Here is a 456,791-nt window from a genome sequence, read left to right as displayed (position 1 = left end):
CGGGAGAAGGATTGCCGACCACGAAGAAAATGGTGCGGGTAGCGAGATCGACCGCCGGATTCATCCAGACGCCGCCACCCAGGGTCTGGTAGAAGGAGCTGTCCTTGGCCAGTTGCGCCTTCTCGGCAGCGATGTCGCGATGGAGCGTGCGGCCGGTGGCGTCGGTCTCGGCCCAGACCCCTTCCTGGCCTTTTTCGGGGATCGTGTAGAAGGTCCACAGCAGCTTGCCGTCCTTGGCATCGAACGCCTTGACGAAGCCGCGAATGCCGTATTCACCGCCATTGGTGCCGATCAGTACCTTGCCGTCGATGACGGTCGGCGCCATGGTTTCGCTATAGCCTTTTTCCGGGTCGGCGATTTCGGTTTGCCACAGCGTCTTGCCGGTCTTGGCATCCAGCGCCACCAGCTTGGCGTCCAGCGTGCCCATGAACAACCGGCCGCCTTCAATCGCTACGCCGCGATTGTTCGGACCGCAGCAAAAGGTGGTCAGGGGGCCCATCTGGTGCTTGTAATGCCAGAATTCCTTGCCGGTCGTGGCGTCGATCGCGTAGACGTGATTGTAGGAGGTGGTCAGGTACATGACGCCGTCGACCACGATCGGCGCGGTCTCCATCGACTCGCGCACCTCGGTCTGGAAACTGAATTCCGGACGCAGGTTGCGGACGTTGCCAGTGTTGATCTGATTCCCAGGATAGAAGCGGGTCTGGGCGTAGTTACCGTTGGTATGCAGCCAATCCTTGTCTTGCTTGCCGGCATTGGTCAGTTGCGCTTGCGAAACGTCGAGCGAGCTGGGGATGGCGGACAGGCCGCCAGTCTTGCCGGCCTGCCCTTGAATTTCCTGGCTGTGTGCACCGCTGATCGCAAAGACCGCGAGCATTGCGGCCAGCCCGGCTTTTTGTTGTAGCGCAATCATTTCTATTCTCCTTTGGTGTTCAGGATGCAGACAGCGCTCACGGCAGGCCGTGCGTGCAAGTACCTAGCGAATAGTCTAATTAGTCCTTGTAATCGGTATTTGTCCAAAATCATATAGAGCACCTGGCGTATTGCTTATCCTGTCTACGGGAGGTGCAATGAGAATGATCAAAATACTCAGGCGCAGTGTGCTGGCGATGCTGGCCTGCTGCGCAATCACACCGGCTTTCGCGCAACGCGGGGCGGACCAGATCAATATCAATGGCCAGTTCGTTGTGGCCGCCAAGGCGGGCCGGATTGAACAGGTCGCCGCCTTGCTGGAGCAGGGCGCAGCCGTCAACTCGCGCGACCGGAACGGCGATTCGCCGCTCAATATGGCGGCGAGCAAGGGCAACGAGGCGCTGGTAGATGTGCTGCTGGGCGCCGGCGCGGAAGTCAATCTGGCCAATCTGGCCGGCGTCACGCCCTTGATGGCGGCGGCCTTCAGCGGCAATGCGCAAATCATGCGCAAGCTGATCGCAGCGGGAGCGAAGATCGAGCCGCTCGACCGCGTGAAGAAAAACGCCGCGATTTATGCCGCCGGCACTGGCTGCAGCGCTTGCCTGGCCGAATTGCTGCACGCCGGCACCCAGGTCAATGCGCGCATGGATAATGAGGAGACGCTGTTGATGTGGGCCGCCGGCTACGGGCACGAACCGAGCGTGAAGCTTCTGCTGCAGCGGGGCGCCGATTGCCGCCTGAAGGACAATCGCGGCAAGACCGCAGCCGATATTGCGCGCGACGGCAATTACACGGCGCTGGCCGGGCTGCTTGACAATTGCTGAAGGGTGCGCCGCCGCCCGCGCAGCGCTTCCGGACAAAAGATGGCGTGTTCGAGCTCGCGATATTCCTGGACCTGATCCTTGCCGCAAACGGCATCCTGATGGACGAGTCCGGAGCCGATGCGGTTGAGCGAACGCAAGCCGTGTGACAGTTGGCGTTTCTCCCTGTTCCCTGTCCCGATTTTTTCCCCAGAATGGTTCCTGTCCGGCATCCGGCGGGACGCGGTACGCCGAAGATCGCAAATCGTCTGGGTTGAGGCTGGTCCGACCCGCATTGCGCCAGCACCAGAAGTCCGGCGGCGCAATACATTAATCGCTAAAAAAAAATGGGGAGCCGGCGTGGTGCGGTACGTATTGTGCACAAGGCATGGTGCGCTCGTCCTGGCGATTGGCAGCGTGTTTTCATTGCTGCTGCTGCGTGCGGTCCAGGCGCAAGGGGCGCCGAATCCTGCCGAAGCCCTGGAACTGCCGACGGTCGAAGTGATCGGCACGACGCTGTTGCCGGGTCTGGGGACGGCGGCGCGCGACGTTCCCGCCAACATCCAGGTCCACACGCAGCAGAAGCTGCGCACGCAGCGGCAGGGTAGCCTGGCCGACTATCTCGAGCAGAATTTGACTGGCGTCACGATCAACGCGGCGCAGGGCAATCCGTTTCAGCCCGACGTCAGCTTTCGCGGCTTCACCGCTTCCCCCTTGCTGGGGGTGCCGCAAGGCTTGTCGGTCTTCCAGGACGGCGTGCGCATCAACGAGCCGTTTGGCGACATCGTCAATTGGGACCTGATTCCGCAAGCGGCGATCGCCAGCCTGCAATTGATCCCGGGCTCGAATCCGGCTTTCGGCCTGAATACGCTGGGCGGCGCGCTGGCGATTTACACCAAGAGCGGCAGCAACAATCCGGGCGGCTCGCTGGAGGTGTCCGGTGGCTCTTTCGGGCGGCGCGCAATCGAACTTGAGCAGGGCGGCAAGAGCGGACACTGGGATTATTTCCTGACCGGGAACCTGCTGCGCGAGCGCGGCTGGGCCGAGCACAATCCGAGCCGGCTGGCCCAGTTTTTCGGCAAGCTCGGCTACCAGACCGCGGACACCGATCTGGACCTCAGCCTGACTCTGGCCGACAACACGCTGGAGGGCACGCAGACCTTGCCGCTGTCGTTTCCGAATATCAGGCAGGCCTACACCTATCCCGACCGGAACGGCAACCGGCTGGGCATGCTGACCCTGAAGGGCAGCCATTTCATCGATGACGACTGGCTATTGGGTGGCAACCTGTACTACCGCGCCTACCGCAGCCAGTCGCTCAGCAGCAACGTCAACTCCAATTTTGGAGAAACCGACTCGGCGACCGGCCTGCCTAGTTCGGTGCAGGCGACCAACGACCGGATGGCGATCGATCAGGATAGTTTTGGCCTCGGCCTACAGTTGACATATCAGGGACAATTCGCCGGCAAAAAGAATCAGCTGATGGTCGGCGCCAGTGCCGATTTTGGCCGCGCCGGCTTCATTCAGGACGCGCAAGATGCGCAATTCAATGCGAGCCGCGGCACCGATCCGATCGGACCCTTCCTGCAACAGACCAACGCCGAAACCAGCAACCGCTATTACGGCCTGTTCGCCGCCGATACCCTGGCGCTTGACCAGCATTGGACGCTGAGCCTGTCCGGCCGCTACAACCTGGCCCGGATTCGAATTGCGGATCGCTCCGGCAGCGCGCCCGAATTGAACGGCGAACATTCGTTTTCCCGCTTCAATCCGGCGCTCGGCTTGAACTTCAACCCGACCCCGAACCTGACGGTTTACGCCGCGTATAACGAAGGAATGCGGGCACCGACGCCGATTGAGCTGACCTGCGCCGACCCCGACGCGCCGTGCAAATTGCCCAACAATTTCCTGTCCGACCCGGCGCTGAAGAAAGTGGTGGCGCAAACCATCGAAATCGGTGCCCGCGGCAAGCGCGGCGCGGCGGCTAGCTGGAGCGCCGCGCTGTACCGGACCGAACTGAACGACGACCTCCAGTTCATCAGCGGCCAGGGCGCCGGCTCGAATACCGGTTTCTTCCGGAATGTCGGCAATACCCGGCGCCAGGGGCTGGAGCTGGCCAGTTCCGGAAAATGGGGCAGGCTGGCGCTCGGCTTCCGCTACAGCTATATCGACGCCACCTATCGGAGTGGTTTCCTGATGCCCAGCCCGGTCAATTCCAGCGCCGACGCCACCGGCTCGATTGCGGTCATGCCGGGCAACCGGATCCCGGGCATCTCGCGCCACAGCCTGAAGCTGCGGATCGACTATGCGGGCGGCGAGCGCTGGTCGATCGGCGGCAACCTCCTGTATGCCGGCGCCACCTATGCGCGCGGCGACGAAAACAATCTCGACCTGCGTGGCATGGTGCCAGCTTACACGGTGGTCAATCTCGATGCTCGCTTCAAACTGGCCACGGGCTTGGAACTGTTCGGCCGGATCAACAACCTGTTCGACCGCGAATATGCCAACTTCGGGCTGCTGGGGAACAACGTGTTTGCCGGGCCGGGGAACAGCTTCGACGGCGCCCATGCGGCGGGCGAGCAGTTCCGCGGCTATGCTGCGCCGCGCGGCATCTGGCTCGGTTTGCGCTACGGTTGGCTGTAAAGGTCGCTGTGGTCACGCAAGGTCAGATCTGGCGCGCCGGGGTTTTGTTGCATCGATGTTGCACTTCGTGTTTGAAACCGCGCTCCACTATCTTGGAGTATGTTGAATAAGATAATATTTTATGGGCGGAATATAGCTATATGTTTGGGAGTATAACTGCCGGCGCAGGCCACGCGACCACGTTTCGCAAGGACATCGCGCGGCCGGGTGCCGCCTTGGCTCATGCGGAGCGCTTGTGTCTGACCGGCTGCAGCGTCGGCCGTTCGATCGCGCGCTGCCAGGCCAGATCGAGTTCCTGCCGCACCCAGTTGTAGACTTCTTTGGAAATGACTTGCTCGGCCACCATCGCTTCCATCGCCTGGCGCCCCTGGCGCAAGGCGAACAGCAGCAGGATGCGCCGTTCCAGTGTAGCCGTGAAAGCGCCGAATTCGTTTCGCATCGAGCGAATCGCATCCTCGATCAACTGCACCCGGGTTGCGAGTATCGTGTCCAGCACCTCCGCCATGCGTTCGCCCAGCAGCGGCTCGAGGCGCGCCCGGTTGTACTCGCGCAAGCGTTCCAGCACCGCGCGGCGGCAGATCATCAATTCATAGCGATCCGCCAGCGCCGCCGCCAGCGGCCGGTTCCAGCGCAAATAATGGTGCAACAGCAGCCCCAGCTTATAGGCTGGATGCGGCTCCAGGATACGGCGAGATGCGCGGTGGTAGCCCAGCCGCCCCTCAGTACGGGCGGCGTCGATCATGTGCGCGGTGTTGTGCATCATCGCGTCCAGGTTGCGTACGCTGACGATGCCGTTGCCATAGTCGGGAATCAATTCCTGTTCGCGCGTGGCCAAGGTTACCAGGCCGATCGCCAGCCGCTCGCGCTCGCCCAATGGCGGCGCCGGGTCGAGCAGGGCGGGGCTGTGCGCGAGGTCGGAGCGATAGTTGCGGTTGACCTGGTCAGCGGCGGCGGCCGACATGTGGAAGGTGGCGGCGATGCGCTTGACGGTGGCTTCCACTTCCTCGGTCGAAAGCAGGATCGCCTGCTGCTGCAGCACCTGTTCCTGCGGCGACAGCCGGTCCAGGCCGAGCCGGCGAATCAGCCAGCGCAAGGATGAACCGTTGATCAACAGGCTGAACAGGACAAAACCGGTCGCCATGATCGAAATGAAGTGGCGTGTAGCCAGCGGCAGCCGGGAGTTTTCCGCCAAACCCATCGCCAGCACCAGCGTCACTGCGCCGCGCAGGCCACCCCAGGCGATCGCCAGCTTGTAGGCGGGCGAGATCGGCTCGCTCAGCTTGAGGCGAACCAGGGCCGGCAGCATCAGGAACAAGACCGCCAGCCGCGCCGCGAACGCCGCCGCCACCGCCACCAGCAGGTAGCCGAAATCGGCCCAGGTCACGCCGCGCAGCAGATGCGGCACGCGCACCGCCGCCAGCAGGAAGATGATGGCCCCGGCCACCGCGGCGATCTGCGCCCACACGAGTTGCAGGTGCTCCACGTTGGGTCGCGTCAACCGCGTGCGCGCCAGGCCGTTGATGACCAGCGCCGCGCACACGACCGCCACCACGCCGGAGACATCCAGCACCTCGTTGCCGAACAGGAATAGCGGATAGGGTACCGCCAGCGTCAGCGCCGTTTCGGCGGTGGCGATGTTGCTCATCGCCGGCAGCAGGAAGGCGACCGCGCGGCCGACCACCAGGCCCAGCAGCACGCCGCCGCCGAAGGAGATGCCGAGTTCGCGAAAGCCTGCGCTCCAACTGGCTTCGGCGCCATGACCGGTGAGCATGCCGGTCAGCACGCCAACCAGCGCGATCGCGGCGGCGTCATTCAACAGGCTTTCGCCCTCCACCAGCCGGATCAGGCGGCCGGGCGCGCCGACTTCGCGGAAGATGCCGATCACCGCTGCCGGATCGGTGGTGGCGACGATGGCGCCGACCAGCAGGCACACCACCCAGCCTTGCGGCGCCGCCATGCCGAGCGCGAAGCCGATGACGCCGGTGGCGACGAATACCGCCACCACTGCCAGCAGCAGGATCGGTGCTGCATCCTGCAGCATGCTGCGCACATCGACCGTCAGTGCCACCTGGAACAGCAGTGGCGGCAGGAACAGCCACAAATACGCTTCGGCCGGCAAGACCGGATCCACCAACGGAGTAAAGAAAAAATGGGCGAAGTCGGGCGCGATCGAATCAACCGTCACATAACTGGCGCCGAGCGCGATTCCGGCCAGTGACAGCAATGTCGATTCCGGCGCGCCGATGCGTGCGGCGACGACCTGGATCACGCTCACGACTGCCAGCAGGCAACCCAGCAGTACCAGCAGTTCGGTCAGTGCAGGCATGGCTTCCAGCCCGCCGCGCTTCGCTGCAGGCGATGAATCGGCCTGACGCGCCCGGTCCGAAACTTTTCATGTCGGGGGGCAATTGGCATCATGTTCAGAAGTGTGCGGACGGGAACGCAAGCCTGTCATGATATACAAAAACCTCCAAGCCGCGCTTCGCCTCCACCCGAATCCAGGCTGTGTCGACGCGCTGATGGCAGACAGGCGCCGATGGGGTATATTTTCCATCGTGCATCGCTTTTTTGAGTGGTGCATCGCAACATAGGATATGGTTGCTATATGTAAAAAGCATCTTTACAATTTGCCAAAGCGTGAAATGAATTGCTGCGATGTGAAATAATAATTATTCGAATCCGATGTCGCCGCGTGGGGTTTTTTTGCAGTTCAACCAGGGAGGAAACATGGAACGTCGTTCGTTTTTGAAGAAGGCCGCAATCGGTGCGTCGGCCGGTGCCATCGCCGCGCCGGCGCTGGCGCAATCGCTGCCGACGCTGAACTGGCGCCTGGCGTCGAGCTTCCCGAAGACGCTGGACACGGTGTATGGCGCCTCGGAAGCATTCTGCAAGCGGGTCGGCCAACTGACCGGCGGCAAGCTGAACATCCGCCCCTTCGCCGGCGGCGAAATCGTGCCGGCGCTGCAGGTGATGGACGCGGTGCAGGCCGGCACCATCGAAATGGGCCACACCGCGCCTTACTATTACTTCGGCAAGGATCCGACTTTCGCCTTCGACTGCGCGGTCCCGTTCGGCTTGAACTCGCGCCAGCAAACAGCCTGGATGGACCAGGGCGGCGGCCTGGCGCTGATGCGCGAGTTCTACAAGGACTACGGCATCATCCAGTTCCAGGGAGGTAACAGCGGCACCCAGATGGGTGGCTGGTTCCGCAAGGAAATCAAGACCGTGGCCGATCTGCAGGGCCTGAAGATGCGTATCGGGGGCTACGGCGGCCGCGTGGTGGCGCGTCTGGGCGTGGTGCCGCAGCAGATCGCCGCCGGCGACATCTATCCGGCGCTGGAAAAGGGCACGATCGATGCCGCCGAATGGATCGGTCCGCACGACGACGAGAAACTCGGCCTCTACAAGGTCGCGCCGCACTACTATGCGCCGGGCTGGTGGGAGCCGAGCACCCAGTTCTCCTTCTACGTCGGCATCAAGCAGTGGGAAAAACTGCCGAAGGAATACCAGTATGCAATCGAGACTGCGGCCTATGAGGCGCATGTGACGATGCAGGCCTCCTATGATGCGCAAAACCCGGTGGCGCTGGCGCGGCTGTTGCGCAACGGCGTGAAGCTGCACTCGTTCTCGAAGGAGATCATGGAAGCCTGCTACAAGGCGGCCAACGAGGTCAACGAAGAGGAAGCGGCGAAGAATGCCAAGTTCAAGAAGGTGTATGAGCCGTGGAAGCGCTTCCGTCAGGACATCAACCAGTGGTTCTCGGTGGCCGAGGCGCCGCTGCAGAACTTCATGATCAGCCACCGCTAATAATCGTTTTCCCCATCGTAGAAGCCCCGCGGCGCGCGAGCGTCGCGGGGCTTTTTCATGGCGGCGCCAACAGGCTGAACTGACCCGGAGGTGAAAGCCCCGGTTCGCACGACAAGGGGAACAACTGACCGAACGTCAGGGGCGCGGGCAAATGCGAATATCTGAAGGAAGCTGAACGCAAAGCGCTGGCCTGACGAACCGGAAACCGATGCGGGTCCGCACAGCGGAGTGAGGTGACCATTATCAGCAATACCCGACGCTTGTAGAGGACGCAATGTGCGCTATGGTAATGGAACTGACCCAATTGATTGGTGGCAATGAAAATCTTTCTTGGGAGCGCCAGCCGGCGCGTGGTTCAGGCCGGAAAAGCTGCCATGCCAGACTGAAGATGTCGTTATACTCCTGATTAAAGGACTGAATTCTGTATATAAAATCTGACTGATTTACATATACCCGTCAATTGGCGGGCTGGATGTTACCCGGCTTTGCGTCGCCATGGCTAACAGGAAGAGATCGGGGCTTGCACTCGGCACCGGCTGCTGAAGACAAAAAAAATCCGCAAGCATGGCTTGCGGATTAAGAGCGATGAGTTGCGCGAACAAAGGCTTATTTGCTCTCCGGCTCACTCGAAAAGTTTAACTGTAGTTCCCCGCTATCGCCGGAGAAGCTGGGCGCCAAATCGGGCGTGCCATAGCCGGGGCGCGGCATGTCCAGCTTTAGTTCGATTTTTTCCTTCATGTCGGTTTTCTTGGCGACCGAAATGATTTGCGGGAATGCCAGGATCAGCGCCACCATGATCACCTGGATCGTGACGAACGGAATCGCGCCCCAGTAAATATCGGCGGTGGTGACCTCCTTCGGCGCCACCGAGCGCAGATAGAACAACGCGAAGCCAAAGGGCGGATGCATGAACGAGGTCTGCATGTTGATGCTGATCAGGACCCCGAACCAGATCAGATCGATCCCCATCTTGTCGGCCACCGGTCCCACCAACGGCACCAGGATGAAGGCCAGCTCGAAGAAATCGAGGAAGAAGGCCAGGCCGAAGAACAGGATGTTGACCACGATCAGGAAACCAGCAGTGCCGCCCGGCAGCGAAGTCAGCAGATGCTCCACCCACAAGTCGCCGTTGACGCCGCGGAACACCAGCGAAAACACCGACGAGCCGATCAGGATGAACATCACGAAGGAGGACAGGCGGGCGGTCGAATTCATCGCCTGTTTCAGCAAGTCCCAGGACAGGCGGCGGTTCATCAGCGCCAGCACCAGCGCGCCGACCGCGCCCATGCCGCCACCTTCGGTCGGGGTGGCGACGCCGATGAAGATCGTGCCCAGCACCAGGAAGATCAGGGCCAGCGGCGGGATCAGCACGAACACCACCTTCTCCGCCATGCGCGACAGCAGGCCCAGTTTCAGCTTACGGTTGAGGACCGCCAGCAGGAAGGCGCCGATGATGCCCAGGCTGGCCGAGAAGATCGCGACTTCATCTGCAGCCAGGGTCGGGTGGTTGACGCGGTACAGCTCGGCAATCGCGAACGCAACCCCGATCGTGCCGGCGAACAGCAGCAGCAGCGAGCGCACGCCGGAAGCGCCGTTCGGCTCGTGCAGGTTGCGCGCGGCGGCCGGCAGCGCCGGCACCCAGTGCGGCTTCGCCAGCGAGCACAGGAAAATGTAACCGGCATACATCGCCGTCAGCAGCAGACCCGGGATGAAGGCGGCCTGGTACATGTCGCCCACCGAGCGTCCCAACTGGTCGGCCATGACAATCAACACCAGCGATGGCGGGATGATTTGCGCCAGCGTGCCGGAGGCGGCGATGACGCCGGTCGCGACCCGCTTGTCGTAACCGTAGCGCAGCATCACCGGCAGCGAGATCAGGCCCATCGAGATCACCGAAGCGGCCACGACGCCAGTGGTGGCGGCCAGCAAGGCGCCGACGAAAATCACCGCGTAGGCGACGCCGCCGCGCAAGGGGCCGAACAATTGGCCGATGGTGTCCAGTAGGTCCTCGGCCATGCCGGAGCGTTCCAGGATCAGGCCCATGAAGGTAAAGAACGGAATCGCCAGCAGCGTGTCGTTGGCCATGATGCCGAACAGGCGGTTGGGCAGGGCTTGTAGCAGTTCCGGCTTCAACAGGCCCAGCTCGATGCCAACCAGGCCAAAGAACAGGCCATTGGCGGCCAGGGAAAACGCGACCGGGAAACCGGAAAGCAGGAACACGACCAGGGCGCCGAACATGATCGGCGCCATATTGGTAATCAGAAATTCAGTCATGGATATCCTCGTCCCCTTAATCGATCTGGTTTGCGGCCTTGATCGCCGCGATTTCTTCTTCCGGCGTGACCGCGTGCTTGTCGAAGGCGTTGGCCTCGACTTTGCCCAGCAGGTAGCCGATGCGCTTGATCAGTTCCGAAAAGCCCTGCAAGGCGAGCAGGAAGAAGCCGACCGGAATCAGCAGCTTGGCCGGCCAGACGATCAGGCCGCCGGAGTTGCTGGAGTATTCCTGATTCTGGATCGACAGCATGGCGTAGGGGATCGAGTAGTATAGGATCAGCAGCGTGACCGGCAGCAGGAAAAGCAGGAAGCCGAAGATGTCGATCCAGACCTGGGTGCGCTTCGAGAAGCGGCCGGCGATGACGTCGATGCGCACGTGTTCGTTGCGGCGCAGCGTGTAGGAGGCGCCCAGGAAGAACACCGCGCCATACAGATACCACTGGACTTCCAGCCACGAGTTGGAACTCATGTTGAACGCATAGCGCACGCTGGCGTTGCCGGCGCAGATCAATACCGCCAGCAGCAGTGCCCAGCTGACGCCGTGCCCAACCTGCTCATTGATCCAGTCGATCAGGCGCGAAATTGCAAGAAAAAAAGACATGGTGGTCGTCTCCTCCATCGGTTGAAAACCTGGCTCGCAGCGCCTATCGTTCTAATTCGTTTTTATAGTTGTGATAGTTGCCCGGCGCGCGGCAACGGAAGTATACGATATTTCATAGAACGAAATCTACTTTCATTTAGTGAATTATTTTGTAGATTGCCTGATTTTATTTATTGCAACACGCAGGCACGCTTGACGCACCCGATCAGCGCCCTCGGTTTCCCTTCGGACGTGTTGCGCATCCTGCCAAAGCAAAAAAAAAGCGCGGAAACCCGCGCCAGTACATCATCCGCCTAAGTAGGCATCAATTACTTTTGGATTATGCAGCAGGTTGGAACCGCTGTCGGCCAGGACGATCTTGCCTGTTTCCAACACATAACCGCGTTGCGCGATGCGCAATGCCTGTCTCACATTTTGCTCGACCAGGAAGATGGTCAGCCCGGTCTGATTGATTTCTTTCAATACCCGGAAAATTTCCTGCACCAGCAGCGGCGCCAGCCCCATCGACGGTTCATCCAGCAGCAGCACGCGCGGCTTGGCCATCAGGGCGCGGGCGATGGCGAGCATCTGCTGTTCGCCGCCCGAGAGATTGCCGGCCAGGCCATTGGCGCGGTTTTTCAATACCGGGAACAGCGCGTAGGCCCACTCCATGTCGCGCGCCACCTGCGCCTTGTCGCGCCGGGTGTAGGCGCCCAGTTCAAGGTTTTCGCGCACCGTCAGCGTGGTCAGGATCGCGCGTCCTTCGGCTACCTGCACCACACCGCTTTGGACGATGCGGTGCGGCGACAGTTTGGTCAGGTCTACACCATCCAGCATGACCTGGCCGCGCGCCGGCTTCAGCAAGCCCGAAATCGCCAGAAGCGCCGTACTTTTGCCAGCGCCGTTGGCGCCGACCAATGCGGTAATCTCGCCTTCGTTCAGCGTCAGGTCAATTCCCTTGACCGCTTCGATATGGCCGTAGGAAACCGCGAGATCGGTGATGCGCAGAATTTCCTTCACTCTTTCGCTCATGCGTCTTCTTCCTTGCCCAGGTACGCTTCGATGACTTCCGGATTGTTCTTGATTTCGTCCGGCGGTCCTTCGGCGATGATGCGGCCGAAGTTCAGCACCGCGACGCGGTCGCACAAGCCCATTACGAAGCGCATGTCGTGTTCGATCAGGAAAACGCTGAAGCCGCGTTGCTTGATGTTCAGGATTTCAACCATCAATTCCGATTTTTCGGCCGGATTCATGCCGGCTACCGGCTCGTCCAGCAGCAGCAGTTTCGGCTTGGTCGCCAGCGCGCGCGCAAATTCCAGCCGGCGCTGCTCGCCGTATGACAGGCTATCGGCCAGCATCGCCGCCTTGTGATCGAGCTTGACCCAGGACAGCAGTTCCAGCGCCCGTTCGCGCGCCGCCGCTTCGATCTTGCGGAACGAGGGGAGGTTGAGCAGCAAACTGGAAAAACCGTAATCGAGGTGGTCGTGCATGCCGACCACGACGTTTTCCAGCAGCGTCATTTCCTTGAAAATGCGGATGTTCTGGAAGGTGCGGGCGATACCCAGTTCGGTAATCCGGTGCGGCGGAATCTGGCCCAGATCCTGGCCGTCGAATTCGATGCTGCCGGCCGTAGCGCGCAGCAAGCCGGTCGCCAGGTTGAAGACGGTGGTCTTGCCGGCACCGTTAGGGCCAATCAGGCCGAAGATGCCGCCTTGGGGCACGCTGAGATTAACGTTCGACAGTACTTGCAGGCCGCCGAAATTCTTGCTGATTTGATTGAAGTTCAGCATTACCGATCCTTCCGTACCTGGCGCCGCTGCCAGAAGGCATGAATCCGGCGCGGGTCCCAGATGCCGTTGGGCAGATACAGCACGACGACGATCAGAATCAAGCCATTGATGGCAAGGCGGAATTCCTTGAGATAGCGCAACACCTCCGGCAGCAGTGTCAGGATCGTGCCACCGATGGTTGGGCCGATCAGGTTGCCGACCCCGCCGAATACCGCCATGGTCAGGATATCCACGGCATTTTCAAAGGCATAATTGTTGGGGCCGATGGTAAACGTATAGTGCGCGTTGAGGCCGCCGGCAACTCCGGCGATGGCAGCACCCAGCACGAACGCGAACAGTTTATAGGCCGGGACGTTGACGCCCATCAGGCGCGCCGCCACTTCATCGGCCTTGATCGCCTCGAAGGCGCGGCCAATCTTCGAGCGCCGGATGCGTGCGAGGATGAATAGGGTCGCCGCCAGCAGCAGCAGGATGTGCCAGAACTCGGTCTTCAGCGGAATGCCGTTCAGCCCCATCGGGCCGCCGGTGATTTCCATGTTCAGCACGATCACGCGCACCACCTCGCCGAAGCCGAGCGTGGCCATTGCCAGATAGACGCCCGACAGCCGCAGCGTCGGAATGCCGATGATCAACGCCACCAGTGCCGGCAGCACCGCGCCGGCGGCGAGCGCAACCGGGAACGGCAAGCCGCTCTGCATGCTGATCATCGCCGCCGTGTAGGCGCCGATTCCCATGAAGGCCGCATTGGCCAGCGACAGCAAGCCGCACGATAGCGTGACGTAAATCGATAGCGCCAGCATCGCATTGACGCCGATCCCATACACCACGGCGCTGTAGGTCGCCCAGAATCCTTCCCACCATTCAAGCATGTCAGGCCTTTCTTTCCAGTACTTTGCCAAACATGCCCGAAGGCCTGACCAACAAAATCAGGAACAGTAATCCGAATGCGACTGCATCGCGGAAGTCGCTGGAAATGTAGGCTACCGTCAGCACTTCGGCGAAACCAAGGAACAGGCCGCCGATCATGGCGCCGCGGATATCGCCCATGCCGCCCAGGATGATCACGGCGATGCCCTTATGCAGCATCGGCTGTCCCATGAACGGCGAAATCGCGTTGAATGACAGACCGACCAGCACGCCAGCGGCGCCGCCCAGCGCCGCGGCGGCAAACGAGGTCAGGTAAAACAGGCCTTCAACGTTGATGCCGAGCAGATAGGCTGCTTTCGGCGATTCGGCGATGGCGCGCAACGCGCGGCCCAGCTGCGTGCGGCGCATGACGATCAGCAGGATCACCATTAGCGCCAAGGAAATGCCGACGATGCCTATCTGCAACTCGGTCAGGTGCAGATGGCCCCAGTTGAAGCTTTGTTCCGGAATCGTGCCGACCGGGAAGCGCTTGTTTTCGGCGCCGAACAAGCCCTGTGCCAGATTGGTCAGCATGATGGCGACACCGATGGTGGCGATCATCGGAATCAGGTGCGAGACGTTGCGCGCTCGCAGCGGCCTCAGAATCAGATAGTCGACTGCCAGACCGATGGCGCCGGCCACCAGCATCGCGGTCAGCAATGCCAGCCAAAGCGGTAGCGCCAGCTTTTCCACCAGCAGCAGCGCGGAATAGCTGCCCAGCATGAAGATCGCGCCATGCGAGAGGTTGATCACGCCCAGCACGCCGAATATCAGCGTGAAGCCCAGCGCAAAGAGTGCGTAGACGCTGCCCAATGACAGCGCATTGATTAGTTGTTGTTCGAGCATGGTGCCTGCAGATTAAAACGGAGGCATTTTTGGCGGTAGCCAAAAATGCCTCGTTGATCCCTGCTGAAAGGAGGTGCCTTCAGCGCGTCATCTTTCGAGTGTGCCCGAAATTGGTGCCGGCGCTTACCTTACTTCAGCAATACAAATTTGTTGCCCTTGGCGATGTTGACGATGGCGTCTTGTTGCGCATCGTAACCGACCGGTTTGCCATCCTTGGAGGCGGGCGCCGGGCGGAACGAGAAGGGGCCAGTGGCGCCATCCCATTTCACTGCGGGCAACGCTTTCGCCAGCGCGGCGCGGTCTGCCTCCAGGTTGCCGGACAGCTTCACGCCTTTCAGAGCTTCGGCCATGATATGCAGCGCGTCAAACGCTTGCGCCGCGAACTGGTCCGGATCAGCCTTGAACTTGGCTTGGTAGGCGGCCATGAAGGCCTTGTTGGCGGGCGCGGTGTTTTCCGCTGACCAGGGGCTGCCCATGATGGTGTCGTCGGCCGCTTCCTTGGCGATGTCGAACAGTTTCGGCGAGTTAAAGCCGTTGCCGCCGATGAACGGCTGCTTCATGCCGAGCGAACGGGTTTGCAGGATGATGTTGCCGGCTTCCTCGGCCAGGCAGGAACAGACGATGGCGTCCGGATTGGTGGCCTTGATCTTGGTCAGTTGGGCCTTGAAGTCGACATCGCCCTTGGCATAGGTTTCGGTGGTGGTAACCGGAATCTTCTGCTCGGTCAGCGCAACCTTGAAGGCATCGTAGCCGGCCTTGGTGAAGGCATCATCGTTGCCGTAGATGACCGCGACCTTCTTCAGGCCGAAATGTTTGACCGCAACGCGGGTGGTGACCGGCAGCACGTCCGATTCCATCACCGAGTTGCGGAATGTGTATGGGCCCATCGCGGTAATGCCGTCGGCAGTATTGCTGGTGCCGAATACCACGACCTTGGCAGCGTTGGCGATCGGATCGGCGGCGAATGCCGAATTCGACAGCGTCGGGCCGAATACCGCCAGCACTTTATCCTGGAAAATCAGTTTCTTGAAAACGTTGATCGCTTCCTCTTTTTTGCCCTGCTCATCCTCAACGATCAGCACCAGCTTGTTGCCGTTGACGCCGCCCTTGGCGTTGATTTCCTCGGCTGCCAGCGTGAAGCCGTTGCGAATCGCGGTGCCGTATTTTCCGGCCGGTCCGGTCAGGGCTTCGGCAACGCCCAGCTTGATATCGGCGGCGACAGCCGAACTGATGAGCCCGGCTCCGATCAGGAGCAAAGGCAAGGTCTTGAGCAATTGGTGGATGCGCATCTGTGTTCTCCGAGGGGTTAAAGTTGTTATGTGGTCTGCCAGCGCTGCAACATGGTCCCACTACCGCCGCATGGCATAACGATCATTTTTACCGGCAGTCGGATTGCGGTACATTGCAAGCGAATGCCCGTCAGACTGCGCATTATGCCACCAGCATTGCCCGGTTTAAACTGGTTTGTTTCCGGCTGGACTGTTTTGGCGGAGAAAAAAAATGCCAAAACGCAACGCTAAAGCGCTGTTCTGCCAATGCGGATCGAGCCCGGCAAGAGGCGGGTGGCTTTAGTTACAAATAATATACAGGGTACGGTATTTTTTGATGTCGTCATAATAACGGCGTATTTATGGTTGTTTTGCACCATACTCCTGGTAATTTATTTGTTTCTGAGTAAATAGCGTGCTGTTTCTGACGCCGGGCGCGCACGCTGTGCCGATTGTCGGTAGAATTTCGCCCGTCATTGGGGAGTAGCCGTCCTTCCTCCGGAAGGAGCCCGCGTCAACATACTTGGCCGTTCGGTCATGGCGCAGGCAGTTCCCGACCTGGCGAGACCTTTGACCATGGCGCCTCCGGACTGGCCGGGGATGCGCTATGGTCATGGGTTTTCGGTCCGGCCTGGGAGCATGTAATTGGAAGCATTTCTCGTCTCGACCGGCATCGTAGCCCTCGCCGAAATCGGCGACAAAACCCAGCTGCTGGCCTTTATCCTGGCGGCCAAATTCCGCAAACCGCTACCGATCGTCCTCGGCATCCTGGTCGCAACCCTGGTCAATCACGGACTGGCCGGCGCGCTGGGCGCCTGGATTCCGTCGCTGCTGGAGCCGCAGACCATGCGCTGGCTGCTCGGCATTTCGTTCCTGGCGATGGCGGTCTGGATCCTGATCCCGGACAAATTCGACGAGGCGGATGCGCGTCTGGCGCAGTTCGGCGTCTTCGGCACCACGCTGATCGCATTCTTCCTGGCGGAGATGGGCGACAAGACCCAGGTCGCCACGGTCGCGCTGGCGGCGCAATACCACAGCCTGCTGGCAGTGGTGGCCGGCACCACGCTGGGCATGATGATCGCCAACGTGCCGGCGGTGTTGCTGGGCGGACGCATCGCAAACCGGGTCCCGGTGCGCGTAGTGCATGGAATCGCTGCCGCGATCTTCGCGCTGCTGGGAATCGCGACGCTATTGGGAGCGGGCGAGCGGCTCGGGTTTTAAGCGCCTGGGCATACGGTGCTCACTTGGCGGCCGGCGGCAAGACCAGCTTCAGTTCAGCATTGGCCGGCGGATAGCACACGCCGGTTTTTTCATGGCAGCCTTGCCAGGACGCCACCAGGGTAAAACGGCTTGCGGTCGGAGCTCGCTCCAGCGCGATTTCCGCCGGCGCCGCCTGTTCGTAAACTTCGGTGGCGCCGAAGGTCGGGTCATTCTTGACCTTGCCGGCCGGCAGCCGCACCGCCTGGATGGCGACGCCGTTGGAATCCTTGACCGCAAAGTGGATCCGGTTGCGATAAAGGTAGTAACCGCTGGCCGGAATCAGTTCCGCCACCAGTGTCGTCGGGTTCCTGAAACTCGTCTTCAGGCGGAAGGCTTGCTCCGGTTCCAGCAGCTGGTCCTGCTTCGGCTGCAGCAGGTCGGTCAGGCGTTTTTGCAGGCCCGGTGCCGACGATTGCTGGGCCAGGCTGGCCTGCTGGCTGCCGGCGACGAGCAGGGCCAACGCCACTGCCAGGCGTTGAAATTGGTTTTTCGTGAACATACGGATTCCTTTCCTGAATGGCCGCTGCCGGCAATCTTACGTTGCAGCCGTGCGTAGCCGCAGCGCGTTCGTGATCACCGACACCGAGCTCAGGCTCATCGCCAGCGCGGCGATCATGGGCGACAGCAAATGCCCGCTGAACGGGTACAACAGGCCGGCGGCGAGCGGGATTCCGAGCGCGTTATAGACGAATGCAAAGCCGAGATTCTGCCGCATATTGCGCACGGTTTCAGTCGACAGGACTTGCGCGCGTGCGATGCCGCGCAAGTCGCCCTTGACCAGGGTCACGTGGGCGCTCTGGATGGCGACGTCGGTGCCGGTGCCCATGGCGATGCCGACATTGGCGCGCGCCAGCGCCGGTGCGTCGTTGATGCCGTCGCCAGCCATGGCCACGATCCTGCCCTCGGCCTGCAGGCGCTCCACCAGCTGCAGCTTGTCCTGTGGCTTGACCTCGCCGTATACCTGGTCGATGCCCAGTTTGGCGGCGATCGCGCGTGCCGTGGTAAGGCCATCGCCGGTGGCCATGATGACGGTAATGTTGGCCGCCTGGAGGCTGGCCAGCGCTTCCGCGGTGGTCGACTTGATCGGATCGGACACCGCGATCAAGCCGGCCAGGCGCCCGTCCAGCGCCAGGTACATGACGCTGGCGCCTTCGCCGCGCAGCGCTTCGGCTTGCTGTTGCAGCACGCGCCACTCGACCTTTTCATCGTCCATCAGCACTGTATTCCCCAGTGCGATGCGGCGGCCGGACACTATCCCGCGCACACCGATGCCACTGGACGATTCGAAGCTTTCCGCCTTGTCGAGCGCCAGCCCGCGTTGGCGCGCCTCGGCAACGATCGCGTGCGCCAGCGGGTGTTCGCTGCCCTGGTCGATGCTGGCGGCGATCCGCAGCACGTCTTCTTCGCCGAAGCCCGGCGCCGGGATGGCGCGATCGAACGCCGGCTTGCCGGCCGTCAGCGTGCCGGTCTTGTCGACGATCAGCGTATCGACCCGGCGCATGTCCTCGATCGCGGCGGCGTCGCGAAACAGGATGCCCTGGGTCGCCGCGCGGCCGGTGGCGGCCATGATCGACATCGGCGTCGCCAGTCCAAGCGCGCACGGGCAGGCAATGATCAGCACCGATACCGCCGTGACGAAGCCGAATACCCAGCTCGGCCCGGAGCCGAACAGGCCCCAGCCGAGCAGCGTCAGCAGCGCGATACCGATCACGGCCACCACGAAGTAGCCGGCCACCACGTCCGCCAGGCGCTGCATCGGCGCCCGCGAGCGCTGCGCCTGCGCGACCATCTGCACGATTTGCGACAGCATGGTTTGGGCGCCGACTTTTTCCGCGCGCATCACCAGGCTGCCGCTGGCGTTGAGCGTGGCGCCGATCAACTTGTCGCCGGGGCGTTTGGTGACGGGAATCGGTTCGCCGGTCAGCATCGCTTCGTCGATCGCGCTTTCGCCTTCGGTGACGACGCCGTCCACCGGCACCTTCTCGCCGGGCCGCACGCGCAAGGTGTCGCCGATGTGGACATGGCTTAGCGGCACGTCTTCTTCGGTGCCATCGACGCCGATGCGGCGCGCCATCTTGGGCGCCAGCCCGAGCAGGGCCTTGATGGCGGCCGAGGTTTGCGCGCGCGCCCGCAGTTCGAGGATTTGCCCGAACAATGTCAGGGAAATGATGACGGCCGCCGCTTCGAAATAGACGCCGATGCGCCCGTGCTCGAGGAAGGCCGGCGGAAACAGGCCGGGAGCAACCGTGGCCACCACGCTGTAGGCGTAGGCGGCGGCGACGCCGAAGCCGATCAGGGTCCACATGTTCGGGTGGCGGCGCAGGATAGACTGTGCCCAGCGCACGAAAAACGGCCAGCCGGCCCACAGCACCACCGGGGTACTGGCCACCAGTTCGATCCAGTTTTGATGGGGCAGCCCCATCGGGAAAAACACATGGCCGAACATCGCCAGCACGAATACCACCAGGGTCAGCGGCAGGGTCCACCAGAAGCGCCGCTTGAAATCGGTCAATTCCGGATTTTCGCCCTCGTCCAGGGCCGGCATCACCGGTTCCAGCGCCATGCCGCAGAGCGGGCAGTTACCCGGAGCCGGCTGGCGGATTTCCGGATGCATCGGGCAGGTGTAAATCGTCCCCGGCGGGGCCGCTTGCGCCGGCGGCGGCAGCGCGGAACCGACGTAGGCCGATGGTTCGCTGCGGAATTTCTCCATGCAACGGCTGCTGCAAAAATAGTATTTCTTGCCGGCGTACTCGATTTCCTTGTCCCGGTCGGCGGCGACTTGCATGCCGCATACCGGATCGGTAAACGGCTTGCCGGTCTCGCGCGTACCGTGGTCGTGCCCTGGAGGCGCTGCGGAACCCTGGTGGTGGTGATCATGAGCAACGTGGGTGTGCATACTTTGTTCCCGAGTTGGTTTTTTGGTACGACCGATACGAATTCTGCGCCAAAGTGCGCGCCGCGGCATTGCGCTATCTCGTTTCTTCCAGTTGCATCACAGTAAATTGGCCGCCCACCTTGTCGGCGGTAAAGCGAATCTTGTCGCCCACCTTGAGCTGATCGAGCATGGCCGGGTCCTTGACGCGGAATACCATCGTCATGGGCGGCATGTCGAGATTTTTCAGTTCGCCGTGGCGGATCGTGAGTTTGCCGGCATCCTTGTCGATTTTCCGGACTTCGCCTTCCGCCATGGCGGTGGCCGGCTGCGCGGTCTGGGTGGGTTCGGCAATGGCGGCCGCGGCCTGCGCCGGTATCCATGCTGCGGCGGACAATGCCAGGCTGGCGGCCGCGACGAGTTTGGCTAAAGTTTCCATCGTGCTTTTCCTGTACTTATTTTCCGGTGTAGTGCTGGTATACCTTGCGGCGGCCGTTGGCCTGAACCAGAAATACGTCGTAAGGATCATTGCGATGGCCTTCCATTCCGGGTGAGCCCATCGGCATCGCCGGCACCGCGAGGCCGCGCGCCTTCGGCCGCTCCGCCAGCAGGCGCCGGATCTCGCGTGCCGGCACGTGCCCTTCGATCGCATAGCCATTCACCATGCCGGTGTGGCAGGAACCGAGTTCCTGAGGTATGCCGAATTTTTCTCGGTAGTCCGAGGGATTGGCGACATCCTGCGCCTTGACCGTGAAGCCATTGTCCTGCAAATGCTTGACCCATTCGGTGCAGCAGCCGCAGGTGGCACTCTTGTACACCTCGATCACGGGTGCTGCGGCATGGGCGGTCAAGTGTGCGCCGAGGGCGGCGGCCAGGATGCCCTGTAAAACGGTGCGTCGTTGCATGAATTGCTCCTGTGTCAGTTGGTTACGGTGATTTTGCCGATCATGCCGGCTTCGAAGTGACCGGGCGCGAGGCAGCCGTAGTTGAATTCGCCACCTTTGTTGAACTGCCAGACCATCTCTTCCTGGCCGCCCGGTTTGACATGCGCCATGTACGGTTCGTCGTGTTCCATTTCCGGGTTCTTGCGCATCAGATCGCCATGCGCTTTGAGTTCCTCCAGCGTGCCGAGCACCATTTCATGCAAGGCCTGCCCCCGGTTTTTCACGATGAATCGGATGGTTTCGCCTTGCTTGATCCGAATCTCCGATGGCCGGAAGCGCATGCTGTCGTCCATGTCGATGGCAATCGTACGGGTGACCTTCTGCGGGTCTCCTTCTCTGCCGAATGCATGCTGTTCGGCGGCGATAGCGGTACCTGCTTTCGTTGCATGGGCCTCTCCGTGCGCCAGTGCGGGCGGAGCCGCCATGGCCAGCGCAGTCGCCAGCATGGCGAGCGAGAGGCGCGAGACCAAGATTGACGATTTTTTCATGTAATTCCTTCCGGCTTGGTGTGTGTGGGAAAAAGTGATCAATGGTGGCCGCCATGAGCCAAAGGCTTGCGTACCGTCATTTCGACATTCCCTGCTTTGCCGGCGCCCGGCATCGACTGTCCACCCGCGGTGCTGCTGCGCGCCGCTGCGGGGAGGTCGCCCTGCCACTCGTAGGCCACCGTGCCGGCCGGATGCCGGTACTCGCCCGGGTCCTTATAGTCGCCCGGCTTCTGCTCCTTGCGCACCTTGAGCACGGTGAACATGCCGCCCATCTCGACGCCGCCGAACTGGCCCTGACCGCTCATCATCGGCAAGGTGTTGTCCGGCAAGGGCATTTCCATCTCGCCCATGTCCGCCATGCCGCGCTCGCCCATCACCATGTAGTCGGGCACCAGCTGGTTGATTTTGCGGGCGATGCCGCGCTGGTCGACGCCGATCATGGTCGGCACGCCATGCCCCATCGGGTTCATCGTGTGATGGGATTTGTGGCAGTGGAAGGCCCAGTCGCCGGGCTCGGTGGCATCGAACTCGATCGCGCGCATCTGGCCGACGGCAATGTCGGTGGTGACTTCCGGCCAGCGCGAAGCGGGTGGCGTCCAGCCGCCGTCGGTACCGGTGACGACGAATTCGTGGCCATGCAGGTGAATCGGATGATTCGTCATCGTCAGGTTGCCGCAGCGGATACGGACCCGATCGCCCTGGCGCACCACCAGCGGGTCGATGCCGGGGAACACGCGGCTGTTGAAGGTGAACAGATTGAAGTCCAGCATCGTGTTCACCCTGGGCGTATAGCTGCCGGGATCGATGTCGTAGTTGTTGAGCAGGAAGACGAAGTCGCGGTCGACCCTCATGAACTCGGGGTTCTTCGGATGCGTGACCCAGAACCCCATCATGCCCATCGCCATCTGAGTCATCTCGTCGGCGTGCGGGTGATACATGAAGGTGCCGGGCCGCCGCGCGATGAACTCATAGACGAAGGTCTTGCCGGCCGGGATCGGCGGCTGGGTCAGGCCGGTCACGCCATCCATGCCGTTCGGCAGCCGCTGGCCGTGCCAGTGGATGCTGGTGTGCTCCGGCAGCTTGTTGGTGACGAAGATGCGCACGCGGTCGCCTTCCACCACTTCGATGGTCGGTCCCGGTGACTGGCCGTTGTAGCCCCACAGATTCGCCTTCATGCCGGGCGCCAGCTCGCGCACCACCGGCTCCGCCACCAGATGGAACTCCTTGACGCCCTGGTTCATGCGCCAGGGTAGTGACCAGCCGTTCAGCGTGACCACCGGGTGATAGGGGCGGCCATTGGGCGGCGCCAGCGGCGCCTGGGTGGCTGCCTTGTCCATCATCGGTGCCTCGGGGAGCGAGGCGGCGCCGACGCGACTGACGAGACCGGCGCCAACCACGGCCGCCGCGCCAGTGAAAAAATTTCTGCGTGAAACCATTGTTGTTCCTCTCAGTGTGCCGGCGTAGCGGCATCGCCGGAAGCCGCCGCGCGCAGAGCGCCGCCGTTGCCGTTGATGGCGGCCTGCAGATCGGTCTCCGCTATCCAGAAGTCGCGTTGCGCTTGGATCGCAGCATTGACGCTGTTGACCTGGGCTTGCGCATCGGTCAGGAGCTCGAAGACGCTGGCGAGCATGCCGTTGTAGCGCAGCAGCACCTCTTCGGAAATCTTCTTGCGCAAGGGCACCGCTTCATCACGATAGTGGCGCGCCAAGTCGTAGCTGGTGCGATACGCGGAATAGGCTTCGCGCACTTCCGAGCGGGCCCGGATCGCGCTGTCGGCGGTACGATGGACGGCGCTCATGTACAGTGCTTCTGCCTTGGCGGTGCGGGCGCTGCCCCAGTCGAAGACCGGCAGTTCGAGCGCTATCTGATAGCCGTTCTCGCGCGGTTTGCCGCTCACGCTCTTGTTCGCGTAACCGGCGTCGAGCACGTTGACGAATCCGGTCGCCTTGCTCAGCCCGAGTGCGCTGGCGGTCGCCTCGGCCTCGCGCCTGGCGCTTTGCACGTCCAGCCGTTGCGCTATCGCCTGCGATTCCACATCGCTTGCCTGGTTGGGCGCTGGCGGCAAGTCGGGCAGGCGCTCCGGCAATTGATACGCGGTATGCGCACCCCACAGGCCCATGAGCCGCGTCAGCCGTTCGCGCGCGGCGGTGGCGTTGTGGCGCGCGCGCGCACTCTGCGCCGTGGCGTCGGCATAGAACAGGTGTTCGCGCGCCTGGTCCAGCTTGCTCCAGTTGCCGACCCTGGCCATGCGATCGGCCAGCTCGGCGCCGGCTTCGGCGGCCTTGCCTACCTGTTCCGTGTATTGAACGGTCTGCCGGGCGGCGACTGCGTTGAAATAGGCGCGCCGGGTATCGGCGGCAAGCTGCACCGCTTGCGCCGCGGTTTGCAGCTTGGCCTGCTCGAAACGCCTTTGCTCGATTCCGCTGCGGATCGGCAAGGTCAGTAAGCCGACCAGGTCGAACATGATGCTGCGGTCAATTTCGATCTCGTCGCCGCCGCGCATGCGTGCGAAGGAAAAGCCCGGATTGCGCAGCCGGCCGGCCTGCACCAGGTCGGCTTCGGCCACGCCCAGTTCGGCCAGTGACGCTTGCAGCATCCTGTTGTTGAGCAAGGCAATCCGGACCGCGGCATCGGCGCTGAGCGGTGTCGCCAATAGTTGCGCTACCTTGTCCTGGATCAGCCGGGCGTCATCCGGCGATTTTTGCCGCAGCAGCGGCTGACCACTGCGCTCCTGCGCCATGCCGGACACGGCGTCGAGGCCGCCGTCGGCGGAGAACGTTGCGCAGCCACCGAGCAACAGGGCCGCCAAGGCCAGGCACACCAGCTGCGGGCGCGTTGATGGTTGGGGGCGCATGTTATTGCCCTCCGGCGTGATCATGGGCATGGCCCGGAGGCGCATCGCCGCCGGGCGCCGCCGGGCCAGGCTCGGGCGCAGGCTGTTTCATGTGGCCGGCGTGTCCGCCCAGCTCTTGCATCTCGCGGTTGGCCCGGTGCCAAAGCCGGTCCGGCGCTTCCTGCGGAGTCGCAAACGGTCGATAGCCACTGAAGGCGGAGGTGTAGGACGGCGGCGCAACTTGGGCGCGGACATCGGCCGGATCGGCGTCCTGAGGTTGCGGCTGGGCAGCGGCGGCGAATGGCACGCCTGCCAGCGCCGCAGCCGCAAGCCAGTATCGAATTTGCATGTTTTCCTCGAAATCGTTGGAACGGACGTGTCGGTGCACGCGCATGCCCGGCAGGCTGGCCCGGGCGAACGGGCATCGTTCACCACCGCCGGTATCAGGCGTCGATCAAGCGGAAACGGTTCGGGGAGGGCGTTCGAGGCTTGCCGGAATGAATCCGGCAAGCAGTGGGGTGGGCGCGACGGCAATGAATTCCGGCCCCTCGCGGGATGCGGTCGAAATGGGGGCGGAAGGCGGTGCTGCGGCGCCGACGCAGCAGGCTGCGCACGCGCTGCAGTACGAATGGGCATGGCCGTCCTGCGCCGCTGGCGCATGGTCGGCATTGGCCGCGGGCGCGAATGTGGCGGGGTCCGCATCGGAATCAGGCGCTGTAGCGCTATGGTGATGTGCGCTGGCGGCGGAGGCCACCTGCGCCGAGTGGTGATGCGCCGGGCCGCACGACAGGCGCATCGCCGCCGCCGCTCCCTGCAGGGGGAGCACTGCGATCAAAAGCAGGAGCAAGAGTGTCTTGAGCGTGCGCTTCATTCGGCTATCCGGGTGCCGCCGGCGTCTTTCCAGCGATATCTTTCATAGTCTAAACCTTTCCCCTGTGGGAAGGTCAAGCGGAAACAGCAAGGTGGCATGATGCGCGCCGACAATAAAAAACCGCCCTGATCGCGGTGGCGGGATGGGGCAACGTCAGCGCCGGATTTCGGCGCTGCCTTCGGCCGCGCCGCTTAACCCAATTGCTGCCGCAGGCCGGCAATCGCCGCCCGCACCTGCGCCGGCGCTGTGCCGCCGATATGGTCGCGCGCCGCGACAGAACCTTCCAGCGTCAGCACTGCGAACACATCGGCTTCGATCAGCGGCGAAAAGGCGCGCAACTGTTCCAGGTCGAGGTCGGCCAAGTCGCAGCCGCGGTCGACGCAAGTGCGCACCGCGCGTGCCACCGCCTCGTGCGCGTCGCGGAACGGCAAATTCTTTTTGACCAGATAATCGGCAAGGTCGGTGGCGGTAGCGTAGCCTTGCAGCGCGGCGGCGCGCATCGCTTCCGGCTTGACGGTGATGCCGCGCGCCATGTCGGCGAAGATGCGCAAGGTGTCGGTGACGGTGTCGACGGTGTCGAACAGCGGCTCCTTGTCTTCCTGGTTGTCCTTGTTGTAAGCCAGCGGCTGGCCTTTCATCAGGGTCAAGAGCGCGATCAGGTGGCCGTTGACGCGGCCGGTCTTGCCGCGCGCCAGTTCCGGCACGTCCGGGTTTTTCTTTTGCGGCATGATCGACGAGCCGGTGCAGAAGCGGTCGGCGATATCGATGAAGCCGACGCGCGGGCTCATCCAGATCACCAGCTCTTCCGACATGCGCGAGATATGCGTCATGACCAGTGCCGCCGCCGCGCAGAATTCGATGGCGAAGTCGCGGTCGGACACGGCGTCGAGCGAATTGCGGCAGACATCCTCGAAGCCGAGCGTCTTGGCGACCCGCTCGCGGTCGATCGGGAAGGTGGTGCCGGCCAGCGCTGCGGCGCCCAGCGGCAGGCGGTTGACGCGACGGCGGCAATCGGCCATGCGCTCGGCATCGCGGCCGAACATTTCGACATAGGCCAGCATGTGATGGCCGAAGGTGATCGGCTGCGCCACCTGCATGTGGGTGAAACCGGGCAGGATGGTGTCCGCGTGCTGCTCGGCCAGGTCGAGCAGGGCCAGGCGCAGCTCGCGCAGCAGGCCGTCGATGTCGTCGATCGCGGCGCGCAGCCAGAGGCGGATGTCGGTCGCCACCTGGTCGTTGCGCGAGCGGCCGGTGTGCAGCCGCTTGCCGGCGTCGCCGACCAGTTCGGTCAGGCGCTTCTCGATGTTCAGGTGCACGTCTTCCAGGTCGAGCAGCCATTCGAACTGGCCGGCGGCGATCTCCGCTTCGATCTGCGCCATGCCGCGCTGGATGTCGGCGTAATCCTGGGCGCTGATGATGTTTTGGTGCGCCAGCATTTCCGCGTGCGCCAGCGAGCCGGCAATGTCGAACGGCGCCAGGCGCTTGTCAAAAAAGACCGAGGCGGTGTACCGTTTGACCAGATCGGAGACCGGTTCGGAAAAGCGGGCCGACCAGGCCTCGCTTTTTTGGGAAAGTTGTGCTGTCATGATTGCCAGGTTCGGGTTCCGGTGAATTGCACGATTATAAGGGATGCTAGGAGATGCAATTTTCCGCCCGCTCGCCTTCCGCCCCGCGTTTTCCTTGATTGTTCGCCTATGCCGCCTTCGTTTTTTTCAAGCCGCGTTGCCGCTGGCGCGCCGGGTACGGCGATCGACAGCGTGATTCCCGACTGCTGCAATATCGGCGTCGTGTTTCGCGCGCTGTTGTTCGTCAACCTCGCGGTGCTGGCGGCGGCGCTGCTGCATGGCGGCGGCTGGCTGGCCGGGCTGCTGGCGTTCGTCGAACTGTCGATGCTGGTCGAACCGGCCTGCCTGCTGTCGCTGACCGTCCTATGCGGCCTGCGCGCGATGCTGCGCACGCTGCCGGATTGGGGCCAGCGCCTGCTGTGCGTGCTGGTGCCGGCGGCGGTCACCGGCCTGATCATCCAGTTGCTGGCCACGTTCGAATGGTTCGCCATCAGCTTCGCGCAATTGGGCGCGCTGGAGGGCATGCTGCTGGCGGCGCTGTTCGGCGGCGTGCTGCAGCACTATTTCGAGCTGCGCGTGCGCGCCTTTTCGCCGGCCCTGGTCGAGGCGCGGCTGCAGGCGCTGCAGGCGCGCATCCGGCCGCATTTCCTGTTCAACAGCCTGAACGCGGTGCTGTCGCTGATCCGCAGCGAACCGCGCCGCGCCGAAGAGGCGCTGGAAGATCTGGCCGACATGTTCCGCGTGCTGATGCGCGATGCGCGCGAGATGACGACGATGGAAGATGAAATCCGGTTGTGCCGGCAATATCTGTCGATCGAAAAAATCCGCCTCGGCGAGCGTTTGCAGGTGCGCTGGGAAACGGTCAACGTCAGCAAGGAAATGCTGCAGCGGGCGCAGATGCCGCCCTTGCTGCTGCAGCCGCTGCTGGAAAACGCCGTGCACTATGGCGTCGAGCCGGCTTCCGGCCCGGCGCAGATACAGGTGCGGATTACGCGCCAGATCGACCGCATCGAGATCGTCATCGTCAGTCCGCTGCAACCGCAGGCGGCAGCCGGCGGCAACCAGATGGCGCTGCACAACATCCGCGAACGGCTGGCGCTCTTGTATGACGTCGAGGCGCAACTGACCACCACCAGCGCGCGCGGCTTCTTCGAGGTGCGGCTGCGGTTTCCGTATACCCGCATCGCCGCCAAGGCCGCCGCATGATCCCGAGCGTCTTCATCGTCGATGACGAAGCACCGGCGCGGCGCAGGCTGGCAATTCTGCTGGCCGACATCGCGCCGCAATGTCCGCACGTGCTGGCGGGCGAGGCCGGGCATGCACAGGCGGCGCTGGAGCAAATCGTCGCGCTGCAACCGGACATCGTGCTGCTGGACGTGCAAATGCCTGGGATGGACGGCCTGGCGCTGGCGCGCAAATTGTCGGAGTTGCCAGGCGCGCCGGCGATCATTTTTGTCACTGCGTTCGAGGAGCATGCGCTGCCCGCCTTCGACGTGCACGCGCTGGACTACCTGCTGAAGCCGGTGCGGGCGGCGCGCCTGGCCCAAGCGTTGCGGCGCGCTGCCGAATGGCGCCGCAACGTGCGTCCGGACGTGCCGGCGGCCCGGCAGCATTTCTCGGTGCAGGAACGCGGCCGTATCCTGCTGGTGCCGGTGGCTGAGGTGCTGTACCTGAAAGCCGAACTGAAGTACGTGACCTTGCGCACCCAGGAGCGTGAATACCTGATCGAGGCGTCGCTGGTTTCGCTGGAAAACGAACTGGCGGCCAGCTTCGTCCGCGTCCACCGCAACGCGCTGGTGGCGCGCGGCGCGATCGTCGGCGTCGCGCGCGGATCGCACGCGATCGATGGCGAGGCCGAGAAGGCGCAGGAAACTTGGGAAGTGCTGCTGAGTGGCGTCGAGGACCGCCTGCCGATCTCGCGCCGCCAGTGGCCACTGATCCGGGCGCTGGTGCGATAAAATAGGGAGTGTATTGCTAAAGTGTCCATTTTACGTCCGACATATGGCGCCGGCATTGGGAGTATATGCTGCGCAACCAGTCGGATTACCGTTGCTTTTGACTTTGGCGTGCCCCCGCTTGGACGCTGCCGTTTGCGCGGATTGGAAAATGGATCAGAAACGAAACATGTCTGAGCGCAGCGAGTTGGTTTCGTTTCCCATTTTCCAATCCGCGCAAACGGGAAGCCGAAGGCCAGCGTTCTTGCGGTCGCCTTCTTTTGCTTACTTTTCTTGGCGAGACAAGAAAAGTGAGTGGCCGCCGGGCCACCCCCGGCCAGTCACCACGCAGTAGCGACCGCATCACTTGGCTACAAACGACACTTGGGGGAATGCATGCATTCCCACCTAAACCCGCGGGAACGACAAGGGAAGAGGTCGCGTTTGAAGCCCATCCTCTCCTCGTCAAACCAAAGCCCTTACCCCGTATTCCTCAACCCCGCCGCAATCCCATTGATCGCCAGCAAAATCCCGCGCCGCACCCGTTCGTCCATCTCGCGCTCCGATTTCATGCTGGCGCGATGGCGCTTGATCAGTTCCACCTGCAGGTGATTCAGCGGATCGAGATAGGCGAAGCGGTTCTTGATCGAGCGCGCCAGCAGCGGATTGCCGGCCAGCCGTTCGCGGGCCCCGGTAATGGTTGCCAGGCAGGCCACCGTACGCTCGTGCTCGTCGACGATGCGCTTGAAAATGCTCTTGCGCAGCTTCTTGTCGGGAACCAGCTCGGCGTAGCGCGAGGCCACCGCGAGGTCGGTCTTGGATAGCACCATGTCCATGTTGGACAGCAGCGTGGCGAAGAACGGCCATTCGCGGAACATCGCGCGCAGTGTGGCAATCTTTTTGGCGTGAGCCTTGGCATCGGCGCCTTCCTCCAGCCATGACGCAATCGCGCTGCCGAAACCGTACCAGCCCGGCAGCAGCAGCCGGCACTGGCCCCAGGAAAAGCCCCAGGGAATCGCGCGCAGGTCTTCGATCTTGCGCGTCGACTTGCGCGACGCCGGGCGCGAGCCGATGTTCATCTCGGCGATTTCGGCGATCGGGGTGGCGGCGAAGAAGTAATCGGTGAAGCCGGGGGTGCCGTACACCAGGTCGCGGTAGGCGCGGTAACCGCGCTCCGATAGTTCCGCCATGGTGGTCTCGAATTCGGCGCGTTTCCTGGCCTGTCTGCCGGCCAGAGCATGCGGCATCAGGCTGGCTTCCAGCGTCGCCGCCACCAGCAGCTCCAGGTTGCGGCGGCCGATCTCCGGGTTGGAAAACTTGGAGGCGATGATTTCGCCCTGCTCGGTCAGGCGGATCTGGCCGTTGACGGTGCCGGCCGGCTGCGCCAGGATCGCTTCGTAGCTGGGACCGCCGCCACGGCCGACGGTACCGCCGCGGCCATGGAACAGGCGCAGCTTGACGCCGGCGCGCTCGAATATCTGCACCAGGTGGATTTCTGTCTTGTACAGTTCCCAGTTCGAAGTCAAAAATCCGCCATCCTTGTTGGAATCGGAATAGCCCAGCATCACTTCCTGCAACCGGCCCTGGCGCTCGATCTGGGCCCGCACCGGCGGCAAAGCCATCCACTGCTGCATGATCTCGGCAGCGCAGCGCAAGTCCGGAATGGTCTCGAACAGCGGGATCACCATCAGCGGTGGTTCGTTGTGCGCGGCATCGGAGGCGAGCGGATTGGCGGCGGGACACAACAGGCCGCTTTCCTTTTGCAGCAGCATCACTTCCAGCAGATCGGATACGGTTTCGGTGTGCGAGATGATGTAGTTGCGGATCGCGCGTGCGCCATAGCGCTGGCGGATGTCGCGCGCGGTGCACAGGATAGTCAGTTCCGAACTGGTTTCGTCTGAATAGGCGATGAATGGCGAGCGCAGCAGGCGCGGGCTGGCCAGCTCCGCCAGCAGCAGGGCGATCTTGTCGGCTTCCGCGAGTGTTGCGTAGTGCGCCTCGACGCCGCTTTGCGCGAACAATTCGGCCAGCACACGCTCATGCACGTCGGAACTCTGGCGCATGTCCAGCGCGGCCAGGTGAAAGCCGAAGATGCCCGAGGCGCGCTTCAAGGCCGTCAGGCGCGGCTTGACCAGGGCGGCGCCATGATGCGCCATCAGCGAATCCTCGATCACCTGCAGCTCGCCGGTGAATTCCTGCGCATTCCGGTAAGGCGTGGCGGGACCGACTTCCTGGCGCAGGATATTGCTGGCGCCCAACTGGCGCGCAGTGGCGGCCAGGCGCGCATAGCAGCCGATCAGTGTGCGCCGGTACGGCTCATCGATGCGGTGCGTGGAGGCGTCCGGCGAGCGCTCGGCCAATGCCTGCAATTCGGGCGTCACTGGCACCATCAGCGTCGAACTCGACAGTTCGGCGCCGAGCGCATGCACTTCATCCAGGTAGAAATCGAAAATCGTGGTGGTGTGTCGCACCAGCGCATGGGCCATGGTGCCGGCGGTCACATTCGGATTGCCGTCGCGGTCGCCGCCGATCCAGCTACCCATCTGCACGAACGGCGGTGTCTGCGCATGGTGGCGCTGGTTGGCGCGCGCTTGGGTGCGCGCGGGGAACTGGGCGGCAATTTCGCCTTCGATATCGTCATACAGCGCCGGCAGTTCGCGCAGGAAGGTGATGCGGTAGTAGGACAGCGCGTTCTCGATCTCGTCGGCTACCGTCAGCTTGGAATAGCGCAGCATGCGCGTTTGCCACAGCGTCGTAATTTTCGCGCGCAGCATCTCGGTATTTTGCGTCTGCTCCTTCGGCGTCAGCGTGCGATCGCGCTCGGCCAGCAGGCGCGCGATATCGTGTTCGGCGTCGAGGATGCTCTTGCGCTGGACTTCGGTTGGATGCGCGGTCAGCACCGGTGAAATCAGCGCCTCCTGCAAGAAGCCGCGCACGGTGGCGCCGGAGACGCCAGCGGCGTCCAGCTTGGATAGTGCAAAGGCGACGCTGCCTTGCTGCGGCGCCGAGCCGGCCAGCGCATGCGCGCGGCGGCGACGGTTGTGGTGCTGGTCTTCCGCGATATTCGCCAGATGGGAAAAATAGGAAAAGGCGCGCACCACCGAAATGGTCTGGTCGCGCGTCAGTTTCTTCAACAGCTTGTCGAGATCGGCGCCGGCTTGCGGATCGGATTCGCGCCGGAAGCGCACCGCGGTCTGGCGAATGGTCTCCACCACGTCGTACACCGTGTCGCCTTCCTGGTCGCGCAGCACTTCGCCCAGCAGGCGGCCGAGCAGGCGGATGTCTTCTTTCAGCGGAGCGTCTTTATCGGAAACTTTGGCTTTGGCATTGCGAGGCGGGGCACTGGGGTTTTTTGCCATGATGAGCGGTTTTGGTCAGTGTTGGAAAAAGCAGTGGCGGCGCGTTGGCGCCAGAGGGTGATGGGGCTTTGTAAAACCACGCATGATAAACTTTGCGATTGAAAGTGCCGGCCATGCATTTCATCTCATCTGGCCAGCCAGCGTTGCTGCGCGGATTCGACTGTACTGCGATGGCGGCCCTGCCGAACATAGAAAGAGCCTGTCTTGAAAAAACCCTACCCTTCGAAGCTGGTGATTGCATCGCGCGAAAGCCGGCTCGCCATGTGGCAAGCGCAGCACGTGCGCACACGTCTGGCGGCATTATATCCGCACTGCAGCATCGAAATTCTGGGCATGACCACGCGCGGCGACCAGATTCTCGATCGCACGCTGTCCAAGGTCGGCGGCAAGGGCCTGTTCGTCAAGGAACTGGAAGTGGCGATGGCCGAGGGGCGCGCCGATCTGGCAGTGCATTCGCTGAAGGACGTGCCGATGGAGCTGCCGCCCGAGTTCCAGTTGGCGGCCGTGCTGGAGCGCGAAGACCCGCGCGATGCCTTCGTTTCGAATCACCATGCGGCACTCGAGACCTTGCCGGACGGCGCCGTGGTCGGCACCAGCAGCCTGCGCCGCCAGGCGCTGATCGCGGCGCGCTATCCGCGCCTGGTGATCCGTCCTTTGCGCGGCAACCTCGACACCCGGCTGGCCAAGCTCGACCGCGGCGAGTATGCGGCGATCATCCTGGCGGCGGCCGGATTGAAGCGGCTCGGCTTGCCGCAGCGCATCCGCGCCTTGATCGAACCGGAGCAGAGCTTGCCGGCACCGGGGCAGGGTGCGATGGCAATTGAAATTGCCGGCGGGCGCGACGATCTGCTGCAGATGCTGGCGCCGCTCGAGCATGCGGCGACCGCGCAAGCGGTAGCGGCCGAACGCAGCGTGTCGAAAATATTCGGCGGCAGTTGCCAGATCCCGCTGGCGGCTTTCGCTACCGTGGAGGGCGCCGTCATGCGCCTGCGTGCGATGGTTGCCACCCCGGACGGGCGGCGCATCGCCAGCGCCGACCTCAGCGGCCCGGCCGACGCGCCGGAAGCACTGGGCCGGCAAGTGGCGCAGCGGTTGCAGGAACAGGATGCGGCGGCGATCCTGGCGGCTTGCACCGCCGACACCTGAGGCGTTGCTGGTGAGCCGCCCGTTGCCGCCGGTCGTCATCACGCGGCCGCGTGCGCAAGCGGGGGCATTGGCGCAGCGCGTGACTGACCTCGGGCGGCGCGCAATCGTGTTCCCGCTGCTGGAAATTCTGCCGCTGCCGGACCCGGCGCCACTGCGCGCGGCGTTGCGCGAGCTCGATTCCTATGCCTTGGTGGTATTCGTCAGCCCGAATGCGATCGATGCCGCGTTGGCGGTCCTTGATCGCTGGCCGCCCGGCATGCGGATCGGGGTGGTCGGCGAGGGCAGCCGGCGCGCGCTGCAACGGCACGGGATCACGCCGGCCAATAGCACCATCGTGCAGCCGCGCGATCGGCTGCGCGAGGATTCCGAAAGCCTGCTCGAGGCATTGGACCTGCCCGCCCTGTGCGGCAGGAAAGCGCTGATCGTGCGCGGCGAAAGCGGGCGCGAACTGCTATCCGACGCCTTGCGCGCGGCCGGGGTCGAGGTGGTCCAGGTGGCTGCCTATCGGCGGATGGCGCCGGTGCTGGATCAGGCCGGCGCCGAGCAATTGCGGCAATTGCTGGAGGCGGGCGGCGAATGGATCATCACCAGTTCCGAGGCCTTGCGCATCCTGCTGCAACTGGTCGAGCAGGTGGCGGGCGCGGCCGGTGTAGCGAAAATGCAACAGCAAAGGCTGATCGTTCCCCACGCGCGCATCGCTGAAACCGCGCGCAGCCTTGCTTTTGGCAATCTGACACTGACTGCCTCAGGCGACGAATCGCTGGTGGGCGCGTTACAATTTGATCCATGACCGAACCGCAATCTTCCCCCGATACCAGCCTGCCCGCCGGCTCCCAGCCGGACTCAGCCGAAGGCTTCGGAGAATCCGTTCCGCCGACTTTCCAAGCACCCGCCGCCGCGCGCCGTAACCGCCAGATCAGCTTGCTGTATCTGCTGTTGCTGATAGTGGCCGGACTTGGCGCCTGGCAGTGGTGGTCTTTCCGCACCCAGCTCCATGACCTGCGCGGTGACGTCGCGCTGCGCCTGCGCACCGGCGAGACGCTCAACAATGAAATCCGCGCCATCGTCAAAGCGGTACAGGAAGATGAAAAGGAGTTGCGCGCCAAGGTCAATGTGCTGGAGAGCAAGCAAACCGAGGCGCAGAGCCAGCAACTGGCGCTCGAACAGCTATACCAGGATCTGTCGAAGAACCGTGACGACTGGACGCTGGCCGAGATCGAGCAAGTGTTGTCGACCGCCAGCCAGCAATTGCAGTTGGCGGGCAACGTGGAAGGGGCACTGATCGCGCTGCAAAACGCCGACCGCAACCTGTCGCGCTCGGACAAGCCGCAATTCATCGCGATCCGGCGCGCCATCGCGCGGGATAGCGAGATGCTGAAAGGGCTGCCAAGCCTGGATACCACCGGCATCGCATTGCGGCTGGACAGCGCGATCGCCCAGATCGATACGCTGCCGCTGCTGGCCGATGAAAAGGCGGTGGTGGAACCGACGCCGCCCAAGCGCCCCCTGCGCAGCAACCAGAAGAAGCCGGACGCCGCAAAAGCGGCGGTGGCCGGCAACGGCGCCCCAGCGACCGACTGGCTGGCGGTGGTCGATGCCAAATGGCAAAGTTTTTCCAGCGAAATGTGGGATGAACTGAAGCAGTTGATCCGGATTCGCGATGTCGCTCATCCGGACGCGCTGCTGCTGTCGCCGACCCAGGCCTACTACGCCCGCGAGAATCTCAAGCTACGGCTGCTGAATGCGCGCCTGGCGCTGTTGTCGCGCAACGAATCGGCATTCCGCAGCGACATGATCGCGGCCCAGGACACCATCGCCAAATACTTCGACACCCGCGCCAAGCAGACGCAGACCATGCAGGCGCTCTTGAAACAGGTGCAAAACAGCAAGCTCTCGATCCAAATGCCGACCCTGGCGGACAGCATCAATGCGGTGCGCAACTACAAGGCGAAGCCGTAACATGCGCCTGTTCCTATGGTTCCTACTCCTCTTCGCCAGCGCCATCGGGCTGGCGGTGGCGGCCCGCTTCAATGTCGGCAATGTGGTCTTTTTCTATCCGCCGTACCGGATCGATCTGTCGCTGAATTTTTTCCTGCTGGCGCAAGCCGCGCTGTTCGTCTTGCTGTATGTCACGTTGCGCACCTTGCGTCGCGTGCAACTCATGCCCGGCCGTGTGATCGCGTACCGCCGCGAAAAGCGCGACCGCGAAAGCAACAAGTCGCTGCGCGATGCCTTGAAAGCGCTGTTCGAAGGCCGCTTCGGCCATGCCGAAAAGGCCGCGACACGCGCCACCGCTTCGACGCTCAATTCCGGCCTGGCATCCCTGATCGCCGCGCGTGCCGCCCATCGCCTGCGCCAGCCGGAACGGCGCGATACCTGGTTGGCTACCATTGATGACACCAGTCCGCTGAAGATGGCGCGCGCCATGACCCGCCTGGAGTTGCTGGTCGATGCCCACCAGCCGGAAGCGGCGCTGGAAGCATTCAATGAATTGAGCGCCGGCGGCACCCGCCATATCCATGCGCTGCGGCTGGCATTGAAAGCTAACCAGCAAAGCAAGAACTGGCCGGAAGTAGTGCGCCTGGTACGCTCGCTGGACAAGCACGATGCGCTGCATCCGGCGCTCTCCGGCCGGCTGCTCGAACTGGCCTATGACGATTTGCTCGGCAGCGGGGCGCACGATGCCGAATCGCTGCGCCGGCTGTGGGCTGAAATTCCCGCGTCGGACCGGGTCAAGCCGTTCATCGCCAATTGCGCGGCGCGCGCATTCAACCAGCGCGGCCTGCACGACGAGGCGCGTGTGCTGGTGGAAAAGGCGCTGGCGGTGCAGTGGGACGAGCGGCTGGTGCGCGCCTATCGCGAATGCGCGACCGCTGAAGGATCGCCTGGCCTGCTGGCCCAGATCGAGCGCTGCGAGCAGTGGATCGGCAAGCACCCGAACGAGGCCGAACTCGAACTCACGCTCGGCTTCCTGTGCCTGCGCCAGAAGCTGTGGGGCAAGGCGCAGCGCCACCTGGAACAGGCGCTGTCGGATGCCGTCGACTCCGCCACGGTGCGCGAGGCGCATCTGCGCCTGGCGCAGTTGCATGAGGCGCTGTCGCAGCCGGAGCAGGCTGCTGCCCACTACCGGCAGTCGGCGCTGGTGGCAACCCTGTAGAACTCCGTGGCGGCGTCTGCTGCGCCCGCCACCGAGCCTGACAAAATCACTGTTTTCCAGCCGAATGACCGCCGCCGGCATGCCGGTGCGAAGCCGGTTTCAATTTCCCTTTTCGAGATTGGCAGTGGGTGCGCGTGCCATGATCCGCTGCGCCCGCAGAATCACCGGACGATCGATCATCTTGCCGTCGAGCGCCACCGCCGCACCCTGGGCCGCTTCGGCCGCGCCCAGCACGCGCCGCGCCCATGCGACTTCGGCCTCGCCCGGGCTGAAGTGCCGGTTGACGGCGGCGACCTGCGCCGGATGGATGCACAGCTTGCCGCCGAAACCGAGGCGGCGCGCGCGCGCGGTGTCGGCCTGCAACTGTTGCGGATGGTCGAGCGCGGTGGTGACGCCATCCACCGGCGCCCCGATGCGCGCGAGCCGCGACACCAGCACCAGTTGCGAGCGGAAGTAGAGCAGGGCGTCGTCGTCGCCTTCGATGCCGAGGTCGAGCTGGAAATCGATGCTGCCGAACAGCAGCCGTTGCACGCGCGGGAATTGGGCCAGTTGCAGCGCGTTCGCAAAGCCTTGCGCGGTTTCGATTAGGGGCAGCATGGCCAGGTCGTCGCGCAGCGTCGCCAGCCGCTCCAGGGCGGCGACTTGCTCCGCCTTCGGCAGCACGGCACCTGCCACGCCGGGATGCTTGCAGAGCTCGAGGTCAGCCGCGAACCATTCGCTGTCGGCGCTGTTGAGGCGCAGCAGAACCGGTTTTGCCGGCGACAGCCAGGCGGCTACCGCGGCCTGGGCCGCCGCTTTCCGCTCCGGAGCAACGGCGTCTTCGAGGTCGACGATCACCGCATCGGCGCCGGCGGCGCAGGCTTTATCGAAGCGTTCCGGGCGATCGCCGGGAACGAACAGGTAGGAACGGGGCAGGGCGCTATCCATCACGGTCTTTCCAGAGTCTAAGCGAGCAGGGCTGCGATTTTTTCGGCGCCGGCAAGATTCCAGATCTGCTGGAATACCGTGCGCATTTCGGCTTCGCTGGCGCCGCCGCCAAAGGCCGCCAGCCGCAAGGCCTTCTGCTCCAGTTCGGCGCGCGTCAGGGTATTGCCCGGATCGCCTTTCGGCTCGTCGACGCGGCCATGCAGCAGGCGGCCGTCGGCAGTTTTCACCTCGACCTTGCCAATCCAGCGCCGCGGATAGGCTTGATCCACTTCCGTATCGAGTTGCATCCGTACCTTGTCGCGAAATCGGGCGATGCGCGGATCGTTGAAATATTGCTCGAATTCGGTCAGGCCGGCGCGGCCGAATTCGGCAATCAGGCCGAGCACGGTGCCCATCGAGAACTTGGCCTGGTGCACGGTTTTCGGATCGACCACCGGCCCCAGCACGTCGATCGCGCCCTGATGCACCTGCGCGGTGACGCGCACGATCTGTTCAGGCGTCAGCTTGTGGGCGGCGATTACCTGCTGTAGCGCATCGGCGGCCGGATGCGTATGGCGGCAGGACGAATGGAGTTTGAACGAAGTCTCGGCCAATGCCCAGCGCCGCCCCAGGCGGTCGGTCAGCCGCGCCGGATCGGCATCCGACGACATGCCAGCGCCCATGCCCTGGGCGCCTTCCAGGATCTGCGTGGCGCCGGTAAAGCCCTGGCTCGCCAGATAGGCGGCGGTCACGCCGTTGGCCGCCGCCTTGGCGGTGTGCAGCTGTTTCGAGTCGGCGGCGTCGCGCAGGAATTCCCACAGGCCGGCGGCCTGGGTGCCGGCGGAGCCGAAAGCGTCCAGCATCTGCGCCGGCGTCAGTTGCAGCAGGCGCCCGACCGCCGCCGCGGCGGCCAGCGTGCCGGCGGTGCCGGTGGTGTGGAACACCTTGTAGTGCGAGCGGCCGAGGAATTCGCCGACGCGGATGCCGACTTCATAGCCGGCCACCGCGGCCGTCAGCAGTTCGCGGCCGCTGCTGCCGAGCGACTGCGCCACCGCCAGTGCTACCGGGAATACCACGGCGGCGGGATGGAATACCGAGCCGTTATGGACGTCGTCCTGCTCGGCGAAATGCGAGGCCGCCGCGTTGACCATCGCCGCGAACAGCACCGAGGTATGGCGACGCGAAATCAAGACTTCGGCGGCGCCGTCGGCCGGTCCCATCTGGCGTGCGAACCATTCGATGGTTTCGACCGGGCGCGCGCGCTTGCCGGCCAGGGCGGAGCCGAACCAGTCGAGGAGCAGGTCTTCGGTGCGGCGGACTACGGTATCGGGAATGTCGTCGAACTGCAGTTCGGCGGCGAAGGTAGCGAGGGTTTGACTGGGAGGAGTGGGCATCGTCGTGTCCTGGATCGAAAATCAGATGGCGTGCCGGGCGCGCAGCGCGGCGATGTCGGCGGCGGCGTAGCCGAGTCCGGCGAGGATCTGGTCGGTGTGTTCGCCGAGGGCTGGCACCGCATCCATGCGCGGCGCGTAGGCCGAAGGCGAACCTGGCGGCAGCAGCGCCGGCACCGGGCCGGCCGGGGTCGCGACCTCCACCCACCGCTGGCGCGCCCGCAGCTGCGCGTGCTGCCAGAGTTCCTGCATGTCGTTCATGCGCGCGTTGGCGATCTGCGCCCGGTCCAGCCGCTGCGTGATCTCCTCGGCGGACAGGGCGGAAAATACCTCGACGATGAGGGCGCGCAGATCCGCGCGCGCTTCGCTGCGGCGCGCATTCGAGGCGAAGCGCGGTTCGGTGGCCAGCCCCGGCTGCTGCAATACCTGCTCGCAGAACGCCTGCCATTCGCGCTCGTTCTGCAGACCCAGCATCATGGTCTTGCCGTCGCCGGTGGGAAACGGTCCGTAGGGATAGATCGTCGAGTGGGCGGCGCCGGCTCGCGGCGGCGGCGGCGCGCCGTCATAGGCGTAGTACAGCGGATAGCCCATCCATTCGACCATCGCCTCCAGCATCGAGACGTCGATGTCGCAGCCCCGGCCGCTCTTGCTGCGCTGGATCAGGGCCGCCAGGATGTTGGTATAGGCGTACATGCCGGCGGCGATGTCGGCGATCGAACAGCCGGCCTTGGCCGGTTCGTCGGGCGTGCCGGTGACCGACAGGAAGCCCGCTTCGCTCTGGATCAGCAGGTCGTAGGCTTTCTTGTCGCGGTAGGGACCGTCGGGGCCGTAGCCGGAGATATTGCAGACGATCAGGCGCGGATAGCGCTCCTTGAGCGTCTCGTAGGGCAGGCCCAGGCGTGCGGCGGCGCCCGGCGCCAGGTTCTGCACCAGCACGTCGGCATCGGCCAGCAGCTTGTGCAGGATGGTTTCCGCCTCCGCATGCTTGACGTCCAGCGTCAGGCTTTCCTTGGAGCGGTTGGTCCAGACGAAGTGCGAGGCCAGGCCATTGACGCGCTCGTCGTAGGCGCGCGCAAAATCGCCGACGCCGGGACGCTCGACCTTGATCACGCGCGCGCCGAGATCGGCCAGCTGGCGCGTGCAGAACGGCGCGGCGATCGCGTGCTCCAGGGTGACGACGGTAATTCCTTCCAATGGACGCATCGGGGTCTCCATCAGAACGAGCGCGGCATCCCGAGCACGTGCTCGGAGACGTACGACAGGATCAAATTGGTCGAGATCGGTGCCACCTGGTACAGGCGCGTTTCGCGGAACTTGCGCTCGACGTCGTATTCGTTGGCGAAGCCGAAGCCGCCGTGGAACTGCAGGCAGGCATTTGCCGCCTCCCACGAGGCGTCGGCCGCCAGCATCTTCGCCATGTTGGCCTGGGCGCCGCAGGGCTGGTGCGCGTCGAACAATTCGCAGGCCTTGAAGCGCATCAGGTTGGCCGCTTCCAGGTTGACATAGGCCTTGGCGATCGGGAACTGCACGCCCTGATTCTGGCCGATAGCCCGGCCGAACACGATCCGTTCATTGACGTATTTGGTCACCTTGTCGATGAACCAGTAGCCGTCGCCGATGCATTCGGCGGCGATCAGCGTGCGCTCGGCGTTCAGGCCGTCGAGTATGTACTTGAAGCCCTTGCCTTCTTCGCCGATCAGGTTTTCCGCCGGAATTTCCAGGTTTTCGAAAAACAGTTCGTTGGTTTCATGGTTGACCATGTTGGGGATCGGCCGTACCGTCAGGCCGTGGCCGATGGCGTCGCGCAGGTCGACCAAGAAGATCGACATGCCCTCGGATTTTTTGGTGACTTCGGCCAGCGGCGTGGTGCGCGCCAGCAGGATCATCAGGTCGGAGTGCTGCACGCGCGAGATCCAGACTTTCTGGCCGTTGACCACGTAGCGGTCGCCTTTCCTGACGGCGACGGTCTTGATCCTGGTGGTGTCGGTGCCGGTGCTCGGTTCGGTCACCGCCATCGACTGCAGGCGCAGTTCGCCGCTGGCGATCTTCGGCAAGTACAGTTGCTTTTGCGCTTCCGAGCCGTGCCGCAGCAGGGTGCCCATGTTGTACATCTGGCCGTGGCAGGCGCCCGAGTTGCCGCCGCTGCGGTTGATCTCTTCCATGATGACCGAGGCTTCGGTCAGGCCCAGGCCGGAGCCGCCATATTCCTGCGGGATCAGCGCCGCCAGCCAGCCGGCGGCCGTCAAAGCCTTGACGAATTCCTCGGGGTAGCCGCGCTGCTCTTCGATCTTGCGGAAATACTCGGCCGCAAATTCGGCGCACAGCGCGCGTACCGCGTCGCGGATGTCCTGGTGCCGATCAGGGATGTGTTGCATAAGAATAATTTCAGTAATGGAAGAAGCGGTGACGGCGCGCTCAGGCCAGGATGGCGATGGCGTCCATCGTCAGCGCACCGTGCGCGTCCATGGCCCACAGGCGGATGGTCTTGCCGTCCGGCTCCGGCTTGCCGCAGACAAAAAATGGCGCGGTGTCGAACAAGGGTTTGACGGCGCGGAACTGGAAAGAGGCGACCGTCGCCGCCGGCAGGTTGCGCCACAGCAAATCCATCAGCAGCGTGGCGATCAGCGGTCCGTGCACCACCAGTCCCGGGTATCCTTCGACCTCGGTCACGTAGCGCCGGTCGTAGTGGATCCGGTGGCCGTTGAAGGTCAGCGCCGAATAGCGGAACAGCAAGACGTCGTCCGGTTCGATTTTGCGCGACCAGGCGGCGTCGCCGGGGGCTGCCTTGATTTTTGGCGGCGCCTCGTCCGGATGAGGGTTGTCGCGGTAGACGATGTCGTGCTCTTCGCTGATCGCGAGGCCGGCCGCGTTGCTGATTTCGTGCCGCACCAGCACGAACACCAGCGGCCCGCTGCGGCCTTCCTTGTAGCTGACGTCGGCGATGCGCGACAGCCGGCTGATGCGCTCGCCGTTGCGCAGCGGCTGGTGGAAGCGCAGCCGGCTGCCGGCCCACATGCGGCGCGGCAAGGGCACCGGCGGCAGGAAGCCGCCGCGTAGCGGATGGCCGTCGGCGCCAAGCTGATCCTGGCGATGGATCGGCAGGAAGTACAGCCAGTGCCAGAGCGGCGGCAGGGGGTCGCCCGCGTGTGGCGCGGCGTGCTCGCGGTTCAGCGTGGCGGACAGGGCGGCGATCGGCGTGGCCGTAACCTGATCGCCGCCGGACTCGGTCTTGCCGAGCCATTCGCGCAAATGATCGATGTTCATGATGGCTTGTGCAGCGGTGAAGATGGCGCCAGTGTGCCGCTTCGGACGGGCGGCGGCAATTCGCGATTGCTTAACCGCCCCTTAAGCTGCGGCTAAGCCGCAGGTTTTGCCACTCGATCCGCTGCCGGTGTCCCGGCGGCAGCGTCCGTCTGCGCCGTCAGCAGTTCGACCAGTTGCCGCGCGAATAGCGGCAACAATTGCAGGCTGCGCACGCAGATCTGCAAATTGCGCGCCGCCCAATCGTCTTCCAGCGCGATGAAACGCACCGCCATTGTTTTCGCGTAGCGATGCGCGGCCGAGTCCGGCAGGATGCCGATGCCGGCGTCGGCTTCGATCATGCGGCACATGGCGTCGAAATTGCCGACCTGGATGCGGATCTTCACGCTGCGGTTGAGGTCGGCCGCAGCCCGCAGCAGGAAGGCATGGATGGCGCTGGCTTCGGGCAGGCCGACATAGTCGAATTCCAGCGTTTCCTCGAAAGAAACGCTGGCGCGCTGCGCCAGCGGATGGCCGGGCGCGGTGGCCAGCACCAGCCGGTCGCGGCGGTAGGGCAGCACTTCCAGCCCTTCGGTGCGCACGTTGCCGGCGACGATGCCGATGTCGGTCTTGCCTTCGGCCACCGCCCGCACGATATCGTGCGACAGGCGCTCGCGCAGGTCGATGCTGATGTCGGCATGCTGCGCCAGAAAGGTCGGCAGCACCGTGGGCAGGAATTCGGTGATCGCGGTGGTGTTGGCGAAGATCCGCAGGTGGCCCTTGATACCTTGCGCATATTCCCGCATGTCGCCGCGCAGTTGCTCCAGTTGCTGCAGCACCAGCCGCGCATGGTGCAGCAAGGCCTGCCCGGGCGGCGTCAGCGTGACGCCCTGGCCGGTGCGGTGCAGCAGTTTGGTGCCGAAATTGTCTTCCAGGTTCTTGATGCGGGCGCTGGCGGCCGGCAGCGACATGTGCGAGCGCTCGGCGCCGCCGGTCAGGCTGTTTTGCTCGGAAATGTTGACGAACAGGCGCAGATCGACCAGGTCGAAATGCATGGCGGGAGGGCGTACGGTATCGGGTTTGGTCATACGCGTGTTCCGGTAGCGCGGGTTGGCAGGCCCGGCGAATGCAGATAAAAAAGAGTGGCGATTATCGTGTCAATGTTGTGGAAGCGGCAAGTTGCTGCCTGCTGCGACGCACAAGCGGTAACCGAAAGTCGCTATAATTCCACGTCAAAAAAATTCCATCCCCCACGAGAAAGCACCATGAGTCTGAACAAGGTTTCTGCAGGACGCGATCTACCGAATGATTTTAACGTGGTCATTGAAATTCCGATGAATGCCGATCCGATCAAGTATGAGGTCGACAAGGAGTCGGGCGCGATTTTCGTCGATCGCTTCATGAGCACGGCCATGCAGTATCCATGCAATTACGGCTACATTCCGCAAACCATCGCCGACGACGGCGATCCGGTGGACGTGCTGGTGATCACGCCGTTCCCGCTGTTTCCTGGAGTCGTGGTGCGTTGCCGCCCGATCGGCGTCTTGAAGATGACCGACGAAGCCGGCGGCGACTCGAAGCTGCTGGCGGTGCCGGTCGACAAGGTATTGTCGATTTATACCCAATGGCAGGAGCCGGAAGACATCAACGACATGCGGCTGCACCAGATCCGCCACTTTTTCGAGCACTATAAGGACTTGGAAAAAGGCAAGTGGGTCAAGATCGAGGGCTGGCAAGGGTCGGATGTGGCGCGCGCGGAAATCCTGGAAGGCGTCGCCGCCTACGCCCGGCAGAAGCACGACGCCGCAGCTTGAGATCGGTCGTTCGAGCCGGAAACCAAAAGACGCCTCCGACGGCGTCTTTTTTTATCCGGTTCAGGATTTTCTTCTCTTGATTTTGATTGGGTATATGAAAATTTCCGTTATTTTATAAACGGGAATCGATACTGGTTTAGGGAGTATGTTCAACACACCGGATGCCGCAGGGTCGAATCAGATCGGCAAACGGTTGGACAGCTTGATTTCGCGCAGCGACAGGCTGGTGTTGATGGTCGATACGCCCGACAGGTTGCGCAACACGCGGTCGATGAACAGGCGATACGCATCCAGATCCTCGAACACCACCTGCAGCAAGTAATCGGTCTCGCCGGTCATCTGGTGGCAGGTCAGTACTTCCGGGCAGGCCAGGATCGTTTTTTCGAATTCGGCGAAATCCTTCGAGTTGTGGCTGAAGAAATTCAACTGGACGAAGGCGAGCACGCCGAAGCCGAGCTTGCGGCGATTCAGGTTGGCCTGGTAATCCTGGATATAGCCTTCCTCCTCCAGCCGCTTCAGGCGCCGCCAGGACGGCGTTTCGCTCAGCGACAGGCGCTCTGCCAGCTTGGCGTTGGACAGGCGACCATCGTCCTGCAGATCGCGCAGGATAGCCAGATCGACTTCATCCAGTTCGCGGGAAGGTGTTTTCTTTTTCATCGCACAGGGATTCGAGGTGATTGTTTTCCAATCCTATGCGATGTGGCCGGCGTCGATCAAGCTTCCAGCAGCCCTCGCAGGCGCGTAACCCCTTGTTCCAGCCGGTCGATCGAATTGGCGGTGCACCAGCGCAGGAAGCCTTCGCCTTCCGGTCCGAAGGCGCCGCCGGGCGCCAGCCCCAGACCGGCCTCGCGCACCAGGCGCCGGGCGAAGGCCAGGCTACCTTCCCGGTGCGCCTGCTCGCACTGGAAAAAGACGTACATGGCGCCGTGCGGCGGCGTGGCGCGAATGCCGGGCAAGCGGTTCAGCGCGTCGCACAGGGTGTCGCGCGCGTGGCGCAGGCGCGCGACGCCGGCTTGCACCACGCCTTCTCCTTGCTCCAGCGCGGCGATGCCGGCCAATTGCACGAATCCGGGCGCGCAAGAGGTGTTGTACTCGACGATCTTGCCAAGTTGTTCGACCACCGCGACCGGCGCGCTGATCCAGCCCAGGCGCCAGCCGGTCATCAACCAGGCCTTGGAAAAGCTGTTGACGCTCAACAGCCGCTCGTCCGCTTCGGCGATGGCGGCAAAGGCGGGCGCCGACTTTCCTTCGCTGCCGAAATACAGGCGTTCATAAACCTCGTCGGCGACGATCCAGATCCCCAGCTTGCGGCAGTGTTCCAGCACCGCCTGCTGTTCATGGCGCGCCATGGCCCAGCCGGTCGGGTTGTTGGGCGAGTTGATGAAGACCGCGCGCGTGCCGGGCGTCAGCAAGCCCAGGAACTTGTCCAGATCGAGCGTCCAGCGGCCGTCGACGTAATCCAGCGCTGCGCGCACCACATCGGCACCCATGATCTTCGGGATTTCGGTCAGGTTGGGCCACACCGGCGTCAGCACCACCACCCGGTCGCCCGGCTCGATCAGTAGTTGCGCCGCGATCATCAGCGCCGAATTGCCGGAGCTGGTCACCACTACGCGTTCGGCCACCAACGGACGCTGCAGGGCGCTGACATAGGCGGCGATCGCCTGCCGCAAGGCCGGCATGCCGCAGTTCTGAGTGTAAAAGGTGGCACCGCCTTGCAAGGCGGCGCAGGCCGCATCGCGAATGAATTGCGGCGTCACCTGGTCCGGTTCGCCGAACCAGAACGGCAGCACATTGGGGTCACCCATGCCGGCGTTCGCCACCTCGCGGATTTGCGAGCCGGCGAGTTGTTCGATGGTGGGACGGACCAGGGCGGAGGTTGGCATGGCAAATCGATATGCAGGAGGGAAGGCGATGCGGGCGCCGAATGCGCCCGCACCCGAAGCAGCGTGGTTTACTTGGTGACTGCGATCAGCTTGCGCTGATGCTCGGCCAGGGCATACAGCGTCAGCGAGCCGTCTACGATGTCGCCGTGGGCATCGAAGGCGATGGTGCCGGTCACGCCCGGATGCTTGATTTTTGCCAGCAGCGGCAGGTATTTGGCCGGATCGGCGGAGCCCGCTTGCTGGATCGCGCCGATCATCGCCATCGTCGCGTCATAGGTGTAGGGCGCATAGATCACCACGTCCTGGTTGAATTTCTGCTTGTACTGCTGGCGGAAGCTATCCATCTGGCGCTTCTGTGCTTCCTGGATGCCGCCCGGTTCGGCGCAGATCACCTGGCCGTCGGCGAAGGCATCGCCGGCCAGCTTGGCCATGGTTTCGGTGCAGATGCCGTCGCCGCCCATCAGCTTGGCGTTGACGCCGAGCTGCTTCATCTGGCGCAGCATCGGCGTGGCCACCGCATCGGTGCCGCCAAAGAAAATTAGCTCCGGCTTCTTGGATTTGATCGCGGTCAGTTGCGCGTTCAGGTCGACCGATTTTTCGGTGGTGTACTGCTGCGAGACGATTTTACCGCCGGCCGCCTTGGCCGCCTTGGCGAACTGCTCGGCCAGGCCTTGCCCGTAGGCGCTGCGGTCGTCGATGACCGCGATATTTTTGAGCTTCAGCTCCGTCACCGCATATTTGCCCAGCACCGCACCAAGGCGGCTGTCGCTGGCGACCACGCGGAAGGTGGTCTTGTAGCCTTGCTGCGTGTATTTCGGATTGGTGGCCGCCGACGAGATTTGCGGAATGCCGGCATCCGAATAGATCTTCGAGGCCGGGATCGAGGTGCCCGAGGTCAGGTGGCCGATCACGCCGTTGACCTTGGCATCGACGAATTTCTGCGCCACCGCGGTACCTTGTTTCGGATCGGCCGCGTCGTCTTCCGCCATCAGCACGAATTTGACCTTCTTGCCGCCGACTGTGGGCTCCTTGGCGTTGACTTCATCGATCGCCATGCGCGCGCCGTTTTCGCTGTCCTTGCCCAGGTGCGCGATCTGGCCCGAGGTCGGCGCGACGTGGCCGATGGTGATTACCTGCTCCTGGGCGGTGGCGGTACCGCCAAAGGCCACGGCGATGGCGCCGGCCAGCAAGGTGCGAACGAATGTGGTTTGCATGGAAATTCTCCTCGATTTGAAATGGGTGCCGCTATAAAAAATGCCGCCGGGGTTTGCCGCGCTCAGAACACGCCCCGGTAATCGCCGCCGTCCAGCAGCAGGTTCTGGCCCGTGATGTAGCCGCTTCTGGCGCTGCACAGGAAGGCGCAGGCGTGGCCGAATTCGTCCGGCGCGCCGAAACGCCCGCTGGGATTGCGCGCGCGCCATTGGTCGGCGACCTCGGCGCCGCTGCTGCCGGCGCGCGCCGCCTGGGCTTCGAAGGTGTTGCGCAGGCGCTCGGTATCGAACGGCCCGGGCAGCAGGTTGTTGATGGTGACGTTGTGCCGGCTGACCTGGCGCGCCAGGCCAGCGACGAAACCGGTCAGCCCCGATCTGGCGCCGTTCGACAGGCCGAGGATGTCGATCGGTGCCTTGACCGCGGCCGAGGTGATGTTGACGATGCGGCCGAAGCGGCGCGCGATCATGCCGTCCACGGTGGCCTTGATCAGTTCGATCGGCGTCAGCATGTTGGCGTCCAGCGCGGCGATCCAGTCGTCCCGCTTCCATTCGCGGAAATCGCCGGGCGGCGGGCCGCCGGCGTTGTTCACCAGGATATCGGGTTGCGGGCAGGCGGCCAGCGCCAGCGCGCGTCCCTCGGCTGTCGTGATGTCGCAGGCGACGGCTTTGACTTCGACCCGATAACGTTCGCGCAGCGCCGCGGCGGTGGCCTCCAGCGGCCCCGCGCTGCGCGCTGCGATCGTCAGTTGTACGCCTTCGGCGGCCAGCGCTTCGGCGCAGGCCAGGCCCAGTCCCTTGCTCGCGGCGCATACCAGTGCGGTTTTCGATTGCAGTCCGAGATCCATCGGTTTTTCTTTCGTGCAGAGTTATACGAAGGCCGCGCTCACCGTGCCGAACGGCGTGAAGCAGGCGCTGACCTGCTGGCCTTTTTGTAGCGGGTATTGGCGGGTAAAGGAGCCGGACATGACCAGCGCGCCGCGTTCCAGCGGCAGGCCGAACTGCGCCAGTTTTTTTGTCAGCCAGACGACCGAGTGAATCGGGTCGCCCAGTACCTGGGCACCGTTGGCGCGCTCCTGTTCTGCCCCATCCACCATGATGGCGACCGAGGTTGCGGCCAGAGAAACGGCGGGATCGAGTGCAATCGCGGCGCCGGTGACGAATGCCTTTTGCTGGGCATTGTCGGCAATCGACAGCGGCAGGTCGCGGTTGAAGGTGCCACGCTTCTCGACGATTTCCAGGGCCGGCGCCACATGCGACACCGCGCGCCGCGCGCTCTCGTAATCGACCGCGGCGCCTTGCAGCGTGGCGCCGATCGTCAGGCACAGTTCATTCTCGAAACCGGGCGCAATGAGACTGTCGAAGGCAAAGCTGCGGCCCGACGGTTCCTGTCCGGAATCCAGCAGGTAGCCGAAGCACGGCTCGAACACTCCTTGCTGCTGCTGCATGGCGGGCGAGGTCAGGCCGACTTTCCAGCCGACATGGCGCGCGCCCTGCGCCACGCGCCGTTGCAGCATCGCGAGCTGTACACGGTAGGCGTCGTCCATGCCGAGCTTGCCGCCGTAGGCACTCGGCAGCCGCTCGCTGGAACGGGCGGCGGCTTCAAACGTATTCAGTACTTCGTCTATTTCCAGGCTGGTGTGCATCTTGGCTGAGGTGGGACTGCCCGATACGTCGTTCCGGTGTTCGGGCTTGCTCTTTAATGGGTGGTGCCGATGGCGGCAAAACATTTTTCTCCGATCAACTTTACCGTCACGAGAACGAAATTATCTTGCTATGTTTGGCTGATATTTGAATATAAAGAAAAGATTCCACTAAAAATTGCGCTGTATTTGAATGAGTAATTCTGGGCCGGCCTGCGATGGACATCGCGGCGCCGCAGCGGTGATACGCGCAGTCCGACCGCGTCGGCCGGCCATCGAGCCGCGCCACCACAGTAAAAATTTCCCTTCGCAAGCGTCACAAATCCAGTGCCCACCCGAGTTCGGGTTTGGACAACTGGTTGTCGCAAACGGAAAAAACGCATTAGCCAAGCGGACTAACATGGCCTCACACGGATCGACAAGTATTGAATCTGCACCAACCGAAGTGATCGGAGCATGGCACGCAATTTTGGCGGTAGAGCAAGCCGCGCGTCGCTCTGGGCATGGATGAAAAAGCAGTTGCCGTGACAGTAATTTTGCAAACCAATGAGTACAGCCCATTCAATTACGGAGGAAACGACTATGTCCAGCATCAACCCAGGTGAAACAGCGGCAGTGAGCAGCGCGGCAGAACTGATGCGGCGCACCAAAACCATCACCATTCCGAACGGCAAGAAGGTAAATCCAACTTTCTCTGCCAAGGAATATCAAGCCAGAGTTACCAAGCTGCGCCAGCATATGGCCAAGAACAACATCGATGCGGTGCTGTTCACCTCGTACCACAACATCAACTACTACGCCGACTTCCTGTATTGCTCTTTCGGCCGCAACTATGGCCTGGTGGTGACCCAGGATCAACACACGACCATCAGCGCCAATATCGACGGCGGCCAGCCGTATCGCCGCAGTTTCGGCGACAACATCGTCTACACCGACTGGCAGCGCGACAACTACTTTCATGCAGTGAAATCGCTGATGGCCGGGCGGCGGCGCATTGGCGTCGAGTTCGACCATATCAATGTGGATAATCTGCAAAAGCTCAAGCACGCCTGCCCGGACGCCGAAATCGTCGATGTCTCCAAGGCTTGCATGGCGATGCGCATGATCAAGTCGGACGAGGAAATCGCCGTCATCCGCAACGGCGCACGGATTGCCGACATCGGCGGCGAAGCCTGCCGCAAGGCAATCGGCGTTGGCGTGCCGGAATATGAAGTGGCCCTTGCTTCAACCCAGGCGATGGTGCGGGAAATTGCCCGCACGTATCCGGATAGCGAGCTGATGGATACCTGGACCTGGTTCCAGTCCGGCATCAACACCGATGGCGCGCACAACCCGGTGACTTCGCGCAAGATTCAAAAGGGCGACATCCTCAGCCTGAATTGCTTTCCGATGATCTCCGGCTACTACACGGCGCTGGAGCGCACCCTGTTTGCCGAGGAGTGTTCGGATGAACACCTGCGGCTGTGGGAAGTCAACGTCAAGGTGCACGAGGCCGGCCTCAAACTGATCAAGCCAGGCGTTCGCTGCTGTGACATCGCCGCCGAACTGAACGAGATTTTCCATGAGAACGGCTTGCTGCAGTATCGCACTTTCGGTTATGGCCATTCGTTCGGCACGCTGTCTCATTACTATGGACGCGAAGCGGGGCTGGAGTTGCGGGAAGACATCGAAACCGTGCTGGAAGAAAACATGGTGGTATCGATGGAGCCGATGATCATGATTCCTGAAGGCCAGCCTGGCGCAGGCGGCTACCGCGAACATGACATTCTGGTGGTGACCAAAGACGGCGCCGAAAACATCACCAAATTCCCGTTCGGTCCGAAACACAATATCGTCAAAAACTGAGTTGACGTCGGCCAGTGTTGTGGGCTGCCCAAGGGCAATGCACAACACTGTGCCTCGTAATCCCGCTCCGGTTTGGGCAGGTATCAGGTCTATTTAATCAATAAAAGTAAAAAAATTATGGGAATCGGTTTTTCATACAACAGGAGACAGAATGAACCACGAGAATTCGGCCGCAGGCGTTCGCTCAACCGGACAAATGTACACCAGCCATGTATCCAGCAGCCCCACGGCGCACCAGAGCACACTTAAGAAGGCAGCCACTGCCAGTTTCATTGGCAATTTTGTAGAGTGGTTTGACTACGCTTCCTACGGCTATCTGGCTGCCGTCATTACCGCAGTATTCTTTCCGACCACTTCGCCGATTTCAGGGCTGCTCGCTACCTTTGGCGTTTTTGCACTGTCATTCATCGTTCGGCCAATTGGCGGCGCAATATGGGGTCGCTACGGGGACAAGGTCGGTCGCAAAAACGCGCTTTCCCTGTCCATCATCATCATGTCGGTGGCGACATTTCTGATCGCCTTCCTGCCTACCTATGCGCAAGTCGGATTGTGGGCGCCGGCCTTGCTGCTGGTGGTCCGGCTGGTTCAGGGGTTCTCGGCCTCTGGCGAGTACGCCGGCGCATCGGCGTTTCTGGCAGAGTATGCGCCGGACAACAAGCGCGGTTTTTATACCAGTATCGTGCCCGCCAGCACTGCCGCCGGTTTGCTCTTCGGATCACTGCTGGTGACCTTGATGCATGCCGTTCTGAGTGCCGAGCAAATGGAGTCGTTCGGTTGGAGATTGCCCTTCCTGCTGGCGGCGCCGCTTGGCCTGGTCGGCCGCTACATCCGTGTCAAGCTGGAGGATTCCCCCACCTTCCGCAAACTTGAGCAATCTCAACACGTATGCCAGGCGCCGATTACCGAAATTCTGACCACGCACCGGCGGGCTTTCATCATTGCGCTGGGCGTCACGATGCTGAATGCGGTCGGCTTCTATACGATCCTGAGCTACATGCCGACCTACCTCTCGGTGGAGCTGCATGTGAGCGAGACGGATTCTTTCCTGGCGACGACGGTTGCATTGACCGCCTATATCGGGCTGATATTCTTGATGGGAGCGTTGTCGGATCGCTTTGGCAGAAAAACGATGCTGGTCGTGGCGTCGGTGTTCTTCATCGCCTTCACGGTGCCGCTGTTCAGCCTGTTGGGGTCGGTTGGCCTGATCGGCATGATCTTGATCCAGATCGCGTTTGGAGCGCTGCTCACCATGAATGATGGCACGCTGCCGTGCTTTTTATCGGAGATATTTCCGACCAAAGTCCGCTACACCGGTTTCGCACTGAGCTTCAATCTGGCGAACGCAATTTTCGGTGGCACTGCACCCTTTATTGCGACCTGGTTGATTCATCTCAGCGGCAATAAATTGGCACCAGCCTGGTATCTGGTGGCCGCTGCGCTGATCGCGATGATTGCCATGCTGGTGAGTCGAGAGACCGCCGGAAAACCGCTGAAAAGCTAATGCAATCCCGGAGGAAGCCCCCGCCGATCAGGCGGGGGCTTCCCGGCAGAATCGCTTCCTCGTGCGGTGTTCAGCCCTTCATGAGGCTCCGCTTGGTGTTGCGCCCCAGCTTGCCAGCGGCTCGACCGCTGCATGCCTGTCCTGACGGTGTTCGGATGCCACGCGGGGCAACCCTCTTTCACCCTGTTTCGCTTTTTTACCGGGACCTTCACCATGAACTCGCTTGGTTCAATTCCAAAATATATTCTCAGCCTGTCCTGCCCCAGCGCGCCGGGCCAGGTGGCGGCAATTGCCGGCTTTCTCGACGCGCGCGGTTGCTATGTCGATGAGATATCCGTCTTTGATGACAGCTTCAGCCAGCGATTTTTTGTCCGTTGCGTATTCCATTCGGCCGCTGGCGGTGCGCTGCCGCTGGAGCAGATGCAGAAAGACTTCGTGCCGATCAGCCAGCGATTTTGCATGGACTGGACAATGTCCGACGTGGCCAGCCGCTCGCGCGTGCTGATCCTGGTATCGAAATTCGATCACTGTTTGAATGACTTGATTTACCGTTGGCGGATGGGCGAGCTGAAGATTGATATTGTCGGAATCGTCTCGAATCACCCGGATCTGGAGCCGATTGCCAGTACCCATGGGATCCCGTTTCAGCATCTGCCGATCACGCCGGAAACCAGGCTGCAGCAAGAAACGCGCTTGCTCGCATTGATCGATGAATTCCAAGTGGATCTAGTGGTATTGGCACGCTACATGCAAATCCTGTCGTCTGACTTGAGCGCCAAGCTGAGAGGGCGTGCCATCAATATCCACCATTCATTCCTGCCCGGTTTCAAGGGTGCCAAACCGTACCACCAGGCGCATGCAAGAGGAGTCAAGCTGATTGGTGCCACCGCACACTACGTGACCACCGATCTTGACGAGGGGCCGATTATCGAACAGGTGGTGGAGCGGGTTGACCATTCCTGTGATCCTGACCAATTGCTAGCCACTGGCCGCGATATGGAATGCCTGGCATTGTCACGGGCCGTGAAATTCCAGATTGAACGTCGGGTGTTCCTGAATGGGAACCGGACAGTGGTGCTGCACTGATGAGCCGGGAAGAGAGCGATGCCGTGGGGGAAGTTGCCCAAGATCGGGTCATTCCGCGTGAAAGTACCGGTTTGTGCGGCCTCAGAGCGCGCCAAGACGGCGTTCCCTGCCGGGAGGTATGCCGAAAAATTCACTATAGCGTCGGGTAAAGTGCGCCACCGAGGCGAAGCCGCAGGCGTCGGCGACGTCGATGATCGTCTGTTCCGTGCGCAACAAGAGCTGACGCGCGCGCACCAGCCGCAGTTCCAGATAAAAATTGCCGGGAGTGCATTTGAGATGTTCCTGGAACAGGCGTTCGAGTTGCCGGCCGGACAGTCCCACGTAATTAGCCAACTCATCAACACTCAGCGGCTCTTCCAGGTTGCTTTCCATCAGCGTGACCGCCTCGCTCAGCTTGGGCTGGCCAGTTCCGAGTTTTTGCCGCAGTGGTATGCGCTGGCGGTCGCCCGAGTTACGAATGCGTTCGCACACCAGCAGTTCGGCAACCGCGGACGCCAGTTCTCGACCGCCCGGATGGGTGGAGATCAGGGTCACCATCATGTCGATCGCCGCGATGCCACCGCTGCAGGTATAGCGGTCCCGGTCAATTTCAAATATGCGCGGCGAGACGATGATGTCGTGAAATTCATTGGTCAGGCCTTCCGTATCTTCCCAGTGGACCGTGCAGCGGTAGCCGGTCATCAGTCCGGCCCGTGCCAGTAAATAGCTGCCGGTGCAGATGCCGCCCAGCGCGGTGCCGCTCTCGGAAATCTTGCGCATCCACGCAATCAGCATCTGATCCCGTTTCGGCGGAACCGGGTTGGGCCCGCAAATGAACAGCGCGTCCAGCTTGGGCGCGTCGTGAATCGAGCAGTCCGGCATGACCCGAACGCCGTTGCTGGCGGCAATTGCTTGTCCGTCTCCGGTCACGGTCAGCCATTCGTAACGAGTGCTGCGCGACACCATATTGGCCATGCGCAAGGGTTCGATCGCCGAGGAAAAGCCGATCAGCGTGAAATTGGGCACCAGCAAGAACCCGAAACGATACGGCTTGGCCGCAGCGTTGACGGGGCTGATCGCTTTCGCCGCCAGCTCTGAAGCAGGCGAGTTATCAATCTTGGTTTGGATTACGTCCATCATGCAATGGTGGCATAGCCAGTCAACTGAAAATTCCAGCGCGAAGGCTCTTTGAATTTGCTCAGAATACCATGCTGTCAGTATGGTGTTTTCCGATTTTTCATGCGTTCGGGTTTGGGCAATTTGTCGTCGCAAACAGGGAAATGCCGCCGTACTGGCGTTCTATCATGCCCTTCTGATCTTCTTTTTCGGCATCGGGACATCGATTCATGGTAGCGCAGCGAAGACGATTTGGCGACCCGAATCCGCTGCCAAGCCTGCGCTTGCACCTGACTCCAGCCGACTGAATTTCTTGCCCATTTTGGAGATAAACGAGATGCAGATACAAGTGATGCCGTGGACCATTGAAATTGTCGACATAGAAACACAGCTACGCGTTGGAATCTGGGAACATGAACGGGAATTGCAGCCGATCCGGATCAACATTTCCTTGCGTGCGCTTGCTGCGGCCTGCCCGAAAACGATTGAGGATTGCCTGGACTATGAACCGATATGCCGCTGGATCATCGATTCATGGCCGATGCAGCCGCATACGCCGCTACTGGAAACCCGATTGCGTGAATTGATCAGTTTTGTGTTCGAGTTTGATGAACGAATTGAATGGGCCGACGTCGCCATTTCAAAACCGGCCGCGCTGTCGCAGGTACAGGGTGTGGGCGTCAGGATGGCGCTGTCGCGGGCGGAATACGAACAATCTTTTGGCGGTCGGGAGTTGGAGCTGGTGAAGCACATGTGCTTGTAGTGTGCTGCTGGCGGTGGCGTAGTTGCCGCGTTTGTGGATGCGCGGAACCGCAGTTTTCAGTCTGTTTTGATCCATCGGCGCATTCATGCAATGCGATGTCGGATATAAGCAAAATCGATTTGCGGTTCTACTTAAACTTCAGAATAAATACACCCGCTGAGCCAGCCTCGGCATATTCAGACCAAAACAGGAGACGGACATGTTTTCAAAGAGCGATCGGATACAAGGATTTGACGACGAACTGTGGGCCGCGATTGCCGGCGAGACGACGCGTCAGGAGCAGCACATCGAGCTGATTGCGTCGGAAAACTATACCAGCCAGCGGGTCATGCAGGCCCAGGGTACGGCGCTGACCAACAAGTACGCCGAGGGTTATCCGGGCAAGCGCTATTACGGCGGCTGCGAGCATGTGGATGTGGTCGAGCAACTTGCCATCGATCGCGCGATGCAATTGTTTGGCGCCGACTGGGCCAACGTCCAGCCCCATTCCGGTTCGCAAGCCAACGCGGCGGTCTACATGGCGCTGCTGAATCCGGGCGATACCGTGCTCGGTATGAGCCTGGCGCATGGCGGCCACTTGACGCACGGCGCCAAGGTCAGCTTTTCCGGCAAGATCTACCACGCGGTGCAATATGGCCTGAACGGCGAGGATGTGATCGATTACGACGAAGTCGAACGGCTGGCGCTGGAACATAAACCACGCATGATCATCGCCGGCTTCTCCGCCTATTCGCGCGTCCTCGATTTTCCGCGTTTCCGTGAAATTGCCGACAAGGTCGGCGCTTACCTGTTCGTCGACATGGCCCATGTGGCCGGACTGGTGGCGGCCGGGCTGTATCCGAATCCGATACCGATTGCCGACATCGTGACCACAACCACCCACAAGACGTTGCGCGGACCGCGCGGCGGCCTGATCCTGGGCCGCGCCAATCCGGATATCCAGAAAAAAATCAATGCAATGGTGTTTCCCGGCACCCAGGGCGGTCCGCTGATGCACGTCATCGCCGCCAAGGCGGTCGCCTTGAAAGAGGCATTGCAACCGGAGTTCCAGCTCTATCAGGCGCAGGTGGTGGCAAATGCGCGGGCAATGGCGGCGACTTTCATGCGACGCGGCTATCGGATTGTTTCGGGCGGCACCGATGATCACCTGTTCCTTGTCGACCTGGTCGACAAGGGCATTACCGGCAAGGCCGCCGATGCCGCCCTGGGCTCCGCCCACATCACGGTGAACAAGAACGCGGTGCCGAACGATCCGCAATCGCCGTTCGTCACCAGCGGCATCCGGATCGGCTCGCCGGCGATCACGACGCGTGGATTCAAGGAAGCGCAGGCGATCGAGCTGACCGAATGGATTTGCGACATTTTGGACGACATCGACAACTCCGACGTGCTGGCCCGGGTGCGCGGCCAAGTTGCGGAACTATGCGCCCGCTTCCCGGTATATGCCGAATAGCGCGCGTATTTTTGGTTTCCTCCAAGCAATCAAAGCGTCAACCGATCCGGGCCGCCGGCAGGAGTTATAGGACATGGCTATCAGTGTGTTTGAGTTGTTCAAGATTGGTATTGGGCCGTCGAGTTCGCACACCGTCGGCCCGATGCGAGCGGCGCTGATGTTTGCCAGCGGCCTGCGCGATCAGGGCTTGCTGGAGCGGACCCACGCGATCAAGGCTGAACTGTTCGGTTCGCTCGGCGCCACCGGCAAGGGACATGGCAGCGATAAAGCCGTCATGCTGGGGCTGGAAGGCGAGGCGCCGGATCTGATCGACCCGGATACCATTGGCGCGCGGCTGGCCCGCATCCGCGAACAGAAATCGCTGCGCCTGCTGGGGACGCATCCGATTGATTTCATCGAGCCAGACCATTTGCTGTTCTATCGCCGCCGCGCGCTGCCGTACCACCCGAACGGCATGTGTTTTACCGCCAGCAACGCGGATGGAGAAGAGATTTACAGCAAGAACTACTACTCGGTCGGCGGCGGGTTCGTGGTCAACAAGGAAGCGGCGGAAGCCAATCGCTTGCAGGAAGACGATACGCAGTTGCCGTACCCGTTCAAGAGCGGAGCCGACATCCTCCGGATGTGTAGCGAGAATCAACTGACGGTGAGCCAGTTGATGCTGGAAAACGAAAAAGCCTGGCGCACGGAAGCCGAAATTCGAGCAGGCTTGCTGAACATCTGGCGCGTAATGCAGGATTGCGTCACGCGCGGTTGCCAGGCGCAAGGCCTGCTGTCCGGCGGCCTCAAGGTGCGGCGTCGTGCCGCCGATCTATACAACAGTTTGTCGAGCCGTCCGGAACAGAGCCTGCGCGATCCCTTGTCGACACTCGACTGGGTCAACCTATATGCGCTGGCAGTCAATGAAGAAAACGCCGCCGGCGGCCGGGTGGTCACCGCACCGACCAACGGCGCGGCCGGGATCATTCCCGCCGTGCTGCACTACTACCACCGTTTCATTCCCGGCGCCAGCGAAGACGGCGTGGTGCGCTTCCTGCTGACCGCCGCTGCGATCGGCATCCTGTACAAGGAAAACGCCTCGATCTCGGGCGCCGAAGTCGGTTGCCAGGGCGAAGTCGGTGTTGCCTGTTCGATGGCGGCCGGCGCGCTGACCGAAGTCATGGGTGGTAGCGTCGAGCAAGTCGAGAACGCTGCCGAGATCGGCATGGAACACAATCTCGGCCTGACTTGCGACCCGATCGGCGGGTTGGTGCAAGTGCCTTGCATCGAGCGCAACGCGATGGGATCGGTGAAAGCGATCAACGCCGCCCGCGTCGCCTTGCGCGGGGATGGCAAGCATTTCGTCTCGCTCGACCAGGTGATCAAGACGATGCGCCAGACCGGTGCCGACATGAAGCTGAAATACAAGGAAACCTCGCGCGGCGGGCTCGCGGTGAATGTCATCGAATGCTAAGTAATTAACTATCCATTGCGGAAGCCGGGGCATCCGCATGCGCCGCAGCGAGCGGCATTCTGGAACAACAGGAGGCAGCAGGAATCATGAAAAAATATTCGATATTCAGCCTGGCGCGAAACGCCCTGAGCTACCACGAGAACTGGCAGAGCGCATGGCGTAGCCCGGAGCCGAAACGGGAATATGACGTCATCATCATCGGCGGCGGCGGCCATGGCCTGGCCACCGCCTACTACCTAGCGAAGGAGCACGGCATCACCAATGTCGCGGTGCTGGAAAAAGGCTGGATCGGCGGCGGCAACACCGGCCGCAATACCACGATTGTGCGCTCCAACTATTTGTGGGACGAGGCTACCCACCTCTACGAAAAGGCGATGAAGCTGTGGGAGGGGCTGTCGCAGGACCTCAACTACAACGTGATGTTCAGCCAGCGCGGCGTGATGAATCTGGGCCACTCGCTGCAGGATATGCGCGATATCACGCGGCGCGTGAATGCCAATCGCTTGAACGGCGTCGACGGCGAGGTCTTGACCGCACAGCAGGTCAAGGAATTCGAGCCGACGATCAACATCTCGCCGAATGCGCGCTATCCGATTTTCGGGGCTTCTCTGCAGCGGCGCGGCGGTTCGGCGCGGCACGATGCGGTAGCCTGGGGCTTCGCTCGCGGCGCCGACTCGCACGGTGTCGACATTATCCAGAAGTGCGAAGTCACCGGCATTCGGCGTAACGGCAATCAGGTGGTGGGCGTCGAGACCAGCAAAGGTTTCATCCGCGCCAAAAAGGTCGGGGTGGTCACTGCCGGCAGCTCCAGCGTGCTGGCCGCGATGGCGGAATTGCGGTTGCCGATCGAGAGCCATCCGCTGCAGGCGTTCGTGAGCGAGCCGGTCAAGCCGGTGCTGAACTCGGTCATCATGTCGAATGCGGTGCACGGCTATATCAGCCAGACCGACAAGGGCGATCTCGTGATCGGTGCCGGGATCGACGCCTATACCGGCTATGGCCAGCGCGGCAGTTTCCCGATCATCGAACATGCGGCGCAGGCGATCATGGAATTGTTCCCGATCTTTAGCCGCGTCCGCATGAACCGCCAGTGGGGCGGCATTGTCGATGTCTGCCCGGACGCCTGTCCCATCATCGGTCTGACTCCGGTGAAGGGCCTGTATTTCAACTGCGGTTGGGGCACTGGCGGCTTCAAGGCGACGCCCGGCTCAGGCTGGGTCTTTGCCCACACCATCGCACAGAACCGTCCGCATGAGCTGAATGCAGCGTTTTCGCTGGAGCGCTTCTCGAACGGCCATCTGATCGATGAACATGGCGCCGCAGGCGTGGCCCACTAATCACACCGGAGATCAATCATGCTGCAAATTACCTGCCCCTGGTGCGGCGCTCGCGAAGAAAGCGAATTCTCTTATGGCGGCGAAGCGCACATCGTGCGGCCGCTGGACACCGATGCCCTGAGTGACGAGCAATGGGGCAACTACCTGTTCATGCGCAAGAATCCGCGCGGCTTGCACTGCGAGCAATGGGTGCATACCTATGGCTGCCGCCGTTGGTTCAATGTCGTGCGCGATACCCTGACTTACCAGATCAAGACTGTCTATAAAGTGGGCGAACCCACACCCGGAGGCGAGCAATGACCCAAGAGAACCGGATCGGGCGCGGTGGCCGCATCGACCGCAGCAAACCGATCAACTTTCAGTTCAACGGCAAGCAGTACAGCGGCTTTCGTGGCGACACGGTGGCCTCGGCCCTGATCGCCAATGGCGTCTCGGTAGTCGGCCGCAGCTGGAAATACCACCGCCCGCGCGGCATCGTCGCCAGCGGCGTGGAAGAGCCGAATGCGCTGCTGCAACTGGAAACTGGCGCCCACACGGTGCCCAACGCCCGCGCCACCGAGCTGGAGCTGTACGAGGGCTTGCGCGCCTCCAGCGTCAATTGCTGGCCCAGCGTCGACTTTGACCTGATGTCGGTGACCGGTATGTTTTCGCGTTTCATGCCGGCCGGCTTTTACTACAAGACCTTCATGTGGCCGAAGAGCTTCTGGATGAAATACGAGCATTACATCCGCAAGGCATCCGGGCTTGGAGAAGCGCCGCGCGAACCCGACCCCGCCACCTATAGCAAGATGAACGTCCACTGCGATGTGCTGGTGGTCGGCGCCGGGCCGGCCGGGCTGGCGGCGGCGCTGGCAGCGGGCAGGGCCGGCGCGCGCGTGATCCTGGCGGATGAGCAAAGCGAACTGGGAGGCAGCCTGCTCGGCAGCCGCAGCGTGATCGATGACGAATTTGCCGATGCCTGGATCGCGAAGGCCGCCGCCGAACTGGCGTCGATGCCGGAAGTCCGGGTGTTGACGCGCAGTACCGTTTTCGGCTACCACGACCATAATTTTCTGACCATCAACCAGCGTCTGACTGAGCATCTGCCGTTGGCGCAGCGCATTGGGCCGCGCGAATGCGTCTGGCGGGTGCGCGCCCAACAAGTGGTGCTGGCCACCGGCGCGGCCGAACGGCCGCTGGTGTTCAGCAATAATGACCGGCCCGGTATCATGCTGGCCTCCGCCATCTCCGCTTACGTGAACCGCTATGCGGCGGCGCCGGGATCGAAGGCAGTCATCTTTACCAACAACGACAGCGCCTATCAGGCCGCTTTCGATCTGGTTGAAGCGGGTATTCCGGTGGCGGCAATCGTTGATACCCGTCCCAATCCGAACGGCTTCCTGCCAGCCTTCGCCCGCAAGCAAGGAATTGAAATCATTGCCGGTGCGGTGGTGGTCGATACCAGCGGCGGCAAGCGGCTGCGCAGTGTCAAGGTCATGGCGCTGGACGCCAAGGGCGACGCCGTGGCCGGCCCGGCACGGAGCATCGCTTGCGACCTGCTGGGTTTTTCCGGCGGCTGGAGTCCGGTCGTGCATTTGTTTGCGCAGTCCGGCGGCAAGGCACGCTTCGACGCCGCCAAGGCCTGCTTTGTGCCGGACGTCTCGGTGCAGGCCGAGCGGTCGGCGGGGGCTTGCAGTGGCAGTTTTGGCTTGGCCGATTGTCTTGCCGAAGGCACCGCGCGGGGCGCTGAAGCTGCCGCCCTGGCCGGATTTGGCGACGGCCGCGCAAGCCCGATCCCGGTGGCCGACCGTATTGTGGAAGAGCCGATCAAGCCGTTGTGGGTGGTGCCGGCGCCAAAGGCGATCGGACGCGTACCCAAGCAATTCGTCGACCTGCAGAATGACGTCGGCGCCTCCGATATCGTGCTGGCCGCGCGCGAAGGCTACCATTCGGTGGAGCACGTCAAGCGCTATACCGCGCTGGGCTTCGGCACGGACCAGGGCAAGCTCGGCAATATCAACGGTATGGGGATCCTGGCGCAGACGCTCGGCCAGGATATCCCCAGCACCGGCACCACCACCTTCCGTCCGAATTACACGCCGGTAAGCTTCGGTGCGATCGCCGGGCCAGATCAGGGCGATTTATTCGATCCGATTCGCAAGACCGCGATGCATCAGTGGCATGAACAGCATGGCGCGCTGTTCGAGAATGTTGGCCAGTGGAAGCGGCCCTGGTATTACCCGAGAAATGGTGAAACCATCCACGCTGCGGTCAACCGCGAGTGTCTGGCGACTCGCAACAGCGTTGGCATCATGGATGCTTCGACACTCGGCAAGATCGATATTCAGGGACCGGATGCAGCCGTCCTGCTGAACTGGGTTTATACCAACGCCTGGAGCAAGCTGGGCATCGGCCGCGCCCGCTACGGCCTGATGCTGGATGAAAACGGCATGGTGTTCGACGACGGCGTGACCGTGCGCCTGGCCGAAAACCACTTCCTGATGACCACCACTACCGGCGGTGCCGCGCGCGTCATGTCGTGGCTGGAGCGCTGGCTGCAGACCGAGTGGCCTCATCTGAAGGTGCATCTGACTTCGGTTACCGACCATTGGGCGACGATGGCGGTAGTGGGGCCCAATAGCCGCAAGGTATTGCAGGCGGTTTGCAAGGATGTCGATTTCTCGTCGGAAGCCTTTCCCTTCATGTCGTACCAGGAAGGTACCGTGGCCGGTGTGCCGGCGCGCATCATGCGCATCAGCTTCTCGGGCGAACTGGCATATGAAATCAATATCGACGCCAATTACGGCCATCATGTATGGCAGGCGGTGATGGCGGCCGGGGCCCAGTACGATATCACGCCTTACGGCACCGAGACCATGCACGTGCTGCGGGCGGAGAAGGGCTTCATCATCGTTGGCCAGGACACCGACGGTTCGGTCACGCCGATCGATCTCGACATGGGCTGGGTAATCGCCAAGAACAAGGACTTCATTGGACGCCGCTCGCTGAGTCGTTCCGATACGGCACGCGAAGGCCGCAAGCAACTGGTGGGCTTGCTCACCGAAGATCCGGCCGAGGTGTTGCCGGAGGGCGGCCAGATCGTTGATGACGCCACGGTGGCGCTGCCGGTGCCGATGCTCGGCCACGTGACATCCAGCTATTACAGTGCCTGCCTGGGCCGCTCGATCGCCATGGGACTGGTCAAGGGCGGGCTCAAGCGACAGGGTGAAACCGTCCAGATTCCGCTCGAAAACGGCCGCGTCATCAAGGCCGTGATTGCCAGCCCGGTATTCATCGATCCTGAAGGAGCACGACAAAATGTCTAAATCGATATTGAGAGAAAGTCCGCTGGTGCGCTTCAACCTCGCGGCCAGCAACGTCTCGGCCGCCGGCGCAGGACAGATCAGCGTATGGGAGCGAGCCTTCTGCGGCCACATTAACCTGCGCGGCGACCCGGCCGACACCGGATTTCTGGCGGCGGTGAAACACACGCTCGGCTTCGAGCTGCCTTTGCAAGCCAACACCATGAGCGAGGGCCAGGGTATGCGCGCATTCTGGCTGGGGCCGAACGAATGGCTGATCGTGACCGCCGGCGAGCAGGAGGCGGCCGTGGCGCGAGGTTTGCGCGGCGCGCTGGCTGGCCTGTTTTGCGCGGTAACGGAAGTCGGCGGCGGGCAGACCATCATTGCCTTGCGTGGGCAGCACGTGCGCGATCTGCTGGCCCAGGGTTGTCCGCTCGACCTGCATCCACGCGTATTCGGCCCGGGGCAGTGCGCACAGTCGCATCTGGCCAAGGCGCCGATTCTGTTCGGCCAGATCGACGCCGAACCGACGTTCGAGCTGGTTATACGCCGCAGTTTTGCCGATTACCTCTGGCTCTGGCTGCAAGACGCCGGGGCGCAGTACGGCTTGACGGTGGTCGCGCCGCCGGCCGCCGCAGCGTGGCTCGGCAGCGCCAAACGGCCGATGGTGGTGGCGCGATAGCTCGGCAAGCGAATCGAGTAGATCCCGAACCCGATTTGATGTTGAGGCAGGGCCGAAACGGAGTCGCGCCGAGCGGCGGAAGTTGCGGTTGCGGTGCTCAGCGCAGCAGGGTGGCGCCGGCGATCAGCAGGGCGCAAGCCAGCGCCGCGCAACTGAGCCAGAACAGTGCACCGTGCCGCTCGGGCGCCAGTTCATCGTCGCCGGCCGGCAGCACGCCGGGCAACTGGCGCCGGCCGCGCCGCTGCCGCGCCAGGTAATGCCGCAGGTCGAGCGCCATTTCGCGCGCGTGCTGGTAACGTTTTTCCGGGCGCTTGCTGATCGCCTTCATCGCGATTCGCGACAGTTCGGCCGGAATGCCGGGATCGATTTCGTGCGGCGTCGGTGGTGCCTTGTAGGCGATCATTTGCAGCAGCTCTTCCGCATCGCGCGCCGCGAACGGCTTGCGGCCGACCAGCATTTCGTACAGGACCGCGCCCAGCGAATAAATGTCGGTGCGGGCATCGGCCGGTTTGCCCAGCGCCTGCTCGGGCGACATGTAGTTTGGCGTACCGAGCAGATTCTGCTGGAATAGCGTGAACGGCTGGTCCGCGTTTTCCGCCTTGCCGGAGAGCCGGTTGGGCGCGCGCGCGATGCCGAAATCGACCAGTTTCGGCTGATTCTCGGCCTGCATGAAGATGTTCGCCGGTTTGATGTCGCGATGCACGACACCGTTCCGGTGCGCATACTCGAGCGCTTCGGCCAGCTTGCGCACGATGGCGGCAATCTCGACGTTTTCAAAGCGGGCGCCGCCATCCAGCAGCTTGTGCAGCTCGCGCCCCTGCAGGTACTCCATCGCGATGTAGGTCACGCCGCGCTCGTTCGAGGCGTCAAAGATGGTGACGATGTTCGGATGCGCCAGGCGCCCCGCGGCCCGCGCCTCATTGATGAATTGCTGCTCGTGCTGCTTGCGCTCGGCCGGGGTCAGGCGCGGATTGAAGGTCTTGATGGCGACGCTGCGGTCGATTACCGGGTCGTGCGCCAGATAGACCGAGCCGATGGCGCCGCGGCCCAGTTCGCGCAGGATGTGAAAACGCCCGATCCGGCTGGGCGCGGGCGGCGCGGCGGCGGTGGCATTCTGGGCCGGAAACGGCAGGGAAGTGGAAATTGCCATAATCCGCCAAGCATGCCTTGTCGTTGCGTAACTGGCAAGGAGTTGGTTGCCGTCCTCTAAATATTTCCGGGTTGCGCTCCCGGCCGAAACGGCGTGCGTTCATTCAGTTCATGCAGGTAGGCGGCAACCCCGCCGCTTTCCTGTTGCAGAAAGCGTTCGACCGCATCGGCAAAGGCCGGGTGTGCCAGCCAGTGCGCCGACCAGGTTTGCTGCGGCAGGAAGCCGCGTGCCATCTTGTGCTCGCCCTGGGCGCCACCCTCGAAGCACTGGATGTTTCTGGCGATGCAGAACTCCAGCGGCTGGTAGTAGGCGGTCTCGAAATGCAGGCAGGGTACGTCTTCCAGCGCGCCCCAATAACGGCCGTACAGGGTGCGTTCGGTATGGATCAGGAGCGAGCTGGCGATGGCGCGGCCGCCGCGTTCGGCCACGATCAGCAAGATATTGTGCGGCATGGCGGCGCCGATGCGCCGGAAAAAATCCAGGTTCAGGTAGGGTGTCGAATAATGCGCGGCGTAGGTATGGCGGTAGCAGCGGTTGAAAAAGGCCCAGTCGGCGGCGCTGGGATCGGCGCCGCCGACGTGGCGGAAGCTGACGCCGGCTTCGCGCACCTTGCGCCGTTCGGCCGCGATGTTCTTGCGTTTCTTGCGTTCCAGCGTCGACAGGAACTGCTCGAAATCGCGATAGCCCGGATTCAGCCAATGAAACTGGACGCCGCTGCGCAGCATGAAGCCGGCGCGCTGCAGGGCGACCGCTTGCGCCTGCGGCGGGTAGAGGATGTGGCAGGACGAGACCTCGCCGCTTTCCTGCAGGGTGCCGAGGGCGGCGAGCAGCGCGTCCCGGGCCGTCTGGTCGCATGCCAGCAGGCGCGCGCCGGTGACGGGCGTGAACGGAATCGCCGACAGCAGTTTCGGATAATAGTCGAGCCCGTTACGCCGATAGGCGTCGGCCCAGGCCCAGTCGAATACATATTCGCCATACGAATGGGTCTTCAGATACAGCGGCAGCGCCGCCTGCAACAGATCGCCGCGCCACAGCGTCAGATACTGCGGCTGCCAGCCGGAGCCGGCGGCCGCGCAGCCGCTTTCGTGCAGCGCATGCAGGAAGGCGAACGACAGGAAAGGATTGGCTTCGGGCTGCAGCCCGAGCAGCGCATCCCATGCCGGCTGGCCCACCGCTGACAGAGAGTCAATGATTCGCGTGCGATAATTCACTCGGAACAAATGCCTTGTTGTGTCACTTCGCCGCAGCGCATGCCGGACTCACTCGATCGCCATTCATTGCATCAACCATGACCGTTAAAGTTGCCATTGCCCAGATCAACAGCAGCGTCGGGGATTTCTCCGGCAATTGCAGCAAAATTCTCGACTGCGCGCGCCGGGCGGCGCAGCAGGGCGCGCAGGTAGTGCTGACGCCGGAACTGTCGCTGGCCGGCTATCCGCCGGAAGATCTGCTGCTACGTGATGCATTTTACGCAAAAAGCGCGCAAGCGTTGGCGGCGCTGGCGGCCGATCTGGCGCCACTATCCGGCCTGCACGTGGTGGTCGGCCATCCGCTGGCGCAGGACGGCTTGCGGCGCAACGCGGCATCGGTGCTGGTGAATGGAAACATCCTCGGGACCTATTGCAAGCATGAATTGCCCAACGCCGACGTGTTCGACGAGCGGCGCTATTTTTCGCCGGCCGATACGCCGTTTGTGTTTGCGGTCGGCGGTGTGCGGTTCGGCATCAATATCTGCGAAGACACCTGGTACCCCCAGGCGCCGGCGCGCGCGCGTGAAGCCGGTGCCGAAGTGTTGCTGGTGCTGAACGGCTCGCCGTTTCACATGGGCAAACAGCACGTGCGCCTGGATGCGTTGCGCAAGCACGTTGCGGCCGCGGGCATGGCAGCGGTCTATGTCAATCTGGTCGGCGGCCAGGATGAACTGATCTTCGACGGTAACTCGTTCGTGATGGATCGCGAGGGCGCCCTGTGCGCGCAACTGGCACACGCGCAGGAGGAATTGCGGATCATCGAATTCGGCGGGGTACAGTCACCCCAGCCGCGGCCGCAGCCTTTGCCGCCGCCGCAAAGCATCGAGGCCGAGGTGTACCAGGCACTGGTGCTGGGAGTGCGCGACTATGTCGGCAAGAATGGTTTTCCGGGAGTCATCGTCGGCCTGTCGGGTGGCGTCGATTCGGCGCTGGTGGTGGCGATCGCCGCCGATGCGCTGGGCGCCGAGCGGGTGCGCACGGTGATGCTGCCATCGCCCTACACGGCGGAAATTTCCTGGCTCGACTCGCGCGACATGGCGCAGCGGCTGGGCGTGCGCTACGACGAAATCCGCATCGATGACTGCTTCTCCGCCTTCCGCGCTACTCTGGCGGCGCAGTTCGCCGGGCTGCCGGAAGACACCACCGAAGAGAACATCCAGGCCCGGATTCGCGGCACGATCCTGATGGCGCTGTCCAACAAGACCGGGGCGATGGTGCTGACCACTGGCAACAAGAGCGAGGTCGCGGTCGGCTACTGCACGCTGTACGGCGACATGGCCGGCGGTTTCGCGCCGCTGAAGGACATTGCCAAGACGCTGGTGTACCGCCTGTGCGGCTACCGCAATACGCTGTCGGAGGTGATTCCGCACCGCATCCTGACGCGCGCGCCCTCGGCCGAGTTGCGGCCCGACCAGACCGATCAGGATTCGCTGCCGCCGTATGAAGTCCTGGACGCGATCATGCAGCGCTACGTCGAGGAAAACCAGAGCGTGGTCGAGATCATCGGCGCCGGTTTTGCCCCCGAGGATGTGACCCGGGTCACGCGTTTGATTAAAATAAACGAATACAAGCGGCGCCAGGGCCCGGTCGGGATTCGGGTCACGCACCGCGCTTTCGGGCGCGACTGGCGCTATCCGATGACGTCGAAATTTCTGGAATAGCTGGCAACGCGTGCGCCGACAGGGTAGCCTTTGCCGGTTGCCGGAAACGGCGTGCTGAGGTTTTCATTTCCGAGGGTTTAATTTTTTAGGAGTTTTCATGAAGCAAGTGACTGCCATTATCAAACCTTTCAAACTCGACGAAGTACGCGAGGCGCTGGCCGAGGTAGGAGTCGCGGGACTGACAGTGACCGAGGTGAAGGGGTTTGGTCGTCAGAAGGGCCACACCGAGCTGTATCGCGGCGCCGAATACGTGGTCGATTTCCTGCCCAAGGTAAAGGTCGAGGTGGTGGTGGACGATGCCGCGGTGGAAAACGTGGTAGATGCAATCATCAAGGCCGCGCGCACCGGCAAGATCGGCGACGGCAAGATCTTCGTACAAAACGTCGAGCAGGTAGTGCGCATCCGTACCGGCGAGACCGGCCCGGACGCGGTGTAGGCCGCGTACCGCCCGCATTTGCCAAAGCCGCGCATCCCGCCAGTGCGGGGCTGGCGGCTTTTGCATATGGCTACCGATGGCTGCTTGATAAAACCGGGAAATATGGGAGTATGACAAAAAATCGGCTATTTCCGCCCGATTTTCGAGCGGAGTTTAAAATGCTCCAGGCTGTATGTGATTCAGCCCGAAGCCTTCAATAGCACCACCAGCGCCCCGGAACCCCCATCCGCAGCCCTGGCCTGGCAGAACGCCAGCACTTCCTGCTTTTGCGCCAGCCAGTTGCGCACCCGGCCTTTCAGCACCGGTTCCTTGTTCACCGATCCCAATCCCTTGCCGTGAATCACGCGCACGCAGCGCAGCCCGCGCCGGGTCGCCTGGCGCAGAAATTCGGCCAGCGCCTCGCGCGCCTCGTCGCGCCGCAAGCCGTGCAAATCGAGTTGCGCCTGGATTACCCAATGGCCGCGGCGCAATTTGCGCAGCGTATCGGCGCCGATGCCGGCGCGCGCGAAACTCAATTCGTCGTCGGTCGCCAGCAGCGTCTCCGCCGTGAATTCGTCGGACAGCGATTCCCGCAGCGCCGCCTGCTCATCGGCCAGATGCTGGCGTGCGATCGGCAGCGGCCGCGGCGGCTGCGCCACGGCACGTTCGGCGCTTGCCAGCGGCGCCACCTGGCCGATGCTGCGCCGGAACAACTCGGCCTCCTGGCGCGCGGCTTCCTGCCGCCGCAGTTTTTCCGCTGCGGCTAGGCGGCGCGCCTCGTCCTGCGCTTTCAATTCCTGGCGCAACTCCTTGAGGGCGGCGAAATTCTTGATCGAGACAGGCATCGTGATTGACCTGAAATGCCGTTGATGCGATGGCGGTGCGGGCGCGATCCGCGCCACGCCACCCTGACTCAGCTAGTCAGCAGTTCCAGATACATCTGTGCGTCCAGCGCCGCCATGCAGCCGGTACCGGCGCTGGTGATCGCTTGCCGGTAGATATGGTCCTGGACGTCGCCGGCGGCGAACACGCCGGGCACGCTGGTGGCGGTGGCCATGCCTTTTTGCCCGCTGCGGGTGACGATGTAGCCGTTTTCCATGTCCAGTTGCCCTTCAAAGATCGCGGTGTTCGGCTTGTGTCCGATGGCAATGAAAACCCCGTGCGCGTTCATGGCCGAAATGCTGTCGGTGTGCAGCGAACGGAGCTTGACCCCGGTGACGCCGCTGTCGTCGCCGGTCACTTCCTCCAGCGTATGGTTCCACTTGATCTCGACCTTGCCGGTTTCGACCAGTGCCATCAGGCGGTCGATCAGGATCGCTTCGGCGCGGAACTTGTTGCGCCGGTGAATGACGGTGACTTTCGAGGCGATGTTCGACAGGTACAGCGCCTCCTCGACCGCGGTATTGCCGCCGCCGACCACCACCACTTCCTGCCCCTTGTAGAAGAAACCGTCGCAGGTGGCGCAGGCCGATACGCCCTTGCCCATGAAAGCGTGTTCCGACGGCAAGCCGAGGTATTGCGCCGAGGCGCCGGTGGCGATGATCAGCGCGTCGCAGGTATATTCGCCGGCGTCGCCGACCAGTCGCATCGGCTTTTCCGCCAGTTGCGCGGTATGGATATGGTCGAAGATGATTTCGGTGTTGAAGCGCTCCGCGTGCTGCAGCAGGCGCTGCATCAGTTCCGGGCCCTGCACGCCGAGCGCGTCGCCGGGCCAGTTCTCGACATCGGTGGTGGTCATCAACTGGCCACCCTGTTCCACGCCGGTGATCATCACCGGCTTCAGATTGGCGCGCGCGGCGTACACCGCGGCGCTGTAGCCGGCCGGGCCGGAGCCGAGGATCAATACTTGAGCATGTTTGGGAGTAGCCATAAAATCCGTGTGAGAGGCGAAGTGGGTAAAAATGCGGTGCCAAACCTTACAAATGCGGCCATACAGTGCAATTTCAAACGCGCCGCGATTGCAAGCCGGGCCGCGCCGGAACTGGGTAGGATTATAGACGACCCATCCCGCCGGCATCTGGTTCGGCCAAGTCCCAGCGTGCCGCATAATTCGCTTCGACAACATCGATTGGCACCCGCCGGGTGCATAATTCCACCACCCGGCGGATTCTGCTCTCGCCATTGGCCCGAACACAGCACCGTCCGCACCGACTTATGACTAAAACAACCCAAGGCTATACCCGCAATACTTCGGCGCCGCGCCCGCAACCGTTGCCGAGCCGGCTGGTGCGTCTGCTGTACGAGGCGCGCTGGCTGGTGCTGGCGGTGGCGACGCTATACCTGCTGATGGTCCTGCTCAGCTATTCCAAGGCCGACCCGGGCTGGTCGCATGCCAGTGCGGTGCCCAGGCTCGGCAATTGGGGCGGCCGGGTCGGCGCCTGGCTGGCCGATCTGCTGCTGTTCATCTTCGGCTTTTCCGCTTGGTGGTGGTGCGTGCTGCTGGGACGCTCGGTGTGGGGTGGATATCGGCGCCTGTCGCAGAAATTCCTGCTGCAAAAAGAGCCGGAGGCGCCGCACCGGCACGAGGGGCCGATCCGCGCCGTCGGTTTCATCCTGCTGATGAGCGGCAGCCTGGGGCTCGAATACATGCGCCTATACACGCTGAAGGTGCAATTGCCGCGCGCGCCGGGCGGGGTGCTGGGCGAGGTGATCGGCGCCGCCGCGCAGAGCGCGCTCGGATTTACCGGCGGTACGTTGCTGCTGCTGTTGCTGTTCTGCCTGGGTTTCAGCCTGTTTTTCCATGTTTCGTGGCTGGCGGTGGCCGAGCGCATCGGCGCGGCGCTGGAAAATACCGTGCTGTGGCTGCGCAACCTGTACGACGCGCGCCAGGATCGCCTGCTTGGCATGGTGGCGGCGGTCAAGCGCGAAGGCGTGGTGGTGCAGGAGCGCGCCAGAACGGTCGAGGCGGCGCCGATCCGGATCGAGCCGCAGGTGGTGGCGGTGCCGAAATCGGAGCGGGTGCAGAAGGAAAAGCAGGCGCCGCTGTTCCAGGAAATGCCGGACACCAATCTGCCGCCGCTGTCATTGCTGGACGATGCGCCGCCGGCGCAGCAAACCGTCAGCGTCGAAACGCTGGAATTCACCAGCCGCCTGATCGAGAAGAAACTGTCCGACTTCGGTGTCGAAGCCAAGGTGGTGGCCGCCTATCCCGGCCCGGTCATCACGCGCTACGAAATCGAGCCGGCCACCGGCGTCAAGGGCAGCCAGATCGTCAACCTGGCGCGCGACCTGGCGCGTTCGCTGTCGCTGACCTCGATCCGGGTGGTGGAAACCATCCCCGGCAAGAACTACATGGGACTGGAATTGCCGAACCCGAAACGGCAGATCGTGCGCCTGACCGAAATCCTCGGCTCCAAGGTCTACAACGACAGCCATTCGAGCCTGACGATTGCGCTCGGCAAGGACATCGCCGGCAACCCGGTGGTGGCCGACCTGGCCAAGATGCCGCACCTGCTGGTGGCGGGCACTACCGGTTCCGGCAAGTCGGTCGGCATCAATGCCACCATTTTGTCGTTCCTGTACAAATCGGACCCGAGCCAGATCCGGCTGATCCTGATCGACCCGAAAATGCTGGAACTGTCGATCTACGAAGGCATTCCGCACCTGCTGGCGCCGGTCGTGACCGACATGCGCCAGGCCGGCCATGCATTGAACTGGGCGGTGGGCGAGATGGAGCGGCGCTACAAGCTGATGAGCAAGCTGGGCGTGCGCAACCTGGCCGGCTACAACGCCAAGATTGCCGAGGCCGAGAAAAAGGAAGAGAAAATTCCCAATCCGTTTTCCCTGACGCCGGACGCGCCCGAGCCGCTGGAAAAACTGCCGACCATCGTCATCATCATCGACGAACTGGCCGACCTGATGATGGTGGTCGGCAAGAAGGTGGAAGAACTGATTGCCCGTATCGCGCAAAAGGCGCGCGCCGCCGGCATCCACCTGATCCTGGCCACGCAGCGGCCGTCGGTCGACGTCATCACCGGCCTGATCAAGGCGAATATCCCGACCCGCATCGCATTCCAGGTCAGCAGCCGGATCGATTCGCGCACCATTCTGGACCAGATGGGCGCTGAAACGCTGCTCGGCATGGGCGACATGCTGTACATGCCGCCCGGCACCGGCCTGCCGCTGCGCGCGCACGGCGCCTTCGTCTCTGACGACGAAGTGCACCGGGTGGTGGAACACCTGAAGGCGCAGGGCGAGCCGAACTATATCGAAGGCATCCTGGAAGGCGGGGTGATGGAAGACGGCGCCGAGGGCGCCATCGGCGAGGCGGCGGGCGGCGGCGAAGCCGATGCGCTGTACGACCAGGCGGTGGCGGTGGTGCTGAAAAACCGGCGCGCCTCGATTTCGCTGGTGCAACGCCATTTACGCATCGGTTACAACCGCGCGGCGCGCCTGCTGGAACAAATGGAACAAAGCGGACTCGTATCCACCATGCAATCCAACGGCAACCGCGAAATCCTGGTGCCGGCCGGGAATTCCGCAGAATAGAAACCACGAAGGAAAAATTTTGAATCAGACGCAAAACATTCAGCGGCCGCACGGCGCCGAGCGAAAACATGGGGTCGGAGTTTTTTTTTCGACGGCCCCATCGTCGAAAAATTACTCTGACCCTATTTTTCGCGGACTATCAACGAAGTTGATTCGCGCGACGGCCCTTGCCCTGGTCGCACTCGCACCCGCATTCGCCCACGCCAGCGCGCTCGACCAGTTCAAGTCCTTCGTCGCCGGCACCCAATCCGCCAAGGGCGAATTCACCCAGCGCCTGGTCAAGACCGATGCCTCGGGCAAGGAAGCCAAGGTTTCCACGCCATCCAGCGGCACCTTCATCTTCGCCCGCCCCGGCAAATTCATCTGGCTCTACCAGAAACCTTACGAGCAATTGCTGCAGGCCGATGGCGACAAGCTCTATATCTACGACAAGGACTTGAACCAGGTTACGATCCGCAAGCTGGGCGACGCGCTCGGCTCGTCGCCGGCCGCGATCCTGTTCGGCAGCAACGACCTGGAAAAGAACTTCACGCTGAAGGAGGCCGGCAGCAAGGACGGCATGGAATGGCTGCAGGCGACCCCGAAGGCCAAGGACACCACCTTCGACCAGATCGGCATCGGCCTGAAGGATGGCGTGCCGCAGGCGATGGAATTGCGCGACTCCTTTGGCCAGGTGTCGCTGCTGACGTTTTCCAGATTTGAAAAAAATCCGCCACTGCCGGCGCAGCAATTCAGGTTCGTGGTGCCGAAGGGCGCCGACGTCTTCAATAACTAGCTACCACGCGAACAAATTGCCGCCGTGGCTGCCGGCTACCGCGCCGGCGACCGTCACCAGGCTGAGGGTCAGCAACACGACATGCAGGCGCTGGATGCGCAGCATCAGGCCATGCGGATCGCGCTGCACGCTGCGCTGGAACACCCGGCGCAGCACGAACGGCTCCAGCACGAACAGCATCAGCGTGAAAACCGCCCACACCGCCACCATCGCGTGCAGCCACCACTGATCCGGCTGCGCGAAGCGGCCCCAGCCGTTGCTCAGATATAGCATGTAAAACCCGGACAGCCCGGTCGCCAGCGTGGCGCCGCGCGCCCACCAGGCAAAGCGGCCCTCGGCAAGTTCGAACAGCCGGTGCCGGTTGGCGGCGTCCGGAAGCGTGCGCACCGCCGGCAGCAACACCAGCGTGACGAAGGCGACGCCGCCGATCCAGATCACCACGCCCAGAACATGCAGGACGCGGCTCCACAGCCAGGCATTCATCTCGTTTCCTTTCGAATTCGTTCCTAACCCCGTGTTGTGCAAATATACTCCATCAGATTACGCCTTTTTCCGCAGATAGAATAGCGGTATTGTCCATATACCCCATCTATTTGTGTTCCGCATTACGCGACAGGCCGGTGCCGGTGCCGAGCATGACCGCTTGGATTAGCCGGCCCGCGCGGGTTTTTGCGCGGATTCGCTTGAATGGGCGGAAAGAGCCCGCATCGCAATCCATGCGCTGAACCCGCCGCACAAATAGCCGGCGATAACGTCTACCGGGAAATGCGCGCCGACGCCGATTCTCGAAATACCAACCCAAGCGACAAAAAAGACCAGCAAGGCACGCAGCGGAACGCGGCAGTGCGGCCACAGAGCGGCAGCAAGCGACATCGCGAACGCCGAATGCCCGCTTGGGAAGCTGTAGCTGGTTTCCGGCTCACCGAGAATACGAATCGACGCAGACGGCATGGCCAGGGGCGGGCGTGGCATTTGCAGCCCCAGTTTGAGAAGTGCCACAAAAAGTGCGGCAAGCGCGTAACCAGCCAGGAATGCGAGCAAAAACCGGGAAATCGTGTCGCGCCCGGGCAGGCAGCGGACGCGTGGCGCCAGTTTGGGCGATGCCGGCACCGCATACAGGATTGCCGCCGCGCCCACGACCCACGGCAAGTTCCAGAAGTCGCCAAGCAGGCTGCCAAGCAGCATGAGGTGATCGACCACGACACCGTGACCGCCATTCACCGCAAAGAACAGGGGTTGATTCAGGCCGAACAAGTCATACAGCGTATGCATAGGCTAAAAAGCGCAAAAATTTGACGGGAGAGGCATGCCCGGCCGGAGCCCTGCCGAGGACGAATTGCTGCCGAGCCGCGTCCAGAAGCGGGAGTGGGTATGACGCCATCAAGGGATTTCACGCAGCCGGATTTTCACCCGGACGCAAGCATTAGCTTGCCGGCGAACTTGGGGTCGAAGAGGGGAGCGCTTAGCCGTCAGCATTTAATCGCTTTCCTTCCCGAATTGCCTCGACGGCTGGTCGCATGACCTGCGCCGGGTATGACCTTGACGCCGGCTTCCAGCCCGGCGGCGCAGCGAGGGCACAAGCAAGCGCGGTTGACGAGATGCGCCGGGACGCGCGCGAGCGCATCCCGGCTTACTGCCGCCGTCGTGCACCAGCATGCGGTATCGAGGCTGCCGGCCTTGGCCGGAGCGCATTGGTTGGCGCCGCCGCAGAGGGGGCACAGGTTGTTGGGTAATACTTGCATTTTTTCAGCCATGTTGTGACAGGTAGCGCGGCCAACGCCGCCCAAGTGGTTGGAATTTTCAGGCGACGACCGGCGACGGATGCAGGTGGACTGCCAGCCAGAGAGCGCTGTTCGACGTCTTCTCGACCCGATGGGGCACGCCCGCCGGGATGAACAGATAGTCTCCCGCATTCAGCGCAAACGTTTCCCCGGCCATGCTCAACACTGCCGTGCCTCGGATCAGCAGAACCCATTCATCCTGTTGCTGCAGATATTCGGCCGGCTCGTTTTCCGCCGAACTGACGATCCGCTCGACGACCAGGTTTTTGTGGCTCAGCAGCGTTTCGAATTTCTCGCCCCGGACAGGCGGTTCGGCGTCGAGGAACAGGTTGCCAATATTCATGAAGGATGTGCGTCGGTGTAGGTTGGATGCCGGTTTTTTTGCCGCTCCGGGAAGTCTTTCTGGCCGTTCTACCCGTCATATACGATTCAGCTCGACATGCTAACAACGACTTTTCCTTTCGCCCTGCCACCCTCAAGGTAGGCCAGCGCCTCTTTTACTTTGGCGAAGGGGAATACTTGGTCAATGACCACCTCTATCTTCTTCGCGTCGATGAGGGCAGCAATCGTTTCAAGATCGGAACCGCTCGGGTGCATGAACAGGTAGCGATAACGGATACCGTGTCTGGCGGCAGTGCGACGTGTGCTGAAACTGGCGGCCCAGAAAAGTGCCGCCAGCGCACCACCGCGACCAAGGTCGCGCCGGGCCGTCTCTGGTTCGGGCATGCCTGCAATCGACACCACGGTTCCCCCGCGTTTGACCACTGAAAAGCTGCGAGCGAGATTGTCGCCCCCGAGCAGATCAAAGGCTGCGTCGTAGTCATGGAGCACATCTTCGAATCGCTCACGGGTGTAGTCGATCACCACGTCGGCACCGAGTCGCCGCACCAGAGCTTCGCCGCGCGGCGAGGCCGTGGTAGCAACCTTCGCACCGAAATGCTTGGCGATCTGGATGGCGAATGTGCCGACACCGCCAGCCCCACCGGAGATGAAGACGCGCTGGCCGTCCTTCAACCGGAGTTCATCACGGAGTGCTTGAATCGCGGTAAGGGCAGCCAGTGGAACTGCGGCCGCGGCTTCAAACGCGAGCGACGCGGGCATCTTCGCAAGGTAGTCTTCCCGCACGACGGCCAGCTCGGCCAGCCCGCCCATGTTGTCCTTGTCGAGCCGTGCATAGACGTGATCGCCAACCGAGAAGCGCGTTACGCCGCTACCCACCGACTCAACCACGCCAGCGATCTCATTGCCCATCACCGCTGGGAGCGGGTAACGACGGATCAGCTTGAGCTTGCCTTCCCTTGTCTTGAAGTCGACCGGATTCAGCCCCGCCGCACGAACTCGAACCAGAACTTCGCCAGGCCCGGCCGAAGGAGCCGAAACACCGTCCCGCAGCTCGGTGGCCTCAGGGCCTCCGTATCGCGTCAACATTAATGCTCGCATGGGGTTTGCTTCATCAGTAGAAGGGGGAGTGTACAAGCCGCCTAACATTGTAGGTAAGGGGCGTCCCGCTTGCTGGACGTCCAGCGGAGGCCGAAGGCCGCAGCGGTCTTGAATTGTTAGGGCGTCTAAGTGCCACGAATTTCGCCAATTTTATATATTGCATCTCTTATAAAGACGGAGATATTCATAAGATCAGAAATGCAGCCGCCTTTGAATCCACTCCTCTCGTATGGGTAGCGCGCCTCAATAAATGAATTCGAGAATTTACTTAGAGCATCCTCAAAGGATGAAAAGCTTTGTGCCAGAAGGCTGCTCGGGAACTCTGCCTCAACTTTACTCTTGATGTGATCTGGAATCTTTGAGTACAGCTTGTCGAATCTGTGCTCATGCGTGAGACACTTTGTAAAACCTTGGTATGTAGTGCTGCCGTCTTCATGAACCAAGAACGGAATCAAGTCGTCTTCAGCAAGGTAGGATTTCAAGTAAAGCTCAATAGACAGCGCCACATTGACAACAAATGGATAAGGCCAGTCAGTCCCTTCTGGCCTTTGCTCAAGAAGAAGCTCCCCTGTTTTAGCAAACGCATTTGCCGTTGTTACGACATACATTTTTGGTAGTGAGTTGCGTGCCATTTTTAGCCCCAACGTTTGAATTCACCGGCGCTACGCGGCTTCATCGCGAAGCGTCCGGTGGAATGATGGGTTGGGCATCGCGTGGCCACAGTGGCCCGATACCTACAGTTGAACTGAGAGTTGCCAGTTCATTGATTTCGTCCGTGCCAAGATCTCGGGCACGGAAGTGAGAAGTAGCTCCCCCGACACATTGTTGTATAGAGCCACACGGTGTCTTTCCTTCAGTGCTTCGGAGGCGGCGATCTCGCCTTCGGTAAGGGCAAAGAAGAAGCCAGTGAAACCAGGGCGCACCCGCTCTTGATTGGCGGTCTTGATTTCGATGAAGGTCATTCTTGGCAGAGCTGAACTAACCGTAACGGGATCAGTAAAGTCAATTTGTTCAGCAGTTGGAAAAGCAACGGCGTCAAAGCTTGACCCCTTAATAACCAACCCAGTCTCTGCCAAGGCGGATAACAGGACTTTCAGGCCAGCACCCCGTGGCCGAGGAACCCAGTGTTCCATTTCGGCCAAAGCACTAAGCTCGCCGGACGCACCACTTTGATTTGCCATCCGAGCAAGGTGCTGACGCTTAGCCGTGATTACTTCGAGCGGATTCATCGAGATGCCCGACGTTCAGTATACGCCTGCAAAGGTGTATACATTTTTAATGATAGGTTTATAACAAACACAAAATGTAATAACCATTTGATTTTTATGGCTGTTTTTCTGAGATGATACCTTTTCCTGAATCTGCGAAGCCTCCCAAACTGCTGGACTAGTTGCGAGATTAACTCCTGCTTCGCCACTATAGTATCAGGACGGAAACACAATATATCCATTGGACAAGACGTTTTGTGTTGTGTCATGGCAAACGTTATTCGCGCGATATGGGGGTGCCGAGGTGGAAGCGTTTTTCACGCATCTGGCGGTGGAAGGGTGAGTGGCTGCTGCCACGCAAAATCAGGCGCTGTCGGCGCTTTTTTTGTACCGCGAGATGTTGGGGTAGGATTTGCCGTGGATGCGGGATGTGGTGCGCGCCAAGCCCCCGGCGCGGCTGTCGGCAGTGCTTCGTACGCGCACGTGGCAACCACCATGATTTACACTCACGTGTTGAACAAGGGCGGCCATGGCGTCGCTAGCCCGCTGGATAATTTATAGACGTGAACATTCCTCATATCCCTTTGGCCGAGAGCCTGCGGCCCAAGACACTGAACGACGTGATCGGCCAGCAGCATCTGCTCGGCCCCGGCAAGCCCCTGCGCGTCGCTTTCGAGTCGGGGCAGGCGCATTCGATGATCCTGTGGGGACCGCCGGGCGTCGGCAAGACCACGCTGGCGCGGCTGATGGCGGACGGCTTCCATGCTGAATTCATCGCCTTGTCGGCGGTGCTGTCGGGCGTCAAGGATATCCGCGAGGCAGTCGAGCGGGCGCAGGTGATCCGCGCCAATTCCGGCCGCCGCACCATCCTGTTCGTGGATGAAGTGCATCGCTTCAACAAGAGCCAGCAGGATGCGTTTTTGCCGCATGTCGAAAGCGGCCTGTTCACCTTCATCGGCGCCACCACTGAAAACCCGTCGTTCGAGGTGAATGGCGCGCTGCTGTCGCGCGCCTCGGTGTACGTGTTGAAATCATTGTCGGACGACGATTTGGCAACGATGCTGGAGCGCGCCTGCACCACCGAACTGGCCGGCCTCGGCTTCACCGATGACGCCAAAGTCAGCCTGATCGCCAGCGCCGATGGCGATGGCCGCAAGCTATTGAATAATCTTGAAATCGTCGCCCGTGCCGCCGAGGCGAAGCGGCAAACCACGGTCGATGCGGCACTGCTGGCGCAATCGCTGGGCGACGCCCTGCGCCGCTTCGACAAGGGTGGCGATGCGTTTTACGATCAGATTTCAGCCTTGCATAAGTCGGTGCGCGGCTCCAACCCGGATGCCGCGCTGTACTGGCTGGTACGCATGCTGGACGGCGGCGCCGACGCGCGCTACCTGGCGCGGCGCCTGATCCGCATGGCCAGCGAAGACATCGGCCTGGCCGATCCGCGCGCCTTGCGCCTCGCGCTGGACGCGGCCGAAACCTACGAGCGGCTCGGCTCGCCGGAAGGTGAGCTGGCGCTGGCCGAAGCGGTGATTTACCTGGCCTGCGCCGCCAAATCCAACGCCGTCTATAACGCCTACAATGCGGCGCGCGCCTTCATCGCCAAGGACAAGTCGCGCCCGGTGCCGGAACATTTGCGCAATGCGCCGACCAAGCTGATGAAGGAACTCGGCTACGGCAAGCTATACCGCTATGCACACGATGAGCCGGACGCCTACGCGGCGGGCGAAACCTATATGCCGGAAGGAATGGCCGAGCCGCACTGGTACGCGCCGACGCCGCGCGGACTGGAAGGACGGATTGCGGAAAAGCTGGCGTATCTGCGCTCGCTGGACGAGGCGGCGAAACGGGGAAAAAAGTAGGAACGTTTTAGCCGAACGCCCGCTGCTCAGTGTGATACCGACTTGGAAAACAGGTTCAGCATCAGCACGCCGGCAATGATCAGCCCGATGCCGAGCAGCGCCGGCACATCCATCGACTGGCCGAGAAACAGCCACGCAATCAGGGCGATCAGCGTGACGCCGGCGCCGGACCAGATCGCATACGCGACACCAACCGGGATCGTGCGGAAGGTCAGCGACAGGAAGTAAAACGAAATCGCATAGCCGGCGACCACCAGCAGCGACGGCCAGAGCCGGCTGAATCCCTCGGATGCCTTCAGGGCGGTGGTGGCGATTACTTCGCTGACGATGGCGACCGTGAGAAAAAGCCATTGCTGCATGACGTCGCTCCTGTGTTGGTGGCGCATTATCAGGGGCAGGCCGGCGTCCGTCAATACGGCGCCATTCGGTGCGCTGGCGCCTTGTTACAATGGCGTCTTCCTCATCAATGCAACGTTTTCCCATGATCGACATTCAACTTCTGCGCAAGGACATCGAGAGCGTCGCCGCCCGCCTGGCAGCGCGCAAATTCAAGCTGGACGTGGCCGCCTTCAATGCGCTGGAAGCGCAGCGCAAGCAGATCCAGACCCGCACCGAGGAATTGCAGGGCAGGCGCAACAGCCTGTCCAAGCAGATCGGCGTATTGAAAGGCAAGGGCGAGGATGTGTCGGCGGTGATGGCCGAGGTGGCCGGCATCGGCGACGAACTGAAGGCGTCGGCGCAGCAACTGGATCAGGTCCAGACCGCGCTCGGCGATTTCATGCTGGCACTGCCGAACTTGCCGCACGAGTCGGTGCCGCTGGGAGCGGATGAGGGCGCGAATGTCGAGGTGCGCAGGGTCGGCACGCCGCGCAGCTTCGATTTCGAAGTGCGGGACCATGTCGATGTCGGCGCCCCGCTCGGGCTGGATTTCGACGTCGCGGCCAAATTAACCGGTTCGCGCTTCGCGGTGATGAAGGGTGGCGTCGCACGCCTGCACCGGGCGCTGGCGCAATTCATGCTCGATACGCATACAGAGGAGCATGGCTATACCGAGTGCTACACGCCGTACATCGTCAATGCCGACTCCCTGCGCGGTACCGGCCAGTTGCCGAAGTTCGAGGAAGACCTGTTCGCGGTGAAGAAGGGCGGCCAGGACGGCGAAGTCGGCGCCGAGCATGCGGCGCTGTATCTGATCCCGACCGCCGAAGTGCCGCTGACCAATATCGTGCGCGATGAAATCCTCGTTGCGGATGCGCTGCCGATCAAGATGACCGCGCATTCGCCGTGTTTCCGTTCCGAAGCCGGCAGCTACGGCCGCGACACGCGCGGCATGATCCGCCAGCACCAGTTCGACAAGGTTGAGATGGTGCAGGTCGTCCATCCGGAGCAGTCGTATGAAGCGCTGGAGCAGATGGTCGGCCACGCCGAAGCGATTTTGAAAAAGCTCGGTTTGCCGTATCGCGTGGTCACGCTGTGCACCGGCGACATGGGTTTCGGCGCCGCCAAGACCTATGACCTGGAAGTCTGGCTGCCGGCGCAGAACACCTATCGCGAAATCTCCTCGGTGTCGAACTGCGAGGCGTTCCAGGCGCGCCGCATGCAGGCGCGCTTTCGCAATGCGCAGGGCAAGCCCGAACTGGTGCATACGCTGAACGGTTCCGGCCTCGCGGTTGGCCGCACGCTGGTGGCGCTACTGGAAAACTACCAGCAGGCCGATGGCAGCGTCGAGATTCCGGAAGTGTTGCGGCCGTACATGGGTGGTCTGACGCGGCTGGCGGCGCAGGACTGAGCGGCGCTGTTTCGATCCGCGCCGCGACTAACCTTGCGGCGCGCAACGGCGGTCGATGAACAGGCTATTGCCGTGGATTTTCTTGGATTGCCGCTTCGCCTCCGCGGCCGCGGTGGCGATCTGGTGATGCGAATAGTATTGCCCCGGTTCCACCTTGACCACGCCGAGCGACAGGCTGGTGAGCGGGTGGAACACCTTCTTGCCTTGCCGGTCTTCCGTCAGATAGCCGCCGCGCTCGCGATCCTCGATGCTGAAGTACTCCTGGATTTCCTGGGCAAACGCGTCCAGGATCGCGCGGCAGCGGCTTTCCCAATCCTCGCTCTGGAGCAGCACGATGAAATCGTCGCCGCCGATGTGGCCGACGAAATCCTGGTTCGGATCGCAGAATTCGCTAAGGATTTTTCCGGTGAGCTGGATCACGTCATCGCCCTTGCGATAGCCGTAGACGTCGTTGAAGGGCTTGAAATTGTCCAGGTCGCAGTAGCAGGCAAAGAAGCGTCCGCCATCCTGCAGCAGGCGCTCGACGTGCTCGTTGGTTGGCACGTTGCCAGGCAATTGCGTGAGCGGATTGGCGTGGCGCGCGGCATTGATCTGCATCTGCATGATTTCGCGCATCAGGTCGTGCCCGGTGCCCATGCCCAGATATTGCCCGCCGTCGGTGATGATGAAGCCGTTGAACAGGTGCTGCGGATCGCCTTCGACGATGATGTGGGAAAGATCCTGCAAACTGGTGCCCTTGTCCGCGATCAAGGGATTCGGGTCCATGAAGAATGTGCAGGATTTCTTGCCGTACAGCTCGCGCTGGTAAGGGCGCGCCAGGCGATCGATCATGGTGTAGCGGTTGATCAGGCCGATCGGCGAGCCGTTATCGACCACCGGGATGATTTGTAGTTTCGGGCTGCCGAGGAACAATTCGTACACATCGTTGTTCTGCATCTCCGGGGTTGCGATCGGCACGATTCGCAACAGTTTCAGCGCGGTTGGCCCCCGCATACCAAGCTGTGCTTTTACAGGGGAAACCGGCAACGCGTTGCGGTTCAGCGTTTTGACGATTTCGGCCGATAGCGCGGTCGCCGGCTTGCTGTTTGGCCGTGCGATGTGATAGCCCTGGCCGCAGGCGATGCCGAGCTCGCGGATCAGGAGCAACTCGGCCTGGGTTTCGATGCCTTCCGCGATGGCGACGGTGCCGGATTTTTCCGCGATTTCCTGGATCGAGCGCACGAACTGGCGCTTGACCGGATCGTGGTTGATGCCCTGGACGAAATGCATGTCGATCTTCACATACTGCGGCCGCAGTTCGGACCACAGCCGAAGGCTGGAAAAGCCTTCGCCCAGATCGTCGATGGCGATCTGGAAACCCATGTTGCGATAATGCGTGGCCGCCTCGCGCAGCAATTCGTAGTCGTAGGTCGGCTGGCTCTCGGTCAATTCAATGATTACGCGATTCGGGTTGATGCCGATTTCGTGGATGTAATCCAGGGTTTCGCCATGCCTGGCCTGCGGGTGCAGCAGGCATTCTGGGCTGACGTTGAGGAACAATTTGCCGGGCAACGTGAGCGCGGCGAACTGCTCCAGTACGATGCGTCGGCACAGGTGTTCGACCGTGACGCTCAGCCCGTTGGCACCAGCCACCTTGAACAGATTGAGCGGCGAGTGCAGCGGGCTGTCGGACGGGCCGCGAATCAAGCCTTCATAGCCGAGAATTTCGCCGCGCCGAATATCGATGATCGGCTGGAACAGGGCATACAGCAGGCGCTGTTCGATTACCTCGTTCAGCCGCGACAATAACTGCCAGCTTTCGCCTTCGGGTTCCGGATTGGAGGAGACGATCGCAGCAGGGCGACTGAGGATTGACGCCGGCCTTGTAGGTGCGGCATGCGGCACCGGGACGCGGGATAGGGATTGCATTTCGGAATCTTAGGCGTACTTTGTGACAACACCGTGAATCGCAACGTGGCGGTATGGGGTGTCAGCGGGTTGCAACACGTTAAAGCTTTTGGAATTTCAACGGGTTCTGATATAATCGTGCGCTTTGCTGCTGACCGTGCGGCAAAGCGACCGAACTAGGAGAGGTGGCAGAGTGGTCGAATGTACCTGACTCGAAATCAGGCGTACGGTTTCCCGTACCGTGGGTTCGAATCCCACCCTCTCCGCCAGTGTTCATGCGGGTTCCCGCAGAAATGAAAAGCCGCTTATAGCGGCTTTTTCATTTTGGATGTGGGGGAAATTTTGTCCAACTCACGCAGCCCGCCGGCCGATTTTGCCGATTGCATCGGCCAGTGTACCCACGGCTAGATGCGCATAGCGCTGGGTACTGCGCGAATCCTTGTGGCCCAGTACACGACCAACTGTGTACAGGTCGACGCCGGCATTAATCAATTCGCTGGCGGCGCTGTGGCGTAAGTCATGCAGATGCAGATGGCCTAGCCCGATGCGACGTACCGTGCGCGTGAATGCTCGCTGAATAGTGATCTTGGCAGTCGACTGGTCGAAGCGGGTTGCCGCGCTGGAAATCTTGGGATGGATCGGCACCAGCCGCGGTTCACCATTCTTCGTGTCGGCCAAGACGAAATTCCCACCGCGAATTGAGAATTTTAGGATTTCGCTCAAGCGCATGCCGCTGTAGAAGGCGATGCGAAATGCCCGACGTGAATTCCAGTTGCAGCAGGCTCGAACAATCCCGATCATTTCCAATCTGGATATGTATTCCTGCCGCTCGTTCTTAACGGTCGGGATGATCACCCGTGCGGCCGGGTCTTGCTCGCACATGTTGTGCTTCTTCCATGCGTAGCGGCAAGCTGCGACCAAATACCGGATTCTGTTGCGCAGTGATGCCGGGGAAAGCGGCCCTTTGTGGTTTTCGTTTTCGCGCACTGCCTTCGCCGCATAGAATTTGCACGCATCCGGCAAGGCGGTAATTGGGCGGCCTTGGTAGGCGAAGAACATCAAGCCCAGTTCTTTGGCGACATTCTTCCCTGTTTTCAATAAGGGAAGGCGCTCTTTCACATAAACGTCGACAGCGTCTTCGATGGAGTGCTCAGCGCGTTCGACTTTTGTTGCGATAGCGTAGAGCCGTGCTGATTCCTGCCGCTCGAAGCCGTCCGCTTGGGATTTATTCCAAGTTTTCGGAAGGTGTTTTCGAGTCCTGACCCGCTGGCCCTCGATACGGCGGTCGAACTCAAAGACGAAGCAACCACGCGTTTTGTCTCGATATATCGGCATGATGCCTCGTAATTTATGACGTCCAAGCGATTGAAATTGATCCGCCGTCCGATCCGGAAACACGGGATCGGGCCGTTGGGTGCAGCTAAATCATATAACTTCCGGGCTGACACTCCGAGAATTTCTGCCGCTTCGCTGGCACTGATTTTTTCCCGATTCACGCAGCCACCTTCACTTACGTTAAACGGCGCCGCCAACCGAGAAACGCGGCCGTCCGAACGTTTCTTCGTCGTCCAGGATGAGATCTGGATTCGCTTTTATCCAGCGCATAAACTCAACAACCGATGAATCATCCGATTCTTGATATACGATTTCACTTTTAAGAGACACCATGTTATATTTTTCCTCTCGCTCGCCTGCCGCTGTGAATAGAGGGTATCGTATATTTTTGAAACCGGCAAATCAGAATTCTTATAAGATACTTCACTAAAAGATACTAAGGAAAATGAAGCCAAATCCGAGGTTATCCGCTCTGAAACACGAGATCCCGGTCCTGTTAGAAGCCGCTCGTGCCGGCAGCAAAAAGGGCTCCCTTTTGTCGCTTTGCGAAGAGTTAGCGCCGCTCCTGTCGATGACTGCTCCGGCGACCTTGCGGCAGCAGTGGCTGCGGTGGACCGCAGGTGCTCCGCGGTTGAGGTTGGTCAGCAGCGGGTCGAACACGGCACCAAAAACGCAGCAGGTACCTACGCTCGACAATTTGACCAGGATCTACAAAGAAGCTGTTGAGCGAGGCTGGATAAGAGCCCGCGTGTCCAACGCCGAAGAATTATGTGACTTCTTAGTTGACGAATCTGCGAGGCGCCAGGCGGAGATGACTGACAGAATTAGACGGAGGCGGAAGGCCGGCGTAAATGCGTTTGTCGATAGGCTTGTGCTGGATTTTCTGTGTGACGATGCCTTCAATGCCCAGCTATGGCAGACGCTACCGGTCGGCATTGGTGAAACGCTTTCCACGGCGCTGGTAAAGAGCCTCAGAAAGCGACTCGTTTTTGTTCCGCCGAAAACATGGCGGTATGAGAGCCGGCGCCCGTCGGCGCAAGCGCAGAATGCGGCACGCAGAGCAAAGGCAAGAGCATACAACGGGCACGCCAAAGCGGACGTGTACGCTGCAACCGCAAGCATGCTGAATGACATTGCTGAAAATTTCGCGTATCAGCTCACAGAGTACGCGAAGGAAATTCGCGAGATGGAAGAACGTGCTAAAGCGGAACATCTAGCCGCGGCGGCTCTGCTTGACGATTACGATGAGACGGCGGCTGACGCATTGGAAGACGATGCCAGCGAAGACGCGGCGCAGGGGCCAGAGTCCCAGCAGCCGCGAAAAAATGGGCCATTCACGGTGGATTCGAATGGGCGCTGGGCACTGAAGAAGCCGCCGGTAGTGCAAAAGAAATAAGACATTCACAGGTTTGAAACGATCTCCTGGACTGACCGTATGGGTTCGGTCGCACTCGAACGAAGGAACAGTGGGGCTTTGGAATACGTACTCTCGCCAATGACACTATCGATGCTGCGGACACCGATAAAGTAGGCTCTTGGAATCCGATCGCCATTGAGAACCAGCTCAAGCGTCTTTTGCACGATTTCGACATCCTGATTCTTCAACACGAACAGATCAAAACGCTCCAAAGAATCCGAGAGCCGCCGCAGTGACAGCTGCGGCAGCGGCTCGTACCAGACTGTCATCTCTTGGTCATGAAGAGCCTGCACGGCACGATCCATCAGCCGCTGCCACTTCAGAATTGCGGCCTTGGCAGCCCATGGCACCGCTTTTGTCCACGAAATCCAACTCGCCATCCAGTCCAGTTGCACCAAGTAATCCTGGTGCAGGTTTGGTTTGCGCCCAGGGAAAAGAAAGGGAGCGCATGGCTTGGGGGCGCCACTTGGCCAAAGCCGCTTTTCAATCTCCTGCCCGGAATAGCGGCTCTTGATCAGATGCCTGACATGCATCTTCAAAAAAGAATCCAGTTCATTCGTGAAGGCGGCACATGTGTCTGCGAACACCTGGCGCACGCACTCGGCCGGAACCGTATTACGCAAACTCAGGTGCTTGGACAAGCGTACCGCCTCACGGCGCAGCGCGCGCATCTTGGCGAGTGGCCCGCGCTTTGCAAACACGATGTGCGACAACGGCCGGGCCTGGCCATCGGTCAAATCGATAGTGAGCTTCCTGTCAAAATGCAGCGCTTCTCCGCAATAAGGATTTGCCGCATGCCGTTCCTGATCCCGCCTGATAGTCTCTTCTGACACCGGCCAACCACCAAACAGTGCCCAAAGTGCACCGATCTCAGTACTGAGCGGCTTTTCGTAATATCCACGGGGATTGCACAAGATGCGTACACCTGCATCGATTACATCGATACCTTGGTGCAAATGTCCATGGCAGAACAGGTCGATGTCATCCGCGTAGCGCGACAACAGACCTGACAGGTCGCTTGCGTAGTTTCCAACTCGCATCAGTTCCCGGTCTCTTCTTTGATTCCAGCTCGCGGGGTCGAGTAGAGATTGCGCTATTCCGAATGACTTTAGCGATGCGAAACTGGGTGCGTGATGACTGACGCATATCGTCGGGCCATCCCGATACGGTTGGTTCAACTGACCTTCAAGCCACGTGATCGTCTCTTGGTGCTCGAGATAGGCGATGACCGGATGCCACCGTCCCGGCTTCGGGATGTAGAAGCCATGACGCCGGCATAGCCGCTCGACGCGCGCGCGCAGTGGCCCCGCGGCATAGCGCGCCGCCTTGATCTGGCGGAAATCGTTCGAACCACGCATGGATTCGGCAACCAGGCTGTCGGCTAGGTGCCCAAAATTGGTCCACAGCGTCGCGCCCAGGAACCGGACCGTGGCACAGCCATCTATCTCGACCAACACCGTGTCACGCTCCAGAACGCGCACCTGGGTACCTTCTGCCAGCTGTCTTGCTTTCACCACCGCGTCGTCCAAGTCCGCATCTCCCCAGCGCTCGTGGTTGCCCAGCACGTAAATCGCCGGCTTTCCGATGGCAGCCAGCCACGACACAGATTGCTCCACCGAAATCGATATGTCGCCGGCCGCGATGAGGATGTCGTACTCCAGGTCCGCGGGAATCTCGTAGGGCCCGGTTTCCAGATGCAGGTCACTGACGAGATGCAGCCTCGGCCAAGGCTTGGCCAGCACCAGCGGGCCTACCTTTGCACTGGCAAGAGATTTGAGACTGATCTTCATCATGACTTACCACCCCATAAATAAATTGGGCGGGCTGTCGACAGACTCATGGGCCGGTAACTGAATCGATTCGCCATGGCGTCGTGCAGGGCATGATGATCCGACAAGCCGGTATCCATAAAAAACTGTTCGACCACCAGGTCGTTAATTTCATGATAAATATTTTGGTGGAACAGCCAGGGCGGAATCGCAGGCAGCGCGGCTTGAAACAGGCTCCAATCACCGTCGTAGTCGTAGGCAATCACCGGATTGGATTTTGAAAATCGCCGCAGCCAGGCCGCCAGATTTCGGCGAAGCGTTTCGGTATTCATGACCAACTCGGGCCTCTTCCCCAACTGCGGCAATACCGTCTCTTTCACAAAGTCACTACACCGGCCCAGATCAAAGTCGTTCAGTTCGGCATAAAACTGTTGATTGTCTTCGGATACCAAGCCGATAGAGATCAGTTGTGGCTGGTTGAAATCCGAGAATTCCGTATCGAGAAAAATAAGCATCTAACTTCCCATCGCGATGAGTTCAGTCAAAGTAACCGGCCGGTACCCGATTTTTTCAACCGAGATGTTGCGGTGCCGTCGTCCCGAACCAAACTCGTCTGGATTCAGAGTGCTGGCATGAACGTGGCCGTGTACATTCACAATGAATTCGCCCGGCCGTGCCGCATCCATCACTCGTTCCGGTACCGGGTAATGCGTAATGAAGACGTCTGGCAATTCGATGGTGCTGACGATCGCATCGACCGCCAGTTTCAAAATGGTCTGGGCGTGCTTGTCGCAGTCGTGATTACCCAACACCAATAGCTTCAAGGCCGGTATTTGCCGCAGCCAGGCATTGGTAGTATTGATGTCGGTCATGGTGATGTCGCCGCCAAAGACCAGACAATCGTGCTTGGTGACAGTGGTCAAGGCGTTTGCAAGCAGTAGGCTGTCGGTTTCGCTGGCGCTGCGGCCACGCAAATTTTCGAGTGCCTGATGGCCTAGGTGGAGATCACTCCAGAAAAGCAAATGTCCGCTTTGCAGGAACTCGATGAGCCGGGATCTGATGTCAAGGCCGGGTTGTCGATGGGCGTGAGTCTCTCGCAGCCTGTCCACAAAATTCGATGCTGCCGGTTGGCGCTTCACGCCATCCTGGCCGATGACGGGCGTGGCTAGGTAATCGAAGTAGGCCGCGCTGAGGCTATTTTCGGGTATCGATGGTTGCGCTGATTTCCTTTTCATGCGTAAAATTTAGCCGCTTTTTTGGCAGGGTGGTAACCAGATTTGCAGAAATGCTTGCAGTATGGTTTTCGAGATATTTCATACACCAAAGGCTGTTGTAGGAGCGCCACAGGCCGCTTTGCAGCGAAGTTTCTTAAATATGAAGGGGTGTAAAAGCAGGGTGGGGAAGGCGGTGATGCAATGGCCGCGTGTGTGCCGAAAAATGCGTGCGCGTTGCCGCTCATTCGCGTTTCAAGGTTGTTGGAGCTCGGTGCTTTTCACCGGCCGCTCAAACATGTTCGACGATCAGAACAAGGTGAGCACGCCATTCCGAAGAACAAATTTCTTTTTGGGGCTGCGGGCAGATCTTTCTCAAGTCACAAATCCGTTATTGATTTTTTGGCTTTGAAGTCGGTGAGAGGCTGATCTGCTCCCCGAGATTAGTACGGCGCTGATGTAGAGTTTGCTTCTCGGGAGGCAGGCATGAAGAATCGATTTGCGGAAGAGCAGATAATTAGGGTGCTGAAAGAAGCGGAAGCCGGCATCAAGGTTGCCGAGATCTGCCGCAAGTATGGCATCGGCGACGCGACGTACTACAAGTGGAAGGCCAAATTCGGCGGCATGACGGTGTCGGACGCGCAACGGCTGAAGGCGCTGGAAGCGGAGAACGGCAAGCTGAAGCGGTTGTTGGCCGATGCCATGCTGGACAATGCGGCTTTGGAGGATGTCGTTGGCCGAAAGTAGTAGGCCCACAAGCCAAGCGTGATGCGGTGACGCATCTGATGACAGCCCACCAGTTGGTGTCACGCGCGCTTGTGGGCTGATTGGCATCTCGAGGTCCTTGTATCGATATGAATCGACGCGACCGGACGATAAGGCGTTGACAGAACGATTGACGACACTGGCCGGCCAAAAGCGTCGCTATGGATACCGCCGCTTGCATGTGCTGCTGTGCCGGGAAGGCTGGCGCATCAATCGCAAGCGGACTTATGGGTGTATCACGCCGCTGGCTTGATGGTGCGACGACGCAAGCGTAAGCGCATTGCCGGCATTGAACGCTTGGACAAGGTCATGGCTTTCGCACCCCCAAAACGCGTGGCCGGCTGGTTTAATTAAGCTCGGCCTTTCGCGAATGACGCAACTCAGCCAAAAAGCGGCCTTCCAGAGAGGTGTTCGATGACAGTTCCTAGCTTACTTCGAGTTCATCTTATACCTTCAAATTGATCGGCTAAAACCCTAAATGCTAAACTCTGATACCTTTCTCAATACCTTCGCATCTATCGAAGCGTGGCTCCGTAAACAGGTCGCAGCCGATCGCTTGGCATCGTTCTATCAACTCGTTGAGCATGCGGCTGAAAAAAACTCCATCGTGCGTCGATACCGAGACGACCTGAAGGAATTCGCTGATCTCCGCAATGCCATAATTCACGAACGCACTGATGGTCACGTTATCGCAGAGCCGAACAGCCGGGCTGTCGCTGACTTCAGGCGCATTCATGATGCGCTTCTGAAGCCTCCAGTCGTATTCCCACAGTTTCAGAAAATAGTCCAATCGCTCCACGCCCAGGAGTCCGTCGGAAAGGCCGTCTTTGATATGCGCGACGGCTCATTCTCCCAGTTACCAATCTTATCTGACGGAAAAATCATTGCTCTCCTTACCTCCGAAACGGTGGTACGTTGGTTGGCGGCGGAAGTCAAAAATGACCTCGTCAGTCTTATGGAAACGAAGGTTGAAGCTGTCCTGCCACATGGAGAAGGCCAAGAACACTACTGTTTTCTTTCCAAGCGCGCGACTCTTCAAGATGCACTCTCGCGCTTCGAAGACTTTACAACCAGGGGGAAAGAACTCAATGCAATTCTCATTACCGAGGATGGCAAACCAGACCAACGTCTTATGGGAATTCTCACCGTGTATGATCTCCCGGCCGTACTAAGAACACTCGGCCTCCGCCGCTTATCGGTCAACTAAGCCTATTATTCCGGTACTAACGAGCCCGTTTTGGGGAATTTTGATTGATAGATTGGCGCCGAGCTTGTGGGAAAAGGTGAGAAAATTCGGCAGCCAAAAGAAGTTGGCCTGCCAGAACCACTGTGCGGTTTTCCCGATGTCGAGAAGGGTCGTTCAAGCCACGAATTTTTCTAAGAATTACGTTTTCGCATGACCTCAGTCGTGAAGCAACTAGGTATTAGCGGGCACTTAGCGACCAAAAGAAGGCGTGGGATGCAGGTGTATATGGCCAATGCAATTCGCCCGAAAGCCCCCGCAGAGTGCCGCGTGTGCTCGTCACCAGCGTTCACTTTTTTGCACTGACTTGGGTAAGATGCTGTGTACTTGTTTTCTGGAAAGTTTCTGCGTCATGAAATCGCTTCTAAGCGCCATTGCCCTTCGTAAGGCGATCCGCAAGGTCCTTCAGGATCCGGATGACGATCGCATCGTTGCTGTCGGTTTTGTCGGTGCCGACCCGCTGGAGTGGCTACCGTCCCCAGAAGGCATCGAACTTTATTGCTGGCCGCGGGCAGGAGCTACACACTCCGACGGTATCGACAAGCTCCTCACCGCCAACGTGAATGTTCACTTCGTGGACCGCCTTCACACCAAGATCTACTGGGGACGTAACTCGGGCGCCGTGATCGGCTCAGCCAATCTGTCGCACAGCGCGCTGGACGACGGCGGACTCATCGAGGCAGGGATGCTGCTTGGCCCTGGTGACCGCGAAATCAAACGGTTCCTGCTCTCATTAAAGAAAAAATCGGTCGGAAAGGACGATCCCCGATTTTCGGGTATGTTCGAGAGACTACGCGAAGCCGATATCATTTTTAGGCAACGCAATCCCAAGCCAGGTGGTCGCAGTTCCCGTTTCCGACGTGATCGCACGTTTGCCGAGTGGCTGGCGATGCCCCATCGTCAACAATGGCAACTTGGATGGTGGGACGAGAACACTGCACCACCGCGTGATGCGACTGCCCAGTACAAGGAAAAGCATCCAGGGAAGGCATACTCAAACTGGCGCTCGGGCGAATCCAAGAATGAGATCAAATCATTTGTGGCTACGATTGATTTCAAGGTGCGAAAATCGCGTTGGGGTATCGCGTTCTCACCTATGCCGTTCTGGTGGTATCCGGAGCGTCCCCTGATCTCGTCCGAGAAGAAGTGGCGTGACAGCCCGTACCAGTGGTATGCACAGGTTAACGTGCCGTCCGGCCGGGAAGTGCCGTTTGATATCCGTGACAAGGGCTTCCTCAAAGCACTTGATTCGGCGGTTAAGGCCTATGGGGACAATATGAACGAGTTGCGTGGGCCGGTGAAGGACGATTTTGTGAAGCTCCTTGCACAGCATTACGAAAGGGTGTGACGTGAACAGATTGGAAGAATTCGAAAAGGGCCTGCTTTCGCTGATCGGTAGGCCAACCGGCTTGCGTCCTTTTGTATGTGATGGCTCGCCGCTGGATTGCGAAGCGCTCATTGTCGGCCTGAACCCGGCGTCTCCCATGAAGGTGGATTTCTGGGACTTCTGGCATTCTGGGAGCGGTTTCGACAAGGTACGGTGGTTCCAGACATACAAAGCGGAACGGGCTGCCCGCCCATTGAAGCCTGGACGAAAACGGCGCAACGCGGTCAGTAACTCGCGGCGTGTCGTCGAATGGTTAATCCCAGCTCTGAGCCCGGTCAAGTGCCTGGAAACGAATATTTACTCCACAGCCACTGAAGAATTGCGCGATCTCGAGCAGAAGCGTCGGATCACTGCTCCGTTCGACTTCCTGCTCGACGAGATTAAGCCGAAGGTTGTGGTCGTGCACGGCAAGGACGCGATCATGCACCTGCGCCAGAAGACATTGCCGATCAAGATAATTGAGGTGAGCCACTTTTCCCGCGGATGGAACGAAGAAGACGCGCGCGACTTGGGTCGCCGGGTTCGGGCAGCGCTGGGACGCTAACATATCATCGAACGTACATTTTCGACAGGCGTCGCATACGCTGACCGCTGGTCCTTTCCAACCGTTGATTGTCCGCCTTCCGGAAGCATGAAAGACAGCTTTGGATTGAGGAATCTACCGGTCGTCAATTTTTCCATACAAAGCATTGTTTGGTGAGGATTCATGATGCACCGCACCGAACCATTTGCATCAGAATCCTAATGTGGATTTCTCGGCTTGTAAGACCCCCGCTTATGTGTTCAGACACCCGGCCGCTAACGTCTGACCCGTGGAGTCTGGAGTCTCTAGAAACCTGGTGCTCGGCAGTTTTAATACGCGAATGGGCGATGACCTTAAAATACGAATAAGTGGCTTTATCGACGCCAATATGAGGTACCACCATGATCCTGATGTAACCAGGTAGACGGTCTTAATTTCAAGACAGTTTCTCTTGATTCGCCACTCGCCATGCCCGATATCCCGCCATCATTGCCCTGGCATCGGCAAGCGCATGATGTCGCGGCCATTCCGGCGAAAACGTATTATCTGCCGCTTGTTGGTAGACCGAACTGCCAACAATCTCAGCTGCAAGTAATAAGCAGTCTCCTACGTTGGACGGAGGCTGCGCCGAATCCTCACCTTGCAATACGTCAGCGAGTAACTCCCAGTCCGAAGAATAATCGAATACCAGCGTGGCCGGTTCCGGTAAGGTGTCGAACCAAGCACGCAATCGGCCAGTAAGTTGTTTTTGGATGCAGGCCGCATTGGGTACACGTCCTAATACCGGCAATACCGCCAGACGGACAAACTCACTACATTCATCGCCTCGATAATCGGTTCGTTCGGCATAGAATTCACGGCCGTCTTCCGTCACAAGCGCGATACTAATCAAATCTATCTGTACAAAGTCAGTGAATTCGGTATCCAGGTAGACCAACATCAACGATTTACCCCTTTATTGTTTCGACGCCATATCCATCTCCTGCAGGATCCCGCACACCTTATTTATTACTCCCGGTTCGGATTACTCATCCAAGCTCCGACATTTTTATCCGCCATATAACCCGGTGGAATTTGAGTAAAAAAAATTTTCCAAAAACCTTTGGTTTTTGCCAGGAACAATGTATTGCATTACCCAATTCGACCCAACGCGGTACCGCACATATATATTATCGGAACAGGGGGCGCAATCCTCTACCCGCTAAACGGCGTCGGCTTTAATCTGGCTTTTGGCATCGGCGTTTTTGTCTGGCCACCGCCGTATGGTTTTCTGATTTTTACCTTATCGGTTGCCCGGACGGAAATCGGCGTCACCGCACCTGTGCGTTTGCCGGCCCCGCCATAATAACTCGCGCTTTCCGTAGAAACGTGGCCCATCGCCATCGCGATTTGGACCGGCGACTGCTTATCGGCTTTCAAGTCAGCCTTGAAAGCGTGTCGCGCACTGTAGGCACTCGTACTGGCCGCCCCGTGTCGATTTGGGAATGCCTTTTTGCAGTAATAAGCCACCAGGGCCCGGTAGGCATTGGCATTCCGGTCGGCACCGATTACCGAAGATTCGGCATCAAGCAGCCCTAACAGTACTGATGCCATGCCCGAGTCAGCGTCAAAGACCAGTTCGCGCTTTTCTTGCCCAGCGTGGCCTTTTCTCACTTTGGCACCAGTTACCAGCAGTATCAGTCTGCCGGCTTTGACCGTGACCTGCACGCCTTTCGCAATCTCCGCCGGACGGGCTCCGGTCAAGCATTGCGTTAGCCAGCAAATCCTTAATGGTGTCGGCATCAATGCAGCAACGGCTTCCCGCCAGTTGTCCGGCAAGCGGCGCAAACTGCGTGCCTTGGATTGGCGCGGCCGTTTCATTTTTCCGTCACCGGAAAGGGCGCCAGGCAATCCTCTTTCCGGCATCGCTTTCAGGTGATTTGCAGAGTCAACCAGCACGGCCAACGCGGGTCCGTATTCGGCAATCAGCTCCGGCGTGTCCTTGCCGAGCCGGATCGCACGCGTCAGTACGTCGATTCGCTGTTTCGATTTCCTGATACGGGCGACCAAGATGTGTTGCAGCGCAGCCCGGTTCTTGTACCAGGCACCTGTCGACGACGATTTTTTGGCAGCCCATGTCCACACATCGGTGCCAGGAGGGGCGTTTTTCAGAAGCCGATTGGCGGTTTTCCGGTATTCGCGCGCTGTTGCTTCCGATGGGGCGCCTGCCATCTGCTTTCTTTGCTCAGGGTCCTTGACCCTGGATGGCTCGATGCCTTTCGCTTGCAGGCGTCGATTCATCATCGCTTCCGAATACGCATTGAGCATGTTGGTGGTCTCAATTTGGAGCGCGTAGATTTCCTGCTCCGAGGTTGGAATCCGAAAGGTTGGCATCTTGTCTTCCCGGTCGCGTTGGTCGTTGATGGGTTTCATTTTCGTTTGGGTACCATGTCTAGCTGCCGTGGCCGCTCGTGTTTCTCCGGCCCTTGTGAGGGCCTGCGCGTCGCCCTACGGACTCCTTGCAAATCGTCCCGGATGAAGCTTCCCGGGACATACTCGCAAAAGATTTAGCAAGCTAAATCTTGTGCGAGTATGGGTGACGCAGCGGCGCGGTTGGCTCCATATTTTGGCTCTGTCAAGGTCTCCTAAATAGGATCCGAGTTGGCGGCATTATTTGAAATCGTCAAGTGCGCGTGACGCGTCATGGGCACATAAATAGCCTACACGATGCCTTCCGAGAGTGCCAAATTAGGTAGCCTGACTGTGGCCCTCCGCAAGCCATAACTTGGCCTTCGCGCCTTGCACGCAGTTTGCTTGTGCGAGCGCATGAAAATCGGGCAGGTTAACTCCAGCTCGGGCTATTCCGGTATCACGACAGGGTTGGGTCGCGGTTGTGCCAGCCATGCCGGGATTCCCATCAAATTGCATGGCATGCCCACGGATGGCGTACAGGCGGCGTACAGAGGGGGTCTGTGGGGTCGCCGAATGTGGGCAAACCGGTGCGACAGTGGCATGCGTGCCTCTTATGGCGCCGAATGGAGTTCAATCGGTACCGATTCAGGGTACGAATGTCGCACAACTGGAGGCAATCGGTATGGAGGGTGTCCGAATGTGCGCCTACCGGCACCTTGCGCACCTGGCTTATGGACGCAAAACGAAGGTACCCGGACCTCGCGCCAGTTTGCATTCCGAGCCGGTATAGGCCCGCCTGCCAGCCCCTGCCAGCCGTTTTCGACTTCATGGCCAGCGGATTCAGGAGCCAAAACGTCTTTGTAACGCGTCCATGCAGATTCAAGTCCGGAAACCGGAGTGCCGACGGGGCTCACGACGGTTTCCTGCTGCGAAAGCCGACAGGTGTCGTGTAGATACTCCGCCGTGCCCACTGCCCAGACATTCTCGAGTCAGGGATTGTGGCCTGCGCCATGAGGTGCACACCCTGACCTGAGTGAATCCCCGGGTCAGTAATCTGATTTGTGGGCTAAAGCCGTGAAGGATGGCTTCCGGTTTGGAAGATGAGGTTGGGGGGGCGGGAGCCTGTTCTTGTAAAAACCTGGCTTCTTCTTGTGACTCGGACATGCGCTTCTTGCAGGGCTCGTCTCGGACCGCGTATTGATCGGTCTCGTTGGCCATGCGCCCATCGGGTTTTCCAGATAATTTTCGGCATCGACATCGCTTTATAGCCTGCGTTGAGCATCGATTATTCAGCCGGGCGATGTAGGGCGAAGAGAGGGCCGCGTCGTTTTACGCTCACCAATTTAGAGCTCATGTTGTAAAACAGCCACGCCACTTAAACTACGTTTTATTAATGGTAGATAAGATATAAATTACACTAATCACCACTATGAACAATTCAATCATAATAATAAATAGTTCGCATGGAGATTAATGGTTTATCAGATATCTTATTTATATAGATAATAGTTTTCTATAGATTACCTATTACCTGTTGGCCATTTTTGCACTAATATTTAGCCAGATTATTCGATATTGAGTGAGGTCCGACGCCGAAGAACGGTGGATCGCTCGAGGCGTTTTCGTAATATTAGATTGACCAGCGCCGACCTCTGATATATCCATCAAATATAGGTGCTGCGTCAATTCTCCAAGTATCGAATAGTCACCATAATCCAGATTAACCGATATTTACCTGCTATAACTGTGGCGCTTTACACTAATGGCATCCCGTGTTCCCATGCGCCAATCCCGTCTTGGGGTAACTAGCATCTCGGAGAGCAGATAAATTTTCGCCATATAAAATGGTTGTTCTGGGTTCTTTTTGTCGAAACCATTAATATCTAGTTCGGATTTTTTGATTTATTTAAGGAGTAGTTAAATGGCAAATACCGGTCTTAAAAAAAATTCAGTAGTCGGTGATTTCTGCGACGAGATGAATGAGTGCCTGATGCGTCGCTTTGAATATAAGAAGCGATGCGCAGATTGGAATCTCAAACGTAACATCGTTGCGGCTTATAGAGAAAAAGTGGACCTCTATTTACGCCTCCATCACGGCTTAAGCCCAGAACATTGGCCGTCTGAAACTTTGGTCATCGCGCGAATCGGATTTGCGAAGCAGAGGGTCGGACATGGCACGTGGCTTCTGAAGCGACTGGTGCAGTTGGCACCGATATATGGATACAAGAACATCGCGATTGAATCCGCAGGTTCTGGAGACAGTATCCAAAATTTCATCCGCAAGTTTGGATTCCAACGCTTATTGCCTAAGTACGAACGAAACAACAAAGATTGGATTATTTCAGTGAAGGAACTCAAAGCCCGAATGCTCTCATATGAATGTGTCCCTGCTAAATAGGGCTTTCACCATTTGATGGGAAAAAGTCCAAATTGACTGCGCAGGGATTCGCCAGTAGCTGGCCTTAGGCGAGAAATTTGACAATTTGCGTCCAGCCTGTCCTGCTGGCTTACTGGTCTGGAACCTGATCTGTCGGAGAAGCTAATCTGTTTCTCGGGCAAAAATACGGGGTTCTGTGACGCCAAGAACTCGGGCGACGTGCTCCAGCGCTGCCTCGCGACGCACAATACGAATGTGATTATAAGGAAGGGGCCGGCTGACTTTCGTATTGGCGTCGCAGTAAAACATTCTGATTCTCTGTCCGGATACCTGGTTGCGGTCGCGTGCGATGGGATGACATGCTACGCAGGTGTATCAGTCCGTGACTGAGACCAAATTGGCCAAGAGATCATGGAAAGCGTTGGCGGGAGAATGGCACTGGGCGTGACTGGCCAACTGACTTGTTGCAGCCGTCCACAGTTGTCGAAAGACCACATGAAAATACGATTGTTGTCAGATTTGCATCTTGAGTTCGAGGTGCTGCCGATTCGGCAGGGCGGCGAGGACATAGTGGTCTTGGCCGGGGACATCGGTACCGGCACGTCCGGTATCGAGTGGGCAAAGGAGACTTTTAGCTGCCCGGTCATCTATGTCGCCGGGAATCACGAGTTTTACGGTCAACACTTTGACGACCTGATACCTGAGCTGCGCGCGGCGGCCGCGGACACCAACGTGCGTTTTCTTGAGAACGATGCCGTCATTATCGATAACGTGCGGTTTGTGGGCGCTACACTTTGGACCGACTTCAAGTTGTATGGCACCCCGGACAATTCAATGGAGATCGCAAGGGGATTGATGTCCGATTTCAGAGTGATCCAGGACGGAGCACCGAACAGGCGAGGGAGGCTGCAACCGATGCAGACGGCGAAGAGATTTCACGAGTCACTGGCGGCCATCATGCAACTCGTCAAGGTGCCGTTTGCCGGGAAGACGATTGTTGTTACGCACCACCTACCAACAGAAAAATCGGTCGACAAGAAATACAAGGGCGACCGGTGCAATCCTGCATTCGCGTCGAACCTTGATGAGTTCATTCTTCATCACCCAACCATAAATTACTGGGTGCATGGTCACACGCACGAAAGTTGCGATGCCATGGTTGGGATGACGAGAGTTCTTTGCAATCCCGGTGGGTATCCGCATGGGGGAAGCAGAGAAAATCGGAGCTTCGAAATCGAGTGCGTTTTCCAGCTGTAGCGAGGTGTTGGCGCTGGCGCTAATCGTAAATGAGTCGAGTGGCCTCAAGACACAAGTCCTGCGTCGCCACGTGTCGCCAGGAGATTACTGCCAGCTAAGTTGCGCTCGCTCAATACGGTCAGTTACACTGGGTAAAATAGAACACAAAGTTTCTGGGGCCATGAAGCACCTCGCAACCATCGTAATTCCTGCGTCCGCATGACGCGATACAACGCAGAAATCTCCGCTGGGTCACTGTTGCCGCTTGAAAGCAGGCGTATCGCCACCTTGCTCTTGTCCGATCCAGACCAAACGGCATGGCTACACGCCATCGAGACCGAAAACATCCTGCAGAAAAAGACGCCGGCCACCGCCCGCCGGCAAGCCACGCTCCTTCGACGACGCCTGACCACGCTGGATGCGCAGGCTTGGAAAATGATGACTGAGCGGGAGAACGAGGTCGTCGCCCAGTTGCTCTTGGCGGCGGCCGTCAAGCACCGCCAGTTGCTGGGCGACTTCATGCTCCGCGTCTATGCCGACCGCCAGCGCCGTCTTGAACCAGCCCTGGCGCCGTCCGACTGGCAAGACTTTCTGGCCGAGTGCGCCCACCATGATGCCGCCGTAGCCGGTTGGTCCGACTCCACCAAAGCCAAACTGTTCCAGGTCATCGTGCGTATCGGTCTTGCACGCGACCGGCTTGTGCGAGCGCATGGAATTCGGCCGGTTCAACTCGTGACTCCGGCTCGGACTATGCCCATATCCCGACAGCGTTGGGCAGCGGCTTTGCCAGCGAGGCCGGGGTTTCCATCAAATTGCACGGCACGGCCACTGGGCTTCCCCCGATTTCACGGACACATCGTTAAGCACATTGTGGATTTTCAAATTGTACTGGGCTGAGATAGCCGAATAGCTTCATTTCATTGTATTTTAGCAATGCTAGAGTGACAATACCGGTGGAGATCGTCCCTGGAGGCACGATGATTAAGCGGCCATTCACGCTCAAGGGACGTGAATTTGTACTTCGATTAATCAGCAGGCTGATGAAGGGAACGCAACTGGATAGAAGGAACGACTTGTTTTGGGGGAAATACTGATATTTGTCAAATAAACAACAAAATTAACAGGGACTAATCGATGCAGTATGACATGCACTATTATGCAACATATGCAATGGCCGCAGGAGCTGGTATTCCAAAATCGGATGCCGAAATTATCGCAACATCCAGTCAATTCGTTGATGATCAAAACGTCACGGAATGGGTACTGAGCAAGTCTGAGGAAGGTATTCTGGGGGTCGCGACAGCACACCACCCTCTCGAAGCTGGCATACGGACAATGTTTGGTACCACGGAGAACAACGATACGCGTCGCGTTTGGGTGCCGTTCCACTTCTTGCCGGGTGCAGAGGGCAGTACGTTCCGGGACAAAATGATTTGCCGGAAGAATAGCAAGGTTGCCAACCACTTACTCGACTATTACTTGAGCGACGCGACCATGAACGCGCACAAGCAGCACGCCTTGCAATTAATGGGCATTGCTGCCCATGTCTATGCGGATACCTTTTCACATTATGGCTTTTCGGGGCTTAGCGCTGAGACGAACGAAGTGCGGGTCGAATCAATCAAAATCGATGATGGACATTCGCCTTCCATTCTTGCGCATATTGCGCGACAACGTGATGCGTTTATGGCCACTTTCACTCAAGCCGCAAGACTTGGCCACGGATCCGTTCTCACCAATCCAGACCGGCCATATTTGAAATGGTCGTTCGAGTATCAGAACGGTGCACAGTCGCTACGGGATAACCCTACGACCTTTTTGGAAGCTTGTCAGGCGCTCTATACACGTTTTGTGCAATTTGCTTCCATGCATTATGACAAGCCGCCAAGGCCACTGGTCGAGTGGGGTGACCTCGAAAAACCGGTTAAGGCAATCATAGCTAGGGAGGGAAGTGCCGATGAGCGGGCACGATTCTGGACCAATGCGATGAAGGAGGGGCAGTTGGGTGCGGTTACTGCTTGCAGTGGCTATGATTCCATGAGTTGGCTGAATGAAATTGAAACTTTTCGCAGCAGCGCCAACGCGATAGACTTCGTCAATTCTAACCCCTACCGTTTCTTTGTGGCGGCGGACTATCATCGCAATTATGTCCTCAAGCGACTTCTTCCAAGCTTTGGATTGGTGGCCGCATAGCGATAGGTAGATCGACAGTTTTCCACATTTCATTTGGTTTTGCATTTGCAGCTAATACTTCGCACAGAGGTTGCTAAAATCAACTCATGTGCGCCAACTATCTCCCCGCCACGCCGGAACAGCTACAGCGCTATTTCGGTGTGGCACCGCCGGACTCGATGTACAAGGCTGAGGCCTATCCGGGCTACATGGCACCAATGATTCGGCCTCCCCACGCCGACGCGGTGCCCGGCGACCGTGCATGCGCATTGGCAATGTTCGGCATGGTGCCGCACTGGGCGAAGCCTGACCTGGCGCACCACACCTACAACGCCCGGACTGAGACCGTTGCTACCAAGCCCAGCTTCCGCAACGCTTACAAGAAGCGGCAATTCTGTATCGTTCCCGTCCACAGCTTCTTCGAGCCGAGCTACGAAACCGGCAAACCAGTGCGCTGGGAAATCGCCCAAGCGGAGCGTGACCCGCTCGGGATTGCCGGCATCTGGGAATACCGCGCCGAGGGGCCGAACGGCTTGCCGCTGCTGTCGTTCTCGATGTTGACGATCAATGCCGACGGCCACCCGCTGATGCAGCGCTTTCACAAGCCCAGCGATGAAAAACGCATGGTCGTGGTTCTGCCGCCCGACCAGTACGATGCGTGGCTGCATTGCCCGGTCGACGAAGCGCCCGGCTTTTTCACGCGCTTTCCGGCAGACCAACTCACTGCTGCGGCCGCGCCACGGCTAGGGTCGAAATCAGCAAAATAGGTTTTGGGTAACTTTTAAAGCCGTAATAGTTAGTCAAAATCTATTCTGAGTTTATACTGTACGTATATACAGTATAAACGACCATGCTTGCCTACGCCGAACTGCAGTGCGTGTCCAATTTCACCTTCCTGCGCGGTGCCTCGCACCCAGAGGAACTGGCGGCGCGCGCCAGCCAGCTCGGCTACCGGGCGCTGGCGCTGACCGACGAATGCTCGATGGCCGGCGTGGTGCGCGCGCATACCGAAGCCAAGAAGCTGGGACTCCATCTCGTCATCGGCAGCCAGTTTCAGGTCAGCGACGATGCCGGGCGGCCGGCTTTTACGCTCATCGCGCTGGCGCAAAACCGCAATGGCTACGGCAACTTGTGTGAATTGATTACCCTGGGCCGCACCCGGGCTGCCAAGGGTAGTTACAGCCTCCGCCTGGCGGATTTCACGCAGCCCGAGCCGGCGTATGCCCACTTGCGCGGATTGCCCGATTGCTTGGTGCTGCTGGCGCCCAAACACCATATCGCCGAACCCGACCTGCTCCAACAGGCGCAGTGGCTGCACGCCGCCTTCCCGGACCGCGCCTGGCTGACCTTGACCCTGCTGCACCAGTCGCACGATGCGCAACACCGGTTCGTGGTCGAACAGGTGGGCCAGAGCCTCGGTCTGCCGGTAGTAGCCACCGGTGACGTCTGCATGCACGTGCGCTCGCGCAAACCGTTGCAAGACACCCTGACGGCGATTCGCTTGCGCAAATCGATTGCCGATTGCGGCTTCGAGCTGGCACCGAACGCCGAGCAGCATTTGCGTTCCTGCCTGCGCCTGGGCAACCTGTATCCGCCGGCGGCGCTGGCCGAGACACTGCGGATTGCCGACCTCTGCACCTTCTCGCTGGACGAGCTGCGCTACGAGTACCCCGATGAACTGGTGCCAGCAGGCCAGACCGCAGCCAGCTACCTGCGCCAGGAGACCTACATCGGCGCCCACCGCCGCTTCCCGCTGGGGATTCCAGCCAAGGTGCAGCAGCAGCTCGAACATGAACTGGCGCTCATCGGCGAGATGACGTACGAGCCGTATTTCCTGACCGTGTACGACATTGTCCGCTTTGCGCGCGGGCGCCAAATCCTGTGCCAGGGGCGCGGTTCGGCCGCCAACAGTGCAGTGTGCTACTGCCTGGGTATCACCGAAGTTGACCCGGCGCGCAGCAACATGCTGTTCGAACGCTTCATCTCGAAAGAACGCAATGAACCCCCCGATATCGACGTCGACTTCGAACACCAGCGCCGCGAAGAAGTCATCCAGTATATTTACGGAAAATATGGCCGGCAGCGGGCAGCGTTGACCGGGGTCGTCATCAGTTACCGGCCAAAGAGCGCGCTACGCGACGTCGGCCGCGCACTCGGTGTGGACCAGAGCCTCGTCGACCAGGTGGCCAAGTCGCATCGCTGGTGGGATGGCAGAGCGGCGCTGGCCGAGCGTTTGCAGGAGTGCGGGCTGGATCCCGGCTCACCGGTGGCGGTGCATTGGGTCGAGCTCGCGCAACAACTGCTGTCCTTCCCGCGCCATCTGTCGCAGCACCCAGGGGGCTTCGTCATCGCGCGCGGCAAGCTGTCGCGGCTGGTGCCGATTGAGAATGCGGCGATGCCGGAGCGCAGTGTCATCCAGTGGGACAAGGATGACCTCGACGCGCTCGGGCTGCTGAAGGTCGATATCCTGGCACTCGGCATGCTGAGCATGATTCGGCGGGCGCTGGATCTGATTTCGCAGCAGCGGGGCGAGCGGTTCGAGTTGCAGGATATCCCTGCCGAGGATCCGGCTACCTACGCCATGATTGGCCGCGCCGACACCGTTGGTGTGTTCCAGATTGAAAGCCGGGCGCAGATGAGCATGTTGCCACGCATGCAGCCGCGCACCTTTTACGATCTGGTCATTGAAGTGGCAATCATTCGTCCCGGACCGATTCAGGGCGGCATGATTCATCCGTACCTGCGCCGACGGCAGGGGCTGGAACCGGTGACCTATCCGAGCCCGGCCATCGAGCAGGCACTGGCGCGCACGCTCGGGGTACCAATCTTTCAAGAACAGGTGATGCAAATCGCGATGCTGGCCGGCGGCTTCACGCCGGGCGAAGCGGATCAGTTGCGGCGGGCGATGGCAGCCTGGAAGAGGAAGGGCCAGCTCCACCAATTCCAGGACAAGCTGACCAAAGGGATGTTGGCCAATGGCTATTCGGAGGAGTTCGCGCAACAGATCTGCCAGCAGGTGCAGGGCTTCGCCGAGTATGGTTTCCCCGAAAGCCATGCGGCGAGTTTCGCCTTGTTGGCCTATGCCAGCAGCTGGTTAAAGTGTCACGAGCCGGAAGCGTTCCTGGCAGCGCTGCTGAACAGCCAGCCGATGGGCTTTTATGCGCCGGCGCAGCTGGTGCAAGACAGTCGCCGACATGGCGTTGTGGTGTTGCCGGTGGACGTCCAGGCCAGCAACTGGGAGGCGGCGCTCGAAGACGTGGGACGCGCGCGGCCGGCGGTGCGGCTGGGCTTGAACCTGGTGTCGGGCCTGGCACAGGAGGCGGGGTTCCGCATCGAAGAGGCGCGCGCCATCCAGTCGTTTGCCGATATCCACGACTTGGCGCTGCGGGCGCAGCTCAACAAGTTGGAATTGCAGAAGCTGGCCGATGCCAATGCGCTGGCATCACTGGCTGGGCATCGCCGTCAGGCGCTGTGGCAGGCGGTTGCCGGTGCGCCGGACAAGGGTTTGCTGAAGACGGCTGCGATTGTCGAGGAGGACATCCAGTTGCCGGCGCCCACCGAAGGAGACGATATTGTCAGTGACTACCGTTCGCTTGGACTGACGCTCGGGCGCCATCCGCTGGCGCTGTTGCGGCCGGTGCTCGCCAAGATGCGCTTTTTGCCGGCGGACGTGCTCAACACCTTTGCCGATCGCCAGGTCGCGCGCGGTTGCGGCATCGTGACGGTGCGCCAGCGGCCGGAAACGGCGAAGGGCGTCGTCTTCTTGACGATGGAAGACGAGACCGGGTCGGTCAACGTGATTGTGTGGCGGGATTTGGTTGAGCGGCAGCGCAAGGAATTGCTGGGGGCGTCATTGCTTGGCGTGTATGGCATCTGGCAGTGCGAGCGGAATGTGCGGCACCTGGTCGCCAAGCGCCTGGTGGATTTGTCGCACCTGCTGGGCAGGCTCACGGCGAGCAGTCGGGATTTTTGCTAACGGCTGACAGTGCTGGCTAGGGCAGAACCTTACCTGCATTCCGGCTCTGGGATGAAACAAACGATTAGGAGGCGGAAGGCTTGGGAAAGCGTCATTTGACGGGTGCAGATTTGGCTAAAAAATGGACTGTCGTCCTGAAGAAAGACTATTTCGATTTTAATAAAGAAGAAATGGCTATGCCCATCATTCATTGTTAAATAAGTATTTTTCCCGTTTGACCTTTCTTGACCATTGCCGCATCGCTGCGCTTCAGGGGCATAATAGGTGTTGCCCGATAATAATTTTTTATAAACTGCAGAATGCTCGACGACCTTAAAAAAACACTCTGGGCCACGGCCGACAAGCTGCGCGCCAACATGGACGCCGCCGAATACAAGCACCTGGTGCTTGGCCTTATTTTCCTCAAATACATCTCCGACACCTTTGCCGCGCGCGGCGCCGAACTGGCTCTACGGTTCGCCGACGCGTCGGATGACTACTTCCTGCCGGATGCGACAGCGGCATCTATCGCGGCGGAACTGGAAGACCGGGATTATTACAAAGCAGCCAACGTATTCTGGGTGCCAGAGACCGCTCGTTGGGAGACGCTGCGCGCCACCGCCAAGCAGCCTGACATTGGCAAGCGCATCGACGATGCCCTGAGCGTCATCGAAAACGAAAATCCCAAGCTCAAGGGTATCCTGGACAAACGCTACGCCCGCGCCCAACTGCCTGACGGCAAGCTGGGCGAATTGGTGGATCTGGTGTCCACCATCGGCTTCGGCGCCAATGCGTCAGAAGCGCGCGACGTGTTGGGCCAGGTGTATGAATACTTCCTGGGCATGTTCGCCAGCGCCGAAGGCAAGCGCGGTGGCCAGTTCTACACGCCGGCGTCCATCGTCAAGACCCTGGTGGCCGTGCTGGCGCCGCACCATGGGAAAGTGTACGACCCGTGCTGCGGGTCGGGCGGCATGTTCGTGCAATCGGAAAAATTTATTGAAGCCCACGGCGGCAAGCTGGGCGACGTGTCCATTTACGGCCAGGAAGCCAACCCCACCACTTGGCGCCTGGCTGCGATGAACCTGGCGATTCGCGGCATCGACTTCAATTTGGGGCGCGAGCCGGGCGATACCTTCTCCAAGAATCAGCACCCCGACCTGCGAGCCGACTTCATCCTGGCCAATCCGCCATTCAACATCAGCGACTGGTGGCACGGCAGCCTGGAAGGCGACCCGCGCTGGGTCTATGGTGACCCGCCGCACGGCAACGCCAACTATGCCTGGTTGCAGCACATGCTGCATCACTTGAAGCCCAGCGGGCGAGCGGGCATCGTACTGGCCAACGGCTCGATGGGCTCCAGCCAAAACAACGAAGGTGTGATTCGCGCCGCGATGGTCGATGCCGACGTGGTGGAAGTGATGGTGGCCCTGCCGGGCCAACTGTTCTTCAACACCCAGATTCCAGCCTGTTTGTGGTTTCTGACCAAGCAAAAGAAGCGCAAGGGCGAGGTGCTGTTCATCGATGCCCGTAAGCTGGGCAAGATGATTTCACGCGTGCAGGCCGAGTTCGACGATGAAGCTATCAATCGCATTGCCGGCACTGTGGCTGCCTGGCGCGGCCAGGTGGAAGCGGATGCGACCATCACCGAGTACCAGGATGTGCCGGGCTTTTGCCGCAGTGTGCCGCTGGCCGAGATTGCCCAGCATGGCCATGTGCTGTCCCCAGGTCGCTTCGTCGGCGCCGAAGAGGTGGAAGACGACGACGAAGCCTTTGCCGACAAGATGCGGCAGCTCACGGAAAAGCTGGGCGAGCAGATGGCCAAGGGCGCTGAACTGGATGCGCTGATTCGGCAAAAGCTGGGGAGGCTGGGGTATGAGTTCTGAGTGGCCCACAGTTCAGCTTGGCGAGTGCATAGAACTGGTCACGGGGTATCCGTTCAAGAGTAGCGAGTACTCAGATGAGCCTGATGCGATTCATCTGCTTCGCGGGGACAACATCGGCCAAGGTGCCCTCCGCTGGGAAGGCGTGAAGAAATGGTGCCGTCATAAAACACAGGGCCTTGACAGCTACGAAATGAGGGAGCATGACATCGCCTTGGCGATGGACCGTCCTTGGATTCCTGCAGGATTGAAATTTGGGCGAGTCAGGAAAGGTGATTTGCCTGTGCTTCTCGTTCAACGGGTCGCAAGACTAAGGCCAACATCGCTAATAAGAGCAGACTATCTTTACTCTGTCATTTCTAGCAGAGAGTTCAGCGAATACATTCAGAACGTCACAACTGGTACGGCAGTGCCTCACATTAGCGCCAAACAAATTCGAGATTTTTCGTTCAGGCTGCCGGATTTGGAAACCCAAGGGCAGGTCGGAAAACTCCATGCGGCTTTCGACGACCGCATCAACCTCCTGCGCGAAACCAACGCCACCCTCGAAGCCATCGCCCAGGCGCTGTTCAAATCGTGGTTTGTCGACTTCGACCCGGTGCGCGCCAAGATGGAAGGCCGAGCGCCTGAAGGCATGGACGAGGCCACCGCGGCGCTGTTTCCGGATGAGTTTGAAGAGTCGGAGTTGGGAGCGGTGCCGAGAGGATGGCTGGTGCAGCCGATTGGAGACGTGGTCGAGACAGTGGGTGGGGCAACGCCCGACACCAAGAACGCAGCATTCTGGGACCCGCCGGTTCATCATTGGACATCGCCGAAGGATCTTTCTGGTTTGAAGTCACCTGTGCTTCTGGATACCGAGCGACGGGTAAGTCCCCAGGGGCTTGCCAAAATTGGCTCTGGGTCGTTGCCGGTAGGTTCGTTGCTCATGTCTTCCCGCGCACCGATAGGCTATTTGGCTGTCGCGCAGCTTCCAGTGGCCATCAATCAGGGGTATATCGCCATATTGCCCGGTGGTGCGCTGCCACCTTTGTTCATGCTGTTCTGGTGCAAACAAAACATGGACAACATTAAAGCTCGGGCGAATGGTTCGACATTCATGGAAATCAGCAAGAAGGCTTTTCGCCCGATTCCAATTGTCGTTCCTCCAGACGGTATTGTTCGAGCCTTCGTTGACGTAGTGAATATTTTATTTGCACGGTTGGTCGAGAACGAAAAACAGGCCAAAACTCTTTCCTCTCTCCGCGACAAGCTGCTACCGCATCTGATTTCCGGCCAACTTCGCTTGCCAGACGCAATGGAGACCGTAGCAGCGATGGAAGCCGCATAAGCAATCAGGACTCTGGGGAGATGTCCAAATGACCGAAGACCAATTAGAACAAGAAACCCTCGGCTGGCTTACTGAATTGGGCTACGCCCATCGCTATGGCCCGGACATCGCCTTTGACGGCAGCGACCCGCAGCGGGCGGATTACCGGCAGGTGCTGCTGCCGTTCCGGTTGCGGGCAGCCATCCAGCGCCTGAACCCGCACATCCCGCCGGTCGCATGCGAGGATGCCCTGAAGCAGGTGATGGACTTGGGCATACCCTCTCAGCTTTCCGCCAATCGACATTTCCACAAGCTCCTGGTGGGTGGTGTGCCGGTACAGTACCAAAAAGAAGGCGAAAGCCGCGGCGATTTCGTGCGCCTGGTCGATTGGTCCAACCCGGCGCGCAATGAATTCTGGGCAGTCAACCAGTTCACCATCAAGGGGCCGCACCATACGCGAAGGCCGGACATTGTGTTGTTCATCAATGGCTTGCCGCTGGTCTTGCTGGAGCTGAAGAACCCCGCCGACGAAGCCGCCGACATCTGGAAGGCGCACGACCAGATTCAGACCTACAAGGAGCAAATCCCCGACGTCTTCCAGTACAACGAGATACTGGTCATTGCAGATGGGTCCGAAGCGCGGATGGGGGCGCTGTCTGCGAATGCAGAGCGCTTCCTCCAATGGCGCACCATCGATGGCGTGAATCTGGACCCGCTCGGCGAGTTCAATGAACTCGAAACTTTAGTGCGCGGTGCCTTGGCGCCACGGTACCTGTTGGATTACCTGCGGTATTTTGTACTGTTCGAGGACGATGGCACCCTGGTCAAGAAGATTGCCGGTTACCACCAGTTCCATGCAGTGCGTGCGGCGATTGACCATGTGATGACGGCTTCTCGGCCGGACAGCCCGAGTGGCATCCAAGGCAAGGGCGGGGTAGTTTGGCATACGCAAGGCAGCGGCAAGAGCATCACCATGACTTGCTTCGCCGCCCGCGTGATGCAGGAAGCAGCGATGGAAAACCCTACCATCGTCGTCATCACTGACCGCAATGACCTCGACGGCCAGCTCTTCGGCGTGTTCAGTCTGGCGCAAGACCTGCTGCGGGAACAGCCGGTGCAAGCCACCACCCGGCAGCAGTTGCGCCAACTCTTGGCCAACCGACCTTCCGGCGGCATCGTCTTTGCCACCATTCAGAAATTCATGCCGGGCGAGGACGAAGACAGCTTCCCGCTGCTCTCCGACCGGCGCAACATCGTGGTCATCGCCGATGAAGCGCACCGGACCCAATACGGCTTCGATGCCAAGCTCAAGGGTAAAGCTGGTGAAGAAACCTACAAGGTCGGCTATGCGCAGCACCTGCGGGACGCGCTCCCTCAAGCCACCTTCGTGGCCTTCACCGGTACACCGGTCAGTGCCGCGGACCGCGATACTCGTGCGGTGTTCGGTGACTACATCCATGTCTACGACATGCAGCAGGCCAAGGAGGACGGCGCCATCGTCGCCATCTATTACGAATCGCGCTTGGCCAAGCTCAAGCTGAAACAGGAGGACCTCTCACTCCTTGACGACGAGGTCGACGAACTGGCGGAAGATGAAGAAGAATCGACCCAAGCACAGCTGAAGAGCAGATGGGCGGCCCTGGAAAAGGTGGTCGGTGCGGAGCCGCGCGTTGCCAGTGTGGCCGCTGACCTGGTTACGCATTTCGAGGAGCGCAACAAGGCGCAGGATGGCAAAGCCATGGTGGTGGCCATGAGTAGGGATATCTGTGTCCACCTGTACAACGAAATCGTCAAGATTCGACCTGAATGGCACGATGCCGACCCGGAAAAGGGGGCCATCAAAATCGTCATGACGGGCAGCGCCAGCGACAAACCGTTATTGCGGCCCCACATATACAGCAGCCAGGTCAAGAAGCGGCTGGAAAAGCGCTTCAAGGACCCGGGCGACTCGCTGCGCCTGGTTATCGTGCGCGACATGTGGCTGACCGGCTTTGATGCGCCTTGCGTGCATACGATGTATGTCGACAAACCGATGAAGGGCCACAACCTGATGCAAGCCATCGCCCGCGTGAATCGCGTGTTCAAGGACAAGCAGGGCGGCCTGGTGGTGGACTACATCGGCATCGGCAATGAACTGAAAGCGGCGATGAAGGAGTACACGGCCAGTAAGGGCCGCGGCAAGCCGACCGTGGATGCCCACGAGGCGCTCTCGGTGCTGCTGGAAAAGCTCGATGTGCTGCGCGCTATGCTGCACGGCTTTGACTATTCCGGCTTCAAAAGCGGCGGTCACAAAATCCTGGCCGGTGCCGCAAACCATGTTCTGGGCTTGCCGGCGGCACCGGGTAGCAAAGACCCGAAACGGGACGGCAAGAAGCGGTTTGCCGATGCCGCGCTGGCGATGAGCAAAGCCTTCAGCTTGTGCTGCACGCTGGATGAGGCAAAAGCAGCTCGCAACGAAGTGGCTTTTCTGCAGGCGGTTAAGGTCATTTTGACGAAGCGCGAGATCAGTGCCCAGAAAAAGACCGATGAGCAGCGCGAGGCTGCCATCCGCCAAATTATCAGCCAGGCGGTGGTCAGCGATAGCGTCGTCGATATCTTCGATGCGGTCGGGCTGGAAAAGCCCAACATCGGCTTGTTGGATGAAGAATTTCTGGCCCAGGTCAGAAACATGCCGGAGAAAAATCTGGCCGTTGAATTGCTGGAGCGGTTGCTGGAGGGGGAAATCAAGAGCAAGTTTGCCAGCAACATCGTGCAGCAAAAGAAGTTTTCTGAGCTACTGACCGGGGTCATCACGCGCTACCAAAACCGCAGTATCGAAACGGCTCAAGTGATGGAAGAGCTGGTCGAAATGGCCAAGAAATTCAAGGAAGCGGCCAGCCGCGGTGAACAACTGGGCCTGACTGACGATGAAGTCCGATTCTACGATGCGCTGGCCAACAACGAGTCTGCGGTAAAAGAGTTGACGGATGAAACGCTCAAGAAAATCGCCCAGGAACTGACCGAAAACCTGCGCAAGAACATCAGTGTCGATTGGTCGAAGCGGGAAAGCGTACGCGCCAGCCTGCGGTTGATGGTTAAGCGGATTTTGAGGAAGTACAAATATCCGCCCGATATGGCGGATTCCGCAGTGGAAATGGTGCTGCAGCAAGCGGAAGCACTGGGCGAGGCTTGGGTATAAGCACCCGAACTAGGTAGGTATTGCATTAAACGCTGTTTCTTGGCCGTTATCAATTCTGGAACTGGCACAGTGGCTGCAGTCCCGAGCACCGAAACAATTTTAATTTGAAAGAAATCAGGAGTCCGTCAATGCGTCCACCGTTTAATACTGAGCAAGAGCTGTCAAGTCGCGTGGCGTCTCTAAGTGAGCTCGGTCGCTTCGACTACCACCGTAGATTAGAGCAGTCATCGGTGTCGATATTGGCAGCATACCTTGAGAAAGAACTTGCTAAGCAAATCGAATCACAAGCGTCAGCAACTCGCACCAAAACTGCCAGAGTTAATATGGCAGCTGGCTTGTTTCTCCTACTACTTGCTGTGGTTGTCATCACAGCGGACCCACCTTACCTTCGAGTGGTTGCTTGGTTTGTTGCAGGATTTTGGGTCGCTTATTCAGGTTTTGCAGAGCTATTTGTTATTCCCCAACTTCGGCTAAAGCAGATGGCGCACTGGAACGCCTATCAGATACACGCTCGAGAATGGACGACAATACTAGGAAATAATGGTTTTGCTGAACACATGTTGGTGCGCGGTGCAGAATTTCGAGGCGAAGCACCTGAGAATGCAGAAGATGTTGAACTCGCAATTCACGGCTATGCACTTCTACAGGCCGAGAAAGCCACGCTCAAGTAGGGGTAAAGCCTAACCAGGCGTTCAGCGTGGACAGTTTGCAGCGGGGCAATCGCTTCGCAAATTTTGCGACCCGCTGCAAACCACTCCGCCGGCAAGCCGGTTCCATTCTGCTGGTTAACTTGGCGTGAAGCGACTGTGAACGTCCGCTTTCCACCTTCTCGACAGACCGTATTGGGTCGGGAGCTGTCCGTGGTCAGCACAAGGCTCCTGGTCAGCTTCAAGCGCATTGGTGATCAACAATGGCGAGCGCCCGCATACAGAGGACGATGCAAACAATTAGCCACATCATCACGGCGGCGCTCCTTACCGTTGCCGTCGCCGGCCCGGCCGGTGCGAAAGAAACACCGGTATCGGTAGACTTCAAGGCATGCCCGCAGTTCTTCGTCGCCGGTGCGGCCCCGCGCGTTCCAGCCTCGGTTCTGCCGGGGGCTCGGCCCCTGTGTTACGACGCGTTTGCGGTGCTGCATGCCGGTCGTAGCAAGACACCGGTTCTTGTTGCAGAGCGGCTGAACCGCTCTGTACTGCAAGCTGCGGCTGGTGAGAAACGCACGAACAAGTTCTTTGCCGATGCTCGCCTGCCATACGCTGAGCGGGCCCAACTCGCAGATTACAAGGGAAGTGGCTTTGACCGAGGTCACATGGCACCAGCAGGGGATATGCCGGCAGCGCAAGCGATGGCGCAGAGCTTTTCGTTGGCAAACATGGTGCCGCAAGCGCCGGTCAACAACCAGCGCTCCTGGAGTGGTATTGAAAAGGCAACCCGGAAGTACGTCATGCGCGCTCACGGCGACGTGTACGTCATAACGGGGCCGGTTTTCGACGACAACCCGCCCGTTATCGGTCCCGGCAGGGTCTGGGTTCCGAAATATCTTTACAAGCTCGTGTACGATGCGACGACAGGCCGCGCCTGGGCACACTGGATGGAAAACACGGACGAAGCGCGCGCAGGCCGCCCGATTCCATACCGTGAATTGGTTAACAGGACAGGAATTGAATTTCTGCCAGGGGTGCAGCCGCGAGACTAGCGGTAGCACAACACACTGGATATAACGCACTCGGTGTGTATGGTGTCTGGCAGCGCGAAGGGAACGTCAGGAATCTGGGCGCTAGGTCGCTGGTCAACTTGTCGCACCTTCTGGGGGCGCTGACGGTGGGGAGCCGGGATTTTTACTGGCAGCTACGGCGCAACTCCGATTTCATTGGATTCTGTTGGTTCAAAGGTATATTGCTTATATACGTTATCCTTAGTCCCTCGACAAAATAACAACAATTGGGGAACAGGGTGTGGCATTGACATGGGGGCCAACGTCGCCTGGAAAGCTTTTCACGACGGCCATGAAGTGGTCGTTCACGCTCAGGGGACAGGAATTCGTACTGCATCTTGACGGTAAGAGGGTGGATGGGAGCGTACTTGGTCTCGATGGGCTAAGTGCTGCACCCGGCATCTTCTGGTCCACGCTTGCGCTCCCCCTTCGCGGCGGGCAGACATTCAGGCTGGACGGCATCCCGAATTCCAAAGCGCGGGAAATGGTCGCTGCGGTGGGGGTGGCGCTCGAGGCGGCTAAGCGTCAGCAGCGCATTGCACAGTTGATTCAGAAGTTTGAAAAATCTGTGCCGACCGTGTTGCAGTGGGCGCGAAACGTACGAAACGCATGCGTGAGCCAACTCAAAACCAAGGGCTGGTTGACGCATGAATTCAAGCTTGAGCAGAATCGAATCAAGCCGCAAGGATTGGCCGAGCTGTTCGGCGCGCCCGAAATCGCCCAGCATCTGGGTAAGCAGCCCAAGGCGATCCAACAAGCTGTGAGTCTTTGGATGCGCGCCTTCGATTCGATAGCCGAAGGCATCAACGAGCGACACCTTGCGAAAGAGCTGCAGGATTGCAGGGATTTCTTCGACAAGGTCGAAAAGTCGCCTTTGACTGACGAGCAGGCGAAGGCTGTCGTGTGCTTTGACAACAGGGTATTGTTGGTTGCGTCTGCCGGTTCCGGCAAGACCTCCACGATGGTGGCCAAGGCTGGCTACGCTCTAAAGAAGGGCTATTTTGCGGCAGAAAGCATGCTGCTCCTGGCCTTCAACAATGACGCCGCATCCGAGCTGCGCGAACGGGTCAAGGCGCAGCTGGAACCCTTCGGGCTACCTGCGAACAAGATTGTAGCCAAGACGTTTCACGCGTTTGGGCTTGACGTAATTGGCGCCGCAACAGGAAAGCGTCCGACCATCGCGTCTTGGGTGGATAACGGAAAGGACCTGGACACGCTACTCGAGATAGTCGATGACCTTAAGGACCGGAATCCTGGCTTTCGAACCAATTGGGACCTCTTTCGCGTGGTTTTTGGCCAAGACCTTCCGGAATTTGGCAAGGAGCATCAGTTCCCGGATAGCTGGGACAAGGAAACTCGTCGTGAAGGATTTTGGACGCTAAACAACGACGTCGTGAAGAGTCGTGGTGAGCAACTGATTGCGAACTGGCTCTTCTACAACGGCGTGGAATACGTCTACGAGGCACCCTACAAATACACTACAGCCAATGCCACCCACAGGCAGTATCAGCCGGATTTTTACTTTCCAAAAATAGATGCCTACCTCGAACATTGGGCGCTCGACGAACATGGCAAACCGCCCCCCGAGTTCCTTGGCTACAAGGAGGGTATGGAGTGGAAAAAAAGGGTTCATGCCGACAACGGCACGACCCTTCTTGAGACCACTATGGCTGAACTGTGGTCAGGCAAGGCGTTAAAGCACCTAAGCAACGAGCTGACCAAGAGGGGTGTGGTGCTTGACCCGAACCCGGATAGGCCCGTGCCAGGTCGCAAGCCGATTGAGAATCCTCGGCTGGCCAGAACATTCAAGGCATTCCTGACGCACGCCAAGAGCAATCGCCTAAGCGTTGAACAACTGCGCCAGCGGCTCAAGGCGGGTGTAGCTGGACATTTCCGGTTTCGGCACATGATGTTTTTGGGCCTTTTCGAGGATATTTGGAAGGGGTGGGAATCGAAGCTCCGGGCCAACGAATGCATTGATTTCGAGGATATGCTGAACCTTGCCGGCGACTGCATCGAGCAGGACAAATGGTCCAGTCCCTACGAGCTGGTAATGGTGGATGAATTTCAGGATGTGAGCCAGGCGCGCGCTCGGTTGGTTGCAGGTCTCGTCAAAACCCAGGGAAAATGCCTCTTCGCAGTGGGGGATGATTGGCAGAGCATCAATCGATTTGCTGGGGCTGACTTGGCAGTGATGACGGATTTCGAGGATAAATTTGGACCCACCGTTGCTCTGCGGCTGGAGCAGACTTTCAGATGCCCGCAATCGCTGTGCGACATCAGCAGTGTGTTCGTACAGAAGAACCCCAAACAGTTGAAGAAGAACGTGCGTGCTGCTAGACCTGACGTAGCAGAGCCCGTGCGCATCATTCGTGTCGATGACGAGGCCAGGATTCGCGGCGCCGTGACCCGATGCGTCGAAGAGATTGCCTCTCAAGACGGTCGTGGCAGCGAAAAGACCCGCATCTACGTTCTGGGTCGATACAACAATGACCGGGCTTACCTGCCTTTAGGCTATGACGACACGCGAGTCGAGCTTGAATTCGTTACAGTCCACTCGGCCAAAGGATTGGAAGCTGACCACGTTATCTTGCCAAAGATAACCTCGGAGGCGTTGGGCTTTCCCAGCCGGGTAGTAGACGACCCGGTACTTCAACTGGCGATGCCAGGTGGTGATTCGTTTGAGTTTGCCGAAGAGAGGCGCTTGTTGTATGTGGCGCTGACCCGAGCAAAGTCTAGCGTGACACTTATCACGATTGCTGGCAAAGAGTCGATATTCATTGCTGAACTGGTTAGGGACCACCAGCTCGAAATGCGCAATCTCGACGGTTCGGAGAGTTCAAGCGACGTCTGCCCCGGTTGCCAGGAAGGCTTTCTGGTCAAGAAAAAGGGTAGGTATGGTCCCTTTTATGGCTGTAGTCGGTTTCCACTGTGCAGGCACACCAGGAAATTCGACTCAAATAATGGTTATGGCGGCTGCGCATAGGGCGGACGTTTTATTGTCAGTTTCAAATTAAGCGCAAGGGAGCGGTGAGGGGTTGGTCAGATGAGTATGGCACGCGCAAAGGAAAACTTTGAAGGGCTTCTCGGCGACAGCGAGAGCAGGGTATTGGCTTTATCCGGAAAGTGGGGGACTGGTAAGAGCTATATGTGGAAGGAGCTGCGCGATGCATCCAAAGATCCAGTGATTAGGGCATCGCTATATGTGTCCCTGTTCGGAGTGGCCTCGATCACGGAACTCAAACTCAAGCTCGCCCAATCCGCGGTGCCTTTGGTGGGCACGAAGGGGCCTGGGATGGACACTCTGAAATCCGCGATCAAAGCCGCGAAGCAGGTCGGTAAGACGTTCTTCCACGGTGTCTCGGCTCTCGACGAGATCGCCCTTCTCGCCGTCCCCGCACTCGTGCGCAACAAATTCATCGTGGTCGATGACATTGAGCGCAAGCACGAAAAGCTAGCCATCGACGAAGTTCTGGGATTCATTGATGACTTCACACAGAACTACGGGTGCAGGATCCTCCTGATACTGAATACCGACCAGCTTGCCGACAAGAACGTATGGGAGAAATTCAGGGAGAAGGTCATCGACGATGAGGTTCAGTTGGACACAACGCCGTCCGAAGCGTTCGATATCGCGATCCAGCTCTCACCTAGCCAGTTCTCAGCGAAGATTAAACCAGCGGTTGAAGCCTGCGGGCTTACCAACATCAGAATCGTCCGCAAGGTCATTCGCGCAGCGAACAGGATCCTTGTCGGCCACACACCCCTCTCGGACGACCTTTTGAACCGCGTCATCCCGTCCACCGTGCTGTTGGCGGCCATTTATTACAGGGGGATCCAGGATGGCCCGACCATGTCCTTCGTTCTCGATCTCGAGTCTTCGTTTTCCGCCCGTATTGTGCTTCGCGAGCGCAAACGTCAGGGCAAGGTGGAGACGGAGGAGGACAAGATGCACGCCCGCTGGGGGCTGGTGCTTGAGCGTCTTGGAATCACCAGCACCGACGAATACGAGAAACTGGTGGCCAACTTTCTGAACTCCGGTCTTTTCGACCGTTCCGAACTCGACGCAATTATCGGCCGCTATCGCAGCGAAGCCCGATTTGCCGGAGCGCAATCTCGTACCCGCGCATTCTTTCAATTGACGATCTGGAATCCGGAAATGCCAGTCGTGCAAATATTGGAGGCGGCATGCACGCTGCTCACCGACATCCCATACCTCGATTGCTATACTGTCACGTCACTACACAAATACCTGTTGGACTTCGATGGCGGGCAGTTGATCGCAGAGCAGATGGTGGCTTTGTGGATAGCCGGGCTTCAGGCTAAAGCGACAGAACCTGGGGCCGATCCCCGTCAATTCATTCTCGATAATTGGGGGAATCGGCCGTTGCATCCTTCAATCGTGGCTGCTTTCGAAGAGGCGCGCGGTCGAGTGGAGAAGCCAAAGACACTGCTGGACGTATGTCTCTTCCTTGCCCAAAGCAACGGGTGGAACCCCTCCGATGAGGTCGTCCTGCAGTCGGCGACCGTCGACGACTTCATAAGAACTATCCTTAGCCTGCGGGGCGAGCCGCTCAAAGTGTTTCTGCTCAAGAATATGGATTTCTACGCGAACCGCACGACTTACGAAAAACACTTTGGTACGGCCCCAGGTCATTTCCTTGAAGCCTGCAAGAGGATTCGGGCTGAGCGTGCCGGTACGCGATGGGTTAGCTTAATCGAGGGCCTATTCAATGATTCCAAGCTGGGCGCCGAATTGAAGGGATCTTAGGCTTTTGCGCCAGAGTAGAAGCCAGTCGGTGAACATGAATTGACTCTGGCGGTAGCGTGAACCGGTGGGGGAATTTTTGACCACATCGGCGCAAACCCCGCAAAACGCGCACTGTATGCATAAACAGTGGCCCTTGATTTTACTGGGGTTTCAGGCTGTGCGCGTTCTGCGCGCTTAACTCGAAATCAGGCGTACGGTTTCCCGTACCGTGGGTTCGAATCCCACCCTCTCCGCCAAGAATAAAGCCCCGCAAGGGGCTTTTTTCATTTGGAGAGGAGCACGCATGCATGGGTGGGGATTCGAAGGGTTCGGCTTGAGGAATGTTGGCGCATCCTTCCCCAGCAAGGAACGAGCATGATGTTCTGCGTCTGAGCCGCTTTCGGGCGGCTTTATCTTTCCTGGGCAATGCCAGGCCACAAGACGCGGCAAATCAGCGGCGGAAATCGGCCGTCATCGGGCTGAGGTCGCCCCGATGACGCGGACGCTCGGCTTAAAACGCCCAATCCTCCTCGCGCCGCCTGCGCGCCTCGAACGCCTTGATCTTGTCGCGGTGGCGCATTGTCATCTCGATATCGTCGAGGCCGTTGCGCAGCCGATATTTTCGAAACGGATCGAGTTCGAATCGGGTGACGCGATGATCGAGCCAGATGATGGCTTGCGCCTCGAGATCGACCTCCAGACGGAAGCCGGGCGTGGCTTCGGTCGCCTGGAATAGCTCTTCGATCTCGCTCTCCGGCAAGATGACGGGCAGGATGCCGTTCTTGAAACAGTTGTTGTAGAAAATCTCGGCGAAGGAACTGGCCAGGATCACCCGGAATCCATAATCCGCAAGTGCCCATGGCGCATGTTCGCGCGAGCTGCCGCAGCCGAAATTTTGCCGCGTCAGCAGGATGCTCGCGTTGGCATAGCGCGCATGGTTGAGCACGAAATCCGGATTCTGCGGACGGTGCATGCAGTCCTGGTCTGGCTCGCCTATGTCGAGATAGCGCCAGCCATCGAACAGGTTGGGGCCGAATCCCGAGCGTCGGATCGATTTCAGGAATTGCTTCGGGAAGATCGCGTCGGTATCCACGTTGCTGCGATCGAGCGGCACGACGATGCCGCTGTGGACGGTGAATTTTTCCATTATTGCCAATCCCTGACGTCAACGAAGTGTCCCCTGATTGCCGCCCCTGCCGCCATGGCCGGGCTGACCAGGTGGGTGCGGCCGCCCGGGCCTTGGCGGCTTTCGAAATTGCGGTTCGAGGTCGAGGCGCAGCGTTCGCCCGGCTCGAGCTGATCCGGATTCATGCCGAGGCACATCGAGCATCCGGGTTCGCGCCAGGCGAATCCGGCATCGATGAATATGCGGTCCAGCCCTTCGCTTTCCGCCTGCCGCTTGACCAGACCGGAGCCGGGAACCACCAGCGCCAGGCGCACGTTGCCGGCCACCTTTTTGCCGCGCACGATGGCCGCGGCGGCGCGCAGATCCTCGATGCGGGCATTGGTGCAGGAGCCGATGAATACCTTGTCGACCCGGATATCGGTCATCAGCGTGCCGGCAGCCAGGCCCATGTAGGAGAGGGCGCGCGCCATTCCGTCGCGCTTGACCGGATCGGCCTGTTCCTGCGGGTCGGGGACGCGCCCGCCTACCGCGCAAACCATTTCCGGTGATGTGCCCCAGGTAACTTGCGGTTCGATGCCGCCGACGTCAATCGACAGTACGCGATCGAATTCGGCGCCCTCGTCGCTCTTCAGGCTGCGCCAGTAGGTCGCGGCCCGCTGCCATTGCTCGCCTTTCGGTGCCAGGGGGCGCTGCGCCAGATAGGCGATGGTCTTGTCGTCGACGGCGATCAGGCCGCAGCGCGCGCCGGCTTCCACAGTCAGGTTGCACAGGGTCATGCGACCTTCCATCGACAGCGCGGAGACGGCGTCGCCTGCGTATTCGATGGCATAGCCGGTGGCGCCGGCGGTGCCGATGGTGCCGATCATCGCCAGCGCCATGTCCTTGGCGGTGACGCCATGCGGCAGGCGGCCGTCGAAACGCACCAGCATGGTCTTCGATTTCTTGCTGGGCAGGCATTGCGTCGCCAGCACATGCTCGACTTCGGAAGTGCCGATGCCGAATGCGAGGCAGGCAAACGCGCCATGGGTGCTGGTGTGGCTGTCGCCGCAGACGACGGCCAGTCCGGGTAGCGTGATGCCCTGTTCCGGGCCGATCACGTGAACGATCCCCTGGCGGCGATCGTTCATCGGGATTTCCGTGATCCCGAATTCGTTGCAATTCCTGGTCAATGTTTCGACTTGCAGGCGGGCCACCGGGTCGGCAATCTCTACAGTGCGGTCGGTGGTCGGGATGTTGTGGTCGGCAACCGCGAGGTTGGCGGCGATGCTCCAGACCTTGCGCCCGGTGCTGCGCAAGCCTTCGAATGCCTGCGGCGTAGTCACTTCATTGAGCAGATGCCGGTCGATGTAGAGCAGGGTAGTGCCATCGTCCTCGACATGCACTGCGTGTTTTTCCCAAAGTTTGTCGTACAGGGTGGATTTCATGTCTGCTCCGGAAATTTTTCGGCCAGCCATGCCGGCGGGGCGTAGCGCCGCAGGCGCGGGCCGGCTTGCGCCATCTGGCTGAATACTGGGCGGCCGACCAGCTCTGACATCGAGCGCACGGCATCCAGCAGTGCCTCGAAATCGACACCGGTGTCGTGGCCCATGGCTGTGAACATGTGTACCAATTCCTCGGTACTGACATTGCCGCTCGCCCCCGGCGCATAGGGGCAGCCGCCCAAGCCGCCGGAGGCAGCGTCGAAGCGGCGGATGCCGGCGTCGAAGGCGGTCAATGCATTGGCCAGCCCCATGCCGCGCGTGTTGTGCAGGTGGATGGTGAACGGCATGGCCGGGATTTCGCTCTGCAGCCGTTCGCAGAGCCGTCCGACCTGCGAAGGAAACGCCATGCCGGTGGTATCGCAAATCGTGATGCCGGCGGCACCGGCATCGCTCAGGGACTGGGCCAGGAGCACCACTTGTTCGGCATCGATTTCTCCATCGAACGGGCAGCCGAATACGGTCGACAAGGAAGCATTGCAGGGGAGTCCGATGCGCTCCGCTTCGCGCAGCACCTCCTTCAAGGCGGCCAGCGATTGCTCGCGTGTCATGCGCAGGTTGGCGCGATTGTGGGTTTCGCTGACCGACATCACCAAATTGATTTCATCCGGCTGGCCGGCGACTGCGCGCTCCATGCCGCGCAGATTCGGTACCAGCGCCGTATAACGCACGCCGGGTGCGCGCCGGATGCCCGCCATTACCTGCTCGGCGTCGGCCATTGCCGGGATCGCCTTGGGAGAGGTATACGACGTGGCTTCGATACGGGCAAAGCCACATGCCGACAAGGCATCGATGAAGGCGATCTTGCGCTCGGTCGGAATGAAGTTACGCTCCATCTGGAAACCGTCGCGCGGGGAAACCTCGTTGATTTCGATTTTGCTCACGATACGATGCCCTCCGCTTTGAGGGATTCGATTTGCTCCTGATTCAAGCCGGCCTGGGCCAGTACGGCGGCGGTGTGTTCGCCCAATACCGGCGCCCGAAAGCGGATCGCGCCCGGCGTGTCGGACAATTTCGGAATGATTCCCGGCACTTCCACTTCGAGGCCGTCGGCGTCGCACACCGTTTCAATCACCGCACGGGCGCGGTAATGCTCGTCCTCGGCGATGTCCTTGGCGGAGTAGATCCGTCCCGAGGGCACGCCCGCCTTGCGCAACTGCACGAGAGCATCCTCGAGCGTCACGGTTTCGGTCCAGGCGCCGATGGCGGCATCCAGCTCCTCGACCCGTTTGGCGCGGCCATCGTTTTTTGCCAGCTCGGGATCATCGGCCAGGTCGTTGCGGCCGATCAGGAGCATCAGGCGCTTGAAGATGGAATCGCCGTTGCCGGCGATCAGCACGTAGTCGTCGCCATGGCAGCGGTAGGCGTTGGAAGGCGCAATTCCGGGCAAGGCGCCTCCAGCCGGCTGGCGCGATACGCCGAATACCGAATATTCCGGTAACAGGCTCTCGGTCAGGTTGAATACTGATTCATACAGCGCAACGTCGATCATTTGACCGAGCCCGCCGCGCGCATCTCTCTGATACAAGGCCAGCAGAATTCCCAGCGCTCCGTGCAGGCCGGCGATGGTATCGCCCAGAGACACGCCGGCGCGCACCGGCACGCCGCCAGGTTCGCCAGTGATATAGCGCAGGCCGCCCATCGCCTCGGCAATTGCGGCGAACCCGGGCTCATCGCGTTTGGGACCGTCCTGGCCGTAGCCCGACACGCGCAGCATGATCAGGCGCGGATTGGCAGCATGCAGTTGTTCCCAGCCGAGACCCCATTTCTCCAGGGTGCCGGGCCGGAAATTCTCGATCAGGACGTCGGCCGATAGCGCGAGGCGGCGCACCAGGTCCTGGCCTTCTGCGCGGCGCAGGTCGATGCAGATCGACTGCTTGTTGCGCGATTGCGCCTGCCACCAGACCGAGGTGCCGTTTTGCAGCATGCGCCATTTGCGCAAGGGGTCGCCGTCACCGGGAGTTTCCACCTTGATCACTTCGGCGCCAAAATCCGCGAGCGTCTTGGCAGCGAAAGGACCGGCAATCAACTGACCCAATTCAAGTACGCGAATACCGGAGAGAATTTGATTGTTCATGGGCGATTTAAAAAAATTATCGAAAGGCGTAGCGGTGCCACACGCTCGCGGCCATGGCTCGCGAGCGGGCGTAAAAGGGGTGCATTGTGTGGTGCGCGGCGAATCGGATGTGGTCATGCGCGCTCCGGGATTGGAGAACGCCTATCGCCATGCCGCACTTGCCAGGGCTAGGATGCGGGCGTGCGTAGCGATCCAGGATCGGCGGAGTCGGCGCGCATCGCCTGAAGATCCTGCAGCATCATGTCCAGGCTGACGACATCGGCATATTTACTGTTCATGTCGATCAGATTGCTCTCGTGCTGGGCTGCCGAGCGGTCCGCGACACATTCGCGCACCACGAACGGCGGAAAGCCGTACTGCATGGAATCCACCACGCTGGCGCGGACACAGCCGCTGGTCGTGCACCCGGCGACGATCAGCATGTCGCAGCGGGCCGAAGCCAGGATTCCAGACAGGGGCGTGCCGAAGAATGCCGAGGCTTGCGTTTTATACAGGAGCAGGTCGTCGTTCCGGTCGTAATCCAGGCGAGGATCGAGCTGGCATGCCTCCGAGTCGCGCCGCAGCAACTTGAGGGAGCTGCATTTCTGCCCCCAGCAACCGATGTCGCGCAAGTTGCCGTCGTAGCCCACCACGGTAAAGATGACCGGGCCGAGGCCACGCATTGCGCCGATCAGGCGATTGGTGGCAGCAATCGATTCGCTGCAGTCCGAAGCCAGGGGACTGACTTCGGTTTCAGTAAAGCCACGTTGAAAATCGATCACCAATAATGCCGGCCTGGTTCCTTTTTCCAGTTTGCCGTTGAAGCCGCTGAGAATATTGTCCTTGTCGTCCATACCTTTTTTCCCCTCAATCTGCAACAGGGGTCGCGCGCCGTCACGGCATGCGACCTATCCCGTATCAAACCTACATAATGCTCGGCAGCCAGAGTGCGATCTGCGGGAATGCCGCCAGGATCGCGATTGCCACCAGTTCCACCACCACGAATGGCAGTGCGCCCAAAATAATGTTGTTGAGGGAGATATCCGGCGCAATTCCCTTGATCACATAGAGGTTCAAGCCGACCGGCGGCGTGATGACCGCCATCTCGCAGGTGATGATCAGGATCACGCCAAACCAGATCGGGCTCAAGCCCAACGTGGTGATGACCGGCAGCAGTATCGGGGTCGCGATTACGATCACAGAGACGATATCCAGGAACATCCCGATCACCAGCAGGAACAGGATGATGAAGGTCAGGATCACCCAGGCCGGCTGCGACACCTCGGACAACATCATGACCAGCTTTTGCGGGATCATCAGGCGAGTCATGATGTAGCCGAACAGCAGCGCGGAGACCAGAATCAGCAGGATCATGCCGCTCGTGACCGCGGTCGAGCGGAATATCTCGAAAACCGTCTTGATGCTCAATTCGCGGTAGGAAGCGGCCACGATGAAGCCGCCCATCGCGCCCAGGCCGGCTGCCTCGGTCGGAGTGGCGATACCAAAATAAATGGTGCCCAGTACCAGCAGGACGATGAGGACGGCGGCCCAAACGTCGCGCAAGGCCTTGAAACGGTCCGACCAGGTAATGACGTTGCGTTCTGGCGGAGCCATGTCGGGGCGCAGGACGCATAGGGTGCCTACGTACAGCATCATTAGCCCGGCCACCAGCACCGCCGGCAGGATTGCTGCCGTAAACAGCTTGCCGATCGATTGGCCGGCCACTTCTCCGTAGAGCACGAAGCCGATGCTGGGAGGAATCAGCAAAGCCAGTGCACCGGCAGCCGCCACGGTCCCGCCCGCCAGGGCGGGAGAATATTTTCGCTTCAACATCTCGGGAATCGCAAAACGGCCAATGGTCGCGGCGCCGGCGACGCTAACGCCGCTCATCGCGCCGAACACCGCCGAACTGCCGATGCTGGCCACGGCCAGGCTGCCGGGCAGGCGATTCATCCAGAGCAGGAACAGGGAGAACAGCTTGCCGCCAATGCTGGTGCGGGCAATGACTTCCCCCATCAGGATGAACAGCGGAATGGAAATCAGGGAATACGAAGCCAGCCCGCGATGCAGGACATCCGGTATGGCGGTCAACGACTGCCAGCCGCCATGCAGGAACATGCCGAGGATGCTGGCCACGCCAAGCGAGGCAAAAATCGGGGCGCCGACCGCCAGCAGGAAGCCAAACAGGGTCAGAATGATGACGAAAATGAGAGTGGCGTCCAAGTTAAAACCCCTGGGTATTGTCGTTTTCTAAGGTTTCCCCGTTTGTAAATCGCTCCAGCGCTACCAGGGCAAGCAGAATGCCGCCGATGGGTATCAGCACATAGGGGATCCACAAGGGAAATTCGAGTAGGGATGCGGATCGATACTCTTTCTCAAAATTGGTATAGGCGGCGACCGCGCCGGCGCTAATCAGGATGGCGCAGAAAGTCAGTACGGTTAGCTGGGAGATGACGTTGGCGATCCGGCTCCAACGCCCCTTCAGCTTGACGTTCAGGGCTTCCATGCAGACGTGCCGGTTGACCTTGTGAATCCAGCCGATGGAGCACCAGGCGGCCACCAGCAGCAGATACACGCTGATCTCCATTGCATGAACACTGGGGTTGGAAAATACATAACGGCTGATGACTGCATACGTGGTGATCAGCATCAGCGCCAACAGGGCCAGCTCGGCCAGGATGATGCTGGCGCGATTGGAAAGATCGCTTGCTTTCCGGATTATTTTGGGAATCATTTGCACTTGTTCTCCTGGGTGCATCTTGCCCCGCCCACCGGAAGGGCGGGGCGGAACCATTGATTAAGGGTTTTTGGTTTTTTCGATCAATTCCAGGTAGCGCGCACCGTTGGCAACCTTGCCGGACCACTCCGTGACGGCTGGCGCGGTCAGCTTGCGCATATTCTCGATCTGGGCAGCGTCGATCTTGTGGACCTTGACGCCGTGCGATTCGTACTTGGCGAGAGCGCCCTTGACGAAGGCATCCACGCGCTCGAACTGCTCCTGATCACGTTTCTGCGCGGCGCGGCGGATGATGTCCTGAATGTCGGCCGGCAAGCTGTCCCACTTCTTCTTGTTGATCGAGAGAATCGAGGTATCGATGCCGAAGGTGGCCAGCGACAGATGCTTGCTGACCTCGTACAGGCTACGGCCCATGCCGGTCAGCAGAGGGCGTGGCGTGCCATCGATAACACCGCGGTCGAAGGCCAGATACAGTTCGGAGGATGGCATGCCGGTCGGCGAGCCGCCCAGCAATTGGATCGCGCGCGCATCCACTGCGCCGGTCGTGGCCCACACCTTGCCCTTGATGTCGGCGGCGGAGGTGATCGGGGTACGCCTGGAGTAGAACTCGTATGGATCGAACGGACCGACGCCAAGGATGACGGTGTTGTGCTTGCTGCTCAGTTCCTCGCGAATGCCGAGATCCAGCAGACCGCCGTCCAGCGCACGGCGCAAGTGGGCGACGTCCTTGAACATGAAGGGCAGGGTGAAGATATTCAGGGCTGGGACCGAACCGCTCGGATAGGTGCCGGTCATGTTGACGATATCCACGTCGCCGCGCGAGACGGCCGCCAATTCCTGATACCCGTCATACAGTTGGGCAGAGTGGAAAACCTTGATCTTGACCCGCCCCTTGCTTTCCGTTTCTACCTGCTTGACGAAGGTATCCATCGGCTTTGCCACATACTCGTAAGACGGTGGAATATAAGTCGAAAATGTGAGCTGGATCGGTGATTGAGCGGAAGCGAAATTGCTCATTCCAAAGCATGCGGTAAATGCAGCGGCCAGAAATAGGCGCTTGTTCATTGCGTGTCTCCTTGACGGGTTGGTAAAAAATTTATAAATCCGGAACCTGGGGAGCAACAGGCTCATCCGATGGTTCCGAGGGGCCGCCTATGTGTGATGGTCGATCGGATCGAATCTGTGCCGGTATTTATCTGGATCGCCCGCGACGATTTTTTATGGATCATAGAGGGCAAGGTGGGAAGCGACAATTGAACTCTTCTCAAGGTATCCTATGCGTATCGTTAAGGATAGGAAAATATGAACATAAGTCGATATGACCTCGTCTCCCTGCGGCTTTTTGCCGCTGTTGTCGAAGCCGGAAGCCTGACGGCGGGCGCCAAGGCCTCGGCGCTATCGCTGCCTGCCGTCAGCAAGCGAATCAGAGAACTGGAAGCCCTGGTTGGGGTGCGCCTATTGGATCGCTCCAAGCGCGGGGTCGTGCCTTCCGCGGCGGGGAATACGCTCTATCAGCATGCGGTGCAAGTGAATGCCGACGTTGCGCAGCTATCGCTGGCGATGAGCGACTACCGCCGCAGCATTCAGGCCCACGTCCGGGTATGGGCGAATACGTCGGCGGTTACTGGATTTCTTCCGGAATTTCTCTCCGAATTTCTGGAGGTCTGTCCAGAGGTGGCGATCGACCTTGAGGAAGTGACGAGCGAACCCCTGGTGCGCGCGGTCGAATCGGGAGCCGCGGATCTTGGGATTTTCGCTGATAACGTACCGGGTGGATCGCTGCAGACCGCGGTTTGTGATGTCGATCGGCTGGTGATCATCAGCCCGAAATCGCACCCGTTGGCAAAGCGCCGCCGAGTGACGTTTGCCGAAACCCTTGCCTACGATTTCGTCGGATTGACGAGAGGGACGGCGCTGATGCACCAGATGAACGCCGAGGCTTCGCGGCTTGGGCGGGAATTGCGCTTGCGCGTGCAAGTCCGGAGTTTCGACGCAATTTGCCAAATGGTCGCGACCGGCCTGGGATTGGGGCTACTGCCTTTGATGGCGGCCAAGGCGCACAGCAGATCGATGTCCTTGTCTCTGATCTCACTCGACGAAAGCTGGGCAATCGAACGCTCGCTGGTGGTAGGATGGCGGCAGGATGCTTCCCTCAGCCCGCATGCGCTGAAGTTCTTGGAAATGCTGCGGCAACGGGCCTGACTATCCTTTATTTTTGGTGAAGTTTGATTCAGCTAGGAATTCGCCGTAGCACGGCCCGACCGTGCTGGTGCGCGCTCCGTGTCATCAGGCGCGTTGACATGGCGAGAATATGCCTGCGCATCTCGCCACAAACTTTGCCTGTCATCCGCGCCGGGTCATCATTTGGCGTAGCGCCGTTCGAAATCCCATATCTCTTCGAATCCCATGAGCCTGGTCAAATCGGCAAAATCGTATAACGGCACGTCCGATTGTGCGGAAGAACCCTGCTCACTCAGCACGCGATACACGCCGGCCATCGCTTGAACGGCGGCGAGCAGTGCCGTGACCGGGAATATCGCGATCTTGTAGCCGAGCGATTCCAGTTCAGCCTGCGTCAGTACTGGTGTGCGACCGCGTTCGACCATGTTTGCGATCAACGGGATGTCGAAATTTTTTCCAATGGTGCGCATTTCTTCTTCCGACTCCGGCGATTCGACGAACAGGATATCGGCTCCAGCTTCAGCATAGGCTTCCGCGCGGCGTAACGCCTCATCCAGCCCATGCGCGGTACGCGCATCGGTACGGGCAATGATCAGGAAATCCGGCGAGCGGCGCGCATCCCTGGCGACCCGGATCTTGCTCACCATGTCTGCGGTTGGAATGACACGCCGGTCCGGCGTGTGACCGCATTTTTTCGGGAATTCCTGGTCTTCGAGCTGGATCGCCGCTGCACCCGCCATCTCATAACCTTGCACGGTATGCCGGACGTTGAGCAAGCCGCCGAATCCGGTATCGGCATCGGCGATCAAGGGGGTGCGGGCCATTCCGGCCATGGCGCCGACCCTGCCGACCATGTCACGATAGCTAGCCAGTCCGGCATCCGGCAATCCCAGATGCGAGGCGACCGTCCCGAACCCCGTCATGTACAGAGCATCGAAGCCAAAGGTATCGGCCAAGCGTAATGACACCATGTCATAGACGCCGGGCGCGACGATCAAACCCGGCTGCCCCAGCCGGGCTCTGAATGCAGACTTCAAATCGGACATGAATTCACTCCCTGTATTTTCTGAATGACGGCGTGCCGTCAACACCGATGATGCGGGCAAGCGCGGAACGTTCAGTATTTCCCCGACAATAGCGAACCCATGCCAGGCACTTCCGGTGTCAATCCCAGCTTCTTCAGCATCATGTAGGCTGTGCATACCGAGGACGACACCACGGGCAGACCGGTTCGGTCTTCAATCACTTGGACCGAGGGCAGCGACGGCATCTGCACGCAAGCCGAGGCGACTATGGCATCGGCACCCTTGGTGTCGAGTCGTTTGCTGATTTCGGCCGGGGCGCGGGGATCCTGGAGGCCAACCTCGAGATTGTCAGAAATTTCAAGCGATATGCTGTCGATGACCTCGATTCCTTCGTTGCCAAGGTAATCGATCACGAGCTGGGTCAGTGGCTTCATGTAGGGAGTCAGTATCGCCACCTTTTTGGCGCCCAACGTCTTGAGACCATCGACCAGCGCCCCGGCGCTGGTCACGATTGGAGCCGGACCGCCGGCTTCCGCCGTGCGTCGGTGCAGGCGCTCCTCGGACACCCGGTGGTATCCCTTGCCCATGCTCATAGTGGCGACGAGGCAGGCATAGCCGAGCACATCCATGCGGGCGTCGGCCAGTTCGATTGCGCAGCGGTCGGAATCGCGATCCATCGCCGCGAGCTCTTCCTTCGTCACTTTTTGCATGCGCATTCGGCTCGAATGAAACGTAAAGCGTTCCGGCGCCACGATTTCACGCGCCCGCAAGATGGCCGGAATCTCGGTTTCCATGGTGGTATTGGAGCTGGGGACGATCTGTCCGATGCGATATGTGCGGTTCATGATGATGTGATGGTCAATGCCTGGAAATTGGTAAGGTTCTATGCGCACCCGAGCTGCCATGGCCGGTTGCGGGTGGCGTATTCATCGGTGCGGCCGAATGCCGCTGCCGCTTGTCATCCAAAGCGGCAGCTTGGCATGGCGATTGGAAGCGTCCCAGTGTAGGCGAGACGGAATTCGCAGACCAATATATTATTGAGTCCAATTAATATCTTTAATATATAAAAAGTTTGACATGGAATTACGTCATCTGCGTTACTTCGTCGCGCTTGCCGAAGAATTGAGCTTCACCCGGGCGGCGCAACGCGTCCATATTTCCCAACCGCCGTTCAGCATGCAGATCGCTCAACTGGAAGAGGAGATCGGCGTCAGTCTGCTGCTTCGCAGCAGTCGCCATGTCGAGCTGACGCCGGCCGGACGTGCTTTCCTGCACGATGCGCGCGCCATACTGGAACAGGTGGACGCTGCGGGAATGAGGGCGCGTGCCATCGGAACCGGCAGCGCGGGGCGCATCGAAATCGGTTTGGCCGGCTCCCATTTCCTCGGACCGCTGCCGCGGATGATTTCAGCTTATATGCAGCGCTATCCCGACGTTGCAGTAGTCCTGCATGAACTCAAGCCCGCCACCCAGATTGAACAACTGCGCAACCGGCGTATCGATCTGAGCGTGTCGCGCACGCCGATCAACGATGCGCAGCTGAGCAGCATCCTATTGTGGGACGACCCGATGCTGGTAGCCTTGCCGCGCAACCATGCATTGAGCCGGCGCCGCCGTCTTCGCCTGCAGGACTTGCGCGACGAGCAATTTGTCATGCTGCGGCTGGATTCGTCTACCTACGCCCAGCACATGGTCGACTGTTGTGTGCAGGCCGGCTTTGCGCCGCAAATTGTGCAAACGGTATCCGAGGTGCCGGCAGTCGCCAGTCTGGTGGCGGCAGGTATCGGCGTCGGTTTGATTCCGCAATCGGTGAAACATCTTTATGCCGATTTGATCGCGGCTGTCCCTTTGGGCCGCGATGCACCAAAGTCAGGGGTGTATGCGGTCCGGCGACACGAGGAAAGTTCCGGCGTGGTTGGAGAATTCTTACGCATGATGGCGCATGCCGGGACGGAGGAGGAGTGGCCTTAGAACTTCGGCTGGAGGTGTCGATAAATGCGCGGTCACCACGCAGGTACGGTGCGTTCCGTCTCAGGAGGGAGCAGCATGCAGTTGGTGGGGCGGCGGTTCGGCCGGGAAGCGTTCGGGTTTCTCGAAACTGGCCGGCGTATTTGTCGGATGTCTGACGCCTAACCTCTGCCTGTCCAGGCGGAGTTCAGGAAGGTGAACTGGGCGTTTGTTGGTGCATCCAGGCCTTCAGTCCGTTCACCCATGATTTTGCCGGCAAGTTCATCCTGAGCCGGATGTTCGCGGCGCGCTGGTACAGCATGTCGAATTCGATTTCCGGTGCACGCTTGAAGGCGATGGCGACGACGTTGGCGTCGTGGACCATCGGCAGCCAAGCGACGGCATCGAACGCCTGTTCCATCGCGTGCAAATTCTTTTCGTAGTTGACGAAGTCGCCGAACAGATTGGTGGTCAGGATGCCGTCCGCCGTCAGGCAAGCGGCGCAGGCCTGATAGAATTCGGGCGTATCCAATACCGGCCCGCGTGCTTCGGCGTCGTACAAGTCGACTTGCAGCACGTCGACGCTGTCCTGGTGTGCCGGGTCCAGCACATAGTCGAGCGCGTCCATCTCGAGCACGCTGAGCCGGGCATCGTTCGGGGGCAGCGCAAACGTGGAGCGGCAGAGCGCGATCACGGCGGGGTTGAGTTCGATTGCCGTCACCCGCGCGCCAGGAAAGTGGCGATAGCAGAATTTGGTGAGCGCGCCGGTGCCCAGGCCGAGCTGGACGATGTGCCGCGGCTGTTGATTGAACAGCGTCCACATCATCATCTGCCGCACATACTCGATCTCGATCGCGTCCGGCTTGGCGATGCGCATCGCGCCCTGGATCCATTCGGTGCCAAGGTGCAGGTAGAGCACGCCCTCGTGCTCCGATACGGTCACTGGGGGTAGTTCGGGCGCGTCTGCCGTGCGCATGGTTTCGTTAGCCGGCGAACCGCCGCCAGCGACGGTTGTTGCTGATCCGTCGCTGGCTGGCACGGGTGTCGGGCCGGTGGTGCCGATCAGCAGGGCGCTACGCCCTGGCCTGGCGGAAATCCTCCAGCCGTTCGGAGCGCGAGGGGTGGCGCAGCTTGCGCAGCGCCTTGGCTTCGATCTGGCGAATCCGCTCGCGCGTGACGTCGAACTGGTTGCCGACTTCTTCCAGTGTCTGTTCGGTGGAGGTGTCCATGCCGAAGCGCATGCGGATGATCTTGGCCTCGCGTGGCGTCAGCGAATCCAGCAATTCCTTGATCACATCGCGCATTGCCGTTTGCACGGCAGCTTCGTCCGGTCCCAGCGCGTCGCTGTCCTGGATCAGGTCGCCCAGCGACATGTCGCCGTCCTCGCCGACCGGGGTTTCCATCGAAATCGGTTCGCGCGCCACTTTCATGATCGCTTTCACCTTGTTTTCCGGCATTTCCATCCTGGCGGCCAGGGTCGCCATGTCCGGATCGGAGCCAGTTTGCTGCAGAATTTCGCGCGAAATGCGGTTCAGCTTGTTGATCGATTCGATCATGTGTACCGGTACGCGAATCGTGCGGCCGAGGTCGGCGATGGCGCGCGTGATCGCTTGCCGGATCCACCATGTGGCGTAGGTCGAAAACTTGAAGCCGCGCCGGTATTCGAACTTGTCCACAGCCTTCATCAGGCCGATGTTGCCTTCCTGGATCAAATCCAGGAATTGCAGGCCACGGTTGACGTATTTCTTGGCGATCGAGATCACCAGGCGCAAGTTGGCCCGCGTCATGTCGTGTTTGGCGTTGCGCGCGCGCGCTTCGCCGGCCACCATCCGGCGGTTGATGTTGCGCAGATCCGGCAGCGAGAGGGCGATTTTCGCCTGCAGTTCGATCAACTCCCGCTGCGCATCCTTGATTGCCGGTGCATGCCGCTGCAGCGCCGGGCTGTCGTTGCGCTTGCAGGCGATTTCGCGCTCGACCCAGTCGAGATCGATTTCATTCCCCGGAAAGGTCTGGATGAAGCGCTCGCGCGGCATGCGGCAGGCGTTGACCGCGATGTCCAGAATTCTGCGTTCGATGGCGCGCACCGACTCGACTTGATTGCGCACCGTGTCGCACAGGTTCTCGATGGCTTTCGCGGTAAAGCGAATGCCCATCAATTCCTCGACTACCGCCTCATGGGCCGCAACATACGGCGCCGACTGGTAGCCGTGAACGTCGTAGGCCTTGCCCATCTTGTCGAAATGCGCAGCGACCCGCCGGAATTTTTGCAGCGCCAGCGTCTGCAACTGCTCGGTGTAGGCGGACAGATCGGTAGCGACGAGCGGGACCTCTTCCTCGTCATCGGCATCGATTTCCTCGTCTTCCTCTTCTGCGTCGCCGGCCCGGGCCCGCGCCTCGGCGGCACGGCTGGCAGCCAGCGCCGCGGCCGCGGGCGCTTCAGGTTCCGGCAAATCGTGCAGGGCGTCGACCAGGTCGCCGATTTTCATCTCGCCGCGCGCGATCCTGGCGGCGCTGTCGATGATTTCGGCGATCGTCGCCGGGCAGGCGCAAATCGCCTGCATCATCTCGTTTTGTCCGGCCTCGATCCGCTTGGCGATCTCGACTTCGCCTTCGCGTGTCAGCAGCGGCGAAACACCCATTTCGCGCATATACAGGCGCACCGGGTCGGTCGAGCGGCCGAAGTCGGCCGACGTGGTCGCCAGCACCGCTTCCGCCGCTGCTTCGACCACGTCGTCGGAGGTGTTGTGAACGGCATTGGTGTCGGCGCTGTTGGTGAGCAGGGAGTCGACGTCGGGCGCGCGTTCGTAGATCGCGATGCCGATGTCGTTCAAGGCCGCGGTCAGCCGCTCCAGGTCGTCCGGTTCGGTGGCGTTTTCGGCAAGATGGTCGCTGATTTCGGCATGCGTCAAAAAGCCGCGGTCGCGGGCCGCCAGCATCAACGCAGCGATCTGCTGGCGACGCTGCTCGTGCAGGTCTTCTTCCGACAAGCCGTTGGCAGAGGCGGCCTGCTGGGTCGCCGCGTGCTTGCGGTTCTTGACCGCCTTCAGTTCCGCGCGCTCGATCGCGTTCAATGCGGTTACTTCATCGTCTTCCGGCTGGAACTCGGTCGGACGGCGGCCGCGGCGGCCCGGCACCTTGGTGCCCGGCATCGCGTAGCCGGACGTATCTATTCCGGCAAGAATGGCAGCGTCGGTAATCCGTGTCACCTCGGGAACCTTGTCCATCCTGATGACGGTCGCCGACGATTCGGCGCGCGCGACCGCTCCGTTGGCCGATGCGTTGCGACTGGTTTGTGGTTTGACGTTGGACATGAGCGCCCTTTCCTGGATCGAGAATGAAGAGTTCGTGACAGCGGCAATACGGGCAAGCGCCATGCGGGCCGCATGGCCCAGGCGATTGTTGCTCCGTGGTAAATTTCAGTGCTGACCGTGGTTCGGCCAATTGACGACGCGGTACGCAAACGAGAGATGCTTTGCCGCGCAGCGGAACCCCTGGCGAAGTTGATCTGGAATCACCCTAAGCGGTTTTGCGGCTGGTTGAACAACAAAAAATTATAGCATTGCAGCGCAACAAAAGCTAGCCTGAATCCGTTTTTCGTGATATTGGCGCTGTCCGCGCAGGCGCGTGGCGGAAACCGGGTCGGCCGCTTTCAGCCAATCATGGCCAGCGCCCGGGTCATGTCCCGTTGCAAGTCGTCGGCATCCTCGATGCCGACGGAAAAGCGGATCATGCCGTCGGTCACGCCCTGGCGCTGCCGGATTTCCGGCGCGATACCGCGATGGGTGGTGCTGGCCGGATGGCAGGCCAGCGAATCGGTGTCGCCGATCGATACCGCTTGGGTAATCAGTTGCAAATTGTCCAGCAGCGTGCGGGCGGCGGCCAGGCCGCCCGCCATGTCGCAGGACAGGATGCCGCCGAAAGCGCGCATCTGGCGCGCCGCCACGGCATGATTCGGGTGGTCGGGCAGACCGGGATAATAGACGCGGGCGATTTCCGGCCGCTGCTGCAGGAATTGTGCCAATTGCAGCGCATTTTGCGACGATTGCTCGACCCGCAGCGCCAGGGTCTTGGCGCCGCGGATGAACAGATAGGCGTCCTGCGGGCTCATGCAGGCGCCGATCTGTTTCATGCCGACGTGGCGAATCGGCTGCAAATGTCTGCTGGCGCCGGTGATGATGCCGCCGGTGGCGTCGCCGTGGCCGCCAATGTACTTGGTGGCAGAGTGCAGCGAGAGGTCGATCCCGAGCGTGATTGGTTGCGTCAGGATTGGTGTGGCAAAGGTGTTGTCGGCGACGCTCAGCAAGCCGTTTTTCCGCCCGATTTCGGCGACCAGCGCCAGGTCGACGATACCCAGCGTCGGATTCATCGGTGTTTCCACGTAAATCATGCGGCTGCGCGGGGTGATGGCGGCGGGCAGCGCATCGGCGCTGGCGACTTCGATGGCGCGGATGCCGAAGCGCGGCAGCAAGTCGCGCAGTTGCGCTTCCGTGCCGCCGTAGAGCGGGCCGACGAATAGGATTTCGTCGCCGGGATTCAGCAAGGCCAGCAGCAGCGAGCTGATGGCGCCGGTGCCGCTGGAAAAGGCGATCGCCGCTTCGGCTTGCTCCAGCGCGGCGATCTTGTTTTCCAGCATGGCGACGGTCGGATTGGCCATGCGGCTGTAGACATAGCCAGGTGTTTCCCCGGCAAAAATCTGCGCGCCACGCTCGAACGAGCCGTAGGCAAAGGTCGAAGTCTGGTAAATCGGCGCGGCCAGGCAGCCGTATTGCGGATCGGGATGCTGGCCGGCATGCACGGCCAGCGTGCGCAGTTTGCGGGAGTCGCTCATGACGGGGTTTCTTGTCTGTTTTTGGAAGAGGCGCCGGCCGTGCGGCGGAGCGGGGCGCACGCCGATTGTAGCGCGCGCGGCCGGCGGCCGCATTTGTCGGCGGCGCGGGCAGGGGGCGCCGGGCGGACGCGACAAACGCTTCGGATAATCCGCTGTTTTGTGCTCATATGGCAACAAAACTTGGAGTATGTCAAATATTCATAATGATATAGACCGGAAAAAATCCTAATATGTAGGAGTATGTTAGAGCGCGGTGCGCAGGGAGAACAGTTCAGGAAACAGCACCACCTCCAGCATCTTCTTCAGGTAGCTGACGCCGGCAGTACCACCGGTGCCGCTCTTGAAGCCGATGATGCGCTCGACCGTGGTGACATGGCGAAAGCGCCAGGTACGGAACGCGGTTTCCAGATCGACCAGTTTTTCCGCCAGTTCATACAGCGCCCAGTGCCGCGCCGGATCGCGATAGACGGCCAGCCAGGCGGCCTGCACCGAGTCATTGCGGGTAGTGGGTTGGGTCCAGTCCGGTCCCAGGCGCGCGGCGTCGATCGCGAAACCCTGGCGCGCCATCAGCAGGATCGCTTCGTCGTAGATCGATGGCATGCGTAACATGGCATCGAGGCGGGCATGGGCTTCCGGCGCCGATGCGTGCACCGCCAGCAGGGCGGCGTTCTTGTTGCCGAGGATGAACTCGATTTCGCGGTATTGCGCCGACTGGAAGCCGGACGAGCTGCCAAGATAGGGGCGGATCGCCGAATATTCGGGCGGCGTCATGGTCGCCAGCACATCCCAGGCGTGTACCAGTTGGTCCATGATGCGCGCCACCCGCGCCAGCATCTTGAATGCAGGCGAGAGTTCGCCAAGGCGCAAGTTTTCGCGCACCGCGTGCAGCTCGTGCAGCATCAGCTTCATCCACAATTCGCTGGTCTGATGCTGGATGATGAACAGCATTTCGTTGTGGTTCGGCGAGCGCGGGTGCTGGGCTGAGAGCACCTGATCCAGCGCCAGGTAGTCGCCATAGCTCATGGACTGGCTGAAATCCATTTTGGCGTCGTGCCAATTGGCGGGTGCGTCTTGTTCTTTGGCTTCCATACGTTGCTCCTTGGTAGCGGGTTCAGGTCACGCTGGCGCGCGCTGCGCCGAGGTCGTAGCGCCGGTGGTCGAGGATGTCGGCCAGGATATCGACCGCATCCCAGACGTCGACGAAGCGGGTGTACAGCGGGGTAAAGCCGAAGCGCATGATTTCCGGTTCGCGGTAGTCGCCGATCACGCCGCGCGCAATCAGCGCCTGCATCACCGCATAGCCGTGCGGATGGCTGAAGCTGACCTGGCTGCCGCGCTGCTCGGATGCGCGCGGCGTTTCCAGGCGCAGCGGATGGGTTGCGCAGCGCGCTTCCACCAGCTCGATGAAGAGGCTGGTCAGGGCCAGCGATTTGGCGCGCACCTGGGCCATCGTGGTGCGTCCGAACAGGGCGAGCCCGCATTCGGCCAAGGCCAGCGAGACGATCGGCTGCGTGCCGCACAGCGCGCGGCGGATGCCGGGCGCCGGCTGGAATTCAGGCTGCATCGCGAACGGCGCGGCATGACCCCACCAGCCGGACAGCGGCTGCCGGAAATCCGCCTGATGCCGCCGCGCCACCCACAAAAAGGCCGGCGCGCCGGGGCCGCCGTTCAGGTACTTGTAGGTGCAGCCGACCGCGAAATCGGCGTCGGCTCGTGTCAGATCGACCGGCAGTGCGCCGGCTGAATGCGCCAGGTCCCATAGCGCCAGCGCGCCCTTGGCATGGATCTGCTCGGTCAGTTGCCGCATGTCGTGCAGGTAGCCGGTACGGTAGTTGACGTGGGTCAGCATCACCACCGCGACGCTGTCGTCGATCGCGTTCGCCAGTTCGTCGGGCGTATCGGCCAGGCGCAGCGCATAGCCGCGATCAAGCCAGGCCGCCAGGCCTTGGGCGATGTAGAGATCGGTCGGGAAATTGGCGCGTTCGCTGACGATCACCCGGCGCGCCGGCGATATCCTTTGCTGGATGTGCAGCGCCGCCGCCAGCGTCTTGAACAGGTTGATCGAGGTCGAATCGGTGACCACCACCTCGTCCGGGCCGGCGCCGATCAGTGGCGCCAGCAGGTTGCCCAGCCGCGCCGGCAGCTCGAACCAACCGGCCTGGTTCCAGCTGCGGATCAGGTCGTGTCCCCATTCTTCTGCGATCACCTGCTGGGCGCGCGCCAGCGCCGCCTTGGGGCAGGCACCGAGCGAATTGCCGTCTAGGTAAACCACGCCGTCCGGCAAATCGAATTCGGCGCGCAACGGCGCCAGCGCGTCGTCCCGGTCGAGTGCCAGGCAGTCGCTGCGTGAGGTCATTCCATGTTCCTTTCGGGTAGTGTTCGTAGAATGGCGCGCACCGGGCTGGCGTCCATGTCTTTCAACTTCAGCGGCAGCGCGATCAACTCGTAGTCGCCTTCCGGCACCGCATCCAGCACGATGCCTTCGAGGATCGCCATGCAGGCTGCGCGCACCGCGTGGTGCGCATCCATGCTTTTCGAATCCTGCGGGTCAAGCGAAGGCGTATCGATGCCGATCAACCGCACGCCGTTGGACGCCAGCAGCGCGATGGTATCCGCAGCGACGCTGGAAAATGCGGGATTCCATCGGTCTATTGCCGTTTGTCGGCAGGTACGCAGCAGCACGCGCGGCGGCGTTCCTTGCAGTGCGTGCGCGAGGTGGCGCGGCTCGACCCGGGCGACATCCAGACAATGGATTACCCGGCACGGACCGAGGTAGGCATCCAGTGCCACCACATCGATTGCAGCGCCGCCGGCCTGGTAGTGGGAAGGCGCGTCGCAGTGCGCACCGGTGTGCGTGGAGAGCGTAATGCGACTGACCTGCACCGGGCAATCCGGTCCCATCTGCCAGGTGGTTTCACTGTGAAACGGCGTGTCGCCCGGCCATACCGGCGTGGTTGCCGAAAGTAGCGGACTGATATCCCACAAGATGGCTGACATAGGCAAGGGCGGAAGAAAATATGAAAATTATTTTAATTCGAAATTGTTGAATTTATATTGCATAATCACCTTTGATATCCAGGAAGATGGCATTTAGTTCCAGATTTAACCTTGAAAATGGGTAAATATTCGATATGAAGATGGATCTTACGGATTTCAGGATTCTGGCACTGCTGCAGGAGAACGGCCGCATCAGCAACCTGGAACTGGCGGAGAAGGCATTTCTGTCGCCGTCTTCCTGTTTGCGGCGGGTGAAGATGCTGGAGGAGAGCGGCGTCATCCGCCGCTATAGCGCGGTGCTGAATCCGGACTTGCTTGGGCTGGAGGTCGATGCCTTCGTGCAGGTGACGATGCGGCGCGATGTCGAACGCTGGCACGAGAACTTCACGGCAGCCTTGCGCAGTTGGCCGGAAGTGGTCGGTACCTACATTGTCACCGGCGATGCCAATTATCTGCTGCGGGTGCGGGCTCGCAATCTGAAGCATTACTCGGGCTTCGTGCTGGAGAAGTTATACAAGGCATCCGGCGTCCAGGACATTCGTTCCAACATCGTGCTGCAGGTGATCAAGGACACCAGTGCGATTGCGCCCGAGCTTTTTGCCGCCACTGATGGCGGCCCCGCAATCTTGTAAGTGGCGATCCCGCTGGCGCGGCAGCGCGATGCCCGGAGTCGTCGCGCTGCTTCTATCCGGAGACGCCGCACCGGTGACAGCGCAAATGTTTCTGCAGAAATTCCGGCACATTGAGGTCGGTACCGGCGGTGGAGTAGCTCCAGGCGCCATCCTTGCGGCTCAGTCGCCGCAGGCGCCTGGATTTGATATTCAACGCATTGACCGGAAGATTCTGACCCTGGTAGGCGGCCAGCTCGGCATCGATGGCGGGGTCGTTCTTGAAGAACAGCCATTCGGAAATGAACTCGAACTGGATGCGCTCCAATTCGTGGCGGATGGTTTCCGGCAGCGGGCAGCGGCTGCGGCTGCGGGTGGGCGGGTAATCGGCGATCCACGGGCCGTAGACGTCGCCATACAGGCTGCGATGGAGGACTGTGGCACGCTTGGCGTAAAAATTTTCCGCCATGAAGAATGCCGCGCAAAACCGGCGCTGGCTACTGCTACCGTACCAGCCAAAGATGTCTGCTTCCGCTTCGACGTAAAACAGTGCCGAAACCAGCCCTGCATTTTCGGGTAAAAACGAAATGTGAATTTTTGGCTGCATGCATACCCGTCGGCATGGCGCGCACCATGCCAAACGCATCCACAAACGCGGTTGGCGAAAAAGGCTTCGGGCGAAGGCGCCGGGAGTGCCGCACTCCGGCGCAAATCCAAGTCGAACCACTTCGCCGTACTGAACTGGAGGAAAATATCCCACCTCGTGTCTGGTAGACATGTTGCGGGCGCGCTAGTTCAGCCAATGCTACGCCGCACGCGGCTTGCCGTTGCCGCGCCGTCATTAGGCAGCCGATAGTGGAGCCCAATTGCTGTCGGCGACCGCACCGGACTGTTTCAGCTTCCTGGAGGCGATCTGCTTGGCGCGCGAACTGGAGGGAGGGAGGCGGCGCAGGGATTTCAGGGCCTCGACATCATTGATCCCGATCGAGCGCTGGTCGACATTGATCAAGCCGATTTCATTGAAGGCCGACAGCGTGCGGCTCACCGTTTCGAGGGTTAGGCCAAGATAGCTGCCGATTTCATGGCGGGTCATGCGCAGGTTGAAAAATTTGCTGGAATAGCCCATCTCGGCAAAGCGCACCGACAGCGACACCAGGAAGCGCGCCACCCTGGCTTCGGCGCTGAGCGCGCCCAGCATGCTGACCATCGCCTGCTCGCGCACCAGCTCGCGGCTCATGACGCCGTACATTGCCGGCTCCAGGTCGGCATGCACGCGCCCGAGCGCCGTCAATCTCTTGAACGGCAGAATGATCAAGTCGCAGTTGGAGAGCGCCACCGCTTCCGAGGCATGACGCCGGGTATGGATGCCATCGACGCCGAGCAGGTCGCCGCGCATCGGGAAGCTGAGTACTTGTTCATTGCCGTATTCGTCGATCAGGACGGTTTTCAAAAAGCCTGAATACACGATGTAGAGAGTGTCGAATGGCTGACCGATGGTGTGCACCCGTTGCCCGGTCTTGAACTGCACGTGCTGGAAAAGCCGCTCGTCGTCGGTGATCGGGCAGGTGGCAGAAATGCGCAACAGCTCGCACACTTCCTTCAGGCTCGACCAGAGTTTTCCTTGTCGCTGCCAGCCCGCATCCAGGGGGGAGACATGCTGCGACGGCGGGGTGGCGGCTTTCGGTTCAGGCGTTTGCATGGACAACATATCGATCTCCTGTTTCAAGATGATCGGGTGGCAGCCTCGTAAAGCTTGCCATCCGAATGGTGTACGGTCGCTTGTACGTTGTTGTGTGACCTTCGCTCCGATCGAGACTCAGGTACGCTCCCGGCCGGCAGCTACGAGCGCAAAGGTTTTCAAGGCCTTGATCGGTGCGCGCCATGTTGTCGATCCGGGTTGATATTATTGCAATAGTTTTAACCCATCACAATAAGCGCACACTGAATGTGGAGGTGGGCAGATACCGCTCGGTTGTAGGATTCGGCCTACAAAAAATATCCGCCTGGCAGATGTGGAATGCCGGAAAATCAGTTTTTCAGCGGGCCCAGCAGATGGTGGGCAACCGCATACTGCACTAGTTGCGCCAGCGAAGGCACTCCCATTTTTTGCAGGATGCGCGCCTTGTGGGTGCTCACGGTTTTGGCGCTCAAATGAAGCTGGGTGGCAATCTCGGAGATCGACTTGCCGCACACCAGTTGCGTAAAAACTTCGAATTCGCGATCGGACAACTGCTGGTGCGGAAACACCTGATGGGCCGGCATCGATTCCATCGCCAGTTGCTCGGCTACCTCTTCGCTAATGTAGGGGCGGCCGGAAGCCACCTTGTGGATCGCGGTCACCAACTGCGTCCCGGCGCTCTCCTTGGTCAGGTAACCGCGCGCGCCGGCGCGGATGCTGCGCACCGCATATTGCTCTTCCTCATGCATGGTCAGAACCAGCATCGGCAGCTTGGGGGCTTCGCCGTTGATCTGGCGAATCAGGTCGACGCCGCTGCGGCCGGGCATCGACAAATCCAGCAGCAGGACATCGAAACCGCCTTTGCGTACCTGTGCCAGCGCTTCGAAGCCGTTGACCGCTTCGCCCACCACTTTGATTTCCTCCACGCCTTCCAGAATGCGCTTCAGTCCTTCACGCATGATGGTGTGGTCGTCGGCAATCACAATGCGTATCATGCTGCTTCCCCGATGGTCGGCTCGAGCGGGATCGATGCGTGAATTTCGACGCCGGACGGTTGGACGTTGACGATCTCGATCTTGCCGCCGAGCGAAACAACCCGCTGCTGCATCGCGATCAGGCCGAAGCAGCCAGGCTTGTGGCGGCTGTTGGGTGCCATGCCGCAGCCATTGTCGCGCAGCAGAACGTGCAAGTTGTCATCGGCGCGCCAGAGCGCAAGATTGACATGGCTGGCGCCGGCGTGCCGTTCGATGTTCAGCAGGCCTTCCTGGACCACGCGGAAAATTACCGATCCATACGGATCGCCGATGGCCGTCAGTTCGCCGCTTTGCAGCGAGCAGCGGATGCCGGTTTTTTTCTGAAAGCGATCGCTGGCCCATTTCAGCGCCGCCACCAGCCCGAAATCGTCCAGCAGCGGCGGGCGCAGCGCCGAGGCGATGCTCTTGGTGCGGACGATAATGCTATCGAGCACCGTTTGCATGTGTGCCACGCGCGCCTGGAACTGCGCGCCGGTGTCCTCGCAGCCATTTTGCAGCCAGTCCAGGTCCAGCTTCAGCACGCTCAGGTTCTGTCCCAGGTCGTCGTACAGCTCGCGCGAAAAACGCCGCCGCTCCACTTCATTGGCCTGATGGCTCGAAACGCTCAGCCTGCGCAGCAAGTTGGGTGCCAGGGCCGGCATTTCGCCGGCCGCCAGATTGCGCGTCTTTTCGCGCAACACGAATGCCAGGAAAGGCTCTCCTTCGGTGGTTAGCGCGGAGATGCTGGCGTCGAGCAAAAATTCCTCGCCGTCGGCGCGCACGCCCTGCAGTTCCAGCTTGATGCGGGCCTCGGTTTCCGCCCCGCCGGGCGCCAGGCAGGCACCGATTTGCGGTGAGTAATCGGCTTGCGACAGGATCGAAAACAGCACGTCCAGCGGCTTGCCGATCAGGCGCTTGGCCGGGTAGCCGAACATGCGCTCCGTTTCGCGATTCAGCAACACGATCCGGCGCCCGGCATCGGCCACCACCATGCCGTCCATGGCTGAATGGAAGCTGGACAATAGCCAGGCGCTGACCTTGTGCGCCGACGCCGGCGCCAGCGAAGACGGCGCAAACGCTTGCTGAATGGCGCTGGGTTCCGATTGATCACTCATGGGGACATCGCTTCCCGGGAAGGAGATTCGTGTGCGGAAAACCTGTTCAGAAGCTTAGCATTTTTGCCACTCGGCAGAAATGGTAAGCAGGAAGAAATCCGAAAAGGGATTCCGCACTCGTGCGGTTAGTGTAAATCATGGGAGTATGCTTCGATTAGCGGCGATTCCGATTGAATGCAAAGCGCGTGTGAAAATACTGTAACCGGTATATCCCGGATAAAATGACTTGGCGAGCATCATGTTGTCGCCCTGCGGCGAGGGCCGCTGCTACACTGGCGTCGCGCGCGGCTTCATGCGGGATGGGCTGGCGTGAAACACCAAATTCGTTCTGACCCGGGAGCCTGGTTGTATGGAAATCCAGATCGGTGATATCGGCCATATCATCCAGTTGGCGATTGCGCCGGTTTTTCTGCTGACCGGTGTCGGCGCGACGCTCTCGGTCCTGACCAACCGCCTGGCGCGCATCATCGACCGCTCGCGTGTGGTGCAGGAAAAAATGGGTATTGGCAGCGATGCCGAACGGCTCGAGGCGCGCGGCGAACTCGATGTCCTCTACCGCCGCGCCCACCTGATCAGCCGCGCGATCACCCTGAGCACCGGCTGCGCCTTGCTGATTTGTCTGGTGATCGTGGCGCTGTTCGTCGGTGACCTGCTGGTGCTGAAGATGTCGCGCCTGATCGCCGGATTGTTCATCGTGGCGATGCTGGCGCTGATTGGCAGCTACGTCTACCTGTTGCGCGAAATCCTGATTGCGACCAGTACCATGTGGATGCACAAATTGGTGCTCGCGGAACGAAAAAGGGAATCCTGAAATGACGTGTGAACCATCCGGCTCTGCCGGCAGAGCCGTTCGTAGCAGCGCGCAGCGATTGCTGGCAACACTGTTGTTGCTACTGGCCGGCCTGGGCGCCGGGTTGGCCCTGGCCGCCGAGCCGATGCTGGAGATCGCGCACCACGACCAGGTACGGCGCTACAGCCGGGCCGAGTTGCTGGCCCATCCCGCGCTGCGCCGGATCGAGGTGGCAGCCGATGTCGCCTACCAGCGGCCGATGCAGTTTCGCGCGATTCCACTGCCGGCCTTGCTGGCGCGGTTGGGTAATATCGAAAGCGTGAAATTTTCCGCCACCGACGGCTTTGCCGCCACCATCCCCGCCAGCCTGCTGCAGGGCAGTCGGGAGACGCAGGCCTGGCTGGCGATCGAAGCGGAAGATGCGCCATGGCCGCCGTTGAAACCGGGCGCACCCAGCGCCGGGCCGTTCTACCTGGTCTGGACCGCACCGGAAAAAATGGGCATTTCACCCGAACAATGGCCGTACCAGATTGCCCGCATCGACGACAGTCAGCCGCTGGCCGTGCGCTTTCCGCAAATGTTGCCACAACGTGCGCTGGCCCAGGATGGGCCGGAATGGCGCGGCTTGCGGTCCTATACTGTGCATTGCGCGGCCTGCCACCAGATCAACGGCGGCGGCGATGCCACGCTCGGCCCGGATCTGAACCGGCCTTTCAGCCCGCTTGAGTACTTCCAGGAACCATTCCTGCGCCGCCTGATCCGCGATCCGGCGGCGGTGCGCACCTGGCCGCAGCGTCACATGCCGGGATTTTCGCAGCAGGTGTTGTCCGAGGCTGCGCTGGACGATCTGCTCGCGTATTTGCGTCATATGGCGGCGCAGCGCGCGCCTTGAGGCGGTGACGGCGCTCAGGCGATCCTGACCGCGTGCTCGCGGGTGGCGTGGAAAGTGATCTTCGGCCAGCGTTCCTGCGTCAGTTTCAGGTTGACGCCGGAAGTCGCCAGGTAGGCCAGGTTGCCGGCGGCGTCGTGCGCCAGTTGATGGCCGGCCGAGGATTTCTCGAAATCGGCCAGCATCCGCTTGTCGTCGCAGGAAACCCAGCGCGCGCTACTGATGGAAGCGCCTTCGAATACGGCATCGACGCCGTATTCGTTCAGCAAACGGCTGGCGACCACTTCGAACTGCAGCACGCCGACCGCGCCCAGGATCAGGTCGCTGTTGTTGATCGGCTTGAACACCTGCACCGCGCCTTCCTCGCCCAGCTGTTGCAAACCCTTGTGCAGCTGCTTGATCTTGAGCGGATTGCGGATGCGCACGACGCGGAAAAAGTCCGGCGCGAAGTAGGGGATGCCGGTGAACTGCAGGAATTCGCCCTCGGAAAAGCTGTCGCCGATCTGCATGTTGCCGTGGTTTGGCAGGCCAATGATGTCGCCGGCGTAGGCTTCCTCCACCTGTTCGCGGCTGGAGGCCATGAAGGTGACGACGGAAGACACCTTGATCTCGCGGTTCAGGCGCAAATGCTTGATCTTCATGCCGCGCTCGAAATGGCCGGAACAGACGCGCAGGAAGGCGATACGGTCGCGGTGCGCCGGGTCCATGTTGGCCTGGATCTTGAACACGAAGCCGGAAAAGCGCGGTTCGGCCGGCGCCACCGCGCGTACCGTGGCATCGCGCTCGCGCGGCGCCGGCGCCCAGTCGATCAGGGCGTTCAGGATTTCGCGGACGCCGAAATTGTTGATCGCGGAGCCGAAAAACACCGGCGTCTGGGTGCCGGCCAGGTAGGCCTCCAGGTTGAATGGGTGCGAGGCGCCATGCACCAGTTCGACCTCGGTTTTCAATTGCTCGATCTCGCGCGGAAACATCGCGGCCAGGCGCGGGTTGTCGATGCCCTGGATGACTTCGAACTCCTGGTCGGCATGCGCATCGCCGGCCGCAAACAGGAGGATTTCGTCGCGCAGCAGGTGGTACACGCCGCGAAACGACTTGCCCATGCCGATCGGCCAGGTGACCGGAGCGCATTCGATTTTCAGCACCGATTCGACTTCGTCCAGCAGTTCCAGCGGATCGCGGGTTTCGCGGTCCATCTTGTTCATGAAGGTGATGATCGGCGTGTTGCGCATGCGGCAAACATTCAGCAGCTTGATGGTCTGCTCCTCGACGCCCTTGGCGGCGTCGATCACCATCAGCGCCGAATCGACCGCGGTCAGTACGCGGTAGGTATCTTCCGAAAAATCCTGGTGGCCCGGCGTATCAAGCAGGTTGACCACATGCTCGCGGTATTCGAACTGCATCACCGAGCTGGCAACCGAAATGCCGCGCTGCTTTTCGATGTCCATCCAGTCCGATGTGGCGTGACGGCCGCTCTTGCGGCCCTTGACGGTGCCCGCCAACTGGATCGCGCCGGAGAACAGCAGCAGCTTTTCGGTCAGCGTGGTCTTGCCGGCGTCCGGGTGGGAAATGATGCCGAAGGTGCGGCGCCGCGCCACTTCGCGGGCGGTGTCGGCGCGCGGCGCGATATCGGCGGAGATGGTCTGCGCCATCGTGCCGGCGTCGGAAAGTTCGGGGGTGTGTTCGTGCATGGAAGCTCGTTCAAGCGAATTCGGCCGCTTGCCTTTAAACGACAAAGGGTTAGACCTGGTCTAACCCTTGATTGGTTGGCATCATCGCCACACAGGCGAAGGCGCAGAATTATAACCGATCGGCCTTTGCCAATCGGTGCGGCCGGCGTCAGTCGCGATCCCTATGGTGGCGGTGCCAATGACCGTCGCGGCCGCGCCATGGACGTTCGCGATAGCCATAGTCATAGACGTAGCCCGGGCTGGTATAGACGACGCCGGGAGGCACCATCGGATACACCGTGCGTGGCGTATACACGACCGGTGGCGGCGGTGCATAGACTACCGGCGGCTGGCGGTAGACGACGACCGGCGGCGGAGGTGGCGCATAGTATCCCGGTGAACCGATGCTGATCGACCAGTCAATCTGATCCCGGGCCAGCGCATTCGGTGCCAACGTGAGGGCTCCGGCACCAACGATGGCGAGTGACATGAGCAAAGTGCGGATGTTTTTCATGATGATTCCCGGTGGATAGTGAGTCTATTAAACTCGATCCCGCGGCGTCTGACCAACATTCGGCGGTAACCGCCGTAACAAGATGTAACTGGCTTACTTGGCGGATCTGGCCTTGAACCAACGTGCCGCGCCGATCACGATCAGGATGCCGACCAGGTCCGACACAGCCGTCACCTGATTGATGGGGAAGCCGGCCAGTCCTTTCACTCCAAGCACGATCAGCCAGGCGCTGGTCGCAAACAGCGCCACCTGGGTCAGTGGAGCGGAACAGGTATGGGTGAGCCGAGTCAAGAAATTGGTTTTTTTTCCATTTGTTTTGCCTTCATTGGACTTCTTTTCCATTATTACGCCTTTGCTAACGTGAAATATGTGGGGGAACAGCCTACTCTGATTCCAGCCGGAATTTTTAGTTTCCCACTTAAATCATGGTTTTGCGAAATCCGGCTGCCAGCGGCGCTTGGGATATGAGTTTGCCAGGCGTGGTGGCAGCTTTTTGTGTGCTGACCTCGGCCTTGAATGCCAAATTGCAGCGGCGACCGTCGTAATGCCCCGAATTGGGCCGGAAGATTTTTATTGTTTCGGCAAGCGCTGACCAGTCCACTGCCATTCCTGGCTGCATGGCAGCGGAGCGACCGCCTGATTCCTGGTTGGCGTCTGCAGGCCGAATCCCGGGCAGGAGGCTGCACGACTCCCTGCCTCGATAAACCTGGTGTATGTAGAAAAAATCTTTTAAATACAAGCGATATTCATCACGATACATTGGAGTATGTGATCTTCACCTGCCCGATCCCGGACCGCACGTCGGATATGGTTGCCGCCTTAACGCAGGTATTGGAGGTAAAGAATTGCCAAACTGGCAGCGACCGCGAGCAGGCCGAAACCTCGCTGCAACTGGAGTCGCCGGGCGGCCTTGAGTTGTGACTCGCGCAGCTTCCTCTTGAACGCAATCTTGTCTTCCTGCATAGCGGCTCTCCCATGAGACTCAGGTTGCCTATTGTGCGGTTCGGAGGGCACCAGGTATTGATATGGAGCAAGGTGTCGGTATTTTTTGCAAGGCGGTGCCACCTGCAAAGCCGAGTCCAGTCTCAGGAAGGAGAGAGCGGTGCGATGCGATAGGTATCCCGGCCGGCTTTTTTCGCCTGATACAACATGTCATCGGCCTGCTTGACCAGTTCCTCGGCTCCCAACGCTCCGCCGTCGTAATAAGCCAGGCCGATGCTGGCCGAGACGTTGACGGTGTGGCCTTCGAGGGCAAACGGGCGCCGCATCACGCTTCCGATCTTGCCGGCAATCACGGCCGCATCCTCCGGCTTGGTGAGTTTTTCCATGATGATGGAAAACTCGTCGCCGCCCAGCCGAGCGACGCTGTCGGTGGCGCGCAAGGTACGCAACAGGCGTGCCACGAAGGATTTCAGCAAGGCGTCGCCGATCGGGTGCCCATAGCTGTCGTTGATTTCCTTGAAATGATCGATGTCCATGTAGATCACCGCCATCAGGGCCCGGGACTTGCGGCTGTGTGCCATCGCTTCCGCCAGTTTTTTTTCGAAGCCGGCGCGATTCAGCAACCCGGTCATGCTGTCGATCTGAGTCAGTTCAACCAGCCGCCGCTCGTGAATCTTCTTGGCGGTGATGTCGTGTCCCATTACATGGAAGCCGACCACCTGGCCGCCCTCGGCGTCGAATTGCGGGGTGTAGGTCGCCTCGGTGCAGCGGTATTCGCCGTTGCGCAGTTCGTCCACCTCGAAGCGCACGGTTTCGCCGTGCAGGGCACGTTCGATGTAGGGCGCGGCACGCTGGTACAGCGCTTCGCCCAGTAACTCGCGGACGGTCTTGCCGCGAATCGCTTCGCGCGGGATGCCGAATACCCGTTCGTATGCCAGGTTGTTGAAGCGGAAACGCTGCTCGCGGTCGACATAGGCGACCAGCGCCGGCAGGGTATCGGCAATCGTGCGCAAATGCTGCTCGCTTTCCTGCAAGGCTTTTTCGGCGGCACGGCGCGCCGTGATGTCGTCGACGCTGCCCACATAACCCAGTACCTTGCCATCCACCAGTATGGGAGCCATTTTTACCGATGCCCAGACGATCCCGCCGTCCTGGTGCAGGAAACGATAGATGTCCTGATAAGGCCGGCACTCGCGTGCGCACTGCCGCCATGCCCGGAACACCTTGAGCCGGTCTTGCGGGTGTACCGAGCGCGCCCAGCCGGCGCCCAGCGCCTGTTCGCAGCTCAGGCCCGACATTTCTTCGTAGGCGCGATTGACGTAGGTGCATTGGCCGTTGGCGTCGGTGTGGAACAGTCCAAGCGGCGAGGAGTCGTTGGCGGCAGCCAGTTCCGCCTGCTTGGTGCGCAATTCCTGCTCTTGCGCCCGCCGTTCGGTGATGTCGACTCCAATCCCGAGCAGGTATTCCGGCCGGCCGTTTTCGTCGAACAGCGGCACCGAAATGGTGCGCAAATAGCGCAGGGTTCCATCGGGGCGCCGGAATGGCCCGTCCGGGACATCGATGACCTGCGGATCGGCCAGCATCCGGTCGCTCAGTTTCCGGTATTGCCTGGCGAATTGGGGTGGAAATATCTCATCCAGCGACTTGCCGACAACCTTGCTGGCGGCGTAGCCGGTGACGTTTTCCGCCGCCTTGTTCCAGATGATCATGCGGCCCTGGTCGCCGGTACGCAGGCTCTTGACGTAGATCAGGGTGGGCAGGTAATCGATCAGAGACTGCAGGAAATGACGGCGGTTGCGATTTTCGGTGTCGATATGCTTGCGCTGCGAAATGTCGCGGCTGGTCACCGCAACGCCGCCTGGAATCGGTATCCACTGATGATGCCACCAGCGGGAACTGCCATCGGCTTCCATTGTTTCGGATTCCTCTTCCATCGCCTGGTCCGAGTCGGCGGCCTGCGTGCATTTTTCGAAAAACCCGTTGTTGCGGCTGGCGGGAAACAGGTCGCCGAGTTTCCAACCGATCGCGGCATCCTCCGATTTCCCGATCAATTGTGCGGCACGGCGATTGGCGCTGACGCAAACGAAGTCCCGGACGGCGTTGTGGGCGTCGCGCTCGGCCTTCAGGACGTAGAACGCGCCCAGGCCACCGTCCATGACGGCGCGAAAGGTGGTCTGCGCTTGCGTGGCCGCCAGCATGCTCTTGCGCAGGCGGTGGCTCAGCACCGTCAGCAGCGCGAAGAAGGCCAGGATAACGGCGCTGGCGCTTGCTGCGGACCAGAGATAGACGGAACGCCGTTCGGAAAATTTGCCGTACGCTTCCGGCGCGCTGATGCCGACAATCGCAATCAGGGGGAAATCCTTCAATTGCCGGTAGCCGAACACGCGCGGAATCTGCCCCGGGCTGCTGGCGGCGATCATGTCATGGTGTCGTGCCGGAGCCGAGGCAGCGGAAGGCAGCGGCTCGCCCGGGTGGTCCGGCATCAGCATCCGATTGCCGACGCGCACCGCGCGAAACGCGCCGTCGTTCCCCAGCAGGCTGACCGAACCGTGGGTGCCGAGGTTGGAGCGATCGTAGAAATCGGTCAGATAGGCGGGCGGCAGCGCGACCACGACGACGCCGGCAAACGAGCCGTCGGCGTGGTTGAGCCGGCGGCTTAGCTGGAGCACCGACTGCTTGGCGCGCGGATTGAAAATCGGCATGCCGATATACAGCCGGTCGACATCGTTGTCGATGTGCGTCCGAAACGAATCCCGCTCGGCCAGCCTGTCATCTATCGTAGCGTGGTTGCTGGCGATGATGCTGCCGTCGGCCGCGACAACCGTAATCAGGTTGACGATCGTTTCGGGGAAAATGTCGCTGGTAATCAGTTCCGGCAACGCGTGCCTGGCGCCATGGTGTTCAAATTCGAACTTGATGAATTCCGTGACTTGCGACACCTGCTGCAGCACGAGCGTGCTGCGCACTTCAAAGGTCTGGGCCAGCGCGTCGCTGGTGTCGGCTGCCTGTTTGAATGCGGTCGAGCGCTCCCGCTCGATCTGATACAGCACGGTCGCCCACATTGCGAGCAGCAGCAGCGCCGCAAATAGCGGCAGCAGAACTGTCAGTTGCAGGCTGCCGAGCCAGTGCCGCACCAGGCGATACAGCCTAATCAAGAGCGTGCTCGCGGAGATTTGGCGGCAGGCGGGAAGCCTTCCGCACAGACGGCCTTGGTCGCCGACATTTTCTTGCGTCGGCCCGTGATGCGGGAGCTGGGGACGATAACCGTACTCATCTGTCGGGGTGTCAGTTGGATGCCGGCACCAATGCGTTCATGGCCGGAAAATGCGCGCCCTGCGTTGTGGATCTCGACACCAGGATGAGGGCATCGGCTTCGTCGCCGCATGTCGGGCGAGCATGGGCAAGCTGCGGTTAGCATGGCTTGCCTTGATCTGTAAGTTACTGTTTTAACAAAGAAAATAGGCGCAGTGCCTGGAGAAATCCGGCCTATCTTAGCGTATCGATTGGCGTAAATCCAGATCGATATCCGTCATTGCGGCTTGCCAGCAACAGTGGCGGTGCTGAGCCTGACTGGAGTTCTTCCAGTCCAAAAATGCAACGGGCGCGCAATGCGCGCCCGTTGGCGGGGCACTGAGTCGTTTGCGGATCAGCGGCCACGGCCGCCGGAACGGCGCGGCGCGGACGAGCGCCCGGGCGCCTGGCCGCCCTGAGGCTTGCCCGGACCTTGCGAGCGCGGCGCCGTGGCTGCGCGTGGCTGGGCGGTGCTTCTGCCGCCTCCCTGGCCGCGTCCACCGCCGCCACCGCTGCGTAGTTGAATCGCCTGCGGTCGTGCGTTCGGGTCGGGCTCGAAGCCCGGGATGACCTCCCTCGGCAGTTCGCGCTTGATCAGCCTTTCAATGTCCCGCAGCATGATGTGTTCGTCCACGCACACTAGCGATACCGCCTGACCGGTGGCGCCGGCACGGCCAGTGCGGCCGATCCGGTGCACATAGTCTTCGGGGACATTCGGCAGATCGTAGTTCACCACGTGCGGCAACTGGTCGATGTCGATGCCGCGCGCAGCGATGTCGGTCGCCACCAGCACCTGCAAGCTGCCATCCTTGAACTCCGACAGCGCACGGGTGCGCGCCGCCTGGCTCTTGTTGCCGTGAATCGCCATGCCTTCGATGCCGTCCTTGCCCAGTTGCTCGACCAGCTTGTTGGCGCCGTGCTTGGTGCGGGTAAATACCAATACCTGCGGCCATTCATGAGTCTTGATCAGGTGCGCCAGCAGCGGATGCTTGCGGTCACGATCCACCGGATGGATTTTTTGCGCGATGACCTCGACCGTCGAATTGCGGCGCGCCACCTCGATCATCGCCGGCTGGTTCAGCAGGCCGTCGGCCAGCGCCTTGATTTCATCGGAGAAGGTAGCCGAAAACAGCAGGTTCTGCCGTTTTTTCGGCAGCGCCGCCAGCACTTTCCTGATGTCGCGGATGAAGCCCATGTCGAGCATGCGGTCGGCTTCGTCCAGCACCAGGATCTCGACTTTGGACAGGTCGACCGTGCCTTGCTGCATATGGTCCAGCAAGCGTCCCGGCGTCGCCACCAGGATGTCGATGCCTTGCTTCAGCAACTTGATCTGCGGGTTGACGCCGACGCCGCCAAAGATCACGGCCGAGCGCAGTTTGGTGTATTTGCCGTAGGTGCGCACGCTTTCCTCGACCTGGGCCGCCAGTTCGCGGGTCGGCGTTAGCACGAGCGCGCGCAGCTGCCGCGGGCCGCTGGGCGGGGCGCTGGCGGAGAGCCGCTGCAGGATCGGCAGCGTGAACCCGGCGGTTTTGCCGGTGCCAGTCTGGGCGCCGGCCAGCAGGTCGCCGCCGGCCAGCACGGCGGGAATCGCCTGGGCCTGGATCGGGGTTGGTGTGGTGTAGCCGTGCTCGGTGACGGCGCGAACGATTTCATCGGCCAGGCCGAGGGAAGTAAATGACATGTGTACTCAATGGAAAACATCGGCCTGTCGCCGCCAGGGGCGCCAGTCGCAGGCAAACGGATTGGAATGCGGAGGTCGGAATAGACAGCGGCAAGGTGACTGGAGAATGTGCCGCACCGGCGCAGTATAACAGCGCTGCGGCGGCGCGGCGGCTTATTGCGCCCGGCCTGGCGGCCGGCGGCGATTTTTATTTGAATGGGCTCAGCAGGTTCACCATCTGCGCGAACACTTTCGGGCTGCCGGCCAGCACGTCGCCCTTGTGCAGGTAGTCGGCTTCGCCGGCAAAATTGCCGATCAGGCCGCCGGCTTCGGTGATCAGCAGCGAGCCGGCGGCGATGTCCCACGGCTTCAGCGTTTTTTCGAAAAAGCCATCGAGCCGGCCGGCGGCGACGTACGCCAGATCGAGCGCGGCGGCACCCGGGCGCCGCATGCCGGCGCAGCTTTGCGTCATCAGCTTGAACATCTGCAGGTATTCGTCCAGACCCTCGAGGTCGCGATAAGGAAAGCCGGTGCCGATCAGGCCGTCCGCCAGCTTGTCGCGCCGGCTGACGCGGATGCGCTTGTCGTTCAGGTAGGCGCCGGCGCCCTTGGTGGCGGTAAACAGGTCGTTGCGGGTCGGATCGTACACCACGGCCTGGGTGATCTGGCCGCGGTACTGCAGCGCGATCGAGACGCAGTATTGCGGAAAGCCGTGGATGAAATTGGTGGTGCCGTCGAGCGGGTCGATGATCCAGACATATTCGTGGTCGGCGTGCAGATTGGCCGAGGCGCCGGATTCTTCCGCCAGAAAGGCATGATCCGGATAGGCGCTGCCGAGCACGCCGATGATCGCCGCTTCTGCCGCGGAATCGACTTCGGTGACAAAATCGTTGTGCCGCTTGGTGGTGACTTTCAGTAGATCGACATCGAATGAGGCGCGGTTAATGACGGTGGCGGCGCGGCGTGCGGCCTTGATCGCCGTGTTGAGCATGGGATGCATAGGGATTCCGTTAAAATGGCGGCGCCGCGCAAGCTGCGCAGTGGTGCGTATCCTGGATGAATAATGAGCAAGGCGGTGACCAACGGACGTGCTGCGGCAAAATCACTTTCGCCTGTTCCGCGTGGCCCGCGCAATCCCGCTATTTTAAATGAACCTGCCGCAAAACCCCATGCCCGTGTTTGACCGCCTGCGCTTCGTGCTGGTCGAAACCAGTCGCCCCGGCAATATCGGCGCGGCGGCGCGCGCCATGAAGACGATGGGTTTTTCCCAACTGGTGCTGGTCAATCCACGCGTGCCGAATGCAATCGAACATGAAGAGGCGATTGCCTTCGCCAGCGGCGCGCAGGATATTCTGGCAGCGGCGCGTACGGTTGGTTCCATCGAGGAAGCCTTGAACGGCTGCAACTTCGCCGCCGCGGTCAGCGCGCGCCTGCGCGAGTTTTCGCCGCCGGTGCTGGCGCCGCGTGCGCTGGCCGGACAATTGGCGGCGCAGGTTGAACTGAATGCCGCGCTTATTTTCGGCAACGAGCGTTTCGGGCTGCCCAACCAGGCGGTGGAAAATTGCAATGTGCTGATCAATATTCCGGCCAACCCGGATTACTCGTCGCTCAACCTGGCGCAGGCGGTGCAGGTGCTAGCCTATGAATGCCGGGTCGCGGCGCAGGACGGCGAGCAGGGAAACAGTCCGGTCGGATTCCACGGTGACGCCGCCGGCGTGCTCGAGATCGAAGGCATGTTTGCGCATCTGGAACAGGCGCTGGTCGCGATTGATTTCCTCGATGCCGACAACCCCAAAAAACTGATGCCGCGCCTCAAGCGCTTGTTTGCCCGCACTCAACTGGAAACCGAGGAGGTCAACATCCTGCGCGGCATCGCCCGTCAGATCTTGCGCAAGCGCTCGGACTGAATCGGGCCGGCTTCAAACTCGGGTTTATACTGGCGCCTGTATTTTCAGATTCGCTTGATATTTGGGCGATATCAAGCCAAAGATTGGCATACTCCCGATTTTCAAGTGACGCGACGGTTGCGGTTAACGCCAGTTGCGCACCAATCCGACTGCCAGGCCTTCCAGGGCAAAGTCATCGCGTTCCGGCAGCACGCGAATCACCGCGAAATCCGGATTTTCCGGCAGCAATTCGATCATCGCACCGGTTTTCCGATAGCGCTTGACGGTGACGTCGTCACCCAGGCGGGCAACGATGATCTGGCCGTTCTTGACGCTGTCCGCTTTTTTCACTGCCAGCAGATCGCCGTCCAGGATACCGGCGTCGCGCATCGACATGCCGCGTACCTTCAACAGGTAATCCGGTTTTTCCGAAAACAGCGCCGGATCGACCTGATAGGTCGCCTCGATGTGTTCCTGCGCGAGGATCGGCGAACCGGCGGCGACCCGGCCCACCAGTGGCAGGCTCAATTGCATCAGCGCCGGGTGCGGCAACATCATCTGGCCGCGCGCCGGCGCCAGCGGCCGGTTGCCGCGCTCGCCGTCGAGCAGGCGAATGCCGCGCGAGGTGCCGGGCGAAATTTCGATCGCGCCTTTGCGCGCCAGCGCCTGCAAATGCTCTTCGGCCGCGTTGGCCGAGCGAAAACCGAGCTCGGCGGCGATTTCGGCGCGAGTCGGAGGAAAACCGGTGTTTTCGATTGCACTGCCGATCAGGTCGAGGATTTGCTGCTGGCGGGCGGTCAGTTTGAGCATAAGGTCAAGGCGCTGCGGCTGGGATTATGAACAGTCTGTATTTTTATACAGTTGTTCCAGGAATGCAAGCATGCAGGGCAGCGGTCAGCGCGATAAGCAGTTGAGCGCATTGAGTGTTTTCGCTTTTCAGCGTATCATTTCCGGTTTTCCTCTTCCCACACCCGTCTTGACGCCGGGGTGGGCGATTTATTGATCCGTCCAAAAGGAGATTCCATGCGTCATTATGAAATAGTATTTATTGTCCATCCGGACCAAAGCGAGCAGGTGCCCGCGATGATCGAGCGCTACAAGGGCGTCGTCACCGCGCGCGGCGGCCAGATCCATCGGGTCGAAGACTGGGGCCGGCGCCAGATGGCCTACATGATCCAGAAACTCGCCAAGGCGCATTACGTCTGCCTGAATATCGAGTGCGATGCCGAAACGCTGACCGAAATTGAAACCAGCTTCAAGTTCAACGACGCCATCTTGCGCCATCTGACCGTGAAGATGAAGAAGGCCGAAACGGCGCCGTCGCCGATGATGAAGGCGGTGCAGAAGGAAGACGCCGCCAAGAGCCATCGCAGCGAAGCGCCGGCAGCGTAATTTTTGCCGTGCCGCGGGAGCGTGAATCAGTTTGAGTTGGTGGCGACGGTCGGCGAGCGTGAAATTCTGCGCTACACGCCGGCAGGAATTCCGATCGTATCGGGCCGGTTGCTGCACAGTTCGCAACAGCTTGAAGCAGGAATTCCACGGCTGGTCGAGTTTGAAATTGCTGCCATTGCAGTCGGCGAAATTTCAGGACGATTCAGCCAGGCCGAACTGGGCCGGAGTTTTCGGTTCACCGGTTTCGTGGCACGCAAGAGTCGTAACGGCAAGAGCCTCGTTTTTCACATAATCGATTTTTCATCCATCGCAGGACAGAGTTGAGCGTAGCGCCACGCTGTCATCGACACGATGGAAACAAACAAGGAGCCAAAAATGGCATTCGGTAAAAAATTCGACAAGAACAAACTCAAGCACAAGCGTCAACAGCAGAACCCGCTGTTCAAACGCAAGAAATTCTGCCGCTTCACCGCCGCCAAAGTGGAACAGGTGGATTACAAGGACGTCGACACCCTGAAGGATTTTGTTCAGGAAAACGGCAAGATCATGCCGGCTCGTCTGACCGGCACCAAGGCGCATTATCAGCGCCAGGTCGATACCGCGATCAAGCGCGCGCGCTTCCTGGCGCTGTTGCCGTACACCGATCTGCACAACGCCTAATCGACGGCTGAAGAATAGGAGAAAAACATGCAAGTCATTCTGTTGGAAAAAGTCGTCAATCTCGGCAATCTGGGTGATGTGGTCCGCGTCAAGGACGGCTACGCCCGTAACTTCCTGATCCCGCAACGCATGGCACGGCGCGCCACCACCAGCGCCATGGCCGAATTCGAAGTCAAGCGCGCCGAGCTGGAAAAAGCCGCCGCCGAAAAACTGGCCGCCGCGCAGGCGCAGGGCGAAAAACTGGCCGGCATGACGGTCCAGATTTCGCAGAAGTCGGGGGTCGACGGCCGGCTGTTCGGTTCCGTTACCAACTTCGATATTGCCGAGGCGCTCAGCAAGCAGGGCTTCGCAGTCGAAAAGGCGCAGATCCGCATGCCGCAAGGCCCGCTGAAGATGGTAGGCGACCATCCGGTGAGCGTCGTGTTGCACACCGACGTCGCGGTCGACGTCACCATCGCGGTGCTGGGCGAGCACGTTTAAGACACCGCCAAGCAATGCCGTTTGGTATTTGCCAAGAGATAAAAAACCGGGTTCGCCCGGTTTTTTTATTGCCGCATTGCGTCAAAAGCAGAGGGTGAAGCGGGTATAATTCGCGCCATGAATGCCCCTCTCGATCCGCAATTGGACTCGCTACGTGTCCCACCGCACTCAATCGAAGCGGAGCAATCGGTACTGGGAGGCTTGCTGCTCGATAACGCCGCCTGGGACAGAATCGCCGACTTCGTGCAGGCCGACGATTTCTACCGCTACGATCATCGGATCATCTTCCAGCACATCGTCAAACTCATTAATGGTTCGAAGCCGGCGGATGTCATCACCGTGTTCGAATCCTTGTCCGGCATGGCCAAGGCCGATGAAGTCGGCGGCCTGCCGTATCTGAATGCGCTGGCGCAAAATACCCCGTCTGCCGCCAACATCCGGCGCTACGCCGAGATCGTGCGCGACCGTGGCGTGTTGCGCAAACTGATCACCGTTTCCGACGAAATTTCCGGCCAGGCTTTCAGCCCGCAGGGCAAGGAAGTCAAGCAGATCCTGGATGAAGCCGAATCGAAGATTTTTGCGATCGCGGAAGAGGGCGCGCGCGGCGCCCAGGGTTTCCAGGAAATCCAGCCGCTCTTGACGCAGGTGGTCGAGCGCATCGACGAACTCTACAACCGCGATAACCAGAACGACATCACCGGCATTCCGACCGGCTTTGCCGACCTGGACCGCATGACCTCGGGCCTGCAGGCAGGCGATCTGGTCATCGTCGCCGGCCGGCCGTCCATGGGCAAGACCGCGTTTTCGATCAATATCGGCGAAAACGTGGCGATCGAAAGCGGGTTGCCGGTGGCGGTGTTCTCGATGGAGATGGGCGGCGCGCAGTTGGCGATGCGGATGCTTGGTTCGGTCGGGCGGCTCGACCAGCAGCGGCTGCGCACCGGGCGCCTGAACGACGAGGATTGGCCGCGCCTGACGCATGCGATCCAGAAGATGAACGACGCCCAGATGTACATCGATGAAACGCCGGCGCTGAATTCGATCGAGCTGCGCGCGCGCGCGCGCCGGCTGTCGCGCCAGTGCGGCAAGCTGGGACTGATCATCATCGATTACCTGCAACTGATGTCCGCCAATTCTGCCGGCGAAAACCGAGCCACCGAAATTTCGGAAATTTCGCGCAATCTGAAAGGGTTGGCCAAGGAGCTGCAGTGCCCGGTGATCGCGCTGTCGCAGTTGAACCGCTCGCTCGAGCAGCGCCCCAACAAGCGTCCGGTAATGTCGGATTTGCGCGAATCCGGCGCCATCGAGCAGGATGCCGACGTGATCCTGTTCATCTATCGGGATGAGGTGTACAACCCCGATTCGCCGGACAAGGGCAGCGCGGAAATCATCATCGGCAAACAGCGTAACGGGCCAATCGGCAGCGTGCGTCTGACCTTCCTCGGCCAGTACACCAAATTCGAGAATTACACGGGAGGCGCCGCGCTGTATGGCGGCGACTGAACGGGCAGTTGACCGCGCCTCGTGCCCCCGCGCAACCCAATACCAGGTTTTCTGCTTAACTTACGGAAAGAGCAACCATGTTTGGACGACTGATGCCCACCGAGGGCAAATTCTTCGATCTGTTCAACCAGCATGCCGAATTATGCGTCAAGGGCGGTCATCAGATCGTCGCCCTGATGTCGGATTTCAACGATCTCGAGACCCGCGTGCATGCCATCGAGAGCATTGAAAAACAGGCCGACAAGGTCACGCACAACACCATCGACCTGCTGCACAAGACCTTCATTACGCCGATCGACCGCGACGATATCCATCAGCTGATCACGCGCATGGACGACATCCTCGACCTGATCGAAGATGCGGCGCAAACCGTGTCGCTGTATGACCTGCAGGTGATCACGCCGGAATGCCTGCGCCTGGCCGAGTTGTGTCTGCAGTGCATTGAAAAGGTGCAGGCGGCGGTGGCTCTTTTGCACAACATGGACAACTCGCGCCAGATACTGGCGGTCTGTGAGGAAATCGACCGCCTTGAATCGAACGCCGATCATGTAATGCGGGCGGCGATGTCGAAGCTGTTTCGGGATGAGCCGGATGTGCGCAATCTGATCAAGCTGAAGGCGATCTATGAAATCCTGGAGACTGTCACTGATCGCTGCGAAGACGTCGCCAACATCATCGAAGGCATCATCGTCGAAAACGCCTGAACGCCGTCCTCACTTACCTTTCGCCGCATTGCATCGCAGCCACCGCAGGCGGCGGGCTTTGACCGGATTCCGGTCTCGGTCCCGCCGGCAGGTGCTGCGTACCGTACTTGTGACGTGTTCTGAACAATAACGATCAACCACGCTCATGCAAACTTTTCAAATCAGTATCTACGTCCTTGGATCCCTGGTCGTGCTGGCGCTGCTGTTCGATTTCATGAACGGTTTCCACGATGCCGCCAACGCCATTGCGACGGTGGTTTCCACCGGGGTGCTGAAACCGCAGGCCGCCGTGGCGCTGGCGGCGGCCTTCAATTTCATCGCCATCCTGGTGTTCCAGATGCACGTCGCCGCAACCGTCGGCAAGGGCACGATCGATCCGGCGGTGGTCGATCACTACGTGGTGTTCGGCGCATTGGTGGGCGCGGTATTGTGGAACCTGATCACCTGGTATTACGGTATCCCGTCGTCGTCGTCGCACGCATTGATCGGCGGCCTGGTGGGCGCCGCGGTGGCGAAAGCCGGTACTGGCGCGCTGATTTCGGCCGGCCTGATCAAGACCATCCTGTTCATCGTGCTGTCGCCGCTGCTGGGATTTATTTTTGGCTCGATCATGATGGTGCTGGTGTCGTGGATTTTCGTGCGTTCGACGCCGCATCGGGTCGACAAGTGGTTCCGCCGCATGCAGTTGGTGTCGGCCTCGATGTATAGCCTCGGACATGGCGGCAACGATGCGCAGAAAACCATCGGCATCATCTGGATGCTGCTGATTGCGGCTGGCTATTCCAGCACGCAGGATCACCTGCCGCCGTGGTGGGTCATCATCAGTTGCTATTCCGCGATCAGCCTGGGTACCCTGTTTGGCGGTTGGCGTATCGTCAAGACCATGGGCCAGAAAATCACCAAGCTGAAGCCGGTCGGCGGTTTTTGCGCCGAAACCGGTGGCGCGATCACGCTGTTCATGGCCACTGCGCTGGGGATTCCGGTCTCCACTACCCACACCATCACCGGCGCCATCGTCGGCGTCGGCGCGGCGAAGAAGATGAATGCGGTGCGCTGGGGAGTCGCCGGCAATATCGTCTGGGCCTGGGTGCTGACGATTCCGGCCTCGGCATTCATGGCGGCGATCGCCTGGTGGGTTGGCCGGCATTCGTTCTGAGTGGCTTCCGGCGATTAGCGGCAATCGGCTACTCTATCCGGGAGTATTTTTGAAGCCGCTGGTATTTCCGGCCAAAATCGGAATATTTTAGGCATACTCCACCTTTTATCGGGTGTCAGTGAGCGCCTGCGGCCTCCGCCGAGGGCGCCGAGCGGATCGGGTGTGTCATCCAGATGAAACCGATCAATACCAGGAACAGGACGGCCGACAGCCAGAAAATATCGGTCGCACCCAGCGTACTGGCCTGTACGCTCACCATGCGCTCAATCACCGCCCACGCCCCTTGTTCCGACAGACCCTGGCCGGTCAGCACCTGCACCGCCTGGCCAAACAGCGGATTGTCGGGGCCGGTATGTTCCGCCAGTTGCGCGTGGTGTACTGCGGTGCGGCTGTCCCACAAGGTGGTGGAAAGCGAGGTGCCGATGCCGCCGAACATGATGCGCACGAAGTTCGACAGGCCGGCCGCGCTGGCGATCCTGTCCGGCGGCAGGCCGGACAGGATGATCGACGTCAGTGGGATGAAGAACATCGCCATCGCCGCGCCCTGGATCACGGTCGGGATCATCAGGGTCGTAAAATCAACCTCGGGCGTGAACTGGGCGCGCATGAAAAACACCAGCGCGAAGACCACGAACGCCATGGTGGTGATGATGCGCGCATCGACCTTCGGCAGCAGTTTGCCGACTATCGGCGACATGAGGATGGCAAGGATGCCGACCGGCGCCATGATCATGCCGGCCTCGGTCGCGGTGTAGCTCAGCTGCGTTTGCAGCCATAGCGGCAGGATCACCAGGCTGCCGAAAAAGACGCCGTAGGCGACCGAAATCGCGACCACGCCGGCGCTGAAGTTGCGCCCTTTGAATAGCGACAGGTCGACCACCGGATGGGCGTCGCCCAGTTCCCAGATGATGAAGTAGATGCAGCCGACCACCGCGACTGCGGCCAGCACGACGATTTCAGTCGAGCTGAACCAGTCCAGTTCCTTGCCCTTGTCCAGCATCAGTTGCAAGGCGCCCACCCACAACACCAGCAGTGCCAGCCCGATCTTGTCGATCGGCAGCCGCTTGGTGGCCGATTCCCGCTTGTGGTAAATCGCCCAGGTGGCCCAGGCGGCCAGGATGCCGATCGGGATGTTGATGTAGAAAATCCACGGCCACGAATAATTGTCGGAAATCCAGCCGCCCAGCAAGGGCCCGGTGATCGGCGCCACCAGCGTGGTCATGCCCCAGAAGGCCAGCGCCATGCCGCTTTTGGCTGGCGGGTAGCTGGACAGCAGTAGAGTCTGCGACAGCGGGATCATTGGCCCGGCGACCGCGCCCTGCAGCACCCGCGCGGCGATCAGGAATTCGATGCTGGGCGCCATCCCGCACAAGGCCGAGGCCAGCACGAACAGCAGGATGGCGCCGACGAACAGCCGTACCTGGCCGATGCGCTGCGTCAGCCAGCCGGTGAGCGGCACCGAGATCGCGTTGGCCACCGCGAACGAGGTGATCACCCAGGTGCCCTGCTGCGGCGAAACGCCGAGGTCGCCGGCGATGGCCGGAATCGAGACGTTGGCGATCGAGGTGTCGAGCACGTTCATGAACACCGCCAGCGACAGCACCAGCGTGCCCAGCACCAGTTGCGGTCCGTGCAGCGGCGGCAGGGCGGCGGGGGGAGGAGTCGCACTCATCGGGAACAGTCCAGTTTTTTGTGTTGCCGGGTTGAGGGGCGAGCCCAGTCCTTATTGTGCGGACGGCTTGCCGTCATTGTCGGCAATGATGCGGGCGATCAGATCGTCGGCCTGGTGCGCAGCGACCTCGAAGACGTCGGTCTGATAGGCTGCTTCAGCGCGCGGGGTGCCGCTGGCAGTCAGCGAATTGCCCTCGGTGCGTTCGACATTCACCTTGACCCGCATCGACAGGCCGATGCGCAGCGGATGCGCGGCCAGTTCCTTCGGATCGAGCGAAATACGGACCGGGATCCGCTGCACGATCTTGATCCAGTTGCCGCTCGCATTCTGCGCCGGCAGCAGCGCAAAGGCCGAGCCGGTCCCGGCCGCCAGACCCACCACCTTACCGTGATAGGCGACATCGGAGCCGTAGGAATCGGCATGCAGCGTGACCGGCTGGCCGATGCGCATGTGGGCGATCTGCACTTCCTTGAAGTTGGCATCGACCCACAGGCTGTCGAGCGGAACGATCGACAGCAGCGGCATTCCGGCCGCCACCCGCTGGCCGATCTGCACCGAGCGCTTGGCAACGTAGCCGGTGATCGGCGCCGGCAATTCGGTGCGCGCATGGTTCAGATAGGCGGCGCGCAACTGGGCTGCGGCGCGCTGCACGTTCGGATGGCGGGCAACGGTGGTGTTGTCGGTCAGTGCGCGGTTCGATGCGAGCTGTTCGCGCGCGGCCTGCAACGCCGATTCGGCGCTTTGCAGAGCGCTCTTGGCGTGCGCCACTTCTTCCAGCGATACCGCGCCGGTGGCGATCAGCTCCTGGCGCCGCACCAGGTCGGCGCGCGCCCGCTGCAGGTCGCCTTCGCGCACGGCGACGTTGGCGGCGAGCGTGCCGTTGTTGGTAAACAGGGTGCGCACTTCGCGTACCGTTTGCGCCAATTGTGCTTCGGCCTGCTTCAGCGCGACTTGCGCGTCGGCTTGATCCAGCTTGATCAGCGGCGCGCCGGCCTGGACCAGTTCGGTATCGTCGATATTGATCGCCACCACGGTGCCGCCGATCTGCGGCGTCACCTGCACCACATTGCCGGCGACATAGGCGTCGTCGGTGTCTTCGTAATGGCTGGCGTAAATCAGCCACCAGACGCCGTAGCCGGCCAGCGCCAGCAACAGGACCGCGGTAGTCCCGATCAGCAGCACGCGCCGCTTGCTGGGGGTGGCGGCGACTGCGGTGGCTGCCGGTGCGGAAGAGGGTTGGTTGGTTGCGCTCATGATCTTCGGGAAAGAAAAGGGATGCTGCTGCCAGGGAAATGGGGCCGGTCGGCGAGGCTGGTTCCTGCGGCTGGTTCAGCGGGCCGGTGCGCCGCTGACCAGCAGATCGTCACGGCTCGCATCGAAGCCGCCGCCGAGTGCCTTGATCAAGGCCAGCCGCAGGTCAGCCTTGCGCACCTGCACTTCCAGCGCTTGCTGCTGCTGCGCCAGCCACGCGCTTTCGCTGGCCAGCACTTGCAGCATGTTGGCGGTGCCGACGCGCTGGCGCTGGCGCGCCAGATTCAGGGTCTCCAGCGCCGCCGCGCTGGCCAATTGGCGCTCGCGGCCCTGGCTGTCCGCCGCGCGCAGCGATTGCACCTGGTCGGCGACCTGGTGCAGGGATTCGGTCAGCGCCTGGTTGTATTGCGCCACCGCGCCGTCATAGGCCGCCACCTTGCCGCCTAGCTGCGCGCGCAGCGCGCCGCCTTCGAATACCGGCAGCCGAAGCGCCGGGCCGATGCCGAGCGTCCGGCTGCCGCTCTGCAACAGGTTCGACAAGCCGAGGCTGGACAGGCCGGCGAACGCCATCAGGTTGACGTTCGGGTAGAACTGCGCGCGCGCAGAATCGATCTCGCCCTGCGCCGCCTCCACCCGCCAGCGCGAGGCGACGATGTCGGGGCGCCGCCCCAGCAGTTCGAGCGGCAGTTGGTCGGGCAGCGCGGCCGCCTGCTCGGGCGGCAATTCCGGCGCGGCGATGCCGAGCCCGCGATCCGGGCCTTGCCCCAGCAGGGCCGCCAGTTGGTTGCGGCTCAAGGCCATCGCTTCCAGCCATTGCGCCCGCTCGGCGCGCAAGCTGGCCAGTTGCAACTGCGTCTGCTGCCGTTCGCCGCTGGCGTCGAGGCCGGCAGCGATGCGCTGCTGGGTCAACTGATCCAGTTTTTCACGCACTTGCAGCTGCCGCTCCGCCAGTTGCAACTGCGCCTGCTGGCGTCCCAGTTGCAGCCAGGTCCGGGCGATGGCGGTGGCCAGCATCAGGCGCGCGCCGGCCTGCTCGGCGGCGGCGGCCTTGCCAAGCGCGGCAGCCGAGCGCAGCTGCGCCGCCTGCCGGCCCCAGAAATCGAAATCGTAGGAGAAATTCAGCGCCAGCTCGTTGTCGGTTTGATAGGTGCCGGCCAGCGGCGGCGGGATAAGGCCGTGTTCGGTGTAGCGTTGATAGGTCGTGCTGAAGCCGGCGCCGACGCTTGGCAAGGTCGCCGCCCGGGCTGCCTGCACGGCCGCGCGGGCGCTGCCGATGCGCGCTGCCGCCACCTGCAGGTCGGGGTTGCCGGCCAGCCCTTCGTCCACCAGTGCTTGCAGCGCCGGGCCGCCGAACTCGCCGGCCCACGATTGCCGCGGCCAGGCGCCACCCTGGCCCGGCAGCGATTCGGCACTGGCGTACTGGTCCGGCGCCGCCAGCCGCGCCTTGCTGTGAATCCCGGTGAAGCCGGCGCAGGCGGAAAGCAGGAGCGCAATGCCAGCGAGCGCGGCCAGCCGTGCGGCCGGCGTGGCAAGTGGCGGAAGAATGGATGTCATGGGACGGACGGGCAGTAACGACTATTTATATTGTCTAGTCAATTGGTTTTCTGGGCGGGAGCCCGCTCTGAATTTGCCAGCAGCTTGCGCAACAGGCTTTTCAGAAAGCCGACTTCCTCGGCGGAAAAACCGGCGAAGCTCTTGTTGAGCGCGGCCACGTAGACGCTCGGCAATTGCTGCGCCAGTTGCTGTCCGGCATCGGTCAGGTGCAGATCCATCTGGCGCCGGTCGCTGGCGCTCGGTTCGCGCCGGATCAGTCCGCGCGCCACCAGACGGTCGATCATGCGCTTCATCGAGGCGGCATCGATGCAGAGTTCGCGCGCCAGATCGGCTGCGCTGCGGTATTTGCCGGTGGAGAGCATGAACAGCAGGCCGCCTTGCGCCTGCGTGATGTCGAGTTCCTGCTCCGCCAGGGTTTCCTCCACCGAATTGACCAGAATCGCGCGCGTGCGCTTCAGCAAATAGCCGACGCTGTCTTCAACCTGGAAATCCTGTAGCGAAAAAAGAGGGGTGGGGGAGTCCATGATGCACCGAAATAATAATTGCCTGGGCAATTATATACCCGCGCCGAAATTTGTATGCAAGGAACCTGAAAAAATTGCCCACGGTCGCAACCGGTTGGCGGCCCGATTCACTCAAAATCAAAATATCATGGAGTATGTTATTTAAATACAAACATTATGAACGGAATCCGCCATGCACTGGATGAGTATGTGTTCTTGGGAAAATCCCGGTCGAGGCACGGATCGGCTATCGCCTGCCGGCCGCCGTAAAAGAAAAATCCGGCCAGCGGCCGGATTGAGAACTGGTAAGCCGCTACCTGGTTCGTTACAGCACCTCGCTCGCATGATCGGCCAGGCGCGAGCGTTCGCCGCGCGCCAGCGTCACGTGGCCGCTGTGCGACCAGCCCTTGAAGCGGTCGACCACGTAAGTCAGGCCGCTTGACCCCTCGGTCAGGTAGGGCGTATCGATTTGCGCGATGTTGCCCAGGCAGACGATCTTGGTGCCCGGGCCGGCGCGCGTGACCAGGGTCTTGATCTGCTTCGGTGTCAGGTTTTGCGCTTCGTCGACGATCAGGAATTTGTTGACGAAGGTGCGTCCGCGCATGAAGTTCAGCGACTTGATCTTGATGCGCGAGCGGATCAGGTCTTGCGTCGCGGCGCGACCCCATTCGCCGGCGTCGGCGTCGGGCTTGTTCAGCACTTCCAGGTTGTCGTCGAACGCGCCCATCCAGGGCGACATTTTCTCTTCCTCGGTGCCGGGCAAAAAGCCGATGTCTTCGCCCACCGGCACCGTGACGCGAGTAACGATGATTTCGCTGTAGGTCTTGGTTTCCAGCACTTGCGCCAGGCCGGCGGCCAGCGCCAGCAGGGTCTTGCCGGTGCCGGCCTGGCCCAGCAGTGTGACGAAATCGCACTCCGGGTCCATCAGCAGGTTGAGCGCGAAATTCTGTTCGCGGTTGCGCGCGGTGATGCCCCAGACATTGTTCTTGGCGTGGCCGTAATCGCGCAGCGTAGCGAGTACCGCGGTCTTGCCGTTGATCTGCGTCACGTGGCCATAGAACGCCGCCTCGCCGTTTTTCGGCTCGGTATACACGAACTGGTTGACCAGCATTGCCGGCACTAGGGGGCCGGACAGGCGATAGAAGGTGTAGCCGGTGCCGTTGCGGTTTTCCTGCCAGGATTCCATGCCCTTGCCGTGCTTGTTCCAGAAGTCGTCGGGCAACTGCATGATGCCGGAATACAGCAGGTCGGTGTCTTCCAGCACGTGGTCGTTGAAATACTCCTCGGCCGGCAGCCCCATCGCGCGCGCCTTGATGCGCATGTTGATGTCTTTCGACACCAGCACGATGGCGCGGCCTGGATGTTGGTGCTCCAGGGCGCGCACCACGCCCAGGATCTGGTTGTCCGCCTTGCCGACCGGCAGCCCTTCCGGCAGGACGCCGTTTTCCAGCTTGGTCTGGAAGAACAGGCGGCCCTTGGCGTCCTTGTTGCCGAGCTTGGCCAGCGGAATGCCTTCGTCGATCGCGCCATCGGGAACGTCGGCCACCAGCGCATCCAGCGAGCGCGACACCTGGCGCGCATTGCGCGCCACTTCCGACATGCCTTTCTTGTGGTTGTCGAGCTCTTCCAGCGTCACCATCGGCAGGTAGATGTCGTGTTCCTCGAAGCGGAACAACGAGGTCGGATCGTGCATCAGGACGTTGGTGTCGAGCACGAACAGCTTGGTGATGCCGGTGCGGTCGGCGGCGCGGCTGGTGCTGGACTTGATGCGCGATTCGACGCTGGCCGGTTTGGCCGCGGGTGCCTTGGCGGCCGGCGCCTTCGCTGCCGGACGCTGTTTGGCAACCGGCGCCGGCTCGATCAATTGCATGCGGGGTTGGAGTGGCTTGAGCGGCTTGCCGGCTACCGGTTTTGGAAAATCGTCGGGGGACAGCAGGGTGGCGGGTTTGGCGGGTAATTTCGGTAGCGGCATCAGAACCCCAATCTCTAAAATGTTTCAGTCAATTTTTTCCTGCGCGCCAAGCATGCGCAGCGAAATCAAGACCGGCGAAACGCCAGGTGAAAAACAAAAAACCGTTTGCGACGGCGCCTGGCCTGTCCGCAAACGGTTTTCGGGAGAGGTGCTGCTGTTTGAATTCAACGGTTATGCAAGCGCCGTGACATATTCCAGTACTTCGTCCACGTGACCAGGGACCTTCACTCCACGCCATTCTTTCACCAATCGGCCGCGGGCGTCAATCACAAATGTGCTGCGCTCGATGCCGCGCGATTGCCGGCCGTACATCATCTTCATCTTCATCACGCCAAACAGTTCGCAAACCTGCTCTTCGGGATCGGAAATCAGCTCGAACGGCATGCCGAGCTTGGCTTTGAACGACTCGTGCGAACGCAGGCTGTCGCGGCTGACGCCGACGATCTCGGCGTGGGCCTTCTGGAATTGCGGATATAGCTCGCGAAAGCGGATGCCTTCGGTGGTGCAGCCTGGCGTATTGTCCTTCGGATAGAAATACAGCACGAGTTTCCTGCCGGCGTAATCCGCCAGTTCGAAGGTCTTGCCGCTGGTCATGGGAGCGGAAAACCCGGGGACGATTTCATTCAGTTGCGGCAAATTTATTACCACGGCATTCTCCGGTGTGTTGGCAGGCGAATTTCAGTATGCGCTGGCGGTCACAGGGGCTTGCCGGCGCGCCGTCATCACTGGACGATCATGGTTCCGGAGCGACCCGGCAATTCCGCGAATTTGACCGGAACCACCGGCAGCACCTGTTCCTTCACCCGTTGATAATGGTCCGCCATCGAAGCGAATTGGTAGCCTTGCGCGCGCCACCCCTGCAACAATTGGTCAAATATGGGGGCAAGTTTTTGCCCTTCAAGTTCGGCATGCAACGTAAAGACATGGTCGCGCCTTTGTTCAGTCAAACCCAGCAGCAGCGCGGCGATATTCGCCGGCGTCACCAGCGTGCCGTTGATGGTGCGGCCCAGCAGTTCGTCCAAGGTCGGCAGCGTGGTCGGCAGTTGCACGCAGGCCAGCGGGCGGCGGTTGATTTCAATCCGGTGCGGTCCGGCAGCGGCATTGGCCAGCGCGCCGGTTTCGGTCAGCATCGCGCGGCCGTCGGAAGAGTAGGCGATGCCTAACGCTTCCAGCTGCAGGAATGCATGCGGATTCATTTGCCAGCCGGCGGCGCCGTGCGTGGCCGGCGGCGTGCCGAAAATCTCGCTAAAGCGGTCGAACGACTTCTGCATCACCTGCCGGGTCCAGGCCGCATCGCGCTGCTGCACCTGATCTTGCCAGACCCGATGGTCCCAGGTATGGATACCGCATTCATGGCCGGCGTCGCGCACTGCCCGCATCTGCGCGGCGCAGGCCTTGCCAATGTCGGGCGCCGGCAGCAGCACGCCGTACATCAGGGTTTTCAGGCCGTAGTGTTCCAGCACCGAAGTGCGCGACACCTTGCTGAAGAAGCCGGGCCGAAATACCTGGCGCAGCGCCCAGCCAGTGTGGTCGGGGCCGAGCGAAAACAGGAAGGTGGCGCGGGCTTGGTGGCGCTCCAGCAGGCGCACCAAGTTCGGCACGCCTTCGCGCGTGCCGCGATAGGTGTCAGCGTCGATTTTCAGGGTCAGCAGCGGCACGTCAGCCTTGTCGAAGTTGGCGGGTTGGCGGAAAGTCCGGATCTGGACTGCCGGCTTGCGTCTGCCGACGCAAGCCGGATCAGTCCATCAGCGCTTGCGCTTCCGCCACCTGACCGCGGTAGGCATCGAAAATGATGCGCAGGGTATCGGCCATCGAGGTGGTCGGATTCCACTCCAGCTCGGCGCAGGTGTTGGCGATTTTTGGCACCCGGTTCTGCACGTCCTGGTAACCCTGGCCGTAATAGCTCGCAGACGTGGTTTCCAGCAACTGCACTTTCTTTGCCGAATCGGCATATTCCGGATATTCGGCAGCCAGCTTCAGCATCATCGCCGCCAGGTCGCGGATCGAATAGTTGTTCACCGGGTTGCCGATGTTGTAGATCTTGCCGCTGGCGACGCCGTCCTTGTTGGCGATGATCTTGATCAAGGCATCGATGCCGTCGCCGACGTGGGTGAAGGCGCGCTTTTGCCGGCCGCCGTCGACCAGCGAAATGTTTTCGCCGCGCACGATGTGGCCGAAGAATTGCGTCACCACGCGCGAGCTGCCTTCCTTCGGCGTGTGGATCGAATCCAGCCCGGGGCCGATCCAGTTGAATGGGCGGAACAGCGTGAAGTTCAGGCCTTCCATGCCATAGCCCCAGATCACGCGGTCCATCAGTTGCTTGGCGCAGGAATAGATCCAGCGCGGTTTGTTGATAGGGCCGCAGATCAGTTCCGATTGTTCCGGATCGAATTCCTCGTCATGGCACATGCCATACACTTCCGAGGTCGACGGAAATACCAGGTGCTTGCCGTACTTGGCGGCGGAGCGCACGATCGGCAGGTTGGCCTCGAAATCCAGTTCGAACACGCGCAGCGGTTGCTTGACGTAGGTGGAGGGCGTGGCAATCGCCACCAGCGGCAGGATCACGTCGCATTTCTTGACGTGGTATTCGACCCATTCCTTGTTGATCGTGATGTCGCCTTCGAAAAAACGCATGCGCGACTTGTACGCGGGGTTTTCCAGCAGATCGTTGATGCGGTCGGTCATCATGTCCATGCCGTACACCTGCCAGTCGGTGGTTTCGAGGATGCGCTTGGACAGATGGTGGCCGATGAAGCCGTTGACGCCGAGGATGAGGACTTTTTTCATGAGAATTCTTGGTTATTGAAGAGGGTTGCGCGCGGCCAGGATGGCTTGCCGCAGCTGCGTCGGGGTGGCCTTTTCGCCGTTCGCCGTGAGTTCCTGAATCAGCAGGGCACGCCCATCGGCACCGACGCCGAGCATGCGATTATCCACCACCGCCAGCCCGGGCGGCAAATCTGGGAAGGATTCACGCGCCAGGCGCGCACGCTGGATGATCCAGATCTGGCCTGCCAGTTCGGTGAACGCGCCGGGGTAGGGCGGCGCCACCGCCCGGTGCAGGTTGTAGATCGCTTGCGCCGGCTGCTGCCAGTCGATGCGGCCGTCTTCCGGTTTCCGCCCGCCGAAGTAGCTGCCTTGCTCCAGCTTGTTCGGCAGGCTGGGCGGTTGGCCATCCAGCAAGGCCGGTAGGACCTTCCACAAGGTCTGTTCGGCGGCCACCGTCACCTTGCCGAACACTTCGTAGGCGGTATCGTCGGGCAGGATCGGCACCGCGGTTTGCGCCAGGATCGCGCCGGCATCCGGCTTGGCCGCCATTTCGTGCAGGGTGGCGCCAGTTTCGGTTTCGCCACGCAGCACCGCCCAGTTGACCGGCACCCGGCCGCGGTATTTCGGCAGCAGCGACCCGTGCATGTTGTAGGCGCCGCGCGCGGCTGTCGCCAGCAGCGCGCTCGGCAGCATGTGGCGGTAGTAGAAGCTGAAGATAAAATCCGGCTGTGCCGCCTGCACTGCCGCCAGCAGTTCCGGCGATTTCGGGTCCGCTGGCGTGATGAACGGGATGCAATGCTCGCGGCACAGCTCGACGACCGATTCGAACCAGATGGTTTCCGCCGGATTGTCTTCATGCGTGACTACCAGCGCGACCTCGACGCCGCGCGCCAGCAAGACCTGCAGGCAGCGCACGCCGACGTTGTGATAGGCGAATACGACTGCCCGCTTACCCGCGCTTTTGCCGGGCGTGCTCATGGTTCGCGCTTCACCGAGCGCCGTTCGCCATCAGCCGCGGTGAGCGCATCGTCGTCGACGCCGAGCAGCGGCTCATTCTCGTATTCCTCCAGCACGGTTTGCACCACATAGCGCGGGCGCGCCCGCACCTGCTGGTGAATCCGGCCGACGTATTCGCCGACCAGGCCGATGCCGAACAGGATCACGCCGATCAGGAAGAAGGTGAATGCAAACAGCGTGAACACGCCTTCCACTTCGGCGCCGAAGATGAAGCGCCGGATCAGCAGCAGCACGAACAGTGCCGCCGAGACGAAGGATAGGCCGATGCCGAGCAGCGAAAACAGTTGCAGCGGCACCAGCGAGAAGCCGGTAACCAGGTCGAAATTCAGGCGGATTAGGCTGTATAGCGAATACTTGGACTGGCCCGCCGCGCGCTCTTCGTGCTCGACCACGATCTCGGTCGGACGGCGGGCGAAGGTATAGGCCAGCGCCGGCACGAAGGTGTTTGCCTCGCTGCACTGGTTGATCAGGTCGATCACGTTGCGGCCGTAGGCGCGCAGCATGTTGCCCTGGTCGGTCATTTTGATGTGAGTGATGGTTTCGCGCAGCCGGTTCATCGCGCGCGAGGCATGCGTGCGCCAGGCCGAATCCTGCCGCTCGCGCCGAATCGAGCCGACGTAGTCGTAGCCTTCGCGGAACTTGGCGACCAGCTTGCCGATTTCCTCCGGCGGGTTTTGCAGGTCGGCGTCCAGTGTCACCACCACCTCGCCGCGGGTCACTTCAAAGCCGGCCAGGATCGCCATGTGCTGACCGTAGTTGCCGTTGAATAGCACTACCCGCGTGACATCGGGGCGGCGGCGGAACTGCTCGGCCAGGATGCCAGCCGAATCGTCGCGGCTGCCGTCGTTGACGAAGATGATTTCGTAGGGGGTGTGCAGCGCGTCGAGCGCCGGGTAGAGCCGCTCGAACAGTTTGGCGAGCCCGTCCTGTTCGTTGTAGACCGGGATGACGACGGAAATTTCTGGTTTCATCAGGCGTTTGCCTTGGATTGGTGTTATTGGCAAAGCACCGATTTTACCGCGCCGACCACGCGCTCGATATCCTCTTCGGTGATGCTGTTGAACATCGGCAGCGAGACGATGCGCCGTCCGACCTGTTCTGCCACCGGGAACATGCCTTCGGTGAAGCCGCGCGCGCGGTACAGCGAAAACAGATGGATCGGTGCGTAGTGGTAGCCGATGCCGATATTCATTTCCTGCATTCTCTCCATGAAGGCGGCGCGCGTGATGCTTTGCGGCAGCACGATCTGGTACAGGTGCCAGTTGGAGTTTTCGATGTCGGCGACCGGCAACTGGGCGCCGCTGTCGCGCTCGAAACTACGGCCGAAAGTCGTGAAATAGTGCTTCGCCAGTTGCTTGCGGCGCGCGGTAATGGTTTCGATATGCGCAAACTGGCCAAGGCCGATGGCGGCGGCGACATCGGTCATGTTGTATTTACCGCCCAAGACGTCGACGTCGATGCCGTCGAAGCCGCTGCGGGTGACGCCCTGCAGTCGGTATTTCTCGGCCAGGCGCGCTTCCTCAGCGTTGTTCAGCACCAGGCAGCCGCCCTCGGACGAGGTGACGTTCTTGGTGGCCTGGAAGCTGAAGGAAACGAAGTCGCCGAAAGAGCCGATGCGCTTGCCGTGCCAGGTCGAACCGAGCGCCTGCGCCGCGTCTTCGACCACGCGCAGTTTGTGCTTGGCGGCGATCGCATACAGCCGGTCCATGTCGACCGGCAGGCCGGACAAATAGACCGGGATGATGGCCTTGGTGCGCGGCGTGATGGCCGCCTCGAGCTTGTCGAGGTCGATGTTGCGCGTGATCGGGTCGATGTCGGCGAACACCGGCGTGGCGCCGACTTCGAGGATCACGTTGGCGGTGGCGACCCAGGAAATCGGCGTCGTGATCACTTCGTCGCCAGCGCCGATGCCGGCGATGCGCAAGGCGATTTCCATGGTGCAGGTGCCGGAATTGAAGCTGCGTACCGGGCGCCCGCCGAAATAGGCGGACAGCGCCGCTTCGAACGCCTGCACCTTGGGGCCGCTGGTGATCCAGCCGGAACGCAGCACGTCGCCGACGGCGGTGATGGTGGCTTCGTCGATCAGCGGCTTGGAAAAGGGTAGAAAGGCTTGTGTCATGCTGAAATACTCCACATGTTATGCGTTATTCTCGCGCGTAAAATGGATGTTCAGGAGATATACTCCGCAAAAATTTGTCAACTGCGCGCCAGCAGCGCAACCCCGACGATGATCACACCGATCGCCAACAGGCGCTGCGCCGAAATCGCTTCGCCCAGGAAATACCAGGCGCCAAGGGCGTTGATGATATAGCCGAGCGATAGCATCGGATAGGCGATCGTGACATCGACCCGCGACAGGCCGATGATCCACACCAGCACCGAAATCACGTAGCACGAGAGGCCGCCCAGAATCGGCAGTTGCGTCGCCAGCTTGATGCCGGTGGCGAACCAGTTTTCAGCCGTCAGGTGGATCGCGCCGACCGCGTTGGTGCCGGCTTTCAGCAGCAATTGCGCGACCGCGTTCAGGCAGATGCCGGCGAAGATGAAACCGAAGGTGGTCAGGTTCATGGCGTACGTTATTTGACGACCGTGTTGGCGACATCATCGGTCACCACCACGCGGCGCGGGTCCTGGCCGATCACGCGCATCGGTACGCCGCGCTGCTTGAAATCGGCATAGATGTCGGGGTGCAGGATCGCCAGCGCCTTTTTGCCCTGGGCATGATCGGCCTTCCACTGTGCGAGGAAGGCGTCGCGGGTCGGGATCCACAATTGCGGCTCCTGCCGCAAGCCGAATTCCAGCTCGTCCGCATGCTCGACCAGGATCATGGTGCGGCGCAGGTAGAACGGCAGCGTCTGGTTGTAGCGGCCGACCGCGTAGATCGGCGTGTCCGGTGTCAGTTCGGCTTCGATCGCCGGCACCATGTCAATGCCGGAGGCATAGCGCCCAAGCGGCTCATGACCCAGCATCAGTACTTGCGCGGCGAGGTAGCCGGTGGCTGCCAGCGTCACTAGCGCCCATTGCATGCGGCGCCGCGCCAGCCATATCACGGCCAGGCCGCCGGCCAGGCCGAGCGCGCTGGCGGCTCCCACCCAGGGTACGTAGGCCTGGTAGATCGGCACTTCGAATGCGATGTCCGTCAGGCGCGGGATCAGGTGCATGGTCGCCAGCCCGCCAGCGCCGGCCACCACCAGCAGCGCCGCCGAGGCCTGGATCGTACGCACCGATACCTGTTCCAGGTAGCAGGCGATCAACAGCGCCAGCGCCGGGAAGATCGGCAGGATGTAGGACGGCAGCTTGGAGCCGGAGACGCTGAAAAACAGGAAAATGAAAATCGACCAGGTCAGCAGCAGTTTTTTCGGCTGAAAGCCGCTGGCCGCCGCAGTTACGTTGTCACGCCGTCCCGCCCACAGGCTTTGCGCCAGCACCCCGAGCCACGGGATGATGCCCAGCAGCAGGATCGGAATGAAGTAGTACCAGGGGCCGGCGCGATGGTGGATCTTGCTGGTGAAGCGCTGGAAGTGTTCGTGGATGAAGAAAAAATGCAAAAATTCCGGGTTTTGCTGCGATACCAGCACGAACCACGGCACCGTGATCGCCAAAAACAGCAGTGCGCCGGGCAGCGCGTGCAGCCGCTTCCAGATCGCCCAGTCGCGTGAAAACAGCGTATACAGCACCAGCACCGCGCCCGGCAGCACGATTCCGATCAAGCCCTTGGACAAGACCGCCAGCGCCATGCCGGCCCAGCACACAAGCATCCAGTTGCGCCGTTCGCGCTTCGAGGCATCGTTATGCTGGCCCAGCAGCAGGCCGCACAGCGCAACGGCCATCATGCCCGCCAAGCCCATGTCGAGCGTATTGATGTGCGCCATCGCCATCCAGAACATGCTGGAGCCCAGTACCAGTGCGGTATAGAAGCCGACCCGCGGGCCGAACAGGCGGCGCCCGGTATACGCTGCAAGGAACACGCCCAGCAAGCCGCACAACCCGGTCCACAGCCGTGCCTGCCACTCGCCAAGGCCGAACAGCTCGAAGGTGAGCGCGTTCATCCAGTTTTGCAGCGGCGGTTTCTCGAAATACTTGATCGCGTTCAGGCGCGGGGTGACCCAGTTGCCGGTAGCCACCATCTCGCGCGCCATTTCGGCATAGCGGCCTTCGTCGGTCGGCACCAGCGTGCGGGCCTCGAGCGCATAAAACCAGATTGCAAGAAAAACGAGAAGAAGACCCCAGACGAATGGTTTCGAGGTGTGCAGTTCACGCATGTCGGGAGTCGGTGCCTTATTCAATGGTGGGTTTGGTGGTTGCGGTTTCGATGATCAGCGCCAGCGCCACTTTGCGGCCCTCCGCCATCAGGATGTTGTAGGTGCGGCAGGCCGCCTTGTTGTCCATGCATTCGACGCCGATGCGGCGCGCGGTCAGCGCTGCGGTCAGGCGCGGATGGACGAACTGCTGGCGGGCGCCAGTGCCGAGGATCACGACGTCCGGCGCGGTGGCATCGATTTGTGCGAAATGTTCCACCGCCAATGCCTCGAAGGAAGCGACTGGCCATTCCACGGGTGGAGTTTCCGGCAACACCAGCAGGCTGAAATTGAAACGCACGGCATTGATTTCGACGCCGGCGTCGTCATAGGCAGTGACGGTTTGATATTGCTGAGTCAGGGTGGAATGGAGTTTCATGGCGTGGCGATTCACCGCAGGGGGAAATCTTTCGGTGAATTTTCGACAAGGTGGATGAAAACTGCAGCATTGTAGCGTTTTCCGTGCAAAAGCCGCGCCTGGCGATTGATAAATGCGGGCGCTTTCGGCAGAATGAATGGTTCTGGCAGTGCAGCATAAATCCGCTTCGAGCGCATCGGAACCTGTCTCCCAAGCTGTCGCGCGTGCCGAATCTGGTCCGGCGACGGCCGAAATCCCACATACCGCTTCGTATGCTCCGGTTTCTGCATTTGGGCTGGTGCCGCGCCGGACGGCGCGTGCGCCGGGATTGGTAGAATTCTTGTCTTGCATCATTACGTAAGGGCGTGGCACCTGTGCGAACCATTCACAAATCGAAAAAACTGGCGGACGTCTGTTATGACATTCGCGGCCCGGTCCTGGACAAGGCCAAGCAAATGGAAGACGAGGGCCACAAGATCATCAAGCTGAACATAGGCAACCTGGCCGTGTTCGGCTTCGATGCGCCGGATGAAATCGTGCAGGACATGATCCGCAACATGCCGGCCGCCTCGGCCTACACCGATTCCAAGGGCTTGTTCGCGCCGCGCAAGTCGGTCATGCACTACACCCAGGAAAAGAATATCGCCGGCGTCGCCATCGACGACATTTACCTGGGCAACGGCGCCTCCGAGCTGATCATGCTCTCCATGAACGCGTTGCTGAACAGCGGCGACGAGGTGCTGGTGCCAGCGCCCGACTACCCGCTGTGGACCGCGGCAGTCAGCCTGTCCGGCGGCAACCCGGTGCATTACGTGTGCGACGAGCAATCCGACTGGATGCCGGACATCGACGATATCAAGAAAAAGATCACGCCCAACACGCGCGCCATCGTCGTCATCAACCCGAACAACCCGACCGGCGCGCTGTATCCGGTCGACGTACTGGAACAGATCGTCGAGGTCGCGCGCCAGCATCACCTGATCGTGTTTGCCGATGAAATCTACGACAAGGTGCTGTATGACGGCGCCACCCATACCTCGATCGCCTCGCTGGCGGACGACGTGCTGTTCATTACGCTGAACGGCTTGTCGAAAAACTATCGCTCCTGCGGCTACCGCGCCGGCTGGATGGTGGTGTCGGGCCAGAAAAAGCATGCCCAGGACTACATCCAGGGCCTGAACATGCTGACCTCGATGCGCATGTGCGCCAACGCGCCGGGCCAGTATGCGATCCAGACCGCGCTCGGCGGCTACCAGAGCATCGACGACCTGGTCGCGCCCGGCGGCCGGCTGGCGCGCCAGCGCGATCTGGCGCACAAGCTGCTGACCGACATTCCGGGCGTGTCCTGCGTCAAGCCGAAGGCGGCCTTGTACATGTTTCCGCGGCTGGATCCGGCGCTCTATCCGATCGCCGACGACCAACAGTTCGCCTATCAATTGCTGGCCGAGGAAAAGGTCTTGATCGTGCAGGGAACCGGCTTCAACTATCCGACGCCGGATCACTTCCGTCTGGTATTCCTGCCAAACACCGACGACCTGACGGAGTCGATCGCGCGCATTGCGCGTTTCCTCGACGGCTATCGCAAGCGCCACAAAGGCGCCTGACCTCTGCACCGGCAGCGCCAGCGGGCGCGCCGGCCGTCACCTGCCGTTCACGCCGAATCGTCGATCGTGAACGGCGCATCTCAAGTAGAAAGTATATGAAATCAATCAAAGTGGGTTTGTTGGGTATCGGCACCGTCGGCGCCGGCACGTTCGAGGTACTGAAACGCAACCAGGAAGAAATCACGCGCCGCGCCGGCCGCGCGATTGAAATCGTGATGGTTGCCGACCTGGATCCGCAACGTGCGATGGCCCTGACCAACGGCCAGTGCGAAGTGGTCGGCGATGCCGAACTGGTGGTGACAAACCCCGAGATTGATATCGTGATAGAGCTGATCGGCGGCTACGGCATCGCCCACAAGCTGGTGATGCAGGCAATCGCCAACGGCAAGCACGTGGTGACCGCCAACAAGGCGCTGATCGCGATGCACGGCAACGAGATTTTCCAGGCGGCGCAGGAGAAAGGCGTGATGGTCGCGTTCGAAGCGGCGGTCGCCGGCGGCATCCCGATCATCAAGGCACTACGCGAGGGCCTGACTGCCAACCGCATCGAGTGGATCGCCGGCATCATCAACGGCACCACCAACTTCATCCTGTCCGAAATGCGCGATAAGGGACTGGATTTCGACGTGGTGTTGAAGGAAGCGCAACGGCTGGGCTACGCTGAAGCCGATCCGACCTTCGATATCGAGGGTATCGACGCCGCGCACAAGCTGACCATCATGGCCTCGATTGCGTTCGGCGTGCCGGTGCAGTTCGAGCGCGCCTACGTCGAAGGCATCACCAAGTTGCAGGCGACCGACATCCGTTATGCCGAACAGCTCGGCTATCGCATCAAGCTGCTCGGCATCACGCGCCGCACGCCGGGTGGCATCGAGCTGCGCGTACACCCGACGCTGATCCCGGCCAAGCGCCTGATCGCCAACGTCGAAGGGGCGATGAACGCGGTGCTGGTGCAGGGTGATGCGGTCGGCGCCACGCTGTATTACGGCAAGGGCGCCGGCGCCGAGCCGACCGCCTCGGCGGTGATTGCCGACCTGGTCGACATCACGCGCCTGGCCACCGCCGACCCGGAGCACCGGGTGCCGTTCCTGGCGTTCCAGCCGCACGCGATGGCCGATACGCCAATCCTGCCGATGGCCGAGGTCACCACCAGCTACTATCTGCGCATGCACGTCGCCGACCAGCCCGGCGTGCTGGCCGATCTGACGCGCATCCTGGCCGATTCGACTATCTCGATCGACGCCATGCTGCAAAAGGAGCCGGCCGAAGGCGAGGCGCAGACCGACATCATCATGCTGACGCATCACACGCAGGAAAAGAACATCGAAGCGGCGATTGCCAAGATCGAGCGGCTACCGACCGTGCTCGGCAAGGTGACCCGGATCCGGCTGGAGGCGCTGGCCTGACACCAGCGCATCGACCCATGCGAGAATTGGTCGATCTCATATACTCCGAAGGATGATCGACTATTTCCGCCTTTAAATGGTGATTTAGTCGATATACCCCATCAATCTTCGGGTGATGTGAGGGTTGGAAAGGTGCTTGATGCAGCAGGTGGCGTCCGGCGGCAGGGTGGCGGCGCGCCGAAAATGGCGCTCAATTGTTGTCTGCCGGCATCGACTTGCTTCACAATGCGGTCTTTCCAACGAATGAACACCATGACCGATACCGCCCCGCCGCTGCGCCACACCCTGATCGAAGATGTGCTGGCAATACTGATCGGCTCGCTGTTTGTCTCGTTCGGCATCGTGATGTTCAACCAGGCCGGCCTGCTGACCGGCGGCACCGCCGGCCTGGCGTTCCTGATCCACTACGCCAGCGGCATCGCCTTCGGTCCGATCTTCTTCGTCATCAACCTGCCGTTCTACATCCTGGCATTCAAACGCTTGGGGTGGCAGTTCACGCTCAGGACCTTTTGCGCGGTCGGGCTGGTTTCGCTGTTTTCCGGCTTGCATCCGCAATTCGTCCAGTTCAGCACGCTGATGCCGTTTTACGTCGCGGTGATCGGCGGCTTGCTGATGGGCGCCGGCTTCCTGATCCTGTTCCGGCATCACGCCAGCCTGGGCGGCGTGAATATCCTGGCGCTCTATCTGCAGGACCGGCACGGCATTCGCGCCGGCAAGCTGCAGATGTCAGTGGACGTGGCAATCGTGCTGGCCTCGCTGCTGCTGGTCAGCTTCAGCGCGCTGCTAGCCTCGGTGCTGGGCGCGATTGCGCTCAACCTGGTGATCGCCTTGAACCATCGGCCCGGACGTTACATGGCAGTATGAGTGCGGATGCGCGGATGCCGCTTGCGGCATCCGCGCATCAACGGTGGATCACAACCATCAGTGCCTTCGCTTCGGTTTTCCCATTGTTTCGAATCGCGTGTGTTTTGTCGGCCTGATAGCGCGCGGTGGCGCCAGCCTTGAGTTTCCTGGTGTCAGCGCCGACCTCGACCTCGAGCGCGCCGTGCAGCAGCGTCAGATGTTCCACCGTGCCCGGATCATGCGGGTTTGACACCAGCGCGCCGCCCGGCGCCAGCGTCAATTCATACCACTCGAACTTCCCTGCCAGTTCCATCGGCCCCAGTATCCGCAGCGTGTAGCCGGCATGGACGCCGGGCAGAGTCGGTGTTTCGTGCGACTCCAGAACGCGGATCGTTTCGACGTCCTTCGGCGCCGTCGACAGCAGTTCGGCGATGCCAACGCCGAGCGCATTTGCCAGTCGCCAGGCAACGGCAATGGTCGGATTGGCCTTCTCCCGCTCGATCTGCGATAGCATCGACTTCGAGACGCCGGCGGCGCGCGACAGGTCTTCCAGCGTCAGGTCGCGCTGCAGGCGCAGGCGCTGCAGCGTGGCGCCCACTTCCGGCGGGGTATTGCTCGGGCTGTTTTTTTTCATGGCTGTCTTGCAATGTTCAATGGTCGAGTCTAGTATCCATTATATTGAATATTTGTTCGTCATAACGGAATTTCGTTGGCAGCCGGGAAATGGCATCGTAACAGAAGGTATCCTTGCCCGATCGCCATTACGGGCACGCCGGCGCAAGCCAACTTCGAGGAATTGCGATGAATGCTGCAAGCAGGAATGGCCAGGCTTTTTACGCAAAACTGGCGCACGGTCTGGATGATTTGCGCCGGCAGGGCCTATACAAGCCGGAACGGGTGCTGTCGTCCCGGCAGGGCGCGGAAGTGGTGTGCGATGACGGCAAAACGCTGATCAACCTGTGCGCCAACAATTACCTCGGCCTGTCGGGCGACGAATCGATGGTGCAGGCTTCGATTGCCGCTACCGAGCAGTACGGCTACGGGCTGTCCTCGGTGCGCTTCATCTGCGGCACGCAAACCGTGCACAAGCAGTTGGAACGGGCCTTGGCCGACTTTTTGGGCATGGAAGATGCGATTCTGTACGCCGCCGCCTTCGATGCCAACGGCGGCCTGTTCGAGCCGCTGTTCGACGAGCAGGACGCGATCATCTCGGACGCGCTGAATCATGCCTCGATCATCGACGGCATCCGGCTGTCGAAGGCGGCACGCTACCGCTACCAGCACAACGACATGGCCGACCTCGGGCGGCAGTTGCAGGCCGCGTCCAGCCACCGGCACAAGATCATCGCCACCGATGGCGTGTTTTCGATGGACGGCACGATTGCGCAACTGGACCGGATTTGCGAGCTGGCCGAGCGCTACGGTGCGCTGGTGATGATCGACGATTGCCATGCCACCGGTTTCATGGGCGCCACCGGGCGCGGCACGCACGAGCATCACGGCGTGCTGGGGCGGGTCGACATCATCACCGGCACGCTGGGCAAGGCGCTCGGTGGCGCGATGGGCGGCTTTACCGCAGGGCGACGCGAAGTGATCGACACGCTGCGCCAGAAATCGCGCCCCTACCTGTTTTCCAATACGCTGGCGCCGTCAATCGCCGGCGCCTCGCTGGCGGTGCTGCAGCGCGTGTCGTCCTCGACCGAGCTGCGCGACCGGTTGCAGGCGAACACCGAGTATTTCCGCCGCCGCATCACCGAGCTTGGTTTCACGATCAAGCCCGGCACGCATCCGGTAGTGCCGGTGATGCTGTTCGATGCAGTGCTGGCGCAAAAATTTGCGCAGCGCCTGTACGAGCTGGGGGTGTTGGCCACCGGCTTCTTTTATCCCGTGGTGCCGATGGGGCAGGCGCGGGTGCGGGTGCAACTGTCGGCCGCGCATACGACTGAACAACTGGAGCGGGCGCTGGCGGGGTTCGCACAGGCGGGGGCCGAACTCGGCCTGCTGGGAAATCGGGAGGGCAACTGATGGAACGGGTATTGGTGATCGGTGCCAACGGCCAGATCGGCAGCGAGCTGACGGCGGCGCTGGCCGCACGGCACGGCGCGCAGAACGTTATTGCGGCCGATATTGGCACCCACAATGTATATGCGGCGGTACGCTACCTGCAGCTTGATGTGCTGGACCGGGCGTCCTTGGCGCGGCTGGTGGCCGAGCATGGCGTCACCCGGATTTACCAGTTGGCGGCGATGCTGTCGGCCACCGGCGAGCAGGCGCCGCTGAAGGCGTGGAATCTGAACATGAACGGCTTGTTGAATGTGCTGGAGGTGGCGCGCGAACGGACCCAGGCCGGCAGGCCGCTGTCCGTATTCTGGCCATCTTCGATTGCCGTCTTCGGGCCGAACACGCCGCCTGTCGGAACGCCGCAAACCACCGTGATGGACCCGAACACGATGTACGGCATCAGCAAGCTGGCCGGCGAGCGCCTGTGCGAATACTATTTCCGGCACTATGGCGTGGACGTGCGCAGCATTCGGTACCCAGGCGTCATCAGTTATCAATCGCCGCCCGGCGGCGGCACCACCGATTACGCGATCGCGATGCTGCATGCGGCGGCGGCGGGCGAGAAATACACCTGCTTTCTCGGCCCCGACAGCACGCTGCCGATGATCTACATGCCCGACGCCTTGCGGGCGACGCTGGAATTGATGGCAGCCCCGGTCGAAAAAATCCGCATTCGCTCGGCCTACAACGTCGCCGGCGCCAGCTTCAGCCCGCGCCAATTGGCGCAGCAGATCGCGTGCCGGCTGCCGCAATTCGAGGTGAATTATCAGCCGGATGAGCGCCAGGCCATCGCCGACAGTTGGCCGCACAGCATCGACGACAGCGCCGCGCGCGCCGACTGGGGCTGGCAGGCGGCGATCGGGCTGGAACAGATGGTGGCCGACATGCTGGCCCACATCGCGGTGGCGCCGCAAGCGCTGACGCACGCGGCCTGACCCCCGACCGATCGCCGGGCTGGTGCAGATTCCGTGCATCGAGCGCAACGGGCTGGGCGCGGTGAAGGCGATCGCGGCGGCTTCGCTGGCCGTCAAGGGTGACGGCCGGCACCACATCAGCTTCGACCGGGTGGTCGAAACCATGCGCCAGACTGGTGCCGACATGATGAGCAAGTACAAGAAAGCGTCGGAAGGTGGCTTGGCATTGCGGGCCGTTTCGGTGAATTATCCGGCTTGTTGAGTTTATCTCGAGTACTCCTTTCGGAGCATTGACTGGGCGGATCGGACTGGTAAGGTGAATCCTCTGATTCAATCTGGAAATCACCATGTACATAGCCTGCAGCGCTGAAGTCTGCCTCGAGAATCCCGCATCGGGCACCCGTCGCCGAAACGTCTGGACGCTATTTCTTGCGCTCATGACGCTGCTGGCGCTGTTATTGGCCGGAACCGCCCGGGCTGGCGACCCGTTCGACGATGCGCGCTATGCGATTGGCATCAAGGACAACGCCACCGCGCTGCGCCTGATCGACAGCGGTCAATTCGATCTCAACATGCAGAATGGCGAGGGCAATACGCTGTTGAGTTTTGCGGTCGCGGACGGCAATCTTGCTATGGTCGATGCGCTGCTCGTGCGTGGCGCCGATCCAGCCATCAAGAACAAGCTTGGCATGACTTCACTGGATCGCGCGATCGGGACCATGGTCTCGGTCCGCCTCAAGCAGGCGATGGACGCGAAGGCGGGCGCCGGCGGAATCGGCAAGCAGCCACCTGCGCGTACCGGAACCGGAGATTTCGACAAGGTTCGCATGGCCATCGGCAGCCACTACAATGCGGTCGCCATCGCCGAGCTGGACAAGGGCATCGACGTCAACATGCAGAACAACGAGGGCTTTACCTTGTTGCACTTTGCTTCCAAAGATGGCAATTTGGTCATGGTGGAGGAACTGCTGCGGCGCGGGGCCAATCCCGACATCAAGGTCACGTCTGGCCAAACCGCGCTGGATATGGCGATTGGCACCATGGTCGCGGCGCGCCTGAAGGCGGCGGGTGGCAAACCCGGAATTGCCGCGAACGAGATCAAGTCGGCCACGACGGCGCTGGCGCAGAAAGCCGCTCCGGAAAAAACCAGTTCCAGCCCGGCGCGGGAGTCGCCGTATGCCAAGCTATGCGCCAGCCGCCACTACTCCTCGTCGGCACTATGCAGTGATTCCACCTGCAAGATGCGCGAATACCGCAAATGGCAGACTTGCCTGAAAACCGGCAGTTACTACTGATGATGCAGATGCCCCGCCTTGGTGGCCTGTCGGCCATCCTCGGCGCGCTGGTATTTCTGACCGTCTGGCTGCCCTTGGCCGTAATTGCTTACGCAGTGCTGAACCTGAGATGCTGCGGCCAATCCGGCACGGCCACCATGGTCACCGTGGGTGGTTGGCTGGTGGTGGCAGCCGCAACGCTGGTGCCTGCATTGCTGGCCGGGCTATTGACTGCTGTCGTGGCTGAGTTCCTGATGCGCAGACGTCCCGCTCCTTGAGGTCCGCCTCCGCAACCCTAAAGCGGGATTGTGGCTTGCGGAAGCTATAATACGGCTCCCGTTTTTGAATCCCGCTGCGCCTTGGTTGCCGGCCTGGCAGTTGGTCTGTGCATCGTTGTCTGCATCGGCCGCTGCGATCGGCCAGGCGGCGCGATGCGCGGCCCGAACCGAGCTTCGACCCTATGCAATACGTCTCCACCCGCGGCCAGTGCCCGCCGCAAGCCTTTTCCGAAATCCTGCTGGGCGGCCTGGCGCCGGATGGCGGCCTGTATCTGCCGGCGCAGTATCCGCAGGTGAGCGGCGCCGAACTCGATGCCTGGCGAGCTCTGTCCTACGCCGACCTGGCGTTTGAAATCCTGAAACGTTTCGCCACCGACATTCCGGCCGCCGACCTGAAGGCGCTGGCGCACAAGACCTACACCGCCGAGGTCTACCGCAACGCGCGTGCCGGCGACGATGCGGTACGCGTCACGCCGCTGCGCGTGCTGGAGGAATCGAATGGCAACACACTGATGCTGCAGGCGCTGTCGAATGGTCCGACGCTGGCGTTCAAGGACATGGCGATGCAGTTGCTGGGCAACCTGTTCGAGTACACGCTGGAAAGACACCATGCCGAACTGAACATCTTCGGCGCCACCTCGGGCGATACCGGCAGCGCCGCCGAGTACGCGATGCGCGGCAAGCGCGGCATCCGCGTCTTCATGCTGTCGCCGCATCGCAAGATGAGCGCGTTCCAGACCGCGCAGATGTTCAGCCTGCAGGACCCCAACATCTTCAACATCGCAGTCGAAGGCGTGTTCGACGATTGCCAGGACATGGTCAAGGCGGTTTCCAACGACCTTGAATTCAAGACGCGGCACAAGATCGGCACGGTGAATTCGATCAACTGGGCGCGGGTGGTGGCGCAGGTGGTGTACTACTTCCGCGGCTACCTGGAAGCGACCACCAGCAATGAGCAGAAAGTGTCGTTCGCGGTGCCGTCCGGTAATTTCGGCAATATCTGCGCCGGCCACATTGCGCGCATGATGGGGCTGCCGATCGACCAGCTGGTCACTGCCACCAATGAAAACGACGTGCTCGACGAATTCTTCCGCAGCGGCGTGTACCGCGTGCGCAAATCGGCCGAGACCTACCACACCAGCAGCCCGTCGATGGATATCTCGAAAGCATCGAATTTCGAGCGCTTCGTCTACGACCTGCTGGGCCGCGACGGCGCGCGCGTGCGCGCGTTGTTCCACAAGGTTGAGACCGACGGCGGTTTCGATTTGTCCGGCAAGCCCGGCAGCGACGGCGACGAATTCGCCCAGGTGGCGCAATACGGCTTCGTTTCCGGCAAGTCGACACACCAGGATCGCCTGGCCACGATCCGCGACGTGCAACAGCGCTACGGCATCACGATCGACACCCACACCGCCGATGGCGTCAAGGTCGCGCGCGAGCACCTGAAACCGGGTGTGCCAATGATCGTGCTGGAAACCGCGCTGCCGGCAAAATTCAACGAAACCATCCGCGAAGCTCTCGGGCGCGACGCCGAGCGCCCGGCCGGCTTCGAGAGCATTGAAGCCTTGCCGCAGCGCTTCGAGGTGATGGCGGCGGATGTGACGGCGATCAAGGCGTTCATTGCTTCCCGTACCGGTTTGTGACGATCGGCTCGACCGCGCAGCGGCACGTCCCAGGCCAAGCGCCCAGGCTCGAAACAAAAAAGACCCCTCGGGGTCTTTTTTGTTTTTTGGCAAGCAGATGCTGACCGGCATGAAAGCCGCCGAGGGTGGCGGAAGCGCGAGATGCCGGCAATCCGGACCAGATTCGACAACTCGCCAAGGCGGAGAGCGGACTGGCTATTTTGTTTCATTGTGGCAACTTTGCGACAGGCGATATATCATTCGCAATTCCAGGCCGACAAGAATAGTTGTCGGCTTATCGGTTCCGACATTTCGCGCCGGCCGTGCTTTGCGGCCCGCTGCATCCATGCAAGCACGCTGGCAACTCCAGCCTGACCGGATGGCGGAATCAGGCGCACGCTTTCCGAAAGGGCACCGAATGAATGCGATCAGATCGTTTGAGTGGGTTGATCTACATGCACGTGCCGTACAGATCGCCATGGTCCCGCTTCTCGCCCTGCTGATCGCAGGGGTCTACGTGCTGGTGTATGCGACCGGCGGCATCAAGTTCGTGTATTCGCACTCGATGTATTTTCCGATCCTGTTGGCCGGCTTCGTATTCGGGATTGGGGGCGGGGTTTTGGCCGGCCTGCTGGGTGGCATTGCATTGGGGCCGTTCATGCCGATCGATGTCGCCACGGGCGAACTTCAGGATACGCTCAACTGGCTGTATCGCACCGGCTTCTTTGCCCTGGTCGGGGTTGTCAGCGGTACCGCCAGCGAAAGCGCCAGATCCTATCTGCGGCATCTCAAATGGGTCGCATTGCACGATGCCGGTACGCAACTGCCGAACCGGAATGCGCTGTTCGATGCCTTGTCCAGGATGAAAAAGGAGAAGCGTGCCGCAAACTCGTCGCTCCTGGTCATTATCTCGCTGGAGAATGTGATCGAGCTGAAATCCGCATTCGGTTTCGACGTCATCGAAGAGATCATTCGGCAATCGGCCTGGCGTTACCAGGACATTTTGCCGAATAAAATTCCTGTCTATCGAATAGATACGGAGCAAATCGCGCTGCTGGTCAACTGGCAGGCAGCCGAGCAAGTGGATGCCCTGCTCGGGAAATTGGTCGACGCCACCCAACAGCCAATTGAGTTCAATGGAGTCCCCATTCATGCCGATTCACGGCTCGGCTACGTGACCTTCGGCAAGGTCGAACAGGCGCCTGAAATCTACCTGCAAAGAGCCGAATCCGCCTTGATCGCGGCCCACGAAAACGGCCTGGAATGCGTTGCCTACAGCCCGAATATCAGTATCATCGCCAGGGAAAATCTGTCCGTGCTTGGCAATTTGACGACTGCGATCGAGCAGGGGCAGTTATCGCTACACTATCAACCCAAGGTCGGCTTCGCAACCGGGCAGGTGTCCAGTGTCGAGGCGCTGATGCGCTGGCATCATCCGGAACGTGGAAACATCCCGCCAGCGGCATTCATTCCCCGTGCCGAGCAAAGCACGCTGATCCATCTAATTACCGAATTCGCGTTGGAGCAAGCGATGGAGCAAATTGTTCGCTGGAGAAAAAGCGGCATCGAGCTCCCGGTAGCCGTGAATATTTCGCCGCGCAATCTGTTGCATCCAGGATTTTCCGATCTGGTGTTGCGCCTGCTTCAGCGCTACGGGGTGAACGGCGAGTTGCTGGAACTGGAAGTCACGGAAAGTGCGCTGATGACGGACCTGGAGCAGGTGATCGTTGAACTGACCCGCTTGGCGGACGCCAAAATCATTCTCTCCATCGATGACTTCGGAACCGGATATTCATCCCTCCAGTATTTGCACAAGCTACCGATCTCCCTGATCAAGATCGATCAATCATTCGTGCGCAGACTGGGTACGGACAAGGGCGCCGCGCACATTGTCGAAGCAGCAGTGACGTTGGCTCGAAGAATGGGAATGAAGACTATCGCGGAAGGAGTGGAGACTGAAGAGGTGTACGACCTGCTGGAGAACCTTGGGTGCGACATTGCGCAAGGATTCCTGATCTCTCCGGCTTTGCCCGCGGGGGATTTTGAAAAATGGTACAAGCGCCGCGAGTCGAGCCTTTACGGTGTACGGAGTTGAGTGGCAAGAACGGCGGGCGCCAGGACGAACGGCCGCACCGGATGGGTCGGGCAGTTCGGTAGCGCCGCATGGTCCGAGGGCCCCGTTGCGCCAGCGACAGTCGATATTGCTTCAGGCTGCTCTTGCGCACCGACGCCGACGGACTATAAAGAAAAGAGCGGATGAAGTTTCATCCCGTGTCCGGGGGCTGGCAATGCTGCATCTGCCTCGGGCTCTTGATCCGGAGGGATTATGTCTCGCAAATACATCGATTGCCGGGAATTCCCGAGCGATAGCAATTGCTCCGTCGCCATGAGCGCGGATTCCGAAAAGGAACTGCTGGACGTCGCCGTGCAGCACGCGGTGGCCGTGCACCAGCACAAGGACACACCGGAGTTGCGTAGCCAATTGCGGCAATTGTTCAAGGACGGCACGCCGCCCTTGGTTGCCGAGAAGCGCGCCTAAGCTGGCATGCCGCTGATGCTGGCGCGCGTGCCAGCGCGCTGGAATGTTGAAAATCGGAACGGCAGCGCTGCCGGCGGAGAGCGTGCGTTGTCATTCCGCGCAAACAGATTTTTTCGCTCCAGGCGAGCCCTCGCTTCGTCTGCCTGTCATTTGTCGTAGCAATTTTCAAGCAGTATGTTGTATAAAATGCCTTTTGAAGCACGGATTCAACGTTATATGTCCGGAGTATATTCACCGTAACGCCGCCGTACGGTTAGTCCTGCCCACGCTGCGCAGCCATCGATCCGGTCCATCAGCACAAGTTGCCGCAGCATGCTTTACACTCCCAAGCAGTCGACGCTTTTCGGTTCTTGCCGGCCATACCCGACAGAGGGCGTGGCTCGCCGCTCACCAACAGGCGCTCGACTGAGTCCGTTTGCCGACTTTTACCGCCAAGAACTCCATTGCCATGTCCGAACCGAAACCGCCTTTGCCACCAATGCTTTCCGCGCGCCAAGCGCTCGATTTGTTGCTGGCCGGCGCGCGCCCGCTGAGCGCGAGTGAAACGGTCGCCACGCTGGAGGCCAACGGCCGCGTGCTGGCGGCTGACCAGGTGTCGCATATCGACGTACCGCCGGCCGACAACACCCAGATGGATGGCTATGCGGTGCGCGCCGCCGATTGCGCCAGCGGCACGGCGCGCCTGCGGGTGGCGCAGCGCATTCCCGCCGGGCACGTCGGCCGACCGCTACAGCCCGGCACCGCCGCCCGTATCTTCACCGGCGGGCTGATCCCGCCCGGGGCCGACGCGGTGGTGATGCAGGAAATGGCCAGCGCCGACGGCGACCATGTGACGATCAGGCACGCACCGGCGCCGGGCGAATGGATCCGCCGCGCCGGCGAGGACATCCGCGCCGGCAGCGTGATCCTGCCGGCCGGAACCAGGCTGCGGGCGCAGGAACTGGGGCTGGCGGCATCGGTCGGGCTGGCGGCGCTGCCGGTAGTGCGGCGGCTGCGGGTCGCGGTGTTTTTCACCGGCGACGAATTGGCGCTGCCGGGCGAGCCGCTGAAACCGGGCGCGATCTACAACTCCAGCCGCTACACGCTGCGCGGCCTGTTGCAAAACCTCGGCTGCGAGATCAGCGACTACGGCACCGTGCCCGATACGCTGGCGGCCACACGCGAGACGCTCTCCCGCGCCGCGCAGGAGCACGATCTGATCGTCACCTCCGGCGGCGTCTCGGTCGGCGAGGAAGACCATATCCGGCCGGCGGTGCAGGCCGAAGGGCGGCTCAACCTGTGGCAAATCGCGATCAAGCCCGGCAAGCCGCTGGCGTTCGGTGAAGTGCGCCATGCCGCTGCCGATGCCAAGGACAATGCGTTCTTTCTCGGCCTGCCCGGTAATCCGGTCTCCAGCTTCGTCACCTTCCTGCTGTTCGTCCGGCCCTTCATCCTGCGCCTGCAGGGTGTGCGGGAGGACTCCAAGGTAATGCCGCAGGGCTTCGCGCTGCGCGCCGATTTCAACTGGCCCAAGCCTGACCGCCGCAACGAATTCCTGCGCGCACGGATCAACGCCGAAGGCGGCCTCGACCTGTTCCCGAACCAGGGTTCGGCCGTCCTGACCTCGACCGTCTGGGGCGATGGCCTGATCGACAATCCGCCCGGTCGCAGCATCGCCAAGGGCGACATGGTGCGCTTCCTTCCGTTTAACGAACTGCTGTATTAATGAAACATTCGTGATGAAAATTCAACTCCGTTTTTTCGCCAGCGTGCGCGAGGCGCTCGGCATTGCCCAGGAAACCGTGACCGTGCCGCAGCAGGTGCAAAGCGTCGGTGACGTGCGCGCGTTCCTGATCGCGCGCGGCGGCGTCTGGGCGGAAGTGCTGGCCGAAGGGCGTGCGCTGCGCATGGCCTACGACCACGTAATGAGCGACGCCGATACTGCCATCCGCGAGGGCGGCGAAGTCGCATTTTTTCCGCCGGTGACGGGCGGCTGAGCCGACTGGATTATCGAAAAACATTCAAACAAACTGGAGACCGCATGACAACTGCCGCGAATATCGTCGTCGCCCTGCTGGCTGCGCTGCACTTCTATTTCCTGGTGCTGGAAATGTTTTTGTGGGAAAAGCCCGCCGGCCGCCGCGCCTTCGGTACGACCGCCGAATTTGCCACTTCGACCAAGGCGCTGGCGGCGAACCAGGGCTTGTACAACGGCTTCCTGGTGGCGGGGCTGATCTGGGGCCTGTGGCTGGGCGCCGAGGGCTTTGCGGTAAAAATCTTTTTCGTTGCTTGTATCATCGTCGCCGGCCTGTTCGGCGCCGCCACGGCCAGCCGCAAGATCCTGTTCGTGCAGGCATTGCCGGGTGCGCTTGCACTGGCCTTGCTACTGCTGTCCTGATACAACATTCGATTATTTCCAGATCATGCCCATTCGCGTCCAGACCGGGGATTTCGACCTCAACGCCGAACTGCTGCAGTTGCGCGCCGCCAATCCGAAAATCGGCGCCATCGTCAGCTTCGTCGGCACCGTGCGCGACCTCAACGATGGCGCCGGCGTGTCCGAAATGGAACTGGAACACTATCCCGGTATGACGGAAAAGGCGTTGCAGGACATCGTCGGGCAAGCACTGGCGCGCTGGAACGTGTTCGACGCGCTGGTGATCCACCGCGTCGGTCCACTCAAGCCGCAGGAACAGATCGTACTGGTGGCGGTAGCCGCCGCCCATCGCGGCGAAGCGTTCGCCGCCTGCGAATTCATCATCGATTACCTGAAAACCCAGGCGCCGTTCTGGAAAAAGGAGCAGACCGAGCAGGGCGCGCGCTGGGTCGACGCCCGCTGCAGCGACGATGCGGCGCTGGCCAAATGGGATGCCCCAGCCGGCGCCATGAAAGCGCCGCGATGAACTGGCTTGCGGTCGGACTGGGCGCGGCCTGCGGCGCATGGCTGCGCTGGGGCGTATCGACCTGGCTGAACGCCTATCACCACGCGCTGCCCTACGGCACCCTGATCGCCAACCTGGCCGGCGGCTACCTGATCGGCATTGCGGTCGGCTTTTTCGAGAAATATCCGGCGCTGCCGATCGAATGGCGGCTGCTGGTGGTGACCGGCTTTCTGGGCGGCCTGACCACCTTTTCCACCTTTTCGGCGGAAGCGATGATCCTCTTGCAGCGCGGCGAATTCGGCTGGGCGCTGGGTCACACCGCGCTGCACCTGTTCGGCTCGATCGCGCTGTGCATCGCCGGCTTTGCCACCTACCGGGCGATTGCCGGCTAAACCTTTCTTGAAAAACAAGTCCGGCGGCCTCATTTGATTTCCAGTTCATCCCGATCCGGGAAAAATTTTCTGGGAGCAATTCATGAGTCTGGACAAGATCACCACCAAGTTGCAGGAAGCGCTGGCTGACGCGCAGAGCCTGGCGGTCGGCAACGACAACCAGTACATCGAGCCGGTGCACGTGCTGTCGGCGCTGTTGAAGCAGGACGATGGCGGCGCCCGCTCGCTGCTGCAACGCGCCGGCGTCAATGTCAACGCATTGTCGAACGCGCTGCCGGGCGCGCTGGCGCGCCTGCCGAAAGTGTCCGGCACCGGCGGCGACATCAAGCCAGGGCGCGAGTTGATCGCGCTGTTGAACCTGGCCGACCGCGAGGCGCAAAAGCGTGGTGACGAATTCATCGCCAGCGAAATGGTGCTCTTGGCGCTGGCCGACGACAAATCGGAGGCCGGGCGCCTGGCGCGCGAAAACGGCCTGGAGCGCAAGGCGCTGGAAGCGGCGGTGACCGCGGTGCGCGGCGGTGCCGGCGTGTCGTCGGCGGACGCCGAAGGCCAGCGCGAGGCGCTGAAGAAATACACGCTCGATCTGACCGAGCGCGCGCGCCTCGGTAAGCTCGACCCGGTGATCGGGCGCGACGACGAAATCCGGCGCGCGATTCAGGTCCTGCAGCGGCGCACCAAGAACAACCCGGTCCTGATCGGCGAACCGGGCGTCGGCAAGACCGCGATCGTCGAGGGCCTGGCGCAGCGCATCGTGAATGGTGAAGTGCCGGATTCGCTGAAAGGCAAGCGCGTGCTGTCGCTCGACATGGCGGCGCTGCTGGCTGGCGCCAAGTATCGCGGCGAGTTCGAGGAACGCCTGAAGGCGGTGCTGCACGAACTGGCGCAGGACGAAGGGCAGACCATCGTCTTCATCGACGAATTGCATACCATGGTCGGTGCCGGCAAGGCCGAAGGCGCAATGGACGCCGGCAACATGCTGAAGCCTGCGCTGGCGCGCGGCGAACTGCACTGCGTCGGCGCCACCACGCTCGACGAATACCGCAAGTACATCGAAAAGGACGCGGCGCTGGAGCGGCGCTTCCAGAAAATTCTGGTCGACGAGCCGAGCGTCGAGGCGACCATTGCGATCCTGCGCGGTCTGCAGGAAAAATACGAGGTGCACCACAAGGTCGAGATCACCGATCCGGCGATCGTCGCTGCGGCCGAGTTGAGCCACCGCTACATCACCGGCCGCTTCCTGCCGGACAAGGCGATCGACCTGATCGACGAAGCCGCCTCCAAGATCAAGATCGAGATGGATTCCAAGCCGGAAGTGATGGACCGGCTCGACCGCCGCCTGATCCAGTTGAAGATCGAGCGCGAGGCTGTGAAAAAGGAAACCGACGAAGCTTCGATGAAGCGGCTGGCGCTGATCGAAGACGAAATCGGCAAGCTGCAGCAGGAGTATGCCGACCTGGAAGAAGTCTGGAAGGCGGAAAAATCGGTGGTGCAGGGCGGCGCCCACATCAAGGAAGAAATCGAGAAAGCGACCCAGCAGATGGAGGACGCCAAGCGCAAGAGCGACTGGCAGAAAGCCGCCGAGATCGAGTATGGCCGGCTGCCCGAGCTGAAGGCGCAACTGAAGCAGGCCGAGAGCAGCGAGGCTGAGGATACCAGGCCGAAGCTGCTGCGCACGCAAGTGGGCGCCGAGGAAATCGCCGAGGTGGTGTCGCGCGCCACCGGCATTCCGGTGTCGCGCATGATGCAGGGAGAGCGCGACAAACTGGTGCACATGGAAGACGAGTTGCACAAGCGCGTGGTGGGGCAGGACGAGGCGATCGTCGCGGTGTCGGACGCGATCCGCCGTTCGCGCGCCGGCCTGGGCGACCCGAGCCGGCCGTACGGCTCGTTCATGTTCCTGGGGCCGACCGGGGTCGGCAAGACCGAACTGTGCAAGGCGCTGGCTGCATTCCTGTTCGATACCGACGAAGCAATGATCCGTATCGACATGAGCGAATTCATGGAGAAGCATTCGGTCGCGCGCCTGATCGGCGCGCCGCCCGGCTATGTCGGCTACGAAGAGGGTGGCTACCTGACCGAGGCGGTGCGCAGGAAACCCTACAGCGTGATCCTGCTCGATGAAGTAGAAAAAGCCCACCACGACGTCTTCAACGTGCTGCTGCAGGTGCTGGATGACGGCCGCATGACCGACGGCCAGGGCCGCACCGTCGACTTCAAGAACACGGTGATCGTGATGACCTCCAACCTCGGTTCGCATCGGATCCAGGCAATGGAGGGCAGCGACCCGTCGCTGGTGAAGCTGGAGGTGATGGCCGAAGTGCGCAACCATTTCCGGCCGGAGTTCATCAACCGCATCGACGAGATCGTGGTGTTCCATGCACTGGACGAAAAGAACATCGGCGCGATCGCGAAGATCCAGTTGCACATCCTGGAGCAGCGTCTGGCGCGGATGGAAATGCGGCTGGAGGTGTCCGACGCCGCGCTGCAGAAGGTGGCCGAGGCCGGCTTCGATCCGGTGTATGGCGCGCGGCCGTTGAAGCGGGCGATCCAGCAGCAGATAGAGAACCCGCTGTCGAAGCTGATCCTGGAAGGGAAGTTCGGCCCGAAGGACGTGATACGGGTCGGCGTCGTGCAGGGTGCGCTGGCGTTCGAAAAGGGCGCATAGCAGGTTTGCCGCGCAAGCAACAGGCCGCCGGTCGGGTGAACGACCGGCGGCCTGTTTTTGTCTCGCGCCGAGGCCGGGAATCAGGCCAGCCAGGCGAACCCGATCCGGTTGATGATGGCGCCGCCCGCGACCAGCCAGGCGAACAGCAAGCCCGCCAGCAACAGGGGCTTGGCACCGGCGCGGCGAATCGCCGATAGATGAGTGGAGAGCCCGAGCGCGGCCATGGCCATGGTCAGCAGTGCCGTATCGAAATCCACCGCGCGCGCCACCAGCGACGGCGGCAGCAGCGCCAGCGAATTCAGGCCGCATACCGCGACGAAGGCAAACGCGAACCACGGGATCGTGATGCGGCCGGCGCCGGCAGCCGGATTGGCGGCGCCGCGCGCGCCATAGGCGGATGTTTGCGACCTGGCCAGATACACCGCAAGGCCGAGCAGAAACGGCGCCAGCATCATGACCCGCACCATTTTGGCGATCACCGCGGTGTTCGCCGCGTCCTCGCTGAGCGCCTGCGCGGCCGCCACCACCTGCGCCACCTCATGGATGGTGGAGCCCGCATACACGCCGTAATCGAAGGCTGAAGTGCCCATCACCTGCCATTGCAGGTTGAGCCGGTACAGCAGCGGATAGAGAAAAATCGACAGGGTGCCGAACACGACCACCGTCGACACCGCCACCGTTACCTGCTCGGAACGTGCACGCAATACGGGTTCGGTAGCCAGCACGGCGGCCGCGCCGCAAATCGAGCTGCCGGCACCGATCAGCACGACGGTATTGCGGTCCAGCTTGAACAGCCGGGTGCCGAGCAGCAGCGCCAGCCCGAACGTCGAGCCGAGCACCAGCGCGTCGATCATGACGCCGGCGATGCCGACCTGGCCGATGTCCTGGAAGCTGAGCCGAAAGCCGTACAGGATGATCCCAAGGCGCAGCAGGCTTTGCTTTGAAAATGTGACGCCAGCCCCGCAGCGGGCGGCAATCCGCGGAAACACCGTATTTCCGCCCACGATGCCGAGGATAATGGCCACGGTCAAAGGCGACAAGCCGTGCGACTGGAACCAGGCAAGTTCGCCCAGCGTGGTTGCCGCCGCCGCCAGCAAGCCGCACAGCAGCAGGCCGGGAGCCAATCCGCCCAGGTGCGCGGCCAGCGCGCCGGTATTGCGCCCGGTGTTCGCGATGCTTGGCTTCGATTCAACCGCGTCCATGTTCTTCCCCTGTTGATGATGGTCATCAAAAAGCCGGTATGGAGCGCAGTGTAGGGGACTATGAACAAATAATAAAACGAGTTATATTTGTACAATTAACTTATTTTATAAATTAATGACGGATTCAGAGCATGCGCCTGACACTGCGGCAACTACAGATTTTTACGGCGGTGGCGCAGGCCGGCAGCACGGCTGCCGGAGCCGACGCGGTGGCCTTGTCGCAATCGGCGGCCAGCGCCGCCCTGAACGAGCTGGAAGGGCTGCTGGATACGCGGCTGTTCGACCGGGTCGGCAAGCGCCTGCTGCTGAACGACAACGGCCGGCTGCTGCTGCCGCAGGCCAGGCAGATGCTGGACGCGGCGGCCGCGATCGAGCAGCAGTTCGGTGCCGCCGATGCGGCCGGCGGGCTTGGGTTGCACATCGGCGCCAGCACGACGATCGGTATCCATGTATTGCCGCGCATTCTGGCCGAGCTGGATGCCGGCAGTGGCGGCATGCGGGCTCGCGTGACGATTGCCAACACGGCCGAAATCGCGGCGGCAGTGGCCAATTTCGAGCTGGATGCCGGTTTGATCGAAGGGCCTTGCCACCAGCCGGAACTGCATGTCGAGCCGTGGATCGGGGATGAACTGATCATCGTTGCCGCTCCGGATCATCCGATTATGGGCGGCCGGCCAGAGCGCAAGGTGCCGTTGGCAGCGTTGCGCACCGCCGAATGGCTGCTGCGCGAGCCGGGCTCGGGCACCCGGGAAGCGGTCGAGCACGCGTTGATGCCCCACTTGCATCATGTGCAGCCGGCCGGAGAGCTGGGTAATTCGGAGGCGATCAAGCACGCGGTAGCGGCCGGGCTGGGGATCGCCTGCCTGTCGCGCCTGGTGGTGGCGGACTTTCTGGCGAGCGGCCGCCTGCTTGAATTGCGCACGCCCTTGCCGCCGCTGACGCGGCGTTTTTCGTTGATCTACAACCGCCACAAATTCCTGTCCACGCGCCTGCTGGCCTTGCTGGCGGTTTGCCGCCAAACGGATTGATCGATGCCGCAAGCCGCCGGCAAGCGCCGGGGAGCGCGCCTTACTTCGGGCTTGCCGTGAAAAACGCCGACGGCGACTGGCCGAAGGTTTTCTTGAACATCGCCGAAAACGCCGACTGGCTGGCGTAGCCGAGTTCCGCCGCCACCTGCGACAGCGGCCGGCCGCGCGCGATCATCGGCGCCGCGTGCGCCAGCCGCACTTGCTGGCGCCAGGCGCGAAAGCTCATGCCGAGTTCGCGCTCGAACAGTCGCGCCAGCGTGCGTGGCGAGGCGCCGGCGCGCAGCGCCCATTGGTCGAGGGTGTGCGTGGCGGCGGGATCGGCGATCAACATCTCGCACAGCGCTTTCAGGCGCTTGTCGGCCGGCAGCGGCACGCAGATCGGCAGGGTGGGCAGGCGCGCCAGTTCGTCCAGGATCAGGCTGCGCAGCAGGCTTTCGCGGCGGCCGATGCCGTCGCCATCGGCCAGCGCAACGATCAGTTCGCGCAGCAGCGGCGATACCTCCAGCACCCTGCAGTCGGCGCCGGCAAACGGCGCGTGTTGGGAATCGACGTACAGCACGCGCAGCCGGGTCTGTTCCAGCGTGGTGATTTCATGCGTCAGGTCGGGCGGAATCCAGATCGCGCGCAGCGGCGGCACGATCCAACTGCTGTTGCCGGCGGTGACGCGCACGATGCCCTCCAGCGCGTAAGTCACCTGGCCCCAGGCATGGCTGTGCGCGCGCAACTGCCGTTCGCGTTCCAGGTCGCGTGCCAGCAGCCGCAGCGGGCGCCGCGCATCGGGCTCGAAACCGGGCGGGCGCGGGGTGGTGTGGGTCAGGGGTTGAACCGGCATGGCGATGGTTTGGCTGGTTTTCGATAGAAATTGTCGTTCTATCTTAAAACAGACGTTCGCTTTTTGCCTACACTGAGGCATTCCGCTGCTTTTGAGAGAAATGTATGGCAACTGCTACACCCGGCTTGCGCCAGGACGCCAAGGTGATCGGACTGGTCGGGGCCGCGCACGGCGTTTCGCATTTCTTTCATCTGATTCTGGCGCCGCTGTTTCCGTGGCTGAAGGAAGCGTTCAGCCTGTCGTATGCGGAGCTCGGCTTTCTGATGACGGTGTTTTTCATCGTCTCCGGCGTCGGCCAGGCGCTGGCCGGTTTCGTGGTCGATCGTTTCTCCGCGCGCACCGTGCTGTTCTTCGGCCTCGGCTGTCTGGCGGTATCGGCGCTGTCGCTGTCGGTCGCGCAGAATTATCCGATGCTGCTGGCCGGCTCGATGCTGGCTGGACTCGGCAACAGCGTATTCCATCCGGCCGACTTCACCCTCCTCAACAAGCGGGTTTCCGGCACGCGCCTGGGGCATGCGTTTTCGGTGCACGGCATTTCCGGCAACCTGGGCTGGGCGGCGGCGCCGATCTTCCTGGCCGGCATCGCCAGTCTGTCGAACTGGCGCATGGCCCTATTCGCAGCCGCCTTCATCCCGCTGGCGGTGCTGCTGGTGCTGGTGTCGTGTCGCGACCTGCTGGCGACGCCGGCCGTGCAAGCCGGCGTCGCCGGCCCTCACGCGAGCGCGCAGCCGAAGGTGGATGTGCTCGGTTTTTTGCGGCTGCCGGAAATCTGGATGTGTTTTGCCTTCTTCGTCATCAACGCGATGGCGCTGGGCGGCATCCAGAGCTTTTCCTCGACCAGCCTACGCGACCTGTACGGCATGCCGCTGGCCTGGGCCACGACCGGCTTTACCGCCTACATGCTGGCCTCGGCGGTGGGCATGGTGGTGGGCGGGTTCGCCGCCTCGAAGAGCGAGCGTCCCGACCGCATCATCGCCTTGTCGCTGGCCGCTTCCGGCGTGATGGCGCTGCTGATCGCGCCCGGCGCGGTGCCGGCGCTGTTGGCAATCGTGCTGATGGGCGGGGTCGGTTTCGGCGCCGGCGTGGCGGGGCCGTCGCGCGACCTGATGATTCGCGCGGCGGCGCCGAAGAACGCCACCGGCCGTGTGTACGGCGTGGTCTACTCCGGCAATGACATCGGGCTGGCGTTTTCGCCATTGATGTTCGGCGCGATGATGGATAACAGTCACCCGGCCTGGGTGTTCGTGCTGATCGGCGCCTTCCAGTTCCTGGCGATCCTGACCGCGCTGCGGGTCGGCACCAATACCGCGCGCAAAAACGCGTTTGACGCGCAAGCCGCTTGAAGCCGTGCCCCAGGCGCGGCAGGGGCATTTATAATCGGCGCCTGATCGTTTGAGTGAATCGGAAAAGAACCATGTCTTTTGCTACCTGCGATATCTGCGATGCCCACGAGGATAAGCTGACCAGCTCCGGGCTGGCGGTGCTACCGCCGGTATTTGCGGCGTTTGGCGCCCGGCCGAAGTTCGCCGGCCCGGCCACCACGCTGAAGGTGTTCGAGGACAACGCACTGGTGCGCGCCACGCTGGAAACCCCCGGTAACGGCCACGTGCTGGTGATCGATGGCGGCGGCAGCCGGCGCTGCGCGCTGGTCGGCGGCAACCTCGGCCAACTGGCGGAAAAAAACGGCTGGGCCGGCATCGTCGTCGACGGCTGCATCCGCGATGCCGAAGAACTGAACGCCTGCCAGATCGGCGTGCGGGCGCTGGCCACACATCCACGCCGGGGCGCCAAGGCCGGCGCTGGCGAGCGCGACCTGCGGGTCACGATTGCCGGCGTCGCGGTCGACCCCGGCAACTGGATTTATGCGGATGCGGATGGGGTGCTGGTGGCGCTGGAAAAACTGGCGTAGCTCGCGCACCGCTTCTTCGCCTGCTCCGGATACTCCCAGTCATTCAGTCTGATCCCGGGCGTGGTCTTGGCGATTTTTTAGCATACTGTCGATTCTGGCGTTAGCCGAAGCGGTAAGCAGACAGCGTGGTTTCCATCACGCGGTCGGAAAACACGCGCCGCCCGCTGCCTTCAGGACCCGCGCCGGCCGCCACCATCAGCGGCAGCAGGTGTTCCTCGGCACGCGGCGGATGCGACAGGCGCGCCGACGGCGCCTGCGCCCATTGCCGCAATAGCGCGTCGCGCTGCGCCGGCGCCGACTCCACCGCCGCCGTCAGCCAGCGGTCGAACTCGTCGGAAATCGGCCCGAAGCGCGGGTCGCCGTAGCCGCGCATGTTGTGGAAACTCATGCCGCTGCCGACGATCAGCACGCCCTCGTCGCGCAGCGGTGCCAGCGCGCGGCCCGCGTCCAGGTGCGCCTGCGGGTCGAGATCGGTGCGCAGCGACAGTTGCACCACCGGGATGTCGGCCTTGGGGAACATCAGCTTCAAGGGAACGAACATGCCGTGGTCGAAACCGCGCGCCGCGTCCTGCCGCGAGACAACGCCGGCCTGGCTCAGCAGCTCGGTGATGCGCGCCGCCAGCGCCGGGCTGCCGGGCGCGCCGTAGCGCAATTCGTAGGTATGGCGCGGGAAGCCGGAATAGTCATAGATCAACTCCGGCTGCGCGCCGCTGGTGACGCTGAATTGCCGCCCCAGCCAGTGCGCCGAGACCAGCACGATGGCGCGCGGCGGCGGCAGCGTATCGGCCACGCCCTTGAGGAAGTCGGCCATGCGGTTCCAGGTGGCCGGCGGGTTCCAGTCCATGAAGAAGCAGGGGCCCGCGCCGTGCGGGATGAACAGCGTCGGCATGCGTGCCGGCGCCGGAGTTGAGTTGGTCGACATAGGGGTTCTCCGGTCTGAGGGGATCATGAGCTACAGTATAATTTTCGATTGAATGCAAGAGAATCCCTCAAAAACAGCGATGACTTATTACCAGGAGTAGGAGCTGATGCTGGATCGCGTCACTGGAATGCGCGTCTTCGTGCGCGCCGCCAGCGCCGGCAGCCTGTCGGCCGCCGCCCGCCACCTCGGCATGTCGCCGGCGATGGCGACCAAGCACGTCGACGCGCTGGAGACGCACCTCGGCGTCAAGCTGTTCCACCGCACCACGCGCCGGCTGAGCCTGACCGAAGCCGGCAGCGGCTATCTCGATGCCTGCCAACGCATCCTGCCGGAAATCGACGAAGCCGAGGCCAATGCCGCCTCGCAGCGGATCGAGGCCAGCGGCCTGCTGCGCATGAATGTGCCGCTGTCCTTCGGCACGCTGTTCGTCGCGCCGCTGCTGCCCGAATTCAGCCGCCGCCATCCGGCGGTCAAGGTCGAGTTGGGCTTGAACGACAGCCAGGTCGACTTGCTCGACGGCGGCTGGGACATGGGCATACGCGTCGGCCGGCTGGGCGACCTCCCGCTGCAGGCGCGCAAGCTGGGTGATTGCGACATGGTGCTGTGCGCCGCACCCGGCTATCTGGACCGGCGCGGGATGCCGCGCCGCGTCGCCGAACTGGCCCAGCACAACTGCCTGGGCTATACGCTGTCGTCCTGGGTCGGCAGCAAGGAATGGGCGTTCGGCCGCGACGGCGACGTACGGGTGGCGATCAGCGGCGATCTGATGGCCAACAATGGCGAAGCCCTGCTGGCAGCAGCGCTCGGCGGCCAGGGCCTGATCTACCAGCCGCAGTTCGTGGTGGGCGCCGCCGTGCGGCGCGGCGATCTGCTGGCGATCGAGCTGGACCATCCGCCATTCGCGCTGGGTGGCATCCACGTGCTGTATCCGCCGGAGCGGCGGCCGCCGGCCAAGGTGCGGGTGATGATCGACTACCTGGTCGAGGTTTTCCGCCAACCGGCGTGGCAGGAGGTCGCGCGCTCCCGCACTCGGCTTCGGCAACCTGAAGAAAACAGTCTTGAATAGAAACCGGGAGCGTTCCGAAACAAGCCTGCTGCAATCACACGCATTCGGGTTGTGGCGGAACCAGTGCCCGCTGCCTGCAAGCCGGCGCTTGGCACCGGCGGTTTGTCGCGCGAGCGATTACCGCCGGTCTTCCTTTAACGTGACCGTCTTGTCTTTCGGAGTGGGAGAGAAATGATAGTAAAGACCATTCAGATACTCCGTAACGGCGGCGATATCTTCATTGTTCCAGCCGAGTCCCGTATTGCTTTGCCAGCGACGGACCTGCTTGGTCAGGCTCCCCCAGTCTTTCGCCAGCCGCTGGTCGCGCCAATGTACTTGCGTCGTATGACAGGCGATGCAATGGGTCGTATATAGCAATTCGCCACGCGACTTTTCAGCTTCGGATGCGGCATGTAGGTTTACGCAGGTGAGGGTGAGAATACCTGCTGCCAGAACTTTTCGGCATGAGCACTTATCCACTTGAACACTCCTGTTTTCCTGTTGTTGATCGCCAGGGATCGGCCAACTGGGTTCCTGCGCGAGACCTCGCCTCCTGACCATCCGGCTGCCACGTTCCGAGCCGCTCTTATGCGCTGGCGGCGTTCAACAAGTCGATATCGGCAGCCGACAGGCCGAGCCGAACCGCCCGGATCAGGCTGTCGACCTGTTCCACTGTGGTGGCGCTGGCAATCGGCGCAGTGACGCCAGGGCGCGCGATCAGCCATGCCAGCGCCACCTCGGCCGGCGCCGCGCCGTGCGCGCCAGCGACGGTATCCAGCGCAGCCAGGATGCGCAAGCCGCGCGCATCGAGATACTTGCTGACGCGCTGGCCGCGCACGCTCTTGTTCAAATCGTCCTTGGAGCGATATTTGCCGGACAGGAAGCCCGAGGCCAGGCTGTAGTAGGTGATGACGCCCAGGCCCTCGGCCAGGCACAGGTCGCGCAGCGCGCCTTCAAATCCGCTGCGGTCATACAAGTTGTATTCGGGCTGCAAGACTTCATAGCGCGGCAGGCTCTTTTCCGCCGACACCGCGAGCGCCTCACGTAATTGCGCGGCGTCATAGTTGGAACAGCCGATCGCGCGCACCTTGCCCTGCCGGATCAAGGTCTCATAGGCGCGCAGGGTTTCCTCGATCGGCGTGTCGGGATCGGGACGATGGCTCAGGTACAGGTCGATGTGATCGGTCTGCAGCCGCCGCAGCGAATCCTCGACCTTGGCCATGATGGCGCTGGCCGCCAGCCCCTTGCCGCCCGAGCCGCCGAGCCAGCCGACCTTGGTGATGATGACCATCTTGTCGCGTCGTTCGGGCGAGGCCTTGAGCCAGTTGCCGATGATGGTTTCCGATTCGCCGCCCTGGTTGCCCGGAACCCAGGCCGAGTAGGCATCGGCGGTGTCGATCGCGTTCAGGCCGGCATCGACGAAGCGGTCGAGCAGCTTGAACGAGGTGGCCTGGTCGGCGGTCCAGCCGAAGACGTTGCCGCCGAAGACTAGCGGGGCGATTTCGAGGCCGGTACGGCCGAGCTGGCGTCGCTTCATGGTGGTTCCTTATGCTGTAGGTGGAGAGGGGCTTCGATCCTTTTCCCGGGCTGCAATGCCGCCGGATGGATGGCAGCCTGAGGATCATCTGCAAGGATAGGGCGTTTTTGCTGCGGCCACAGGAGCGGCGCCGAATGAGACCATTCGGAAACGGCAGCGTAAGGTCGGGCGTGTCGACTGCCGGCTGCTTTCAGGATTGCGGTTTTGCTGGCGGTTTCCCGACAGCCTCCCGGTGCCAGGAACAAGGCGCGCAGGTTCCGTGTTTGCGTGACGAGGAAATATTTCCTAGCATGGGATCTTCAGGCGTTTTACTGAATTCAAACGGGCGCCGCCGCCGGTCCCGGAAAAAGAAAGGGCAATCCCATGCACAGTATTTCGTTCAGCGTCGAGGCGTCGGTCTGCACCATCACGCTCAACCGGCCCGGCAAGCGCAACGCCGTCAACGGCCCGATGGCGGCCGAACTGCGCGCCGCGTTCGAGCGCTTTGAAGCCGACGATACCTTGCGCGTCGCGATACTAACCGGCGCCGGCGGCAATTTTTGCGCCGGCGCCGACCTGGGCGCGATCGCCGATCCGGCCTTGCGCAACGAACTCGACCCCGAGGGCGGCGGCAGCGGCCCGATGGGACCGACCCGCATGGCCTTGAGCAAACCGCTGATCGCCGCGGTCAACGGCCACGCGGTCGCCGGCGGCCTGGAACTGGCCTTGCTGGCCGACCTGCGGGTGGCTGACGAGGATGCGGTATTCGGCGTGTTTTGCCGGCGCTGGGGCGTGCCGCTGATCGACGGTGGCACCGTGCGCCTCCCGCGCATCGTCGGCATGGGACGCGCGCTTGACCTGATCCTGACCGGGCGCCCGGTGGCGGCCAACGAAGCGCTCGGCATGGGCCTGGTCAACCGCGTCACGCCAGCCGGCGGCGCGCTGGCGGTGGCGCAGGACCTGGCGCGCCAGATCGCGGCCTTTCCGCAGCAATGCATGCTGGCCGATCGCCGCTCCGCCTATGAACAGTGGGACCTGCCCTTGTCGGAGGCGCTGCGCCGCGAAGGGGCGCAGGGGGTGCCGATCGTCTTTGCCGAGGGCGAGGCGGGCGCCGCTCGCTTTGCGCAGGGGGCCGGGCGGCACGGTCGTTTCGGCAACTGATTTTTGCGGCTGAAAACATGCGATGAAGAGTGAAACCAGGGGCAGAGTAATTTTCGCAAAAAGTCGCGAAAAAACTCAGACACTCAATAACTCGGTACCCGCTGGCGGATGCCAGTTTCATATACTACTGATAATGACATTCAATTCCGCATGTAAATTCTGTATTTGTTAAATATACCCCTATGTCAAGCCAATAAACCAATCATCCGTCGCCAACCCTCCGCTACTCATAGCAGCTCCACGTCCGGCAAATTCAGGTAACAGCTTTCGCGCGTGCTGGCGACGAAATCGGCCAGATACGGCTTGGCCGACAACTCCGGCAGGCAGGCGGCGTACAGCCGGCCGGTCAAGCCCTCTGGCGTGATGCGCTTGGCCAGCACGTAGTCGCGGTCCAGGTAATTCTGCGCGGCCCAGATCGGCAGCGTGGCGATGCCGCGCCGGCTGGCCACCAGTTGCAGCATCGCCACCGTCAGTTCGGTGGTCCGGCGCGCCGCCGCCTGCACGCCGGCCGGCTGCAGCACTTGCCGCACCACGTCGAGCATCTCGTCCGGCACCGGGTAGGTGATCAGGGTGTCGCTGGCGAAATCCTCGGCCGTCAGGTAGTCGCGTCCGGCCAGCGGGTGCTCATGCGCGATCAGCGCCACGATCTCGAAGCGGAACAGCGGATGGTAATCGACCGTCTCGTCCGGGTCGATTTCCGAGACGATCGCGATGTCTGCGCGGTGTTCGTACAACAGGCCGACCGGATCGGCCTGGAAGCCGGACACGATATCCAGCTCCACCTCGGGCCAGCGCAAACGGAACACGTCCATCGCCGGCATCAGCCAGTCGAAGCAGGTGTGGCATTCGACCGCGATCCGCAACTGGCCGGCGGTGCCCTGGTTCAGGCGCGCCAGATCGCGCTCGGCTTCCTCCACCTGCGGCAGGGTGGCGTCGGCCAGACGCAGCAGCCGCTCGCCGGCCGGGGTGAAGCGCACCGGTACCGATTTGCGCTCGAACAGCGCGATGCCGTGGTGCTCCTCCAGTTGCTTGATCTGGTGCGACAGCGCCGATTGCGTCAGGTTGAGCAAAGTGGCGGCGCGCAGCAGGTTGCCGGCTTCGCGCAGCGCGACCAGGGTTTTCAGGTGACGCAGTTCCAGGATCGAGGACATGGCAATAGATGTATGAATGAAATTCAATATGATTCGCAATATTTCTCGTTTGAATCATAAATGACCGTAGTCCATCATGGCAAGCATCGAACATCGTCTTTGGAGCAGCCATGGCAATCGCACACACCCTGGGTTTTCCGCGCATCGGCGCGCAACGCGAGCTGAAATTCGCACTGGAATCGTTCTGGCGCGGTGAAATCACCGAAGCGGTGCTGCACAACACCGGCCACGAATTGCGCGCGCGCCACTGGGCGGCGCAGCGGGCCGCCAGGCTGGATTTCGTCACGGTCGGCGATTTCGCCTGGTACGACCAGGTGCTGAATACGCTGGCGCTGCTGGGCGCAACGCCGGCGCGCTTTCCATTGACGGCGCCGCTCACCTTGTCCGATTACTTCACGATGGCGCGCGGCAGCGAGCGCCACTTCGCGATGGAAATGACCAAGTGGTTCGATACCAATTACCACTACTTGGTGCCGGAATGGACCGCCGACCTGCGCTTCGATGGCGGCGTCGACTGGCTGTTCGACGAAGTGGCGGAAGCGGCGGCGCTCGGCCATCGCGCCAAGGCGGTGCTGCTGGGGCCGCTGTCGCTGCTGTACCTGGGCAAGATCAAGTTTGGCCTGGCGCACAAGCTCGACCTGCTGCCGCGCGTGCTGGCCGCTTACCAAAGGGTCTTGCAGCGCCTGCGTGACGCCGGCATCGAATGGGTGCAGATCGACGAGCCGATCCTGGCGCTGGAACTGGACGTGACCTGGCGCGCGGCGTTTGCGCCGGCCTACGCCGTGCTGGCGCAAGGTGCGCCGAAGATTCTGCTGGCCACCTATTTCGACGAAGTGCGCGAGCATGCCGCCTTGCTGCGCGAGCTGCCGGTGGCCGGCGTGCACCTGGACTTGGTGCGCGGCGCCGATCAGCTCGATGTTTTCCTGCCTGACTGGCCGGCCGACCGGGTGCTGTCGGCAGGCGTGATCGACGGCCGCAACATCTGGCGCGCCGACCTCGAGCGCTTGCTGGCCGTGCTGGAGCCGCTCAAGGCGTGCCTCGGCGAGCGGCTGTGGGTGGCGCCGAGCTGCTCGCTGCTGCACGTGCCGGTCGATCTGGCGCAGGAAAGCGCGCTCGACGACGAGCTGAAAGGCTGGTTGGCATTCGCCCTGCAGAAGCTGGACGAGGTGGCGGCACTGGCGCGCCGCTTGGACGGCGACGTCGCCGGCACCGAGCAGGCGTTCGCGGCAGCGCGCGCCGCCGTTGCCGCGCGCCGCAGCTCGAGCCGCATCCACAACAGCCTGGTACAGAAACGCCTCGGGCAGATTGCCGACAGCGACAGCCGGCGCCATTCGGCTTTCCCGGAGCGCATCAAGGCACAGCAGGCGAAATGGCAGCTGCCGCTATTCCCCACCACCACCATCGGCTCGTTCCCGCAAACCGCCGCCATCCGCCAGGCGCGCAGCGCCCACAAGCGCGGCGAACTGAGCCACCTCGACTACCTGGAACGCATGCGCGACGAAATCCGCCTGGCGGTACAGCGCCAGGAAGAACTTGGCCTTGACGTGCTGGTGCACGGCGAAGCCGAGCGCAACGACATGGTCGAATATTTCGGCGAGCAGTTGTGGGGCTACGCCTTTACCGCCCACGGCTGGGTGCAGAGCTACGGCTCACGCTGCGTCAAGCCGCCCATCATCTACGGCGACGTCTACCGGCCGGAAGCGATGACGGTGGAGTGGAGCCGCTTCGCGCAAAGCCTGACCACCAAGCCGATGAAAGGCATGCTGACCGGCCCGGTGACGATGCTGCAATGGTCCTTCGTGCGCGACGACCAGCCGCGCGCCACCACCGCGCTGCAGATCGCGCTGGCGCTGCGCGACGAAGTGCGCGACCTGGAACAGGCCGGCATCGGCATGATCCAGATCGACGAACCGGCCTTCCGCGAGGGGTTGCCGCTGAAAAGCCGCAACTGGCGTCACTATCTCGACTGGGCAGTGCGCGCCTTCCAGATTAGCGCATCAGGCGTGGCCGACAGCACGCAGATCCACACCCACATGTGCTACTCGGAATTCAACGACATCCTGCCCTGGATCGCGGCGATGGATGCCGATGTCATCACCATCGAAACCTCGCGTTCCGACATGGAGCTGCTGGACGGCTTCGGCGAATTCGACTACCCGAACGACATCGGCCCCGGCGTCTACGACATCCATTCGCCGCGCGTGCCGCGGGTCGAAGAAATGACGCGGTTGCTGCACAAGGCGCGCGGCGTGATTCCGGATGCGAGGCTGTGGGTCAACCCGGATTGCGGACTGAAAACGCGCGGCTGGGTGGAAACTTGCGAGGCGCTGGAGAATATGGTGAAGGCGACGCGGGAATTGCGGCGTTTGGTGGAGGCCGGGGAAGGGCGGGTCAAGGCGGCTTGATGGAGGGCCACTTTTGGGGTGCTGTTCAGAACGGTTGTGCGGATTTTTTATGTTGTTTCCGGCTTGATGGCAGCTATCGACCGAGGCTGTGTGAAAGGGTCAAAAAATCTGGGCGCCGAAAAATCGACCTCTCAGATCGGCCGCTATTCAAATCTTTCAGCATTGGGAATGCTCTCGCTACCTACGAATTTTCACAAAATTTGGGTTTTCACACAGCCTCTACCCAAAGCGGCCATAGGGGCTTGCAGGAAGCGGATGTCTTAACGTTTGACATGAGGAGTGCACAAAAGGCGCAGCCTCTTTTGGGCGTTCCCTCGATGGAAGGGTTCCACGGTCTGCGCCATCCGGCTGAAATGGGGGCGACGGAAGTGCGTGCCTTTACACTGAATCCATGGGTTGAACGGGCCTGAGTCCCCTCGGGCGGGCGGGAGTCCCCGGCACAGTTGCTGGTAAGCATGATTAGGATGCCCGTAGAGCGACGTTGACAAGGCTGACATGCGCGGCCACCATAGGATATCGTCGCCAATGCCAAGCTTGGCGGCGAACTCATTGGAGAGGCTTGGCCCGCTCTGGAGTGGGGGCAAGGGTGCCGTTCAGAGCTTTCAAGGGAGTCTCATGGCTGAGAGCGACAAGGTGTTCGGGGGCTCGATTCCAAAGTTCTACGACACGCTGATGGTTCCCCTGATCTTCGAGGCCTATGCCGCCGACCTGGCGGAGCTTGTTGCTGGCTCTTCGCCCAGCTCGGTGCTTGAAACGGCGGCTGGCAGCGGCGTAGTGACGCGGGCGCTTGCATCGAAACTCAGCGCCGACGCGCGCTACGTGGTGACCGACCTCAACCAGCCCATGCTCGACTATGCCGCCACCCGGCAAGTGGCCGATAGCCGCATCGAATGGCGACAGGCGGACGCGCTCGACCTGCCGTTCGAAGATGCCTCGTTCGACGTCGTTTGCTGCCAGTTCGGCGCGATGTTCTTTCCCAGCCGTGTCGCGGGCTACGCCGAGGCGCGTCGCGTACTGAGGCCAGGCGGACGCTTTGTCTTCAGTGTCTGGGACCGCATAGAAGAAAACGCCTTTGCCGATGAGGTCACCAATGCCGTCGCCGCGGTGTTTCCGCACGACCCTCCCCGGTTCCTTGCCCGCACACCGCATGGCTATCACGATATCGCACTCATCCGCGAGGAATTGGGCCGCGCAGGGTTCGCCGATATCGCGATCAAGACGCACGAAAAGGTAAGTCGCGCGCGCTCGGCGCGTGACGCTGCCACTGCTTACTGCCTGGGAACGCCGCTGCGCAACGAAATCGAGGCGCGCGACGCCAGCTTGGTTCAGGTCGCTACGGACCGTGCGACGGTGGCGATCGCCAGCCGCCATGGAGAAGGCCCGGTGGCTGGCAAAATCCAGGCGCATGTGATTGTGGCGGCGGGATAGCGTACTGCTGGCGCCAGGTTGGTGCAGCCCGACCAACATCTGCGGCAAGCGCGGGCATCTGAGGCGCGGTGCGCCCTTGCCGGAACGCACCCGAACGCAGCCCGCCAAAACGAAATTCCGGTACCTTGTTTTCTCGGGTATGCAGCCGACGCACGCGCGTCATCCAGCCAACTATGGGCCTAGCGAGATGCCAGGAAGCCGCCTGTGGCCAGCGACTGGAACTGGCCGAAACTAGGCGTTAACCGACCTTGCGGCGCCTACCAGCAGGGCCGGCGCTTGTGCTGTGTATTTCACGCGATACGCCCTCAATAGTCGGTGGTCACGGTCAGGTGATACGGTATCGCCCCACAGGCATGCCGGTTCTGCCACAGCACATTGACCATCGCATGCTGCGAAACACCCAGATGCAGCGCCATCGCCTGCGCGCCGAGCACTGTCGCCGAGCGGATCGCGCGTTCCTCGAGGCTGTCGCGCAGGATCAGGGTATGGCTGTCGATTCTGGCCGCCAGCTCCGGCGCGAAGCGCAGGACCTTGATGGAGCGCATCACGCGCGGCATCTGGTAGCTGGCGGCGACCGTGATGTCGCACTCGACGTCGACGCCTTGTTCGAACAGGTACCCGGCAAACCACATCAGCGCGAGTTGCGCGCGCATCAGGTAGGCGTCCTGGCCATATGCCATCGGGAAGCGCCTGGCCAGCCGCTCGGCGTCGTCCGAGGTAAGGTGGCCGCTGCGGCTGGCGGCGAGCAGTTCGGCCGCCGCCTGCTCGAGCCGGTCTTCGAACAGGATTTCACGCAGGAACTGGGCGCGGCGCCTCGGCATGGCAATGTCGCCCAGGGCATCGATGAGCGGCTGCTCCCCGCCGGAACCAAGTTGCTGGCGCAGCCGAACCGGCGTCGCTTCCTCGCCCCAGACATGGTCGAGTGCTGCCTGCAGGCCGTGTGCGCCACCTTCGTCGCGCCAGTGGTAGCGCGTGATTCCGTGCGGAGTCGGGGTCCAGAACATGAAGTTCAGGCTGTTCAAGGCGATGCTGTAGGCGGCCGCGCCTTCCGGCGTCTGTCCGGCGGGCTTGCCGGAAAGGCCGACCGTCATGTGGCTGAAGCGGTCGGCGCGCGCCGGCAGCCGTGCGATCGCTTCCCGGTCGATGGCGACCAGATCGGGCTGGTAGTCGAGATCGGCCCGGGCCAGGAGGCGTTGTTTTGCGGTTTGCGGTTTGTTCATGCGGGCTCCAAGATTGCAAAGGCAAGGATACTCGACTGATGGTTTCCTTGCTACAACATGTTGCCCAAATGAAAGTTTTTGCGTAATGCCGAAAACCTGGGAAGTCCGAACCCCACTGCTGGCGGCCTCGTGGGTGATGTCGCGCCTGGAGGTGTCGTGGAACGCTGCTGGGTTGTAGCAGTTCGGTTTTTCCGCCCTGGCGGACCGTCAGGCGGCTTGCGGCACCAATGCTCCAAGCCACTGGGTTCGTATCGCGGCTTCCAATTCCTTGGCGAAGTTTCTATCGAGCGGGCGCAGTTCCGGCTTTCGCAATAGCGCCCGCAGAGCCTCCGGGTAGTCCAGCGCTTGCCAGAGCCCGAGGGTGAGCGCGTAGGTGTGCAGCAGGAGCGTGGCACCTTGGCCATGCGCCAATCCGGCAAAACGCCTTTCCAGTTCCGTACCTGCCGCGTCGAGTCCATTGGCTAGCAAGGTTTTGAAGCGGTGCATGGCCTCGACCGGCAGATTTTGCTCAAGCACGCCGTTGGCCAGGGAGGCGAGCGGGAGCAGGTCGTCCATCGTGGCGATCAGACGCACATAATTTCTGGCAAATACCGGCGCCGCCTTGGCGGGGGCGGTCGGCAATTTTCCTAGGATTACGGAAAGGGCGGCGAAGAGTTGGACAAAATCGTCTTCCAGCAGAGCGACAAAAATCTCTTCCTTGCTCCTGAAATAGCGGTACACGGTGCCTTTGGCCAGTCCCGCCAGGGTGGCGATTTCGGCAACCGGCGGCAAGTCCCGGCGCTCCCGGAACAGGCGGTGCGCCGCATCCAGGAATTCGCGGCGGCGACGATCCTTGTCGTCATCCGTCATCGCATTACGTCCCATCACGTTCCTTTGCATCCTGCAGTTGGCCGGATTCTATGATCTTTTCGCCCGCCTCATTGCGTATCACACTATCGAGCAAGGCTTGTGCGATGCGGGTCGCCGTGACGGCCCGATAGCGGCGTGGAATCAGCGGGCGCAGCAGGCGTGCCGTGAGCAAGCCGAGCCGTTCGGCCGGGCGCGATTCGACCCGCTCGGCATCGATCAGCGACGGCCGAACGATGGTGTAGCACGGGTAGCCCAATTGGCGGATTCCGGCTTCGGCTTCGGCCTTGGTGCGCAGATAGAAATTTCCCCGGGAGTCGGCCCCAAGCGATGAATTGAGGGCATAGCGCGTCGCGCCAGCCGCCCTGGCCAGGCGTGCGACCTGTATCGGCAAGTCGCGATCGATGGCGGCAAAGGCTGGCCTGGAGCCCGCCGCCTTGATGGTGGTTCCGAGGGTGCAGATCACCCCGTCCACCACCCACCAGGGCGCATCGGCGGGCAATTGGGTGAAATCGACGATCGGATTTTCAAGTTTCGGATGATCGGGCAGGGGCCGCCGAGTCGGCGCGATGATGCGGTCGATGCGCGCATCGGCCAGGGCGAGCCGCAAGACTTCCCGGCCGACGGCCCCTGTGCCGCCGACCAGCAGGAGCCGCAGCGGCGACGGCGCGGCGGGCTGGTTTCGATCGTATGTGGTGGCCATCACGCTTCAGTTTTTCATCAGGCTGTAGGCGATTTTGCGCTGCAGGGAGCGCGGCGTCAGGCGGTTTGACCAGGTGGTGATCGCATTCAGCCATCCCGGAACGACCGAGGCGCGGTTTGCCTGTAATGCAGCCAGGCCAATTCGCGCGACAGGACGGTTCTGCATCACCACCAGCCGTTGATACCAGGTCGGTTTCTGGCCCGACACGGCCAGGAAGCTGGTGGCGGTAATGCCCGGGGAGAGTACGGTGACCGTGACGCCCTTCGGTTTCAGTTCTTCATGTAGGGCTTCGCCAAAGAGCAGGACATAAGCCTTGGCGGCGCTATAGGCGGCGTATAGCGGGGTGGCCTGATAGCCGCCGATGGATGCCGTCATCAGAATCTGGCCGCTGCCGCGGCGCACCATGTCATCGGCGAAAGCGTGAGTAATTTCCGTCAGGCTGAGGATGTCGAGCTGGAGCATGTCCAGCGTCGAACTCAACGGCTGATCGAGGAAGTCTCCGAATAGCCCATAGCCGGCATTGTTGATCAGGACTTCGACCGCAATGCCGGCCGCATCGAGGTGGGATTTCAATTCGGCCCCGACGCCCGTATGCGACAGATCCATCGGCTCGACCCGGACTTCAACCGCGAATTTGGCGCGTAGCTCGGCTGCCAGCGCCTCCATCGGCTGTACGCGGCGTGCAACGAGGACGATGTTGGCGCCGCGTTCCGCCAGCAAGTGCGCGAAGTCAATGCCAAAACCACTGGAAGCGCCGGTGACCAGCGCCCATTTCCCTTGTAAGTCTTTCATGTGGCATCCTCCATAAATGACCGACGGTCATTGATATTCATTTTTAATGACCAAAGGTCATTTGTCAAGCGCTGGATTGATATCGTCGATCTTGCCGATGGTGCCACGCTTTCATCGGGGAACTCCCGGCTGTTAACTGCAACATCGGTAGGAGGCTGCCGCGCGCCTGTCGCTTGCTCTTCCTGTAACGCCGGTAAGCAAATGATTCCGTTGCGGATAAAAAATGGAGAGTGGCCTATATTGAATCGTCGCGTGGCATCGACGCTGCAATTTCGGATGGGAACTGATCATGATGCGCAATAAACTTATTTCTTCTCTGGTGATCGCCGGCTTCCTGGCGGCGACCGTGTCGGCTTCCGCCTATGCTGGAGACCGTCGCGATGGCGGCAATGGAGCCGCGATTGCCGCCGGGATTCTGGGGGCAGTGGTGATCGGAACGTTGATTGCCAATTCGCAGCCGGCGTATGCGGCGCCGCAGCCCTACTATGCGCCGCAGCCGTATCCGGCCTATCAGGCGCCGCCACCAGCCTATTACCCGCCGCCAGTGGCGCAGACGTATTACATACCGCCGCAACCCTACTATGCGCCGCCGGTCACGATGATCGAGGGGCGTTATGGCGCTCGGCCCGAGTACCGCGAATATCGGCGCGACCGATATGGATATTACTCACGGTGATGTCTGATTAAAAAAACCGAACCCGCGCGGTTCGGTTTTTTTATGGCGGGCGATATGAATCAGTCCCGCGCAGACCCTGTGTCAAGCGTTGGTGCTGGCATACAGAACCATTTGGGTACAGCGGAACAGGGCAATTGTCTTGCCCGATTCCCGGTGCGTTACGACGGCATCCCACACCTGCGTCTTCTTGCCGATATGTACCGGGCGGGCGACACATTCGATGATGCCGTCGCGCGCCGTGCCAAGGTGGTTGGACTTGAGTTCGATGGTGGTGAAGCCGGTTGCGCCTTCAGGTAGATGCACGATGCAACCATAGCCGGCCGATGTGTCCGCCAGCGTCACCACGCTGCCGGCGTGCAGGTAGCCATTGGGCGCCATGAGCGAGTTTTTCACCGGCAGTTCGGCCCGCACCTCCGACTTGCTTACTTGGGTAATGGTGATCCCCAGGTGTCCGGGAAGCTTGTCAGCGGCGCGCTGGTTGAATTGATCTGGTGTGAGCATTGGATTCCTGGCTGTTTTCATACTGAACCTCAGGATCATATCCCTTTCGTAGAAGTGCATCCGGCGCATGCCGCGATTACGCTTCGCGCGTCGTCGATGGCATCGCGCCCTTGTCCTTGTATTGGTGCGTCAGGAATCGGTGGGCGAGTTTAGAGCGGCGGCCAGCTTCTGGACGGCCGAGGTTGACGTAGGGTGGATTGGCATCCTCGAAAAAACGCGAATCCTTGACCGAGTTGAGCTTGGCTTCGATCAAAGCAGAACAATTTTCATACGGATTTTTTTCCGCATGGCATTGTTACTCCTTGTTACAATCGCGCGCTTGCCTTTCATTCAATTTTTACTTGTTTGTCGTCATGCCTTTGCCCAAGTTCTATCTGGTGGTTCTGGTTGTACTGTATGCGGTTCCCGGCCTGGTGGGGCACGATCCGTGGAAGCAGGATGAAACCTATGTGTTCGGCATCATTTACAGCATGTTGCAGTCGGGCGACTGGATTGTGCCGATGCTGGCCGGCGAACCATTCATGGAAAAGCCACCGCTGTTCTACTGGGTCGCGCTGCTGTTCGCCAAGCTGCTGTCGCCACCACTGGCGCTGCATGACGCTGCACGCCTGGCAAGTGGTTTTTTCACGCTGACGACCTTGTGGTGCATCGAGCGCTGCGGCCGCCTATGGTGGGGCCGGCAAGCGGCGCCGATGACCGCGATCGCCCTGATGAGCAGCGCCGGCCTGCTGTTTCATGCGCACATCATGGAAACCGATATCGCGCTCCTGGCAGGGTTCGCGGTCGCTCTGCTCGGGTTGTCCGGCGCCCGCAGCGGTTCCTGGCGCTGGGGTTTCCTGCTGGGTTGCGGGGCCGGCATCGGCTTCCTGTCGAAAGGCGTATTGGCTCCCGGGGTATTGACAGTGGTATGCGTGATCCTGCCGCTGTGTTTCCGCGAATGGCGCACTCCGGCCTACCTGCGCAATTGCGGCATCGCGGTGGCGGTGGTGCTGCCCTGGCTGCTGATCTGGCCGCTGATTCTCTACCTGCGCTCGCCACAACTGTTCATGGACTGGTTCTGGCTGAACAATGTCGGCCGCTATCTCGGATTTTCTGTGTCTTTGCTGGGGGCGCCGCACCCCGACGGGTTCTGGCTGCGAAACATCCCGTGGTTGACTTTCCCGCTGTTGCCGCTGGCGCTATACACGTTGTACCTGAAGTCCCGCGAAGAGGGCGGGATTTTGCGGCAACCGGCATTGCAGTTATGCCTGGTCATGACGACAGTCATGGCCGCCGTCTTGTTCAGTGCGGCGAGTGCGCGTGCCATGTACGGGTTGCCGCTGCTGTTGCCGCTGGCGATCATGGCGACGCCTGGTGCGCTGCGGATACCCGCTGGCCTGAACCGGCCGCTTTCATGGGCCGTGCTGTTGCCGGTCTTGGTGCTGGGGATATTGATCTGGCTCGGTTGGTGGCGCATGTGGTCGAGTGGTGTCACACCGCAGCTGGCGTGGTTTCAGCGGCATATGCCAAGTCATTTCGCGATGCCGTTCTCGCTCTGGCAGGTTGCCATGGCGATTGCGGTCAGCGTGGCTGCGCTGCTGCTGGCGGTGAGCACGATTCGCCGCCGTACCAGCGCGGTTGCCAGCCTGGCAATCGGCTTCAGCCTGCTGTGGGGGCTGACCATGACGCTGTGGCTGCCCTGGATCGACGAGGGCAAGAGCTATCGCTCGGCCTTTGCCAGCCTGCGCCACTCGGTATCACCCGACGCGGCCTGCGTGGCCAGCATGAATATGGGTGAATCGGAGCGCGCCATGCTGCACTACGTCAACGGCACCATTACGCAGCGCCTCGAGCACGGTTCTGGCGGGACCTGCCCATGGGTGCTGGTGCAAGGTTCTGCCACTAATATTCCGCCGCTGGTCGCCAACTCGCCGCACCGGGTGGTGTGGGAAGGATTTCGCAATGGCGACCGGAAGATCCGCTTCTGGCTGCTGCAGAGGTACTGAGCAGCCGTATTTCAGGATCAAGCAAATCCGGCCAGCGTAAGGCGCGGCGTACGGTGTGGCGTTGAAGTTTGTAGAATGGAATCCCTTTCCATCTGCCCAGAGGACGCCATGACCAGCACGCCCGCCACTGCCTTTACCCGACAAATCGGCATTGAATATCCATTGATCCAGGCGCCGATGGCCGGTACCTCGACCGTGGCGCTGGCGGTGGCGGTAGCAAACAGTGGTGGCCTCGGGTCGTTTGCGGTCGGCACCCTGGCGCCGGCTGCGATCCGCTCTGGCGTGGCTGCGATCCGCGAACAGACAGCCAGGCCGTTCAATGTCAACCTGTTCGTGCTGGAGCCGGCAGCGGCGAGCGTCGCCGAACTCGATGCCGCGATGGCGTTGCTCAATCCAATCCGTGCCGAACTCGGCTTGGCGCCGGCAAGCATACCGGCAAAGTACAGCGAAGATTTCGAGGCTCAACTGGATGCCGTGGTCGAACTCAAGGTGCCCTTGGTCAGCGCCACCTTTGGTCTGATGGACGCCGCCGCGATCGATCGCCTGCACGCCGCCGGCAGCCTGGTGATCGGCACCGCGACCAATGTCGCTGAGGCGCTGGCATGGGAGCACAACGGCGCCGATTTCATTTGCGCCCAAGGGGCGGAGGCGGGAGGCCACCGCGGCACCTTCATCGGCCCGGCCGAAGACAGCATGATCGGCAGCATGGCGCTGGTGCCGCAGGTGGTCGATGCGGTCAAGGTACCGGTGATCGCCGCCGGCGGCATCATGGACGGGCGCGGCATTGCGGCCGCACTCGCGTTGGGGGCTCAGGCGGCGCAATTGGGGACCGCCTTTGTGTCATGCGCCGAGGCTGCCAGCCATGTGGCCTGGAAGGAGCTGCTGCGCAGCGCCAGCGATACCTCGACCCGCGCCACGCGCACCTTTTCAGGACGTCACGCACGTGGCATCGTCAATGAATACGTGCGGCGCATGCTGCCGCATGAGTCCGGTTTGCCGGCATATCCGGTTCTGAATGCATTGACGGGGGAAATACGAAAAGCGGCGGCGGCAGCTAATCGCCCCGAGTTCCTTTCGCTGTGGGCGGGACAGGCGGCTGGCATGTCGCGTGCGCGCGCCCCGGGCATCGGCGCCGCCGAATTGGTACGGCATTTGATGCAGGAAACCCTGGCGGCGCGCGCTTAGCAAGCCCGGCCGGGCGACAGTTCCAGCGCTGCGTCGGCACGGAGCGCGTGTTGCGGCCACACCCAGGCTGAAAAGTCATCGCCTTGTATCCTGCATCACAGGATTTCCAGTCTGAATTTCATGATTCGAAGCGAATATCCCGCATTGTGGTAAATCACAATGCAGGGCATCATTTATTCATTTCATTTATAGGGATATCGTATCGCATCGCAAAAAATCATATATAACTAATTGAAAAATAAAGAAATAATTTTAGTTATATGTCTTATATAAGACCTTGTTGCCTCGCAAAAAACGGCATATGCTTTAGCCATCGATTTCGAGTTTGCCCGCAGCCGAAATCCCGGATTCCGAATTACCGAATTATTTACTCACCAAGGAGAATGACTCATGGCATCCCGCGAACAGCAAGTGCAAGCACTGACCAAGGATTGGGCTGAGAATCCGCGTTGGAAGAATATCACTCGCAATTACACTGCCGAGGACGTCGTCCGTCTGCGCGGCTCGGTTCAGGTCGAGCATACGCTGGCCAAGCGCGGCGCCGAAAAGCTGTGGACTCTGGTCAACAACGAGCCCTTCGTCAATGCGCTCGGCGCGCTGACCGGCAACCAGGCGATGCAGCAGGTCAAGGCCGGGCTGAAGGCGATCTATCTGTCCGGCTGGCAGGTGGCCGGCGACGCCAACGTGGCTGGTGAAATGTACCCTGACCAGTCGCTGTACCCGGCCAATTCGGTGCCGCTGGTGGTCAAGCGCATCAACAATACCCTGCAGCGCGCCGACCAGATCCAGTGGTCGGAAGGTAAGGACGACATCGACTTCTTCGCACCGATCGTGGCCGATGCGGAAGCCGGTTTCGGTGGCGTGCTGAACGCGTTTGAATTGATGAAGGCGATGATCGAAGCCGGAGCTTCCGGCGTCCACTTCGAAGACCAGCTTGCATCGGTCAAGAAATGCGGGCACATGGGTGGCAAGGTGTTGGTGCCGACCCGCGAAGCGGTCGAGAAATTGAATGCAGCACGCCTGGCAGCGGACGTCTCCGGCACCACGACGCTGGTGGTTGCCCGCACCGATGCCGAAGCGGCCGATTTGCTGACTTCCGACGTCGATGACAACGACAAGCCGTTTTGCACCGGCGAACGTACGGTCGAGGGTTTCTTCAAGACCCGGCCGGGCATCGATCAGGCGATCTCGCGCGGCCTGGCCTACGCCCCATATGCTGATCTGGTGTGGTGCGAAACCGGCAAGCCGGACCTCGCATTCGCGAAAAAATTCGCGGAAGCGATCCACGCCAAGTTCCCGGGCAAGATGCTGGCCTACAACTGCTCGCCGTCGTTCAACTGGAAGAAAAACCTGGACGATGCCACCATCGCCAAATTCCAAAAGGAACTGGGCGCCATGGGCTACAAGTTCCAGTTCATCACGCTGGCCGGCTTCCACGCGCTGAACTACTCGATGTTTAACCTCGCACACGGCTATGCCCGTAACCAGATGTCCGCGTTCGTTGAACTGCAGGAAGCCGAATTCGCCGCCGCCGACAAGGGTTTCACCGCGGTCAAGCACCAGCGCGAAGTCGGCACCGGCTATTTCGACGCCGTGACGCAGGCGATTCAGCAAGGCCAGTCGTCGACTACCGCATTGCATGGCTCGACAGAAGACGAGCAGTTCTTTGAAAAGAAAGTTGCCTGATCGAATAAAGGCGACGCTCCATAGGAGTGGAGGAGACACCCTCTGACGGAGGAAAAACCGCACCTCACAAAGGTGCGGTTTTTTTATGGATTTTGCCTGGAGGCGTCCTGCTTGTCGCTGGAGTATTTTCACGCGAAGCATTCTTCTGCACCGGCGAATGGCATTGGCGGGAGGGGAGCTTGCTAGAATGGGGCCCCTTTCTCCCTTCCCCTAGCCGAAATTCCTTATGCTGAGTTACCGCCACGCCTTCCATGCTGGCAATCATGCCGACGTCCTGAAGCACGTCGTTACCATTGCGCTGCTACAGTATCTCGGCCAGAAAGAAACGCCGGTGATGTACATCGATACCCATGCGGGCGCCGGCCTGTATGCGCTGGATAGCGCCTACGCTTCCAAGAATGCGGAATACGATACCGGCATCGGCAAACTGTGGGGCCGCAAGGATTTGCCGGCGCCGCTCGCGCACTACGTCGACTTGATCAAGAGCCTGAATCCTAGCGGGAAGCTGCGCTACTACCCAGGATCGCCGTATTGCGCCGACAAAGTCATGCGTGCCCAGGATCGCCTGCGCCTGTTTGAATTGCACCCGAGCGACAGCAAGATCCTGCAGGATAATTTCCGTAAACTGGAAGCGCATGCGGCGGCGCAAGGGCAGCATCCGAGCGGACGCGGCACACGCGTACTGATCCACAAGGGCGACGGCTTTGTCGGCCTCAAGGCGCTGCTGCCGCCGCCGTCACGCCGCGGCCTGGTCCTGATCGACCCGCCGTATGAAGACAAGGGCGATTATCGGCGGGTGCAGGACGTGCTGCAGGATGCGCTGACCCGTTTCGCGACTGGTACCTACGCCGTCTGGTATCCGGTATTGCAGCGAGTGGAGTCGCGCCAACTGCCGGAGCGACTGAAGCGCCTGAATGCCAATAGTTGGTTGAATGTCACCCTGGCCATCAGTACGCCGTCCCCGGATGGCTTTGGCCTGTACAGCAGCGGCATGTTCATCCTCAATCCACCGTGGACGCTGGAGCCGATGTTGCGTGACCTGATGCCGTGGCTGGTCAAGGCGCTGGGCGTTGACAGCGGCGCCGGTTTTACACTGCAGTCCGGACAGCCGGTAGCCACTACGGACCGCAAAAAAAAATCGGGGCAGGATTAGGCTCGGGTTGCAGCAAAGTATTGATAATCAGAAATATCGAGGACGGACGGCGTACAATCAGCAAAAAATAGCAGAACAACACTAGAAATTTCGACCATGAATTGATGGAGCGCCACGCCTTCCTTGACGGACGCGCACAGGAACCAAGGCCGCAACCTATCTTCAATGATGACCAATCCCCTATTGGATGCTTCAGGGCCGCCTCAACAGGTCAAGGATTTCTTCCTGGCGCGTCAGCCGATATTGAATCGGGATCAGAGCCTGGTTGCCTATGAATTACTGTTCCGCCGCGCCGCGGCCGACAGTGCCAACGTCACTGACGATCTGGCGGCGACGGCGACTGTGATTGCGCACGCGTCGGAGCTGGGACTGGAATATGTGACCGGCGATTCATTCGCTTTCGTGAATGTGGACGCGACCGTGCTGATGAGCGATTTCGTCAGCCTTTTACCGACCCACAAGGTAGTCCTGGAAATCCTGGAAACCGTCCGCGTCACGCCACAGTTGATACAGCGCGTAGCCGAACTGGCGAAGGCGGGATTCTCGTTCGCGCTCGACGACGTTGTTGCGGACTCCGACGAGGTGCAGAAACTGCTGCCGCTGGTCAAGATCATCAAGATTGACGTGATGGATATGGCCCTGGAGACCCTGATGCGCTTGGCCAGCCGTTTCAGGCAAGCGGGGAAAATCCTGTTGGCGGAAAAAGTCGAAACCCTGGAACAGTTCCAGGAGTGCCTGAATCTCGGCTTCGATTATTTCCAGGGCTATTACTTCGCGCGTCCGGGCATCCTGTCCGGCAAGAAGCTCTCGCCGTCCCAATTGACCATCATGCAATTGATGGCGCTGATCATGACCGACGCCGATACCCGGGAAATCGAACTGTGCATCAAACAGGACGTGTCGCTCGGCCTGACCTTGCTGCGACTGGTCAATACACCGGCTTTCGGTACGTCCCGGCGCATCGACTCGCTCGGCCAGGCGCTGGTTTTGCTCGGGCGGCGGCAATTGCAGCGCTGGCTGCAGATACTGCTCTACGCGGAACGCGGCAAGGGGCGTGGTTTCATGCCGCCATTACTGACCCTGGCCACCACGCGTGGCAAGCTGATGGAACTGATGGCGGAAAAAATACGTCCCGGCCAAAGTGGGGTTGCCGACATCGCCTTTACGGTGGGCATCATGTCGCTGATGGACAGCTTGTTTGGCACGCCCATGGAAAAGATCCTGCAGCAGATCGCGGTGGCCGATAGCGTCAGTGATGCATTGCTGCGACGCAAGGGTTTGTATGGCGACATGCTGAAGCTTGCGGAGTATATCGAACGGGTCGAGGAAACCGGTTCTCTGCTGTTGCCGACGCTGGGCAAGCTGCAATTGTCGATCGACGATCTGTATCAGCTCGAACTGGAGGCGTTCGAATGGAGCGACGCCGTTTCACGCGCGATGGCGTAGCTTAGGAAACGCGAAAAGGGCGTGTCGCGCTGCGGTTGGGCTACCGGTTCGAGGCTACAATGAATGCCATGAACAAGGCATTCGTAAAAGAGAGCGACGACGATGGCGACGAGTTGGAATCGGGCTTGCCCGAGATCCCGCCCGGGGTCAAGAATTACATCACGCCAGCCGGATATCGGCGCATCAAGGATGAATTACTGCATCTGATTGACGTCGAGCGGCCTGACGTCGTGCGCATCGTGCATTGGGCTGCCTCCAACGGCGATCGTTCGGAAAACGGCGACTATATCTATGGCAAGCGGCGCCTGCGCGAAATCGACCGGCGCATCCGGTTTTTGACCAAACGGCTGGATCTGGCGGAAGTGGTCGATCCGAGCGTGCATCTTGGCAGCGACCAGGTTTTCTTCGGCGCCACCGTCACCTACGCCAATCAGGCTGGTGAGCAGCTTACCGTGACCATCGTCGGCATCGACGAACTGGATCCGCTGAATGGAAAAATCAGCTGGATTTCGCCGGTGGCACGCGCGCTGACCAAGGCCCGCGAAGGCGATTCTGTGGCGTTAAAAACACCGGCCGGGATGCAAGAGCTGGAAATTCTCAAAGTCGAATATCCGGCCCGCATGTAGTTTGCTACACTACCCGATCGCCTTTTCAGCCATTTCTCGTGGACCGCATCGATCGCAATCCAAGCCGATGCTGCCTTCCTTTCAGGAATCGGACAGGACAGACAAATCCTGCTGTCCGGCAGGTTTCGGGGCGACCAAAGAGACTGGTGGCAATCCCGCCGCCGATAAGAACAAAAGCCCAGTCATGTCGATCGTCTACTCCAATCTGAACCATCCGCTGCGCGTGCCGCTGGCGGCTGAAGTGCATTCCCGCCCGCCGCTGCGCCTGACGGCGTCGGAGAGCGTAACCCATTTCGCGGTCTATGCGCGCGACGCCGCCGATCCGGCGGCCGACAACGGTCATAGCCAACAGCAATTACTGTGCGCGCTGTGCGCGCATTTTGGCGTGGCGGGCCCGGGCAACGACGCCAAGTATTTTTTTCATGACTTCGGACGCTTCCGGCTGAAATGGGAATGCCATACCGAGTTCGCCACCTATACGCTTGCCCAGTCGCACGCACCAGGGCTCTCGGTCGGCGCCGCCTTTGAGCAAGTGCCAGTAGCGCATCTGCCGCAACAGTGGTTGCAGACGCTGCAAGGGAAAATCATGGTGGCGGCACACCTTGTGCTGGACCAGAACGCGCCGCCAATCGATGCGCCGGATGCGCAGTTGCTGCAGGTATTCGAAGGTAATGCGCTGGCGGCCGGAACCATGGCGCAGGGTGGGCAGATTTGGACCGATTTCCGGATTCATGCCGACGGCTTCAACCGTTTCGTGGTGCGTGACGCTGGTCCGCATGAACAGCAGGCGGCGCGGTTGGTGCAGCGCATCCTCGAGATCGAAACCTATCGCATGATGGCGCTGCTGGGCTTGCCGCTGGCGCAGCAATCGACCCCGGTGTTGAATGCGATCGAAGGCGAGTTGGCGCGCCTGACCGCGACCATGGTCGACGCCGATCAGGCGATTGCCGGCGCGCCGGAGAATGCCGATGACGAGCAGGCATTGCTGCGCCACATTACCGGCCTGGCGGCGCGCATCGAGAAATTGTCGCTCGACAGCAGCTACCGCTTCGCCGCCTCGCAGGCGTATTTCCGGCTAGTACGGGCGCGCATCGGTGAGCTGCATGAGATCCGCATCGAAGGCGTGCCGACCATCAGCGAATTCATGGACCGCCGCCTGGCGCCGGCGATGAATACCTGCGAGGCGATCGCGCGGCGCCAGGAAGCGCTGGCAAAGCGGATCGCGCATACCAACGATCTGCTGCGCACGCGCGTGGGCATCGTGCAGGAGCAGCAGAACCGCAAGATTCTGCAGTCGCTAAATGCGCGCGCCGCGCAGCAGATCCGTCTGCAGCAAGCGGTGGAAGGCCTGTCGGTGGCGGCGATCTCGTATTACCTGGCGGGGTTGTTCAATTATGCCGGCAAGGCGGCCAAGGCAGCCGGCTGGCCGATCAATCCGGACCTTGCGACCGGTGTCCTGATTCCATTGATTGCTGCGGGCGTCTGGCTTGGCTTGCGCCGGCTGCGCGAGCATACGCAGGTCGCATAAGCCGGCTTAGCCGCGATCGCGCAAAATCCGTGCGACTGCGCTGATGCCGCGCACGTTGCGAATCAGGCGCGCGAGGTGGATCCGGTTCTCCACCTGGATCGTGAAGGTGATCTGCATCATCATCGGATCCTTGTCGTCGTCCATGCTGACGTAGCTGATGTCAGCGTCGGATTCGCCGATCTCGACCGCCACCCGGGCCAGAATCCCCTTCTCGTTCCTGACCAGGATCTTGAGCCGGCAATCGAAGCGCCGATTCAGGTTCTGGTCCCAGGCCACCTCGATCCAGCGCTCCGGTTCCTTGGCGCGCTGGCGCTTGGCCAAATAGCAATCCTCGGTATGTACGATCAATCCCTGATCGCGTTTCAGTTGGCCGATGATCTTGTCGCCAGGGATCGGCTGGCAGCATGGCGCCAGTTGCACCGAAGTTCCTTCGCTGCCGTCAATCAAGACCGGGTCGAGCTTGGCGGGGAGCGCGCCGCCAGCCGTGGCGGCGGCTTCCGGCGCCGGCGATTCATTATCTACCAGGCCGCGAATATGTCTTGCCACCAGCGCCGCCATCCGCTTGCCGATGCCGATATCGATATACAACTCGTCGAGCGATTTCGCGCTCGATTCCTTCAGCAGTTTTTCCAGCAGTTCGGGCGCCAGCGCCGGATTCAGGTTCAGCGCTACCAAGGCCTGGGTCAGCAGCCGTTTGCCCAAGTCGAGCGACTCGCTCAGGTTGACGGTGCGCAAGTGATGTCGGATGGCCGAGCGCGCCTTGCCGGTGCGCACGAAGGAAAGCCAGGTCGGCGTTGGCCGCGAGCTTGGCGAAGTGATGATTTCGACGATGTCGCCGTTGCGCAGTTCGGTGCGCAGCGCCGATTGCTCGTGGTTGATCTTGGCGGCGATGGTCTGGTCGCCGACGTCGGTATGGATGGTGTAGGCAAAGTCAAGCGCGGTGGCGCCACGCGGCAGGGCGATGATTTCCGACTTGGGAGTGAAGACATAGACGGAGTCCGGAAACAGGTCGACCTTCACGTGCTCCAGGAACTCGGCTGAATCGCCGGTTTGTTTCTGGATGTCGAGCAGCGATTGCAGCCAGGCGTGGGTGCGCTGCTGCAGGTCGGTCAGGCCGCCATCCTCATTTTTGTAGAGCCAGTGCGCGGCAACACCGGATTCCGCTACCCGATGCATTTCCTGCGTGCGGATCTGGAACTCGACCGGCGTGCCGTAGGGGCCGATCAGTGTCGTGTGCAGCGACTGGTAGCCGTTCAGCTTGGGGATGGCGATGTAATCCTTGAATTTCCCCGGCATCGGCTTGTACATCGCATGCAGGGTGCCGAGTGCGACATAGCAATTGGCGAAGCTGTCGACCACCACGCGAAAACCGTAGACATCCAGCACCTGCGAGAACGACAGGTGCTTGTTGCGCATCTTGCGATAAATTCCGTACAGGGTTTTTTCCCGTCCGTACACCTGGGAGGGGATGGCGGCCGCGGCCAGCGTGCTGTTGACCGCATCCAGGATTTTGCTGACTACTTCGCGCCGGTTGCCGCGCGCCGCCTTGACCGCCTTGGAAAGGGTCTTATAGCGCAGCGGGTACAGGTGCGAGAACGCCAGGTCCTGCAGTTCGCGATAGATGTTGTTTAAGCCCAGCCGGTGCGCGATCGGCACGTAGACTTCCATCGTCTCGCGCGCAATCCGGCGTCTTTTCTCCGCTGCCATCGCGCCCAGCGTGCGCATGTTGTGCAGGCGGTCGGCCAGCTTGACCAGGATCACGCGCACGTCGCGCGCCATGGCCAGCAGCATCTTGCGGAAATTTTCCGCCTGCACTTCGATCTGGCTTTGAAATTCGAGTTTGTCCAGTTTTGACAGGCCGTCCACCAGCGTCGCTACCTGGGCACCGAAATGCTCGATCAATTCGTCCTTGTGGACGTCCTGATCCTCCATCACGTCATGCAACAGGGCGGCCATGATGGCCTGGGCGTCGAGCTTCCAGTCGGCGCAGATTTCAGCGACCGCGATCGGGTGCGAGATATACGGTTCGCCCGAGACCCGCATCTGCCCCAGGTGCTTTTCGTCGGAAAAGCGGTAGGCTTGCTTGACCTGCTTTAACTCGTCCGGTGTCAGGTATTCGGCCAGCTTGGCGCTTAGCTGGGCGATCGACGCCACGCGCGAGTCCGGCGCGTTGGCTACGGCACTGCCGGTGGCGGGGTCTGCGGTTTTTGTCTTGCGTGAACGCCGCGCTAGCGGCGAACTGTCCGTCACCGCCGATTGGGTTGAATGCGTGGGCATCACGTTCATACTCGGGCGATATCGGCGGGGCGGCGTTGGAAAATCCCTATGCAGGGACCTTTTTCAGCATCTCGATTCCAACTTTGCCAGCTGCGATTTCACGTAGGGCGATGACCGTCGGTTTGTCCTTGGCGTCGACTTTGGGCGTGTGGCCTTGCAACAATTGGCGTGCGCGGTAGGTGGCAGCCAGGGTCAGTTGAAAGCGATTGGGGATCTGCTTCAGACAATCTTCAATGGTAATGCGGGCCATATGTTTTCCTGGATTCGGGTTAGCTTGATTTTGCATGGATGCCCAGTTGGGCAAACAGGGACGAGTGGCGCGCCGCCTGCCGTGAAAACCGGCAGCGAGCGGCCTGGACGATTGCAGTCAATCTTGATAAAGCGGTTGCAAACTCTTGATTAATAATAACATATTCAAACTCGGGCGCATGGGCGATTTCACCGCCAGCGGCCAAAATGCGGCGCGTAATCACTTGCGGTTCATCCTGTCCGCGCTTTTGCAGGCGTTCTTCCAGAGCGGCGATCGAGGGCGGGAGGATGAAAATGCCAACCGCGTCCGGAAACTGCTTTTTCACCTGGTGCGCGCCTTGCCAGTCGATCTCCAGCAGTATATCGGTTCCGGCTTGCATCTGGCCCTCGATCTGCAGGCGCGAGGTGCCATAGTAGTTGCCGTGGACTTCCGCTGATTCCAGGAATTCCCCGCGTTGCCGGCGCGCAAGAAAGTCCTCGACTGATGTGAAGTGATATTCGCGGCCGTCCTGTTCGCCGGCGCGTGGCGCGCGCGTCGTGTACGAAATCGACAGCTTGATGGAAGAGTCATGCTCTAGTAGGGCGTTGACCAGGGTGGATTTGCCGGCGCCGGACGGCGCCACGACCATGAACAGGCTGCCGGCAGAGGCGTTGGCGTTGGACATCGGTATCCTTGAATGAGGCAATTGCAACAAACTGCTGCACTAGGGGCCTGTGAAAACAGCTCACCGGCGTCCGCTAAAGTAGTTATTTACAGGGAGTATATCAAAAAAACACTGATTTCCGTAGGTATTACCTACGAAATTGAAAATACTGGCGTCAGTACGGGGGCGAAATGCGACAGCTTTGCTTTCCGTAAATCGATGCCGGGATGAACGCGCCTCATTTTATCAGCCGAGCATTGCACTCGCTATCGAAGGGGGCGGACGCGCTGCTGCCTAGCTTGCCACTAGTGGCAGTCCGGGACGTTCTGGTCCAGGTACACTTCAAAGGCGATATTGCGCACCGATTTGGTCAGCACTTGGCTGAAATATCTGCTGGCACGCCATTCTTCGATCACTTGTTTCAGAAAGCGCGCACTCTCGGCATCGCCGCGCGGCGCCACCAGCGCTAGCGAACGGCGCGGGCCGGTGGGCAGGCGGGCGGAAAATTTCTTCCATTCCGGCAGTTTGATCAATTCTTCCAGCATCCTGCTGTCATGCACCGCGGCGTCGCACTCGCCGATGCGCATGGCCAGCAGCGAATCGGCCACAGCCCGGTAGCGCTGCTCGATCGCGCCATATTCGCTGGCGGCGAAACCGGCGTGCCGGCTGTCTTCGGAGACGCAGACAACGCGCCCTTTCAGTTGCGCCCAGGATTTGATGCTGGTGTCGGTGCGCATGATCGCCATCGGGCCGGCCGAATAACCGGTTGGCACCACCATCGCCGCGCGGTACAGGGGGTCATTGTCGGGCAGCGCTACCAGCAACACATCCACCGCGCCGCCGCCCAGCAATGCGCCACGTTTGGCCGGATCGACCCGGCGCGTCGCCAGCGGTACTTGCAGGCGGCGTGCGAGGTCTTCGGCAAGTGCCTGCTCGATGCCTTCCGGAGTGCGGAATTTGGCGCCGGCGACATAGGCGGGAGGGGTAAAGTCGACCCCAACCGTCAGCTTTCCTTGTTGTCTGGCGCGCGCCGCCAGGCCGCCGTCGGCCAGTGCCGCGGCGCTGGCCAGGGCGAGCGCGCCCAGCAGCAGCATCTGCGGCAGCGCGGACAGTTCAGGAAAAAACGGCCGTTTCATCATCAAACGTATTGATACCGTAACAGGCGATGCTTCAGGTTTTCCAGGATCAGTTGATCGATCAGCACCGCCAGGATGGCAATCGTCAGGATATTTGCCATCACGCCGACCATGTCGGCGGTTTCACCGGCATACGCCAGCGAACGTCCCAGTCCCTTGCCGAAGCCGATCAGCATTTCGGCTGAAATCAATGCGCGCCAGGCGTTGCCGAACGCCAGTTGGGCGCCGGTGATCAGTTCCGGCATCACTGCCGGCAGATACACCCGCTTCAACATGTCCCAGCGCGAGGCGCCCATCACGCGCGCGGCCGACACGTGCACCTGCTGCACGCTTTCGGTGGCGTTCATCACCGACAGCGCAGCCGGGAAAAAAGCAGCCAGCGCGATGACGACGATGATTGGCAGGCTGCCGAAACCCATCAGGATCAGGAACAGCGGCACCCAGGCGATCGACGGAATCGACTGCAGGATGATGATGGCCGATTTCAGCACTTCGCGGAAGAAAAACAAGACTGCGCCGACCAGGCCGAAGCCGATGCCGAACAGCAGTGCCGCGCCATAGCCGCCGGCCAGCCGCATCAGGCTGTTCGACAAGGTCAGCCGGAATTCTGCCGAGCCGACGTCATCCCACAGGCGGGCCAGGACTGTCGGTACGCCCGGCATCAGGAAGTCGGGCAGGGTCCATGCGGCGATTTGCCAGCACAGCAGAATGAACAGGACCGCCAGCAGCATGGCGAGTCGTTTGCGATGGCCGGAGAGGTGTAATTGAGTACTCATCAAATGTCAAAATAAGATGGCCGGCAAGAGCCGGCCATCGATTCAGTGCGGATGTCGAAGCGGATTATAACGGTCGGCCGAAGGGCGATGCCACCATGAATCTGTGGCGCCGCAGCTTACAGTTTACGTTCCGTCTGCCAACTCAGATCGACGATGCCCTTGACGTCGAACGGCTTGCCGTCGCGGGTTTTGAGCGAGCCCTGCGCTTGCAGAATATCGGCGATTTCCTGCATCCGTGCCTGCTCCTTGGTGGTTAGCAGCGCGCTGAAAGTTTGGCTCTTGATCGCATCGCGGATCACGTCTTCGCGCGGCAGGTCGCCGTGCTTCAGGGTTTTCAGGGTCGGCTCCGAAATGAAATAGCCGGCAATCAGTTTCGATGCTTCTTCAGGTTTTTTCTGCAGCAGGTCGATCGCCTCGCGCTGGGCGTCGAGCGACTTCCAGACTGCGTCCTTCTTTTTTTTCAGCGTATCGCCGGAGGTGATGACGACCATGCAGGGGAAAGGCCAGACTTCGCCGATTTCATAAATCTGCTTGACCGGCGCGATCAGTTGCGCGATCCGTGCCTGCGGTTCGAACAGGAACGCGGCGTCGACGCGCTTGCCAACCAGCGACTGCACCGCCACTTGCGGGCTGACACCCATGATAGTCAGATCGTCGGATTTCAGGCCGGCATTCTTCAGCACCACGCCTTTCAACACGGTATCGGCGGTGCTGCCTTCCGCCTGCGAGGCCAGGGTGCGGCCTTTCAGGCCGGCGACATCCTTGATGCCGGTGTCGTCGCGCACGACGATCGCATGATAGCCGTGCTGGGCACCGCCCACCACTTTCAGGTCGGCGCCTTTGGAGGCCCACGCCACGGCGTTGGTGAATCCAAGTACGCCGGTGTCAAGCTGGCCGCCGACGATGGCCTTGATCAGGTCGGTGCCGGATTTGAATTCGACCAGCTCGACATCCAGCCCCTGCTTTTTATAGAAGCCGCCTTCGTAGGCCGCAATGGCCTGCGCGTCATCCATCACGCGCAGGTAACCGACCTTGAATTTTTCGGCGGCCGCCGCCTGGCTGGCGAGGGCGAATGCCGCCAGTGCCGGGACCAATAAGCGTGACAATTTCGATGACAGTTTCATACCTCTGCTCCTTCCAGCGTTTTTGCAATTTGGTCTTGTTCTGCATGGATTCCCAGCAGCCCTAAAATTTCGCGCCGCATCGCCGCGAACTCCGACAAGTCGTGGGTTTTCTCGTGATGCTGCAAGTTGAATTCCTTCAATACCGTGGCCGGCCGCGGGCTGAATACCAGGATGCGGTCGGCCAGGAACAGCGCCTCGTCGACGTCATGCGTGACCAGCAATACGGTCGGCCGTGCTTCGCGAATCAACGTGCGTAAGGCATCCTGCAAGGTCATCCGGGTCAGTGCGTCGAGCGCGCCGAACGGCTCGTCCAGCAGCAATACCTTGGGGTTGGAGATGAATGCGCGCGCCAGCGCGGCGCGCTGCCGCATGCCGCCCGAGACCTGGTGCGGGTAGTAATCCTCGAAGCCCTTCAGGTTGACCTTGGACAGCCATTCGCGTGCCCGCTGCTGCGCCTGCGGCCGCGGAACCTTCTGGAATTCCAGTGCCATGGCGACGTTTTGCACCAGGGTTTGCCATGGATACAGAGCGTTTTCCTGGAACATCAAGGTACGTTCCGGATCGGGACCTTGCACCGGTTGGCCGTCGACCAGCATGCGGCCGCCGCTCGGCATTTCCAGGCCGGCGGCGATATGCAGCAAAGTCGATTTGCCGCAACCGGAAGGGCCGACCAGTGCCACCAGCTCGCCGGTCGCCACTTCACGGCTGAAATCGTCCACCACTTGCAGGCTGGAAAAACGCTTGGTCACATTTTGGAAAGACAGCTTCATCGACAGCAAATCCGGTATCAAGATGGTGGGTATGGAACAACACAAGCGGCGAATCAGGCTGCCGGCAGTCATCACGGGCTGCTGATTAGCCGGCTTTCCGAGGGGAACTGTAAAATTTTATTGGGTCGCGAACAACGATTTTTATGGACTATGCATATGCCAAAATCGAATATGAAGCGATTTCGATATGCGTTGAACGCGTAAGGCGGCGCTTATTCCAGGTTTTGCACCTGCTCGCGCATCTGGTCGATCAGCAGCTTTAGTTCCATCGAGGCGTCGGATAACTCCTTGATGGCGGCCTTGGAACCGACCGTGTTGGCTTCCCGATTCAATTCCTGCATCATGAAGTCGAGCCGCTTGCCAACCTGGCCGCCTTTTTTCAGGATGTGGCGGGTTTCGGTCAAATGCGCCGACAGGCGCGATATTTCTTCCGCGATGTCGATCCGAATCCCATACAGAGTGACTTCCTGGCGGATCCGCTCCAGCACATCGTCCCGCGTCACGCTGGCAGCGCCGGGCGAGTCGGTTTGCAAGCTCAGTCCCAGCGCTTCCTGCATCCGCTCGACAGCCTTTTGCTGGAACTGGGCGATGACTTTCGGCACCAGCGGAGTAATGCGCTGCACGATCGCCTCCATGGCGTCGATGCGAGCTTCGAGCACCGCCCGCAGCGCCGCGCCTTCCCGCGCCCGCGAGTCGATGAAGGCGTCCAGCGCGGCTTTCAAGACTTGAGCGGCGTCGGCCTGCAGCGTGTCCTGGCCGATTTCGGCTTCCTCGATGACGCCTGGCCAACGCAGCAATTCATGCACCGAAAGCGGCGCCGCCTGGCCGAATTGCTGCAGCACCGTTTCCTGCATGTCGGCCAGCGCGGCCAGCAGGTGCGTATTTAACGCATGCTTGCCTCCTGCGGCATCCTTGCGGCCGAAACTGACGCGGCATTCGACCTTGCCGCGCGCAACGCGGGCGATAATTGCCTCGCGCAGCATCGGTTCCAGCGCCCGCAAATCGTCATTGATACGAAACTGCAGATCGAGGAAGCGCGAATTGACACTCTTGATTTCAATCGTGATGGTGCCGGTCGCGGTATCGCGCGTATGCACCGCGTAGCCGGTCATGCTGCAGATGGTCAAAGTTCAGTCCTCGAGCTTGTCTTTACAAAACAGGGATTTATCCACACAATTGGAGCTATATTCACTTGGAACGACATGGCCACGCAAAACAACGCTCCCTTGCCTGACGGGCTGGAAATTGCCGGATACCGCATTGTAAAGAAGATCGCGTCCGGCGGTTTCAGTATCGTCTATCTCGCCTATGATGAGGATGGCAATGCGGTGGCGATCAAGGAATACCTGCCCAGTTCGCTGGCGCTGCGCCAGCCGGGCGAATTGATCCCGGCGATCTCCGCCGAAAACCTGGCGACCTTCCGTGTCGGCCTCAAATGTTTTTTCGAAGAGGGTCGGGCGCTGGCCCGCATTGCTCATCCGAACGTGGTTAGCGTGGTCAATTTTTTCCGGGCCAATGACACCGTTTACATGGTGATGGTGTACGAATCCGGGCGCTCGCTGCAGGATCACATTCTGCGCCGCCGCGACAAGGGCGAGAAGCCGCTGATATCGGAAAAATTCATCCGCAAGATGTTCCATCAGGTGCTGCACGGCTTGCGCGAGGTGCATACCAATAAGCTGCTGCACCTGGATCTGAAGCCGGCCAACATTTACCTGCGGTTGGACGGCACGCCGATCCTGCTCGACTTTGGCGCCGCCCGCCAGACGCTGCAGACCGACCTGCCGAAGTTGTATCCAATGTACACGCCGGGTTTTGCGCCGCCCGAGCTGTATGGAAAAAACAGCAACCTCGGCCCGTGGACCGACATCTACAGCATCGGCGCATCGATCTTCGCCTGCATGGTCGGCGCGCCGCCGCAGGCTGCCGACCAGCGCAAGAAAAACGACCGCATGGAAGGGCACTTGCGCAAGCTGGACGGACTCTATTCGCCGGAATTGATCGAAGTCGTGCGCTCCTGCCTGAAGATCGATCCGCTGCAGCGGCCGCAAAGCGTATTCGCACTGCAAAAGGCGCTGACGCAACCGATGCCGGCCGACAATTCGGGCGATGCGATGCAAAAAATATCGCGCAAGCTGCGCGAGCTGTTTGGCTCGATCGGCAAAAAGAACATCGCCGCCAACACGATCCAGGAAAATACCTTGTAATAGAATGCAAGGTCTTCCATCCAGGCAAGTTTTCACACTATGCGATTCTCTGTATACCAGGAAAGCCTGATCGGCGGCCGCAAGGTCAATCAGGACCGCATGGGCTACAGCTTCACGCGCGATGCCTTGCTGCTGTTGCTGGCGGACGGCATGGGTGGCCATATCCAGGGCGAGATCGCGGCAACGATTGCGATGCAAACTATTGGCTCGCTGTTCCAGCAGCATGCGGCGCCGCGGATCAAGAAACCCGAGCGTTTTCTGGAAGACAGTTTTTTTGCCGCGCATCACGAAATCCATCGCTACCGGGCCGTCAACCAGCTTCCCGAAACTCCGCGTACCACGATCGTTGCCTGTCTGATCCAGCACAACAGCGCCTTCTGGGCGCATTGCGGAGATTCGCGCCTGTACTGGATGCGCAATGGCCAGATCCTGGCGCGCACGCGCGACCACTCGCGCATCGAAACCCTGATCGCGCAGGGCAGGGTCGATCCATCCGAGCGCGCCACCCATCCGGACCGCAACAAATTATTCAATTGCCTCGGCGCGCCCAACATGCCGATCGTCGAAATATCGCGCCGCGCCAGCCTGCAGGGCGGCGATGTGATGCTGTTGTGCTCTGATGGCTTGTGGTCGGTGCTGCCGGATCATGTCCTGGCGCAGCGCCTGCAAGACAATACGATCGTGCGCGCGGTGCCCGATTTGCTGCAGACGGCGGTTGGCATCGCCGGCAAGACCAGCGACAATGTGACCGCGCTGGCGATGATGTGGGAGGGCGGCAGCAATAGCCTGAACGATGCCACCACGATTACCACCCATACACTGCCGATCGGTACCGTCACCACCACGATCCAGGCGCCGCGCCATGCCGACCTCGCGGGTGCGGACGCATTCGACGAGGCCGAAATCGAAAAGGCAATCGAGGAAATTCGCGGCGCCATCGAAAAATCCTCGCGCCTGACTTCCAAAAACTAGGAACTTCCCATGCCTGATACAACCCGTCCCGGCGGACGTGCGGCCGACGCATTGCGCCCGGTTCGCCTGCTACGTCATTTCACCAAACATGCGGAAGGCTCGGTGCTGGTCGAATTCGGCGACACCCGCGTGCTGTGTACCGCCAGCATTGAAGAAAAAGTGCCCGGTTTCCTGAAAGGCAAGGGCCGCGGCTGGCTAACTGCCGAATACGGCATGCTGCCGCGTTCGACCCACACCCGCATGGAGCGCGAAGCCGCCAAGGGCAAGCAGTCCGGCCGTACCCAGGAAATCCAGCGCCTGATTGGCCGTTCGCTGCGCGCCGCGTTTGATCTTGATGCGTTCGGCGAGCGCACGCTGCAACTGGATTGCGACGTGCTGCAAGCCGATGGCGGCACCCGCACCGCAGCGATTACCGGCGCCATGGTGGCGGCGCATGATGCGTTTGCGCAACTGGTCGAGCGCGGCGCGCTGGCGGCGATTCCGCTCAAGCACTTCGTGGCGGCGGTGTCGGTCGGTGTCTATCAGGGGCAGCCGGTGCTCGATCTCGACTACCTTGAGGACTCCGCGTGCGATACCGACATGAACGTGGTCATGACGGAGGATGGCCGCTTCATTGAAATCCAGGGCACAGCCGAAGGCGCGCCATTTGGCCGGCCCGGCATGGATAGCATGCTGACTCTGGCGCAGCAGGGAATTGCGGAACTGGTATTGCGGCAGAAGCAGGCGCTGGGGTTGACGGCATGATCAATCGATCCCTGGCGGGCAACGGTGTGTTGGTTCTGGCTTCCAACAATGCCGGCAAGCTGAAGGAGTTTTCCCGCTTATTGGCGCCAATCGGATTTTTGTTGCGGACGCAGGGCGATTTCGACGTGCCGGAAGCCGAGGAGCCGCACCCCACCTTCGTTGAAAACGCGCTGGCCAAGGCGCGCCATGCCTCGCGCCTGACCGGTCTGCCGGCGCTGGCCGACGATTCCGGCGTGTGCGTGCAGGCGCTGCATGGCACGCCCGGCGTCTTGTCCGCCCGCTATGCCGGTGAACCGAAATCGGACGCCGCCAACAACCGCAAGCTGGTGGCCGACCTCGCCAGCCACGCCGACAAGTCGGCTTACTATTACTGCGTGCTGGTGCTGGTGCGACACGCCGACGATCCGCAGCCGATCATTGCCGAAGGGCGTTGGGACGGGGAAATCGTCGCCGCACCGCGCGGCCAGAATGGCTTTGGCTATGATCCCCATTTCTGGTTGCCGGATCTGGGCAAGACTGCGGCTGAGCTGAGCGCCGAAGAAAAGAATCTGGTGTCGCATCGCGCCCAGGCATTACGCATCCTGATTGAGAAATTGCAATGATCCCGATCCAGCCGATTGATCCAGACGCCGCCAGCGTCGATGCCGTAGCCAATGCCGCACAGGCGGCAACCGCTTTCCTGAAGCCGGGCGCGCTCCATCTGGCTGCGCTGCCGCCGCTGTCGCTGTACATCCATTTCCCCTGGTGCGTAAAAAAATGTCCGTATTGCGACTTCAACTCGCATGAGGCCAAGAGCGGCTTTCCGGAGGATGAATATCTGGCGGCGCTGCGTAGCGATCTCGAAAGTGCGCTGCCGCTGATCTGGGGCCGGCCGGTGTATACCGTCTTCATCGGCGGCGGCACGCCCAGCCTGTTGTCGGCGGCGGGGCTGGATCGTCTGCTGTCCGACCTGCGCACCTTGCTGCCGCTGGACGGCGCTGCTGAAATCACGCTGGAAGCGAATCCGGGTACCTTCGAATCGGAGAAATTCAAGTCATATCGAGCCAGCGGCATCAATCGGCTCTCGATCGGCGTCCAGAGTTTCAATCGCGTGCATCTACAGGCCCTGGGCCGGATTCACGACGACAACGAAGCGCGCCGCGCGATCGAGATCGCCCAGGCGCATTTCGATAACTTCAATCTGGACCTGATGTACGCGCTGCCGAAGCAGACCCTGGCCGAAGCGCAGCAGGATGTGGCGACCGCGATCGGCTTCGCGCCGCCGCATCTGTCGCTGTATCACCTGACGCTGGAGCCGAATACGGTGTTTGCCAAGTATCCGCCGCGCTTGCCGGATGATGACAGCAGCGCCGACATGCAGGCCATGATCGAGCAATCGACCGCCGCCGCCGGCTACAAGCACTATGAAGTGTCGGCTTACGCGCAGCCAAGGCGGCAGGCGCGGCACAACCTGAATTACTGGGAATTCGGCGACTACCTCGGCATCGGCGCCGGCGCCCATTCCAAGATCTCGTTTCCGCATCGGGTGATCCGGCAAACGCGCTACAAGCTGCCGGACAGCTACCTGAAACACGTGCGCGCCGGCACTCAGGTCCAGCAGCAAGTGGAAGTCGGCAGCGATGACCTTGGTTTCGAATTCATGCTGAATGCCTTGCGCCTGAACAAGGGCTTCCCGATCAATTTGTTTACCGAGCGCACCGGCATGCCGATCGCCGTCATCGAGGAGCAACTGGCTTTGGCGGAAAGTAAAGGGCTGTTGCGCCGCAGTAATTACAAAATCTGGCCGACCGATCTGGGCAAGCGTTTCTTGAATGACTTGCAGCAACTGTTCTTGCGCGGGTAACGCAAGTAAATAATCGTGCTATCAGCCATCGTGGAATTCGGGCGTTTGGGTATAATCCGGCTTGCAGAAAATTCGGCCGCAGCGTGATTGGTGACTGTTGCGTCGAAAAAATATCCGGGGAGTCGCCGCGGCAGGTTACGGCCAAGCTGGAAGACCTCGCAGGAAGAGTGGCAGAGTGGTCGATTGCACCGGTCTTGAAAACCGGCGACGGGCAACCGTCCGTGAGTTCGAATCTCACCTCTTCCGCCAATATCCCGGCACCTCATCCAGATCGGCTTCATGCCGGGCATCGCTTTAGATTGCGGTCGACGCCGCGGTGGCTGGCGGTGCGGTCTCAGGTTCACTCATGACCCGATTGCGTCCGGCGGCCTTGGCTTGGTACAGGGCTGCGTCGGCGCGCCGCATCAATGCCTGGAAGGATTCGGCGGCCTGCAGCGTGGCCACTCCAATACTGACCGTGTAAGGCGCGACTTGGTTTTCGCATAGTTCCGCTGCCGGCTGCGTTTGCAGTGTTGCGCGCAGACGCTCGGCGAAGGCGAGTGCTGCCCGGCGGTCAACCTGGGTCAACAGAACCGCAAACTCCTCGCCGCCGATTCGGCCCAGCCGATCGGTATTGCGCAGTAATGCCTGTCCCTTGCGCACGATGTCGACCAGCACCCGGTCGCCTGCAGCATGGCCGAAGCAGTCATTGATTTCCTTGAAATGATCGGCATCGATCAACAGCAAGGCCAGGCCGGAACCGTGGTTGGCGGCGCGCTTCAGTTCGCGCTGCGCGTGCTGGAAGAATGCGCGGCGCGACCAGGCGCCAGTCAGGTAATCACGATTCGCCGCCTGCTCCGATTTCGCCATCAGCGTGGCATGCACCATCATGATGGCGCCCAGCGTCATGACCGGCATGACCAGTGTGCTGGCCGAGAGGAAAAAGAGATTCCACGGCGAGGGCTGCAGCAAGGAGCTTGGTACATTCGCGGCCAGCATGAAGATGACGCCGCGCGCAAGGTGCACGCTCGCAACCACCGCTGCCATGGCGACAGTGAAGACATACGGATAGCGCCATCGTTCCGCTTGCGGCGAGGTGAGCAGCGTTAACGCGATGGCGATGAAAATGCTGCCCTGGAACAGCGCAACCGTCAGCGTGCGCAGCGCAAACGAGTCGATTACGTAATGAAAGAGGCCGATTGCCAGCGGCATGAAGGCGACGCCGGCAATCAGGATCGCGAGCGAACTCTGGCGCGAGAAAAATCGTCGAAATCCCAGCAGCAGCATGGCGCCGGCGGCGGCGTTGACGGCATTCGTCAATTCGTAGGCGATGATAGGCGGCAGGCTCTTGCCAAACGCGTACAGGGCGAAAGCGATGACCATCAGCGCATTGGCATAGATCCATTCCCGCATACCCGGAATGCCGGTGCGCAGCAAGGAAGACAGCACCAGCAGCATGATGACGCACAGGAAAGCCCCTATGAGTAGAATGGTGAGCGTGCTGCTGAACATGTTCGGATCGATTGATGCTGGAACGATGGAAAGGCATGATTATCCGGCACGTGTTGCCGAAATGTAAGATTTTTTTGTGGAAAGTATTGCGTATGTATTGGGCATACCAAACTCGATCCATGCACGACGTTCCCTCTTTCATCCACCGGCGAAGCCCGAAAGGAGCGCAATGAAAGGCGCTGGATTACCGGTTGTGCTGATCGTCCTGGGCGGCGCCTGGCTGCTGAACAGCCTGCGCTGGCTGCCGGATGTGCAATGGCTGTGGATCGGCGGGCTGGCCGGCGCCGGGGTGGCGATTCTGCTGCTGGACGGGATCACCAAGTCGTCGGTGGTGGCCGGGCCGCTCCTGATCCTGGCTGGGTTGTTGTCGTTCCTGCGCCAGTATCACGATCTGGGCTGGCGCTTCATCGTTCCGATCATGCTGATTTGCTGGGGCGTGACGCTATTGATCGCGCGCTCGCCGTCGATTCCCGCTTCGCGCCATCTGCGCCGCGATCGGCGCGGCGAGGGCCGGGATGCCTGACCTGCTTTCCGCCTCGGCGCTGGCGGCCGGCCTGTCCTGGGCCAGCGGCATCCGGCTCTACCTGGCCTTGTTCATCGCCGGCTGGTTCGGCCGCATGGGCTGGCTGGATTTGCCGCCGGCCTTGGACGTGCTGCAATCGCCGTGGGTGCTGGGCGTCACCGGCGCGCTGGCCACCATCGAATTCCTGGCCGACAAAGTCCCCGGCTTCGATTCGCTGTGGGACGTGATCCATACCTTCATCCGGATTCCGGCCGGCGCCATCCTCGCCGCTGCGGCGATGGGGCAGATGGCGCCGGAATGGACTGCGATCGCGGCGTTGCTGGGCGGTACGGTGGCGGCGGGAGCGCATGCCACCAAGACCGGCAGCCGGGCGCTGATCAATACCTCGCCGGAGCCGTTTTCCAACTGGGCGGCGTCTTTTTCCGAAGAAGCGGCGGTGCTGGGTGGCTTGTGGGCGGCGTTCTTCCATCCCTGGCTGTGGTTCGCGCTGTTGCTGCTGTTTTTCCTGCTGGCGCTGTGGCTGTTGCCGAAACTGTGGCGCGGATTGCGCTGGTTCTTGAGAAAGCTGACGACCTGATGTTCATACAAGCAATGCGCATGCTGCGCCGCGACTGGCGCGCCGGCGAACTGGTGTTCCTGCTGCTGGCCCTGGTGGTGGCGGTGGCGGCCTTGTCCTCGGTCGGATTTTTCATCGACCGCCTAGCCGCCGGCCTGGATCGCGACGCCAACCAGTTGCTGGGGGCCGACCTGGTGATCAACGCCGACCAGCCGATTGCCGATGGCTGGCGCGCCGAAGCCGGGCGGCGCGGGCTGGCGCTGGCGGAAACCGTGTCCTTCCCCAGCATGGCGCTGGCCGGGGAGGGCGATGCCGCCCGTTCGCGCCTGGCTTCGATCAAGGCCGTCTCGGCCGGCTATCCGCTGCGCGGCCAGCTCAGCGTATCGGACCAGGCCGGCGGCGCCGAGCTTGCCACCAGCCAGATTCCGGCGCAGGGCACGGTGTGGGTCGATCCCGACGTGCTGGCGGCGCTGAAACTGGCGCCGGGGGAGCAGTTGCAATTGGGCGAGATGCGCTTTCGCATCGCCAAGGTGATCGCCGTCGAGCCGGATCGCGGCGGCGCCTTCGTCAATTTCGCCCCGCGCGTGATGCTGGCACTGCCCGATCTGGCGGCAACCCATTTGGTGCAGGACGGTTCGCGCGTGACCTATCGGCTGCTGCTGGCCGGCGCGCCGCCGCAGGTGAAGCAGTTCCAGCAGTGGGTAGAGGCGCAGATCGAGTCCGCCAATATGCGCGGCGTGCGGATCGAGTCGCTGGAATCCGGGCGGCCGGAAATGCGCACCACGCTGGATCGTGCGCATCAATTCCTGTCGCTGGTCGGCCTCCTGTCAGCGATGCTGGCGGCGGTGGCGGTGGCGATGGCCGCGCGCCGCTTCGCCCAGCGCCATTTGGATGCCTGCGCCATGCTGCGCTGTCTCGGCCTGTCCCAGGATCAGGTGACGCGCCTGGTGCTGTACGAATTCCTGGTGCTGGGTCTGGTCGCCGGCGTGCTCGGGGTCGCCGCCGGCTTCGCCGCGCATTTCGTGCTGCTGGAGTGGCTGGGCGACCTGGTAGCGCAACGCCTGCCGCCCGCCAGTTGGGTGCCGGCGGCGCAAGGCGTGGTGGTCAGCTTGCTGCTGCTGATCGGTTTCGCGCTGCCGCCGGTTTTGCAGTTGCGCAATGTTCCGCACAACCGCGTGATCCGGCGTGAGCAGGAGCCGCCGAAGCCGATGGCGCTGGCCACCTATGGCCTGGGCACCGCCGCATTTTCCGCGCTGCTGCTGTGGCAGGCCGGCGACCTGAAGCTAGGCCTGTTGACCGTGGCCGGTTTCCTGGCCGGCTTTGCGCTGTTCGCGCTGATTGGCTGGCTGGCATTGAAAGGCCTGCGGCCGTTGCGCGGCCTGTTTGATTCGATGGCCTGGCGTTTTGCGCTGTCCGGCCTGCAGCGGCGGCCGGCGGCGACCATCGTGCAGGTCGTGGCCCTGGCGCTGGGCCTGATGGCGCTCTTGCTGTTGACCGTGGTGCGCGGCGACCTGATCGGCGCCTGGCGCGCCTCGACCCCGGCCGATGCGCCGAACCGTTTCGTGATCAACATCCAGCCCGATCAGCGCGCCGCGGTGATCCAACAATTGAGCCAGAACGGCATCGCCCAGCCGCAGTTGTACCCGATGATCCGCGGCCGTCTGGTGCGCATCAACGACACGCCGGTGACCGCCGACACCTATCAGGACGAGCGCGCCCAGCGGCTGGTGAACCGCGAATTCAACTTGTCGACGATGGCCGATCCGCCGCCGCAAAACAGCATCGTCGCCGGCCATTGGTACCGCGACCAGTCGCCGGAAGCCTCGGTCGAGGCCGGGCTGGCCAAGACCCTGAATCTGAAACTCGGCGATCGCCTGACCTTCGACATCGGCGGCCAGCTGGTGGAAGCGCCGGTTACCAGTTTGCGGCGGCTGGATTGGGGCTCGATGCGCGTCAATTTCTTCGTCATCATCAATCCACAGGCGATGCGCGACATGCCGCAAACCCTGATCACCGCCTTCCATTTGCCGGATGCCAAAAGCAATCTCAGCAATACGCTGACGCGCGATTTCCCCAACCTGACCGTGGTCGACATCGGCAGCATCCTGAAACAGATCCAGAGCGTGCTGGACCAGGTGATCCGGGCGGTTGAATTCCTGTTCCTGTTTACGCTGGTGGCCGGCGCGCTGGTGCTGTATGCGGCGTTGATCGGCTCGCAAGACGAGCGCACGCGCGAAGCCGGCCTGCTGCGTGCGCTGGGCGCCAGCCGCCGCCAGTTGTCGCGTGCGCAGTGGATCGAATTCGCCCTGGTCGGCGCCCTGGCCGGATTGCTGGCGGCCAGCGGCGCCGCCGCGATCGGCTGGGCGCTGGCGCATTACGTCTTCCATTTCGAATGGCACTTCAGCCTGCTAGTGTGGCTGGCCGGCGCCGCCGTCGGCATGATCTGCACCTTCATCGGCGGCTGGATCGGCTTGCGTAATGTCTTGAACCAGCCGCCGCTGCAAACCCTGCGCGAGGCATAGTTGGCCCTCGGGGAATTTTATTTTTCCTGGGGTATTTATAAAATCATCATAATTAATACCCGGGATTTTGTGCCACATAGAGGAGTATGTGGCTTGTCGCAGCCCCGGTGCATGCCGGATGGCAGGCCGATGCGCTATCATGGCCGCGCCGCCGGCGCAGACCATCAAGCGCCGGCGGCATCCACCCCGACCGCCGTCACCCATTCGTAAAACACCATGCCTTCGATTCAAACAATGATCCTGCTGTCGTGCGCCGTCCTGATCCTGGCGCTGCAAGTCATTCTGCTGCTGCGCACCGGGCGTGGCGACGATTTGCCGGCGCTGCTGCAGCGGCTGCAAAGCGAACTGCAGCGCCAGCAGCAGGACGGCGGCGAGCGGCTGGAGCGCGAGATGCGGGCGCAGCAGCAGGCGGTGCGGCAGGAACTGGGCGGCAATTTCGTGCAATTCCAGCAGACGCTGGCGGCGCAGTTGACCAGCGTCGCCACCGTGCAAAACAGCCAGATCGACAGCTTCGCCCAGCAACTGGTCAAGCTGAACGAAACCAATACCCGGCAATTGGAAAGTATGCGGCAAACCCTTAGCCTGCAAGCCCAGGCGGGACGTGAAGAGCAGGCAGTATCCTTGAAGCGCTTTGGCGACACTCTGAACCAGAGCTTGAGTGCGCTGACCGAATCGAACGCGCAGCGAATGGCCGAGGTGCGCGCCACGCTGGAGGCGAAGATCCGCGACCTGCAGCAGGATAATGGCTTGCGGCTGGAGGAAATGCGCAAGACGGTGGATGAAAAACTGCACGCGACGCTGGAGCAGCGCCTGGGTGAATCGTTCAAGCTGGTCTCCGACCGCCTCGACAAGGTGCACCAGGGCCTAGGCGAGATGCAGCAACTGGCGATCGGCGTCGGCGACCTGAAACGGGTGCTGACCAATGTCAAGACGCGCGGCACCTGGGGTGAGGTGCAACTCGAAATGCTGCTGGAACAGATGCTGACCGCCGACCAATACGCCAAGAACGTCGAAACCATTCCTGGCAGCGGCGCCCGGGTCGAATTCGCGATCAAACTGCCCGGCAATGGCGACGGCCAGCGCGCGGTGTGGATGCCGATCGACGCCAAGTTCCCGAAAGAGCAGTACGAGCGCCTGTCGGAAGCCGCCGAGCGTGCCGATGCCGAGGGCGTCGCCGCCGCCGGGCGCGAGCTGGAGCGGGCGGTGCGGCTGGAAGCGAAAACCATCGCCGAAAAATACCTGTCGCCCCCGCTGACCACCGATTTCGCCATCCTGTTTTTGCCGACCGAAGGCTTGTACGCCGAAGTCATGCGCCGCCCCGGCCTGGCCGACGAATTGCAGCGGCTGCATCGCGTTTCCATTGCCGGCCCCTCGACCCTGTCGGCGCTCTTGAACAGCCTGCAGATGGGTTTTCGCACGCTGGCGCTGGAAAAGCGCTCGTCCGAAGTGTGGCAGGTGCTGGGCGCGGTCAAGACCGAGTTCGGCAAGTTCGGCGAGGTGCTGGCCAAGACCCGCGCGACTCTGGAAAGCGCAGCGCGCAATATCGAAAAGGCCGAAACCCGTTCGCGGGTGATGACCCGCACGCTGAAGTCGGTTGAGGCGCTGCCGGCGGAAACCGCGCAGCAGTTGCTGGGGACGGCGCTGGGTGCGGAGGACGATATCGCCGATGAGTCTGGCGCGTGAGGATGCGAACGGCGGCGCAGGATGCCGCCGTCGGACGCCGATGCCGTCGCAGGCAATTCGCTCGCCGATCCGGTATATGCAGTATCATGTGCCGTCGCGGGACAAATTGTCCCAAGTCTGTCGACTCGCCCACCCTCCGATTTTTCGCCGTGTCCGGTGTGCGCCTGATACTGCCGCGCACTTGCCGACGATCTCCGATTGATGTTCTCGTCCACCGAGGGGCGCACCACGCCGTCTGTGGCGGCTCGTTTTTTGTGGCGCTCGAACGAAACGCCAAATGACAGCGACACCGTACCCGCCCTGTTCGGCGGGCTTGTCTTCCACTGGGCCGACAGCATGCCGATGAGATTTCGGCCTGTCGCCGCTGAGCGCAATCAGCGCTGCCCGCTACCTGGGAATTGAATATGGCTAAAGAAGAACTTCTTGAAATGAATGGCATGGTGGCCGAAGTGCTGCCGGATTCGCGCTTTCGCGTTGATCTCGATAACGGCCACCAATTGGTTGCCTATACTTCCGGCAAGATGCGCCAGCACCACATCCGTATTTTGGCGGGCGACAAGGTGACGCTGGAATTATCGCCCTATGATCTGAGCAAGGGGCGCATCACGTTCCGGCATATCGAAAACCGCGGCGCGGTCAGCAGGGGACCGCAACGCCGCCGCAATTGACGGGCGGGCGGCAGCGCGAAAGGAGCGCAGCATGAAAATCGACAGGATGGCTGGCGCCGAAATTCTTTCGGCCAAGGCCCGTGCCATCGGCCTGGAACAGGGCGTGCTGATTGGCGAATGCACGTGGCAGATCGGCGATGACCTCGACCACCAGCATGCGCACCGGCTCGATCTGCTTGTCGCCGACAAGACGGTGCGGCTGTATTTCCCGGATCTGGAGCTGACCACGTCCGGCAACGCCAGCCGTGCCAGGCGCAGCGAAGACCGGCTACGCGATGCGATTGCGCAATTGCTGCCGCGCTCTCCGGCGGCGACGTATACCTATCAATAATCATCAGCCAGCTCATCGGCTGGAGCTGTCCAATCGCGAGGCAGGTAGCTGGCTGCGTAAACAGGATTATTTTTCGGATTGTGAAAATATGTGTAGGTGATTCCCGCCACACCCTGTATATTGCGTTCTGCACCTGCATCAAGTTGTCGTCATTGTCGGTCTTTCTCCCGTTTTGCTCGCCTCAGAGTCATTCCTGTTTGAATTCCCTCGGTTACATCTTTCTTGGTTTCTCGTGCGTTCCGGGACATCCTCCCTCATTTTTTACCAAGGAAATAACATGAGTATTCAAACTGGCACCGTGAAGTGGTTCAACGACTCCAAGGGCTTCGGCTTCATCACACCTGACGGCGGCGGCGCTGACCTGTTCGCCCACTTTCAGGACATACAGGCGGACGGCTTCAAGAGCCTGGCAGAAAACCAGCGCGTCTCGTTCGAGCGCGGTACCGGCCCGAAAGGCGAGAAGGCCAGCAACATTCGCCCGGTCTAATCAATAAGGTGGTTGCTGCCAGCAGCCACCGCACCAGTTCCACCGCCGGCGCGCAGCAGTCATGTGCCCGCGCCGGCCGGCAGTGTGACCAGTCCAGACAAAGAGAGCACCATGCAGATAGCATGGGTTGTCGAATGATTCTGGCCAGGGGCACCACGCAGATAGCATGGGTCGCTGGAGGTCATAGTGTGTGGACGAAAGCTCGCTTCGGCGAGCTTTTTTACGTCTGGAGTGCGGCTCGCCCATCTTGCGGATTGATGCCGGTGTTGGCCAGGGGCCTTCGGCAGCGCAGCCGCTTGGCTTCGATCATGTCGAAAAAATTCGAAACGTCCAATGCGGCAGTCGGACGAATGATTTCGTCATATCAATCCCTCAAACACCACCACCTCCACCATCTCGCCGGCCGTCACATTGCCCTGATCGTGGCCCAGCACGATCATGCAATTGGCTTCCGACATTGAGCGCAGCACTCCCGAGCCTTGGCTGCCGGTGACCCGCACTTGCTGCACACCGTCGGCGTCGCGCGCCAGGATGCCGCGCTGGTATTCGGTGCGGCCGGCGCGCTTCTTGATCGCATGCGCCGATTTTACGCGCAGCAGCGGCAAGGGCTCGGCCTGCGCGCCCATCAGGTGCAACAACGCCTGGCGGGCGAAGAAATAGAAGGTGACCATCACCGCCACCGGGTTGCCGGGCAAGCCGAACAGGTAAGCGCTGTGGCCGTTCGAGCTGATTCTGCCGAACGCCATCGGGCGTCCCGGGCGCATGCCGATGGTCCAGAAGGCGACGTCGCCCAGTTGCGCCATCATCTGCTTGGTGTAGTCGGCGGCGCCGACCGAGACGCCGCCCGAGGTGATGATGGCGTCGGCATTTTCGCAGGCGTTGCGAAAGGCCGCTTCCAGCGAGACCGGGTCGTCCCTGACCACGCCCATGTCGACGATGTCGCAGCCGAGCCGGGTCAGCATCCCGTACAGCGTGTAGCGGTTGGAGTCATAGACGCAACCGGCGTCGAGCGGTTCGCCGACCGAGCGCAATTCGTCGCCGGTCGAAAAGAAGGCGACGCGCAGCCGCCGCTGCACCGGCACTTCGGCCAGGCCGAGCGAGGCCAGCAGGCCGAGGTCAGCCGGGCGCAGGATCTTCCCGGCCGCCAGCGCCGCCTTGCCGGCCGCCAGGTCTTCGCCCTTGAAGCGGCGGTTGTCGCCGGTCCTGACCGTATTCGGCGGGATCGTGACTGCGCTGTCGCCGGCGTCCCTGGTGAATTCCTGCGGCACCACGGTATCGCAGCCAGCTGGCATCACGGCGCCGGTCATGATGCGCAGCGCCTCGCCGGCGGCCACCGTGCCGTCGAACGCGCGCCCGGCAAAGGCGGTGCCGACCACCTTCAGCGTGGTCGCCGCATCGGGCGCCAGGTCGCCGCCGTGCAAGGCGTAGCCGTCCATTGCCGAATTGTCGTGTGCCGGCACGTTGATCGGCGAAATGATGTCGGTCGCCAGGACCCGGCCCAGCGCGCTGCGGATCGCGACTTTTTCCACCGTGCGGATCGGCGTGATGAAGCGGCGAATGATGTCCTGGGCAGCGGCCACCGGCAGCGCGTTCGGATCGTAGTTCGACAGGCAACTGACGACGGCGGCCAGCGAGGGATTCGGCATCGGGGTCGGAGCGGTCATGGCAATCTTGGTCTCAATTCAATCGGCTTCGAACCGACGCAATTCTTCGATGGTGTTGATGTTCCTGAACGCCGATTCGTCCGCGAACGGCACTTCGACCACCTTGAGCGAGGCATACCAGCGGTCGATCTTGCGGCCGCCGTCCTGCAGGAAGGCGGTCAGATGCGCTAGCAGCGTGTTCTTCATCAGGCAGAACACCGGGTGGCTGCGGCGCTCGCTGCCGGCGCCGGTCACGGCCACCGCCAGATCGGCCTGAGCTTCGCTTAGCGCGGCATACAGGCGCGCCACCAGGTCGACCGGGAGGAACGGCGAGTCGCAGGGAGCCGTCACCAGATACGGGGTTTCGCAATGCGTCAGTCCGGTCTGCAGCCCGGCCAGCGGCCCGGCGAAATCGGGAATCTGGTCCGGCCAGACCGGCACGCCGAAGCCTTCATAGGGGCCCAGATTCTGGTTGGCATTAATCAGCAACTGGCCGACCTGGGGTTGCAGCCGCAGCATCACGTGCAGCGCCATCGGCGCGCCGCGAAAGATCTGCAGACCCTTGTCGACGTGGCCCATGCGGGAGCCGCGGCCGCCGGCCAGAATCAGGCCGGTAATTTGATTGGTATCCATGCTTTGCGGGTGTGGTTTTGGTCGGAAATCACGGTTGGGGTAAGGCGTTCGGGATCGTCAATTCTCATATACTCCTTGTTTAACCAACCAATCCCGCCGAGAAAATATGGAAATAAATAACATACTCCTGTTTGTAACGCGTCGACGCGAGCCAGGGCATGCTGGCTAACCCCCGATGTACGACATCTCGATTTTTTTCATGTCCGGTGTCAGCGCTCCGGCGGCGCGCAATTCCGAATAGCGGTCGCTGCGCGTGCGCCACAAGCGGGCGATCGCGGCGGAAATTTCCTCGTCGCTGCGGCCGCCGCGCAGCAGGGCGCGCAGATCGTGGCCACCGGTCGCGAATAGGCAGGTGTACAGCTTGCCTTCGGTCGACAGCCGCACCCGCGAGCAGGAGTGGCAAAAGGCCTTGGTGACGCTGGAAATCATGCCGATTTCGCCGCCGCCGTCGCGGTAGCGCCAGCGTTCGGCGGTTTCGCCCGGGTAATTGGACGGAATGCGCTCCAGCGGCAGCACGGCGTCGATCTGGCGCACCACTTCAGAGGACGGCACCACTTCATCCATTTTCCAGCCGTTGGTGGCGCCGACGTCCATGTACTCGATGAAGCGCAGGATGAACGGGGAATCCTTGAAGTGGCGCGCCATCGGCACGATTTCGTGTTCGTTCATGCCGCGCTTGACCACCATGTTGACCTTGATCGGCCCCAGTCCGACGCCGTGCGCCACCTCGATGCCGTGCAATACCTTGGCGACCGGAAAATCGACGTCGTTCATGCGCTTGAAAGTGGCATCGTCGAGGGAATCGACCGATACCGTGACGCGCCTCAGGCCCGCGTCCTTCAGTGCCTGCGCCTTCTTCGCCAGGATCGAGCCATTGGTGGTCAGCGTCATGTCGAGCGGCCGGCCGGCCGGGGTTTTCAACTCGCTCAACTGGGCGATCAGCGCTTCGATATTCTTGCGCAGCAGCGGCTCGCCGCCGGTCAGCCGGATTTTCTCGACGCCATGCGCGACGAACAGGCGTGCCAGGCGGGTGATTTCCTCAAACGACAGCAACGACGCATGCGGCAGGAACGCATGATCCTTGCCGAACAATTCCTTCGGCATGCAGTACACGCAGCGGAAATTGCAGCGATCGGTAACCGAGATGCGTAAATCGTGCAGCGGCCGCTGCAAGGCGTCGGTGACGAATCCGGTTGGGGTTTCCAATTGCGTCGCTATCCGAATTCCCTGGTCGCCGCGGTTCTGGCTGGCCGGCGAGGGTGCTTTTTCTACCATGGCTGTTCTATGGCTCCGTGAATAGGTGTTTTCCGCGGTTTGCAAAAGCTGCCCGGAAAACAGATACAAGATACCACGGCGGCCGTCGGCCGATTGGCTGCGGCGCTGGCCGCGAAAGACAACAAGAGCCCAATCGTTCGATGCGCCGGACCACGGCCAGCCGGCAAGGCGATAAAAAAGGGAGCGTAGCTCCCTTTTCAATGATCAGGCAGGGGGCGCGCACCTGGCGATGCGCGCCGGGTTGGTCATCAGCGGTGCGTTTCGATCTGCACCAGCGGTTCGGTGGCCACCGGCGGCAGTGGCTTGCGTTCGCGCGGCACACGTGGCGCAACTTCGATCCTGGCCGCCGCTTCCTGCGCCGCCCGCAGTTTTTCCGGGTCAGTGGCGGCCAGCGTCAGGCCCGCCGCATCCAGGACACTGCGCAAATCATCCAGAGCGGCTGCTGCCTTTGCGGCTGGCGCGGCAGCACTGACAGCAGTGCTTTGCGGCGCGGCCGCCGTGGCGTCGCCAGTGGGAGCCTGTTCCGGAAACTCGATTTGCGCTGCGGTTTGCAGCGGAACCTGTTGCGGAACTTGCGGCGCGGCGATGGCGGCGCTCAGGGCCGTTGCTACCGGCGCCATTTCCGCTGCGGCTGCTACATCCGGTTCAGCCTCTGCGACCGGTTCAGGTTCTGCAACCGGTTCGGCATGCACGACCGGTTCGACCTCTACGACCGGTGCGGTAACGGCTGCCGGTTCGACGGCGGCTTCCGGCGCCGGCTTGCCGACCATGACCTCGGGTGCGGCCTCAGTGGCTTGCGTTTCGGCTTGCGCCATGGCGGCGTCGGCTACCGGTACGAATGCCGCTTCGGCGTTGCTGTCAACGGTTTCGCCGGTATCACCCGCTTCACGATCGCGCCGATTCCGGTTGCGGCCGCCGCGACGGCGCCGGCGACGCGGTTCGTCGCCATGCGTCTCGTGTTCGCCTTGCGCTTCGCCGGCAGCCGTCGCCGGTATCAAATTATCTTCCGGCGCGGTGGTGACGGGCACCGGCGCGGTAATTGCCTCGCTTGCGCCCGCCATGGTATTGGCGGCGGCGATCAACGCCTGCTCGGCCTTGGGTTCTGCCGCTTCATGGCGTTCCTCGCGTTCGCGTTGCGGCCGTTCGCCGCCGCGTTGCCGGGCGCCTTCGCCGGCTTCCCGTGGCTCGCGCGGTGGCCGCGGGGGCCGCGCTGCGCGTGCCGGACGCTGTTCGGCCGTTTCCGATGCGGCCGGTTTCGCGCTTTCAGGACGAGCTTCGGAGGCCGGGGCGGCGCCGCGTTCTTCGGTGCGCTCGCGGTTGCCGTTGCGCCCGCCACGGGTGCGGTTGCGCGGATTGCGGCCATTGCGTTCGCGGCTGGCTGCCGGCTTGGCTTCGGCCGCGGGTGCTGCTGGAGCAGTCACGGGCGCAACTGGTTTGCTGCGGAACAGATTGAATAGCCGGCTGAAGAAGCCTTCCTCGGCGACCGGAACCGGAGCCGCAAGCGGGGCGGCCTCGACCGCTTTGCGCTCGACGATCGGCGCCGGCTGATCGGGGGTAATGCCCTTGACGACGGCTTCCTGGCGCGGCTTGGCTTCGGCCTTTTGCCGCTTGTCATAGCTGATGTCGGTATCGGCTTCTTCGGCCATCGCATAGCTGGCTTGCGGCTCTTCCAGCCGGCTGTCGTCGCTCTTGATGCGTTCCAGCTTGTAGTGCGGTGTCTCCAGGTGCTTGTTCGGAATCAGTACCACGGTCACCCGATGCCGGGTTTCGATCTTCAGGATCTCGCCGCGCTTTTCATTCAGCAGGAAGGCGGCGACGTCGACCGGCGCCTGCACGTGAATCGCCGCCGAATTTTCCTTCATCGCTTCTTCCTGGATGATGCGCAGGACTTGCAGGGCCGACGATTCGGTGTCGCGGATGTGACCGGTGCCATTGCAGCGCGGGCAGGTCACGTGGCTGCCTTCCGACAGGGACGGACGCAGGCGCTGGCGCGACAATTCCATCAGGCCGAAACGCGAGATCTTGCCCATTTGCACGCGGGCGCGGTCGTAATGCAGCGCATCCTTGAGGCGGGTTTCGACTTCGCGCTGGTTCTTCGAATTCTCCATGTCGATGAAGTCGATCACGATCAACCCACCCAGGTCGCGCAGGCGCAACTGGCGCGCGACTTCATCGGCCGCTTCCAGATTGGTGTTGAAGGCCGTGGTTTCGATGTCGGAACCGCGCGTGGCGCGCGCCGAGTTGACGTCGACCGAGACCAGCGCCTCGGTATGGTCGATCACGATCGCGCCACCGGATGGCAGCGGCACGGTGCGCGAATAGGCGGTCTCGATCTGGTGCTCGATCTGGAAGCGTGAGAACAGTGGAACGTCGTCGCGGTAGCGCTTGACGCGGTGTACCATGTCGGGCATCACGTGGGTCATGAACTGTTGCGCCTGCTCGAAGATGTCGTCGGTGTCGATCAGGATTTCGCCGATATCCGGCTGGAAATAATCGCGGATCGCGCGGATCACCAGCGAGGATTCCTGGTAGATCAGGAATGCGCCCGGCGCCGACTGGCCGGCGCCTTCGATCGCGCGCCATAGTTGCATCAGGTAATTCAGGTCCCACTGCAGTTCATCGACGTTGCGGCCGATGCCGGCGGTACGCGCAATTACCGACATGCCGGCAGGCAAGTCCAGCTTGTCCATGGTTTCGCGCAATTCCTGCCGGTCCTCGCCTTCGACCCGGCGCGAAACGCCGCCGCCGCGCGGATTGTTCGGCATCAGCACCAAATAGCGTCCGGCCAGCGAGACGAAGGAAGTCAGCGCCGCGCCTTTGTTGCCGCGCTCTTCCTTTTCGATCTGGACCATGATTTCCTGGCCCTCGCGCAACGCTTCCTTGATCGACGTGCTGCGCACATCGACGCCTTCCTTGAAGTAGCTGCGCGCGACTTCCTTGAAGGGCAGGAAGCCGTGCCGCTCTTCGCCGTAATTGACGAAGCAGGCTTCCAGCGACGGCTCGATGCGGGTGATGACACCTTTGTAAATGTTGGACTTGCGTTGCTCGCGTCCGGTGGTTTCGATATCGATGTCGATCAGCTTTTGGCCGTCGACGATGGCCACGCGCAATTCTTCCTGCTGCGTGGCATTGAACAACATGCGTTTCATTTTTTCACTCCGTGGCCCGCAGGCCGGCTTTAATGCCGCTTGATCCAGACTGGCGGCAAAAGTACAGGGGATGTACGCGCGGACGGAGTGTTTGGGGGGAGGGAATTGCCTTGGCACATGGCGGCCTGGCGCGCAAGCGCAGGCGCCATGATCGGGCGCGGATGATGTCGATCGATATGCCGGGAGCACGCTTGACCGGGTTCTTGCACAGCCGAAAAATCGGGCGCAGGGAACATGGTCTCAAGCCGCGAGCAACCTGGTCGAGCCAAACGGAACATGGGGTTTAGCAGATTCGGCAAAAGAGTTTCGACATCGTCAACCGGCGAGCTTCTGAGCTACTTGCATGCCAACAAGCTTGCCGGATTTATCCTGGTAATCCAAACATTCGGGTCCGACACCCGTACGCGCGATCCGATGACAACAGCGGTGCGACCTTGATTCGCGCAGGGGTGCTACGTACACATCTTTTTCCCATCAAATTTGCAAATTGGCGAGGCCGATGGGAAGGCCGCTGTGTAGAATGTGCTTTTTATTCTTACACCAGCTACAGTCCTATAACCGCAGCGAAACAATTATATATTCAAAATGAAGGACTTAGCGAGATTTTATGGGAAAGCGGCTGAAATGCAGTCGGCACCCGCGCGGGTGGACGCGCCGCCTGAAGTCCAGCATCTCCTGATTTCCGATGATGAGGCCGGCCAGCGCATCGATAATTTCCTGTTGCGGGTCTGTAAGGGCGTGCCGAAAAGTCACGTCTATCGCGTACTGCGCTCCGGCCAGGTGCGCGTCAACAAAGGCCGCATCAATCAAACCTATCGCCTGCAAAAAGACGATATTGTCCGCATCCCGCCATTACGTCTGGCCGAACCGGCGACGCACCACGTGCCGGGCGCAGAATTCACGATCTTGCTGGAAGATGCGCATCTGCTGGTGATCGACAAACCGGCCGGCGTTGCCGTGCATGGCGGTTCCGGCGTCAGTTTTGGGGTGATCGAGCAATTGCGGGCTGCGCGGCCGGAGGAAAAATTCCTCGAGCTGGTGCATCGCCTGGACCGCGATACGTCCGGCATCCTGTTGCTGGCCAAGAAACGCTCGGCACTCACCAACCTGCACGCCCAGATGCGCGACGGCGAAACCGACAAGCGCTATCTGGTGCTGGTTCACGGCGATTGGAAAAACCAGAAGCAGCACGTGCGCTTGCCGCTGTTCAAATACACCACTCCGGAAGGCGAGCGGCGCGTGCGGGTGCAGGAGGGCGGGCAGGTTTCGCATACGGTGTTCAACCGCTTGGCAAGCTATGGCGGATTCACGCTGCTGGAAGCAGAGTTGAAGACCGGGCGCACGCATCAGATCCGCGTCCATCTGGCGTCCAGCGGCTTTGCCATCGTTGGCGATGAAAAATACGGCGATTTTGCGCTGAATCGTGCGCTGCACAAGGCGGAAGGTGCACGGCCTGCCTTCAAGCGTATGTTCTTGCACGCACACCAGATCAGCTTCGTGCATCCGGAATCTGGAAAATCTGTCACACTCAATGCGCCACTGCCGGCGGAATGTACCCGCTTTATCAGCAGTCTGGCAGCGTCCGCGTCTGAGTGTTGATTCCAGCACGTAATTAATGTGGCGGCTGCTTTATGGCAGCTTGTTACCAATTAGAAGGAGATGGCAGTCCGGCACTGCCAGAAACATGGCAAAAAAGCAATTTGACCTGATCGTGTTCGATTGGGATGGCACCCTGATGGACAGTACGGCAACGATTGTCAGATGCATCCAGGCTGCTGCCCGGGATCTGGGCTTTCCCACGCCCGATGACGGTGCCGCTGCCCACGTGATCGGCCTCGGACTGCAGGAGGCGCTGCAAATCGCGGTGCCGGAAATCGAACCGAAACATTATCCGCGATTGGTGGAGCGCTATCGCCACCACTATCTGACGCAGGATCACGAACTGACCTTGTTTGCCGGCGCCCGCGAAATGCTGGAGGAGCTTGCGCAAGCGGGGTATTTTCTTGCGGTAGCCACCGGCAAGAGCCGGGTCGGACTGAACCGCGCGCTGGATGCGGTGCATCTGTTGTCACGGTTCGACGCCACGCGCTGTGCCGACGAAACGTTTTCCAAGCCGCATCCCGCGATGCTGCAGGAGCTGACGCGCGAGCTCGGTCAGGACATGAAGCGCACCCTGATGATCGGCGATACCACGCATGATCTGCAGATGGCGGCCAATGCCGGGGCGGCGGGAGTGGCGGTACATTACGGCGCCCATCCGGCGCACGAACTGGCCGCACTGAAGCCGCTGTATGCCGCCAATTCGGTGGCGAACCTGCATGCCTGGCTGCTCGACAACGCCTGAATCGACGAGCGACGGCATGATTCCGATTTGTGCTTCCGATGTAGTGGCCGAAGGCGGCAAGGGTTTGCGTTTCCCGGTAACCGCTGGCGGCGAAGCCAGGACTGGTTTCGTGGTGCGCTACAAGGGTGTGGTCCATGGCTGGTTGAATCGTTGCGCGCATGTGCCGATCGAGCTGGATTGGGCGGAAGGCCAATTCTTTGAATCCGGCGGCGATTACTTGATGTGCTCGACCCATGGCGCCATCTACGTCCCGGATACCGGCATCTGCGCCGGTGGCCCGTGCCGCGGCGGGCGCCTGCGCGCGATTGCCGTGCTGGAACAGGATGGCCAGGTGTACTGGCAGCCGGATGATTATGTACGACCCGCAATCGCATAAGCGCTGGCGGAACAAGAAGAGTGGCGATGATGAGCAATGACGAATTTGAAACCAGCCAGCCGCAGGCGGGCACCGCTCAGAAAAGCGGCTGGGAGCGCGACATACTGGAGAAACTGGCGTTTGCCACCTTGCGCGAGCAGCGCGCGCGCCGGCGCTGGGGAATTTTCCTGAAACTGCTGACGCTGGCCGTGATCGTGTTCGGGCTCTGGCTGGCATTCGGTCTGAGCGCGGTCGACGTCGAAAATGTCGGCCGCCATACGGCACTGGTGAACGTGGACGGCACCATCGAGGCCGACGGCAAGGCTTCGGCCGAATCCATCATCAGCGCACTGGACAAGGCTTACTCCAACAGCGGTTCGGTCGGCGTCGTGATGCGCATCAACAGTCCTGGCGGCAGCCCGGTTCAGGCGGGCATGGTCAACGATGAAATGCGGCGTTTGCGGGCCGCCTATCCGGACAAGCCTTTGTACGTGGTGGTGGACGAAATGTGCGCCTCGGGCGGCTACTATATTGCGGCCGCGGCGGACAAGATTTATGTCAACAAGGCCAGCATTGTCGGCTCGATCGGTGTGCTGATGGATGGCTTCGGCTTTACCGGTTTGATGGAGAAGCTGGGGATCGAACGGCGCCTCTTGACGGCCGGTCAGAACAAGGGCTTCATGGACCCGTTTAGCCCGCAAAGCCCGGCGCAAAAGGATTATGCGCTGCAGATGTTGGAAGAAATTCATCAACAGTTCATCGATGTCGTGCGCAAAGGGCGGGGCGAGCGTTTGAAGGAAACGCCGGACACGTTTTCGGGCTTGTTCTGGACCGGCAGCAAGGCGGTTGAAATGGGGCTGGCAGATGGTTTCGGCACGGTCGATACCGTCGCGCGCGACCTGATCAAGGCCGAAGACATTGTCGATTACACCCAGCATGAAGGATTGCCGGAGCGGGTATTGAAGAAATTCGGTGCCGCCGTCGGTGGTGGCGCGGTGAAAGCCCTAGGCGGCGCCGGCCGTCTGGAGTTGCGCTAAGTTGATACTTTGTCCTTGCAAGTTCTGGCGCCTGGGATATATTGGAAGCGTTCGGAGCGTCAAGGAGAACGACTTATCGAAAGTACCATGATTGGTCCCGTTGCCAGCGAATGCATCCGATAGACACAGGGTCCTTGGCTCGGTGGCGGATGCGGAGATGCCGCATTGCAGATGCGGCTGTGAGAGTATCCGGTACTCTCGATGCAGAAATCAAAGTTCACAAAACGACGGCGCAATACCGTCGTTTTGTTTTTCAGCCTCCGGCTTGAATCATTCGGCCAGCATCAGGAATACGGTTGGCTTTTTATGGAAATCGGGGGGGCGCCCGGCAGCCAGCTCGGCCTTCCAGAGAATTGCCGTTTGCGTACGCACCGATTCCGACGCCAGGCTCAGATCGGTTGCAACGCAAATCAATGTCTGCGCCTGGCAGGCGCTGCATAGCGCATCGAGTAATGCGCCATTGCGATAAGGGGTCTCTATGAAAAGCTGGGTTTGCCGGTCCTGCCGGGAGCGTTCTTCCAGTCCCCTGATCCGTTTCGCGCGTGAGGCCGGATCGGTCGGCAGGTAGCCGTTGAAGGCAAAACTTTGGCCATTCAGGCCGCTTGCCATCAGCGCCAGCAGCAGCGAGGATGGGCCGACCAGCGGCCGGACCCGGATCCCGTGAAGATGCGCGAGGCGCACCAGATCGGCGCCCGGATCAGCTACCGCCGGCACGCCTGCCTCGGACACCAAGCCGGCATTCCGGCCCGCCAGGAGCGGCACCAGCAGCGCCGGTAGCTTGGCGCTATCGGTATTGACATTCAGTTCCTCGATATCGATCTCCTGCAGCGGGCGAACGAGCGGGTGTTGGCGGCTCAGCAGCTTCAGGAAGGCGCGGGTGGTTTTGGCGTTTTCGGCAATGAAATAATCAAGTTGCCTGGTTATCGCTTGTACGCCGGTGGGAATTAATGGCGCCAGCGGGTCGCTCGTCTCCGGCATCTCCGGGCCTAGCGTATTCGGGATCAGGTACAGCGTTCCGGCTGTCTTCATTGTCTTATAATTCCATATACTGGTCGTAGCATATTTTCACTCGTCCGTTTTATCAGCGGAATTGGTCCGAAAACAGGCATACTCCAATATTTTTCTATTTGGCGAAAAACTGCAGGCCGGCCCGTCGCAACATTGACGTAAGTGCGATCAGCGGCAGGCCGGTAAGTGCAGTGGGGTCCGGGCTTTCAATTTTTTCAAGCAGGGCAATTCCGAGCCCTTCGTTTTTTGCGCTGCCGGCGCAGTCATAGGGTTGCTCGATGCGCAGATAGGCGTCCAGCTCGTGGTCCGGCAAATCGCGGAACGTGACCAGGCTCTGGGTGTTCTTCAACTGAATTTTGCCGGCTGGTGCGTCGGTGCGGCCATCCAGCAGGCACAAGGCCGTATGAAAAACCACAGACTGGCCGCGCAATTGCTGCAATTGTCGCAATGCTTTCGCATGCGAGCCGGGCTTGCCGATCTGCTGGCCATTCAGGGTGGCTACTTGATCCGAACCGATAACCAGTGCATCCGGCGCCAGTGGTGTCACGGCAGCCGCCTTTGCCTGCGCCAGTCGCAGCGCGGTTGCCTGCGGAGTTTCGCCGGCCAGCGGGGTTTCATCGATATCCGGCGCGATCGCATCGAACGGAAGGCGCAGGCGGGACAGCAATTCCTGGCGATAGCGCGAACCGGACGCGAGAATCAGCCGGGCGGGGAGGGGCGAATGCATCGGAGCGGACTTGTCTTGATGAGGGGCTGAATAAAGCGCGCTAAGGCTTTGACCAGTAAGGGGAAAGCCTGTTATTATCGCAGGTTTTCCGGGCTCGATTTGTCTTTATGGAAGCGTTTGTGATCGACACCTTTGAATTTTGTCGACTCAAGGAGCGGGCGGAAGGTGACGTCGCGGTTGCTGCGCTGGCTCGCCTGACGCAGGAATGCGCCGATGCTTCGGGAGCGCTGCATTGGTCGTTGCAGGGTGGCGCCGATCAGTTCGGGCACGCGCGGCTGGAGTTGTCGGTTGCGGGGACGGTTCAACTGATGTGTCAGCGTTGTTTGACGCCGTTCGCGCACCGGATTGCAACCTCGTCGGTCCTGGTGCTGGCGCCAGACGAAGACGGCGCGGACGAAATCGAGGAACTGCTTGCGGATGACGCAATTGACGTGATCGTCGCGCCGAAGCGGTTGGACGTGATGGCATTGGTCGAAGACGACGCGCTGCTGGCGTTGCCGTTTGCCCCTAAGCACGAGATTTGCCCGGGTCAAGTTGCCGTCGAGCAGTTGCAAGGCGCGAAAAAGCCGTCGCCATTTGCAGTGCTGAAGGACTTGAAGCAGTAGGGCAGCGGTGCCGGCCTACCTTGCGGACAGACAAGGAAGAGTTGCAGCAAGAGTGTTCGGACGCGGCAGCCAGGCGCCGAATCCGATGTGTTAAAATTTACAAACTTATGGTTTAGGAGTTGTCATGGCAGTCCAGCAAAACAAGAAGTCCCCATCCAAGCGCGGCATGCACCGTTCGCACGATTTTCTGAGCGCACCGCCGCTCGCCGTTGAGCCGACCACTGGTGAAACGCACATGCGCCATCACATCAGCCCGAACGGCTTTTATCGTGGGCGCAAGGTTTTGAAAACCAAGAACGACGAATAATTTGAGTGCGGTTCAATGCAAGATGCGGCGCTGAGGGCTATTTATCCGGCGCCGTTTTTCATATGCCAAAACATGCCGCCCTGTCATCGTGAGTCGCGCCGAATCCGGCCCGGAGTGTGGGCTGGGATGTGGCTTAGAATCAACACATGACAATAAAAATCTCTATCGACTGCATGGGTGGCGATCATGGCCCGTCGGTCACCATTCCTGCCGCAATTTCCTTCGTCAATCGTGAACTGAACTCCGAACTGATTCTGGTCGGTCTGGAGGAGGTGGTTCACGCCCAGATTAAGAAACACAAGGCCCTGAATCACCCCCGCCTGTCAGTGATCGCGGCCTCCGAAGTCGTGGCAATGGACGATCCGGTGGAAATCGCGCTGCGCCGCAAGAAGAACTCATCGATGCGGGTGGCAATCAATCTGGTGAAGGAAGGTCAGGCGCAGGCATGCGTTTCGGCCGGCAACACCGGTGCACTGATGGCGGTCTCGCGTTATGTGCTGAAAACGATACCGGGGGTTGATCGCCCGGCGATTTGCGCCCTGCTTCCGAACCAGAAAGGTCGCCCGACCTATATGCTTGATCTGGGCGCCAACGTCGATTGCGAGCCGCAGCATCTGCATCAATTTGCCTTGATGGGCTCGGTTCTGGTGGCGGCAATGGAAGACATCCCGCGTCCAACCGTCGGCTTGCTGAATATCGGCGAGGAAGACATCAAGGGCAACGATGTCGTCAAGCAGACTGCCATACTGCTGCGTGCCGACCATGAGCAGGGAACGCTCAATTTTTATGGTAACGTCGAAGGCAACGATATTTTCGTCGGGACTACCGATCTGGTGGTATGCGATGGTTTCGTCGGCAACGTGGTGCTGAAGGCATCGGAAGGTCTCGGGCGTTTCGTGAAAAGCGCGCTGACGGCTGAATTCAAGAGCAATCCGCTGAACCTGCTCGGCGCCCTACTGGCGCGCGGCGCCATCAATTCATTCAGCCGCCGCATGAACCCCTCCCGCTACAATGGCGCCAGCTTGCTCGGCCTGCGCGGCCTGGTGTTCAAGAGCCACGGCGGCGCCGACGCGTATGCTTACGAATGGGCCATCAAACGCGCCTTCGAGGCCGCCAAGCACGACGTTCTGGCACGCGTGGCTACCACCATTGCCGAAGTGATGCCGCAGGCGCAAAGCAATTCAGGAGCGAAGGATGCCGGTATGACCGAATCGACCCAAGAGAAAACCGCATGACTCTTTACAGCAAAATCATAGGCACTGGCAGCTACTTGCCGCCGAAGCGGGTCACCAATCACGAACTGGCGGCGCAACTGGCCGAAAAGGGAGTGGAGACATCGGACGAATGGATTTTTACGCGCAGCGGAATTTCGGCACGCCATTACGCGGAACCCGGCGTTCAGTCCAGCGACTTGGCGGTGCGCGCGGCACAACCGGCGCTGGAAATGGCGGGCCTGGAACCGAATCAAATCGACCTCATCATCCTGGCCACCTCCACGCCCGATTTTCTCGGCGGCTTCCCCAGCACCGCCTGCGTGGTGCAGCGCAAGCTCGGGATCGTCAATCACTGCGCCGCGCTTGACGTGCAAGCGGTCTGCAGCGGCTTCGTCTATGCCTTGTCGATGGCTGACAGCTTCATCAAGACCGGGGCGCACAAGAACGTGCTGGTGATTGGCGCCGAAGTTTTTTCGCGGATACTGAATTTCGACGACCGCGGTACCTGTGTGCTGTTTGGCGACGGCGCCGGCGCGGTGGTGATGAGCGCCGCCGCCGAGCCGGGGATTCTGGCCACCAAGCTGCATGCCGACGGCCACTACAGCGACATCCTGTGCGTTCCAGGCAGCGTGCGCGCCGGCGCCGTCGAGGGTAGCGCCTTTCTGCACATGGACGGCCCGGCGGTATTCAAGCTGGCGGTATCCGTGCTGGAGAAGGTTGCGACCGAAGCGCTGCACGCGGCCCACATGGAAGCGGCGCAGCTTGATTGGCTGATTCCGCATCAGGCGAATATCCGCATCATGCAAAGCACCGCCAGAAAACTCGGCCTGCCGCTGGAGAAAATGATTGTGACGGTCGACCAGCACGGCAACACCTCGGCCGCCTCGATTCCGCTGGCGCTGGATACCGCGGTGCGGGACGGCCGTATCAAGCCGGGCCACAACGTGATGATGGAAGGGGTTGGCGGCGGCTTTACCTGGGGCGCCACGATCGTGCGTATGTGAATTTTTGACGACAATAGAATGACAAAATTTGCTTTTGTATTTCCCGGCCAGGGTTCGCAGGCGATCGGCATGCTCAATGGCTTCGCCGGCAACGCTGTGGTGCAGGACACCGTGGCAGAGGCATCCACGTTGCTGGGCTTTGATCTCGGCAAGCTGATTGCCGAGGGACCCAAGGAAGAACTGGATCTGACCACCAATACCCAGCCGATCATGCTGACGGTAGCCGTCGCCTGTTTCCGGGCCTGGACTGCAGGCGGCGGCAAGGCGCCCGCGATCGTTGCCGGCCATAGTCTGGGGGAATATTCGGCGTTGGTCGCAGCCGGCGTCATTCCGTTTCGCGACGCCCTGCCACTGGTTCGTTTTCGAGCTCAGGCGATGCAGGAGGCGGTGCCGGTCGGGCAGGGAGGAATGGCCGCGATTCTTGGCCTGTCGGATGACGACGTGCGCGCCGTCTGTGCGGAGGCGGCGCAAGGGGAAGTGGTGGAGGCCGTCAACTTCAACGCGCCGGCGCAGGTTGTGATCGCCGGGCATCAGGCCGCGGTTGCGCGCGCCTGCGAAATCGCCAAGGCCAAAGGCGCGAAGCGGGCGCTGCCGTTGCCGGTATCGGCGCCGTTCCACTCGTCGCTGCTGAAGCCGGCATCGGATCGCTTGCGTGACTACATGGCGCCGCTCACGTTCGGCGCGCCGACGATTCCGCTGATCAATAACGTCGATATCGCCATCGAGCAGGATGCCGCCCGTATCAAGGATGCGCTGACGCGCCAGGCAGCCTGCCCGGTGCGTTGGGTGGAAACCGTCCAGGAAATCGCCGCGCAGGGGGTGCGGCACGTGGTTGAATGCGGCCCCGGCAAAGTGTTGGCTGGTTTGACCAAGAGGATCAACGGCGACTTGATTGGTGACGCAATCGTCGATCAGGCATCTCTCGACAGGATAATGGAGCTATTGGCGTGACAAATGAAAGCTTGAATTTGGACGGCCAGGTCGCACTGGTCACCGGCGCGTCCCGTGGCATAGGTCGTGCGATTGCCCAGGAGCTCGCGCGCCAGGGCGCAAAAGTGGTGGGCAGCGCAACCTCGGATGCGGGTGCCGCGGCGATTTCGGAGTATTTGCAGGCGATCGCGCCAGGCTGCGGCCACGGCATCGTCCTGAACGTCAACGATGCCGCGCAGTGCGAGGCGGCAATCGAGGCGGTGCAGAAGGAATTCAATGGCTTGTCGATCCTGGTCAATAACGCCGGCATCACTCAGGATCAATTGGCGATGCGGATGAAGGATGAAGAATGGGACGCGGTGATTGCCACCAATCTGACCGCGGTGGCGCGCCTGTCGCGTGCTGTTTTGCGCGGCATGATCAAGGCCAGGCATGGGCGTATTATCAATATCACGTCGGTGGTCGGCTCGGCCGGCAACCCGGGGCAAATGAATTACGCCGCCGCGAAAGCCGGAGTGGCGGGGATGAGCCGGGCCTTGGCGCGTGAAATCGGCAGCCGCAATATCACGGTCAACTGCGTGGCGCCGGGGTTTATCGACACCGACATGACCAAGGTATTGAACGAAGGACAGACCGCCGCAATATTGCAGCAGATTCCCGTCGGGCGGCTGGGTATGCCGGAAGAAGTCGCCGCAGCAGTCGCCTTCCTCGCCTCCAGGCAAGCGGCTTACATCACCGGGACGACGCTCCACGTGAATGGCGGAATGTATATGGGTTAATTAAAAATTGTACGATTTTGAGGCAAGTTTGGTTAACGTTGAATGCAGAAGCTAAAAGTAAATTTTGATTGCGCAAACCTGATAAAATGCGCGCACTTTCTGTAACCCACACAATCTGGAGGCATGACATGTCAGACATCGAACAACGCGTTAAGAAAATCGTCGCCGAACAACTCGGCGTAGCCGAAGCAGACATCAAGATCGAATCCTCGTTTGTCGACGACCTCGGTGCCGACTCGCTGGATACGGTCGAACTCGTAATGGCGCTCGAAGACGAGTTTGAAATGGAAATTCCTGACGAGCAAGCCGAGAAAATCACGACCGTGCAGCAGGCGATCGAGTACGCGAAAGCGCATGTCAAGGCTTGATCAGTTCGATTGACTTCGGGAGGAACCGTTTGAGCCGTTCACGCGAACGCCGTGTCGTGATAACCGGGTTGGGTTGCGTTTCTCCGGTCGGCAATACCGTTGCCGAAGCGTGGGATGCCATCGTGGCCGGCAAGTCGGGCATTGCGACCATCACAAAATTTGATGCCACCCCTTTTTCCACCCGCTTCGCGGGCGAAGTGAAAAATTTCAATATTGAAGATTACATCCCGGCCAAGGAAGCACGCCACATGGATGCCTTCATTCATTATGGGATGGCAGCCGGGATTCAGGCAATTCAGGATAGCGGCCTGACGGTCACCGAGGACAATGCCGATCGTATCGGTGTCTTGATCGGCTCCGGTATCGGTGGCTTGCCGCTGATCGAGGCGACGCATGCCGAATTGACCAGTCGCGGACCGCGCCGGATCAGTCCGTTCTTTGTGCCGGCCTCGATCATCAACATGATTTCCGGAAACCTGTCCATCAAATACGGACTGCGGGGGCCGAACCTGGCGATTGTAACGGCTTGCACGACCGGCTTGCACTGCATCGGCATGGCGGCGCGCATGATTGAATATGGCGACGCCGACATCATGGTTGCGGGTGGGGCGGAATCCACCATCTCGCCCTTGGGGCTTGGTGGTTTTGCCTCGGCGCGCGCCTTATCCGCGCGTAACGATGACCCGGCCACGGCGTCGCGGCCTTGGGACCGCGACCGCGATGGCTTTGTCCTTGGCGAAGGCGCCGGCGTCATGGTGCTGGAGGAATACGAATCCGCCCGGGCGCGCGGTGCGACAATCTATGCCGAATTGCTGGGCTTCGGCATGAGTGCTGACGCCTATCACATGACCGCGCCGCTGGAAAGCGGGGATGGCGCCCGTCGTTCGATGCTGAACGCGATGGCAAATGCTGGGGTCAATGCCGATCAAGTGGATTACGTCAACGCCCATGGCACGTCCACTCCGCTGGGGGATCTTGCCGAAACGGTTGCGATCAAGCGTGCTTTGAGCGACCACGCGAACAAGATTGTGGTGAACTCCACCAAGTCCATGACCGGCCACCTGCTGGGCGGAGCCGGCGGTCTGGAGGCGGTATTCACGGTGCTGGCGGTGCATAATCAGTTGTCGCCGCCAACCATCAACATCTTCAATCAGGATCCGGCATGCGATCTTGATTATTGTGCCAACACCGCACGTCAGATGCCAATCAACGTTGCCGTGAAAAATTCCTTTGGTTTTGGCGGAACCAACGGCACTCTGGTTTTCGGCAAGGTATAACCGAACAATTCTGACTCCCCGCTCCGCGGCATTTCGCCTGGCATATTCTCTATGTCGATCGCGATTTACGCTGTAATAAAGCCGTCACGGACGCTGTACCTGCTGACTTGCGGCATGTGTCTTGGAATCGTGGGCGTCGCCGGGGCGATTGGCTTCGGGGTGGTCGGCGAATTCGCCCCTTTTTCTCGATTTTTGATCGGTGCCGGCTGTATTTCTATCGCACTTTCTGTTTTTTATCATCGCACCCGCAGCAGATCGGAGTTTCATATCCACATATCCGGATCAGGGCAAATCCGGTTGGCCGAGTTCAAATCCGCTGGGTCTGGCATGCTGAACAAGAGCCCTTCGCTTGCAAAAACGGAAGTAGACGCCAGATTGATGCCTGCAACCACAATCTGGCCCTGGCTGCTGTTATTGCGCCTGAAACTGGATGATCAACGGGTGATTGCCGTGCCGATATTGCCGGATTCGGTGCCGGATGGCACTTTTCGATCGCTTTCGATTGCCTGCCGATGGTTGGCGACGCATGACCATTCCATGAAATATTAGCCAGAAATGCAAATTTCTTCTTTTCTCGCGAACTTATTGTGTTTCATTCAGTCAATGTTTCGAGTCGCGCGAGTGTTGCAATAAAACAAGGATTGGCGATTGGCGACAGAACGCGATATTGATCAACTGCTCGTCGAGCGCGTTCAGCGTGGCGATAAAAAGGCGTTCGAGCTGTTGGTGATCAAGTACCAACGAAAGTTGATGCGGCTGGTGTCGCGGCTGATTCGCGACCAGGCGGAGGCGGAAGATGTTGTGCAGGAATCGTTTATCAAGGCATATCGTGCCTTGCCGCAATTCCGCGGCGACTCGGCGTTTTATACTTGGTTGTACCGGATTGGCATCAATACCGCCAAAAATTATCTGGTAACCCAGGCGCGTCGAGCACCGACGTCGACGGAAGCGGACGCGGAAGAGGCAGAAACTTTTGATGACGGTGAGCACCTAAGGGATATCAATACGCCAGAGTCAATGTTAGCCACCAAGCAGATTGCCCAAACCGTCAATCTCGCGATGGATGCTCTCCCTGACGAATTGCGTATGGCGATTACCTTGCGTGAAATCGAGGGTTTGAGCTATGACGAAATCGCCGAAGCAATGAGGTGCCCGATCGGAACAGTGCGCAGTCGCATTTTTCGGGCGCGGGAAGCTATCGCGGAAAAATTGAGGCCGTTGCTCGATACGGCGCTCGACAAGCGTTGGTAACGGACGCAGCAGCAAGGTCGAAAAAAGGGGTTGGGGTGCTTAGCGAGGTGGGTATGGATGAGAATTTGACTCGGAAACAAATTTCCGCGTTGCTTGACGGCGAGCTTGACGAAGCGGGTACCGAGGCGGCTCTGGCGTTACTGGAGCAAGCCGAGGGACGTGCTGCCTGGGAGCTTTATCATCAGGCCGGCGACGCCTTGCGTTCCGAGGAAATCCCGTTGGCGATGAGCCCGGATTTTTCCCGCAAGCTGTTCGCGCGGCTTGATGCCGAACCGATCATCATTGCCCCGGGAGCAATTCCGGCGCTGGTCCATCCACTTGCCAGTGGACGGGCGTTGCGGCGTTTCGCGCTGCCGGGCATGGTGGCCGCCGCCGCAGTGGCCACCGTGGCGTTCATTACGACGCCGCAATTGATGGTGGCTGATGGTACTTCCGAGGTTTCGCAAGCCGTTGTGGCAACAGGTACGCAGCCGGCACTGGCAAAGGCCGCGCTAAAGTCATCGCCAGTAATCGAGGTGCCGGTTGCCGCGTCGGAGGCAACCGAGGAAGTCATGTTGCGCGATCCGGGCATTGACGACTATTTGTTTGCCCATCAGCGGTTTTCCCCTTCCGTGTACAGCACCGCGCAATTCGCCCGTTCCGCCACATTCGCCGCAGATTCAGGCAAATGATCGATATGGGGCGAGTAGTGGTTTTTTTAAAATTTGCCGTTACGCTATACGCCTTCCTGGGTTTCATTAGCTATGCAAATGGCGGCAACTTGCCGACGGATAAAGCGGCTGCTGCGCAGGAAGCGCAGTCACTGCTGCAAAAGATCCAGGCGGCGGCCCAGCGTTTGAATTACACCGGCACGTTCATCTATCAGCAAGGAGATCTGGTGCGCACGTCGCGCATCACTCATTTGCTGGATGGCCGCAATGAAATCGAAAAACTGGAAGTGCTGGACGGCAAGCCGCGCGAATACATTCGCACCAACGAAGAAGTGACCTGCTATGTGCCGGAAACCCGGACATTGCTGGTGGAAAAGCGAATCACCAAGGACGTGTTTCCCGCCATCAGCGCGGCCAGCCCGGCTGATTTGGCCCAGCACTATGAAATCAAAAAAGGGGAGACCGGGCGGGTAGCCGGCTATGATTGCCAGGCGGTGGTGCTGGAGCCGAAAGATGGGCTGCGTTACGGCTACAAGCTGTGGGCGGAGAAGTCGACCGGCCTCTTGCTGCGGGCGCAAACCGTGAATGACAAGGACGAGGTGATCGAGCAGATCGCCTTTACCCAGTTGGGAATTGGTAATATCGACCGTCGCCAGGTGCGGCCGAGTTTTGTCAATACCAGCGGCTGGCGGGTCGAGAATGCGGTCATGGGGGCGGTTGATTTGTCGAATTGGGTGATCAAATCCCTGCCGTCTGGATTTGTTCGTATTCGCGAACTGCGGCGAATGATTTCCGACACGCCAGCGCAGGACGGGACGGGAGCATCTGCACGGCAAAATGCTCAGCCCAGCCAGCGCGAAGTGTCGCAAATCGTTTTTTCGGACGGGCTGGCTGCCATTTCGGTCTTTATCGAACCCGGCAGCCAGAGCCGGACGGAAGGTTTTTTGCAGCAGGGCGCAACCAGTATTGTCGGCAAGCGGTTGGGAGACTACTGGCTGACGATCGTCGGCGAGGTACCGCCGGCGGCAATCCGGCAAATTGCCAATTCCATAGAACTTAAAACCAAATAACAGCACATGAAAACATTGCATTCCGTACGAAATACTCTGTTTGCGATTTTGTTGGGTGCCGCAAGTGCGGTCTTCGCTCCGGCGCTGATTGGCGCTGCGCCTGCCGCGCTGGCCGCCGGCGTGCCGGGATTGCCGGATTTTTCCGACATGGTCGAGAAGGTCGGTCCGGCCGTGGTGAATATCCGGACCACGGAAAAAGTGAAATCCGAGCAAGGCATGCCGGGTAGCGATGATGAAGAGATGCAGGAATTTTTCCGTCGCTTTTTTGGCGTTCCGATGCCGCGCCAGCAGACGCCGCCCCCGCGCGGCCGCGCGCCCGCGCCGCAACAGCAGGAGGAACAGATGGTGCCGCGAGGAGTCGGCTCCGGTTTCATCGTTTCGGCCGATGGTTATGTGATGACCAATGCGCATGTGGTCGAAGGGGCGAGCGAAGTGTATGTGACGCTGACCGACAAGCGTGAATTCAAGGCCAAGATCATCGGCGTCGACAAGCGCACCGACGTGGCGCTGGTCAAGATCGAGGGCAACAATCTGCCGCGGGTGACGATCGGCGATTCGGACAAGGTGCGAGCGGGCGAATGGGTGATTGCGATCGGCTCGCCGTTCGGCTTGGCGAATACCGTCACGGCCGGCATTATTTCCGCCAAGGCACGCGATACGGGTGACTATCTGCCGCTGATCCAGACCGATGTCGCGGTCAATCCCGGCAATTCGGGTGGCCCGCTGATCAACATGCGCGGCGAAGTGGTTGGCATCAACTCGCAGATCTACAGCCGTTCCGGCGGCTACATGGGAATTTCCTTCGCGGTGCCGATCGATGAAGCAATGCGGGTGGCGGATCAGTTGAAGGCCAACGGGCGCGTCACGCGTGGCCGTATCGGCGTCCAGATCGGCGAAGTGACCAAGGATGTGGCCGAGTCGCTTGGTTTGGCCAAGGCCCAGGGGGCGCTGGTCCAGCGCGTGGAGCCGGGCGGACCGGCCGAGAAGAGCGGGCTGGAGGCGGGTGACATCATCCTCAAATTTGATGGTGTCGTGATCGAGAAGTCCAGTGACTTGCCGCGCCTGGTGGGTGGTACCAAGCCCGGAACGCGCTCCACCGTCACAGTCTGGCGCAAGGGCGCGAACCGCGACATCCAGTTGACGGTAGGCGAGCTGGAGCCGGAAAAAAGTGCCAGGAGCGAGGTGAAAAAACCGAAGGCGGAGCAAACCGCCAACACCTTGGGTCTGGTTGTCAGCGATCTGAGCGAGGCGCAGAAAACTGAAGCCAAGGTGGAATCGGGCGTCGTGGTGGAAGCTGCCGAAGGCGCTGCCGCTCGCGCCGGCTTGCGGCCGGGCGACATCATCCAACGGTTGAACAACACCGACATCAAGGATGCCAAGCAATTCAATGCGCTGGTGGCCATGCTGCCTCCCAAAAAAATGACCGTGGTGCTGGTGCGGCGCGGGGACGCGTCGCAGTTCGTCCCGTTGCGCCCGAACTGAGCACCGGCTGTTCTGGCCCGAGGGTTGCTGGCCATGCGGCCAACAACCCTTTTTGTTTTTCCCTCAATGAAGAATGGTGATTGATGGCTGCGATCTTGCTGACCTTGTATTCCCGCTCATATTGCCATCTATGCCAGCAGATGCAGGATGCCTTGCAGGCGCTGCGCGAGGAATACCGATTCGTGCTGGATGTGGTGGACGTCGATAGCGACCCGGAGCTGGTTGCGGAATATGACGAGCTGGTGCCGGTACTGGTCGGCCAAAGAGAAGGTGCGGCGCCATTGCAGCTTTGTCATTATTTCCTGGATCAACAAAAGGTCCGGGATTTTCTTGCCGAGGGTTGATTGGATACGCATTCCTTGCCCGAAATAAATATCCAGGGCGGCAGTATTTTTTGAGCCGGCCGGCTAATGGCCGACAGCGGCTTGTTTTTGCTTATACTCCAGTGGTGTATAATTCATGAAGCAGCGGTCGAATACACTCCGGGAACTCGAGGCAATTTGGCTGGACAGCGGGACGGTGGGTGGTTCATGGTGATCGCCTGCCGATATGACGGTTTGCCCGTTCGAAATCCGGTAAAATGGGGCGATCGAAATAACCCGTGCAATAAGGCGCTCGCCTGGGGAATCTGCCCCGTTCCGAGCGCCTTTTTTTCAATCGCGTCTTGAACATCGCAGCGCGGAACCAAGCGTCGCCGTATTCCGTCGCCCACGAATTTTTATGAACAATATTCGCAATTTTTCCATCATTGCCCATATCGACCACGGCAAATCGACGCTGGCCGATCGCATCATCCAGCTCTGCGGCGGCCTGTCCGACCGCGAAATGGAGTCGCAAGTGCTGGATTCGATGGCGCTTGAGCGCGAGCGCGGCATCACGATCAAGGCGCAGACCGCGGCGCTGACCTACAAGGCGCAGGACGGCGTCACCTACAACCTGAACCTGATCGACACCCCGGGCCACGTCGATTTCAGCTACGAGGTCAGCCGCTCGCTGTCTGCCTGCGAAGGTGCGCTGCTGGTGGTCGACGCCTCGCAGGGCGTCGAGGCGCAGACGGTGGCCAACTGCTACACCGCGCTCGATCTTGGGGTCGAGGTGGTGCCGGTCTTGAACAAGATCGACTTGCCGTCGGCCGAGCCGGAAAACGCGATTGCCGAAATCGAGGAAGTGATCGGCATCGCTGCCAGCGACGCCGTGCGCTGCTCGGCCAAGACCGGCCTTGGCGTGCCGGACGTGCTGGAAGCGCTGATCGCCAAGGTGCCGCCGCCAAAGGGCGACCCGGCGGGGCCCTTGCAGGCGCTGATCATCGACTCCTGGTTCGACAACTACGTCGGCGTCGTGATGCTGGTACGCATCATGAACGGGACCCTGCGGCCGAAGGAAAAGATCCTGCTGATGGCGAGCGGCTCCCAGCATCTGGTGGAAAGCGTCGGCGTCTTCACGCCGAAATCGGTGGCACGCGAAGCGTTGTCGGCCGGGCAGGTCGGCTTCATCATCGCCGGCATCAAGGAACTGAAGGCGGCCAAGGTCGGCGATACCGTGACGCACGCCGCCAAGCCCGCCGCTGAACCTCTGCCGGGCTTCAAGGAAGTGCAGCCGCAGGTGTTCGCCGGCTTGTTTCCGGTCGAGGCCAACCAGTATGACGCGCTGCGCGATTCGCTGGAAAAGCTGAAGCTGAACGACGCTGCGCTGCAATACGAGCCGGAAGTGTCGCAGGCGCTCGGTTTCGGTTTCCGCTGCGGCTTCCTCGGCCTGCTGCACATGGAGATCGTGCAGGAGCGGCTGGAGCGCGAATTCGACATGGATCTGATCACCACCGCGCCGACCGTGATCTACGAAGTAGTGCTGCGCGACGGCTCGACCATCATGGTCGACAACCCGTCGAAGATGCCCGACCCGTCGAAGATCGAGGAGGTACGCGAGCCGATTGTCACCGTCAACCTGTATATGCCGCAGGAATACGTCGGTTCGGTGATCACGCTATGCACCCAGAAGCGCGGGATTCAGCTCGACATGAGCTACCACGGCAAGCAGGTCAAGCTGACCTACGAAATGCCAATGGCCGAAATCGTGCTGGATTTTTTCGACCGGCTGAAGTCGACCTCACGAGGCTACGCCTCGATGGACTACGAATTCAAGGAATACCGCTCGTCCGACGTGGTCAAGGTCGACATGCTGATCAACGGCGAGAAAGTCGACGCGCTGGCAATCATCGTGCACCGCGCCAACAGCCAGTTCCGCGGCCGCGCGGTGGCGGCCAAGATGCGCGAGCTGATTCCGCGCCAGATGTTCGACGTCGCGATCCAGGCCGCGATCGGCGCCAACATCATCTCGCGTGAAAACGTCAAGGCGCTGCGCAAGAACGTGCTGGCGAAATGCTACGGTGGCGACATCAGCCGCAAGCGCAAGCTGCTGGAAAAGCAGAAAGCGGGCAAGAAGCGGATGAAACAGGTGGGGTCGGTGGAAATTCCGCAGGAAGCATTTTTGGCGATTTTACAAGTGGACGATAAATGAATCTGCAATCGGTGTTGGGAAATTTTGCGCTGATCCTGTTCGTGCTGATGGTTGGCACCGGCATCATCTGGTGCCTGGACGTGTTCTACCTGGCCAAACAGCGGCGCGTGAAGGCAAACGCGGCGCTGGCGGCATTCGACGCGCGCAATGCGAAACTGGTGGCCGACGGCGTCAAGCCGGAAACCAGCGGCCGCGCCACGCTCGAAGCCAATCTCCTGCGGCAGCCGACCTGGATCGAGTATTCCGGCAGTTTTTTCCCGGTGATCGCACTGGTATTTTTTCTGCGTTCGTTCCTGTACGAACCGTTCAAGATTCCATCCAGCTCGATGGTGCCGACCCTGCAGATCGGCGATCTGATCCTGGTGAATAAATTCACCTACGGCATCCGGCTGCCGATCATCAACAAGAAAATCATTGAAATAAACCATCCGCAACGCGGCGATGTGATGGTATTCAAATACCCAAAGGACGTGTCGCTTGATTACATCAAACGGGTAGTTGGTGTGCCTGGTGATAAAATTGTCTATAAAAACAAACGTTTAACGGTGAATGGTAAAGCGATTTCTTATGAAAAACTGCCGGATTACCTGGATGAGGAGCATTTGAATTATTCACAGCAGTTCCAGGAAAATCTATCCGGCGTCGAGCACAGGATTCTGAACGACGAGCGGGCGCCGTCCTACGTCCCGAACCCTGATGCGTTTCCGCAGCATGAATTGTGTACCTACGATATCGAAGGATTCGCCTGTACCGTGCCGCCCGGGAATTACTTCATGATGGGCGATAATCGGGACAACAGCCTGGACAGCCGCTACTGGGGCTTCGTGCCGGATCAGAATATCGTCGGCAAGGCGTTTTTTGTGTGGATGAACCTGGGTAACTTGAAGCGCATCGGCAGTTTCCAATAATCGCAATCAGGAGGGAGAGGCAATGGCATACATTTCCGGCAGCAGGCAGCGCGGCATGACGCTGGTTGGCCTCATCTTCGTGCTGGCGATTCTGGGTGCGATCGGCGTCCTCGGCCTGAAAGTGGTGCCGACCGTGGTCGAGTACTTCTCGATCAAGAAGGCGGTTGCCAGCGCCAGAACCGCAGGCGGCAGCGTGCACGAAATTCGGGCGGCGTTCGATCGGCAAACCGATGTTGGCTATATCGATTCCATTTCCGGCAAAGACCTGGAAATTTTCAGGGATGGCGACAACTTTGAAATCAGCTTTGCCTATCCGAAGAAAATCCCGTTATTCGGCCCCGCCAGTCTGTTGATCGAATATGCCGGAACCACCGCAAGATCGGCAAACGGGAAAGCCGTGCAGTAAATCACAAGCGACGAATCGAATGGAACTCATGGTACTGGAACAACGGCTGGGTCATACCTTCCGGCAGGCGGCGTTGCTGCAGCAAGCGTTGACCCACCGCAGTCACGGCAGCGTCCACAACGAACGGCTGGAATTCCTCGGCGATTCGGTGCTCAACTGCGTAGTTGCCTCATTATTGTTTGAACGCTACCCCGAGATCGACGAGGGCGACCTGTCGCGCGTGCGCGCGAACTTGGTCAAGCAGCAATCCCTGTATGAAATTGCGCAGCGCCTGGACGTACCGCATTTTCTTCGCCTGGGCGAGGGCGAGCTGAAGTCGGGCGGGTTTCGCCGGCCGTCGATCCTGGCCGATACGCTGGAAGCGCTGTTCGGCGCGGTGTTCCTGGATGCCGGCTTTGATGCCGCCCGCGGCGTGATCCGCGCACTGTATATCCCGATTCTCGATACCGTCGATCCGAAAACCCTGGGCAAGGATGCCAAGACCCTGTTGCAGGAATATCTGCAGGGGAAAAAAATCGCCTTGCCACAATACAACGTGGTGGCCACCCACGGCGCTGCGCATAACCAGGAATTCGAGATCGAATGCCTGGTGCCGAAGCTGGATATCCAGGTATTCGGCGCCGGCGGCAGCCGTCGTGCCGGCGAGCAAGCCGCCGCCAAGCTGGCGCTGGAGGCGGCGCAAGCCGCCCTGATGAAAACTCCTGGCGCTGGCCGCAAAAGCAAGCCGCGCGCGGCCCAGTTGAAACTGGCGGGCATCGCGACGATACAACCGGAAGCGCCGCCAGCCGGCAAGGTGGCAGTCCGCACTGCAAAGGCCGAATCCAAAACCGGGGTTGAGCCGCAAAGCAGCGAGGCACCGCCGGTGCCCAATGCCGACGCGGGAACGCTCAGGAAAACCGCCGCCAAGGCGCCGATTGCCGATGGCAGAGGCGCGGCTCCGAACGACATTGGGCCGCACGGCCCGGGCCAGACGAAAAAAGCATGACACCCATCCACCACGCATCCGATTTTCGATGCGGCTATATCGCCATCATCGGCCGTCCGAATGTCGGCAAATCGACGCTGATGAATGCGCTGATCGGCGCCAAGGTCAGCATCACTTCGCGCAAGGCGCAAACCACGCGGCACCGGATTACCGGTATCCAGACCACTGACGATACCCAGTTCATCTACGTCGATACCCCGGGTTTTCAGACCCGGCATTCGAACGCGCTGAACAAGACGCTGAACCGCACCGTCACCAATACCCTGACCGGGGTTGACCTGGTGTTGTTCCTGGTCGAGGCGGGTACCTTTGGCGCAGCCGACCAGCAAGTGATCGACCTGCTGCCGGCCGGCGTGCCGGTGATACTGGTGCTCAACAAATCGGATCGGGTCAAGGACAAGGCGGTCCTGCTGCCGTTTGCGCAGCAAATCGCCGCCAAGCATGATTTCGCCGCGGTGGTGCCTGTTTCCGCCAAGCTCGGGTTCCAGTTGCAGAACCTGCAGGACGAAATCCGGAAGCGCCTGCCGGCCAATCCGCCGGTGTTCGGCGCCGACGACATCACCGACCGCAGCGAAAAGTTCCTGGCCGCCGAGATCGTGCGCGAAAAAGTGTTCCGCTTCGTCGGCGACGAGTTGCCCTACACCAGCACGGTGCTGATCGAAAAATTCGAGCAGGAAGGCGACCTGCGGCGCGTGTTCGCCGCGGTACTGGTCGAGCGCGATACCCACAAGGCGATGCTGATCGGGCATAAGGGGGCGCGCCTGAAGGAAATCTCGACCCAGGCCCGGCTCGACATGGAGCGCCTGTTCGGCGGCCCGGTCTATCTGGAAGTTTGGGTCAAGGTGAAATCCGGCTGGGCCGACAACGAAGCCGGCTTGCGCGCCTACGGCTACGAATAAACGCGGCATTGCATGAACGTCATTGCCACCGCGCCGCGTTCCAGCATTGTTGCGCCGCCGCCGGTAACGGCGGAGCGGGCGGCGGAAAACCCGCCCAGGCCGGCAAGGTCCGGCGACCGACTGCATCGGATCAACCATCAACCCGGTTTTGTCCTGCACAGTTATCCGTACAAGGAAACCAGCCTGATCGTCGATGTCTTTACACGCGATTACGGCCGGATCGCGCTGGTTGCCAAAGGCGCCAAGCGCCCTTTGTCGAAATTGCGCGGTGTGCTGCAAACCTTCCAGCCCTTGTCGCTGAGCTGGAGCGGCAAATCCGAAATCCGCACCCTGATCTCGGCCGAGTGGGTCGGCGGCTTGCCGCCACTGGAGAGATCGGCATTGCTGTGCGGGTTTTATCTGAACGAACTGCTGGTCAAGCTGGTGGCGCGCGACGACCCCCATCCCGCCTTGTTCGACCACTATGTCGCGACGCTGAACCAGTTGGCACATCAGGAACCGGCGCCGATCGTCTTGCGCCAATTCGAGCGGGCGCTGCTGAAGGAAACCGGGGTCGCCGGCGATTTCACCGTATGCACCAGTACGCGCCAGCCGGTTGACCCAAACGTCGAGTATGTGGTTGACCCCGAATCCGGGCCGCGCCTGGCGCGGGCGGCCGATACCTGGCCGCGCGTCAGCGGGAAAACACTGCTGGACATGGAGCGCGAAGACTACAGCGATGCCGTCACCCAAGCGCAAAGCAAGGCGTTGATGCGGTTTTTGCTGGCGCATCATCTGGGCGGCGCGCCCCTGAATACCCGACAGATTTTGATTGACCTGATGCAGTTGTGAGATGCAGATCGCGAAGACCAAATAGATCCGATGAAAAATATCCCCTGGGCCAGCGTCGCTGCCGGTTTTGTGACGGTGCTGGTCGGCATCACCAGTTCCGCCGTCATCGTCTTGCAGGCGGCTTCGGCCGCCGGCGCCACACAGCAGCAAATCAGTTCATGGATGCTGGCGCTCGGACTGGGCATGGGGCTGACCTGCATCGGCTTGTCGCTGCGTTACCGCGCCCCGGTCGTTACCGCCTGGTCGACCCCGGGCGCCGCCTTGCTGGTGACCAGCCTGTCCGGGATTCCGATGCCGGAAGCGATTGGCGCTTTCATGTTTGCCGCCGTACTGGTCACCGTGTGCGGCGTCACCGGCTGGTTTGAACGCGCGATGGACAAGATCCCGCTGTCGATTGCGGCAGCCATGCTGGCCGGCATCCTGGCGAATTTCGGCATGAACGTGTTTGTCGCGATGAAGCCGCAATTCGTGATGGTGTTTGCGATGTTCATCGCCTATCTGCTGTGCAAGCGCTGGTTGCCGCGGTACGCCATCATCGTCGTGCTGACGATCGGCACGGCGCTGGCGGCCGCTCAAGGCCTGCTGCATTTCGAAAATTTCCATTTCGCGTGGGCGGCGCCGGTATTCACGATGCCGGGTTTTTCCTGGTCCGCCATCATCGGCGTCGGCATTCCCTTGTTCGTAGTGACGATGGCGTCGCAAAATGCGCCGGGGGTGGCAGTCATCCGGGCTTCGGGCTATAGCACGCCGATCTCGCCCTTGATCAGCTGGACCGGACTGGTCACGCTGCTGCTGGCGCCGTTCGGCTGCTTCTCGCTCAACCTGGCGGCGATCACGGCCGCCATCTGCATGGGCAAGGAAGCGCATGAAGACCCGGCCAAGCGCTATTGGGCGGCGGTCGCTGCCGGCGTGTTCTATTTGCTAGTCGGGATCTTTGGCGCAACCATCGGCGCCTTGTTTGCCGCGTTCCCGCAAGAGTTGGTGTTGGCGATTGCCGGCTTGGCGCTGTTTGGCACGATCGCCAACAGCCTGACGGTGGCGATGGCTAGGGACAGCCAGCGCGAGGCGGCGTTGATCACATTTCTCGTGACCGCCTCCGGCGTCACGCTGTTTGGCATCGGCGCGGCGTTCTGGGGACTGGTCGCCGGCGCGCTGGCGTTCTTCGTGCTCAACTGGAAGCGGCTTGACGAACAGCCGTCGCGGCTGCATCAGCCTGCTGCGCCGAAGGCGGCATCGCCCCAGACTTTGCCGTTGCGGCAGAATTAATCGAAAATCGACATCCGACAAGAATTTCTTCATCCATCCCTTCATCCGATGAGCTATCTGAATCCAACTTCGCCGATCATCGACCTGGGCGTCAATATCGACCATGTCGCCACCTTGCGCAATGCGCGCGGCACCAGCTACCCCGATCCGCTCAAGGCCGCGCTCCTGGCCGAAGAGGCCGGCGCCGACGCCATCACGCTGCATCTGCGCGAGGATCGGCGCCATATCCGCGACGCCGACGTCGAAGCGATCCGGCCGCAACTGCGCACGCGCATGAACCTGGAAGCCGCGGTCACGGCCGAAATGCTCGACTTTGCCTGCCGCATCCGACCGCAGGACGTCTGCCTGGTGCCGGAGCGACGACACGAAGTAACGACCGAAGGCGGGCTCGACGTGCGCAAGTATTTCAGCCAGGTGCAGGGCGCAGTGCGGCAATTGCAGGCGGAGGGCATCCGCGTCAGCCTGTTCATCGATCCGGATGCCGAGCAGATCCAGGCCGCGCAGGAGAGCGGCGCGCCGGTGATCGAACTGCATACCGGGCGCTATGCCAACGCCGCGCCCGGCGCCGAACAGCAGGCGGAACTGGAGCGCGTGCGGCAAGGGGTGCTGGCCGGTGTACGGCATGGCCTGAAGGTGAATGCCGGCCACGGCTTGCATTACACCAACACGCAGGCGATCGCCGCGATTGCCGACATCACCGAATTGAATATCGGCCATGCGATCGTCGCCCAGGCGTTGTTTGTCGGCTGGGAAAACGCGGTACGCGAGATGAAGGCGCTGATGGTGGCGGCGCGCCTGCAGGGTGTTCAGTGAAACGGAACGGCGCGTGATCTACGGCATCGGCACCGACATCGTCCAGATTGCCCGCATCGAGGCCGCACTGGCGCGCAACGGCGAGCGCTTCGCCGAAAGAATCCTGGGCGCCGAAGAGCTGGAAAAATTCCGCCGCCGCAAGGCCAAGGTCGAGGCGCGCGGGATTCGCTTCCTGGCCACGCGCTTCGCCGCCAAGGAAGCGTTTTCCAAGGCGATCGGGCTTGGCATGCATATGCCAATGACGTGGCGGGCAATGCAGACCCTGAACGCCGCCAGTGGCAAGCCAGTGGCGGTGACCAGCGGCGCCTTGCGCGAATTCATGCAAGACAATGGCCTGAGCGCCCAGGTATCGATCAGCGATGAAGCCGATTATGCGGTGGCGTTCGTGATAGTGGAGAAAAATGAAAACTGACAACAAGGCCGGCATCGATGCCGCAAACATGCCGCTCGGCCCGGTGATGCTGGATGTGATTGGCACCAGCCTGAGCGAAGACGATCTGCGGCGCATTCGCGATCCCCTGACCGGCGGCGTGATCCTGTTTGCGCGCAATTACCAGAGCCGTGCGCAACTGACGGCATTGACCAGCGCGATTCATGCCGCGCGGCCCGGGGTCCTGATCGCGGTCGACCACGAAGGCGGGCGCGTGCAGCGCTTCCGCAGCGACGGCTTTACCCGCTTGCCGGCGATGCGCCGGCTGGGCGAATTGTGGGAGCGCGACGTGCTGGGCGCGACCCGTACGGCGACTGCGGTCGGCTTCGTGCTAGCGGCGGAATTGCGCGCCTGTGGCGTCGACCTCTCGTTTACGCCAGTGCTGGACCTGGATTTCGGCGCTTCCAGCGTGATCGGCGACCGCGCCTTCCATGCCGATCCGCGCGTCGTCACGCTGCTGGCGAAGAGCCTGAATCACGGCTTGGCGCTGGCCGGCATGGCCAATTGCGGCAAGCATTTTCCCGGGCACGGCTACGTGCAGGCTGATTCGCACATCGCGATCCCGGTCGATCCGCGCGGCCGCGAGGAGATTCTGGCGGCTGACTGCGCACCCTACGACTGGCTTGGCATGAGCCTGGCGGCGGTGATGCCGGCACACGTGATTTATCCGAAGGTGGATTCGAATCCGGCCGGTTTTTCAAAGAAATGGCTGACGATTCTGCGCAAACAGATCGGCTTCCAGGGCGTGATCTTCAGCGACGACCTCAGCATGGAAGGCGCCAGTGTCGCCGGCGATGTGGTGGCGGGAGCCAGCGCGGCGTTGGGCGCCGGCTGCGACATGGTGCTGATCTGCAATGCGCCGGACAAGGCCGACCGCTTGCTGGCCGGCCTGCCGCGGCGCTACCGGCAGGGCGCCCAGGCGACGGCATCCGCGGCGCGGGTGGCGGCGCTGCTGCCTTCGATGCCGGCGCTTGACTGGGATGCGCTGCAGGTGGATACGCGCTATCGTGCTGCCGGAAAATTGCTGCAGGCGCTGGATGCCGCCTAATGCTGCTTCAGGCATTGGTGGAGTATGCTCAAATATGTAAATTTTTATGGCCGGAATAGAGTCAATTGTCTGGGAGTATATGAGCTTTGAGAGTTGATTTGCCGAAAGCGATTGAAGCGCGTGGCGCAGCCCCCGACCCCATTGCCCGGCGGGCGGGTTGATCATGGCTGAGCTGCCGGCCGATCCGCGCGCCGAGGTACTGGCAATCGTCGCCAAGCTGCCGCATCTGCCCGGCGTCTACCGCTATTTCGATGCCGCCGACAAGGTGCTGTACGTCGGCAAGGCGCGCGACCTGAAAAAGCGGGTCTCCAGCTATTTCCAGAAAACCCTGGCCAGCCCGCGCATCGCGATGATGGTCGAGCGCATCGCGCGGCTGGAAACCACGGTCACGCGCAGCGAAGCCGAAGCGCTGATCCTGGAAAACAATCTGATCAAGGCGCTGCAGCCGCGCTTCAACATCCTGTTCCGGGATGACAAGTCTTACCCGTACCTGAAGATCACCAACCACGAATTTCCGCGCATGGCGTATTACCGCGGCGCGGTGGACAAGAAGAGCCAGTATTTCGGGCCGTTTCCCAGCGCCTGGGCGGTCAAGGAAACCATCCAGATCTTGCAGAAGGTGTTCCACCTGCGCACTTGCGAAGACAGCGTGTTTGCCAACCGCACGCGGCCCTGCCTGCTGCACCAGATCGGCCGCTGCAGCGCGCCCTGCGTCGGCCTGGTCAGCCGCGAACAGTACGCGGCCGACGTCGAGAACGCCATCAAGTTCCTGCGCGGCCGCCAGAGCGAGGTGCTGCACGATCTGCAGGCCCGGATGCAGGCGCTGGCGGCCGAGCTCAAGTTCGAGCAGGCGGCGCTGGTGCGCAACCAGATCAGCGCCTTGTCGCGCGTGCTGCACCAGCAAAGCATGGATACCGGCGGCGATGCCGATATCGATATCCTGGCGGTGGTGGTGCGGGGCGGGCGCGCCTGCGTCAATCTGGCGATGGTGCGCGGCGGCCGCCACCTGGGTGACCGCGCCTATTTCCCGAACGCCGTCGACCAAGTCGCGGCGGAAGGCGAGGAGGTGCTGCCGGCCGAAGTGCTGAAGGCCTTCCTGGCGCAGCATTACATCGACAAGTTCATTCCCGGCACGCTGATCGTGAATGTCGAATTCGACGAGCCGGCACTGATGCTGGCGCTGGCCGAGCAATGCGGGCATCGCGTGCACCTGGTGTTCCAGCCGCAGGAGCAGCGCCGGCGCTGGCTGGAGATGGCGCAGAAGGGCGCCGAGATGGCGCTGGCACGGTTGTTGTCGGAACAGGGGTCGCAGCAAGCGCGCACGCGCGCGCTGGTCGAGGCGCTCCACATCGAAGTGGATGACGTCGAGCAGTTGCGTATCGAATGTTTCGACATCAGCCACACCCAGGGCGAGGCCACGCAGGCATCCTGCGTTGTGTTCCACCACCATGCGATGCAAAACGGCGAATACCGGCGCTACAACATTGGCGGCATCACGCCTGGCGACGACTATGCGGCGATGCGCCAGGTGCTGATGCGCCGCTATGAAAAGGTCGCCAACGGCGAAGGCCTGATGCCGGATATCGTGCTGATCGACGGCGGCCGTGGCCAGGTCGAAATCGCGCGCCAGGTGTTGGCGGAACTCGGGCTGGACATCGGCCTGATCGTCGGCGTGGCCAAGGGCGAGGGCCGCAAGGTCGGGCTGGAGACCCTGGTGTTCGCCGACGGCCGGGCGCTGCGCGAACTGGGCAAGGAATCGGCCGCGCTAATGCTGATTGCGCAGATTCGCGACGAGGCGCACCGCTTTGCGATCACCGGCATGCGCGCGCGCCGCGCCAAGACGCGCCAGGCTTCGCAACTGGAAGAGATCGAAGGGGTTGGCGCCCGGCGCCGGCAAAAGCTGCTGGCGCGCTTTGGCGGGCTGCGCGGCGTGCAGGATGCCAGCGTCGACGATCTGGCCGCGGTGGAAGGCATTTCACGCCAGTTGGCGGAAGAGATTTATCGGCAGTTGCACTAAAAATCCAGAACTGCGAGGGCAGCACCAGTCGCCCGCAAGCGGCCGCAGCGCGGGCAATGCACGCGCTTGGCGTTGCCGGGTCATAATATGCGGGCCGAATTGCCATGCGATCGGTCTGCAGCCGATAATGAAACACAAAACCAAACCTATGCCGATCAATATTCCAATTCTCCTGACCTGGCTGCGCGTCGCGCTGATTCCGCTGGTGGTGGGCGTGTTCTATCTGCCCGACTCCTGGCTGTCGCCGTTCGATAAGGGCATTGCCTCCACCGCCGTCTTCATCATCGCCGCTGTTACCGACTGGTTCGATGGTTTTCTGGCGCGCCGCTGGAATCAAACCTCCGCGTTCGGCGCCTTTCTCGATCCGGTCGCGGACAAGCTGATGGTGGCCGGCGCGCTCCTGGTGCTGGTTGAATTCGGCCGAGTCAATGCGGTTATCGCCTTCATCATCATCGGCCGTGAAATCGCGATTTCAGCGCTGCGCGAATGGATGGCGCAGATCGGCGCCTCGAAGTCGGTGGCCGTCAGTTCGCTCGGAAAAATCAAGACCACGGCGCAAATGGCGGCGATTCCGATGCTGCTGTTTTACGGTGATCTGTTCGGCATCATCGATACCCGCATCTGGGGCCAGTGGCTGCTGGGGATCGCCGCGCTACTGACCGTGTGGTCGATGTTCTACTATCTGCGCCGCGCATGGCCGCTGATCAAGGAGCGCGCCGGACACCTGATTTAGTCATGGATTTGCTTGACAAAAACGGGGGCTGCTTTATAATACGCCCCTGTTGTGAACGCGGGAGTAGCTCAGTTGGTAGAGCGCAACCTTGCCAAGGTTGAGGTCGAGAGTTCGAGACTCTTCTCCCGCTCCAGATTCGAAAAAAGGAAGCTCGACGCTTCCTTTTTTGTTGCGCAAAATTCGCGCGGCGAGTACCAGGTTTTATGCGGGAGTAGCTCAGTTGGTAGAGCGCAACCTTGCCAAGGTTGAGGTCGAGAGTTCGAGACTCTTCTCCCGCTCCATTTTTCCGCGGGGCGATGGCACGCTTTCGATTTCGCGGTTACAATGACGGCCCCAAGGCGGGGTAGCAAAGTGGTTATGCAGCGGCCTGCAAAGCCGTAGACGCCGGTTCAATTCCGACCCCCGCCTCCATTCTTCGCCAATCCGTTTCTACCTAATCAGCAGCGCTTCTGGTGTACTGCCATCTTTCCGCTTTTTCGCGTTGCGCCGCTCTGGTTTACTCCACCCTGATTTTCAAAGGTTGCATCCGTGCTTTCCACCGCTAACATCACCATGCAGTTTGGCCCCAAGCCGCTGTTTGAAAACATCTCCGTCAAATTTGGCGAAGGCAATCGTTATGGCTTGATCGGCGCCAACGGTTGCGGCAAATCGACCTTCATGAAGATTCTTGGCGGCGACCTGGAGCCATCGTCGGGAACCGTGATGCTGGACGCCAACGAACGGCTGGGCAAGTTGCGCCAGGACCAGTTTGCGTTCGAGGAGATGCGGGTGCTGGACGTGGTGATGATGGGCCACACCGAGATGTGGGCGGCGATGAGCGAGCGCGACGCCATTTACGCCAACCCGGAAGCGACCGACGACGACTACATGAAGGCGGCCGAACTGGAAGCCAAGTTCGCCGAATACGATGGCTACACGGCGGAGGCGCGCGCCGGCGAACTGCTGCTCGGGGTGGGCGTGCCGATGGAACAGCATCAGGGGCCGATGAGCAATGTCGCGCCCGGCTGGAAATTGCGCGTGCTGCTGGCGCAGGCGCTGTTTTCCAACCCGGACATCCTGTTGCTGGACGAGCCGACCAACAACCTCGACATCAATACGATTCGCTGGCTGGAGGACGTGCTGAACCAGCGCGATTCGACCATGATCATCATTTCGCACGATCGCCACTTCCTGAACCAGGTCTGCACCCACATGGCCGACATGGACTACGGCACGCTGAAGGTCTATCCGGGCAACTACGACGACTACATGTCGGCTTCGATGCAGGCGCGCGCGCAATTGCAGGCGGCGAACGCCAAGGCCAAGGAAAAGGTGGCGGAGCTGCAGGATTTCGTGCGCCGCTTCGCTGCCAACAAATCGAAGGCGCGCCAGGCCACTTCACGCGCCCGCCAGATCGAGAAAATCAAGGTGGAAGACGTCAAGCCGTCCAGCCGGCAGAACCCGTTCGTGCGCTTTGACGGCGAGAAGAAACTGCACCGGCTGGCGGTAGCGGTCGAAGGCATCAGCAAGAAATATGACCGCGTCATTTTCAAGGATTTCAACATCACGGTGGAAGCCGGCGAAAAGATCGCGATCATCGGTGCCAACGGTGCCGGTAAAACCACCTTGCTGCGCTGCATCGGCGGCGAGCTGTGCGGCCTGCAGCCGGATCGCGGCAGCGTGAAGTGGGCCGAAAACGCCAATGTCGGCTACATGCCGCAGGACCCGACCGAGGATTTCGCCAGCGACCAGAACCTGACCGACTGGATGGGGCAGTGGACGCAGGAAGGCGACGACGATCAGGCTGTGCGCTCGATTCTGGGACGCCTGCTGTTTTCCGGGGACGACGTCAAGAAATCGGTGAAAGTGCTGTCCGGTGGCGAGAAGGGGCGCATGATGTACGGCAAGCTGATGCTAGGCCGGCACAACGTGCTGCTGCTGGACGAGCCGACCAATCACATGGACATGGAATCGATCGAGTCGCTCAATATCGCGCTGGAAAAATATGCGGGCACGCTGATTTTCGTTTCGCATGACCGGGAGTTCGTATCTTCGCTGGCGACCCGCGTGCTGGAAGTGCGGGAAGATGGAATTGTCGATTTCCAGGGCGGCTACGAAGACTATCTGAGCAGCCAGGGCATCGAATAAATTTCGATCGGCATGCAAAAAAAGCGCGGCGAAGATTTCTTCGCCGCGCTTTTTTTATAAGGTCATGTCAACTGCGTGCCGCTAGCCCGCATGCGTATCCGATCCTAGAATCGTGGTGTGCGGCGGTGCCGTTTCGCCAAGGTAGAGCAACTGGTCAAGCCGGTCGCGCAGGCTGCGCGCCATCTCATTGCCCTTTGCTTTCAATACCGCTTCCAGGTAAGGGCGGCGCAGGGCGCGGAAATCTTCAATCGATTCGGCGCGCTCGACCTTCAGTTGCAGCCCGTAGCCGCGCAAGCCGATGGTGCTCTTGATGGTCTCATTGTAAAAATGATAGATCGCCTCGAACTGGTTCTCACCGGCTGGCAATACCGGATTTGCCGCAGCGGTCGCTGCAGGCGCCGCCTCGTCGACGGCAGTGCTGGCCGGCGCCTTCATCATGTCCGGCACCGCTTCCTGGATGAAACCCGCCTCCAGCAATTCGGCGATGCTGTGTTCGTCCAGTCCGAGGCCGGCGACTTTTTTCAGCAGGTCACTGACATCCTGCTTGCCGTCGATCAACACCAGCAAAGTCCGCAGGCGCGGGGCAAGCCGATAGCAACGCGTGGCGATTTCCTCGCGGCCCTTGTCGGTCTTGTCGAAAATGGCGTTGATCATGGAGTGGGAAGAGTGCGGTGGGGAAATACTACGTCAGATCGCCAAGGGTCGCAACCGCTTAATTTTTTGGGCAAAAGGGTTAAAATCAGACCCCGCGCAACAGTAAGCGTCGCGGCGCGCCGTGTGCGCGGTTTCCAACCTTGAATCTGATCTGGATTGCCATGTCGTCCCAACCCGTCAAAATTGTCGAATTCGAGCTTCCGCATCTGGATAACAGCGGCAGCAGCATTGCCCAGGCCTGGGCGCGTACCCCGGCACCATTGGCGCCTGCCGAAAAAGCCGCCCTCAAGCAGCGCATCCGTGAATTGCTGAAGGAAAAACAGGCAGTGCTGGTCGCGCACTATTATGTCGACTCCGACATCCAGGATCTGGCCGAGGAAACCGGCGGCTGCGTTTCCGACTCGCTGGAAATGGCGCGCTTTGGGCGCGACCATCCAGCGCAGACGCTGGTGGTGGCAGGCGTCCGTTTCATGGGCGAAACCGCGAAGATCCTGAGCCCGGAAAAAACCGTACTGATGCCGGATCTGGACGCTACTTGTTCGCTTGATCTCGGCTGCCCGGCCGACCAGTTTTCGGCATTTTGCGACGCCCATCCGGACCGCACCGTGGTGGTCTACGCCAATACCAGCGCCGCGGTCAAGGCACGCGCCGACTGGATGGTGACTTCCTCGATCGGCCTGAAGATCGTCGAGCACCTGCATGCACAGGGCAAGAAAATCCTGTTCGGGCCGGACCGCCATCTGGGCGACTATATCCGGCGCCAGACCGGCGCCGACATGCTGCTGTGGCAGGGTTCGTGCGTGGTGCACGACGAATTCAAGGCGATCGAACTGGAGCTGCTGAAGAAAGAGCATCCGCAAGCCAAGGTATTGGTGCACCCGGAATCGCCGCCGGCGGTGATCGCACTGGCCGACGTGGTCGGCTCGACCTCGGCGATGATTGCCGCCGCGCGCGACATGGATGCGCCGGAATTCATCGTCGCTACCGATCGCGGGATCTTGCACAAGATGCGGCTGGCAGCGCCGGGCAAGGTCTTCATCGAAGCGCCGACCGCCGGCGACAGCGCCACCTGCAAGAGCTGCGCGCACTGCCCGTGGATGGCGATGAACGGCTTGCAGGGCGTGGCCAACGTGCTGCAAACGGGGCGTAATCAGATTCACGTCGATCCGGAAATCAGCCGCCAGGCGGTGGTTTGCATCGACCGCATGCTGGCGTTTGCTGCCCAGCAAAACATGAACGTGCGCCCAACGGCTGACCTGGCCAAGGAACAGCAACTGTTTGCCGGCGTTGGTCCGGCATGAGTCGTTCTCTCGATAATCCGTTTGCCCCGTTCGATCCCGCGCTGGACATCGCGCTGGCATCGAACATCGCCGCCGCGGTGGCCGAAGATATCGGCAGCGGCGACTTGACCGGCCTGCTGGTGCCTGCCGGCGAGCGGGTGCGGGCGCGCGTGCTGGTGCGCGAAGCCGCCATCCTGTGCGGCGCGCCGTGGTTTGCCGGCGTGATGCGCGAAATCGATCCCGAGCTGCAGATCGACTGGCGCTATGCGGAAGGGGCGACGATGAGCGCCGATAGCGAAGTCTGCATCATCGAGGGGCCGGCCAGGAGCCTGTTGACTGCCGAGCGCAGTGCGCTGAATTTCCTGCAACTGCTGTCGGGCGTGGCCAGCGCCACGCGCCGCTATGTGGCGGCCGTGGCGGGCACCGGCGCGACGATTCTCGACACCCGCAAGACCTTGCCAGGCCTGCGGCTGGCGCAAAAATACGCGGTGCGGGTCGGCGGCGGCGCCAATCAGCGCCTGGCGCTGTATGACGGCATCCTGATCAAGGAAAACCATATCGCCGCTGCCGGCGGCGTCAGCGCCGCGGTGCGCGCCGCACAGGCGCTGAATGCCGGCGTCACCATCCAGGTTGAAGTCGAAACGCTGGCGCAGCTGGACGAGGCTCTGGCAGCCGGCGCGCTATCGGTGCTGCTGGATAACTTCAGCCTGGATGCGATGCGCGAGGCGGTGCGCGCCACCAACCGGCGCGCGCTGTTGGAAGCTTCGGGCGGAGTCAGCCTGGAAACGGTGCGCGCGATCGCGGAAACCGGAGTGGACCGCATCTCGATCGGCAGCCTGACCAAAGACGTGCGTGCCACCGACTATTCGTTGCGGATCCTCGGGCCGGCACCAGTGTCCACCATCGCTGGTTTGGCGGCTTAGCGGATTATCAAGGTACCTGCCGCACCAGAGCCCCTTTGCCGCCCGATGGGCCATTCCCGACTGTCCACGTCGAGGATGGTGAGTTCGGCACGGTAGTGGGGCGCTTGCTATCGCCGATTCGTTGGGTATGCATAATCGGACCCACCAACTTGACGGCAAGCCGTAATGCGCTGGCCGGATGCCAGATGGCATCCACTCCAGTTGTGCATCGGTTTCCCGGAAGCGGCGCTGGGGCCAGAGGGCTATCCATCGTCCTGCGTTTATTCGAAGTGCGACCCTGCTGCGGCGACCTGTTCAAGTGGAAACAATTGTGCGGCGGTGATTTCATTTAGGGCATACCTGGCGCGGCGTTCATGTGCCCTGTCCGCAATGACTGATAAATATCAATATGGGGAAGAGTGACCGACTCTAAGTTTGATCATAGGTTGGAGTTCGCTATTGATTTCCACTCGCAACCGTTGCCGATCAATCTCCAGGAGTCTCAATATGAAAAATAGTATTGGCGTATATCTGCTTGTTGCTGGAATGGCGCTATGCAGTCAAGCAGCACTCGCTCAGCAACAGCGCGGGACAGACCTCGGCAAGTTTATATTCGACGTAAACTGCGCGAGTTGCCATGGCGCGAGTGGCAAGGGGAATGGGCCGATGGCGGAAGAGCTGCGGCGGACGCCCACGGATCTGACCCAACTGGCGAAAAACAACCAGGGCATTTTGCCGGCGGCGCGCATGTTTGAGGTGATTGAAGGCAAAAACGTGCCGGCCCACGGCACGCGGGAAATGCCAGTATGGGGCAGGGAGTTCATGATTGAGGACGCCCGCTACTATCGGGAAGCGCGTAGCGACTATGACTCTGCCGCTTTGGTTCGGGCGCGCATCCTGACGCTAATCGAATATATCAATCGCATTCAAGAGCGTTGACTGGGGATGTCGCTTTTGCGCTCGATGCCGGCCGGACGGATTCTTCATCCACTCCGACATTGAGCAGTCCGATCGCGCGGCAGCCGCCGCGCGCACCGCCCTTTGCGTGAGTGCGATCGTGGCAGGCATCTCACGCCTCACGCCGGCATGAACCGATCCAAACCCCGACGGAGCGTCTGCTGGCTCAGGCGCATCTCGATTACCGGCCTGAACTGGTGGCGATCGATCTGGCGTCGATCGCGCGCCTGGCGCGCAGGCGATGGCGCCAACTGGCGGTGGCTACTCTTTTATTCAGGCCAAAGCACCCGGTGAATTGCGCTGAAAACCATATACTCCACTAAACAATGGTTATTTTCCGCCATATAATGGTTGATTTTTGAATATACCCCATGCTTATTAGTACTTGCGGACGGGCGCCAGCACCGTCGGTAGCGCCTTCGCCAGTGTCTGCGGATAGTCGAGGCTGTAATGCAATCCGCGGCTTTCATGCCGCATCAGCGCGCTGTTGACGATCAATGCAGCGACGTCGACCAGGTTGCGCAATTCCAGTAGGTCGCGCGTGATGCGGAAATTCCGGTAGTACTCGTCGATCTCTTCCTTCAGAAGCGCGATCCGGTGCTGGGCACGCTCCAGCCGCTTGGTGGTGCGTACGATGCCCACGTAGTTCCACATGAAGCGACGTAGCTCTTCCCAGTTGTGTGCGATCACCACTTCCTCGTCGGCGTCGGTGACGCGGCTTTCGTCCCAGGCCGGCAGCACGATTGCCTTTTGCTTCGGTTGCTGTTCGATGTACTGGGCGGCGGAACGGCCGGTTACCAGGCATTCCAGCAGCGAATTGCTGGCCAGCCGGTTGGCGCCGTGCAGGCCGGTGTACGAGCTTTCGCCGACCGCGTACAGTCCCGGCAAATCGGTGCGGCCCGAGATGTCGGCCACCACGCCGCCGCAGGTGAAATGCACCGCCGGTACCACCGGGATCGGCTGCTTGCTGATGTCGATGCCAAGTTCCAGGCAGCGCGCAAAAATGGTCGGAAAATGTTCCCGCAAAAATTCCGGCGGCTGGTGGCTGATGTCGAGGTCGACATGATCCAGCCCGCGTTTCTTCATTTCAAAGTCGATCGCACGCGCCACCACGTCGCGCGGCGCCAGTTCCGCGCGCTGGTCGTGCGCTGGCATGAAGCGGGTGCCAGCGGCGGCGCCGGCTTCCGCCGGCAATTTCAGCAAGCCGCCTTCGCCGCGCACTGCTTCGCTGATCAGGAATGATTTGGCGTAGGGGTGGTACAGGCAGGTCGGGTGGAACTGGATGAATTCCATGTTGGCGACGCGGCAGCCGGCGCGCCAGGCCATCGCGATACCGTCGCCGGTCGCGGTGTCGGGGTTGGTCGTGTACAGATAGACCTTGCCGGCGCCGCCAGTGGCCAGCACCGTGTGCTCAGCCGCCACGGTCAGCACCTTGCCGGTCTTGACGTCCTGCAGGTACAGGCCGAGGCAGCGCGGCGAAACGGTTTTCGGATCGAGTTTGGCCGAGGTGATGAGGTCGATTGCGCAGTGTTCTTCCAGCAGCGTGATGTTCGGATGGGCACGCGCTTTCTGCTCCAGCGTCACCTGCACCGCATGGCCGGTGGCGTCGGCGGCGTGGATGATGCGGCGCTGGCTGTGGCCGCCTTCGCGCGTCAGGTGATAACCGAGTTCGGCCGATTCGTCGCGGGTGAACGGCACGCCTTGCGCGATCAGCCATTCGATCGCTTGCCGGCTGTGCTCGACGATGAAGCGGGTCGCGCCTTCGTCGCACAGGCCGGCGCCGGCGATCAGCGTATCCGAAATATGCTGCTCGACGCTGTCGTTGGAATCAAGCACGGCGGCGATCCCGCCCTGGGCCCAGTTGCTGGCGCCGTCCAGCAGCGAACGTTTGGAAATCAGGGCAACCTTGCGGGTTTGCGCGAGATGCAGGGCAACGGATAGGCCGGCCAGCCCGCTGCCGACGATGGCGACATCAAATTTCATGAAATGGATTCTTTCGGGGGAGTTGCCGTAACTATATTCGATTTACGGCCTGCCGTTCTCGGCTTGCGCGGCGGCAAGGCTATGATAATCTGCCGTCGTTCTTCATTTTTCACGATATAAAAACCATGAAAAAAATCCTGAAGGGAACCGCAGTCGCGCTGCTGCTGATTCTGGCAGCGCTGATCACGGCGTTTTTCTGGTATCGCGGCGCCAGCCAACCGCAAATCGACGGCAAGCTGCAACTGGCGGGGCCAAGTGCAGCGATCGACATCGTGCGCGACGCGCAAGGGGTGCCGCACATCTACGCGCAGTCGGCCGCCGATGCTTACTTCGGGTTGGGTTTCGTGCATGCGCAGGATCGCTTGTGGCAAATGGAACTGAACCGCCGGATTCCGGCCGGCACGATGGCGGAAATTCTCGGCCCGAACGCGGAGGGCACCGACCGCTTTCTGCGCACGCTCGGGGTGCGGCGCAATGCCGAGGCGATCCTGCAAAACCTGGCGCCCGATGCGCGCGCCGCGCTGGACGCCTACGCCAAGGGCGTGAATGCCTATCTGGCCAACCGCCAGGGGCCGCTGCCGCCGGAATTCCTGCTGACCGGTGCGCCGGCGCCGGCCCCATGGCAGGCGGTCGACTCGATCGGCTGGCAAACCATGATGTCGTGGGACCTGGGCGCCAACTGGACGCAGGAGCTGTTGCGCATGCGGCTGGCGCAGCGGTTGCCGCTGGAGCGCATCAACCAGTTCTTGCCGCCGTATCCGGGCGATGCGCCGCTGGCAACCCAGGATTACACCAAGCTGTATCGCCAACTGGCCGGCACCACGCAGCAACTGGAGAAGGTGGCGGCCAGCGCGCCGCCGTCCTACGTTGACGGCATGGGATCCAACAACTGGGTGGTGGGCGGCACCCGCACCGAAAGCGGCAAACCGCTGCTGGCGAATGACCCGCATCTCGGCCTGTCGGCGCCGGCGTTGTGGTATTTCGCCCATTTGTCGGCGCCCGGTCTGAACGCAATCGGCGCCACGCTGCCGGGCTTGCCGGCGGTGGTGCTGGGGCGCAACGACCGCATCGCCTGGGGCTTCACCAATACCGGGCCGGACGTGCAGGACCTGTTCATCGAGCGCGTCAATCCGGCCAACCCGAAGCAGTACCAGACGCCGGACGGTTGGGCCGATTTCAAGCTTCGCACCGAAACCATCAAGGTCAAGGGCCGGCCCGACGTGACGCTGGAAGTGCGCGAAAGCCGGCACGGCCCGGTCATCAGCGGCGCGCTGCCGCTTGCCGACCGCGCGCCGCTGGATGCCAGGAGCCATGTGATCGCCTTTTCCTGGACCGCGCTGCGCCCGGACGATCTGACGCTGCAGGCCGGCGTGCGCATGAGCCGTGCGAACAACTGGGAGGAATTCCTGGCCAGTGCGCGCGACTTCGCTTCGCCGCAGCAAAACATGGTGTATGCCGACATCGACGGCAATATCGGCTTCGTCGCGCCGGGCCGGGTGCCGATTCGCAAGGCGGAAAACGATTTGCGCGGGCTGGCGCCGGCGCCGGGCTGGGATGCGCGCTACGACTGGGCCGGCTTCATTCCATTCGAATCGCTGCCGCGCCAGTTCAACCCGGCCAGCCACCAGGTGATCACCGCCAATGAAAAAATCGTCGCGCCGGATTATCCGTATTTCCTGACTAGCGAATGGAGCCTGCCGTACCGCGCCGACCGCATCACCCAACTGATGGCGGTTACGCCCAGGCACAGCCTGGCCAGCTTCGGCGCGATTCAGAAAGACGCGCTGTCGCTGGCGGCGCGCGAAGTGCTGCCGCTGCTGCTGCGGACCGAACCGAGCTCGGAGCGCGCCAAAAGCGCGCTGGCGGCGCTGTCCAAATGGGATGGCACGATGGACGCGGCGCGCGCCGAACCGCTGATCCTGAACGCCTGGCTGCGCGAATTGTCGCGCCGCATGTTTGCCGACGAATTGGGCGAATCGATGATGCAGGACTTCTGGTCGCTGCGAAACGTCCAGCAGCCGCTGGCGAACATCCTGAAAAACCCGCGGCAACTCGGCACCTGGTGCGGCGATGCGCGCCAGCCGCTGGCTGCCGAAGAGGCGCTGCCGCTATGCGCCAAGCTGCTCTCCGAATCGCTGGAAGCGACGCTGGACGACCTGCAGCGCCGCTACGGCGATACCGGGAAATGGCGCTGGGGCGATGCGCATGAAGCGCGCTCCGAACACCGGCCGTTCGGCAAGGTGCCGCTGCTGGCCAAGGCGTTCGATATACGTGTACCTTCGGCGGGCGACAACTATACGGTCAACGTCGGCCGCTACAACCTTTCCGACGAAAAGGAACCGTTCACCAACCGCCACGCGCCCAGCCTGCGCGCGCTGTATGACCTGTCCGACCTGGAAAACTCGCGGTACATGCATTCGACCGGGCAGTCCGGCAACCTGCTGTCGCCGCTGTACCGGAACTTCAGCCAGCGCTGGGCCGAAGTAGCCTACCTGCCAATGCAGATGCGGCGACCGTCGGTTGAAAAAGACCAGTTGGGAACCTTGAGGCTGGTGCCGCGCTGAGGAAATCCCGCATCGGTTTGGGATTGCGAACCGCGCAGATTGCGCGCTGCCTTGGCTGTCGTTCCTGAGTACCTTAGTGGGGAATCCAGTACGTCGCTTGTCGGTAACACAGTGCAGGCCGCTGGGTTTCCGCTTTTCCCAATGATGGGGGCAGGTCTTGAACGATTGATTCCCGATACACATAAAAAAACCGCCGGCGATTCGCCGGCGGTTTTTGTTCCCCGCCCCATCCCGCTGGTGGCGGCCGGGGCGGGAAGCGCCGCAAGGGCGGAGCTTAGTCGGCGTAGATGTCGTTGTTCTTGCTTTCCTTGATGAACAACGCGCCGATCACGACCGTTGCCAGCGCGATGATGATCGGATACCACAGGCCGTAGTAGATGTCGCCCTTGAACGCCACCAGCGCGAACGCGGTGGTCGGCAGCAAGCCGCCGAACCAGCCGTTGCCGATGTGATAGGGCAGCGACATCGAGGTGTAGCGGATCTTGGTCGGGAACATCTCCACCAGCGTCGCCGCCATCGGGCCGTACACCATCGTCACGTAGATCACCAGGATGAACAGCAGCAAGAGGACCATCGGCTTGTTGATCTGGTCTGGATCGGCCTTGGTCGGATAGCCGTGCGATTTGATTTCGTCGGCCAATTGCTTCGAGAACTCCTTGTCCTTGGCTGCCGCTTCTTCCTTCGACAAGCCTTTGGCGTCATACGCGGTCAGGGTCTTGTCGCCGATCGCCACCGTTGCCACCGTGCCTGGCGCGGCGTTGACGTTGCGGTAGTTGACTGAAGCCGCCGACAGCTTGGCCTTGACGATGTCGCACGACGAGGTGAATTTCTTGGTGCCGGTCGGGTTGAACTGGAACTGGCAAGTGGCCGGATCGGCGGTGACGATCACCGGTGAGCTTTTTTGCGCCGTTTCCAGTGCCGGGTTGGTGTAGTGGGTGAGGGCGCTGAAGATCGGGAAGTAGGTTACCGCCGCCAGGAAGCAGCCGCCGAGGATGATCGGCAGACGGCCGATCTTGTCGGACAGCGAGCCGAAGAAGATGAAGAACGGCGTGGCCAGCAACAGCGAGGCGGCGATCAGGATGTTGGCGGTCGACAGGTCGACTTTCAAGGTCTGCGTCATGAAGAACAGCGAGTAGAACTGGCCGGTGTACCAGACCACCGCCTGGCCCGCGGTCAACACCAGCGCCAGCAGCACGATCTTCAGGTTGCCCCAGCGGGCGAAGGATTCGGAGAGCGGCGCCTTGGATGTCTTGCCTTCGGATTTCATCTTGATGAAGGCCGGCGATTCGTTCATTGACAACCGAATCCATACCGAAATCCCGAGCAGCACCACCGAGATCAGGAACGGCACGCGCCAGCCCCAGTCGGCAAAGGCTTCCTCGCCGATCGCGGTCCGGGTGCCGAGGATCACCATCAGGGACAGGAACAGGCCGAGCGTGGCGGTAGTCTGGATCCACGCAGTGAAGGCGCCGCGCTTGTTGTTCGGCGCGTGCTCGGCGACATAGGTGGCGGCACCGCCGTATTCGCCACCCAGCGCCAGGCCCTGCAAAATGCGCAGTGTGATCAGGATCACCGGGGCGGCGATGCCGGCGGTCGCATAGCTGGGCAGCAGGCCGACCCCGAAGGTCGAGATGCCCATGATGACGATGGTCACCAGGAAGGTGTACTTGCGGCCGATCATGTCGCCCAGGCGCCCGAATACCAGCGCGCCGAAGGGGCGGACGATGAAGCCGGCGGCAAATGCCAGCAGCGCGAAAATGAAGCCGGTGGTGGGATCGACGCCGGAGAAGAATTGCTTGGCGATGATGCCGGCCAGGGAGCCGTACAGGTAAAAGTCATACCATTCGAACACGGTACCGAGCGAAGAGGCGAATATAACTTTCCGCTCCTCCGCGGTAATCCGGTGGTGTACCGCCGCTTGTGCTGTTGCCATCGTGTCTCCTCGGATAATTGATGTAAATGCGCGCATCGATCGATGCGACACGCGCACCGGCGCAGTGTGCCTTGCCAAACTTACGCAATGCTTGCTGCAAACTTACGGCAGGCTTACGGCGCACGAGGTGTGCCGCCGCGGCGATATGCCGGAGGGCGCTTATCATTTTTGCGAACGATCGTACTAAATTATGCTATTCTCGCTTGCGAAACAGAGGCGCCATCGACACCGACGAATTGCGGCATCGAGCTGCCTGACAGATTTCTGACCCACGACATTCCATCATTCACCGAGGAGATTCAAATGACCGACGCCGTCATCGTATCCACTGCCCGCACCGGCCTGGCCAAGTCCTGGAAGGGCGCCTTCAACATGACGCATGGCGCAACCATGGGCGGGCATGTGCTGCAGGCGGCGATCGAGCGCGCCAGGATCGAAGCCGGCGAAGTGGAAGACGTGATCATCGGCTGCGCCAACCCGGAAGGCGCGACCGGCGGCAACATCGCGCGCCAGATCGCGATCCGCGGCGGCTGTCCGGTCACCACCGCCGGCATGACGGTCAACCGCTTCTGTTCCTCCGGTCTGCAGACGATCGCGCTGGCGGCGCAGCGCGTGATCGCCGGCGAGGGCGATATCTATGCCGCCGGCGGCGTCGAATCGATCTCCTGCGTGCAGCAGGAAATGAATCAGCACATGCTGGTCGAAGTCTGGCTCAAGCAGAACAAACCGGAAATCTACTGGCCGATGCTGCAGACCGCCGAGAACGTCGCCAAGCGCTACAACATCAGCAAGGAGCGCCAGGACGAATACGGCGTGAATAGCCAACTGCGTGCCGCCGCCGCGCAGGCGGCCGGCAAGTTCGATGACGAAATCGTGCCGATGACCACCATCATGGGCGTGGCTGACAAGGCTACCGGCATGCTGACCACGCGCGAAGTCACAATCAGTGCCGACGAAGGCATCCGCGCCGATACCACGCTGGAAGGTGTGGCCAAGATTCGCACCGCGGTTCCGGGCGGCGTAATCACCGCCGGCAATGCCAGCCAGTTTTCGGATGGCGCCTCGGTGGCGGTGGTGATGAGCGCCAAGACGGCGGCGGCCAAGGGCTTGCAGCCGCTCGGCATCTTCCGCGGCTTCGCGGTCGCCGGCTGCGAGCCGGACGAGATGGGCATCGGCCCGGTATTCGCGATTCCCAAGTTGCTGAAGCAGACCGGCCTGAAGGTCGAGGACATCGACCTCTGGGAGCTGAACGAAGCGTTCGCGGTGCAGGTGCTGTATTGCGCCGACAAGCTCGGCATCCCGATGGATCGCTTGAACGTCAACGGCGGCGCGATCGCAGTCGGCCATCCATATGGCGTGTCGGGCGCGCGCCTGACCGGCCATGCGCTGATCGAGGGCAAGCGACGCGGCGCCAAGTACGTGGTGGTGACCATGTGCATTGGCGGCGGCCAGGGTGCGGCTGGCTTGTTTGAAGTCGCCTGATTTTGTGTTTTGTCGTCCCCGCGCAAGCGGGGACCCAGCGTCGTTGGTCGCCCCTGGCGCGCGGTTTCTTCGGCCGTGCGTAAAAAACGCCACCGGGTTCCCGCCTAACGAGGCGGGAACGGCAAGCAAGATCAGTGCTCCCGGACATGCATAGTCCTGATTTTATCGTTGATCTATAGGTATGCTTTAATTTCTGATGTTATGTCTGCGGGATGCGGCGTCAATCTAGGGAGTATGTTGTTTCACACACAACCGGCGCGGCCATCGCCTCGGTTTTTTGGACGAATATCCGATGTCATCCATGATCCTTTCCCGCCGCGACCTCGAATTCCTGCTGTATGAATGGCTGGACGTCGAGGCACTGACCAGCCGCGCGCGCTTTGCCGACCACAGCCGCGAAACCTTCGACGCCGCGCTCGATACTTGCGAACGGATCGCGACCGATCTATTCGCACCGCACAACAAGAAAAACGACCAGCAGGAACCGCATTTCGACGGCGAACGCGTTCAGATGATTCCGGAGGTCGGGGTGGCGCTGAAGGCGTTTTGCGACGCCGGCCTGATGGCCGCCGGCCAGGACTTCGAGCTGGGCGGCATGCAGCTGCCGTGCGTGGTGGAGAAGGCCGGCTTCGCCTACTTCAAGGGCGCCAATGTCGGCACCGCCTCATACCCGTTTCTGACCATCGGCAACGCCAACACCCTGCTCAAGTGCGCCACGCCCGGGCAGATCGAGATCTTCGTCAAGCCGATGCTGGAAGGGCGCTTCTTCGGCACCATGTGCCTGTCGGAACCGCAGGCCGGCTCGTCGCTGTCGGACATCGTCACGCGCGCCGAACCCCAGGCCGACGGCAGCTTTCGGCTGCGCGGCAACAAGATGTGGATTTCTGCCGGCGAACACGAATTGAGTGAAAACATCGTGCACCTGGTGCTGGCCAAGATTCCCGATGAAAACGGCAAGCTGATTCCCGGCGTCAAGGGCATTTCGCTATTCATCGTGCCGAAGAAGCTGGTCAACGCCGACGGCTCGCTGGGCGAGCGCAACGATGTGGTGCTGGCCGGCCTCAATCACAAGATGGGCTATCGCGGCACCACCAACTGCCTGCTAAATTTCGGCGAAGGCAAGTTCCAGCCGCAAGGGAAAGCCGGCGCCATCGGCTACCTGGTCGGGCAGCCGCACAAGGGCCTGGCCAACATGTTCCACATGATGAACGAGGCCCGCATCGGCGTCGGCCTGGGCGCCGTCATGCTCGGCTACACCGGTTATTTGCACGCACTCGATTACGCGCGCAACCGGCCGCAGGGGCGCCATCCGCAAGCCAAGGACCCGGCGCAGCCGCAAATCCCGATCATCCAGCACACCGACGTCAAGCGCATGCTGCTGGCGCAAAAAAGCTACGTCGAGGGCGGCCTGGCGCTAACCCTGTATTGCGCGCGCCTGGTGGACGAGGAGCGTAGCGCCGAGAGCGATGAGGCGCGCGCGCAGGCCAGCCTGTTGCTGGAGATCCTGACCCCGATCGCGAAGTCCTGGCCCTCGCAGTGGTGCCTGGAAGCCAACAACCTGGCGATCCAGGTGCATGGCGGCTATGGCTACACGCGCGAATACAACGTCGAGCAGTTCTACCGCGACAACCGGCTGAATCCGATCCACGAAGGCACGCACGGCATCCAGGGGTTGGACCTGCTGGGGCGCAAGGTGGCCATGCGCGACGGCGCGGCGCTGAAGGCGCTGGCGGCCGAGATGCAGAAAACCATGGCGCGCGCGCAGCAGCAGCCGCTCCTGGCCGAATACGCCGCGGCGCTGGGCGCCACGGTGCAGCGCCTCGCCGCCGTGACGCAGGCGCTGTACGCGGCGGGCGATCTGAACAAGACGCTGGCCAACGCCTCGCTCTACCTGGAAGCCTTCGGCCACATCGTGATGGCGTGGATCTGGCTGCAACAGGCGCTGCTGGCGGTGGAGCGCAGCGGCCACGATGGTCAGGACGGCGATTTCTACCGCGGCAAGCTACAGGCCTGCCGTTACTTCTTCCGCTGGGAATTGCCGAAGGTGGCGCAGCAACTGGAGCTTTTGGCAAGCATTGACACCACGACGCTCGAGATGCAGGATGCATGGTTTTGAAAGACACGCATGGACGCCGGCCGCCAGCCGGCAATCAAGCGTTTTGAAGGTTGCGGGATGATCAAGCATATTGTGATGTGGAAGCTGAAGGAACATGCCGAGGGCGCCCGCCGCGCGGCCAATGCCCATAAAATGAAGGCGCTGCTGGATGGCTGCGCCGACATTGTGCCCGGCATCCTGAAGTTCGAAACCGCGCTGGCCGAACCCGGCCTGGAATGCACCTACGATGTGGTGCTGTATTCCGAATTCGCCTCGCGCGCCGCGCTCGATGCCTACCAGCAGCATCCGCAGCACCAGGCGCTCAAGCCCTTCATTGGCGCTGTGCGTGCCGAACGGCAATGCATGGATTACCAGGCCTGAAGCACACGCGGGTGAGCGAGTTTCGCGTCTCCGCCTTTCTTTTCGGGGTTTGATGCTTATGTAAAGGGGTGGCCGCGCTGGCGCTGCAGCCAGCGGCGGTTACACTGCCATCGCATTCGTTCGAACCCCTATCTTGCCGGAGCAACCAGCATGATTCTTTTTCCTACAGCGGCCAGCGCCATGCGCCTGCGCCAGCCTCGGCATGGGTGTGCGCGTGTTTAGCGCGGCCGGGCTGAACCTGTTGCCGATCGCCATGATCGGCCTGCTGGGCGGCGTCCACTGCATCGGCATGTGCGGCGGCATCGTCAGCGCGCTGTCGGTGGCGGCACAGCCGTCGCGCAAGGCATTCCCGGTGGCGGTGGCAAGCCAGGCCGGCGCCAGTGCGCTGGATAGCGGGCTGAAGGTGCTGGCCTACAACCTGGGCCGGATCGGCAGTTACACGGTGGCCGGCGCCATCGCTGGCGGCGCAGCGGGTGTCGCGGGGCGCGGCATCGGCACGCTCTCCAGCATGTCGGCGCTGCAGATCGGCGGCTACTGGCTGGCCAACCTGATGCTCATCGCGCTTGGCCTGTACCTGATGGACCTGTGGCGCGGCCTGTCCCGGCTGGAAGTGCTGGGTCAGCGGCTGTGGCGCCGCATCCAGCCGCTGACCAAACCCTTTTTGCCGATGGACAGCCCGGGCAAGGCGCTGGCGCTGGGCGCTCTGTGGGGCTGGCTGCCGTGCGGCATGGTGTATAGCGTGCTGCTGACCGCGATGCTGACGGCTTCCGCCTGGTCCGGGGCGCTGGTGATGCTGGCGTTTGGCCTTGGAACGCTGCCGAATCTGCTGGCGATGGGTTTGCTCGGTGCCCGCCTGCAGGGCTGGACCCGGCGCCGCGGCGTGCGCCTGGGCGCCGGTTTGCTGGTGCTGGCGTTCGGCGTGCTGGGCCTGGTGCGTGCCGGCAATGGCCTGTCGCTGGGCTGGCTGGATGCGGTCTGCATCACGCCGCCGGCCGGAGTCGGGCGATGAATGCTACTCATGCGGCCGATTGCTTCCACTGCGGCTTGCCGTTGCCGCCTCAGGCGCCGTGGTCGGTAATGATCGACGATGTTGTACGGCCGATGTGCTGCCCGGGCTGCGCCGCCGTCGCGCAGGCGATCGTCGATACCAGCGGCGGCGAGTATTACCGCACCCGCAGCGGCTTTGCCGCCACCGCCGAACAGGCCAGCCTGGTGCCGCCCGAACTGCAGTTGTACGACAGTCCGGAAGCCGCCGCCGCCTTCGATGCCGACGGCGAAGCCTGCGAAGCCACCTTGTCGGTCGAAGGCATCCGCTGCGCCGCCTGCGTCTGGCTGATCGAGCGCCGCCTGCTGCAGGTGGCGGGCGTGCAAAGCGCGCATCTGAACGTGGCCACCGAGCGGCTGCAGGTGCGCTGGAGCAAGACCGACTGCAAGCCGAGCGACATCCTGGCGGCGATCCGGGAAATCGGCTACGCCGCCTATCCGTTCGATCCGGTGCGGCATGGCGAGCAATTGCGGCGCGCGGCGCGCACGCTGGGGCGGCAATTGTTCATCGCCGGCCTGTCGATGATGCAGGTGATGATGTATGCGGTGCCGGTGTACCTGGCCAGCGACGGCACCATGGAGGCCGACATGGAAAGCCTGATGCGCTGGGCCAGCCTGCTGTTGACCTTGCCGGCCATGCTGTATTCGGCGCAGCCGTTTTTCCGCTCCGCCTGGCGCGATCTGCGCAACCGCACGCTGGGGATGGACGTGCCGGTGGTGCTGGGCATTTCCGCCGCCTTCGCTGCCAGCCTGGTGGCTACCTGGCGCGGCCGCGGCGAAGTGTATTTCGATTCGGTGACGATGTTCATCTTCCTGCTGCTGTGCAGCCGCTATCTGGAATTGCTGGCGCGCCGCAAGGCGGCCTCGGCGCTGGAGCGGCTGCAGCATGCGCTGCCGGCCTCCGCGTCGTTGCTGGCGGCTTATCCAGCCGGACGGCAGGCGGAACTGGTGCCGGTGGCGCAACTCCGAGCCGGCGACGCCATCCTGGTCAAGCCGGGCGAGGCGATCGCCGCCGACGGTGTGATCGTCGAAGGCGAAACCAGCATCGATGCCTCGCTCCTGACCGGCGAAAGCCGGCCCTTGCACAAGACCGTGGGCGATAGCCTGCCGGGCGGCGCCGTCAACGCCGGTCAGCCGATCGTGCTGCGGGTGACGCAGGCCGCGCGCGACAGCACCCTGTCGAGCCTGCTGAAGCTGGTCGAGCGCGCCGGGCAGGGCAAGCCGCAACTGGCGCTGTGGGCCGACAAGGTCGCGGCCTGGTTCGTCGCCGCCTTGTTACTGTTTGCGCTGGTGGTATTCGGCCTGTGGCAATGGCTGGATGCCGAGCGCGCCTGGCCGATTGCAATCGCGGTGCTGGTGGTGTCCTGCCCGTGTGCCTTGTCGCTGGCGACGCCGTCGGCACTGGCGGCGGCAACCGACCGCCTGGTGCGGCAGGGCGTACTGGTGGTGCAGCCGCACGTGCTGGAAACCCTGTATCGGGCCACGCATGTGGTGTTCGACAAGACCGGCACGCTGACGCTCGGCATGCCGGTGTTGCGCCATGTCGCCACCTTCGGCGCCGCGCAACGCGAGCGCTGCCTGGCGCTGGCGGCGGCGCTGGAAGCTTCCAGCGCGCATCCGCTGGCGCAGGCGATTCTGGCCGCCGCACCGGCCACCAGCCTGCAGGCGGCCGAGGTCCGCTACCACAGCGGCAAGGGCTTGGAAGGAACGGTCGACGGCGTGCATTACCGGCTCGGTAGCGCCGCCTTCGTGGCGCAACTGTGCGGGGCATTGCCGGCTGCGCAGCTGGATGAAGCGACCCCGGTGTATCTGGGCAGCGCCGCCGGCTGGCAGGCGCGCTTCGACCTGGCGGACGCCTTGCGCCCCGACGCCGGCGAAGTGGTGGCGCGTTTTCGCGCTGCCGGCAAGCAGATCGTGCTGCTCAGCGGCGACGAGCAGGGCGTGACCGCGCGGATTGCCGCCGAACTCGGTATTGCGACTGCGCTCGGTGGCCAGTTGCCCGACCAGAAACTCGCCTATGTCCAGCGGTTGCAGCGTGAAGGCGCGGTGGTGGCGATGGTCGGCGATGGCATCAATGACGCCGCCGTCTTGCGCGCCGCCGATGTTTCGTTTGCGATGGGTGGCGGTGCCGCACTGGCGCAGGCGCAAGCCGATACCGTGCTGCTCTCGGGGCGGTTGTCACTGGTGTGGGAAGCGGCGCGCACCGCCACGCAAACCATGGCAGTGATGCGGCAAAACCTGGCCTGGGCTACTGTGTATAATGTCGCCGCGATTCCGGCAGCGGCGCTCGGCTTGTTGAACCCCTGGTTGTCCTCGGTCGGCATGTCGCTCAGTTCCGCTCTGGTGGTGGCCAATGCGCTGCGCCTGCGGCGCCTGTCCAAGGCGTCGAATGAACGGCCAACTGGCCAACTTCCGGATTAGGTGACAGTAATGGAAGCTCTTTACCTGTTGATCCCGCTGAGCATCCTGGTCGTTTTCCTGGCAATCTGGATTTTCTTCAAGGCCTCGGATAGCGGCCAGTTCGATGACATGGTGGGCCCGGGATTGCGTCTTTTGCAAGACGATGATCGGGCCGATGCCAGCATCCCTGCGGCGCAGGAAGCCCAGGACAAGACTCGATGACCCTGGACTGCGGGTTGCGGCTAGCTTCGATTGCTGCACTGCATTAAATTACTATTGATCTAGATCAAGGAATTTATAGTTGCGAATCAATAACCTTACTGCTGTCATGGCATTTTTCAGGAGCGTCTGTGAGTAGCGCACAAAACTATAACTATCGGGTGGTCAAGCAGTTCACGATCGCCACCGTCATCTGGGGTGTGGTGGGCATGCTGGTGGGGGTCTTCATCGCCGCCCAGCTGGCTTGGCCGGCACTCAATTTCGACATTCCGTGGCTGACTTACGGCCGTTTGCGACCGTTGCATACCAATGCGGTCATCTTTGCATTTGGCGGCAGCGCCTTGTTCGCCACTTCGTATTACGTGGTGCAACGCACAAGCCAGGTCCGCCTGTTTTCCGACGGTCTGGCCGCCTTCACTTTCTGGGGCTGGCAACTGGTCATCGTCGGCGCCGCCATCAGCCTGCCGCTGGGCCTGACGCGCGGCAAGGAATACGCCGAGCTGGAATGGCCGCTGACGGTCCTGATCGCGCTGGTCTGGGTCGCCTACGCGGTGGTGTTCTTCGGTACGCTGGTCAAGCGCCGCGTCCAGCACATCTACGTCGCCAACTGGTTTTTCGGCGCTTACATCCTGACCATCGCGATCCTGCATATCGTCAACGGCGCCTCGATGCCGGCCACGCTGACCAAGTCGTACTCGGCCTATACCGGCGTGCAGGACGCTATGATCCAGTGGTGGTACGGCCACAATGCGGTCGGCTTCTTCCTGACCGCCGGCTTCCTCGGCATGATGTATTACTTCATCCCGAAACAGGTCGAGCGCCCGGTGTATTCGTACCGGCTGTCGATCGTCCACTTCTGGGCGCTGATCTTCACCTACATGTGGGCCGGCCCGCACCATCTGCACTACACGGCACTGCCGGACTGGACACAGTCGGTCGGCATGGTGTTTTCGCTGATCCTGCTGGCGCCTTCCTGGGGCGGCATGATCAACGGCATGATGACCATGTCGGGTGCCTGGCACAAGCTGCGCTCCGACCCGATCCTGAAGTTCCTGATCGTCTCGCTGTCGTTCTACGGCATGGCGACCTTCGAGGGCCCGATGATGTCGATCAAGACCGTCAATGCGCTGTCGCATTACACCGACTGGACCATCGGCCACGTCCATGCCGGCGCGCTGGGCTGGGTCGGCTTCATCACCATGGGTTCGATCTACTACCTGATCCCGCGCCTGTTCGGCAAGGCTGAAATGTGGAGCAAGCAACTGGTCGAAGTGCATTTCTGGGTCGCCACCATCGGCATCGTGCTGTACATCGCCGCGATGTGGATCGCCGGCGTGATGCAGGGCCTGATGTGGCGCGCGGTGAATGCCGACGGCACACTGACCTACACCTTCGTCGAGTCGGTCAAGGCCACCTACCCGTACTACGTGATTCGCTTTACCGGCGGTTTGCTGTACCTCTCCGGCATGATCCTGATGGCGATCAATCTGTACATGACCTCACGCAACAGCCAGCCAGTGGCGGCGCGCATTCCGGCACTGGCCGGCAGCCACGCCTGAATCCGGAGTCGAGAAGATGAAATTTACCCATGAATGGATTGAAAAGAATCCCTGGCTCTTGATCGCGCTGGTCGTGCTGGTGGTCAGTGTTGGCGGCCTGGTCGAAATCGTGCCGCTGTTTTTCCAGAAGTCGACCACCGAAGCGGTGGCAGGGCTGAAGCCGTATTCGCCGTTGCGCCTGATGGGGCGCGACATCTACGTGCGTGAAGGCTGCTACAACTGCCACTCGCAAATGATCCGGCCGTTCCGTGCCGAAACCGAGCGTTATGGCCACTATTCGGTGGCCGGCGAATTCGTCTATGACCGGCCGTTCCAGTGGGGCTCGAAGCGCACCGGCCCGGATCTGGCGCGCGTCGGCGGCCGCTACAGCGACGAATGGCATCGCGTGCATCTGGACGATCCGCGCGCCGTGGTGCCGGAATCGAACATGCCGGGTTACCCGTGGCTGGCGAAGACCAAGCTCGACCCGCAGGATGTGGTGCCGAAGATGCGTGCCTTGAAGCGGCTTGGCGACCCCTATACCGATGCCGACATCGCCCAGGCGCCGAAGGAACTGGTCGACAAGACCGAACAGGATGCGCTGATCGCCTACCTGCAGGGCCTCGGCACTCAAATCAAGACCAAGAGGTAGGACTGCCCATGGAAAACCTGTTTGCCGACGCCCGCAGCGTGATTACCGTCGTCAGCTTTCTGACGTTCATCGGTATCGTCTGCTGGGCCTACCTTGTCCATCGCGGCAAGGACTTTGAGGCCGCCGCCAACCTGCCGTTTGCCGACGAGCCGGCGGTCGAGTATCCACATGGGAGTCGTGATGTCTGATTTCACAAGCGAATTCTGGAGTTTTTATGTCGCGGCCCTGACGCTGATCGGCATCGCCGCCTGCGCCGCGCTGTTGTGGTCGCAATCGACGCATCGGGTCAAGATCGAAGAGGGTAAACCGGCTGACGGCACCACCGGCCACGTCTGGGACGAGGACCTGACCGAGCTGAACAACCCGCTGCCGCGCTGGTGGATGTGGATGTTTTATCTGACCATCATCTTCGGCGTCGCCTATTTGCTGCTGTATCCGGGGCTGGGCACCTTTGCCGGCAAGCTCGGCTGGAAATCGACCGGAGAATACCAGGCCGAACTGGCCAAGGCCGACGCCGAGTACGCGCCGTTGTTCAACGGCTATCTGGGCCAGGACCTGAAGGCGGTGGCGGGCGACCCGCAGGCGCGCGCAATCGGCGAACGGCTGTTCCTGACCTACTGCGCCCAATGCCATGGTTCCGATGCGCGCGGCAGCAAGGGCTTCCCGAACCTGACCGACCGCGACTGGCTGTATGGCGGCACGCCCGAGGTCATCAAGACCACCATCCTGGAAGGGCGCCACGGTGTGATGCCGCCGATGGAGGCGGCACTGGGCGGCGCGCAGGACACGGAGAATGTGGCGCATCACGTGCTGAGCCTGTCCGGCTCCACTCACGACCCGATCAAGGCCGCATTCGGCAAGCCGAAATTCGCTGCTTGCGCCGCCTGCCACGGCGCCGACGGCAAGGGCAACCAGGCGCTGGGCGCACCGAATCTGACCGACAAGACCTGGCTGTATGGCGGCAGCGCCGCGACCATCATGGAAACCATCCGCAAAGGGCGCGACAACACGATGCCGCCGTTCAAGGATTTCCTTGGCGAAGCCAAGGTGCATGTGCTGGCGGCTTACGTCTGGGGCTTGTCGAACAAGGCCGGGGAAGCGGCGAAATAATGCTGCACGGCTGAGTGCGAATTCGGCCACCGATCCCTGCATCTTGTCGGGATTGGTTGGAGTATGTTGAAAATATAACCATTTGATGCCCGACATATGCTGCCTATTCAGGGAGTATATGATCGGGCAAGATGCATTTCAGAGCCCGCTGATGACCGGGTTGCAACGCCAGGAGTATAGACGTCAATGAGCAAGCGCGACCCAGAAGTCAAGGTAATCAAGATGTACGCCAAGCGCGAGGAAATTTATCCGCGCGAGGCGCGCGGGCTCTATGCCAATTGGCGCTGGGTCTGTGTCTGGCTGACGCAACTGGTGTTCTACGGCCTGCCGTGGCTGTCATGGAATGACCGCCAGGCCGTTCTGTTCGATCTCGGCGCGCGCAAGTTTTATCTGTTCGGCATCGTGCTGTGGCCGCAGGACTTCATCTATCTGGCGGTCTTGCTGATCATCTGCGCCTATGCGCTATTCCTGTTTACCGCGGTTGCGGGCCGTGTCTGGTGCGGCTTCGCCTGTCCGCAAACGGTGTACACCGAAATTTTCATGTGGATCGAACGCAAGATCGAGGGCGAGCGCAGCGCCCGCATGCGCCTCGACAAGCAGCCGTGGTCGGTTTCCAAGCTGGCCAAGAAGAGCGCCAAGCATGGCGCCTGGATTGCCGTTTCGCTGTGGACCGGCTTCACCTTCGTCGCCTACTTCACGCCGCTGCAGACGCTGCTGCGCGAAACCATGATGGCGGCGCTCGGGCCGTGGCAATTGTTCTGGATCCTGTTCTACGGCTTCGCCACCTATGGCAACGCCGGCTGGATGCGCGAGCAGGTGTGCAAGTACATGTGCCCGTACGCGCGCTTCCAGAGTTCGATGTTCGACAAGGACACGCTGATCATTTCCTACGACACGCAACGCGGCGAACCACGTGGTGCGCGCAGCAAGAAGGTGGACAACGCGACTGCGGCGCTGGGCGACTGCATCGACTGCTCGCTGTGCGTGCAGGTATGTCCGACCGGGATCGACATCCGCGACGGCCTGCAGTACGAATGCATCGGCTGCGCCGCCTGCATCGACGCCTGTGATTCGGTGATGGACAAGGTCGGTTTCCCGCGCGGGTTGATCCGCTATTCAACCGAAAACGGCTTGAAAAACCGCATGAGCAAGAGCCAGATCTGGCGCCGCGCGCTGCGCCCGCGGGTGCTGATCTACAGCGCCGTGCTGGCCCTGATCGTGGCCGCCTTCTTCGGCACCCTGCTGACGCGCACGCCGTTGAAGCTCGATGTCATCCGCGACCGCGGCGCGCTTGGGCGCGAGGTCGAGGACGGCATGATCGAGAACGTCTATCGGCTGCAGATCATGAATACCGACGAGGCGCCGCATCGCTACCGGATTTCGGTGTCCGGCATCGACACCATCGAACTGGCGACCCCGGACGAAGTCGAACTTCAGGCCACCGATGCGCGTGCATTGCCGGTGCGGGTGCGGGTCGCGTCCGGCATGGGCCGCCCGGGGTCAAATAAGATTGAATTCAAACTCAAATCGCTCGACGACGAACACGTGCAGGTGGAAGAGAAGGCAGTATTTTTCGTGCCGCGCAATTGAGCAATCCGAGAACCAGGAACAAGCATGCAGATCAGCACTTTGAGAGGTAAAGCCGGTATCGCCGGCGCGCCGGACAAGCCGTGGTACCGCCATCGCTGGCCATGGTTTTTGATGCTGGGCCCGGTGGCAGTGGTCGTGGCCGGCGCGGTCACCATCTGGCTCGCGTTTTCGCACCAGGATGCGCTGGTGGTGGATGACTATTACAAGCAGGGCAAGGCCATCAACCAGGATCTGCGGCGCGATGCGCTGGCCGCGCGCAACCACATGCAATTGGACCTCGCTTACGATGCTGCGCAGGGGAAGCTGAATGGCAGGCTGACATCGACGGCCGATATCGCCAGCCAGAATATCCGCCTGCTGCTGATTCATCCGACGCTGCCGCAAAGCGACATGAATTTCATCGCACACACGGATCGTGCCGGACGCTTTCAAATTACGCTACCATTGCTGCAGATCGGCCATTGGCAAGTGCAGGTGGAAGATCAGGAGCGCAACTGGCGGCTGAGCGGAAACTGGGCCTGGCCGCAGGAAAAACAACTACAAGTTCAGGCCGATGCGCCGGCCGCAGAATGAATAAATCAATGGAGACATGCGGATGCTGCAAAAAACAATGGCGATATTGTGGCCGTCCTTTCTGGCTGCAATCGTCGCCGAAGGCTGCTTTTTCTCGCTCTTCGTTCCGGACGAATTGCCAGTGGCGTACGAAGGACTCGAACTGACCGCAGCCGCAGTCTATAGCATCGGTTTTTTTTGCTTCTGGGCGTTGACCGCACTCTCCAGTTTGCTCACCTGGTACCTGGTGGCGACGCCCGCCGAGGGCTGACGGCCGGCGCCGGCTCCCCTTCCCAAGCAGATTTCGCGCTTGCTCCTTGCGTGCGGGGGCGCCGTCCTGCGTGCGGCCAAATTCTTTCCCCGGCTGTTTTCCATACAGATTTCCAAACAGATCGCGAATAATCGAAAATTGGGTACGCCAACAAATTTACGAACGTTCGTTTTAAAATAGGCCATTCCTGCAACTATCGACAACTTCTGGAGACGCCATGCGCACCACTCAACAACTATTCGACTTGACCGGAAAGACCGCGTTGGTGACCGGTGGCTCGCGCGGGCTCGGCCTGCAAATCGCGGAAGCGCTGGGCGAGCAGGGCGCGAGGCTGGTGCTGTCTTCACGCAAGCAGAGCGACCTCGACGAAGCGGTCGCACATCTGAGGCAGCGCGGCATCGAAGCCAGCGCGATCGCTGCCGACCTGTCGCAAGAAACATCGGTGGCACCGCTGGTGGCGGAAGCCATGAAACGGCTCGGCCACATCGACATCCTGGTCAACAATGCCGGCGCCACCTGGGGCGCGCCAGCGGAAGACCATCCGCTCGAAGCCTGGGACAAGGTGATGAACCTGAATGTACGCAGCATCTTCCTGCTGTCGCAGGCAGTCGGCAAGCAGTCGATGATTCCGCGCCAGTATGGCCGTATCATCAACGTCGCCTCGATCGCCGGTCTGGCTGGCAATCCGAAGGAAATGCAGACGATCGCCTACAACACCTCGAAGGGAGCGGTCGTCAATTTCACCCGCACGCTGGCCGGGGAATGGGGCCGTTACGGGATTACCGTGAATGCCGTCGCCCCCGGTTTTTTCCCATCGAAGATGACCAAAGGCCTGCTGGACAAGCTCGGCAGGGATGAGATGGCGCGCGCCGCGCCGCTGCAGCGCATCGGCGATGACGAAGACTTGAAAGGCGCGGCGCTGCTGTTTGCATCCGATGCCGGCAAGCACATCACCGGCCAGATCCTGGCGGTGGATGGCGGCGTCTCGGCGGTCTGATGGGTTTCGTGGCCACCGAGGCGGGGCAGCCGTTTGCGCCCGATATTCCGTTCCTGCACGACCTCGGCGTCGAATTCCTTGGCATGGCTGACGGCCGTGCCCAAGTGGCGCTCGACCTGCAGCCGCGCCACATGAATAGCTGGCAGGTGGCGCACGGCGGCATCATGATGACCTTGCTGGACGTGGTGATGGCCATGGCCGGTCGCTCGCTGGATCGAAATGCCCGCGGTAGCGTCACAATCGAAATGAAGACCAGCTTCCTGCAGCCGGGCGGGAGCATCGGCGAGCGCATCGTCGCCAAGGGCCACGCTTATCACCGCAGCACAACCATGTGTTTTTGCGAAGGCGAGGTCTGGAATGGCGAGCGCCTGGTGGCCAAGGCGATGGGCACCTTCAAATTTTTGAAGCGCCTCGACGTTGCCAAGAAATTGGAGAATGGCTAAGTCGAACGCCACACTTCTTCTCCACTCACGCAATTTTTTCTCAGGAGTCAGAATCCAATGAAAACCTATCAGCGCTTGGTACTCGCATCCCGCCCTCAGGGCGAAGTTCAGCCGTCCAACTTCCGGCTGGAAACCGTACCGGTGCCGGCCTTGGCCGATGGCCAGGTGCTGGTGCGCAATCATTTCCTCTCGCTCGATCCCTACATGCGCATGCGCATGGACGACGCCAAGAGCTATGCGGCGCCGCAGGCGCTGGGCGAGGTGATGATCGGCGGCACGGTGGGCGAGATCGTCGAATCGAGAGACCCGAAATTCACGGTCGGCGACCAGGTGGTTGGCATGCTCGGCTGGTCGGAAATGGGCGTCTCCGACGGCACGTTGCTGCGCAAGGTGGATACCACGCATATTCCGCTATCGGCCTATCTGGGTGCGGTCGGCATGCCGGGCATGACCGCCTGGTACGGACTGACGCAGATCATGCAGCCGAAGCCGGGTGAAACCATCGTGGTGTCGGCGGCCAGCGGCGCGGTCGGCAGCGTGGTCGGTCAACTGGCGAGACAGCGCGGCTGCCGTGCGGTCGGCATCGCCGGCGGTGCGGACAAATGCGCGTATGTGGTGAACGAACTCGGCTTCGATGCCTGCGTCGATTACAAGGCGGGCAACCTGGAGGCCGATCTGGCGGCAGCGACGCCGGACGGCGTCGATGCCGTCTTCGAAAACGTCGGCGGCAAGGTGTTCGATGCGGCGCTGGCGCGCATGAACCCGTTCGGACGCATCGCGCTGTGCGGCCTGATCTCCGGCTACGACGGCCAGCCGGCGCCGATCAACAACGTGCGCGCGTTCCTGGCGATGCGGCTCTCGATGCGCGGCTTCATCATCTCCGAACATATGGACTTGTGGCCGCAAGGCTTGAAGGAACTCGGCATGGCGGTGGCCGGCGGCAAGCTGAAATTCCGCGAATCGGTGGCGCAGGGCCTGGAGGCGGCGCCGGAAGCCTTCATTGGCCTGCTCAAGGGCAGGAATTTCGGCAAGCAACTGGTCAAGCTGATCTAGACGCACGCGGCATTCCAACAAAAAGTTCAGGGGACGATATGAAAGAGTTTCAAGGCAAGGTCGCGGTCATTACGGGCGGCGCCAGCGGCTTCGGTCATGAATTTGCCAGGATCGGCGCCCGGCTCGGCATGAAGCTGGTGCTGGCCGACGTCCAGCAGGATGCGCTGGAGCGCGTCAAGGCCGAGCTGGAAGCGCAGGGCGCACAAGTGCTGGCGATGCGCTGCGACGTGCGCCGCGCGGCCGAGGTGCAGGCGCTGGCGGATGCCGCCATGCTTCGCTTCGGCGCGGTGCATCTGGTGTTCAACAACGCCGGCGTCGGCTCCGGCGGGCTGCTTTGGGAAAACACCGAAGCCGACTGGGAGTGGGTGCTGGGCGTCAACCTGTGGGGCGTGATTCACGGCGTGCGGATCTTCACGCCGCTGATGCTGGAGTGCGCGAAAAAGGACCCATCGTACCAGGGGCATATCGTCAATACGGCATCGATGGCGGGGCTTTTGAACGCGCCGACGATGGGCGTCTACAACGTCTCCAAGCATGCGGTGGTGTCGCTGTCGGAAACGCTGTATCACGATCTGCAGCTGGTGGAAGCGCCGATTGGCGCCTCGGTGCTGTGCCCGTATTTCGTGCCGACCGGCATCAGCCAGTCGCACCGCAACCGGCCCGGCGATGTCCAGAACGCGACCAAGCCGACCACCAGCCAACTGGCGGCGCAAGCGATGTCGGACAAGGCGGTGTCGTCCGGCAAGGTGACGGCGCAGCAGGTTGCCGAATCGACCTTCGAGGCCATCGGCAACGGGCAGTTTTACATCTTTTCGCATCCGGGCGCGCTCGGCAACGTGCAAACCCGGATGGAAGACATCGTGCAGCAACGCAATCCAAGCGATCCCTATGCGGCGACCCCGCAGGTGCGCCAGATGCTGCGCGAGAAGCTCAAGGGCTGACAGGGTCACTTCGATCGAAAGGAGTGGCGATGGGTACTGCTGCGATTCAAAGCGATCAATTTGCAACGCTGGCCAACGGGACGCGCCTGCATTACGCCAGTGCGGGCGCGCAGGGAAGGCTGCTGCTGCTGTTCGTGCATGGCTTTCCGGAATTCTGGTACGAGTGGCAGGAGCAACTGGCCGAGTTTGGCGCCGATCATTTCGCGGTGGCGCCCGATCTGCGTGGCTTCAACCTGTCTGACATGCCGGCCGATCTGGCGGCCTACAAGGCGCGCCATATCGTCGACGACCTGCGCTTGCTGGCGGCGCATCTGGGCTATGAGAAATTCGTGCTGGTAGCGCATGACTGGGGCGGGGCGATCGCCTGGAACCTGGCGATCGCGTGGCCGCAACTGCTGCGGCAACTGATCATCATCAATTCCCCGCATCCCTACCTGTTCATGCGCGCGCTGGCGACCGATCCGCAGCAGAAGGCGGCCAGCCAATACATGAACTGGCTGCGCGCGGAAGGCTCGGAAGCCGCGCTGGCGAAAAACGATTTCGCATTGATGGATGGCTTCTTTGGCGGCATGGGCCAGCCGCCGGCGACCTGGTTTACCAACGAAATCCGGGCCCGTTATCACGCTTCCTGGGCGCGCGGCTTGCGCGGCGGCGTCAACTACTATCGGGCCTCGCCGTTGCATCCGCCCACCGAAAACCATGCCGGGCCGTTGAAGCTGGATCTGAATCCGGCGGATTTTCGCGTCACGGTGCCGACCCGCGTCATCTGGGGCGAGCGCGACGTCGCACTGCCGGCCAGCCTGCTGGATGGACTGGAGCAACTGGTTCCCGATCTGCAAATCGTGCGTATCCCCGATGGCAGCCATTGGGTAATCCATGAGCAACCGCAGCGTATCAACCAACTGATTCGCGGTTTTCTGGCCAAGGCGGACAGGCCGGAATAGGCAGGCGTGATGCTCTCGGTCGCTGGCCGGGCGAACTTTTGCGGGGCTGACGCTTCTTACCGACAGTAAGGGCGTTTCTGCAGGTCTTCGCCCATTCGCCGTCGGGGTGTCGGCAAGCGCCTCGTTTTCGTTCATCAGGCAGAAGGAGGTTTCCATGCCAGCTAGCAGGAAAGCAGCAGCGCGCCCGGCGCCCGTCGCGCCAACCAATCCACCGCCGGCAATCGATGCCGCACTGCATGAAGAACAAGTGCTGGACGAGGCGCTGGAAGAGACCTTCCCCGCCAGCGATCCGGTGGCTGAACTGGAGAGTCATGCCGGACTCAGCGCCGGCGAAATGGTGAAGGAAACCCTGCTCGACGATGCGCTTGAATTCACTTTTCCCGCTAGCGACCCGCTTTCGGTGTCCTCCGGCTATCCGCGCATCAAATCGGCCCCCGATCTGGCGCCAGCCAAGGTCGACCATCAGGTCAATCCGATCCCGGCCAAAACCCACTGACGGCCCGGGGGCGCCGCGTGTGGTTGGCACCTCGCCGCCGCCAGCACTTTACCGGATAATGACGGTTTTCCATCATTCCATCGTTTGCTCATGGCTCGAGAAGATTTTGCCTTTTTCCATCCGTTGCGCGTACGCTGGGCCGAAGTCGACATGCAGGCGATCGTTTTCAATGGCCACTACCTGACTTATTTCGATGTCGCGTTTACCGAATACTGGCGCGCCTTGGGCCTGACCAATGTGCAGGAACAGGCGCGGCAGGGGCAGGAAATGTTTGCGCGTAAGGCCAGCATCGATTACCTGGCGCCGGCGCGTTTCGATGACGAACTCGAGATCGGCGTGCGCTGTGCCGGCTTCGGGCGCTCGTCGGTCCGCTTCGTGCTGGAGATTCATCGCGGCGACGAGCATCTGATCAGCGGCGAACTGCTGTACGTCTACGCCGATACCACGATCCGCAAGGGAGTGCCGTTGCCGGACGCCTGGCGCGAGCGCATCAACGGGTTCGAACGGCTGGCGCCGGCGGTGCAATGAAATTCCAGCTTACCCTGGGCAATTGGCAGCAACAGCGCGCGGCCGCGCTGGCGGTGCGGGTGCAGGTATTCGTGCACGAACAGAAGGTTCCGCTTGAAGAGGAAGCCGACGAGATGGATGCGCTCAGCCTGCATGCGGTCGCCCGCAACGAGGATGGAGCGCCAATCGGCACCGGGCGCCTGCTGCCGGATGGCCACATCGGCCGCATGGCGGTTCTGATGGAGCTGCGCGGCGGTGGCGTGGGCGCCGCGATTCTGCAGGCGCTGATGGAGCGCGCCAGGCAGCGCGGTGACCGCACGGTGCAGCTGCGCGCCCAGGTTGCGGTCGAGGGATTCTATCGGCGTTTCGGTTTTGTGCGCTGCGGCGGGGAGTTTACCGAGGTCGGCATTCTGCATGTGCCGATGCAGCACCGGTTTTAGCGCACGATGCGCTCGCGCAGTACCGGCGCCCGATCGGCATACAGTTGCACCAGGGTCGACGAGCGCGTGCCATAGGTCGGCGATTCGATGCAAACCGCCGATAGCACGCGCTCCAGTTCGAGGCTGACACCGGTCGCCGGCAAGCGGCAGTCGCCGGCCTGGGTGGTGTCAGTCAACATTTCAAAATAGGCATCGGCCGGCGCGCCCTGGCACAACAGACTGGCAAACTGCGCCTTGGTCCGGACCACCTTGGGCCACGGCGTATCCAGCGAATCGTTGGACAGCCCGTAGATGCCGCGCGGTAGCGGCTGGCCGTTGCGGGCATCGCCGTTGCCGGCATTGGAAAACCAGAGCAGGGTGTCGCGGTCGCCGACGATCAGGTTGAAGCCGTTATAGGCATCGCCACGCTTGCGCAGCATGGCCACATAGTCCTGCGCCGAAGCGTTGCCGATCAGGTAATCGGCCACCAGCGCTCCGCGCGACGGCGCCTCGGCTCGCTGCCTGGCCGGCGCCCGGACATTGGTGAGGGCCGCAAAGCGGCCACCGCGCGTGATGCCCATCCAACTGCCGCCGCCGCGCAGATCGCGGCCGCCATACACCTGCGGATGATCATCCCACCAGCCCGCCGGCTGGCTCGGGCGCTCGTAAAATTCATCGCGATTGGCCGCCGCCACCAGCGGCATGCCGGGCACCACCTGCCAGGCGAAGACGATCAGACACATGATGCGCAATCCGGAAAATAATCCATACGACGTCCATCCTCCATCAACGGGTATCGATGCGCTGGCCGTCTGGATGCCGGCTCGCGCCTGTGGTCAGGCATTGCTGACATTCTTCCCCGGCTTCGGCAAACAAGCATTCACTGGGAGTATGTCTTTAAACTAGGTTTTTTCGCTACAAAAATATGCTACATTAAAAAATACAACGGTCAGTATGTCATAACGTAGGCGATGTGCCGGAATCAGCGCGCGGCCGCCGCCGGTTCCGGCAGCGCATACGGCAAGGTGCCGATCGCCAGTCGCGGACCGTCGGCGCCACCCAGATGAATCGAACCGTTCTCCAGCGCCGCCAGCTTCAGCTCGACCAGGCACTCCATCCGTTGTGCCGTGCTGTGCTCGGCGTTGACGATCATGCCGCACGGCTGACTTGGGTCGGTGCTGGAAAACACTTCCATTCCGGCCCGCGCCTCCAGGCTCGCGACCGAAGCCGGCAGCATGCGGCGCTTGAGTTTTCCCAGATACTGGCTGCGCGCCACGATTTCCTGCCCGGGATAACAGCCTTTCCTGAAGCTGACGCCGCCGATCGCTTCGTAGTTGATCATCTGCGGCACGAACTGCTCCTGCGTCGCAGGCGTGATTTGTGGCACGCCGGCCTGGATCTCGGTCAGGCGCCAGGCGGGCGCTCCGGCCGGCGCCAGGTGCCTGGCCAGCAGTGGCCAGGCTTCGCGCGCGCGCTGGGCGTCGGTGATCCACTGATAGCGCGGTCGCTCGGCTACATCGGCGAGGCGGATCAAGGTGCCGGCAGCGGACTGTGCCAACGCATAGGGAACATCCGGCAACTGCGGGAACCAGTTGCGCAATGCCGCATCGGCCTCGGCGCCAGCCAGGCCTAGGGCTACGTGCCGTTCACTGGCGTCGGTCAGCTTGACCTTGGCGCGCAACACGAACATCTGCAATCGTTTTTGCAGCGGCGCCAGCAGCGGGCGCGGCACTTGCAGCAGGATGGACTCGCCCGAGCGCCAGATCAGCAGCGTCGCCAGCAGCCGCCCCTTGGGCGTGCAGTAGCCGGCCAGCCGCGCCTCGGCGGTGCCGAGGTGCTCGACATCGTTGGTCAACTGATTGTGCAGGAAATGGGCCGCTTCGTCGCCAGTGGCCGCAATCAGGCCGAGGTGGTTGAGCGGCGCAAAGAAATCGTGGTCGATTGTTGTGCTGTCCGTATTGTCCGCGCCCCCAAAACGCAGCACGTCCGGGCTGGCGTCGGCATCCGGATCCGCGCCAAACAGCGCCCCTTGCTGGGTCAAAAACTGCAACCATTGATTCATCGTGTCCGTCATATAAAGTAGGGCAGAGCGTGCGCCAGCCATTATCATTACGGGTTGATTATAGTGATGCCAGAAAAACGCGTCGGATGATGCGTGGAAACCAGCTCCGGGTCCGAACTTGCTAAAGAAACTGTTTGCCTACTGTGTGGTTTTGCTGGTCTCGGCAGCGCTTGCCGCGGCCTTCTGGGCGCACCACCCCATCCTCGGCGACGGCCAGGCGCCGCTGCCATTTACGATCCAGCCGGGCAGCAGCCTCGGCAGCAGCGCGCAGCAGCTGGTCGATGCCGGCGTGCCGCTCAATCCCACCATGCTGGTGTTGCTGGCCAGGCTCAGCGGCATGAGTTCCCGCATCAAGGCCGGCAGCTATGAACTGAAACCGGGGGTGACGCCGCAGGAATTGCTGCGCCAACTGGAGCGCGGCGAGTTCGCGCAGGAGGCGCTGGTCATCATCGAAGGCTGGAGTTTCAAGCAGATGCGCCAGGCCGTGGCGCAGCATCCGGCCTTGAAACACGACACCGTTGCCTGGTCGGACAGCGAGCTGATGGCAAAAATCACCACCGATTACAGTGCCCCGGAAGGGCTGTTTTTTCCCGATACCTATCTGTTCGCGAAGGGCGCCAGCGACTTGCAGATCTACAAACAGGCTTACGCGCTGCTGCAGAAGCGCCTGAACGAAGCCTGGGCCGGGCGCGACGCCGGCTTGCCGTACAAGACGCCGTACGAAGCGCTGATCATGGCCTCGATCGTGGAAAAGGAAACTGGCCAGAAAGCCGAGCGCGACCTGATCGCCGGCGTCTTCATCAATCGCCTGAAAATCGGCATGCTGCTGCAAACCGATCCGACCGTGATCTATGGCATGGGCGAGCGCTACCAGGGCAATATCCGCAAGCGCGACCTGGAAACCGATACCCCCTACAATACCTACACCCGGCGCGGCATGCCGCCGACGCCGATCGCCTTGCCCGGTGCCGCCTCGCTGGCGGCGGCGCTGCATCCGGCCAAGACCGACGCGCTGTATTTCGTTGCGCGCGGCGATGGCAGCAGTCATTTTTCCAGCAATCTCGGCGAGCACAACTCCGCCGTCAACAAATACCAGCGATGAGCACGGCTCGTGCTGCCGCATCATCCGGAAAGGCTTGCGTTGACAGGTAAATTCATCACTTTTGAAGGCATCGATGGCGCCGGCAAATCGACCCACATCGAATTCGTCGCCAATCTGCTGCGCGCGCGCGGCATCACCGTCGTCACCACGCGCGAACCGGGCGGCACCGTCCTGGGCGAACGCTTGCGCGAGTTGCTGCTGCATCAGGAAATGCATCTGGAGACCGAGGCGCTGCTGATGTTCGCCGCCCGCCGCGAGCATTTGGCGCAGGTGATCGAACCGGCGCTGGCGCGCGGCGACTGGGTGATCTCGGATCGCTTCACCGATGCCAGCTTCGCCTACCAGGGCGGCGGCCGCAAACTGGCGCGCGGCAAGCTGGAGGCGCTGGAGCAATGGGTGCATCCGCACCTGCAGCCGGACTTGACGCTGTTGTTCGACGTGCCGCTGGAAGTGGCGCGCGCGCGCCTCGCTGCCAGCCGCGCGCCCGACAAGTTCGAGCAGGAGCGGGCTGAATTCTTTGCCGCCACGCGCACTGAATATCTGCGCCGCGCGGCGGAATTCGCGGGTCGTTTCCGGGTAATCGATGCTACCCGGCCCGTTACCGAAGTTCAGAAAGAACTTGAGAATATCATCGCAAGCATTTGAATATAAATAATATTATTAATAGTTATATTTTGCTTTAAATGTCGGATCTAAGCATCTGAATTTCATGAATAATTCGATTTTTCCCTGGCAAATTGATAGCTGGCGGCAACTGCAGCAACTGGCGGCGCGGCTGCCGCACGCGATCCTGTTTCACGGCGCCGAGGGAGTCGGCAAAACCCTCTTTGCCGAGCGCTTCGCGCAAGCGCTGCTGTGCGATGCACGCGCCGCCGATGGCCAGGCTTGCGGCGAGTGCGCTTCCTGCGGTTGGTTTGCCCAGGCCAACCATCCGGATTTTCGCTGCGTGCGACCGGAGGCGCTGGAAACGGCGCGCGCCGAGGATGCCGAAGACGGCGACGACGGCGCCAGGAAAGGCGCCAAGGCAAACAGGGCGCCGTCAAAGGAAATCCGTATCGATCAGATTCGCGAACTGGCCGATTTCATGAATCTCTCGACCCATCGGCACGGCTTGCGCGTGGTCCTGCTGTATCCGGCCGAAGCGCTGAACGCGCCGGCCGCGAATGCCTTGCTGAAAACCCTGGAAGAGCCGCCGCCCGGCACGGTGTTCCTGCTGGTGACGCACAATCCGGACCGCCTGTTGCCGACCATCCTGTCGCGTTGCCGCAAGTTTGCGCTGGGCTTGCCGAGCCGGCAGCAGGCCTTGTCCTGGCTGCAGCAGCAGAACGTCGCCGAGGCCGAAGTCTGGCTGGCCGAGCAGGGCGGTGCGCCGCTGGCGGCGCTGGCCGCGGTCGGGGGCGAGTGCGACATGCTGGATGGATTTCTGCGTCAACTGGCGCGACCCGCGACCGAGGACGCCCTGAAGACCGCCGAAGCGCTGCAAAAAACGCCACTGGCGGAGCCGGTCGCCTGGCTGCAGCGTTGGTTGTATGATCTGCTTTCGATGAAGATGGCTGGCGTGATTCGCTACTATCCGCGCTACCGCAAGGAACTGGCGGCGCTCGCCGGCCGGGCCGAAACCGGCGCCTTGCTGCGGGTTCTGAAGAGCGCCGGCGAGCGCGGCGCGATCGCCGGCCACCCGCTGGCGCCGCGCCTGTTCCTCGAAGACATGTTGCTCGAATACGCCACGCTATTTCCTGAAGGAGCATGATGACCGATCTTTCCAATGCATCCAGCCCCGCCGCCGGCCATGCAGCCGGGGTGCGGCCCTCGGTGCTGTCGCTGGCAATCAAGGAAAAATCCGGACTGCATTCGGCCTACATGCCTTTCCTGATGCATGGCGGGCTGTTTGTGCCGACCAACAAGCAGTACCAGTTGGGTGACGAAATTTATTTGATCCTCTCCCTGATGGACGATCCGGGCAAGTATCCGATTGCCGGCAAGGTTGCCTGGATCACCCCGGCCGGCGCCAACAACAACAAGATCCAGGGCATCGGCGTGCATTTTCCCGACGACGACAGCGGCCACCGCGTCAAGACGAGGATCGAGGAAATCCTCGGCACCGCGCTCGGCTCCAGCCGCCCCACGCATACCTTGTGAGTCGCCATGCCTGCCTGCCGTAAATACCGGCTATAGTATTTTAAAATCCGCCCTGTTTATGGCGGCTACTGGTTTAAATTTCGATATACTCCCGAAAAATACAAAGTCGGCTGGCGGCGGCCCGGAGGCTGCGCCGAGCGCCGGGGGCAAACGCGTACAATCCACACCATGTATATCGATTCTCATTGCCACATCAATTTCCCCGATCTGGCCGCGCGCCTGCCGGCCATTCTCGACAAGATGGCGCAAAACCAGGTCAGCCATGCGCTGTGCGTCGCCTGCGATTTGCCGGATTTTCCGCAAGTGCTTGAGTTGGCGGAAAAATATCCGAACATCTATGCCTCGGTCGGGGTTCATCCTGACTACGAAGATACGCCGGAGCCGACGGTGGCCGAGTTGGTGCGCCTGTCGCAGCATCCGAAGATCGTTGCGATTGGCGAGACCGGGCTTGATTATTTCCGCCTGCAAGGCGACCTGGAGTGGCAGCGCGAACGCTTTCGCACCCATATCCGCGCCTCGCGCGTAACCGGCAAGCCGCTAATCATTCACACCCGCGCCGCGGCGGAAGACACGATCCGCATCATGCGCGAAGAGGGCGCCGGTACCGACGCCGGCGGCGCGGGCGGCGTCATGCATTGCTTCACCGAGTCGTTGCAGGTGGCCGAGGCGGCAATGGACATGGGATTTTATATTTCGTTTTCCGGCATCGTCACCTTCAAGAGCGCGCGTGAGTTGCAGGCGGTGGCGCGCGCCGTACCGCTGGAGCGCATGCTGATCGAAACCGATTCACCCTATCTGGCGCCGGTACCGCATCGGGGCAAAATCAACGAGCCGGGATTGGTGAAGCACGTGGCGGAATTCCTAGCGCAACTGAAAGGCGTTTCTCTGGACCAGATCGCGTGCCACACGACCAATAATTTTTTCAATTTATTCAAGATCGTACGGCAGGAATCGGATGTTAAACATGAGAAATAAGTCGTCGACTTTTCCGCCGCGCCGGCGTTTCCTGCTGGGTGCTGCGGCGCTGTGCGCGGCTGGCCTCGCGCCACGACTCGCCGGCGCCGCCGCTTACGATGATTATTTCAAGGCGGTACGGTTCGACGATGTCGCGGCGGTGCGTTCGTTGTTGCAGCGCGGTATGGACCCGAATACGGTGGAGCAGGTGCGTGGCGAAAACGGCTTGATCGTGGCGCTGCGCGAAAAGGCGATGAAAGTGTTCCACCTGCTGCTGAACGCGCGCGACATCGATCTGGACGCACGCGCGAATAACGGCGATACGGCACTAATGATGGCCGCCTTTACCGGTAACAAGCCGGCGGTCGAAGCCTTGCTGGCGCGCGAGGCGCAGGTGAACCAGACCGGCTGGACCGCGCTGCACTATGCGGCTGCGGTCGGCAACAATGAGATCGTCCGCTTGCTGCTGGAGCAGCACGCCTACATCGATGCCGAATCGCCGAACAAGACCACGCCAATCATGATGGCGGCGCGCGACGGGCACATCCTGACCGTCAAGCTGCTGCTGGACGAGGGCGCCGATGCGACTCTGAAAAACGACCTGGGAATGACGGCGATCGACTTTGCCCGGCAGCATGGCAAGCAGGATATCGTCGATGGCCTGACTTATCGGCTGAAAAAAGCCGGCAAACTGTAGGCGCTCGGCCGCTCATTCCTCGAGCGGCGCCAGGTGAAGCTTGATCCGGTTCAGTTCAAACACGATTTTCCGGGAAAACCCCTGGCGCGTGCCGCGCTCGTCGATCAGCAGTTCATCCAGGTATTTCACACAGGCCGGCGGCGTCTCCCAGCGGTCGGCAATGTGGTTGATGATGCGCGGGTATTCCCGCGCCAGCGTCTTCGGCAGCAGTTCGCGCGGCAGGCTGAACAGCCATCTGACCGCATGATCGGTCAGCACCATGCTCTTCGGATTTTCGGGGCGGCGAAACTGCGTCCAGTTCACCTCGGCCTTGGGCTTGTCGGCGTCCAGGACGGCCTTGGCCTCCGGTAGCGATACCTTTTCAAACGGGATGTGTTCCATCAATTTCCGCCTTGCTGGTGGTGCTGCACGGCACTCGCACGTGCTTCCAGGATCACGACTTCATTCCGGACGGCAACGGGAATGCATCAGGCAAGAATATCGTACTCGACTGGGTACTGCAAATTTCGGGCGCCGCGCCGGGATGGAACTTAAGCATTTTTTCTTATTCCTATAACAAGGCTGCCGACGACATTGGCGTTGGATTGCAACCGGGCTGTTCCACTTCACTCCCAGGAGGAAAAATGAATTTCATCATATGGATCGTGGTTGGGGGCATTATCGGCTGGCTGGCGAGTTTGGTGATGAAAACCGATGCTCAGCAAGGCTTGATCATGAACGTCGTGGTCGGCGTGATCGGAGCATTGCTGAGTGGCTGGATCATCGCCCCCTTGCTTGGCACCGGCACCATCAACCAGAACGATTTCAGTCTTGGCGCTTTGCTGGCCTCGTTCCTCGGGGCCGTGGTGTTGCTGGCGATCGTTAATCTGTTCCGTCGCGGCAGCCCGCGCTAGGCAGTTGTTGGCAGCAAAATGAGCCGGGTTCGCGTTGAGCGGACCCGCAATCCCATATTTTTTTCGAGTGGAGTACAAACGCGATGAATGACACCTCCATCTCCGGGCCGAACGGGCAGGGCCTCGAGAGAACCGTCGATCAAGCTAGTACCAGCGCGCATGAAAAAATCGAGCGGGTAGCCGGAGCGCTGCATCCGGGTGTGGAGCGACTGACAGTCGGTGCGCATCAGGCAGTGGACCGCCTGGCCAGCGCCGCCACCCAGGCCGGCCACACATTGGACGCAAAGGGCGCGCAACTGAAGGATCTGCAGCAAAAGCTGACCGAAGATTGTCGCACTTATGTGCGCGAAAAGCCGGTAACGGCGCTGGCGATCGCGGCGGCGGGCGGTTTCCTGGTGAGCCTCCTGCTGCGGCGCTAGCGGTGGTCGCCGCCGGGCAAAGCGGGTTGCATTCAATGACAGCCGCCGCCATGACTGCCAAGCTTGCGCGGCGCTTCGTGCTCAGGTTGCGCCAGGCCTTGCAGGATTCCGCAGTCCCTGACCGCCTGCGCCTGGTGGCAGGTTGCGCGTAGCTGCTGCAGTTGGGCTTGTAGCATTGTCAATTCCTGAATGCGGTCGGCGACGTGTTCGATGTGCTTGTCGAGCAGCAGGTTGATCTCGCCGCAGTTTGCTTCGGGCTCGTCGCCGAATTTCAGCAGGCTGCGAATTTCGCCCAGAGTCATGTCGAGCGCGCGGCAATGGCGGATGAACTGCAGCCGCTCGACGTGCGCGTCGTCGTACAACCGATAGTTTCCCTCTGAGCGCGGCGGCACCGGCAACAAGCCCTCGCGTTCGTAATAGCGAATGGTTTCCACCAGGCAGCCGGTGCGCTTGGCCAGTTCGCCTATCTTCAAACGATCCATCTTTGCGGCTCCTTGGTTTTCCGGAAATAGCGGTTGACTCTGTACTTGCTACAGGGTCTTTAATACGACTATAGCCGATACAAGGAGTTGCAATGAACCATCACCATGACGACCACTGCTGCGCCGCGCCGCCGCTGGCATCCTGCGGGTTGAACCAGCCGATGACGGGAGCGCAGCAGTTGTTGCTGCGAATCGAGAACATGGACTGCCCGACCGAAGAATCGCTGATTCGCAACCGGCTGGCGTCGATGGCAGGGATCGTCCAGCTCGATTTCAACCTGCTGCAGCGCCAGTTGCGCGTCGCCCACACGCTGCCTGACGCGGCGCCGATCCATGCAGCGCTGCGGGCGCTGGATATGCAAGCGACGGTGCTGGCGGACGCCAGCGCACCGGCGGCCGCGCCGACACGGCCGCGCCGCCAGTGGTGGCGGCTCGGCATCGCTACCGGTGCCGCGCTGCTGGCGGAAATCCTGGCCTGGACGCTAGGTGATGAAGGTTCCTGGCCGGTGATCGGACTGGCGCTGCTGGCGCTTGGCGCGAGCAGCGCCGGTACCTACCGCAAGGGCTGGATCGCACTGAAAAACCGCAACCTGAACATCAATGCGTTGATGACGGTCGCCGTCACCGGCGCGCTGGTGCTTGGCCAATGGCCGGAAGCGGCAATGGTGATGGTGCTGTTTACGCTGGCGGAAAAGATCGAAGCGCATTCGCTGCAGCGCGCGCGGCATGCGATCGAGGGTTTGATGGCGTTGGCGCCGTCGCAAGCCACCGTGCTGCAGCCGGATGGCGCCTGGCGCGCGGTGGCGGTCGGCGTCGTCACGCCGGGAGCGCTGGCGCGCGTCGCGCCCGGCGAACGGGTGGCGCTGGACGGCGTGCTGACCGCCGGCCAATCGACGCTGAACCAGGCGCCGCTTACCGGCGAAAGCCTGCCGATAGAGAAAACCGTGGGCGACCCGGTGTTCGCCGGCAGCATCAACCAGGCTGGCTCGTTCGAATACCGCGTCACCGCCGCCGCCAGCGATTCGACGCTGGCGCGCATCATCCATGCGGTGGAGCAGGCGCAAAGCAGGCGCGCGCCGACCCAGCGCTTTGTCGACCGCTTCGCGCGGATGTATACGCCGCTCGTGCTGTTGCTGGCGCTGGGTGTGGCGTTGGTGACGCCGCTGGCGTTTGGCCTTGCCTGGAGCGAGGCTTTTTATCAGGCACTGGTGCTGCTGGTGATCGCCTGCCCGTGCGCGCTGGTGGTGTCGACTCCGGTCACCATCGTCAGCGCGCTGGCAGCGGCAGCCGGGCGCGGCATACTGATCAAGGGCGGCGTGTATCTGGAGCAGGGTAAGGACATTCGCGTACTGGCACTGGATAAGACCGGCACCCTCACGCATGGCCGGCCGTTGCTGACCGATATCGTGCCGCTGGCGGCCGATGCGGCGCAAGGCTTGCGGTTGGCAGCGGCACTGACCGCGCGCTCCGACCACCCGGTGTCGCTGGCAATCAACGCCCATTGGCAGGCGCAGGGCAGGGCTGATGCGCCGGCAGTCAGCGGCTTTGAGGCGCTGATCGGGCGCGGTGTGCAGGGAGAAGTGGCGGGGCGCCGCTATTACCTTGGCAATCACCGGCTGGTGGAGCAGCTCGGCATCTGCAACGCCGCCACCGACGCGGCGCTGGGCCGGATCGAGGCGCAGGGCAAGACGGCGGTCGTGCTGTGCGACGAGTTTGCACCGCTGGCGGTGATTGGCGTGGCCGATACCGTGCGCGTCGGCAGCCGGCAGGCGATCGCCGAACTGCATGCGCTGGGCGTGCGTACCGTGATGCTGACCGGCGACAATGTGCTGACCGCGCGCACGATTGCCGAGCAGGTTGGGATCGACGATGCGCGCGGCGAACTGCTGCCGGAGGACAAGCTGACGGCGATCCAGGAATTGCTGGCGCAGTACGGTACGGTCGGCATGGCCGGCGACGGCATCAACGACGCGCCGGCGCTGGCGCAGGCCAGCATCGGCTTCGCGATGGGTGCCGCCGGCAGCGATACCGCGCTGGAAACCGCCGACGTGGCGCTGATGAATGACGATCTGCGCAAATTGCCGGCCTTCATTCGCCTGAGCCGCCGCACCGCGGTCGTGCTCAAGCAAAACATCGCGCTGGCGCTGGGCATCAAAACGATCTTCCTGCTGCTGGCCTTGTTCGGCATGGCGACGCTCTGGATGGCGGTGTTCGCCGACATGGGGGCGAGTCTGCTGGTGGTGTTCAACGGCCTGCGGCTGCTGCGTGGCGCCCCGCCGGCCGCCGAGGGTATACGGCCCATGCGCGAGGCAAGGCATTCGGTGGCCGGCGCCTGAGCCTTCTCCATTCGGCTTTCCAATTCCGAAGCCACCCCAAAGATAGTGTGAGTATGGCGACAATTCATACTATTTTCGGGCGGAAAAAGCGGCAATCCGGTGGAGTATATGCATGAGCCAAGACCTCGGCTGGCTCAATCCACCGGCACTGCGCGATAGCGCCTGACGTCAGCGGCCGTTACCGGCGCGGCTGCATTACCCCAGGCGTGGCGGATATAGGACACCACGGCCGCGACTTCGGCGTCGTCCAGCATCGGCCCGAACGGCGGCATTCCGTATGGGCGCGGATTGCCGCCGGTACTGGGCGGATAGCCGCCATTCAGCACCATCCGGATCGAGTTGACCGGCGAGGCCATCGCCAGCGCCCGATTGCCGGCCAAGGGCGGGTAGGCGGGTGCAATGCCCGTGCCGGCGGCCTGGTGGCAATCGACGCAATGCCGTTCATACAGCTTGGCGCCCAGTTTCAGCAGCGGGTCCTGCTGCGCTTCCGTCGTGATCTTCACGGCCGCCGCTGCGCCGGCGGGCGGCAACGATTTCAGATAAGCAGCCATGGCACCAATGTCGGCATCGGACAGATATTGCAGGCTGGCGCGCACCACCTCGGCCATCGGACCGGACGCCGTGCCGCGCGCGGAAATGCCGGTTTTCAGCAAATCCGCCAATTCCTGCCGGCTCCAGGCATCGGCTCCGGACGCGTTGGCGGCGAGCGGCGGCGCATACCAGTTCAGGATCGGAATCAGGCCGCCCGCCAGATCGAGGCCGTTTCGCGTCGCGCCCAGCACGTTGCGATCGGCGTGGCAGGCGTTGCAATGTCCCAGCCCCTGCACCAGATAGGCGCCGCGGTTCCACTCGAGGCTCTGGCCGGTGTCCGGCTGATATACGCCAGGGCGGAAATACAGCGCGCGCCATACCGCCAGCAGCGGCCGCTGGTTATACGGAAAGCGCAAATCGTGCGGGCGGTTAGGCTGATTGATCGCCGGCAGCGTCTTGAAATACGCATACATGGCGTCGGCGTCGGCGCGTGTGATCTTCGTGTAATTCGGGTATGGAAAGGCCGGATACAGCAACTGGCCGTTTCTTGATTTGCCGTTGTGCAGCGCGCGCCAGAAGTCGTCGGCATTCCAGTTACCGATGCCGGTCGCCGCATCCGGTGTGATGTTCGGCGAAAAGAAATTGCCGAACGGCGTCGCGATCTGCCGGCCGCCGGCATACTCGGCGCCGCCGCGCGCGGTATGGCATGCCATGCAATCGCCGGCACGCGCCAGATAGGCGCCGCGCGTGATTTGCCCGGCCGGGTCGGTAGCCGGGCCGGTCGCCGGGTGGCTCTGGCCATCGCCGTCCGGGAGATACTGCAGCCCGAAAACGACTGCCGCCGCCAACACCAGCAGCGCTGCAAGCGCGAAAAGAATGCGTTTCATCGACGGTTCCGATTATTGCGGAAAGCTGCCGCATGCGAGCGGCAGCTTGTCCTTGATGCTGGAAGCCGGCGCCGTGATCGCCGGCATGGTTTGCGCCGCCAGCCAGGCGGCAGCGGCGCTGATGTCGTCATCGGATAACCGGGACACGATCTGCGCCATGCAATCCGGCGCAGCGGCGTGCCGCGAACCGTTTTTCCATGCGCCGAATTGCGCGTTCAGATAATCGCGCGGTAGGCCGAGCAGCCCCGGAATCGAAGGAAGCACTCCGGTCAGCGCCTGGCCATGACAGGCGATGCAGGCCGGCACTTTTTTTGTGGGATCACCAGAATGAACCAGTTGCCGCCCGCGCTCCAGTACCGCCGCGCTGGCCGAGGACGGCTGTGGCGGTGGGTAGGGCGGCTGCAGCGTCGAAAAATAATCCGCCATTTCGTGCAGATAGGCGTCCGACAGATGGTCGACCAGATAGATCATCAACGGATAGCGGCGCCGCCCTTCGCGAAAATTCACTAGCTGGTTATACAGATAACCTGCCGGCTTGCCGGCGATGCGCGGGTAAAAACCGTCGCTGGCGGCACGGCCTTCCTTGCCGTGACATGCAGTGCAGGCGACCGTACGCTGCGCAATGGTGTCGGGCAATGTCTGCGCCGATGCCGTCGTGATCAACCAGCCTAAACAAAGCGCGGCGGCTGCCATCCCGACCTTTGCCGCCCGCCGGCCAAAACGGAGCCAGCCTGGCTGCGGGCGACCTTCGTCGCCCGGCGAATAGTCCTTGTCAAAAATACGGATGTGTACTGGAGACGAGCGTTGCAGGTCGGGCATATTGCTTTTGCGGTAATTGTTTTTGTGAACAGGCAAGTGGCATCATAGGGTGTGGAATGAAACCGTGCAGGGCGGCGGAATCTTGTCACAGTTAAGAGGGTGTGTTTGGTGTTATTTAATTTCGCATAATGTGTATTATGTCCAATTGTGTTTTGGTTTGGCTGTTGTGTGGAATTTGATATGGAACAAACGACTGATAAAATTGATTGCTACGCTTGGCGAGTGACGGGATGAGTAGGACATTTCGGACCGGTCAATCGCTGGCAACCCTTTATCTGAGGCGACCTTGAAAATTCTTCTGGCGGTAGATGGATCGGACTACACGATCAAGGCGGTAAATTTCCTGATCACACATTTTGAGTGGTTCAAGGATGGGCCAGAATTACATCTTGTGAACGTGCAGTTGCCGATTCCACCAGGGCTTGCCGGACGTGCTGGTTCGCTCCTCGGCAAGGTGGTGGTCGACAATTACTACAAGGAAGAAGCGGAAAGAATACTCGCCCCTGCAATAGAACTGCTGCGCGACAATAATATTTCGGTTGTCGCGGCCTATAGAGTGGGCGATATCGCTAAGGAAATCGGCGTTTATGTAGTGGATAACAACATCGACCTGATCGTCATGGGTTCTCATGGACAGGGAGCGCTCAGGAATTTGCTGATGGGATCGGTTGCCACCAAAGTATTGGCCACCGCGACCAAGGTCCCGGTGTTGATCGTGCGTTAAAGCCCATCTCCGCTCAATCCGCAGTTACCCCCTCCTCCCTCGCTTGTCGGAAGCGATTCGGCCGTCCACGAGTTCGATAATCCGATCGCAGCGTCGCGACAGATTCATGTTGTGCGTAACAAACAAGAAAGTGGTTCCATTGCTCGCGCTCACCTGACGCATCAGTTCGAACACTCCATCGGCGGACTTGGTGTCCAGATTGCCGGTCGGTTCATCGGCCAGGATCAATGGCGGACCAAGAGCGAGCGCGCGCGCAATTGCCACCCGTTGCTGCTGGCCGCCGGACAAATTCGTCGCCAGGCTGTTCTGCCATTGCGCCAACCCGACTTTTTCCAAAAGGCTGCATGCAGTTTGATGCATCGTTTGATTGGGACGGCCATGTTCCAGCAGTAAAGGCATCATCACATTTTCCAGTGCGGTAAACGCTGAAATCAGGTAGTGGTATTGAAAAACGAAGCCGATGCTGTGCCCGCGCAGCCGAGTTAGTTGGGCATCGTCCAGTGCGCTGGTTTCCTTGCCTTCGATGAACAGCTTGCCGCTGGTGGGTCGGTCAAGTAATCCGATGATATTGAGCAGCGTGCTCTTGCCCGACCCGGAGGGGCCAATCAGCGCAGAAAATTCACCCCTGGGGAGAGAGAGATCGATGCCATGCAACACTTCGGTTTCGGCGGGTGTACCTATTGCGTACGACTTCTTGATGCCTTCCATGGCAAGGACAATGTCAGCCACGAATCGCCTCCACCGGTTCAAGCCTGCCGGCACGTAGCGCCGGCATGACCGCAGCGACGAGCCCGGTCAGTGTCGCAGTGACCGCTGCCCATACGTACAATTTCGGATCAATCGTAATCGCGAACAGCGGGGTTCCGTCTGGGTTTTTTGCGACGAAGCGCCACGCAAATATCAGGCCGGTTGCCAGCGCCGAGCCCAGCAAGGAACCGAGTAGGCCGACAATCGCACCTTGTATCAGGAACACCCGCATGATCTGCCCACGCGCGCCGCCCATGGCGCGCAAGATGCCGATCTCCTTGGAACGCTGGACCACCGATACCACCAGCACGCTGGCAATCCCCGCCGCCACGGAAAGACCGACGAACAAGCGAATCATTTGGCTGGTCAGCTTCTGGGCGTTGAGCCCCAGAAAAAATTGTTGGTTGGTGCTGATCCAGCTCAGTGCCTGCAAGCCGGTGGCGCTGGCAATCGATTGCGCAATAATCTCGGCATTGAATGGTTCATCAACGGTCAAATCGATACTCGAGACGCCGCCAATCAAGTTAATCAGATTTTGAGCGGTGGACAGCAGGACATACACATTGCGCTGATTCACGCCGCGGCTGCCCAAGTCGAAAACCCCCACGATAGTCAATGTGAGATTGCCTCCGGTCGCCGTCACGACACGCAGCTTCTCACCGAGCTGCACGCCGAGATCCTCCACCAGTTGCTTGCCGACCAGCATGTCGGTATTGGTCATGCGGAAGGTGCCTGCAACGATCTTTTCGGGTAAGGGCACGATCTTTATGTATTGATCCGGATCGATGCCAATCAGGGAAATCGCCTGGCTGGCGTCGCCGCGTACGATAAATGCCGGCCCCGTCACCGTGGGAGACACGCTCACAACTTCCGGCCGCCGGTGCATCTCGTCACGCACCTTTTGCCATTGGTCGATCGAACTCAGGCGCTGCGACGGCGTCTGCACGGTGGTGAGAATCGATTGTCCCGGCGCCGGCGTGCGTAGCGGACGTGCGATCTCTTTTGGACGTTCCAGCACGATATGAGGCTGGGAACTCAACACCCTGCGAAAAAGATTCGCTTGCATCCCGTCCAGCAAGGCCGACATGAATACGATTACGGCAACACCGATTGCCGCTCCCGCAATAATGAAAATTGATTGCAGGCGCCCTTCGCGCAGGAAACGAATCGCGACAATCCATTCAAATGGCAGGAGACTGTTCATCGCCGCAACAGAGTCATGGTTTCTTGCTGCTGTCGAGTGGCACCGTGCGTACCCGCTGCCCGTCGCTTATGTTGGCTACCGTGGCGGAAAGGACCTGATCGCCCGCCTGCAGGCCGGCTACGATCTCCACTTGGCCGGCCCCACGCACACCGAGTTTCACCGACTGCCGCTTGGCACGGCCATTACGGATTTTCATTACCCAGGGAGCGCTGCCCGTGCTGTCGTGGATCGCTTCATTCGACACCACCACGGCGTTGCTTCGGCGCGCGACCTCGATATCTACCGAGACCGTCATATCCTGACGCAAATAGGCGGGGGCATCGGGAACATTGAATTTCACCTCGACTGAGCCCCGTTGCGGATCGACGGCGGGATTGATATACGCCAGTTCGGCGGCGAATCGCTGCTGTGGATAAGCGTCGGCGGAGCCAAACGCCTTTTGCCCAAGATGAAGGAAGGACAGGTTTTTTTCATCGATCTGCACCACCAGTTGGATCTGGCCGGCCGGCGACAGCACCATCAACACTTTGCCCGGCTGCACCACATCGCCGCGTTCAACATTCCGTGCGATGAGAGTCCCGTCACGCGGCGTTTCGATGGTCGTGTAGTCGAGTCTTGCCAGTGCCATGCCCAAGTTCGCCTGCGCCTGATCCAATGCAGTCTGCGCCAGCAGATAATCGCTGCCTTGTGCACCGTTTGTCGCTACCTGTAGCTGCGCAGCGCGCAATTGGCTCTCGGCCACATCCAGATTGCGCAAGGCATCATCGAGCTGTGCCTGTCCGACGAAGCCTTGGGTATGAAGTTGCTGGGTCCGCTCGTACTGGCGCCGGATGTTCTTCAGATTGACTTCGGCTTGGAGCAGGGCCTGTTGCGCGGCCGGCAGACTGACTTCGCGCAGTTGCCTGAGGCGAGCCTGCGCCTGTTCGACCATGGCTCGCGCTTGCTCGACGGCCGCCTTCGCCTCGCGATCTTCGAGGACAACGAGTACCTGCCCGGCTTTCACCGCCTGGCCTTCCGCAACCGGAACGGACGCCACCGTGCCGGTAATCTGGCTACCGATATTGACGCGTAGCGGCGTCTCGACACGGCCACTGGCGACGATGCTCTGCACGAGATCACTGCGCAAAACCGGATAGACGGCAAGCCTCGGGCCGAGCAAAATATATCTGGCTCCGTACAGACCAATCACCAGCGCGATTGCAATCCCTGCAACCAGACCACGTCGCTGCCACAGACCAGCAGCGATATCATGCATGGCCACGGCGAGCTTGGGTGCGCTATACCGTTACCAACTCGGTGTGGCCAAATCCCTTTTCGTAATCCAGTACGGATATGACTTGCGGCGTAATCTTCAAAAATACCGCATCGCTCCCCTGCCCGGATTCCGCCCACTCGGCCAGTTGCGGGAAACGCTTGACCATGCAGTCGGCGGCATGCCTGATTTCTTCGGGATCAGTTACGATCTCGGCCAAGCCTGCCATCGATAAACCTTTAATCTGATTCCAGTCCTGATAGTCGGTGTTGATCGTCAGCGATACCTTATTGTTGTGGCGAATGTTTTCGGCTTTCTGGCTGGCTTTGCCAACCCCGACATAGAGCGTCAGACCATCATGTGCGTAGCTGACGGTCGTTGCTTGCGGATAGCCGTCAGGCCGGACCGTCGCCAGCGTCAGATCTTTTGCCGTGTCGATGATGTTCAGCAAAAATTCCCTGGTCAATTGGTCCATGGTAACGCTCCTCATCCACATCTATCGTTTCGCGCAATATGCACGTTACGCACGTCTGGCATCCGTGAAAGAAAGACGGATTGTGCGCTGCCAAAAATTGTTTGGCTTTGACATTTGGCATACTTGCCCATGATACCGAGTGGATATTTATTGTTCGGCCCTGTAAAAACCATCGAAGCACGCTGCTGGACAGTGAAATCGATTAAAAATTACGTCACGCTTTGTCCTTGGGGAAAGGGGAATTGCGGGGTCGCACTGCTTGCTGACAGTAATCCTAATCAAGCGCGAACGTTACCTTGGCATTAATCCGATAGCTGGTAATTTTATTATTCTGCACCTGCGCTTCGAAATTCTTGATATAGATGGATTTGATGCCGTGCACCGTTTCGGATGCCTTCTTGACCGCGGTCGCGGCAGCATCCTCCCAACTGGTTGACGATTCAGCCAGCACTTCTATTACCTTCAGGACGTTTGACATAATGGCGCTCCGGTTCGCGGGGATGGAACCGGGAATGGAAGATACCAGTCCCGGCATGACGACGTATTACCAATAAAAATACATGTCCTGCATTCGCTTAAACTGATTTTTATCATGAAGATGGTCACTCATACGTATAGAGTGAAGCGCTGCTTTCTTGAAAGCGCCTTCGGCAGATGGCACCCCGGACAGCGCGCCACAGGCCGAGCGAGATAAATATCTCAACGCGACACGTCAGGAAATCGAGCAGTTGCGAAGCGAAATTGATGCACTGACAGCCAAAGCAAAAAATTCAAGCGCCGACGTGAAAGCGCAGTTGGAGAAACAAATACAAGGTTTTCAGGAAGACCTGAAAATTATTGAAAAGAAATGGACAGATATAAAATCCGCTAGCGCAACGACCTGGGAAGGAATGAAAAACGCATTAACCGAATCAATTGAAAAATTGAGAGAGGCAATCCACAAGGCTTCCGGCTAGAGAAGCTTGCAGGTTTTTACTTCATTTTTCGGGGCACCATCATGGATACCCCCTGACAGAGCGTGGCGGTTTCAAAGACGAAGTGCAACACCGATCAACGGAAGGAGGGCGAGATGCGCTAGCATTCGAACCCTTTGACCAGCCAGTCGAAAGTTGCCGAATATGCGCTATACGCACCTCACCCGAGACGAACGATACCAAATTCACGAACTGCAGGCAGACGATCATTCAGTCAGCGAGATTGCGCGCCGGCTGGGGCGGCATCGCTCGACGATCAGTCGCGAACTGCGGCGCAACCGGGGCGTGCATCAATGGCGGCCTGGCCAGGCACACGATAAAGCCTTGGCACGGCAACAGAACAGTCGTAATGCGAGCCGGGTTGCCGACGCCGCCTGGTTGGCGGTTCAGGCCTATATCCGCCTGGACCTGTCGCCCGAACAAGCGATCCACCGCCTGACGCTGGAACGGGGCAGCCCGATCGGCATCAGTCATGAGAGCGTCTATCAACGGATCTACGCCGATCGGCGTGGCGGCGGCGATTTGATCCGGCACTTGCGCAGCCAGAAACCCCGGCGCCAGCGCCACGGCAGCGGCCGGCGGCGTCGGGGAATCCTGCCGGGCCGGATCGGCATCGAGCATCGTCCCCTGATGGTCGAGCAACGCCTGCGGCTGGGCGATTGGGAAGGCGACACCGTGATTGGCAAAGGCCAGCAAGGGGTGCTGGTGACGCTGGTGGAACGGCGGTCGCGCTTCACCCTGGCCGCCCCAGCCAACAGCAAGCAGGCCGAGGGCGTGGGTGCGGTGGTGGTCGATTTGCTCAGCCCGCATCGGCGGGTGTGCCACACCATCACCTTCGACAACGGATCGGAATTCGCCGACCACGCCTTGATCAGTGCCCGCCTGCGGGCCGATGTCTACTTTGCCCGCCCCTATCATTCCTGGGAGCGCGGCCTGAATGAAAACACCAATGGCTTGCTCCGGCAGTATTTCCCGAAGAACACCAATCTGAAAACCGTCAGCCAGCAAGCGCTCCAGGCCGCCGTCGACAAACTCAACCACCGCCCCCGCAAATGCCTTGGTTACAGAACCCCGCATGAGGTCTTTTACAACCTTGCTACACTTCCTCTGGATTTAGCCTATGTTGCACTTCGTGTTTGAAACCGCGCGTTTCAGAACGTCCAATATCGGGACGCATGTTTTTCGAACCGAATCCAAATTCACTTCCACATCGCTGTCAATGCGGATCGTGTGTTTTGTTTCATCATCCGACAGCGCTTCATGGTGCTCAAGCTGGTGAGCTAATACCTCAAGTCCGGCATCGGAAGGATCATTTCCCAGTTTTGTCCGCGCCGCGACCCGTGCCTTCAGGGTGGCCTCGTTGGCGTGGAGTTGGATGACGAAAAACGGTACACCTAGCCCAGACGCCAGTTTTTCAAACAGGCTGCGCTGTTGTACCTTCAAGAACGTTGCGTCGACGACAACAGGCATGCCAGACTCGGCAATACACAGTGCCAGTGTGCGCAAGCGGTCGTATGTAGCCTGGGTTGTCGCCTCGGCGTAAAGCCCCGCCCCAATCGACGCGGCAACTGTGGCGGATGCCACTATTCCATGCATCCTTTTTCGCTCCACATCGGAACGTATTCGCACCGCGCCAATGATTTCCGCCAAGTAACCGGAAAAAATCGATTTTCCGCTGCCGGAATAACCATGCATGATGATGATCGCCGACGGTTCCGGCTCAGTCTTTTGCGAGGCAAACGCCAGATATTTCGTTGCCAGCCTTTCATGTGAGGCTGCGGCTCGCATGCGCCCCCTCAATTGCAGGGCCCGCAGCAGGCTCACTTTGCATCGCACCAATGCCCGTTGCACTTGATAGTAACGCAGCACGGCCAGGCCCTCATAATCCCCTGTAATTTCAAGATAGCCGTTAAGCAGCCTTGTCGCGAACGGATGCAGGCCGTGGAATTGCAGATCCATGTATATGAATGCAAGATCATTCATCACATCGATCCAGCGCAGGTTTTTGTTGAACTCGATGCAATCAAACACCACAACCTGATTGTTGATCGTGAGAATGTTTCCGCCATGTAGATCGCCGTGGCATTCCCTAATCAGTCCTTGCTCCTTACGTCGTTCGAACACGCTTCTCAATTTCTGCGGCTGCTCGATTTGCCATGCCCTTAAATCGCCGAGCGTTCTTTCTTCCTCTGCGTTCCGTACCAAGGAAATAATTAAATTCAGATTCTCATCCGCGATCTTCTGCAATGCGTCGGGAGTACTCCATGAGCTATCTTTTGGGGCAATAGCGGCACCTTGATGAAATTGCGCCAGCTTCCGCGCCAATTTATCGATTTCCCTGGCCGAAATACGGTTTTTTCCAATACGGACGCTCCATAACGCCTGCTGCGAAAACGCCATCATCTTGACTGCATATTCGATGGGGATGCCACTCCCGCCGATGGCAGGGCATGTTGAACTTCCCGTAATGGCCACCACATCCAAATACATATCGGGCGCCAACCGGCGGTTCAGGCGTAATTCTTCCTGGCAGTAGAAATGACGTGCGTCCAGCGTGGAAAAATCAAGAAAATCCAGATGCACAGCTTTCTTGAATTTGTATGCATATTTTTCTGTGACCAAAATCCAGGATATGTGCGTCTCGAATAGTTGTACTGTGCCTACCTCCTGTTCCAGAGCAACAACAAGGGCTCTGATTAAATTTTCTTGATCGCCCAAAATTGTTTGATCAGTCATGGAATTTCTGCTCATTGGTACGGCATTGGCAACGACAAATAGCACGGGAACCGAAACCCTGCCCGGGTCGAAGTGCGGTTGTGATTGATGCAGCGCAAATATTCATCAACTAAAGCGGATTTTCACCGCCAGCAGTGGTTCAAATTTGTTTTTGACCCGCTCAATTTGATCCGTGGTCCATAACAAGGATGCATGGATCAGGAAAAGTACCCATTTGCGGCGAATACTGTAACGGTTGCTGTCAGCCAATACGCGAAGGATAAATCGATTTGTTCGCCACGCCTCAGCTGCCAGCTTCCGAGAAGAATCGGCAACCACTTCACCAATCCTTGCTGGCGCAAGCCTTGGTGTCAGCTGCCAACGCGATTTTCATCACCGACGAAGCTGGCCAAATTATCTGGGTCAACGACGCGTTTGCGCGTTTAAGCGGTTTCGCCCCAGAAGATGCAATCGGGCGCACACCAGCCATTTTGAAATCGGGAAGGCAAAGCCCTTCTTTCTACAAGCAGCTTTGGCAAACCATTCTTTCCGGGCATGTCTGGCAAGGCGAGGTGGTCGACCAGCGAAAAGACGGTTCCCTGTATATGGTCGATGAGATCATCACGCCACTGTTCGATGCGCAAGGTGCCATTACCCATTTCATCGCAATCCAGCATGACATTACTCAATTCAGGCAAGAAGGCGAACGGGATCGCCATCTTGCATATCACGACGTTTTGACCGGCCTGCCCAACCGTGCCCACTTTCTCGGTATCCAGCAGCGGGCGATATCGGATGCCGAACGCACGCAACGCATGCTGGCGACGCTGTTCCTGGATCTGGACGGCTTCAAACCGATCAATGATACTTTTGGACATCACACGGGCGACCAGTTGCTTATAGCGGTCGCGGATAGATTGCGGGCAGGTGTACGGCAAGCCGACACGGTGGCCCGGTTTGGTGGCGACGAATTTGCTGTACTCGTCACCGACCTGCTTGATAGAGAGGTTGCCGCAGCGCTGGCGTGCAAGCTGCTCGGTGCCATCGGCCGCCCCTTCATGTTGCGGGGGCAAAAAATTAACGTCAGCGCCAGTATCGGTATTGCGATTTACCCATCGGACGGAGAAAATCCGGAAACCTTGCTGATCAATGCCGACAACGCGATGTACCAGGTAAAGCATCGCGGAGGAAACAACTACCAGTTCTATGACGGTACTCCCCTCGTCCCGTAAAACGAGCGTTGACGTCGCGTCAAGCAAGCTCTTGTCTTCCCTGAAGACACGGAAACAGAATTCACTGTCGGCAAGCACGCCGCGTCTGGGCAAAAATCGATTTCAACTGACTGATCGACCGGGTATTAAGCACATCTGGTTTCTCAAGCCAGCTTCGTCTAGCCTGTCCGATCCCGAAACGCATGTCATCGAAATCGAACACGCTATGCGCATCTGAGTTCACACTGAGCACTACGCCCTCGCTTTTCGCGATCATGCAATAGGTGTCGGTCAAATCCAGACGGCTGGGCTGGGCGTTCAATTCCAAAAAACAGCCACGCTGCTTCGCATGCTGGATGATGCGGTACATATCCACATCATAGGGGTCACGCTCAAGAATCAAGCGACCAGACGGGTGCGCCAACAGCGTAAAGCAGGGGTGTTCCATAGCGCGCAAGATACGCTCGGTTTGCCGCTCCCTGGATAGCGCAAATTTACTATGCACCGCGCCGATGACAAGGTCCAGCCGTTGCAGGATACTGTCAGGCAAGTCGAGGCTGCCGTCCTCGTTGATATCGGCTTCCACCCCTTTCAGGAGCGTGATGCCTTGCAGTTCGGCATTCAATTGGTCTATTTCATCCATCTGCCGCGACAGTCTTTCCGCATCCAGCCCATGCGCAACCGCCAGCCTGCTTGAATGGTCCGTAATCCCAAGATAGGAAAACCCACGCCGTTGTGCTTCAAGCGCCATCTCGCGCAGGCTATTCAGGCCATCGCTGGCTTTGGTATGGACGTGCAGATCGCCGGCCAGATCAGACAAGCCAACCAGGTCCGGCAATTGCCCCGCTTGCGCTGCGGCGATCTCGCCGCGGTTCTCGCGCAGTTCCGGTTCGATATAGGACAGCCCGACCGCATTGAACACGGATTCCTCGGCCTCGCCGGCGATGCGCCGAGTGCCGGAAAAAACCCCGTATTCGTTCATCTTCAATCCACGCTCCTGCGCCAAGGTGCGCACGGCAATGTTATGCGCCTTGGAGCCGGTAAAATAATGCAAGGCGGCGCCGAAACTGATGGCGGCCACGACCCGCAGATCGACTTGCATGCCCTGGTTCAACACTACGCTGGCACGCGTTCCGCCCTGTGCCAATACATGCGCGACGCCCTCGAAACTGGTGAAGCGTTGCACTACCTGCGCCGGGGCGGATGAGCTGACCAGGATATCCAGGTCGCCGACGGTTTCTTGCCGTCGACGAAAGCTCCCTGCCACCTCGATCTTTCCAGTTTCCTTGAGCGCTTTCAGATGCGCAATGAGCGGCTGCGCGATCTGCTCGGCAACATCGATCCGGAAGCGCTTCTTTTTCGATTGTTGTGCCTGAATCGCGTCCAGGATGCGTTGTTCCACACGCCTTCCAAATCCGGGAACATGACTAATCTGGCCGTCGCGGGCCGCACGGCCCAATTGCTCCAGCGTTTGAATGTTGAGTTGCTGATACAGTGTCTTGACCCGTTTTGGACCGAGTCCCGGCACCGTCAACAGCTCATGAATCTGCGGCGGCAGCTCCCGCCGCAACTGCTCCCTTAATGCGCATGTGCCGGTGGTGACGATCTCGACGATTTTTCCTGCCAGGTCGATCCCGATGCCCGGCAAATCCTTCAAATCCCGTTTTTCCTGGACCATTGTCTGCACGCTAGTGCCTATTGTATTCAGCATCCTGGCGGCATTGCGATAGGCACGGATGCGAAACGGGTTTGCTTCGTTGATTTCAAGCAGATCGGCGATCTGATTGAAGATCATCGCCACATCGGTATTTTGAATAAACACTAGACATTCCTTATGGGACGTGGCCAATCAAGGCATTACGCCTCGGCGCCCGCAATCCATACCTCATCCCCATCCTGTCGCACCTCGGTTCCCATTTCCTTGCATAACTTTTTCATGCAGGCAACGATATATTCGGTTTGTCCACCTGTGGCGAGCCGGGTCTGGCAGTCCTCGATGAAGACTGGATGCAAATCGATGTGCCGCAGAGCACCCCGCGTAAGTTCCATTTCGAACAACAGTTGGTGATCATTCTTGAAATCCGGGTCGACATAGTAGTCATCAACTAGGTCTCCTGCCGCATAGACGATTGGACATCCTTGATACACTTCTATTCCCTGAAACACATGGGCGCTGTGGCCAAACAGGATTTTCCACCCCATGTCGATAGCGGCATGTGCCAGTCTCCGGAATTTCGCGGAAGGCCGAAACACCATGTTCGGACCCCAATGCAACGACAGAATCGGCCAATCGACAGCCGCATGCCGCAACGGCTCAAGCGACTTGCCGAACATGACGAGTGCGGCAGCCTCATCGTCGAGATCCAGGTAGGCAATGCCCGGACTATCTTTCTTCGCGGCGAAATCCGCCTGATGATCGCAAAACGCCGCCATCCCGACCTTGATTCCGTGACGTTCGACGATTGCCGGGCGTGAGGCCTGGTCAGTATCGGCTCCTGCGCCGGCATAAAGAATGCCGTACTCGCGCAAATGGCGCAGCGTATCTAGCAAGCCATCCACTCCAAAATCCAGCGTATGGTTGTTGGCGAGACTAAGTATGTCGATTCCGGCACCGGCCAGCGCTTGTGCAGCCTGCGGCGGTGCGCCGAAGTAAAATGCCTTCGGCTCCCCAGGCCAGATATGATTGGCGGCAGTTATCGCACATTCCAGATTAACGATAGTAAGATCGGCCTGCCGCAACAGGCCGGCAATCGGCGCCAGCGGATAGTCGATGCCGAAGCGCAGCATCGATTCCTTGACGACGCGACCGAGCATGACGTCGCCGCCCAGCATCAGACGAAGAAATGGCACTGCTCCGGATCGTGGTTGCATCATTCGACACCGCTCCATCCCGCTACGAACAAGACTTATCCGCTTCCCTCGCGGCGGACGGCGACAGGACGGCGCCGGCGGCCGTATCGGCGCGGAACACCGTGCAACCTTTCAAACCCAACTGATACGCGTACATGAACACGTTCCGGTATTGATCGAAAGATGCTCCCGCCGGGAAATTGATCGTCTTGGAAATGGCCTGATCGACATGCGCCTGCAATCGAGACTGCAACCGCAACTGCGCCAGCGGGTCAACATCATAAGCTTCGACAAAATAATCCGGCAGCGGCGCCTTGTCGCCATGCAGCTTCCGAAATAGGGACCACGCATAGTCATTGACAGGGAATGTCGTCAGGCTGCCGTCGGATCCCTTGACTTTTCGCTTTCCTTGGAACGCATAAACCGGCTCGATACCGCTCGATACGTTATTGGCCAGCAGGCTGATCGAGCCGGCCGGCGCAATCGCGGTCAGATGACTGTTGCGGATACCGTTCTGCCTGATTGCTTCCAGAATGTCGTCCGGCAGGGACAAAATGAAATCGCCTGCGAGATATTCCGCTGCCTGATATTCGGGAAATGCGCCCCGCTCCTGCGCCAGCGCCACCGATGCCCGGTAAGCCGCCTGGCAAATGGCCTGCATGACGGCGTCCGCGATTTCCATCGATGAATCCGAGCCATAGCGCACGCCAAGCATTGCAAAGGCATCGGCCAGGCCGGTGATGCCCAGCCCGAGGCGACGCGATGCATGCACCATCCTGGCTTGGATCGTGAGCGGAAAATGCGAAACGTCGATCACGTTGTCGAGCATTCTGACGGCGATGGCCGCAACCTCGGCAATTCCTTTCAAATCAAGCTGCGGATGCATGCCGAAAGGATCCTGAATGAATTGCGTCAGGTTGATCGACCCGAGATTGCATGCCCCGTGCGGCGGCAGCGGTACTTCGCCACAGGGATTGGTTGCGCTGATGCGTTCCGCATACCAGAGGTTATTCGCGCGCTGGACGTGGTCGATGAAAATCACGCCGGGGTCGCCGCAGTCAAACGCTGCGTGCAGAATCCTGTCCCACAACTCGCGCGCCGCAACGCTTCGCATCACCAGGCAAGGTTCTGGAACGTTTGAGCCGGACCAAGTCCTTTCGCACACCATGCCGCCTGATGGTACTGGCCGCCCGGCCAGTGGGAAGACCAGCGGCCACGGCTCATCCGCCTCGACCGCCTGCATGAACTCCTCGCTGATCAAGACCGACAGATTGAAATGCCGCAAGGTATTCGGAGTGCGCTTGGCATCGATGAAGCGCTCGATGTCCGGATGATCGCAGCGCAGCGTGGCCATCATCGCGCCGCGCCGATTCCCGGTCGAGATCAGCGTCGCGCATGCCTGGTTCCAGACTTGCATAAAGGACACCGGCCCCGACGCGATATTGCCCGAACCGGCTGCCGCCATTCCTGCCGGCCGTAGCGTCGAAAAATCGCAACCGATGCCCCCGCCTTCCTGCATCGTCACCATCGATTCGCCCAGCGCGGAAAAGATCGAATCGATGGAATCATGGGTATGCCCCATCACGAAGCAATTGAATAGCGTAGAGCGGCGTTGCGTGCCGGCGCTGGCCAGAATGCGGCCGCCGGGCAAAAATCGGAAGTGGGAAAGTGCCGTCTGAAAACGGTTGGTCCATTGGTCGCGACGATGCAACTCCGGCCCGGCTAGAGCTAACGCGACGCGCGACCAGGTTTCATGTACGGTGGGCTCATGTGAAGCACCATTTTCAAATAGGCGGTATTTTTGATTCCAGACATGCTGCGCGATCGGCTCCGTGAAAATTACGTCTTGCATGGAATCCTCCATTGAACCGCTCCCAATGGAATCCAGCTTACGAGTCGGGTCATGGCCCGGATTGATACAAGACAGAGGTGTGCACGAATGAATATGTTATTCAACCCAATTAGAGTGCATCTTGCCGCACCTGCCATATGAAACAAAAAACGCTTTCAGCCGGCGTCGTGGTTCTGCATCGCGGGCCGGAGCATTGCCGTTACCTGCTGCTGCGCAGTTATCACTACTGGGATTTTCCCAAAGGCATGGTCGAGGCAAAGGAAACACCGTTTTCGGCCGCTTGCCGCGAAGTCCTCGAAGAGACGGCGCTGGGCGGGCTCGATTTTGCATGGGGCCAGGATTTTTGCGAAACCTTGCTCTATGGCCCAGGCAAAGTGGCACGCTATTACGTCGCTTTGAGTCATACAGATAGAGTGGCATTGCAAGTTAATCCCCAATTGGGGCGCCCGGAGCATCACGAATTTCGTTGGCTTGAATACGACAACGCCCGCACACTGTTGTCACCACGTTTGTTGCCTGTACTGGATTGGGCGCATGGATTAACCGGCTGTTAACGGAAACTGATTGCCGCCGCCCTACTTCATCCTCATTCTTTCCGGCAGGAGTCGCCGTGAGCGAACCCACAGTCGCTGCCACCGATACCTCGCCTGCCGAGCAGGTGTTGGAAGTCGTGCGGCAGATGGACCGAGAAATCCACCCGAATCAATTCCATCCGATAACGCTGCACACCTCCTTTGAACGCGACCTGGCGTTCGACAGCCTGGCGCGAGTGGAGTTGATGTTACGGATGGGAAAAGCGTTCGGCGTCGAGTTGCCCAGCGAAGCATTATCGGAAGCCGACACGCTGCGCGACGTGTTGCGCTTTCTGGGCCATGCTCCGCCAGAACAGGGGGCGGCGCCCGCGACGACCTTGGGCGCGTCCCAGACTGTCGGCTTGCCCGGCAGCGCGCAAACGCTGGTGGAAGTGCTGGAGTGGCACGTCGTGCATCAACCGGACCGGTTGCACATCTTGTTGTATGACGACCAGCATCGGGAACAGGCCATCCGCTACCGCGATCTGCAGGACGCAGCGGGTGCCATTGCCACCGGCCTCGCTGAGCAAGGGCTCCAGCCCAGGCAAACCGTGGCGCTGATGCTGCCCACCGGGCGCGAGTATCTGGCGTGTTTCTTCGGCGTCATGCTTGCAGGAGGCATCCCGGTGCCGATCTATCCACCGGCGCGGCTGGCCCAGATCGAAAACCACTTGAAGCGGCATGCGCGCATCCTGTCGAACGCCGAGGCGGTACTCATGATCACCGTCACGCAGGCCGAGCCGGTGGCGCTCATGCTGCAGGCGGCGGTGCCGAGCCTGAGGGCGATTGTCACGCCCGGCGAGCTGAGTGCGGCGCCATTTCGATCACACTATCGCCCGCACGGCGGCGATATCGCATTTCTGCAATATACATCGGGCAGTACTGGCGATCCCAAAGGTGTGGTATTGACCCACGCCAACCTGCTGGCCAACATACGCGCGCTCGGGCAAGCGTCGCAGGTGGTCACTGACGACGTGTTCATCTCATGGCTGCCGCTCTACCACGACATGGGCTTGATCGGCGCCTGGTTTGGGTCCTTGTATCACGGCATTCCGCTGGTTCTGATGTCGCCGCTCGCCTTTCTTGCCCGACCCGCCCTTTGGCTGCAGGCGATTACCCGCCACCACGGGACCATCTCGGCAGCTCCCAATTTTGCCTATGAATTGTGTGTACGCCATATCGACAAAGCGGTACTGGCGGAACTCGATTTGTCGAGCTGGCGGCTGGCGCTCAACGGCGCGGAGCCGGTCAGCCCTGCTACCCTGGAGTCGTTCGCCGCCCGCTTTGCTCCCTGCGGCCTGCGCCGTCAGGCAATCACACCGGTGTACGGCTTGGCAGAATCCTCGGTCGGACTCGCGTTTCCCCCTCCGGGACGCGGGCCGCGCATCGACCTGATTCAACGCGATTCGTTTACCCGCGAGGGCCAGGCGGTGCCAGCGACCGGGCTGGAAGCGGACGCCCTCTCTATTCCGTCTTGCGGCCGTGTATTGGCGGGGCACGAAATCCGGATCGTCGATGAAGCCGGATACGAACTGCCCGAGCGCCGTGTCGGACGCCTGGAGTTTCGCGGGCCGTCGGCGACATCGGGCTATTACCGCAACCCGGAGGCCACAGCCAAACTGGGGCGCGACGGCTGGCTCGATTCGGGCGACCATGCCTACATGGCGGAAGGCGAAATTTTCATTACAGGACGCGTCAAGGATCTGATCAAGCGCGGCGGCCGCAATCTTTATCCCTACGATCTGGAACAAGCGGCCGGGATTCTGCCCGGTATACGCAAAGGATGCGTGGCGGTGTTTGCCAGCCCCGATCCCGCCAGCGGAACCGAAAGACTGGTGATCATGGCGGAAACCCGCGAACACGATGAAAGCGTGCGCGCGGCATTGTGCCGCAAACTCAATCAGACCGCGATCGATGTCATCGGCATGCCCGCCGACGATGTCGTTCTGGTGCCGCCACATACGGTGCCGAAGACGTCGAGCGGCAAAATCCGTCGTCTTGCCAGCAGGGAAATCTATGAGGGAGGCAAAGCAGGAGAGCGCACCGCCGCACCATGGATGCACAATGTACGCTTCATGGCCGCCGGCGTGCTGGCGCGAGTCCGGCTGATCGCCCGCCAAGCCGGCGCGCGGGCTTATGGTTGCTACGCGTGGGTCGTCTTTGCCGCGCTCGCCCTGACTTGCGGCGGATTGGTGGCTTTGCTGCAGCGGCCGGCGTTGGGGCGGCGCATCGCCCGTTTTGCAGCACACACGCTGTTGCGTCTGACGGCGGTTCCCATGTCGCTCAAGGGCCTGGATCGGTTGCCTCGCCAGCCGCACGTGCTGCTGGTCAATCACGCAAGCTACCTTGACGCCATCCCGCTGACAGCCATGCTGCCACCGATTCCGGGATATGCGTTCACGGCCAAGCGGGAGTTCGCGGGCCAGCATTTGATGCGCGCCTTGTTAACTGGTCTCGGTACTATTTTCATCGAGCGCCTCGACGTGAAGCGCAGTGCGGAGGATGTGAATTTGATGATGGCGGCGCTTCTGGCGGGCAAGAATCTTGTGGTCTTTCCGGAGGGGACGTTTAGCCGCGAAGCCGGACTGATGCCTTTTCATGCAGGGGCCTTTCTTGCTGCGGCCAAGGTCGAGGCGCCGGTCGTCGTGGCCGGTCTACGCGGCGTGCGCACCGTATTGCGCGCGGGAACCTGGTGGCCGCGGCGCGGCCCGATCAGCCTCGAAATCGGACCGGTTCTGGCCCCATCCGGCCACGACTGGGCCGCCGCCGCACAGATGAGCGTCGCGGCGCGCAAGGCGATGGTTCCACTTTCAGGTGAATTCGATCCGCTTTAACGTTGCCAGCGTACCCGCAACAAATATTCTGCCTTGTTGTAATGAAACGCCAATTCGCCCCGGTAAGCATGCTCCAATGCTTCACCGATCCCCCGCGCCAGGTGGATGTCGGTTGTGGTAACCATCAGTTTGTCGTCCTGCTCTTCTATCGACATGATGCGCTGCAATGGATGCTCCGCCTTTTCACGGGTTTCCAGATGACGGACAAGCTTGAGAAGTTCATCTCGGTGTTCCCGCGCGAATGGACCTTCAATCGATATGTATCCTGCGGGCATTTCCTCATGAATTCTCCAGCAAGCGGCGCATCTGGCCTGGGCCGCGTCGGCGGGGGCCGTGGACCACTGCCAGCGCCCTTGGTGGTACACCGCGCCGCAATCGCGGCAGACGGATGGCTCAGACAGTTTTTCGCGCGCCTGATAGGGATCGTGACTCGGATCATCCAGCACCTCAAGATGCCTCCCCGGTTGGAAATGCGGCTGATCTGGCTGCACTGGTTTCATTGGTTTGCTCCTTGCAAGCAAAGGTAGGGGAACGAAAGCGTACCCGGGATTCGGGATGCCCAAAGACTTGCGGTTCAAGGGTTCAAGAAATATTGTGGAGTCGCTGCTCCCACGTCTTCACTCAATGCCATCTTCATGTTATTTCCTGTTTTGTACTTTGCAAGACGGCAGATAGCGTATTTGCGCGTCCGCAAAACGGCCATCCTTTCATCTGCTAGCGTGAAACATTTCAGCAACGATTTTCTCGGGTGGCACGATGTATAAAAAAATTCTGATTCCAACCGACGGCTCTCCCATTTCGACGGCCGCCGCACGCGCAGGGGTTGCATTCGCCCAGCAAATTTCCGCAGAGATTCTGGGCATCTTCGTTGCTCCCGAATATCAATATCCGATCTACGTTGAAATGATTCCGGCCAATTACCTTACGGATGAAGAACACAAGGAGGCCATGCGCAAGGCTGGTGCGAACTACCTTGGTGAAATTCAAAAGGTGGCAGACGATGCAGGTGTCAAATTTTCCGGTGCTACTGCATTCTCGGACATGCCTGCGCAGGAGATTGTGAAAGCAGCGGAAGAGAATGGCTGCGATTTGATTTTCATGGGATCGCATGGAAGAAGCGGTTGGGGGCAGTTGTTGCTGGGAAGCGTAACAACAAAAGTCTTGTCGATGTCTCCAATTCCCGTGCTCGTGTATTGCTCCAGGCAGTAAGCGGCCAGCGCCTGATCCTGGGTCTTCGTTGCAATGAGCCCGACAGTCAAAATCAAATGGTGCCAAGACTGGAAACCCTCCACCACCCGCCTATCCCGAAGATCTTTGCAAATCGGATAGCAGCCCCGGGCAGGTACGGCATCGGAGATAAATCATTTTCCCGGAAACAATGACAGACACATTGCCGCCGGTTTCAGAAGTGACGCTCGACTCCAAGGTAGCCTTCCTGCGGCAGCCGACCAGCTTTCCGGAAACGGTATATCGGGTGGAAGCCATCGAGACGCATATGTCATGGGTTTTCCTGACCGACGGTTACGCCTACAAGCTGAAAAAACCCGTGTGTCACGATTTCCTGGATTTCAGTTCGATCGACGCGCGGCGCCATTATTGCGAAGAAGAGGTACGACTGAATCGGCGCCTTGCGCCGGAGGTCTATCTGGGTGTGGTTCCCCTGACGCTCGACGCGCCGGGTCATTTGCAACTGGACGGTCGCGGTGTGGCGATCGACTGGCTGGTCAAGATGCGCCGACTGCCGACGCGGCATATGCTGGATTATGCGATCCAGCATGGTGCTGCAGAAGAAGCGGATATCTGGCGTGTCGCCGCACGGCTTGCCGCCTTCTACCATAGTTGTACGCCCTACCCCATCGATCCAGCCGAATACCGCAGTCGCTTCCTGCGCCAAATCAACGGCAATTTGCACGAATTGAAGCTGCCCGCGTATCACCTCCCGGTCGCCCAGGTGAACGGCATTTGCCTGGCGCAACGCACCATCTTGCGACAAAGGGCTGTTTTGTTTGACCAACGCGTCCAAGCGGGCAAGATAGTTGAAGGTCATGGCGACCTGCGCCCGGAACACATCTGTCTGAAGCCGCCGGTGGCAATCATCGATTGCCTTGAATTTTCCCGCGACTTGAGGATCGTCGATGCGGCCGATGAAACGGCGTTTCTCGCATTGGAGTGCGAACGGCTTGGCGCGGCCAAGCTGGGCGCGCTTCTTCTGAACAAATACAGTGAAATTTCCGGCGACGAACCGGATACGATACTCATCCACTTTTACCAGAGTTACCGCGCGAGCCTGCGCGCCACCCTCGCCATCCGGCATCTGAACGAAGAAAAATTCCGTTATTCGCCGCAATGGCCGCGCCGCGCCAAGGAATACCTGCGATTGGCCGAGCAACATGCGGGGTGTTGCCGGTGAGCGCGCATCACGCTTCCGGCAAGTCCGGGATCGGTTCCCCGGTATGGATTTTGTGGATCGCTTCGGCAAACAAGCCGGCGCTGTACAGGATCGTGATTTTTTCCTTGACAGTCTCCTCCTCCACCCGGAACGGCGGCACGGTGTCGGTAATAACGATCTGTTCCAGGGCGTCGTACGCCAAAGTGGTATTTGCATCACCCGTAAACAAGCCATGCGTGGCCGCTGCCAGGATCCTGGTAGCGCCCATTGCATGACAGGCACGTGCCGTACGGACAATCGTGGAGCCGGTACCAATCAGGTCGTCAATGATGATCGCGTCCTTACCCTTGACCTCGCCCATCAGCATGTCGCCGCTGACGACACCCCCGCTGCGGTATTTTTCCGCGAATGCCGCTCCCACCGGTTTGCCCAGTGTGTCGCTCAATAGTTGCCTGAATTGTTCCGCGCGCTTGATGCCGCCGGCATCGGGGGAAACCACCACCACTTCGCGTCCTTTTAGTAACGGTGCGAAATACTTGACAAACAGAGGATTGGCTTCCAGGTGCTCGGCGCCGCAGCGGAAGGCGTTTTGGTACGCCGCCAGGTTATGAACATCCAGCGTCACGATGGCATCGGTTTCCAACGCTTCGAACAGCGCTGCGACATACCGTGTGGTGATCGGGTCACGCAACTTTGTTTTTCTGTCCTTGCGCGCATAAGCCAGATAGGGAACCACCGCCGTGACCCGCGCCGCGGCGGCATCTTTCAGCGCGCCGATAAAAAACAACAACCGGCACAGCTTGTCGTTGCCACTTTGCCGGTGATCGGCATAGAGGGAATGCACGACAAACACATCCCTGCCACGAACACTGACCAGGGGCCGCGCCTTGTGTTCGCCGTCTTCAAACTCGCGCTCTTCGTGCTGGCTCAAGGCCATGCCAAGCCGTTGGCTTACCTGCTCACCAAAGGCGCGGCTGCTGTCGAGGGCGAACAGCATCAACTCGTGATTAGCCTCGAAGCGAGCAAAAGGCTCTGGCTCTGCCATCGACATTCCCTCCCACTATCTTATGGCCCACTTTGACGTATTCAACGGTGATGCTGACGGTCTTTGCTCTTTGCATCAGTTGCGGCTTGCCACTCCGCTGGACGCTACTCTGCTTTCCGGAGTCAAGCGGGATATTGCCCTGCTTGGACGCGTCGCGGCACGCCCTGGAGATTCGGTGACGGTGCTCGACATTTCATTGGATGTCAATCGGTCGGCCTTGCTGAACCTGCTGGAGCGCGGCGTTTCCGTCCAGTATTTCGATCATCATGGATCGGGCGAAGTTCCGGCGCATGCCGGATTGCACGCGCACATCGATACCGCACCCAACATTTGCACCGGCATCATCGTAGATCGCTGGCTTGGCGGCGCCCATTGCGTATGGGCTGTGGTCGCCGCGTTTGGAGACAATCTGGGACAAGAGGCAAAAAAACTGGCACGGGCGCTGGCGCTGCCGCCAGTGCAAACCACGGCGTTACAGGAACTCGGCGAATGCCTCAACTACAACGCCTACGGCGACAGCATGGCCGACCTCGTGGTGCCGCCGGCCATGCTGTATGAAGTGCTGCATCACCATGCCGATCCTTTCACCTTTATCGATACGGAACCGGTTTTTCCTATATTGCGCGACGCGCGCCAGCACGACCTGGAGATGGCGCAACAACTTCGGCCCTACGCTTGCCTGTCCGGCGGCCAAGTCATGCTGCTTCCCGATGCGGCCTGGAGCAGGCGGGTGCGCGGGACATACGGAAATTTCCTGGCCACCACCTGCCCGCGGCAGGCATACGCTGTCCTCACGCCGGATACGCAAGGTGGATACACGGTCAGCGTGCGAGCGCCGCTAGCCACCATGCGTGGCGCGGATCGCCTTTGCCGCCTATTTGCGGGCGGCGGCGGACGGCCGGCAGCGGCCGGAATCAATCATCTTCCGCGTGCCGGGATGCCTGCATTCATTCGTGCCTTTGAACAGGCTTTTTGTCCGCCCTCGCGCCGCACCTAAATCGCTTCAGGCCAGTGCTGCCCGCCGCCATTTCGTCACATCCGTTCCGTCCGGCATGTTTCGGTAACCAGTCTTCCGAATACCCGCCTTTTCTTTTCTTGATCTGCATCAGTCGCCTGCAATCCGTCTGGCACACACTGGAACCGATAGTGCAGGCCACCGGGCCGAAGCAGCAATGGGGGAACAGATGAACGTCGGCGAGATCTGTAACCGTACGACAGTCTTTGCGTATAAAAGCATGAGCGTCAGCGAAGCGGCTCGTCTGATGCTTGAACAGCACGTAGGTAGCCTTGCGGTCGTGGAGGAATCCGGAAAAGGTCGGGTCGTTGTCGGCATGCTGACCGACCGGGATATCGTAGTTGCCGTCGTCGCCCACGATTTCAATGCGCAGACGGTGCGGGTGGCTGACATCATGAGCAGCAACCCGGTCACCTGCCGCGCCGAAGATTCGATGGCTGATGTGCTGAGCCTGATGCAGCATCACGGCGTGCGGCGCGTGCCGGTCACGGATGCGCAAGATGTATTGGTCGGCATCGTTACCCTGGACGACTTGCTTGAAATCGTTTCCGAAAACCTGCACAGCTTCGTGCGCATCATCCAAAGCGAACAAAAACGGGAAGCCCAGATACGTGGCTGACTGCGTTTCCTTGCAGCCTCCTGAGCCCAGTCTGCAGGAACGTTCAGGAACAATAACAGGTCAGTCTGCGGCACCCGCGCGCCGAACCGGCTCCTCCCCTTGCGCTTTCAGCAACGCGTCCAGTGTAGTCCGATCAAGCGTCTCTTTCTCCAGCAATGCATGCGCCAGCGCGTCGAGCAGGCTACGCTTTGCCGTCAATGTTTCCTTCACGCGCGCGTGCGCCTGGTCGAGCAACTTCGCGATTTCCGTGTCGATGATTTGCGCAGTGCGCTCGCTGTATTCTTTTTTTCCTTGCAGCAACGACGGGTAGATCAGCGAGGTCGGAGTTTGTTCGAAGGCTGCCAGCCCAAGCTGCTCGCTCATGCCGTACTGGGTGACCATATGCCGCGCCGTATCGGTCGCCAGTTGCAGGTCGTTTTGCGCGCCAGTGGAGACGTCTCCAAACGCGAGTTCTTCGGCCACGCGGCCGCCGAGAAACACATCGAGCCGATCGAACAGTTCGCTCCTCTTCAGCAGGTAGCGGTCTTCGGTTGGGAGCTGCTGCGTATAACCGAGAGCAGCGATGCCGCGCGGGATGATCGAAATTTTTGCCACGCGGTCGGCATGAGTGCGAAATTCCGCGGTGAGCGCATGGCCCGCCTCGTGATAGGCAACGGTTTCCTTTTCCATCTTGCTCATGACTCGGGTTTTCTTTTGCAGCCCGGCGACGATACGGTCGATCGCTTCGTCGACGTCTTCCATCTCGACCTGGTCCTTGCCGCGCCGGCCTGCCAGTAACGCGGCTTCGTTGATCAGGTTGGCAAGATCGGCACCGGCAAAGCCCGCAGTGCGGGCAGCGATCACGGACAGGTCTATGTCTGGCGACAGGGTCACCTGTTTGGCGTGAACGGCGAGAATTTTTTCACGCCCCTTGAGGTCCGGTCGGTCGAGCGCGATATGCCTGTCGAAGCGACCGGGTCGCAGCAAGGCCGGGTCGAGAATTTCCGGACGGTTGGTTGCCGCAAGGATGATCACGCCCTTGTTGGTATCGAACCCGTCCATCTCGACCAGTAACTGATTCAGGGTCTGCTCCTGCTCGTTGGCGCCGCCGCCAAGCGCGCTCATTCCGCGCGCCCTGCCAAGCGCATCCAGTTCATCGATGAAAATGATGCAGGGCGCCTTGGCTTCGGCCTGGGCAAACAGGTCGCGCACCCGGGCGGCGCCGATACCAACGAACATTTCGACGAATTCGGAGCCGCTGATTGAGAAGAACGGCACTCCCGCTTCCCCGGCCACGGCCTTGGCGAGCAGCGTCTTGCCAGTACCGGGCGGGCCGACGATCAATACCCCTTTCGGTATTTTCCCGCCCAGCCGGCGATAACGCTGCGGATTGCGAAGAAATTCGACGACCTCCATCAACTCATCCCTGGCCTCGTCGATGCCGGCCACGTCATCGAAGGTCACGCCGGTCTTGCTGGCCACATAGACGCGTGCCTTGCTTTTGCCGATATCGAACAACCACCCTGACGACATTCCCGTCTTTTTTGCGGCGATGCTCCACAACCACAAAAACAAGGCAATCGGCACAATCCACGACACCAATGTCGAAAACCACTGGCTTTTGGCCTGACCAACGAAGCGTACTCCCGCCGTCTCCATTTCCCCAACCAGGGCCGGATCGGCGACGCGCACGGTAACGAACGGGCATTCGCGGCTAGTGCCGCATTTCAGTTGACTCAGTGCTTGTTTCGACAGCACCTTCTCCAAACCGTCGGTTTTTAGCGTCCCTGCGATCATATCGTCGGCGATCGTCAGTTCATTCACCTGGCCAGCGTGCAGCAACTGTTTGAAATCGCTGTATGCCAGCAGCGACGTGTGCTCGGCCTCGAAGAGGGCTTGCACCAGGATGAAAACAGCAGGCAGCAACAACCAGTACCAGAGCGACGGCCGCAGCCTGCTGGCAATATCCTGGTCCGATTTCACTCCCCGCCCATTTCCGTTCGACTGCGCGCGGGCTTGTGGACCAGCACCGGAACCTTGCTGTGATGCAGGACCTTGAGCGTCTCGCTTCCCAGCAATTGTCCGTCGTCGCCTTTCCAGCCATGAGACGCCATGTAGATCAAGTCGCAGCGCTCCTGGTCCGCCGTATTCACGATCGCCAGATAAGGTTCATTCGCCTCGACCTTTCTACAGGTGCAGGGAACTCCCTCCGCCAGTGCGCTGTTGGCAACGAATGACAAATATTCATCCGCGAATTTGTCAAACAACGCTTGCCTTTGCTTGGCGTAATGCGGATTGTGATGTATCCACGCTTCCAGGCGATCCTCGCGCGGAAGCGGGATGACGTGGATGCCGACCACGGTCGCTCCGGTATTCTTTGCAAACAGGACGGCGCTGGTTACGGCATGTCGGGACAGCTCGGACCCGTCCGTCGGTAACAGGATATGTTTGTACATGATCTTCCCTTAAGACATAACGAAGAGGCTCTTTTTCGGTGTCCGGCGATCACTCTTCCTCAAATCCCCATCGTGCCCGATCCGCGTCTTCCAGGGCGTCCCGACGCTCGTCGACTTGCCGCGCCAGGTCCTGCAGGAGATCGGACACAGCAAGTTCGTAAGGGGGCGCCGCTTCCAGCGCGCGCAGCGAGGCGGGCAAGGCGGCGATCTGCGATTGCGCGTGTGCGCGGAGCTGCGGCAGCGACGGCGCTGCAAGCGGTGTACCGGCCCGCATCGCCGGTTCCAGCAGCGCCTGCCCTGCCCGCACATCATGCCGCAACGTCAGCGTGTCGCCCGCCATCGTCCCATTCGCTTCGTGGCGCCGAAACACCTGCTTGCTTCCCGGCCAGGTGGCCTTGCCGATTGAGCGTTTGCGGCATCCCCGGCCTGCATATTCGACCAGCTTGTAGGCGCAATCCAGATAAGGTGCGTCGCTGGACGTATTCATGCGGGTGCCGACGCCGAAGCCGTCGATCGGCGCGCCGCTTTGCACCAATGCCTGCAATGCATATTCATCCAGATTGCCACTGGCAAAAATCTCGATTTCTCCGCAACCCCCGGCGTCCAGAATCTGCCGCACATCGCGCGCCACCTGGCCCAGATCACCGCTATCTATCCGTACCGCCTTGATGTGAATATCCTCATCCTCCTGCAGCCATTGCGCCAGCCGCACCACCTGTTGCGCGGCGGCCTCGGTATCGTAGGTGTCGATCAATAGCGTTGTGTCGTTCGGAAAGGAATGGGCAAATGCGGCAAACGCATCAGTTTCATACTCATGGGCCTGCACGAACGAATGCGCCATCGTGCCGAATACCGGGATGCCAAACAGCGGCGCCGCTATCGTCGTCGCACTGCCGTCAAATCCTGCGATGTAACTGGCGCGCGCCGAGAGCAAGGCCGCCTCGGCGCCATGCGCACGCCGCAGGCCGAAATCGACCAGCCGCCTGCCCTGCGCGGCAATCACCGAACGGGCGGCCTTGGATGCCACCAGCGTCTGGTAATGCAGCAGGTTCATCACGCGGCTTTCGATGAACTGGGCTTCCCGCAGCGGCGCGGTAATGCGAAGGATCGGTTCATCGGCAAAGAATATCGTCCCTTCCGGCATGGCATCCACATCTCCGGTGAAGCGGAAACCCTGCAGCGAATCAATGAGAGCCGGATCAAATCGTCCGCTGGCATGCAGCCATGCCAAGTCTTCCTGCTCGAAGCGCAACTGGCTCAGGTAGGACATTACTTGCGCCAGGCCTGCCGCCATCAGGAAGTTGCGTTGCTCCGGGATGCAGCGGACGAAAAATTCGAACACCGCCGTTTCATCCATGCCGCCTGCAAAATAGGCCTGCAGCATCGTGATCTCGTAGAGATCGGTCAGCAACGCGCTTTCGCTGTAGTGTCTCATTTGGAAAACAGGGCAAAAATCCAGATTAGGCGTACGCCGTGCACCAGCCTTGAGGCGCGTCAATTCAGCCGGCCAACGGCGGGCCGCAACGTTTTCCAGGGCCTGCATCGCGCGCGGCTTTCTGCGTCGAATTACACTCATTTACCGCCTTGTTCCGGGCGCTCGGGCTTACGCTTGCTTGACTCCGATCAATTTCGTTTCACAAGCTGCCACTTGCGCATGATGCCGACCTTCCGGCCTCGGCAACCTCCTGAACGAAACGCCCGGCCGCTGGTCTTCCTATTGGAGAAATTTCAACTCTATTCGGGGCTGGTTATTTCGGTGTTTGTCATGGACTCCATCTGTTTGGAACCCCGGGATGCATTGCTGATCGTGGACGTGCAAAACGATTTTTTGCCGGGTGGGAAGCTGGCAGTGGCGAGAGGGAACGAAGTGATAGCGGTTTTGAACAACGTCATCACCCGCTTCAAGCAGCAGGCGCGGCCGATCTATGCAAGCCGGGATTGGCACCCGGCCGATCACTGTTCGTTCGAGGCGCAAGGCGGTATATGGCCGCCGCATTGCGTGGCGGGCAGCAAGGGAGCGGAATTTCCCGGCGCGCTGAAGCTGCCGCAAGGCGCCTGCATCGTATCGAAGGCGACAACAGCGGATAAGGATGTCTATTCGGCCTTTGACGGAACAGAACTGGGAAACCAGCTTCGCCAGCGCCAGGTTGAACGGCTGTTCATTGGCGGCCTGGCGACCGACTATTGTGTGCTGAACACGGTTAAGGATGCGTTGTCGCAAGGCTTCAAAGTGAAGCTCTTGCTGGATGCCGTTCGCGCGGTTGATCTTCATGCTGGCGATGGGCAAGCGGCGATAGACGAAATGCTCAAGAGCGGTGCTGAGCCGATCCAGTTTCCACGCACTGAAAACGCCTCCGCCGGCGGCTTCGATCCGGCATACGGCCATCGGACAAACAAGCCATGAAAAACTCGAACGAATACATCCGCTGGTTCTCCGAAATCAGCCTCGGCGACGTCCCCTCGGTGGGCGGAAAGAACGCCTCGCTCGGGGAAATGTATCGGGAACTGGCGACACAAGGCATCCGGGTGCCGAACGGATTCGCCATTACCGCGCAGGCGTACCGCGACCTGCTCACCCATGGCAACGCCTGGCCCAGACTGCACGAGGCGCTGGATGGCCTAAATCCGGCCGACGTGGACGACCTGGCCCGGCGCGCGCGCGCCGCCCGCGAAATCGTCTACGGCACCCCGCTGCCGGCATATCTTGCGGAGCAGATCGTGCAGGCATACCGGCGGCTGGTAGAGGAATACGGAGAACAGCTGACGGTCGCCGTGCGCAGCTCGGCGACCGCCGAGGATTTGCCGACCGCCAGCTTCGCCGGGCAGCATGAGACCTTCCTCAATATCGCCGGCGAAGCCAGGCTGCTCGATAGTGTGCGGCGCTGTTTCGCCAGCCTGTTCAAGGACCGCGCCATCATTTATCGGCTGGAGAACGGCTTCGACCATTTCAAGGTCTTTCTCTCGGTCGGTATCATGAAAATGGTGCGCTCCGACCTGGCTGCCAGCGGCGTGATCTTTTCGCTGGATACCGAAACCGGCTTTCGCGAAGTCGTCTTCATCACCGGCGCATATGGCCTGGGAGAAAACGTGGTGCAAGGCACGGTGGATCCGGACGAGTTCTACGTTTTTAAGCCGACCTTTCGTAGCGGCAAGCGCGCCGTGCTGCGCCGGATTCTGGGCGGGAAAAAAATCAAGATGGTGTATGCGCCGGGGGCCGGGCGCGACACTACCCGCAACGTGCCAACCCCGAAACCGGACCGCGCGCGCTTCTGCCTGAGCGACGCGGAAGTGCTGCAGCTGGCCGAAGCGGCGATCCGGATCGAAGACCACTACAGCGCCAGGGCCGGCCATCCGGTGCCGATGGATGTGGAATGGGGCAAGGATGGCATTGACGGCGAGCTCTACATGGTGCAGGCCAGGCCGGAGACCGTGGCCTCGCAGAAATCGGCTTTGGCCCTCGAAGAATATGCCCTGCAACGCCAGGGTGAAATCCGCGCCAGCGGCCGCGCGGTCGGCGGCAAGATCGCTTCCGGCCGGGCGCACGTCATCACCGATATCGACCAACTGAACCAGTTCCAGCCGGGCGAAATCCTGGTGACCGACACCACGATGCCGGACTGGGGCACGGTCATGAAGATCGCGGCGGCGATCGTCACCAACCGCGGCGGCCGTACCTGCCATGCAGCGATCGTCGCGCGCGAACTGGGGATCCCGGCCATCGTCGGCTGCGATACCGCGACCGAGGCTATCCATAGCGGCGAGGAAATCACGGTTTCTTGCGCAGAAGGCGACATCGGCCATGCCTATGCCGGCAACATTCCGTTCAGCAAGACCAGCACCGACCTGTCCACCTTGCCGATGCCGAAAACGCATTTGATGCTCAACCTCGGCAATCCCGATACCGCATTCCAGACCCGCTTTCTTCCCAACGACGGCGTCGGCCTGGCGCGCATCGAATTCATCGTGGCGGAACATATCAAGGCCCATCCGATGGCGCTGATCCATCCGGAACGGATCGACGACCACAAGGTGCGCGAGGCCATTGAAAGGCTCACCCACTCGTTTGCCGTGCCAGCCGATTACTTCGTCCGCCAACTGGCCGAGGGCGTCGGCATGATCGCGGCGGCATTCTTCCCCAAGCCGGTGATCGTGCGCCTGTCCGACTTCAAGACCAATGAATACGCCAGCCTGCTGGGCGGCCGCTGGTTCGAGCCGCAGGAAGCCAATCCGATGATCGGCTTGCGCGGTGCTTCGCGCTACACCCATCCCGCCTATGCCGAAGGCTTCGCGCTGGAATGCCGGGCCATGCAGCGCGTGCGCCAGGAAATGGGACTGAGCAACGTCAAATTGATGATCCCCTTCTGCCGGCGCGTGAAGGAAGCCGAGGACGTATTGCAAGCGATGGCGGCACACGGCCTCGAGCGCGGAAAAGACGGCCTGGAAATTTATGTGATGTGCGAAATCCCGAACAACGTGATCCAGATCGACGCCTTTTCCAGGCTGTTCGACGGTTTTTCGATCGGTTCCAACGACCTGACCCAGCTCACGCTCGGAGTCGACCGCGATTCCGAGATCGTTGCGTTCGACTTCGACGAGCGCGATCCGGGCGTCATGGAAATGATCCGCCGTACGATCGAGGGCGGTAAGCGTAACGGCCGCCATGTCGGCATCTGCGGCCAGGCGCCGTCCGATTATCCGGAAGTGGCCAGCTACCTGGTGGAGCAAGGGATCGATTCGATCAGTCTGAACCCGGATTCGCTGATCCGCACCATCAGCAACTTGCTCGAGGTCGAGCGGCGCCTTGGGATTGCGCCGCGCGCCGGCGCTGCCGCCTGAAGCGGCCGCCGCCAATCGCAACCGAGCCGCATCATGGACCAGCCCGTCTCCTCGCTGATGAGCTTTCCGGTATGGACCGTGCAGGCGGACGACACGATAGAGCAGGTCGAGGCCGAATTGCGCCAACACCAGCTGTCGTTCGCGCCGGTGGTCGCCAGCCCCGGCAATACCGTGGTCGGCATCATCAGCGCGAGCGACCTGCTGCAATTCCGCGCCGCCGGGCGCGACCCGAAGGCCGTCCGGGCCTGGGAAATCTGTTCCTACAAGCCGCTCGTGGTTGGGCCCGGCACCGCCGTGGGCGAAGTCGCGCGCATGATGGTGGCGCGCGGCATCCATCACGTCGTCGTGAGCGAAGACGAACATATTCGGGGCGTGGTTTCCTCGCTCGACTTCGTCAGGAAATTCATTCCGGAGGAGTGACCACCGGCCAGATCATCGATCGGATTGTTGACCGCACCATATACTCCCTATGCAAAGCAGGATTCCCGCATATTTTATGGACATCTATACGGCATACACCACGTTTCATGGAAAGACTTGATGGTTACGTGGCACCTGGTCACCGGCGTTGCCAGCCGCGTGCGCCGACCAACAAGTTTGAGCCAACGCAAGCAAGCGCCTGACACGGCAGCGGCATAATGGGCCGCTGACATGCAACGCCGTCCGAACGGGAAGCCATGGCGCGCCCTTCCGTGATCCACAAGACCGTCTCCGAGATGCCCGTCGCACCGAACTGGGCGGATTATGAGGGCGTGCGCGCCGGATTCTCATGGGAGGAGGCGCGGCAAAACCTGGCCGGCCTGCCCGGCGGCGGCATCAACATGGCGTTCGGAGCGGTCGAGCGCCATGCGCATGGCCCCTGCCGCGACCGCTTGGCGTTTCGCTTTCTCGGCGACGAATCGACGCGCACCATCACCTACGGCGAGCTCTCCGCTCTGACCAACCGCTTCGCCAATGTGCTCAAGAGCCTCGGCATCGGCAAGGGCGACCGGCTGTTCGTGCTGTCCGGCCGCATTCCCGAGCTCTATGTTTCGGTTCTGGGCGGCTTCAAGAACGGTTGCGTGGTGTGCCCGCTGTTCTCCGCGTTCGGTCCCGAACCGCTGGCCACGCGGCTGCGGCTCGGCCGCGCCAGGGTACTCGTCACCACCGAACCACTCTATCGCCGCAAGCTGGCAAAAATCCGCGACCAGTTGCCCAACTTGCAGCATGTACTGCTGGCCTCCGGGCCGGCTAGCCCAGCGGCGGATATCGCCGGCACGCTCGACCTGAAGCGCCTGATGGCCGCCGCGCCGGAGCAGTTCGAGATCGTGCCGACCCAGGCCGAAGACCTGGCCCTGCTGCATTTCACCAGCGGTACCACCGGCACGCCGAAGGGCGCGATGCACGTGCACGGCGCGGTGCTGACCCATTGGACCACCGGCAAGTACGCGCTCGACCTGCATGCGGACGATATCTACTGGTGCACCGCCGACCCCGGCTGGGTCACCGGCACCTCCTACGGCATCCTGGCGCCGCTGCTGCACGGCGTGACCTCGATCGTGGATGAAGCAGAGTTCGATGCCGAGCGCTGGTACCGCATCCTGCAGGAACAACAGGTCAGCGTCTGGTACACCGCGCCGACCGCGATTCGGATGCTGATGAAGGCCGGCGACGAAATAGCCCGAAAATATGCACGCCCCAAGCTGCGCTTCATCGCCAGCGTCGGCGAGCCGCTCAACCCGGAAGCGGTCTGGTGGGGCCAGGAAGTGCTGGGGCTGCCGATCCACGACAACTGGTGGCAAACCGAGACCGGCGGCATCATGATCGCCAATACGCCGGCGTTCGACATCAAGCCCGGCTCGATGGGCCGGCCCTTGCCCGGCATCGACGCCAGCATCGTGCGCAAGGACGACGACGGCAGCGTGCGCATGATCGAGGAACCGGATGTCGAAGGCGAACTGGCCTTGAAGCGCGGCTGGCCGTCGATGCTGCGCGGCTATCTCGACAACGAGGAACGCTACCGTAAATGCTTCGCCGGCGACTGGTACCTGAGCGGCGATCTGGCCCGGCGCGACGCCGACGGCTATTTCTGGTTCGTCGGCCGCAGCGACGACGTGATCAAGTCGGCCGGCCACCTGATCGGCCCCTTCGAAGTCGAAAGCGCCTTGATGGAGCATCCGGCGGTGGCGGAAGCCGGCGTGATCGGCAAGCCGGATGCAACCGTCGGCGAGGTGGTAAAGGCCTTCGTCTCGCTGAAGGCCGGCTATCAGGCGTCGGACGAGCTGCGCATGGAATTGCTCGGCCATGCGCGCAAGCGCCTGGGCGCCGCGGTGGCGCCGAAGGAAATCGACTTCGTGTCGACGCTGCCAAGAACCAGAAGCGGGAAAATCATGCGCCGGCTGCTGAAGGCGCGCGAACTCGGCCTGCCGGAAGGCGACATCTCGACGCTGGAGGCAGGGTCATGAGCGAGCAACCGCCCGCTTTGACCGGCGCGGCCGGTGCCAGCGTTCCCTACGACAAGTCCGTCTCGCTGGCGCTGCTGACCGACATGCTGCGCATCCGCCGCCTGGAGGAAAAAGCGGCCGAGCTGTACGGCGCCGGAAAAATCCGCGGCTTCCTGCATCTGTACATCGGCGAAGAAGCGGTCGCCGTCGGCGCACTGCATGCTCTCGCCCCGGAGGACAACATCGCCGCCACCTACCGCGAACATGGCCACGCGCTGGTGCGTGGCGTGCCGATGAACGCGATCATGGCCGAGATGTACGGCAAGCGCGATGGATGCTCGCGCGGGCGCGGCGGCTCGATGCATATCTTCGACCGCGCCACGCACTTCTTCGGCGGCAATGCGATCGTCGGCGGCGGACTGCCGCTGACCGTCGGCTTGGGGCTGGCGGACAAGATGCAGAACATCGCCCGCGTCAACGTCTGCTTTTTCGGCGAAGGCGCGATGGCCGAAGGCGTGTTCCACGAATCGATGAACCTGGCCGCCTTGTGGCAACTGCCGGTGCTGTTCCTGTGCGAAAACAACTTCTATGCGATGGGCACGGCGTTGGCGCGCTCCGAGTCGCAGCTCGACCTCTGCGCGAAGGCCGCCAGCTATAACATGCCGACCGCCCGCGCCGACGGCATGGATGTGGTCGCAGTCCACGAGGCGACCCGGCAGGCGGCGCAGTATGTGCGCGGTGGCAAGGGACCGTTCTTCGTCGAGTTCCAGACCTACCGCTTCCGCGCCCACTCGATGTTCGATCCCGACCTGTACCGGGACAAGGCCGAGATCGAGGAGTGGAAAAAGCGCGGGCCTATCCACACCTTCTCGGCCTGCCTGAAGGCGGAAAACCAGCTGACCGAGGCGGAATTTCTGGCCATCGATGCCAGGATCGAACAGGAAGTGCAGGCGGCGGTCGCCTTCGCCGAAGCCTCTGAGTGGGAACCGGTCGAAGATTTGACCCGGGATGTGGTTGCGCCGGAGCAGCAAGCGTGAAGCTGAGCTACCGCGAGGCATTGCGCGAGGCGATGCGGGAAGCGCTTCTGGCCGACCCGCGCGTGTTCCTGATGGGCGAAGACGTCGGCAAATACGGCGGTAGCTATGCCGTATCGAAAGGTTTCCTCGAGGAGTTCGGTCCGGAGCGCATCCGCGACACGCCGCTGTCCGAGCTCGGCTTCGTCGGCGCCGGTATCGGCGCGGCCTTGGGCGGCATGCGCCCGATCGTCGAGATCATGACGATCAATTTCAGCCTGCTGGCGCTCGACCAGATCGTCAACACGGCGGCAGCCATGCGCCACATGTCGGGTGGCCAGTTCCACGTACCGGTCGTGATCCGGATGGCGACCGGCGCCGGCCGCCAGGTGGCGGCGCAACACTCGCATAGCCTCGAAGGCTGGTACGCCCATATTCCCGGCATCAAGGCACTGGCGCCGGCCACCGTCGCCGACGCGCGCGGCATGCTGGCGCCGGCGCTGGCCGACCCCGACCCGGTCGTCATCTTTGAACACGCGCAGCTCTACAACATGGAGGCGGAGCTCGATCCGCAGCAAGGCTGGCGCTGCGATCTGCGCTCGGCCGCGGTGCGGTGCCCCGGCGCCGATGTGAGCCTGATCACCTACGGCGGCTGCCTGCCGAAGACGCTGCAGGCGGCCGAACAGCTGGCGGCCGAGGGCATCGAGGCCGAGGTGGTCGACCTGCGGGTGCTGCGCCCGCTCGATACCGAAACGATCGCCACCTCGGTGCGCAAGACGCACCGCGCGGTGGTGGTCGACGAAGGCTGGAAAACCGCCAGCCTGTCGGCGGAAATCATCGCGCGCATCGTCGAACATGCCTTTTACGATCTCGACGCGCCGCCGGCGCGGGTGTGCAGCGCCGAAGTCCCGATCCCCTACGCCCGGCACCTGGAAGAAGCTGCGCTGCCGCAAGCGCAGACGATCGTCGCCAGCGCAAGGCAATTGGTAGGCAGGCCATGATCGAGTTCAAGCTGCCGTCGCTCGGCGCCGACATGGACGAGGGCAAGCTGCTGCACTGGACCGTGCAGCCGGGGGACGCCGTCAAGCGCGGCCAGATCGTCGCCGTGGTGGACACTTCGAAAGCCGCGGTGGATGTGGAAAGCTGGCAGGAGGGAACGGTGTTCGAGCTGCTGGTCGATCCCGGCGAAACCGTGCCGGTCGGCACCGTGCTGGCGACCCTGCTCGAAGCCGGGGAATCGCCGGGCACCGCAAGGCATACCGAACGGGCGCCCCGGGCGCCGGCCGTCCCCGTTCCTGCGGCGCCGCTAGCCGCGGCTGCCATCGTTCCGGTGCCGGCTGCTGGCACCCGCCGCCGTGTGTCGCCGGCAGCGCGCAAACATGCGGAGGACCATGGCATCAACATCAATGCCGTGCTCGGTACGGGCCCCGGCGGCGCCGTCACCCTGCAGGATGTGGAGCACGCAGCCGCCGTGCAGCCGCCGGCGGCGATCGACAAGCAGACCGAGATGCGCAAGTCAATCGCGGCGGCCATGAGCCGTTCGAAAAGAGAAATCCCGCATTACTATCTTAGCCAAAGCGTGCCGATGCAAAAGGCCCAGGAGTGGCTGGCCGCGGCCAATCAAGCGCGCAGCATCAACGAGCGACTCCTGATGGCCGTGCTGCAACTCAAGGCAGTGGCGCAGGCGCTGGAAAAATACCCCGACATCAACGGCTTCTATCTGAACGGCGCGCATCAGGCGGCGCCGGCAGCCCATATCGGGGTGGCGATTTCATTGCGCCAGGGCGGCCTCATCGCGCCGGCGATCCATGAGGTCGGCGAGAAAAGCCTGGAGCAGTTGATGCGCGACCTCGCCGACCTGGTGCGGCGCTCGCGTGCCGGCTCGCTGCGCAGTTCCGAAATGTCGGATCCGACCATCACGGTGACCAACCTCGGTGACCAAGGCGTGGAAGCGGTATATGGCGTGATCTATCCGCCGCAGGTGGCGCTGGTCGGCTTCGGCCGGATCAGTGAAAGGCCGTGGGTGGCAGGCGGCTCACTGTGCGTGATGCCGGTACTGACGGCCAGCCTGGCGGCCGACCATCGGGTTTCCGACGGCCATTACGGTGCGCTGTTCCTGGCCGAGGTGGGCGAGCGGCTGCAGCATCCCGACCAATTGTGAACCAGTGGCGCACCATGAACCGACAGGAACTTCTGGTCACCGTGCTCGCCACGCTCAAATCCATTGCACCCGAGGTGGAAGAGAACGAACTTGCGGCCGATCAGCCATTGCGCGAGCAGGTCGATCTCGATTCGATGGATTGGCTCAATTTTCTCATCGGCCTGCACCAAAAACTCAAGGTCGACATCCCGGAAGCCGACTACGCCAGGCTGCGCACGCTGGACGACCTGGTGGCATATCTGGGGGCCAAGGTGGCGTAAGCCATCTATAGGCCGGCCGGCCTCACAGCCAGGCGCCTGCCTACCGTCACTGCTTGCCGTGCGCCATGCTTGCCGCGTCTTTGCGCAAGGTCTTGCCATACCTGACGAGCGCTGCTTCGAAGTCCGGGAAATCCTTTTGCTTCATTCCTTCCGCCCGCCACGCGGCCATCAATCCATCGAGCACGCGCCTGCCGTCCGTGACCTCGTCTGGCAGGAAGCCCAATGCCTGCGCCGCCGCGACGACCAGTCCCGGCGGCATCGGCGCAGCTTTGGACCAGATGCCGCGCAACTCGCGCAAAAAGATGTTCACCGTAACCTCCCCAATCCCCTTGCCGAGGTTTCTCAAGCGCTGCTCCAGGTCGGAAGCATCCTTTGAACGCTGCTGCAATGCATTCAAGTCGCCACCGTACTGCTCCAGCAGTGCGCGATTGACGTTCAACAACTTGGTTGCAGTCTTGAAGTCGTACCTGGTGTAGCCGCCGCGATCGAGAATTTCAACCAGCTTGTCCCAGCCGGCCTCCAGGATTTTGCGGGCGGATAGCACGCCGGCGCGCTCGAACTCGCGGTAGGTGTGGATGACGATCGTCTCGGATATTCTGGCGCCGAACAGGACGGCGGCAAGAAACCATTTATCGATTTCGGATGACTGTCCCGAGTCCAGATCGATGCCCAGCTGCCCAGCATAGGAGCCGCCGAATTGCTCAATCACTTCCGCTGCCCGCATCACGCTTCCCTACCCTAGGCGATATCTGGCGCTTGCGCCTGGGAGCAACGGGTCCTTGGTCATGTACCGTCGTTGATCGTTTTTGCCGCGCTCCTTGCGCTAGCCACTCGCGGATCTTTTCATACACTTCCAAGCGCCCGAGAAGGTCAAGATGATGGATGCCGTAAGCCACCCATTGCCGCGACTTCGGGAACGACAGGGTGCGTGACCGCTGTGGATGACGCCCGAGTGCGGTGTCGAGCGGTACTATCCCGTCTCCGAGCAGCCGATCGCGGAGATCGCCGGCCCGTCGGCCAGTGGTTCCGGCGATGGTGTAGCACTGCACCCCTTTCGGTAGCGGCACCGGCCGCCTGTCATCGCCGGCATGTTCGAAGCGGTCGCGTCCCTCCCAGTCTTCATCCAGCAGGTTGCCGTAACGCAGATCGGTGATGCCGGCACTGCGAATTTTTCCCAACCGGGCAAACGGCGCCGTGTATGCGCTGCGACCAAGGACGGCCGTCAGCCAGTTGCCCCCTCGTTCGAGCGGTGCGCCATGATGTGGTGTGCCGAGGAAGATCATCTTTCCGAGATGCTGGAGCCAGACATGACCAGCCGCCTTGCCGTAGTAGCAGGCGCTGCGGGCAACCAGGCCTCCCATGCTGTGCCCAAGGATTGCCATCTCGCTGATGGGAACCGGCCATTGCTTCACCAATGCCTCCATCAACGCGGAAAATTTCCGCCCATTGGCGGATACATGTAGGCCGCTGTTGTAGTGCAGGTAGATCGGCGTATATCCCAGGTCGCGGGCAAGCGCCGCGCCATGGTCATGGCCACCCCGGCGCCATTGCAAATCACACCTGCACAGCCCATGGATCAGTATCAAAAGCTTGCCGTTCGCCTCCGGAATTGCAGCTGCCAGCGCTCGCTTCCTCAACGACAGCGGTTGACCGTTGTGGCGCAACCGCATGTCGATCGCCAGCGAATTTCCTGAATCGGCGAGGTAATCGCCCATCAGGCCGTTCAGGATGGCGAGCGCCGTCTCCCGCTCGGTTGACGACGCCTTTTCGCCGGGTGTCGTCGCCGACCTGGCGAGTAGGAGGTCGCACCAGCGGCTTACGATATGCACGGACACCCGCAGGTTGCGGTAGGCGTATCCGGTGATTGCGCCAGTCGCACCTTCCGGAAACGATGCGCGAATGATTTTTCCGTGCAGTGCCTCGACCAGATCCAGCATGCCTTCGATCGCAGCTACCGCGAGCTGGCTGACTCCACGGAGGTCGGATGCGTGGAAATGGCCATTTTTCACCATTGCAGACAAGAGTTCCGTGTTTGTTCGGAGACGGAGAGCGACATGACGATGTATATCGCCGCCGTCGATTGCGCCGCCTACCTGGAATTCGGTTCGGGCTCAGCCGCATGGGCAGCCTGATCTTCCTCGTCCTTGACCACCCGCCGCAAGACCTTGCCTATATTGGATTTCGGCAACGGCTCGTCACGAAACACGACGTACTTCGGCACTTTGTATGCGGTCAGATATTTTCGGCAATGTTCAATCAATGCTTCGGCAGTCAGCGCAGAGTCCTTTTTGAAGACAACAATCTTTACCGCCTGCTCGGAGCGTTCGTCGGACACCGAAATGGCGGCCACTTCAAATACGCCTGGATGCATTGCGGTCACATCTTCGACCTCGTTCGGGAATACCTTGAAGCCGGATACGACGATGACGTCTTTCTTGCGATCCACCAGCTTGACGTACCCGCTTTCATTCATGAAACCGATATCCCCGGTACGCAGCCAGCCATCGTCCGTGAATACGCGCGCCGTTTCCTCCGGCTTGTTCCAGTAGCCCTTCATCACCTGCGGGCCGCGCACGCAGATCTCCCCCAGTTGCCCAAGCGGCAACTCTCCGCCGGCGTCGTCAAGTATCGCCACTTCGGTAGACGGCACCGGAAGGCCGATGGTGCCAGTGTATTCGGCAATGTTCAGCGGGTTGGCGCATACGATCGGAGAGGTTTCCGTCAAGCCGTAGCCTTCGATCAGCGGTACCCCGAATGTTTGATGCCACTTTTCGGCAACTGCGCGTTGCACCGCCATTCCGCCGGCAACGACCACTTTCACATTTCCGGCATCCACCTGTCCTATGTCGGGTGCGTTCAACAGTACGTTGAACAAGGTGTTCACGCCGATCATCGCGCTGAAACGGGTGTGTTTCAATTCCTTGATAAACGCAGGAATATCGCGTGGATTGGTAATCAGTACATTGTTCGAGCCGAGCCGAAAGAATGCCAGCGTGGCAGTCAGCGCAAACACGTGATACAGCGGCAGCGGAATGATGGCGGTCTCTGCTCCCTCCTTGAGAACGCCGGTGACCCAGGCTGTGGTCTGCTGCAGGTTGGCGACCATATTGCCATGGCTGAGGATCGCGCCTTTCGGCACGCCGGTCGTGCCCCCGGTGTATTGCAGGAATGCCATATCGCCGGCCTTCAGGGCAATCTCGTTTAGCGCCATATCCGCGCCGCGCTTGAGCGCATCGGAAAACGTCGCCGCCCCCTGTATGTGCCACTCCGGCACCATGTGCCGGATATGCTTGACTACCAGGTTGACGATTTGCGCCTTGGGAAAATGCAGCATGTCGCCGACACCGGTGGTAATCACATGGCGCACCGCGGTATTCGCCAGCACCTCCTCCAGGGTGTGTGCGAAGTTGTCCAGTACCACGATGGCGGTTGCGCCCGAATCGGTCAGTTGATGTTCCAGCTCGCGTGGCGTGTAAAGCGGATTGGTATTGACGATCACGCATCCGGCACGAAGAGCACCGAACAATGCAATCGGATATTGCAGCAGGTTGGGCATCATGATGGCAATCCGCTCCTCCCTGGACATGCCGGCGACATTCTGCAAATAGGCTGCAAAGGATCGCGACAAGTCATCCAGCCTGCGATAGGTAATCGTGGTGCCTTGATTGCTGAACGCCGGCAGGTCTGGATACCGCTCGCAAACCCATTTCAGTACGGCATTCAGCGAACTGAATTCGTCAAGATTGATTTCTGCAGGCACGCCGGGTGGGTAGCTCTTGAGCCATATTTTTTCCATGGCTGACCTCGTTAGCGTAAATGAAGCAAGGTGGTGCAGATCTGCCCGGGAGCATTCGCCTGCTCTCGGCCGCGCGTCGCAAGGATGGATCATTCGTGAATGATCGTCTTGGCGTCAAATCGGAGCGCGAGATCGAATCTCGCCAGAAATACATGTCGGTCCGGGATAAGTATGCGCCATCTGCGCCATCAATCTCTCGCCGCACTCTGATCTGGATCAACGCTTGGAGTCGGCCAAAGGCCAAAGTATCTGCGGAGTGACGTCGAACAGGCATCGTTCGGATTGCATTCGATTGGGCGAAGCTGAGGCAACCGAACGCACTGCAGATGGCGATTCAGCTCGGTGTACCGACCAATTTCAATACACGAAACCATGAAGGAGTGAAGATGCCTACCAAACCAGCCAAGACGGATATGGCCCGTCGCCATGACGAGGGAAAAGCGGTGCGCAGCAGCAAGGCCGGCGTCATCAACAACGGTCAGTTGGCTGCTGTTGAGCACGCAGGACACGCGGTCAGAGAGGGGGTCGTGGGCAGCCTTTCGGCGCTTAGCACCATCGAAGCGGATATTGCGACCCTGGTCAGAAAAACCGTCTCCGACACGCTGCGCACCGGAGGCTCCGCTGCCGACGAACTGGTGAATGTCATCCGGCATGTCGTCATGGGTGCAATCGAGGCAACCGAGCAAGTTGGTAGCGGGTTGACCATGAGCACCAGGAGCGTCGCCAAGGGAATTGTGATGGGCGTGCATGACGTCGGCGGCGATGTCGTCACGGCATCATCCGAAACCTTGCGCTCGATCATCAAACATGCCGCCAGCGCGGGCGCCGACGTCGGCGTTGTGGCACGGCAGGCCGTGGATGGCGTGATCGAAGCGACGGTTGAAACCGGCGGAAATATTGCCGAAGTCGGCAGGAAAGCGATCGAAGGAGCCATTGAAGAAGCCGGAAACGTCGGCAACATGGCCGTGAAGACCGTGAAGGATGTGCTGATCGGCATCGCCGCCAGCCTGGGCGAGACCATCGGCGCCGCCCTGCCTCACCACGCGACGGAGCCACATCCGGCGCATGCGGCGAAAAAGCCGCGTCACAATTGACGGAGTACTCTGGGGATCGGCTGCCCGCTCGCTCCCCGGCGCAGTGACGCCTGGCGCCCTGGGCGCATTATCCGCCGCTCGGCCATGGCATCATCAGTGCCTTCAGTAGCAGTGTTTTGAATTCACCGGCAAAACGCTGCGTAATGACATCGGGGTGAGGTACTCGCTGCGTATCGGTGACGACGCCGAAGCCGACTTGCCCGGCATAGCTCAGGATGCTGACCCCAATCCCGATGCCGCCCGATTGTGGCACCCAGAACATTTGACGCGTCATGCGCTTGCCGGCGAAGTAGCGCGGCTGTTCCGATCCGCGCACATTGGTGATGACGACGCTGGCGTTGGCGGCCAGGGCTTCCAGCACTCTTTCCTTGATGAATTCAGGCGCAACCCCCATCCCGGCGAGAATGCCGAGCGCGACCAGGGGCTGCTGGGACCCCTTCAGTTCCCCCATTCGTTTATGCACTTCGAGGACGCGCTCGATCGGGTCCTCCAAACCGATTGGCAAACTCAGGAACACCATTCCGAAGCGGTTACCCAACTCGGTGATCCGTCCCGGCGGACGCAGGTTCACCGGTACCAGCGCCCGCACCTCGAGCCCTTCCACTGGATCGCCCTGTTCCAGCAGGTAAGTGCGCAGCGCGCCCGTGACGCACGACACCAGCACGTCGTTGACCGAGCATTTCAAGACTTCGGACAGCGCCTTCACTTCAAATAGCGGCAGCGGCTCGGCCCAAGTGACACGTTTCATCACCCCGAGCGGACCCTTGAAGCGGGTTGGAGAATCCGGCGCCATGTTCGCAATGAAGCCAGCCTGGTAGGCAAGATCGGCCCCGGTCTTCGCATAGTCGATCGCGTGGGATGGATGCGCCAGCAAGTCGCGTCCGACCTCGGCCAGCGCCAGCGAGGAGCGGACGGCGTCGCCGATGGTTTCGGTTACGGGACCGAAGATCCGTTCCCAGGCGCTGCGCCGGGAAGCGGGGCCGGCAATGTCCTCGCTTGCCGGATGCGGCTTGTCAGGGTCGGTGTCGGTCATGGAAGTCACGACATGCATCAATGCGAATCCATCGCCATAGCAATGGTGAATCCGCATCACGATGGCGCTGCCGCCATTCACGTTGTCGATCAGGTGGTACTGCCACATCGGCTTGCTGGGGTCAAGCGGCGTGCTGATCAGATCGCTGGTCACCGCCTCGAGCGTGCCACCCCTCCCGGCGTCCGGCAGGGCGATGCGGCGCACGTGCCATTCGAGATCGAAATTGGGGTCGATTTCCCAATGCGCATTGCCACCTTGTTCGACCACCCGCTGGCGAAAACGGTGAAAGCACAGCATGCGGGTGCGAACGACTTCCTTCAATTTCTGCAATTCCACCCGATCGGCAAACATCATCATGCCGCAGATCATCATCAGGTTCGTCGGCCGGTCCATGCGCAGCCACGCAGTATCGATGATTGAGAGTGATTCTTGCTCGTTCATGGTTGAACGCCGGAAAGAGTATTTTTTGAGAATGGGATGGACATATCAGAGGTGCACACCGCGCAAAAGTTGCTGCATCGCCAGCAGCTCCGCGGACGCTTCATGCTCTTTCGTTTCAGCGCCTTTTTCGCCCATGGCCTCCGATTCCGGGAACAGTCGAAACGCGGTATTCAGCACGATCTGCCCCAGTCGCGGGGCCAAGGCATGGACTCCCTGGCCGGCAATGCCGACCCTGGTTGCGATGCGCACCGGCTTGCCGACGATCGCCTGCACCACCAGATCCGCGGCTTCCTCTGGCGCCAGCGCCGGCACGTTACGGTAAACCTTGGTCGGCGCGATCATCGGTGTACGCACCAGCGGCATGTTAATGACTGTAAATTTGATGCCGACGTCGGCGAATTCCGACGCGGCACAGTAGGTCCAACCCTCGAGCGCCGCTTTCGAGGCGACGTAGGCGGAGAAGCGCGGCGCATTGGTCAGTACGCCGATGGAGGAGATATTGATGACCTGCCCCGATTTTTGCGCCGCCATCTTCGGCAGCAACCCCATCGTCATGCGTAGCGCACCGAAGTAATTCAGTTGCATCGTGCGTTCGAAATCGTGGAAACGATCGTAGCTCGCTTCAATGCTGCGGCGAATCGAGCGGCCGGCGCTATTCACCAGAATGTCGATGTGTCCGTGATCGGCAAGCAGAATCTGCAGGAAGCGGTCGCAATCCGTCATGTCGGCAAGATTGACCGGATAGGTCGCGACGTCGAAGCCTTTGTCATTGATTTCCTTCTTCGCCGCGGCCAGTTTCGCTTCGTCGCGCCCGCAAATGATGGTTATCGCACCGGCCTCAGCCAGTTTATGCGCGGTCGCCAGGCCGATTCCGGACGACCCGCCGGTAACTAGGACGATCTTGCCAGCAACCTGTCCGCGCAGGCTGCGATCGACAAAGAGATCGGGATCGAGGTGACGCTCCCAGTAATCCCAGATACGGTCTGCGTACTGATCGAGATGCGGGCAGGCAATCCCACTTTCCTTCAGCGCCGCCGCGGCTTGGCGGTTGTCGAAGCGGGTCGGATAGTTCACGAACTGCATGATGCCGTCAGGCAGTTCGAGGTCTTTCATGATGGCGTCTTTCAGGCGGCGCACCGGCTTCAAGGATGCCACGCCTTTCCGGATTCCCTCCGGAATGAAGCCGAACAGCGCGGCATTGATGCGCAAGCTCATGGTTGGCGCATGAGCGGCATGGGCAAAGATATTCAATACGTCGCCCACCCGCTTCGGTGCCGGATCGGTCAGATGGAAACACTGACGGTCGAGCCCGGGCTGGTGTGCGATGTAGGTCATCGCCGCGATCACATAGTCGACCGGGACGATATTGATGCGGCCGCCCTCGATGCCGATGGTTGGCATCCATGGCGGCAGCAGCCGGCGAATGTGCTGGATCAGTTTGAAGAAATAGTAAGGGCCGTCTATCTTGTCCATTTCCCCGGTGTGCGAGTCGCCCACCACCAAGCCCGGCCGGTAGACCCGCCAAGATACGCTGCATTCGTCGCGCACCACCCTCTCCGATTCATGCTTGGTCGAGAAATACGGATGATCGAAGTTTTCCGCCTCGTCGAACATGTCTTCGCGAAACATGCCCTCATAAAGGCCGGCCGCGGCAATCGAACTGACATGCTGAAAACAGCCGACTCGCAGTTCATTGGCCAGTGTCACCGCGTTGCGCGTACCTTGTATATTGGTCGCCACTTGTTCGGCGGCATCGGCCCTCAAGTCGTAGATCGCCGCCAGATGGAAAAAATGATCGACGGTTCCCGACAAGGTTTTCCAATCCTGGTCCGAAATGCCCAGTTTGGCGGCGCGCACGTTGCCAAACACCGGAATCGCACGTGACTGATCGACTCCCCAATAGTCCAGCAAGGCCGGCAGCTTGTCGCGACTTTCTTCCCGGATCAGGAACCAGACCTCGGCGTCTTTCGACGCCAGCAGTTTCCTGACCAGCCTTTTGCCGATGAAACCAGTCGCGCCGGTAATGAAGTAGCGCATGGTGCCTCCTCTGACTAGTGGATCTGCCAACCGCAGCGGCTTGCCCAATTTCGGCCCATACCAGCCTATCCATTCGCCGCATGACCGGGAGGTGGAAAATCAAATGACGCTGGGACGATTGGCCAGTCCTTCGTCGGCAGCACATGCGTTTTGGTACCACGCTTACTATAACTCCGAGGTTCCGGGCAAAGCCAAGATATGGATCCATTGCATATGCGCTATGTCAAAGGCGAACGGTGCAAGTAACCGGGCCATAATGACAAATAATTGATATGGTGTACCTGTGAATAAATGGGATGGGGCCCCAAGGCAATCATTCCGCCTTGATTCAGTTCATGACCGGAGCGTTTCATGCCCTACAAGACCATTCTGGTGCATCTGGATGAATTTCAGGAAAATGATCAACGCATCCAAATCGCCGCCAATATTGCAAACGCTGAAAATGGCCATTTGGTCGGGTTGGTGGCAATCGGGCAGTCGAATTTTTTGAAAGTCAGTGCGGAGGCTCAGGTCACCGCGCAAACCATCAGCCTCCCGGCGAACGTTGTGCTTGAACGGTTCGAGAGCGCTGTCCGTCGGTTCGGTGTCGCCTCGTTTGAAACACGCCTGATCGATGGCGAAGCCGCGACCGGCCTGAGCGCCCACGGACCCTGCTGCGATCTGATGATTTTGGGAAAAGGCGGCACGGCTGAGGCTGATTCTCGGCCAGCGGCAAGTGTCGATGCTCTGCAGTACGTCGTCATGAACGGCGGATGCCCGGTGTTGATCGTTCCCGGCGCCGGTCCGTCCAGAATTCCCGGCCGCCGCGCGCTGGTCGCCTGGAACGGCAGCGCGCATGCGGCGCGAGCCGTCAGAGGCGCGCTTCCCTTGCTCAAGCAGACCGCAGCCGTCGATGTCGCCGTCGCGACTCCCGCGCCCCCGCAGCGCGCGAATGGCGAGGAAGTCGGAGCCGACATCGCCCTTTATCTGGCGCGGCATGGGATCAGTGTGGAAATCATTCCGGAAGCATATGGGGCCGACGCCGGCCATGCCTTGCTGGCGCTGGCTGCCGAGCGTGCTTCGGACTGGATGGTGATGGGCTGCGTGGCGCATCAGCGTTACCCGGGAGTCTTGTTGGGTGGCGCGACGTGTGTGGTGCTGAATGAGGCAACGATCCCGGTTCTGATGTCTCATTAGCCCCTTGGGCGCTGCTATCGCTTGCCGCCGGGTGGTCATGTCCGCAGAAACGCATTTCCTTGATGCCGATCCGGCCGGGCGATTACGGCAACAGTACCGCTGCACCGTCGAAGCCCCCTTCCCGCAGGGATGCCAAGGCCTGATTCGCCTCGCGTAGCGCAAAGGCGACCGGCACCGTTTTGATATCGACCTGCTGCGCAATGCGGAAAAATGCCTCGCCGTCGGCGCGCGTCAGGTTGGCTACCGAACGCACCGTGCGTTCACCCCACAGCAAGGCATAGGGGAAACCGGGAATGTCGCGCATGTGAATGCCGGCGCAAACGACAGTTGCCCCTTTGGCGGTGGCCGCCAATGCCTGCGGCACCAGCGCGCCGTCCGGGGCGAAAATAAGGGCACCATCCAGCAGCGCCGGGGGTGCCGTGCCGGCATCGCCGGCCCAGACGGCGCCGAGCGAACGCGCAAAGGCTTGCGAGCGCGAATCGCCGGGGCGCGTGAACGCGTATATTTCCTTGCCTTGCGCCAATGCCACCTGAACGATGATGTGCGCCGCCGCGCCAAATCCATACACGCCCAGGCGCCGCGCCTCCCCGGTCATGGCGTAGGCGCGATAGCCGATCAAACCCGCGCACAGTAGCGGTGCCGCATGCATATCGTCATACCGCTCGGGCAGGCTGAAACAATAGCGCGCATCGGCAAGCGCATATTCGGCGTAGCCGCCGTCGCGGTCATAGCCGGTAAATATGGCGTCATCGCACAGGTTCTCGCGCTGTGTCAGGCAAAACCGGCAATAACGGCAACTGCCGGCCAGCCAGGGCACGCCCACCCGTTCCCCCACCGCGCATTCGTGAGCCAGTTCGCCGACATGGACCACCGTTCCCACTACTTCATGTCCCAAAATCAACGGCGACTTATGCAGAGGCAATTCGCCATCGAGAATATGCAGATCGGTGCGGCACACGCCGCATGCGGTAACCCGCAACAGAACTTCAAAGGGGGACGGAAAAGGAATGGGCATGCGCACTGCGCGTAGCGGCGTGCGCGCTGCATCCAGCACCATCGCGCACATGGTGCCATTGGTAAATTTGGCTGTCCGATCATGCTGCATGCCGGTACTCATCGCAAATATTCTTGCCGAAATCAATTGGCGGAGCGTGCGTTTCGTCAAATCACGGCCTGTTCGACGCAGTTTGCCATCCTTCCCATGTCGGCCCTGCTCCGCTTGCGGTGCAAGCGCATTACACTCAAGTTTTTTGACCCGCGAGCGCTGCCAACATCATGGAGGAAACCAATGCTGATTACAGCGGATAAATCGGTCCTTGTCCTGGTGGATCTGCAGGAAAAATTGATTCCCGCGATCCATCAGGCGGATGCGGTGATTGCCGAATGCCTGCGGCTGGCGAATGTCGCCAGGCTGCTCGGGGTGCCGGTCCTCGGTACCGAGCAGACTCCGGCCAAGTTGGGGGCAAATCTTGAAGAGATCCGGCGGCTTTGCGATAGAACCGTGTGCAAGACTCATTTCGATGCCTGTGCCGACGGATTGCTGGAAGTCCTGCCGCCGGAACGCCGCAGCATCGTCGTGGCCGGCTGCGAGGCGCACGTCTGCATGTTGCAAACCGCACTGAGCTTGCTTGAATCTGGGTACGAGGTGTGGATTGCCCGCGATGCCGTGGGTTCACGCCGGCCGGGCAATCGTGACGCGGCGCTGGAGCGCTTGCGGCAAAACGGTGCGCAACTGGTGACGGCGGAAATGGTTGCGTTCGAATGGTTGCGTGACAGCAATCACCCGCGTTTCCGCGAAGTGCTTGGGATGATCAAGTAACGGCACCACTTTTCTGGGCGCCGCCGCATACCGGACTCCATAAGCATTGGCAAACGGCGGCTTCGCCCGAAAAACCGATCAGAAACTGGTGCGTACCCCCACGATCAGATTACGTCCCGGTTGCGGGGCCAGGTCTTTCAACACCGAAGTCGCGATGCGGATATCCTGATTCAGCAGGTTCTTGGCGATCGCGAACCAGGTTACGTCGTTGGCCCGATAACGCTGGGTGTACGACAGGTTGGCATCGAGCTGGGTATAGGCTGGCGTGACGGTGGTTTCGAAGCTTGCGAGACGATCCTGGGCTTGCGCGCGCATGGCCGACAGGCCGCTGCGCCAGGAACCCCGCCGGTAGCCAGCCTCGACGCCAAAACGCATGGCTGGTTGCAGCGGCAGGTTGCCGGCCTCATCCAGCGTACCGCGCGAGGTGTCGGCAAAGCCTCTCAATGACAGGCCGGGACCGCGCAGGTTGTAGCTGATTTCCGCTTCCGCGCCGCGGATCGTGGCGTTCGCTTGCGACCAGAAGCGCTGCAGAAATTCGCCGTCCGCTTCGACCGCGCCGCTGCCGTCGACGCGCGTACCATCGGCGCGGCCGAAGACGAAATTGCCTACCCGGTTCTGGAACAGGTTGGCTTTCCAGCGCACCAGGCCGGCGGTTTTTTGCAGGCTGATTTCAAGGTTGCGCGACATTTCCTTTTGCAGGGTCGGGTCGCCGATATCAAAGGTGGCGGTCGATTCGTGGGGCCCGTTCGAATACAGCTCTTCGACCGCCGGCGCGCGTTGCGCAATCGAGAGCGTGGCGCCGAAGGCGTAGCCGGGCGCGAAGGTCCACAGGCCGCCGAGCGAGTACGATCCCAGGTTGAAATTGCGATGCGTCAATCCCGCGCCGGCTTCGGGGCGACGCTTGACCGATTCCAGGCGCATGCCGGCGCTGGTGCGCAGCGGACCGAAGTCGCGTTCTTCCACCAGGAATCCGGCCAGCGACGAGGATCTGGTCACCGGCACCGTATCCGGCAAGTCGGTTTCGGCCGAAAGCGCCGAAAAGTTGCCATCTTCCGTCTGCATCCCGAAGGTACCGCGCCAGCCATAGAGCGGCAGGTGGGTCAGCTCCCAGCGGGTTTCCGAGGTGTTATGGGCGAACTTGGTCAACGGCGTGCCGTCCTGGGCTTTTTCGCTGTGTTTGTAATCGGTTGCGCCCAGCTTGAATTTGAAGGACTCGAAGCCGGAAAACGGCTGCTTCACCAGGCCGTCCAGGTCATAGCGAGTCTGCGACAGATCGATGAACGATTTTTCCGTGGTCGGAATGCCGTAGTGGTCGTTCAGGGCGCCAACCGAAGCACCAATGTGACCCCAGCCGGCGATATACGATGCGCCGAGCCCAAGATTGTTCTGGCGGATGAACGAATTGGGTAACCGGCCGAAAGGCGAATCCCGCCGGCTCAGCGCGGCCGAACCGGGGATTCGGTAGTCGCCGGCGTTACGCAGGCTGCCGTCGACGTGCAAGCCGATCGAGCCGGCAGCGCCATCGACCGACAGCGACAGATTTGCACCGTGATCGACCGAGCTGGTGCGCAGCTCGGCGTCGCCGCCCGGCTGCGGCAATAGCTCGGTCGGAATGCGGTCGTTGATCACGTTCACCAGGCCGCCGATGGCACCGGAGCCATACAGCAGCGCCGCCGGTCCGCGCAGGATTTCGATCTGACGCGCAGTGGCGCCATCGGCGGCGACCGCATGGTCGTTGGACAGGCTGGAGACGTCCGACACTGACATGCCGTTTTGCAAAATCTTGACGCGCGGGCCTTCCAGGCCGCGAATGATCGGGCGCGACGCACCGGCGCCGAAGGCGGAAGCGGAAACACCGAGTTCCTGCGACAGCGTATCGCCAAGCGAATTGCCGAGCTTGTTGCGCAATTCGTCGCCGGACAAAACCTTGGCCGGCGCCAGTATCTGCGCGCCCTCGCCGGCCTGGAACGGAGTCGAAGAAACGACGACTTCGGGCAGTACCTGGTCGTCGGCTTGAGCCTGGACGGCGCCGGACATGAAGGCGAGCGCGGGCAGGACCGCCCGCGCCAGTAAGCTGCATTGGACGTGCATGATGATTCTTTCAAAAGCGAAAAGGAGTGCGGCCTGCCCGCGCTTTCATGAATCAGCGGGGCAGATCAAGATCAGGAGAGGCGAAGCGCGGAATTTACGCGGCAGGCGGAGCGCGGGAGAGGAAATGGGGGGAAAACGGTGCACGCCAGGAGGCGGGTGCAAGCCATAGCACCAGTGCGTGCACATTGGGCAGCGGCGGCACGGCGAAAAGCGCGCTGTGAATCGTGGCGGCAAGCGCGGCGGCATCGAATGCAACGCACGAGTGATGCGCGGCATCCCTGAAATTTTCCGAATCCGAGGCGGCGTTGATTCCCTGCACGCCAGCATGAATGATTCGATGATTGAAGCCGCTCCATTGCGCCAGCAGCAGGGCCAGCACCAGCAAGCTGGCAAGAACCTTGTGATTCCCGCGTGGAAGAAAGCGTTGCAGCGGCATGAAACGATCAGGTGGCTCGTTGGCCTTGTTCAGGGATAAATGCAACCGGGTTGCGAATATTAGCATTTACCGCGGTGCAAGCGAGACCATGATCGACTTGGCGTGCATTACCCGAAGTCGCTGTCAAGCTATGGCCGAGTGGCCGGAATAGCGCGTTGCGCGGCAGGGCTGGTTACCTGCAGTACCCTATACTCCACATATCAATGGCTTTTATGGCCAATGAATATTTAGCTTTAACCACATACTCTTGTCGCGGTTGGTGGGCGTCGCTCCCTTTTTTCCGGTGTCCACGAGTCAGGCGGTCGTATTGATGGTTTGCCCCAGATGTGGTGGCAGGCTGACCGCTTCCACCGGCGGCAGGGTAGCAAGGAGCGCACTGGCCGTGCCTTGCTGAATTTGCATCGCCTTCTTCAAGACAGCAACCGATACAGCCTGATCGTTGCGCTGCTGCGTCAGACTGGTTGCCAGATGGGCAATGTTGTTGATTTCCATCACTCTCCCCTCTTGTCGTCGATCTATGGTTAACGGCAGGCACTCCGCCTTCTTGAATCACCGCATGTCGCCGTGAGGCAAGAGCGCGGGCGTCCTGCCATAAAAATAATGGTGGCGAGGCGAGAAACGTTCCCGGGTTTTGTCAGTCCACTATTTACATGAGCCTATTTTTTAGGGGGGCGATGATGAATCAAGGCAATGGCACGTCGACGCACAACGAGCAGCAGGCCAGTTTTTATCAGAGCCTGGTCGCCTTCACCAAGGAACATCGGGCTACGCATTGGAGCGGACCTTTTTCCGAATTCCTGGAAAAAATCGTGGTGCTTGACCCGCGCGGCGTCGCGCGCAATTCCCACCAATACATGTGGGACATGATTCGCTGGACGCGGGCCGACGAAGCCGGCAAGCCGCACTGCAAGCTATTCGACGAGGAACTGTTCGGTATCGAACCGTCGATCGAACGCGTGGTTGATTATTTCAAGGCTGCCGCCGCCGGCTCGGAGGTCGGGCGCCGCCTGCTGCTGCTGCTCGGGCCGCCTTCCGGCGGCAAATCGACGCTGGTGATCCTGTTGAAGCGCGGCCTGGAAGAGTACAGCTACACAGACGCCGGCGCGCTGTACGGAATTGCCGGCTGCCCGGTGCACGAGTCGCCGCTGCACCTGGTGCCGCATACCTTGCGGCCCTCCTTCCGCGAGACTTACGGCGTTGAAATCAACGGCGAACTGTGCCCGTATTGCCGTGCCCGGCTGGAACAGGAGCACAACGGCGACTTCATGCAAATGATGGTCGAGCGGATTTTCATTTCCGAGGCCGGCCGTGTCGGCATCGGCACCTATGCGCCGCACGATCCGACCACCGCCGACCTGGCGGATCTGGTCGGATCGGTCGATCTGTCGAAGGTGGCCGAATACGGCGACGAGGGCGATCCACGCGCCTGGTCGTGGTCGGGTTCGGTGTATGCGGCTTCCCGCGGCATGCTGGAAATGATCGAAATCCTCAAGGTCAAGCGCGAATTCCTGTACCTGCTGTTGACTTTGACCCAGGAAAAAAACGTCAAGGTGTCGCGCTTCCCGCTGATTTACCTGGACGAGGCGATCCTGGCGCATACCAATCTGGCCGAGTTCCGCCGCTTCCTGCAGGAGAGCGAGAACGAAGCTCTGCTGGACCGCATGGTAATCATCCAGGTGCCGTACACGTTGAACTACAAGGACGAAGCGCGCATTTACAAGAAGCTGATTTCATCGGCGGCGCCGGCCTTTCGCGAAGTCCATCTCGATCCGCACGTGCTGCACGCGGCAGCGGTATTCGCGACGCTGACGCGCCTGCATGAAGGCGATGAAAAGGAAACCGAGCTGGTGCAGGCGGTGCGCATCTATGGCGACGAGGAAGTGGAAGGCGTCAACCGCGCCGAGGCCGAGCGCATCCGGCAGCGGATGCCGGAGGAAGGATTGGGCGGCGTTTCCCCGCGTTTCGTGATCAACGCACTGTCGAACGCCATCATCCAGTCCGACGTCAAGAGCCTGACCACGATGAGCGTGCTGCTGGCCCTGAAGGATGCGATCGAAAGCGACGCCCGCATCGATCCGAAGAAAAAACGCAAATGGATCGATTACCTGGTGCTGGTGCGTAAATATTTCTATAACCGCTGGGCCAAGGAAGATGTGCACAAGGCGCTGTTCGTTTCGTTCGAACAGGAGGCGCAGGACCTGCTCGACAAATATCTGGATGAAGTCGAGGCGACCCTGGATAACCGCCAGATCAGGGATCCGATCACCGGCGAGGAGCGCAAGCCGGACGAGCGTTTCCTGCGCGCGGTGGAGGAAAAGATCCACGTCTCCGATTCGGGCAAGCAATCGTTCCGGCAGGAAGTGGTACGCAAGGCGATGGGCGCCTACAAGCGCGGCGAAAAATTCACGCTGGACAGCCACGCCCAACTGCACGATGCGGTCCAGCAATACCTGTTCGAGCAACGGCGCGACATCTTGCGGCTGGTCAGTTCCAGCGCGCGGCCGGATGAAGAGGTCAAGCAGAAAATTTCGGTGGTCGAACAGCGGCTGGTGGACGAATACGGCTATGACAGCCATAGCGCGCGCGAGGCGCTGAATTATGTCACCACGTTGTTGTCTCAGGAATAGCAACGTACGGCGCAAGGCGGCTGCCGGTTGGCACCGCCTGCAGCGCCTGACGGCGAGACAGAGGGAGCTATGCGAAATTTCAGCGCGATGGGTACGGAGTCATCCTGGTATGAATTGTTTTCACGCGGTGCCCGGGACTGGCTGCGCCATAACCAAAAGGTGCGCGAAGCGGTCCAGGAGCATTTGCCTGAACTGATCGCCCAGCCCGATATCCTGACCGGCTCGCAGCAGCGCACGGTGCAGATACCGGTGCACTTCCTGGAACATGCGCACTTCCGTTTGAACGACAGCGCGGAATCGCGCGCGGCGGCCGGCCAAGGCGCAGGCCAGCCGGGCGACGTGGTGCACACGGTGCCGCCCGATTCCGGCGCCGACGCCGGCGAAGGTGGCCATGGCGAAGGCGAAGTGCAGTTGCTGCTGGAGTTGAACGTCGACGACATCATGGACTGGCTGTGGGAAGAAATGCGCCTGCCGGAACTGCGGCCGAAACACAATACCAAGCTCGACGAGCAGCAACTGGTGCGCGAAGGATGGGACAAGCGCGGCGCCCGCGCGCGCCTCGACCGCCGGCGCACCGTCAAGGAAGCCGTCAAGCGGCGCGCGCTGCAGAAAAATCCGCTGCCGTTTACCGATGACGATCTGCGTTTCCGGCAACTGGCACAGCGCCGTCAGGAATCGACCAACGCGGTGGTCTTCTTCGCGCTCGACGTGTCGGCCAGCATGACGCTGCAGGAACGGCGGCTGGCAAAGAATTTTTTCTTTTTCGCCTTGCAAGGAATCCGCCGCCAATACGCGAAGGTCGCGATCCGCTTCATTGCCCACACCACCCAGGCATGGGAATTTTCCGAGGAAGATTTTTTCCAGGTCACCGGCACCGGCGGCACCGGCGCCTCGACCGCATTCAATCTGGCGCTGCAATTGATCGACGCAGAATTTCCGCCCGATCAATACAACATTTACCTGTTCTATGCATCGGACGGCGAGAACTTCACGGAAGACCATGCCGCCGCTGCCGGCAGCCTGGCCAAGCTGGCCTCCCTGTTGAATTACATCGGCTATATCGAAACCGCGCCCGGCCTGCTGCGCTCCGGCGAAACCGAGATGAAGGCGATCTGCAGCGAACTGGAAGGAAGCGGGGCGCTGATCCATACCAGCGTGCTGACGCGGCAGGAGGATGTGTGGCGCGCCTTGCGCAAATTCTTCATGCAGCAAGCGGAACAAGCGGAGGCCGCATGACGAGCGCAACCACGACCCTGCCCGGGAAAGACCTAACCGATTATGCACAGCGTATCGAGCAACTGGCGCTGCGCCTCGGGCTGGACTTTTACCCGGTCGATTTCGAACTGGTGCCGACCAATTTCATGATGGAGATTGCCGTCTACGGCTTGCCGATCCGCATGCCGCACTGGTCCTTCGGCATCCGCTATATCCACCAGTTGATCCGGCAAAACATGGGTCACTCCCACATTTTCGAAGTGATGTTCCCCGGCGACCCCTGCCATGCGTATCTGGTCGACAGCAACAGCCTGCCGGAAAACACGCTGGTCACCGCGCACGTGCTGGGCCATGCCGATTTCGCCAAGAACAATCATCTGTTCATGCGCTTCATGCAGATGGCCGGCGGCCATATCCTGGAACAGGCAGCCGAGCGCGCGCACCGCATCGAATCGGCCGCCGCCGAATTCGGCGCCCGGCGGGTGGAGGCGGTGCTGGACGCCGCGCTGGCGCTGGAGCCGCACGTGGACGTGAATGCCGATCTGCACCGACCGCTTTACCCGCAAGCGGCGGCAACGCCGCCCGCGCGCCCTGAACGCGGGCCTTTCGAGCAGCGTTTTCACAAGCTGCCGGGCGAAGCTGCGCTGGCGCTGGCGCCGGAGCCACCCGCCGCGCCCAGCCGCCAAGTGCCACCACAGCCCGAATACGACCTGCTCTGGTTCATCGCGCAGTACGCACCCGAAATGGAGGGCTGGGAGCGCGACATCTTCCTTGCGGTGCGCGAAGAATCGTTTTATTTTTACCCGGTTTTCGCCTGCCAGATCATGAACGAGGGCTGGGCCTCGTACTGGCATGCGCGGCTCTTGCGCGAAGCGGATTTCCTGCCCGACGAGGTGTATTTGTCGGCGATCAAGTCGCACTCGGACGTAGTGCGGCCCTACGCCAGCGACAATCAATTGGCGCTGGCGATCAATCCCTATCACCTCGGTTTTTCGATGTGGGAGCAGATCATCGAAGACAAGGGTCTTGAGGCGGCGCGCCGGATTTGCAAGGAAGAGGACGACTTCGGCTTCATCCGCAATTACCTGACGCCGGAGCTGGCCGAACGCCTTGACCTGTTCGTCTATGAAACCGAAAAGGACGGCGATATCCGGATTCAACAGCGCGACATCCACGCGCTGCGCGAAGCCATCCTGGCGCCGAAGTTCAACTATGGCGCGCCGCGCATCGCCGCCACCCACCTGCATTCGGACGGCAGCCTGGAATTGACGCACGATTACCAGAGCGATGGCCGCGGGCTGGATCTGGCTCGGGCGGAACGGGTGCTGGACTATATCGCGCGCGTCTGGCGGCGGCCGCTGACCCTGCATACCATCAGCGAGAGTGGCGCCACGCGCGAGTTGGCGACGCGCCGGATCTAGTATGGAAGGAGTGGGTTCAGGTTACTCTTCCCAGATACTCCCTATTCAATATCAATATTCCGCCCATAAACATTTGTGCATTATCAAATACTCCATATTTTTTATGGTGATACGAGGTGTTGATGGTTTGATCCATTGATGAAAAATCCAATGTCGAATCAGGCAGTCGTTCGGATCGTTGCTGGCCTGTTGTTCATCTTCGCGCTGGCCGCCTGTGCCTCGCTGCCCGACGTGCGCGATCTCGGCAGCTCATTGACGCCAAAGGAGACTCCGACCGTCACCGGCAGCCGCGGCGTGCTGCCCGACGCCAAGGCCGAATCGATTCTTGCCAGACGGCTGCGCGGCTCGCGCATCGACGCCAAAGAACTGGCGGCATTGGAGGAGGCGGCTACCGGCAGCCCGCTGATCGCCGGCAACAAGGTCGAGTTGCTGTTTGATGGCCCGCAGACCATGCAGGCGATGATCGAGGCGATCAGCACGGCTGCCGACAGCATCAATCTGGAAACCTATATTTTCGACCAAGATGAATTGGGGCAGCGTTTTGCCGATCTGCTGATCGAACGCCAGCGTGCCGGAGTCCAGGTCAACATCATTTACGATAGTGTCGGCACCCTCGGCACGCCGGCCGAATTCTTCGAGCGCATGCGCGCCGCCGGCATACAACTGGTCGAATTCAATCCGGTCAATCCGTTGAAGCGCCTTGCCTGGTGGCGCCTGAATAATCGGGATCACCGCAAGATCCTGGTGGTGGATGGAAAAATCGGTTTTACTGGCGGCATCAACATTACCGGGCAGTATTCGCACGGCTCATTGTTTCGCGCGCGCGGCAAGAACCTGGACAGCGGGGTTGGCTGGCGCGACACCCACGTTCGCATCGAGGGCCCGGCGGTGGCCTCCCTGCAATGGTTGTTTCTGGATTCCTGGGCCCGGCAGCGGGCCAACGATCCGCTGCAGCGCGACTACTTCCCGCGCCTGCACATCGCCGGCGACAAGATCGTGCGCGTTCTGGGCAGCCGGCCGGGCGGCGACCCGGCCATCTATAAGGCCTACGTCCTGGCGATCCAGGAAGCCCAAAAAACGATTCACATCACCACTCCGTATTTCGTGCCGGACCAGCAAATCCTCGATGCGCTGGCGGCTGCGGTGCGGCGTGGCGTCGAAGTCAAGCTGCTGCTGCCCAGCGTCTCCGACAGCAGCGTCGTGCTGTATGCCGGACAATCGTTCTACGGCGATTTGCTGAAGTCCGGCGTCGGCATCTATCAGTTGCAGGTGGCGGTATTGCACGCCAAGACGGCGGTGATCGATGGCACCTGGTCAACGGTCGGCTCGGCCAACCTGGACATGCGCAGCTTCCTGCACAATTCGGAAGTCAACCTGATCGTGCTCGGCGCCGAGTTCGGGCAGGGAATGGAAAGCGCATTCCAGGAGGACCTGCGCGATGCGCACCATGTGACGGCCGAGGAATGGGAACAGCGGCCGCTGGGCCAGCGCTTCAAGGAATGGGCGGCGCGCCGGCTGGAATATTGGCTGTGAGGCGCAATCCCGGCCGGCTTCGGGCCCAGGGTTAGATCAAGTTACAGCGAATCGTGGTCGATACGTTGCGCAATTCCTGCAGCAATTCTTCGGAAATGACGGCATCGATGTCGGTCATCGCATAACCGAGCGCACCGCGCGTTTGCAATTGCTGGGCCACGATGTTCAGGTCGTGCTTGGCGAAATCGGCGTTCATCCGCGCAATCACGCCCGGCTCGTTGCGGTGCACGTGCAGGATGCGGCTGACCGCGGCCTTCTCCAGATGGGCGATTTCGGGGAAATTTACCGCCGAGCGAGTGGTGCCGGCGGACAGGAAACGCGCCAGTTTTTCCGCCACTTCGCGCCCGATATTTTGCTGCGCCTCTTCCGTGCTGCCGCCAATGTGCGGGGTCAGGATGACGTTGTCCAGCCCGCGCAGCGGCGACACGAATTCCTCGTCTTCATTGTGTGGCTCGACCGGGAAAACATCGATTGCGGCGCCAGCCAGCTTGTTTTCGCGCAGCGCCTGATTCAGCGCGTCGATATCGACCACGTTGCCGCGCGACGCATTGATTAGCAAAGCCGAAGGTTTCATCGCGGCGATGCGGCTGCGATTGATCAGGTTCTTGGTGGTCGGATTGGCAGGCACGTGCAGCGTGACGACGTCGGACTGCTTCAGCAGCGCCTCCAGCGAGCGCACCGGCTTGGCATTTCCCAGCGGTAACTTGCTTTCCGGATCGAAGTAGACCACGTGCATGCCGACGCTTTCCGCCAGGATGCCGACCTGGGCGCCAATATTGCCGTAGCCGATGATCCCCAGCACCTTGTTGCGTACTTCAAAGGCGCCGTTTGCATTCTTTTCCCATTTGCCGCGATGCGCGCGCGCATTTTTTTCCGGAATCCGCCGCAGCAGCAGGATCGCTTGGGCGATCACCAGTTCCGCCACCGAGCGCGTGTTCGAATATGGCGCGTTGAACACCGGAACGCCAAGCGTGGCGGCGGTCGCCAGGTCAACCTGGTTGGTGCCGATGCAAAAACAGCCAATGGCGCGCAGACGCGGCAACGCCTTCAATACGTCGGCAGTCAAATGGGTGGCGGAACGGATGCCGACCACGTCGGCATCGGCCAGGGTACTAATCAATTCGGGACCGGCCAGGGCGGTGGACAAACGGACAACCTGGTTGAAGCCATTTTCCTCAAAAAACGAAACTGCATTCTGATGAATTTTTTCCAATAAAACGATTTTAGTCACAAGCCGGCTCCAAAAAATTGTCGAATACGAGTGTAAGACAGTATCATTGCACAAAGCAATATTTCATCTATATCTTTTATTCATGATTATATCGTCAAGGACGACAATGACGGATCGCATGGCCGCCAGCGACAAGGCCAGCGTTGAAACAATCACGTCAATTCACCGATCGAACGAAACCCTGTTTTCGTTCCGCACCACCCGTGCTGCCCGCTTTGAGTTTACGCCGGGACAGTTTTCACGTCTTGGCCTGGATAGCGGCAGCGATATCCTGTGGCGCGCCTATTCGATCGCATCCGCACCGGGCGACGCAGAATTGGAGTATTTCGCGGTAACGGTGCCGCAAGGCGCCTTCAGCCCCCTGCTGGCGCGCCTGCGGGTCGGCGATCCGATCCTGACTGAACGCGCCAGCCACGGCTTCATGACCGCGACCCGCTTCACGGCGCCTGGAAACGACTTGTGGATGCTGGCGACCGGCACGGGCCTTGGCCCGTTCCTGTCGATCCTGCAGGATCCGCACGTCTGGCAAAAATACCGCAACCTGATCCTGGTGCATGGCGCACGTTCCGCTGATGACCTGGTCTACCAGGATCTGCTGCAGCGGCTTCAGCGGCAACCACCGACCGCTTCTTTGGCGCGCCTGCACCTGATCCAGAGCACGACCGGCAGCAACCAGCCGGTTGCGTCCAATCGCCTGCAAGGGCGCATCACCAGCCTGCTGCTCGACGGCCGGCTGGAAGCCGCGGCCGGCCTGGCGATCAACGCCGAAGATTCACACCTGATGTTATGCGGTAATCCGGACATGATTACCGAAGTCAGGCAGATCCTGCATGAACGCGGACTGCGGCCCAACCGCCGGGCCGTACCCGGAAATTTCCTGACCGAGAATTACTGGTGAAATAACGGATCGGCCGAATTCACAAACTCGAAAAAAACCCCAGCCATCACGGCTGGGGTTTTTCCGCTATTGATGCCTACTTAGTTGAAAGTCTTTCCTTCCGCCGCCAGCTTCGCCAGCAGCCGCGCCGGTTTCCAGGCTTCGCCATGGAGGCCCTTGGCATATTTTTCAATTGTCATCACCACGTTCGGCAAGCCGACGGTGTCGGCATAGAACAGCGGGCCGCCGCGGAACAGCGGAAAACCGTAGCCGGTCAGGTACACCATGTCGATGTCGGAGGCGCGCAACGCGATGCCTTCGTCCAGGATGTCGGCCGCTTCGTTGACCAGTGCGTACACCAAGCGTTCGACGATTTCGGCATCGCCGATCTTGCGCCGTTCGACACCTGCATCGGCCGAATGCTTCACGATCATGTCGTTCACCACCGCGGACGGATAGGCCTTGCGGTCGCCGGGCTTGTAGTCGTACCAGCCGGCGCCGGTCTTCTGGCCAAAGCGGCCCATCTCGCACAGCAGGTCGGCGGTCTTGGAGTAGGTGATTTCCGGCTTTTCGACATAGCGCCGCTTGCGGATGTACCAGCCGACGTCGTTGCCGGCCAGGTCACCCATACGGAACGGTCCCATCGCGAAGCCGAATTTCTCGATCGCCTTGTCGACCTGCTCCGGCAGGCAGCCCTCGTCCAGCAGGAAGCCAGCCTGGCGGACATACTGCTCGATCATGCGGTTGCCGATGAAGCCGTCGCAGACGCCGGAAACCACGCCGGTCTTCTTGATTTTTTTTGACAAGGCCATGGTGGTGGCCAGCACGTCCTTGCCGGTCTTGGCGCCACGCACGATCTCCAACAGCTTCATCACGTTGGCCGGGCTGAAGAAGTGGGTGCCGATCACGTCCTGCGGCCGCCTGGTGAAGGCGGCGATCTTGTCGACGTCCAGCGTCGACGTATTCGACGCCAGGATCGCGCCCTGCTTCATGACTTCGTCCAGTTTTTTGAACACGGTTTCCTTGACGCCCATGTCCTCGAACACGGCTTCCACCACGATGTCGGCTTGGCCAATGTCTTCATACGACAGCGTGCCCTTGATCAGACCGACGCGCTGCTCGAATTTTTCGGGCGTCAGCTTGCCTTTCTTCATCGTGTTCTCGTAATTCCTGCGAATCGTCGCCAAGCCTTTGTCGAGCGCTTCCTGTTTCATTTCCAGGATTGTCACCGGAATGCCGGCATTGGCAAAATTCATCGCGATGCCGCCGCCCATGGTGCCGGCGCCGATTACCGCCGCTGACCTGATCGGACGGATCGGCGTATCGGCCGGCACGTCCGGTATCTTGCTGGCGGCGCGTTCGCCGAAGAAGGCATGACGCAACGCTTTCGACTCCGGGGTTTGCACCAGTTGAATGAACAGATCACGTTCGAATTTCAGCCCGTCGTCGAATTTTTTGGTGACGGCAGCAGCAACCGCCTCGACACACTTCAGCGGCGCCGGGAACGGGCCGGCCACTGCTTTGACCGTATTGCGCGAAAACTGCAGGAAGCCTTCGTAATTCGGGTAATCGACCTTCAGGTCGCGCACTTTCGGCAGCGGCCGCACGTCGGCGATGCTGTTGGCAAACGCCAGCGCGCCCTGCAACAGGTCGCCGTCAATCATCTGATCAAAGAGCGCGGTCTTGGCCAGTTTTTCGGAAGCGACCGGATTGCCGGATACGATCATGTTCAAGGCCATTTCCAAGCCGAGCACGCGCGGCAGGCGCTGGGTGCCGCCAGCCCCCGGCAGGATGCCGAGCTTGACTTCGGGCAGAGCGATCTGCGCGCCGGCGGCCGCGACCCGGTAGTTGCAGCCGAGTGCCAGTTCCAGGCCACCGCCCATGCAGACGGTATGAATTGCCGCGACTACCGGCTTGGTCGAGTTTTCGACAACCTTGATGACGGTATGCAGCGACGGTTCCGCCAGCGCCAGCGGGGAATTGAATTCCTTGATGTCGGCGCCGCCGGAAAAAGCCTTGCCGGCACCGGTGAGGACGATCGCCTTCACCGCATCGTCGTTCAACGCCTGCTGCATGCCTTGCACCAGCGCACTGCGGGTGGCGTGGCCAAGTCCATTGACCGGCGGATTATTGAGCGTGATCACGGCAACAGCACCGTGTACCTGGTATTCGGCTGTCATATCTCTTCCCTTTTCAATGAAATTCCTGCGTGCGCAATGTGCAACTGGAGTTCTGTTCTGTGCCGGTTAACTATACCCGAGAAAAGAACGATCGTATTATTTTTGGGGTAAAAAAATCCGGTGGCCTGAACTGCTCACCGGACCGAGGGAGCGCTATCGATTGCGGCGCCTTCTATTGACCTTTCAGGCGCAGCAAGCCACTGCGCTTCGAGTCGTCCGCATAGGCATAACCAACACGGCCGGCGCTGACTTGGCCCATTAGCAGCATGTTCTGCGTAATCGCGTCATGGTCCTGTCTTGAAAATGGCTTGTTGTAACTGGTAATCACGCCCTGATAGCGCTTGCTGAGGTTTTCCAGCGCCTCCCTGATCTTGGAGCCGTCGGTCGAATTCGCCTGGCGTAACGCCAGATGCAACAGGTGCATACCATCATAACCTTGCGCTGCGCTCATCGGCGAGGAGATGACATCGGTCTTGAAGTGCCGTTTATACTCCAGCAAAAAACTGGTTTTGCTACTGGATGTGGCATCCTGTATGAAGGTCTGTGGCATCAGCGCGCCCTCGCCAGTCTTTCCGGAGTGGTCGATAAAATTGCGCATGGACAGCGTCCAACTTCCCAGCATCGGCACTTTCCACCCAGCCGCATCCTTGTTGTGCGCGATCGCCGCCAGTTCCGGACCGATGCCCCAGACGACGATGGCTTGTGCATCGCTTGCTTTCGCCTGGCGGACCTGAGTGCTCATGTCCTGATCGCCGATGTTGAAGCGCTCCTCGGATACAACTTTGACGCCGGCAGCGGCTGCCTGCTCGACAAAAGCCTTCAGGCCGGCATCACCATAAGCGGTGGTGTCGGCCAGAACGGCAACGCTGTTCAGTCCTTTACGCTTGAGATCGGCCGCGACCACTTTCGCTTCCAGGTCCAGGGTTGGCGCTACCCGGAAGATGTAATTCTCCGACGCTGCCGGCGGCGCGTATTTCCTGGTCAACGAGGTGCCGGTCGAGACTGCGATCATCAGCGGGATTCGAGCTTTTTGATAGGCGTCGATAGATGCCAGACCAACGCCGGTATTGACGATCCCGATGGTGGCCACTACCTTGCTCTTCACCAGCTCCTCGGCAATCTTGGCCCCGACCTCGGGTTTTGCCTCATCGTCACGCACCACCAATTCAATTTTTTTGCCGTTAATCCCGCCTATGTTGTTGATCTCTTCGGTTGCCAGGAGAATTCCATTCAACATGCTCTCGCCCATCGGGCTGGAGCCGCCCGTAAACGGCCCCGAAACGCCGATCCTGAGCGTATCGGCCTGCACCGCGCCTATCCAGAATGCCTGGACCGTACAAAAGACGAAAAGAACCAGCGCGCGGCGAACGTAGACAGTCAACATCGATTTCCTCCTTAAGGAATGAGAATCTCGTGTCAGACTCCCTCGGGTGGGGGAGCCCAGTGTAATTTTTTGTAGTATTCCGCATGCATGCAATATCGGCAAGTAAAAAACCAAAATCGCACGAGCGTGCTGACAGGCCGTCAGCGAATCTATTAATGCGGAGGAATCGCCAATCAAGGCCGCAAGTTGTGCTTGGCCGGCCATCGAGAGCGCTGGGAGTCGGTGCGCCATGTGACGCAGTATTCGAAATCCTGCGTGAAAATGCGACACGGCCGAGATCGGCATCGTTGCCAATCTCGGCCGTCACAGGTGCTCCACTGCGCACCCAGCCAGGGCGATTGCCTCGGATTTACACTTCCAGCCATTCCTTGCGAACATTGCTGTTCAAGCGCAGGTCCTCCGGCCGACCGGAGAATACGATCGAACCATGACCCATGACATAGATGCGTTGCGAAATTTCCAGTGCGATCGCGAGTTTCTGCTCGACCAGCAGGACTGAAATACCGCGATTTTTCAGTTCCTTCAGGTATTCGGCCACCAGGTCGACCAGTTTTGGCGCCAGGCCTTCGGTCGGCTCGTCGATCATGATCAGATCGGGATCGCCCATCAGGGTCCGGCACAGCGTCAGCATCTGCTGCTCGCCGCCCGAGAGCACGCCGGCAGCGGTATGGCGGCGCTCCTTCAGGCGCGGAAACATCTGATACATGTCGTCCAGCGACCAGCGCGATTGCTTCTTCTTTTTTTCACCGAGAATCAGATTCTGTTCGACTGTCAGCGCCGGGAACACATCGCGGCTCTCCGGCACGTAGCCCAAACCCTTGTGCGCGATTTCGAACGCCTTCAGGCCGATCATTTCCTCGCCTTTGAAGCGCACCGAACCGGTCGCGTGAACCTGCCCCATGGCCGCCTTGACGGTAGTCGAGCGGCCGACGCCATTGCGGCCGAGCAGACTGACGATTTCCCCTTGATTGATCTGCATGTCGACCCCGTGCAGCACATGGCTCTTGCCGTAAAACGCATGCAGGTTTTTGATTTCGAGCAGAGTCGTCATGTTCAAGCCTCCACCGGCGCATGGCCGCCCAGGTAGGCTTCCTGCACTTTCTGGCTGGCGCGGATATTGGCTGGTGTGTCGCACGCGATCATCTCGCCATACACCAGCACCCCGATCCTGTCCGCCAATCCGAATACCACGCTCATATCGTGCTCCACCATCAACAGTGTTTTGCCGACGGTGACCTTGCGAATCAGCTCCACTGCAGCGTCCGATTCCGAGCGGCTCATGCCGGCCGTGGGTTCATCCAGCAAAATTACCTCTGCGCCGCCGGCGATCGTAATGCCGATTTCGAGTGCCCGCTGCTCGGCGTAGGTCAGCAATCCGGCGGTAGTTTGCCGGCGCCGCTTCAAGCCAATCTGCTCCAGTACCGCCTCGGCGCGCTCCTGCACATCCCGCAAGCCATTCAGCCGATGCCAGAACGAATACTTGTATCCGAGCGACCACAGCACCGCGCAGCGCAAGTTTTCATAGACCGTCAGCCGGTGAAAAATATTCGTGATCTGAAAGCTGCGCGACAGGCCGAGGCGGTTGATCTCGAAAGGCTTGAGTTTCGCTATGCTGTTCCCCCTGAGCAGAATATCGCCTGCAGACAGCGGAAAACGCCCGGATATCAGGTTGAACAAGGTGGACTTGCCGGCGCCATTGGGGCCAATGATGGCAATCCGTTCGCCCTCCTTTACTTTCAGGTTGGTACCGCGAATGATTTCCGATTTGCCGAAGCTCTTGCGGACGTCGTTCAATTCCAGGGAAAACGTCATGCCTCGGCCCTCCGGATCATGTCTTCTATCTCGATATTGACTTCCCCCCAAACTTGCTGGAACGGTGCCTTGGTTCGCCAAAATGCCAGAGCGCCGAAGATCAGCAGCGCGGCGGCGGTCAGCCAGCCGGTGGGCGCGGTGGTGTCTACCGCAAAGCCGAATAGCTGCTTGATCGGGCCATTGGCCGAGTTCAGCGTGATGTGATACAGCATCTCTATCATCATCACGACGCCAGTCAGCACCACCACCGTCGCCAGGCAGACCGCGCACAGCCTGGGCCAGATTCGTCCGAACCGCCCGCTTTTGATCACCCTGAAGTTGAGCATGATCAGGCTGGCAATCCCGCCCGGAGCAAACATCACGATCAGGATGAAAAATACGCCCAGATACAGTTGCCAGGCTTTGGTATAACTGGACAGCATGACCGTCAGGAACACGCCCACTACAGCTCCGATCATCGGCCCGAAGAAAAACCCGATGCCGCCGATGAAGGTAAACAGCAGCACCGCACCCGAGCGTATCAGGCTGACGTTTTCAGCACTGACAATTTCAAAATTGATCGCTGACAGCCCACCGGATACGCCGGCAAAAAAGGCGGACAGGATCAGCGTCAGGTAACGCACCCATTGCGTGTTGAAACCGATGAATTCGGCGCGCTCGGGGTTGTCGCGCACCGCGTTCGCCATCCGGCCCAGCGGGGTTTGCGTGAACGCGAACATGCCGATTGCGCACACGAACAGCCAGAACGCGATCAAGTAGTACACCTGGATCTGCGGCCCGTAGCTGATGCCGAGAAACGGCTCGCCGATGACACGATTGGTGGTGACGCCGCCTTCGCCGCCAAAGAAACCGGGGAACATCAGCGAGCAGGCGAAAACCAGCTCAACGATGCCGAGCGTGATCATCGCAAACGTGGTGCCGGATTTCTTGGTGGTGACGTAGCCAAACAGGATACCGAAAAACATGCCGGCCACGCCGCCTACCAGCGGTATCAGGGTCACCGGGATCGGCAGCTGGCCGCCGCTTGCCAGATTCATCGCATGGATCGCAACGAAGGCGCCGAGACCGGAATAGGCGGCGTGTCCAAAGGACAGCATGCCGCCCTGCCCCAGCAGCATGTTGTAGGACAAGCCGAAAATCATCAGCGTACCCATTTCGCACAGCAGAGAAATGGAAGCTCCCTGCGTAAAGATCAGCGGCGCGACCACCAGCAGCAATGCGAACAGACTCCAGATCAGCCAGCGTCCGAGGTTGAGTGGCTCGAATTTCATCGTCGTAGTCATCCGTTCAACCTTCCCGTGTACCCATCAAGCCTTTGGGCCTGAAAATCAGAATTAGCACCATCAGCAGATAAGGCAGAATTGCTGCGGATTCGGCGATCGTCAGGCTCAGCACCGAATACCCGGGCGTGTCGATACCGATGTCGACGCCCAACAGCGCCAGCAAGCTGTGCAGGGAATAATCGAGCGCGACCGCGTAGGTCTGAATCACGCCGATCAGCAGTGAGGCGAGCAGCGCCCCAGCCAGCGATCCCATCCCGCCAACTACGACCACCACGAAGATGATGCTGCCGACCGTTGCCGCCATATTTGGCTCGGTGACAAATGCGTTGCCGCCGATCACGCCCGCCAGCCCCGCCAGTGCGCAACCACCGCCGAATACCAGCATGAACACCCGCGGCACGTTGTGTCCGAGCGCCTCGACCGCATCCGGGTGGGTCAGCGCGGCCTGGATCACGAGCCCGGTCCGTGTGCGCGTCAGCATCAGATAAATCGCTACCAGCATGACCAGCGCCACCAGCATCATGAAGCCGCGGTAGATGGGAAATGTCGTGGTATAGAGAGTGAACAGGGAGCCATCCAGTTCCGGCGGAATCGGGTAAGGTACCGCGGCGCGCCCCCAAACCAATTGCACCAGCTCGACCACCACATACGATAAGCCGAAAGTAAACAGCAGCTCGGGCACATGGCCGTACTTGTGCACCATGCGCAATCCATAGCGTTCAACCAGCGCACCGATCGCGCCGACAATCAGCGGTGCGATGAAGAGCGCGGGCCAGAATCCCAGCTGCGTACTGGTTGCATAGGCAAAATAGGCCCCCAGCATGTAAAAACTGGCGTGAGCGAAATTCAGCACACCCATCATGCTGAAAATCAACGTCAGGCCGGAAGAAAGCATGAACAGCAAAAGCCCATAGCTCAGGCCGTTCAACAGCGTAATAAGCGTGAATTCCACGAACCATCCCCTTCAACAGGAATCCTGAATCATCGCGCGATTATCGCGGATAGAAAAACAGCGTGGCGCACACGGCACGCCACGCTGGTCAAGGGGATTTACTTGGAGGGGCGTTTCATCTGGCAAGAGGTAGGCTGGGTGCCAACGTACGTGTCGATCTTCTGATCGGTTTTCCAGCCATAGCCGGTGTTTTCCTGATCATACTTGACTGTTTTGCCATCAACCTTGGACCAGGTCGCGATATAGAGAGGCTGCTGCAGTTGGTGGTCGGTCTTGCGCATTTCAACTTCACCGTTCAATGCCTTGACCTTCATGCCTTCCATTGCGAACGCGACCTTGACCGGATCGGTGGATTTGGTGTCCTTGACCGCCTGGCTCAGCATTTCGATCACCGTGTACAGATCCTGGACATAGAAATCATCGTTGTATTTCTTCTTGAAACTCGCTGCGATTTCCTTGCCCGAGAAGGTCTCGTTATTCGGATGCCAGTAAGCGACCTGCATCACCTGACCCGCACCTGCTGCCCCCATCGCCGTCGGCACGCCGGTAGTTCCAGCGTAGTAGGTATAGAACTTCGCGGTTACGCCGGCATCTTTTGCCGCCTTGATCAACAGCGCGAGGTCGGCGCCCCAGTTGCCGGTGATGATGGTGTCGGCGCCGGATGCCTTGATTTTTGCGACATAGGGCGAGAAATCCTTGACCGTGGCGATCGGATGCAGGTCGTCGCCAACGATCTGGACGTCGGGGCGCTTGCGTTTCAGATATTCTTTCGCCGCGCGGGTGACCTGGTGGCCATGCGAATAGTTCTGACCGATGATATAGACCTTCTTGATGTTCGGATCCTTTGCCATGAAGGTCGTCATGGCTTCCATTTTCATATCTGAATTGGCATCGAAACGGAAGTGCCAGAAGCTGCATTTGCTGTTGGTCAGGTCCGGGTCAATTGCCGAATAATTGAGAAATACGATTTCCTTGCCCGGATTGCGTTCGTTGTGCTTGTTGATGGCCTCGATCAGTGCCAGCGCAACCCCCGAGCCATTGCCCTGGGCGACATAACGATAACCCTGATCAATCGCATGCTTCAACTGCGTCAGCGACTCTTGCGGGCTGCCTTTGCCGTCAAACGCGGTAACCTGAACAGTGTTACCGGCACCGGCCCATTGCTCCTTGTTGGCGATCTCTGTGACAAGCTGAAAGGTGTTCAACTGATTCTGACCGATCGGCGCAAACGCCCCGGACATCGTTTCAATCATGGCGATCTTGATGTTCTCTGCCATGGCCAATGGGGCGGACAGCGCTGCGGCGACTGAAGCGGCTAAAACGAGCGGGCGGAATTTGATTGTCATAGGTCTCTCTCTTTATAAGTTATAAGTGAAGGTACAAGCGAAGAGCGTGCTGCAGTTGACAAACTGACCGTTGGTCAGGCGTGGTTTCAGGCGGTAGGTAGTTTATAGTCCTTGAATTGCTCGCGCATTTTGTTTTTCAAGACTTTGCCGGTTGCCCCGATGGGTAGCGCCTCGACGAATGTGACGTCGTCCGGTGTCCACCATTTCGCAATCTTGCCTTCGTAAAACAAGAGCAATTCTTCCTTGGTGATGGTCGCATCCGGCCGCTTGACGACCACCAGCAGCGGCCGTTCATCCCATTTTGGATGGGGAATCCCGATACAGGCGGCCTGTAACACTCCAGGATGCGCCATCGCGATGTTTTCCAGGTCGATGGTGCCAATCCATTCGCCGCCGGATTTGATGACGTCCTTGCTGCGATCGGTGATCTGCATGTAGCCGTCGGCATCGATGGTTGCCACGTCGCCGGTCGGAAACCAGCCATCCTGCAAGACCTCGCCGCCCTCGCCCTTGAAATAACTTCCGATGACCCATGGTCCCTTGACCAGCAAGTTACCATAGGTCTTGCCGTCCCACGGCAATTCCTTGCCGGCGTCATCGACGATCTTCATGTCCACGCCGTAGATTGCGTGTCCTTGTTTTTCCAGCAGCGCTTCCTGCGCTTCGTGTGATAGCTTCAGGTGCTTCGATTGCAGCGTGCCGGCAGTCCCCAGCGGCGACATTTCCGTCATGCCCCAGGCGTGCACCACCTCGACCCCGTACTGGTTACGGAACGTCTTCATCATTGCCGGCGGGCAGGCTGAGCCGCCGATCACCGTGCGCTTGAAGCTCGAGAACCGCAAATTGTTCTGACCGACATAGGTCAACAGGCCGAGCCAGACGGTGGGAACGCCGGCCGACATCGTCACCTGCTCCTGTTCGAACAATTCATATATCGATTTACCGTCCAGAGCCGGACCGGGAAATACCATCTTGGCGCCCGTCAACGGTACCGAATACGGCAAGCCCCAGGCGTTGACGTGAAACATCGGCACCACGGGCAACACCGCATCGCGCGCCGACACGTTCAGCGCGTCCGGCATGGTCGAGGCGTACGAGTGCAGCACGGTGGAACGGTGCGAATACAGTGCGCCTTTCGGGTTGCCGGTGGTGCCCGACGTATAGCACAGACTGGAGGCCGAATTTTCGTCAAAGACCGGCCACTCATAGACGTCTGAACTGGCGTCGATCAAGTCTTCATAGCACAGCAGGTTGGCGATTTTGCTGTTTTGTGGCATATGGGTGCGATCGCACATCGCGATGAAACCCTTGGTGCTCTTGCAGTGTGCAGCGATCGCTTCGACCAGTGGCAGAAAGGTCAGGTCGAAGAACAGGTACTGATCCTCGGCATGATTGACGATGTACGCCATCTGCTCCGGATGCAGACGCGGATTGATGGTATGCAGTACCGCGCCGGAGCCGGAGACCGCGTAGTACGCCTCCATGTGACGATAGCCATTCCAGGCCAGAGTCGCGACCCGCTCGCCGATCTTGACGCCCAGGTTGGCCAGCGCGTTAGCCAATTGGCGCGAACGTCTGTGACAATCACGGTAGGTGTAGCGATGAATGTCGCCTTCCACTCGGCGCGAGACGATATCGTTATCGCCGAAATAGCGGTCGGCGTGCTGAATGATGCTCGAAATCAGCAAAGGCTGATCCATCATCTGGCCCATCAGCGGGCTTTTGGGGTACTGCGCCATCGCGTCTCCTATCTTTATGTTTTGCTGCTTTTGCACAATTTTCGTACGCTCGTACGAAAAAGGTCAATCGTTTTTCATGTTGCCTTGCAATAAATAAATAGCTTATTCGGTCTCTTCCCAGTTTCCTTGTCTTTCGAAGCCATTTCTTTGCCATTACGTGCCATACGTGATTCAGAAAATGTGAGCGAAATTGTCGTCATATCAACACCAAACGCGGCAGCGTCGTATTTTTCGCAGAAACAAGTGCCTTTCCGTATGGCTACCTGACGAACATGTCACGCATGTTTCCGTTCATGCCGACATAATGGAAGAGATGTCCTGGCTTCTGTCAAAATGAAACTGCGATGAGCGTTCGATGTAAACAGATAGTGTCAGCATATCGCGCAGTGCAACCCTGTCAACTTTTTGATATTCGATATCTCCAATTCTGGCCACCTGAAATGACTGTATCGCTTCCTTGCATGACGCCTGAAACTTTGCCGGTAGGCTTTCTCCGCATGCCGTGCGCTCTCCGTTTTAACAGGAAAACCGTATGACCGCGTTCGTCGCAGATCTGAAATTCGAGCACTCGTTCGCGGCTTTGTCTTCGTTGTTTTACACACGGCTTACGCCGGAGCCGCTGCCTGCTCCTTACCTGGTATGCGGCAGCGCGGCCGCGGCGGCGCTGATCGGCCTCGATCCGGCTGCGTTCGCCGGTGATGATTTTCTTCACGCCTTTTCCGGCAATCGCCTACCGTCCGCCGCGCAGCCACTGGCCCAAGTGTATTCGGGCCATCAATTCGGCGTCTGGGCTGGCCAGTTGGGAGATGGCCGCGCGCTGCTGCTGGGCGATCTGGCGGCGCCGGCCTTTGCCCCGGCCGGCCGGTTGGAAGTGCAGTTGAAGGGCTCCGGCCCGACGCCTTACTCGCGCATGGCGGACGGCCGGGCGGTGCTGCGTTCGTCGATTCGCGAATTCCTGTGTTCGGAGGCGATGGCCGCACTCGACATTCCGACTTCACGGGCATTGTGCGTGATCGGCTCCGATCTGCGCGTGATGCGGGAAGAGCCGGAGACCACTGCGGTGGTGACGCGCCTAGCGCCCTCGTTCATCCGTTTCGGCAGCTTCGAGCACTGGTTTTACCACGACAGGAAAGAAGAGCTGCAGGCATTGGCCGATTACGTCATCGACCGCTTTTATCCGGAATTGCGCGGCGAGCGCAATCCCTACCAGGCGTTGCTGCGGGAAGTGACGCGGCGCACCGCGCATCTGATTGCGCGCTGGCAGGCAGTCGGCTTCATGCATGGCGTCATGAACACCGACAACATGTCGATCCTCGGGCTGACCATCGACTACGGCCCCTACGGTTTCATGGAGGCGTTCAACGCCCGCCACATCTGCAACCATACCGATCAGGGCGGGCGCTATGCCTATAACATGCAGCCGCAGATCGGCCGCTGGAACTGCTTTGCGCTGGGCCAGGCACTATTGCCGCTGATCGGTTCGGTGGAGGATACGCAGGCAGCGCTGGAAAGCTACCAGTCCGAATATGCCGATATGTTGGATAACCTGTTGCATGCAAAACTCGGCCTGCGCACGGTGGAAGCCGAGGATGATGGCTTGCTGAACCGGATGTTTGCCTTGATGGAAGCCAATCACGTCGATTTCACCCGCTTTTTCCGGCTGCTGGGCGAACTGCGGCTTGATCAACCGGCGTCCGCAGATTCGGTGCGCGACGAGTTTATCGACCGCGAGGCCTTCGACCGATGGGCGGCGGAATACCGGCAACGACTGCAACGCGAACACAGCAGGGATGACCTGCGCCGGCTTGCAATGCATGCGGTCAACCCCAAATACATTCTGCGCAATTACCTGGCACAAGTCGCCATCGAAAAGGCGCGGCACGGCGATTTTTCCGAAGTGGCAAGATTGCTCAAGGTGCTGGAACGCCCATTCGACGAGCAGCCCGAGCACGCCGCCTATGCCGCTCTGCCGCCGGACTGGGCCAGTCACTTGGAAGTCAGTTGCTCCTCATGATCAGAAGGCGATCCGATGAAACCTGAAAAAATCAGCAAGACCGACGCCGAATGGCGCGCGCAACTGGAGCCGTTCGAATATCAGGTGACGCGCCACGCCGCCACCGAGCCGGCGTTTACCGGCCGTTACTGGGATCATCACGAATCCGGCATCTATGCCTGCGTCTGCTGCGGTACACCGCTGTTTGCCTCCGATGCCAAGTTCGAGTCCGGCTGCGGCTGGCCGAGTTATTTCCGCGCGCTCGACCCGGCCAACGTCAGCGAGCGCATCGACCGCGGCTATGGCATGATGCGTACCGAGATTTTGTGCAACGTCTGCGACGCCCATCTGGGCCATGTGTTTCCGGACGGGCCGCCGCCGACCGGGCTGCGCTACTGCATCAACTCGGCGTCGCTGCGCTTTGCTGCGGACGCCCAACCTGACGTGAAAGAGCCCCAGCAAAAATGAAGTTTCTGTTCGATCTGTTTCCAGTCATCCTGTTTTTCGGAATTTTCAAGTGGGGTGAAGGCAATGTCGACGCCGCCCAGTCATTCGCGGCCGAATATCTGTCCGGCTTCGTTTCGGGCGGAGTAGTAACGGCCGGCCAGGCGCCGATCCTGCTGGCGACCGCGGTGGCCATCGTCGCCACCGTCGCGCAGATCGGCTACCTGTTGTTGCGCTCGAGGAAAGTCGATCCGATGTTGTGGATTTCGCTCGCCATCATCGGTGTGTTCGGCGGCGCCACGATCTACTTCCATAACGAAACCTTCATCAAATGGAAGCCGACCGTCCTCTACTGGTGCTTCGCCGCGGTACTGTTTATCAGCCAGTTTTTTTTCCAGAAAAACCTGATTCGCACCATGATGGAAAAACAGATCGCGCTGCCCGCTCCAGCCTGGCAACGGCTTGGGCTGGCCTGGGTCGCCTTCTTTTGCGTGATGGGGCTGCTGAATTTGTACGTTGCATTCAATTTTTCAACCGGAACCTGGGTGAATTTCAAGTTGTTCGGCGGCATCGGATTGATGTTTGCCTTCGTTATCGCCCAGAGCCTGATGCTGTCAAAATATGTCAAGGATGCTGAATGACCTCCCGGGTTGAACGCATCCGCCAGCGCCTGCTTGAAACTTTGGCGCCGCAGGAGTGTCTGGTAACAGACGAGTCCGCCTTGCATGTCGGTCATGCAGGAGCGGCATCCGGCGGCGGCCACTTTCGGATACGGCTGGTCGCCGCCCGATTTGAAGGGCAAAACCGCTTGGCTCGACACCGCCTGGTGTATCATTATTTGGATGACATGATGCACTCCGAAATCCATGCTCTCGCTCTGGTTGCATTGGCGCCCTCGGAGATCGCGGCTTAAACGTCATTCCAGGTAACTATTATTCAAGCTTCCTTCCAACTCACTTTCCCACTTTAGGATTTCACCATGTATTTAAAACCCGCTCGCTTGCTGGTGGTGCTTGTTGCGGCTGCAGCCTTCCCTGCCCTGGCGCAAAACCTGGCCGTGGTCAACGGCAAACCGGTGCCGTCCTCGCGTGCCGACATGATGGTCAAGCAACTGGCGGCACAAGGACAGGCGGATTCCCCGCAACTGCGCTCGATGATCAAGGAAGAATTGATCAATCGCGAAATCCTGATGCAGGAAGCGAACAAGCTCGGGCTGGGCGACAGCCCCGACGTCAAGGCGCAACTGGAAATGGCGCGGCAGTCGATCGTGATTCGCGCGCTGGTCGCCGATTTCGTCAAGAAACATCCGGTCAAGGATGCCGAGATTCAGGCGGAATACGACAAGTTCAAGGCCCAGGCCGGCGACAAGGAATACCATGCGCGCCACATCCTGGTGGATAAGGAAGAGGACGCCAAGGCCATCATCGCCAAGCTGAAGGCCGGCGCCAAGTTCGAGGATCTAGCCAAGCAATCGAAGGACACCGGCTCCGCAGCCAATGGCGGTGACCTCGACTGGGCAGCGCCGACCTCCTTCGTCAAGCCGTTCTCCGATGCGATGGTCGCCTTGCAAAAAGGACAGATTACCGAAACCCCGGTCAAGTCCCAGTTCGGCTACCACGTGATCAAGCTGGAAGACACGCGCGCCGCCAAGGTGCCGACGCTGGAGGAAGTGAAGCAGCAGATCGCCGAATCGCTGCAGCAGAAAAAGCTGGCTGCCTATCAGGAAGAACTGCGCAGCAAAGCCAAGATTCAGTAAACGCTTTGCGGACGGAAAAAGGCGCTCTGATGAGCGCCTTTTTTATTGCCCTGCTTGCCGCAACTGAAACATAAAAACAGGAGTATATTATTTAAATATACACATTACGGCGGAAATTTGCCATTATCAATGGGAGTATATGATCCTGGTGCAAGTGCTATCCAAGTGCCTGCGGCGTGTAGCCGGCATCGCGGATCGCGCTCTCGATCGCCTTGCCATCGGCGGTGCTCGTGACCTGCACGACATGGCTTTGAACGTCGGCCGTCAGCGTCGCCTGGCTGTCGATCTGCTGGATGGCCTTGGTGATGGTCGCCACGCAATGACCGCAGGTCATGTCTTCCACCTTGAATTGCAACATGTTGATTTCCCGAAGTAAGTTGAAAATGACAATATAAAGCTTCCTATCGGGTCAAGGTCAAGCGTGAATCCCGCTCGATTGCGCTTGACCTTTCCATCAATGGAAGGTTTATGCTGGTTCATCGGCTCAAGTCGGCCATCAACAGGATCAAGACAATGGACGCAATGACGAACACAAACAGCGGGTATGCCGAGCTGGGTTTTGGCATCGAAGGCATGACATGTGCGTCCTGTGTAGCGCGGGTTGAAAAGGCGCTGGGCGCGGTACCGGGGGTGCAGGCGGTCGCGGTCAATCTCGCCACCGAAAAAGCCACGGTGCGCGCCGCCGCCGATGTCACTCTGACCTCATTGTCGGCGGCGGTAGAAAAAGCCGGTTACCAGGTACCGCAGCAAGCGTTCGACCTGGTGATCGATGGCATGACCTGCGCCTCCTGTGTCGGGCGGGTGGAAAAGGCGCTGAAAAAAGTGCCGGGCGTGACGCAGGCGTCGGTCAACCTGGCGACCGAGAAGGCCCACGTGGTCGGCGCGGGTGTGAACGCCGCGACCTTGATCGCCGCGGTCGAGAAAGCCGGCTACCGCGCCAGCCTGGCCGCGGAAAGCGCTGCCGCCGCCAAGGAAAAAGCCGGCTGGCCCAGTTGGTGGCCGGTGGCGGCCGCGGCCTTGCTCAGCCTGCCGCTGGTGGCGCCGATGCTGGGCATGCCGTTCGGCTTCGACTGGATGCTGCCCGGCTGGCTGCAACTGGCGCTGGCGACGCCGGTGCAATTCTGGCTCGGCGCCCGCTTTTACCGCGCCGGCTGGAAGGCGCTGTTGGCCAAGAGCGGCAACATGGACCTGCTGGTTGCGCTCGGCACCAGCGCCGCCTACGGGCTTTCGCTGTACCTGCTGCTGGCGCATGGCGAGCACGCCGGCATGCACCTGTATTTCGAATCCTCGGCGGTGGTGATCACGCTGGTCTTGCTCGGCAAATGGCTGGAAGCGCGCGCCAAGCGCCAGACCGTGGCGGCAATTCGGGCGCTGGAGTCGCTGCGCGCGCCATTCGCGATGGTGCGCCGCGACGGCGGCGAGCGGCAGGTGCCGCTGGATCAGGTGCGGCTGGGGGATGTCGTGATCGTACGCCCGGGCGAGCGGGTGCCGGTCGATGGCCGGGTGCTCGAAGGCAGCAGCCACCTGGACGAGGCGCTCTTGACCGGCGAAAGCCTGCCGGTGGCAAAACACGCCGGCGATGCCGTCACCGGCGGCGCGATCAATGCCGAAGGCGTGCTGGTGATCGAGGCGACCGCCGTCGGCGGCGCCACCATGCTGTCGCAGATCATCCGGCTGGTGGAAGAGGCGCAAGCGGTCAAGGCCCCGATCCAGCGCCTGGTGGACCGGGTCAGCGCGGTGTTCGTGCCGGCCGTGCTGCTGGTGTCCGCCCTCACCTTCGTCGCCTGGGGCCTGCTGACCGGCGACTGGCAAAGCGCGCTGCTGAACGCGGTGGCGGTACAGGTGATCGCCTGCCCATGCGCGCTTGGCCTGGCGACGCCAGCTTCGATCATGGTCGGCACCGGCGTCGCCGCCCGCTACGGCATCCTGATCAAGGACGCCGAAGCCTTGGAAACCGCGCATGCGGTCACCACCGTCGCCTTCGACAAGACCGGCACCCTGACCGAGGGCAAGCCGGCGCTGGTCGCGCTTGAGCGCCCGGCTGCCGACGACGATGAAACGCGCATCCTGGCGCTGGCGGCGGCGGTCCAGCGATACAGCGACCACCCGCTGGCAAAAGCGGTGCTGCAGCAGGCAGCGGCGCGCGGCATCGCCATCCCGGCAGCAGCTGCCGCCAAGGCGCTGGCCGGGCGCGGCGTGCAGGCGCAAGTGGGCGAAATCAGCGCCTATCTCGGTAACCGGCGCCTGATGGATGAAATCGGCGTCGTCACGGCGGTGCTGGAGCCGGTCGCGGCGCAACACGAAAACGCCGGGCGTACCGTGTCCTGGCTGGCGTTGCAAAACGCAGACGGCCTGCACTTGGTTGGCCTGCTGGCGTTCGGCGACACGATCAAGGTGACGGCGTCGGAAGCGGTGGCGCGTCTGGTGGAAATCGGAGTCAAGCCGGTGATGCTGACCGGCGACAATCCGGGCAGCGCGCAGGCGGTGGCCTCGGCGCTCGGCATCGCCGAGTACCATGCGGAAGTGCTGCCGGCCGACAAGGCGGCAATAGTCGCCGGTCTGCAGGGTGGCGGCCAGGTGGTAGCGATGGTCGGCGACGGCATCAACGACGCGCCGGCGCTGGCGGCGGCCAACATCGGCATTGCGGTCGCCAGCGGCACCGACGTCGCGATGCACGCGGCCGGCATCACGCTGATGCGGGGCGACCCGCGGCTGGTGGCGGACGCAATCGATATCTCGCACCGCACTTACCGCAAGATCCGGCAGAATCTCGGCTGGGCCTTCGTCTACAACATCGTCGGCATCCCGCTGGCGGCGTTCGGCTACCTGAATCCGGTGATCGCCGGCGCCGCGATGGCGTTCAGCAGCGTCAGCGTGGTGACCAACGCCCTGCTGTTGCGGCGCTGGAAGCCGCACACCAATCCGGGAGCGCAACCATGAATACCAGCATGAATATCGGCCAGGCGGCGGATGCTTCCGGCGTCACCGCGAAAATGATCCGCTACTACGAAAGCATCGGCCTGATCGCATCGGCCAACCGCAGCGATGCCGGCTACCGCAAGTACGGCGACAAGGAAGTCCAGATCCTGCGCTTCATCAAGCGCTCGCGCGATCTCGGCTTTTCGCTGGAACGCATCAAGACGCTGCTCGGCCTGTGGGATGACCGCTCGCGCCAGAGTGCCGACGTCAAACAGTTGGCGCGGCAATACATCCAGGAGCTGGACCGAGACATCGCCAAGTTGCAGTCGATCCGCGACCAGTTGCAGCACCTGACCGACTGCTGCCACGGCGACAGCCGGCCGGACTGCCCGATCATCGACGATCTGGCGCAAAGCATGTCCTGAGCTCCGGCGCCGCTCCTGCTCAAAATCGAATGGGTATATTAAAAACTTCGCCAGATCGTGGCGGGAATCAAGCCTCTATATAAGGAGTATATGATTCCGGCGGCACCCTGCAAGCGATCCGTCAGCCAACCCACTTGCGGGCATTGCGGAACATCCGCATCCACGGCGAATCCTCGCCCCACTCTTTCGGATGCCAGGAATTCTGCACCGTGCGGAACACCCGTTCGGCGTGCGGCATCAGGACCGTGAAGCGGCCATCCGCCGTCGTCACCGAAGTGATGCCCTGCGGCGAGCCATTCGGGTTGTACGGATAGGTTTCGCTGATCTGGCCGCGGTTGTCGACGAAGCGCATCGCCACCAGCGCTTCACCGATGTCGCCGGTTTGCGAGAAATCGGCATAGCCCTCGCCGTGCGCGATCGCGATCGCGCTTTGCGTGCCGGCCATGCCGTCGAAGAAGATCGATGGTGAATCCGTCACCTCGACCATCGAGAAGCGCGCCTCGAAGCGCTCCGACTTGTTGCGCGTGAATTTCGGCCAGGCTTGCGCGCCGGGAATGATCGATTTCAGGTTGCTCATCATCTGGCAGCCGTTGCACACGCCGAGCGCGAAGGTGTCGCCGCGACGGAAGAAGCCGGCGAACTGCTCGGTCAGCGCGGCGTTGAACAGGATGGTCTTGGCCCAGCCCTCGCCCGCGCCCAGCACGTCGCCGTACGAGAAGCCGCCGACCGCGATCAAGCCCTTGAACTGGTCGAGCCGGGCGCGGCCGGCGATCAGGTCGCTCATGTGCACATCGACCGCCTCGAAACCCGAGCGGTGCATCACATACGCGGTTTCGACATGCGAATTGACGCCCTGCTCGCGCAGGATCGCCACCCGCGGCCGGGCGCCGCCGGCGATAAACGGCGCGGCAACGTCTTGCTGCGGATCGAAGGAGAGCTTCGGCGTGATGCCGGGATCGGCCGCGTCCAGGATGCGCTCGTACTCGGCGTCGGCATGCTCCGGGTTGTCGCGCAGGCGCGCGATTTGCCAACTGGTGCTGCTCCACAGGCGCTGCAGGTCGGTGCGCGGCTGATGGTAGATGACGCGGCCGTCGCGCGTGAACTCGATCTGGTCGCGCGCGTTCGGCTTGCCGATGATGTGGCTGTGCGCGCCCAGATCGAAGCTGCGCAGCACGTTCATCACGTCCGAGCGCTGTTCCATCCGCACCTGGATCACCGCCCCCAGCTCTTCGGAAAACAAGGCGCGCAGGCTCATTTCCTCGCGCCGGGCGCCGATCTGTGTTGCCCAGTTCTTGGCGTCGCCCCAGTCCTCGGTGTCCGACATGGCCAGGATGTCCAGGTGCACCGAGACGCCGCAGCGGCCGGCGAACGCCATCTCGCACAGCGTGACGAACAGCCCGCCGTCGGAGCGGTCGTGGTAGGCCAGCAGCTTGCCGTCGGCGTTCAGGCGCTGGATCGCGGCGAAGAAATTCTTCAGGTCTTGCGGATGATCCAGATCCGGCGCGTCATTGCCGATCTGGCCGCTGACCTGCGCTGCCGCCGAAGCGCCCAGGCGGTTCCTGCCGCGCCCGAGGTCGATCAGGATCAGCGAGGTTTCGCCGGCATCGGTTTGCAACTGCGGAGTCAGCGTGCGCCGCACGTCGGTGACCGGCGCGAAGGCCGAGACGATCAGCGATACCGGCGCCTGCACCGCCTTGTCAGCGCCGTCCTCGTTCCAGGTGGTGCGCATCGACAGCGAATCCTTGCCGACCGGAATGCTGATGCCGAGCGCCGGACACAACTCCATGCCGACCGCTTGCACGGTGTCGAACAGGGCCGCATCCTGCCCCGGCTGGCCGCAGGCCGCCATCCAGTTGGCCGACAGCTTGACCGCCGACAGATCGGCGATCGGCGCCGCCGCGATGTTGGTCAGCGCCTCGCCCACCGCCATCCGGCCCGAGGCGGCGGCGTCGATCACCGCCAGCGGCGTGCGCTCGCCCATCGCCATCGCCTCGCCCAGATAGCCGGAAAAACTCATCGTCGTCACCGCGCAATCGGCCACCGGCACCTGCCACGGCCCCACCATCTGGTCGCGCACCGACATGCCGCCGACGGTACGATCGCCGATCGTGACCAGGAAGGATTTGTCGCCCACCGTCGGCAGGCGCAGTATGCGCCGCGACAGCCGTACCAGGCCCAGATCGCCCAACTGCAACGACGGCAGGTCGCTGGCCACACGTGTCACGTCGCGCTGCATCTTCGGCGGCTTGCCCAGCAACACCTCCATCGGCATGTCGACCGGAGCATTGCCATGCTGCGGATCGACCAGCTTCAGTTGCCGCTCCTCGGTGGCGGTGCCGACCACCGCGAACGGGCAGCGCTCGCGCTGGCACAGATACTCGAACAGCGGCAGGCTGTCCGGCGCGATCGCCAGCACGTAACGCTCCTGCGACTCGTTGCTCCAGATTTCCTTGGGCGCCATGCCGCTCTCTTCCAGCGGGATCTTGCGCAAGTCGAAAATGGCGCCCCGTTTGGCGTCGTTGGTGATTTCCGGGAAGGCGTTCGACAGCCCGCCGGCGCCGACGTCGTGGATCGACAGGATCGGGTTTTCCGTGCCCATCGCCCAGCAGGCGTTGATCACTTCCTGCGCGCGCCGCTCCATTTCCGGATTGCCGCGCTGCACCGAATCGAAATCGAGGTCGGCGGTATTGCTGCCGGTCGCCATCGACGACGCCGCGCTGCCGCCCATGCCGATGCGCATGCCGGGGCCGCCCAGTTGCAGCAGCAGGCTGCCGACCGGCAGATCGTGCTTCTTCGTGTGCCGGTCGGAGATATTGCCGATGCCGCCGGCGATCATGATCGGCTTGTGATAGCCGTACACGGTGCCGCCGACGTTCTGCTCATAGGTGCGGAAATAGCCGCCCAGGTTGGGGCGGCCGAATTCGTTGTTGAAGGCGGCGCCGCCGATCGGCCCTTCGATCATGATCTGCAATGGCGACGCGATGCGTTCCGGCTTGCCGTAAGGGCCGGCGGCCTCGCCCTGCGCGCCGGCGCGAGTGACGTCGGCGGCGTTTTCCCACGGCTGCAACGCATCCGGCAACATCAGGTTGGAAACGGTGAATCCGGTCAGCCCGGCCTTCGGCCTGGCGCCGCGTCCGGTCGCGCCCTCGTCGCGGATTTCGCCGCCGGCGCCGGTGGAGGCGCCCGGGAACGGCGAGATCGCGGTCGGGTGGTTATGCGTTTCGACCTTCATCAGGATGTGCGTCAGTTCTTCCGTCGCCTGGTACGCATTGCCTTGCGCCGCGCCGCGCGGATAGAAGCGCTCGACGCTGGCGCCTTCGATCACCGACGAGTTGTCGCTGTAGGCGACGATGGTGCCCTTCGGCTGCAACTGGTGGGTGTTCCTGATCATCGCGAACAGCGACTTGTCCTGCTGCTCGCCGTCGATGATCCAGTCGGCGTTGAAAATCTTGTGGCGGCAGTGTTCGCTGTTGGCCTGGGCGAACATCATCAGCTCGACGTCGGTCGGATTGCGTTCGGCGCGCCGGAATGCCTCGGTCAGATAATCGATTTCGTCGTCCGACAGCGCCAACCCGAGGCTGCGGTTGGCCTGCTCCAGCGCCGCCTTGCCGCCGCCCAGCAGATCGATCAAGGCCAGCGGCTTGGCGTCCAGGTGCTGGAACAGGCCGGCTGCCTGCTGCGGATCGCGCAGCACTGTCTCGGTCATGCGGTCGTGCAGCAAGCTCGCAGCCGCCGTCAGCTCGGCCTCGGACAGCTTCTTGGCACCGCCCAGCAGGCCGGGTTTCAGTTGAAAGTAATACACTACGCCGCGCTCGATGCGCCGGATGGCGCCCATGCCGCAGTTGTGGGCGATGTCGGTGGCCTTGCTGGCCCACGGTGAAATGGTGCCGAAACGCGGGATCACCGCCAGTTGCTCGCCCTCCTCGCTGCCGGCGAACGGTTCGCCATATTCGAGCAAGGCGCGCAGCCGTGCCACATCGTCGTCGGACGGCGTCGCCGCGGCATCGATGAAGTGATAAAAGCGCGCCGTTACGCCGACTATGGCGGGCGCCACGGCTTGCAATCGGGACAACAGGGAACTCGTGCGGAAAGTGGAAAGAGCGTTGGAGCCCGGCAAAATCAGCATGGTGGCAGGAGAAATGATGCAGCGCGGCTGCGGGTGAAATGATGGCGCGATTATACCGCGACGCACCATGCTGCCGCCCGACCGGCGCCACGCTTCAGTTCAGGAACACCGTGCTATCGCCGACTCGCCGATGGGCGACGAATTGCGCGAAATAAGCGCTGGTGCCGAACTCCTGCAGATGCCGGTCCAGCACCACCACGGCGACGCGCTGCTGCGACAGAATTTGGGTGAACTGGGCCGACGACAGCATGACCGGATTGCCGAGGCGCAGACGATTACCCCAGAACAGGTCGGCACTGACGCTATCGATCACCGGAACCGCTTGCTTCAGGTAAAACGGCAGCGAGGACAATTCCTCGAAACTGCGGTACAGATAGACTTGGCGCCCCGCCTGTTGCTGCAGATACTGGGCCAGCGGGCGGGCCGACACCTGCGGCTCCAGCGGCACGATGGCAACTGCCAGCGCCGCCGTGATCAGCGCCGGCAGCGCCAGGTAGGACAGGATACCGATTCGGAAAGAACGCCAGGCGAGCAGCGCCGCGGCCAGCGCCAGCAGGGCCAGCGACGCGAGTCCGAGCACGGTGAATTGCTGCTGGCCGAGGCCGAGAAACAAGAGCGGGTGCTGCGCCGCCGGTTCCACCTCATGCGTGGCGAATGCCAGGGCGAGTGCCGCGGCGCCGATGCCGATCAGCACGCCCGGCAAGGCGCGCAACCGGGGCCGCAGGAAGTCGCGTTCTTCCAGGGCCAACGCCAGATGCAGTGCGGCGAACGGCATCACTGTCACCAGGTAGTAATTGGCCTTGGCGCTGGAAATCGAAAAAAAGGCCAGCGGCAAGAGCCACGCTAGCAGCAGAAAGCGCGGCAGCGCCGGCGCGACGGAGGTCCCCATCCTGCGTGTCAACAGCGCCGGCAGCAGAAACGACCACGGGAATAAATAGATCACCATGCGCGGCAGGTAATACCACCAGGGGCCGGCATAATAATCATGCGGCTCGCGCTGGCCGAGGAAGCGCAACACATGCTCATTGACGAAATAAAACCAGGCGAATGCCGGTTCGACCAGGCTGGCCGCCAGATGCCAGGGTGCAGCGATGATGAAAAACACCGCCAGCGCGCGCCATTCGAACCATTTGGCGCAGCCGCGCACGAATTCGCGCGGCGACCGGGCGCTACAGAAGTCGAACGCGAGCGCCACCAGCCCAAACAGGATCAGCGCGACAAAACCCTTGGCCAGCAGCGCCAGCGCCAGCAAGGCGTAGGCGGCCCGCAGCCGGCGCGGCTGACCTTCCATCAGAGACTGATACGCCAGCATCAGCGCCGCCGCCAGCAGCGCGGTCAGCAGCATGTCGAACATCAGCGCGCGCGACATCGCGAAGACGCCCAAGCCGGTGGCGAACATCAGCGCCGCCAGCCGGCCCGCCTGCGGCCGCCGGACGGTCTTGCCGAACCAGAGCAGCAGCGCCACGCAGGCCAGCGACGACAGCGCTGGCACCAGGCGCGCGCTCCATTCCGATTCTCCGAACAGCAGAAACGACAGCGCGGTCAGCCAATACAGGAGCGGCGGCTTTTCCATGTATGGCAAGCCGTTCAGGTGCGGGATGATCCATCCGCGCCAATCGCCGGCAGCGATCATCTCGCGCGGAATTTCCGCGTACAGGCCTTCGTTGTTGTTCAACAGGCCGTAGCTGCCAAGGCCAATCAGCACCGACGCCAGCGCAACGGCCCATACCAGCCAGAGCGGAATCAAAAACGGGGAAGAGGCAGGAGAGCGGGCGGCTGGCATTCGGGGTAGGGACGCGCAGGTGGCGCAGGGAAATTTTGCTGCGCATTTTCGCACGAGAACAGCAGTTTCCAAATTCCTGCCTGGTGTCCCGCACACGCCGGCGACCGCTCTACTGCCCCAGAAACTCCGCCAGCGGCTGCATGCCCTCTATATGTTCGGAGACGACCTTGAAGATGAAGATCAGCGGGATACCGAGCAACAGGCCGGAAATTCCCCACAGCCAGCCCCAGAACAGCAAGCCGACAAACACCGCGGCAGCATTCATTTTCGCAATGCGGCCGGTCATCCAGGTGGTGACGAAGGTGCCGACCAAGGTCGCTATGCCAAGCGAAATACCGATCACCAGCAGCAGCATCGAAAATGTCCCGAACTGCATGAAGGCCGCCAGGCCGATGGCGCCGGCGGTTAGCAAGGGCCCGAAATACGGAATCACGTGCAAGAACCCGGCGGCCACCGCCCACGCCCCGGCGTTTTCGACTCCCAGCAGGCGCAGCGCGCCCCACATCAATACGCTCAGCAATCCATTTGTGACCAGCAGCATGAACATGTACTTCTGGACCGAGGCGTTGATGTCATTCAGGAGGTTGACGGTGATTTTTTTCGACGACAGCGATGGCCCGGTCAGCCTGACCAGCTTGCGCTTGAAAATGTCGCCGGAGGCAAGGATGAAAAACACCAGGAAAATCACTACCAAGATCTGCCCCATGAGCGTCAGCGCGCCAACCGAGCCGGCCAACAGCCAGTTGCCGAGACTGAACGGCGGCGCTGGCACAGCAGGCGGCGCCGCCTTGCGCGCGCCGGTTGCCTGGCTGGCGGCGCGCTCGATTTCAGTGGCGGCAGCCTGCATCCGCTCCAGCGTGTCGTTCTTGCCGCCGCGGATCTTGATCAAGGCTTTCGATAATTTTTGCGTGGCCATTGGCAACTGGTCGACGATAGCCTGGAATTCGACGCGCAGCGAATTGACCGCTGCTGCCGCTCCGCCAAGAACGATCGCCATCACCAGCACCACCGCCAGCAAACGCGGCAGCCGGATGCCTTCCAGCCAGACGATCAACGGATTCAGGGTGTAGGCGATCAGTATCCCGAATACCAGCGGGACCAGGAATGCCTGCGCCCACTGCAAGGCGAACACCAGCGCCACCGTGGCCAGAATCGCCAGCGACAGGCCGCGCGCATCGACGTGCACGCGCGGCGCGGCAAGCCCCGGATCGCCCGGAGTGAAGATCGGAAGCTGCTCGGGTGTTTCGGTCTTTTCCACCGCTGGGGAAATCGCGGGCGACGCAGGTTCTCGTTCGGGAATCGGCATGGACGTGTCAGTCGGTGCGGGTGCTGGCCGATCCCGGATGCAGACCGCAATCATGCGCCTGAACGTGATTCAGGCATGGACAACCGAAGTTAGCCATGCCTGAAGGATGCCGACGGCGGCTTGCGGTCATCAATGCAGCCTTACTTCGGTTTGACCGCCATCGCGTTTTTCACCGATTTCACCCCCGCGACCCCGCGCGCAACCTGCACCGCCTTGCCGATGTCGCTCTCGGAGCTGACGAAGCCGCTCAACTGAACCACCCCCTTGAAGGTCTCGACATTGATCTCGGTGGCTTTCAAGGTCGGATCGTTGACGATGGCTGCCTTGACCTTGGCCGTGATCACCGTATCGTCGATATACTCGCCGGTCCCTTCCTTCTGCGGACTGGAAGCGCAGCCCGCGACGGCGAGCAGGCAGAGCGCGAAAAAGAAAGTGCTGAAGCGCTGGGTAAATTTCGTCATCATGTTCTCCTTGGAAAATAGCCGAAGTAATTCGATATCACGCCACTCGTTCGTCTTGCATGGAGGGCGCGGATGCGGAGTTCGATGTCAACAAGCGGCACTTCTTAGCCGTTTGCAACACAAGTTCGATGGGCAACCCCACCTTTGGTTCCTTTTTATTAAAATATTTCAGATTCGGAGTTGTTCCAAAACAAGAGTTGTTGCGCACGCCCCCGGTCGGCGTGCGAATCTGAACTATGGCAGACTCGGGGCTCTTCGGCCTGGGCGCCGGCCGAGCCAATCTCCAGCCTTTTTCGTGGTTTTTTTATTCATGGTGCAAGCAAGTGGCGGAACAACAAATAAAAATACAAAAGCAGGTAGTCGTGGTCGGCGGCGGCGTGATCGGCATCTGCAGCGCCTACTTTCTCGCTGCGGCGGGACATGAAGTGGCGGTGATCGAGCGGCGCGCCAGCGTTGCCGAGGAAGCCAGTTTCGGCAATGCCGGCATCATCGCGCCAGGATATGTGGCGCCATGGGCAAGCCCGGGGATGCCGTCGAGAATCCTGTCGTCCCTGTTCAAGCCGGACGCCTTGAGCTTTCGGCCAGGCGGCAACCGCGCCCTGTGGCGCTGGCTGCGCAAATGCCTGCCGGAGTGCGAGGCGGAGCGTTATCTGCTCAACCGCGAGCGTATGCGGCGCCTGGCTGCCTACAGCCAGCACGTGCTGCATGACTTGCTGGGCCTGCATCAACTGGAGTACGAAAACACCCTCGGCGTACTGCAATTGTTCCGCACTGCCCAGGACTTGGAGTTGAACGCGCCCACGCGCGCCTTGCTCGCGGAACAGGGCATCGCCCACGAACTGCTGGATGGCGCCGCCGCGCGTCGCATGGAGCCGGCGCTGGCACCCGACGCGCCGCTGGCCGGGGCCCTGCACTTGCCGGATGGCGAAGCCGGCAACTGCCCCTTGTTTGCCAAGCAACTGCGGCAGGTCGCGCAATCGATGGGCGTCCAATTCCATTTTCAGGTGGACGTCGATGCCATCGTGCCGCAAGGCGAGCGCATCGGCTTGCGCATCGGCGACGAAGTCCTCGGCGCCGACGCCGTGGTGCTGGCCGCTGGCGCCGACAGCGCGCGATTGCTGCGCCCGCTCAGCATGGAAGTGCCGCTATACCCGGTCAAGGGCTATTCGATCACCGTACCAATCAGGAATTTTGAGGCCGCGCCGCTGGCGGCGGTGCTGGACGAAACCTACCAGGCGGCCATCACGCGCATGGGGAACAGGGTGCGCATCGCCGGCCTGGTCGAGCTCGGTGCCTCTCACCCGGGCGGCGCCGAACGCGCCTTGCGCATGCTGAGCAGGCTGGGCGATGATTGGTTCCCTGGCGCCGCCAGTTATCAGGCGGCCACGCCATGGAGCGGCGTCTATCCGATGCTGCCGGAGGGCGCGCCGCTGCTTGGCGCCACCCGCATCAAGAACCTGTTTCTGAATATCGGCCACGGCGCGGCCGGCTGGGCGATGGCGGCCGGCAGCGGCAAGATCCTGGCTGACCTGATGTCGCACCGGCCGCCCGAGATCGACCTCGATGGCCTGACCCTGGCGCGCTATGGATAAGGTCGATTGCGTGGTGGTCGGCGCCGGCGTGGTCGGGCTGGCGGTGGCACGCGCGCTGGCGTGGGCCGGGCGCGAGGTGCTGGTGCTCGAACGGCAGCCGGGAATCGGTATGGAAACCAGTTCGCGCAATAGCGAGGTGCTGCACGCCGGCCTGTACTATCCGACCAGCAGCCTGAAGGCGCGGCTGTGCCTGGCCGGGCGCGCCGCGCTGGTGCGCTATTGCGCCGAGCGCGGGGTCGCGCACCGGCTGTGCGGCAAGCTGATCGTGGCCACCGCCGAGGCGCAGCACGCCACGCTGCGGCAAATCGAACGGCAGGCGCGCGCCAACGGCTGCAGCGAAGTAACGGCGCTGAGCGCCGACCAGGCCAAGGCTCTGGAGCCGGCCTTGTCGTGCATCGCCGCGCTGCATTCGCCGCTGAGCGGCATCATCGACAGCCACGCCTACATGCTGGCGCTGGAGGGCGATGCCGAGCACGCCGGTGCCCTGTTTGCCTTCAATAGCGAGTTGCTGAACGCGCAGACGAGCTCGGGCGGCATCGTGCTGCGCATCGCCAATCCCGATGCGGAACTGGAGCTGCAGGTGAATTTGCTGCTCAACTGCGCCGGGCTGCAGGCGCCGGCGCTGGCGCGCCGCATCTGCGGCCTTGACTGCAACACGCTGCCAACTGCCTGGTTTGCCAAGGGGAGTTATTTCTCGCTGGCGGGCCCCTCACCCTTTTCCCGTCTGATTTATCCGGTGCCGGAAGCGGGCGGACTGGGCGTGCATCTGACGCTCGACCTCGCGGGCCGCGCCCGTTTCGGGCCCGATGTTGAATGGCTGGATGACACCGCGCAGCCGTTCGACTACGCCGTCGATTTGCGCCGCGCCGCAAAATTCGAAGCGGCGATCCGCGCCTATTGGCCCGACTTGCCGGCCGCCGCCTTGCAGCCGGCCTATGCCGGCATCCGGCCGAAGGTCAGCGGCCCCGGCATGCCGGCCGCTGACTTCCGGTTTGCCGCGCACCGCAATCCGTACTATCTCGGCCTGTACGGCATCGAGTCGCCAGGCCTGACGGCCTCGCTGGCGATCGGCGAACACGTGCTGAAAATCGTCTCCGGCAGTTTGCCGGAATTGCCTTCGCCTTGATCCGCCGGCCAAGGCCGCGCCGGCGCTGGCCATGCTGATGCCATGCGCGCGCTCAAATTGCCGAGTTTGCCTGAGCAGCAAAGCTCGCATCCACTGGCCCTTTCGAATGCGCGCGGCACGATTCGCCGGTGCAATTGCCGATTGAGTAAAAGCGCGATTGGCGCTACGCTAAACTGCTGCTGCCCGATCCTTCCAGCGGCGCGCCTTGCCTCTACCCGCCCCACACCATGAGCGCACTCTATTCCGTCTCCGAAATCCGCACCGTCGAGCAAGCCGCGCTTGCTGGTTTGCCGCCCGGCACCTTGATGCAGCGGGCCGGCCAGGCGGCGGCTGCGCTGGCCCGCACGCTGCTCGCGGATGCCGCCGGCAATTCCAGAATCCTGCTCCTGGCCGGCCCCGGTAATAACGGCGGCGACGCGCTGGAAGCCGCTGCCCGCCTGGCGCGAGCCGGGCTGGAGCCGCATGTGCTGCGCTACGCCGGAGCGCAGGCGCCTTCCGCCGATTGCGCGCTGGCGCTGGCGCATGCAGAAGACAGCGGCGTTCGTTTCATCGAGCCATCGGAGTTGCCGGCGCTGGCGGCCAGCGATTGGGCGCTGGTGATCGACGGCCTGTTCGGTATCGGCTTGGTCCGTCCGCTGGCCGGCGCGCCGGGCGCGGCGGTGAACTACGTGAATACCCTCTCCTGCCCGGTGCTGGCGCTGGATGTGCCAAGTGGATTGAATGCCGATACCGGCAACGTGGTCGGCAAGGATGGCGGCGGCCTGGCGGTCCGGGCCACGCATACGCTCACCTTCATTGGCGACAAGCCGGGACTGCATACCGCCGATGGCCGCGACTATGTCGGACTGGTTCAGGTGGCCGACCTGGGCGTCGAGCGCGCTCTGTTCCCGGTGGCGCAGGCGCGCCTGAATGCGCCGGAATTGTTTGCCAACTGGCTGCGCCCGCGACGGCAGAATTCGCACAAGGGCAACTACGGCGACCTTGCGGTGGTTGGCGGCGCGCACGGCATGTGCGGGGCTCCGCTGCTCGCCGCGCGCGCCGCCCTGCACTGCGGTGCCGGCCGCGTATTCATCGGTTTCCTGGAGCAGGCGGCCGCATTCGATGATGTCCATCCCGAGCTGATGTGCCGGCGCGCTCAGGATCTGGATTTTTCCGCCCTGACGCTGGCGATCGGCCCCGGTCTTGGCGACTCGCGCCTGGCGCACGATGTGCTGGCGCGCGCGCTGGGAGCGAATACGCCGCTGGTGATCGACGCCGACGCGCTGAACCTGATCGCGGCCGAGCCCGGCTTGCAGCAAAAATTGCGGCAGCGCCGCGCCAACGCGCTGCTGACCCCGCATCCGCTGGAAGCGGCCCGCCTATTGGGCGTAACCGCCGGCGCAGTGCAGGCCGACCGGCTCGGCGCGGCGCGCGCGCTGGCACGCCAATTCAACGCCACGGTGGTGCTGAAAGGCTCCGGCAGCGTCATCGCGGAAAGCGGCGGCATGGCCACCATCAACCCGACCGGTAATCCGGCGCTGGCCAGCGCCGGCACCGGGGACGTGCTGTCCGGCGTCTGTGGTGCCTTGCTGGCCCAGGGCTGGCCGCCGGCTCCGGCCGCGTGGGCCGCGGTATGGCTGCATGGAACCGCCGCCGACCAGTTGGTCGCGCAAGGCGTGGGGCCAGTCGGCCTGACCGCGAGCGAACTGATACCGGCAATCCGCGCCAGCCTGAATCAGGCGATCAGGAACTGCGCGAAGTGAGCGAAAAGTAAAAATACAAGGAGTATGGCTAAAAATAAGCCATTTTCCGCCTTATCTATTTACCAGCTAAAAAATGCTCCAGGCAGTATGAAATTCCGGCGAGGAGAATCAAAGTAGCCGGCCAGCCGCCAGCGTAATTGTCCGCTGACAGCGTGCCGCAATCTCCGCTTCATGCGTGACCAGCACCAGGGTCGAGCCGCGTTCCTGGTTCAGGTCAAACATCAGTTGCATCACCGTTTCTCCGGATGCGGCGTCCAGGCTGCCGGTCGGTTCGTCCGCTAGCAACAGCGGCGGTTCGGTGACGAAGGCGCGCGCCAGCGCCACCCGCTGCTGTTCGCCGCCCGACAGGTACTTCGGATAATGCCTGAGGCGGCTGGCGAGGCCGACCCGCTCCAGCATCCCGGTGGCCTTGGCCTGCGCCGCGCGTTCGCCGCGCAATTCCAGCGGCAGCATCACGTTTTCCAGTGCCGTCAGATGCGCCAGCAGCTGGAACGACTGGAACACGAATCCAAGCCGCTGCTTGCGCAACTCGGCGCGGCCATCCTCGTCCAATGCAAAGATATCGATACCGCCGATTTTGACGGTGCCCTCCGACGGCGTATCGAGGCCGGCCAGCAGCCCGAGCAAGGTCGATTTGCCCGAACCGGAGGCGCCGACAATTGCCAGCGTGGCACCAGTCGGCACGGTAAAATCGATGTCCTGCAGGATGGTCAGCGTGCCGCTGGCATCGGCGACGCGCTTGGTGAGATGGCGTACTTCGATAGCAGCAGTTTGTGATGAAAGTTCAGGCGTGGAGAATTCAGGCATGCAGCATCGTCAGGTGAAATGGGTTGGATTGGCAAACGCGTGGCCGGGCGTGCTGCTGCTCCTGCTGGCCCTGTTTTCGGCGAACGCCCATTCTGCATCAAAAACCGTGCTTGTGCTGGGTGACAGCCTGTCGGCCGAATACGGCCTGGCGCGCGCTTCGGGCTGGGTAAGGCTGCTGGAGCAACGCCTGAAGGCGGAGAATATCAATGCCAGCGTGGTCAACGCCAGCATCAGCGGCGAGACCACGAGTGGCGGCCGCACTCGCCTGCCGGCGCTGCTGGCGCAGCATCATCCGCAAATCGTCCTGATCGAACTCGGCGCCAATGATGCCCTGCGCGGCCTGGCGCTGGATGCGACGGAAGCCAATTTGCGCGCGCTGATCTCGCTGGCGCAGAAAGCCGGGGCCAGAACGCTATTGGTTGGTATGCAGATTCCACCCAATTACGGCCGCGCTTACGCCGACGGCTTCGCCACGCTGTATCCCCGCCTGGCCAAGGAAACCCGCTCCGCGCTGGTGCCGTTTTTCCTGCAGGGGATTGCCGATCAGCCGGCCATGTTCCAGGCCGATCGCCTGCATCCGACCGCGCAAGCGCAGCCAGCGTTGCTGGAGAATGTCTGGCCGTACCTGAAACCGCTTTTCCTGAAGTGAATCAATGAAATTTCCCGCCCTGCTGAGCTTTTCTGAAATCCTGCCGCAACTCGATCGTTTCGACAGCATCATCGATACCCGCAGTCCATCCGAATTCGCCGAAGACCATCTGCCCGGCGCGATCAACTGCCCAGTGCTGGACGACGACGGGCGCAAACGGGTCGGCACGCTGTACAAGCAGGTCAATCCGTTCGAAGCGAAAAAGGTCGGCGCCGCCATCGTCGCGCGCAACATCGCGCACCATATCGACACCCAATTCATGGCGCATGGCCGCGACTGGAAGCCGCTGGTCTATTGCTGGCGCGGCGGCAACCGCAGTGGCGCAATGGCGCACATCCTGGCCAGGATCGGCTGGCAGGCGGTGCAACTGGACGGCGGCTACAAGGCTTACCGGCGGCATGTCAACGCGGCGTTGGCGGAACTGCCGGCGCGCTTCAATTTCCGCGTCGTCTGCGGCCCGACCGGCAGCGGCAAGAGCCGCCTGCTGCAGGCGCTGGCGGCGGCCGACGCCCAGGTGCTGGATCTGGAACAGATGGCGGCGCATCGCGGCTCGGTGCTGGGCCGGCTGCCGGACGAACCGCAGCCGACTCAAAAGACATTCGAGAGCCGCATCTGGCAAGCGTTGCGCCAGTTCGACCCGGCACGGGTCGTGTTTGTCGAGTCGGAGAGCAAGAAGGTCGGCGATGTGCGAGTGCCGGACATGCTGATGGAGTGCATGCGCGCCGCACCCTGCATTGCGCTCGAACTGCCGCAAACCTTGCGCGTGCAGTTGCTGATGCAGGATTACGCTCACTTCACGCTCGACCCGAGCCGCCTGAACGCCCAACTCGATTGCCTGACCAGCCTATATGGCCGCGAGAAAATCGCCGGATGGCAAGCTCAGGCGGCCAGCGGCGAGCTGGAGCCGCTGGTGGAAGACCTGCTGGGTAACCATTATGATCCGGCTTATTTGCGTTCCATTCAGCGCAATTTCCAGCAGATCGTCCAGGCGCCGACCATCATCCTGGAAGACATTTCGGAATCCGCTTTCGCCGCGACCGCCCGCCGTTTATGTCTCGCCGAACAATGATCGCCGACGGTAGCCGAAAAAAAACCGCTCGATGAGCGGTTTTTTTTATGCGTCGGTTGCGAAACCTTAATCCTGCGCTGCCGATGCTTCGCCATCGGTTGCGGAACCGCCAGCCTTCGGCTTGATGATCTCCACCTTGGCCCGGCTCTTCAGAAGATTGATATAGGCGAGCATTTCCTGTTGCGCCAGCAGGTTGGCCACTTGCTGCTGTTCGGCCTGGCGTCGGGCTGCGTCCGGATTGGCGGGCTGCAGCACTTTGTTGATACGGAAAACCGCGTAATCACCATTCGGCAACTCCACCCCGGCAAACGCCGGCAATTTTCTTGCGTCCGCTTTCATGACCGCCATCAACGCACTCAGATCCAGCCCTTCGTTCTTGCTGCGCGAAACCGTTTTCTCGGCCGCGAAGCCGGCTGTGCTGTCCTGCGCCTTCAGCGCCGCCAATTTGCCGGCGCCATTTTCCTGCGCCAGCCGCGCCGCTTCCGCCTGCATGACGCGCTCACGCACGACGGGCTTCACTTCGTCCAGCGGTCGCTTGAAGGCTGCCTTGTGCTCGACCACATGGCCGGCGATCAAGGTCTGGGGTGCGACTTCAACCACTTCGGTATTGTGCTTGTCCCGGATGACGTCGTCGGTAAACAATGCCTTCAAGAATTTCGGGTTGTTATACGGCGCATTGGCCAATGCCGGATTTGGAGTGCGCGTGATGTTCGCCGCCGTCTGCACCTGCAATTTCAGCTTGTCCGCCACCGGTTGCAGGCTGTCGGCCTGCTCATATACGGTATTGTTGAAAAGGTCGGCCAGTTCCGAGAATTTTTTCTCGATCAACTGTTTCTTGATTTCGGTGGCGATCTCCCCCTTCACTTCGGCCAGCGGCTTGACTGCGGCCGGCTTGATACCGGTCAGTTCGATGATGTGATAGCCGAAGTCCGTCTGCACCAGATCGCTGATCTCGCCTTGCTTCAGTTTGAGCACGGCATCCTCGAACGGCTTGACCATTGCCTGTCTTCCAAAAAATCCAAGATCGCCACCCATCGCGGCCGACCCCGGATCCTGGGAATTTTCCTTCGCCACCCTGGCAAACGAGCCCGGGTCTTTGCGAACCTGAGCCAGCAAGGCTTCCGCCTTCGCCTTGGCGGTAGCCTTGTCTGCTTCCGATGCTCCTTGCTTGACGGCAATCAGGATATGGCTGGCACGGCGCTGCTCCTCGGCCGTGTAATGCTGCGTGTTCTGTTCGTAGTAAGACTTGATGTCATCGTCGCTGACCGGGGTCTGCGCTTCCAGTGCCTTGTTATCGAGCATGACATATTCAATTTTGACCTGTTCGGGAACCATGAACTGCTGGCTGTTTTTTTCGTAATAAGCCTTCAGCATTTCATCGGTAACCTTGACCTGCGGTACAAAATCCGAGGCCTTGACTAGCAGCTCCTGTACCACCCGCTCCTGGTCATTCAGGTCCGACAGCCGCGCAGCCAGCGCCTTGGGCGCAAATGCCGTGCCTTGAATCGCACTGTTCAACTGCTGCAAAGCCAAATCGTGACGCAGGCGCGCTTCATACAACGCCGGTGTCATGCCCTGGGCGGCCAGCAGCTCCTTATAGCGGGCGCCATCAAATTTGCCATCGGCGCCGGTCAGCCCCGGCATCTCCAGAATCGATTGCTGCAATACCCTGTCTGGAACCGTCAGGTGCATGCGCGTGGCTTCGGCAGATAGCGCCCTTTGCGCGATCAGGTTTTCGAGGATTTCCTGTTTTACCGCCGGCGTATCGAACATCGTCGCGTCGAAGCGCGCCCCATACATCTGGCGGAATCGATCCATCTGCTCACGCTGCGCCGCATCCCAGTCCTGCTGAGTGATGGACTGGCCCGCGACCTTGGCCACGTCATTTTCACCGCCCCGGAAACGGCTGTAGCTCTCCAATCCGAAAAACGCAAACGACGGGAAAATAAACAGCAGCAAGACAAACTGCATCAAGCGTTGATGGGTGCGTATGAACTCAAACATGATCGGCCAATCCGAGACGAATTACGAACAGTAACCAGATATGAAAAAAGGCGAACTTGCGTTCGCCTTTTTTGGTTGTTGGCGGAGTGGACGGGACTCGAACCCGCGACCCCCGGCGTGACAGGCCGGTATTCTAACCAACTGAACTACCACTCCTGAATCTTCTGCATGTCTGACTGTGGTGGGTGCTGAGAGGCTCGAACTCCCGACCTACGCCTTGTAAGGGCGCCGCTCTACCAACTGAGCTAAGCACCCTGCTCAATCACTTAGTCAGCCAAACATTCTGGCGTATTCATTTTTCCCTACGCCAAAAAAACACTAGTTTACCGCATCTTTCAAAGCTTTGCCAGGTTTAAATTTAGGAACTTTGGCTGCCTTGATCTTGATCGCTTCGCCGGTACGCGGATTGCGGCCAGTGCGCGCGGCGCGCTTGCCAACCGAGAACGTGCCGAAACCAACCAACGTGACGCTCCCATTTTTTTTCAACGTGGTTTTTACCACTGCGATCATCGACTCCAGTGCGCGAGTCGCGGCTGCTTTGGAAATGTCGGCCGACCTCGCCATATGATCAATCAATTCGGTTTTGTTCACTACATCCCCCTCAGAAAGGTTGAATTCCGCAATACTGTTCTTCGCATTATCCTTGCCGGACACCTATCGCGCATGCAGAAAAAATCTGCAGCCCGTATTAAACAAGCCGCAACGCCTTGTGTCAAGCGCTTTGCGGCTCGAAGCTCAATTTCAACAAGGCTTTCCGCGGCATACCGATGCGTTTCACGACAGCTGCAGGATAAAAAAAAGCGCTCTTACGAGCGCTTTTTCCAACCGCGAAAAACACTAGTGCGTAACGACTCCGGAGTCGGTTTGCGCAGCCGCCGCAACGCCCGCGGCAGCAACCGGCGCCTCCTCCTCGGTTAGCGCCACCGGTGCACTCTCCAGCGCAATTTCCAGCACCTTGTCGATCCAGCGCACCGGAACAATTTCAAGCCGGTTCTTGACGTTGTCCGGTATCTCGGCCAGGTCCTTCACGTTTTGCTCCGGGATCAGCACGGTCTTGATGCCACCCCGATGCGCGGCCAGCAGTTTTTCCTTCAGCCCGCCAATCGGCAGAACCTCGCCACGCAAGGTGATTTCTCCGGTCATGGCGACATCGGCGCGCACCGGAATGCCGGTCAGCGTCGACACCAGCGCGGTCGTCATGGCAATCCCGGCCGACGGTCCATCCTTTGGCGTAGCACCTTCCGGTACGTGGATATGGATATCGCTTTTTTCGAACACCTCGTTCTTGATGCCGAGCCTCTTCGCACGGCTGCGCACCACGGTACGCGCCGCTTCGATCGATTCCTTCATCACGTCGCCCAGCGTCCCGGTGCGGATGATGGCGCCTTTGCCGGGCATCGTCATCGCTTCGATCGTCAGCAGCTCGCCGCCGACTTCTGTCCATGCCAGCCCCGTGACTTGGCCGACCTGGTTGTCTTTTTCAGCGACACCGAAATCGAAGCGCCGCACGCCCAGGAACTTGTCGAGATTTTTTGAGGTGACCGCGATTTTCTTGCTCTGCTTTTGCAGCAGCAGCATCTTGACCACCTTGCGGCAAATCTTGGAAATTTCCCGTTCCAGCGATCGCACTCCGGCTTCGCGCGTGTAGTAGCGAATGATGTCGCGCAGGGCCGGTTCGGCCACGCTGATCTCGTTTTCTTTCAAGCCGTTGTTCCGAATCTGCTTGGGCAGCAAATAGCGCTGCGCGATGCTGGTTTTTTCGTCTTCGGTATAGCCCGCCAGGCGGATCACTTCCATCCGATCCAGCAAGGCTGGCGGAATGTTGAACGAATTCGATGTGGCCACAAACATCACGTCGGACAGGTCGAAATCAACCTCGATGTAATGGTCGGAGAAAGTATGGTTTTGTTCCGGGTCCAGCACTTCCAGCAAGGCGGACGACGGGTCGCCACGAAAATCCATGCCGAGCTTGTCGATCTCGTCCAGCAGGAACAGCGGATTGCGCACACCGGCTTTGGCCAGGCTCTGCAGGATCTTGCCCGGCATCGAACCGATATAGGTACGGCGATGACCGCGAATTTCCGCCTCGTCGCGCACCCCGCCCAATGCCATGCGCACGTATTTGCGGTTGGTGGCGCGGGCGATCGATTGGCCGAGCGACGTCTTGCCTACGCCGGGCGGGCCGACGAAGCACAGAATCGGCGCCTTCAGCTTGTCGACGCGCTGCTGTACCGCGAGATATTCAAGGATGCGTTCCTTGACCTTCTCCAGTCCATAGTGATCGCCTTCCAATACCTTCTCGGCGTTCGCCAGATCGTTGTTGACCTTGGATTTTTTCTTCCACGGCAACCCCACCAGCGTGTCGATATAGTTGCGCACGACGGTCGCCTCGGCCGACATCGGCGACATCATCTTCAGCTTTTTCAACTCATTGAGCGCCTTATCGCGCGCCTCTTTCGGCATGCGCGCCGCAATGATTTTTTTCTCCAGCTCCTCGAGGTCGGCACCTTCCTCGCCCTCTCCCAGCTCTTTCTGGATCGCCTTCACCTGCTCGTTCAGATAGTATTCGCGCTGCGATTTTTCCATCTGACGCTTGACCCGCCCGCGGATGCGCTTCTCGACCTGAAGGATGTCCAGCTCGCCTTCCAGTTGGCCGAGCAAATGCTCATATCGCTTGGCGACGTCGAAAATCTCCAGAATCACCTGCTTCTGTTCCAGCTTCAACGGCAGATGGGCGGCGATGGTATCGGCCAGGCGTCCGGCATCGTCGATGCCGGCCAACGACGTCAGGATTTCCGGCGGAATTTTCTTGTTCAGCTTGACGTATTGATCGAACTGCTGAACGATCGCGCGCCGCATCGCCTCGACTTCGGATTCGTCGCCGGGCTCCGATTCGACCGGCGTCACGTCGGCGACAAAATGGGTCTCAAGCTCGCTGATATGCTGGATGCGCGCACGCTGCGCCCCCTCGACCAGCACCTTCACCGTGCCGTCGGGCAGCTTCAGCATTTGCAGAATATTGGCGACGCAGCCGATCTCGTAAATATCTTCGGCTGCAGGTTCATCCTTGGCGGCAGCCTTCTGTGCGGCCAGCATGATGCTCTTGCCCTGCTCCATCGCAGCTTCCAGCGCCTTGATCGATTTCGGGCGGCCGACAAATAGCGGAATCACCATATGCGGAAATACAACCACGTCGCGTAATGGCAATAACGGCAGTTGCATGTGTTCAGTAAGTTGTGTCGTTGTCATGGCGAGCCTTATCAAGAAAACCTGCTATTGATGTTGGCGCGAGCGGCCGAAACACAAGGCCGAGTATCGACAAAATCACGTCCTGCAGAGGAAATAGCAATAAAAAGAGCGACTATGTGCGGCGCCTGAAAGTCCCGGCAATGGAGCCGCGTCGTTTCCCGACAGGGAAAATCGCGCTGCGGTTAAAACCATATCATGCTCCGTGCCGAACTTGCCTTTACCGTGCTTCAACTCACTTGGCGCCGGAGACCTTGGGTTGATCATGATAGATCAGCAGCGGTTTGGCGCCGTGTGTAATCGTGTTTTCGTCGATCACGACCTTGGCCACGTTCTGCTGGTCCGGCAATTCATACATGACATCCAGCAAAGCGTGTTCGAGGATCGAGCGCAGGCCACGCGCACCGGTCTTGCGTGCAATCGCCTTGCGCGCGATCGCATGCAGAGCAGCCGGGCGCACTTCGAGCTCGGCGCCTTCCATTTGCAACAACTTTGCATACTGCTTGATCAGCGCGTTTTTCGGCTCCAGCAGGATCTGAATCAACGCCGGTTCATCCAATTCGGACAGGGTTGCCACCACCGGCAAACGGCCAACCAGTTCCGGGATCAGCCCGAATTTGATCAGATCTTCCGGTTCGGTTTCCACCAGCAATTCGCTCGCCGCTCTTTCCTTGCGGCTCTTGACGCTGGCCGAAAATCCGATGCCGCTTTTTTCCGAACGGTTCGAAATGATCTTGGCCAAGCCGTCGAATGCACCGCCGCAAATGAACATGATGTTGGTGGTGTCGATCTGCACAAAATCCTGGTTCGGGTGCTTGCGCCCGCCCTGCGGCGGCACCGACGCCATCGTGCCCTCGATCAGTTTCAGCAATGCTTGCTGTACACCCTCGCCTGATACATCGCGGGTGATCGACGGGTTATCCGATTTGCGCGAAATCTTGTCGATTTCGTCGATATACACAATTCCCTTCTGCGCTTTCTCGACTTCATAATTGCAGTTTTGCAAGAGCTTCTGGATGATGTTTTCCACGTCCTCGCCGACGTATCCCGCCTCGGTCAGCGTGGTCGCATCGGCAATCACGAATGGCACATTCAGCATGCGCGCCAGCGTTTGCGCCAGCAAGGTCTTGCCGGAGCCGGTCGGGCCGACCAGCAGGATGTTGCTTTTTGCCAGTTCGACGTCATCCTTGCCGCCTAGATGCTTGAGGCGCTTGTAATGGTTGTAGACGGCGACCGAGAGTATCCGCTTGGCATTGGTTTGCCCGATCACGTACTGATCCAGCAATTCGGTAATTTCGTGTGGAGTCGGCAGGTCCGCTTTGGGATTGGCCATCGAGTCCACGCCGGACGCTTCATCGCGAATGATGTCGTTGCACAGGTCGATGCACTCGTCGCAAATGAATACGGAAGGGCCGGCAATCAGCTTTTTCACTTCGTGCTGGCTCTTGCCGCAAAACGAGCAATAAAGCAGTTTTTCGCCGCTGGAAGATTTTTTGTCAGGCATAGGACTTGGTATGGATGAAGTTCGGTTTGATCTTACCCGCGAATTCCGGATTCGTCACGGCACACGCAAGAAAATTCGCTTGCCGAAGTTGCTTCTGAATAAAAAAACGCCCGAACGTGATCACGTCCGGGCGTTCCGCATGAGCCCCGGGTTCAGGCGCGATTGGTCAAGACTTTGTCAATCAAGCCATATTCGGCTGCCGCATCCGCCGACATGAAATTATCCCGATCGGTGTCCTTGCCGATCTGCTCGACCGATTGACCGGTTTTTTCCGCCAGGATGGTATTCAGCCGCTCGCGCAGATAGAGGATTTCGCGCGCCTGGATTTCGATGTCCGACGCCTGGCCTTGGGCACCGCCCAGCGGCTGATGGATCATGATGCGCGAGTTGGGCAGCGAGAAGCGCTTGCCCTTGGCGCCGGCGGCCAGCAGAAACGCGCCCATCGAGGCGGCCAGGCCGGTACACAGGGTGGATACGTCCGGCTTGATGAACTGCATCGTGTCGTAAATCGCCATGCCGGCCGAGACCGAGCCGCCAGGTGAATTGATGTAGAGCGAGATATCCTTGTCCGGGTTCTCGCTTTCCAGGAACAGCAGCTGCGCGACGATCAGGTTGGCGGTCTGGTCGTTGACCGGGCCGACCAGGAAAACGACACGCTCTTTCAACAACCGGGAATAAATATCATAGGCCCGTTCGCCACGCCCGCTTTGTTCGATGACCATCGGCACCATACCCAGCATCTCGGTATCCAGTGCGGAGTGGCGTGTAAAGTTTGTCATTCGTTTTCCCTGGAAAAATCGCGCCCGTAAGTCCGAAACTACAACTGCGTTACGACTGCGCCTGGTTGCCCATCAATTCATCAAATGCCACCGCCTTTTCGGCGACCTTGGCTTTGCTCATGACGTAATTGACGACGTTTTCTTCCAAAACAAGGGCTTCCACTTCGGCTAGACGCTGGCGATCGCTGAAATAGTACTTCAAGACCTGCTGCGGGTCTTCATAGCTTTGCGCAAAATCCTCGACTTGAGCCTTGACTTGTTCCGGGGTCGCCTGCAGGCTATTGGCCTTGACGACTTCCGCCAGAATCAAGCCCAGCCGCACGCGCCGCTCAGCCTGAGTCGTGAACAATTCCGCCGGCAGCGCCATGTCCTTGACGTTCATACCGCGTTGCTGCATATCCTGGCGCGTCATTTCGGACAGGCGCTGGACATCCTGCTCGACCAGTGCTTTCGGCACTTCCAGTTCACAGGCCTTGATCAGCGCCTCCATCACGCTTTCTTTATCCTTGGCTTTGACGCGCGCCTTGACTTCGCGTTCCAGGTTCTGCTTGATGTCTTCCCGCATCTTGGCCAGGTCGCCGCTTTCCACGCCGAGCGATTTGGCGAATTCGGCGTCGACTTCCGGCAGGTGCGCCCACTCGAGCTGCTTCAGCGTGATCGTAAACTCCGCGGTTTTGCCGGCCACGTCCTTGCCGTGATAATCGGCCGGGAATGCCAACGGGAACACTTTCGATTCGCCAACCTTGAGGCCGATCGTAGCCGCCTCGAACTCGGGCAGCATGCGGCCTTCACCCAACACAAAAGCGTAGTCGGTGGCCTTGCCGCCCTGGAATTCGACGCCATCGATGGTGCCGGTGAAATCGACCGTGGCGCGATCGCCGTTTTGCGCGCTCAGGTCGGCGCCGCCGTCGCCATGCGCATCCTGCTGCCCCTTGACGTGGTAATGAACTCGTTGCTTGCGCAGGATTTCGATGGTTTTGTCGATCTCGGCCTCACTTACTACGGCCGTGGTTTTTTCCACTTCGGTAGCCGCCAGATCGCCAATCTTGACTTCCGGATACACCTCGAAGGTGGCGTCGAATACGACCGATCCTTCCGGCACCGCCTCACCGGTTTTCGGTTCGATATTCGGAAAGCCGGCCACGCGCAAGTTGTTTTCGCTGGTCGCTTGGGCAAACGCGCGCCCGACCTGGTCGTTCAACACTTCGCTTTCGACTTGATAGCCGAATTGCGCGGCAACCATCTTCATCGGCACCTTGCCCGGACGGAAACCGGGCGCCTTGGCGGTGCGGGCACGGATTTTCAGTCTTTTCTCAACTTCCGATTGCACCTCGGCCAGCGGAAGCGTGATGGTGATGCGGCGTTCAAGTTTATCCAAGGTTTCGACTGCAGTTGCCATGTGAATCGTCCAAATAGTAAAAAATTCTGTGGTGCGAGGAGGGGGACTCGAACCCCCACACCATTTCTGGCGTCAGGACCTAAACCTGGTGCGTCTACCAATTTCGCCATCCTCGCGGGATGCCTATTCGGCACAAGCGGACCGCCGGCGTCGACCGAATAACGCCGATCCGCCCGCGCCGCCCGAGCCGGCAGCGTTTTTTATTCAACCCGTGATTTTACTTCAAGCGAAGAATCATGTCCGTGTTTTCTCCTTTACCATTGCCAATTTAGCCGCCGACCCGAATCACCTACGCGCATGTCAATCGATCATTACGAAAATTTCCCGGTTGCGTCATGGTTGCTGCCGGCGCGTTTGCGGCCAGCCGTGCGTGCCATTTATGCGTTTGCCCGCAGCGCCGACGACTTGGCCGACGAAGGCGACGCGCCGCCCGCGGCCCGCCTGGCGGCACTGGATGAATACGAGGCAGCGCTGCGACAGATCGAACACCAGCAAACTGTTAGCGACCCGCTGTTCGCGCCGCTGGCGAGCGTGGTGCAGGAATTCGATCTGCCACTGCAACCGCTGCACAATTTGCTGTCGGCATTTCGACAGGATGTGGTGACCTCGCGTTACGCCAGTTTCGATACCCTGCTCGATTATTGTCGCCGCTCCGCCAATCCGGTTGGCCATCTGATGCTGCATCTGTATGGCGCCGTGAATTCGCGTAACTTGCGGGATGCGGATGCGATTTGCACCGCCTTGCAACTGATCAATTTCTGGCAAGATATCGCGCTTGACTGGCAAAAAGACCGGATTTATCTGCCGCAGGAAGACCTGGCGCGCTTTGGTGTCGATTCCGAACAGATTGCCGCCGCCAAGCTCGATGCCGGCTGGCGCGCGCTGATGGATTTTGAAATCAACCGGGCGCGCAGCCTGATGCTGTCCGGCGCACCGTTGGCATGCCGCTTGCCGGGCCGGATTGGATGGGAATTGCGGCTGGTGATCCAGGGCGGCCTGCGAATACTGGCGCGAATCGAAAGCGTCAATTACGACATATTCGGGCAACGCCCGCAGCTCGGCGCGAGCGACGGCATGCACATGCTGTGGTCGGCGCTCAAGATGCGCGCCTGACACTGTCCAAGATCCCCGTCAATTAATATACTGCATAGTGTATTTTTGAATGTGCAAGTAAGTATGGCGACATTGACAGGATTTAAGCATATACTCCGCCTTACTCAAAAATCATAGAAAATTTGCCGACAGCCTTGCCCGTGCCAGTTTGTCGCATCGTCCGCGCTCGGCTAGGATAGCGGCTGCCCGCCGATTCGAATCGCCTCTTGTCCTCAATTTCATGTCCCCCGACGAATACTGCCAACAAAAAGCCGCGCAGAGCGGTTCCAGCTTCTACTACAGCTTCCTGTTCCTGTCGCCGGAACGTCGCCGCGCGATCACAGCGCTGTATGCGTTCTGCCGCGAGGTCGACGATGCCGTTGACGAATGCACCGATGCGGTGGTCGCCAGCGCCAAGCTGAGCTGGTGGCGCGGCGAGGTGAATGCCATGCTGAGCGGCAAACCAACCCATCCGGTCATGCGCGCGCTGCAGCCGCACCTGGCCACCTACCAACTGGACGGCGCGCACCTGCAGGCGATCGTCGGTGGCATGGAGCTGGATCTGGAGCAGGCCCGGTACGCCAATTTTGCGCGCCTCGAGCATTACTGCTGGCACGTGGCCGGCGTGGTCGGCATCCTGTCGGCCAGCATCTTCGGCAGCACGCGGCCGGAAACCCTGCAATACGCGGAAAAACTCGGACTGGCATTCCAGCTCACCAACATCATTCGCGACGTCGGCGAAGACGCCCGCAAGGGCCGCATCTATTTGCCGCTGGATGAACTGCAACGCTTCAACGTGCCGGCCGCCGACATCCTGAATGCCCGCCACAGCGAGAATTTCGAAAAGCTGATGCGCTTCCAACTGGAGCGTGCGAACGCGGTTTACCAGGAGGCGTTCGCGCTGCTGCCCGCCGCAGATCGGCGCGCCCAGCGGCCGGGCTTGATCATGGCGGCGATCTATCGCACATTGCTCAAGGAAATCGAGCGCGACGGCTTCCACGTCCTCAAGCAACGCATCGCCCTGACGCCGATCCGCAAGTTCTGGCTGGCGTGGAAAACCTATGTGCGCGGCTAGCTGCCGGCCATCCGCATGAGCGATGCGCAGCGGCTGGCGGTGATCGGCGCCGGCTGGGCCGGTTGCGCGGCGGCGGTGGCGCTGGTGCAGCGCGGTTTCGACGTCACGGTATTCGAAGCTGCGCGCATCCCGGGTGGACGCGCGCGCGCCGTCGAGAGCGACGGCTCCACACTGGATAACGGCCAACACATCCTGCTCGGCGCCTATCGCGAAACCTTGCGCCTGATGCGCACCGTCGGCGTCGATCCGCGCCAGAACCTGCTGCGGTTACCGCTGCAAATGCGCTATCCGGCGGGCGGCGACGGCATGGAATTCGTCGCCGCCCGCCTGCCGGCGCCCTTGCACCTGTTGGTGGCGCTGTGGCGCAGCCGCGGCCTGACTCGGCAGGACAAGCTGGCGCTGGCGCGCTTTTCCACCAGTGCGCGCTGGATGGACTGGCGCCTGAATGACGACTGCAACGTGGACGAACTGCTGCTGCGCTTCGACCAGACCGAGCGCCTGATCCGGCTGCTGTGGCAACCGCTGTGCCTGGCCGCACTCAACACGCCGATCGTATCCGCCTCGGCCCAGGTTTTCCTGACCGTACTGCGGGATAGCTTCGGCAGCCGCCGCGCCGCCTCCGACATGCTGATTCCGCGCGTCGATCTGTCCGCCCTGCTGCCGCAACCGGCACTCGCGTTCGTCGCCCGGCACGGCGGCCAAGTGCGGCTCGGCAGCGCAGTCAAAACGATTTCGCGCGCCGGCGAACAGTGGCTGCTGCAGACGGCAGAGGCGGCGGATCGTTTCGATGCCGTGGTCGTGGCCACCGGCCCCTCGTCGGCCGCCGGATTGCTGAGCGGGCTGGTCGAGGTCGAGCGCATCAGCGCGCTCGAGTACGAACCGATCGCCACCTGTTATTTGCAATATGCGCCGACGATCGGCCTGGCGCAGCCATTCTTCGCGCTGGAAGAGGACGCGGCCGCCGGCCGTTTCGGACAATTTGTCTTCGATCGCGGCCAGCTCGATCCACGCCAGGCCGGCCTGCTGGCAGTCGTGATCAGCACCGCCGGCCAGGCGATTGCCCAGGGCCATGAGGCGCTGGCCGCCGCCTGCGCGCGGCAACTGGCGATGGCATTGCATCTGCCGGGATTGGGCACGCCGCTGTGGAGCCGCGTGATCACCGAAAAACGCGCCGGTTTTTCCTGCCGCCCGGCGCTGGCCCGGCCGGCCAACCAGACCACTGCGCCCGGCCTGCTGCTGGCTGGCGACTACACCGCCGGCGAATACCCGGCCACGATCGAAGGCGCGGTGCGCAGCGGCCTGGCCGCGGCCGGCCTGCTCTGAGGAGCGCAGCCGGATCCCGCAAGCGCAGGCGCTGCCGCTCCTGCCGGCGATGGCTTACACCGATGCGTCACGTATTTTCTCCAGCGCCTCGTCGATGCGCTCGACGGCGATCACCGTCAAACCCTCGATCTTCTGTTTCGGCGCGTTCGCCTTCGGAATCATCGCAATCGAAAAGCCGAGCTTGGCCGCTTCCCGCAAGCGTTCCTGGCCGCGCGGCGCCGGGCGGATTTCGCCGGCCAGACCGACTTCGCCGAACACCACCAGCCCGCGCGCCAGCGGCTTGTTGCGCATCGACGAATGAATCGCCAGCAGCACCGCCAGGTCGGCCGCCGGCTCGGTGATCTTGACGCCGCCGACCGCGTTGATGAACACGTCCTGATCGAAGGCGGCGATGCCCGCATGCCGGTGCAGGACCGCCAGCAGCATCGCCAGCCGGTTTTGCTCCAGCCCCACCGTCAGCCGACGCGCGTTCGGCAGATGCGACATGTCGACCAGCGCCTGGATCTCGACCAAGAGCGGGCGCGTGCCTTCCTGCGTCACCATCACGCAGGAACCGGCCACCTGGGCGTCGTGCTGCGACAAAAACAGCGCCGACGGGTTCGACACTCCTTTCAAGCCCTTCTCGGTCATCGCGAACACGCCCAGCTCATTGACCGCACCGAAGCGGTTCTTGAAGGCGCGCACCAGACGGAAGCTGGAATGCGTGTCGCCCTCGAAATACAGCACGGTGTCGACGATGTGCTCCAGCACGCGCGGACCGGCCAAGGCGCCCTCCTTCGTCACATGGCCGACCATGATGATCGTGATGCCGGACTGCTTCGCCACCCGCGTCAGTTGCGCCGCGCATTCGCGCACCTGGGCTACCGAGCCGGGCGCGGAACTCAAGGCATCCGAATACACGGTCTGGATCGAGTCGATCACGGCTACTTCCGGCTTGTGCTCGGCCAGCGTACCCAGAATCTTCTCCAGCTGGATCTCGGCCTGCAGATGCAGGTCACGCGCATCGACCGCCAGCCGCTTGGCGCGCAAGGCGATCTGGGCGCCGGATTCCTCACCGCTGACGTACAGCACTTTTTTCAGCCGCGACAGATTGGCCAGCGCCTGCAGCAGCAGCGTCGATTTGCCGATGCCCGGATCGCCGCCGATCAGCACCACGCCGCCCGCCACCAATCCACCGCCCAGCACACGGTCGAACTCCTCGATGCCGGTGCCGAAACGCGGCACGTCGATCGCTTCGATGTCGGCCAGAGTCATCACCGGCGCGCTTTGCGCCAAGCCCTGGTGCGAGGCCGAGAAGCGGTTGCCGGCGGCTTCGACGATGGTTTCCATCAGGGTGTTCCACTGGCCGCAGGCCGCGCACTGGCCGGCCCATTTACTCGTGACGCCACCGCATTCAGTGCAGGTGTAGTTGGTTTTTTGTTTGGCCATGAAATGGGAATCGCGTCGAAAAAGTCAGGTGAAGCCGTCGCCAACAACGGGCTACGCCCCAGTCTAGCTCGCCATTTTCCAAAAATGGCAGGGTATATTCAAACTTCGAACATGTTTTGGCCGGTATCAGCCCAGCATGCCTGGAGTATATTGCATTGGCGAGAGCCCCGGAGCCAATTGCGGCGGGAATGCTCGAATCAATGCCGGCCTCAGCGTTCGATCACGTGCACGCGCGGCGCCAGCGCGCACATCAGTTCATAGCCGATGGTGCCGGCGGCCTCGGCCACTTCGTCGATCGGCAGCGCCGCGCCCCACAATTCGACCGCGCTGCCGAAGCCGGCGCCCGGCACCGGCGTCAGGTCCACCATCAGCATATCCATCGAGACCCGCCCGACCAGCCTGGTGCGAATACCGTCCACCAGCACCGGCGTACCGTCCGGCGCATGGCGCGGGTAGCCGTCGGCGTAACCGCAGGCGACCACGCCGACCGTCATCGCTTGCGCGGCAACAAAGCGGCTGCCGTAGCCGACCGCAGCGCCCGGCCCGATCTTCTGCACGCCGATGATCTTGCCGTGCAATGCCATGCCGGCACGCAGTCCAAAGCCGGCGGCGCTGTTGCCGCCCGGCGTGCCGCCGTACAGCATGATGCCGGGCCGCACCCAGTCGCACGCCAGTTGCGGGTGCATCAGGGTCGCCGCCGAATTGCACAGGCTGCGCTCAGCGTCCAGGCCCGCGCTGGCTTCCGTGAAGCGGCGTGCCTGCTCGGCCAGCGGCAGCGCCGGCTGGTCGGCGTAGTCGGCATTGGCGAAATGCGTCATCAGCGTGATCCGGCGTACCGCGGCAGTGGCGCGCAATCTGCCGTAAGCGGCCCGATAGTCGCGCGGCTCGAAGCCGAGCCGATTCATGCCGCTGTTCATTTTCAGGTGCACATCGATCGCTTTGCTCAGACCACATTGCTCCAGCATGTCGATTTGCTGCTGACAATGGACCGCGACCGCGATCTGATATTCCGCCATCACCGGCAGATCGGCCGGCTCGAAAAATCCTTCCAGCAGCAAGAGCGGTTTGCGCCAGCCCATGTCGCGCAGGCGCACCGCGGCATCGGGCTCGACCAGGGCCAGGCCGTCCGCTTCGGCAAAAGCGCGCATGCCGCGCTCCAAGCCGTGGCCGTAGGCATTCGCCTTGACCACGGCCCATACTTTTGAGGTGGGCGCGCAGCGTCGGGCGACGGACAAGTTATGTTGCAACGCGGCGAGGTCGATCGTGGCGACTAGCGGTCTTGGCATCTGGCGAATGGCAAACGTGAAGATTGGATTCCTGACGGGTTTTCAATTTTACCCGAGCACCCGGATGTGGCGACTCTGGAGTCGGGGCACACCGATATTTTCGTGGTATAAAGCAGGCCGGAGCCATTTCGTTACCTCACCAATGCGGATGAATCGCGGTTTTTACACCATTATGGCGGCGCAGTTTTTTTCGTCGCTTGCCGATAATGCGCTCCTGATCGCAGCCATCGCATTACTGGTCCAGATGGATTCGCCGGCGTGGATGACGCCGCTGCTGAAGCTGTTTTTCGTCCTGTCCTACGTCTTGCTGGCGGCTTTCGTCGGCGCCTTTGCGGATGCGCTGCCGAAGGGCCGGGTGATGTTCATCACCAACCTGATCAAGGTTTTCGGCTGCGGCCTGATGTTTGCCGAAGTCCATCCGCTGATCGCCTACGCGGTGGTCGGCTTCGGCGCCGCCGCCTACTCGCCGGCCAAGTACGGCATCCTCACCGAACTGCTGCCGCCGGAAAAACTGGTCGCCGCCAATGGCTGGATCGAAGGCCTGACGGTCGCCTCCATCATTCTCGGCACGGTCATGGGCGGGGCGCTGGTCAACGAACATATTGCCGCCGGCTTGCTGAAATTCGATTTTCCGCTGATCGATACCGGTATCGACACTCCGACCGAAGCAGCCCTCTCGGTCATTGCCACCGCCTATCTGATCGCCGCCGCCTTCAACCTCGGCATACCCGATACCGGCGCCCGCTACGCCCGCCAGCAGCGCAACCCGCTGCGCATGGTGGCGGACTTCGCGCGCTGCTACACCAAACTGTGGCACGACAAGCTGGGACAAATCTCGCTGGCGGTGACCACCCTGTTCTGGGGCGCCGGCGCCACCCTCCAGTTCATCGTCCTGAAATGGGCCGAGAATTCGCTTGGCATGCAACTCGATCACGCCGCGATCCTGCAAGGCGTGGTGGCGGTCGGGGTCGCGCTCGGGGCCGCGGCGGCGGCCCGCTTCGTGCCGCTGAAGCGATCGCTGTCGGTGATGCCGTTGGGTATTGCGATGGGCCTGGTGGTGACCGCGATGACGCTGGTGCACACCGCCTGGGTGGCTTACCTGCTGCTGATCGTCATCGGTATGCTGTCCGGCTATTTCGTGGTGCCGATGAATGCCTTGCTGCAGCATCGCGGCCATGTCCTGATGAGTGCCGGCCATTCGATTGCGGTTCAGAATTTCAACGAAAACATGTCGGTGCTGACCATGCTGGTGCTGTATGCGGTGATGATCAAGCTGAATCTGGACGTGAATCTGGTGATCGTCCTGTTCGGCCTGTTCGTCTCCGGCACCATGTTCGCCGTGATGCGCAGGCACGCCGCCAATCAGCGCCAGCACGATTCGCTGGCGCAAATCGGCGAGCACAAGTAAGCCGGCGCTGCAGTCAGGCGCCGCGTTCCAGCGTGGCGATGCGGTCGCAAGCGCGCTGCCGCCAGTCGTTGGGCGCCACGAACCCACGTTCCGTTTCCAACCCCAGCTCGCCTTGCACGCCCAGTCGCGCCACTAGCACAGGCGTGCTGTTGGCGCGGTAATACGCAGCCAGCGCCTCTTGCAGCTGGTTGCGGTCGATGCATTCCGCCAGCGGCACGCTGGCGGGAGCCAGCCAGTCGAGGCGCGGTAGCACGGCGTATTGCCCTTGCGGCAAGTCGTCGGTTTCTTCCAGCGCGCACCAGAAGCCGCGGCAATGCGCCGCGGACAATCCCGCGCACGACGGCTCCGGAACCGCGCCGGCATGATAAAACAGCCAGCCCTTGATCAGCGCCTGCGCCCCGGCCAGCGCTTGCGGCAAGTGCGCCTGGGCCGCCGGATGCCGTCCCAGCGCCAGTTGCCGCTCCAGAATCTTGCGCACCTTAATGTTCAGCATGTCGGCCAGGCTGGGACCCATGAAATAGCCGCCGGCGTGATCGCCGGCGACTTGCAGCAGGTAAAACTTGGTGGCGAATTCCCAGTGCAGCAGGGCCGTGCCCTGGCGCAGCAGGAAATCGAACTCGCCGATGGTCGCGTGTCTTTCGTCCTGCACCTGCACGCTGTGCGCGACCAGGATACCGCGCTGCTGAAAATAGAACGCCATCAGCTTTTCCGCGTAGCGGCCGAGGCGTGTGCGAGGCTGCAACTCCAAAAATGCGTGCAATGGCTGCGGCGCGCGGTCCAGCGCGCTCAGCCAGTCGTCGATCTGCGGTTCGGGAGTCAGCCGCGCGATCTTGCCCTGCCACTGCGGCGCCTGCCAATCCAGCAAATCCGGCGCGCACAGCAGCCAGGCCAGGGCCCGCACATGGCGATCATGCAGATGGCTCCAGCGGGAATGGAATTGCGCCTGAAAATCGGGCTTCGGATCAGTGTTGGCTGCCGTTGGCATAGGTGTCTTGCGCCAGGCACAGGTCGGCCCAGGCCTTGCTCTTGTCCGCCAGATTTCGTAACAGGTAGGCCGGATGGTAAGTCACGATCAGCGGCAGGCCGGCATGCCGATGCACCTTGCCGCGCAAGCTCGATACCGGTGTCGCCGGATCCAGTTGCAGCAGCGACAGCGCCGCGGTCTTGCCGAGCGCGACGATGACGGCTGGCTGGATCAGCGCAATCTGCCGTTGCAGGTACGGCATGCAGGCGCCGATTTCAGCCGCTTCGGGCGGCCGGTCGCGACCGTTGGCATCGGTAGGCCGGCATTTCACGATGTTGGCGATGTAGGCATTGTCGCCGCGCGCCAGCCCCATCGCCGCCAGCATGTTGTCTAGCAACTTGCCGGCCGGCCCAACAAAGGGCTCGCCGCGAAGATCCTCGTTACGCCCCGGACCTTCGCCAACAAACAGCCATTTCGCTTTCCGGTCGCCGGCGCCGAGCACGCTGTGCGTTCGGCCTTCGCACAAACCGCAGCGGCGGCATGCGGCCACTGCCTGCTGCAATTGCGCCCAATCCATCTCGGCAATCGCGGCCGAGTCGCCAGTAGCCGGCGCCGGAGTTTGCGGTTCACCGGCGTCGCCTTCGAACAGCGCCTCCGGCGGCGCGGCGCCGGGTGCGCGCCGGCGCAGTTGCCACTGCGGTCCGATGCCGATTTCCTGCAAAAGCAGCGCGCGCCGCTGTGCCGTCATAACATCAACCTCATGACGATCGCGTCTTCGCGGCCGCCACCGGCGGCCGGATAATAATTTTTGCGCACACCGATCTGGACAAAACCATAGCGTCGATAGATCGCGGCCGCGCGTGGGTTGGAGGGCCGCACTTCGAGCAGGATCGAGTTCATCTCCTGCTCGCGCGCCACTGCCACTACCTGGTCCAGCAGCAGGCGGCCAACGCCGCGCCCTTGCCAATCACGGCGCACGCTGATGTTCAGCAAATGCGCCTCATCGACCGCCAGCATCAACAGGAAATAGCCGATCAGGTTTTGCTGTGGGTCGCGCACCACGCGGCAGCGATAGCCGCTGGCCAGCGCGTCCAGAAAATTACCGCGCGTCCACGGATGGGTGTAGACGTCGTTTTCGATTTGCAGCACAGCTTCCAGGTCGACCACGCGCATCGGGCCGAACTGCAGCGGCAGACCCGGTGTTTCCTGCGGCGGTTGGGCCAGCGCGCTCATGCCCGCCCCTGCGCCTGGCGCTCCAATGTGGTCAGCGCCACCCGATTGCGCAAGTACAGCGGCTGCGCCTGCTGCGGCTCCCGTCCGCGTCCCTGCGCCAGCGCCAGTTGCGCCAGCCGCGCGATGTCGCGCGCATGCGGCACGATCTGCGGCAGCGCCAGCCAGCCGTGAGTGGAAAATTCATCGGCAAATGCGGTCAGGCCGTTGCCGCAAGCCGCTACCCGTCCCTGCGGCGCCACCTGCCGCGGCAGCGACAGGGCCGGCGCCAATACCTCCTGCCAGCCCTCCCGGTAGCGATACTGCGCCCAATACACTTCGCCCATGCGCGCATCCAGTAGCGTCAGCAGATCATCGCCGGCACCGGCGTTGCGGCCGGCCTCGGCCATCGCTTCCAGCGTGACCACCGGCAGCACCGGCAAGCCGGCGCCGAACGCCAGTCCCTGGGCGATGCCGCACGCAGTGCGCACGCCGGTAAACGAACCGGGGCCGGCGCCAAAAGCGATCGCGTCGCACTGTGCCAGCTTGAGGCCCGACTCGGCCAGCAAGCGTTGCACCATCGGCAGGATCGATACCGAATGGGTCTCGACGCCGGACGATTCCAAGGCCAGGCTGCGGCCGTCATGCAAGAGCGCGGCGGAGGCCAGCTCGGTGGAAGTTTCAAGCGCCAGAATGGTAGACATGGGCGGTATTTTACCGCGCCCGGCCGGCCGCACACAGCGCCGGTAACACGGTAAAATGGCCGCATGCCAAGCCTGATTCTCGACAACGACAATCGCTCCCAACTGGCCGCCATGCTGGCCGGTGAGCGCTGGCTCGTGGCCTGCCTGTGCGCCGCCTGGTGCGACAGTTGCCGCGCCTATCAGGCCACCTTCGAGGCGCTGGCACAGCGCCACCCGGACAAGCATTTCGTCTGGATCGACATCGAAGACCAGGCCGATCTGGTGGGCGATCTGGACGTTGAAAATTTCCCGACGCTGTTGATCCAGCAAGGGGATCTGGTCGCCTTCTTCGGCTGCGTGGCACCCGACTTGCGGGTGGCAGATCGGCTGATCGCCGCCCAGGTCGAAAAAACGCCGGATGAACTGCGCCATGAAGCCGGCAGCAGCGCAGAAAGACAGCACTGGCAAGCGGAGTGCAACCTGCGTCGGCGCTTGCAGGAAGCGGCCGACACTCCCTGATTTGCGCGCCCTCCAGGCGCAAGAACCCCCGCGGTCGGCAGGGATCATGGCCGCTTGAGCGGCATCAAACTAAACGAACCGAGCCTGTTTCATGATGGGGAACTCCGCCGGAGTCTCCCCATCCTTGCAGCGAGCATGAAAACAGGCCGATTCCTGATCATCGTCGCACTCGCTTCCGTCCTTGCCAGCGTCAGCGCCAATAGCGGCGGCGGGATCGGGCAGCGCTGGCCCGGCTTGGGCTGGCACACGGCGGCACCAGCACCGGCTGCGGTCAAGTTCCGCACCGAAGGCGCCTGCCCAGTGCCGATTCTAAGCCGCGCCATCGCCTTCAAGGGGGGCGCCACTACCGGCGAGGAAGTTACCCTGAAACTGGATACCAGCCGCCATACCTACGAAATACGCATCGACGCCAGCAAGACTCCGGGACGGCAAGGCATGTTGCGCCATGGCAAACTCTTGTTGGACCAGCACGACTGCAGCTACCAGTTATCGGGCGAAGCCGCGGCGCGTCTGGCGGTCAACAGGGATGGCGTGCTGTTCGGCGGCATCGAAGCCGACACCGAGGATGCCGCCGATACTGCGCCGGCACTGATCGTGGCGTTCAAGGAAGTTTCCACCAACCTCGCCGACCTGAGCGGCAACTGGTGGGTGTTTGAAAGCAGGAGCGGTAGTGCCAGGCGCCCTGGCGCTGCCTACGAAGCGAGAATTCTGCCGGACGGCCGGATCAGCCGGTGCGAACTGAAGGACAGCGCCAACGCCCAATGCGGCGCGGGCATCGGCCGCATTTACTCGAATGGCGCGGTATTCGTCAACCAACAAGAGAATGGCGACATCGAAACGCTGGTAGTGGGACGGGTGGCCGGCAAATTCGTGCCGATCCTGCTGCAACAGGGCAGCGCCGGCTCCAGCATGCGCATCCTTGCCCCGCACCATCCGCCCGCGCCTTCGCACCCGTCGTCGAAGTCGCGGCAGCCCTTTCAGCAGCAGTAAAAATAAGCTTGCCGAGCTTCAAAAATGCCCGCGACTGCGTGTATATTTCCAGCAATGGTTGCCTGACCAACATATTCGGCCGCCAACAGCGACAACATCCGAACCCAGTATGTCAGCGCGGCCCAGACCAGTCACGTGGAAGGCAGGTACGATGATGCGTTCACGGCGGAGCACTTTGTCGGCTGGCGTCAACCGCGCAATGATCGGGCTCGGGCTGGCGTACCTGTTACTGCATATCGGCGCCAGCGCCGAATGGGCGGAGCTACCGGCAGCGAGCCTGAACCGGGTCGCGAACTGGCTGTTTCTCCTGTCGCTGCCGCTGGTCGGCGCCTGGCTGCTGCTGTTGTTGACGTCGACCAAGGATGACCGCAGTCGGCAACGACGCCGGCCGCGCACCACCATCCCCGGCACGGCGCCTGCCGACTCGACGCTCTGGCGCGCTCCGAACCCCGACAGCCGCTGGCTCGACACCCACCACGATGTGCTTAGCCGGGCCGAGCGGCCGGAACATATGGCCAGTGCCTGTACGGCAACACCGATTGTGCCGCCGTCGCAACGCCGGCCCTCACAGTGGACGTTGTCTCTGCTACGGGAACTGGAATGGCAACGCTTCGAATTGCTGTGTTCGGGATTTTTCCAGGCGCTCGGCTTCGAGGTACGCGTGCATGGGCGCGGCGCCGATCGCGGCCTCGAACTACACCTGTATCGGCCCGGGAGCAACGATTGCCAGGCGATCATGTATTGCAAGAGCTGGCATGCGCGCCAAGTCGGCATCCATCGGGTCCGGACCCTGTATGACCTGATGGCGGAAAACCGGGTCGCGCGCGGTGGCTACCTGACCAACACCGCTTACGCCAATGACGCGATCAAGTTTGCCGCCGACATCGGCCTGCATCTACTGGACGACAAAGGCTTGCTGGCGCAGATTCGTGCGTTGCCTGAGCAACAGCAGCAATTGCTGCTGGACCAGATCACTGAAGGCGACTACCGCACACCGACCTGTAATGTTTGCGGCAAAAAAATGAACCTGCATCACAATAGTAACGGCCAGTCGATATGGCGCTGTTCAGGTTACCCGACCTGCAAGAACCGGCTGGTGATACCGCACCAACCGGCGGAATTTGCCTGAGTCAGGGAGGCGTGACTGCGCGTGTAGGATGATTCTGGGTGCGCCTGCAAATTTTTACATACTCCCAACATATACTGCCGATTTTCGCCGTAAAAATACAGAATTTCTAACATACTCTGCCTTACTTTTGGAAGCTGGCTGGTGCGAGCAAACCGGTCAGGACAGCAACACCGACACCGGGTCCCTTCGTCCATTTCGGCATGCGTGGTGTCAAATCCGGCCAAGCACCACAACATGACCGGGCAGTCTCGATTGCCAATTCAGAAACCTGCCCATGAGCCAAAGTTTCTTTCAATCCTTTATCTTGCTGCTGCTGGTAACCGATCCGTTCGGCAACGTGCCGCTGTTCGTCGCCGCCATGGCCAAGGTGCCGCCGGAACGGCGCTGGCGGGTCGTGGCCCGCGAGTGCGCGATCGCCTTCCTGCTTCTGCTGCTGTTCATGTTTTTCGGCCGCCATTTCCTGTCGGCGCTGCAGTTGTCGGAGGTGGCGTTGCGCATCGGCGGCGGCGTAATCCTGTTCCTGATCGCGCTGCGCATGGTGTTTCCGCAGGCCGGCGGACTCATGGGCGACGTCGAATCGACGCAGGAGCCATTTATCGTGCCGCTGGCGATTCCGGCGCTGGCCGGACCGTCGGCGCTGGCCACCGTGCTGCTGTTTTCTTCCGGCACTCGCAGCGAAATGCTGGTCCATGTGGCCGCTCTGGCGCTGGTGGCGCTGGTTTCGCTGTTGGTGCTGCTGGGCGCCGAGCGCATGCAGCAAGTGCTCGGCACGCGCGTGGTGTCGGCGTTCGAGCGTCTGATGGGATTGATCCTGACCGCGATGGCAGTCGAAATGTTACTGACCGGAATCCGCAGCTACGTGCGGACGCTGTAACGGAACCGGCCCGGCAGCCGGAAATGGCACGGCCGGGCCGTCATCGCTGGCCTGGAAGCGCGGATCGCCTCGGACGTAATCGCGCGGCCGGCGCCCATGGCGCCGCCGGCTGCACGACCAGGAAACGCTATGCGTTTACTGCGCAGTGCCCGCCTTCACCCTCTGCCGCCATGCGTGCAGCAGCGGCTCGGTGTAGCCGCTTGGCTGCTCCAGCCCCTTCAGCACCAGGTCGCGCGCGGCACAAAACGCTGCCGACGCGTCGAAATTCGGCGCCATCGGCCGGTAGGACGGATCACCAGCGTTCTGGCCGTCCACCACCTTGGCCATGCGCTGCAGGGTTTCCAGCACCTGCGCTTCGGTGACGATGCCGTGCAGCAGCCAGTTGGCGATGTGCTGGCTGGAGATGCGCAGCGTTGCGCGGTCTTCCATCAGGCCGACGTTGTGGATGTCGGGCACCTTCGAGCAGCCCACGCCCTGATCGACCCAGCGCACCACGTAACCGAGGATCCCTTGCGCATTGTTGTCGAGTTCCTGCTGGATTTCGGCCGCGCTCCACTTCGGATCAGCCGCCACCGGAACTTCCAGCAAGCCGTCGAGCAGGCGCTCGATCTCGGCATTGGTGGCGGATTTTTCCAGTTCCTGCTGCACCTGGTCGACGTTGACCTGGTGGTAGTGCAGCGCATGCAAGGTGGCGGCGGTTGGCGACGGCACCCAGGCGGTGTTGGCGCCAGCCTTCGGATGGGCGATCTTCTGCTCCAGCATCGCCGCCATCAGGTCGGGCATCGCCCACATGCCCTTGCCGATCTGGGCGCGGCCGCGCAAGCCGCACGATAGGCCGACCAGCACGTTGCTGCGCTCATAGGACGAAAGCCAGGTACTGGTCTTCATCTCGCCTTTGCGCACCATCGGGCCGGCGTGCATGTCGGTGTGCATCTCGTCGCCGGTGCGGTCGAGGAAGCCGGTGTTGATGAAGGCCACGCGCGCCGCCGCTTCCTTGATGCAGGCCTTGAGATTCACGCTGGTGCGGCGCTCTTCGTCCATGATGCCGAGCTTGACGGTGTTGGCCGGCAGCCCGAGCAGCGCTTCCACGCGGCCGAACAGTTCACTGGCGAACGCCACTTCGGCCGGGCCGTGCATCTTCGGCTTGACGATGTAGACCGAGCCAGTGCGCGAGTTGCGAAATTCCGGGCTGTTGCGGTTCAGATCGCGCAGCGCAATCGCGGTCGTCACCACCGCGTCCAGGATCCCTTCCGGGATTTCCTTGCCGCCGTCGTAGAGTACCGCCGGGTTGGTCATCAGGTGGCCGACGTTGCGCAGGAACAAGAGCGAGCGACCATGCAGCGCCACCACGCCATCGCTGGCGTCGGTGGCGCCGACGCCGGCGGTGTACTGGCGATCACGATTCAGGGTGCGCTCGAAGGTCTTGCCGCCCTTGGTCACGCTTTCGGTCAGCGTGCCTTGCAGGATGCCGAGCCAGTTCGCATAGGCCAGCACCTTGTCATCGGCATCCACCGCCGCGATCGAGTCTTCCAGATCGAGGATGGTCGACAGCGCCGCCTCGATCACCAGGTCGGCCACGCCGGCCGCATCGCTCTTGCCAATCGGCGTGTTGCGGTCGATGCGGACGTCGATGTGCAGGCCGTTGTTCTTCAACAGCACCGAGGACGGCGCCCCGGCCTGGCCCTGATAACCAACGAATTTGTTCGAGTCGGCCAGGCCGGTGGCGCGGCCGTCCTTCAACTGCACCAGCAGCTTGCCACCATCTACAGTGTAGGCGGCCGCATCGCGGTGCGAGCCCTGGGCCAGCGGCGCGGCCTGGTCAAGGAAGCCGCGGCCGAAGGCGATCACCTTCTCGCCGCGCACCGGGTTGTAGCTGGCGCCGCCAGGGCCGACGCGGGCGGCGCCGTCGGTTTCGGGAATCGCGTCGGTACCGTACAGCGCGTCGTACAGCGAGCCCCAACGCGCATTGGCGGCGTTCAGCGCATAGCGTGCATTCAGGATCGGCACCACCAGTTGCGGGCCGGCCTGCAGCGCCAGTTCGGCGTCGACGTTTCGGGTGATGACCGCCACTTCTTCCGGCTGCGGCACCAGGTAGCCGATCGATTGCAGGAAGGCGCGGTAGGCCGCCTTGTCGCGTACCGGACCGGGATTTGCCTGGTGCCACTGGTCCAGTTCCTGCTGCAGGCGGTCGCGCTCAGCCAAGAGCGCGGCGTTCTTCGGCGCCAGTTCGCGCACGATGGCGTCGAAGCCCTTCCAGAAGGTGGCGCTGTCGATGCCGGTGCCCGGCAGGACCTTGTCCTCGACGAAACGATAGAGGTTGGTGGCGACTTGAAGTCCGTGGCAGGTCGTGCGTGCAGTCATGTCTGAGCTCCGGTAAAAATGAAAAACGATTACAGCGTCTTGTAAAAATAGAATGCGGTGAGGACAATGCCGACCGCGATGATGAAGCGGCGCAGCCAGAGCGCGGGGATCTTGCGCGCTACTGTGGCGCCCCAGTAGCCGCCCAGGGTGGCCGTGGCAAGCATGATCAGGGTGTAAGGCCAATCGACTGCGCCGGCGATCACGAAGGTGGTCACCGTCACGCTGTAGATTACGGCCGACAACAGGTTTTTGATGGCGTTGATTTCGTGGACGTCGTCATGCCCGGCCATCGCCAGGCTGGCCAGCATCAGGATGCCCATGCCGGCGCCGAAGAAGCCGCCATAGACCGATACCACCGCATGGCCCGCCAGCGCGCCCGGCGTGTTCTGCGGCTTGCCGGCGTGCGCGCCGCGCAGAATCTGCGAGATGCGGCCGGAAAACGCGAACAGCAGGGTCGCGAACAGCAGCAGCCAGGGGATCAGCTTGGAAAAGGTCGCGTCCTTGGTGGTCAGCAACAGCAGGCCGCCGCCGACGCCGCCCAGCAGTGAAACGATGCCCATCGGGATCAGATAGCGCTTGTAGCGCGCCAGCTCCTTGCGGTAAGCCCAAGCGCCGGACAGGCTGGCCGGCCACAGCGCGACCGAATTGCTGGCATTCGCGATCACCGGCGGCACGCCGGCCACCAGCAGCGCCGGAAACGAAAAGAAGGTGCCGCCGCCGGCTACCGAGTTCATCGCGCCGGCGAGGAAGGCGGCGGCCGCCACCATGGCTATCTGCCATCCGCTCATAGCGCCTCCGCCAGCGTCGTGCGCAGGAACGGCAACAGGCTGGTCATGTCGCCGCCCGTGCCGTCCGGCGTCACGCCGAGCTGTTCGAACGGCAACTGATTGCGATTGACCCAGAAAGTGGTGTAGCCAAACCAGGCGGCGCCGCAAATATCCCAGCCGTTACCGGAGACGAACAGGATATGGCGCGCCGACAAGCCGAGCACGTCAGGGCCCAATTGGTAGGCTTCCGGCGCGGTCTTGAATTTCTTCACCGCGTCAACCGACAGGACGTGGTTGAACAGGCCCTCCATTCCGGCCGCCCGTACCGCCTCATCCAGCATTTGCGGATTGCCGTTGGACAGGATGGCGGTTTTCAAGCCGAGGCTCCTTATTTCGCGTAGCGCCTCAAGATTTTCCGGAAAGGCGGGCAGTTTCGCGTACTGTCCCATCAACGCGTTATGGGCGTCGACCGTCAGATCCAACCCAAGCCGCTCGCAGGAAAAGATCAGCGCTTCCTGGGTCACTTCCCAGAATGGCTTGTACATCGAGCACATGGTGCGCAGCTTCGTGTATTCGATCTGCTTGTCGCGCCACAACGCGGACAGCGCCGTTCCTTTGTTCGGATACAGCTTTTCAGCCAGCGCGGTGATCGCATAGACGTCGAACAAGGTGCCGTAGGCGTCAAACACAACTGCTTGGATGGTCATCGGAGCCTGTCTTGGGTCAACATGACACACGCGTCATGGAAATAATCGGAATGACATGCTGTACAGTACAGTATATTTAATCTAAAAACGCATAGACCAAACCATTTATAATTTCATTTTTGCTTTTTAGTCATAAATAAAGTTGTATGAGCCAATTCAAGCAGCTCGCAACCTTTGTCGAAGTGGCCGCCAGGGGTAGCCTGTCGGCTGCCGCCCGCAGCGAGGGGATCGCGCCAGCAGTGATCGGGCGCCGCCTGGATGCGCTGGAGGCGCGCCTGGGCGTCAAGCTGCTGCAGCGCACCACACGCAAGATCGTGCTGACCAACGAAGGTGCGGCGTTTCTGGAAGATTGCCAGCGTATCCTGGCCGAACTGGAAAACGCCGAAGCGGCGGTGTCCGAACGCAGCATCAACGCCAGCGGTCATCTGTCGATTTCAGCGCCGGCCGGCTTCGGTCGCCAGCATGTGGCGCCGCTGCTCCCCTCATTCCTGGCTGAACACCGCAACGTCACGCTCAACCTGAATTTGAACGACCGCGTGGTCGACTTGCTGGGTGAAGGGATCGACGTCGCGATCCGCATTGCGCCACTCTCGGACTCCACCATGATCGGCGTCAAGCTGGCAGCCAACAAGCGCGTGCTAGTGGCGGCCCCCGACTATCTGGCCCGGCATGGCGTCCCCGCCGCGCTGGACGACCTGGCGCGGCACAATTGCCTGGCAATGAGCAGCGATGGCAGCCAACGCGGCTGGACCTTCCGTCAGAACGGCAAGAACGTGACCCTGAAGGTCAGCGGCAACATGGAGTGCAACGACGGCGCGGTGCTGCATGACTGGGCACTGGCCGGCAAGGGGCTGGCGTGGCGCTCGATGTGGGAAGTTGGCGCCGCCATTGAATCCGGCCAACTGGTAACGGTACTGGATGAGTTTGCCGCGCCGGGCAACGACATTTATGCGGTCTTCGCCCAGCGCCGCCACCTGCCGCTGCGAATTCGCGCTTTCGTCGATTTCCTGCGGCGCGCCTATGCCAGGCCGGACTACTGGCGGCCTGCCTGATCACCGGACGCCGCGGGTGAATCGCCAAGCCGGACGATTCACAGAGCAAAAAAAATCCCCGGCGAACCGGGGATTTTTTGCGTATTCGGCTTACAGCGCGTAGCTTACAGCGGCTGAATGTTCGAAGCTTGCTTGCCTTTCGGGCCGGCAGTCACTTCAAAGGAAACGCGTTGATTTTCCTGGAGCGATTTGAAACCGCTGCTCTGGATAGCCGAGAAGTGCGCGAAGAGGTCTTCGCCGCCTTCATCAGGGGTGATGAAGCCAAAACCTTTTGCGTCATTGAACCATTTTACGATACCAGTTGCCATTACAATTCCTATTTCAGTTAAGTTGGGCAGATGCCCGTGAGATCGTTTGAACCAAGAAGGAATGACAGACTGATACTGCGCACCACTAACTCGAATCTCAACGATTTCACCATTATATACTGACTATATTCGTAAAAGTCAAAATAATCAGCAAGGTAACAGCGGTCGCGCCACCCGCCGTTTTTTGCATGCATACAGGCAAGCGCCCCGCCATCCGTACCTTCCAATCTTCAATCACTGCAATATGATCCGGCTGACCTGCCGTGACCCACGATGTCGCGTCGAATTTATATACGGCAAACAGAAAAATTGCTTTAGAACCGGGATTTTTTGCCGTTAACGGCGCAAGCCTCGTTTTCCGCCAAGCATGCCGGTCAATTCCGGTTTCTGCAGTTTTCTGCCTGTCAACACGACGAGGATATCGATGGAACGGACTCCCGCATGCCGGCAAGCAATCTGAAAACCCGCCCCGCGCGCGCCCTGCCGGCGTTGCTGTTCTTTGTTGCGCTGATTACCGCTGTCATCATCGCCCAGCTTTGGTGGGCCAGCGCCCAGGATCGGCGCTTGTTGCTCGATTCGGAGCGAGCCAACGCGCTGGTCGCGGTACGCGGCCTAGAAGAACACGCCGGTCAGATCCTGCACGGCGCCGATCGCGCAATCGACGCCACCATCAAAACGCTACACGGCAGCGGCGAAGATATCCTTGCTGACGAGGAAAAACTGCGGCGAATTCTGGTGCGCGAACAGCAGAATACCGCCTATCTGCAATCGATCCGCTATATAGACCTGAACGGTATCAGCCGCACTACCTCGTTTGCGCAGCAAATCGGGCCAATCGACCTCAGCGACCGGCAATACATCCGGTTCCTGGCCGCGCACCCGGAACGGACGGAAAGCAGGATCGGACAGCCGATCAGGAGCCGCTATGATGACCAGTGGATCGTGCCGATTGCGCGCAATTTGTTCGATCTCAAAGGAAAGCGGATCGGGATCATCGGCGCGTATATCCGCATATCGTATTTCGAGGAGTTTTACCAGCGGGTAGCCAGGAACAATGGCGCCATGGTCTCGTTGTACGCCAATGACGGTTTCATCCTAGTGCGCTCGCCGTTCGATGAGCGTTACATGGGAATGGACATTTCCTCCTTCCCGGCGGTGCAAGGGATCAGCGACGGCAATATCGAAGGCTCGCTGGAGGGAGCGGCACCGCTACTCGAGCAGCGCCCTCACCTGTTCGTCTGGCGCAAGCTGGCGGATTTTCCGGTCACCGCAGTATATGCGCGCGACATGGGGGCGGTGCTGGCACCATGGGAGCAACGCACGCGCGACCGCCTCCTGTTTGCCGGGGTGGCGATCGGCTTCATACTGGCGCTGGCAGCCCTGCTGGCGATCCAGGTACGCCGCCTGCAGCGATCATCGGCGCACTTGAGCGCAAGCGAAAACCGCTATGAAACCCTGTTCGAAGGCGTCAACGACGCGATCCTGCTGTGGAACCGGGACAACGTTTATGTCGACTGCAATCAGGCTGCGGTAGCGATGTTCGGCGTCACCGACAAGCAGCAGATCGTTGGCCGCAAGATCGGCGATTTTTCTCCCGCGGAGCAACCTCGCATGGCATCGACGCCGCATAGCCGACAAGCGCGTATCGACGCTGCGTTGCGCGGCGAACCGCAGCATTTTGAGTGGAGCACGTGGCGCCACGGCAAGCTATTTCCAAGCGACGTGACGCTCAGCCGTGCGGAAATCAACAATGAAAGCCTGGTGCTGGCGGTGTTTCACGACATCAGCATCCGCAAGCGCGCGCAGGCCTTGCAAAGTGGCCAAAACCAGATACTGCACATGATTGCCGCCGGCGACGATCTGAACGCGATCCTGACCGAAATCGTGCTGTTTGTGCAGCAGCATGCACCGCACGCCTGTTGCGCGATTCTGCTGCTGGATGATGCGCACACCCATTTTTCGTATGCCATTGGGCCATCGATCATGCAGGAGGCAGACGCGGTCAGCGGTATGCCGGTAGTCATCGGCAATGGCTGCTGCAGCGAGACGGTATTAAGCCGCTACCCGGTAATCATCGAGGATTTTCAGGGCCATCCGTCCAGGATCGGGCTGCAGGCATGGACCGGTCCGCTCGATTTTGCCTCCTCCGGATCGTGGCCGATCATGGGCAAACGCGGCCAGATCCTGGGCGCGTTCACCATGCTTTTCAGCGAGCGCAGGACACCCGACGCCGACGACATGCAGCTGGTCGGGATCAGCACCGATCTGGCGGGAATCGCGATTGAAAGCCGTAAAGCGGAAGAGCGGATCCTCCATCTGGCGCATTACGATGAACTGACCGGCCTGCCAAACCGCTTCCTGTTCATCCAGCATCTGGACAAGGCGCTGGCGCATGCCGAACGCCAGCACAACCAGATTGCGGTCCTGTTTCTCGATCTGGATCGTTTCAAGAACATCAATGATACCTTCGGCCATGAAGCTGGCGACTACGTGCTGCGCGCCAGCGCGGCACGCATGCAGCAGTCGCTGCGCGAACAGGACACGATCGCGCGTGTCGGCGGCGATGAGTTCCTGGCCCTGGTCGAGGATTACCACGATCCGCACAAGCTGGGTGAAATCGCCCAGCGCCTGCTGACGGAAGCGGCGGCACCGTTCGAAATCAACGGCAACGAATACCAGTTAAGCGTCAGCATCGGCATCGCCACCTATCCGGATGACGGTCTGGATGCGCAGGCGTTGCTGAAGAATGCCGACATCGCCATGTATCGAGCCAAAACCACCGGCAAGAACAACTACCAGTTCTATTCGGCGGAGATGAATACCCACAGCATCGAGCGCGCGAGGCTGGAAGCGCGGCTGCGCCGCGCCATCGAGCAGCGCGAGTTTGTTGTCCATTACCAGCCAAAAGTGGACGTCAAGAGCGACCGCATCGTTGGCGCCGAAGCGCTGGTGCGCTGGCAACATCCGGAACGCGGCCTGCTGTTGCCGGGAGAATTCATCGCGCTGGCCGAGGAAGCCGGCCTGATCGGCGCGCTTGGCATGCTGGTGCTGGATATTGCCTGCCGCGACATAGCGGATTTCGAGCGCAACGGGCGGGCGTTTGGACGGGTGGCGATCAACCTCTCGGCAGCCCAGTTCAGCCAGGCCGATTTGCTGCAGCAAGTCAGCAAAACCGTCGCAGCATGGCAAGTTTCTCCATCCAGCCTGGAATTCGAAATTACCGAAAGCATGGTCATGTTCAACCGCGAACAGGCGATCCGGCTGATGGACGGTATCCGCGACCTCGGCTGCACGTTGTCAATCGACGACTTCGGCACCGGTTATTCCTCGCTGGCCTATCTGAAGCGCTTCCCGGTCAACAGCGTCAAGATCGACAAGTCCTTCATCAACGACATCCCGCACGGCCCTAACGATTCCGCGATCGTGCAAGCGATCATTGCCATGGCGCACAGCCTGGATCTGGACGTGACGGCGGAAGGTGTGGAAACCGGAATCCAGTTGCAGACCTTGCGCCAATTCGGCTGCGACATGTTCCAGGGGTTTTACTTCAGCAAGGCGGTCGCGCCGGCCGAATTCATGGCACTGATTGAGAACCAGGTCCGGGAACCGGCTCGCCTGCAACGCCGCAAGCAGGTTTACGGCAGCGCCAAGCCAACGTAGTTTTCCGCCAGCACGGTAGACGCGGCACGCGACCCGACCACGTAATCCAGTTCCGAGCGCTGCATCCGGTACTGGAATTCCGATTCGTTATCCAGGCGATGCAGCATCGACGTCATCCACCAGGAAAAATGTTCCTTGCGCCAGATATGGCGCAGGCAGGTGGCCGAATAGCCCTGCAGCAAATCGTCGCGCCCCGCGTGGTAGCGCGCCGTCAGCGCGGCGGCCAGCACCTTGACGTCGTCCATGGCCGCATTCATGCCCTTGGCGCCGGTCGGCGGCACGATGTGGGCGGCGTCCCCGGCCAGGAACAATTTACCGTACTGCATCGGCTCGGCGACAAAGCTGCGCATCGGCGTCACCCCTTTTTGCAGGATCGGCCCCTCGTTCAGCTTCCAGCCATCTGCGGTTTCCAGCCGGGTGTGCAATTCGCTCCAGATGCGATCGTCCGACCACTGCGCCAAGTCTTCGTCCGGTTTGCACTGCAGATAAAGCCGCGTGATTTGCGGCGAGCGCATCGAAAACAGCGCAAAGCCGTGCTGGTGCTGGGCATAGATCAACTCGTGGGCGGCTGGCGCCGCTTCGGCCAGGATACCCAACCAGGCAAAGGGGTAGGTGCGCTCGAAGTGCCGGATCACGCCGGCCGGGATCGAACTCCGGGAAATGCCGTGGAAACCGTCGCAGCCGGCAATGTAATCGCATTCGATTTGGGCCGTCTCTCCACCGTGGCGAAAGCGGATCTTGGCAGCGCCTTGCTGTTCGTCGAAATCATCCAGGCTGACATCGCTGACTTCAAACAGGATCCGACCGCCGGCATCCAGCCGGGCGGCGATGATGTCCTTGACCACTTCCTGCTGTCCGTAGACCGTGACCGCCTTGCCGGTCAGGGCACGGAAATCGATCCGATGGCGGCGCCCGCCGAACAACAGTTCGATCCCCTCGTGCACCAGTCCCTGCGCCTGCATGCGCTCGCCGAGTCCGGCCTGGTTCAGCAGATCGACGCTGCCCTGCTCCAGCACACCGGCGCGAATCCGCTGTTCCACATATTCGCGCGTATGGCGTTCGATCACGATCGATTCAATTCCCTGCAAATGCAGCAGATGCGACAACAGCAAGCCCGCCGGACCTGCGCCAATGATGCCAACCTGTGTTCGCATGCCGCTACTCCTCACCATGAAAAAATACGAAGAAAAAGCAGATAACGGCCTTGCCCGGTCGCCACTGCCTGCATTATTTGTTCGTTAATCGCACATATAGTTGCTAACCGAACATACGCTGCGATAATATTGCGTGCACCGGACACTGTCAAGAATGGTTCGCCGTGCTCGGCGGTCATGTATTGCAAGTCGCTATACTTGCCGGCAGACAGGACATCCGGACTTGCAACCACCGGGAAATATCGCCAACAAGCGGCATACAGCCGTATTGCTTCAACCACGGGAGACAGCCATGAAGTTCAGCAAAACGCTACAGTCGATAACAGCCGTTGCGGCCCTGGCGCTGACCGCCTTCGCCGCGCACGCCGAAGACACCATCAAGGTCGGCCTGATCGCGCCCTTCTCCGGGCCGTTCGCCGATTACGGCAAGCAGATGGATGCCGGCATCAAGGCCTACATGAAGCTGCATGGCGACAAGGTAGCGGGCAAGAAAATCGAAATCATTGCGAAGGACACCACCGGCCCGGTGCCGGAAATCGCCAAGCGGCTGGCGCAAGAATTGATCGTGCGCGACAAGGTGGATTTCCTGGCCGGCTTCGGCTTGACGCCGGAAGCGCTGGCAGTGGCGCCCATCTCCGCCCAGGCCAAGAAACCGATGATCATCATGAACGCCGCGACCTCGATTATTACCACCAAATCGGATTACATCGCGCGCGTCTCGATGACGCTGCCGCAAATATCGGCGCCGATGGGTACCTGGGCGGTCAAGAACGGCATCCAGAAAGCGGTGACGCTGGTGGCCGATTACGGCCCCGGCATCGACGCCGAAACCGCCTTCAAGACCAACTTCATCGGCGGCGGCGGCCAGGTCACCGAATCGATCCGGGTACCGCTGAAAAATCCGGAATTCGCACCTTATATCCAGCGCATCAAGGATGCCAAGCCGGATGCGGTATTCGTGTTCGTGCCGGCCGGCGAACAGGGCATCGCCTTCATGAAGGGGTACCGCGAGCGCGGCCTGGCCGAAGCCGGCATCAAGGTGATCGCCACCGGCGACCTGACCGACGACCATGTGCTGAATTCGATGGGCGAGCCGATCCTGGGCGTGATCACCACCTTCCACTATTCGGCCGACCACAAGTCACCGCAAAACGCCAAATTCCTGAAAGCCTTCGCCGACGCCAACCCGAACGGCGGTCGGCCGAACTTCATGGCAGCCGCAGCCTATGACGGCATGGCGGCGATTTACGAGGTCTGCAAGAAGCTGAACGGTCAGATCGACGGCGACAAGGCGATGGCGGTGCTGAAAGGCATGAAGATCGACAGCCCGCGCGGCCCGATCACGATCGATCCGAAAACCCGCGACGTGGTGCAGACCGTGTATGTGCGCAAGGTGGAAAAGGTCGGTGGCGAACTGTACAACGTCGAGTTCGACAAGTTTCCCGACATGAAAGACCCCGGCAAGTAGGCATCCAGCGCCGGCTCAGGCCAGCGGTAAAAAGCTCCCGCGGCAGGCTTGCCACGGGAGCTTTTTTTTGGTCTCCCGATCGCCAATCGTCGGGCGCCCTATCCTGGACCACATACTCCATGCATAAGCCGTCTAACTCCGCCTATAAATGGTTGTTTACAGAAAATACTCCAGTTGTTCTAGAGGACGGCGGATTCCGGGCAGATGTCCGGTAACGATTTTGCTTGGCTTGCGGCAAGGCCGGGCGTGTTATGCGGCCGCGTCCAGCCGTGCCTCGACGTGGAGATTGCGCCCGGCGCCGAGCCCGGCCACCAGTGCGCCGGCAAAAATCGCGACAAACAGCAGCGCTGAACTGTTCCAGCCATGGCTGGCGTCATGCAGGACACCGACCGCCAGTGGCCCCAGGGCCGCCAGCGCATAGCCGACACCCTGCGCCATGCCGGACAGCGCCGCCGTCACTTGCGGGTTCGGCGCGCGCAGCACGATCAGCGTCAGCGCAATACTGAACGAGCCGCCCTGCCCCAGCCCCAGCAGCACGGCCCACCACCAGACGCCGGCCAGCGGCGCATACAAGCAACCCAACAGGCCGCTGATGACCATGCACATCATGATCCCGATCGCGGCGCGCTGGTCGCGGCCCAGGGTGGCCATCCACGGCCCGCCGAGCGCGGTCAGCAATTGCAGGCCGATCGACAGCGACAGCACCCAGCCGGCGTCCAGAGGCGTCATGCCGCGTTCGATCAGAATCGTCGGCAGCCAGCCGAATACGCAATATGCCAGCGCTGATTGCAAGCCCATGAAGCAGGTCACCTGCCAGGCCAGTTTGCTGGCATACAGGCCGCGCACCACTTGCGCGGCGTGGCGACGGTGTTGCCCAGGGCGGCGCAATTGCGGCCACCAGGCCCATGCCGCCAGCAGCGCCGGCAAGGCCCAGAACGCCAGCGCGGAGCGCCAGTCGTCTTGCGCCAAATGTTGGATCGGCACCGTCATGCCGGCCGCCAGCGCCGCGCCCAGGCACAAGGCCATCGTATACAAGCCGGTCATCCAGCCCAGCCGATGCGGAAAGTCGCGCTTGATAATTCCTGGCAATAACACCATGACGACGCCGATACTGCCGCCGACCAGCACGGTACCGGCAAACAATCCGGGCAGGCCGAAAAAAATCCGGGCTCCGATACCAAAAGCCAGCACCAGCAAACCATACAGCACGATCTTTTCCGGCGTGAAGCGATAGGTCAGGCGCGGCGCCAGCGGCGCAAACACGCCAAAGCACAATACCGGCAAGGTGGTCAGTACCCCGGCCGCGGCTGACGACATGCCGGTGGCGGCACGAATCGCTTCCAGGATGGCGGCGACGCTGGATAATGCCGGGCGCAGGTTAACGCCGACCAGGAACAGCGCGAGCGTCAGCAATATGCGGTTGCGACGGCTCGCGGCCTGGGTCAGATTGGAGGAAACTCCTTGCTGCGCCGTTGCAGAAGAGGCGGTATCGGTTCCATGCGGCAGATTCATTGGTATTTTTCATATTTCACGACGATCGCGCTCTCGCGCTCGCCTGGGAGCTGCTGGAGCGTTTTCTGCTCACGCAAGCGCACCAGCGTAACGGCGCGGATTTTGCGGGGCAGCTGAAGCTTACCCGAAGCGGCATCGTTTCGCGGCGCCGCACTCCGAAGAGCTCTTCAGGCCACCGCCACTAGCCGGTTCAAGGTCGCCGCATCCTGCAGCAGGCTGCCGCTGTCGGAATCGTGCACGATGCGGCCGCGATCCAGCACGATCGCGCGCTGCGTCAACGACAGCGCCAGCCGCGCATGCTGCTCAACCACGATCACCGACATGCCGGACTCCTCCACCAGCGTGCGGATCACGCGCAGCAATTCCTGCACGATGATCGGCGCCAGCCCTTCCATCGGCTCATCCAGCAGCAACAAGCTGGGATTGACCATCAGCGCGCGCCCGATCGCCAGCATCTGCTGCTCGCCGCCGGATAGTTGATTGCCCATGTTGGCGCGCCGCTCCTGCAGGCGCGGAAACAACTGGTACACCTTGGCGACGTCCCAGGCGCCGGGGCGCGCCACCACCGTCAGGTGCTCTTCCACCGTCAGCGACGGGAACATGCAGCGTTCCTGCGGGACCCAGCCGAGGCCGGCGTGGGCGCGGCGCCAGGTCGGCATCCGCGCCACATCGCCACCGCGCCAGCGAATGCTGCCGCCATGCAACTGGGTCTGTCCCATCAGGGTCAGCAGCAGGCTGGTCTTGCCGACGCCGTTGCGGCCCAAAAGCGCGATGCTGTCGCCCTCCTGCATCGAAAACGTGATGTCTTCAAGCGCCACCGCCGCGCCATAGCCGGCGCAAACGCTGTCGAGCGCGAGCAGTTCGCGGCCGCCGTGGATACCGTCAGTCATCCTGCGCCTCTCCCAGATACACTTCCTTGACCCGCTTGTCGGCGGCAATCTCGGCCGGCGTGCCTTCGGTCAGCACGCGGCCACCGACCAGCACCGTGATGCGCTCGGCGAAGCGGAACACCAGCCCCATGTCGTGCTCGATGAAGACGATCGTCACGTCGCGCGGCAGTTGCGCGATCACCTCGAACAGTTCGGCGCTCTCGGCCGACGGAATGCCGGCCGCCGGCTCGTCCAGAAGCAGCACCTTCGGCTTGGTCGCCAGAGCCAGCGCGATCTCGACCAGCCGCTGCTTGCCGTACGGCAGGTTGCGCGTCACCGTGTTCGCATCCGCCGCCAGTTTCAGCGTCGCCAGCAAGGCCAGCGCCTCCTCGATCGCCGCCGCCTGCCGCGCCACGGTGCGCTGCCAGACGCGCTGCCGGCCGTCGCGCTCGAAGATCGCCAGCAGCACCGATTCCAGTACCGTCAGGCCGGCGAACAGAGTGTTGATCTGGAAGGTGCGGGTCATGCCGCGCTTGACCCGCTGGTGCTGGGGCAGGCCGGTGATGTCCTCGTCGCCGAAAAACACACGGCCGGCGCTCGGCTCCAGCGCACCCGTCAGGAGGTTGATGAAGGTGGTCTTGCCAGCGCCGTTCGGCCCGATCAGTGCATGCCGGCTGCCGGGCGCAAACGACAACGAGACTTCGCTGTTGGCCTTGAAGGCGCCCCACTGCTTGGACAGGCCTTCGGTGCGCAGCGTGGTGTTCATGAGCGCGCTCATGGCCGCTCCCCGCTGGCGGCGCGCGGTCGCAACCGTGCGCGAATCTTGTCGCAGCCGCCGAGGATACCGCCGCGCCCGAACATCACGATCACCACCAGCAACAGGCCGATCCAGAACTGCCAGTAAGTCGGATCGATGCCGGCAATACGGTCCTGCGCCAGCATGAAGACGATCGCGCCGACCAGCGCGCCGTACAGGCGGCCGGTGCCGCCCAGCACCAGGATGATCAGCAATTCGGCCGAGCGGTTGAAGCTGAGCGCATCGATGCCGACGAACTGCGTGGTCTGCGCCAGCAGCGCGCCGGCAATCCCGGCCACGCCGGCGCTGATGGTATAGATCGCCACCAGCCGGCGGTTGACGTTGGCGCCGATCGCCGGCATGCGCCGCCCGCCTTCGCGAATGCCGATCAGCGACAGGCCGAACGGCGAATTCACCAGCCGCCGCAGCGTCACGAACAGCAGAAACAACACGGCCAGGCTGTACCAGAAGGCGGTCTTGCCGTACAGGTCGAACTCGAACACGCCGAGCAGCTTCCACATGACGACGCCCGACAGACCATCGACGCCGCCGGTGATGAAGGCCGCCTTGTTGGCGACCTCGAACAGCATCAGGCAGATGCCGAGCGTCACCATCAGCCGAGTCAGGTCGTGCCCGCGCACCACCAGGAAACTGGTGCAATAGCCGAACAGCGCGGCCAGCGCGGCGCCCGCCAGCAAGCCCGACAGCGGTTCGCCCCAGCCGTGCACCGCCAGCAAGCCGGCGGTATACGCACCCAGCCCGAAGAACGCCGCGTGGCCCAGCGAAACGATACCGGCGTAGCCGAGGATCAGATCGAGCGACAGCGCGAACAAGCCGACGATCATCATCTGCGCCGCCAGCACCAGATAACCGGGGAACAGGAAATACGCCACCAGGGGCAACAGCCAGAAGGCGATTTCGGCTGGCTGCCAGCGGTCGTTCGGCAGGCGCGGCGGCGCCAGTCTTGCGGTCAGGAAGGATGGCACCGGTTTCATGCGCGCCTCGCGATCAGGCCCAGCGGATACAACAGCAGCAGCACCACCATCAAGCCATAGATGACGAAGGCGCCGAGTTCCGGCACATAGTATTTGCCGGCGACGTCGAACACGCCCAGCAGCAGCGCCGCGAACAACGGGCCGCGGATGGTGCCGGCGCCGCCGACCGCGACCACGATCAGGAAATACACCATGTACTTGATCGGAAAGGTCGGGTCCAGCCCGAGCACGTCGATGCCCAGCCCGCCGCCCAGCCCGGCCATGCCGGAGCCGAGCGCGAAGGTCAGAGAAAATACTCGGCCGACGTTGATTCCCAGGCCGGAAGCGGCGCGCTGGTTGTCGACCGAGGCGCGGATTTGCGCGCCGAAGCGAGTGCGCTCGACCAGGTAGCCGAGCGCGGCGGTGACCACCACCACGACGCCGATCAAAAATACCCGGTAGGCGCCAACCTCCAGCCCGAGGACGCTAACCTGCCCGCGCAGCCAGTCCGGCAGCCGTACCGGCTGCTGGGTCGGGCCCCAGATGTAGGTAGCGGCGGCCACCACCATGAAGGTCAGGCCGATTGAAAACAGTACCTGGTCGAGCGGATCGGCCTGATACAGCCGGCGATACAGGAGCCGCTCCAGGATCCAGCCGGCGGCGGCGCTGGCGATGAAGGCGGCCGGTAGCGTCAGCAGGAACGGCACGCCGGCGCGGTTCATCAACTCGACGCAGACGTAGCCGCCCAGCATCGCGAAGGCGCCATGCGCGAGGTTGACGAAATTCATCAAGCCGAGCGTGACCGAGAGGCCGACGCTGATCAAAAACAGCAGGCTGCCGTAGGCAACGCCATCGAACAGCACGCCGATGAAATTGCTCAGCATGGCGGCCACCTTAGCGGCCCGGGTTGCCCGGCTTGGCCGGCGCACCAGCCGGCGCCCGCCACAAGCCCGCGAATATCCATCACGATTCCTGCAGTCTCCATATACTCCCTATAGTTATATTTATTTCCGCACACAAAATATAGGATTATTTAACATACTCCATAACCAACGGCAGCAGACCGGCCAGCCGATCATCCAGCCGCCGCCGCGTCCAGTTCGCCGAACACTTCCTGCGCCAGATGAAACGCCGAATTGGCGGCCGGCACGCCGCAGTAGATCGCCGTCTGCAACAGCACCTCCTTGATCTCGTCGCGCGACACGCCATTGTTGGCGGCGGCGCGCAGGTGCAGCGTCAGCTCTTCCGCGCGGTTCAAGGCCACCATCATCGCGATCGTCAGCAGGCTCCTGGTATGGCGCGGCAAGCCGGGCCGGGTCCAAATTTCGCCCCACGCGTAGCGCGTGATCAGGTCTTGAAATTCATCGGTCAGCGGCGTACTCCTGACCTGCGCCCGATCCACGTGGGCATCGCCCAGCACTGCACGTCGCACCGCCATGCCGCTGGCGTGCCGTTCCTGTTCTTCCATCGCAATTCCTTTCTGGTCAGTCAGGCGGTCAGAAAATCCACCAGCGCGGTGGTGAAGCGCTCGGCCTGCTCCCAGTTCGACAGGTGCGCGGCATCCAGTTCCAGATAATGCGCGCCGCCGATCTGCTGAGCGACGAAGCGGCCGTCCGCCGGCGGCGTCGCCTTGTCCTGGCTACCGGCGATCACCAGCGTCGGCGCGCGGATCGCGCCGAGGCCGTCGCGCTGATCCATGTCGCGCACTGCCGCGCAATTGGCGACATAGCCGGCGGCAGAAGTCTGCAACAGCATCTGCCGCACCGTCTCCACCTGTTGCGGTGCGCGCGCCGCGAAGCCCTGTGTGAACCAGCGTTCGACCACGGCGGCGGCGATCGGCGCCATGCCTTCGCGATTGACCAGCTCGATGCGCGCATTCCAGGCTTCCGGCGGCGGGATGCGGGCTGCCGTATTGCACAGCACCAGCCGCTCGATGCGCTGCGGGTGATGGGCGGCAAGCCACATGCCGATCATGCCGCCCATCGACAGCCCGCAGAAATGCGCGCGCTCGATCTGCAAATGGTCCAGCAAGCCGATCACGTCTGCCCCCAGTTGCGCGATCGTGTACGGGCCGGGTGTCACCTGCGAGCCGCCGTGGCCGCGCGCATCGTGCCGCAGCACGCGGAAATGCTCCAGCAGGCGCGGCATTTGCGGCGCCCACATGCCGAGCTCGGTGCCGAGCGAATTGGACAGAAGCAGCACCGGCGCACCGCTTGCTCCTTCGATCTGGTAGTGCAGCTTCGCGCCGCCGGTTTCGATGATGGGCATTAGATGGTCTCCTGATCGCAAACGTTGTTTCGCTGGTGGTAGGTGCGCAGCACGCGCTCGACGAACTGGTCGGCGGCGCCGACATAGGCGGCCGGGTCGAACAGCCGTTCCCATTCGCCGGCCGGCAGCATGGCGCCGACTTGCGCATCCTCGACCAGCACCGCGCGCAAATGACGGCCGCTGGCGACGGCGACATGGCAGGCGCGCTCGACCAGCTGGTGCGCCTGTGGCCGGCCGATCCTGGCACCCAGCGCCAGCGTCACCGCTTCCGCCATCACCAGGCCGTGCGTAAGGTCGAGATTGGCACGCATGCGTTCGGCATCGATGGTCAACCCCTGCACGACCTGCCGCGTCTGGCGCAGCGCACCAGCCGCCAATTGCACGATCTGCGGCAGCGTGCCCCACTCGGCCTGCCAGCCGCCCAGCGCGCGCTCGTGTTCCTGTGGCATCGCGCCCAGCATGGTCGCCACCAGCCCCGGCACGCGCTGCGCCGCCGCCAGTGTCGCCGCGCAGCCGACCGGGTTGCGCTTGTGCGGCATGCTGGACGAGCCGCCGCGCCCCAAG

413 protein-coding genes, 8 tRNA genes, 2 pseudogenes and 1 riboswitch (2 of these 424 only partly in view) are annotated in these 456,791 nt (G+C 61.1%); of the genes and pseudogenes, 225 read left to right on the top strand and 198 right to left on the bottom strand.

Annotated elements, in window-relative coordinates; genetic code table 11:
• Nucleotides 1-913: the 5' portion of an outer membrane protein assembly factor BamB family protein gene (locus ACK2VC_RS02630; RefSeq protein WP_486732038.1), read on the bottom strand. Its footprint begins 815 nt before the window's first position; the window shows 913 of its 1,728 coding nt (coding positions 1-913); the start codon lies at nt 911-913; the stop codon falls past the left edge of the window.
• A 163-nt stretch (nt 914-1,076) separates the two neighbouring features.
• On the opposite strand from ACK2VC_RS02630, the gene ACK2VC_RS02625 reads away from it, so the two are divergent.
• The 3 genes from ACK2VC_RS02625 (at nt 1,077) to ACK2VC_RS02615 (ending at nt 4,355) form a co-directional block, all read left to right on the top strand.
• Entirely contained in the window at nt 1,077-1,736 is a 660-nt protein-coding gene (locus ACK2VC_RS02625) for an ankyrin repeat domain-containing protein (protein ID WP_486732037.1), read from the top strand.
• Nucleotides 1,730-1,882 (top strand): hypothetical protein, encoded by a 153-nt coding sequence (locus ACK2VC_RS02620; RefSeq protein WP_486732036.1) that lies wholly within the window; start codon nt 1,730-1,732, stop codon nt 1,880-1,882. Before ACK2VC_RS02625 ends, ACK2VC_RS02620 begins: the two co-directional genes overlap by 7 nt.
• Nucleotides 1,883-2,129: 247 nt before the next feature.
• Complete coding sequence (locus ACK2VC_RS02615; RefSeq protein ID WP_486732035.1) at nt 2,130-4,355, top strand: TonB-dependent receptor; 2,226 nt, start codon at nt 2,130-2,132, stop codon at nt 4,353-4,355.
• A gap of 220 nt (nt 4,356-4,575) precedes the next feature.
• Here ACK2VC_RS02615 and ACK2VC_RS02610 read toward each other — a convergent pair whose 3' ends face one another.
• Entirely contained in the window at nt 4,576-6,681 is a 2,106-nt protein-coding gene (locus ACK2VC_RS02610) for a cation:proton antiporter (RefSeq protein WP_486732034.1), read from the bottom strand.
• 401 nt (nt 6,682-7,082) lie between these two features.
• Here ACK2VC_RS02610 and ACK2VC_RS02605 point away from each other — a divergent pair, with 401 nt between their 5' ends.
• The gene (locus ACK2VC_RS02605) at nt 7,083-8,162 is read left to right on the top strand and encodes a TRAP transporter substrate-binding protein (RefSeq protein ID WP_486732033.1); all 1,080 of its coding nucleotides are present in this window, start codon (nt 7,083-7,085) and stop codon (nt 8,160-8,162) included.
• A 606-nt stretch (nt 8,163-8,768) separates the two neighbouring features.
• Here ACK2VC_RS02605 and ACK2VC_RS02600 read toward each other — a convergent pair.
• The 7 genes from ACK2VC_RS02600 to ACK2VC_RS02570 all read right to left on the bottom strand — a co-directional run bounded on the left by ACK2VC_RS02600 (nt 8,769) and on the right by ACK2VC_RS02570 (nt 15,847).
• Nucleotides 8,769-10,436: a TRAP transporter large permease gene (locus tag ACK2VC_RS02600; RefSeq protein ID WP_486732032.1), complete on the bottom strand. Its 1,668-nt coding sequence runs from the start codon at nt 10,434-10,436 to the stop codon at nt 8,769-8,771.
• Nucleotides 10,437-10,452: 16 nt separating this feature from the next.
• Nucleotides 10,453-11,037 carry a TRAP transporter small permease subunit gene (locus tag ACK2VC_RS02595; RefSeq protein ID WP_486732031.1) on the bottom strand — a complete coding sequence of 195 codons (585 nt, stop codon included), beginning with the start codon at nt 11,035-11,037 and terminating at the stop codon, nt 10,453-10,455.
• Nucleotides 11,038-11,322: 285 nt separating this feature from the next.
• Nucleotides 11,323-12,048, bottom strand: a complete 726-nt coding sequence (locus ACK2VC_RS02590) for an ABC transporter ATP-binding protein (RefSeq protein WP_486732030.1) — start codon at nt 12,046-12,048, stop codon at nt 11,323-11,325.
• Nucleotides 12,045-12,806, bottom strand: a complete 762-nt coding sequence (locus ACK2VC_RS02585) for an ABC transporter ATP-binding protein (RefSeq protein WP_486732029.1) — start codon at nt 12,804-12,806, stop codon at nt 12,045-12,047. Before ACK2VC_RS02585 ends, ACK2VC_RS02590 begins: the two co-directional genes overlap by 4 nt.
• Entirely contained in the window at nt 12,806-13,675 is an 870-nt protein-coding gene (locus tag ACK2VC_RS02580) for a branched-chain amino acid ABC transporter permease (RefSeq protein ID WP_486732028.1), read from the bottom strand. Before ACK2VC_RS02580 ends, ACK2VC_RS02585 begins: the two co-directional genes overlap by 1 nt.
• Before the next feature lies 1 nt (nt 13,676).
• On the bottom strand, nt 13,677-14,558 hold the full coding sequence (locus ACK2VC_RS02575; protein ID WP_486732026.1) for a branched-chain amino acid ABC transporter permease: 882 nt from the start codon (nt 14,556-14,558) through the stop codon (nt 13,677-13,679).
• A 128-nt stretch (nt 14,559-14,686) separates the two neighbouring features.
• The gene (locus ACK2VC_RS02570; protein ID WP_486732025.1) at nt 14,687-15,847 is read right to left on the bottom strand and encodes an ABC transporter substrate-binding protein; all 1,161 of its coding nucleotides are present in this window, start codon (nt 15,845-15,847) and stop codon (nt 14,687-14,689) included.
• Between the two features lie 445 nt (nt 15,848-16,292).
• Nucleotides 16,293-16,465: riboswitch (yybP-ykoY riboswitch) on the top strand.
• A 6-nt stretch (nt 16,466-16,471) separates the two neighbouring features.
• On the opposite strand from ACK2VC_RS02570, the gene ACK2VC_RS02565 reads away from it, so the two are divergent.
• The gene (locus tag ACK2VC_RS02565) at nt 16,472-17,047 is read left to right on the top strand and encodes a TMEM165/GDT1 family protein (RefSeq protein ID WP_486732024.1); all 576 of its coding nucleotides are present in this window, start codon (nt 16,472-16,474) and stop codon (nt 17,045-17,047) included.
• 19 nt (nt 17,048-17,066) lie between these two features.
• Here the strand turns inward: ACK2VC_RS02565 and ACK2VC_RS02560 are convergent, their stop codons facing one another.
• The 10 genes from ACK2VC_RS02560 to argH all read right to left on the bottom strand — a co-directional run bounded on the left by ACK2VC_RS02560 (nt 17,067) and on the right by argH (nt 26,680).
• A complete protein-coding gene (locus tag ACK2VC_RS02560) occupies nt 17,067-17,585 on the bottom strand; it encodes a protein-disulfide reductase DsbD N-terminal domain-containing protein (protein WP_486732023.1) in 519 nt (172 codons plus the stop codon).
• Nucleotides 17,586-17,621: 36 nt separating this feature from the next.
• Entirely contained in the window at nt 17,622-19,982 is a 2,361-nt protein-coding gene (locus tag ACK2VC_RS02555) for a heavy metal translocating P-type ATPase (protein ID WP_486732022.1), read from the bottom strand.
• Nucleotides 19,983-20,055: 73 nt separating this feature from the next.
• A complete protein-coding gene (locus tag ACK2VC_RS02550) occupies nt 20,056-20,397 on the bottom strand; it encodes a copper-binding protein (protein WP_486732021.1) in 342 nt (113 codons plus the stop codon).
• 16 nt (nt 20,398-20,413) lie between these two features.
• Nucleotides 20,414-20,863, bottom strand: a complete 450-nt coding sequence (locus ACK2VC_RS02545) for a DUF411 domain-containing protein (RefSeq protein ID WP_486732020.1) — start codon at nt 20,861-20,863, stop codon at nt 20,414-20,416.
• A 14-nt stretch (nt 20,864-20,877) separates the two neighbouring features.
• On the bottom strand, nt 20,878-21,390 hold the full coding sequence (locus ACK2VC_RS02540; RefSeq protein ID WP_486732019.1) for a cupredoxin domain-containing protein: 513 nt from the start codon (nt 21,388-21,390) through the stop codon (nt 20,878-20,880).
• A 38-nt stretch (nt 21,391-21,428) separates the two neighbouring features.
• Complete coding sequence (locus ACK2VC_RS02535; RefSeq protein WP_486732018.1) at nt 21,429-22,826, bottom strand: multicopper oxidase family protein; 1,398 nt, start codon at nt 22,824-22,826, stop codon at nt 21,429-21,431.
• Nucleotides 22,827-22,837: 11 nt separating this feature from the next.
• Complete coding sequence (locus ACK2VC_RS02530) at nt 22,838-24,244, bottom strand: TolC family protein (RefSeq protein ID WP_486732017.1); 1,407 nt, start codon at nt 24,242-24,244, stop codon at nt 22,838-22,840.
• Nucleotide 24,245: 1 nt separating this feature from the next.
• On the bottom strand, nt 24,246-24,572 hold the full coding sequence (locus ACK2VC_RS02525) for a hypothetical protein (RefSeq protein WP_486732016.1): 327 nt from the start codon (nt 24,570-24,572) through the stop codon (nt 24,246-24,248).
• Nucleotides 24,573-24,677: 105 nt separating this feature from the next.
• On the bottom strand, nt 24,678-25,094 hold the full coding sequence (locus ACK2VC_RS02520; protein WP_486732015.1) for a hypothetical protein: 417 nt from the start codon (nt 25,092-25,094) through the stop codon (nt 24,678-24,680).
• Between the two features lie 191 nt (nt 25,095-25,285).
• Complete coding sequence (argH, locus tag ACK2VC_RS02515; RefSeq protein ID WP_486732014.1) at nt 25,286-26,680, bottom strand: argininosuccinate lyase; 1,395 nt, start codon at nt 26,678-26,680, stop codon at nt 25,286-25,288.
• A 108-nt stretch (nt 26,681-26,788) separates the two neighbouring features.
• On the opposite strand from argH, the gene ACK2VC_RS02510 reads away from it, so the two are divergent.
• Both ACK2VC_RS02510 and ACK2VC_RS02505 read left to right on the top strand, forming a co-directional pair.
• On the top strand, nt 26,789-27,865 hold the full coding sequence (locus ACK2VC_RS02510; protein ID WP_486732013.1) for a sensor histidine kinase: 1,077 nt from the start codon (nt 26,789-26,791) through the stop codon (nt 27,863-27,865).
• A complete protein-coding gene (locus tag ACK2VC_RS02505) occupies nt 27,862-28,617 on the top strand; it encodes a LytR/AlgR family response regulator transcription factor (RefSeq protein WP_486732012.1) in 756 nt (251 codons plus the stop codon). Before ACK2VC_RS02510 ends, ACK2VC_RS02505 begins: the two co-directional genes overlap by 4 nt.
• A 455-nt stretch (nt 28,618-29,072) precedes the next feature.
• On the opposite strand, the gene ppc is transcribed toward ACK2VC_RS02505, so the two are convergent.
• Nucleotides 29,073-31,952 (bottom strand): phosphoenolpyruvate carboxylase, encoded by a 2,880-nt coding sequence (ppc, locus tag ACK2VC_RS02500; protein ID WP_486732011.1) that lies wholly within the window; start codon nt 31,950-31,952, stop codon nt 29,073-29,075.
• Between the two features lie 204 nt (nt 31,953-32,156).
• Between ppc and hemC the strand changes: the two genes are divergently transcribed.
• The 4 genes from hemC to ACK2VC_RS02480 are packed head-to-tail and all read left to right on the top strand — an operon-like array spanning nt 32,157 to nt 36,255.
• A complete protein-coding gene (hemC, locus tag ACK2VC_RS02495) occupies nt 32,157-33,098 on the top strand; it encodes a hydroxymethylbilane synthase (RefSeq protein WP_486732010.1) in 942 nt (313 codons plus the stop codon).
• A gap of 7 nt (nt 33,099-33,105) precedes the next feature.
• Nucleotides 33,106-33,888, top strand: a complete 783-nt coding sequence (locus tag ACK2VC_RS02490) for a uroporphyrinogen-III synthase (RefSeq protein WP_486733312.1) — start codon at nt 33,106-33,108, stop codon at nt 33,886-33,888.
• Nucleotides 33,885-35,057, top strand: a complete 1,173-nt coding sequence (locus ACK2VC_RS02485; RefSeq protein ID WP_486732009.1) for a uroporphyrinogen-III C-methyltransferase — start codon at nt 33,885-33,887, stop codon at nt 35,055-35,057. The genes ACK2VC_RS02490 and ACK2VC_RS02485 overlap by 4 nt, the downstream gene beginning before the upstream one ends.
• A 1-nt stretch (nt 35,058) precedes the next feature.
• A complete protein-coding gene (locus ACK2VC_RS02480) occupies nt 35,059-36,255 on the top strand; it encodes a heme biosynthesis HemY N-terminal domain-containing protein (RefSeq protein WP_486732008.1) in 1,197 nt (398 codons plus the stop codon).
• Nucleotides 36,256-36,354: 99 nt separating this feature from the next.
• On the opposite strand, the gene ACK2VC_RS02475 is transcribed toward ACK2VC_RS02480, so the two are convergent.
• From ACK2VC_RS02475 to ACK2VC_RS02450, 6 genes are all read right to left on the bottom strand, one after another.
• Entirely contained in the window at nt 36,355-37,182 is an 828-nt protein-coding gene (locus ACK2VC_RS02475) for an HpcH/HpaI aldolase/citrate lyase family protein (RefSeq protein ID WP_486732007.1), read from the bottom strand.
• A gap of 17 nt (nt 37,183-37,199) precedes the next feature.
• Nucleotides 37,200-38,555, bottom strand: a complete 1,356-nt coding sequence (locus ACK2VC_RS02470; protein WP_486732006.1) for an MmgE/PrpD family protein — start codon at nt 38,553-38,555, stop codon at nt 37,200-37,202.
• Nucleotides 38,556-38,576: 21 nt separating this feature from the next.
• Entirely contained in the window at nt 38,577-39,755 is a 1,179-nt protein-coding gene (locus tag ACK2VC_RS02465) for a CaiB/BaiF CoA transferase family protein (protein WP_486732005.1), read from the bottom strand.
• A gap of 11 nt (nt 39,756-39,766) precedes the next feature.
• Nucleotides 39,767-40,927, bottom strand: coding sequence for an acyl-CoA dehydrogenase family protein (locus ACK2VC_RS02460; RefSeq protein WP_486732004.1), 1,161 nt, complete (start codon nt 40,925-40,927; stop codon nt 39,767-39,769).
• 40 nt (nt 40,928-40,967) lie between these two features.
• Nucleotides 40,968-41,816, bottom strand: a complete 849-nt coding sequence (locus ACK2VC_RS02455) for an HTD2 family dehydratase (RefSeq protein ID WP_486732003.1) — start codon at nt 41,814-41,816, stop codon at nt 40,968-40,970.
• 92 nt (nt 41,817-41,908) lie between these two features.
• Complete coding sequence (locus ACK2VC_RS02450) at nt 41,909-42,847, bottom strand: LysR family transcriptional regulator (protein WP_486733311.1); 939 nt, start codon at nt 42,845-42,847, stop codon at nt 41,909-41,911.
• Between the two features lie 210 nt (nt 42,848-43,057).
• Between ACK2VC_RS02450 and ppa the strand changes: the two genes are divergently transcribed.
• Nucleotides 43,058-43,606 carry an inorganic diphosphatase gene (gene ppa / locus ACK2VC_RS02445; protein WP_486732002.1) on the top strand — a complete coding sequence of 183 codons (549 nt, stop codon included), beginning with the start codon at nt 43,058-43,060 and terminating at the stop codon, nt 43,604-43,606.
• A 177-nt stretch (nt 43,607-43,783) separates the two neighbouring features.
• On the opposite strand, the gene ACK2VC_RS02440 is transcribed toward ppa, so the two are convergent.
• The 5 genes from ACK2VC_RS02440 to ACK2VC_RS02420 form a co-directional block, all read right to left on the bottom strand.
• Complete coding sequence (locus ACK2VC_RS02440; RefSeq protein WP_486732001.1) at nt 43,784-44,263, bottom strand: Lrp/AsnC family transcriptional regulator; 480 nt, start codon at nt 44,261-44,263, stop codon at nt 43,784-43,786.
• Between the two features lie 56 nt (nt 44,264-44,319).
• Entirely contained in the window at nt 44,320-45,492 is a 1,173-nt protein-coding gene (locus ACK2VC_RS02435; RefSeq protein ID WP_486732000.1) for a pyridoxal phosphate-dependent aminotransferase, read from the bottom strand.
• 68 nt (nt 45,493-45,560) lie between these two features.
• Entirely contained in the window at nt 45,561-46,706 is a 1,146-nt protein-coding gene (locus ACK2VC_RS02430; RefSeq protein WP_486731999.1) for a branched-chain amino acid ABC transporter substrate-binding protein, read from the bottom strand.
• 62 nt (nt 46,707-46,768) lie between these two features.
• The gene (locus tag ACK2VC_RS02425; protein ID WP_486731998.1) at nt 46,769-47,548 is read right to left on the bottom strand and encodes an SDR family oxidoreductase; all 780 of its coding nucleotides are present in this window, start codon (nt 47,546-47,548) and stop codon (nt 46,769-46,771) included.
• 21 nt (nt 47,549-47,569) lie between these two features.
• Nucleotides 47,570-48,346 (bottom strand): 2-keto-4-pentenoate hydratase, encoded by a 777-nt coding sequence (locus tag ACK2VC_RS02420; RefSeq protein ID WP_486731997.1) that lies wholly within the window; start codon nt 48,344-48,346, stop codon nt 47,570-47,572.
• 633 nt (nt 48,347-48,979) lie between these two features.
• On the opposite strand from ACK2VC_RS02420, the gene ACK2VC_RS02415 reads away from it, so the two are divergent.
• The 3 genes from ACK2VC_RS02415 to purU all read left to right on the top strand — a co-directional run bounded on the left by ACK2VC_RS02415 (nt 48,980) and on the right by purU (nt 52,775).
• Nucleotides 48,980-50,188, top strand: coding sequence for a M24 family metallopeptidase (locus ACK2VC_RS02415; RefSeq protein WP_486733310.1), 1,209 nt, complete (start codon nt 48,980-48,982; stop codon nt 50,186-50,188).
• A gap of 151 nt (nt 50,189-50,339) precedes the next feature.
• Nucleotides 50,340-51,689, top strand: a complete 1,350-nt coding sequence (locus ACK2VC_RS02410) for an MFS transporter (protein WP_486731996.1) — start codon at nt 50,340-50,342, stop codon at nt 51,687-51,689.
• A 213-nt stretch (nt 51,690-51,902) separates the two neighbouring features.
• On the top strand, nt 51,903-52,775 hold the full coding sequence (gene purU, locus ACK2VC_RS02405; RefSeq protein ID WP_486733309.1) for a formyltetrahydrofolate deformylase: 873 nt from the start codon (nt 51,903-51,905) through the stop codon (nt 52,773-52,775).
• A gap of 81 nt (nt 52,776-52,856) precedes the next feature.
• On the opposite strand, the gene ACK2VC_RS02400 is transcribed toward purU, so the two are convergent.
• A complete protein-coding gene (locus ACK2VC_RS02400; RefSeq protein ID WP_486731995.1) occupies nt 52,857-53,894 on the bottom strand; it encodes a GlxA family transcriptional regulator in 1,038 nt (345 codons plus the stop codon).
• 79 nt (nt 53,895-53,973) lie between these two features.
• Between ACK2VC_RS02400 and ACK2VC_RS02395 the strand changes: the two genes are divergently transcribed.
• The 7 genes from ACK2VC_RS02395 (at nt 53,974) to ACK2VC_RS02365 (ending at nt 62,839) form a co-directional block, all read left to right on the top strand.
• On the top strand, nt 53,974-54,633 hold the full coding sequence (locus tag ACK2VC_RS02395; protein ID WP_486731994.1) for a dihydroneopterin aldolase: 660 nt from the start codon (nt 53,974-53,976) through the stop codon (nt 54,631-54,633).
• Nucleotides 54,634-54,832: 199 nt separating this feature from the next.
• Complete coding sequence (gene glyA / locus ACK2VC_RS02390) at nt 54,833-56,086, top strand: serine hydroxymethyltransferase (RefSeq protein ID WP_486731993.1); 1,254 nt, start codon at nt 54,833-54,835, stop codon at nt 56,084-56,086.
• Between the two features lie 73 nt (nt 56,087-56,159).
• Entirely contained in the window at nt 56,160-57,539 is a 1,380-nt protein-coding gene (locus ACK2VC_RS02385) for an L-serine ammonia-lyase (RefSeq protein ID WP_486731992.1), read from the top strand.
• Nucleotides 57,540-57,625: 86 nt separating this feature from the next.
• The gene (locus ACK2VC_RS02380; protein ID WP_486731991.1) at nt 57,626-58,876 is read left to right on the top strand and encodes a sarcosine oxidase subunit beta family protein; all 1,251 of its coding nucleotides are present in this window, start codon (nt 57,626-57,628) and stop codon (nt 58,874-58,876) included.
• Nucleotides 58,877-58,894: 18 nt separating this feature from the next.
• Complete coding sequence (locus tag ACK2VC_RS02375; RefSeq protein WP_486731990.1) at nt 58,895-59,176, top strand: sarcosine oxidase subunit delta; 282 nt, start codon at nt 58,895-58,897, stop codon at nt 59,174-59,176.
• Nucleotides 59,173-62,181 carry a sarcosine oxidase subunit alpha family protein gene (locus ACK2VC_RS02370; RefSeq protein WP_486731989.1) on the top strand — a complete coding sequence of 1,003 codons (3,009 nt, stop codon included), beginning with the start codon at nt 59,173-59,175 and terminating at the stop codon, nt 62,179-62,181. The genes ACK2VC_RS02375 and ACK2VC_RS02370 overlap by 4 nt, the downstream gene beginning before the upstream one ends.
• The gene (locus ACK2VC_RS02365; protein ID WP_486731988.1) at nt 62,174-62,839 is read left to right on the top strand and encodes a sarcosine oxidase subunit gamma; all 666 of its coding nucleotides are present in this window, start codon (nt 62,174-62,176) and stop codon (nt 62,837-62,839) included. Before ACK2VC_RS02370 ends, ACK2VC_RS02365 begins: the two co-directional genes overlap by 8 nt.
• Before the next feature lie 97 nt (nt 62,840-62,936).
• Here ACK2VC_RS02365 and ACK2VC_RS02360 read toward each other — a convergent pair whose 3' ends face one another.
• Complete coding sequence (locus tag ACK2VC_RS02360; RefSeq protein WP_486731986.1) at nt 62,937-63,989, bottom strand: serine/threonine-protein kinase; 1,053 nt, start codon at nt 63,987-63,989, stop codon at nt 62,937-62,939.
• Between the two features lie 56 nt (nt 63,990-64,045).
• Nucleotides 64,046-65,200 carry a GNAT family N-acetyltransferase gene (locus ACK2VC_RS02355; protein ID WP_486731985.1) on the bottom strand — a complete coding sequence of 385 codons (1,155 nt, stop codon included), beginning with the start codon at nt 65,198-65,200 and terminating at the stop codon, nt 64,046-64,048.
• A 77-nt stretch (nt 65,201-65,277) separates the two neighbouring features.
• Between ACK2VC_RS02355 and ACK2VC_RS02350 the strand changes: the two genes are divergently transcribed.
• The gene (locus ACK2VC_RS02350) at nt 65,278-66,900 is read left to right on the top strand and encodes an NAD+ synthase (RefSeq protein WP_486731984.1); all 1,623 of its coding nucleotides are present in this window, start codon (nt 65,278-65,280) and stop codon (nt 66,898-66,900) included.
• A gap of 97 nt (nt 66,901-66,997) precedes the next feature.
• Nucleotides 66,998-67,336, top strand: coding sequence for a P-II family nitrogen regulator (locus ACK2VC_RS02345; protein ID WP_486731982.1), 339 nt, complete (start codon nt 66,998-67,000; stop codon nt 67,334-67,336).
• Nucleotides 67,337-67,515: 179 nt separating this feature from the next.
• Here ACK2VC_RS02345 and ACK2VC_RS02340 read toward each other — a convergent pair whose 3' ends face one another.
• Both ACK2VC_RS02340 and trxB read right to left on the bottom strand, forming a co-directional pair.
• Nucleotides 67,516-68,160: a Smr/MutS family protein gene (locus ACK2VC_RS02340; protein WP_486731981.1), complete on the bottom strand. Its 645-nt coding sequence runs from the start codon at nt 68,158-68,160 to the stop codon at nt 67,516-67,518.
• Nucleotides 68,161-68,228: 68 nt separating this feature from the next.
• Nucleotides 68,229-69,185 carry a thioredoxin-disulfide reductase gene (trxB, locus tag ACK2VC_RS02335; protein ID WP_486731980.1) on the bottom strand — a complete coding sequence of 319 codons (957 nt, stop codon included), beginning with the start codon at nt 69,183-69,185 and terminating at the stop codon, nt 68,229-68,231.
• A 284-nt stretch (nt 69,186-69,469) separates the two neighbouring features.
• Here trxB and ACK2VC_RS02330 point away from each other — a divergent pair, with 284 nt between their 5' ends.
• Complete coding sequence (locus tag ACK2VC_RS02330) at nt 69,470-71,803, top strand: DNA translocase FtsK (protein ID WP_486731979.1); 2,334 nt, start codon at nt 69,470-69,472, stop codon at nt 71,801-71,803.
• 148 nt (nt 71,804-71,951) lie between these two features.
• Nucleotides 71,952-72,578, top strand: a complete 627-nt coding sequence (gene lolA, locus ACK2VC_RS02325; RefSeq protein WP_486731978.1) for an outer membrane lipoprotein chaperone LolA — start codon at nt 71,952-71,954, stop codon at nt 72,576-72,578.
• Here lolA and ACK2VC_RS02320 read toward each other — a convergent pair whose 3' ends face one another.
• From ACK2VC_RS02320 to ACK2VC_RS02290, 7 genes are all read right to left on the bottom strand, one after another.
• The gene (locus ACK2VC_RS02320) at nt 72,579-73,061 is read right to left on the bottom strand and encodes a hypothetical protein (protein ID WP_486731977.1); all 483 of its coding nucleotides are present in this window, start codon (nt 73,059-73,061) and stop codon (nt 72,579-72,581) included.
• Between the two features lie 165 nt (nt 73,062-73,226).
• On the bottom strand, nt 73,227-73,850 hold the full coding sequence (locus ACK2VC_RS02315; RefSeq protein WP_486731976.1) for a phosphatase PAP2 family protein: 624 nt from the start codon (nt 73,848-73,850) through the stop codon (nt 73,227-73,229).
• Between the two features lie 197 nt (nt 73,851-74,047).
• Entirely contained in the window at nt 74,048-74,320 is a 273-nt protein-coding gene (locus ACK2VC_RS02310) for a cysteine-rich CWC family protein (RefSeq protein WP_486733308.1), read from the bottom strand.
• A 58-nt stretch (nt 74,321-74,378) separates the two neighbouring features.
• Nucleotides 74,379-74,702, bottom strand: a complete 324-nt coding sequence (locus tag ACK2VC_RS02305; protein ID WP_486731975.1) for a cupin domain-containing protein — start codon at nt 74,700-74,702, stop codon at nt 74,379-74,381.
• An 86-nt stretch (nt 74,703-74,788) separates the two neighbouring features.
• Nucleotides 74,789-75,799 (bottom strand): NADP-dependent oxidoreductase, encoded by a 1,011-nt coding sequence (locus ACK2VC_RS02300; protein WP_486731974.1) that lies wholly within the window; start codon nt 75,797-75,799, stop codon nt 74,789-74,791.
• Nucleotides 75,800-75,924: 125 nt separating this feature from the next.
• Complete coding sequence (locus ACK2VC_RS02295; protein ID WP_486731973.1) at nt 75,925-76,431, bottom strand: hypothetical protein; 507 nt, start codon at nt 76,429-76,431, stop codon at nt 75,925-75,927.
• 102 nt (nt 76,432-76,533) lie between these two features.
• Nucleotides 76,534-77,028 carry a hypothetical protein gene (locus ACK2VC_RS02290; protein ID WP_486731972.1) on the bottom strand — a complete coding sequence of 165 codons (495 nt, stop codon included), beginning with the start codon at nt 77,026-77,028 and terminating at the stop codon, nt 76,534-76,536.
• Nucleotides 77,029-77,576: 548 nt separating this feature from the next.
• On the opposite strand from ACK2VC_RS02290, the gene ACK2VC_RS02285 reads away from it, so the two are divergent.
• The gene (locus ACK2VC_RS02285) at nt 77,577-78,869 is read left to right on the top strand and encodes a replication-associated recombination protein A (protein ID WP_486733307.1); all 1,293 of its coding nucleotides are present in this window, start codon (nt 77,577-77,579) and stop codon (nt 78,867-78,869) included.
• A 26-nt stretch (nt 78,870-78,895) separates the two neighbouring features.
• On the opposite strand, the gene ACK2VC_RS02280 is transcribed toward ACK2VC_RS02285, so the two are convergent.
• Nucleotides 78,896-79,228: a DMT family transporter gene (locus tag ACK2VC_RS02280; RefSeq protein ID WP_486731971.1), complete on the bottom strand. Its 333-nt coding sequence runs from the start codon at nt 79,226-79,228 to the stop codon at nt 78,896-78,898.
• A gap of 122 nt (nt 79,229-79,350) precedes the next feature.
• On the opposite strand from ACK2VC_RS02280, the gene serS reads away from it, so the two are divergent.
• Nucleotides 79,351-80,658, top strand: coding sequence for a serine--tRNA ligase (serS, locus tag ACK2VC_RS02275; RefSeq protein WP_486731970.1), 1,308 nt, complete (start codon nt 79,351-79,353; stop codon nt 80,656-80,658).
• A gap of 27 nt (nt 80,659-80,685) precedes the next feature.
• Here serS and ACK2VC_RS02270 read toward each other — a convergent pair whose 3' ends face one another.
• Entirely contained in the window at nt 80,686-82,566 is a 1,881-nt protein-coding gene (locus ACK2VC_RS02270; protein WP_486731969.1) for an EAL domain-containing protein, read from the bottom strand.
• A 158-nt stretch (nt 82,567-82,724) separates the two neighbouring features.
• Here ACK2VC_RS02270 and ACK2VC_RS02265 point away from each other — a divergent pair.
• Nucleotides 82,725-82,814, top strand: a tRNA-Ser gene (locus ACK2VC_RS02265).
• Nucleotides 82,815-82,896: 82 nt separating this feature from the next.
• Here the strand turns inward: ACK2VC_RS02265 and ACK2VC_RS02260 are convergent.
• Nucleotides 82,897-83,880, bottom strand: coding sequence for a tyrosine-type recombinase/integrase (locus ACK2VC_RS02260; RefSeq protein WP_486731968.1), 984 nt, complete (start codon nt 83,878-83,880; stop codon nt 82,897-82,899).
• A 68-nt stretch (nt 83,881-83,948) separates the two neighbouring features.
• A pseudogene (locus ACK2VC_RS02255) lies at nt 83,949-83,993 on the bottom strand (hypothetical protein); the annotation flags it as partial.
• A gap of 332 nt (nt 83,994-84,325) precedes the next feature.
• Here ACK2VC_RS02255 and ACK2VC_RS02250 point away from each other — a divergent pair.
• A complete protein-coding gene (locus tag ACK2VC_RS02250) occupies nt 84,326-85,276 on the top strand; it encodes a hypothetical protein (protein ID WP_486731967.1) in 951 nt (316 codons plus the stop codon).
• A 5-nt stretch (nt 85,277-85,281) separates the two neighbouring features.
• Here ACK2VC_RS02250 and ACK2VC_RS02245 read toward each other — a convergent pair whose 3' ends face one another.
• Genes ACK2VC_RS02245 through ACK2VC_RS02235 form a run of 3 tightly spaced genes read right to left on the bottom strand, consistent with a single transcriptional unit; the run spans nt 85,282 to nt 88,301 of the window.
• The gene (locus ACK2VC_RS02245) at nt 85,282-87,090 is read right to left on the bottom strand and encodes a metallophosphoesterase family protein (RefSeq protein WP_486731966.1); all 1,809 of its coding nucleotides are present in this window, start codon (nt 87,088-87,090) and stop codon (nt 85,282-85,284) included.
• Nucleotides 87,087-87,581: a 3'-5' exonuclease family protein gene (locus ACK2VC_RS02240; RefSeq protein ID WP_486731965.1), complete on the bottom strand. Its 495-nt coding sequence runs from the start codon at nt 87,579-87,581 to the stop codon at nt 87,087-87,089. The genes ACK2VC_RS02245 and ACK2VC_RS02240 overlap by 4 nt, the downstream gene beginning before the upstream one ends.
• Nucleotides 87,582-88,301, bottom strand: a complete 720-nt coding sequence (locus tag ACK2VC_RS02235) for a metallophosphoesterase family protein (protein WP_486731964.1) — start codon at nt 88,299-88,301, stop codon at nt 87,582-87,584.
• Nucleotides 88,302-88,763: 462 nt separating this feature from the next.
• On the opposite strand from ACK2VC_RS02235, the gene ACK2VC_RS02230 reads away from it, so the two are divergent.
• The 5 genes from ACK2VC_RS02230 to ACK2VC_RS02210 all read left to right on the top strand — a co-directional run bounded on the left by ACK2VC_RS02230 (nt 88,764) and on the right by ACK2VC_RS02210 (nt 92,216).
• Entirely contained in the window at nt 88,764-89,024 is a 261-nt protein-coding gene (locus ACK2VC_RS02230) for a transposase (RefSeq protein WP_486731963.1), read from the top strand.
• A gap of 97 nt (nt 89,025-89,121) precedes the next feature.
• The gene (locus ACK2VC_RS02225) at nt 89,122-89,295 is read left to right on the top strand and encodes an IS3 family transposase (RefSeq protein WP_486731962.1); all 174 of its coding nucleotides are present in this window, start codon (nt 89,122-89,124) and stop codon (nt 89,293-89,295) included.
• Between the two features lie 225 nt (nt 89,296-89,520).
• Nucleotides 89,521-90,249, top strand: coding sequence for a CBS domain-containing protein (locus ACK2VC_RS02220; protein ID WP_486731961.1), 729 nt, complete (start codon nt 89,521-89,523; stop codon nt 90,247-90,249).
• 388 nt (nt 90,250-90,637) lie between these two features.
• The gene (locus ACK2VC_RS02215) at nt 90,638-91,633 is read left to right on the top strand and encodes a phospholipase D family protein (protein WP_486731960.1); all 996 of its coding nucleotides are present in this window, start codon (nt 90,638-90,640) and stop codon (nt 91,631-91,633) included.
• A gap of 10 nt (nt 91,634-91,643) precedes the next feature.
• Nucleotides 91,644-92,216 (top strand): hypothetical protein, encoded by a 573-nt coding sequence (locus ACK2VC_RS02210; protein WP_486731959.1) that lies wholly within the window; start codon nt 91,644-91,646, stop codon nt 92,214-92,216.
• Between the two features lie 415 nt (nt 92,217-92,631).
• Here ACK2VC_RS02210 and ACK2VC_RS02205 read toward each other — a convergent pair whose 3' ends face one another.
• Entirely contained in the window at nt 92,632-93,135 is a 504-nt protein-coding gene (locus tag ACK2VC_RS02205; protein WP_486731958.1) for a hypothetical protein, read from the bottom strand.
• A 254-nt stretch (nt 93,136-93,389) separates the two neighbouring features.
• Complete coding sequence (locus ACK2VC_RS02200) at nt 93,390-94,607, bottom strand: hypothetical protein (RefSeq protein ID WP_486731957.1); 1,218 nt, start codon at nt 94,605-94,607, stop codon at nt 93,390-93,392.
• A 1,900-nt stretch (nt 94,608-96,507) separates the two neighbouring features.
• Between ACK2VC_RS02200 and ACK2VC_RS02195 the strand changes: the two genes are divergently transcribed.
• From ACK2VC_RS02195 to ACK2VC_RS02135, 13 genes are all read left to right on the top strand, one after another.
• Nucleotides 96,508-96,984: a hypothetical protein gene (locus ACK2VC_RS02195; RefSeq protein ID WP_486731956.1), complete on the top strand. Its 477-nt coding sequence runs from the start codon at nt 96,508-96,510 to the stop codon at nt 96,982-96,984.
• Nucleotides 96,985-97,458: 474 nt separating this feature from the next.
• Nucleotides 97,459-98,220 carry a metallophosphoesterase family protein gene (locus ACK2VC_RS02190; RefSeq protein WP_486731955.1) on the top strand — a complete coding sequence of 254 codons (762 nt, stop codon included), beginning with the start codon at nt 97,459-97,461 and terminating at the stop codon, nt 98,218-98,220.
• Between the two features lie 198 nt (nt 98,221-98,418).
• Nucleotides 98,419-99,096 carry a DUF1819 family protein gene (locus tag ACK2VC_RS02185; RefSeq protein WP_486731954.1) on the top strand — a complete coding sequence of 226 codons (678 nt, stop codon included), beginning with the start codon at nt 98,419-98,421 and terminating at the stop codon, nt 99,094-99,096.
• 249 nt (nt 99,097-99,345) lie between these two features.
• Entirely contained in the window at nt 99,346-100,392 is a 1,047-nt protein-coding gene (locus ACK2VC_RS02180; RefSeq protein ID WP_486731953.1) for a DUF6765 family protein, read from the top strand.
• A gap of 86 nt (nt 100,393-100,478) precedes the next feature.
• Nucleotides 100,479-101,138 carry an SOS response-associated peptidase gene (locus ACK2VC_RS02175; protein WP_486731952.1) on the top strand — a complete coding sequence of 220 codons (660 nt, stop codon included), beginning with the start codon at nt 100,479-100,481 and terminating at the stop codon, nt 101,136-101,138.
• An 83-nt stretch (nt 101,139-101,221) separates the two neighbouring features.
• A complete protein-coding gene (locus tag ACK2VC_RS02170; protein WP_486731951.1) occupies nt 101,222-104,347 on the top strand; it encodes an error-prone DNA polymerase in 3,126 nt (1,041 codons plus the stop codon).
• 299 nt (nt 104,348-104,646) lie between these two features.
• Nucleotides 104,647-106,209 (top strand): class I SAM-dependent DNA methyltransferase, encoded by a 1,563-nt coding sequence (locus ACK2VC_RS02165; protein ID WP_486731950.1) that lies wholly within the window; start codon nt 104,647-104,649, stop codon nt 106,207-106,209.
• The gene (locus ACK2VC_RS02160; RefSeq protein WP_486731949.1) at nt 106,199-107,533 is read left to right on the top strand and encodes a restriction endonuclease subunit S; all 1,335 of its coding nucleotides are present in this window, start codon (nt 106,199-106,201) and stop codon (nt 107,531-107,533) included. The genes ACK2VC_RS02165 and ACK2VC_RS02160 overlap by 11 nt, the downstream gene beginning before the upstream one ends.
• Before the next feature lie 28 nt (nt 107,534-107,561).
• Complete coding sequence (locus ACK2VC_RS02155) at nt 107,562-110,690, top strand: type I restriction endonuclease subunit R (RefSeq protein ID WP_486731948.1); 3,129 nt, start codon at nt 107,562-107,564, stop codon at nt 110,688-110,690.
• A 128-nt stretch (nt 110,691-110,818) separates the two neighbouring features.
• Nucleotides 110,819-111,361 (top strand): hypothetical protein, encoded by a 543-nt coding sequence (locus ACK2VC_RS02150; RefSeq protein WP_486731947.1) that lies wholly within the window; start codon nt 110,819-110,821, stop codon nt 111,359-111,361.
• A gap of 266 nt (nt 111,362-111,627) precedes the next feature.
• Nucleotides 111,628-112,386, top strand: a complete 759-nt coding sequence (locus ACK2VC_RS02145) for a DNA/RNA non-specific endonuclease (protein ID WP_486731946.1) — start codon at nt 111,628-111,630, stop codon at nt 112,384-112,386.
• 310 nt (nt 112,387-112,696) lie between these two features.
• On the top strand, nt 112,697-115,390 hold the full coding sequence (locus ACK2VC_RS02140) for a UvrD-helicase domain-containing protein (RefSeq protein ID WP_486731945.1): 2,694 nt from the start codon (nt 112,697-112,699) through the stop codon (nt 115,388-115,390).
• A gap of 60 nt (nt 115,391-115,450) precedes the next feature.
• Complete coding sequence (locus ACK2VC_RS02135; protein ID WP_486731944.1) at nt 115,451-117,175, top strand: hypothetical protein; 1,725 nt, start codon at nt 115,451-115,453, stop codon at nt 117,173-117,175.
• 490 nt (nt 117,176-117,665) lie between these two features.
• On the opposite strand, the gene leuD is transcribed toward ACK2VC_RS02135, so the two are convergent.
• The 8 genes from leuD to dctP all read right to left on the bottom strand — a co-directional run bounded on the left by leuD (nt 117,666) and on the right by dctP (nt 125,481).
• Nucleotides 117,666-118,301 carry a 3-isopropylmalate dehydratase small subunit gene (gene leuD / locus ACK2VC_RS02130; protein ID WP_486731943.1) on the bottom strand — a complete coding sequence of 212 codons (636 nt, stop codon included), beginning with the start codon at nt 118,299-118,301 and terminating at the stop codon, nt 117,666-117,668.
• A complete protein-coding gene (gene leuC, locus ACK2VC_RS02125) occupies nt 118,301-119,704 on the bottom strand; it encodes a 3-isopropylmalate dehydratase large subunit (protein WP_486731942.1) in 1,404 nt (467 codons plus the stop codon). The genes leuD and leuC overlap by 1 nt, the downstream gene beginning before the upstream one ends.
• Nucleotides 119,701-120,594, bottom strand: a complete 894-nt coding sequence (locus tag ACK2VC_RS02120) for a hydroxymethylglutaryl-CoA lyase (RefSeq protein WP_486733306.1) — start codon at nt 120,592-120,594, stop codon at nt 119,701-119,703. The genes leuC and ACK2VC_RS02120 overlap by 4 nt, the downstream gene beginning before the upstream one ends.
• Before the next feature lie 44 nt (nt 120,595-120,638).
• Nucleotides 120,639-121,835, bottom strand: a complete 1,197-nt coding sequence (locus tag ACK2VC_RS02115) for a CaiB/BaiF CoA transferase family protein (protein WP_486731941.1) — start codon at nt 121,833-121,835, stop codon at nt 120,639-120,641.
• A 167-nt stretch (nt 121,836-122,002) separates the two neighbouring features.
• Nucleotides 122,003-122,668 (bottom strand): isochorismatase family protein, encoded by a 666-nt coding sequence (locus tag ACK2VC_RS02110; protein WP_486731940.1) that lies wholly within the window; start codon nt 122,666-122,668, stop codon nt 122,003-122,005.
• A 70-nt stretch (nt 122,669-122,738) separates the two neighbouring features.
• Nucleotides 122,739-124,037: a TRAP transporter large permease gene (locus ACK2VC_RS02105; protein ID WP_486731939.1), complete on the bottom strand. Its 1,299-nt coding sequence runs from the start codon at nt 124,035-124,037 to the stop codon at nt 122,739-122,741.
• Nucleotide 124,038: 1 nt separating this feature from the next.
• The gene (locus tag ACK2VC_RS02100; RefSeq protein WP_486733305.1) at nt 124,039-124,548 is read right to left on the bottom strand and encodes a TRAP transporter small permease; all 510 of its coding nucleotides are present in this window, start codon (nt 124,546-124,548) and stop codon (nt 124,039-124,041) included.
• A gap of 63 nt (nt 124,549-124,611) precedes the next feature.
• Nucleotides 124,612-125,481, bottom strand: coding sequence for a TRAP transporter substrate-binding protein DctP (gene dctP / locus ACK2VC_RS02095; RefSeq protein ID WP_486731938.1), 870 nt, complete (start codon nt 125,479-125,481; stop codon nt 124,612-124,614).
• Nucleotides 125,482-125,853: 372 nt separating this feature from the next.
• Here dctP and ACK2VC_RS02090 point away from each other — a divergent pair, with 372 nt between their 5' ends.
• Nucleotides 125,854-126,753: a LysR family transcriptional regulator gene (locus ACK2VC_RS02090; RefSeq protein ID WP_486731937.1), complete on the top strand. Its 900-nt coding sequence runs from the start codon at nt 125,854-125,856 to the stop codon at nt 126,751-126,753.
• A 158-nt stretch (nt 126,754-126,911) separates the two neighbouring features.
• Here ACK2VC_RS02090 and ACK2VC_RS02085 read toward each other — a convergent pair whose 3' ends face one another.
• Nucleotides 126,912-127,778 (bottom strand): isocitrate lyase/PEP mutase family protein, encoded by an 867-nt coding sequence (locus ACK2VC_RS02085; RefSeq protein ID WP_486733304.1) that lies wholly within the window; start codon nt 127,776-127,778, stop codon nt 126,912-126,914.
• 71 nt (nt 127,779-127,849) lie between these two features.
• Nucleotides 127,850-128,602 (bottom strand): maleate cis-trans isomerase family protein, encoded by a 753-nt coding sequence (locus tag ACK2VC_RS02080; protein WP_486733303.1) that lies wholly within the window; start codon nt 128,600-128,602, stop codon nt 127,850-127,852.
• A 232-nt stretch (nt 128,603-128,834) separates the two neighbouring features.
• On the opposite strand from ACK2VC_RS02080, the gene ACK2VC_RS02075 reads away from it, so the two are divergent.
• Entirely contained in the window at nt 128,835-129,728 is an 894-nt protein-coding gene (locus tag ACK2VC_RS02075) for a LysR substrate-binding domain-containing protein (protein ID WP_486731936.1), read from the top strand.
• Nucleotides 129,729-129,912: 184 nt separating this feature from the next.
• Here the strand turns inward: ACK2VC_RS02075 and ACK2VC_RS02070 are convergent, their stop codons facing one another.
• The 6 genes from ACK2VC_RS02070 to kynB all read right to left on the bottom strand — a co-directional run bounded on the left by ACK2VC_RS02070 (nt 129,913) and on the right by kynB (nt 137,529).
• The gene (locus ACK2VC_RS02070) at nt 129,913-130,680 is read right to left on the bottom strand and encodes a spermine/spermidine synthase domain-containing protein (protein ID WP_486731935.1); all 768 of its coding nucleotides are present in this window, start codon (nt 130,678-130,680) and stop codon (nt 129,913-129,915) included.
• Nucleotides 130,681-130,777: 97 nt separating this feature from the next.
• Entirely contained in the window at nt 130,778-133,015 is a 2,238-nt protein-coding gene (gene rpoD, locus ACK2VC_RS02065; RefSeq protein ID WP_486731934.1) for an RNA polymerase sigma factor RpoD, read from the bottom strand.
• A 338-nt stretch (nt 133,016-133,353) separates the two neighbouring features.
• Nucleotides 133,354-134,532, bottom strand: coding sequence for a trans-sulfuration enzyme family protein (locus tag ACK2VC_RS02060; RefSeq protein WP_486731933.1), 1,179 nt, complete (start codon nt 134,530-134,532; stop codon nt 133,354-133,356).
• A gap of 243 nt (nt 134,533-134,775) precedes the next feature.
• On the bottom strand, nt 134,776-135,621 hold the full coding sequence (gene kynA / locus ACK2VC_RS02055; protein WP_486731932.1) for a tryptophan 2,3-dioxygenase: 846 nt from the start codon (nt 135,619-135,621) through the stop codon (nt 134,776-134,778).
• A 22-nt stretch (nt 135,622-135,643) separates the two neighbouring features.
• A complete protein-coding gene (gene kynU / locus ACK2VC_RS02050) occupies nt 135,644-136,888 on the bottom strand; it encodes a kynureninase (RefSeq protein ID WP_486731931.1) in 1,245 nt (414 codons plus the stop codon).
• Nucleotides 136,885-137,529 (bottom strand): arylformamidase, encoded by a 645-nt coding sequence (gene kynB, locus ACK2VC_RS02045; RefSeq protein ID WP_486731930.1) that lies wholly within the window; start codon nt 137,527-137,529, stop codon nt 136,885-136,887. The genes kynU and kynB overlap by 4 nt, the downstream gene beginning before the upstream one ends.
• A 134-nt stretch (nt 137,530-137,663) precedes the next feature.
• On the opposite strand from kynB, the gene ACK2VC_RS02040 reads away from it, so the two are divergent.
• Complete coding sequence (locus tag ACK2VC_RS02040; RefSeq protein WP_486731929.1) at nt 137,664-138,161, top strand: Lrp/AsnC family transcriptional regulator; 498 nt, start codon at nt 137,664-137,666, stop codon at nt 138,159-138,161.
• A 52-nt stretch (nt 138,162-138,213) separates the two neighbouring features.
• Here ACK2VC_RS02040 and ACK2VC_RS02035 read toward each other — a convergent pair whose 3' ends face one another.
• The 4 genes from ACK2VC_RS02035 to ACK2VC_RS02020 form a co-directional block, all read right to left on the bottom strand.
• Nucleotides 138,214-138,744, bottom strand: coding sequence for a hypothetical protein (locus tag ACK2VC_RS02035; RefSeq protein WP_486731928.1), 531 nt, complete (start codon nt 138,742-138,744; stop codon nt 138,214-138,216).
• A gap of 234 nt (nt 138,745-138,978) precedes the next feature.
• Nucleotides 138,979-139,836, bottom strand: coding sequence for a Crp/Fnr family transcriptional regulator (locus tag ACK2VC_RS02030; protein ID WP_486733302.1), 858 nt, complete (start codon nt 139,834-139,836; stop codon nt 138,979-138,981).
• Between the two features lie 329 nt (nt 139,837-140,165).
• Nucleotides 140,166-140,810 carry a response regulator gene (locus ACK2VC_RS02025; RefSeq protein WP_486731927.1) on the bottom strand — a complete coding sequence of 215 codons (645 nt, stop codon included), beginning with the start codon at nt 140,808-140,810 and terminating at the stop codon, nt 140,166-140,168.
• A complete protein-coding gene (locus ACK2VC_RS02020) occupies nt 140,807-141,943 on the bottom strand; it encodes a sensor histidine kinase (RefSeq protein WP_486731926.1) in 1,137 nt (378 codons plus the stop codon). The genes ACK2VC_RS02025 and ACK2VC_RS02020 overlap by 4 nt, the downstream gene beginning before the upstream one ends.
• A 349-nt stretch (nt 141,944-142,292) precedes the next feature.
• Here ACK2VC_RS02020 and ACK2VC_RS02015 point away from each other — a divergent pair, with 349 nt between their 5' ends.
• Nucleotides 142,293-142,754, top strand: coding sequence for a DUF2721 domain-containing protein (locus ACK2VC_RS02015; RefSeq protein ID WP_486731925.1), 462 nt, complete (start codon nt 142,293-142,295; stop codon nt 142,752-142,754).
• A gap of 58 nt (nt 142,755-142,812) precedes the next feature.
• Nucleotides 142,813-143,625 (top strand): c-type cytochrome, encoded by an 813-nt coding sequence (locus tag ACK2VC_RS02010; protein WP_486731924.1) that lies wholly within the window; start codon nt 142,813-142,815, stop codon nt 143,623-143,625.
• Between the two features lie 14 nt (nt 143,626-143,639).
• Here the strand turns inward: ACK2VC_RS02010 and ACK2VC_RS02005 are convergent, their stop codons facing one another.
• From ACK2VC_RS02005 to ACK2VC_RS01970, 8 genes are all read right to left on the bottom strand, one after another.
• Nucleotides 143,640-145,310 carry a peptide chain release factor 3 gene (locus tag ACK2VC_RS02005; RefSeq protein ID WP_486731923.1) on the bottom strand — a complete coding sequence of 557 codons (1,671 nt, stop codon included), beginning with the start codon at nt 145,308-145,310 and terminating at the stop codon, nt 143,640-143,642.
• 148 nt (nt 145,311-145,458) lie between these two features.
• Nucleotides 145,459-145,803 carry a hypothetical protein gene (locus tag ACK2VC_RS02000; protein WP_486731922.1) on the bottom strand — a complete coding sequence of 115 codons (345 nt, stop codon included), beginning with the start codon at nt 145,801-145,803 and terminating at the stop codon, nt 145,459-145,461.
• A 93-nt stretch (nt 145,804-145,896) separates the two neighbouring features.
• Nucleotides 145,897-146,094: a hypothetical protein gene (locus tag ACK2VC_RS01995; protein ID WP_486731921.1), complete on the bottom strand. Its 198-nt coding sequence runs from the start codon at nt 146,092-146,094 to the stop codon at nt 145,897-145,899.
• 127 nt (nt 146,095-146,221) lie between these two features.
• Nucleotides 146,222-146,563 carry a hypothetical protein gene (locus tag ACK2VC_RS01990; RefSeq protein WP_486731920.1) on the bottom strand — a complete coding sequence of 114 codons (342 nt, stop codon included), beginning with the start codon at nt 146,561-146,563 and terminating at the stop codon, nt 146,222-146,224.
• A gap of 59 nt (nt 146,564-146,622) precedes the next feature.
• Nucleotides 146,623-146,766 (bottom strand): hypothetical protein, encoded by a 144-nt coding sequence (locus ACK2VC_RS01985; RefSeq protein ID WP_486731919.1) that lies wholly within the window; start codon nt 146,764-146,766, stop codon nt 146,623-146,625.
• A gap of 122 nt (nt 146,767-146,888) precedes the next feature.
• Nucleotides 146,889-149,900, bottom strand: coding sequence for a sensor domain-containing diguanylate cyclase (locus ACK2VC_RS01980; RefSeq protein ID WP_486731918.1), 3,012 nt, complete (start codon nt 149,898-149,900; stop codon nt 146,889-146,891).
• 491 nt (nt 149,901-150,391) lie between these two features.
• On the bottom strand, nt 150,392-151,717 hold the full coding sequence (locus ACK2VC_RS01975; RefSeq protein WP_486731917.1) for a DEAD/DEAH box helicase: 1,326 nt from the start codon (nt 151,715-151,717) through the stop codon (nt 150,392-150,394).
• Between the two features lie 187 nt (nt 151,718-151,904).
• Nucleotides 151,905-152,696: an inositol monophosphatase family protein gene (locus ACK2VC_RS01970; protein WP_486731915.1), complete on the bottom strand. Its 792-nt coding sequence runs from the start codon at nt 152,694-152,696 to the stop codon at nt 151,905-151,907.
• A 148-nt stretch (nt 152,697-152,844) separates the two neighbouring features.
• Here ACK2VC_RS01970 and ACK2VC_RS01965 point away from each other — a divergent pair, with 148 nt between their 5' ends.
• Nucleotides 152,845-153,603, top strand: a complete 759-nt coding sequence (locus ACK2VC_RS01965) for an RNA methyltransferase (protein WP_486731914.1) — start codon at nt 152,845-152,847, stop codon at nt 153,601-153,603.
• Nucleotides 153,604-153,726: 123 nt separating this feature from the next.
• Here the strand turns inward: ACK2VC_RS01965 and lexA are convergent, their stop codons facing one another.
• Nucleotides 153,727-154,392: a transcriptional repressor LexA gene (lexA, locus tag ACK2VC_RS01960; protein WP_486731912.1), complete on the bottom strand. Its 666-nt coding sequence runs from the start codon at nt 154,390-154,392 to the stop codon at nt 153,727-153,729.
• 213 nt (nt 154,393-154,605) lie between these two features.
• On the opposite strand from lexA, the gene rpsF reads away from it, so the two are divergent.
• From rpsF to ACK2VC_RS01925, 7 genes are all read left to right on the top strand, one after another.
• Nucleotides 154,606-154,974: a 30S ribosomal protein S6 gene (rpsF, locus tag ACK2VC_RS01955; protein ID WP_486731911.1), complete on the top strand. Its 369-nt coding sequence runs from the start codon at nt 154,606-154,608 to the stop codon at nt 154,972-154,974.
• 21 nt (nt 154,975-154,995) lie between these two features.
• A complete protein-coding gene (priB, locus tag ACK2VC_RS01950; protein WP_486731910.1) occupies nt 154,996-155,298 on the top strand; it encodes a primosomal replication protein N in 303 nt (100 codons plus the stop codon).
• A 51-nt stretch (nt 155,299-155,349) separates the two neighbouring features.
• Nucleotides 155,350-155,634, top strand: a complete 285-nt coding sequence (gene rpsR / locus ACK2VC_RS01945; protein ID WP_486731908.1) for a 30S ribosomal protein S18 — start codon at nt 155,350-155,352, stop codon at nt 155,632-155,634.
• 27 nt (nt 155,635-155,661) lie between these two features.
• Nucleotides 155,662-156,114 (top strand): 50S ribosomal protein L9, encoded by a 453-nt coding sequence (gene rplI, locus ACK2VC_RS01940; RefSeq protein ID WP_486731907.1) that lies wholly within the window; start codon nt 155,662-155,664, stop codon nt 156,112-156,114.
• A gap of 117 nt (nt 156,115-156,231) precedes the next feature.
• Nucleotides 156,232-157,617 carry a replicative DNA helicase gene (locus tag ACK2VC_RS01935; RefSeq protein ID WP_486731906.1) on the top strand — a complete coding sequence of 462 codons (1,386 nt, stop codon included), beginning with the start codon at nt 156,232-156,234 and terminating at the stop codon, nt 157,615-157,617.
• A gap of 77 nt (nt 157,618-157,694) precedes the next feature.
• Nucleotides 157,695-158,321, top strand: a complete 627-nt coding sequence (locus ACK2VC_RS01930; RefSeq protein WP_486731905.1) for a DUF47 domain-containing protein — start codon at nt 157,695-157,697, stop codon at nt 158,319-158,321.
• A gap of 145 nt (nt 158,322-158,466) precedes the next feature.
• Nucleotides 158,467-159,477: an inorganic phosphate transporter gene (locus tag ACK2VC_RS01925; protein WP_486731904.1), complete on the top strand. Its 1,011-nt coding sequence runs from the start codon at nt 158,467-158,469 to the stop codon at nt 159,475-159,477.
• Nucleotides 159,478-159,592: 115 nt separating this feature from the next.
• Here the strand turns inward: ACK2VC_RS01925 and ACK2VC_RS01920 are convergent, their stop codons facing one another.
• From ACK2VC_RS01920 to ACK2VC_RS01855, 14 genes are all read right to left on the bottom strand, one after another.
• Complete coding sequence (locus tag ACK2VC_RS01920) at nt 159,593-161,149, bottom strand: DHA2 family efflux MFS transporter permease subunit (protein WP_486731903.1); 1,557 nt, start codon at nt 161,147-161,149, stop codon at nt 159,593-159,595.
• A 51-nt stretch (nt 161,150-161,200) separates the two neighbouring features.
• Entirely contained in the window at nt 161,201-162,403 is a 1,203-nt protein-coding gene (locus tag ACK2VC_RS01915) for an EmrA/EmrK family multidrug efflux transporter periplasmic adaptor subunit (RefSeq protein ID WP_486731902.1), read from the bottom strand.
• A gap of 75 nt (nt 162,404-162,478) precedes the next feature.
• Nucleotides 162,479-163,954, bottom strand: a complete 1,476-nt coding sequence (locus ACK2VC_RS01910; protein WP_486731901.1) for an efflux transporter outer membrane subunit — start codon at nt 163,952-163,954, stop codon at nt 162,479-162,481.
• Between the two features lie 38 nt (nt 163,955-163,992).
• On the bottom strand, nt 163,993-164,478 hold the full coding sequence (locus ACK2VC_RS01905) for a MarR family winged helix-turn-helix transcriptional regulator (protein WP_486731900.1): 486 nt from the start codon (nt 164,476-164,478) through the stop codon (nt 163,993-163,995).
• Nucleotides 164,479-164,782: 304 nt separating this feature from the next.
• The gene (locus ACK2VC_RS01900) at nt 164,783-166,429 is read right to left on the bottom strand and encodes a PhoH family protein (RefSeq protein WP_486731899.1); all 1,647 of its coding nucleotides are present in this window, start codon (nt 166,427-166,429) and stop codon (nt 164,783-164,785) included.
• A 171-nt stretch (nt 166,430-166,600) separates the two neighbouring features.
• Nucleotides 166,601-167,023 carry a peroxiredoxin gene (locus ACK2VC_RS01895; protein WP_486733301.1) on the bottom strand — a complete coding sequence of 141 codons (423 nt, stop codon included), beginning with the start codon at nt 167,021-167,023 and terminating at the stop codon, nt 166,601-166,603.
• Between the two features lie 128 nt (nt 167,024-167,151).
• Nucleotides 167,152-168,087: a polysaccharide deacetylase family protein gene (locus ACK2VC_RS01890; protein ID WP_486731898.1), complete on the bottom strand. Its 936-nt coding sequence runs from the start codon at nt 168,085-168,087 to the stop codon at nt 167,152-167,154.
• 79 nt (nt 168,088-168,166) lie between these two features.
• Nucleotides 168,167-169,219, bottom strand: a complete 1,053-nt coding sequence (locus tag ACK2VC_RS01885) for a bifunctional UDP-4-keto-pentose/UDP-xylose synthase (protein ID WP_486731897.1) — start codon at nt 169,217-169,219, stop codon at nt 168,167-168,169.
• 12 nt (nt 169,220-169,231) lie between these two features.
• Nucleotides 169,232-170,176, bottom strand: a complete 945-nt coding sequence (locus tag ACK2VC_RS01880; RefSeq protein ID WP_486731896.1) for a formyltransferase — start codon at nt 170,174-170,176, stop codon at nt 169,232-169,234.
• Nucleotides 170,173-171,186, bottom strand: a complete 1,014-nt coding sequence (locus tag ACK2VC_RS01875; protein ID WP_486731895.1) for a glycosyltransferase — start codon at nt 171,184-171,186, stop codon at nt 170,173-170,175. Before ACK2VC_RS01875 ends, ACK2VC_RS01880 begins: the two co-directional genes overlap by 4 nt.
• Before the next feature lie 23 nt (nt 171,187-171,209).
• Nucleotides 171,210-172,334: a DegT/DnrJ/EryC1/StrS family aminotransferase gene (locus tag ACK2VC_RS01870; protein WP_486731894.1), complete on the bottom strand. Its 1,125-nt coding sequence runs from the start codon at nt 172,332-172,334 to the stop codon at nt 171,210-171,212.
• Nucleotides 172,335-172,411: 77 nt separating this feature from the next.
• Nucleotides 172,412-172,783 (bottom strand): EamA family transporter, encoded by a 372-nt coding sequence (locus ACK2VC_RS01865; RefSeq protein ID WP_486731893.1) that lies wholly within the window; start codon nt 172,781-172,783, stop codon nt 172,412-172,414.
• A gap of 8 nt (nt 172,784-172,791) precedes the next feature.
• Nucleotides 172,792-174,477 carry a glycosyltransferase family 39 protein gene (locus tag ACK2VC_RS01860; RefSeq protein ID WP_486731892.1) on the bottom strand — a complete coding sequence of 562 codons (1,686 nt, stop codon included), beginning with the start codon at nt 174,475-174,477 and terminating at the stop codon, nt 172,792-172,794.
• A 16-nt stretch (nt 174,478-174,493) separates the two neighbouring features.
• A complete protein-coding gene (locus ACK2VC_RS01855) occupies nt 174,494-174,892 on the bottom strand; it encodes an Mth938-like domain-containing protein (RefSeq protein WP_486733300.1) in 399 nt (132 codons plus the stop codon).
• 353 nt (nt 174,893-175,245) lie between these two features.
• Between ACK2VC_RS01855 and ACK2VC_RS01850 the strand changes: the two genes are divergently transcribed.
• From ACK2VC_RS01850 to ACK2VC_RS01840, 3 genes are all read left to right on the top strand, one after another.
• Entirely contained in the window at nt 175,246-176,475 is a 1,230-nt protein-coding gene (locus ACK2VC_RS01850) for a pyridoxal phosphate-dependent aminotransferase (protein ID WP_486731891.1), read from the top strand.
• Between the two features lie 95 nt (nt 176,476-176,570).
• Nucleotides 176,571-177,881: a homoserine dehydrogenase gene (locus tag ACK2VC_RS01845; protein WP_486731890.1), complete on the top strand. Its 1,311-nt coding sequence runs from the start codon at nt 176,571-176,573 to the stop codon at nt 177,879-177,881.
• 243 nt (nt 177,882-178,124) lie between these two features.
• The gene (locus ACK2VC_RS01840; protein ID WP_486731889.1) at nt 178,125-178,745 is read left to right on the top strand and encodes a YitT family protein; all 621 of its coding nucleotides are present in this window, start codon (nt 178,125-178,127) and stop codon (nt 178,743-178,745) included.
• Nucleotides 178,746-178,782: 37 nt separating this feature from the next.
• On the opposite strand, the gene ACK2VC_RS01835 is transcribed toward ACK2VC_RS01840, so the two are convergent.
• Nucleotides 178,783-179,358: a helix-turn-helix domain-containing protein gene (locus tag ACK2VC_RS01835; RefSeq protein WP_486731888.1), complete on the bottom strand. Its 576-nt coding sequence runs from the start codon at nt 179,356-179,358 to the stop codon at nt 178,783-178,785.
• 167 nt (nt 179,359-179,525) lie between these two features.
• Here ACK2VC_RS01835 and kbl point away from each other — a divergent pair, with 167 nt between their 5' ends.
• The 14 genes and pseudogenes from kbl to clpB all read left to right on the top strand — a co-directional run bounded on the left by kbl (nt 179,526) and on the right by clpB (nt 193,330).
• Nucleotides 179,526-180,749 carry a glycine C-acetyltransferase gene (kbl, locus tag ACK2VC_RS01830; RefSeq protein WP_486731887.1) on the top strand — a complete coding sequence of 408 codons (1,224 nt, stop codon included), beginning with the start codon at nt 179,526-179,528 and terminating at the stop codon, nt 180,747-180,749.
• Entirely contained in the window at nt 180,749-181,720 is a 972-nt protein-coding gene (locus ACK2VC_RS01825; protein WP_486731886.1) for an NAD-dependent epimerase/dehydratase family protein, read from the top strand. Before kbl ends, ACK2VC_RS01825 begins: the two co-directional genes overlap by 1 nt.
• Before the next feature lie 7 nt (nt 181,721-181,727).
• A pseudogene (locus tag ACK2VC_RS01820) lies at nt 181,728-181,961 on the top strand (L-serine ammonia-lyase, iron-sulfur-dependent, subunit alpha); the annotation flags it as partial.
• Nucleotides 181,962-182,046: 85 nt separating this feature from the next.
• The gene (locus tag ACK2VC_RS01815; protein WP_486731885.1) at nt 182,047-182,994 is read left to right on the top strand and encodes an ankyrin repeat domain-containing protein; all 948 of its coding nucleotides are present in this window, start codon (nt 182,047-182,049) and stop codon (nt 182,992-182,994) included.
• Nucleotides 182,958-183,251 (top strand): hypothetical protein, encoded by a 294-nt coding sequence (locus ACK2VC_RS01810; protein WP_486731884.1) that lies wholly within the window; start codon nt 182,958-182,960, stop codon nt 183,249-183,251. The genes ACK2VC_RS01815 and ACK2VC_RS01810 overlap by 37 nt, the downstream gene beginning before the upstream one ends.
• 182 nt (nt 183,252-183,433) lie before the next feature.
• A complete protein-coding gene (gene thrC / locus ACK2VC_RS01805) occupies nt 183,434-184,894 on the top strand; it encodes a threonine synthase (protein ID WP_486731883.1) in 1,461 nt (486 codons plus the stop codon).
• A gap of 325 nt (nt 184,895-185,219) precedes the next feature.
• Nucleotides 185,220-186,968: a putative bifunctional diguanylate cyclase/phosphodiesterase gene (locus ACK2VC_RS01800; protein ID WP_486731882.1), complete on the top strand. Its 1,749-nt coding sequence runs from the start codon at nt 185,220-185,222 to the stop codon at nt 186,966-186,968.
• A 231-nt stretch (nt 186,969-187,199) separates the two neighbouring features.
• On the top strand, nt 187,200-187,412 hold the full coding sequence (locus ACK2VC_RS01795) for a DUF1059 domain-containing protein (protein ID WP_486731881.1): 213 nt from the start codon (nt 187,200-187,202) through the stop codon (nt 187,410-187,412).
• Nucleotides 187,413-187,860: 448 nt separating this feature from the next.
• Nucleotides 187,861-189,117 (top strand): molybdopterin molybdotransferase MoeA, encoded by a 1,257-nt coding sequence (locus ACK2VC_RS01790; protein WP_486731880.1) that lies wholly within the window; start codon nt 187,861-187,863, stop codon nt 189,115-189,117.
• 13 nt (nt 189,118-189,130) lie between these two features.
• Nucleotides 189,131-189,388, top strand: coding sequence for a molybdopterin converting factor subunit 1 (gene moaD / locus ACK2VC_RS01785; protein WP_486731879.1), 258 nt, complete (start codon nt 189,131-189,133; stop codon nt 189,386-189,388).
• A 44-nt stretch (nt 189,389-189,432) separates the two neighbouring features.
• On the top strand, nt 189,433-189,789 hold the full coding sequence (locus tag ACK2VC_RS01780; protein WP_486731878.1) for a DUF1304 domain-containing protein: 357 nt from the start codon (nt 189,433-189,435) through the stop codon (nt 189,787-189,789).
• A gap of 25 nt (nt 189,790-189,814) precedes the next feature.
• On the top strand, nt 189,815-190,294 hold the full coding sequence (locus ACK2VC_RS01775) for a molybdenum cofactor biosynthesis protein MoaE (RefSeq protein WP_486731877.1): 480 nt from the start codon (nt 189,815-189,817) through the stop codon (nt 190,292-190,294).
• Entirely contained in the window at nt 190,291-190,665 is a 375-nt protein-coding gene (gene crcB, locus ACK2VC_RS01770) for a fluoride efflux transporter CrcB (protein ID WP_486731876.1), read from the top strand. The genes ACK2VC_RS01775 and crcB overlap by 4 nt, the downstream gene beginning before the upstream one ends.
• Before the next feature lie 82 nt (nt 190,666-190,747).
• A complete protein-coding gene (gene clpB / locus ACK2VC_RS01765) occupies nt 190,748-193,330 on the top strand; it encodes an ATP-dependent chaperone ClpB (RefSeq protein ID WP_486731875.1) in 2,583 nt (860 codons plus the stop codon).
• Nucleotides 193,331-193,410: 80 nt separating this feature from the next.
• Here the strand turns inward: clpB and ACK2VC_RS01760 are convergent, their stop codons facing one another.
• Nucleotides 193,411-194,532 (bottom strand): YeiH family protein, encoded by a 1,122-nt coding sequence (locus tag ACK2VC_RS01760; protein WP_486731874.1) that lies wholly within the window; start codon nt 194,530-194,532, stop codon nt 193,411-193,413.
• A gap of 131 nt (nt 194,533-194,663) precedes the next feature.
• Between ACK2VC_RS01760 and ACK2VC_RS01755 the strand changes: the two genes are divergently transcribed.
• Nucleotides 194,664-195,560 carry a LysR family transcriptional regulator gene (locus ACK2VC_RS01755; protein WP_486731873.1) on the top strand — a complete coding sequence of 299 codons (897 nt, stop codon included), beginning with the start codon at nt 194,664-194,666 and terminating at the stop codon, nt 195,558-195,560.
• Between the two features lie 40 nt (nt 195,561-195,600).
• On the opposite strand, the gene ACK2VC_RS01750 is transcribed toward ACK2VC_RS01755, so the two are convergent.
• Nucleotides 195,601-196,392, bottom strand: a complete 792-nt coding sequence (locus ACK2VC_RS01750) for an AraC family transcriptional regulator (RefSeq protein WP_486731872.1) — start codon at nt 196,390-196,392, stop codon at nt 195,601-195,603.
• A 104-nt stretch (nt 196,393-196,496) separates the two neighbouring features.
• Between ACK2VC_RS01750 and ACK2VC_RS01745 the strand changes: the two genes are divergently transcribed.
• Both ACK2VC_RS01745 and rraA read left to right on the top strand, forming a co-directional pair.
• The gene (locus ACK2VC_RS01745) at nt 196,497-197,735 is read left to right on the top strand and encodes an MFS transporter (RefSeq protein ID WP_486731871.1); all 1,239 of its coding nucleotides are present in this window, start codon (nt 196,497-196,499) and stop codon (nt 197,733-197,735) included.
• A gap of 71 nt (nt 197,736-197,806) precedes the next feature.
• Complete coding sequence (rraA, locus tag ACK2VC_RS01740; protein ID WP_486731870.1) at nt 197,807-198,301, top strand: ribonuclease E activity regulator RraA; 495 nt, start codon at nt 197,807-197,809, stop codon at nt 198,299-198,301.
• A 100-nt stretch (nt 198,302-198,401) separates the two neighbouring features.
• Here the strand turns inward: rraA and ACK2VC_RS01735 are convergent, their stop codons facing one another.
• Complete coding sequence (locus ACK2VC_RS01735) at nt 198,402-199,223, bottom strand: DODA-type extradiol aromatic ring-opening family dioxygenase (protein ID WP_486731869.1); 822 nt, start codon at nt 199,221-199,223, stop codon at nt 198,402-198,404.
• A 106-nt stretch (nt 199,224-199,329) separates the two neighbouring features.
• On the opposite strand from ACK2VC_RS01735, the gene ACK2VC_RS01730 reads away from it, so the two are divergent.
• Nucleotides 199,330-200,289 (top strand): LysR family transcriptional regulator, encoded by a 960-nt coding sequence (locus ACK2VC_RS01730; protein WP_486731868.1) that lies wholly within the window; start codon nt 199,330-199,332, stop codon nt 200,287-200,289.
• Nucleotides 200,290-200,406: 117 nt separating this feature from the next.
• On the opposite strand, the gene ACK2VC_RS01725 is transcribed toward ACK2VC_RS01730, so the two are convergent.
• Both ACK2VC_RS01725 and ACK2VC_RS01720 read right to left on the bottom strand, forming a co-directional pair.
• Nucleotides 200,407-200,748, bottom strand: a complete 342-nt coding sequence (locus ACK2VC_RS01725) for a c-type cytochrome (protein WP_486731867.1) — start codon at nt 200,746-200,748, stop codon at nt 200,407-200,409.
• Between the two features lie 106 nt (nt 200,749-200,854).
• Nucleotides 200,855-201,805, bottom strand: coding sequence for an aldo/keto reductase (locus ACK2VC_RS01720; RefSeq protein WP_486731866.1), 951 nt, complete (start codon nt 201,803-201,805; stop codon nt 200,855-200,857).
• A gap of 363 nt (nt 201,806-202,168) precedes the next feature.
• Here ACK2VC_RS01720 and ACK2VC_RS01715 point away from each other — a divergent pair, with 363 nt between their 5' ends.
• The gene (locus ACK2VC_RS01715; protein WP_486731865.1) at nt 202,169-202,945 is read left to right on the top strand and encodes a crotonase/enoyl-CoA hydratase family protein; all 777 of its coding nucleotides are present in this window, start codon (nt 202,169-202,171) and stop codon (nt 202,943-202,945) included.
• A 227-nt stretch (nt 202,946-203,172) separates the two neighbouring features.
• Here ACK2VC_RS01715 and ACK2VC_RS01710 read toward each other — a convergent pair whose 3' ends face one another.
• Complete coding sequence (locus ACK2VC_RS01710) at nt 203,173-204,096, bottom strand: LysR family transcriptional regulator (RefSeq protein ID WP_486731864.1); 924 nt, start codon at nt 204,094-204,096, stop codon at nt 203,173-203,175.
• Between the two features lie 110 nt (nt 204,097-204,206).
• On the opposite strand from ACK2VC_RS01710, the gene metE reads away from it, so the two are divergent.
• Nucleotides 204,207-206,501 carry a 5-methyltetrahydropteroyltriglutamate--homocysteine S-methyltransferase gene (gene metE / locus ACK2VC_RS01705; protein WP_486731863.1) on the top strand — a complete coding sequence of 765 codons (2,295 nt, stop codon included), beginning with the start codon at nt 204,207-204,209 and terminating at the stop codon, nt 206,499-206,501.
• A 615-nt stretch (nt 206,502-207,116) separates the two neighbouring features.
• The gene (locus tag ACK2VC_RS01700) at nt 207,117-207,929 is read left to right on the top strand and encodes a class I SAM-dependent methyltransferase (RefSeq protein ID WP_486731862.1); all 813 of its coding nucleotides are present in this window, start codon (nt 207,117-207,119) and stop codon (nt 207,927-207,929) included.
• Between the two features lie 305 nt (nt 207,930-208,234).
• On the opposite strand, the gene ACK2VC_RS01695 is transcribed toward ACK2VC_RS01700, so the two are convergent.
• The 4 genes from ACK2VC_RS01695 to ACK2VC_RS01680 form a co-directional block, all read right to left on the bottom strand.
• Complete coding sequence (locus ACK2VC_RS01695) at nt 208,235-209,149, bottom strand: queuosine salvage family protein (protein WP_486731861.1); 915 nt, start codon at nt 209,147-209,149, stop codon at nt 208,235-208,237.
• Between the two features lie 207 nt (nt 209,150-209,356).
• The gene (locus ACK2VC_RS01690; RefSeq protein ID WP_486731860.1) at nt 209,357-209,998 is read right to left on the bottom strand and encodes a TetR/AcrR family transcriptional regulator; all 642 of its coding nucleotides are present in this window, start codon (nt 209,996-209,998) and stop codon (nt 209,357-209,359) included.
• A 4-nt stretch (nt 209,999-210,002) separates the two neighbouring features.
• Nucleotides 210,003-210,653 (bottom strand): NAD(P)H-binding protein, encoded by a 651-nt coding sequence (locus ACK2VC_RS01685; RefSeq protein ID WP_486733299.1) that lies wholly within the window; start codon nt 210,651-210,653, stop codon nt 210,003-210,005.
• Between the two features lie 51 nt (nt 210,654-210,704).
• Complete coding sequence (locus tag ACK2VC_RS01680) at nt 210,705-211,490, bottom strand: SDR family NAD(P)-dependent oxidoreductase (protein WP_486731859.1); 786 nt, start codon at nt 211,488-211,490, stop codon at nt 210,705-210,707.
• Between the two features lie 289 nt (nt 211,491-211,779).
• Here ACK2VC_RS01680 and ACK2VC_RS01675 point away from each other — a divergent pair, with 289 nt between their 5' ends.
• The gene (locus tag ACK2VC_RS01675; RefSeq protein WP_486731858.1) at nt 211,780-212,166 is read left to right on the top strand and encodes a hypothetical protein; all 387 of its coding nucleotides are present in this window, start codon (nt 211,780-211,782) and stop codon (nt 212,164-212,166) included.
• Between the two features lie 81 nt (nt 212,167-212,247).
• Here the strand turns inward: ACK2VC_RS01675 and ACK2VC_RS01670 are convergent, their stop codons facing one another.
• Nucleotides 212,248-212,667, bottom strand: a complete 420-nt coding sequence (locus ACK2VC_RS01670) for a PaaI family thioesterase (protein ID WP_486731857.1) — start codon at nt 212,665-212,667, stop codon at nt 212,248-212,250.
• 76 nt (nt 212,668-212,743) lie between these two features.
• Entirely contained in the window at nt 212,744-212,920 is a 177-nt protein-coding gene (locus ACK2VC_RS01665) for a hypothetical protein (RefSeq protein WP_486731856.1), read from the bottom strand.
• A gap of 100 nt (nt 212,921-213,020) precedes the next feature.
• Here ACK2VC_RS01665 and ACK2VC_RS01660 point away from each other — a divergent pair, with 100 nt between their 5' ends.
• The 7 genes from ACK2VC_RS01660 (at nt 213,021) to ACK2VC_RS01630 (ending at nt 222,276) form a co-directional block, all read left to right on the top strand.
• The gene (locus ACK2VC_RS01660; RefSeq protein ID WP_486731855.1) at nt 213,021-214,652 is read left to right on the top strand and encodes an ArnT family glycosyltransferase; all 1,632 of its coding nucleotides are present in this window, start codon (nt 213,021-213,023) and stop codon (nt 214,650-214,652) included.
• Nucleotides 214,653-214,760: 108 nt separating this feature from the next.
• Nucleotides 214,761-215,837: an NAD(P)H-dependent flavin oxidoreductase gene (locus tag ACK2VC_RS01655; protein WP_486731854.1), complete on the top strand. Its 1,077-nt coding sequence runs from the start codon at nt 214,761-214,763 to the stop codon at nt 215,835-215,837.
• Between the two features lie 390 nt (nt 215,838-216,227).
• Nucleotides 216,228-217,523, top strand: coding sequence for an isocitrate lyase (gene aceA / locus ACK2VC_RS01650; RefSeq protein WP_486731853.1), 1,296 nt, complete (start codon nt 216,228-216,230; stop codon nt 217,521-217,523).
• Between the two features lie 226 nt (nt 217,524-217,749).
• The gene (locus ACK2VC_RS01645) at nt 217,750-218,676 is read left to right on the top strand and encodes a 23S rRNA (adenine(2030)-N(6))-methyltransferase RlmJ (RefSeq protein WP_486731852.1); all 927 of its coding nucleotides are present in this window, start codon (nt 217,750-217,752) and stop codon (nt 218,674-218,676) included.
• 165 nt (nt 218,677-218,841) lie between these two features.
• On the top strand, nt 218,842-220,122 hold the full coding sequence (locus ACK2VC_RS01640; RefSeq protein WP_486731851.1) for an EAL and HDOD domain-containing protein: 1,281 nt from the start codon (nt 218,842-218,844) through the stop codon (nt 220,120-220,122).
• Between the two features lie 68 nt (nt 220,123-220,190).
• Nucleotides 220,191-220,748, top strand: coding sequence for a transcription elongation factor GreB (greB, locus tag ACK2VC_RS01635; RefSeq protein WP_486731850.1), 558 nt, complete (start codon nt 220,191-220,193; stop codon nt 220,746-220,748).
• A 184-nt stretch (nt 220,749-220,932) separates the two neighbouring features.
• Nucleotides 220,933-222,276 (top strand): DUF3422 family protein, encoded by a 1,344-nt coding sequence (locus tag ACK2VC_RS01630; protein ID WP_486731849.1) that lies wholly within the window; start codon nt 220,933-220,935, stop codon nt 222,274-222,276.
• A 6-nt stretch (nt 222,277-222,282) separates the two neighbouring features.
• On the opposite strand, the gene ACK2VC_RS01625 is transcribed toward ACK2VC_RS01630, so the two are convergent.
• Genes ACK2VC_RS01625 through gmk form a run of 3 tightly spaced genes read right to left on the bottom strand, consistent with a single transcriptional unit; the run spans nt 222,283 to nt 225,467 of the window.
• Nucleotides 222,283-224,562 carry a RelA/SpoT family protein gene (locus tag ACK2VC_RS01625; protein WP_486731848.1) on the bottom strand — a complete coding sequence of 760 codons (2,280 nt, stop codon included), beginning with the start codon at nt 224,560-224,562 and terminating at the stop codon, nt 222,283-222,285.
• Nucleotides 224,563-224,599: 37 nt separating this feature from the next.
• The gene (gene rpoZ / locus ACK2VC_RS01620) at nt 224,600-224,803 is read right to left on the bottom strand and encodes a DNA-directed RNA polymerase subunit omega (protein WP_486731847.1); all 204 of its coding nucleotides are present in this window, start codon (nt 224,801-224,803) and stop codon (nt 224,600-224,602) included.
• Between the two features lie 19 nt (nt 224,804-224,822).
• Nucleotides 224,823-225,467 (bottom strand): guanylate kinase, encoded by a 645-nt coding sequence (gene gmk / locus ACK2VC_RS01615; RefSeq protein ID WP_486731846.1) that lies wholly within the window; start codon nt 225,465-225,467, stop codon nt 224,823-224,825.
• Nucleotides 225,468-225,479: 12 nt separating this feature from the next.
• Here gmk and ACK2VC_RS01610 point away from each other — a divergent pair, with 12 nt between their 5' ends.
• A complete protein-coding gene (locus ACK2VC_RS01610) occupies nt 225,480-225,677 on the top strand; it encodes a hypothetical protein (RefSeq protein ID WP_486731845.1) in 198 nt (65 codons plus the stop codon).
• A gap of 74 nt (nt 225,678-225,751) precedes the next feature.
• Here the strand turns inward: ACK2VC_RS01610 and ACK2VC_RS01605 are convergent, their stop codons facing one another.
• The 5 genes from ACK2VC_RS01605 to ACK2VC_RS01585 all read right to left on the bottom strand — a co-directional run bounded on the left by ACK2VC_RS01605 (nt 225,752) and on the right by ACK2VC_RS01585 (nt 230,364).
• A complete protein-coding gene (locus tag ACK2VC_RS01605) occupies nt 225,752-226,585 on the bottom strand; it encodes a type 2 periplasmic-binding domain-containing protein (RefSeq protein WP_486731844.1) in 834 nt (277 codons plus the stop codon).
• On the bottom strand, nt 226,585-227,358 hold the full coding sequence (locus tag ACK2VC_RS01600) for an ABC transporter permease (RefSeq protein WP_486731843.1): 774 nt from the start codon (nt 227,356-227,358) through the stop codon (nt 226,585-226,587). The genes ACK2VC_RS01605 and ACK2VC_RS01600 overlap by 1 nt, the downstream gene beginning before the upstream one ends.
• 116 nt (nt 227,359-227,474) lie before the next feature.
• The gene (locus tag ACK2VC_RS01595; RefSeq protein ID WP_486731842.1) at nt 227,475-228,482 is read right to left on the bottom strand and encodes an ABC transporter substrate-binding protein; all 1,008 of its coding nucleotides are present in this window, start codon (nt 228,480-228,482) and stop codon (nt 227,475-227,477) included.
• Nucleotides 228,479-229,252: an ABC transporter ATP-binding protein gene (locus ACK2VC_RS01590; protein WP_486731841.1), complete on the bottom strand. Its 774-nt coding sequence runs from the start codon at nt 229,250-229,252 to the stop codon at nt 228,479-228,481. Before ACK2VC_RS01590 ends, ACK2VC_RS01595 begins: the two co-directional genes overlap by 4 nt.
• 212 nt (nt 229,253-229,464) lie before the next feature.
• The gene (locus ACK2VC_RS01585; RefSeq protein ID WP_486733298.1) at nt 229,465-230,364 is read right to left on the bottom strand and encodes a YicC/YloC family endoribonuclease; all 900 of its coding nucleotides are present in this window, start codon (nt 230,362-230,364) and stop codon (nt 229,465-229,467) included.
• A 90-nt stretch (nt 230,365-230,454) separates the two neighbouring features.
• On the opposite strand from ACK2VC_RS01585, the gene ACK2VC_RS01580 reads away from it, so the two are divergent.
• The 6 genes from ACK2VC_RS01580 (at nt 230,455) to ACK2VC_RS01555 (ending at nt 235,267) form a co-directional block, all read left to right on the top strand.
• Complete coding sequence (locus ACK2VC_RS01580) at nt 230,455-231,459, top strand: serine/threonine protein kinase (RefSeq protein ID WP_486731840.1); 1,005 nt, start codon at nt 230,455-230,457, stop codon at nt 231,457-231,459.
• Between the two features lie 39 nt (nt 231,460-231,498).
• Complete coding sequence (locus ACK2VC_RS01575; RefSeq protein ID WP_486731839.1) at nt 231,499-232,431, top strand: PP2C family protein-serine/threonine phosphatase; 933 nt, start codon at nt 231,499-231,501, stop codon at nt 232,429-232,431.
• A 9-nt stretch (nt 232,432-232,440) separates the two neighbouring features.
• Nucleotides 232,441-233,175, top strand: coding sequence for a ribonuclease PH (gene rph / locus ACK2VC_RS01570; RefSeq protein WP_486731838.1), 735 nt, complete (start codon nt 232,441-232,443; stop codon nt 233,173-233,175).
• Complete coding sequence (gene rdgB, locus ACK2VC_RS01565) at nt 233,172-233,777, top strand: RdgB/HAM1 family non-canonical purine NTP pyrophosphatase (protein WP_486731837.1); 606 nt, start codon at nt 233,172-233,174, stop codon at nt 233,775-233,777. The genes rph and rdgB overlap by 4 nt, the downstream gene beginning before the upstream one ends.
• Entirely contained in the window at nt 233,774-235,018 is a 1,245-nt protein-coding gene (hemW, locus tag ACK2VC_RS01560; RefSeq protein ID WP_486731836.1) for a radical SAM family heme chaperone HemW, read from the top strand. Before rdgB ends, hemW begins: the two co-directional genes overlap by 4 nt.
• Nucleotides 235,019-235,179: 161 nt before the next feature.
• Nucleotides 235,180-235,267, top strand: a tRNA-Ser gene (locus ACK2VC_RS01555).
• 45 nt (nt 235,268-235,312) lie between these two features.
• Here the strand turns inward: ACK2VC_RS01555 and ACK2VC_RS01550 are convergent.
• A complete protein-coding gene (locus ACK2VC_RS01550; RefSeq protein WP_486731835.1) occupies nt 235,313-236,509 on the bottom strand; it encodes a GGDEF domain-containing protein in 1,197 nt (398 codons plus the stop codon).
• 169 nt (nt 236,510-236,678) lie between these two features.
• Here ACK2VC_RS01550 and ACK2VC_RS01545 point away from each other — a divergent pair, with 169 nt between their 5' ends.
• The 7 genes from ACK2VC_RS01545 to ACK2VC_RS01515 all read left to right on the top strand — a co-directional run bounded on the left by ACK2VC_RS01545 (nt 236,679) and on the right by ACK2VC_RS01515 (nt 243,279).
• Nucleotides 236,679-237,032 carry a hypothetical protein gene (locus tag ACK2VC_RS01545; RefSeq protein ID WP_486731834.1) on the top strand — a complete coding sequence of 118 codons (354 nt, stop codon included), beginning with the start codon at nt 236,679-236,681 and terminating at the stop codon, nt 237,030-237,032.
• A 1-nt stretch (nt 237,033) separates the two neighbouring features.
• Nucleotides 237,034-237,609, top strand: coding sequence for a DUF4126 domain-containing protein (locus ACK2VC_RS01540; RefSeq protein WP_486733297.1), 576 nt, complete (start codon nt 237,034-237,036; stop codon nt 237,607-237,609).
• Entirely contained in the window at nt 237,609-240,110 is a 2,502-nt protein-coding gene (locus ACK2VC_RS01535) for an ABC transporter permease (protein ID WP_486731833.1), read from the top strand. The genes ACK2VC_RS01540 and ACK2VC_RS01535 overlap by 1 nt, the downstream gene beginning before the upstream one ends.
• A gap of 216 nt (nt 240,111-240,326) precedes the next feature.
• Nucleotides 240,327-241,793 (top strand): DNA recombination protein RmuC, encoded by a 1,467-nt coding sequence (locus ACK2VC_RS01530; protein ID WP_486731832.1) that lies wholly within the window; start codon nt 240,327-240,329, stop codon nt 241,791-241,793.
• A 404-nt stretch (nt 241,794-242,197) separates the two neighbouring features.
• Entirely contained in the window at nt 242,198-242,461 is a 264-nt protein-coding gene (gene infA, locus ACK2VC_RS01525; RefSeq protein ID WP_486731831.1) for a translation initiation factor IF-1, read from the top strand.
• A gap of 31 nt (nt 242,462-242,492) precedes the next feature.
• Nucleotides 242,493-242,792, top strand: a complete 300-nt coding sequence (locus ACK2VC_RS01520) for a hypothetical protein (protein ID WP_486731830.1) — start codon at nt 242,493-242,495, stop codon at nt 242,790-242,792.
• 277 nt (nt 242,793-243,069) lie between these two features.
• Nucleotides 243,070-243,279, top strand: a complete 210-nt coding sequence (locus ACK2VC_RS01515; protein ID WP_486731829.1) for a cold-shock protein — start codon at nt 243,070-243,072, stop codon at nt 243,277-243,279.
• 359 nt (nt 243,280-243,638) lie between these two features.
• Here ACK2VC_RS01515 and moeA read toward each other — a convergent pair whose 3' ends face one another.
• From moeA to ACK2VC_RS01495, 4 genes are all read right to left on the bottom strand, one after another.
• Entirely contained in the window at nt 243,639-244,943 is a 1,305-nt protein-coding gene (gene moeA, locus ACK2VC_RS01510; RefSeq protein ID WP_486731828.1) for a molybdopterin molybdotransferase MoeA, read from the bottom strand.
• Nucleotides 244,944-244,961: 18 nt separating this feature from the next.
• On the bottom strand, nt 244,962-245,555 hold the full coding sequence (gene mobA / locus ACK2VC_RS01505; protein ID WP_486731827.1) for a molybdenum cofactor guanylyltransferase MobA: 594 nt from the start codon (nt 245,553-245,555) through the stop codon (nt 244,962-244,964).
• A 165-nt stretch (nt 245,556-245,720) separates the two neighbouring features.
• Nucleotides 245,721-246,830, bottom strand: a complete 1,110-nt coding sequence (gene moaA, locus ACK2VC_RS01500) for a GTP 3',8-cyclase MoaA (RefSeq protein ID WP_486731826.1) — start codon at nt 246,828-246,830, stop codon at nt 245,721-245,723.
• A gap of 248 nt (nt 246,831-247,078) precedes the next feature.
• Nucleotides 247,079-249,979, bottom strand: coding sequence for an Rne/Rng family ribonuclease (locus tag ACK2VC_RS01495; protein WP_486731825.1), 2,901 nt, complete (start codon nt 249,977-249,979; stop codon nt 247,079-247,081).
• Between the two features lie 585 nt (nt 249,980-250,564).
• Here ACK2VC_RS01495 and ACK2VC_RS01490 point away from each other — a divergent pair.
• From ACK2VC_RS01490 to ACK2VC_RS01475, 4 genes are all read left to right on the top strand, one after another.
• On the top strand, nt 250,565-251,578 hold the full coding sequence (locus ACK2VC_RS01490; protein ID WP_486731824.1) for an RluA family pseudouridine synthase: 1,014 nt from the start codon (nt 250,565-250,567) through the stop codon (nt 251,576-251,578).
• Between the two features lie 85 nt (nt 251,579-251,663).
• The gene (locus ACK2VC_RS01485) at nt 251,664-252,323 is read left to right on the top strand and encodes an HAD-IIIA family hydrolase (protein ID WP_486731823.1); all 660 of its coding nucleotides are present in this window, start codon (nt 251,664-251,666) and stop codon (nt 252,321-252,323) included.
• Nucleotides 252,324-252,339: 16 nt separating this feature from the next.
• Nucleotides 252,340-252,699 carry a Rieske (2Fe-2S) protein gene (locus ACK2VC_RS01480; RefSeq protein WP_486731822.1) on the top strand — a complete coding sequence of 120 codons (360 nt, stop codon included), beginning with the start codon at nt 252,340-252,342 and terminating at the stop codon, nt 252,697-252,699.
• Nucleotides 252,700-252,728: 29 nt separating this feature from the next.
• Entirely contained in the window at nt 252,729-253,715 is a 987-nt protein-coding gene (locus tag ACK2VC_RS01475) for a S49 family peptidase (RefSeq protein WP_486733296.1), read from the top strand.
• 270 nt (nt 253,716-253,985) lie between these two features.
• On the opposite strand, the gene ACK2VC_RS01470 is transcribed toward ACK2VC_RS01475, so the two are convergent.
• Both ACK2VC_RS01470 and ACK2VC_RS01465 read right to left on the bottom strand, forming a co-directional pair.
• The gene (locus ACK2VC_RS01470) at nt 253,986-254,744 is read right to left on the bottom strand and encodes an SAM-dependent methyltransferase (protein WP_486731821.1); all 759 of its coding nucleotides are present in this window, start codon (nt 254,742-254,744) and stop codon (nt 253,986-253,988) included.
• Between the two features lie 94 nt (nt 254,745-254,838).
• The gene (locus ACK2VC_RS01465) at nt 254,839-255,450 is read right to left on the bottom strand and encodes a Maf-like protein (RefSeq protein WP_486731820.1); all 612 of its coding nucleotides are present in this window, start codon (nt 255,448-255,450) and stop codon (nt 254,839-254,841) included.
• A gap of 107 nt (nt 255,451-255,557) precedes the next feature.
• On the opposite strand from ACK2VC_RS01465, the gene ACK2VC_RS01460 reads away from it, so the two are divergent.
• From ACK2VC_RS01460 to ACK2VC_RS01315, 30 genes are all read left to right on the top strand, one after another.
• Complete coding sequence (locus tag ACK2VC_RS01460; RefSeq protein ID WP_486731819.1) at nt 255,558-256,055, top strand: YceD family protein; 498 nt, start codon at nt 255,558-255,560, stop codon at nt 256,053-256,055.
• A gap of 124 nt (nt 256,056-256,179) precedes the next feature.
• On the top strand, nt 256,180-256,362 hold the full coding sequence (gene rpmF, locus ACK2VC_RS01455; protein ID WP_486731818.1) for a 50S ribosomal protein L32: 183 nt from the start codon (nt 256,180-256,182) through the stop codon (nt 256,360-256,362).
• A 146-nt stretch (nt 256,363-256,508) separates the two neighbouring features.
• Nucleotides 256,509-257,597, top strand: a complete 1,089-nt coding sequence (gene plsX / locus ACK2VC_RS01450; protein WP_486731817.1) for a phosphate acyltransferase PlsX — start codon at nt 256,509-256,511, stop codon at nt 257,595-257,597.
• Nucleotides 257,594-258,580, top strand: a complete 987-nt coding sequence (locus ACK2VC_RS01445; protein ID WP_486731816.1) for a beta-ketoacyl-ACP synthase III — start codon at nt 257,594-257,596, stop codon at nt 258,578-258,580. The genes plsX and ACK2VC_RS01445 overlap by 4 nt, the downstream gene beginning before the upstream one ends.
• An 18-nt stretch (nt 258,581-258,598) precedes the next feature.
• Nucleotides 258,599-259,531, top strand: a complete 933-nt coding sequence (fabD, locus tag ACK2VC_RS01440) for an ACP S-malonyltransferase (RefSeq protein ID WP_486731815.1) — start codon at nt 258,599-258,601, stop codon at nt 259,529-259,531.
• An 11-nt stretch (nt 259,532-259,542) separates the two neighbouring features.
• Nucleotides 259,543-260,289: a 3-oxoacyl-ACP reductase FabG gene (fabG, locus tag ACK2VC_RS01435; RefSeq protein WP_486733295.1), complete on the top strand. Its 747-nt coding sequence runs from the start codon at nt 259,543-259,545 to the stop codon at nt 260,287-260,289.
• 128 nt (nt 260,290-260,417) lie between these two features.
• Nucleotides 260,418-260,657, top strand: coding sequence for an acyl carrier protein (gene acpP / locus ACK2VC_RS01430; protein WP_486731814.1), 240 nt, complete (start codon nt 260,418-260,420; stop codon nt 260,655-260,657).
• 29 nt (nt 260,658-260,686) lie between these two features.
• Entirely contained in the window at nt 260,687-261,934 is a 1,248-nt protein-coding gene (gene fabF, locus ACK2VC_RS01425; RefSeq protein ID WP_486731813.1) for a beta-ketoacyl-ACP synthase II, read from the top strand.
• A gap of 51 nt (nt 261,935-261,985) precedes the next feature.
• Nucleotides 261,986-262,483, top strand: a complete 498-nt coding sequence (locus tag ACK2VC_RS01420; RefSeq protein WP_486731812.1) for a flagellar hook-length control protein — start codon at nt 261,986-261,988, stop codon at nt 262,481-262,483.
• Between the two features lie 99 nt (nt 262,484-262,582).
• Nucleotides 262,583-263,185: an RNA polymerase sigma factor RpoE gene (gene rpoE / locus ACK2VC_RS01415; RefSeq protein ID WP_486731811.1), complete on the top strand. Its 603-nt coding sequence runs from the start codon at nt 262,583-262,585 to the stop codon at nt 263,183-263,185.
• A 53-nt stretch (nt 263,186-263,238) separates the two neighbouring features.
• Nucleotides 263,239-263,856 (top strand): sigma-E factor negative regulatory protein, encoded by a 618-nt coding sequence (locus ACK2VC_RS01410; protein ID WP_486731810.1) that lies wholly within the window; start codon nt 263,239-263,241, stop codon nt 263,854-263,856.
• Entirely contained in the window at nt 263,853-264,905 is a 1,053-nt protein-coding gene (locus tag ACK2VC_RS01405; protein WP_486731809.1) for a MucB/RseB C-terminal domain-containing protein, read from the top strand. Before ACK2VC_RS01410 ends, ACK2VC_RS01405 begins: the two co-directional genes overlap by 4 nt.
• A gap of 6 nt (nt 264,906-264,911) precedes the next feature.
• Nucleotides 264,912-266,387 (top strand): DegQ family serine endoprotease, encoded by a 1,476-nt coding sequence (locus ACK2VC_RS01400; RefSeq protein ID WP_486731808.1) that lies wholly within the window; start codon nt 264,912-264,914, stop codon nt 266,385-266,387.
• Between the two features lie 83 nt (nt 266,388-266,470).
• On the top strand, nt 266,471-266,731 hold the full coding sequence (locus tag ACK2VC_RS01395; protein ID WP_486731807.1) for a glutaredoxin family protein: 261 nt from the start codon (nt 266,471-266,473) through the stop codon (nt 266,729-266,731).
• A 376-nt stretch (nt 266,732-267,107) separates the two neighbouring features.
• Entirely contained in the window at nt 267,108-268,901 is a 1,794-nt protein-coding gene (gene lepA / locus ACK2VC_RS01390) for a translation elongation factor 4 (RefSeq protein WP_486731806.1), read from the top strand.
• On the top strand, nt 268,898-269,809 hold the full coding sequence (gene lepB, locus ACK2VC_RS01385; protein WP_486731805.1) for a signal peptidase I: 912 nt from the start codon (nt 268,898-268,900) through the stop codon (nt 269,807-269,809). The genes lepA and lepB overlap by 4 nt, the downstream gene beginning before the upstream one ends.
• Before the next feature lie 22 nt (nt 269,810-269,831).
• Entirely contained in the window at nt 269,832-270,215 is a 384-nt protein-coding gene (locus tag ACK2VC_RS01380) for a DUF4845 domain-containing protein (RefSeq protein ID WP_486731804.1), read from the top strand.
• A 19-nt stretch (nt 270,216-270,234) separates the two neighbouring features.
• A complete protein-coding gene (rnc, locus tag ACK2VC_RS01375; protein WP_486731803.1) occupies nt 270,235-271,200 on the top strand; it encodes a ribonuclease III in 966 nt (321 codons plus the stop codon).
• Entirely contained in the window at nt 271,197-272,099 is a 903-nt protein-coding gene (gene era / locus ACK2VC_RS01370; protein WP_486731802.1) for a GTPase Era, read from the top strand. The genes rnc and era overlap by 4 nt, the downstream gene beginning before the upstream one ends.
• A 12-nt stretch (nt 272,100-272,111) precedes the next feature.
• On the top strand, nt 272,112-272,930 hold the full coding sequence (recO, locus tag ACK2VC_RS01365) for a DNA repair protein RecO (protein WP_486731801.1): 819 nt from the start codon (nt 272,112-272,114) through the stop codon (nt 272,928-272,930).
• A 30-nt stretch (nt 272,931-272,960) separates the two neighbouring features.
• On the top strand, nt 272,961-274,196 hold the full coding sequence (locus tag ACK2VC_RS01360; protein ID WP_486731800.1) for a benzoate/H(+) symporter BenE family transporter: 1,236 nt from the start codon (nt 272,961-272,963) through the stop codon (nt 274,194-274,196).
• 48 nt (nt 274,197-274,244) lie between these two features.
• Nucleotides 274,245-275,009 carry a pyridoxine 5'-phosphate synthase gene (gene pdxJ / locus ACK2VC_RS01355; protein WP_486731799.1) on the top strand — a complete coding sequence of 255 codons (765 nt, stop codon included), beginning with the start codon at nt 274,245-274,247 and terminating at the stop codon, nt 275,007-275,009.
• Nucleotides 275,010-275,022: 13 nt separating this feature from the next.
• A complete protein-coding gene (gene acpS / locus ACK2VC_RS01350) occupies nt 275,023-275,421 on the top strand; it encodes a holo-ACP synthase (protein ID WP_486731798.1) in 399 nt (132 codons plus the stop codon).
• Nucleotides 275,411-276,487, top strand: a complete 1,077-nt coding sequence (gene nagZ / locus ACK2VC_RS01345) for a beta-N-acetylhexosaminidase (RefSeq protein ID WP_486731797.1) — start codon at nt 275,411-275,413, stop codon at nt 276,485-276,487. The genes acpS and nagZ overlap by 11 nt, the downstream gene beginning before the upstream one ends.
• 163 nt (nt 276,488-276,650) lie before the next feature.
• Complete coding sequence (uvrC, locus tag ACK2VC_RS01340; protein WP_486731796.1) at nt 276,651-278,504, top strand: excinuclease ABC subunit UvrC; 1,854 nt, start codon at nt 276,651-276,653, stop codon at nt 278,502-278,504.
• Between the two features lie 148 nt (nt 278,505-278,652).
• Nucleotides 278,653-279,237: a CDP-diacylglycerol--glycerol-3-phosphate 3-phosphatidyltransferase gene (gene pgsA / locus ACK2VC_RS01335; protein WP_486733294.1), complete on the top strand. Its 585-nt coding sequence runs from the start codon at nt 278,653-278,655 to the stop codon at nt 279,235-279,237.
• Between the two features lie 57 nt (nt 279,238-279,294).
• A tRNA-Gly gene (locus ACK2VC_RS01330) sits at nt 279,295-279,370 on the top strand.
• Between the two features lie 72 nt (nt 279,371-279,442).
• Nucleotides 279,443-279,518 (top strand) — tRNA-Gly (locus tag ACK2VC_RS01325).
• Between the two features lie 56 nt (nt 279,519-279,574).
• A tRNA-Cys gene (locus tag ACK2VC_RS01320) sits at nt 279,575-279,648 on the top strand.
• A gap of 117 nt (nt 279,649-279,765) precedes the next feature.
• Entirely contained in the window at nt 279,766-281,364 is a 1,599-nt protein-coding gene (locus tag ACK2VC_RS01315) for an ABC-F family ATPase (protein ID WP_486731795.1), read from the top strand.
• 81 nt (nt 281,365-281,445) lie between these two features.
• Here ACK2VC_RS01315 and ACK2VC_RS01310 read toward each other — a convergent pair whose 3' ends face one another.
• A complete protein-coding gene (locus tag ACK2VC_RS01310; RefSeq protein WP_486731794.1) occupies nt 281,446-282,018 on the bottom strand; it encodes a hypothetical protein in 573 nt (190 codons plus the stop codon).
• Between the two features lie 161 nt (nt 282,019-282,179).
• Between ACK2VC_RS01310 and nadA the strand changes: the two genes are divergently transcribed.
• From nadA to ACK2VC_RS01295, 3 genes are all read left to right on the top strand, one after another.
• A complete protein-coding gene (gene nadA / locus ACK2VC_RS01305; protein WP_486731793.1) occupies nt 282,180-283,319 on the top strand; it encodes a quinolinate synthase NadA in 1,140 nt (379 codons plus the stop codon).
• The gene (gene nadC / locus ACK2VC_RS01300; protein ID WP_486731792.1) at nt 283,316-284,221 is read left to right on the top strand and encodes a carboxylating nicotinate-nucleotide diphosphorylase; all 906 of its coding nucleotides are present in this window, start codon (nt 283,316-283,318) and stop codon (nt 284,219-284,221) included. The genes nadA and nadC overlap by 4 nt, the downstream gene beginning before the upstream one ends.
• Before the next feature lie 486 nt (nt 284,222-284,707).
• Complete coding sequence (locus ACK2VC_RS01295) at nt 284,708-285,139, top strand: c-type cytochrome (RefSeq protein WP_486731791.1); 432 nt, start codon at nt 284,708-284,710, stop codon at nt 285,137-285,139.
• A gap of 396 nt (nt 285,140-285,535) precedes the next feature.
• On the opposite strand, the gene nadB is transcribed toward ACK2VC_RS01295, so the two are convergent.
• Nucleotides 285,536-287,140, bottom strand: coding sequence for an L-aspartate oxidase (nadB, locus tag ACK2VC_RS01290; RefSeq protein ID WP_486731790.1), 1,605 nt, complete (start codon nt 287,138-287,140; stop codon nt 285,536-285,538).
• 116 nt (nt 287,141-287,256) lie between these two features.
• Between nadB and ACK2VC_RS01285 the strand changes: the two genes are divergently transcribed.
• The gene (locus ACK2VC_RS01285; RefSeq protein ID WP_486733293.1) at nt 287,257-289,704 is read left to right on the top strand and encodes a penicillin acylase family protein; all 2,448 of its coding nucleotides are present in this window, start codon (nt 287,257-287,259) and stop codon (nt 289,702-289,704) included.
• 274 nt (nt 289,705-289,978) lie between these two features.
• Here ACK2VC_RS01285 and ACK2VC_RS01280 read toward each other — a convergent pair whose 3' ends face one another.
• On the bottom strand, nt 289,979-291,637 hold the full coding sequence (locus ACK2VC_RS01280) for an MFS transporter (RefSeq protein ID WP_486731789.1): 1,659 nt from the start codon (nt 291,635-291,637) through the stop codon (nt 289,979-289,981).
• Nucleotides 291,638-291,940: 303 nt separating this feature from the next.
• Between ACK2VC_RS01280 and ACK2VC_RS01275 the strand changes: the two genes are divergently transcribed.
• From ACK2VC_RS01275 to ACK2VC_RS01175, 21 genes are all read left to right on the top strand, one after another.
• Nucleotides 291,941-293,119: an acetyl-CoA C-acyltransferase gene (locus tag ACK2VC_RS01275; protein WP_486731788.1), complete on the top strand. Its 1,179-nt coding sequence runs from the start codon at nt 291,941-291,943 to the stop codon at nt 293,117-293,119.
• 292 nt (nt 293,120-293,411) lie between these two features.
• A complete protein-coding gene (locus ACK2VC_RS01270) occupies nt 293,412-295,235 on the top strand; it encodes an acyl-CoA dehydrogenase (RefSeq protein ID WP_486731787.1) in 1,824 nt (607 codons plus the stop codon).
• Between the two features lie 57 nt (nt 295,236-295,292).
• Complete coding sequence (locus tag ACK2VC_RS01265) at nt 295,293-295,595, top strand: Dabb family protein (protein ID WP_486731786.1); 303 nt, start codon at nt 295,293-295,295, stop codon at nt 295,593-295,595.
• 253 nt (nt 295,596-295,848) lie between these two features.
• Nucleotides 295,849-296,604: a sulfite exporter TauE/SafE family protein gene (locus ACK2VC_RS01260; RefSeq protein WP_486733292.1), complete on the top strand. Its 756-nt coding sequence runs from the start codon at nt 295,849-295,851 to the stop codon at nt 296,602-296,604.
• Nucleotides 296,601-299,060 carry a heavy metal translocating P-type ATPase gene (locus ACK2VC_RS01255; protein WP_486731785.1) on the top strand — a complete coding sequence of 820 codons (2,460 nt, stop codon included), beginning with the start codon at nt 296,601-296,603 and terminating at the stop codon, nt 299,058-299,060. Before ACK2VC_RS01260 ends, ACK2VC_RS01255 begins: the two co-directional genes overlap by 4 nt.
• 9 nt (nt 299,061-299,069) lie before the next feature.
• Complete coding sequence (gene ccoS / locus ACK2VC_RS01250; protein WP_486731784.1) at nt 299,070-299,261, top strand: cbb3-type cytochrome oxidase assembly protein CcoS; 192 nt, start codon at nt 299,070-299,072, stop codon at nt 299,259-299,261.
• Between the two features lie 128 nt (nt 299,262-299,389).
• Complete coding sequence (gene ccoN / locus ACK2VC_RS01245) at nt 299,390-300,817, top strand: cytochrome-c oxidase, cbb3-type subunit I (RefSeq protein ID WP_486731783.1); 1,428 nt, start codon at nt 299,390-299,392, stop codon at nt 300,815-300,817.
• A gap of 16 nt (nt 300,818-300,833) precedes the next feature.
• Nucleotides 300,834-301,448 carry a cytochrome-c oxidase, cbb3-type subunit II gene (gene ccoO, locus ACK2VC_RS01240; RefSeq protein ID WP_486731782.1) on the top strand — a complete coding sequence of 205 codons (615 nt, stop codon included), beginning with the start codon at nt 300,834-300,836 and terminating at the stop codon, nt 301,446-301,448.
• Nucleotides 301,449-301,456: 8 nt separating this feature from the next.
• Nucleotides 301,457-301,636, top strand: coding sequence for a cbb3-type cytochrome oxidase subunit 3 (locus tag ACK2VC_RS01235; protein ID WP_486731781.1), 180 nt, complete (start codon nt 301,457-301,459; stop codon nt 301,634-301,636).
• The gene (ccoP, locus tag ACK2VC_RS01230; RefSeq protein WP_486731780.1) at nt 301,629-302,558 is read left to right on the top strand and encodes a cytochrome-c oxidase, cbb3-type subunit III; all 930 of its coding nucleotides are present in this window, start codon (nt 301,629-301,631) and stop codon (nt 302,556-302,558) included. Before ACK2VC_RS01235 ends, ccoP begins: the two co-directional genes overlap by 8 nt.
• Before the next feature lie 186 nt (nt 302,559-302,744).
• The gene (ccoG, locus tag ACK2VC_RS01225) at nt 302,745-304,148 is read left to right on the top strand and encodes a cytochrome c oxidase accessory protein CcoG (protein ID WP_486731779.1); all 1,404 of its coding nucleotides are present in this window, start codon (nt 302,745-302,747) and stop codon (nt 304,146-304,148) included.
• A 24-nt stretch (nt 304,149-304,172) separates the two neighbouring features.
• The gene (locus ACK2VC_RS01220) at nt 304,173-304,721 is read left to right on the top strand and encodes a FixH family protein (RefSeq protein WP_486731778.1); all 549 of its coding nucleotides are present in this window, start codon (nt 304,173-304,175) and stop codon (nt 304,719-304,721) included.
• Nucleotides 304,722-304,737: 16 nt separating this feature from the next.
• On the top strand, nt 304,738-304,971 hold the full coding sequence (locus ACK2VC_RS01215) for a hypothetical protein (protein ID WP_486731777.1): 234 nt from the start codon (nt 304,738-304,740) through the stop codon (nt 304,969-304,971).
• A gap of 217 nt (nt 304,972-305,188) precedes the next feature.
• Nucleotides 305,189-305,968, top strand: coding sequence for an SDR family oxidoreductase (locus ACK2VC_RS01210; protein WP_486731776.1), 780 nt, complete (start codon nt 305,189-305,191; stop codon nt 305,966-305,968).
• Complete coding sequence (locus tag ACK2VC_RS01205; protein WP_486731775.1) at nt 305,968-306,411, top strand: PaaI family thioesterase; 444 nt, start codon at nt 305,968-305,970, stop codon at nt 306,409-306,411. Before ACK2VC_RS01210 ends, ACK2VC_RS01205 begins: the two co-directional genes overlap by 1 nt.
• A 57-nt stretch (nt 306,412-306,468) precedes the next feature.
• Complete coding sequence (locus ACK2VC_RS01200) at nt 306,469-307,464, top strand: NADP-dependent oxidoreductase (RefSeq protein WP_486731774.1); 996 nt, start codon at nt 306,469-306,471, stop codon at nt 307,462-307,464.
• A 38-nt stretch (nt 307,465-307,502) separates the two neighbouring features.
• Nucleotides 307,503-308,405, top strand: a complete 903-nt coding sequence (locus ACK2VC_RS01195; protein ID WP_486731773.1) for an SDR family oxidoreductase — start codon at nt 307,503-307,505, stop codon at nt 308,403-308,405.
• Nucleotides 308,406-308,434: 29 nt separating this feature from the next.
• A complete protein-coding gene (locus ACK2VC_RS01190) occupies nt 308,435-309,349 on the top strand; it encodes an alpha/beta fold hydrolase (RefSeq protein WP_486731772.1) in 915 nt (304 codons plus the stop codon).
• A 154-nt stretch (nt 309,350-309,503) separates the two neighbouring features.
• Nucleotides 309,504-309,845, top strand: a complete 342-nt coding sequence (locus ACK2VC_RS01185; RefSeq protein WP_486731771.1) for a hypothetical protein — start codon at nt 309,504-309,506, stop codon at nt 309,843-309,845.
• 90 nt (nt 309,846-309,935) lie between these two features.
• Complete coding sequence (locus tag ACK2VC_RS01180; RefSeq protein WP_486731770.1) at nt 309,936-310,373, top strand: acyl-CoA thioesterase; 438 nt, start codon at nt 309,936-309,938, stop codon at nt 310,371-310,373.
• The gene (locus ACK2VC_RS01175) at nt 310,370-310,792 is read left to right on the top strand and encodes a GNAT family N-acetyltransferase (protein ID WP_486731769.1); all 423 of its coding nucleotides are present in this window, start codon (nt 310,370-310,372) and stop codon (nt 310,790-310,792) included. The genes ACK2VC_RS01180 and ACK2VC_RS01175 overlap by 4 nt, the downstream gene beginning before the upstream one ends.
• Here the strand turns inward: ACK2VC_RS01175 and ACK2VC_RS01170 are convergent.
• Nucleotides 310,789-311,514: an NRDE family protein gene (locus tag ACK2VC_RS01170; protein WP_486731768.1), complete on the bottom strand. Its 726-nt coding sequence runs from the start codon at nt 311,512-311,514 to the stop codon at nt 310,789-310,791. The two genes, ACK2VC_RS01175 and ACK2VC_RS01170, sit on opposite strands and share 4 nt — an antisense overlap.
• Between ACK2VC_RS01170 and ACK2VC_RS01165 the strand changes: the two genes are divergently transcribed.
• Nucleotides 311,513-311,677 (top strand): hypothetical protein, encoded by a 165-nt coding sequence (locus ACK2VC_RS01165; protein ID WP_486731767.1) that lies wholly within the window; start codon nt 311,513-311,515, stop codon nt 311,675-311,677. The genes ACK2VC_RS01170 and ACK2VC_RS01165 overlap by 2 nt on opposite strands.
• Before the next feature lie 76 nt (nt 311,678-311,753).
• Here the strand turns inward: ACK2VC_RS01165 and ygfZ are convergent, their stop codons facing one another.
• A complete protein-coding gene (gene ygfZ / locus ACK2VC_RS01160; RefSeq protein ID WP_486731766.1) occupies nt 311,754-312,833 on the bottom strand; it encodes a CAF17-like 4Fe-4S cluster assembly/insertion protein YgfZ in 1,080 nt (359 codons plus the stop codon).
• A 118-nt stretch (nt 312,834-312,951) separates the two neighbouring features.
• On the opposite strand from ygfZ, the gene mltG reads away from it, so the two are divergent.
• From mltG to ACK2VC_RS01130, 6 genes are all read left to right on the top strand, one after another.
• Nucleotides 312,952-313,935: an endolytic transglycosylase MltG gene (mltG, locus tag ACK2VC_RS01155; RefSeq protein WP_486731765.1), complete on the top strand. Its 984-nt coding sequence runs from the start codon at nt 312,952-312,954 to the stop codon at nt 313,933-313,935.
• A gap of 39 nt (nt 313,936-313,974) precedes the next feature.
• Entirely contained in the window at nt 313,975-314,580 is a 606-nt protein-coding gene (gene tmk / locus ACK2VC_RS01150) for a dTMP kinase (protein WP_486731764.1), read from the top strand.
• Nucleotides 314,581-314,644: 64 nt separating this feature from the next.
• The gene (locus ACK2VC_RS01145) at nt 314,645-315,685 is read left to right on the top strand and encodes a DNA polymerase III subunit delta' (protein WP_486731763.1); all 1,041 of its coding nucleotides are present in this window, start codon (nt 314,645-314,647) and stop codon (nt 315,683-315,685) included.
• A complete protein-coding gene (locus ACK2VC_RS01140) occupies nt 315,685-316,074 on the top strand; it encodes a PilZ domain-containing protein (RefSeq protein WP_486733291.1) in 390 nt (129 codons plus the stop codon). Before ACK2VC_RS01145 ends, ACK2VC_RS01140 begins: the two co-directional genes overlap by 1 nt.
• A 168-nt stretch (nt 316,075-316,242) precedes the next feature.
• Nucleotides 316,243-317,049, top strand: coding sequence for a TatD family hydrolase (locus tag ACK2VC_RS01135; protein WP_486731762.1), 807 nt, complete (start codon nt 316,243-316,245; stop codon nt 317,047-317,049).
• On the top strand, nt 317,039-317,725 hold the full coding sequence (locus ACK2VC_RS01130) for an ankyrin repeat domain-containing protein (RefSeq protein WP_486731761.1): 687 nt from the start codon (nt 317,039-317,041) through the stop codon (nt 317,723-317,725). Before ACK2VC_RS01135 ends, ACK2VC_RS01130 begins: the two co-directional genes overlap by 11 nt.
• A gap of 12 nt (nt 317,726-317,737) precedes the next feature.
• Here the strand turns inward: ACK2VC_RS01130 and ACK2VC_RS01125 are convergent, their stop codons facing one another.
• Entirely contained in the window at nt 317,738-318,106 is a 369-nt protein-coding gene (locus tag ACK2VC_RS01125) for a hypothetical protein (RefSeq protein ID WP_486731760.1), read from the bottom strand.
• A 17-nt stretch (nt 318,107-318,123) separates the two neighbouring features.
• Between ACK2VC_RS01125 and ACK2VC_RS01120 the strand changes: the two genes are divergently transcribed.
• Both ACK2VC_RS01120 and ACK2VC_RS01115 read left to right on the top strand, forming a co-directional pair.
• A complete protein-coding gene (locus ACK2VC_RS01120; protein ID WP_486733290.1) occupies nt 318,124-318,618 on the top strand; it encodes a GlsB/YeaQ/YmgE family stress response membrane protein in 495 nt (164 codons plus the stop codon).
• A gap of 83 nt (nt 318,619-318,701) precedes the next feature.
• Entirely contained in the window at nt 318,702-319,037 is a 336-nt protein-coding gene (locus ACK2VC_RS01115) for an ElaB/YgaM/YqjD family protein (protein ID WP_486731759.1), read from the top strand.
• 32 nt (nt 319,038-319,069) lie between these two features.
• On the opposite strand, the gene cadR is transcribed toward ACK2VC_RS01115, so the two are convergent.
• Nucleotides 319,070-319,519 (bottom strand): Cd(II)/Pb(II)-responsive transcriptional regulator, encoded by a 450-nt coding sequence (cadR, locus tag ACK2VC_RS01110; protein WP_486731758.1) that lies wholly within the window; start codon nt 319,517-319,519, stop codon nt 319,070-319,072.
• A gap of 92 nt (nt 319,520-319,611) precedes the next feature.
• Here cadR and ACK2VC_RS01105 point away from each other — a divergent pair, with 92 nt between their 5' ends.
• Entirely contained in the window at nt 319,612-321,855 is a 2,244-nt protein-coding gene (locus ACK2VC_RS01105) for a heavy metal translocating P-type ATPase (RefSeq protein ID WP_486731757.1), read from the top strand.
• A gap of 134 nt (nt 321,856-321,989) precedes the next feature.
• Here the strand turns inward: ACK2VC_RS01105 and ACK2VC_RS01100 are convergent, their stop codons facing one another.
• Nucleotides 321,990-323,273: a c-type cytochrome gene (locus ACK2VC_RS01100; RefSeq protein WP_486731756.1), complete on the bottom strand. Its 1,284-nt coding sequence runs from the start codon at nt 323,271-323,273 to the stop codon at nt 321,990-321,992.
• A gap of 12 nt (nt 323,274-323,285) precedes the next feature.
• Nucleotides 323,286-323,966: a c-type cytochrome gene (locus ACK2VC_RS01095; protein WP_486733289.1), complete on the bottom strand. Its 681-nt coding sequence runs from the start codon at nt 323,964-323,966 to the stop codon at nt 323,286-323,288.
• A gap of 412 nt (nt 323,967-324,378) precedes the next feature.
• Here ACK2VC_RS01095 and ACK2VC_RS01090 point away from each other — a divergent pair, with 412 nt between their 5' ends.
• Nucleotides 324,379-324,816 carry a universal stress protein gene (locus ACK2VC_RS01090; protein WP_486731755.1) on the top strand — a complete coding sequence of 146 codons (438 nt, stop codon included), beginning with the start codon at nt 324,379-324,381 and terminating at the stop codon, nt 324,814-324,816.
• Between the two features lie 24 nt (nt 324,817-324,840).
• Here ACK2VC_RS01090 and ACK2VC_RS01085 read toward each other — a convergent pair whose 3' ends face one another.
• The 5 genes from ACK2VC_RS01085 to ACK2VC_RS01065 form a co-directional block, all read right to left on the bottom strand.
• Nucleotides 324,841-325,536 carry an ABC transporter ATP-binding protein gene (locus ACK2VC_RS01085; protein WP_486733288.1) on the bottom strand — a complete coding sequence of 232 codons (696 nt, stop codon included), beginning with the start codon at nt 325,534-325,536 and terminating at the stop codon, nt 324,841-324,843.
• A gap of 1 nt (nt 325,537) precedes the next feature.
• Nucleotides 325,538-326,767, bottom strand: a complete 1,230-nt coding sequence (locus ACK2VC_RS01080) for an FtsX-like permease family protein (protein ID WP_486731754.1) — start codon at nt 326,765-326,767, stop codon at nt 325,538-325,540.
• Nucleotides 326,768-326,780: 13 nt separating this feature from the next.
• Nucleotides 326,781-328,022, bottom strand: coding sequence for an efflux RND transporter periplasmic adaptor subunit (locus tag ACK2VC_RS01075; RefSeq protein ID WP_486731753.1), 1,242 nt, complete (start codon nt 328,020-328,022; stop codon nt 326,781-326,783).
• Nucleotides 328,023-328,044: 22 nt separating this feature from the next.
• Nucleotides 328,045-328,494, bottom strand: coding sequence for a pyridoxamine 5'-phosphate oxidase family protein (locus tag ACK2VC_RS01070; protein ID WP_486731752.1), 450 nt, complete (start codon nt 328,492-328,494; stop codon nt 328,045-328,047).
• 274 nt (nt 328,495-328,768) lie between these two features.
• Complete coding sequence (locus ACK2VC_RS01065) at nt 328,769-328,972, bottom strand: dodecin family protein (RefSeq protein ID WP_486731751.1); 204 nt, start codon at nt 328,970-328,972, stop codon at nt 328,769-328,771.
• Nucleotides 328,973-329,129: 157 nt separating this feature from the next.
• On the opposite strand from ACK2VC_RS01065, the gene ACK2VC_RS01060 reads away from it, so the two are divergent.
• On the top strand, nt 329,130-329,450 hold the full coding sequence (locus tag ACK2VC_RS01060; protein ID WP_486731750.1) for a sll1863 family stress response protein: 321 nt from the start codon (nt 329,130-329,132) through the stop codon (nt 329,448-329,450).
• Nucleotides 329,451-329,612: 162 nt separating this feature from the next.
• A complete protein-coding gene (locus ACK2VC_RS01055; RefSeq protein ID WP_486730009.1) occupies nt 329,613-330,608 on the top strand; it encodes an IS30 family transposase in 996 nt (331 codons plus the stop codon).
• Here the strand turns inward: ACK2VC_RS01055 and ACK2VC_RS01050 are convergent.
• A complete protein-coding gene (locus ACK2VC_RS01050; RefSeq protein WP_486731749.1) occupies nt 330,582-332,204 on the bottom strand; it encodes a bifunctional aminoglycoside phosphotransferase/ATP-binding protein in 1,623 nt (540 codons plus the stop codon). The genes ACK2VC_RS01055 and ACK2VC_RS01050 overlap by 27 nt on opposite strands.
• Nucleotides 332,205-332,473: 269 nt before the next feature.
• Here ACK2VC_RS01050 and ACK2VC_RS01045 point away from each other — a divergent pair, with 269 nt between their 5' ends.
• Nucleotides 332,474-333,415 carry a diguanylate cyclase domain-containing protein gene (locus ACK2VC_RS01045; RefSeq protein WP_486731748.1) on the top strand — a complete coding sequence of 314 codons (942 nt, stop codon included), beginning with the start codon at nt 332,474-332,476 and terminating at the stop codon, nt 333,413-333,415.
• 61 nt (nt 333,416-333,476) lie between these two features.
• Here ACK2VC_RS01045 and polX read toward each other — a convergent pair whose 3' ends face one another.
• Genes polX through ACK2VC_RS01030 form a run of 3 tightly spaced genes read right to left on the bottom strand, consistent with a single transcriptional unit; the run spans nt 333,477 to nt 338,096 of the window.
• A complete protein-coding gene (polX, locus tag ACK2VC_RS01040; RefSeq protein ID WP_486731747.1) occupies nt 333,477-335,216 on the bottom strand; it encodes a DNA polymerase/3'-5' exonuclease PolX in 1,740 nt (579 codons plus the stop codon).
• Between the two features lie 35 nt (nt 335,217-335,251).
• Entirely contained in the window at nt 335,252-336,268 is a 1,017-nt protein-coding gene (locus ACK2VC_RS01035; protein ID WP_486731746.1) for a CapA family protein, read from the bottom strand.
• A gap of 19 nt (nt 336,269-336,287) precedes the next feature.
• Nucleotides 336,288-338,096 (bottom strand): adenosylcobalamin-dependent ribonucleoside-diphosphate reductase, encoded by a 1,809-nt coding sequence (locus ACK2VC_RS01030; RefSeq protein WP_486731745.1) that lies wholly within the window; start codon nt 338,094-338,096, stop codon nt 336,288-336,290.
• A gap of 137 nt (nt 338,097-338,233) precedes the next feature.
• On the opposite strand from ACK2VC_RS01030, the gene ACK2VC_RS01025 reads away from it, so the two are divergent.
• Together ACK2VC_RS01025 and ACK2VC_RS01020 are read left to right on the top strand one after the other, a co-directional pair.
• A complete protein-coding gene (locus tag ACK2VC_RS01025) occupies nt 338,234-338,650 on the top strand; it encodes an NUDIX domain-containing protein (protein WP_486731744.1) in 417 nt (138 codons plus the stop codon).
• A gap of 56 nt (nt 338,651-338,706) precedes the next feature.
• Complete coding sequence (locus tag ACK2VC_RS01020) at nt 338,707-341,502, top strand: AMP-binding protein (RefSeq protein WP_486731743.1); 2,796 nt, start codon at nt 338,707-338,709, stop codon at nt 341,500-341,502.
• Here ACK2VC_RS01020 and ACK2VC_RS01015 read toward each other — a convergent pair.
• Entirely contained in the window at nt 341,499-342,002 is a 504-nt protein-coding gene (locus ACK2VC_RS01015; protein ID WP_486731742.1) for a BCAM0308 family protein, read from the bottom strand. The genes ACK2VC_RS01020 and ACK2VC_RS01015 overlap by 4 nt on opposite strands.
• A 256-nt stretch (nt 342,003-342,258) precedes the next feature.
• Here ACK2VC_RS01015 and ACK2VC_RS01010 point away from each other — a divergent pair, with 256 nt between their 5' ends.
• Both ACK2VC_RS01010 and ACK2VC_RS01005 read left to right on the top strand, forming a co-directional pair.
• A complete protein-coding gene (locus ACK2VC_RS01010; RefSeq protein ID WP_486731741.1) occupies nt 342,259-342,711 on the top strand; it encodes a universal stress protein in 453 nt (150 codons plus the stop codon).
• Nucleotides 342,712-342,880: 169 nt separating this feature from the next.
• Nucleotides 342,881-343,912, top strand: a complete 1,032-nt coding sequence (locus tag ACK2VC_RS01005; RefSeq protein ID WP_486731740.1) for a hypothetical protein — start codon at nt 342,881-342,883, stop codon at nt 343,910-343,912.
• 7 nt (nt 343,913-343,919) lie between these two features.
• On the opposite strand, the gene ACK2VC_RS01000 is transcribed toward ACK2VC_RS01005, so the two are convergent.
• Nucleotides 343,920-344,936 (bottom strand): ribose-phosphate diphosphokinase, encoded by a 1,017-nt coding sequence (locus tag ACK2VC_RS01000; RefSeq protein ID WP_486731739.1) that lies wholly within the window; start codon nt 344,934-344,936, stop codon nt 343,920-343,922.
• Nucleotides 344,937-345,111: 175 nt separating this feature from the next.
• Here ACK2VC_RS01000 and ACK2VC_RS00995 point away from each other — a divergent pair, with 175 nt between their 5' ends.
• Nucleotides 345,112-345,933 carry an acetyltransferase gene (locus tag ACK2VC_RS00995; RefSeq protein ID WP_486731738.1) on the top strand — a complete coding sequence of 274 codons (822 nt, stop codon included), beginning with the start codon at nt 345,112-345,114 and terminating at the stop codon, nt 345,931-345,933.
• Nucleotides 345,934-346,108: 175 nt separating this feature from the next.
• Nucleotides 346,109-346,570, top strand: coding sequence for a CBS domain-containing protein (locus tag ACK2VC_RS00990; protein ID WP_486731737.1), 462 nt, complete (start codon nt 346,109-346,111; stop codon nt 346,568-346,570).
• A 60-nt stretch (nt 346,571-346,630) separates the two neighbouring features.
• Here ACK2VC_RS00990 and ftsH read toward each other — a convergent pair whose 3' ends face one another.
• Genes ftsH through ACK2VC_RS00975 form a run of 3 tightly spaced genes read right to left on the bottom strand, consistent with a single transcriptional unit; the run spans nt 346,631 to nt 350,440 of the window.
• Nucleotides 346,631-348,532, bottom strand: a complete 1,902-nt coding sequence (gene ftsH, locus ACK2VC_RS00985; protein ID WP_486731736.1) for an ATP-dependent zinc metalloprotease FtsH — start codon at nt 348,530-348,532, stop codon at nt 346,631-346,633.
• Complete coding sequence (locus ACK2VC_RS00980; RefSeq protein ID WP_486731735.1) at nt 348,529-349,005, bottom strand: universal stress protein; 477 nt, start codon at nt 349,003-349,005, stop codon at nt 348,529-348,531. The genes ftsH and ACK2VC_RS00980 overlap by 4 nt, the downstream gene beginning before the upstream one ends.
• A gap of 49 nt (nt 349,006-349,054) precedes the next feature.
• Nucleotides 349,055-350,440, bottom strand: a complete 1,386-nt coding sequence (locus ACK2VC_RS00975; protein WP_486731734.1) for a nicotinate phosphoribosyltransferase — start codon at nt 350,438-350,440, stop codon at nt 349,055-349,057.
• Between the two features lie 219 nt (nt 350,441-350,659).
• On the opposite strand from ACK2VC_RS00975, the gene ACK2VC_RS00970 reads away from it, so the two are divergent.
• The 8 genes from ACK2VC_RS00970 (at nt 350,660) to ACK2VC_RS00935 (ending at nt 359,698) form a co-directional block, all read left to right on the top strand.
• On the top strand, nt 350,660-351,409 hold the full coding sequence (locus ACK2VC_RS00970) for an isochorismatase family protein (RefSeq protein WP_486731733.1): 750 nt from the start codon (nt 350,660-350,662) through the stop codon (nt 351,407-351,409).
• Nucleotides 351,406-353,841, top strand: a complete 2,436-nt coding sequence (gene ppsA, locus ACK2VC_RS00965; protein WP_486731732.1) for a phosphoenolpyruvate synthase — start codon at nt 351,406-351,408, stop codon at nt 353,839-353,841. Before ACK2VC_RS00970 ends, ppsA begins: the two co-directional genes overlap by 4 nt.
• 33 nt (nt 353,842-353,874) lie before the next feature.
• Complete coding sequence (locus tag ACK2VC_RS00960) at nt 353,875-354,261, top strand: CBS domain-containing protein (RefSeq protein WP_486731731.1); 387 nt, start codon at nt 353,875-353,877, stop codon at nt 354,259-354,261.
• 257 nt (nt 354,262-354,518) lie between these two features.
• Nucleotides 354,519-356,285 carry an acetate--CoA ligase gene (gene acsA, locus ACK2VC_RS00955; protein ID WP_486731730.1) on the top strand — a complete coding sequence of 589 codons (1,767 nt, stop codon included), beginning with the start codon at nt 354,519-354,521 and terminating at the stop codon, nt 356,283-356,285.
• Nucleotides 356,282-357,301: a pyruvate dehydrogenase (acetyl-transferring) E1 component subunit alpha gene (gene pdhA, locus ACK2VC_RS00950; RefSeq protein WP_486731729.1), complete on the top strand. Its 1,020-nt coding sequence runs from the start codon at nt 356,282-356,284 to the stop codon at nt 357,299-357,301. The genes acsA and pdhA overlap by 4 nt, the downstream gene beginning before the upstream one ends.
• Before the next feature lie 32 nt (nt 357,302-357,333).
• Entirely contained in the window at nt 357,334-358,278 is a 945-nt protein-coding gene (locus ACK2VC_RS00945) for an alpha-ketoacid dehydrogenase subunit beta (protein WP_486733287.1), read from the top strand.
• A complete protein-coding gene (locus ACK2VC_RS00940) occupies nt 358,275-359,438 on the top strand; it encodes a dihydrolipoamide acetyltransferase family protein (protein ID WP_486731728.1) in 1,164 nt (387 codons plus the stop codon). Before ACK2VC_RS00945 ends, ACK2VC_RS00940 begins: the two co-directional genes overlap by 4 nt.
• A 14-nt stretch (nt 359,439-359,452) precedes the next feature.
• On the top strand, nt 359,453-359,698 hold the full coding sequence (locus tag ACK2VC_RS00935; protein WP_486731727.1) for an acyl carrier protein: 246 nt from the start codon (nt 359,453-359,455) through the stop codon (nt 359,696-359,698).
• A gap of 46 nt (nt 359,699-359,744) precedes the next feature.
• Here the strand turns inward: ACK2VC_RS00935 and ACK2VC_RS00930 are convergent, their stop codons facing one another.
• The 3 genes from ACK2VC_RS00930 to ACK2VC_RS00920 all read right to left on the bottom strand — a co-directional run bounded on the left by ACK2VC_RS00930 (nt 359,745) and on the right by ACK2VC_RS00920 (nt 363,587).
• Complete coding sequence (locus tag ACK2VC_RS00930; protein WP_486731726.1) at nt 359,745-360,407, bottom strand: hypothetical protein; 663 nt, start codon at nt 360,405-360,407, stop codon at nt 359,745-359,747.
• Complete coding sequence (locus tag ACK2VC_RS00925; RefSeq protein WP_486733286.1) at nt 360,400-361,710, bottom strand: esterase/lipase family protein; 1,311 nt, start codon at nt 361,708-361,710, stop codon at nt 360,400-360,402. Before ACK2VC_RS00925 ends, ACK2VC_RS00930 begins: the two co-directional genes overlap by 8 nt.
• 77 nt (nt 361,711-361,787) lie before the next feature.
• Complete coding sequence (locus ACK2VC_RS00920; protein WP_486731725.1) at nt 361,788-363,587, bottom strand: AMP-binding protein; 1,800 nt, start codon at nt 363,585-363,587, stop codon at nt 361,788-361,790.
• A 233-nt stretch (nt 363,588-363,820) separates the two neighbouring features.
• Here ACK2VC_RS00920 and ACK2VC_RS00915 point away from each other — a divergent pair, with 233 nt between their 5' ends.
• Nucleotides 363,821-364,588 carry a hypothetical protein gene (locus tag ACK2VC_RS00915; RefSeq protein ID WP_486731724.1) on the top strand — a complete coding sequence of 256 codons (768 nt, stop codon included), beginning with the start codon at nt 363,821-363,823 and terminating at the stop codon, nt 364,586-364,588.
• 67 nt (nt 364,589-364,655) lie between these two features.
• Here ACK2VC_RS00915 and ACK2VC_RS00910 read toward each other — a convergent pair whose 3' ends face one another.
• Nucleotides 364,656-366,062, bottom strand: coding sequence for a WS/DGAT/MGAT family O-acyltransferase (locus ACK2VC_RS00910; protein WP_486731723.1), 1,407 nt, complete (start codon nt 366,060-366,062; stop codon nt 364,656-364,658).
• 45 nt (nt 366,063-366,107) lie between these two features.
• Nucleotides 366,108-368,099 carry an SDR family oxidoreductase gene (locus tag ACK2VC_RS00905; protein ID WP_486731722.1) on the bottom strand — a complete coding sequence of 664 codons (1,992 nt, stop codon included), beginning with the start codon at nt 368,097-368,099 and terminating at the stop codon, nt 366,108-366,110.
• Nucleotides 368,100-368,450: 351 nt separating this feature from the next.
• Between ACK2VC_RS00905 and ACK2VC_RS00900 the strand changes: the two genes are divergently transcribed.
• Nucleotides 368,451-369,275: a universal stress protein gene (locus ACK2VC_RS00900; protein WP_486731721.1), complete on the top strand. Its 825-nt coding sequence runs from the start codon at nt 368,451-368,453 to the stop codon at nt 369,273-369,275.
• A gap of 82 nt (nt 369,276-369,357) precedes the next feature.
• Here the strand turns inward: ACK2VC_RS00900 and ACK2VC_RS00895 are convergent, their stop codons facing one another.
• Entirely contained in the window at nt 369,358-370,341 is a 984-nt protein-coding gene (locus tag ACK2VC_RS00895) for a zinc-dependent alcohol dehydrogenase family protein (RefSeq protein ID WP_486733285.1), read from the bottom strand.
• 222 nt (nt 370,342-370,563) lie between these two features.
• Between ACK2VC_RS00895 and ACK2VC_RS00890 the strand changes: the two genes are divergently transcribed.
• The gene (locus tag ACK2VC_RS00890) at nt 370,564-371,094 is read left to right on the top strand and encodes an isochorismatase family protein (RefSeq protein WP_486733283.1); all 531 of its coding nucleotides are present in this window, start codon (nt 370,564-370,566) and stop codon (nt 371,092-371,094) included.
• 78 nt (nt 371,095-371,172) lie between these two features.
• Here the strand turns inward: ACK2VC_RS00890 and ACK2VC_RS00885 are convergent, their stop codons facing one another.
• From ACK2VC_RS00885 to ACK2VC_RS00875, 3 genes are all read right to left on the bottom strand, one after another.
• Nucleotides 371,173-373,185 carry a TonB-dependent receptor gene (locus ACK2VC_RS00885; protein WP_486731720.1) on the bottom strand — a complete coding sequence of 671 codons (2,013 nt, stop codon included), beginning with the start codon at nt 373,183-373,185 and terminating at the stop codon, nt 371,173-371,175.
• Between the two features lie 94 nt (nt 373,186-373,279).
• Nucleotides 373,280-373,621, bottom strand: a complete 342-nt coding sequence (locus ACK2VC_RS00880; protein ID WP_486731719.1) for a hypothetical protein — start codon at nt 373,619-373,621, stop codon at nt 373,280-373,282.
• Nucleotides 373,622-373,915: 294 nt separating this feature from the next.
• Nucleotides 373,916-374,113 (bottom strand): YjfB family protein, encoded by a 198-nt coding sequence (locus ACK2VC_RS00875; protein WP_486731718.1) that lies wholly within the window; start codon nt 374,111-374,113, stop codon nt 373,916-373,918.
• A 182-nt stretch (nt 374,114-374,295) separates the two neighbouring features.
• On the opposite strand from ACK2VC_RS00875, the gene ACK2VC_RS00870 reads away from it, so the two are divergent.
• From ACK2VC_RS00870 to cls, 4 genes are all read left to right on the top strand, one after another.
• Nucleotides 374,296-376,248, top strand: a complete 1,953-nt coding sequence (locus ACK2VC_RS00870; protein WP_486731717.1) for a serine protein kinase — start codon at nt 374,296-374,298, stop codon at nt 376,246-376,248.
• Nucleotides 376,249-376,317: 69 nt separating this feature from the next.
• Nucleotides 376,318-377,484 (top strand): DUF444 family protein, encoded by a 1,167-nt coding sequence (locus ACK2VC_RS00865; protein WP_486731716.1) that lies wholly within the window; start codon nt 376,318-376,320, stop codon nt 377,482-377,484.
• Nucleotides 377,481-378,884 carry a SpoVR family protein gene (locus ACK2VC_RS00860; RefSeq protein ID WP_486731715.1) on the top strand — a complete coding sequence of 468 codons (1,404 nt, stop codon included), beginning with the start codon at nt 377,481-377,483 and terminating at the stop codon, nt 378,882-378,884. Before ACK2VC_RS00865 ends, ACK2VC_RS00860 begins: the two co-directional genes overlap by 4 nt.
• Nucleotides 378,885-379,034: 150 nt before the next feature.
• Complete coding sequence (gene cls, locus ACK2VC_RS00855; RefSeq protein WP_486731714.1) at nt 379,035-380,417, top strand: cardiolipin synthase; 1,383 nt, start codon at nt 379,035-379,037, stop codon at nt 380,415-380,417.
• 31 nt (nt 380,418-380,448) lie between these two features.
• On the opposite strand, the gene serA is transcribed toward cls, so the two are convergent.
• The gene (serA, locus tag ACK2VC_RS00850; protein WP_486731713.1) at nt 380,449-381,648 is read right to left on the bottom strand and encodes a phosphoglycerate dehydrogenase; all 1,200 of its coding nucleotides are present in this window, start codon (nt 381,646-381,648) and stop codon (nt 380,449-380,451) included.
• A 106-nt stretch (nt 381,649-381,754) separates the two neighbouring features.
• Here serA and ACK2VC_RS00845 point away from each other — a divergent pair, with 106 nt between their 5' ends.
• A complete protein-coding gene (locus ACK2VC_RS00845; protein ID WP_486731712.1) occupies nt 381,755-382,546 on the top strand; it encodes a ferredoxin--NADP reductase in 792 nt (263 codons plus the stop codon).
• Between the two features lie 80 nt (nt 382,547-382,626).
• Here the strand turns inward: ACK2VC_RS00845 and ACK2VC_RS00840 are convergent, their stop codons facing one another.
• The 8 genes from ACK2VC_RS00840 to ACK2VC_RS00805 form a co-directional block, all read right to left on the bottom strand.
• Nucleotides 382,627-384,705, bottom strand: coding sequence for a 3-hydroxyacyl-CoA dehydrogenase NAD-binding domain-containing protein (locus ACK2VC_RS00840; RefSeq protein WP_486731711.1), 2,079 nt, complete (start codon nt 384,703-384,705; stop codon nt 382,627-382,629).
• A gap of 172 nt (nt 384,706-384,877) precedes the next feature.
• Nucleotides 384,878-386,089, bottom strand: a complete 1,212-nt coding sequence (locus ACK2VC_RS00835; protein WP_486731710.1) for an ABC transporter substrate-binding protein — start codon at nt 386,087-386,089, stop codon at nt 384,878-384,880.
• Between the two features lie 349 nt (nt 386,090-386,438).
• Nucleotides 386,439-387,140 (bottom strand): ABC transporter ATP-binding protein, encoded by a 702-nt coding sequence (locus ACK2VC_RS00830; protein WP_486731709.1) that lies wholly within the window; start codon nt 387,138-387,140, stop codon nt 386,439-386,441.
• Between the two features lie 2 nt (nt 387,141-387,142).
• Nucleotides 387,143-387,901, bottom strand: a complete 759-nt coding sequence (locus ACK2VC_RS00825) for an ABC transporter ATP-binding protein (RefSeq protein ID WP_486731708.1) — start codon at nt 387,899-387,901, stop codon at nt 387,143-387,145.
• Nucleotides 387,898-389,184, bottom strand: a complete 1,287-nt coding sequence (locus ACK2VC_RS00820; protein WP_486731707.1) for a branched-chain amino acid ABC transporter permease — start codon at nt 389,182-389,184, stop codon at nt 387,898-387,900. The genes ACK2VC_RS00825 and ACK2VC_RS00820 overlap by 4 nt, the downstream gene beginning before the upstream one ends.
• Nucleotides 389,185-389,188: 4 nt before the next feature.
• Entirely contained in the window at nt 389,189-390,136 is a 948-nt protein-coding gene (locus tag ACK2VC_RS00815) for a branched-chain amino acid ABC transporter permease (protein WP_486731706.1), read from the bottom strand.
• Between the two features lie 98 nt (nt 390,137-390,234).
• Complete coding sequence (locus ACK2VC_RS00810) at nt 390,235-391,482, bottom strand: branched-chain amino acid ABC transporter substrate-binding protein (protein ID WP_486731705.1); 1,248 nt, start codon at nt 391,480-391,482, stop codon at nt 390,235-390,237.
• Nucleotides 391,483-391,568: 86 nt separating this feature from the next.
• Nucleotides 391,569-393,221, bottom strand: a complete 1,653-nt coding sequence (locus ACK2VC_RS00805; protein ID WP_486731704.1) for a 3-(methylthio)propionyl-CoA ligase — start codon at nt 393,219-393,221, stop codon at nt 391,569-391,571.
• Between the two features lie 532 nt (nt 393,222-393,753).
• Between ACK2VC_RS00805 and ACK2VC_RS00800 the strand changes: the two genes are divergently transcribed.
• From ACK2VC_RS00800 to ACK2VC_RS00780, 5 genes are all read left to right on the top strand, one after another.
• Entirely contained in the window at nt 393,754-395,235 is a 1,482-nt protein-coding gene (locus tag ACK2VC_RS00800; protein WP_486731703.1) for a protein adenylyltransferase SelO, read from the top strand.
• 15 nt (nt 395,236-395,250) lie between these two features.
• On the top strand, nt 395,251-395,682 hold the full coding sequence (msrB, locus tag ACK2VC_RS00795; protein ID WP_486731702.1) for a peptide-methionine (R)-S-oxide reductase MsrB: 432 nt from the start codon (nt 395,251-395,253) through the stop codon (nt 395,680-395,682).
• Nucleotides 395,679-396,299 carry a septation protein A gene (locus ACK2VC_RS00790; protein ID WP_486731701.1) on the top strand — a complete coding sequence of 207 codons (621 nt, stop codon included), beginning with the start codon at nt 395,679-395,681 and terminating at the stop codon, nt 396,297-396,299. Before msrB ends, ACK2VC_RS00790 begins: the two co-directional genes overlap by 4 nt.
• Nucleotides 396,296-396,571: a BolA family protein gene (locus tag ACK2VC_RS00785; RefSeq protein WP_486731700.1), complete on the top strand. Its 276-nt coding sequence runs from the start codon at nt 396,296-396,298 to the stop codon at nt 396,569-396,571. Before ACK2VC_RS00790 ends, ACK2VC_RS00785 begins: the two co-directional genes overlap by 4 nt.
• A 66-nt stretch (nt 396,572-396,637) precedes the next feature.
• Entirely contained in the window at nt 396,638-397,414 is a 777-nt protein-coding gene (locus ACK2VC_RS00780) for a peptidylprolyl isomerase (protein WP_486731699.1), read from the top strand.
• Nucleotides 397,415-397,571: 157 nt separating this feature from the next.
• Here the strand turns inward: ACK2VC_RS00780 and ACK2VC_RS00775 are convergent, their stop codons facing one another.
• A complete protein-coding gene (locus tag ACK2VC_RS00775) occupies nt 397,572-397,772 on the bottom strand; it encodes a heavy-metal-associated domain-containing protein (RefSeq protein ID WP_486731698.1) in 201 nt (66 codons plus the stop codon).
• 164 nt (nt 397,773-397,936) lie between these two features.
• Between ACK2VC_RS00775 and ACK2VC_RS00770 the strand changes: the two genes are divergently transcribed.
• Nucleotides 397,937-400,354: a heavy metal translocating P-type ATPase gene (locus ACK2VC_RS00770; RefSeq protein ID WP_486731697.1), complete on the top strand. Its 2,418-nt coding sequence runs from the start codon at nt 397,937-397,939 to the stop codon at nt 400,352-400,354.
• A gap of 8 nt (nt 400,355-400,362) precedes the next feature.
• A complete protein-coding gene (gene cueR, locus ACK2VC_RS00765) occupies nt 400,363-400,758 on the top strand; it encodes a Cu(I)-responsive transcriptional regulator (RefSeq protein ID WP_486733282.1) in 396 nt (131 codons plus the stop codon).
• Nucleotides 400,759-400,879: 121 nt separating this feature from the next.
• Here cueR and purL read toward each other — a convergent pair whose 3' ends face one another.
• From purL to ACK2VC_RS00745, 4 genes are all read right to left on the bottom strand, one after another.
• Nucleotides 400,880-404,884: a phosphoribosylformylglycinamidine synthase gene (gene purL / locus ACK2VC_RS00760; RefSeq protein WP_486731696.1), complete on the bottom strand. Its 4,005-nt coding sequence runs from the start codon at nt 404,882-404,884 to the stop codon at nt 400,880-400,882.
• A 94-nt stretch (nt 404,885-404,978) separates the two neighbouring features.
• Complete coding sequence (locus ACK2VC_RS00755) at nt 404,979-406,667, bottom strand: ArnT family glycosyltransferase (protein ID WP_486731695.1); 1,689 nt, start codon at nt 406,665-406,667, stop codon at nt 404,979-404,981.
• Nucleotides 406,668-406,776: 109 nt separating this feature from the next.
• Nucleotides 406,777-407,973 carry an AI-2E family transporter gene (locus ACK2VC_RS00750; RefSeq protein WP_486731694.1) on the bottom strand — a complete coding sequence of 399 codons (1,197 nt, stop codon included), beginning with the start codon at nt 407,971-407,973 and terminating at the stop codon, nt 406,777-406,779.
• Nucleotides 407,974-408,113: 140 nt separating this feature from the next.
• A complete protein-coding gene (locus ACK2VC_RS00745) occupies nt 408,114-408,434 on the bottom strand; it encodes a BON domain-containing protein (RefSeq protein WP_486733280.1) in 321 nt (106 codons plus the stop codon).
• Between the two features lie 323 nt (nt 408,435-408,757).
• Here ACK2VC_RS00745 and ACK2VC_RS00740 point away from each other — a divergent pair, with 323 nt between their 5' ends.
• From ACK2VC_RS00740 to ACK2VC_RS00730, 3 genes are all read left to right on the top strand, one after another.
• Complete coding sequence (locus ACK2VC_RS00740; RefSeq protein ID WP_486731693.1) at nt 408,758-410,026, top strand: D-amino acid dehydrogenase; 1,269 nt, start codon at nt 408,758-408,760, stop codon at nt 410,024-410,026.
• Entirely contained in the window at nt 410,019-411,152 is a 1,134-nt protein-coding gene (locus tag ACK2VC_RS00735) for an NAD(P)/FAD-dependent oxidoreductase (RefSeq protein ID WP_486731692.1), read from the top strand. The genes ACK2VC_RS00740 and ACK2VC_RS00735 overlap by 8 nt, the downstream gene beginning before the upstream one ends.
• 227 nt (nt 411,153-411,379) lie before the next feature.
• Nucleotides 411,380-412,894: an NAD(P)H-hydrate dehydratase gene (locus ACK2VC_RS00730; protein WP_486731691.1), complete on the top strand. Its 1,515-nt coding sequence runs from the start codon at nt 411,380-411,382 to the stop codon at nt 412,892-412,894.
• Between the two features lie 108 nt (nt 412,895-413,002).
• Here the strand turns inward: ACK2VC_RS00730 and ACK2VC_RS00725 are convergent, their stop codons facing one another.
• Nucleotides 413,003-413,701, bottom strand: a complete 699-nt coding sequence (locus ACK2VC_RS00725) for an ABC transporter ATP-binding protein (protein ID WP_486731690.1) — start codon at nt 413,699-413,701, stop codon at nt 413,003-413,005.
• On the opposite strand from ACK2VC_RS00725, the gene ACK2VC_RS00720 reads away from it, so the two are divergent.
• Nucleotides 413,700-414,350, top strand: coding sequence for an arylesterase (locus ACK2VC_RS00720; RefSeq protein ID WP_486731689.1), 651 nt, complete (start codon nt 413,700-413,702; stop codon nt 414,348-414,350). The two genes, ACK2VC_RS00725 and ACK2VC_RS00720, sit on opposite strands and share 2 nt — an antisense overlap.
• A 4-nt stretch (nt 414,351-414,354) precedes the next feature.
• A complete protein-coding gene (mnmH, locus tag ACK2VC_RS00715) occupies nt 414,355-415,419 on the top strand; it encodes a tRNA 2-selenouridine(34) synthase MnmH (RefSeq protein WP_486731688.1) in 1,065 nt (354 codons plus the stop codon).
• Between the two features lie 66 nt (nt 415,420-415,485).
• Here mnmH and ACK2VC_RS00710 read toward each other — a convergent pair whose 3' ends face one another.
• From ACK2VC_RS00710 to ACK2VC_RS00670, 9 genes are all read right to left on the bottom strand, one after another.
• Nucleotides 415,486-417,423 (bottom strand): SurA N-terminal domain-containing protein, encoded by a 1,938-nt coding sequence (locus ACK2VC_RS00710; RefSeq protein WP_486731687.1) that lies wholly within the window; start codon nt 417,421-417,423, stop codon nt 415,486-415,488.
• Nucleotides 417,424-417,502: 79 nt separating this feature from the next.
• Nucleotides 417,503-417,579: transfer RNA gene (locus tag ACK2VC_RS00705), tRNA-Asp, on the bottom strand.
• Nucleotides 417,580-417,602: 23 nt separating this feature from the next.
• Nucleotides 417,603-417,678: transfer RNA gene (locus ACK2VC_RS00700), tRNA-Val, on the bottom strand.
• Nucleotides 417,679-417,741: 63 nt separating this feature from the next.
• Complete coding sequence (locus ACK2VC_RS00695; protein ID WP_486733279.1) at nt 417,742-418,014, bottom strand: HU family DNA-binding protein; 273 nt, start codon at nt 418,012-418,014, stop codon at nt 417,742-417,744.
• Nucleotides 418,015-418,260: 246 nt separating this feature from the next.
• Nucleotides 418,261-420,672: an endopeptidase La gene (gene lon, locus ACK2VC_RS00690; RefSeq protein WP_486731686.1), complete on the bottom strand. Its 2,412-nt coding sequence runs from the start codon at nt 420,670-420,672 to the stop codon at nt 418,261-418,263.
• Nucleotides 420,673-420,904: 232 nt separating this feature from the next.
• A complete protein-coding gene (clpX, locus tag ACK2VC_RS00685) occupies nt 420,905-422,173 on the bottom strand; it encodes an ATP-dependent Clp protease ATP-binding subunit ClpX (RefSeq protein ID WP_486731685.1) in 1,269 nt (422 codons plus the stop codon).
• Between the two features lie 152 nt (nt 422,174-422,325).
• The gene (gene clpP, locus ACK2VC_RS00680) at nt 422,326-422,952 is read right to left on the bottom strand and encodes an ATP-dependent Clp endopeptidase proteolytic subunit ClpP (protein WP_486731684.1); all 627 of its coding nucleotides are present in this window, start codon (nt 422,950-422,952) and stop codon (nt 422,326-422,328) included.
• Between the two features lie 49 nt (nt 422,953-423,001).
• The gene (tig, locus tag ACK2VC_RS00675) at nt 423,002-424,351 is read right to left on the bottom strand and encodes a trigger factor (protein WP_486731683.1); all 1,350 of its coding nucleotides are present in this window, start codon (nt 424,349-424,351) and stop codon (nt 423,002-423,004) included.
• Between the two features lie 29 nt (nt 424,352-424,380).
• Nucleotides 424,381-424,467, bottom strand: a tRNA-Leu gene (locus ACK2VC_RS00670).
• A 181-nt stretch (nt 424,468-424,648) separates the two neighbouring features.
• Here ACK2VC_RS00670 and hpnC point away from each other — a divergent pair.
• From hpnC to hpnE, 3 genes are all read left to right on the top strand, one after another.
• Nucleotides 424,649-425,464 (top strand): squalene synthase HpnC, encoded by an 816-nt coding sequence (gene hpnC, locus ACK2VC_RS00665; protein ID WP_486731682.1) that lies wholly within the window; start codon nt 424,649-424,651, stop codon nt 425,462-425,464.
• 220 nt (nt 425,465-425,684) lie between these two features.
• The gene (gene hpnD, locus ACK2VC_RS00660) at nt 425,685-426,518 is read left to right on the top strand and encodes a presqualene diphosphate synthase HpnD (RefSeq protein WP_486731681.1); all 834 of its coding nucleotides are present in this window, start codon (nt 425,685-425,687) and stop codon (nt 426,516-426,518) included.
• Nucleotides 426,519-426,533: 15 nt separating this feature from the next.
• On the top strand, nt 426,534-427,841 hold the full coding sequence (hpnE, locus tag ACK2VC_RS00655) for a hydroxysqualene dehydroxylase HpnE (protein WP_486731680.1): 1,308 nt from the start codon (nt 426,534-426,536) through the stop codon (nt 427,839-427,841).
• Between the two features lie 54 nt (nt 427,842-427,895).
• On the opposite strand, the gene radA is transcribed toward hpnE, so the two are convergent.
• The gene (gene radA / locus ACK2VC_RS00650; protein WP_486731679.1) at nt 427,896-429,269 is read right to left on the bottom strand and encodes a DNA repair protein RadA; all 1,374 of its coding nucleotides are present in this window, start codon (nt 429,267-429,269) and stop codon (nt 427,896-427,898) included.
• A 209-nt stretch (nt 429,270-429,478) separates the two neighbouring features.
• Entirely contained in the window at nt 429,479-430,555 is a 1,077-nt protein-coding gene (alr, locus tag ACK2VC_RS00645) for an alanine racemase (RefSeq protein WP_486731678.1), read from the bottom strand.
• Between the two features lie 148 nt (nt 430,556-430,703).
• Here alr and lplT point away from each other — a divergent pair, with 148 nt between their 5' ends.
• On the top strand, nt 430,704-431,963 hold the full coding sequence (lplT, locus tag ACK2VC_RS00640) for a lysophospholipid transporter LplT (RefSeq protein WP_486731677.1): 1,260 nt from the start codon (nt 430,704-430,706) through the stop codon (nt 431,961-431,963).
• Between the two features lie 13 nt (nt 431,964-431,976).
• Here the strand turns inward: lplT and ACK2VC_RS00635 are convergent, their stop codons facing one another.
• From ACK2VC_RS00635 to tsaB, 4 genes are read right to left on the bottom strand one after another with little or no spacing between them, the layout of a single operon-like run.
• Nucleotides 431,977-432,948 (bottom strand): DUF1853 family protein, encoded by a 972-nt coding sequence (locus ACK2VC_RS00635; protein WP_486731676.1) that lies wholly within the window; start codon nt 432,946-432,948, stop codon nt 431,977-431,979.
• Nucleotides 432,926-433,675 (bottom strand): uracil-DNA glycosylase, encoded by a 750-nt coding sequence (locus ACK2VC_RS00630; protein ID WP_486731675.1) that lies wholly within the window; start codon nt 433,673-433,675, stop codon nt 432,926-432,928. Before ACK2VC_RS00630 ends, ACK2VC_RS00635 begins: the two co-directional genes overlap by 23 nt.
• On the bottom strand, nt 433,672-434,160 hold the full coding sequence (rimI, locus tag ACK2VC_RS00625; RefSeq protein ID WP_486731674.1) for a ribosomal protein S18-alanine N-acetyltransferase: 489 nt from the start codon (nt 434,158-434,160) through the stop codon (nt 433,672-433,674). The genes ACK2VC_RS00630 and rimI overlap by 4 nt, the downstream gene beginning before the upstream one ends.
• Nucleotides 434,157-434,840 carry a tRNA (adenosine(37)-N6)-threonylcarbamoyltransferase complex dimerization subunit type 1 TsaB gene (gene tsaB / locus ACK2VC_RS00620; protein ID WP_486731673.1) on the bottom strand — a complete coding sequence of 228 codons (684 nt, stop codon included), beginning with the start codon at nt 434,838-434,840 and terminating at the stop codon, nt 434,157-434,159. The genes rimI and tsaB overlap by 4 nt, the downstream gene beginning before the upstream one ends.
• Before the next feature lie 63 nt (nt 434,841-434,903).
• Here tsaB and ACK2VC_RS00615 point away from each other — a divergent pair, with 63 nt between their 5' ends.
• From ACK2VC_RS00615 to ACK2VC_RS00600, 4 genes are all read left to right on the top strand, one after another.
• A complete protein-coding gene (locus ACK2VC_RS00615; protein ID WP_486731672.1) occupies nt 434,904-435,338 on the top strand; it encodes a thioredoxin family protein in 435 nt (144 codons plus the stop codon).
• A 135-nt stretch (nt 435,339-435,473) separates the two neighbouring features.
• Nucleotides 435,474-436,328: a hypothetical protein gene (locus ACK2VC_RS00610; RefSeq protein WP_486731671.1), complete on the top strand. Its 855-nt coding sequence runs from the start codon at nt 435,474-435,476 to the stop codon at nt 436,326-436,328.
• Nucleotides 436,329-436,479: 151 nt separating this feature from the next.
• A complete protein-coding gene (locus ACK2VC_RS00605; RefSeq protein WP_486731670.1) occupies nt 436,480-437,457 on the top strand; it encodes a restriction endonuclease in 978 nt (325 codons plus the stop codon).
• Between the two features lie 274 nt (nt 437,458-437,731).
• Complete coding sequence (locus tag ACK2VC_RS00600; RefSeq protein ID WP_486731669.1) at nt 437,732-438,331, top strand: MarC family protein; 600 nt, start codon at nt 437,732-437,734, stop codon at nt 438,329-438,331.
• A gap of 135 nt (nt 438,332-438,466) precedes the next feature.
• Here the strand turns inward: ACK2VC_RS00600 and ACK2VC_RS00595 are convergent, their stop codons facing one another.
• The 3 genes from ACK2VC_RS00595 to ACK2VC_RS00585 are packed head-to-tail and all read right to left on the bottom strand — an operon-like array spanning nt 438,467 to nt 442,166.
• A complete protein-coding gene (locus tag ACK2VC_RS00595) occupies nt 438,467-440,692 on the bottom strand; it encodes a malate synthase G (protein ID WP_486731668.1) in 2,226 nt (741 codons plus the stop codon).
• A 29-nt stretch (nt 440,693-440,721) separates the two neighbouring features.
• Nucleotides 440,722-441,480: a sulfite exporter TauE/SafE family protein gene (locus ACK2VC_RS00590; RefSeq protein ID WP_486731667.1), complete on the bottom strand. Its 759-nt coding sequence runs from the start codon at nt 441,478-441,480 to the stop codon at nt 440,722-440,724.
• The gene (locus tag ACK2VC_RS00585) at nt 441,477-442,166 is read right to left on the bottom strand and encodes a haloacid dehalogenase type II (RefSeq protein WP_486731666.1); all 690 of its coding nucleotides are present in this window, start codon (nt 442,164-442,166) and stop codon (nt 441,477-441,479) included. The genes ACK2VC_RS00590 and ACK2VC_RS00585 overlap by 4 nt, the downstream gene beginning before the upstream one ends.
• A gap of 146 nt (nt 442,167-442,312) precedes the next feature.
• Between ACK2VC_RS00585 and ACK2VC_RS00580 the strand changes: the two genes are divergently transcribed.
• A complete protein-coding gene (locus ACK2VC_RS00580) occupies nt 442,313-443,218 on the top strand; it encodes a LysR family transcriptional regulator (protein WP_486731665.1) in 906 nt (301 codons plus the stop codon).
• Between the two features lie 104 nt (nt 443,219-443,322).
• Here the strand turns inward: ACK2VC_RS00580 and ACK2VC_RS00575 are convergent, their stop codons facing one another.
• Complete coding sequence (locus ACK2VC_RS00575) at nt 443,323-443,526, bottom strand: cold-shock protein (RefSeq protein WP_486731664.1); 204 nt, start codon at nt 443,524-443,526, stop codon at nt 443,323-443,325.
• Nucleotides 443,527-443,967: 441 nt separating this feature from the next.
• Here ACK2VC_RS00575 and ACK2VC_RS00570 point away from each other — a divergent pair, with 441 nt between their 5' ends.
• Entirely contained in the window at nt 443,968-447,186 is a 3,219-nt protein-coding gene (locus ACK2VC_RS00570) for a bifunctional diguanylate cyclase/phosphodiesterase (protein WP_486731663.1), read from the top strand.
• Here ACK2VC_RS00570 and pobA read toward each other — a convergent pair.
• Nucleotides 447,162-448,340, bottom strand: a complete 1,179-nt coding sequence (gene pobA, locus ACK2VC_RS00565) for a 4-hydroxybenzoate 3-monooxygenase (RefSeq protein WP_486731662.1) — start codon at nt 448,338-448,340, stop codon at nt 447,162-447,164. The two genes, ACK2VC_RS00570 and pobA, sit on opposite strands and share 25 nt — an antisense overlap.
• Before the next feature lie 292 nt (nt 448,341-448,632).
• On the opposite strand from pobA, the gene ACK2VC_RS00560 reads away from it, so the two are divergent.
• Complete coding sequence (locus ACK2VC_RS00560; RefSeq protein WP_486731661.1) at nt 448,633-449,808, top strand: ABC transporter substrate-binding protein; 1,176 nt, start codon at nt 448,633-448,635, stop codon at nt 449,806-449,808.
• A gap of 249 nt (nt 449,809-450,057) precedes the next feature.
• Here the strand turns inward: ACK2VC_RS00560 and ACK2VC_RS00555 are convergent, their stop codons facing one another.
• The 8 genes from ACK2VC_RS00555 to ACK2VC_RS00520 all read right to left on the bottom strand — a co-directional run.
• Nucleotides 450,058-451,320, bottom strand: a complete 1,263-nt coding sequence (locus ACK2VC_RS00555) for a CynX/NimT family MFS transporter (protein WP_486731660.1) — start codon at nt 451,318-451,320, stop codon at nt 450,058-450,060.
• A gap of 167 nt (nt 451,321-451,487) precedes the next feature.
• Nucleotides 451,488-452,210 (bottom strand): ABC transporter ATP-binding protein, encoded by a 723-nt coding sequence (locus ACK2VC_RS00550; protein ID WP_486731659.1) that lies wholly within the window; start codon nt 452,208-452,210, stop codon nt 451,488-451,490.
• Nucleotides 452,203-452,955: an ABC transporter ATP-binding protein gene (locus ACK2VC_RS00545; RefSeq protein ID WP_486733278.1), complete on the bottom strand. Its 753-nt coding sequence runs from the start codon at nt 452,953-452,955 to the stop codon at nt 452,203-452,205. The genes ACK2VC_RS00550 and ACK2VC_RS00545 overlap by 8 nt, the downstream gene beginning before the upstream one ends.
• Before the next feature lie 8 nt (nt 452,956-452,963).
• On the bottom strand, nt 452,964-453,980 hold the full coding sequence (locus ACK2VC_RS00540) for a branched-chain amino acid ABC transporter permease (RefSeq protein ID WP_486731658.1): 1,017 nt from the start codon (nt 453,978-453,980) through the stop codon (nt 452,964-452,966).
• A complete protein-coding gene (locus ACK2VC_RS00535) occupies nt 453,977-454,843 on the bottom strand; it encodes a branched-chain amino acid ABC transporter permease (protein WP_486731657.1) in 867 nt (288 codons plus the stop codon). The genes ACK2VC_RS00540 and ACK2VC_RS00535 overlap by 4 nt, the downstream gene beginning before the upstream one ends.
• A gap of 191 nt (nt 454,844-455,034) precedes the next feature.
• Entirely contained in the window at nt 455,035-455,427 is a 393-nt protein-coding gene (gene pcaC / locus ACK2VC_RS00530; protein WP_486731656.1) for a 4-carboxymuconolactone decarboxylase, read from the bottom strand.
• A 20-nt stretch (nt 455,428-455,447) separates the two neighbouring features.
• Nucleotides 455,448-456,227 carry a 3-oxoadipate enol-lactonase gene (gene pcaD / locus ACK2VC_RS00525; RefSeq protein ID WP_486731655.1) on the bottom strand — a complete coding sequence of 260 codons (780 nt, stop codon included), beginning with the start codon at nt 456,225-456,227 and terminating at the stop codon, nt 455,448-455,450.
• Nucleotides 456,227-456,791 carry the end of a 3-carboxy-cis,cis-muconate cycloisomerase gene (locus ACK2VC_RS00520; protein ID WP_486731654.1) on the bottom strand. 812 nt of this gene lie beyond the right edge of the window, so 565 of the gene's 1,377 nt are visible here — the last part of the coding sequence; its start codon lies off the right edge, out of view; it ends in the stop codon at nt 456,227-456,229. Before ACK2VC_RS00520 ends, pcaD begins: the two co-directional genes overlap by 1 nt.

This window comes from Herbaspirillum sp. WTB6 (assembly GCF_057457785.1).
The sequence above is the reverse complement of the archived record's forward strand: the minus strand, read 5'-3'. Positions and strand labels throughout refer to the sequence as shown.

Bases quoted from the DNA above. Each gene is read 5' to 3' on its own strand.
- ACK2VC_RS02625 (WP_486732037.1), top strand. From the start codon at position 1,077: ATGATCAAAATACTCAGGCGCAGTGTGCTGGCGATGCTGGCCTGCTGC.
- ACK2VC_RS02610 (WP_486732034.1), bottom strand. From the start codon at position 6,681: ATGCCTGCACTGACCGAACTGCTGGTACTGCTGGGTTGCCTGCTGGCA.
- ACK2VC_RS02605 (WP_486732033.1), top strand. From the start codon at position 7,083: ATGGAACGTCGTTCGTTTTTGAAGAAGGCCGCAATCGGTGCGTCGGCC.
- ACK2VC_RS02600 (WP_486732032.1), bottom strand. From the start codon at position 10,436: ATGACTGAATTTCTGATTACCAATATGGCGCCGATCATGTTCGGCGCC.
- ACK2VC_RS02595 (WP_486732031.1), bottom strand. From the start codon at position 11,037: ATGTCTTTTTTTCTTGCAATTTCGCGCCTGATCGACTGGATCAATGAG.
- ACK2VC_RS02590 (WP_486732030.1), bottom strand. From the start codon at position 12,048: ATGAGCGAAAGAGTGAAGGAAATTCTGCGCATCACCGATCTCGCGGTT.
- ACK2VC_RS02585 (WP_486732029.1), bottom strand. From the start codon at position 12,806: ATGCTGAACTTCAATCAAATCAGCAAGAATTTCGGCGGCCTGCAAGTA.
- ACK2VC_RS02580 (WP_486732028.1), bottom strand. From the start codon at position 13,675: ATGCTTGAATGGTGGGAAGGATTCTGGGCGACCTACAGCGCCGTGGTG.
- ACK2VC_RS02575 (WP_486732026.1), bottom strand. From the start codon at position 14,558: ATGCTCGAACAACAACTAATCAATGCGCTGTCATTGGGCAGCGTCTAC.
- ACK2VC_RS02570 (WP_486732025.1), bottom strand. From the start codon at position 15,847: ATGCGCATCCACCAATTGCTCAAGACCTTGCCTTTGCTCCTGATCGGA.
- ACK2VC_RS02560 (WP_486732023.1), bottom strand. From the start codon at position 17,585: ATGTTCACGAAAAACCAATTTCAACGCCTGGCAGTGGCGTTGGCCCTG.
- ACK2VC_RS02555 (WP_486732022.1), bottom strand. From the start codon at position 19,982: ATGCACACCCACGTTGCTCATGATCACCACCACCAGGGTTCCGCAGCG.
- ACK2VC_RS02550 (WP_486732021.1), bottom strand. From the start codon at position 20,397: ATGGAAACTTTAGCCAAACTCGTCGCGGCCGCCAGCCTGGCATTGTCC.
- ACK2VC_RS02545 (WP_486732020.1), bottom strand. From the start codon at position 20,863: ATGCAACGACGCACCGTTTTACAGGGCATCCTGGCCGCCGCCCTCGGC.
- ACK2VC_RS02540 (WP_486732019.1), bottom strand. From the start codon at position 21,390: ATGAAAAAATCGTCAATCTTGGTCTCGCGCCTCTCGCTCGCCATGCTG.
- ACK2VC_RS02535 (WP_486732018.1), bottom strand. From the start codon at position 22,826: ATGGTTTCACGCAGAAATTTTTTCACTGGCGCGGCGGCCGTGGTTGGC.
- ACK2VC_RS02530 (WP_486732017.1), bottom strand. From the start codon at position 24,244: ATGCGCCCCCAACCATCAACGCGCCCGCAGCTGGTGTGCCTGGCCTTG.
- ACK2VC_RS02525 (WP_486732016.1), bottom strand. From the start codon at position 24,572: ATGCAAATTCGATACTGGCTTGCGGCTGCGGCGCTGGCAGGCGTGCCA.
- ACK2VC_RS02520 (WP_486732015.1), bottom strand. From the start codon at position 25,094: ATGAAGCGCACGCTCAAGACACTCTTGCTCCTGCTTTTGATCGCAGTG.
- argH (WP_486732014.1), bottom strand. From the start codon at position 26,680: ATGACAGCACAACTTTCCCAAAAAAGCGAGGCCTGGTCGGCCCGCTTT.
- ACK2VC_RS02510 (WP_486732013.1), top strand. From the start codon at position 26,789: ATGCCGCCTTCGTTTTTTTCAAGCCGCGTTGCCGCTGGCGCGCCGGGT.
- ACK2VC_RS02505 (WP_486732012.1), top strand. From the start codon at position 27,862: ATGATCCCGAGCGTCTTCATCGTCGATGACGAAGCACCGGCGCGGCGC.
- ppc (WP_486732011.1), bottom strand. From the start codon at position 31,952: ATGGCAAAAAACCCCAGTGCCCCGCCTCGCAATGCCAAAGCCAAAGTT.
- ACK2VC_RS02485 (WP_486732009.1), top strand. From the start codon at position 33,885: ATGACCGAACCGCAATCTTCCCCCGATACCAGCCTGCCCGCCGGCTCC.
- ACK2VC_RS02480 (WP_486732008.1), top strand. From the start codon at position 35,059: ATGCGCCTGTTCCTATGGTTCCTACTCCTCTTCGCCAGCGCCATCGGG.
- ACK2VC_RS02475 (WP_486732007.1), bottom strand. From the start codon at position 37,182: ATGGATAGCGCCCTGCCCCGTTCCTACCTGTTCGTTCCCGGCGATCGC.
- ACK2VC_RS02470 (WP_486732006.1), bottom strand. From the start codon at position 38,555: ATGCCCACTCCTCCCAGTCAAACCCTCGCTACCTTCGCCGCCGAACTG.
- ACK2VC_RS02465 (WP_486732005.1), bottom strand. From the start codon at position 39,755: ATGCGTCCATTGGAAGGAATTACCGTCGTCACCCTGGAGCACGCGATC.
- ACK2VC_RS02460 (WP_486732004.1), bottom strand. From the start codon at position 40,927: ATGCAACACATCCCTGATCGGCACCAGGACATCCGCGACGCGGTACGC.
- ACK2VC_RS02455 (WP_486732003.1), bottom strand. From the start codon at position 41,816: ATGAACATCGATCATTTGCGCGAATGGCTCGGCAAGACCGAGTCCGGC.
- ACK2VC_RS02450 (WP_486733311.1), bottom strand. From the start codon at position 42,847: ATGCATTTCGACCTGGTCGATCTGCGCCTGTTCGTCAACATTTCCGAG.
- ppa (WP_486732002.1), top strand. From the start codon at position 43,058: ATGAGTCTGAACAAGGTTTCTGCAGGACGCGATCTACCGAATGATTTT.
- ACK2VC_RS02440 (WP_486732001.1), bottom strand. From the start codon at position 44,263: ATGAAAAAGAAAACACCTTCCCGCGAACTGGATGAAGTCGATCTGGCT.
- ACK2VC_RS02435 (WP_486732000.1), bottom strand. From the start codon at position 45,492: ATGCCAACCTCCGCCCTGGTCCGTCCCACCATCGAACAACTCGCCGGC.
- ACK2VC_RS02430 (WP_486731999.1), bottom strand. From the start codon at position 46,706: ATGCAAACCACATTCGTTCGCACCTTGCTGGCCGGCGCCATCGCCGTG.
- ACK2VC_RS02425 (WP_486731998.1), bottom strand. From the start codon at position 47,548: ATGGATCTCGGACTGCAATCGAAAACCGCACTGGTATGCGCCGCGAGC.
- ACK2VC_RS02420 (WP_486731997.1), bottom strand. From the start codon at position 48,346: ATGCACACCAGCCTGGAAATAGACGAAGTACTGAATACGTTTGAAGCC.
- ACK2VC_RS02415 (WP_486733310.1), top strand. From the start codon at position 48,980: ATGCGGCGCACCAAAACCATCACCATTCCGAACGGCAAGAAGGTAAAT.
- ACK2VC_RS02410 (WP_486731996.1), top strand. From the start codon at position 50,340: ATGAACCACGAGAATTCGGCCGCAGGCGTTCGCTCAACCGGACAAATG.
- purU (WP_486733309.1), top strand. From the start codon at position 51,903: ATGAACTCGCTTGGTTCAATTCCAAAATATATTCTCAGCCTGTCCTGC.
- ACK2VC_RS02400 (WP_486731995.1), bottom strand. From the start codon at position 53,894: ATGATGGACGTAATCCAAACCAAGATTGATAACTCGCCTGCTTCAGAG.
- ACK2VC_RS02395 (WP_486731994.1), top strand. From the start codon at position 53,974: ATGGTGTTTTCCGATTTTTCATGCGTTCGGGTTTGGGCAATTTGTCGT.
- glyA (WP_486731993.1), top strand. From the start codon at position 54,833: ATGTTTTCAAAGAGCGATCGGATACAAGGATTTGACGACGAACTGTGG.
- ACK2VC_RS02385 (WP_486731992.1), top strand. From the start codon at position 56,160: ATGGCTATCAGTGTGTTTGAGTTGTTCAAGATTGGTATTGGGCCGTCG.
- ACK2VC_RS02380 (WP_486731991.1), top strand. From the start codon at position 57,626: ATGAAAAAATATTCGATATTCAGCCTGGCGCGAAACGCCCTGAGCTAC.
- ACK2VC_RS02375 (WP_486731990.1), top strand. From the start codon at position 58,895: ATGCTGCAAATTACCTGCCCCTGGTGCGGCGCTCGCGAAGAAAGCGAA.
- ACK2VC_RS02370 (WP_486731989.1), top strand. From the start codon at position 59,173: ATGACCCAAGAGAACCGGATCGGGCGCGGTGGCCGCATCGACCGCAGC.
- ACK2VC_RS02365 (WP_486731988.1), top strand. From the start codon at position 62,174: ATGTCTAAATCGATATTGAGAGAAAGTCCGCTGGTGCGCTTCAACCTC.
- ACK2VC_RS02360 (WP_486731986.1), bottom strand. From the start codon at position 63,989: ATGGCAATTTCCACTTCCCTGCCGTTTCCGGCCCAGAATGCCACCGCC.
- ACK2VC_RS02350 (WP_486731984.1), top strand. From the start codon at position 65,278: ATGACCGTTAAAGTTGCCATTGCCCAGATCAACAGCAGCGTCGGGGAT.
- ACK2VC_RS02345 (WP_486731982.1), top strand. From the start codon at position 66,998: ATGAAGCAAGTGACTGCCATTATCAAACCTTTCAAACTCGACGAAGTA.
- ACK2VC_RS02340 (WP_486731981.1), bottom strand. From the start codon at position 68,160: ATGCCTGTCTCGATCAAGAATTTCGCCGCCCTCAAGGAGTTGCGCCAG.
- trxB (WP_486731980.1), bottom strand. From the start codon at position 69,185: ATGGCTACTCCCAAACATGCTCAAGTATTGATCCTCGGCTCCGGCCCG.
- ACK2VC_RS02330 (WP_486731979.1), top strand. From the start codon at position 69,470: ATGACTAAAACAACCCAAGGCTATACCCGCAATACTTCGGCGCCGCGC.
- ACK2VC_RS02320 (WP_486731977.1), bottom strand. From the start codon at position 73,061: ATGAATGCCTGGCTGTGGAGCCGCGTCCTGCATGTTCTGGGCGTGGTG.
- ACK2VC_RS02315 (WP_486731976.1), bottom strand. From the start codon at position 73,850: ATGCATACGCTGTATGACTTGTTCGGCCTGAATCAACCCCTGTTCTTT.
- ACK2VC_RS02310 (WP_486733308.1), bottom strand. From the start codon at position 74,320: ATGCAAGTATTACCCAACAACCTGTGCCCCCTCTGCGGCGGCGCCAAC.
- ACK2VC_RS02305 (WP_486731975.1), bottom strand. From the start codon at position 74,702: ATGAATATTGGCAACCTGTTCCTCGACGCCGAACCGCCTGTCCGGGGC.
- ACK2VC_RS02300 (WP_486731974.1), bottom strand. From the start codon at position 75,799: ATGCGAGCATTAATGTTGACGCGATACGGAGGCCCTGAGGCCACCGAG.
- ACK2VC_RS02295 (WP_486731973.1), bottom strand. From the start codon at position 76,431: ATGGCACGCAACTCACTACCAAAAATGTATGTCGTAACAACGGCAAAT.
- ACK2VC_RS02290 (WP_486731972.1), bottom strand. From the start codon at position 77,028: ATGAATCCGCTCGAAGTAATCACGGCTAAGCGTCAGCACCTTGCTCGG.
- ACK2VC_RS02280 (WP_486731971.1), bottom strand. From the start codon at position 79,228: ATGCAGCAATGGCTTTTTCTCACGGTCGCCATCGTCAGCGAAGTAATC.
- serS (WP_486731970.1), top strand. From the start codon at position 79,351: ATGATCGACATTCAACTTCTGCGCAAGGACATCGAGAGCGTCGCCGCC.
- ACK2VC_RS02270 (WP_486731969.1), bottom strand. From the start codon at position 82,566: ATGCAATCCCTATCCCGCGTCCCGGTGCCGCATGCCGCACCTACAAGG.
- ACK2VC_RS02260 (WP_486731968.1), bottom strand. From the start codon at position 83,880: ATGCCGATATATCGAGACAAAACGCGTGGTTGCTTCGTCTTTGAGTTC.
- ACK2VC_RS02250 (WP_486731967.1), top strand. From the start codon at position 84,326: ATGAAGCCAAATCCGAGGTTATCCGCTCTGAAACACGAGATCCCGGTC.
- ACK2VC_RS02245 (WP_486731966.1), bottom strand. From the start codon at position 87,090: ATGATGAAGATCAGTCTCAAATCTCTTGCCAGTGCAAAGGTAGGCCCG.
- ACK2VC_RS02240 (WP_486731965.1), bottom strand. From the start codon at position 87,581: ATGCTTATTTTTCTCGATACGGAATTCTCGGATTTCAACCAGCCACAA.
- ACK2VC_RS02235 (WP_486731964.1), bottom strand. From the start codon at position 88,301: ATGAAAAGGAAATCAGCGCAACCATCGATACCCGAAAATAGCCTCAGC.
- ACK2VC_RS02230 (WP_486731963.1), top strand. From the start codon at position 88,764: ATGAAGAATCGATTTGCGGAAGAGCAGATAATTAGGGTGCTGAAAGAA.
- ACK2VC_RS02220 (WP_486731961.1), top strand. From the start codon at position 89,521: ATGCTAAACTCTGATACCTTTCTCAATACCTTCGCATCTATCGAAGCG.
- ACK2VC_RS02215 (WP_486731960.1), top strand. From the start codon at position 90,638: ATGAAATCGCTTCTAAGCGCCATTGCCCTTCGTAAGGCGATCCGCAAG.
- ACK2VC_RS02205 (WP_486731958.1), bottom strand. From the start codon at position 93,135: ATGTTGGTCTACCTGGATACCGAATTCACTGACTTTGTACAGATAGAT.
- ACK2VC_RS02200 (WP_486731957.1), bottom strand. From the start codon at position 94,607: ATGAAACCCATCAACGACCAACGCGACCGGGAAGACAAGATGCCAACC.
- ACK2VC_RS02195 (WP_486731956.1), top strand. From the start codon at position 96,508: ATGGCAAATACCGGTCTTAAAAAAAATTCAGTAGTCGGTGATTTCTGC.
- ACK2VC_RS02190 (WP_486731955.1), top strand. From the start codon at position 97,459: ATGAAAATACGATTGTTGTCAGATTTGCATCTTGAGTTCGAGGTGCTG.
- ACK2VC_RS02185 (WP_486731954.1), top strand. From the start codon at position 98,419: ATGACGCGATACAACGCAGAAATCTCCGCTGGGTCACTGTTGCCGCTT.
- ACK2VC_RS02180 (WP_486731953.1), top strand. From the start codon at position 99,346: ATGCACTATTATGCAACATATGCAATGGCCGCAGGAGCTGGTATTCCA.
- ACK2VC_RS02175 (WP_486731952.1), top strand. From the start codon at position 100,479: ATGTGCGCCAACTATCTCCCCGCCACGCCGGAACAGCTACAGCGCTAT.
- ACK2VC_RS02170 (WP_486731951.1), top strand. From the start codon at position 101,222: ATGCTTGCCTACGCCGAACTGCAGTGCGTGTCCAATTTCACCTTCCTG.
- ACK2VC_RS02165 (WP_486731950.1), top strand. From the start codon at position 104,647: ATGCTCGACGACCTTAAAAAAACACTCTGGGCCACGGCCGACAAGCTG.
- ACK2VC_RS02160 (WP_486731949.1), top strand. From the start codon at position 106,199: ATGAGTTCTGAGTGGCCCACAGTTCAGCTTGGCGAGTGCATAGAACTG.
- ACK2VC_RS02155 (WP_486731948.1), top strand. From the start codon at position 107,562: ATGACCGAAGACCAATTAGAACAAGAAACCCTCGGCTGGCTTACTGAA.
- ACK2VC_RS02150 (WP_486731947.1), top strand. From the start codon at position 110,819: ATGCGTCCACCGTTTAATACTGAGCAAGAGCTGTCAAGTCGCGTGGCG.
- ACK2VC_RS02145 (WP_486731946.1), top strand. From the start codon at position 111,628: ATGCAAACAATTAGCCACATCATCACGGCGGCGCTCCTTACCGTTGCC.
- ACK2VC_RS02140 (WP_486731945.1), top strand. From the start codon at position 112,697: ATGAAGTGGTCGTTCACGCTCAGGGGACAGGAATTCGTACTGCATCTT.
- ACK2VC_RS02135 (WP_486731944.1), top strand. From the start codon at position 115,451: ATGAGTATGGCACGCGCAAAGGAAAACTTTGAAGGGCTTCTCGGCGAC.
- leuD (WP_486731943.1), bottom strand. From the start codon at position 118,301: ATGGAAAAATTCACCGTCCACAGCGGCATCGTCGTGCCGCTCGATCGC.
- leuC (WP_486731942.1), bottom strand. From the start codon at position 119,704: ATGAAATCCACCCTGTACGACAAACTTTGGGAAAAACACGCAGTGCAT.
- ACK2VC_RS02120 (WP_486733306.1), bottom strand. From the start codon at position 120,594: ATGGAGCGTAACTTCATTCCGACCGAGCGCAAGATCGCCTTCATCGAT.
- ACK2VC_RS02115 (WP_486731941.1), bottom strand. From the start codon at position 121,835: ATGAACAATCAAATTCTCTCCGGTATTCGCGTACTTGAATTGGGTCAG.
- ACK2VC_RS02110 (WP_486731940.1), bottom strand. From the start codon at position 122,668: ATGGACGACAAGGACAATATTCTCAGCGGCTTCAACGGCAAACTGGAA.
- ACK2VC_RS02100 (WP_486733305.1), bottom strand. From the start codon at position 124,548: ATGATTCCCAAAATAATCCGGAAAGCAAGCGATCTTTCCAATCGCGCC.
- dctP (WP_486731938.1), bottom strand. From the start codon at position 125,481: ATGGATACCTTCGTCAAGCAGGTAGAAACGGAAAGCAAGGGGCGGGTC.
- ACK2VC_RS02090 (WP_486731937.1), top strand. From the start codon at position 125,854: ATGAACATAAGTCGATATGACCTCGTCTCCCTGCGGCTTTTTGCCGCT.
- ACK2VC_RS02085 (WP_486733304.1), bottom strand. From the start codon at position 127,778: ATGTCCGATTTGAAGTCTGCATTCAGAGCCCGGCTGGGGCAGCCGGGT.
- ACK2VC_RS02080 (WP_486733303.1), bottom strand. From the start codon at position 128,602: ATGAACCGCACATATCGCATCGGACAGATCGTCCCCAGCTCCAATACC.
- ACK2VC_RS02075 (WP_486731936.1), top strand. From the start codon at position 128,835: ATGGAATTACGTCATCTGCGTTACTTCGTCGCGCTTGCCGAAGAATTG.
- ACK2VC_RS02070 (WP_486731935.1), bottom strand. From the start codon at position 130,680: ATGCGCACGGCAGACGCGCCCGAACTACCCCCAGTGACCGTATCGGAG.
- rpoD (WP_486731934.1), bottom strand. From the start codon at position 133,015: ATGTCCAACGTCAAACCACAAACCAGTCGCAACGCATCGGCCAACGGA.
- ACK2VC_RS02060 (WP_486731933.1), bottom strand. From the start codon at position 134,532: ATGAGCGACTCCCGCAAACTGCGCACGCTGGCCGTGCATGCCGGCCAG.
- kynA (WP_486731932.1), bottom strand. From the start codon at position 135,621: ATGGAAGCCAAAGAACAAGACGCACCCGCCAATTGGCACGACGCCAAA.
- kynU (WP_486731931.1), bottom strand. From the start codon at position 136,888: ATGACCTCACGCAGCGACTGCCTGGCACTCGACCGGGACGACGCGCTG.
- kynB (WP_486731930.1), bottom strand. From the start codon at position 137,529: ATGTCAGCCATCTTGTGGGATATCAGTCCGCTACTTTCGGCAACCACG.
- ACK2VC_RS02040 (WP_486731929.1), top strand. From the start codon at position 137,664: ATGAAGATGGATCTTACGGATTTCAGGATTCTGGCACTGCTGCAGGAG.
- ACK2VC_RS02035 (WP_486731928.1), bottom strand. From the start codon at position 138,744: ATGCAGCCAAAAATTCACATTTCGTTTTTACCCGAAAATGCAGGGCTG.
- ACK2VC_RS02030 (WP_486733302.1), bottom strand. From the start codon at position 139,836: ATGCAAACGCCTGAACCGAAAGCCGCCACCCCGCCGTCGCAGCATGTC.
- ACK2VC_RS02025 (WP_486731927.1), bottom strand. From the start codon at position 140,810: ATGATACGCATTGTGATTGCCGACGACCACACCATCATGCGTGAAGGA.
- ACK2VC_RS02020 (WP_486731926.1), bottom strand. From the start codon at position 141,943: ATGAGTGATCAATCGGAACCCAGCGCCATTCAGCAAGCGTTTGCGCCG.
- ACK2VC_RS02015 (WP_486731925.1), top strand. From the start codon at position 142,293: ATGGAAATCCAGATCGGTGATATCGGCCATATCATCCAGTTGGCGATT.
- ACK2VC_RS02005 (WP_486731923.1), bottom strand. From the start codon at position 145,310: ATGCACGAACACACCCCCGAACTTTCCGACGCCGGCACGATGGCGCAG.
- ACK2VC_RS02000 (WP_486731922.1), bottom strand. From the start codon at position 145,803: ATGAAAAACATCCGCACTTTGCTCATGTCACTCGCCATCGTTGGTGCC.
- ACK2VC_RS01990 (WP_486731920.1), bottom strand. From the start codon at position 146,563: ATGTATCGTGATGAATATCGCTTGTATTTAAAAGATTTTTTCTACATA.
- ACK2VC_RS01985 (WP_486731919.1), bottom strand. From the start codon at position 146,766: ATGCAGGAAGACAAGATTGCGTTCAAGAGGAAGCTGCGCGAGTCACAA.
- ACK2VC_RS01975 (WP_486731917.1), bottom strand. From the start codon at position 151,717: ATGTCATTTACTTCCCTCGGCCTGGCCGATGAAATCGTTCGCGCCGTC.
- ACK2VC_RS01970 (WP_486731915.1), bottom strand. From the start codon at position 152,696: ATGCATCCCATGCTCAACACGGCGATCAAGGCCGCACGCCGCGCCGCC.
- ACK2VC_RS01965 (WP_486731914.1), top strand. From the start codon at position 152,845: ATGAACCTGCCGCAAAACCCCATGCCCGTGTTTGACCGCCTGCGCTTC.
- lexA (WP_486731912.1), bottom strand. From the start codon at position 154,392: ATGCTCAAACTGACCGCCCGCCAGCAGCAAATCCTCGACCTGATCGGC.
- rpsF (WP_486731911.1), top strand. From the start codon at position 154,606: ATGCGTCATTATGAAATAGTATTTATTGTCCATCCGGACCAAAGCGAG.
- rpsR (WP_486731908.1), top strand. From the start codon at position 155,350: ATGGCATTCGGTAAAAAATTCGACAAGAACAAACTCAAGCACAAGCGT.
- rplI (WP_486731907.1), top strand. From the start codon at position 155,662: ATGCAAGTCATTCTGTTGGAAAAAGTCGTCAATCTCGGCAATCTGGGT.
- ACK2VC_RS01935 (WP_486731906.1), top strand. From the start codon at position 156,232: ATGAATGCCCCTCTCGATCCGCAATTGGACTCGCTACGTGTCCCACCG.
- ACK2VC_RS01930 (WP_486731905.1), top strand. From the start codon at position 157,695: ATGTTTGGACGACTGATGCCCACCGAGGGCAAATTCTTCGATCTGTTC.
- ACK2VC_RS01925 (WP_486731904.1), top strand. From the start codon at position 158,467: ATGCAAACTTTTCAAATCAGTATCTACGTCCTTGGATCCCTGGTCGTG.
- ACK2VC_RS01920 (WP_486731903.1), bottom strand. From the start codon at position 161,149: ATGAGTGCGACTCCTCCCCCCGCCGCCCTGCCGCCGCTGCACGGACCG.
- ACK2VC_RS01915 (WP_486731902.1), bottom strand. From the start codon at position 162,403: ATGAGCGCAACCAACCAACCCTCTTCCGCACCGGCAGCCACCGCAGTC.
- ACK2VC_RS01910 (WP_486731901.1), bottom strand. From the start codon at position 163,954: ATGACATCCATTCTTCCGCCACTTGCCACGCCGGCCGCACGGCTGGCC.
- ACK2VC_RS01905 (WP_486731900.1), bottom strand. From the start codon at position 164,478: ATGGACTCCCCCACCCCTCTTTTTTCGCTACAGGATTTCCAGGTTGAA.
- ACK2VC_RS01900 (WP_486731899.1), bottom strand. From the start codon at position 166,429: ATGCCGCTACCGAAATTACCCGCCAAACCCGCCACCCTGCTGTCCCCC.
- ACK2VC_RS01895 (WP_486733301.1), bottom strand. From the start codon at position 167,023: ATGACCAGCGGCAAGACCTTCGAACTGGCGGATTACGCCGGCAGGAAA.
- ACK2VC_RS01885 (WP_486731897.1), bottom strand. From the start codon at position 169,219: ATGAAAAAAGTCCTCATCCTCGGCGTCAACGGCTTCATCGGCCACCAT.
- ACK2VC_RS01880 (WP_486731896.1), bottom strand. From the start codon at position 170,176: ATGAGCACGCCCGGCAAAAGCGCGGGTAAGCGGGCAGTCGTATTCGCC.
- ACK2VC_RS01875 (WP_486731895.1), bottom strand. From the start codon at position 171,186: ATGAAACCAGAAATTTCCGTCGTCATCCCGGTCTACAACGAACAGGAC.
- ACK2VC_RS01870 (WP_486731894.1), bottom strand. From the start codon at position 172,334: ATGACACAAGCCTTTCTACCCTTTTCCAAGCCGCTGATCGACGAAGCC.
- ACK2VC_RS01865 (WP_486731893.1), bottom strand. From the start codon at position 172,783: ATGAACCTGACCACCTTCGGTTTCATCTTCGCCGGCATCTGCCTGAAC.
- ACK2VC_RS01860 (WP_486731892.1), bottom strand. From the start codon at position 174,477: ATGCGTGAACTGCACACCTCGAAACCATTCGTCTGGGGTCTTCTTCTC.
- ACK2VC_RS01855 (WP_486733300.1), bottom strand. From the start codon at position 174,892: ATGAAACTCCATTCCACCCTGACTCAGCAATATCAAACCGTCACTGCC.
- ACK2VC_RS01845 (WP_486731890.1), top strand. From the start codon at position 176,571: ATGAAATCAATCAAAGTGGGTTTGTTGGGTATCGGCACCGTCGGCGCC.
- ACK2VC_RS01840 (WP_486731889.1), top strand. From the start codon at position 178,125: ATGAACACCATGACCGATACCGCCCCGCCGCTGCGCCACACCCTGATC.
- ACK2VC_RS01835 (WP_486731888.1), bottom strand. From the start codon at position 179,358: ATGAAAAAAAACAGCCCGAGCAATACCCCGCCGGAAGTGGGCGCCACG.
- kbl (WP_486731887.1), top strand. From the start codon at position 179,526: ATGAATGCTGCAAGCAGGAATGGCCAGGCTTTTTACGCAAAACTGGCG.
- ACK2VC_RS01825 (WP_486731886.1), top strand. From the start codon at position 180,749: ATGGAACGGGTATTGGTGATCGGTGCCAACGGCCAGATCGGCAGCGAG.
- ACK2VC_RS01815 (WP_486731885.1), top strand. From the start codon at position 182,047: ATGTACATAGCCTGCAGCGCTGAAGTCTGCCTCGAGAATCCCGCATCG.
- ACK2VC_RS01810 (WP_486731884.1), top strand. From the start codon at position 182,958: ATGGCAGACTTGCCTGAAAACCGGCAGTTACTACTGATGATGCAGATG.
- thrC (WP_486731883.1), top strand. From the start codon at position 183,434: ATGCAATACGTCTCCACCCGCGGCCAGTGCCCGCCGCAAGCCTTTTCC.
- ACK2VC_RS01800 (WP_486731882.1), top strand. From the start codon at position 185,220: ATGCAAGCACGCTGGCAACTCCAGCCTGACCGGATGGCGGAATCAGGC.
- ACK2VC_RS01795 (WP_486731881.1), top strand. From the start codon at position 187,200: ATGTCTCGCAAATACATCGATTGCCGGGAATTCCCGAGCGATAGCAAT.
- ACK2VC_RS01790 (WP_486731880.1), top strand. From the start codon at position 187,861: ATGTCCGAACCGAAACCGCCTTTGCCACCAATGCTTTCCGCGCGCCAA.
- moaD (WP_486731879.1), top strand. From the start codon at position 189,131: ATGAAAATTCAACTCCGTTTTTTCGCCAGCGTGCGCGAGGCGCTCGGC.
- ACK2VC_RS01780 (WP_486731878.1), top strand. From the start codon at position 189,433: ATGACAACTGCCGCGAATATCGTCGTCGCCCTGCTGGCTGCGCTGCAC.
- ACK2VC_RS01775 (WP_486731877.1), top strand. From the start codon at position 189,815: ATGCCCATTCGCGTCCAGACCGGGGATTTCGACCTCAACGCCGAACTG.
- crcB (WP_486731876.1), top strand. From the start codon at position 190,291: ATGAACTGGCTTGCGGTCGGACTGGGCGCGGCCTGCGGCGCATGGCTG.
- clpB (WP_486731875.1), top strand. From the start codon at position 190,748: ATGAGTCTGGACAAGATCACCACCAAGTTGCAGGAAGCGCTGGCTGAC.
- ACK2VC_RS01760 (WP_486731874.1), bottom strand. From the start codon at position 194,532: ATGGACGCGGTTGAATCGAAGCCAAGCATCGCGAACACCGGGCGCAAT.
- ACK2VC_RS01755 (WP_486731873.1), top strand. From the start codon at position 194,664: ATGCGCCTGACACTGCGGCAACTACAGATTTTTACGGCGGTGGCGCAG.
- ACK2VC_RS01750 (WP_486731872.1), bottom strand. From the start codon at position 196,392: ATGCCGGTTCAACCCCTGACCCACACCACCCCGCGCCCGCCCGGTTTC.
- ACK2VC_RS01745 (WP_486731871.1), top strand. From the start codon at position 196,497: ATGGCAACTGCTACACCCGGCTTGCGCCAGGACGCCAAGGTGATCGGA.
- rraA (WP_486731870.1), top strand. From the start codon at position 197,807: ATGTCTTTTGCTACCTGCGATATCTGCGATGCCCACGAGGATAAGCTG.
- ACK2VC_RS01735 (WP_486731869.1), bottom strand. From the start codon at position 199,223: ATGTCGACCAACTCAACTCCGGCGCCGGCACGCATGCCGACGCTGTTC.
- ACK2VC_RS01730 (WP_486731868.1), top strand. From the start codon at position 199,330: ATGCTGGATCGCGTCACTGGAATGCGCGTCTTCGTGCGCGCCGCCAGC.
- ACK2VC_RS01720 (WP_486731866.1), bottom strand. From the start codon at position 201,805: ATGAAGCGACGCCAGCTCGGCCGTACCGGCCTCGAAATCGCCCCGCTA.
- ACK2VC_RS01715 (WP_486731865.1), top strand. From the start codon at position 202,169: ATGCACAGTATTTCGTTCAGCGTCGAGGCGTCGGTCTGCACCATCACG.
- ACK2VC_RS01710 (WP_486731864.1), bottom strand. From the start codon at position 204,096: ATGTCCTCGATCCTGGAACTGCGTCACCTGAAAACCCTGGTCGCGCTG.
- metE (WP_486731863.1), top strand. From the start codon at position 204,207: ATGGCAATCGCACACACCCTGGGTTTTCCGCGCATCGGCGCGCAACGC.
- ACK2VC_RS01700 (WP_486731862.1), top strand. From the start codon at position 207,117: ATGGCTGAGAGCGACAAGGTGTTCGGGGGCTCGATTCCAAAGTTCTAC.
- ACK2VC_RS01695 (WP_486731861.1), bottom strand. From the start codon at position 209,149: ATGAACAAACCGCAAACCGCAAAACAACGCCTCCTGGCCCGGGCCGAT.
- ACK2VC_RS01690 (WP_486731860.1), bottom strand. From the start codon at position 209,998: ATGACGGATGACGACAAGGATCGTCGCCGCCGCGAATTCCTGGATGCG.
- ACK2VC_RS01680 (WP_486731859.1), bottom strand. From the start codon at position 211,490: ATGAAAGACTTACAAGGGAAATGGGCGCTGGTCACCGGCGCTTCCAGT.
- ACK2VC_RS01675 (WP_486731858.1), top strand. From the start codon at position 211,780: ATGATGCGCAATAAACTTATTTCTTCTCTGGTGATCGCCGGCTTCCTG.
- ACK2VC_RS01670 (WP_486731857.1), bottom strand. From the start codon at position 212,667: ATGCTCACACCAGATCAATTCAACCAGCGCGCCGCTGACAAGCTTCCC.
- ACK2VC_RS01660 (WP_486731855.1), top strand. From the start codon at position 213,021: ATGCCTTTGCCCAAGTTCTATCTGGTGGTTCTGGTTGTACTGTATGCG.
- ACK2VC_RS01655 (WP_486731854.1), top strand. From the start codon at position 214,761: ATGACCAGCACGCCCGCCACTGCCTTTACCCGACAAATCGGCATTGAA.
- aceA (WP_486731853.1), top strand. From the start codon at position 216,228: ATGGCATCCCGCGAACAGCAAGTGCAAGCACTGACCAAGGATTGGGCT.
- ACK2VC_RS01645 (WP_486731852.1), top strand. From the start codon at position 217,750: ATGCTGAGTTACCGCCACGCCTTCCATGCTGGCAATCATGCCGACGTC.
- ACK2VC_RS01640 (WP_486731851.1), top strand. From the start codon at position 218,842: ATGATGACCAATCCCCTATTGGATGCTTCAGGGCCGCCTCAACAGGTC.
- greB (WP_486731850.1), top strand. From the start codon at position 220,191: ATGAACAAGGCATTCGTAAAAGAGAGCGACGACGATGGCGACGAGTTG.
- ACK2VC_RS01630 (WP_486731849.1), top strand. From the start codon at position 220,933: ATGTCGATCGTCTACTCCAATCTGAACCATCCGCTGCGCGTGCCGCTG.
- ACK2VC_RS01625 (WP_486731848.1), bottom strand. From the start codon at position 224,562: ATGAACGTGATGCCCACGCATTCAACCCAATCGGCGGTGACGGACAGT.
- rpoZ (WP_486731847.1), bottom strand. From the start codon at position 224,803: ATGGCCCGCATTACCATTGAAGATTGTCTGAAGCAGATCCCCAATCGC.
- gmk (WP_486731846.1), bottom strand. From the start codon at position 225,467: ATGTCCAACGCCAACGCCTCTGCCGGCAGCCTGTTCATGGTCGTGGCG.
- ACK2VC_RS01610 (WP_486731845.1), top strand. From the start codon at position 225,480: ATGAGGCAATTGCAACAAACTGCTGCACTAGGGGCCTGTGAAAACAGC.
- ACK2VC_RS01605 (WP_486731844.1), bottom strand. From the start codon at position 226,585: ATGATGAAACGGCCGTTTTTTCCTGAACTGTCCGCGCTGCCGCAGATG.
- ACK2VC_RS01600 (WP_486731843.1), bottom strand. From the start codon at position 227,358: ATGAGTACTCAATTACACCTCTCCGGCCATCGCAAACGACTCGCCATG.
- ACK2VC_RS01595 (WP_486731842.1), bottom strand. From the start codon at position 228,482: ATGAAACTGTCATCGAAATTGTCACGCTTATTGGTCCCGGCACTGGCG.
- ACK2VC_RS01590 (WP_486731841.1), bottom strand. From the start codon at position 229,252: ATGAAGCTGTCTTTCCAAAATGTGACCAAGCGTTTTTCCAGCCTGCAA.
- ACK2VC_RS01585 (WP_486733298.1), bottom strand. From the start codon at position 230,364: ATGACCGGCTACGCGGTGCATACGCGCGATACCGCGACCGGCACCATC.
- ACK2VC_RS01580 (WP_486731840.1), top strand. From the start codon at position 230,455: ATGGCCACGCAAAACAACGCTCCCTTGCCTGACGGGCTGGAAATTGCC.
- ACK2VC_RS01575 (WP_486731839.1), top strand. From the start codon at position 231,499: ATGCGATTCTCTGTATACCAGGAAAGCCTGATCGGCGGCCGCAAGGTC.
- rph (WP_486731838.1), top strand. From the start codon at position 232,441: ATGCCTGATACAACCCGTCCCGGCGGACGTGCGGCCGACGCATTGCGC.
- rdgB (WP_486731837.1), top strand. From the start codon at position 233,172: ATGATCAATCGATCCCTGGCGGGCAACGGTGTGTTGGTTCTGGCTTCC.
- hemW (WP_486731836.1), top strand. From the start codon at position 233,774: ATGATCCCGATCCAGCCGATTGATCCAGACGCCGCCAGCGTCGATGCC.
- ACK2VC_RS01550 (WP_486731835.1), bottom strand. From the start codon at position 236,509: ATGTTCAGCAGCACGCTCACCATTCTACTCATAGGGGCTTTCCTGTGC.
- ACK2VC_RS01545 (WP_486731834.1), top strand. From the start codon at position 236,679: ATGAAAGGCGCTGGATTACCGGTTGTGCTGATCGTCCTGGGCGGCGCC.
- ACK2VC_RS01535 (WP_486731833.1), top strand. From the start codon at position 237,609: ATGTTCATACAAGCAATGCGCATGCTGCGCCGCGACTGGCGCGCCGGC.
- ACK2VC_RS01530 (WP_486731832.1), top strand. From the start codon at position 240,327: ATGCCTTCGATTCAAACAATGATCCTGCTGTCGTGCGCCGTCCTGATC.
- infA (WP_486731831.1), top strand. From the start codon at position 242,198: ATGGCTAAAGAAGAACTTCTTGAAATGAATGGCATGGTGGCCGAAGTG.
- ACK2VC_RS01520 (WP_486731830.1), top strand. From the start codon at position 242,493: ATGAAAATCGACAGGATGGCTGGCGCCGAAATTCTTTCGGCCAAGGCC.
- ACK2VC_RS01515 (WP_486731829.1), top strand. From the start codon at position 243,070: ATGAGTATTCAAACTGGCACCGTGAAGTGGTTCAACGACTCCAAGGGC.
- moeA (WP_486731828.1), bottom strand. From the start codon at position 244,943: ATGACCGCTCCGACCCCGATGCCGAATCCCTCGCTGGCCGCCGTCGTC.
- mobA (WP_486731827.1), bottom strand. From the start codon at position 245,555: ATGGATACCAATCAAATTACCGGCCTGATTCTGGCCGGCGGCCGCGGC.
- moaA (WP_486731826.1), bottom strand. From the start codon at position 246,830: ATGGTAGAAAAAGCACCCTCGCCGGCCAGCCAGAACCGCGGCGACCAG.
- ACK2VC_RS01495 (WP_486731825.1), bottom strand. From the start codon at position 249,979: ATGAAACGCATGTTGTTCAATGCCACGCAGCAGGAAGAATTGCGCGTG.
- ACK2VC_RS01490 (WP_486731824.1), top strand. From the start codon at position 250,565: ATGAAGGACTTAGCGAGATTTTATGGGAAAGCGGCTGAAATGCAGTCG.
- ACK2VC_RS01485 (WP_486731823.1), top strand. From the start codon at position 251,664: ATGGCAAAAAAGCAATTTGACCTGATCGTGTTCGATTGGGATGGCACC.
- ACK2VC_RS01480 (WP_486731822.1), top strand. From the start codon at position 252,340: ATGATTCCGATTTGTGCTTCCGATGTAGTGGCCGAAGGCGGCAAGGGT.
- ACK2VC_RS01475 (WP_486733296.1), top strand. From the start codon at position 252,729: ATGAGCAATGACGAATTTGAAACCAGCCAGCCGCAGGCGGGCACCGCT.
- ACK2VC_RS01470 (WP_486731821.1), bottom strand. From the start codon at position 254,744: ATGAAGACAGCCGGAACGCTGTACCTGATCCCGAATACGCTAGGCCCG.
- ACK2VC_RS01465 (WP_486731820.1), bottom strand. From the start codon at position 255,450: ATGCATTCGCCCCTCCCCGCCCGGCTGATTCTCGCGTCCGGTTCGCGC.
- ACK2VC_RS01460 (WP_486731819.1), top strand. From the start codon at position 255,558: ATGGAAGCGTTTGTGATCGACACCTTTGAATTTTGTCGACTCAAGGAG.
- rpmF (WP_486731818.1), top strand. From the start codon at position 256,180: ATGGCAGTCCAGCAAAACAAGAAGTCCCCATCCAAGCGCGGCATGCAC.
- plsX (WP_486731817.1), top strand. From the start codon at position 256,509: ATGACAATAAAAATCTCTATCGACTGCATGGGTGGCGATCATGGCCCG.
- ACK2VC_RS01445 (WP_486731816.1), top strand. From the start codon at position 257,594: ATGACTCTTTACAGCAAAATCATAGGCACTGGCAGCTACTTGCCGCCG.
- fabD (WP_486731815.1), top strand. From the start codon at position 258,599: ATGACAAAATTTGCTTTTGTATTTCCCGGCCAGGGTTCGCAGGCGATC.
- acpP (WP_486731814.1), top strand. From the start codon at position 260,418: ATGTCAGACATCGAACAACGCGTTAAGAAAATCGTCGCCGAACAACTC.
- ACK2VC_RS01420 (WP_486731812.1), top strand. From the start codon at position 261,986: ATGTCGATCGCGATTTACGCTGTAATAAAGCCGTCACGGACGCTGTAC.
- ACK2VC_RS01410 (WP_486731810.1), top strand. From the start codon at position 263,239: ATGGATGAGAATTTGACTCGGAAACAAATTTCCGCGTTGCTTGACGGC.
- ACK2VC_RS01405 (WP_486731809.1), top strand. From the start codon at position 263,853: ATGATCGATATGGGGCGAGTAGTGGTTTTTTTAAAATTTGCCGTTACG.
- ACK2VC_RS01400 (WP_486731808.1), top strand. From the start codon at position 264,912: ATGAAAACATTGCATTCCGTACGAAATACTCTGTTTGCGATTTTGTTG.
- ACK2VC_RS01395 (WP_486731807.1), top strand. From the start codon at position 266,471: ATGGCTGCGATCTTGCTGACCTTGTATTCCCGCTCATATTGCCATCTA.
- lepA (WP_486731806.1), top strand. From the start codon at position 267,108: ATGAACAATATTCGCAATTTTTCCATCATTGCCCATATCGACCACGGC.
- lepB (WP_486731805.1), top strand. From the start codon at position 268,898: ATGAATCTGCAATCGGTGTTGGGAAATTTTGCGCTGATCCTGTTCGTG.
- ACK2VC_RS01380 (WP_486731804.1), top strand. From the start codon at position 269,832: ATGGCATACATTTCCGGCAGCAGGCAGCGCGGCATGACGCTGGTTGGC.
- rnc (WP_486731803.1), top strand. From the start codon at position 270,235: ATGGAACTCATGGTACTGGAACAACGGCTGGGTCATACCTTCCGGCAG.
- era (WP_486731802.1), top strand. From the start codon at position 271,197: ATGACACCCATCCACCACGCATCCGATTTTCGATGCGGCTATATCGCC.
- recO (WP_486731801.1), top strand. From the start codon at position 272,112: ATGAACGTCATTGCCACCGCGCCGCGTTCCAGCATTGTTGCGCCGCCG.
- ACK2VC_RS01360 (WP_486731800.1), top strand. From the start codon at position 272,961: ATGAAAAATATCCCCTGGGCCAGCGTCGCTGCCGGTTTTGTGACGGTG.
- pdxJ (WP_486731799.1), top strand. From the start codon at position 274,245: ATGAGCTATCTGAATCCAACTTCGCCGATCATCGACCTGGGCGTCAAT.
- nagZ (WP_486731797.1), top strand. From the start codon at position 275,411: ATGAAAACTGACAACAAGGCCGGCATCGATGCCGCAAACATGCCGCTC.
- uvrC (WP_486731796.1), top strand. From the start codon at position 276,651: ATGGCTGAGCTGCCGGCCGATCCGCGCGCCGAGGTACTGGCAATCGTC.
- pgsA (WP_486733294.1), top strand. From the start codon at position 278,653: ATGCCGATCAATATTCCAATTCTCCTGACCTGGCTGCGCGTCGCGCTG.
- ACK2VC_RS01310 (WP_486731794.1), bottom strand. From the start codon at position 282,018: ATGATCAACGCCATTTTCGACAAGACCGACAAGGGCCGCGAGGAAATC.
- nadA (WP_486731793.1), top strand. From the start codon at position 282,180: ATGTCGTCCCAACCCGTCAAAATTGTCGAATTCGAGCTTCCGCATCTG.
- nadC (WP_486731792.1), top strand. From the start codon at position 283,316: ATGAGTCGTTCTCTCGATAATCCGTTTGCCCCGTTCGATCCCGCGCTG.
- ACK2VC_RS01295 (WP_486731791.1), top strand. From the start codon at position 284,708: ATGAAAAATAGTATTGGCGTATATCTGCTTGTTGCTGGAATGGCGCTA.
- nadB (WP_486731790.1), bottom strand. From the start codon at position 287,140: ATGAAATTTGATGTCGCCATCGTCGGCAGCGGGCTGGCCGGCCTATCC.
- ACK2VC_RS01280 (WP_486731789.1), bottom strand. From the start codon at position 291,637: ATGGCAACAGCACAAGCGGCGGTACACCACCGGATTACCGCGGAGGAG.
- ACK2VC_RS01275 (WP_486731788.1), top strand. From the start codon at position 291,941: ATGACCGACGCCGTCATCGTATCCACTGCCCGCACCGGCCTGGCCAAG.
- ACK2VC_RS01270 (WP_486731787.1), top strand. From the start codon at position 293,412: ATGTCATCCATGATCCTTTCCCGCCGCGACCTCGAATTCCTGCTGTAT.
- ACK2VC_RS01265 (WP_486731786.1), top strand. From the start codon at position 295,293: ATGATCAAGCATATTGTGATGTGGAAGCTGAAGGAACATGCCGAGGGC.
- ACK2VC_RS01260 (WP_486733292.1), top strand. From the start codon at position 295,849: ATGATCGGCCTGCTGGGCGGCGTCCACTGCATCGGCATGTGCGGCGGC.
- ACK2VC_RS01255 (WP_486731785.1), top strand. From the start codon at position 296,601: ATGAATGCTACTCATGCGGCCGATTGCTTCCACTGCGGCTTGCCGTTG.
- ccoS (WP_486731784.1), top strand. From the start codon at position 299,070: ATGGAAGCTCTTTACCTGTTGATCCCGCTGAGCATCCTGGTCGTTTTC.
- ccoO (WP_486731782.1), top strand. From the start codon at position 300,834: ATGAAATTTACCCATGAATGGATTGAAAAGAATCCCTGGCTCTTGATC.
- ACK2VC_RS01235 (WP_486731781.1), top strand. From the start codon at position 301,457: ATGGAAAACCTGTTTGCCGACGCCCGCAGCGTGATTACCGTCGTCAGC.
- ccoP (WP_486731780.1), top strand. From the start codon at position 301,629: ATGTCTGATTTCACAAGCGAATTCTGGAGTTTTTATGTCGCGGCCCTG.
- ccoG (WP_486731779.1), top strand. From the start codon at position 302,745: ATGAGCAAGCGCGACCCAGAAGTCAAGGTAATCAAGATGTACGCCAAG.
- ACK2VC_RS01220 (WP_486731778.1), top strand. From the start codon at position 304,173: ATGCAGATCAGCACTTTGAGAGGTAAAGCCGGTATCGCCGGCGCGCCG.
- ACK2VC_RS01215 (WP_486731777.1), top strand. From the start codon at position 304,738: ATGCGGATGCTGCAAAAAACAATGGCGATATTGTGGCCGTCCTTTCTG.
- ACK2VC_RS01210 (WP_486731776.1), top strand. From the start codon at position 305,189: ATGCGCACCACTCAACAACTATTCGACTTGACCGGAAAGACCGCGTTG.
- ACK2VC_RS01205 (WP_486731775.1), top strand. From the start codon at position 305,968: ATGGGTTTCGTGGCCACCGAGGCGGGGCAGCCGTTTGCGCCCGATATT.
- ACK2VC_RS01200 (WP_486731774.1), top strand. From the start codon at position 306,469: ATGAAAACCTATCAGCGCTTGGTACTCGCATCCCGCCCTCAGGGCGAA.
- ACK2VC_RS01195 (WP_486731773.1), top strand. From the start codon at position 307,503: ATGAAAGAGTTTCAAGGCAAGGTCGCGGTCATTACGGGCGGCGCCAGC.
- ACK2VC_RS01190 (WP_486731772.1), top strand. From the start codon at position 308,435: ATGGGTACTGCTGCGATTCAAAGCGATCAATTTGCAACGCTGGCCAAC.
- ACK2VC_RS01185 (WP_486731771.1), top strand. From the start codon at position 309,504: ATGCCAGCTAGCAGGAAAGCAGCAGCGCGCCCGGCGCCCGTCGCGCCA.
- ACK2VC_RS01180 (WP_486731770.1), top strand. From the start codon at position 309,936: ATGGCTCGAGAAGATTTTGCCTTTTTCCATCCGTTGCGCGTACGCTGG.
- ACK2VC_RS01175 (WP_486731769.1), top strand. From the start codon at position 310,370: ATGAAATTCCAGCTTACCCTGGGCAATTGGCAGCAACAGCGCGCGGCC.
- ACK2VC_RS01165 (WP_486731767.1), top strand. From the start codon at position 311,513: ATGATGCGCAATCCGGAAAATAATCCATACGACGTCCATCCTCCATCA.
- ACK2VC_RS01170 (WP_486731768.1), bottom strand. From the start codon at position 311,514: ATGTGTCTGATCGTCTTCGCCTGGCAGGTGGTGCCCGGCATGCCGCTG.
- ygfZ (WP_486731766.1), bottom strand. From the start codon at position 312,833: ATGAATCAATGGTTGCAGTTTTTGACCCAGCAAGGGGCGCTGTTTGGC.
- ACK2VC_RS01145 (WP_486731763.1), top strand. From the start codon at position 314,645: ATGAATAATTCGATTTTTCCCTGGCAAATTGATAGCTGGCGGCAACTG.
- ACK2VC_RS01140 (WP_486733291.1), top strand. From the start codon at position 315,685: ATGACCGATCTTTCCAATGCATCCAGCCCCGCCGCCGGCCATGCAGCC.
- ACK2VC_RS01135 (WP_486731762.1), top strand. From the start codon at position 316,243: ATGTATATCGATTCTCATTGCCACATCAATTTCCCCGATCTGGCCGCG.
- ACK2VC_RS01130 (WP_486731761.1), top strand. From the start codon at position 317,039: ATGAGAAATAAGTCGTCGACTTTTCCGCCGCGCCGGCGTTTCCTGCTG.
- ACK2VC_RS01125 (WP_486731760.1), bottom strand. From the start codon at position 318,106: ATGGAACACATCCCGTTTGAAAAGGTATCGCTACCGGAGGCCAAGGCC.
- ACK2VC_RS01115 (WP_486731759.1), top strand. From the start codon at position 318,702: ATGAATGACACCTCCATCTCCGGGCCGAACGGGCAGGGCCTCGAGAGA.
- cadR (WP_486731758.1), bottom strand. From the start codon at position 319,519: ATGGATCGTTTGAAGATAGGCGAACTGGCCAAGCGCACCGGCTGCCTG.
- ACK2VC_RS01105 (WP_486731757.1), top strand. From the start codon at position 319,612: ATGAACCATCACCATGACGACCACTGCTGCGCCGCGCCGCCGCTGGCA.
- ACK2VC_RS01100 (WP_486731756.1), bottom strand. From the start codon at position 323,273: ATGAAACGCATTCTTTTCGCGCTTGCAGCGCTGCTGGTGTTGGCGGCG.
- ACK2VC_RS01095 (WP_486733289.1), bottom strand. From the start codon at position 323,966: ATGGCAGCCGCCGCGCTTTGTTTAGGCTGGTTGATCACGACGGCATCG.
- ACK2VC_RS01080 (WP_486731754.1), bottom strand. From the start codon at position 326,767: ATGAACAGTCTCCTGCCATTTGAATGGATTGTCGCGATTCGTTTCCTG.
- ACK2VC_RS01075 (WP_486731753.1), bottom strand. From the start codon at position 328,022: ATGCATGATATCGCTGCTGGTCTGTGGCAGCGACGTGGTCTGGTTGCA.
- ACK2VC_RS01070 (WP_486731752.1), bottom strand. From the start codon at position 328,494: ATGGACCAATTGACCAGGGAATTTTTGCTGAACATCATCGACACGGCA.
- ACK2VC_RS01065 (WP_486731751.1), bottom strand. From the start codon at position 328,972: ATGTCAAACGTCCTGAAGGTAATAGAAGTGCTGGCTGAATCGTCAACC.
- ACK2VC_RS01055 (WP_486730009.1), top strand. From the start codon at position 329,613: ATGCGCTATACGCACCTCACCCGAGACGAACGATACCAAATTCACGAA.
- ACK2VC_RS01050 (WP_486731749.1), bottom strand. From the start codon at position 332,204: ATGACTGATCAAACAATTTTGGGCGATCAAGAAAATTTAATCAGAGCC.
- ACK2VC_RS01035 (WP_486731746.1), bottom strand. From the start codon at position 336,268: ATGATGCAACCACGATCCGGAGCAGTGCCATTTCTTCGTCTGATGCTG.
- ACK2VC_RS01030 (WP_486731745.1), bottom strand. From the start codon at position 338,096: ATGCAAGACGTAATTTTCACGGAGCCGATCGCGCAGCATGTCTGGAAT.
- ACK2VC_RS01025 (WP_486731744.1), top strand. From the start codon at position 338,234: ATGAAACAAAAAACGCTTTCAGCCGGCGTCGTGGTTCTGCATCGCGGG.
- ACK2VC_RS01015 (WP_486731742.1), bottom strand. From the start codon at position 342,002: ATGAAACCAGTGCAGCCAGATCAGCCGCATTTCCAACCGGGGAGGCAT.
- ACK2VC_RS01010 (WP_486731741.1), top strand. From the start codon at position 342,259: ATGTATAAAAAAATTCTGATTCCAACCGACGGCTCTCCCATTTCGACG.
- ACK2VC_RS01005 (WP_486731740.1), top strand. From the start codon at position 342,881: ATGACAGACACATTGCCGCCGGTTTCAGAAGTGACGCTCGACTCCAAG.
- ACK2VC_RS01000 (WP_486731739.1), bottom strand. From the start codon at position 344,936: ATGGCAGAGCCAGAGCCTTTTGCTCGCTTCGAGGCTAATCACGAGTTG.
- ACK2VC_RS00990 (WP_486731737.1), top strand. From the start codon at position 346,109: ATGGGGGAACAGATGAACGTCGGCGAGATCTGTAACCGTACGACAGTC.
- ACK2VC_RS00980 (WP_486731735.1), bottom strand. From the start codon at position 349,005: ATGTACAAACATATCCTGTTACCGACGGACGGGTCCGAGCTGTCCCGA.
- ACK2VC_RS00975 (WP_486731734.1), bottom strand. From the start codon at position 350,440: ATGAGACACTACAGCGAAAGCGCGTTGCTGACCGATCTCTACGAGATC.
- ACK2VC_RS00970 (WP_486731733.1), top strand. From the start codon at position 350,660: ATGATGCCGACCTTCCGGCCTCGGCAACCTCCTGAACGAAACGCCCGG.
- ppsA (WP_486731732.1), top strand. From the start codon at position 351,406: ATGAAAAACTCGAACGAATACATCCGCTGGTTCTCCGAAATCAGCCTC.
- ACK2VC_RS00960 (WP_486731731.1), top strand. From the start codon at position 353,875: ATGGACCAGCCCGTCTCCTCGCTGATGAGCTTTCCGGTATGGACCGTG.
- acsA (WP_486731730.1), top strand. From the start codon at position 354,519: ATGGCGCGCCCTTCCGTGATCCACAAGACCGTCTCCGAGATGCCCGTC.
- pdhA (WP_486731729.1), top strand. From the start codon at position 356,282: ATGAGCGAGCAACCGCCCGCTTTGACCGGCGCGGCCGGTGCCAGCGTT.
- ACK2VC_RS00945 (WP_486733287.1), top strand. From the start codon at position 357,334: ATGCGGGAAGCGCTTCTGGCCGACCCGCGCGTGTTCCTGATGGGCGAA.
- ACK2VC_RS00940 (WP_486731728.1), top strand. From the start codon at position 358,275: ATGATCGAGTTCAAGCTGCCGTCGCTCGGCGCCGACATGGACGAGGGC.
- ACK2VC_RS00935 (WP_486731727.1), top strand. From the start codon at position 359,453: ATGAACCGACAGGAACTTCTGGTCACCGTGCTCGCCACGCTCAAATCC.
- ACK2VC_RS00925 (WP_486733286.1), bottom strand. From the start codon at position 361,710: ATGGTGAAAAATGGCCATTTCCACGCATCCGACCTCCGTGGAGTCAGC.
- ACK2VC_RS00920 (WP_486731725.1), bottom strand. From the start codon at position 363,587: ATGATCCATCCTTGCGACGCGCGGCCGAGAGCAGGCGAATGCTCCCGG.
- ACK2VC_RS00915 (WP_486731724.1), top strand. From the start codon at position 363,821: ATGGCGATTCAGCTCGGTGTACCGACCAATTTCAATACACGAAACCAT.
- ACK2VC_RS00910 (WP_486731723.1), bottom strand. From the start codon at position 366,062: ATGAACGAGCAAGAATCACTCTCAATCATCGATACTGCGTGGCTGCGC.
- ACK2VC_RS00905 (WP_486731722.1), bottom strand. From the start codon at position 368,099: ATGCGCTACTTCATTACCGGCGCGACTGGTTTCATCGGCAAAAGGCTG.
- ACK2VC_RS00900 (WP_486731721.1), top strand. From the start codon at position 368,451: ATGCCCTACAAGACCATTCTGGTGCATCTGGATGAATTTCAGGAAAAT.
- ACK2VC_RS00895 (WP_486733285.1), bottom strand. From the start codon at position 370,341: ATGTGCGCGATGGTGCTGGATGCAGCGCGCACGCCGCTACGCGCAGTG.
- ACK2VC_RS00890 (WP_486733283.1), top strand. From the start codon at position 370,564: ATGCTGATTACAGCGGATAAATCGGTCCTTGTCCTGGTGGATCTGCAG.
- ACK2VC_RS00885 (WP_486731720.1), bottom strand. From the start codon at position 373,185: ATGCACGTCCAATGCAGCTTACTGGCGCGGGCGGTCCTGCCCGCGCTC.
- ACK2VC_RS00880 (WP_486731719.1), bottom strand. From the start codon at position 373,621: ATGCCGCTGCAACGCTTTCTTCCACGCGGGAATCACAAGGTTCTTGCC.
- ACK2VC_RS00875 (WP_486731718.1), bottom strand. From the start codon at position 374,113: ATGGAAATCAACAACATTGCCCATCTGGCAACCAGTCTGACGCAGCAG.
- ACK2VC_RS00870 (WP_486731717.1), top strand. From the start codon at position 374,296: ATGATGAATCAAGGCAATGGCACGTCGACGCACAACGAGCAGCAGGCC.
- ACK2VC_RS00865 (WP_486731716.1), top strand. From the start codon at position 376,318: ATGCGAAATTTCAGCGCGATGGGTACGGAGTCATCCTGGTATGAATTG.
- ACK2VC_RS00860 (WP_486731715.1), top strand. From the start codon at position 377,481: ATGACGAGCGCAACCACGACCCTGCCCGGGAAAGACCTAACCGATTAT.
- cls (WP_486731714.1), top strand. From the start codon at position 379,035: ATGTCGAATCAGGCAGTCGTTCGGATCGTTGCTGGCCTGTTGTTCATC.
- ACK2VC_RS00845 (WP_486731712.1), top strand. From the start codon at position 381,755: ATGACGGATCGCATGGCCGCCAGCGACAAGGCCAGCGTTGAAACAATC.
- ACK2VC_RS00840 (WP_486731711.1), bottom strand. From the start codon at position 384,705: ATGACAGCCGAATACCAGGTACACGGTGCTGTTGCCGTGATCACGCTC.
- ACK2VC_RS00835 (WP_486731710.1), bottom strand. From the start codon at position 386,089: ATGTTGACTGTCTACGTTCGCCGCGCGCTGGTTCTTTTCGTCTTTTGT.
- ACK2VC_RS00830 (WP_486731709.1), bottom strand. From the start codon at position 387,140: ATGACGACTCTGCTCGAAATCAAAAACCTGCATGCGTTTTACGGCAAG.
- ACK2VC_RS00825 (WP_486731708.1), bottom strand. From the start codon at position 387,901: ATGACGTTTTCCCTGGAATTGAACGACGTCCGCAAGAGCTTCGGCAAA.
- ACK2VC_RS00820 (WP_486731707.1), bottom strand. From the start codon at position 389,184: ATGACTACGACGATGAAATTCGAGCCACTCAACCTCGGACGCTGGCTG.
- ACK2VC_RS00810 (WP_486731705.1), bottom strand. From the start codon at position 391,482: ATGACAATCAAATTCCGCCCGCTCGTTTTAGCCGCTTCAGTCGCCGCA.
- ACK2VC_RS00805 (WP_486731704.1), bottom strand. From the start codon at position 393,221: ATGGCGCAGTACCCCAAAAGCCCGCTGATGGGCCAGATGATGGATCAG.
- ACK2VC_RS00800 (WP_486731703.1), top strand. From the start codon at position 393,754: ATGACCGCGTTCGTCGCAGATCTGAAATTCGAGCACTCGTTCGCGGCT.
- msrB (WP_486731702.1), top strand. From the start codon at position 395,251: ATGAAACCTGAAAAAATCAGCAAGACCGACGCCGAATGGCGCGCGCAA.
- ACK2VC_RS00790 (WP_486731701.1), top strand. From the start codon at position 395,679: ATGAAGTTTCTGTTCGATCTGTTTCCAGTCATCCTGTTTTTCGGAATT.
- ACK2VC_RS00785 (WP_486731700.1), top strand. From the start codon at position 396,296: ATGACCTCCCGGGTTGAACGCATCCGCCAGCGCCTGCTTGAAACTTTG.
- ACK2VC_RS00780 (WP_486731699.1), top strand. From the start codon at position 396,638: ATGTATTTAAAACCCGCTCGCTTGCTGGTGGTGCTTGTTGCGGCTGCA.
- ACK2VC_RS00775 (WP_486731698.1), bottom strand. From the start codon at position 397,772: ATGTTGCAATTCAAGGTGGAAGACATGACCTGCGGTCATTGCGTGGCG.
- ACK2VC_RS00770 (WP_486731697.1), top strand. From the start codon at position 397,937: ATGACGAACACAAACAGCGGGTATGCCGAGCTGGGTTTTGGCATCGAA.
- cueR (WP_486733282.1), top strand. From the start codon at position 400,363: ATGAATATCGGCCAGGCGGCGGATGCTTCCGGCGTCACCGCGAAAATG.
- purL (WP_486731696.1), bottom strand. From the start codon at position 404,884: ATGCTGATTTTGCCGGGCTCCAACGCTCTTTCCACTTTCCGCACGAGT.
- ACK2VC_RS00755 (WP_486731695.1), bottom strand. From the start codon at position 406,667: ATGCCAGCCGCCCGCTCTCCTGCCTCTTCCCCGTTTTTGATTCCGCTC.
- ACK2VC_RS00750 (WP_486731694.1), bottom strand. From the start codon at position 407,973: ATGCCGATTCCCGAACGAGAACCTGCGTCGCCCGCGATTTCCCCAGCG.
- ACK2VC_RS00745 (WP_486733280.1), bottom strand. From the start codon at position 408,434: ATGACGAAATTTACCCAGCGCTTCAGCACTTTCTTTTTCGCGCTCTGC.
- ACK2VC_RS00735 (WP_486731692.1), top strand. From the start codon at position 410,019: ATGGATAAGGTCGATTGCGTGGTGGTCGGCGCCGGCGTGGTCGGGCTG.
- ACK2VC_RS00730 (WP_486731691.1), top strand. From the start codon at position 411,380: ATGAGCGCACTCTATTCCGTCTCCGAAATCCGCACCGTCGAGCAAGCC.
- ACK2VC_RS00720 (WP_486731689.1), top strand. From the start codon at position 413,700: ATGCAGCATCGTCAGGTGAAATGGGTTGGATTGGCAAACGCGTGGCCG.
- ACK2VC_RS00725 (WP_486731690.1), bottom strand. From the start codon at position 413,701: ATGCCTGAATTCTCCACGCCTGAACTTTCATCACAAACTGCTGCTATC.
- mnmH (WP_486731688.1), top strand. From the start codon at position 414,355: ATGAAATTTCCCGCCCTGCTGAGCTTTTCTGAAATCCTGCCGCAACTC.
- ACK2VC_RS00710 (WP_486731687.1), bottom strand. From the start codon at position 417,423: ATGTTTGAGTTCATACGCACCCATCAACGCTTGATGCAGTTTGTCTTG.
- lon (WP_486731686.1), bottom strand. From the start codon at position 420,672: ATGACAACGACACAACTTACTGAACACATGCAACTGCCGTTATTGCCA.
- clpX (WP_486731685.1), bottom strand. From the start codon at position 422,173: ATGCCTGACAAAAAATCTTCCAGCGGCGAAAAACTGCTTTATTGCTCG.
- clpP (WP_486731684.1), bottom strand. From the start codon at position 422,952: ATGACAAACTTTACACGCCACTCCGCACTGGATACCGAGATGCTGGGT.
- tig (WP_486731683.1), bottom strand. From the start codon at position 424,351: ATGGCAACTGCAGTCGAAACCTTGGATAAACTTGAACGCCGCATCACC.
- hpnC (WP_486731682.1), top strand. From the start codon at position 424,649: ATGTCAATCGATCATTACGAAAATTTCCCGGTTGCGTCATGGTTGCTG.
- hpnD (WP_486731681.1), top strand. From the start codon at position 425,685: ATGTCCCCCGACGAATACTGCCAACAAAAAGCCGCGCAGAGCGGTTCC.
- hpnE (WP_486731680.1), top strand. From the start codon at position 426,534: ATGAGCGATGCGCAGCGGCTGGCGGTGATCGGCGCCGGCTGGGCCGGT.
- radA (WP_486731679.1), bottom strand. From the start codon at position 429,269: ATGGCCAAACAAAAAACCAACTACACCTGCACTGAATGCGGTGGCGTC.
- alr (WP_486731678.1), bottom strand. From the start codon at position 430,555: ATGCCAAGACCGCTAGTCGCCACGATCGACCTCGCCGCGTTGCAACAT.
- lplT (WP_486731677.1), top strand. From the start codon at position 430,704: ATGAATCGCGGTTTTTACACCATTATGGCGGCGCAGTTTTTTTCGTCG.
- ACK2VC_RS00635 (WP_486731676.1), bottom strand. From the start codon at position 432,948: ATGCCAACGGCAGCCAACACTGATCCGAAGCCCGATTTTCAGGCGCAA.
- ACK2VC_RS00630 (WP_486731675.1), bottom strand. From the start codon at position 433,675: ATGACGGCACAGCGGCGCGCGCTGCTTTTGCAGGAAATCGGCATCGGA.
- rimI (WP_486731674.1), bottom strand. From the start codon at position 434,160: ATGAGCGCGCTGGCCCAACCGCCGCAGGAAACACCGGGTCTGCCGCTG.
- tsaB (WP_486731673.1), bottom strand. From the start codon at position 434,840: ATGTCTACCATTCTGGCGCTTGAAACTTCCACCGAGCTGGCCTCCGCC.
- ACK2VC_RS00615 (WP_486731672.1), top strand. From the start codon at position 434,904: ATGCCAAGCCTGATTCTCGACAACGACAATCGCTCCCAACTGGCCGCC.
- ACK2VC_RS00610 (WP_486731671.1), top strand. From the start codon at position 435,474: ATGAAAACAGGCCGATTCCTGATCATCGTCGCACTCGCTTCCGTCCTT.
- ACK2VC_RS00605 (WP_486731670.1), top strand. From the start codon at position 436,480: ATGATGCGTTCACGGCGGAGCACTTTGTCGGCTGGCGTCAACCGCGCA.
- ACK2VC_RS00600 (WP_486731669.1), top strand. From the start codon at position 437,732: ATGAGCCAAAGTTTCTTTCAATCCTTTATCTTGCTGCTGCTGGTAACC.
- ACK2VC_RS00595 (WP_486731668.1), bottom strand. From the start codon at position 440,692: ATGACTGCACGCACGACCTGCCACGGACTTCAAGTCGCCACCAACCTC.
- ACK2VC_RS00590 (WP_486731667.1), bottom strand. From the start codon at position 441,480: ATGAGCGGATGGCAGATAGCCATGGTGGCGGCCGCCGCCTTCCTCGCC.
- ACK2VC_RS00585 (WP_486731666.1), bottom strand. From the start codon at position 442,166: ATGACCATCCAAGCAGTTGTGTTTGACGCCTACGGCACCTTGTTCGAC.
- ACK2VC_RS00580 (WP_486731665.1), top strand. From the start codon at position 442,313: ATGAGCCAATTCAAGCAGCTCGCAACCTTTGTCGAAGTGGCCGCCAGG.
- ACK2VC_RS00575 (WP_486731664.1), bottom strand. From the start codon at position 443,526: ATGGCAACTGGTATCGTAAAATGGTTCAATGACGCAAAAGGTTTTGGC.
- ACK2VC_RS00570 (WP_486731663.1), top strand. From the start codon at position 443,968: ATGCCGGCAAGCAATCTGAAAACCCGCCCCGCGCGCGCCCTGCCGGCG.
- pobA (WP_486731662.1), bottom strand. From the start codon at position 448,340: ATGCGAACACAGGTTGGCATCATTGGCGCAGGTCCGGCGGGCTTGCTG.
- ACK2VC_RS00560 (WP_486731661.1), top strand. From the start codon at position 448,633: ATGAAGTTCAGCAAAACGCTACAGTCGATAACAGCCGTTGCGGCCCTG.
- ACK2VC_RS00555 (WP_486731660.1), bottom strand. From the start codon at position 451,320: ATGAATCTGCCGCATGGAACCGATACCGCCTCTTCTGCAACGGCGCAG.
- ACK2VC_RS00550 (WP_486731659.1), bottom strand. From the start codon at position 452,210: ATGACTGACGGTATCCACGGCGGCCGCGAACTGCTCGCGCTCGACAGC.
- ACK2VC_RS00545 (WP_486733278.1), bottom strand. From the start codon at position 452,955: ATGAACACCACGCTGCGCACCGAAGGCCTGTCCAAGCAGTGGGGCGCC.
- ACK2VC_RS00540 (WP_486731658.1), bottom strand. From the start codon at position 453,980: ATGAAACCGGTGCCATCCTTCCTGACCGCAAGACTGGCGCCGCCGCGC.
- ACK2VC_RS00535 (WP_486731657.1), bottom strand. From the start codon at position 454,843: ATGCTGAGCAATTTCATCGGCGTGCTGTTCGATGGCGTTGCCTACGGC.
- pcaC (WP_486731656.1), bottom strand. From the start codon at position 455,427: ATGGAAGAACAGGAACGGCACGCCAGCGGCATGGCGGTGCGACGTGCA.
- pcaD (WP_486731655.1), bottom strand. From the start codon at position 456,227: ATGCCCATCATCGAAACCGGCGGCGCGAAGCTGCACTACCAGATCGAA.